Origin of the sequence: Neorhizobium huautlense (assembly GCF_030811685.1) — a bacterium.
Classification (GTDB): Bacteria; Pseudomonadota; Alphaproteobacteria; order Rhizobiales; family Rhizobiaceae; genus Neorhizobium; species Neorhizobium huautlense_A.
This window is the reverse complement of the sequence record NZ_JAUSRF010000001.1, coordinates 1-461,373: the sequence shown is the minus strand read 5'-3', so window position 1 is coordinate 461,373 and position 461,373 is coordinate 1. Positions and strand designations below refer to the sequence as shown.

The window sequence follows — 461,373 nt, the reverse complement described above, 5'->3', positions numbered from 1 at the left end:
CGGCTGCGGCCAGGGTTCTGCCGATCGGATCCCGCCCGCTTGCCTGGTTGGCTCAGCCACTTGTCATGGGCCAATGGGCATCCAGACGATTTACCGAGAAGTTCGGGGCCGTGATCAAACAGGTTCCGGCCGCCACGATTGCCGGACGCCTGCGCGAAATTCTGAAAGTCGATGTCAGAGAGAAGCTGAGCCATCTGGCAGTACCGATCATGTATCTGTGCGCATCCCATGATCGACTGGTACCGTCGAGGATGTCGCTGGATTTCATGATTGCACCGGATGTGGTGCAGACGATTGAAGGGCCGCATTTTCTATTGCAGGCAAATGCCCCGGAAGCGGCAAGGCGCATTTCCGAGTTTGCCGGCCATTGTTCCGCGCGCCACTTCAGTCAGCCGGACATCACCGACAGATAGGCGAAGGCGAAGCTCCATTGCGCGCCCTTGACTTGGGGCCCGACAAGACACTCGTTCTCGATCAGGCAAACAACGCGTCCGTCACCCTGATATCGCCGACATGGATGCCGTTCCAGTTTTTCATCGGCCGGTTGGCCATGCCGAGAAGCTGCTCGCGCAACGCATCGCCCTTGTCGAGGCAACGGGCGATCAGCGCAAACACCATGGCTTCGGCGGCACGCGTCGTGCCGTCCTCACATTTTGTGGCAATCGCCACGCCCTTCTCCGGCAGGGCGGCGACGAATACGCCCTCGGCACCGGTCTTGGCAAAGATACGGCCGGGGGCAAGCTCCATCAGTTTCGTGCAGGCGCGGTTGGTGCCGGCCACATAAAAGGGCTCGGCCATGCAGGCATCGAACAGCCGCTTGGAGGCTTTCGCACGCTCCGCACCGAGACCGTTGCCGGTCAGCATTTTTGCAAACCCGTGGGCAAGGCCCTTGAGCGGCGCGGCGTAGGTGGGGATAGAGCAGCCATCGGTGCCGCAGCTTTCGTGACCGAGCGCCGCACCTGTCAGGTTTTCCATGACGCCGCGAATTTCCGCCTGCAGCGGGTGATCGTAACCAACGTAGCCTTTTGGATCGATGCCCATCTGAACACAGGTGCAGATGAAACCGGAATGTTTGCCGGAGCAATTGTTATGCAGGGCCGTCGGCGCCTTCAGCGTGCGGGCCTGATGGATCAGCGTCTGCTGGTCGCTCGACCAGTGCGCGCCGCATTCCAGAACGGACAGATCATGGCCGGCCTTGGCGAGCATGCCGGCGGCGGTTTCCACATGGCCATCCTCGCCGGAATGCGAAGAGCAGGCGAGCGCCAGTTCGCGGTTCGTCAGGCCAAAGGCATCGGCAGCGCCACTTTCGATCAGCGGCAGCGCCTGCATGGCCTTGCAGGCCGAACGCGGAAATACCTCTGCCTCAATATTGCCAAGTGAAAAAACCACCTTGCCATCACCGTCGACGATGGCGGCGAGACCCCGGTGAACGCTTTCAACACGATTGCCGCGGGTGACTTCAACGGTAACGGGGTTTTGCATGGCTCTCTCGCTCATTTGCTGCTGTCATCCTCCCGGAGCGGGCGAACAGTTCCCATCCGCATACTCCCATTCATGACGAGGACACTAGGTGAAATATCTGAAGCGATTGTTGCTTTTGATTTTTGTCGTTTATCTGCTGCCGACCTTTGCTGCGGCAGGTCTGTGGGCCATGAAGGACCGGCCGGGTCGCTGGAGCGAGGCCAATTGGGGATCTGCCCATATCCTGCCGGAGCCGCAAAGCAGCGATGAGGCGGCCGTCTATATCTTTTCGGCCGCCACCGGCGGGCTGAAAGGGGCCGTGGCCAGCCACGCCTGGATCGTGACCAAGGAAAAGGGCGCTAGCAGTTACGTGCGTTACGACAAGGTCGGCTGGGGTAGCCCGATCCGCCGCAATCACCGGCCGCCGGACGCCTACTGGTATTCCAATCCGCCGCAACTGGTGGCACAGGCGAAGGGTGCGGAAGCCGAGTTGCTGATCCCGAAAATCGAGGGCGCCATCGCCGCCTACCCTTATTCCGAACCGGGCGGCTATACGATCTGGCCGGGGCCGAATTCCAATACGTTCGTGGCTTATGTCTTGCGAAACGTGCCGGAACTGGGTGCGGTACTGCCGCCGCACGCGGTGGGGCGTGATTACCTGCCGGATGGTGATTTCTGGCATGTCGATGCCGATGGCCGCGACCTGCATGTCACGCTGCGGGGTATTCTCGGTTTTTCGGCGGGCATGCGCAGCGGTTTGGAGTTGCATTTCTTAGGCCTTGTGGCCGGGCTCGATTTTGCCAACCCGGGCATCAAGGTGCCGGCGATCGGAAGAATCGGCATTTAGGCCCATAAGCCATGCACAAAACGCAAAACGCCCGCGGTGGAGCGGGCGTTGAACGATCTTGGGAGTATTTCGGCTCAGAGGCCGTTTGCCGTGCGCGCGAAGCGACGGATATTGTGACGCTCGATGCCGAGGTCTTCCAGCTCGCGCGGGGACATACGGTCGAGTTCCGTGACGGTCTGACGGAATTTGCGCCAGTTGTTGAGTGTGCGTACGACGTTCATGATGATCCCCTTTCCTTGGGTTTTCGAAGCCTAGCTGCCGGTCATTGGCGCTCTCTTGTCTTCGATGACCCTTATATACGCCTCAAAAGGATGCACCAAAAGCGCGCAATCGGCACTCCAGCCATGCATATTTGCATCGATTGAATTGCGAAGGATCAATGAGAGGGCAAAAATGCAAAAAGGGCCGCTTTCGCGACCCTCCATGAGCTTTGGTCCTGTAACGAACCCGGAGCGCATCACTGCGGTCCGATAGGAAGATGTGGTTCAGGCCGAGGGCTGCCCCGTCGAGACCGCCACCTTTCCATTGCCCGTAACACAGACCGAAATCTCATTAGACATTGGATCACCTTCCTTTCATTACGTTGACGATGATTAAAAGGTAGGTGGCCCGGTCTGCCGTTGCAAGGCAAGTTATGTAACGAAGTGCGAATATATGTGCATTGCAAAATGAGCCGGCTCAACTTAGCATGCGCAAGCCTGAGCAGATTGCTCGTTTTCCTTTCAAAGCTTCAGCACGATCTTGCCGATATGGCTGCTGGTTTCCATCAGCCTATGCGCTTCGCTCACTTGTTCGAATGGCAGGACGGAATGGATGACCGGGGCAACCGTACCGGCCTCCAGCAGCGGCCAGACCTGGCTTTTGAGATCATCACGAATGGCGCGTTTTTCCTCGGCCGTGCGCGGGCGCATGGTCGAGCCGGTGACCGTCAGGCGCTTGACCATGATCGGGGTGAGATTGACCTTTTCCGCAACATTGCCGCCGAGGAAGGCGATGATCGACAGGCAGCCGTCCTTGGCCAGCACCGAGAGGTTCTTTTCCAGATAATCGGCACCGATCATGTCGAGCACGGCATCGACGCCGGCACTACCGGTCTCTGCCTTGACGACTTCGGCAAAGTCCTCGGTCTTGTAATTGATCGCCCGTTTTGCACCGAGCTTTTCGCAGGCTGCGCGTTTTTCCTCCGAACCGACCGTGGTGTAAACGGTTGCGCCAAAAGCTTTGGCAAGCTGGATGGCGGTGGTGCCGATACCACTGGAGCCGCCATGGATCAGCACGCTTTCGCCTTCGGTAAGCCCTGCCATCTGGAAAAGATTGGCCCAGACGGTGAAGAAGGTTTCGCAAAGCGCCGCGGCCTTCACCGCATCATACCCCTTGGGCCACGGCAGGGCCTGACCGGCGGGGACTGCGCAATATTGCGCATAAGCGCCGCCGTTTGCCAGCGCACAAACCTTGTCGCCAACCTTGAATTCGGCAACGCCCTCACCGACGGCGACAACTTCGCCTGCAATTTCCAGACCGAGGATCGGGCTGGCATCCTTCGGCGGTGGATAGGCGCCCTTGCGCTGCTGCACATCGGGTCGATTGATACCAGCCGCCTCGACTTTCACGAGGATTTCTCCGGCGCGGGCGACCGGCAACGGACCGGTCGCAAAGCTCATGACCTCAGGCCCGCCAAAGGAAGGCAGGTCGATATAGCGCATCTGGTTCGGCAGCATCGTCAAAACTCTCTCCCATCGAATTCGTGGCTGTCGTCATCGAATTAGAGCAGCTGCTGAAATATGGGAAGGCGGCGTTACGTCGCTCCCCCGCGCAGGTTGGACAGCAGATCGGGCTCGCCGCCGCCGAACATGCGAAACACCAGCCCGCTCTCGCTTTCCTTGGACGATGCCTTGATGGCGGCGATCTCGGCACTGACGCGGCCGACATCATCGAGAAGAAGGCCTTCCGGCAGCTCGATGACACCGATGGAGCAGCGCAGCAGAGGAAAATAGCGCTCCACGCCGGAGCGGTCATGCCCCTTGATACGGCCTTCGGCGCGTTCCTGCGGCGAATAGAACTGCACGACATCATCATGGAAATCGCTGAGCAGTCGGCCGAGAATTTCGCTGATTTCTTCCAGCGACCAGCCGCTGACGCCAATGAAAAAGTCATCGCCGCCGACATGGCCGAGGAAATCGCCCTCGGAGAAGAAGTAGCGCTTCATCAGCGCCGCAAACAGCGAGATAGCGTGGTCACCGATCTGGAAACCGTAATGGTCGTTGAACGGCTTGAAATTGTCGAAGTCGCAATAACAGAAAAAGCGGGTCTGCTCGTCATCGCGACCCGCCCCTTGCATGAAATCGCGGATGGCGAGATTGCCCGGCAGGCCGGTGAGTGGGTTCTGGTCCTGCGCGCTCTTCAGGCGTTTTTCATTGATGATCTTGATCAGCGAGGCCGCCGAAACGACACCGGCATAACGCATGTTTTCGGTGAGGATGACGCAATCGCTGCCATCCATATTGGCAAAGATCGACATCAGCCGCTCGGCATTGGCATCGAGGCCGACGGTCGGCGCATGATCGACGAAATGCGAGATCGTGCGCTCATAGACCTTGTTTTTCAGAAGGTCGCGCCCGAACGGCTGATAGATGAATTCCTTCAGATGGTATTCGTGGATGATGCCGCGCGGTTCGCCATTGGCGTTCAGGACCGGGAAAAACGGCTGGCGCGGATTGCGACGAAACAGTTCGAACACGCTGTCGATCGACTCGTGTTCGTAAACGGTCGGCAGACGCTCGATCTGCTTGCGGATCAGGATTTCGTCGAGTGACTGATTGGCGCGGCGGGTGCGGCCGAGTTCCGCCAGATGCGCGAAGGACGGCTGCAGCTCGTTGATGAAAGTGGTGGGCTTGGCAACGAACCAGCCCTGGATGAGATCGACGCCGAGTTCGCGGCAGGCCAGGAATTCCGCTTCCGTCTCCACACCTTCGGCGATGACCCGCACGCCGAGCACATGGGCGATGTTGACGATGTTCTTGACCAGATGGCGCTTGCGCGAGCTCTTGTCGAAACCGGCGATGAAATGGCGGTCTATCTTCAGGTAATCGACCTGATAATCGCTCAGGAGCTTCATTTCGCTGTGGCCGACACCGAAATCGTCGATGGCGATCTTGAAGCCGACCTTGCGCATGGTGGTCATCAGCGCTGCAAATTCCGGCACGCTGGTATTGTCGAAACGTTCGGACAATTCGAAGCAGACGGAGGACGGCGGCACATGCGCATTGCGCAGATGCTGGATCAGCCTTTCGACAAATTCCTCGCCTTGGCAGATCAGGCGGACATCGAGATTGAGGAACAGCGTGGCATCGGAAAAATCCGGTAGCGTGGCGAATTTGGCAAGCGCGCGGCTGGCCATCATTTGTTCGAGCGGCAGAAGCTGGCCGGTTTCGGCGGCCTGATCGAGCAATTGCAGCGGCGTTTCGAAACCGAGACGGTCGCAGCCGCGCATCAGGGATTCGTAACCGAAAACCGTGCCGGTACCGACTTCGACAATGGGCTGGAAGGCGTTTTCAAGAACGAGTTTGCCCAGCGTGACCAGTTGGTCATTGGCATAACGTCGGAACATGTCCGGCTCGAGTGACGGCGCTGCCGACATCGGCAATCTCCACTGCAGTATCACAAAAATTCTGGCCGGACGCTCGCAGCAAATGGTCAAAAATGACTTAGCCTTACATGAAGGTTTGATGAAGCTTTTATGACGGAAAAGGTCCTTTTTAATCAAAGGGTAGCTGGCATTTTTCTAAACAAGCATTTTGGAGATACGGATTGGCGTCCACGCGCGACACCCCGCCTGAGCGCGAACGTCTCGCGTATCACCCCGGTAGCGGAAGCAGGTGAAGTATCGTGTGGGCTGGAAATGCATAGATGGATGGTGGCGATGCGATCTCTTGTCTGCGTCATCCCGGCCTTGAGCCGGGATCCAGCCACCGCGCGTCCGCGCGGTGAGAGAACTCTTCCTTCGGCTGTGACCGTCAGCGAGTCTTGCGCGCCGCAGACGCGGCGGTGCTGGATTCCTGTGACAAGCACAGGAATGACGGAAGAAAGGAAACACCAAGACGTGAAATAGGCGCTGCGATCTGATCATAGGCCATGCAGATAATGCGCAATATCCTGCCAATCCGGGTTCATTTCCTCGATCAGATTGAGCTTCCACGCTCGCGGCCATTTCTTGATGGTCTTTTCCCGACGAATGGCATCAACGATCAGGTCATGTTCTTCGAACCACACAAGTGTCTTTACACCATACCGGCTGGTGAAACCCGGCGTCAGTTCGTTCTGATGATCATATAGGCGCCCCGAAAGGTCGCTGGTCATGCCAGTATACAGCGTGCCGTTACGCTTCGATGCCAGAATGTAGACATAGCCTTTGCGCATGCGGTCATAATGACATAGGCGTCAATACACGCAAAGACTGTTTTGGAGTGAATTACCCGTTCCTCCACCCCACACCAAACACAACAAAAAATGTCGCCGCTGGATATTGATTGATCACTCAATCAAAAATAAGCTCTCCGCAAAACAGGGGAGCCATATGCCACGCATCGGGATGGAACCGTTACGCCGAAAGGCGCTGGTGGATGCCGCGTTGCGCACGATCGGCAGCCATGGTTCACTGGATGTGACCATGTCCGAAATCGCCCGCGAGGCCGGCGTTTCGGCGGCTCTCGCCCATCATTATTTCGGCAGCAAACAGCAGCTGGTGATCGCCACCATCCAGAGCCTGCTGGCGCGGCTGCGCGCCAATCTGGTGACAGCACTTCAGGGCGCGAACAGTGCGCGAAAAAGATTGTCGGCGGTGATCCGCGTGTCGTTTCATGCCGATCAGTTCGATACCGAGACGGTGGCGGCATGGCTGGCCTTTTATGTGGAGGCGCAACGCTCCGAGGAGGTGCGGCGCCTGTTGATCATCTATACGCGGCGGCTGCGCTCCAACCTGATACATGCGCTGACACAGCTGTGCCCACCCGATGATGCGGCCAGAATTGCCGAAGGCGTGGCGGCGATGATCGATGGCCTGTATATCCGCCAGAGCCTGAACGCCTCGCCGCTTGGCGCAGAAGCACCGATCCGGCTGACCGAAGATTATCTCGACATGCAGCTCAAGCCCTTTCTGAAGGACACCGAAACGCCGTGAGCCAGACCCGCCCGAACATTCTCATCATCATGGTCGACCAGCTGAACGGGACGTTTTTCCCGGATGGCCCGGCGGATTTTCTGCATGCACCGCACATGAAGGCGCTGGCCGCCCGTTCGGCACGGTTCAAGAACAACTATACGTCCTCGCCGCTCTGCGCGCCGGCCCGCGCCTCGTTCATGGCCGGACAGCTGCCGAGCCGCACGCGGGTTTACGACAACGCCGCCGAATATGTCTCGTCCATCCCGACCTATGCGCACCATCTGCGGCGCGCCGGCTATTACACGGCACTTTCCGGAAAAATGCATTTCGTCGGGCCGGACCAGATGCACGGGTTCGAGGAACGTCTGACCACCGACATCTACCCCGCCGATTTCGGCTGGACGCCGGACTACCGCAAGCCGGGCGAGCGCATCGACTGGTGGTATCACAATATGGGTTCGGTGACCGGCGCGGGCGTGGCCGAGATCACCAATCAGATGGAATATGATGACGAGGTCGCCTTTCTCGCCAACCAGAAGATCTACCACCTTTCCCGCGAACGCGACGATGCCGACCGTCGCCCCTGGGCGCTTACGGTTTCGTTCACCCATCCGCACGACCCCTATGTGGCGCGCAAAAAATTCTGGGATCTGTATGAGGACTGCCCGCACCTGATGCCGGAGGTCGGCATGCTCCCGGAACACGACCCGCATTCTGCGCGCATCCTCAAATCCTGCGACTATGCGAGCTTCGATATCACCGAGGAAAACATCCGTCGCTCGCGTCAAAGCTATTTCGCCAATATTTCCTATCTCGACGAGAAGGTGGGGGAGCTGATCGACACGCTGACGCGCACCCGCCAGCTGGACGATACGCTGATCCTGTTCTGCTCCGACCACGGCGACATGCTGGGCGAGCGCGGCCTGTGGTTCAAGATGAACTTCTTTGAAGGGTCTGCCCGCGTGCCGCTGATGATTGCCGGGCCCGGCGTAACGCCCGGCCTCCATACCGTGCCGGTCTCCAACCTCGACGTGACGCCGACGTTGTGCGACCTTGCCGGCATTTCCATGGACGAGATCGAGCCGTGGACGGATGGCGAAAGCCTGAAACCGGTGATCGATGGTGGTGTTCGTACAACGCCAGTGTTGATGGAATATGCCGCCGAAGCCTCCTATGCGCCGCTCGTGGCCATTCGCGAAGGCCAGTGGAAATACATTCACTGCACGCTCGACCCGGACCAGCTTTTCGATCTCGACAGTGACCCGCAGGAACTCAATAACCTCGCGGGAAACCCGGATTTTGCGGAGGTGGTGGTGAAATTCCGCAAAAAGCGCGAGGCGCGCTGGGACATGGGCGCCTTCGACGCCGCCGTGCGCGAAAGCCAGGCGCGTCGCTGGGTGGTTTACGAGGCGCTGCGCAACGGTGCCTATTATCCCTGGGATCACCAGCCGCTGCAAAAGGCATCCGAGCGCTATATGCGCAACCACATGAACCTCGACAATCTCGAAGAATCCAAGCGTTACCCGCGGGGAGAATGATATGCGCGCACAACCGACAGCAAGCCACTTTATCGATGGCGAATACGTGGAAGACACCGAAGGCACCGCCTTCGACAGCCTTTACCCGGCAACCGGCGAGGTGATTGCCCGCCTGCATGCCGCAACACCTGCCATCGTGGAAAAGGCGATTGCCGCCGCCAAACGTGCCCAGCCGGAATGGGCAGCAATGAGCCCGACCGCACGTGGCCGCATCCTGCGCCGCGCAGCCGACATTATGCGCGAGCGCAACCGCGCGCTTTCGGAACTCGAGACGCTGGATACCGGCAAGCCGATTCAGGAAACCATCGTCGCCGACCCGACCTCGGGTGCCGACAGTTTTGAATTTTTCGGCGGCGTGATCCCAGCCGGGCTGAATGGCGACTATATCCCGCTGGGTGGCGATTTTGCCTATACCAAACGCGTGCCGCTCGGCGTCTGCGTCGGTATCGGCGCCTGGAACTATCCGCAACAGATCGCCTGCTGGAAGGCGGCCCCGGCACTGGCCGCCGGCAATGCCATGGTGTTCAAGCCTTCGGAAAATACCCCGTTGGGCGCCTTGAAGATTGCCGAGATCCTGATCGAGGCCGGCCTTCCCAAAGGCCTGTTCAACGTCATTCAGGGCGACCGTTCGACCGGCCCTCTGCTGGTCAATCATCCCGACGTCGCAAAGGTTTCGCTGACCGGATCGGTGCCGACAGGCCGCAAGGTGGCGGCAGCGGCGGCCGGCAACCTCAAACATGTGACAATGGAGCTTGGCGGGAAATCGCCACTGATCGTGTTCGACGATGCCGATCTCGACAGCGCCGTTGGCGGCGCCATGCTCGGCAATTTCTATTCGACGGGACAGGTGTGCTCCAACGGTACGCGCGTGTTCGTTCAGAAGGCGATCAAGCAGGAATTTCTGAGCAAACTGAAGGCACGCACGGAAAACATCGTCATCGGCGAACCGCTGGATGAGGCCACCCAGATGGGCCCGATGGTCTCCTTCGAGCAGCGCCAAAAGGTGCTGTCCTATATCGACAAGGGCAAGGCGGAGGGCGCGACGCTCATCACCGGCGGCGGCTTGCCGAACCATGTCACCGGCGAGGGCTATTACATCCAGCCGACCGTGTTTGCCGATGTGACAGACGACATGACGATTGCCCGCGAGGAAATTTTTGGGCCGGTCATGTGCGTGCTCGATTTCGACGACGAGGCCGAGGTGATTGCCCGCGCCAACACGACGGAATTCGGTCTGGCGGCCGGTGTGTTCACCGCCGACCTGACGCGTGGCCACCGGGTGGTGGATCAACTGGATGCCGGGACCTTGTGGATCAACACCTACAATCTCTGCCCGGTGGAAATTCCCTTTGGTGGATCAAAGCAGTCCGGTTTTGGACGCGAAAACTCGCTTGCCGCGCTGGAGCATTATTCCGAGTTGAAGACGGTTTATGTTGGCATGGGCAAGGTCGAGGCGCCGTATTGAGGATGGAGTCAGTCCACCATGTCCACGACAAGATCGTCGAGATCGACCTTGAGGGCGACCGCGATGCGTTTCAGCTCATCGACGGAACCGGTTGTCTTGCCGGTCTCGATCTCGGACAGGGTGGGTTCCGTGATGTTGGCAGCTTCGGCGAGTTCGGCGATGCTCAGCTTGCGATAATTACGATAGGTGCGGATGCGGCTGTCGGTGTCGAACAGTTCATAGACAAGTTCGGCCGGCCAGGTTTCTTCCCCTGCCTCGATGCGGGCCATGATTTCCTTGGCCATGATCACGTCCATCATGTCCTCGAATTCTTCTTCGGGGACAAGAACGAACGGCTTTCCGTCGATGACGGTTCGGTTGAAGGCACCCATCATTCACTCCTTGTAGACACCGCCTCTGGGCCCGACATCTACCACAACGACAAGGTTGGTTTTCTCATCGATGATGACCCTGTCAGTGCCGACCCGGATGCGAACAAGCAGACTGCCTGTCAGCCTTTTGAGATCGACCCTTTCGCCGCGTGCGAACGCATCCACCTTCGCCCTGATGGCAGCTCGTCGTTTCGGCTGCATCCGGTTCAGGCTCTTTTGCGCGACGTGAGAATACTGAACCGGCTTCATCCCATCAATATAGCCAGCCGCTATAATTGACTCAACCATGGATTGAACAAATGCAGGCAGACTTCGTCATCATCGGTTCCGGCTCGGCGGGTTCCGCCATGGCTTATCGCCTTTCGGAAGACGGCAAACATTCGGTAATCGTCATCGAAGCCGGCGGATCGGATATCGGGCCGTTCATCCAGATGCCGGGCGCACTGGCCTGGCCGATGAGCATGAAGCGTTATAACTGGGGTTATCTGTCCGAACCCGAGCCGAATCTCGACAACCGCCGCATCACCGCGCCGCGTGGAAAGGTGCTGGGCGGTTCGTCCTCCATCAACGGCCTTGTCTACGTACGCGGCCACGCCGAGGATTACAATCGTTGGGAGGAACTGGGCGCTTCCGGCTGGGCCTATGCGGACGTGCTGCCCTATTTCAAGCGCATGGAAACCTCACAAGGCGGCGAGGTCGGATGGCGCGGCACTGATGGCCCCTTGCATGTGCGGCGCGGGCCGGTAACCAATCCGCTGTTCCATGCCTTCATCAAGGCGGGCAACCAGGCCGGTTTTGAAACCACGGATGATTATAACGGCTCGAAGCAGGAAGGTTTTGGGCTGATGGAGCAGACCATTCACAATGGTCGTCGCTGGTCTGCCGCCAATGCCTATCTGCGGCCGGCGATGAAGCGGAAAAATGTCGAGGTGGTTTACGGTTTCGCCAACAGGGTGGTGATCGAGAACGGCCGTGCCGTCGGCGTCGAAATTTCCCGCCGTGGCAAGACGGAGGTGATCAGGGCCAACCGCGAGGTGATCGTTGCCGCCTCCTCGTTCAACTCGCCAAAGCTGCTGATGCTGTCGGGCATCGGTCCGGCCGAACATCTGAAAGAGATGGGCATCGAGGTGAAGGTGGACCGGCCGGGGGTGGGCGCCAACCTGCAGGACCATATGGAATTTTATTTCCAGCAGGTCTCGACCAAGCCGGTCTCGCTGTATTCCTGGCTGCCATGGTTCTGGCAGGGTGTGGCGGGTGCGCAATGGTTGATGACCAAGGGCGGCCTTGGCGCCTCCAACCAGTTCGAGGCCTGCGCCTTCCTGCGCTCCGCACCGGGAGTAAAACAGCCGGATATCCAGTTCCATTTCCTGCCGGTGGCGATTTCCTATGACGGGAAGGCGGCAGCGAAAAGCCACGGTTTTCAGGTCCATGTCGGTTACAACCTGTCGAAATCGCGCGGCAACGTCACCCTGCGCTCTTCCGATCCGAAGGACGATCCGGTCATCCGCTTCAACTATATGAGCCACCCGGAGGACTGGGAAAAGTTCCGCCACTGCGTGCGCCTCACCCGCGAGATTTTTGCGCAAAAAGCATTCGACGATTATCGCGGCCCGGAAATCCAGCCGGGCGAGGCCGTACAGTCGGACGCAGAGATCGATGCCTTCCTGCGGCAACATCTGGAAAGCGCCTACCACCCCTGCGGCACCTGCCGGATGGGGCGCGCGGATGACCCCATGACCGTGGTCGATCCGGAATGCCGGGTGATCGGTGTCGAGGGGCTGCGGGTGGCGGATTCATCGATTTTTCCGCACGTGACCTATGGCAATCTCAACGGCCCGTCGATCATGACGGGAGAGAAGGCCGCGGATCATATTCTCGGGAAAACGCCGCTGCCGCGTTCCAATCAGGAGCCCTGGATCAATCCTCGGGCGGAAATCAGCGACCGGTAGTCAAATCATATAGGGTATGCGAATGCCGGGTGCGTCTGCCGGAAAATCCTTCGTATTGCGCGTGACAAGCAATTTGCCCTCGGTTTCAGCACTTGCCCAGATGATCGCGTCGGGCAAGCGCATCCTGTATTTCTGCCGCAAGATCACCGCTCGCTCCGCGACCACCTGATCGATCGGAACAACCTCAAAGCTCTGAAGGAATTCGCGTGTCGCCGCAGCCACTTGCGGCCTGGCTCCTACCAACACCTCCATCCAGGTGATTATGCTGATGCTGGTATCGACATATCGGTCCAATTCGTCACGTGCTTTACCAACACCATTGAGATAATCGATCAAGATATTCGTATCGAATAGCGCTTTCACCATTCGCTTCGAATCTTCTGCTGAAATTCCAGACCATCGACAGCACCCTCAGCCCACAGGCCAAAGGCTACGATTTGTTTTTGTTTTGCATTTTTACCGAGGTAATCCCGCACGGCATTACGGATCAGTGAAGCGCGGGAAACATTTTCGGTTTGGGCGATACGATCGAGTTCCTCGATATCCGCGTCCCCAATATCAACCAATGTGCGCATGATCGCCTCCGATAGATGATATCGGCGCTATATATCATTTTTGAGTTCGGATGAAGATGCTTTAATTTTTTCGGCTGCGTTGCGGCATAGGCACCGTCAGTGGCATTGTAAGGGCCTTCAAATTAAGCTGCGATTTTTGATGCGATACTTTAGGTTCTTAAACATACTCTCACGAATCTTTTGACCCATACGGACAATTTCAACATGCTTCTGAGCTGGCAATTCTGGGCCGTGATGTCCGCCATCTTCGCCGCCCTGACCGCCGTTTTCGCCAAGATCGGTATCGAAAATATCAATTCCGATTTCGCCACCTTTATCCGCACCATCGTCATTCTCGTCGTGCTGGCGGCAATCCTGTCGATCATCGGCGGGTGGCAGCCGGTCAATACGATATCCACCAGAACATGGGTGTTTCTCGTGCTTTCCGGCCTTGCCACCGGCGCTTCATGGCTCTGCTATTTTCGCGCGCTGAAGCTGGGCGATGCGGCTCGCGTCGCGCCGATCGACAAGATGAGCGTGGTTCTGGTCGCCATATTCGGCGTCACATTTCTCGGTGAAAAACTGTCGCTGCCCAACTGGCTTGGTGTTTGCTTCATTGCTGTCGGCGCGGTTCTGGTCGCCTATCGCGGCTGAATTGCTTTCGCAAGACAGACAAATGCACCGCACGATTAAACTTCTTGCGCAAAGCGCAACCCCACAGGTGCGCCCACATGGATAGACTTGCATCGACAATATTTAGCGACAAGATATCGCATTAAGACTCTAAACTATATTTTTTACATGTAAATTTACGTAAAATTTTAACCGTCTGCATACCATCTGTGATCGGTTCGATTTGCCAAAACGGGGCGTCGAATTGTTATTCTCGGTGGATTTCTGATGACGAGTATCGTGACGAACACGGCCGCTATTGCAGCTCTCCAGACCTTGCGGTCTGTCGGTGGCGAGCTCGATCAGACACAGAACCATGTTTCCAGCGGGCTGCGTATAACGCAGGCATCCGACAATGCCGCCTACTGGTCGATCTCCACCACCATGCGTTCCGACAGCAAGACCATATCTGCCGTTTCGGATGCCCTTGGCCTCAGTGCAGCCATGGCCGATACCGCCTATACGGCAACGAGTGCTATCGTCGATATAATATCCGACGTGAAGGCCAAGCTTGTGGCCGCTTCAGAGCCGGGCGTCGACAAGGCCAAGGTACAGAAGGAGATCACCCAGCTTGCCGGACAGGCCAGAAGCATTGCCGATGCAGCAAGCTTCAACGGGCAGAACTGGCTTGTGAGCGGCGTACCGATGCACCTGGCTGAGGCACCTGCCTTGACGGATAACCTGATCTCTTCCTTCAGTCGTTCACGCACCGGTTCGGTATCGCTGGATACGATCGAACTGGATCTGAAGGCATCCAGCATGTTCAACAGCGATGGCGGCGGCCTTTTGCAGAAAGACCCGCCACCGGTGTTCAACGAACTGCCGCCGACAGTGCACGACAATTTTCGTCCGCGCGGCAGCCAGACCCATACGCTGGCGGGGCCGGCAACATTTGGTGCGGGCAGCAACATCTCGTTCAGGCTGGTTGTCGATCGCAGCCCGGAGGAAGCAACCGGACAGGTTCACGATATCGCCATCGACCAGGCGGCCGTAAATGCTGCGATCGGCAGCAACACCATTTCCACGCCGGACCAATGGGAGCGGGTTCTCGAACACGTATTTGCCAATGCCGGCGCGCCGGTGGACGTTTATTCAACCGATCCCTACAATCCGTCGCTACCCTATCTCTCGCATTTTCCCGGATCGTTTACGATCGCGACGCGCGAGACCTCGGGTCTTGTCGGCTCCAGCATCTACCTGGAAAACGTGACCACCAATCTGGCGGGCACCAACACGATGGGCCTCGCCGATACCCCTTACAGCAATTACGACAATCTCTATGAGAGCGCGACGACGTCGTTTAATGGCCCTTTCACACTGGCGGGCGGCATCGATCTTTCCTTCACGTTTCGTATGAATGCCGATGATCCCGTTTCAGTGACGGTGACTGAAGCGAGGGTCAATTCCACGCTTGGCATCACCACCGGGCAGGTCAACAGCGCGGACGAACTGGCTGAGGTCATTCGTGCGGCCATCGATGATACCGGCATGACCGATCAAGGCCTGGAAATCCGCGTTTCGGGCTCGGAGTTGACCTTTACCCCCAATCAGGATTTTTATCCCGGTTACGGTGGCAAGGCCGCCGTGTTCGAGATGACCGATATCGTTTCCAGCGAAGGATGGTCGCTGCGCTACGACCTCGACGAGATCGACCTCACCACGAATACCTACAGCACCGACGAATACATCAGGGGCGTAGAGCACATGCTGACGCTTGCGATCGAATCCGCGGCCGACCTCGGTTCGCTCAAATCGCGCATCGACATGCAGAACGATTTCGCCATGGAACTGATGGACACGTTCGATGCCGGTATCGGCAAGCTGGTGGATGCCGACATGGACTGGGAATCGACCCGGCTGAAGGCATTGCAGACACAACAGCAACTGGCCGTGCAATCGCTTTCCATCGCCAACTCGAACAGCCAGGGCCTGCTGCAGTTGTTCAACTGACGCCGCTGATAGCGCGTTTCAGGCCACGGAGTTTCAGACGGCGACAAAAACAGGCGTTGCGAAATGCACATCGGTGTTGCCGTTGGGCAGCAGGGACAACAGGCTTTTCCAGCCAAGCACGAACAGGTTGTCCTCCACCAGCAGCATGGTGGCCAGAAAGGTCGTCACCGTTACCAGCGCGAAGAAAAACATCAGGCTGCGATCCTGTCGGCCCCTTGGCCGTTCTACGGATTGTGTGGCATGCGTGTCGCGCAGCGCGGAGGCAGCGGCGGGTGTGTGGGCACTTTGAGCCATGAGAGACCTGCCAGAACGATGAACAGGCCTTATTTAGCAAATGATCATTTAGCGAAACTTACGCGTTCGGCGGGAAGCGCTGAAAAGGGCAGAATTTTCACCTGCCCTCCAAGCCATGTCTATTTTGAAAAGATTTTCCAGCGGGTGGGCCGAAAGCGCGTTTCGGCCCCCAGTTCAATGGGCGCATGCAGTGGCACTTCGACCTCCACGTGGAAGGGCGCGTGGCCGTTATTCGCGATATCGATCTCGGCAATGCGCGTGCCGGCGAGACGGCGACAGGCGGTTACCTTGCCCGATAGCGCATGTTGCTCGTCGGTCAACACCACGTCTTCCGGGCGGAAGAACAGGTCGCCGGTGGTATTTTCACCTTCAGAAAGGCCGATCGGTTCGCCCTGGAACAACACAGCGCCATCCTTCACCTCGACCGGCAGATGCGAGGATTCACCGATGAAGGAAAACACGAAGGGCGATTGCGGGCGGTCATAGACATCATCGGCGGAACCGACCTGTTCGATCTTTCCCTGGCTCATGACGACGACACGGTCTGCCAGTTCCAGCGCCTCTTCCTGATCGTGGGTAACGAAAACCGTGGTATGGCCGGTGCGATCATGAAACTCGCGCAGCCAGCGACGCAGTTCTTTCCTCACCTTGGCATCGAGTGCGCCAAAAGGTTCGTCGAGCAGCAGGATGCGCGGTTCGATGGCCATGGCGCGGGCAAGCGCCACGCGCTGGCGCTGACCGCCGGAAAGCTGGTTCGGATAGCGGTTTTCGAGCCCTGACAGTTGCACCATGTCGAGCAGATCGGAAACACGCTTCTTGATCTCGGCCTTGGGTGGACGGGTGGCGGATGGGCGCACCTTCAAGCCAAACCCGATATTCTGCGCCACCGTCATGTGGCGGAACAGAGCATAATGCTGGAACACGAAACCGACGTGACGCTCCTGCACGGAATGGTGCGAAGCGTCTTCCTCTCCGAAGAAGATTTTGCCATCGGTCGGGAAATCCAACCCGGCGATCAGGCGCAGAAGCGTGGTCTTGCCTGAACCGGAGGGACCAAGCAGGGCGATCAGTTCACCCGACGCGATGTCCAGCGAAACATCGTGAAGGGCTGCGAAACGGTCGAATTCCTTGCGGATATTGTTGATGCGAACTTCCATGCGAACGGCCTTTTAGTGTCTGCCGCCGGCGGCGCCGGCACCGAACCGAAGTTCGAGAAGGGTTTTGAGAGCAAGCGTGACGAGCGCCAGAAGGGCGAGCAGCGAGGCCACCGCGAAGGCCGCGACCATGTTGTACTCGTTATAAAGGATCTCGACATGCAGCGGCATGGTGTTGGTGAGGCCGCGAATACGGCCGGAGACGACCGAGACGGCGCCGAACTCGCCCATGGCGCGGGCGTTACAGAGCAGCACGCCGTAAAGCAGGCCCCATTTCACGTTCGGCAGCGTCACGTACCAGAAAGTCTGCCAGCCGGAGGCGCCCAAAGAGAGAGCCGCTTCCTCATCCCCCGTGCCCTGATCCTGCATGAGCGGAATGAGTTCGCGGGCGACAAAGGGGAAGGTGACGAAGACTGTGGCAAGCACGATGCCGGGCACAGCGAACAGGATCTCGATGCCGTAACTTTTGAGGAATGGGCCGAGCAGGCTGCCCGAACCGAACAGAAGCACATAGACCAGACCCGAAATGACCGGCGAGATGGAAAACGGCAGATCGATCAGGGTGATGAGAAACGCCTTGCCCTTGAACTCGAACTTGGCGATGGCCCATGCAGCGGCAAGGCCGAAAACGAGATTGAGCGGCACGGCGATGGCGGCGACCGTGAGCGTCAGCTGGATGGCGGCCCAGGCATCGGGTTCGGTCAGCGCTTCCTCATAGGTGACCCAACCTTCGCGAAAGGCTTCGACGAAGACGGACACGAGTGGCAGGAAAAGGAAGAAGGCGAGGAAAACGAGCGACAGGCCTACGAGCACGAGCTTGGTGGCAAAACCTTCGTCGGCAGGGTTGCGGAAGGTGCGGCGGTTATCAGACATTGCCATACCTCCTGCGGCTCCAGGCCTGGATGAGATTGATCACCAGCAGCATGGCGAACGAGATCAATAGCATGATCGTGGCGATCGCGGTGGCGCCGGCATAGTTGAATTCTTCCAGCCGGATGACGATCAGCAGCGGCGCGATTTCCGAGACATAGGGGATATTGCCGGCGATGAAGATGACCGAGCCATATTCCCCGACGCCACGCGCGAAAGCGAGCGCAAAACCGGTGAGGACGGCGGGCGTGAGGCTCGGCAGCAGCACCTGGAAGATGGTCTGGAAACGGTTGGCGCCAAGTGTGGCGGCGGCTTCCTCCACCTCACCGTCGATTTCCTCCATGATCGGTTGCACCGTGCGCACCACGAAGGGCAGGCCGATGAAGATCAGGGCAATGACGATGCCGTAAGGTGTGAACGCGATGCGGAAGGGCATGAACAGCGAACCGATCCAGCCATTCGGCGCATAAAGCGAAGCAAAGGCGATGCCGGCAACGGCCGTGGGCAGCGCAAATGGCAGGTCCACCATGGCATCGATCAGCCGGCGGCCGGGAAACCGGTAACGGGTCAGCACCCAGGCGAGAATGGTACCGAAGATGACGTTGATGAGGGCTGCGGCAAAGGCCGTGCCGAAGGAAACGGTTAGCGCCCGGATGGTGCGTTCATCGGTTAGGATGGCGAAAAAGCCGGACCAGCCGAGTTCGGCCGTGCGCCAGAGCAGGCCGGTTATGGGAATGAGAATGATCAGCGACAGGTAGGTGAGCGAAAAGCCGAGTGTCAGCCCGAAACCCGGGATGATGCTCGGCTGCTTTACTCTCCAGCCCGCCTTTGAGGCGGTGGCGGATGCGGTCATGCTTGGTTCCGAGTTCGAGATACAGGCCCAACATGGCAACGGTGCAGGTCAAAACTACCGCACCGTGCCGTCAGTGTCACTTGGTGGCGCAACCGATCATCAACGGGCGCCGGGCTTGTAGATCTGGTCGAAGATGCCGCCATCGCCAAAATGCTCGGGCTGCGCCTTTTTCCAGCCGCCGAACAGCGGGTCATCAATGGTGACAAGCTTGATATCCGGAAGCTGCTTCAGAAGTTCCGGCTTCACCACATCGCGCTTGGACGGGCGATAGAAATGCTTGGCCGCGATGTTCTGGCCTTCATCCGAATAGAGATAGTTCAGATAGGCTTCCGCCACCTTGCGGGTGCCCTTGGCATCGACAACGCTGTCGACGACGGACACCGGCGGTTCGGCCAGAATGGAAATCGGCGGCACGACGATGTCGAACGCATCCTTGCCGAATTCCTCACCGGCGAGATAGGCCTCGTTTTCCCAGGCGAGAAGAACGTCGCCGATCTGGCGCTGTGCGAAGGTCACGGTCGAGCCGCGGGCGCCGGTATCGAGAACGGGAGCGCGCTTGTAGAGATCGGAGATATAGGCCTTGATCTTGTCCTGATCGCCCTTGAATTCCTCATTGGCCCATGCCCAGGCAGCGAGATAGTTCCAGCGGGCGCCGCCCGATGTTTTCGGGTTCGGGGTGACGATCTGCACGTCGCCCTTCACGAGGTCGCCCCAGTTCTTGATGCCTTTCGGATTGCCCTTGCGAACAAGGAAAACGATCGTGGAGGTATAGGGTGAAGCGTTGTTGGGCAGGCGAGTGCGCCAGTCTTCCTTGATCTTGCCGGTCTTCTGGATGGCGTTGATATCGCTTTCCAATGCGAGCGTCACGACATCGGCATCGAGACCATCGATGACGGAGCGCGCCTGCGCGCCGGAGCCGCCATGCGACTGCCGGATGGTGACATCGTCACCGCCCTCGGCTTTCCAGTGTTTCAGGAAGGCGGCATTGAAATCCTTGTAGAGCTCGCGCGTCGGATCGTAGGACACGTTGAGGAGCTGCGTCTGTGCGAAAGCGGGTGCCACGCTGCCAGCGGCAAGCGCTGCACCGAGTGCCAGCATCATCAGCCGCTTCGAAATTCCGTCGGTAAAGTTCAGCATGAGGTCCCTCCTGTGGTCTCGTGCCTAAACTCTATCGGGCAGGTCGTGTTAGTCAATTGACGGCGAAAAGAAGGCAAAACTGTTTCCCTTGAGCGGGGCGGAACGGCAAAGAATGGGCCTTGCCGATGCTGATAGACAGAATGACCATGTTGGGAAAATGCTTCGAGGCGGAATGGGAGTTCGGCGAAAAACACCTTTTCCCGTCGAATTTCGTGATTGTTTCGCGCAAATCTTCGCCTTACGCAATCAGGTGTGAAGCACAATAACCACAACCAAAAAGACATCAAAAGCCATTGATTTAATATCTTTAAAGATATACAAGGAGGTGACGTGTCTTATCGGGTTATCTTCCATGATGAATTTGTTCCTGAGTGGAAATCTCTACCCAAGGAATTGAAAGGGATTACCGGCGCGGTTCTCGATCATCTCCAAGAGGCCGGACCTTTCCTCGGTCGGCCGGAGGTGGACACGCTCAATGGGTCCAGGCATGCGAACATGAAGGAGATCCGCATTCGTTTTGGCCGGCAGATTTGGCGTTTCGCCTTTGCCTTCGATCCCGATCAATCCGCGATCATTTTATGTGGCGGCGACAAGCAGGGCATGAATGAGATGTTCTTTTACAAAAAGCTGATCACCAAAGCCGATGCGAGGTTTGATTCATGGCTAGGAATAGGATGACCGGTACGGATTGGAATGACCTGCGCGCAGAACTGCCGGACGATGTAAGGGCGGAACTCGATGCTAAACGCGAAGCGCGCCGCATGGGAAATGCACTTGCGGAACTGCGAAAAGCGACAGGTTTAACGCAACAGGATGTGGCCAGAAGGGCCGCGATGACCCAAAATACCGTTTCGAAAATCGAACACGCAGACGATGTGCTGGTATCATCGATCGTACGCTACATGCACTCGATGGGCGGAAGTGTGGAACTCGTTCTCAAAACCCCCGACGGAAATATGCAAAGGGTCGATTTCGATCCGAAAGTTTATGCCAGGCACTCGAACAAGCCATGACGCGACGCAAGTTCACGCCGTCAGCAATTCCCGAACCGGTGCCTTGGTCGATCCGGCCCCTTCGACCGCATCGGCAATCGTCGTATTGAACAACACATCGCGCGTTGCATCCGCCACGCGCGCAAAGACATGGCGGATTTCGCACAGATGTTCGCCGTCGCAATCCTCGCATTTGCGGTAGGCTGTCTGCGACAGGCAGGGAAGCGGCGCGATCGGCCCGTCGACAAGGCGCAGGACCTCGCCAAAACTGATCTCGTCGGCGGATTTCAGGAGAAGATATCCCCCCTGTTTGCCGCGCCGGCTTTCGACAATGCCCGAGCGTTTGAGGTCGAGCAGAATCTGCTCGAGAAACTTCTTCGGGATGCTCTGCTGCTGGGCAATCTCCGAGATCATCATCGGCTCTTCAGGATGAGCCTGCGCGAGTGCGGCCAGTGCCCTCAGCGCATATTTCGCTTTCTGCGATATCATAACGCGACCATCATATCCGCACGCTCGAGCCAGGTATGACTGAACGCGGAAGATCTCAGTTTCGAGAATTCGCGGAGGGGATCTCAAAAACTCCGGCGCGACGCAAACACGTTTGACGTGCGACACCTTCTGCCTAACCCAAATGATAAATGATTACAAACGAATGCCGCATCGCAGCGGGTAAATATTGTTGTCGTTGATTAACGTGGAGATGTGTTTCGTGAAGACGCTTGTTGATTGATCCCTATCCAAGCCGCTCAACGTCGCACCGAAGATACATTTCAGGCCTACATGCGACACGCCTGCCACTGGGCCGATAGAACGGCAATATTCCCGAAAATGCGGCTCTCAGCGGCGGTTTTCTCCGTGTTTATGCGTTTGGAGTGATATTTGCTCCCCGTAGGGCTGCGTTGAAACCCGTTTTTCTGGCTTTACCCCGTGGTCACGGGGATAATTACCCTACAGAAAACGGAATGAAGTTATGACAGTTCATGCCGCCTCCGCGGAGATTGCCTCTCTCGATACCCAATTCGCACAGCTTGATCTTGCCGGCCGCCTGTCGCTTGCGGCGACGTTGGGTCATGCCGTGCTCACCACCTCTCTCGGCATCGAGGATCAGGTGATCACCGCAGCAATCGGTACGCATCGCCTGCCGATCGAGGTATCGACGCTGCAAACCGGGCGCCTGTTCAAGGAAACGGTGGACCTGATCGCCGAGACGGAAGAGCGGTATCAACTCTCCATTCGCCGGTTTCACCCCGAACAGGACGATATCGATGCCTATGCGGCCAAGCATGGCCTCAACGGCTTTTACGAAAGCATCGAAGCCCGCCATGCCTGCTGTCATGTGCGCAAGCTGATCCCGCTGGCAAAGGCGCTTGGCGGTGCCGAAGTGTGGATCACTGGGCTTCGCCGCGGCCAGTCCGGCAACCGGGCAACGACGCCTTTTGTCGAGTTCGATGCCGAGCGCAGCATGCTCAAGGTCAATCCTTTGGCTGACTGGGATATCGACACCATAAAATTGCATGTTGCCAGAAACGCAATTCCGGTCAATCCTCTCCACGCGCGCGGATATCCGTCCATCGGCTGCGAGCCCTGTACCCGCGCCATCAAACCCGGCGAGAGCGAACGTGCCGGGCGCTGGTGGTGGGAGAATGATGAAAAGCGCGAATGCGGTTTGCATGTTGCCGAACAACCGGCGTCGGAAAACGCCCAGAACGCAACGGCAATAGTCAACCATCGAGCGTGATGTCACTATCCGACAGGCTCTTGTGTTTTGTAACAGACTGATTATCCGGAGATCGAAATGCCTCTTTCCGTCCAGGAAACGGAAATCAAGAATCCACCCGTTTCCAGACCACCGCTCGACCCGCATCTGAAAGCGCTCGAAAACGAAGCGATCCATATCTTCCGGGAGGTGGCTGCCGAGTTCGACAATCCGGTGATGCTCTATTCCATCGGCAAGGATTCCTCTGTGCTGCTGCATCTGGCGCGCAAGGCCTTTTTCCCCGGCCGGGTGCCCTTCCCGCTTCTCCATGTCGACACGACCTGGAAATTCAGGGAGATGATCGAGTTCCGCAACCGTGTGGCCGAGGAATACGATCTCGACCTGGTTGTGCACACCAACAAGCGCGGCGCTGCCGAAAACATCACGCCTTTTACACACGGCTCGGCCTTTTATACCGACGTGATGAAGACGGAAGCGCTGAAACAGGCGCTGGATGCCGGCGGTTATGACGCCGCCTTTGGCGGTGCACGGCGTGACGAGGAAGCGAGCCGCGCCAAGGAACGTATTTATTCCTTCCGCTCGCCCGACCACAAATGGGATCCGCGCAACCAGCGCCCGGAATTGTGGAACGTCTATAACGGCATGATCCGCAAGGGTGAAAGCGTGCGCGCTTTCCCGCTGTCCAACTGGACCGAGGTGGATATCTGGCGCTACATCCAGGCGGAGGATATTCCGCTGGTACCGCTCTATTACGCCGCCGAGCGCCCTTATGTGGAGCGCGACGGGATGATGGTTCTGGCCGAAGATCCGCGGCTGGAACTTAAAGACGGCGAAGAAGTGAAGCGCGGCATGATCCGCTTTCGCACGCTCGGCTGCTTTCCGCTGACCGGCGCCATCCGCTCGACCGCCTCCAATCTCGAGGAAATCATCGCCGAGCTGGAAATCGCCACCGTCTCCGAACGGCAGGGCCGCGCCATCGACCGCGACCAGTCCGGCTCCATGGAAAAGAAGAAACGGGAAGGATATTTCTGAGATGAGCGCATCGGCCATATCCTCACACCATTCCTCTTCCGCCACCATTCTGCCCTTTGCGGAATCGGCTGCGCGCGTCACCCGTGACGCGCGGCCGTTGCGGCTGATCACCTGTGGTTCCGTAGACGATGGCAAATCGACACTGATCGGCCGTCTTCTGTGGGACACCAAGGCCGTCAAGGAAGACCATGCCGCAACGCTTGCCCGCGACAGCGGCCAGCAGAACGACCTTGGCCTGCCGGATTTTGCGCTGCTGCTCGACGGATTGCAGGCGGAACGCGAACAGGGCATTACCATCGATGTCGCCTATCGCTATTTTTCCACCGACAAGCGCTCCTTCATCGTTGCCGATACGCCCGGCCACGAACAATATACACGCAACATGGCAACCGGCGCTTCGACGGCTGACCTTGCCGTGCTTCTGGCCGATGCGCGCGCTGGGCTTCTGGAACAGACGCGCCGCCATGCCACGATCGCCTCTCTGATGGGCATTCGCCAGTTCGTTCTGGCCGTCAACAAGTTCGATCTCGTCAATTACGACAGGGACGTGTTCGAGCGCATCAGTGCCGAATTCCAGGAATTCGCCCTGTCTCTCGGCGTGCGACAGATCACCGCCATTCCGATGTCGGCGCTGAAGGGCGAAAACGTTGTTCTTCCGGCATCCGATGCCATGCCCTGGTATGAAGGCCCGACACTGATCGAGGCGCTTGAGCTTGCCATCGTGCGGATCACACAGGCCGGCGGTTTTCGCCTGCCGGTGCAGCGTGTGGTGCGCCCGGGCGAAAGTTTTCGCGGTTATCAGGGCACGGTTTCCGGCGGCGCCATCAAGCCCGGCGATAGCGTTGCCATCCTGCCGTCCGGCACGGTCGCCAATGTCAGCCAGATCGTGACCTTCGATCTGGTGCGTAACGCGGCGGTTGCCGGCGACGCGGTGACGCTGGTTCTGGACCGGCAGGTTGACGTGGCGCGTGGCGACATGATCGTCTCGATCGACGCCCAGCCGCTGACCGGCAAGGCTTTTGACGCGCAGCTTGTATCGTTGCAGCAGAGCGGCATCGAACCCGGCAAACGCTACTGGCTGAAGAGCGGCTCGCGCCGCCAGCGCGTGTCAGTCGAGCCGCTGACCCAGCTCGACCTTTCATCCGGGCAATGGCGAGCGCATGCCTCGACCCTTGCCATGAACGCGATCGGCAAGGTGCATCTGGCCTTCGAGGAAACCGCCATCTTCGATGCCTATGAGCAGAACCGCGCGACGGGCGCCTTCATCCTGATCGATCCGGATACGCTCAACACCGTGGCCGGCGGCATGATCACCGGCAAACGCGCCAATCTTGCGGGCTTGAAGCGGGAAGGCGATCGCGTGCTGCTTTCTCTGCCTGCCGACCTTGCCGAACAGTTGATGGCAAGCGAGCTTCTCGCCGGTCGCCGGGACGAGGTGGAGGTCAAAAGGCTGACACCCGCCGATGCCGCTGCGGTGTGGAAAAATGCGGGCAGTGATATTTGAAGGCTGAAAAGAGTTCGAAATGCAAAGGGCCGCGTAAGCGGCCCTTTGCATTGATGAGATGGACGGGATCACTCGGCCGGTGCAGCAGTCTTGTCCGTGGCATCAACGCGGTCGGCAAAAAAATTGGCCAGCAGCGCACCGGAAATATTGTGCCAGACGCTGAAGATGGCGCTCGGCACCGCCGCCAGCGGCGAGAAATAGGCGGTCGCGAGGGCAGCACCAAGGCCGCTGTTCTGCATGCCGACTTCGATGGCGATGGCCTTGCGTTTGGCAAGCGACAGGCCAAACGCCTTGGCTGCGAAGAAACCGAGCAGATAACCAAGGCCGTTGTGCAGAACGACGACGGCAAAGATCATCAGGCCGGACTGGACGATTGCGCCCTTGCTGGCACCCACGACGGCCGAGACGATCAGGACGATACCGATGACGCTGACCAGCGGCAGGACCGGGATGGCCGCCTTGACGACGGTGGGGATGAGCTTCTGGACGGCAAAACCAAGCGCCAGCGGCACCAGCACGACCTTGACGATGCTGATGAACATGGCCCAGCCATCCACCGGCAGATACTGGCTGGCAAACATCCAGACCAGGAAAGGCGTGACGATCGGTGCGGCGAGCGTAGTGACGCTGGTGCAGGCGACGGACAGGGCGACATTACCCTTGCTCAGATAGGTCATGACATTGCTGGACGTGCCGCCCGGGCAGCAGCCGACGAGAATGACACCGGCAGCCACTTCCGGCGACATCGGAATGATACGCGTCAGCAGGACAGCAAGCGCCGGCATGATGAGGAATTGCGCGACAACGCCGATGCTGACCTCGACAGGCCGTTTCACCACTTCGCGAAAATCGTCGAGCGACAGGGTCAGACCCATGCCGAACATGATGATGCCGAGCAGGGTCACGATATAGGGACCGATCTGCTTGAACAGATCAGGGAATACGAAGCCCAGGACGGCAAAGACGATGACCCACAGGGCAAAGGTCTTGCCGACAAAGGCGGAAAAGGATGCAAGCGCTTTCAAGAGGACCTCCCTCAATTCCAAAGCCTGCCGATGCAGGTGGAGTTGACAGAGGTCAAGGTCGGTTTCGGGCCAAATCGTCCAGTTACGACATTGCGGGCATTGTTTTGCGCATGTCGCCGAGAAAATCGGGAAAATGCGGCCCCTGTTGATCAGGTCGGAGGCCTTGTCGTGCCGCGCACTTTCAACTCGAAACCGAGATCGACGGATTGCGTCGCATTCTTCTCGCCATTGATCTGACGGATGAGCAGATCGGCGGCGCGATATCCCATGTCGTAGCGCGGAATGCGCACCGTCGTCAGCGGTGGCTCGGCAACGGCGGCAAAATTGACGTCGTTGTAACCGCAGATGCCAAAATCCTCCGGCACACGAATGCCGCGACGCCTGCATTCGAAATAGGCGCCGAGCGCCAGATCGTCGTTGAGACAGAACACGGCATCGACAGCGGGATGACGTTCCACGGTTTCGCGCAGCATGCGGCATCCAAGGGGTACCGATGTCGATTCCGGCAACATCATCACCAGTTGCGGATCATACAGCCCTTCTTCCTCCAGGGTGACGCGATACCCTTCCAGACGCCGCTGTACACGCAGGTCGACGCCCGCACCGAGAATGGCGATACGGCGATAACCGCAATCCAGCAGATGGCGGACGGCAACTTTCGCAGCGGTGCAGTGGTCGGAGCCGACCACGGTGCCGAGCGCCGTCAGGTTGATGTCGATCATATGCACGACGGGACATCTGGCGCCGAGAATGAGATCGACGATGACCTGCTGGTTCTGGCCGCCGGCCATGAGAATGCCGGCCGGATGCTGCGACAGAAACAGTTCCAGCTGGCGTTTTTCCTTTTCCGGATCACGCCAGGCATTGGCATATTGGATGCGCAGGTCAGTATCCTGCAGGCGCGCCTCGATGCCGTGGATGATGTTCATGACGGCGAGGCTGCTGACTTCCGGGATGAGCGCGCAGACGATGCCATTATGGCGACTGGCCAATGCGCGCGCGGCAAAATCCGGCACATAGCCGGTTTCGGCAACGACCTTGAGAATACGTTCCCGCAATTCCTCGGAGACACGATCCGGCTCCCGCAATGCCCGTGACACGGTAATCGCGCTGACGCCCGCCTTGTTTGCGACATCGAGCAGAGTCGTTCGCTCGCCCCTGATCCGCTTCTGGCGCATGTTTGCCCCCTATTCCTCACGCCACAGACGGCACCCCGAAGGAACTGTCCGAAACGCGATGTGCCGAAGGTACCCCTGATCTTTCAGCAACCACGCTTGCTCCGAACCGGAGACTGGCTTCATTTTTCGGTCATGCAGGTGGCTTTATGCAATTCGTTGGGCGAGAGTGTAATCCATGATCCGAACAAGTGACAGATTTTTTGTCATTTGACGCATTTCGATCACAATGGACAAGCAGGATCATAAACTGCGGCGGCCCCCTGTTTACGAAGCTGAGTGCCCTATATGGCGCAACAGGACGCTGCAGGATTTCACAGTGGCGCATTGCCCCGAAAAATGAGGTGAGCCATGGCGATTATCAGCATTCAATCCAAGCTGATTGAAGCGATCGACTACGATGAGGACGAAAAGAACCTCACCATATTCCTCTATAACGGCGAGCGAAGAGCCTATTCGGGCGTATCGAAGGGTCAGGTCGTCGGGCTGACCGTCGCAGCCTCTCCCGGCAATTATTACATGACCGAAATTCGCGGAAAATATCCGTCGCTTTAGGCGCTGTGCTTCAGTCGTCAGGACAGAAGCGAATATCCGCCGACGATGATGACGGCCCACAGATAAAGGGAGATTTGCAGCGACAGAAGATAACCTGATACGTGTCCTTGCATGGTGATTTCCTCCCTGTTTTTTAACGCCGGCTCCCGACCGGCCTATTTCCTTAACGATTTCATTGCCTGAAAGTTGCCTTTCAAATGCCGCAAATGCGGTTCCTCCAGAAAAACGCCTCGTTTCGAGACGCATTCATCCGCACAGCAGACACATATTTAACATAATTCTAATCTCCCGGCTGGCGTTTTTGACATCGTCCGTTCAAAATTGTTTCATTGGCATGCGGCGGTGCAGCAACCGAAGACCTCTTAAAAACGCCGGCATATTCCCGTTTTCCGTGGCAATGATGCTGCGGGCATTGCAAATATTCCGCGGATGCGAACATGCTTTGGCCGAATTCACATTCATTAGATGCATCTCATTTAATATGAGCGGCCGGCAAGCATGAGGCCGGTGTTGCAGGCGTGTATCGATCCCGGACATTGATAGTGAGGTGAGTGAGATGGCTTCATCGGCAAGTCGGAGCACACGCGTGGCGTCCGCGCTTGCGCAGACCCGAAAGGCTTTCTACGGGATCGCGGCCCTGAGCGCCGTAACCAATATCCTGATGCTGACCGGGCCGCTGTTCATGATGCAGGTCTATGACCGGGTGCTGACCAGCCGCAGCGTGCCGACGCTTGTCGCCCTGACGCTGCTGGCGCTCGGCATTTATGCCTTTCTCGCCGTGCTGGAGATGATGCGCTCGAAAATCCTCTTGCAGATCGGCAGGCGGATCGACGAGGAACTGAGCGATCCGACGTTCAACAGCGTGCTGACGCTGCCGCTCAACATGGCCAAGGGCGACGCCGTTTCGCAGCCGTTGCGCGACCTCGACCAGATCCGCACCTTCATGAGCGGTTCCGGCCCAATTGCCATTTGCGACCTGCCTTGGATGCCGCTCTACATCCTCATTCTTTATATCTTCCACCCGTATTTCGGTTACGCCGCCATTGCCGGTGCTGCCTTCCTGATGGCGCTGACCTTTTGCAGCGAATTCCTGCTGCGCGACCCGACGCGCAAACTGTCGCAACTGGTTTCGGCCCGCTGGGAACTGGTGGAAGCTGGCAAACGCAATGCCGAACCGTTGCATGCGATGGGCATGCGCACCGCCTATGCCAACCGCTTCGACGAGGTGAACCGCCGATATGTGGAAGGTCAAACGACGACCAGCGACCTGACCGCAAGCTTTTCCGCCGTTTCGAAAATCTTTCGCATGGCGCTGCAATCGGCGATCCTCGCGCTGGGCGCCTGGCTGGTGATCCAGCAGCTTGCCTCCCCCGGCGCCATCATCGCCTCGTCCATTCTCACGTCCAAGGCGCTGTCGCCGATCGAGATGGTGATCGGCCAGTGGCGCAGTTTCATCAATGCCCGCCAGTCGCGCCGCCGACTGGAAGACGTGCTGGAGCGTTTTGGCGAGGCACGCAGCCCGATGCCGCTGCCGGCACCGAAACGTTCGCTTTCGGTGGCCGGCCTTGCCGTCATGCCGCCGGGCAGCAACAAGCCGATCATCCACGACGTCTCGCTCAGCCTGTTTGCCGGACAGGGTCTTGGCATTATCGGCCCCAGCGGATCGGGAAAATCGACGCTTTCTCGCGCGCTGGTCGGCATATGGCCGGCGGCGCGCGGCAGCATTCGCCTCGATGGCGCGGCACTGAACCAGTGGGACCCGGAAGCCCTCGGCCCCTCCATCGGTTACCTGCCGCAGGGCGTCGACCTGTTCGACGGCAGTATCGCCGAAAACATCAGCCGTTTTTCGCCCGATGCCAATCCAGGCATGATCATCGAAGCGGCAAAACTGGCCGGCGTGCATGACCTGATCCTCTCCATGCCGAACGGTTACGACACCGCGATCGGCAATCACGGCGCCATTCTTTCCAGCGGCCAGCGCCAGCGCATCGGCCTTGCTCGCGCGCTCTACGGCAAACCCTTTCTGGTCGTGCTGGACGAGCCCAATGCCAATCTCGATTCCGAGGGCGAAGTGGCGCTGACAAGGGCGATCACCGCCATCCGCGCTGCCGGTTCGATCATCATCGTGGTGGCGCACCGCCCGAACGCCCTGCAGGCACTGGACCATGTCCTGGTGATGAACGGCGGGGCGATGGTGGCTTTTGGCCCGCGCGACGAGGTGCTGCGCAAGACGACGCGCCCGACATCTACACCCGCATCGGCACCGACAGAAGCACCGGCCTTGCCCGATGCGGAAACGACCGGAGAACCGGAAGCGCCAAAATCCGGCAAGAGGATCGCGATATGAAACTCGATCTCAAATCCATCGATTTCAAGCAACTCAGTGCCAAATTCCGTGAGCGGCTGCAGGTCCTAGAACGCTTCAAGCTGGAGGAAGGCCCCAAAACGCCGGCGGCACAGGCCATTCGAAAATATCTTCTTGCCTCCGCCGTGACCACCGGTGCGTTGGTGGTCGGCGCCGGCGGCTGGGCGGCGACGGCCAGTCTTTCGAGCGCCGTCATCGGTTCGGGCACGATCGTGGTGGAAGGATCGGCCAAACGCATCCAGCATCGCGAAGGCGGCATTATCGGCCAGATTCGCGTGACCGACGGCAGCCGTGTCAAAGCCGGCGAGTTGCTGATCCGGCTGGACGACACGATTACCCGCGCCAATCTTTCGGTGGTGACCAAGCAGATGGACCAGTTCGCGGCACGCCGCATGCGGCTGATTGCCGAGCGAGACGAGCAGACGCAGCTGAAGGTACCGGAGGAACTCAGCGATCGCCAATCCGATCCGGCGGTTGCCGAATATATTTCCGCCGAAACCGCATTGTACAAGGCGCGACGGGAAACCATGGAAGGCCAGAAGGGACGGCTTCGCCAGCAGATCGGCCAGATCGAGCAGGAACGCACCGGGCTGGAAGTGCGGCGTGACGCCAAGAACGAAGAACTTTCCTGGGTTGCCGAGGAACTACGGCGTATTTCCAACCTCAGCGAACAGGGGCTGGTGCAATTTACCCGGCTTTCCGAACTGCAGCGCACCAAGGCGCAGCTGGATGGCGAGCGCGGGCAGCTGATTGCCGAGATCGCCCGTGCGGCAACCCGTATTTCAGAGACCGAATTGCAGATCCTGCAGCTGGACCAGGACCGCCGCGCCGAAGTGCTGACCGAAATGCGCGACATGGACAACAAGCTGGCGGAGCTTGCCGAACAGCGCATTGCCGCGGAAGACCAGCTGCGGCGCATCGACATCACTGCACCGCAGGCCGGCATCGTGCATGAACTGGCGGTACACACGATCGGCGGCGTGATTTCACCGGGCGAAACGGTGATGCAGATCGTACCGACCGACGACAAGCTGGTGATCGACACAAAGATCCGGCCGGCCGATATCGATCAGGTGCGCAGCGGCCAGACGGCGGGCCTGCGCTTTTCCGCCTTCAACCAGCGTACCACGCCGGAGATCGACGGCATCGTCGAGACGGTCTCGGCGGACCTCAACCATAACCAGCAGACCGGCGAAAGCTGGTATTCGGCACGCATCACCATTCCACCGGAAGAGCGCGTCAAGCTGGGCGACCTGACACTGGTGGCCGGCATGCCGGTGGAAACCTTTGTGCAATCCGGCGAGCGTTCGGCGCTTTCCTATCTGGTAAAACCGCTGACCGACCAGGTGGCGCGAGCGATGCGGGAGAACTGACAAGACTTTCCGCAACAAAAGCGTGACAAAAAAGTGCGATTGCTAAAGTTTTTTCGCATATGCCGGAAAGCCTCTCGCGAAACATCACGAAAATCTGCTAGGCCGCTTGCGAAATATAGCATTGCAGGGCGGCGGGACGGCTGCCCTATGTCAAACAAGGGCCACCAGAACCATGAACACCCGTCTTGCCGCGCTGGCTGCCGTCGCAGTCGCGCTTTCCGCTTGCACCACCGCTTCTCCGCTTCAGTTGGATCCGATTTCGGCACGCTGGGTCGGCCAGTCGGCCGGCAAGTTTTTCGCCGCCTACGGTCCGCAATATAGCGACGTGGCAAGCGGTTCCTCGACCGTCTACAACTGGCGTGGCGGCTACAAGCGCATCAAGATGGAAAACGGCAAGAGCGCCAGCGTGAGCTGCGCCGCAACGCTGACGGTTTCGTCGGATTACAACATCCGCTCCATCCGCATCGTGGCCGACCGCCCCGGCTCCAAGGGCCCGAGCTATTGCCAGGAACTACTGGCGCCCGCACAGGGCTGATTTGGCTTCGACCTGAGATGACGACAGGCGGCTTCGGCCGCCTGTTTTCGTTTTTGGGGTTGGTTTTGCGGGGACGTAAGAAGACGCGAGCATGCCAGGGCGGCGGATCGACCCGAAGCGGTCATCGGCAGTTCATTGCTCTAACTGCGTCACGAATAAACGATCAAGATTTCATTCGGTTCGGATGGATCATTGGAAAACACCTCAATAGTCACGATCGCGGAAGCCGCGTCACCCGACAGCAGGACGTCTCCTTCACAAGTCCCCACAACAAGCCTCCCATTTAATCCTTGAAGACTTCCTGAAAACGACTTGCTCAATCCCCCGGCATCTACGTGGCCTTTTGCAAGCGTGATACGGGTAGGGCCGTCAATCTCACAGAGAGTGCCGAGGCCAATTACCGTTGGGGTGGCGAAGACAACTTCGCCTTTATATTGATCAATGAAACTATTGAAATCACCAGCTCCGCCAGAGACAAAAACTAATGAATTTGGCGGAGAAATAGAAATTGACGAAACCAACTTGCGCCCCCTGAACAGACAATAGAGTAAACTAACGCCAATGGCACATTCCTGCCAATGACGTGTTGTCCCGGAAGCTTGCAGCCTGCTCGAGCAGCGATCAATCCATGCACATCGTGGCTCAATCGCACCATGTCCGGTTCGCGCACGGCGCCATTGCCCTTTGAGACACACCTACCGACCTATCAAAGCCCCATCGCCACCGCACGCGTGCGATGCACGCCCTTTGGAGTGAAGGCAAACCTTTCCGCAAGCCCGAGAAGATCGGCAGCCAAATGCAGGGTCGACAGCCACATTTCCGTGCCCTGAAGCCCGGGTTGCTGGCCATCGGCAAACGCAAATCCCTTGCCCGCCTGCCATCGATCGGCCGCGCGCAGAATGACGGTCTCGGCGATCGCCTCCGCCTGCCCGCGTGAAAAATCGGTCTGTTTCAGGCACAGCCAGAGTGGATGGATGGTGTCGAGCAGATTGCAGGCATTGTAGGTTTCACCGGCAAAACCACCGTGATTGCGGTAATTGGTGAGGACGGAATTGATGGCCGCTTCCGGCAGCGGCACCGGCACGCCGAATTGCGCGTAAGCACCGCGGGTGAGGCGGTAAAAGCCGTTGACCGGCTGCAACAGGCCTTGCGTTGCCGTAGGCTTGCCCCACAGACCAGTGGCACGATCCACATGGGTGGCGAGCCAGCCGAACAGGACTTCCTTGGCCCTCCCCGTCTCAAAATACCGAGCATTGAAATAAAGTGCCGTGGCAATGGCATCGACGCGGTCGCCGCTCCACCATGCGCGTGTCGACCACGGCAGGCTTTCCAGCCAGTCGCAGAGAGCGGCCGGTTCCAGCTCGACGCCGGCGATCGGCCGAAGCGGGCGGGATCCCAGAATTTCCAGCGCATAACCGACCGCAAGCACGTGATAGAGAGACGCGGAATCCTCGCGGATATTTTTGGTTTGATCCGGCATGGCATGCGGATCGGGGAAAAAGCCGGTTTCCGGATCCTGCAGCGCCTGCAGCGTATTAATGAGATCCTGCGCCTCTTCGCCTTCCGGGGAATGGCCGAAACCGGCGGCGATTTCTATCGCATCACATTGGTGACGGATGGCGGCACGGGGCACACCATCGGCACCGGCAGATAGAAATCCGTCTGGCGTACGATAATGCGCGAGCACATCTCGCCATTCGGCACTGGCCGTATCGCCGATCTGCTTCAGGGCTGCCTCGACCTGCGCCCGCCGGGATTTGGTGGATGAGGCGCTTTCACCACGCCGGCGAACGACCTTGGCCGGTACGCCGGCGGCAATGCCGAGTTCGGGAATATCTTTGGTGACGACGGCACCGGCCGCGATCACCGCCCCTCGCCCGATCGTCACGCCATCGAGGATGACGGCATTGGCGCCGATCCAGACATCGTCGCCGATGGTGATGCCGAGCGTGATATGCGGCTGGTCGTTGATCGGCGTATCCGGGTCTTCAAAACCGTGATTGAAACCGACAATGGAGACCAGAGAGGCGATGCGCACGCCATCACCGCAGCGGATTTTTCCAGACAGGCAGGCATAGGCATTGACCGAGCAGTTTATGCCAAGCTCGACATCACCGCGCACCAGAGCATGGCCGGCAATCCAGGAACGTTCGCCGACGACAAGCCGGGTCGTAAAAACGCGCGCATCGCCGGCGATATAGGCGGTGTCGGCAATCTCCGCCCCTGCACTTGCCGCAAGGCCCGCTTTCAGTGCCTGTTGCACTTCGCTGCCTGTATCATCGGGTTTGCGCTCCCAGGTCATGAATTGCAGCCGGTCCCGCCTTGCCGCCTCGGCATCCGTCATCATCTCTTCCTCCACTCCCATGTCGTCATATGAATTCGGGGGACGGCCTATCGCCAACGCCGAAATCAGAGGGCGAAACAACGTTTCCAAAGCTTATCCGCCGAAATTGGCAAACATCAATCTATGCGAATATTGAAGTCGATGCCAAGTTATCATACAAGTGAAGATATGAAACGGATCGATGCGGAAATTTCTGACGCGCCGATCCTCGACGAGGAATGTGGTGTGGCCGTTCAAACCAAGAATCCCAGCAAAAATTCCGGGTCTCTGGTGTTTCAGGTGGGTGAAAGCCTGCGACAGGCGATTTCCAGCGGCCAATATGCGCCCGGCGACAAGCTGCCAAGCGAAGCGGAGCTGACGGAAGCCCACAAGGTGAGCCGCACGGTGATCCGTGAGGCGGTGGCGGCGATGAAATCCGATGGACTGGTGGAAGTGCGCCAGGGTGCCGGCATTTTTGTGCTTGCCCCCGCATCCCTGCTGGCCAGCAGCCGCCGGATCGACAAGGCGCGGGTGTCTTCCGATCTGGAAGTGCTGGAAGTGCGCGCACCTCTGGAAATCGAGGCGGCTGGCCTTGCCGCGGCACGTCGTTCGCCGGCACAGGAAGAGGCGATCTTCGAATGCCACCGGCAGGTTTTACGCTGTATCGAAAACAATCTGTCGATCCGCGAGGCCGATCTCGCCCTTCATTTTGCCATTGCCGACGCCACCAACAATCCGCTGTTCCGCCAGCATCTCGAATTTCACGGCGGTGCCGTCATTCCGCAATCGCGTCCGGTGCCCGACCCGGAACCGGCTGAACAGACCGCCTACCGCCGGCTGATCCACCAAGAACATGAGGCGATCGTGATGGCGGTTTCCGACCGCGACGAGGAAGCCGCCCGCAACGCCATGCGCGACCACCTGCGCGGCAGCCAGATCCGTTATCGGGATCTGTTGCGGAATTCGCGCACCGGTTCGAACTGATTTCGGCAGCGGGCTATTGCCGCTGCCGCCGGCTCAATTCAATCGCGGCCAAAAACCTCGATCTGCGTCAATGCCGGATAGGGTGACGGATCCTCCGCCTTGATGAGGCTGTGCAGCCGCACCCATTCCACCGTCTGTTCCGGGATAGCAAAAGCCTGCGCCGTGCCGGTTTTGGTAAGCGCAAATGTGTGCGTCTCGCCGGAGGACAGCGTGACGCTCGCCTTTTCCCACCAGGCATCATGTGGGAAATCGGCGCGCAGATAGAGCACGATTTCGTCGATCCGGACCGGGCGGCCGAACTCGATCGTCAGCGCCGCTTGCGGGTCCTTGTTGATACCCCAGCTGGTGTAAGGCCAGTGGCCGTGATCGTCATTGGCCTTTTCGCCATCGATGGCGTTGCGGGCGAAAAACTGCGATTCACCGCGGGTTTCGACATTGGCATGCGCATGCGGATAAAGCGTCTTGTTGGCGTGATCATCCCATGGGTTGAGCGCGAGATTGCGGCGCTGGGAGACCTCTTCCGGGCGGGCCTTTCGCACATGCAGGCGATGGCGCTCACCGGTGAAAGAGCGCGGCGAATAGGGCGCGCGCTTGATGTCGAAGGGAACGGCCAGCGCATAGGCCGCACCGCCCAGATAGACCAGTGTCGGCGCCATGGCGTCATCGAGCGACAACACGACATGGCAGGGCTCGGAGGCCTCAACGACCGCCTCGTCACCGGGTTTGTAGATATCGGAAAAAATCAGAAACGTCTCATCTGTGCCGGTCGTCTCCGCACGCACGAAACCGGTCTCGTCAATCACTTTCAGTGTCAGATCCATTTCGTCCTCCTCAGACGATCCGCAATGTCAGTAGCTGCGCCGCGAACGAAATCCGCAGGCGGTAAAGTGTTGAAGGCCATGAGATATTCAGCCTCGGGTCGTTGATCTCGATCGTTTCCACCTGAATGTCGCGACCGCCTTCGACCTCGATGACGGCAAGATCGCCGACATGGACGGTGCCACCTTCCACCACCGGCTTTTCCTGCAGCATCAGTGACAGGGTGGCCGGCAGATCGCCGTCATGGATGTCGGTGATCTCCACACTGTGGCCGCGGTTGAGCGTGGCGGTGCGGCGATAGCTGCGCAGCCCTGCCTCAGACGGATAGGCCGGCGCGAGATCGAGCGAAATATCCGCCCATTCCAGCAAAAATTTCGCCTGCACATTTCGCGCGGCGAAATCGGCTCCGTCGCGCTGCATCACACCGCCAAAAGTCGGCAGGTTGTGAAAACCCGATTGCATGGTCCAGATCTGGTAACGATCCTTCGAAAACGTCTTGGCCGTATAGGTCTCGACGCCGACATCGATCAGCAGCGGCTGGCCGTTTTTATAGAGCGTGATACTGCCGACATCGTTGTGATTGTGGCTTTCGCCATTGTTGCCGCCCTTCACGGCCAGCGCGAAATCCTCGTCGCGCGCGATGAACAGGCCGATGCCGGGATAGGAGGCGTCTGCCGGCAGCAAGTCGCGTTCCGCCGGGGCGACGGGTGTCAAACATTCCAGCACGCGGTACCAGAGGTTCCATTCCTCCGGCAGGTGCGGCTTGTCCGCCGTGGCGCGATCGCGGGCGGCAAAATCGCTGAGTTTCTGCGAACCGACCGCCTTGCCGAACAGGTATTCGCGGGCGCTGCAGTGATCGATAACGGCAGCGGAATCGGCGAAATTGAAATAGAAATGCCCGTCCACATGCATGTTGACGATATATTCCGCCATGTTGCGGATTTTTGGTGCCGACCAGAGCGGGGTCATCACGCCGGGCGCCACCGTATCGAAGATGCGCATCGCCCCGAACATACACAGCGCCGCATGGCGGTAATACACAACACCTTCCTCGCAGGCGCCGTCCTCGGCATAATCCTTGATGAAGGCATCGAGGCTGCCGAGCGCCTTTTCGGCCACATGGGCGCGCAAGCCCTGATCGGTCTTGAGGCTGAAAGTCGAGAGCAGGACATTCTGGGTGATCCAGGCCGTCCAGTTGTTCATGCGCTCTTGGCCATTGCCCATCCACCAGAAATGGGTGGTGAGATAGGGTTCGAGAATTCTCCTGCGCACTTCGCGATGGATACGGCCGACGATAACCGGACTGATCACATTCAACCGATCACCCATCAGCGCGACGATGGTGGAGAGAAGTGCTGCGGTTTCGGCGGCAAACAGGTCGATGACCGGGCGATCGACATCCGGCAACGGATGACGGATGCCGCCACGCTCATAGGAATTGTGGGCCGGAAGCTGCCAGCCGCTTTCCTCGCAGATCAGCCAGAGACCATCGACGATCGCGGGCAGAAATCGGCCCTCATCCTGCAGCAATTCGCCCAACACCAGATCATTCAGCATGCGGCGACGGGAAAAATACAGCGTTTCGAACTCGGCGCGATTGCCGTTTTCTGAAAACTGGCGGTAATCGCCGGCCGTGATCACCGACCAGTTGCGACATAGCGCCGCTTCAGCATCAGCCAGAACCAGCGCCCTGAGGTTTTCAGGCACGCTGTTCCAGGCCTCGCGATCATCAATGACGGCACCGGGAAGAAAGTCCGCCAAACCCGCCGGCAGCCGCGCTGCGACCTCGCCAAACATGTTTTCCTCCCGTTCAAAATGCATCGCGATCACCGCGATTTGATCCGCCCTATCATATGTATTTTTGCAGTTCCAGCTAATTCATATGACAAGATGATAAGTTGTTTGACCAATGTCGTGGATATGCTATGTCGAATGTGGGAGGAGGCATGGAAGACAGATCAAACTGGCTGCCATGCATCGGCGGATACGTGTTTTAGCGCACCTGTCCGTGGCGATTTCTTCGGAGGAGTTTTATGGCCAATTCCATTACTGCCGCGGGCGATACGCCGGTTCCGGCGAAGCGCCGCAAGGTCGTGTCCAGACGTCGCCGCAAGGTGCAGGATGCGCTCATCGCCTATTCCTTCATTGCTCCCAATTTTTTAGGTTTTGCGGTTTTCACGCTGGGGCCGATCCTGTTCGCTTTCGTGCTGGCTTTCATGCACTGGGACGGCAGCAATGCGATGACCTTTGCCGGTCTCGACAATTTCTGGCGCCTGTTCGAGGACAAGGCGTTCAAGGATGCGTTCTGGAACACCATCATCTATACGGTGGTCTCTGTGCCGGCGACGCTTGCCTGCGCGCTCGGCCTTGCCATTCTGCTCAACCAGAAAATTCTCGGTCGCGATTTTTTCCGCACCGCGATGTTTTTTCCGTATGTCGCCTCGCTGGTGGCTGTCGCCGTCGTCTGGAACATGATCTTCAACCCGGAAATGGGTCCGGTGAACATGATCCTCTACACGCTCGGCCTCGACCCGAAAAACATGCCGGGCTGGGCCGCCGATCGTCATTGGGCGATGGTTACCGTCATCCTGTTCGGTGTGTGGAAGAGCATGGGTTATTTCATGGTCATCTATCTGGCCGGCCTGCAGGGCATCAATTCCGAGCTCTATGAGGCCGCCGATCTGGATGGCGCCAATGCCTGGCAGAAATTTCTTTATGTCACCGTGCCGCAGCTTGGACCGACGACGTTTTTCGTCACCGTGATGCTGACCATCCAGTCCTTCAAGGTATTCGACCAGATCTACATGATTACGCAGGGTGGTCCCGGCACCTCGACCCTCGTGCTCGTTTATCACATCTATAACGAGGCCTTCATTTCCTGGGATCTCGGTTATTCCAGCATGATCGCGCTCGTCCTGTTCTTCCTCGTGCTGGCCGTCACCGTCGTCCAGTTCCGCCGCCAGAAGGAGGACTGAGCCATGCGCATTGCCGGCCAGAAACTCACCGGAAAGCTCGCCGCCATCTATGCGACGGTCATCCTCATCACCATCGTGATGCTGCTGCCCTTCGCCTGGATGCTGTCGGCTTCGCTGAAACTCAGCAGCGAAGTTTTCGTTTTCCCGATCGAATGGATCCCTTCCAACCCGCAGTGGCAGAACTACGTCGATATCTGGACAAAGATCCCGCTGGCGCTGTTCATCTACAACACATCCAAGCTGACGATCATCGTCACGCTGTTGCAGCTGTTCACTTCCAGCTTTGCGGCCTATGCGTTTGCGAAACTGCATTTCCCTTACAAGAACGCGCTTTTTCTCGGTTACATCGCCACCATCGCCATGCCCTGGCAGGTTTATATGGTGCCGCAGTTCCTGCTGATGCGCGAATTCGGCCTCAACAACACGCACTTAGCGCTGATCTGCCTTCAGGCCTTCACCGCTTTCGGCGTCTTCCTGATGCGGCAGTTCTACATGTCCATCCCGACCGAGCTGTGCGAAGCGGCCCGCATCGACGGCATGAACGAATACCAGATCTGGGCCAAGATCATGCTGCCGCTGTCGAAGCCGGCACTGTCGACGCTGACGATCTTCACCTTCGTGACCACCTGGAACGATTTTCTCGGGCCGATGATCTACCTGACCAAGACCGAGTTGAAGACGATCCAGATCGGCCTGCGCATGTTCATTAGCCAGTACTCGGCCGAATACGGGCTGATCATGGCGGCCTCCGTGGTGGCGCTGATCCCGGTGCTGATCGTTTTCCTGTCGCTGCAACGCTTCTTCGTCGAAGGCGTCGCGTCCTCCGGCATCAAGGGTTAAGTTCATGAACGCCATTTCCCCCATCGCTCCGCAGCCGATCGCCGATGAAGAGGTGAAAGCCGCACTCGATCTCGCCGTGGCGCAGATCCGTCGCAATCTTCCGGAATTCACCTACAGCGCCCAGAACCATTCGAGCGTGAATAATTTCTACCCCGCTGTTGCCAACGACCAGTGGACCGCCGGTTTCTGGCCGGGCGAAATCTGGCTGGCTTACGAGCATAGCGGCGACAAGGTCTTTCAATATGCGGCGCAGATACAGGTGCAGAGTTTTTTGCACCGGATCGAAAACCGCATCGAAACCGACCATCACGACATGGGTTTCCTCTATTCGCCCTCCTGCATCGCAGCCTGGAAACTGGTGGGCGACGAGAATGGTCGCCGGGCAGCGCTTCTCGCCGCCGATCAGCTGCTGGAACGCTTTCAGCCGATCGGCCAGTTCATTCAGGCCTGGGGCCGCAAGGGAAACCCGGATGAATATCGCTACATCATCGACTGCCTGCTGAACCTGCCGCTGCTCTATTGGGCAACGGAACAGACGGGCGACCAGAAATACCGCGATATCGCGCTGATCCATGCCCGCACGACGCTTGCCAATTCGGTGCGGCCGGACGATTCCACCTATCACACCTTCTATATGGACCCGGTGACCGGTGCGCCGGTGCGTGGCGTGACCAAGCAGGGATACGCCGACGACAGCTTTTGGGCGCGCGGTCAGGCCTGGGGCGTGGCCGGCATGGCATTTTCCTATCGGTACGAACGGATCGACGAATACCGCGACACCTTTGACCGGCTGCTCGCTTTCTATCTCGAAAAACTGCCGGCCGACATGGTGCCCTATTGGGACATGGTGTTTACCGATGGCGATGCCGAACCGCGCGATACGTCGGCGGCCTCGATAGTTGCCTGCGGGCTGTTGGAAATGGCCGATCTCGTTGGCGGAGAGGCAGCTGATCTTTACCGCGATCTTGCCCGCCGGATGATGAAAAGCCTTGCCGATCATTATGCCGTCAAAGATCCAGCCATCTCGAACGGGCTCGTGCTGCACGGCACCTATTCCAAAAAATCCCCCTACAACACCTGCCGCGGCGAAGGCGTCGATGAGTGCGTGTCCTGGGGTGACTATTATTACATGGAAGCCCTGACGCGCCTTTCGCGCGCATGGTCTTCCTACTGGTGAGAGATTGAACCGATGGCCAGCATTTCACTGAAAAAACTGAACAAGACCTATGGTGCACTCACTGTTGTGCATGACATCGATCTGGAGATCGCCGACAAGGAATTCATCATTCTGGTCGGCCCGTCCGGCTGCGGAAAATCGACGACCCTGCGCATGATTGCCGGTCTCGAGGAAATTTCGGGAGGCGAGTTGATCATCGGTGGCGATATCGTCAACGACGTGCCGTCGAAAGACCGCGACATCGCCATGGTGTTCCAGAACTATGCGCTTTACCCGCATATGACCGTCTACAAGAACATGGCTTTTGGCCTGCAGCTGCGAAAGGCTTCGCGCGAGGTCATCGATCAGAAGGTGCAGGAAGCGGCAAAGATCCTCGACATCACGCATCTTTTGAACCGCAAGCCCAAGGCGCTTTCCGGCGGTCAGCGGCAGCGCGTGGCCTTGGGTCGCGCCATGGTGCGTAATCCGGAAGTGTTTCTGCTCGACGAGCCGCTCTCCAACCTCGATGCCAAACTGCGCGGCACGATGCGCGCCGAAATCACCAAGCTGCACAAGCGGCTGAACTCGACCTTCATCTACGTGACGCACGACCAGATCGAGGCCATGACCATGGCCGACCGCATCGTGGTGATGGCCGATGGTCATATCCAGCAGGTCGACACGCCGCAAAATCTCTATGACCGCCCGATCAACATGTTCGTGGCCGGTTTTATAGGCGCGCCGCAGATGAACATGCTGCCTTCGAAGATCGAAAAGCGTGGCGAAGGGTATGTGGCGATTTTCGACGGTCGCGTGCTGCCGATCCCGGCCAATTTCGACAAGGCGCGGATCGCACCTTACGAGGGCCGCGAAGTCGTCATCGGCCTGCGCCCGGAAAACTTTCATGAACTCGCGCCGGGCGATATCAACCCAGACAACCTTGCCCCCTTCGAGGCGATCGTCGATCTGGCCGAACCGATGGGGTCCGAGATCCATCTCAATATCACCGCCGGGGAAAAGGCTATGACTGTTCGTGTCTCGCCACGTTTCAAGGCGGGCATTGGAGAGGTGGCAAAACTGGTCGTCGATACGACCAACATGCAGCTGTTCGACAAGGAAACGGAACGGTCGATCCTGTATTGAGATCGTCACAAGGGGTAGGCCATGCAGTGGCTGCGTGATTTTTGGACGAAGGAAGGGCCGGGCATTCCCAAGAATGCGCCGAAAAAGACAGGCCTTGCCCTTTTCGGCCAGATCTTTGCGCGTGAATGGTGGGAGATGGTCAAACTGAACATATTGTTCATTCTGGCCGCCCTGCTCATCATCCCCCTGCCCGCAGCCCTTGCAGCCATGGCCTTCGTCTGCGTTGCCTTTGTCGAGGATCGCAACACCTATCTGCTGCGCGATTTCCTCGAGGCGCTGCGTCGTTATTTCTGGCGCGCGACGGGGTGGGGCCTGCTGTTTGCCGCCGCCATCGGTCTCGGCGGTTATGCCGTTGCCACCTACGCATCGACAGCGCGCGAAAATCTGCTGATGGCGGCACCGCTGGCGATTGCGCTTGTTGTCACGGTCTTTCTCACCGTCATGGCCTGCCATCTTCTGGTGCTGATGGTGATGCGCGACATACCGGGCAAAGTGCTGATCAAGCTTGCAGCAATCGCCTCGATCATCCGGCCATTGCCGCTGCTGGCCGCACTTCTGTTCAATGCGGCGCTGTGGGTGGCCCATGTCGCCTTTTACCCGGTGTCGGTGTTCATGCCGGCCACGCTCAATTTTTCTCTCGGGCTTTTCGCCATTGCCTTTGCCGCTCATCGTGCGGCCGGGATGGTGCTTGCCCTGCCATCGGCCTCTCAAACGGAGGCGGCCGACACCTAGCATTTCTGACGCAGAAACACTGAGACCAGAGACAATCCAGGGAAGGAGAAACAGGATGTATTTGGAAACTTTTGGGAGAGGTTTGAAACTGACTTTGGCGGGCCTTGCCCTTGCGGCATCCACCGCAGGTTCGGCGCTGGCACAATCCGGCGACGCGGTCACGCTGCGCTGGGCGCTGTGGGATTGGGACAAGGTGGCCTATTACAAGCCGCTGATCGAGGCCTATCAGGCCAAGAACCCCAACGTAAAATTCGAGCATATCGACCTCGGCTCGCAGGATTATCAGCAGATGATCGCCACGCAGCTCGCGGGCGGCTCAAAGGATATCGACATCGTCACCGTCAAGGACGTGCCGAACTATACGAACCTCATCCGCGCTGGTTCGATCATGGATCTGTCCAGCTATATGAAGGAGCAGAATATCGACCCGGCCTCCTTCGGCGGTCTGGCCGAGGAAATGACGGTTGACGGCAAGATCTATTCGCTGCCGTTCCGCTCGGATTTCTGGGTCGTTTATTACAACAAGGACATTTTTGACAAAGCCGGCGTGCCCTACCCGACCAATGACATGACCTGGGCACAGTTCGACGAAACTGCCACCAAGCTTGCCGGCGGCATGGGCGCAAACAGAACCTATGGCGCGCTTCTGCACACCTGGCGCTCCACCGTTCAGCTGGCCGGTATTCAGGACGGCAAGAACACGCTGGCGGGACCGGATTACGCCTTCCTGAAGCCGTGGTACGAACGTGCCCTGAAACTGCAGGAGGATGGCGTCATCCCATCCTATGCAACGCTAAAAACCTCCAACACCCACTATTCCGGTCCGTTCTTCAACGGCACGGTCGGCATGTTGCCGATGGGCACATGGTTCGTCGGCACGCAGATCGCCAAGGTGAAATCCGGTGAATCGAAGAGCAAGAACTGGGGCATCGTGAAATTCCCGCATCCGGATGGTGTCGTTGCCGGCACAACGGCGGCGCAGATTTCCGGCCTGTCGGTGAACAGCAATTCCAATCACAAGGAAGCGGTGCTCGATTTCATCAAGTTCGTGACCGGTTCGGAAGGCGCTTCGATCATCGCCTCCACCGGCACGATCCCGACCGTACGTACGCCGGAAGTGACGGCCAAGATCGCCTCGCTCGAGGGCTTCCCGCAGGACGAGGCCAGCAAGGCAGCGCTGGAACCCGGCAAGTCCTATCTGGAAATGGCGGTTACGCCGAATGCCGCGCGCATCGAGGTCATCCTCAACCGGGCGCATGACTCTCTCATGACCGACAATATCTCGATCGATGACGGGTTGAAGGAAATGACCGATGGCGTGAAGGCCATCAAGTAAGATTTCTCAGCCCCGCGGACCTGAAAAAGTTCGCGGGGTTTTCTTTTGTCCGCATATACCGATGACTGGAAGCCCGATGATCTACGATCCCGCCCGCGCCAATCCCCTCCACGGCAATCCTCTCCTAAGCCGCGATGATCTCGCCAAGGCGGTGATGGATCTCTTCAATCCGCTGCTTCCATACTTTTCTGAAGGCGGTGCGCGGGTGCGGCTGAGCGCCACCGGTGCGCATTTCGATCGCGCGGCGGCCGATCTCGAAGGTTTTGCCCGACCGCTCTGGGGCATCGTGCCCATGGCTGCCGGCGGTTATGATTTTCCACATTGGGAGCTTTATCGCCGTGGCCTTGCCAACGGCACCGATCCGAACCACCCGGAATATTGGGGTGATGTTTCCCGCACCGACCAGCGACAGGTGGAGCTTGCGGCCATCGGTTTTGCCATCGCCATGGTGCCGCAGTTCATCTGGGAGCCGCTGAGCGAAGCCCAGAAAAAGACGATTGCCGCCTATCTGATCTCGGCGCGGACCAAGGAATTCGTCGATAACAACTGGAAATTTTTTCGCGTCCTGATCGATCTCGGGCTGACGCAGGCCGGTATCGAATTCGACCGGTCGCTGACGGAACAATATCTCGATGAAGTGGAGGCATTTCGGCTTGGTGAAGGCTGGTATCGCGACGGGCCGGTCAAGCGGGTCGACCATTATGTGCCCTTTGCCCTGCATTTTTACGCGCTGATCTATTCCGTCATCGCCAAACACGACACCAGGCGCGCTGACGCCTATCGCGCGCGGGCCCATGTGTTCGCCAAGGATATCCGCCACTGGTTCGGGTCGGATGGCGCAAGCCTCGCTTTCGGTCGTAGCCAGACCTATCGGTTTGCCTGCGGCGGTATTTGGGGCGCGCTGGCCTTTGCCGGTGTCGAGGCCCTGCCCTGGAGCGAGATCAAGGGATATTACATGCGCCATATCCGCTGGTGGTCGGACCTGCCGATCGCCGAGCGTGATGGTGTTCTGTCCATCGGTTACGGTTATCCCAACCTGATGATGAGCGAGAGCTATAATTCCGCCGGTTCGCCTTACTGGGCACTGAAATTTTTCCTGCCGCTGGCCCTGCCCGCCGAACATCCCTTCTGGGCAGCCGATGAGACCCCTGCGCCGGCCTTCACCGATCCGGTTCCACTGAAGGAAGCCGGCATGGTGGCGATGCATACGCTGGGCAATACGGTCGTGCTTTCCTCCGGCCAGCAACATGACAAGATGCTCGGCGCCAACGAGAAATATTCGAAGTTTGTCTATTCGACGCGTTACGGGTTCAACATCGAGGTCAACGACCGGCATTTCCTCGCCGCCAGCTTTGACGGCATGCTCGGCCTTTCCGACGACGGCGTGCATTTTCGCATGCGCGAGGTGCTGGAAGAGGCCATGATTGCCGGCGACAAACTCTATTCGCACTGGAAGCCGTGGGACGATGTGGCCGTCGAAACCTGGCTTCTCCCGGCTGCTCACTGGCATATCCGCATCCACCGCATACGGACCCCTCGTAGCCTGCAGACCAGCGAGGGCGGGTTTGCCATTCCGCGCGCCGATTTCAATGCCGACACCAGCATTCAGGAGCCGGGTAAAGCCATCTGGAACGGGCAGACGGATATCAGCGCCGCCATCGACCTGGCGCCCGATCTTCAGCGCAACGGCCATGCCATCAGCGCCATTGCCAACAGCAACCTCATTCATGCCAAGACGCTGGTTCCGCAGCTTCGCGGCGGGATCGCTGCCGGCACCACGGTTCTGGCTGCAGCCTTCATGGCCCTGCCGAACACTGAGGCGCAACCGGACTTTTCCGAGACGGCGCCTGTCTGCCCTGACCTTGCCGAACTGGAAGCTATTTTCCGAGACAGCGGGCAACGTGTCCCGGCCTTTGACCTCTGAAGAATTTTCAGGCTCCTGAAGCGATCCTGAGCGCAAAAACGATGGTCCACCAGTTTCCCACGCATCGCGGTTTCTGCGGCAGCTGTGGGGCGGCTGGCGGGCCATTTGTTTTGCTGTCTCGTCACGGATCGCTCGCGCATGGTGATTACGCCATCCCTCTCGTCGTCATGCGGTGCATGGAAGAGGACTCCGGGTTTCCATAAAACCTTTTCGCGGCGGACAAGACAGGCGAGGACGATTTTTTCGACAGAAGATAGGCTTGCTTGGCTTCATCAGCCGTGAGGAAAGCCGAGGTCTCCTTCAGATCGCCAACACCAGTGTTTTCGTTGACGGTGTCCGTGTGCTGAAGAGTTGCCAGCTGCGTCATCACCAGCCTCTCCACCATTGGTCTCACATCGAACTTTCCTGACTTTGCCGAGGATGCGAGATTGCGAAGATATCCGCTGGCACAAGCGATCGCCTCACCCTTCTCATAGAGGCAGGCAAGGGTAACGGCAGTCTCGACGGTACCGATCGTGTTGTTGGCGAAATCCAGAAGCTGACGATTGATGGAAAGCATGGAGCACAGAACAGGTTGAACCGACATCAGGTCCTGTGTGTTTCGGATGCTGCCGTTTGCCGTGAGGATCGCCACATTGGGGCAAGCTCGGTTGACCAGATCCAGTGACAGCGGTTTTTGTAGCTGCTTCTCGCTCGAAGGTGCTTTTATCGCGCGCGGTTCAACAACAGCGATGTTTGAATCGAATCTGGATTCTGGTTTGGATTCTATGTGCCGCTCATTCTGAGAGGTGTTGCCGCTCGTATTTTGAGAATTTGCGAATTTTTTCAATGAATTGACGATTTCCGCATGAACGCGCGACAGAATCGAGAGATGCGCCTCGAGCTGATTGAGTTCAGCCTTGCGTGGAAGGGTCGAAACAAGCTCTGCCAGACGGATTTTCAGCGCAGCCCAATCACCCGGAACGTCTTCCACTTCGACCACGATCAGCAGCTTGCCGATATCGCGACGATGAAGAGAGATTTCTTCACGCAGAAGATGGATCTGGAGACGCTCACGCTCGACCTTTTCGGCCAGCGCAAAGATTTCTTCCGAACGCGAGAGAAGCGGCTGGAGAGAGAAACCGAAAGCCTGGGTGATATCCCCTGCCCTGCCACGACGCGCATAACGTTTGCCGTTCGGGCTGTCCTTGCGCGTGAGAAGACCTGCTTCCACCAGTGACGCCATGTGACGGCGAATGGTCTGTTCGGCCATGCCGTGGCTTCTGAGGGACAAAGCCTGATTGGACGGGAAGACAACGAGACCGTTTGCCACGGAAATCTCGGCCTTGGGATAGAAGCTCAGGAGAGCATTGAGAAGCGCAAGCGCACGGTCAGACAGGCCGAGAAGCGGCTTTGCCTGGCAGAGTGCGCGATAGAGTTCCCATTTGTCGATGGACTTGTTGTTTACCTTCTCCGTGTCGACGATCTGATCCGTCAACATGGCAAGCGTCATCGACCGCCGCCCAAAGGGCGTCGTCAAATAACCACTGTTCATGACTTTCACCTTGTGACAGGCAAAAGAAATTCGCTCGCCGAAACGACGCTATGCTTGACACCGATTCTGGGAAATGCGATTCTCGAGTTGCTCAGACTACGAGGAAAGCTTCCGTAACGGTGACGTTCGGGGGCTTTTCTTTTGCGCTCTTGTCCCTCTCCTATTTGGTTAGAATTGATCGATCGTCTCAGTCGTGACGCAGTGCGGACGACTTGAGATATTCCTGGTGCAGATCCTGCAGACGGGCTGCAACGAAATCTGCGAATTCGGGTGCGACCTTCTCATCGAAGAGAAGATTCGTGCGGCTGCCGGATTTCTCCATCACCGCCAGCTTGACACCGCTTGCTGCCTTGATCGGCTCCGGCTTATCCTTCTCGACCTTGACCGACAGAGCGGTCATGACCTTCACGAAACGGCTGTCGGAATCTGATGCAAGGAATTGCGGGTTCTGCAGAAGGGCTGACAGTGCCGGCGATTCCGGCATGGCGGTCAGACGTTCCGTCAGGGCGACCCAGCGCGGGCGACCAGTCTTGGGTGCTGGGCCAATCGCTTCGATCAGTGAACGCGGCAGACCATGGGCAACCGACATCAGGCGTGACAGCTGGGTCTTTTCCATACCGAGCGCCGACATGATGATGCGACGATCAAAGCCCTTCTCTTCCAGAGCGAGCGCAAACAGACCGCGCTCGATATAGCTGAGATCGGAACGGGCAGAGTTTTCCTGACCTTGGATGACGACCAGTTCTTCATCCGACAGGTTCTGGACGACAGCCTTGACCGGACGATCAAGGCTACGCAGAACACGAACACGACGATGGCCGAAAGCGATTTGATAATGATCAGCCTTTGTCGGATGCGGACGAACCAGAATGGGGCTCTTCTGTCCGGATTCCCGAATAGCATCGGTCAGCCGCTGAAAGTCCTCACCATCATCGGGAAGACGGTCATTGACGAAAGATCCTTCGATCTTTTCCGCCGGAATTTCGATAACAGCCGAACCGGCAGCAATCAGTGCACGAGCCTGATCGGCGGCATTGGCGATCTGACCGAGCGTGCGTCCCATGGCGCCGACTGCACCGGAACGGATGTGTTGCAGCTTGGCGTCCTGTGTCGCATCCGGCTGTGCCGCATGATCGGGCGCAGAGTTGCCAGCTGGCAACTCATGATCCCGACGCGACAACATGGCTTTTAGTGTATCCTTGCGGCTCATACTGCCCTACCCCAGGCCTGACGGATCAGACCTTCAATCTCGCTGTTCACGCCATCCAGCGATTCCATGGCGCGGTCATAGGTGTTTTTCGAGAAGTTCTCGCGACCGACTTCGTAAAGCGTCTGCTTGGAAAGTCCGGCATCGGAGATCGCTGTCGATTTCAATGCAGTGTTGGTAAGAACGCGCTCGCGAAAAAGCGAACGCATGAAACCCACCATCTGGGTCTGCGGTCCATCCGATGGCTCGTAACGGGTCACGACATAACGGATGAAATCGTAATCAAGGTCACCACCGGATTCCTGCACGACGCCGAGAAGATCGGAGGTCATCAGCAGGAACTGGCACATGGACATGACATCGAGCATCTGCGGATGCGCGGTGATGATCAGGCCGGTGGAGGCGCACAAAGCACCGAGCGTGAGGAAGCCGAGCTGCGGCGGGCAGTCCAGCACCATCACGTCGTAATCGTCGGCAACGGTTCCGAGTGAGGAAGCGACACGACCGAAGAAAGGTTCGGCACCACGCTCCGCAAGCGCGCGCGGCGTATCGTGTTCGTATTCCATCAGCTCGAGATTGCCAGGCACGATATCGAGACCGGGGATGTAGCTTCTGCGGATGATATCCTTCATCGGACGACGCTGGTCGTCATAGCGGATCGCCGCATACATGGTCTCGTTGCTGGCGATATCATATTCCGGCTGATAGCCGTGCAAGGCCGTCAGCGAGGCCTGTGGATCGAGATCGACCGCCAGCACGCGATAACCCTGAAACGCCATGTACTGCGCAAGGTGAGCGGCCGTCGTCGTCTTGCCACTGCCGCCTTTAAAATTGACGACGGCCATGACCTGGCAATGTTCGCCATCACGACGGCGCGGCACATAGCGCTTGTTGCCCTTGGCGTTCTCATCGAGAACGGCACGGATCTCGTTGATCTGGTCGAGGGTGTAATAACGCCGGCCGCCATTGTTGATGGTCGGCTGTGGTCCCTTGCCGTTCAGCGACAATTGGCGAAGATAGGCATCCGCGATGCCGATCAGCTTGGCAGACTCCACCGATGAAAATGAGCGGAGCATCTTCTGCGCGACCGGGGGAAAGAGCGCAGCACGCATTGCCTGCAGCTCTTCGGAAAGTGCTGCACCATCGCCCGCGATGACTTCCGTCATCGGTCGCTTGGTTTCTTGCGCTTCCGCAGGCTGACTACGTGTCTTGGCCATAACTACGATAAATCTCCAGAGTGTCGGAATATTCCGTAGCGAACCATGGCCTGAGTCGCTCTGAGTCGCAAGGCCTTTAAGGTTAACGCGGGGTTAACGCCATTTGCTCCACGATTCGTTCAACGGAACACGATACGAGTGTTTGCGAGTTGCCATATGGCAACCGGCGCGCCGTTGATGGCACTCCGACACGATCGAAGCCGTTCCGGGAATTGCGGGTGACCCGTAATGAGACTAGTGTCTTTATCGTCAGCCTCAAGCCCGAGCAGATTTAATGGCGATCTCAGCCGATTCTCAAGTGGACAATTACCGCGACTTCGTCGACTTAGCTTCTGTGCCGAGTACGCGTTTTTTTCACTACCACCCTTTTATAGAGCGACTGCGACGTGCAGTGCATTTCGATTACATTGCGGTCAGCGGGCTCGATATCGATCGCTTTCGTTTTGGTCGCGGTCAGTCGATCGATACAAATCTGCCGCCCGGTTATATCGAGACCTATGCGGCGGAAAAACTCTATCTCAGTGATCCGCTGGTGGCGGCCTCTCTCGTTGCCAGGGATGTTGTCTGTGATGCCGAGGTGTTCATGTCGGCACCGCCGACCGCGCGCCTTCAGCAGTTGATGACCAGTTTTGGTGTACTGAACCGCACGCTGTTTCCGCTCAGTCGCGGCGATCATGTTTATGGCGGCATCACCTTCATGCGGACGGTTCGCTTCGATGCCGATGAAATCGATTTCCTGAAACGCATCTGTGAGGCGACCCATGTCGCCATCACCAAGCCATTGATGGACCGGTTTGCCGCCGACACGATGCGGCTGTCATCCGGCGAATTGATCTGCCTGCGACTGGCAAGCCATGGCCTGACCAGCGAACGGATCGCGGCGGAGAGCGGGTATCAGGTCGACACCGTGAACACCTATATAAAGAGTGCGGTCAAAAAGGTGGGGGCATCCAATCGCACCGAAGCGATTGCCGAAGCCATTCGGCGCCGACTAATAGAGTAGCTTTCAAGCAAGATGATGTTGGGGCCGTAGGAGAGGGGGCGTCAACTTCAAGCGGGATGAGTTGTAAGCCACGACCTCGTTGCCATATGGCAACCGCTTGTCGGTCCGTCGAAAGGGGGGAGCCATGAAACTGGTGGCAAAACACTGTGCCATCTGGTGCTATCTACCCGACTCTGCTATGAGATTCTCAGTTGATAGAGCCGTGGCTTCGAACGCATTCTCCCTTTGCGAAAGGGTAGAAGAGCTTGAGTCTGAGTGCTGAAACTTAGATGCCATTTAAGTTTCATTTTAGATAAATCCTCTTTCAAATCAATGGATTATGATCCGGTCGATATGGACAATCCATTGGATTGCCAGAACCCGTTCTCCTGCTTCCTTCGAGCCGGATCGGTCTCATGAACGGCCATTGCTGCTCGAGGCTGCAGGTACATTCCATACCCTTCCTATCGCATCCGTCGGCAGAATCGACTAGCCATAGGTAATGCGGTTCGAGCTCGGAAAACTTCCTTTTCAGGATCTGATGGCGCCGGTGGCGGAAGCAACGGCGGCGGTCACCCGTCTCGACGAACGGGTGTTGCGCAGCCGGGAAGGGCAGGGCTGGCTTTCCCGTTCGCATTTTTCGGATGCCTGCGCATCGCTTTGGGTCGATGGCGAGCTCGTGCATCTGGAAGATCTGGTGCTGCATGATGCCGATATGGGGGCGCGCAGACCGACCCATGAGCTGACCATCGCCCGCGATATCCTGCGCACGCGCCGCCGCATTCTGTCTCATCCGGCCGATTGGGCGCTCTCCAACGACGGGCTGAAGAGGTTGCGAAGAGGTGGCGACGAGCCGGATGGATCGCTCGAAATCAAGTCCGCCTTGCCGCGCCCATCGGTCGATCTCTCCGATGATGAGGAGAACGAGGACGCCTTTTCGGCTGAGCTCGCGGCGATCGATACGGTCTTGGCCCGCAGCGAGGCGCTGTTGTCCGAGGCGAGACATGTCGTGTCCGGCACCCCTGAGGGGGAGCGCGATGCCCTCATTTATGAGCCGGACTGGGATGAGGATGAGCGGCTTGGCGAGTGGCGGCAGGTGCTGAGGCAGAGTGAAACACTGCCACCGGTCCTGCGTGCCGCGATCCTGCTCGATGCGTGGAACCTGTTGCAGGTGCTCCAGCATGCACCCTGGCTGGGACGATTGCTGGCGGCAGCGGTGTTGCGCGAAAGCGGTTTGACGAGCGCCTTTCTGCTGCCGTTGAGCACCGGCCTGAAACAGGTGCCACGGCAGGAGCGGTCGCATCGTGACGGCAATGTCCGGCTTGTCGCCCTGCTGAATGCCATGCGACAGGCGGTGGAATTGGGCCTGAAGGAACATGACCGGCTTCTGCTCGCACGTCGACAGATGGAGCATCGGCTGATCGGGCGGCGCAGTTCATCGAAGCTGCCGCAACTGATCGAGCTTGTTCTCGAAAAGCCGTTCGTCTCGATGGCGATGATTGTCGAAACCCTGTCGGTGACGCCGCAAGGAGCACTCAAGATCGTCGGCGAATTGAACCTTCGGGAGCTGACGGGCAGGGGGCGTTTTCGCGCCTGGGGTATTCTTTGAGCGTCTGACATTCTCGACCGGCGGGCTTGCGTATGGCACGGGTCGGTCTCTGCTCCAATCGCAAACGGACGTCATGACCGCCTGCCATCCGAAAGTTGCCAGCTGGCAACTCCGCGTAAATTGCCGATGCTGGGCATGGCGTGTCGGGCGCAAACGCGACAGGTCGGCAAATGTACTGCCTTTTGCCGGTCAGGGATGGCATCGAATTCGACCGGGAGATGATCGAGATTGCGGACGGTGAGGGGCCAGATTTGATCGCACGGACTGGGTGCGAGAAGCTGATCTCGGTGCCTGCTTCTCGAAACGGGGCGTGGTCTTTCAGACCAGGCATGGTCCATATTTTCGCAGGACACTGGTTTTCTCGGCTGTAGCAAGGTGACACGAATGCACTTTGGGAAACTGCGCGGAGACAGGGTATGAACGTCCAGCGCGATATAGCGGTCCTGCGCTCGGTATTTCGGTTCCACTGCCTTCCGGCCTTGATGGGAAAATTGGCACACAGCGCTTGTAGCACCTGCGGTCTTTCATGGAGCATCGGATGCATCGAGCGCGATCCGGTCGGAACCTTGGTCAATGCTTTTCGTTGCGGTGAGGTGTTGCATCGCAGCGAAAGGATATTCGATGGAGCTGACATCACAGGTGGCACTGGTAACGGGTGCCGGTTCCGGCATCGGCAAGGCGGCGGCAATCATGCTGGCGGGGCAGGGCGCAAAGGTCGGCGTGCTTGGTCGCACCCGGTCCGAGATCGAAAAGACGGCAACAGAAATTGTAGATGCCGGAGGAGAGGCGCTGGTGCTCGAGGCCGATGTCGCGGTGGAAGAGGACATGCGCCGCGCGGTGGATGAACTCGTGTCAGGTTTCGGGCGGCTGGATATCGTTGTCGCCAATGCGGGGATCAACGGTGTGTGGGCGCCGATCGATGACCTTAAGCCTGAGGAATGGGACAAGACGATTTCTGTCAATCTGCGCGGCACCTATCTGACGCTGCACATGGCGGTGCCGCATCTGAAGGCGCAGGACGGCGGTTCGATCATCGTCATCTCGTCGATCAACGGCAACCGCACATTCACGACATCCGGCGCCACCGCCTATTCCGCCACCAAGGCCGGGCAGGTGGCAATGGTGCAGCAGCTGGCGCTGGAACTCGGCAAACATCATATCCGGGTCAATGCGGTCTGCCCGGGCGAGATCGAAACCAGCATCGAGGATAATACAAGGCAGCGGCATTCGGATGAGACGGCCATACCGGTGGAGTGGCCGCAGGGACAGGTGCCGATCAGTGACGGCAGGCCGGGCAAGAGCGAGGACGTCGCCGAAGTCGTGCTGTTCCTGGCGTCGTCGCGATCACAACATGTAACCGGCGTGCCGATCTATGTGGATGGCGGGCAGGGTCTGTTGCGATGACGGGCGAAGATGCCGGCAGGTCATCATTGTCAGCGATCGAGAAAATCCTGCCACTGCCGTTCTCCCGACATGCAATCGACCTTGGCCTCCGTGGCGATCCGGTGGACTTTTGGTGAAGGGGCGATGTTGCTGACCTCCATCACCATCTTGCGGCGGATGGCCGTGGCAAAGTCCTCTATCCTGTGCACCGGCAGCACGAAGGAGCCCGGGCCGCCGGCAACGCAGTCGGAATAATATTTGTCGAGACCGGTCACCGTGCCGGAGGGCCTGAGCATGATCGCCAGCCCATTGATGACGATGCCCGCCTCGATGGCCTTGTCGCGCACGGGCTGCACCGGCACGCCGATATTGTTCGGGCCGTCACCCGAAACATCGATGACCTGGCGCATGCCGCGATAATTGTTGGAAACGATCGATGTCGCGCCGTAGCTGATGGCAGCCGAGATGGAGGTGCGTCTTTGCGTGGCAACCGGCCGGGCGGCGACCTTGTCGGCAAAAGCCTTGGCGTCCTCGGCGGTCTCGATGATCTGCCAGTCTATGACCGAGGCCTGATCGACATCTCCGGCCCATTCGTAATAACTGATGGCGATGCGCCCGATCATGCCGCCCCTGACCGCATTGATGAAGTCGGGATGGGAGAGTGCCTCGACATAACCCTGGCGCTGTATCTGGACTTCTTCGTAATCCATCGAACGGGAAACATCGACGGCAAGCGCCAGTTCCACATCCACCTCGCCGCCTGTCGCGGCCATGACTGTGGGTGAGGCAGAAAGCCCCATGAACATCGCAACTGTGACCAGCATTTTTACCCCGTCACTGCGTTAATCTATTAGGAGAGTAACACAGAAGACAGGCGGCGCTAATCCTCGCTGTCATCGCCGTTTCACAAAACAGTGATTTTCAAAAAGGACTTGCGCCGCTGGTTTGTCGTCGGGATCTTATTGCCGGACTTCTTCGAGACCCTGGGGACGGCCGAGGCCGTGTTTCAGGGCTTCCAGCAGGCAATCGGAAATGGCCTGCCGCAATGCATAGGTATGGTTGCTGGTACGTTTGTGGTCGAGCGACTGGGCCGCATCGACAAGGCTCAGACCCTGGTGAACCACGATCTGATGTGCTCTCTGGAAAGCCCAGGACTCAATTGTACTACTTTGCTCGTTCAAAGCAGCCTCGCTAAATCATCTAGCCAATATTCATGCGAATCATTTCGCATCTGGAAAATAACGCAGCTGTACTCCGTGCGATACGCAGGTATTAAACATTACCAAAAATGGCGATTGTATTTTCTCAGCAAAAACAATGTCGTACAATTTATAACAGGCAATAATTGTGACACTTTTGGCGCGCCTCAAAGATGACATCTGATCTGTATTTTGTATAATTACGGATTTTTCAAATATAGATCAGAGAATTCCGGTCTCAATCGGTCATCTGCTTGCGGGAAGATGGGCTCGCCGGTGCAGCCACGACCGCACCGGCTGCGGTTCACTTCTTCACGATGACCCAGACGGCATGGATGATGCCGGGAATATAACCGCACAAGGTCAGCAGAATGTTGAGCCAGAAATGCAATCCGAGGCCAACCTGAAGGAAAACACCGACCGGCGGCAGAACGATTGCGATAAGAATGCGGATGACGTCCACTTCAAGGTCCTTTGCTGAAACAATTTCAGACCTTTAACGCACAAAGCGGCGTTTGGTTCATCTACGGAAAAAGCAAGTTTCGCTTTATTACTTCAGAGCGTCATCCGGATCGCGACCCGGGCGCGGCCGATAGCGCGGGATTGTCCAGCTGTAATAGAGCGCACCACCGCGCAGCGCAAAGGCGACGGCAAAGCCGGCTGCTGCGCTGAGATAAAGCGGGACACCCTGCGCGTGGCACAGCACAAAGGCGCCGGCGCCGGCGAGCGCCGCCGTAATATAGATTTCCGGACGCAGCAGCACGGAAGGTTCATCGGCGAGAATATCGCGCAACACGCCGCCGCAGGTGGCGGTCAGCATGCCGGTGACGATGGCGATGATGGGGGAGCCGGTGGTTTCAAGACCGATCAGCGCGCCCATGACACTATAGGCGGCAAGGCCGATGGCATCCAGCCAGAGCAGAAGCTTGTAACGCCATTCGACAAATTGGGCCGTGAAGAACACCAGAATGCCCGTGGCGACGCAGACGAGAATATAGATCGGTTCCTTCACCCAGAAGACCGGCAGCCGGCCGAGGATGAGATCGCGCAGGGTTCCGCCGCCAACGCCGGTGACCGCCGCGAAAAACAGGAAGCCGATGATATCAAGCTGCTTGCGCGATGCGGCAAGCGCGCCCGCGGCGGCGAAAACGACGACACCCGCATAGTCCAGAAGGGTCAGCACGCCGCTCTCCTTGTTGGCCGGATATCCGGCATTCATTTGATCGCCTGCTTTATGCGTCAGTTGGGAGATAGACAACCGGCATGCATGCCGCATGGGCTTTTTGCCCAATGAAAAGGCATTTCGGTTGACGCAGCCCACAACGACAAACGACCGGCGGCGTGTGCCGACCGGTCGTCTGATCATCTCATTCCCGCCATCGCAATCAAGCGGGCGGGATGAATATTACTTCGGCAGCTGGCCGGCGACCTGCTTGATCGCATTGGCGACGGTTTCGCAAAACTGCTTTTCGGTAATGTTCTGTGCCTTGGCGGTGGCGGCAATTTCCTGGTTCACGCCCATGGCGGCAACGGTGCCTGCCTCGCCGGTCTTTTCTGCCTCGTCACCCTTGGCGGTGTCGGAAGGAGCCGGGATGAGCGCGATCAGCTTCGTCTGAACGGTGGCGGCCTCGCCGTCGATATGGCCTTCGTTCTGGCAATATTTCAGAACGCCGAGCTGATTGCGGGCCGAAGTATAGGCCATTTCGATCTGCTCGTTGGTTGCCTGAGCGAAAGCCGGTGCGGCCAGTCCGATTGCAACGAGACCGGTCAAAACAATTTTCTTCATCTTTGTTTCCTTCAAAACCCCTAGGCCGACATTTACGAGTATATGTCAGCGGGCCGTTAATTAGGGGAGTGATCGGCTTCGGGAAGGTTTTGAGCCGGCTTTTCCGGCGAATGTGCAAACCAGCGGCTGACGCGCCGTCCCATGCCATCGAGATAGGTCAGCACTACGGGCACGAAAACCAGCGTCAGCAGGGTGGAAGAAATCAGCCCGCCGATCACCGCATGCGCCATCGGTGCACGCTGTTCGCCACCTTCGCCAAGCCCCAGCGCCATCGGCAACATGCCAAAAATCATGGCGAGCGTGGTCATGATGATCGGCCGAAGGCGCACCGCACCGGCATCGGCAAGGCTTTGGCGCAGTGTCTTTCCTTCCCGAACACCGAGATTGGAATAATCGACCAGCAGGATGGCATTCTTGGTGACGAGGCCCATCAGCATGATGAAGCCGATCATGGAAAACATGTTGAGCGTCGAGCCAGTGAACAAAAGCCCGAGCAGAACGCCGATCAGGGAGAGCGGCAATGTCATCATGATGGCGATCGGCTGGATGAAGGAGCCGAACTGCGAAGCGAGGATGATGTAGATGAAGATGATGGCGAGCACGAGCGACTGCACGGCATAGCCCATGCTTTCCGTGAGGTTTTCCGCGTCGCCGCCGAAGGAGATGCGATACCCGACCGGGATATCCATTTTTGCGATGGCGGCGTTGAGGTCCGTGGTGATGTCGCCCAGCGCCCGGCCTTCGACATTGCTGGAAATCCGCACTTCGCGCGACAGGTCCTTGCGGGTGATTGCGTCGGGCGCCGTGCTTTCCACCACGTCGGCGACCTGATCAAGCAACACGGTGATCGGCTTGCCGTCATCATCCGTGCGACCGGTGGAGATGGTGAGATTGCGCAGCTGGGCGGCATCGCGACGGCCTGTTGCGGGAAGGCGCAAGGTCACGTCGTAGGATTCGCCGTCCGGTGCGTTCCAGACGGAAATGGCATCGCCCGCCACCAGCGGCCGCAGCGTATCGCCGATCGTCGAGATGGAGACGCCAAGATCGCTGGCCGCTTCGCGACGCACGCGCACGGCCAGTGTCGGCCGCACGTTTTCGATTGAGGATTCCACTTCCGTAGCACCCGGAATGGCGGCGAGCGCCGTGGTGATCTGGTCGGAGATCCGGCGCAGTTCCTGATCGCCATCGCCGAGGATGGAAAGCTGCAGCGGCTTCGACGCTCCGCCCATGCCGGAAGACTGGCCGACCGAGATTTCAAGACCGGCCACGCGGGCAAGCCGCTGGCGGATCGGATCTATGCTTTGCGCCGTCGTGACCGACCGGTCGGCGCTGGGCACGAGCTGCACGGCAACGCTTGCCTGGTTGAAACCGCGCGCGCCGCCGGAATTGATGGTGGAATAGGTAGCGGAAACGTAAGGGAATTCGCGCAGTGCCTTTTCGACCTGGCTGACCTTTGCGGCCATGTAATCGAGCGAGGAGCCTTGAGCCGCTTCCAGCGACACGCTGACTTCGCCCTGATCGGCCGGCGGCAGGAATTCGGCGCCGATACGCGGCACGAGAGCCAAGCTGCCGACGAACATGGCGACGACGATGGCAATCGTCGTCTTGCGATGGTCAAAGGTCCAGTGGATCAGCGAGCGATAACGTCCAGCCAGTCCTTCGAACCAGTGGTCGAAACGTTCGACGGCGCGGCCAAGCAAACCGCGCTTGGCGCCCTTCTGGCTCTGTGGGTCGTACCAGACACTCGACAACATCGGATCGAGCGTGAAGGACACGAACAGCGAGATCATCACGGCAGCGGCAACGGTGACGCCGAACTGCAGGAAAAAACGACCGATCAGGCCGCCCATGAAGGCAACGGGCAGGAAGACCGCGACGATGCAGAGCGTGGTGGCGAGCACGGCAAGGCCGATCTCGTTGGTGCCGTCGAGCGCCGCCTTGATATGGTCCTTGCCCATCTGCAGGTGGCGGGTGATGTTTTCACGCACAACGATCGCGTCATCGATGAGAATGCCGATCGACAGCGACAAGGCCATCAGCGTCATCGTGTTGAGCGTGAAACCGAGCGCATAGATGACCGCGAACGTGCCGATGACCGAAATCGGCAGTGTCAGGCCGGTAATCACCGTGGACCGCCAGGAATTGAGGAACACGAAAACGATCAGAACGGTCAGCACGCCGCCTTCGATGAGCGTGCGCTGTACTTCGGAAACCTGCGCGGCAATGGCGCGCGAGTTGTCGCGGGTGATGGTGAGCTCGACATTTTCCTTGGCAAGCTCTGTATTGAGCGTGGCGATCTCTTTTCTCAGAGCTGCAGCCACTTCGACGGTATTGGCGCCCTGCACCTTGACGATATCGAGCCCGAGCGACGGAACGCCCTGATAGGTGGCGCGGCTCGTCACCTCGGCACCGGTATCGAGAATGGATGCGACATCGGAGAGATAGACGGGGTAACCGCCGCTCTGCGCCACTATGATGCTATTGAAGCCAGCCGCGTCGGGAATGCGGCCTTCCACGGTAACGATACGCTGGTTGATGCCGGAAATCAGCGTGCCGGCGGCGCGGTCCTGGTTTTCACGGCGAATGGCATCCATGATCGTGGAAACGCCGACGCCATAAGCCTCCAGCCGGTCCGGATCGACGACGACGAGAACCTGCCGCTCACTGCCGCCGACCAGCGAAATCTGGCCGACACCACCGATGACATTCAGGCGATTGGTGATGACGCGGTCGGCAAGCGTGGTGATTTCCGACAGCGTGCGGGTGGGGGAGGAGGCCGCGATCGACAAGATCGGCTGGTCATCCGGGTTGAAGCGGGTCACCTGTGGCGTATCCACCTCATCCGGGAAGGAGGCTTCGAGACGCGCCACACGGTCGCGCACTTCCTGTGCCGCCACCTGGCTATCGACATCAAGTTCGAACTGCACGACGACGATCGAGCGTCCCTCGTAGGATTCCGAGGTGATCGTATCGATGCCGCCGATCGTGTTGAGCGAGGATTCGATCGGTCGCGACACTTCGCTTTCCACCGATGCCGGAGAGGCGCCGGTATAGGTGGTGGCGACCACGACGATCGGCAGATCGGTTTCCGGGAACTGGTCGACGCCGAGGCGCGAATAGGAAAAGAGGCCGACGACGAGGATCGTCACCATCATCATGGTGGCGAAAACGGGATGGCCGACGCTGATACGGGTGAGAAACATGTCAGAGACCCTCGACGCTGACAGTGGTGCCGGCGACCAGATCCGGCAGCGGTGCCGTCACGATCGTTTCGCCCTCTTCGACGCCTGAGACCTGAACGAGGTTGCGATCCGTCCAGCTCGTCCCGAGATTGACTGCTTGGCGACGCAGCGCATTGCCCTCGACCTTGAGGACATAAGTGCCCTCGCTGTCGTGGCGGATTGCAGCAGCGGGCAGGGCGATCACGTTCTTCTGGTCATCGACCTTGAGAATGCCGGTGGTGAACATGCCGCCACGCAGCAGGCCTTCGTTATTGTCGATGGCGATGAAGACGCGAACGGCCCGCGAGCCGGCAACGGCGGTCGGCGAGATGCGCATGACCTTGCCGGCAAAGGTGCGGCCGGCAAATCCTTCCACGGAAAGCTCCACCGGCTGATCGAGGCGCACCAGCGGGATACGGCTGGTCGGTACGCCGGCATCGACTTCCATGCGGCTGAGATCGACGATCGTCATAAGCTCTGCGTTGAGCGCAACGGTCTGCCCCTGTTCCACCGGGCGGGCGGAAACGACACCGTCGAATTCGGCGCGCAGTTCCCCATAGGCCAGCGAACGTTCGGAATCCGCCACTTCGGCCTGTTTCGAGCGCAGCTGTGCGCGCAGGTTCAACAGGTTGGCGCGTGCTTCAAGCCGTGTCGCATCCGATGCCGCGCCCCGTTCGCCGAGCGCCGTGTTGCGTTCGAGCACGGATTCGGCCAGCTCGACCTGGGCATCGAGTGCATCGATTTCCGCCTTGCGAGCGGTGACGGCGGAGGCGAGTGCCTCGGTATCGAACCGCACCAGGAGGTCGCCTTTCTTGACGACATCGCCGATCTGCACCGGCAGTTCGACAATGGTCGAGGACACCCGCGATGTCAGGTTCGAGCGGCGGATCGGCGTCAGCGAACCGGCAATGCGCACCTCGGTGGCGATATCCTGCCGCACGGTCTTGCTGACATCGACCGGGGCCAGTTCCAACGGTCCATCCGGCTTGGGCTGCTGGGCGCCGAGTGGGCCGGCGGTCAGGAGGACGAGGCCGAAAACGCTCGCAAATTTGATGGCTTTGGTCGTCATGGTCTGTCCTTCAGGGCGATGAATGGCTGGATACGCCAAAAACATTGGGGGCAATCGGGTCGCAGATCGGCAGGGTGCTGGCCTTGCGAATGGCCTGCGCCATCTCCTGCGCGATCTGCTCGGTGGTGAATTGCTGGCCGTGTTCGATTGCAGCGATGCTGATCGTCTCGTCGATCAACCGCATGGCGGCGGCAACGGTTGCGGCGCAAAGGCGGACATCAAAATCCTTTTTCGATCGGTCGAGGCGATCGGCGATGATGTCGATCATGTCCTGCTCCACCTGATGCGAGGCAGACAGCCAGACGGCGCGCAGTGCCGGTTCCGCCTCCATCCTGGTCAGCAGTCGCACCACCAGAAGTCCATCGATCATGTCCTGCGGCGTCGCATCATCCAGCCGGCAGCATTCGTGCAGATGCGTGTCGATCGAAACATTGCGGGGCCACTGCCGCAGTTTGGTGTGAAAGCGCAGGGCGGTGGACAGGAACAATGGCTCGACGCAGCTTTCCTTGCTGGCGAAATAACGCCAGATCGTGCGCTCGGACAAGCCCGAGGCGGCAGCGATCTCAGCGCCGCTGGTTTCCGCCAGACCATTCTCCAGAAAAAGCGTTGCGGCATGGCGCGACACGGTCAGGCGGGCATCATCTCGACGGTTGCTCATGGGGTTTGCATTCAAGTCGGCGATTGACGTTAAGAGACAATAATTATGTCAGTTAATGACATTTTTGAGGCGTGGTTTATCGCCGTGAGCATTTTGGTGGGGTGCGACCCGCCAATATAAAGCCATGCCCGGAGTGCGGGCATGGCTCTTCTGCCCATGGAAGCATGCAGGGAGCCCTGTGTTATTTCCCTGCCCTGATGGTCTGGGCTATGGCATCGACTGCGCAATAGGCGGATGCGACAGAACCTTCCTGCCATCCGGGCCAGTAACTCCATGTGTCACCGGCGCAATAGAAATAGCCATTTTCCTTGAATGTCGTGATCTGTTGGTAGACTGCCTGATTTGTCGTGGCGGTATCGGATGCCCATCCGCCAACCTGATGAGGCATGTATTGCCAGGCAATGGACATGCCATGCGTAACATTGTCCTCTTCACCCTTGTGGAGTTTTCCAAGCCCGACCCTGGCAGTGGCGAGGCGTTGTTCCTGATTCTGTCGTGCGTATACCGTCGCCAGTTGTCCACGGTTATAGGCGCCTGTCAGAATGCCCGTATGCGCCGTAAAATCCTCTGATGGATACCAGATCTGGCCGATGATATCGGTGGTCCAGGAAATGCCGCCATAGATTTCGTTCTTGGTTTCCCAGAAACGATCCTTGCCTTGCCACCCCACCTTGATTGCCGGTGTCCAGAGATCGGGGGTTGGATCGCTGCCCCAGTCTCCTCCTGTTTTGGAGAATTCCGCCAGACCGGCCAGAAAATCCGGTGGAATGTTATCGGGTTCCAGAACCGCCTTGAGCAGCGAAGGGGCCATGGTGGATACGCAGAAATCGAACGTGACCTTCGATGGTGCATTCCGGCCCGGTTGTTGAAACGTCAGGCTGGCCCCCTTGTCGAGGACGGTGACATTGGAAACACCTGTTTCGAGCAGAACGAGATCGCCAACCTTGGGGTTCTCACCCGATTTTTTCTGAATGTCCGTGTCCCAGAATGCCGTCGAGGGAACATCTTGCAACAGCAATTGCTGCCAGATCCGATCCATGCCACCAACGGGCTGCATCAGGGTCGGTTGCCAATCGATGTTGTAGGAATTGAAGAGGAACGAGCCGGGTGAGAGTTCCGGATTTTCATCCGCCTTGCCGATGAAGTCGGATGCGAGGATTTGATCCACTGGCATCGGTTCGCGCTCGATACCGGCGTCTCTCCAGCCGCCCGGCAGTTTGATGTAACCAAGCCGTGATGTTTTTTGCGTCTGACCGTCTTTGGTAAGATCGCCGAATAGTCGATAGAGGTCGTCGAGAGTAGAGGCTTCTTCGCTGCCGATGCCACCTTGCAGCTTCACAACTTCCTGCGTCACCTTGTACATCATCGCAGCCATTTGGTTGAAAAGGCTGTAATTGACCTGCCCGAACGGGATAGGCTCACCACCCCGGAATGTGTCGTTTTGCAGCAGGTTTGATGTGGACAGGAAGAAATAGGGTTCCAGAGCCACGCCGATTTCCTGGCAAAGGGCAATCAGATCGACATGGATGGATGGAATGCGCCCCGGCCCTGCATTGAGGAAAAGTTCCACGGGATTGCCGCGATAGTCATTCGCGGCCCATTTGTCATCCATGAATGTGCAGATCTGTTCACCAGCCGCAGGACTTTCCGGGCGCTCCTGATATCGATCGACATACATGGCCGGGAAACGTTTTTCGGGGTTGTATTTCTCGAACCACCAATCCCTGTATCTCGCATCCGACGGACGGGCTGTGAGGCTGCGGCCACCGTAACGCGTGTCTGCCTCAAACACGGCGACTTTGAAACCCGCATTGGCCAGCGTATATGCCGCCGTCAATCCAGCCACACCGCCGCCGATGATAGCGACACTGCGACCGGCGCCGAAGTCCTTGTCGAGTTTTGGCTTTGTTGTTTCATAGGCTGCATGGGCCTGACGCAACCCCCAGATCAGCGGTGAGGCGAAATAGGCACCTGCCAACGCTGTCATGCCACGCAGCAACGAGCGACGCGACGGTGAGTATTTGATCTCTGACATGAACGTCCCTCTCCATTGGATCGTCACGACGGGAACCGACCGCACGGGTTGTGTTCCCGGGTGCGAATATTGATTTGATCTGATGATTTGGAATGCGATGACTGCTACTTATGGTGCTAAAATAATAAAAATGCTACCGTTGATTTAATGTGGGTGGCCGATATTTTATCGGCCTGTTGATCGCTTGGCATGGAGCATACGGAACGTCGGATGCGACTTGCGCATTCTCATGCCGGGGTTTTGACGTGTGTTTGATCGCGATCCCGGTATAAGCCGAGGACATGACCGCTTATCTCACGCTTTTCATGGCGGCCCTCGTCGCCGCGACAATCCTGCCGGCGCAGTCCGAGGCGGTGCTTGTCGGGCTGATCCTGAAAGGCGGGCACCCGGTCTGGCTGCTGGTCTCGGTCGCCTCCGTGGGCAACATTCTCGGTTCCATCCTCAACTGGGTTCTGGGACGCGGCATAGAACGGTTCCGCAATCGGCGCTGGTTTCCGATCAGGCAGCAGGCGCTTGAGCGGGCGCAGGGCTGGTACCGGCGTTATGGAAAATGGTCGCTTTTGGGCAGCTGGCTGCCGATCATCGGCGATCCGTTGACGGTTGTCGCCGGTGTGATGCGAGAACCGCTGCCGGTCTTCATTCTTCTGGTCGCCATCGCAAAAACAGTGCGTTACGCCGTGCTGGCGGCCATCACTGTCGGGCTGATCTGACCGGACGGGTTTTGCCTCAAACGTCCAACGCATGCTCGCGCCTTGTTTTCCGTTTGGCATTCATCAGTTATGACTTCCGGGAAGTGCATATCGGGAGGCATCATGCAGACTGTGCTGGACGAGTTGGAACGCCGCCGTGCCGAGGCGCGGCTGGGCGGTGGGCAGAAGCGCATCGATGCGCAGCATGCCAAGGGCAAGCTGACGGCGCGCGAACGCATCGAGGTTCTGCTGGACGAGGGCTCGTTCGAAGAATTCGACATGTATGTCACCCATCGCTGCACCGATTTCGGCATGGAGAACCAGAAGATCGCAGGCGACGGCGTCGTGACCGGCTGGGGCACGATCAACGGCCGGCAGGTCTATGTGTTTTCCCAGGATTTCACCGTGCTCGGCGGTTCCCTTTCGGAAACCCATGCGCAAAAGATCTGCAAGGTCATGGATATGGCCGTGAAGGTCGGCGCTCCGATCATCGGCCTCAATGACAGTGGTGGCGCCCGTATTCAGGAAGGTGTCGCCTCGCTTGGTGGTTATGCGGAAGTCTTTCGCCGCAATGCCGAGGCCTCGGGCGTCATCCCGCAGATCTCTGTCATCATGGGCCCCTGCGCCGGTGGTGCCGTCTATTCGCCGGCCATGACCGATTTCATCTTCATGGTGCGTGATACGTCCTACATGTTCGTCACCGGGCCGGATGTGGTGAAAACCGTCACCAACGAGATCGTTTCGGCGGAGGATCTGGGCGGTGCCCGCACCCACACGCAAAAATCCTCCGTGGCCGATGCGGCGTTTGAAAACGATATCGAGGCGCTGGAAGCGGTGCGCCAGCTGTTCGATTTTTTGCCGGCCAACAATCGCAGCGGTGTGCCCTCGCGTCCCTTTCACGACGATCCGAACCGCGTGGAAAATCGGCTCGACACGCTGATCCCCGACAGCGCGGCCAAACCCTATGACATGAAGGAACTGATCCTCGCGCTGGCCGATGAAGGCGACTTTTTCGAAATTCAGGAAGCGTTTGCCAAAAACATCATCACCGGCTTTATCCGGCTGGAAGGGCAGACGGTGGGCGTTGTCGCCAACCAGCCGATGGTGCTGGCCGGTTGCCTCGATATCGATTCATCACGCAAGGCCGCGCGGTTCGTGCGGTTCTGCGATGCCTTCTCCATTCCGCTGCTGACGCTGGTGGATGTGCCCGGTTTCCTGCCCGGCACCGCGCAGGAATATGGCGGTGTCATCAAGCATGGCGCAAAACTGCTGTTCGCCTATTCGGAAGCAACCGTACCGATGGTGACGCTGATCACGCGCAAGGCTTACGGTGGTGCCTATGACGTGATGGCGTCAAAACATATCGGCGCCGACATCAACTACGCCTGGCCGACGGCCGAGATTGCCGTGATGGGCGCCAAAGGTGCGACCGAAATTCTCTACCGCTCCGAACTCGGTGATCCTGAAAAAATCGCGGCGCGGACAAAGGAATATGAGGAGCGTTTCGCCAATCCGTTCGTGGCCGCCGAACGCGGGTTTATCGATGAGGTGATCATGCCGCATTCCTCGCGTCGGCGCATTGCCCGTGCATTCGCTTCCCTGCGGGGCAAGCAGGTGCAGACGCATTGGAAAAAACACGACACGATCCCGCTTTGAGGAGGCCCGCCATGTTCAAGAAAATCCTCATTGCCAATCGTGGTGAAATCGCCTGCAGGGTCATCCGGACGGCAAAAAAGATGGGCATTGCCACCGTCGCCGTCTATTCGGATGCCGACGCCAATGCGCTGCATGTCTCGATGGCCGACGAGGCGGTGCATATCGGTGCCGCCCCCTCCGCCCAGTCCTATCTCGTCATCGAGCGGATCATCGACGCCATCCGGCAGACCGGGGCGGACGCCGTGCATCCCGGCTACGGGTTTCTGTCGGAAAATGCGGCTTTCGCGGCAGCGCTCGCAAAGGAAGGCGTGGCTTTTATCGGCCCGCCGGTGGGCGCGATCGAGGCGATGGGTGACAAGATCACCTCGAAAAAGATCGCTGCCGATGCCGGTGTTTCCACCGTGCCCGGTCATATGGGCGTGATCGAAGATGCCGAGGAAGCGGTGAGGATCGCGGCATCGATCGGTTACCCAGTGATGATCAAGGCATCCGCCGGCGGTGGCGGCAAGGGCATGCGCATTGCCTGGAATGAGGCCGAAGCACGCGAGGGATTTCAGTCTTCGAAGAACGAGGCGAAAAATGCCTTTGGCGATGATCGCATCTTCATCGAAAAATTCGTCACCCAGCCGCGCCATATCGAAATCCAGGTTCTGGGCGACCAGCACGGAACAACGCTTTATCTCGGCGAGCGCGAATGCTCGATCCAGCGGCGAAACCAGAAGGTCATCGAGGAAGCGCCTTCGCCGTTTCTCGATGCCGCCACGCGAAAGGCCATGGGCGAACAGGCCGTCGCACTGGCAAAGGCCGTCGGTTATCATTCTGCCGGTACGGTGGAATTTATCGTCGATGGCGCGCGAAAATTCTATTTTCTGGAAATGAACACCCGCCTGCAGGTGGAACATCCGGTGACGGAGCTTGTGACCGGTATCGATCTCGTCGAACAGATGATCCGCATCGCCGCCGGTGAAAGATTGTCCTTTGGTCAGGCTGATGTGAAGCTGGATGGCTGGGCGATCGAAAGCCGGCTTTATGCCGAGGATCCCTATCGCAACTTTTTGCCGTCGATCGGTCGGCTGACACGGTATCGGCCGCCGGTTGAGGGAGAACAGCCGGATGGCACGCTGCTGCGCAACGATACCGGCGTCTTCGAGGGCGGCGAGATCTCGATGTTTTACGATCCGATGATCGCAAAGCTCTGCACCTGGACACCGGGTGAGGGAGATGGGGCTCGCATCGCGGCCATAGACGCGATGGCGCAGGCGCTGGACCGTTTCGAGCTTGAAGGCATCGGCCATAACCTGCCCTTTCTGTCGGCGGTCATGGGCCAGGAGCGCTTTCGGTCCGGCAAGCTGACGACGGCCTACATCGCCGAGGAGTTTCCAGACGGATTTGATGGCGTCACGCCGGATGATCCGTTGTCGAGGACGCTGGCAGCCATTGCAGCTTTCGTCCATCGAACTGTTCGCGCGCGGGCTACGGACATTTCCGGCACCCTGCCCCATCGCCATCCCGTGGTCGGGCCTGATTGGGTCGTGGCCCTGCCTCAAACTGAGATCGCACTTTCCATCCAAGGCGAAGAGGTGGTTTTTGGTGACGGCTCTGCCTTGACGGTTTCTTCCTCTTGGAAGCCGGGACAGACATTGGCCGATTTTGCCGTCGGTGACGCGGTTTTGCGGATCAAGGTGAACCTCGTCGGGTCCGCCATCCGGCTTCGTTGCCGCGGTGTCGATCTCGTTGCCCGCGTACGCTCGCCGCACATTGCGACACTTGCACGGCTGATGCCGATCAAGCAGCCGCCGGACACGTCGAAATTGCTGTTATGCCCGATGCCGGGTGTCGTGACATCGATTGCGGTTCAGGCCGGCGATGTCGTCGAGGCCGGCCAGCCGCTCGCCGCCGTCGAGGCCATGAAGATGGAAAACGTGCTGAAGGCGGAACGTGGCGGCGTCATCAAACATGTCGCTGCCGATCTCGGCCAGAGCCTTGCGGCGGACGATCTGATTCTGGAGTTCGAATGACGGGTGCCAATGCAGCGGCACGGCTTGAATTGGCCGCGCATTGTTCCAACTCATGATGATCATCATGCTGCGCAAGTCGTGGGGGGACAGGATGACGGCATCCGCATGGATATTCAAAGGGCTGCTTGCCCTGATCGGTTCGGTTGCTGCCGCCTATGTCTTCGAGGAGGTCATTGGCGGTGGCGCTCTGGGATGGACCGTATGCGGCGCCATTCTTGGCGTCACGGTCGGCCCGTTTCTCCTGTCGCTGCTGGAGTGGCGCAAACAGCGTGATGCCGCGCGGGCTGCAGCAAAGCAAAAAGGCAGGAACGCCTGAGCTTTCCCGCCTCCCGATCCTTTCAGTGCTAATCCAGGAACGGCTCAGAATTCCTCCCAGCTGTCGGTGGCGACTGCGGTTGCCGTATTGCCGCGACCACCAAAAGCCTGGGCGATCTTGCCGACCATGCTGCGGGCGGGTGAGGCTGCCGGTGTCGAGCGCGGCGAGGCGGCCATGACAGCCGCCGTCTGGCGTAGGACCGATGCCGGAGTTGAACCGGCGGTATTCTGACCGAGCTGGAACTGGCTGATCAGTTCACGCAGGCGGCCGGCTTCGGTGGCAAGTGTTGCGCCTGCGGCATTGGCTTCTTCCACCATGGCGGCATTCTGCTGGGTCACCTGGTCCATCTGGTTGACGGCGGTGTTGACCTCGGAAAGGCCGACCGACTGTTCGCGCGAGGAGGTGGCGATCGAATCCATATGCTGGTTGATGGTGACGATATGGGATTCGATGGCACGCAGAGCCTCGCCCGTTTCCCGCACCAGCCGGACGCCGGTGCCGACTTCGATCGAGGATTTGCCGATCAGGTCCTTGATCTCTTTTGCCGCATTGGCGGAACGCTGGGCGAGTTCACGCACTTCCTGCGCGACGACGGCAAACCCCTTGCCGGCTTCTCCGGCACGCGCCGCTTCCACACCGGCGTTGAGCGCCAGAAGATTGGTCTGGAAGGCGATGTCATCGATCACGCCGATAATGTTGGAGATCTGGCCTGACGATTCCTCGATACGACCCATTGCCTGCACGGCATCGGCCACGACGGCCCCGGACTGGCGGGCGCTTTCATTGGCCTGGATCGCCACCGTGCGGGCCTCTTCGGCGCGCTTGGAGGAATTGCTCACATTGACGGTGATCTGGTCGAGGGCGGCTGCCGTCTCTTCCAGCGAAGCGGCCTGCTGTTCGGTCCGCTTGGAAAGATCGTCGGCGCTCTGGCTGACCTCGCGCGAGCCGCTGTCGATCGAGCTTGTCGCCTGCGCGACCGAGCCGAGCGTGCCGCGCAACTGGCTGACCGTTGCGTTGAAATCGGCGCGCAGGCTTTCGAAGTCCGGTGCGAACGGACGGCCGAGCTGAAAGGTCAGGTCGCCGGAAGACAGGTGTTTCAGGCCGGTCGCGAGCCCGTTGGTGGCTTCCGCCATCTGTTCTGCACGGATACGCGCTTCCTCGGCGTTCTGTCGGCGCTGTTCTTCGGTCATGTTGCGCTGTTCGTCGGCCTGGCGTTCCAGTTCCTTCGTCTTCAGCGCATTGTCCTTGAATACCTGCACCGCACGCGCCATCGCGCCGGTCTCGTCCGGGCGGTTTTCACCCTCGACGGTGGCATTCAGGTCGCCGGCGGCAAGGCGCCCCATGGTCGAGGTCAGGCGACCGATGGCGTTGCCGAGCGATTTGGCGAACAGGAAGAACGCCGTCAGCGCAATGATCGATGTGGCAAGCGTGACGCCGAGCATGGTCCAAAGCGCCGTGCGAGCGGCAGCGGCAATCTCCGTCGTGTCGGTGCCGATTTCGAAAACGCCGATCTTTTCGCCGGAGAAGGATGTGAACGGCACGGCCTTGACCAGCATGTTTCGCCCGCCCAGCACGGCCGGCTCGAACACCTCGGCGCCATTGAAGGCGGCCTGAATGGTTTCCGCCGGCAGGAACGGGTTTCCGCCTTCGGTGGAGGACTGGTTGGTCAGCTTGCCGTCCTGCGTGACATTGACCGAGATTTCGGCGCCGAGCCGTTCGGCAAGCGGCGTGAAATAGGCATTCGAGAGTTCCGTTCCGACATCGACGACGCCGACGACCGTGCCATCAACAACGACAGGCGCAACGGCATAGATGCCGATACCGGCGCGGCCGGGTTCGATGCCGGCGGCAAGCTTGCCGGTCGAAACGGCGGCCTGCATCGTCTTGCGGCGACCGATGACATTGTCGCCGAACTTGTCCGGTGAATGCATGCGGGCGACGATGTCACCCTTGGCATTGCCGAAGGTGATGATCTGCAGGCCACCGGCTTCCTTCATCGCGGCAATGTTTTTGGAGAACTTGTTCAGCAGCGCCTGCCGGTCGTTGGCGGCGATATAGGCAGGAAGATCGGGATCGCCGGACAAGGTCAACGCCAGCGCGGAAGCCGAACGCTGGATTGCCGCCATGTCTGTCTGGATGACCTCGAGATCACTCGCCGCCTTGCTGTAGAGCGCCTTGTCACTCATGTCGGCCTGGCGATACCAGGCAAGTCCGCCAATGGCGGCGCTGGCGAACAGAACGGCAGCAAAACCGTAGCCGGTTATCTTGATCCACAGCGGGCTTTTTATATTCGTATCGGTCATTACACTGGTCATCCTAGTACAGTGATGCGAAAGACATCGTTCGCCGGGGACCATTTGCTGAAATATTCAATTTTAGATAAATTTTATTTTCCATGAAGTATAAATTAAAATTTATACTCGTCCGTTGATTGAGGTGGCGCCGGGCTTGCAAACGCCGCAATTTGAGCAATTACTGGATTACCGCAGGGTTTGCGTCGGCAAGGTATATCCCATGGTTGCAGTGCAGTTGACACGGCGTTTTCTGATTTCCGGTCTCGCGACTGTCGCCATATTGCCCAGTCCCGCATCTGCCCTCGATGTTTTCCTTCCGACAAACCTGCCGCTGGAACGGCGCGACTATGCGCTGGCCAGAAAGAGCTTTCACACCCACCTCCTGCGCAAGGGGCCGTCGCCGGAAAAATCGACGCCTCTTGGCACGCCACCCGGTGCCCGGCGCGTGACCTATGCCGGCGGTCCCGATGGTTCCATAGAACTGATCGCCTGGTTGTCCGACTACCAGCCGTCATCGCTGCCGAAGCCGGGCGTGTTGTTTCTCCACGGCGGCAATGCCACCGGTGACGGCCATTGGGCGCTGATGAAAACCTATTGGGACGCCGGCTTTGTCGTGCTGCATCCGTCTTTCCGGGGAGAAAACGGGCAGGCGGGCAATTATTCCGGTTTTTACGATGAAACGGCGGATGCTCTGGCGGCGGCGCTTTATCTGGCAGACCTGCCGGGCATCGACCGCAATCGCCTTTTCATCGCAGGCCATTCCAACGGCGGAACGCTGGCGCTTCTGGCCGTGATGACGCAAAAATTCCGCGCTGCCGCACCGATTTCCGCAGGCGTCAATTCCTGGCGGTATTTTCACCGTTATTCGGACGAGATGCCGTTCGACGCTTCCGATCCGAAAGAGTTCATCATGCGCTCATCCGTCTGTTTCGGGCCGAGCCTGAAATGCCCCACCCTGCTGTTGCGCGGCAGCGAGGAACGCCCCTTCGATGCCGATCATGAATTGCTGATGGAACGCGTTCGCGCTGCAAAAATGCCGATCGACAAGATGGTGCTGCCCGGCACTCACACCGGTGTCGTGCCGGGGGCGATCACCGAGAGTATTCGCTTCTTCAACCAGTTTTCCTGACGGGCTGTGCGGTCAGATAGTCCCGAACATCAGCGAGCGATGCAGGCCGGTACCGGCGAGATTGCCATCTCCAACGGCCAGCGCCACCGATGCCATCGGCCGCGCCGCATCACCGCAGGCAAACACGCCGGGCATGCTGGTTTCCTTCATCGCATCGGTCTTGATCACCGCCCCCACCGGGTTCTCTTCAAATTGCAGGCCAAGTTGCGCCGCCAAAGGGTTTGTCATCTCGTAACGGGCCAGCGCGAACAGGCCGGCGAAGGGAAGCGTGCGGCCACCGCCAAGACGGATATCGGCATGGCCGGTAATTGCCGCGATCGGGCTGCGCTCCAGTGTCACGCCGCGTGCATCGAGGTTTTTCAACTGCTCGGCATCCGGTTCGAAGGCGTCATTGAGAAGAAGCGTCGTCGGTCCCCAGTCCGGCAACATCAATGCGTGATGCATGGAAAGCTCCGATGCCGCGATCACGCCGATCCGGCCCTGATCGAGTTCATAACCATGGCAATAGGGGCAGTGGAACACCGCCTTGCCCCAGCGTTCCTCCAATCCGGTTATCTCCGGCAGAATGTCGCGTACGCCGGTGGCGAGCAGCAATCGTCGCGACAGATGGCGTTTCCCGGCAACGGTTACGGCAAAACCGTCCTCCGTGCGCTCGGCCGTTTCGGCACGACCGGCAAGCCAGTTGATCGTCTTGTATTCCATCACCTGCGCGCGGGCTTCAGCAGCGATGATAGCCGGATCGACGCCATCCTGTGTCAGAAACCCGTGCGAATGGGCGGCGAAACGGTTGCGGCGTTTGCCTTCGTCAATGATCAGCACATCCCGGCGGGCGCGACCAAGCTGCAAGGCGGCGGAAAGGCCGGCGTAGCTGCCGCCGATGATGATGACGTCATGGATGGGATCGGTCATGGCTTTCTCCTTTCAAGATTCGTCACAACATAAGTTACATGATTTTGGTCGGTCAATAGTCACGCAACTTTTGTTGTGACGAATAGCGGCGGTGTGGTATGAAGGCGGAGAAGCATGACGGCCGCCGGCCGCTGGATTGGTAGGGAAAAATGCGACAGGACAGTCGGCTTTCGCGCATGCTGCATGTGCTTATTCACATGGGCCATCACGATGGTGCGATGACATCCGAGATGATCGCAAAAATGCTGGACACCAATCCGGTGGTGATCCGCCGCACCATGGCCGGTCTGCGCGAAAAGGGTTATGTGACCTCCGAAAAAGGCCATGGCGGCGGCTGGACGCTCGCGCGGCCTCTTGACGAGTTGACGCTGCTCGATATCTATCGCGCCGTTGGCGAACCCTCGGTTTTTGCGGTCGGTCCGGCCTATGACATGCCGGGCTGCGTGATCGAGCAGGCGGTCAACGCGACGCTGAAGGACGTGTTTGCCGAGGCCGAGCAATTGCTGCTGCAACGTTTTGCGGGTGTGACGCTGGCCGAGATCGCCCGTGATTTTTCGCGGCCAACGCGTCCCGACAATGCCGGCGAGAGCGAATGCCAAGACGGCAACCCGGATGATCTCCTGGCATAAGAATCCGAAAAATCACCAGCTTCGCGCCAGTTGCGGTCTCTAGTTTGACCGTGACGTCATCTGCCGGAAGCGGTTTTGCCCATGTCCCTGTCTCATCTGCCTCTTCGCCGCGTGTTCGTGCTCGCCACGACGCTGTTCGCGACCACCAGCCTTTCCGGCTGCCTGTTCGTGACTGATACGACGCTGATGGACCCGGCCGTGTTCGTGCAGCAGACCGCGCCGGTCTTTGCCGTTCCCGAATATGCGGACCCGCCGAGCAACAATCCACCGCCGATGCCAGGTGCCATTCCGCATAAACGCCAGCTCTACCCGACCGATTTCCACCAGACCTATGGCCTGCCCGTTACCAATCCCGTGCATCGCACGATGTATGAGGTCATGCGCGACGAGGGCCATACGCTGCCCGCCATCCCCACGTCGCGTGTCAATCAGCGTTTCCTGCGTCAGGAAGTTTCCTACCAGACCAACGAGGCGCCCGGCACGATAGTCGTCGATACCAGGGCGCATTTCCTCTATCTGGTGCAGGAAAACGGCAAGGCGATGCGTTACGGCGTCGGCCTCGGCAAGGCCGGTTACGGCTGGACAGGCCGTGGTGTCGTGCAGTGGAAGGCCAAATGGCCACGCTGGACACCGCCGGAAGACATGGTTGCCCGCCAGCCGGATCTGCGCCAGTTCGCAGCCTCAGAAGGCGGCGCAACACCGGGCCTCAACAATCCGCTGGGTGCCCGCGCGATGTATATCTACAAGGATGGCAAGGACACGCTCTACCGTGTCCACGGCACGCCCGACTGGCAATCGGTCGGCAAGGCAACCTCTTCCGGTTGCGTGCGCATGTTCAACCAGGACGTCATCGACCTCTATAACCGCATCCCCGCCAAAACGACGATCGTGGTGATCTGATCACGGTCGGAGAAATTGTCGTCACGATTCCGTCAGGTCCTTAAGCCTTTTCGTGGCCGGGTGGTTCCGACAGGCTTATGTTTCTGACAGACGACAGGCGGCTTGACCGGTCGAAAACGATGACATGGAACAAATCTTCATGATCCCCGTTTAAGACGGTCCCGCCTGCTGCCAAAGGCCGCAACTGCGGCTGATGTCCCGTAACGAAGTCGAAACGGCCCCCATGACAGACACGATGATTTCCCGCCGCAACCTGCTCAGCCTGATGGCTGTGGGGACGGCCTCAACATTGGCCGGCTGCGCCTCCTCCGGCCCGGTCACCCGTGGTTACACCATCACCTATCGCGACAACGCCACGCAGGTGGTCGATCCGTCGATGGGCGGCGGCAATAGCGAACTCGACGTCATGTATGGCCAGATCGCCGATGGCGGTTTCGTCATTCCGGCCGTTCCCTACCAGCAGATTCCGTCGCGTTTCTATCGCCAGCGCGTATCGAACTCGACCGGTCAGCCGGCCGGCACCGTCGTCGTCGATACGAAGTCGCGCTTTCTTTACCTGACAGAACCGGGCGGCACCGCCATGCGTTATGGCGTCGGCATCGGCCGCGAAGGGTTTGCATGGCAGGGCGAAGGCGTCATCCAGTGGCGTCAGCGCTGGCCGAAATGGACCCCGCCGGATGAGATGATCGCCCGCCAGCCGGAACTGATCTCCTATTCCGCCAAGAATGGCGGCATGTCGCCGGGCCTTCGCAACCCGCTCGGTGCCCGCGCGCTCTATATCTTCCAGAACGGTCAGGATACGCTCTATCGCCTGCACGGATCGCCGGAATGGAATTCCATCGGCAAGGCCGTCTCCTCCGGCTGCGTGCGCCTGATGAACCAGGATATTATCGACCTCTACGACCGCGTGCCGGAAAAGGCCCGCGTGGTGGTCTGGCAGTAAGAGTTTGCTGGTCGGGAAAGGCCAGCTTTCCCGACTGACCTCACGCCTTCAGCGCCGCAATCAGCGCTCTCAGTGCCGGCGGCGATTGTCTCCGGCTTGGATGATAGAGGTGGAAACCCGGAAATGCCGGGCACCAGTCCGCCAGTACCTGTACCAATGTGCCTGATGCGATTTCCTCGGCAACGTCATGTTCCATGACATAACCGAGACCTGCGCCGGCGCGTACAGCCGCTGCGGGCAGGTCGCTGTCATTGGCGACCAGCGGGCCATTGGTATGGATCCTGATCCCCTTGCCGTCCTTTTCGAATTCCCATGGCAGAAGCCCGCCCGATGTCGTCAGTCGGTAGCCGATGCAGGCATGACGATCGAGATCGTAAGGGGTTTCCGGTGGCGGAAAACGCCTGAAATAATCCGGCGTACCGACGACCACTGTCCGCAAATCCGGGCCGAGCTTGACCGCGATCATGTCCTTGGCGACGGATTCGCCGAGGCGGATACCCGCATCGAAACCGGAAGCGACGATGTCAGTGAGGCCGTCATCGATATTGACTTCCACGCGCACATCGGGATGCGCCTGCAGAAAGGCCGGCAGTTTGGGCAAAAGCACCATGCGTGCGGCATAGGCAAAGGTGGTGATGCGCACCGTGCCGGACGGGTTGTCGCGCCATTCGGCCATTGCCTCCAGCCCGCCCTCGATCTCCGACAGTGCCGGATTGAGAGACTGCAACAGCCGTTCACCCGCCTCGGTGGGTGCCACGCTGCGGGTCGTGCGGGCCAGCAGCCGCACGCCGAGCCGTTCCTCCAGCCCGCGCATCGCATGGCTGAGCGCCGAGGGCGACATGCCGAGAATGGCGGCGGCACGGGTAAAGCTGCGTTCGCGCGCCACCGTCGCGAATGCCATGAGATCATTGAGCTGACTGCGTTCCATTGCTGCATTCTGCTCACAAGTGCATGCGGGCGGCAATGGCTAATCCTGGCTGGGGCGGAGCGCTAAATGCCTCCCATCACCACGAAGGAGATTTATGATGGACCTCACCAGCTATCGCACACTTGGAAAATCCGGCCTGATCGTCAGCCCGCTGGCGCTCGGCACCATGACCTTTGGCGCCGGTCGCTGGGGAGCGGGCGAAAAGACGTCGCAGGCTCTGTTCGACGCCTATGTCGATCTCGGCGGTAATTTTCTCGATACGGCCGACATCTATTCCGGTGGCGAAAGCGAAAATATGCTGGGCCGTTTTCTTGCCGATAGCGGGTTGCGCGATCGGCTGGTGGTCACCACCAAATCCGGGTTTCCGCGCGGGCAGGGCACGCCGCTCTGGGGCGGCAATGGCGCCAAGAATATTCGGCTCGGTATCGAGGGTTCGCTGAAGCGGCTGCAGACCGATTATATCGACATGTACTGGGTGCATGTCTGGGACCGCACGACGCCGGCCGAAGAAGTCTTGCAGACGCTTGCCGATGCCGTGCGCGCCGGAAAGATCCTGCATTACGGTTTTTCCAATACGCCCGCCTGGTATCTCGCCAAGGTGGCGACGCTGGCCGAAGTGCATGGCTTGCCGAAACCGATCGGTCTGCAATATGCCTATTCGCTGATCGATCGTGGCGTGGAGCTTGACCTTCTGCCTGCTGGCCAGGAATTCGGTCTCGGCCTTGTGCCGTGGAGCCCGCTTGCCGCCGGCCTGCTGACCGGCAAATACGGTCGTGACAAGATTGCCGATGCCGGGCGGGCCACTGCCTTGCCGGATAGTGGTTCTGAAGTCGGCGAGAGCGGCAGCGATGGCCGGCTGAATGGCGACAATCCGTTTGGCGGCATGCTGTTTACGGAGCGCAATTTTGACGTGGTCGATGTGTTGAAGGCGGTGGCATCGGAAATCGGCCGTTCGCCGGCAGAAGTGGCGCTGAAATGGGTTTCGGCCCGTCTCGGCGTGTCATCGGTGTTGATCGGCGCCAGCCGGGTGGAACAGTTGACGCAGAATGTCTCGTCGCTCGACGTGGTTTTGAGTGACGACCAACTGGCGCGGCTGGAAGAAGCAACGGCGCTGCCGCTGCTCAATCCCTATTTCATCTTCCGGATGCCGACCGAGCGTCTGTTCGGCGGTCAGACGGTGGAAGCCTGGCCGCAACGCTGATCTTGAATTTGTCACCGCCTACCGGGCAAACCGGCGGGCGGCGGCAACACAGCCGATGACACCGACCGTGGCAACCAGCATCAGCGGCGTCACCGTTTCGCCCAGTAGCGTGGCGGCCAGCGCCAGCCCGAAGAAGGGCTGCAGCAGCTGTAACTGGCCGACCGACGCGGTGCCGCCCTGAGCCAGTCCGCGATACCAGAAGATGAAGCCGATCAGCATGCTGAACAGCGAGACATAGATGAGGCCGCCCCATGCTGGAGCCGCGACCTCGGCAAGGTTTTGCGGCCAGGCGAAAACCATGCCCACGGCCATGACCGGCAACGAAATGGTCAAAGCCCAGCAGATCACCTGCCAGCCGCCCAGCCGTTTCGAGAGGCGAGCGCCTTCGGCATAACCCAGTCCGCAGGCAATCACGGCCGCCAGCATCAGGCTGTCGCCGAGGGGCGAGGCGGTGAGCCCCTGCGATACCGCAAAACCCGCGACCAACACGCTGCCGAGTGCCGAAAACACCCAAAACACCGGTTTCGGCCGCTCGCCGCCGCGCATGACGCCAAAAATTGCGGTCGCCAATGGCAGAAGGCCGATAAAGACGATGGAATGCGCCGAAGTGACATGCTGGAGCGCAATGGCCGTGAGTAGCGGAAACCCGACCACGACGCCGAGCGCGATGACGGCAAGCGACACGAGGTCCGCGGCCGAGGGGCGTTTTTCCCTGAAGGCGAGCAGCAGTGCGAGGCTCAGGATGCCGGCAATGGTGCCGCGTGCGAATGTCAGGAAAAACGGATCGAACCCGGTAACCGCCAGCCGTGTCGCCGGCAGCGAGCCGCTGAAGATGATCACGCCGATCATGCCGTTCACGAGCCCGGCGACGCGGCTGTCGAACGGTCGGTCGAGGGCGGGGCTGACTTGCTGGGTCATGATCTTGTCCTGCTATGTCTGTCTGTTCGTCGGCGCAAGTATTTTGCTTTCGCCAAGCGGAGGCGGGCCGGCAGGCTGACCTATCGCTCAAATCGGCTGGTGCCACCATCGACAGTCTGATACGGTTTGATCGAACTGTTATGGTGTATTGGGCAATACAGATGGATGTGAGCAGCAAGACGCAACGCATAAGTAGCGCGTCCGATGATGCCGGTTTATCCGGCGAGGGCACGACCCGTGTCGGCATGGTGATGGCGACGATCCGCAGCCGTATTGCCGCCCGCAGCCTGACGCCCGGCGCGAAACTTCCCTCGGTGCGCGGGCTTGCCGCCAGCCTGAAGGTCTCGACCTCCACGGTGGTCGATGCCTATGAACGATTGGTGGCGGAAGGGGCGATCCTGTCGCGGCCCGGTTCGGGTTTTTATGTCGCCAGTCAGGCGGCACCGTTTTCACCGGCCGATGTCGGGCCAAAACTCGATCGTGCCGTCGATCCGTTCTGGGTGTCGCGGCAATCGCTGGAAGCGGGTGATGAAACGCTGAAACCCGGCTGCGGCTGGCTGCCGCCTTCTTGGTTGCCGGAGGAAAGCATCCGCAAGGCTCTGCGTGGCCTGTCGCGTTCCAACGGATCCGTGTTGACGGATTATGGCTCACCGCTCCGGCTTGCCGGCCTGCGACAACTGATCGCCCGGCGGCTTTCAGAACACGCGGTTGAAGTGTCGCCGGACCAGATCATGCTGACGGATTCCGGCACGCAGGCGATCGATCTCATTTGCCGACTGCTGCTGGAGCCCGGCGATACGGTTCTGGTCGACGATCCCTGTTATTTCAATTTCCATGCGCTTTTGCGTGCCCACCGTGTAAAAATCGTTGGCGTGCCTTACGGCCCGGCCGGACCCGATGTCGAAGCGTTTGCCAGCGTTCTCGGCGAGCATCGGCCAAAACTCTACATCACCAATTCCGGCATCCATAATCCGACCGGTGCCGTCCTGTCGCCGGTCGTGGCGCACCGCGTGCTGAAACTGGCTGAGCAGTTCGATCTGACGATCGTGGAGGATGATATCTTTGCCGATTTCGAACTCGTCGCGGCACCACGTCTTGCCGCCTTCGACGGGCTGGACCGGGTCATCCAGATCGGCAGTTTTTCCAAAACCCTGTCGGCATCGATGCGCTGCGGTTTCATCGCCACCCGCCGCGAATGGCTGGATGGGCTGACCGACCTGAAGATCGCCACCAGCTTTGCAGGGGCCGCCATGAATGCCGAACTGGTGCGCACGGTTTTGAGCGATGGCGGTTATCGCAAACATATCGAAGCCCTGCGCGGGCGGTTGGCACGGGCGATGGCGGATGTGACGGCAGGATTGAAGGCGATCGGCATTGAGCCGCTGCTTCAGCCGCAGGCTGGCATGTTCTTGTGGTGCCGGCTTCCCGGCAATGCGGATGCCGCCGAGATCGCCCGCTTCGCGCTGGAAAAGGGCGTGGTTCTGGCGCCGGGAAATGTCTTCAGCCTGTCGCAGACGGCCGGCAGCGCCATGCGCTTCAATATTTCGCAGATGAGCGACCACCGCATTTTCGATGTGCTGGCTGATGCACTGAAAACCTGAAACGCAAAAGGCGCGGACATGCCGCGCCTTTCCAGAATTCGGTTGATTGAGGCTTTGATCAGACGAACTGGCTGAGGCCGGGAACGGAAGCAATCACCTGATCGACCACTTCGTCGCCGGCATGTTCGCGGGCAACGGCCATGGTTTCACGGGCAAGTGCTGTAATCTCGCCCATGCCGAGACCCTGCGCCATCAACTGCTGGCCAAGCGCCATCACGCCACCACCGAAACTCGCCATCAGGCCACCGAGCAGACCGCCGCCACCGGCACCCTCGCCATTGAACTGGGCGACCAGTTCCGGTGCGCCGGGAATGGCTTCGATCATCTTGGCAACCGCGCCGTCATCGGCTTCGCGCTGCAGGAAGCCGAGCATCATGCCGATTGCCTTTTCGGCAACATCGGGAGCCAGACCGACATTGTCGGCGATGCGGGATACCAGTTCGTTCATAAGCGTCTCCTCGGAATGTAATTGACGTTTACGTTAAAGTCATTCGCACTGGCGGGCAACGGGGGCGCAGGTCGAAAACGAAAGAATTTTCTTCGTTATGCCGCGTGTGTTTGCCCATTGCGCACCGCGCCCGAATGACAATTATCAGGTCATGAAGAGGCTTAGCATGTGGATGCTGTGAGTGAAGCATGTGTTTGGGCAATCAACCGTTTCGTGAAGGGATGAATTGCCGCAGTGTCTGGGCTGGTCGTTGATATCAAGCCGTTGAAAGATGCGTGTGCAAATGTCCGTCACATCGATATCGAAAAGAAAACAGTTTCCAGATGATCAAGATCGAGATCCTGCATGACGGTGTCGTCATTGGTACAAGCGACATCGAGGCTTCGGACCCGCCCATGGGGGTGGCGTCAGGAGCGTTTACGCCGACCGAGGCCTATAAGCCTGTTGATCATGCATTCTGGATCGATCTGGATTGCAGAGAGCCGGGTGACGAAATCGACCTTGCGGCGCGATGTGCCGAATTCGGCATCATCCGGTGCGCCGGTGTGGTGATTGAGGATGCCAGCGATTTGGGCGAGGGACGACAGGTGACTGTCCTTGGCATGTATCATGACGATTATGAGGTGGCTTTTGCCAACGATGTCGCCTTCCGCGAATATTACCAGGCATAAACGTTTACGACGTCTCCCCGATCGTATCCGCCATATAAGCCCCCCGCTCACCCATCGGCTGTTCCGGGCCGGTGGTCGAATCCCGTGCCGTCTGGTGTTCCAGTTCCGCATTGATCTCGGCGCCGATGACGATGATGATCGTCGAAATCCAGGTCCAGACCATGAAGCCGATGAGCGCGCCGAGTGCGCCATAGGTGGCGTTGTAGTTGGCGATATGGGAGAGATAGAAGGAGACGCCGATCGAGGCCGCCAGCCAGGCGAGGCTGGAAAAGACCGCGCCCCATGTCAGCCACTGGATACGCGCCGGCTCGCGGCTCGGGCCATAACGGTAAAGCACGGCAATGCCGGTCGTCACGAACAAGAGCATGATCGGCCAGCGCGAAAAGCGGATGATCATTTCCGCCCATTGCTCCAGCCACAGGAAGGACAGGACTGCCGGTACAAGGCCCAGGCCTGTCAGTACAACGATGGCGACGAGGATTGCCCCCAGTGTGAACAGGAGCGAGATCATGTTGAGTTTGAAGATATTGCGCTTTTCCTTTTCACCATAGGCGACGTTCATCGCCTCGAACATCGCCTTCATGCCGGCATTGGCACTCCACAGCGCCAGCGCGAGACCGCCGAACAGACCGATGTTAAGGGTGGTTCGACCCTGCTGGGTCAGGCTGCGCAACTGGTCGAGAAACAGATCGAGCGCATTGGGTGGCATGATCATGCTTAAAAAGGTGATGCGGTCGGCAAGTTTGGTGGGGTCTGCGACAAAACCGTAAAGCGACACCATCGCCGTCATGGCCGGGAAAAGCGCGAGCAGCAGATAATAGGTGACACCGGCGGCGACCAGCAGAACGCGGTCGCTCTCGATCGAATAGAACACGCGCCAGAAAACATCCTTGAGACCACGGGCTGGAATATCGGCCGGCGTTTCCGCCTCGCGGCCTCGCGCCTTGTCGATCGGGGACGTGTTCAATGGGGCAGTGTCGGTGGCCGGTGGCTTGATCTGCGAAAACGTCTCTGCCGTATCGGCTGCCATGATTTGCTCTCCCCGCCCAGATATGCCGACGCTTGACCAAGCGGCTTCTCGTTGCCGAGACGGCAGTCTCGTCCTATACAGGACATTCTAAATTGGCATTTCATCGATAACGCGAAGAGCGGGAAGCGGTTGCATGGTTGATGCGGGAAAACTCTTGATCGGCGGCAGCCGAAAGCCGGACGACAGTTTCAAGGAAGCCGAATATCTCGAACTGAAATTCGGCAATCGCCATGGCCTCATCACCGGCGCCACCGGCACCGGCAAGACGGTGACGCTTCAGGTTCTGGCGGAAGAGTTTTCGGCCGCCGGCGTGCCGGTCTTCTGCTCCGATATCAAGGGTGACCTCTCCGGCATCGCCGCCATGGGCGAGCCCAAGGATTTTCTGCTCAAGCGCGCCGAGCAGATCCAGTATGCCGATTACGATTTCACGAAATTCCCGGTGATGTTCTGGGATCTCTACGGTGAAAAGGGCCACCGTGTCCGCGCCACCATCGCGGAGATGGGCCCGCTTCTGCTTGCACGGCTGATGGATGCGTCGGATGCGCAGGAAGGCGTCTTGAACATCGCCTTCAAGATTGCCGATCAGGGCGGACTGCCGCTTTTGGACCTGAAAGACCTGCAGGCGCTGCTCAATTACATGGGTGAACATGCCGGTGAAATTTCAACGCAGTTCGGTTTCGTCTCGAAAGCGTCGGTCGGTTCGCTGCAGCGTGGCCTGCTGACGCTCGAGCAGCAGGGCGCCATTCATTTCTTCGGTGAACCGGCCTTGCAGATCAGCGATATCATGCGGGTTGCGCCGGATGGTCGCGGCATGATCTCGGTTCTCGCCGCCGACAAGCTGATGATGAACCCGCGGCTTTACGCGACCTTCCTGCTCTGGATGCTGTCGGAGCTCTTTGAAGAACTGCCGGAAGTCGGTGATCCGGAAAAGCCGAAACTGGTGTTCTTTTTCGATGAGGCGCATCTGCTGTTTTCCGAGGCGCCAAAAGTACTGCTGGAACGTGTCGAACAGGTCGTGCGCCTGATCCGCTCCAAGGGTGTCGGCGTCTATTTCGTTACCCAGAACCCGCTCGACGTGCCGGAAACCGTGCTTGCCCAGCTCGGCAACCGCGTGCAGCATGCGCTGCGCGCCTATACGCCGCGCGAACAGAAAGCGGTCAAAACCGCTGCCGATACCTTTCGCGCCAACCCGGAATTCAATACCGACGAGGCGATCACCCAGCTTGGTACCGGCGAGGCACTCGTCTCGACGCTGGAAGGCAAGGGTGCGCCTTCGATGGTGGAGCGCACGCTCATTCGCCCGCCATCGGCGCGGATCGGGCCGATCAGCGAGCCGGAGCGCAGCCAGATCATGAACATGAGCCCGGTTGCAGGTGTCTACGATCGTGATATCGACCGTGAATCCGCTTTCGAAATCCTTGCTGCCCGCGCCAAGAAGGTGGCGGATGCGGAGGCCGCCAAACGGCAGGCTGAAGAGGCGCCGACTGAGAACAACAGCGCTGCCGGTCGCTGGAGTCTGCCGGGTTTTGGCGATGCGCAGGAGGACGAAGCGGCTGCAAAACCCGCCGCCAAGGGGCGTTCCGGTTATCAGCGCGAAACGGTGATCGAAGCGGCGATGAAAAGTGCCGCGCGTTCGGTGGCCTCAAGCGTTGCCAACCAGATCGGCCGGGCATTGGTGCGCGGTATTCTGGGCAGCCTGAAACGGTAGGCAGGTTTCGGTATCGCGGCTGGTGGAAGGATATGCATCGGCCGCGGTGCTTTCGGCTTCAAAATGCGCCGGGTTCGATACTCTGCGCGGATGTGCAAAGCACACGAAACCCCATATCACGAAAGGCTTATAAGTATTGGAGCCGTCGATTTTTCCTATTCTGGAGACGTTGTTTTAATATCTTCCCTCTAGCGATTGTCGCATAACCGCATGGGGGCTGAGCGGCGTTGAAACGATCGCGTGTTATTCTGGAAGCCACGATCCTGGCCTTTCTCGGCGCGCTGCTCCCGTTGTGCCTGACCATCTATGCCGCCTGGTCCTTTTCGCTGCGTGTGGAAGAGGATCGGTTGATGAGTATCGCCGCTCAGGCAGCGACACGGGCCGAGCGATCCTTCACCGATGCTGCCACGACCCTCAGAACACTGGGCGGGCGCCGGTTCATATCCTGCACGGATGCGCATATCGGCGAGATGCGCCGTCTTGTGATCAACGCCCGTACGGTTGAGGAAATCGGTTATATCGAGGACGGCATCCTCAAATGCACGTCATGGGGCGCCGAAAGCCGGTCGGTGAAAGAGCTGACGCCGGATTTCACCATCGGGCCGGATATCAAGGCCTGGGTCGATGTGGTGCCTCTGGTCACCGGCGCCAATCCGATGAGCGTCGTTCAGGTCGGCCCCTACAATGCCCTTGTCGATCCCGGCCGTCTGGTCGAAGTGTTGGCCGATCAAAGCGCTGCGGTGGTGATTACCGCGCCGAATGGCGTGGTGACCGCGACGCTGAACGCACCGGATACGGATCTTACCGACAAGCTGGGCCGTGACACGGCAAAGGGCACTGTCGGCGACACTATCTATGCCGTTCACAGCAAGGGTGGCTGGACGGCTGCCGCCGTCAGCCCCACCAATGGCCTGTTTGGGTTGTTTACCCGCGAACACTGGCTTTTCCTGGTCTTCGGGTCATTCGCGACGCTCGTCATCATCGCTCTCGTCATCCGCATGTCGCGCAAGCGCCTGTCGCCGCTGGGCGAATTGGCCATCGCCGTGCGCAAGCGCGAATTCGTCGTCCATTACCAGCCTATCATCGAGCTTTCATCCGGCCTTTGCGTCGGTGCCGAGGCGCTGGTGCGCTGGCAGCGACCAGATGGCTCGGTTGTTCGCCCGGACCTGTTCATTCCGCTGGCCGAACAGAGCGGGCTCATTCAACCGATCACCGATCAGGTCATCGATGCGATCGGCCGGGATCTCGGGCAGCTGTTCAGGCAGCACCGCTCGCTACATGTCGCCATCAATTTCGCCGCTGACGATTTCAAGACCGGTCGTGTGCTGGAAACGGTCGGGCAGAGGCTCGGAAGCCGCGGTTTCGCCAACGACCAGATCTGGCTGGAAGCGACCGAACGCGGGCTGATGGATATCGATGAAGCCCGCAAGACGATCGCGGAAGCGCGCACACGCGGGTATGCGGTGGCAATCGATGATTTCGGCACGGGTTATTCCAGCCTGCAATATCTGCAGAGCCTGCCGCTCGATGCGCTGAAGATCGACAAATCCTTCGTCGATGCCATCAACCGCCAGACGGCCACCAGTGCCGTCATTGCCCATATCATCGATATGGCGAAATCGCTCAATCTGTCGATCATCGCCGAAGGCGTCGAAACGCGCGAACAGGCGGAATATCTGCTCGATCACGGCGTGGAATTCTGTCAGGGCTGGTTTTATGCCAAGGCGATGCCGGCGGCCGATTTTATCGCCTATGTCGAGACCAGCCTGCAGAGGCATGACAGCGGCGTCGTCATGCTGAGCCGCGCCAAGGCCTGAGGTTCTGCGCCACCTATTGCCACAGGGGACGTAGCGCCAGTTCCGTTCCAAGCAGGCCGATGCAGATCAGAAAACCACGCCGGAAGGCGGTGGGGCTGATGCGATGGCGCAGGACCTGCCCGGTCCACATGCCGGCAAGTGCCGGCGCGATCGCCGCTGCCGATAAAGCCAGATTGCCAAAGCCGATACTGCCATGCGCGGCAAGTCCGAGCGAAAGCGCAATGGTCGAGACGGTGAAGGACAGGCCAAGCGCCTGGACGAGATCGTCGCGGGAAAAGCCGAGTGCCTGCAGATAAGGCACGGCGGGTACAACAAAAACGCCGGTGGCACCGGTGACGAGACCGGTCAGCATCCCGACAAGCGGTGATGCCCAGCGTTCGGTTGAGGCCGGGACGGAAAGCTGCCGGCCGGACAAGGTATAGAGCGCATAGGCGATCAGCACGCAGCCGAGGGCACTGCCCGTCCAGGCGGTGTCGGCGCTCAGCAGGGCGCTGCTTGCAATGGTGCCGACGAGGATGGTGACCATCATCGGCCAGAGGCGGCGCGCGATTATGCCAAGGCTCGGACCGGAAAACAGTTGCCAGACATTGGTGACGAAAGAGGGGATGAGCAGCAGCCCCGCTGCCGCCACCGGCGAGATCAGGGCACCCAGCAGCCCCATGGCGACGGTCGGCAGGCCCATGCCGGTGACGCCCTTGACCAGGCCGGCGATGAGAAATGTGCCGATGAAGGCGGCGAGAAAGGGAAGGGTCAGGTCACTCATGTGCAGTTTATGTCATGATGGCGGATCGATGCTCAAGTCTCAGGTTCGCTCAACGCTTTGAGCTCGCTCGAAGGATGTCTGCGGGGCCGTTTGTTTTGGTCGCAATCATCTCACACGGCGCTAGCATCTTTGTGATCCGGTGTTGACGTGATGTGTGGGGTGAAACCTTATTCCCGTCCGTTTCGTCTCTCAAATATGGCGCATCGATATTCATAGCGCGCCCCATGGAGAGGCACATGCTCGTATTACGTCGAGTGCTCGATCAATTCTGCGAAACGAACCAGGTACCGCTGGATGACCCGCTGGCTATTGCTGCTGCGCAGGAACTGGTGCGTCTGTGGCAGAGCGGCGATCCGACCGAGGCGGAACTTGCGTCCGATCTCGCACATCTAACGGCCGCGCGCCATGGTGCAGCGGTCCCCGCCGGAATGGAATTACAGTTCTGAAACAGGCCAATGGAACCGATATCCTTCAGAGCCGTTGTCTTCTTAAGCACTTCGGTCGGCAAGCAATATCAGTCAACGAAGGCTCCGGCACCCTGACCGAATTTCACGGGGTTTTCACTTCAGCACAATTCTCTCGGCCCGCTTCAGGCGGGCCATTTCTTTTTGCACGTGACTTTGAGGTCCGGCTGGCGGGCCTCTTGCTGGCAGTCGCATCACTTGCTAGTTTGCGAAAAGATACCTCGTGTTTCGCGGAGGAGGACCCGATGCACGGATTTGATCTGGGCGAGGTGTGCCCATGACGCTACAGCCGATGGCGCATGCCGATCATGTCTATTCGAGTGCCACCGGAAATGCAGCGGCGGCGAGTTCGCCCGTTGTCGCGTCCTGGCGGCGCTGCATGGTCATGCATCATCTGGCACCGGAAGATGACCGCCGGCCGGTGCGGCTGACAGAGGCACAATTCCTGCAGGCGCGACAGGCATCGGAGCGGCTGATTGCCGAGGCCGCCGATGAACTTGACCGCCTGTTTTCCACCGTCGGGCGATCCGGCTGCTGCCTGCTTCTGACCGACAGGAACGGCGTCGCTCTGGAACGGCGCGGTGCTGCCGGTGACGACAAGGCTTTTCACGATCTCGGGCTCTGGACCTCGTCGGTCTGGACGGAAGCCAGTATCGGAACCAATGGCATCGGCACGGCGCTTGCCGACGAACGCGCCGTATCGATTTTCCGCGACCAGCACTTCTTTTCGTCCAATATCCGGCTGAGCTGCACCACGGCGCCGATCCGTGATCATCGTGGCGAGCTGGCGGCGGCGCTCGACATTTCCACCTGCCGCGATGATGTCAGCGAAATGGTCTTGTCGATCATTTCCCAGACGGTGCGCGATGCGGCTTTGCGCATCGAGCTCAATCTCTTTCGTTCGGCCTTTCCCGGTGCGCGGTTCCTGATGGTGCCGCAGGCCGCCCATAATGCCGCGGCACTGATCGCGGTCGATCGCAACGACATGGTGATCGGCGCCACACGTGCCGCCCGTCTGGCGCGGAAACTCGACGATGTGAGGATCGCCGCCGGCATTCCGGCCGCCGATGCGCTGGATGAAAGTGCCGGTGACGGTGCAGGTGATCTGATGGAGGCGGAGCGTGCCGCCCTGACGCGCGCCCTGTCTCGCGCAAATGGCAATGTTTCGCAGGCGGCGATCGCGCTCGGCATGAGCCGCGCCACCCTTCACCGCAAGATGAAGCGTTTCGGCCTGCATTGATCCAGGGCAACATTGCCGCGCTGCGGCATGCTTTGTGTAGGGCGACTGTCGCAGGCTTGCGACAGTGTGCGCTGCCATATGGCCACAACATGCTTTTCGTCAGAGGCGTTCCGCCGCAGGTTTTCTCCCAGACCGGACAATGAGCCGGGAAGCTGGATATCAGGGAGGATAATTCCATGCTGCATCAGAAAATCGTCGAATCGCCGTTCAAGCTGAAATACGGCAACTATATCGGTGGCGAGTGGAGGGAGCCGATCGGCGGCAAATATTTCGACAACATCACCCCGGTTACCGGTGCAAAAATCTGCGAAATCCCGCGCTCCGATGAAAAGGATATCAACGCCGCGCTCGATTCGGCCCATGCGGCGAAAGACAAATGGGGCCGCACCGCGCCGGCCGAACGCTCCAATATCCTGATGAAAATCGCGAGCCGCATGGAGGACAAGCTCGAAGTGCTTGCGCAGGCGGAAACCTGGGACAATGGCAAGCCGATCCGCGAAACCATGGCGGCCGACATTCCTCTGGCGATCGACCATTTCCGCTATTTCGCCTCCTGCATTCGCGCGCAGGAGGGCTCGATCGGCGAAATCGACAACGACACCGTCGCCTATCATTTCCATGAGCCACTGGGCGTGGTCGGCCAGATCATCCCGTGGAACTTTCCGATCCTGATGGCCGCCTGGAAACTGGCGCCTGCCCTTGCCGCCGGCAATTGCGTTGTCATCAAGCCGGCCGAACAGACACCGGCCTCGCTGCTGGTCTGGGCCGAAATCATCGGTGATCTCCTGCCCCCGGGCGTCTTGAACATCGTCAACGGTTTTGGCCTCGAAGCCGGCAAGCCGTTGGCGTCCAGCCCGCGTATCGCAAAAATCGCCTTCACCGGCGAAACCACGACTGGTCGGCTGATCATGCAATATGCCAGCCAGAACCTCATTCCGGTCACGCTTGAACTCGGCGGCAAATCACCGAACATCTTCTTTGCCGACGTGGCCAACGAGGACGACGACTTCTTTGACAAGGCGCTAGAAGGGTTTGCGATGTTCGCCCTCAACCAGGGCGAGGTCTGCACATGCCCCAGCCGCGCGCTGGTGCATGAAAGCATTTACGACCGCTTCATGGAGCGCGCCGTGAAACGTGTCGAAGCCATCGTGCAGGGCAATCCGCTCGACAGTGCCACGATGATCGGCGCGCAGGCTTCCACCGAGCAGATGGAAAAGATCCTCGCCTATCTCGACATCGGCAAACAGGAAGGTGCCGAGGTGCTGACCGGCGGTTCGCGCAACGATCTCGGCGGCGATCTGGCCAACGGTTATTACATCAAGCCGACGGTGTTTGCCGGTCACAACAAGATGCGCGTCTTCCAGGAGGAAATTTTTGGACCGGTGGTTTCGGTCGCCAAGTTCAAGGATGAGGACGAGGCGCTCTCTATCGCCAACGACACGCTTTACGGACTCGGCGCCGGTGTGTGGACGCGTGATGGCAACCGCGCCTATCGTTTCGGCCGCGAGATTCAGGCGGGCCGTGTCTGGACCAATTGTTACCATGCCTATCCGGCGCATGCGGCTTTTGGCGGCTACAAGCAGTCCGGCATCGGTCGCGAGACCCACAAGATGATGCTCGATCATTACCAGCAGACCAAGAACATGCTGGTGAGCTATAGCCCGAAAAAGCTCGGCTTCTTCTGACGATCGGCCTGAATTCGCCTCGCCGGGCTGCAAATGGCGTCTTCTACGCTTGCCGAGTGCTCATGGACTTTAAGTCCACTCCGCTCCGGTTCTCGAAGCCACCATTTTCGCCACGGCGGGGCAAATTCCGGGCTCGATCGTCAGCGTCGGCGCTCTTCCCTTGTCGAACGCACCTTCGGGAGGAACCGAGACGGCGTGGCATATCCCTTCTCCTCGCTGGCGGGGAGAAGGTGGCGGAGCGAAGTGAGCCGGATGAGGGGCAGCAGCACCGCAACGGCCCCATCCCCCAGAAAGGATTTTCATGGAAACCACCATCAACGGTGAACCACGCGTGATCGCCACCGACGCGGCGCTTGCTCTCATCACCGAAATACAGGCGGATTACCCAAAAATCCTGTTTCACCAGTCGGGCGGTTGTTGCGACGGGTCGTCACCGATGTGTTATCCGGCGGATGATTTTATCGTCGGCGATCATGATGTGAAGCTGGGCGAGATCGGCGGCGTGCCGGTGTTCATCAGCGCCAGCCAGTTCGAGGCGTGGAAACATACACAACTGATCATAGACGTGGTGCCGGGCCGAGGCGGCATGTTCTCGCTCGACAATGGCCGCGAAAAACGCTTCCTCACCCGCTCGCGCATGTTCGGCGGGGGAGAGGCTTGCGCCGTGCCGGCTGCCAATGCCTGACCAATATGAGTATCCGGGGCGCCTCCCGGCCCCGGCGTGGGACGACCGTAACGGAAAAGACGGCGGTTGACCGGCATGCGGCTTCAGCGGGGTCGTGTGGATGGCCCCGCTCGTACCCGTTGTCGGTCGTCCCACGGCGTTCTGATGCCGTGGATTGGGTCTTGGGGTCAGCGCTTGCCGGCGGTCAGGCAGAAAAATGCGCCCTGCGGATCAAGGGCCTGCACGATCCAGCTGCCGCCGGGCACTTCCACCGGTCCGTTGATGATCTGGCCACCAGCGGCCGTCACGCGCTCGATCGCGGCATCGATGGCATCAACGATGAAATAATAACACCAGCAGGACATCGGCACGCCTTCCGGCTTCGTCATCATGCCGCCGGTCATCTCGCCGCCATGGGCGAAAACGCGATAAGTGCCAATCGGGCCCATGTCGTAGTCATTATCCTTCGTCCAGCCGAAGATTTTCGAATAAAACTCGAAAGCTTCCTCGCCATCGCCGGCATAAAGTTCGCGCCAGCCGACATTGCCGGGATCGTAAGGACCGAGTTCGCGCGGCGGGTTTTCTGGCGGGATCGGTTTCATGATACACAGAACCGCGCAGGACGGATCCGCCACCACGGCAAAACGGCCGATGCCGGGAATGTCCTCCGGTTCGCGCTGTACGCGGCCACCATTTGCAAGATAATCACGGCAGGTCTCGTCGACATCATCGACGGCGACGTAACCCGTCCAGTTCGCAGGGATTTTACCCTCCAGTTCCGGCGGAAAATGCATCATGCCGCCGATGCCCGGGCAATTGTCGCCTTCACCCATTTCGAACAGGAAATAGGCAGGCAGGTCCGGCATGGGAACCTCCTTCACCTTCCAGCCGATGACGGCGGAATAAAAATCACCGGCAGCCTTGGTGTCCGATGTCATCAGTTCGGTCCAGATGAACTTGCCGTGTGTTTCCGATCTTGTTTTCGTCGCGGTCTGCAGCATAGGTTTCTCCTCCCGTCTGTCTGCGGATCATCCCTTGATCAGGGTCAGCGAATGCGCGTGTAGTTCAGGTCCTGAAAAGTCTGCCAACTGCCATCCGGCTGTTTTGTCGCGGAGGTGAAAAGCCGGTGGTTTTCATCTTCGAAAACGATCTGCTCGCGGTAGTCGGCGATCTTGCCTTCGATCTCGCAATCCGGACCGGTCGTGTAGAGGCTGAGCGTATTGCCGTCTGCGGAAAACTCGCCCTCATAGACCCACAACATGCCCATCATCGAACCCAGCCAGGTGCCGACATATTTGCGTTTGTCGGGGTCGTAGCCGACGGTCAGAATGGTCTTGGCGGTGCCGCCGGGCACATCGCCTTCACCCTCAGCGATATACCACATGCCGTCCAGCGACCGGCATGTCTCGGTCCAGTGTGCATCCGGTCCGGTGATCGAGGATTTGGCATCCCAGGTTCCGACCATGCGCTCCAGTGCACGATGCTCGGCCTGTGGTTTAAACATGTCGACTGCGCTCATCGTTCTCTCCTTTTGGGGTTCGAGCAGGTGGGCGGCGTGGCGGAAGGGTTTCGGGCCCGGCGCCGGTAATGGGCTTCCATGAACTGTTTCCAGCTACCATCCGGTTGTTTGGCGCTGGAATTGAAGGTGCGGTGATCGTCGCTCAGAAAGGTGATCTGTTCGCGGTAATCGGCAAGGCCTTCGCCGCTCATCGAAGGACCGGTCGTATAAAGGCTGAGCGTCTTGCCGTCGGCTTCGACCTCGCCTTCATAAACCCAGAGATTGTCCATCATCGAACCGAGCCAGGTGCCGACATATTTGCCCTTGGCTGCATCATAACCAAGGGTGAGCATGGTGGTGGCCGGGCCTTCGCCGCCCGGCATGTCGCCCTTGCCCTCGGCAATCACCCAGATGCGGGAGAGGGATCGGACGGTTTCCACCCAAGGCGTTTCGCCGCTCATTTCGGACGTGACGTCCCATATGCCGACCAGCCTTTCGAGAAACGCGTGTTCACTACGCGGTTTTGCCATGACCATGGTCATGTTTCTTCTCCCTTGTGTCTTGGCCTTAAGTCATCTCAATGGCAGCAGGATGAAGCCGCCGCCGCTCCGGGTTTCTGGTCATATTCGTCGTGACGCTTGAGAAAACTCATCGTCGAGGTTTCGTTGCGTCCCAAAGGCGCGCGGTCGAGCAGCATCAGCGTGCCGCAGACTTCCTCTCCACCACGGGCATAGGTCGAATAGGTGTGGAAGATTTCGCCCTCGGCATTGCGATAGAAAGAAGACATGCCGTGTTCCTCATCGGCGATCTGATCGGCAGGAACCTTGCGGTAGTTGTATTCGACGCTGCCGGATGCCTGATCTTCAGCCGAAAACGACACGTCGTAATCGTAATTGAAGTCGCTGCCGAACGAGGACACCCAGGGAAAATTCCAGTCCATGCGATGGCGATAGGCCTCGATTTTCGAGAGAGGCGCGCGCGACACGGCGACCCAGGTGACATCGTGATTGTTCAAGTGCGGCAGCGCGCCTTCGATATGGTCGCAGAAAAAGGAGCAGCCGATACAGCCCTCGTCCCAATCGGGGCCGAGCATGAAATGGTAGACCAGAAGCTGGCTGCGGCCTTCGAAAAGATCATGCAGGCTCTTGGCGCCGGTCTGCGTGTCGAAAGTGTAATCCTTGTCCACCTTCACCCAGGGCAGGGCCTGTCGCGCCGCGCGCACCTTGTCGCGAAGGCGGGTTTCTTCCTTTTCCAGTTCCAGCAGTTTGAGGCGCGCATCGCGCCATGCCTCGCGGCTCACCACGCTGTTTTCGGGTTCGGTCTTTGCGGAAACGGTCGCATCCATCATCAGGTCTCCTCTTCCTTGACAGATTACGTTGATATCAACATGATTATGACATGCTGTCAAATGTCGATTCGATCCCGTTCTCCACCACGCTGCATGTGCGCGATACCTGCCTGTGTCTGCACGTGCAAAGAGCGGCGCGTGCGCTTGCCCGCCGTTTCGATGTGGCGATGAAGCCGATCGGCCTGAACAATGGCCAGTTTTCCCTGATGATGTCGCTCAATCGCCCGGTGCCGGCAACCATGAAGTCCGTCTGCGACCTGTTGGCTATGGACCGCACCACGCTGACGGCGGCGCTGAAAATTCTCGAACGGCGCGGACTGGTGAAAAGCGCGGTCGATCCCAAGGACAGACGCGGAAAGCTGCTGACATTGACCGATGCCGGCATGGCGATGCTGATGGCAGCCCTGCCGATATGGACCAGGGTTCACGGTGAAATCGATGTGGAACTGGGGGATGGCGGCGCAGATGCGGTCCGCCAGACACTTGCGCCAATTCGCTGACGATTGATTGATCATCGTCAGGGGGATGCTCCTCGGCTCGTCGGGTCCTCGGCGATGCTGAAACCAGGCAGACGTGCCATGTCGGCGCTGTCTGCCGCCATGTCTCGCGTCGATGCCCTGTTCCTGTGCGAGCACGTGCGGGATCGGCTTTTCCGTCAATTCGGCCGTCAGCAAGGGCATGAGCAGGTTTTCAGAATCCCTTTCCTGCGCATGCGCGTACCAGAAGGCCGGGTAGAAGCTCAGATTGGATCGCTTGCTCAGCAGGATGCGCATGGCATCGCGCCAGGCGCCGGTCTCGAAATGGCGTCGATAAAGGTTGTGCTGCATCTCGATATCGTGACAGGACAGCAGGTCTTCGATCACGTCCTCCGCGATCACCGAGGCGCGGATATTGCGGCCGACGAAGTCGTAATACCGTTCGGTCACACCGGATTTGTTGATGTCGGCAAGGATACGGTCGCCGTGGCTATCCCAATAACGCCTTGCCGGCCCCGACAGCGCGCGGCGTATATCGGCATAGATGGAACTGCGGCAAGTGGTCGGCTTTTCGCCGATGAAGGCAAGAAAATCGTCCCGTTGCAACTCAAGGATTGCCGCAGCCTTCAGCTCGATCAGGGCACATTGCGCCGGGTTGGCATCAACGACAATGACCTGCGAGACGGCGTCATCCAGAAGCGAAAACGCCGTGCAGCCTCCTGAACCGATACAGACGATGCGCTCGGCGCCGGTTTGCCTGACGAGCCGGCGTTCGACACGGCTGTCCTCGCGGATCTGCGCGAAATAGATATCCACCATTACGCTCAGGCCGCTTCTTCATCGTGGTCGGGCATCTGCGCGATCTGCGCAATTGCGAGTGCTGCATGCAAAAGCACATCGGCGCCCGCTGCCGCCCATTCCGGAGAAATCTCTTCCGCTTCGTTGTGTGAAAGGCCACCGACACAGGGGCACATGATCATCGTGGTCGGGACGACTTTGGCCAGCCAGCAGGCATCGTGGCCGGCACCGGAAATGATGTCCATGTGGCTGAGCCCAAGCGCCTGCGCGGATTGCCGGCAGGCGGATGCCAGTTCTGTATCAAAGGCGACCGGGTTGACCCGTCCCACCGGCGCGATCGAAATGCCGACACCGAGTTCGGCGGCGATCTGGTGCGCGGCGCGGTCGACCTCGTCATGCAGCATGTCCAGCTTGGCAAGATAAGGCGAGCGTACATCGACGGTGAAAATCACCCTGCCCGGCAGGACGTTACGGGAATTCGGCGTGAAGAAGACCTGGCCGACGCTGCCGACCGCATCCGGCTGGTGGTCCATTGCCAGTTGCTGCACCATTTCCATGATCCGCGCCATGGCGAGGCCGGCATTGGCCCGCATCGACATCGGCGTCGAGCCGGTATGGGCCTCGCGCCCCGTTAGCGTGATTTCGAGCCACGAAAAACCCTGGCAACCGGTAACGATGCCGACGGACCTGTTCTCGGCTTCAAGGATCGGGCCCTGCTCGATATGATATTCCAGATAGGCCCGCATGGGGCGACTGCCGACGGGTTCGTCGCCCATCCAGCCGATCCTGCGCAGTTCATCGCCGAAGATCTTGCCATCCTTGTCGGTTCGGCTCAGCGCGAAATCCGGTGAATATGCTCCGGCAAAAACACCCGAGCCGATCATGGAGGGCACAAAACGCGCACCTTCCTCATTGCTCCAGTTGACAATGCCGATGGGATGGCGGGTCCGGATGCCGCGCTCGTTCAACGTGCGCACAACCTCAAGTGACGACAAAACCCCGAGCACACCGTCATAACGGCCACCGGTGGGCTGGGTGTCGAGATGAGAGCCGAGATAGACCGGGAGAGCATCGGCATCGGTGCCGGGTAGCACGGCAAACATGTTGCCCATTTGGTCCACGCCGACATCCATGCCTTCGTTTTCGCACCAGCGCTTCAGCAGGGCGCGGCCTTGCGCATCCGCATCCGTCAGGGTCTGCCGGTTGGATCCCCCGCTGATGCCGGGGCCGATCATTGCCATCTCGGCAATCGAACCCCAGAGGCGTTCGATGTTGATGCGTGTATTGTAGATGTCCGGACCTGCCATCTTGGCTTCCCTCTCATGTCGTTGAAAAATGTGCCGGCAAATGCCGGGTGTCGGCAGTTCAGGCATTTGCGCAGTCGGGCTGCCTGCACGCAATGGATGTCAGGAAACGGCCGATCGGTGGGCCGAACTGTTCGAAATCGGCCAGAAAGGCATCGTGACCGCGCAGGGACGTAATGCGTAAAGTCTCTGTCGCGACATCGCCCCGGCGCAGACCTTCGGCGATCATCTCCTGCTGGCACAGGGGGAAAAGCAGATCGGACGTGACGCCGATCACCAGTGCCTGGTCGATTGCCGCGCGTGACAGCGCAGCCATGATGTCGCCGCCTGTCTGGTCGCCGAGATCGAAACGGTCGATGGCGCGACTGAGATAGAGGTAACAGTTCGGATCGTAGCGCCCGATGAACCGGTCCGCCTGCTGGTGCAGATAGGTCTCGATCATGAACTCCGGGGCGAAGGATGCTTTTGGGTTCGGAACTGCCCGTTCCCTGCCGATCGGCGTCCGGCCGAAGCGAATGTCCCATTCCTCGATTGACCGGTAGGAGAGTGTGCCCAGCATGCGCGCAAGGCGCATGCCGGCGCTTGGTGCTGTAGCGCGGCTGTAATACCCTTCGCGCCATTCGGGATCGCTCGTGATGGCCTGGCGCTGTAGCGAGCGGATGGCGATCGCGAATGCCGTGGCCTGGCAGGCGCCCGAAATGTTGATGTGACTGCGGGCCAGTCCCGGATGGCGGCAGAGCAGTGACAGCGCCGTCATGCCTCCCATCGAGGTGCCGATCACACAGGCCAGTTGCGCAATGCCGAGCCTGCGGACGGCCTGCACTGCGGCCTCCGCCGTATCCTCGATGCTGACCTCCGGAAAACCCAGCCGGTAACGCTGGCCGGTTGCGGGGTTGATTGACGCGGGGCCGGTCGAGCCGAAACAGCCGCCAAGGCTCGCGATGCAGATGACGAACCAACGGTCGGTATCGATCGGCTTGCCGGGGCCGATCATCCTTTCCCACCAGCCGGCACTCGGGTCGTCGGCATTGGAGGCGGCGTGCGCGCTGGCGGAGAAGCCGCCGAGCAGCAGGATAGCATTGTCCCGCGCCGGCGAAAGGCGGCCCCAGGTTTCATAGCCCAGCCGTGCCCGGTGCAGTTCGCCGCCCGCCTTCAGCTGAAAACGGTCTGCAAGGGCCATGAGCCGGGTGGCCGGCGGGATGATCTCCGCCGGCATGTCGGGAACGCTCTGATGGTCCATCGGAGCCACTCAGGCGTATTCAAGTGCGGGCTCGAGCGCGGCCAGCCATTTGTCGTCGGAACCTTCGTTCACCCCTTCGAAGAGGAAGGTGGAGAGGTAACGTTCACCGGTATCCGGCATCATGGCCAGAATGACGGAGCCTTCCGGTGCCGATGCGGCAATGTTGAGAGCGGTGGCAACCGATGCGCCGGCGGATATGCCGACGAAAATGCCTTCCTCGCTCGACAGGCGGCGTGCGGTATCGCGTGCCGCGACCTGATCGATCTTCTGAAAGATATCGATCACGCTTCTGTCGAGAACGCTCGGCACGAAATTCGGCGCCAGTCCCTGGATTTCGTGAATATTCCAGGTTCCATCCTGAAGGATGGCCGCATTCGCCGGTTCGGTGGCAACGATCTTCACTTCGGGACGGGCGAGTTTCAGCATCTGTCCGACACCGGTCAGGGTGCCGCTGGTGCCGAAACCGGTAACGAAATAATCCAGCCGTTTGCCGGCAAAATCGCCGAGAATTTCCGCAGCTGTCGTCACCCGGTGGTAATGCGGGTTTGCCGGGTTGTCGAACTGGCGGACGTGGAACCAGCCATGACGTTCGGCGAGATCTGCGGCGAGCTTGTTGCCGCCGCTGCTACCCATTTCGCTCGGGAACAGGATGACCTTGCCGCCATAGGCGCGGATCAGCTTGCGCCGCTCGATCGAATATTTGTCGCCCATGATCGCCACGAAATGGTAGCCGCGCGCGGCGGCCACCATGGCAAGCGCAATGCCGACATTGCCGGACGTGCATTCGACGATCGTGTCGCCCGGCTTCAGCAGCCCGCGGCGCTCGGCGTCCAGCACGACGGACAGCGCCAGCCTGTCCTTGACGGAGCCTCCGGGATTGAAGGATTCCACCTTGGCGTAAAGCGTCACATGTTTCGGGCCGATGTGGTTGAGGCGGACGATCGGGGTGCGGCCGATCGTGTCGAGGATGGAGTTGTAGAGAGCCATGGTAAGCATCCTGTCTGGCTGTGCGCTCCAAGGGCCGGCGGTCATGCGCCGGCCGGTGATCGCGCGTGAAGGTTTCGAGCAAGCTGGAATGCGGCGGTCCGTGTCAGTCGCGGCCTTGCGAGGTTCCGGTCACGGCACGTCTGCTGCGCAGGAAGATCGGATAATTCTGGTTCACGGCGTAACCGGCGAACAGGATCATCAGGCCGCCTGCGATCTGCACGCTGTGCATCGCCTTGCCGTATGCGAAATAGTCCACCAGGATGGCGACGACCGGATAGATGTACGACAAGACGGCGATCTGGGCGGTCGGCAGTTTCTGGAAGGCCGAGTACATCAGGATGTAGGTGAGGCAGGTGTGGAAGGCGCCCAGGATCAGCAGGTCGGTCCATTGCGCGCCGGAAAAGCCCGATGCCGTCTCGAAATTGGCGAAAGGCACCAGGATCACCGCACCGACCGCAACCTGGATGAGCGCGATCAGATGGGGCTTGATGCCCTTGAGCTGTTTCACGATGGTCGAAACGATCGCATAGAAGATCGCGGCGCCGATCGCCAGAGCCACACCCAGCAGGTGGCTGGATGACATGCTGAACCCCTCGAAATCCGGTGCCACGATCAGCACGACGCCGAGGAAGGCGATGATCACCCAGCCGAGCTTGTCGCGGGTGATGCTGTCGCCGAGGAAAAGCGCGCCCAGGAGCACGAAGAACAGCGGCTGGGTATGATAGATCACGGTCGAGGTGGAGATCGACGCCACATCAAAGGATGCAAACAGCATCACCCAGTTGGTGACGAGAAAGACACCGCTGAGGCCCGCAAGAAATAGGGTTTTGCGGGTGAGGCCCGTATTGCGGAAAAAACCGCGTGCCAGGCAGTAGAGGGCGAGGAACATCGCCCCGAAGACACATCGGTAAAAAACGACCGTATGTGATGCCAGACCGGACTCCAGGACGAAGTATCCGACTGTACCCATGACGATCATGGCTGCAATCATTTCGAGGAGGCCGCGGCTTCTCTCACTTGGGCTGGTCATTGTCGTTCTCCGCAGAGTGGGGCAAAGGATGATCTCCCGACGGTTTGACGGGGGCATGGATGGAAGGCGAAGGCGCCGCTGAGCGGTCACCGCCCGGTTTGAACGGGCATTCGGCCGGGCGCTCGAGGCCCGGTTCTTCGAGCTGATATTGCAGCCATTCGCGATTGTCGGGGTCTCCGTAAAAACCCAGCTCATGCGGGACAGCTCCACCGTTATAGGCGGCGACACGGCGGCGAATATTGTCTCGAACGAGACGGCCGCTGCGGCTGTCGGCGCAGGCGACGACATCGAAATTTTCCCGCGGATTGATGATCAGCGTCAGGAATTGTCCGAGGTTGCGGCTGCGCAGCGCCACATGGTCCGGCGTGCTCATGTTCACGAACAGCTGCACGCCATTAAAGCAGAAGCACCAGTCCGGATCGTCGGGTGCCGTTGCCACGCCATCGGGCCAGGGCGCGGGGTCTCTGGCGTGCAGCCAGTTCAAAAGGTCCCAAGCCAACCGGTGATGCGGCACATCCGCCAGCTGCGAGCTTTCGACAAACACGACAAGCGGTACGAGCAGCCGCTCGCTGACATCGACCTCCCGAATGAAATCGGTATATTCGAGAAGCCCGGCCAGAGCCTGGCTGCAGTCGCGGCCCGGACCGCATTCGGCAAACACGAAACGGATCGTACCGGCCTTCCATGCCTTGCGTCCGAACAGGCACGGAAAGCTCTCGTCGGAGATCCGGTCGGCAAAATCGTTGAAGGCGTGGCTCTGCCATGGGGAAAAGACTGCATCGCCGTCTTCGAGTGCGCGTCTGGCGAACATCTTTCCGGGTGTGATCAGGCGTCGTTCATGAGCAATATCGGCGAACATGTTCCCCCCTCTACGTTCCGCCGGACTCTTCCGTTCCGACACGGTTCCTGGCTGCAGGCACAGCTGTGCCTGGCGATGCGATGCGCAATCGGTGAATGTCGTGTTTTCGTCGGCTGCCCGATGCCGGGTCTACAGGCTGTCCACGGTGACCCGTCCCAACAGGGGGCTGACCGTTTTTATGATCGTGGCGAGTGCCATTTTCGATAGCTGCGGGTCGTCCGGCGCCTGATATTCCGCCAGTTCCAGGCCGAGTACGCGGTCCGGACCCAGAGCCTGCAGAATGACGCCGATCTGTTCCGGCAACAGCCCGCCGGGGACATCATAGTCCGCAGGAACGTAACCCGGCTCCAGAACATCCCAGTCGATATGGACCCATACCTTGCGCTCGCCAACGGCCTCGAGAATGGCGGCAGGGGTCACCGCTGCCGGCGCAATGACCTGAACGCCGAACCGATCGATCAGCGTCTGTTCCGCGGGGTCGATATCACGCGCGCCGACGAAAATGACATTGCTGGGATCGAGCCCTGAGCCATGGCCGCTGTTCCACAGGCCGCATGCGGCAGCCACAACCATGCCGCCAAGATAACCGGAGGCACTTGTGTGCGGCGTGTTGAAATCACCATGCGCGTCGATCCAGAGCAGCGCAGCGTCAGGGAATTCCCGCGCCACGATCGGAAGTGACGCCAGGCTGATCGAGCAGGTATTGGCAACAAGAACGGTCAGTTCGCCGTTCAGAATGCTTTTCGCGACTGCATTCCTGATGGAGAGCAGTGTCGGCCTGGCCTGCGCCAGACTATCGGTCCAGTCATCGACCGCAGGTGGGGCGGGGGTTCCGACCGTCGTTGGATAGGCGCCGAACTCGTCTGCCAGCGCCTGCGCGGTCAGCGCGGCTCCCTTGAGGGTCATGGCCGATCTGTCGGCGGCTCTGCCCTGCGAGAGGATCACCTTGATGGACATAGTCACGCTCCCATTTCCCGCCACGTATCGTGGCCGAACTCACCCTGCCGGATGGTGTCTGCTGATTGTTGGATCTGATTGATCAAGAAGGCGCGTTCCGTCCGCGCCGGTTCGAGCAGCGCCCTCCTCATGTCGCCGAGGATTTTTCGGCTGATCAGGATGGGCGCAATGTCGTCAACTGCACGTCCGTCCACCTGATGCGGGTTTTGCCCGGCGCAGGTTCCATGTGAACGGTTCTTCGTGTTAAAGTTGCTCTTTGACTCGGAGTCCCCGGATGTCGACCAAATTCACCGCCATGTATCCCCCATGCGGACATGAACTCTGAAAATTAGTGTCGCCGGTTGATTTTCGGCGTCGGTAAATACCTAGACGCGAACAAGTCCGATAAGAACGTCCAGTTTTGAAGAAAAATAGTGGTCCAGTTTAAAAAACATGATGCTAAATTATATCGGCTGGGTGCTCATGCGATTTACGAACGCCTGCGTGATCAGGTTGTATCCGGGGTCTATGCCGTCGGCGAAAAGATACCGTCGACCCGGTCGCTCGCCAAAGAGCTCGGTGTGTCGCGAACGACCGTCTGCGTGGCATATGATCAACTGGCGGCCGAGGGTTTCATTTCCGTAAGCCAGGGTGCGCAGCCGCGGGTCGCGGTGACGTTTCCGACCGCGGAAGAGCCGAGGACCGATCAGGCCGATGGCATGGCAATCGAGGCGCCGTTGTCCCGTTATGGCAGGCATCTCGTCACGATCGGCTCTTTGCCCCAGCCTTCCTCGAAAAACGTGGTGGTCAATTTCCGTTACGGAGAGGTTGCATCCGCAGATTTTCCGTCAGTCCTTTGGCGTCAGGCGATGATGCGGGCACTCTCGCGCAAATCGAAGGTGCTCGCCTATGGAGAGCCGGAAGGCACCAGCGCCCTGCGCCGCGCCTTGCAGGGCTATCTCTGGCGTGCCCGCTCGATCAGTTGCCGCACCGACCAGATCATCATTGTCAGCGGCTCCCAGCAGGCACTCGATCTGTTGGGAAGGCTTCTTCTCAACGAAGACGATTCCTTCGTGATTGAAAATCCGTCCTATGCCATGGCGCGGCTGGCGTTCGAAACAACGGGAGCGGCAGCCATTCCGATCGAAGTCGACAGTGCCGGCCTCGACACGTCGCGCCTTGGCGATATCAGCGCGCAGCTCGCCTATGTGACGCCCTCCCATCAATATCCGCTTGGAGGCATCCTGCCGATCGAGCGGCGCCTCAGCCTCATCGCTTGGGCAAAACGGACGAACGCCTGGATCATCGAGGACGATTACGACAGCGAATATCGCTACGACATGAAGCCTTTGCCTCCGCTTTGGTCCGTCGACGACAGCGGCAGGGTCATCTATATCGGCACGGTCTCCAAGATACTCTCGCCGACGTTGCGGATAGGGTATGTGGTCGTGCCGGAGCCCTTGATCGCAATTTTCAAGGCCGCCAAGCAACTGGCGGATCGCCATACGCCGCTACTCGATCAGGATGCGCTCGCGGGCCTCATTCAAAGTGGCGCCTATGAGCGGCATGTCCGGCGGCAGCGACGTCTGAACCAGAAACGACGGCAGACCCTCATTGCGGCTTTGCGCACCAATTTCGGAACGGATGTCGATATCGAAGGGACATCGGCCGGATTACATCTCGTCGTCTGGTTCCGTCTTCTGCCGGCCGCCTCTGAGGACGAACTGGTTGAGCGGGCGCGATCCCTTGGTGTCGGCGTATATTCGGTGCGCCCGCTCTGCGATCCGCCCCTTTCCTCAGGCCGCAACGAACAGATCGGGCTGGTGCTGGGCTATGCGTCGCTTGATCCGGAATGGATAACCTATGGCATTACCCTGCTGCGAAAGGCGATCGCCGAAATGGAGTTTTCCGCCTGACGGGCCGGAAGTTTCGTCCGGCCCGAGGATGCTAGCCATCTTGCCCTCACCATCTGACCTCTATAACAGACCTGTGGCATTTTAGGGGTTGGAAACGAAGCGAGGCGTTTGGGTCGGAGGGGCGTTATCGGTTGCGGCGGATATCCTCGAACTTCAGTTCAAATCGCGCCAGATATTTGCTCAGGCGATCGGCATCGTTGGAGCTTTTTTTCTCCAGCCTCGAATGCGCAAACAATGCGCGACCGGCGGCACTTGCAGTGGCATGATCCCGGCAGGTTTTCAGCACTGTTGCCAGCTGCGCCACCTCGAAAAGGTCGAGTGCAGCCGCGCGCTCCGCGCCGAGCATGTTGATCAGCAATTCATCGTCGGCATGTTTTTGCGTGTCGAGCCCCCAGGCGGTTTTCAGCCGTAGCACTTCGTCACTCACCACATCGATGGTGATGCGGCCTTGTGGGGCCAGCGTTCCCATGCGGGTGATCGAGGCGGACAGGTCTCGGAAATTGGCGCTCCATGCCGCTTCCGGCCCGGTCGCGAAGGCGAGATAACGGTCGCGCGCCTCCTTATTGAAGGTGACGTTCTGGCCCTCGCGCTCCAGAAAACGCTTCAGTTCGAAGTCTAGATTGGGCTCGATATCCTCGCGACGTTCACGAAGAGCCGGAAGCTGAAAGGTCCAGAGGTTGAGGCGGGCGAACAGATCTTCGCGAAAGCGGCCCTTTTGCACTTCTATACGCAAATCGCGGTTGGTGCCTGCGATCAGCTGGAAATCGGCAGAAGCCTCCTTGTCGGCACCGACAGGCAGAAACCGTTTTTCCTCGATGGCGCGCAGGCACATGGCCTGCTCGTCAAGGCCGAGTTCGCCGATCTCGTCAAGAAACAGCACGCCCTTGTCGGCGGATTTCAGAAGGCCGGCGCGTTCGCCGGAGGCGCCGGTAAAGGCGCCCTTCACGTGGCCGAACAGGGCGGACATCGCCTGATCGCCGCGCAGGGTGGCGCAGTTCACCTCCACGAAGGGGCCGGTGACTTTTCGTTGTGCCTTTTTCAGCTCAAAAATCCGTTTTGCCAACTGCGATTTTCCCGCACCCGTCGGACCGGTCAGGAAAACGGGGGCGGTGGAGCGCATCGCCACGCGCTCGATCTCGTCGATCATGCGGTTGAAGGCGGCGTTGCGGGTGGAGATGCCGGATTTGAGGAAGGATGTCGCCTCATCACGTTCCGAGGCAAAACGCGTAGCGATCTCGTCGTAACGGGAGAGGTCGAGATCGATAACCGCATGCGTGCCGGCATAATCCTGACCCGGCTCACGATCGCGCGGCGGCGAGAGCTGCAGCAATCTGCCGGGGATGATGCGGGCCTCGGTCAGCAAGAACCAGCAGATCTGCGCCACATGCGTGCCGGTGGTGATGTTGACGAGATAATCTTCCGCATCGGGATCGAAATCATAGGCGCGGGCGAAATCGCGCAGTTTTGTATAGACCTCGGAAAAATCCCAGGGGTCGGTGAGGTTGATGATGTTCTGGCGAACCTCGGTGGCGGGCGACACGGTTTCGATGTCGCTGACGACAGTTTTTGCCAGCCGGTCGAAAGTCGCATCATGGATCAGTTCGACGCGATCGAAGAACAGGCCGGGCTGCTGGGTAAGGCCGACATTCGGCCGCCAGCGGTTCCAGCGATCCTCGCGTTTGCCGATATCGAGCGTGGTTCCGAGAATGCTGATGGCGACACGGCGTTTCATGATTTATCCAAATTTATAAAAGGTATATTTGAAGATAATATATGCTGCATGGTGGAATTGGGCAATTTCTGTGCGTGCCAATGACGGTGATTTTTTATTTTATTTAAAATCAACAGGATAATAAGAAATTTCAGCGTGTTTTGCTGCTCTGGCATCAAACTGGCACGCGTCTTGAAATGTATCTGGCAGAACCGAAACAAAGAGGTGATGCCATGGTGAACAAGGCAATCTTCAAATCCTATCTCGGCAAGCTTTTGCCCCGCACGGACACAGTCAACCACGAAGCGGCACCGGCCTATAAGCTGAGCGCTCGTGAGGCGCTGGCGCAGTATGCCGTCACCGGCACGTTCAACGACACCTTTTATGCCGGTGCCGGCGAGCAGCTGGAGGGCGTGGTGAAGCTGGCAGCCGAAGTCGAGCCGCAGTTCCTGGCAAAGCTTGCGGTCTATGCCGCCGAAAAGGGCCATATGAAGGACATGCCGGTCATGCTGTTGGCCATGCTTTCCGGCCTTGAAAGCGATGCCTTTGCCCGCGCTTTCCCGCGCGTGGTGAAAAGCGGCAAGATGCTGCGCGGTTTCGTGCAGGTCATGCGGTCGGGCACGACCGGGCGTAAATCGCTCGGAACGCGTCCGAAAAAGATGGTGCAGGCATGGCTGGAGAGCCGCACGGTGGAACAGCTTTTGCAGGCCATGGTCGGTAACGACCCGTCTTTGCCGGATGTGATCCGTATGGTGCACCCGAAGCCGAAGGATGCAGGGCGCGCGGCGCTTTACGCCTGGGCGATCGGCAAGCCGTATGACGTGGCAGCCTTGCCTGTCGAGGTGAAGGCGTTCGAAGCGTTCAAGCGGGATACGACATTGGCCTTGCCGCCGGTGCCGTTCCAGATGCTGACCTCGCTCGACCTGACAAAGGAACAGTGGGCCGAGGTTGCGCTGAAGGGCTCGTGGCAGATGGTGCGCCAGAACCTCAACACATTTGCCCGGAAGGGCGTGTTCGAGGTGCCGGGTGTGGCTGAAAAGCTGGCGGCAAAGCTTTCCGACCCGGAAACGGTGCGCAAAGCCCGCGTGTTTCCCTATCAGCTGCTGGTCGCCTGGCAGATGACGGGTCACACGATCCCGACGGTCGTGGCCGATGCGCTGCAGGATGCGATGGAGGCTGCAATCTCCACCGTGCCGAGCGTTAGTGGCAATGTCGTGGTCTGCCCGGACGTTTCCGGCTCCATGGGTTCGCCCGTGACCGGTTATCGTCCAGGCGCGACTTCGACGGTGCGATGCATCGATGTCGCGGCACTCGTGGCTGCGTCTTTCCTGCGGCGGAACCGTTTTACACGGGTCCTGCCGTTCGAAAACCACGTGGTGCGCGTGCAGCTCAACGGTCGCGACAGCGTCATGACCAATGCCGCAAAGCTGGCAGCGGTCGGGGGTGGTGGAACCAATTGTTCCGCTCCGCTGAAGCTGCTGGCCGATGAAAAGGCCAAGGTCGACCTCGTCGTCTTCGTCTCGGACAACCAGTCCTGGATGGATGCGCGAGGTGGTGGCCAGGCAACCGGCATGATGAGCGAATGGGCGCGGATCAAGAGGCTGAACCCGGCTGCAAAGCTGGTCTGCCTCGATATCCAGCCCTATGTCCAGACCCCTGCAAAGGGTGCGGATGTGCTCAACATCGGCGGCTTCTCCGATGCCGTTTATGGTGCGATCACCAGCTTCGCGGCCGGAAAATCCGGCCCGGACGAGTGGCTGCGCCGGATCGAGGCGATCGATCTTTGAAAAACGTCCTGCGCCTGAAGTGAAAGGCGCAGGGCACCGTGACGAATGCCGGATGGAACTACAGACTCCTAATCTCCAGGTCGCGGGTTCGAATCCCGCCGAGGTCTCCAAACCATGACCTCGTAGCTCAGCGGTCAGAGCAGGCGTTCCACCACCTTTCGTCGTCACGGACGAATTTGAAATGACTTGAATGACATGGCGAATGCCGGAAGAAACTACACTCGCTTTATCCGAAAATGTTTCTTCTGATTTTTTAGTCGCCATGACCGGAATGAAGGAAAGACGCGGCGAATGCCTGCGAAACTACAGCCTCTTACGCTGGGGCGGAGACATCTGCCTCATGTTTCGCAAACCCTTGTCGCCGCACTGATAAGGACAGAGATGAAAATGCATGGCGAATGCCTTGGGAACTACAGTCAATCCATAGGTCGCGGGTTCAAATCCCGCCCGGTTCGACACGATCGGCCGGTAGCTCAGCGGATAGAGCGATGGGAATGTTTCCAAAACACCTTGTCGCCATGATCTGAAATACCGTGGCGAATGCCGGGGAAACTACAGTGGTAACCCTAAAAGGGTCGCGGGTTCGAGGCCCGCACCGCAGAGATGCCGCAAGGCGTGGACGCGGAAGTTTCCTCAACACTGGTCGCCACGACCGAAATGCAGCGGCGAATGCCGGACGAAATTACAGTCGCCACCATAGGGTGGTCTGATGGGTTCGACTCCCATCTCGGGCAGCGCTCTCTGGCACGGGCGGGGCCACCCGCTTTCGTCCAACCTCGTCGCCGCTGCTGGTTTTTTGAAGAAAAATGTCGGGCGGAATATGCCGCCCGGCAGTCGTACACCGAATGGAACAGAAGGACTGCAAACGCAGATAGACAAATGATTGAGATCGTAAGCGGACAGGATTTGATCGATGCAGGCATGCCGCAGGGCAAGTGGTTTCGCCCCGCGCTCGATGCTGCCAACAAGGTGCTGAGCGAAGGTGGCTCGATGGATGTGGCGCTCGCCGCAGCCCGCGTTTTCCAGCCGGCGCCAACTGTGCCGCTGCGACTGGAAGGGGATATCGAGATCTATTCGAACATCCGTGCCGAAAACGCCTTCGAGCAGGACAATGTCGAGAAGGTGAACGCAACGATGCGCGCGCTTGCCCGTACCCCGGTTGTTCGTGCTGCAGCCATCATGCCTGATGCCTGCCCGGCCGGTCCGGTCGGGACCATTCCGGTCGGCGGTGTGGTTGCCTCGGAAGCCATTCATCCGGGCATGCATTCGGCCGATATCTGCTGCTCGATGGCAATTTCCGTGTTTCCGGGTGTGGACCCGAAGGCGCTGCTGGATGCCATCCATTCCGTGACCCACTTTGGTCCGGGTGGACGTGCCGCCGATCAGCGGATCAAGCCCTCTGAAGCGACGCTCGCCGCCTTCCATCAGAACCCGTATCTTACCGGTGCGGCGCTGAATGTCGGCATCGAGCATTTTGGAACGCAGGGTGATGGCAACCATTTTGCCTATGTCGGCACGATGAAATCGACCGGCGAAACGGTGCTTGTTACCCATCACGGTTCGCGTGCGCCGGGTGCGCGGCTCTACGAGCGTGGCATGAAGGTTGCGAACAAGTTTCGCGAGCTGATCTCGCCCGAAACGCACCGTGACAATGCCTGGATCCCGGCGGATACCGAGGAAGGCGACCAGTATTGGTCCGCTCTGCAGATCATCCGCCAGTGGACGAAGGAGAACCATTATATCCTGCACGACATGGCGGCGGAAAAGCTTGCGGCAAAAGTGTCGGACCGCTTCTGGAACGAACATAATTTCGTGTTCCGGAAGTCGGATGGTCTCTTCTATCACGGCAAGGGTGCGACGCCGGCCTTCGATGGCTGGGCCGACGATGCGACCGATCTGACGATCATTCCGCTCAACATGGCGGAACCGATCCTGATCGTACGCGGATCGAACGCCGCAAACGGCCTTGGTTTCTCGCCACATGGGGCCGGCCGTAATTTTTCGCGCAGCGCCCATATTCGTCGCCTTGGCGAGGAATATGGTGCGGATCAGCGTGGATTGAGCCCGAACAACATCGCCGAGATCATGGCGAAGGAAACGGTGGGTCTCGATGCGCGTTTCTTCTCCGGCAATGCGGATATTTCCGAACTGCCGAGCGCCTACAAATCGGCCGCAAACGTGCGGGCCCAGATCGAACATTACGGCCTTGCCGAAGTGGTCGATGAGGTGATCCCGTTCGGCAGCATCATGGCCGGTGACTGGCAGCGCGATGCGCCGTGGCGCAAGAAGAAACGTCGTTAAATGATGGGGCAGGGGGCGATCGCTCCCTGCCTTCCATTTTGCGTATTTTAGAACTTGGAATGTCTCTAAAACATCCGCGTTGACCCCTTAAAGCCCCATTCATTAAGTGGACTTGTTTTGTCATATTAATGTCGGGGGACATGATGCAGTATCTCGTTGAGCCGGAGCCCCAGCTCGATCGTCGCGCCGTCACACGCAGCGCAAACACAGGCATTTCTCGCCGTTATCTCGCCTTGGCACTGGCCGGCACGGCGCTTGGTTTTTCGCCTGCTGCGTATGCGCAACAGGAAGAGGAAACCACTCTTCTCCAACAGATCGTCGTCACGGCCTCCGGTTTTGCCCAGAACGTCAAGGAAGCGCCGGCGAGCATTACGGTTGTGTCCCGCGAGGATCTCGAAAAGGGCGCCTATCGCGACCTGACCGATGCGCTGCGCGAAGTGCAGGGTGTGGCCGTCACCGGCGTGGCCAATGAAAAGGACATCTTTATCCGTGGCCTGCCGGGTGCCTACACGCTGATCCTCGTCGATGGCAAACGGCAGAGCACGCGTGATGCGCGCACCAACGGCAATTCCGGTTACGAGCAGAATTTCATGCCGCCGGCTGCCGCCATCGAGCGAATAGAAGTCGTGCGCGGACCGATGTCGTCGCTTTACGGTTCGGACGCCATGGGCGGTGTCATCAACATCATCACCCGCAAAGTGTCCGATGTCTGGTCCGGCAGCGTTTCCACCGATGCGACGGTGCAGCAGCATTCGAAATTCGGCAATTCCGGCCAGGCATCGTTTTATGCCAATGGTCCGGTCATTCAGGATACGCTCGGCCTGCAGATCTGGGGACGCGGCCTGACCCGCTCCGAAGACCGGTTCCTGAGCGGCACGACATCGGCCAAGGAATTCGATCTCACCGGTCGCCTGTCGCTGACGCCGAACGAAGATCACGATATCATCCTCGAAGCCGGCCGCCAGAACGTGCGCCGCGTGGCCTCCGCCCCCAACACGCTGGCCGCCGGTGCCAACGGCACCTATAACCAGAACGGCCGCGATCACTGGTCGCTGTCGCATACCGGCCGCTGGGGACCGACGACTTCGGAATTTTCCATTCTGCAGGAATGGGCGCAGCGCGAGAACTACACGTTTAATGCCGCACGCGATGCCTTCGTTCGTAACGCGCGTGCGCCGGAAATTCGCAACACCGTCATCGATGGCAAGTTTACGACCCCGTTCGAATTGCTTGGCTCCCATACGCTGGTCACCGGCGGCCAGTATTTTGAAGCGCATCTGCGTGACCAGAATCCCGGCCGCCGGACGGGTGTGACAGAATCCTTTTCAGCGACGCAATGGGCGATCTTCGCCGAGGATGAATGGCGCATCTGGGATGACTTTGCGCTGACGGCCGGTCTTCGAAGCGACCATCACGAGGAATACGGTTATCACCTCAGCCCGCGTCTCTACGGTGTCTGGAATGCCACCAACGACCTGACCATCAAGGGCGGTATTTCCACCGGTTTCCGCGCGCCGGATATCCGCAGCATCGCGCCCGGTTACGCCTATACGACGGGTGGCGGCGGTTGCTCCTATGGTCCGACCGGCACCTGCGGCGTCATCATCGCCGATCCGAGCCTGAAGGCCGAGACCAGCACGAGTTATGAAATCGGCGCGCTGTGGGACAATGGCGATCTCAGCCTCGGTGCCACCTATTTCTACACCGACTTCAAGGACAAGATCGCCAATGCTCTCGTCACCGATGCGGCCGGCAATCCGGTGCGCTGGAGCGAGGATCCGAACTACCGCCTCTGGTATAACTACAATATCGACGACGCGATCATTCAGGGGCTGGAACTGACCGCCACCTGGCATGCGACAGCGGATCTCTCCTTCCGCGGCAGCTATACCTATACGCATTCGGAACAGCAGACCGGTGCCTATGCCGGCTTCCCGCTTGCCCGTACGCCGGAGCATATCGCCAATGTCCGCGCCGACTGGACCACCCCGGTCGAAGGCTTGGAGGCATGGGTTTCGGTCAACTATCACGGTGAGGAAATCGCGTCCGGCGCGCGTATCGGCTCCAACGGCACGCCGGTCACCATCAATGGCGCGACTGGGCGGAAATACGATCCTTACACGATGGTCGATTTCGGCGCGAAATATGCGGTCAACGACAGTGTCACTGTGAATGGCGCCATCTATAACGTCTTCGACAAGAAAGTGGAGCAGACCGACTTCAACACCACGATGGAAGGTCGCCGTTTCTGGCTGAGCGTCACCAAGACCTTCTGATTTTTTCGATGACGGCAAACGCGAAAAGCCTTCGCGTTTGCCTGCCCCATTCGGGCATGCAGCCTATCGCTTGCGCACGGCCCACAGTTCGCTCGCCCGTTTCAGGCAATCGTCGAAACCTGCTTGGGGATCACCCGTAAGCGCCAGAAACGCTACCGCTGCCGTTTTCACGATCACCGCCTCCGCCCAGTCGTCCCGCGCCGCGCCGGACCAGATCGCCTGCCAGTATTCGCGCTGGGTCAGCATGCCGCTGGTGCCGGGCTTGAGCTTCTTTCCAGCTGGGACAGTCAGATCGGCATCGATGCCGGACGTCATGCGAAAAATCTTGACCATGCGGCCGGGCGTAAATTCCGCCACGTCGCGTACCGAACCGATCAGCGCGATATTGGGCAGGTCGAGATGCCGGGCCACATCGCGGTAGAGATCGCGGCGGGATGATTGTGATGCGCCGAGGATCGAGGTTTTCGCGCCTATCGGATTGATCATGTGAATGGCGGAATGCAGCGGATTGCGCATTTCGAACATGGCATGCAGGCCAAGCAGGCTGCGCGTCTGCGGCGCCAGTGAACCGAGCGGCGTGAAGGCGATCCCGCCTGCGGCCAAAGCCATGCTGGCGTCTGCCAGCGTCAGGCAAACCGGAATGCCCGCATCCTCCGCCGCCGCTTCCAGTTTTCCGCTTTCCGGGCCGCTGCCGTAATGGCCATGCAGAAGCACCTTGTGACCCGCCATGGCCACCAGCCGCGCGGCGTGCAGAAACCATGGCGCGCTGCGCACCTTGGGAGACATATAGGCCGGCCAGTCGAGGTCAGGCCGCGTGAATTTTGCGGGAAGCGTGATCGTCGCGCGGATGGCCTCGGCAAAACCGGCCAGTTCGCCGGCGCTGGCGCCACGATAATGGATCGTCATCAGCAGCGCCCCGACCTGCAAGGGATCGGCCTGACCGTCGAGAATGAGGGCAAGCGCATCGCGCGCTTCCTCCTGCGTCAGCGGTCGGCTGCGGCCGGGGCCGGGTGCCGTCGTGGCAATGTAACGCGCCAGCCGCCGGTGTGGATCGGCATTGTCGCCGATCGCCGCGATACGGACGGCGAAATGGCGCGGGGTCGGCGCGGCTTCTAGCTGATCGGCGGGGGTCACGGAAAGCGGCACGATGTTTGTTCGGGTCTCGACTGCCCAGTCATCCGGGGAGGGTGAAGGTGCCGCTGCCGTTGGCTCGGGCGGGGACGCAGCAAGGTTCGGCGCCGGTGCCAATGGCGTGCTGCCGTTCACAGCCAGCAATAATTCTGTTTCGGATGCATGGCCTCTCACACGCAGACGCAGGGATTCGGCGAAAGGTGTCGGCCGCATGCCCTGTCCGGTGCGAATGAAGATCGGATCGTCATAAAGCTTGCGCAGCTCCGCAAGCATGCGGCTGACCGCCGAGACCTGCAGTTTCAGGCTTTCGGCGGCGCGGCTGACACTCCCTTCACGCAGCAAGGCATCGAAGGCGATGAGCAGTTTGACCTGATTGAACGCGCCCGCGCCGCTGTCATCCACTTTTCTGCCGAGGCTGCGCCTGTCGTCTGCCATGCCTTATCGCCTCGCCATGCCTGCCGTTTTGCAAGATGTGCAATTTAGATCGTCTCTAAATGACATCGATTGACCCATCAGCTCTCCCTACATAAGTGTACATAATTACTCAACTTAGATTTTGATCGATGACAGAGCCTTGATCCGCACTGGCATCGGCCACGACAGGGGAACCTTGATGACGACGATGAAGCGGCCTTTGCGGCTTGCCATGGCTCTGATGACCACGGCCATTTCCTTCGGATTTGCAGGCACCAGTGCCAGCGCCGCAGACGTCACCATCAAGCACGCCAAGGGCGAGGCGACATTTTCCGAAGTGCCCAAAAAGGTTCTGACCTTCGATCTGGCCGCACTCGACACCCTGACCGCTTTAGGCATCGAGGTGTCCGGCGTGCCGGCGGGCAACAAGCCGGCTTATCTTTCGAAATATGCAGGCGAGGACGTCGCGAAGATCGGCACGTTCTTCGAACCGGATTATGAGGCCGTCAACGCCGCCGAACCGGATCTGATCATCGTCGCCGGTCGCTCCAGCGCCAAGTTCGACGATCTCGCCAAGATCGCCCCGACCATCGACCTGACGGTCAAGGCCGAAAATTTCCTGTCGGAAGCGCAGGAAAACGTTCGCAGCCTCGGCAAGATTTTCGGCAAGGAAAAGGAAGCCGAAGCGCTTCTTGAAAAGCTGGCCTCTTCCACCGCCGATCTCAAGGCAAAGGCCGGCCAGCAGGGCAAGGCGCTGCTGGTGCTGACCACCGGCGGCAAGATGAGCAGTTATGGTCCGGGCTCGCGTTTCGGCATGCTGTTTTCCGACTACGGTTTTGTGCCTGCCGAGGAAACCGGCGCCAAGGGCACGCATGGCAATCCGAGCTCGTATGAATACATTCTCGAAAAGAACCCGGACTGGCTGTTCGTGATCGATCGCGATGCCGCCATCGGCCGTGACGGTGCCGCCAAGAAGATGCTCGACAACGAGGTGGTCGGCCAGACGACGGCATGGAAGAGCAATCACGTCGTGTATCTCGATCCGGTCGCCTGGTATCTGGTTGGCGGCGGCATCACCTCGATGCAGAACACCGTGGATGACCTTTCCAAGGCAATCAGCACGAACTGACGTATCATCCATAAACGCCAGTTGCTGAGTGAACCGCGCTCCCCCGCGCGGTTCATCCTTTTCCGGATTATCTGAATTTGCCGCTGAAATTCTTCCTGCCCGCCCTGCTGCTGACCGTCATTCTGGCCTTCGTGAGCCTGTTCGTCGGCGTGCGCGATGTTTCGCCACTCGACCTTTTTGCAGGTGCGGCCGATCAGCGGGACCTGATGGTGCTGGTGGCCAGCCGGGTGCCGCGCACCGTTGCGCTGGTGCTTGCCGGTTCCGGCATGGCCATTGCCGGCACGATCATGCAGATGCTGGCCCGCAACCGGTTTGTCGAACCGTCCACTGCCGGCACGGTGGAATCCGCAGGCCTCGGCATGCTCACGGTGCTGCTGATCGCACCGGATATGCCGGTGATCGCAAAAATGCTGGTGGCGGCGGCCTTTTCCATGGCCGGCACGGCACTGTTTCTCTCCATCCTGCGCGCCATTCCGCTGCGATCGATCCTGATGGTGCCGCTGGTCGGTATCATGCTGGGTGGCATGATCAGTGCTGTCACGACGTTTTTCGCCTACCGTTTCGATCTCCTGCAATCCATGGGCGCCTGGGCGAGCGGCGATTTTTCCGTCGTCCTGCGCGGGCGATATGAAATCCTCTGGGTCGCCTTTGCTTTGACGATCGCCGCCTATGTCGCGGCCGACCGTTTTACTGTCGCCGGCATGGGCGAGGATTTTTCCAGCAATCTCGGGCTCAACTATCGCAAGGTCATGGCATTGGGCCTGGTCATCGTCTCCATGGTGACGGCCTGTGTCGTCGTCACCGCCGGTGTGGTGCCGTTTCTCGGCCTGATCGTGCCCAATGTGGTCAGCATGATCATGGGAGACAATCTGCGCCGCAGCCTGCCGTGGATCGGCCTTTGTGGAGCAGCCCTGGTGCTGGTCTGCGATATCATCGGCCGGATCATAAACGCGCCTTTTGAAATCCCTGTCGGCGCAGTGCTCGGCATCGTCGGCAGCCTGTTTTTCCTTTACCTGCTGATCGGGAGGCGCAACCGTGTCGCCTGACGTTTTGCGCAAAACCTCTCTGGTCACGCTGTCCATTCTTGCAGTGCTTTCACTGGTCTCCGCCGTCGCCTTCATGACATGGGGTGCGCGCGGCAGTTGGTCCTTCGTGCTGAGTTTTCGCGGCACAAGGCTCGCTGCACTGATCATCGTCGCCTATGCGATCTCGGTCTCGACCGTGCTGTTCCAGACCATTACCGGCAACCGTATCCTCACGCCGTCGATCATGGGTTTTGATGCGCTTTACGTGCTGCTTCAGACCGTGCTCGTTTTCACGCTCGGTGCTGCGGCCACCTCCGCCATCGATCCGCGATTGATGTTCATCGTCGAGGTCGCGGCCATGGTCGGTTTTTCGCTGCTGCTGTTCCGCTTTCTTTTCTCCGGCCATGCGCAGAATATTCATTTGCTTGTTCTGGTCGGCATCGTGCTCGGTGTGCTGTTCCGCAGCCTGTCCGGTTTCCTGCAACGCATCATCAATCCGGATGATTTCGTCGTGCTGCAGGATCGCCTGTTTGCAAGTTTCAACATCACCGATGGTACGCTTGTCGGCGTTTCCGCCGTGCTGGTGGCCGGGGTGAGCGTTTTCATCTGGCGCATGCGCGATACGTTTGATGTGCTGGCGCTGGGGCGCGACATGGCGATCTCGCTGGGGCTCGATTATCAGGCAGCAACGACAAGAATTCTCATCCTCGTCGCCATCCTCATCTCCGTGTCGACCGCACTCGTTGGACCGGTCACGTTCTTCGGGCTTCTCGTCGCCAACCTCGCCTATCTGATCATTCCGGCCAGCCGGCACCGTTATACGCTGCCGGCGGCGGTGCTGATCTCGGTCCTCTGTCTGGTAGGCGGCCAGACAATATTGGAGCGCCTGTTTGCCTTCGATACGGCGCTGTCGATCATCATCGAATTTGCCGGTGGCCTGTTCTTCATCCTCTTCCTTTTGAAAGGGCGCAACCGATGATCGAGGTTTCCGGCGTCAGCAAATCCTATGGCAAAACGCTCGTTGTCGATGGCGTCACACTATCGTTGCCCAAGGGCGGACTGACCTCGATCATCGGCCCCAACGGCGCCGGCAAGTCGACGCTGATGTCGATGATTGCACGTCTGCTGCCGATGGATGCGGGCAGCGTCGTGGTGGATGGTCTGGACGTGACAAATGTATCGGGTGATGTGCTGGCCAGACGCTTGTCGATCCTGCGGCAGGACAATCATCTGACGGCCCGTTTGACGGTGACCGATCTCGTCACCTTCGGGCGTTACCCTTACAGTAAAGGCCGCCCAACGCTGGAGGATCGCGATCACGTCGAGCGCGCCATCGACTATCTGGGGCTTGCCGATCTGCGTCACCGGTTTCTCGATGAACTTTCCGGCGGCCAGCGCCAGCGCGCCTTCGTGGCGATGGTGCTGTGCCAGGATACGGATTACATGCTGTTCGACGAGCCGCTCAACAATCTCGATATCAGCCATTCGGTGTCGATGATGAAGCTGCTGCGCGACTCGGCGCGCGATCTCGGCAAGACGGTCGTCATGGTCCTGCACGATATCAATTTCGCGTCCTGTTATTCAGACCACATCGTCGTCATGCGCGATGGCAGGCTTTTCCTGCAGGGGACGCCGACGGATATCGTCCGACAGGAAATCCTGTCGGAGATATATGGCACCGAGTTTCGTGTGCACGAACTCGATGGCAATCGCATCGCAACGTTCTATTGAGGTTGCTCAGTCTTCCTCTTCGGCCTTGCGGGCCTGCATCAGCCGGGCCTGCCGCAGGCGTTCGGTCTTCTGCTCGCGCGCGGCTGCTTCGGCCTCGATGATGCCGAATGCGACCTGATTGGTCTGTTCGAACTTCGCGAGTCTGTCAGCCAGTGCCATTTTCATACCTCATTTTTGCCGCCCCTTAATTAACTAGGGCGGATATGAGGCAATCCAACCCGTTGCTACCTTTTTGTACGGTGATGTACGCAAATAGGGCAGGTCGGGTTATTCAGCTGCGATCGCCGAGACGGCGGCGCGTGCTCTCACCAGAAGCGAAGCCTCGGCCAGTGCCTGACCCACGCGGTTGGTGATGACGGGTGACGGCACGCCATCGGTAAAATCACGGCCCGAGGCATAGATCGCCGTCGGCAGGACAAAGGCTTCGAAAAAGGCGAAAAGCGGCCGAAGTTGGTGCTCGACCACCAGCGAATGCCGTTCGCCGCCGCCGGTTGCCGTCAGGATGATCGGCTTGCCGCGCAGATCGGCCGGATCGAGCAGGTCGAACACATGCTTGAACAGGCCGGTATAGCTGCCCTTGTAGGTGGGTGAACCGATCACCAGCGCTTCCGCCTCGATGATCGTGCGGATGATTTTTCGTGCCGAGGGATTGAGGTCGGAGACAGAGCGGGCAGCAGCAAGCGAGGTGCCGAGATCCTCGATGTCGAACACGACATGGTCGAGACCGGTCTGGTTTCCAAGCTGTTCGGTCACGCTCTCCACGAAACGCCGTGTGCTCGACGGGCGGGAGAGATTGCCCGAAAAACCGACGATCAGGTCATTGCTCATGGAAAATCCTTTCAGGAATTTTTCGCTGTCATGCGGTTTTGAGGATTGGCAGTGCGGTCGAAAAGATCTCCTGTTCCGCCTGTGCCCGGTTCCACCGGTCGAACGCCGCACGACCGAGGATCGAAATCGACGTGTCCTCCTGCGGGGCATGGACCAGCACCGACTGGACATCGCGAAAATGCCGTTCCAGCCCAAGGTCGGCGCTGAGACCGGGATTGCCGAGGCCGCGAACGGCAATCTGCACCGCCTCGCGGATCTGTCGTCCGGCGAGAATTCTCGCCCTGATCAGGCTTTCGGCTTCCACCTGTTTCGCATCCAGCGTGCCGAAGATGAGCTGTCTTGCGCCGGATACGAGAAGGTCGATTTCGCCCGACAGCGTGACGAAACGCTCCGTCTTGGCAACGGCATGGCCGAGATTAGTCGGCACGCGTTCGTGTGCAAACCGGCTGAATGCCGCCTGTGCCGCTTCCGCTGCACCCAGATAGATCGCCGTCAGTGCCAGATTGATGGCGGCATGGGCGCGGTTGTCCTGTTCGGCAACCGAGGGATCGACCAGATCGATGGCGTTTTCGAGAGGAATTTCGACCTCGACATATTCGACATCGTGTGAACCGGTGGCGCGCATACCAAGGCTGGTCCAGTTCTCGATCACGTTGATGCCCGGCAACCCGTTCGGCACGACGAATGTGCCGACCCGCGCAGGCGTCGCGTCGGTATGTGCCCAGACGAGAAAATGCGTGAGGCCATGGGCACCCGTCACGAAACGTTTGTGGCCGGAAATCGACCAGCCGTTTGCCGTGCGCCGGGCCTTGGTAGCGGGCAGGCCGCCGCGCGCCGGCGATCCGAGTTCAGGCTCCACGCGGGCGGCATTGATGAGAAGCGGCCGCTGTTTCGCCTCCGCCAGCAGGCTTTTGTAGAGATCTTCCGGCCAGTGATTTTTCGTCGCCTGGCCGAGATGGTTGAAGATCGTCATGGCGCTGATCAGCGCCACCGACGGGTCTCCGCGCCCGAGGCCTGCGAGAATGCGGGCGGCATCACCGAGCGTGCCGCCCTTGCCGCCATAACGGGTGGCGACGGTCGCTTCGAGAAGGCCGGCTTCATGGACGGCGCGAATGCCCGCCCATGGAAACTGGCCGGTGCGATCCGCTTCCGGCGCCGCAGCCGAAATCGTATCTATGGTGTGCTGGGAAACGATCCGGTCGAGGCTCATGCGGCGGCCTTCTTTCTGGCTTCCTCACGCTCGCGAATGCCCTCGCGCACCAGAGGCAGGATGTAGCGACCGTAATCGACGGCATCGTTGTAATTGTCGTAACCGCGGATCGAGATCAGGTCGCAGCCGAGATCGATATAATCGAGGATGCTGTCGGCGATGGTGCGCGGTGAGCCGACAAGCGCCGTGGTGGCGCCGCTGGCATTGGTGGCGGTCACGGTCGGGTACCAGAGTGCCCGGTCATGCACATCGCCGCGCTTGGCAATATCGAGCAGGCGCTGGGAACCGACATTGGCCGGTGCGGGCGCGTTGACCGGTGCGCGATGGAGCCCCTTTTCACGGTTGGCGGTCAGCTGATCGAGCACCTTGTGGGCCTTTTCCCAGGCCAGTTCGTCGGTTTCGGCAACGATCGGCCGGAAGGTGACCCAGATGCGTGGGCGATCGGTGCGGCCGGCCTTTGCGGCTTCGGCATAGATGCGTTCGATCTGCTGTTTGGTTTCCGCCAGCGGCTCACCCCAGAGGCCAAAGATGTCGCAGAGCGAACCGCCGATACGATAGGCCGCGTCCGACGAACCGCCGAGCGAAATCGGGATCGTGCCATTGGTCGGGCGCACGGCGCTGCGGAACTGCTTGAACTGGTAATATTTGCCGTCGAAATCGAATGGCTCCTTCGAGGACCATGCCAGCCGCAGGATGCGGATATATTCCTCCTGCCGCTCGTAACGTTCCTCCTTGTTGAGGAAGTCGCCTTCGCGAGCCTGTTCCTCATCGCTGCCGCCGGCAATGAAGTGGACGACGACACGGCCGCCGCTCAGCTGGTCAAGCGTGGCGAGCGATTTGGCCGCGACCGTCGGATAGACCGTGTTGGGGCGCAGCGCGACGATGATCTTGATGTTCTTCGTATGCGCCAGAACCGTGGCGCCGAGCGTGAACGGATCGAAGGACGACGAGGAATAGGGGATCAGCGTGTAGTTGAAACCATAATCGTCGAGTGCACGGGCATATCGCTCGAGAAAGCGCGGATCGACGGGTGCGTCCGGAATGGGGTTGAGGTCGTTCGATTCATTGGGAAAGCTGACGCTGATGAATTCCGCAGTCATTTTGAACTCCTTGAGTTTGCCGACCGTTCGAATGAGGTTAGGCCGGCCGATGAAAGGTGAAAAACACGGGTCTTTCGTTTTCTGTCAGGTTCTTGAAAAATATTGCCGCCGGTGATCGCAGCAGTCCGGCTTGCAAGGAAGGAAGGCCGTCATGCGATCCTCTCCCGTCTTTCCGTGCGGATGACCGGCTCGGCCTGGGGTTGGGCCTTGGGCGGAGTTTGGGAGATGGTGGAAATGCCGGATGGGATCGAGTCCAGCAGTGCCGCCGTGTATCCGTGCTGCGGATTGTCGAAAATGTCGCTCACCCTGCCGTGCTCGACGATGCGGCCGCGCTGCATGACCGAGACGGTGTGTGCCAGCTGGCGAACCAGCGCCAGATCATGCGAGACGAACACATAGGTGAGGCCGAGCCTCGCCTGCAGCGACAGAAGCACCTCGACGATATCGGCCTGCACGCTGACATCGAGCGCCGAGGTTGGCTCGTCGAGCACGATGACATCGGGTTTCAGCACCAGCGCGCGGGCAATCGCCACACGCTGACGCTGGCCGCCGGAAAGAGCGCCCGGCTTGCGGGATAAAAGATGTTCGCCAAGCCCGACATTGGACAGCGCCTCGCGCACCTGTTCGCTCCGTTCGGCCGCGGTGCCCACCTTGAAGCGATCGAGCGGTTCGCGAACCAGTTTTTCCACCGTCCATGTCGGGTCAAGCGAGGTGAAGGGGTTCTGGTAGACGAGTTGCAGCTGGCGCCAGACCGAGCGCAATTGCTGCTGGGATCGACCGGCGAGGTTTTCGCCGGCAATGGCAATCTCGCCAGTATCCGGTTCGTCCAGCCCCAGCAGAAGCCGGATGGTCGTCGTTTTGCCGGAACCGGATTCGCCCACCAGCGCATGGGTGGTGCCGGCTGGAACGGAAAAGGAGACGTCATCGACGGCCGTCAGAACCTTGCCATCGACGGCAAAGGTTTTGGTGACGGCACTGACCTCGATTTTCGACGCCGTGCCGGATGTCCGGTCGAGCAGACGAAATCCCGGATCGCGCAGTTTTGCGTAGCGGTCCGGATTGAGGGCCGGAACATCGGCGTGCAGCTTGCGGGCATAGGCCGAGTTGGGGGAGGAGAATACGGTTCTGGTCTTGCCCGCTTCCTGCACGGCGCCGTCCTTCAGCACCACCAGCTGATCCGCACGTTCGGCGGCAATCGCCAGATCGTGGGTGATCAGCAGAAGGCTGATATCGAGATCGTGCTGCAGGCGGGTGAGGAGATCGAGAATGCGTTTCTGGATCGTCACGTCGAGCGCCGAGGTCGGTTCGTCCGCCACTAGAAGCGCCGGGCGCGGCAGCACGGCGAGGCCGATCAGCACGCGTTGCAGCATGCCGCCGGAAAGCTGGTGCGGATAGGAATCGTAGACGCGCTGCGGATTGTCGAGACCGACCTGCGCAAAGGTTTCGAGGATGAGTACCTTGCGCAGCGCCGCATTGGTCTCGTCGGTCAGGCTTGCTGCTTCCATTGCCTGTACGCCGATCGTGCGCACCGGATTGAGCGAATTGCCCGGATCCTGAGGCACGAAACCGATGGCGCGTCCGCGCAAGGGCCGGAACTGCCGCTCGGGCAGGCCCAAGATTTCACGTCCGTCGAATTCCACCTCGCCGGTGGCGTGGCCGGCGCCGGGAAGCAGCCGCAACACGGCGCGGGCAATGGTCGATTTGCCGGAACCGGATTCGCCGATCAGCGCGAGGCTTTTGCCACGGCCAAGCTCGAAACCGACATCATGCACGACGCGGTTTGCGCCATAGGCCACCGACAGGTTCTTGACGCTCAGCAGCGGTGCCGGTTGCGCTGCGCTGGCGGCGGCGTTCTTGATGCTGACGAGGCGGGTGTTCAGTCTGTCTTGCGAAGCCATCTGCTGATCCTGTTCACGGAGAGGACGGTCACGATCGTTACGAAAGCGGGGGCGTAAACGAGCCAGGGCCATTTGAGGTAATCCTTGCCGATCGAGATCAGCAGACCCCAGTCGGAGGCGGGCGGCGGGTCGCCGTAGCCAAGGAAGGCAAGGCTGGCGATGATGAGAATGGATTCGCCGAATTGCAGCACGGCGAGCGGCAGCACCGAGCGCGAGGCATTGGGCAGCACGTGGCGTGTCAGAATGTACCAGCGCGAGCCGCCTGACAGGAACGAAGCTTCTACGAAGGTCGCCTGCCGGGTCTTGATCACTTCGGAGCGGGTAACGCGGGCGAAAAAGGCGATGGCCGAGACACCAGTGGCAATCGCGGCGTTGATGGTCTCGAAGCCGATGGCAGTGACGACTATCACCGCCAGCAGAAACTTTGGGATCGACAGAAGTACATCGACCAGACGGGCGAAGACCACATCAACCCAGCCGCCGAGGAAGCCGGCGAGAAGGCCGATCAACCCGCCGAACAGAACACCGATGACGACGGCCACCAGCGCGCTCGAAACCGACGAGGCGGTGCCATAGACGACGCGTGTGTAAAGGTCGCGGCCGAGATGATCGGTGCCGAACCAGTGCGACAGACTGGGGCCGAGTAGCTTATCGGCCGGCACGCCGACGACGGGGCTGTGGGTGGTGAAGAATTGCGGCGCCAGAGACCATGCGATGACGATGGCGATGACGGCGAAGGACAAGGCGACGGTGACGGGCACGCGGAAGGCGGCAAGCCGGTCGCGGCGCTGGCCGGATGTCAGGGAGGTGTTGGACACGAGGCTCATGGGTTCACCGCCTTTGCCGAGCCGATCGATGGTTCGTCCGATGTCGTTGGGCGTCGTTTGCTTCCCCCAAGAATTTTCACGCGCGGATCGAGCAGCGGATAAAGAAGATCGGCGATCAGGTTGACGAGCACGAAGACCACGGCACCGAGCGAAACGATGGCCTGCAGCACGGGAAGGTCCTGCGTGCTCACCGAGCGCTGAACGAGACTGCCGACACCGGTGCGGCCAAAAACGGTTTCGGTGATCAGCGAGCCGCCCAAAAGCTCACCGATCGTGAGTGCGATGACCGTGACGACGGGCAGCGAGGCGGGTTTCAGCAGGTGGCTCACAAACAGTTTTAGCTGACCGATGCCACGGCTGCGGGCAACGGCTGCGTATTCCTGCTCCGCTTCTTTGTCGAGATTGGCGATCAGCACTTCGGCGATCTGCGACGAGACTGGAATACCGAGCGCGACGGCCGCAAACAGGGTGGCCCAAAAACTGTCGGGATTGATGACGCGGAAGAGACCGAGTTGAAAGCCGAACAGGTGGATCAGCACGAGGCCGATGACGAAATTCGGCACCGACAGAAACAGCGACGGAAAACCGCGCAAAAGTCCCTGTCCGTATTTTTTCGGCACGAAACGCGTGCCGTAGGCGACCAGCATGGCCAGCAGCAGTGCGACGGCGAGACCTGCTCCGGCAAGGATCAATGTCGAGGGCAGAACCTCGGCGATCAGCGTCGATACGGGCCGGTTGGAGCGCATCGACATGCCGAGATCGCCGGTGACGAAACCGGAAAGCGCGTGCCAGAGCTGCACCAGAACCGGCTTGTCCAACCCTTGCGCGGCGATGATCTCGGCGATTTCCTCTTCGGAAAAGCCGTTCTGCGGGTTGCGCAAAACGCTGGTGATCGGGTCGCCAGGCAGGATGCTGACGACCACGAAGGTGAAGACATAAGCCAGCAGGATGACGACGACCGCTTGGCCGAGCCGTTTTGCGGCATAGGTTAGGTAGGCATTGCTCATACCGGTACCTCGCATTGTTCGGTTGCGTCAGTCGGCGATGAAGGCGGTGTAGTAGCTGGCATAAGCAACGCCGTTATAGACCTCGCCCTTCAGCGTCGGGGACTGCACGTAGATGCGCTGGACGATCTGTGTGCGAGGAATGAAATAGCCCTGGTCGAGAACGTATTTCTGCAGGTCATCGAGCAACGGGCTGCGCTCGTCGAAGGAGCCGGCGCCTGAAATCTTGTCGCGCAGGTCGTTGATCTTCGTGTCGCGGTCGTCGAGTGCGAACCAGTTTTCGCCGTTATTGGCGTTGGTGAGAATGCCGGCAACCGTTCCGGCGTCGATGAAGCTGCGGGTGACTTCGTAGGTCGGCACAGCGGCGCCGCCGAACCTTATTTTTTCGCCGTAGGTCACGACGTCATAGGCGCGGATGACGACCTTCCAGCCGAGCTTGCCGAGCTGCTGCGCGATCAGTTCGTCGACGGATTTCGAGGTGGCGAGATAGGGGTTGGAATGGATGGTGAGGACCAGTTCCTTGCCGTCCCTGGCGCGGATGCCATTGGCGCCCTTCACCCAGCCGGCTTCGTCCAGCAGTTTTTGGGCCTTTGCCGGGTCATAGGCCAGAAGCGCGCTCTGGTCGGTGGCGCCGGGCACATTGCTCTGGATGAAGGAAGTGGCGAGATGCCAGTCCGGCGTATAGACGGTGTCGATGATTTCCTGACGGTTGATGCCGGCCTGCAGGGCCTGGCGCACCTTCACGTCGTCATAGGGCGCATGTTTGGTGTTGACCGCCCAGCCGTTGACGAAACCGAGATAACGCGGCGTGGCGACGGTAAATCTCTCGTCCTTCAGCGACTTCAGTTCCTGCGGTGAAGCGTTGTAAGCGACATCCGCCTGGCCGGACTGAACCGAGGCGACACGGAGCGACGGTTCCGACACCAGCTTGTAGGTGATCGTATCGAGGAAGGCCGGGCCGGTATGGCCAACGGCGGCCGGTCCCCAGTTGTAATCCTTACGCTTGGTGAGCGTGACGTGATCGCCTTCCTTCCAGCTTTCCACCACATAAGGGCCACTGCCGGCGGTCTTGTAGAGGTCCGCCTGTGCCGATGCCGGCTGGGCGATGCTTTTCGGCGAGATCAGGATCGAACCGTGATAACCGAGCGTCGGAATGAAGCCGAGCGTCGGTTTCTGGAAGAAGACTTTTACGGTCGAGGCATCGATGGCTTCGGCGCGGTCATAGGTTTTCGGGAAGAGGCCGATCGGGTTGATACCCTCGTTCTTGCGGCCGGCATACCAGATGTCGAGATTGGCAACGACGGCCTTGGCGTCGAGCGGCTCGCCATCGGAGAAGGTCACGCCGCTCTTCAGGTGTAGCGTAAATTCGGTGGCGTTGTCATTCTGCTCCCATTTTTCGACCAGCCAGGGGCTGACCTTGCCCTCGGCATCGACGTAGAGAAGCTTGTCGGTGACATGGCCCCAGACATGGCCCTGAAAGCTGGAGATCGCACTGTTGTTGGGGATCCACGTATCCCCCAGCGAGTCGATCAGAAACGTGATATCGCCACCATCCTTGGGGCTGTCGGCGGCCAGAGCCGGAGACAATCCGGCTGTCGCGACAAGGGCGGTAGCGGTTACGGCGGCTGCGCTCAAAAGCAGGCGCCGCCGGGAAAGAGAAAGCAGTGTTGTTCGGTCGGTCATGGCAAAATCCTGATGGCTTGTCGTTGTGGCCGGTATGTTCGCGGCTGCCCGGGAGCGGCGTTCCGCATATGCTTTCTGATCCTGACGTCGCTGTTTTTAGCGCGCAGAAAACCGTCCGCCGCTGGCAGAGCCAATCGACGAGGGCGCCCGCTCAGATGGCAGGTAATGGCAGTTCAAGAGGGAGGCTTTTGCCTATCCGCTACAGATGCGTGTTCGGGTTGCTTTGACAAAAATCATGACAGCAAGCCTAGGCAACACGTCGCAATCGAGGAAGACCGATCATTCTCTTTCGGGGGAGATGGTAGATTATTTTCTTCTGTTTTGTTGCCGATGCGGGTCAGCTTTTGCGGAGAGGTTGCCGGCCGGGGGCCGGCTGGTAGATCAGCGACTTTTTTTCGAAAAGGTCATTGCTTCGAAAATCCGCACTGGCGGCAGCGTCTCGGAAAACCGTTCCACCTCGACACGGGTCAATTGGCCGGTGCAACCCTGTGCCAGTTTCGACGTGCCGATGTCATGGGTCAGAATATTCGGGTTGCCGTGAATGCACATGGCCGTTTCCGCGTTTGTATCATCGGCCTCGAACCACGCGCCTGTCGCCAATTGCATTACGCCCGGCCGCACATCGCTGCTGATCACCGCTGCGGCAAGGCAGCTGCCGCGCGTGTTGAAAAGCCTGACGATATCGCCATCGGAAATGCCGCGCGATGCCGCGTCGGTCGGGTTGATGCGCACCGGCTCGCGATTTTTGATCTTGGTCGAGCGGCTGAAATCACCGTAATCGAGCTGGCTGTGCAGGCGCTGATGCGGCTGGTTGCAGACCAGATGCAGCGGATAACGCGCATCCTCCGTCTCCGGCCGGGGCGGATAGAACTGCGGATGGCCGCCGCAGTCGTCGTAACCGAAACTGTCGATGGTTTGCGAAAAGATCTCGATCTTGCCGGAAGGGGTCGGCAGGGGAGATGTCTCCGGGGCCTGCCGGAAGGCATTGGCCGGACCGCCATCATCCGGCTTGACGGGTAAGCGCAATTCGCCGCTTTGCCAGAAGGTTTCGAAATCCGGCGCATCATGTCCGCCGGCGGCAAGGGCAGACCGTGTCGTTTCGAACAGGAATGTCAGCCATTCTTTCGAGGTCCGGTTTTCCGAAAACGTTTCATATGTGCCGAGCCGGCGCGACAGTTCGGCAAAGATGTCGTAATCGTCACGTGCTTCGCCCACCGGCTCGATCACTCTTTTCATGGCAATGATCAGCGGGTCGCGGTCGGCGGCGCCAATATCGTCGCGCTCGATCGTGGTGGTGGCCGGCAGCACGATATCGGCAAAACGCGCGGTCGCGGTCCAGGCGGATTCGTGCACGATCAGCGTGTCGGGCTTGCGGAAGGCACGGCGCAGCCGGTTGATATCCTGATGATGATGGAATGGGTTGCCGCCCGCCCAGTAGACTAGCCGGATATCGGGATAATGCAGTTCCTTGCCATTGTAATGAAACGCCTCGCCGGGATGCAGCAACATGTCGGATATGCGCGCGACGGGAATGAAATCACCCAGCGGGTTTTTGAACTGGTTGAGGGTCGGCAACGGTGCGGCGAGCAGGCTTTTGCCGATATTGCCGAGCGCGCCCAGTGAATAGGAATAACCGCCACCATCCAGCCCGATTTGCCCCAGCATGGCGGCCAGCACGATGCCCATCCATACCGGCTGTTCGCCGTAATCGGCGCGCTGAAGTGAATGGCTAACGGTAATCAGCGTTCTGGACCGCGCCATCTGACGCGCCAGATCTGTAATCGCCTCGGCGCCGATGCCGCAGATTTCTGCTGCCCATTGCGGCGTTTTCGGCACGCCATCGCTGCGTCCCAGCAGGTAGTTTTCGAAGCGGTCGTAACCGGTCGTATAATGCTCGAGAAAATCTCGGTCGTGCAGACCTTCCACGACAAGCACATGCGCAATGCCCAGCAGCAGGGCCACGTCTGTGCCCGGAATGATCGGCAGCCATTCGGCATTCACGTCAGCCGGAAAATCGTCGCGCAACGGGCTGACGAGCTTGAAGCGCGCACCGCGGGCGCTGGCACCCTTCAGCTTCGGCAGAACCACATGCTGGCTGATACCGCCGCCATGCACATCGGCATTCTTGATGGCCATGCCGCCGAAGGCGACGACGAGTTCGGTCGAGCGCTCGATCGCATCCCAGGTCACGCTCTTGCGGTCGAATGTATCGTATGGGCCGAGAACATGCGGAATGATGACCGAGGCGGCACCGGAACTGTAGGTGTTGACGGATCGCACATAACCGCCAAGCACGTTCAGGAAACGGTGGATCTGGCTCTGTGCATGATGAAAACGTCCGGCACTCGACCAGCCGTAGGAACCGCCGAACACAGCGGCCGGGCCAAACTCGCCGTAGATGCGTCGAACTTCCGTTGCTGCAAGATCCAGCGCCTCCTGCCAGTTCACCTCGACAAATTCATCGGCGCCGCGTTTCTGCTGATGCCCCGGCTTGCCTTCCAGCCAACCACGCCGGATCGCTGGGCGGCGAACGCGAACCGGGCTGTCGGCAATCGCCGGAATGTTGCCGAGAATGGGAGATGGGTGCGGATCGCCGGGATGTGCGCGGATTTCAAGCTTGCCATCTTCCATGCGGCCGGAAAAGGCGCCCCAATGGGAGCTGTGTGGCTGAAAGGCGTTCATCGCGGGAAATCCTGATCTGTTGCGCAATCGTTTCGCGCGTCCGTTTCCGAGCGCGCGAAACCTGGTTCATGTCGAAATCAGGCGACGAGCTTTTCGCCCTTCAGGTGTCGTTCCAGGAAAGGCAGGCTGTCCTGCCCCCAATAGAGTTCGTCTTCGTAACGATAGGTCGGAAATCCAAAAACGCCGTCCGCACGGGCGGTGTCCTGATTGGTCTTCCACACGGCCTGCACGGCGTCGCCTTGTCCCTGTTCGTCCAGGCTTGCGCCATCAAAACCCGCGGCATCGGCGATTGCACGGCGCACATCCGCCTTGCCGATGTCTTCGCCACGCGTCCAGAAGGCTTCCTGCAGGGCGCTCGCCAGTTTCAGCCAGTCCTGCCCGGCTTCGATTGCGGCAATGACCATGAAGCCGGCGGGCGTGGGGTCGGACAGGGCGGCGCGGTTTTCGAAATTCAGCACCTTGCCGCGAACGGCGGCCCAGCGCTTCAGGTCCTTTGTCCAATAGGCACGACGCGCTTCGGGGCGGTTGCGGGAATAGATCGCGCCATTATCCTCGATCAGCGGGATCACATAGGGGCGGATCGTGGCATTCTGTTCAGACGCGAGCGCAACGAAGGCATCCTGACCGATAAAGGCCCAGGGCGAGGCGATCCCGAAAAAGTAATCGATGGTCTTCGTCATGTCGTGTCCTCCGGTTTTGCCTGCATGAGAGCGGCAGATGTTTTTATCGTGGTTTGTAGAACGATCGTTCTCTGCGGCTCTTATGGCATAGTGCGACCTGATCCAAAAGAATCTAATTTCGCGTGATCTCTGAAAATGGGAGCAATGCCCGTCGACGGTACCGGCTCCCGTCATCCGCGCTCGATGAAGGTCAGGCCGCTTCCATCAATCGGGCAGCGATCGCCTTGGCTGCCGTCGCTGCGCCAGCTTCCCGGCGCAGGATCGAACCGGCCAAAGCGCCATCGTACAGGAGCAGCAGTTGCTCGGCGGTCGAGCCATCATGATCCTTGTGCAGAAGGCTCGAAAAGAAATTCTTCAGGAAAAGCTTGTGATTGCGCGCGGTGGCCTGGATGCGCGGGGATTGCGGGTTTTCGATCGCGGCGATCAGGAAGGCGCAGCCGCGAAAATTGTCGGCATTTGTCTTGCGTTCCAGATTGGAAAAGACGTCCAGGATGGCGTCCGCTCCTTTTCGGCCGCTGACAACGGTGGCTAGTTGTTCGCGTACCGCGATATCGCGCTTTTCCAGATAGGCGACGAGCAGGTCCTCCTTGCCTTCGAAATGGCGATAGAAGGTGGCTCTCGTGGTCTGCAGGTGCCGTATCAGCTCGGTCATGCCCACAAGATAGGTGCCGTTGGCATAAAAAATGTCACCAACGCGTGCCAGAAGTTCCTCGCGGGTGGAGTTGTCGTTCGATGTCATCTTGGCCTGCTGGAATTGCAAATTCTGTTGTGTCGGAATGATGGGGGCGTCGGGGCGACCGGTCAAGCCGGAGCAGCGGTCGGCCGCTTTTCCAGATGATCTTCTTTTTGACGAAGGTGGCATCCGCAAATTCTTAAGCTGCGGCCGTCATGATCGCGACAGGGTATCGTTTTCGTGCGGGCAGGGGATGGGCATGACGGAAAAATCGGGTTGGCTGGTGGAGATCAGCCACGCTGTCGAGCCTTTCGAGCAGGAATGGCGCCTGCTGCGCCAACCTGACAATTCCACGCCGTTTCAGGATTTCGACCTGATGCAGGTGTTTTATCGTCAACTGGCGGCAAATGGCCTGATGCAGCCGGTGATCGCGCTGGTGCGCTATCCTGACGGAACGGCCGCAGCCCTCTTTCCGATGATGAAAATGCGCCGTCATGGGCTGACATGGTTGCGCATGGACGCCAGTCCGCTCGATCATTGCGTTCCCCTCCTCGACACATCCCTGCAGCAACACGACATCAAGACCATCATCAGCGCGGTGATCGCGGCGGTGCCGGGCGTGGATCTTCTTTATTGCACCAAGATGCCGGAGCATTTCGAAGGCCGGGAAAACCCGCTGACAAAGTTCGAGAATGTCGCGCGGCTGCGGCTTTCGGCATGGCAACTGGAACTGGCGGGTGCATCTTGGAAGGAACTGGTCGCCAAACGCCAGAAGCGTTTCAAGTCGAAATTGTCATCGCGCACCAAACAGCTGTCGGCATCGCATGACCGCCAGTTTGCGATCCGCTTCGGTGCTGATGTTTCCGCCGCCGACCTTATGGAATTCAAGGCGTTGCGGGCGAGCGGCTTTTCGGAGAAGGATCGCACGGATATTCTCGGCGATGCCGATTGGGCCGGTTTTTATGATGGAATGCTCGAAAAGGCCGGCGGCACCTGCCAGGCATTTCTGGCCACCCTTAAGGCCGATGGCCTGATGATTGCGGGCCTTTATGGTTTTGCCAGTGATGGACGTGCGGAAATCGTTCTGCCGGCGTCGCTGATGGGGGAATGGAAGGATGTCCTTCCCGGCCTGCAACTGTTCGATGAAACGCTTGGCCATTTCTTCAACGAACAATACCGGCTGTATGACTTTTCGATCGGCGACATGGCCTACAAGCGCCGGTTCGGGGCCGAGCAGGTGAATATGTATGATGCGCTGTTTCCCGCCAGCCTTGCCGGGCGGCTCTACTTTCTTGCATGGCGCTTCAAAACTGCAATAAGGGCGCGTATGAAGCCGGTGGTGACGGAATAATCGGCCAGGCCATATGGTAGGAACCGGCTTTCCCGGCCGGATGACAGATACGCATGAAAATTCTGATCGTTGATGACGAAGCGCTGGCGCGCGATGAGTTGAAGGCCGTTCTGGCCGGTCAGGCCGATATCGAGATTGTCGGCGAATGTGCGAACGCCATCGAAGGCATCGCCGCCATCAACCGGCTTTCGCCCACCGTGATGTTCCTCGATATCCAGATGCCGCAGGTGAGCGGGCTGGAAATGGTCGGCATGATCGATCCGGAAAAGATGCCACAGATCGTTTTCCTGACGGCTTACGAGGAATATGCGGTTCGTGCATTCGAGGAAAACGCCTTCGATTACCTGCTGAAGCCCATTCAGGAAGAGCGGCTGCAAAAGACGCTCGACCGGTTGCGCAAGGTAAAGGCAGTCCATCAGGAGAGATTGCTCGAAATCGTCCCGCCGCTCCGGCACATTCCCTGCACCGGCCTCAACCGTATTCGCCTGATGAAGATCGAGGATGTCGAGGCGATCTTTTCGCGGCCGGGCGGCATCTATGTCATCGGCAATGACGGCGCCGAACATTTTACCGAACTGACCCTGCGGACGCTGGAAGAACGCACACGGCTGATCCGCTGCCACCGGCAATACATGATCAATCCCGAGCATATTCAGGATATCGCGCTCGCGGAAAACGGTGCCGCCAACATTCTGACATTGGGTGGCCGTTCGATCCCTGTCAGCCGCCGGTTCCTCGGGCCGCTCAAGGAACAGCTCGGCATTCTCTGAACCCAAAAAACGAAACCCGGCGCATGTGGGAAACATGCGCCGGGTCTTGAGGCTCCGGGAGGAGGAAAGCCTCAGGGAAGCTGGTTATTCGGCGGGTGCAAGTGCAAGCCTTTCAGCCTCGCCATTCTGGCCGCTGCGCAGCATGTCCTTCCACTTGAACAGTGCCGAGACCAGAACGATGACACCGAGAACCATCATGATGATCGACAGGATGGCATTGACCGGATTGTAGCCCTTGGCGGCTTCGTTCAGGTAGACGTTGGCGATCATCCAGTAGCCGGCATAGTTCACGGTGACGAACAGGTAGGCGAGTGGGATGAGGCAGGTCAGCATGTAGATGCGCTTGGCCGACATCCGCAGGATGATCGTGGCGCCGATGGTCAGCCCGAGCGAGGCCATCATCTGGTTCGAGACACCGAACAGGGCCCAGACCGAGTTGATATCGCCCGAGTTCAGGAGATAACCCCAGAGCAGGCAGGCAACGATGCTGGCGAAGATCGAGCCGGGAAGCCAGTTGATCTGTTTCATCGGTGCCCAGAGATCACCGAGAATGTCCTGGATCAGGTAACGGGCAACACGGGTTCCCGAGTCGATGGCGGTCAGGATGAAGACGGCCTCGAACATGATGACGAACTGGAAGAAGTAAGCGGCCAGCGTCTTGAACCACGGAATGCTGGTGAAGATTTCGGTCATGCCGACGGCAAGCGTGACGGCGCCACCGGTGCGGCCTGCGAGATCCATGCCGATGGCCTGTTCGAGACGGGGCAGATCCTGAACCGTCATGCCGAGCGTGGCAAACACTTCCGGCGATGCGTTGATGGCGAAATAGTCGGCCATCGGCAGCGCGGTTGCGGCGATTAGAGCGAGCACGGCGACAAGGCATTCGACCAGCATCATGCCGAAGGCGACGGGGCGGATATCGCTCCACTTGTCGACCAGCTTTGGCGTGGTGCCCGACCCGATGAAGGCGTGGAAACCTGAGATGGCGCCGCAGGCAATGGTGATCGAGATGAAGGGCCAGACCGGGCCGGCCAGAACCGGGCCACCGCCATGGATGAAGTCGGTCAGGGCCGGCATCTTGATTTCAGGGTTGATGATGACGACGCCGACGACGAGAGCAGCAAACACGCCGATCTTGAGGAAGCTCGACAGGTAACCGCGCGGGGTGAGCAGCAGCCAGACCGGCAGGGCGCTGGCGAGGAAAGCATAGATCGGCAGCATGATGCCGAGCGAACTGTACTGGAAGGTGAACCACTGGCCGAGCGCCGATTCCTGCACGTATGGGCCGGCAAAAACCGAAGCGAGGATGGCGAAGAGGCCGACATAGGTGGCGATCTTGCCGTTGCCGCCCAACTTTTCATAAAGGCCTACAGCCATGGCGATCGGGATCGTCATGAAGACGGCGAACGTGCCCCAGGGGTTGCGTTCCAGCGCATGCACCACGACCATCGACAGGCCGGCCATGGTGATGGTGATGATGAACAGCATGGCAAGACCGGTGCACCAGCCGGCAACCGGACCGAGTTCAACCTTCGCAACTTCCGACAGCGACGAACCCTTGTGTTTCATCGAGGCGAACAGCACGACCGTATCATGCACGGCACCACCGATGACGCAACCGACCAGCAGCCAGACGAGGCCGGGCAGGTAGCCGTATTGGGCGGCGAGAACCGGGCCGACCAGCGGGCCGGCGGCGGCGATGGCCGCAAAATGCTGGCCTGCATTCACCCACTTCTTGGTGGGAACGTAATTGCGTCCGTCGGCAAGTGTGTGCGACGGGGTGACTTCGCTGTCATCAACGCCGAGCACCTTGCGAACGAAGAAGATACCGTAGAAGCGGTAGCAGATCGCAAGAATGCAGGCGGTGCCGATGACCATTGTCAGGGCGTTTGCCATGTCTTGTCCCTCCTTAGGATGAGACAAGGCTACTCGCGGGGGCAAAAGGCGGGAGGGGGTGTTTGGCCGAGCGGTGTCATGGCGGCGTGAGCGGTCGGTAATCCGGGGTAAGCGGCGGGGCGTTTTTGCCGCCGGCCGGGCTATCCCCGGCCGGATGTGACATAGGTCAAATTTCGCCGGAAAAGCAGGATGTTAACCGATTAGATTTTTGTCAGTTCCGGTGCGGTTTCGTGGGGTGCGTGATGATGTGTATCGACCATCGGGACACGCAGGCTGATGCGGGTGAAGACGTCGCGTTCGACATCGACATGGATGCCGTAGTCATCGCCAAAATATCCCCTGGTGCGACGATCAACGATGTTCATGCCAAGCCCGCCGTCACTGCCGGTTTTGCGTTCGAACAGCCCGGCATTGTCGGTCACCGCCACCAGCAGATCGTCGCCCTCGCGCCGCGCCGCAATGGTGATCCGCCCTTCGCCGATCACCTGCGATGTGCCGTGCTTGATGGCGTTTTCGACAAGCGGCTGCAGCGAAAAGGCCTGCAGATGCACTTGGGAAAGGTCTTCCGGCACATCGATCTCGATCTGCAGGCGTTCCTGAAAACGTGCCTTTTCGATCTGCAGATAGGCATTCACATGTTCGATCTCGTCGGACAGCGGCACCACGTCGCTGGTGCGTTTCAGGTTCTTGCGGAAGAAGGTGGAAAGGTTCTGCACCAGCTTTCGCGCCTCGGCCGGATCGATGCGGATGATCGCCGACAGGGTGTTGAGCGTGTTGAACAGGAAATGCGGATTGACCTGCGCATGCAGGAGCTTGATTTCCGATTGCGACAGCATCTGCTTCTGGCGTTCGTAACGACCGGCAAGAATCTGCGCCGACAGCAGCCGTGCCACACCTTCACCCAGCGAGCGATTGAAGGTGGAAAACAGTTTTGTCTTCGGCTCGTAAAGCTTGATCGTGCCGATCACCGCGTCATCCTCACCCTTCAGCGGAATGACGAGAGAAGCGCCCAGCCGGCAATTCGGATCGATCGAGCATTGATAGCTGACCTCATTGCCATCGGCATACATGACCTTGTTCTCAGTGATCGCCTCCATGGTCTGTGCAGAGGTGATCTTGCGGCCCGGAAGGTGGTGATCGGCGCCGATGCCGATAAACGCGAGGATCTTTTCGCGGTCGGTGATGGCGACGGCGCCGACATTGGCTTCCTCGTAAAGAATGCGGGCCACCTTGGTGCTGTTTTCGGCGTTGAACCCGGTGCGCAGCACGCCTTCTGCGCGTTCGGCAATTTTCAGGGCCTTGCCGGAAAACACGGTGGAATGGGTTTCGAACAGTTTTCGCCGGTCGCTGAGGATGTTCATGAACATGGCCGCACCCACCGTGTTGGCGACGATCATCGGTAGCGCAATGGTTTCGACCAGATGCATGGAGTCCACAAAAGGCTGGGCGACCACGAGGATGATCGACATCTGCACGATTTCTGCAAACAAGGTCACGCCGGCAATCAGCAACGGCTTGAACAGCAGGTCCGTGCGGCGGTGCCGCAGCAGATAGCTGTGCACCAACCCACCGATCAAGCCTTCGGCGGTGGTGGAGATCGCGCAGGCAAGGGCGGTATAACCACCCAGCGAATACCGATGCATGCCGCCGGTAATACCCACCGCCAGCCCCACCAGCGGCCCGCCAAAGATGCCGCCGAGCACGGCGCCGATGGCGCGTGTATTGGCGATCGCCTCGTCGATATGCAGGCCGAAATAGGTGCCCATGATGCAGAACATCGAGAAGATGACGTAACAGGCCACCTTGCGCCACGGTCGCACCGTCACCTGCATCAGCGGCAGGAAAAGCGGCGTCTTGCTGAACAGATAGGCGATCACGAGATAGACGCACATCTGTTGCAGAAGGCCGATGACGAGGTTGGTCCAGCCGAAGCTCATGGTCTGCCTTTACGCGATAAAACTCAAGATGGCCAAACGGCCGTTCGGCTCAGGACATAACGCATATCCGCCCGATCCCGCATGTGGCAATCCGTCTGCCGTTCCATTGAGCGTGCGGAAGAGGCGCTTGACCGATCGATTTCGCTGCCATAGCCTTTGCGCATTCACCAGGGGTGTCCCGTCAAGGGGCTGAGATTCTGCTATCGCGCGCAGTGACCCGTTGAACCTGATCCAGTTCATACTGGCGTAGGGACGGTGCAAAACGCTGCGATGATTGCGAATCCATAACCCGGATTCCGTTGCGGACGTTCTTCCATCTTTCCGGCTCTAGGACTGGGTCTCCAACCTTAACACTTGGAGCCTCACGATGAATATTGCCGCCAAACCGCAAAGCCCGACCGTCACTTCGGGTCCCTTTCCGGCTTCCACCAAAATCCATGTCGCGGGACAAACATATCCGGATCTGCGCGTGCCGATGCGCGAGATTGCCCTGCACCCGACAGCGGGTGAACCGCCGGTCACTGTGTACGACAGTTCCGGCCCCTATACCGATCCGAACCACATCGTCGCCATCGACAGCGGCCTGCCGCGCCTGCGTGAACGCTGGATTTTGGGACGCGGTGACGTGACCCATTATGTAGGCCGGCATGTCAAACCGGAGGATAACGGTTTTGCCACGGGCGAGCGGCTGACGCCAGAATTTCCGCTGCGCAATGTACCGCTGAAGGCAATTGGGGGCCAAGCCGTCACGCAGCTCGCTTATGCCCGCGCCGGCATCATCACGCCGGAAATGGAATTTATCGCGATCCGCGAAAACATTGGCAGGCAGGCCGCCAAGGAAGCGCTGGTGCGCGACGGTGAAAGTTTTGGCGCGCATATCCCGGATCATATCACGCCCGAATTCGTGCGCCGCGAAGTGGCCGAAGGCCGTGCCGTCATTCCGGCCAATATCAACCACCCCGAAGCCGAGCCGATGATCATCGGCCGCAATTTTCTGGTCAAGATCAACGCCAATATCGGCAATTCCGCCGTCACCTCTTCCATGGCGGAGGAGGTTGAAAAGATGGTCTGGGCGATCCGCTGGGGCGCCGATACCGTCATGGACCTGTCGACCGGTCGCAACATTCACAACATCCGCGAATGGATCATCCGAAACTCTCCTGTGCCGATCGGCACGGTGCCGCTTTATCAGGCGCTGGAAAAGGTGGGCGGCATTGCCGAGGACCTGTCATGGGAGGTCTATCGCGATACGCTGATCGAGCAGGCCGAACAGGGTGTCGATTATTTCACCATCCATGCCGGCGTGCGGCTTTCCTATATCCACCTCACCGTCAATCGTGTCACCGGTATCGTGTCGCGCGGCGGCTCGATCATGGCCAAGTGGTGTCTGCATCATCACCGCGAGAGTTTTCTCTACGAGCACTTTGACGAGATCTGCGACATCGCCCGCGCCTATGACGTGACCTTTTCGCTGGGCGACGGCCTGCGTCCCGGCTCGATCGCCGATGCCAATGATGCCGCCCAGTTTGCGGAGCTGGAGACGCTGGGGGAACTCACGAAGATTGCCTGGGCAAAGGATTGCCAGGTGATGATCGAAGGACCGGGTCATGTGCCGATGCACAAGATCAAGGAAAACATGGACAAGCAGCTGAAAACCTGCGGCGAGGCGCCGTTCTATACGCTTGGGCCGCTTACCACCGATATCGCCCCCGGTTACGATCACATCACGTCCGCCATTGGTGCTGCGATGATCGGCTGGTTCGGCACGGCCATGCTTTGTTATGTCACGCCGAAGGAACATCTCGGCCTGCCCGACCGCGACGACGTGAAAACCGGCGTCATCACCTACAAGATCGCCGCCCATGCCGCCGATCTCGCCAAGGGTCATCCGGGGGCGCAGATGCGTGACGATGCCTTGTCTCGCGCACGCTTCGAATTCCGCTGGGAGGATCAGTTCAATCTCTCGCTCGATCCGGATACGGCGCGTGAGTTCCACGATGAAACCCTGCCCAAGGATGCGCACAAGGTGGCGCATTTCTGCTCCATGTGCGGCCCAAAGTTCTGCTCGATGCGGATCTCGCACGATATTCGCGCCGAGGCCCAGAAAGAGGGGCTGGAGGCGATGGCGGCGAAATATCGTGATGGGGGCGATCTCTACATGCCGGTGGAAAATCCACTGGCGAATGTTGCGGGAGAAAGCTGATGTCTCTCTTTCTCGTCAAAGGGGCCGGCGTCGCCGGCCTTGCCGTCGCTTATGAGCTGCTGAGGCGCGGTGAAGACGTCGATATCGTCGATTATCAGGACACGGTGGGGCATGGCGCCTCGTTTTTCGCCGGCGGCATGCTGGCGCCCTATTGCGAAAGGGAAGGGGCAGAAGAGGCCGTTCTGACACTCGGGCTCGAAGCCGCCGACTGGTGGGATGAGGCGGTGCCCGGTTCCGTCATCCGCAATGGCACGCTGGTGGTGGCGCAGCTGCGTGATCTGGCTGATCTCACCCGTTTCGCCTCTCGCACGACCGGACATGTCTGGCTTGGTCGACTGGAACTCGCCGAGCTGGAGCCGTCGCTTGCCGGCCGTTTCGACAAGGCGTTGTTTTTCGAAAATGAAGCGCATCTCGATCCGCGCCGCGCATTGACGGAGCTGGCCAAGGCGATCCGTAATCTTGGCGGGCGGTTTCATTTCGGTGCGGAGCCGCCGACACGGACAAAATATGCCGCCGTGCTGGATTGCACCGGTCCGGCGGCCATCCCGCATATTCCCGGCCTGCGCGGCGTGCGCGGCGAAATGCTCTATCTCGAAAGTTGCGAAGTGACGTTGAAGCGGCCGGTGCGCATGCTGCATCCGCGCCACCCGATCTATGTCGTTCCGCGTGACGATAACCGTTTCATGGTCGGCGCAACGATGATCGAAACGGATGACGACGGGCCGATTTCGGCGCGCTCGCTGATGGAACTCTTGAACGCTGCCTATGCGCTGCATCCGGCATTCGGCGAGGCGCGGGTGGTGGAAACCGGCGTAGGTATCCGCCCCGCCTTTGCCGACAATTTTCCGCGCATTGTGGAGACGAATGATGGGCTGGCGATCGCCGGCATGTATCGCCACGGTTTTCTACTGGCGCCGGCGATGGCGAAGAAGGCGGCCACCCGCCTCTCCAACGGTGCCGTCCTTCGCGAGGAGATGATCGCATGAATTTTATCGTCAACGGAGAAGCGCGGGTTTTGGACGCTGCCACGCTCGCGGACCTGCTGGAAACGCTGGAATACGAAGGCGAGTGGCTCGCCACCGCCGTCAATGGCGATCTCGTGCATCGCGAGGATCGCGCCGATACACGCCTCGCAGACGGCGACCGTATCGAAATTCTTTCCCCCATGCAGGGAGGCTGAACCATGCTGAAACTCTACGATACCGAATTGTCCTCGCGACTGCTGCTCGGCACGGCGCGTTATCCTTCTCCGGCAGTGCTGTCAGAAGCAGTCAAACGCTCCGGCACGGGCATCGTCACCGTCTCGCTTCGTCGCGAAACATCGGGTGGCAAAACCGGCGGCGCGTTTTTCGAACTGGTCCGCGAACTCGGCGTGCGCATCCTGCCCAACACGGCCGGATGCCATAGCGCTTCGGAAGCGGTGCTGACCGCAAAGATGGCCCGCGAAGTGTTTGGCACCAAGTGGATCAAGCTCGAAGTCATCGGTCACCACGACAGTCTCCAGCCGGATGTTTTCGAACTGGTGCAAGCCGCGCGTATTTTGACGGATGAGGGTTTTGAGGTGTTCCCCTACACGACGGATGACCTGATCGTCGGTGAAAAATTGCTGGCCGCCGGGTGCCGGGTGTTGATGCCCTGGTGCGCGCCGATCGGTTCTGCGGCGGGGCCGCGCAATCCGTCTGCGCTCACCGCCATGCGGGCGGCCTTTCCTGACGTTCCGCTGATCGTCGATGCCGGGCTTGGACGGCCGTCGCATGCCGCCACGGTCATGGAGCTGGGATATGACGCCGTACTGCTCAACACCGCCGTCGCCATGGCCGGTGATCCGCCGGCGATGGCCGAGGCTTTTGCCAAGGCGACGGACGCGGGCAGGCTGGCTTATCTCGCCGGCATGCTGGAGGCGCGCGACATGGCGGTGCCTTCGACGCCGGTGATCGGCAAGGCGGTGTTTTCATGAGGCTCGATCCCTTTTATCTCATCGTCGATAGCGCGGACTGGATCGAGCGGCTGGTGCCCCTGGGTGTCAAGCTGGTGCAACTGCGTGTGAAGGATAGGCCGGAAGCGGAACTCGGCCAGGAAATCCGCCGTTCGAAGGCGGTGTGCCTCGCTTATGGCTGCCAGCTGATCGTCAACGATTACTGGAAACTGGCGATCGACGAGGGATGCGACTTTATCCATCTCGGACAGGAGGATCTGGCCGAGGCTGATCTTGGTGCGATCCGGAAGGCGGAATTGAAGCTCGGCGTATCCACTCATGACGTCGCCGAACTCGATACGGCGCTTGCCGCGAAGCCGGATTACGTGGCGCTCGGTCCCGTCTGGCCGACGATCCTGAAAAAGATGAAATGGCAGCCGCAAGGTGTGGATCGTGTGGGCGACTGGAAACGCCGTATCGGCACGCTTCCTCTCGTCGCCATAGGTGGCATTACGGCTGAACGCGCGCCTTTGGTTCTGGACGAAGGGGCGGCGACTGCGGCTGTCGTCACCGATATCACGCTCAACGCCGACCCCGAAGCCCGCACCCGACAGTGGTTGTCGGCAACGGCACCATGGCGAAATCGGCAGGAGGTGTTGGCATGACGGCAATCGCAATTACCATTGCCGGTTCCGATAGCGGTGGCGGCGCCGGTATTCAGGCGGATTTGAAGACGTTTTCGGCGCTCGGTGTTTATGGCGCCAGCGTGCTGACTGCCATCACCGCGCAGAACACGCTGGGCGTCTCCGCTGTCGAGGATGTGTCCGTTTCGATGATCGAAGCGCAGATAGAGGCGGTGTTGAGCGATCTGTCCGTCAAGGCGATCAAGATCGGCATGTTGTCTCGGGAGGACACGATCAAAACTGTTGCCGATGGCTTGCAGGCCTATGCGGGACCGGTGGTGCTCGACCCGGTCATGGTGGCGACATCGGGCGATCGGCTGCTGCGCGACGATGCGGTGATGGCGCTGAAAGCGGTGCTGATGCCGAGGGTAGATTTGATTACGCCAAACCTGTTCGAAGCGGCGATCCTGACTGGTTTACCCGTGGCGCAAACGCATGAGAACGTTGTGCGGCAGGCGGAGCAGTTGCGGAGCGATGGCGCGCGTGCTGTGTTGATCAAGGGCGGTCATGGTGGCGGCAGCGAGTGTGTGGACGTGTTCCTGACGGATCGCGGAGAGTTCCAAGAGTTCCGTTATCCGCGACTTGAAACCACCAATGATCACGGCACCGGCTGCACGCTTTCCGCGGCCATTGCCGCGCGACTGGCCTTGGGGGAAAATCTGCTGGATGCGGTGACGGCCGCAAAACACTACCTGCATGCAGCGCTCTCGGCCGGGCGCAGTCTCGCCATCGGCAAGGGGCGTGGTCCGGTGCACCATTTCTTCGGGCAGTGGTAATCGCTTGTGGCGACGGATCCCCCCGTTGCCACAAGCAGTATCAAACTCTCGCCGCGTTAAAGCGCCGGGCGTGTCAGACCAAGATGATCGCGCAGGGTCGAGCCGGTATATTCGGTGCGGAACAGGCCGCGTTCCTGCAGGATCGGCACCACGAGCTGTGTAAAATCCTCCAGACCTTCCGGGAAGAAGGGCGGCATGACGTTAAAGCCGTCGGCGGCGCGGCCTTCGAACCATTCCTGCATACGGTCGGCGATTTCCACCGGCGTGCCGAGCACGATATGGTGGCCGCGACCGGCGGCGACACGCAGCGCCAGCTGGCGGATCGTCAGGTTTTCACGGCGGGCGGCGGCCGTCAGAAGCTCGGCGCGGCTGCGCAACTGGTCTGATATCGGCAGGTCCGGCAGCGGGCCATCCGGATCGTAATCGGCAAGGCTGTGGCCCATGCGCTCTTCCAGAAGCGGCATGGCGCTTTTCAGGTCGGTCCACTTGTCGAGTTCGGCCAGCTTTTCCGCGGCTTCCTTTTGCGTGCGGCCGATCACCGGCAGGAAGCCCGGCATGACGGCGACGCTATCGGCGTGACGTCCAAAATTTTCGACGCGCGCCTTCAGGCTCTTGTAGAAGGCCTGTGCCTCGGGAAGGCTCTGCTGGGCGGTGAAGACAACATCGGCCGTGCGGGCGGCAAGATCCTGGCCCGGGCCGGAAGAGCCTGCCTGAATGAGGATCGGATGGCCCTGCGGCGAACGCGGGATATTGAGCGGGCCTTTTACGGAGTAATATTTGCCGTTGTGGTCGAGCACATGAACTTTAGACGGATCGGCATAAACACCGGTGTCCTTGTTCTTGATGAAGGCGTCGTCGTCCCAGCTGTCCCAGAGGCCGCGCACCACATCGACGAATTCTTCGGCGACGGCATAACGCTCGTCATGCTCGGGATGCGATTTCGAAAAATTGTTGGCCGTGCGGGCATAGGATGTGGTGACGATGTTCCAGGCGGCGCGACCGTGGCTGAGATGGTCGATCGAGGAGAAGGCGCGCGCCGTGTGATAAGGCTCGCCATAGGTGGTTGAGGCGGTGGCGGCGAGACCGATCTTGTCCGTCACCATGGCCAGCGCCGACAGCAGCGTCAGCGGTTCGAAACGGGCGATCATCGATGGATGCGCATCGACCGCGCTGGTCAGGCCGTCGGCGAGGAAAACCATGTCGAATTTCGCCTGTTCGGCGATCTGTGAGACGCGGCGCAGAAGGTCGAAATTTTCGCTGCCGGCTTCGGCCTTGGCGTGACGCCAGCCGGACACATGGTGGCCGGCGCCTTGCAGGAACAGGCCGAGATGGATTTGTCTCTTGTCACTCATGGTAAAGTCTTTCGTCAAATCGGGTTCTGGTTGAGCAGGGAGAGAAGTCGTGAGAGGTCGGCCTCTGTCTTCATGCTGCGGACAAGCTTGGGAATCTCGGCGAAGGCCGCATTGGCAGCGGTCGCGTCACGGAATTTGTCGGTCGGATCGGTCACACCCGGCAGGCCGTCGAAACGGCGGTTGATGGCGTTGCCATCCTTGAGCGTGACGTCGAGCACGACAAAACGGGTGGTCGGATCGCTGGACATGCGCGGTGCCGTCTCGTCATGGCGGCGGCCGGCGCGGGCGGCGAGCGTCATGATCCGGTCTTCGACGGGACGTTCGTCAAAATGGTCGAGCCGCAGCGCGCCGTCGATCAGGGCGGCGGAAAACACGTATTCGGGGCTGAAACGGGCTTCGATACCGTTGGTCGGTTTCGTCACCACCAGCGCGGCATCGGCACCGGGCGGATAGGTGAAGGTGATTGTTTCGATCTGTTCGGCTTTCAAACCTTCTTTGTGAAGTTCGATACCGAGAGAGGCGACGGGGTGGCTGGCGGTGCAGCAGGGATAGGCTTTGAGGGTCAGGCCGGGCGATACGATCTGCCACGGCTCGCCCCAGTCTTTGCTCACCAGTTCCGGTTTGCCGGCGTCGAAAGCATAGGCCGAATGGAACCCGACCGGATTGTCGAGGAAGTCAGGCGCGCCGCCGAAACCTGCCGCTGCAAGCCGAGCGGCCAGAAGGCCGGAACGCGCGGCCATGCCAGCGTGATAGGGCTTTGTGTCGTAACCGAATTGCAGGCGAAGACCGGAGGCCTGTGTCGCGGCGATGCCGAGTGCGACCGCTGTTTCATCCACCGATGCGCCGGTCAGGTGGCAGATCGCGGCGGCGACACCAATCGGGCCGAGGGTGGCGGTGGCGTGAAAGCCGTTTTCGTAATGTTTGGTGCCGAGCGAAAGGCCGAGCCGCGCCATGGCCTCAAGGCCCACAACGTAGGAGGCGACAAAGGCTTCGGCAGAAAATTCGCACTCTGCGGCGAGAGCCAGCAAAGCGGGAATGATAACGGTGGTGGGATGGCCGCGCACGCTGGCATGCACATCGTCATAATCCAGCACATGGCCGGCATATCCGTTGACCACGGCTGCTACCAGCGCATCGGTCTTCCTGTCGCTGCCGACGAGAATGGCGCCGCCCGGCAGATCGCCGCCGACAGCCTTGGCCAAAACACCGGTCGTGCGGTCGCTCGCGCCGGCAATCGTGCAGGCCAGAAAATCGATGATCGCGGTGCGGGCCGCCGCCATGGCCGCGGCATCGGTGGTCGGATCGGAGTTGACGATCGCGTCGGCAAAGGCGGCGGTAAGCGGTGCGTTGGCCATGATCAGATACCTTCGCCGTCGCGCACCGCGCCGCGACCACCACCGGAAAGACCGCCGACGAACTGGCGGATGCGGGGATTGTCGGTCGTGTGAAAGATCTGCTGCGGTGAGCCGTGATCGACGATGCGGCCGTTTTCGGTGAACACGACCGTGTCGCTGATCTCTTCGGCAAAGCGCATTTCGTGGGTGACGAGAATGCTGGTCATGCCGTCGCGGATGAGGTCGCGGATCACCCACAGAACCTCGCCCACCGTTTCCGGATCGAGCGCGGAAGTGACCTCGTCGAACAGGACGAGTTCCGGCTTCATGGCGAGCGCACGGGCAATGGCCACACGCTGCTGCTGGCCGCCGGACAGCTGGCCGGGATAGGCATCTGCCTTTTCCGAAAGGCGGACCTTTTCCAGCAGTTCGCGGGCAAGCTTGACGGTGGCGGTCCTGTCGGCGCCGAGAATTTTGGTCGGGGCCAGTACGATATTGTCGAGAACCGTCAGGTGCGGAAACAGATTGTATTGCTGGAAGACGATGCCGACACGCTTGCGCAGCTGGATGCGTTCGCTTTCCTTGGTCAGCTGATCGACGCGGGTGCCGGCCACGGTGATCTTTCCGCTCTGCGGCGTCACCAGCGCGTTGATGCAGCGCAGGATGGTGGATTTTCCGGAGCCGGACGGGCCGATGATCGAAACGGCATCACCCTTGTTGATGGTGAGGTCGATGCCTTTGAGAACTTCGGTCTGGCCAAAAGACAGATGAACGTCTTCCAGTTTCACGATCGCGGCGCCAGTCTCGGTTGCGGTAGATGCAGTCATGATAAAAATCCTTCAGCCCGCGTTGAAGCGCTGTTCGAGGCGACGGGTCAGGCGGGCAATCGGGTAGCAGAGCGTGAAAAAGGCGGCCATCACCACGACATAGGCGATGATGGTGAAATCGAGCCGACGCACGGCGGTGCTGGCATCGGTTGCCGCATGCATGAGTTCATGCACGCCCACCAGCGAGGCAAGCGACGTGCCCATGGCCATCGACGATGCGACGTTCATCCATGGCGGCAGCGAGCGGCGCACGCATTGCGGCAGGATCACGTAACGCAGCGCCTGCAGGCGTGAAAAACCGAGGCCCTTGGTGGCTTCCCATTGTGTGGTCGGGATGGAGAGAACCGCGCCGCGGGTGATTTCGGCGATATAGGCGCTGGACAGGATGGCAAGGCCAATCACCGCCTTCACCCAGTCCGGGAAAGGCAGGTAGTTACCGAACAGCACGATCTCGAAGGGAAAGATGTAGGTCGTGGCAAAGATCAGCACCAGCGCCGGGGCATTGCGAAAAATCTGCACATAGATCTGCGCCGGCAGACGGACGAACCAGAAAGGCGCCAGCTGCATGAGGCCGAGAGTGACGCCGGCCGTGGTGCCGAGCGTGACAGCGCAAATGGTGATGAGGATATTCATCGAAAAGCCGGAGGCGAGGTAGGGGATCCATTCCACAAGCTCGCGGCCCAGCGACAGGTCGATCAGCGACCAGACGATGACGATCAGCGGCATGGCCACAAAGCCGATGTAACGCAGCACGCGGCTGCTGGTTGATGTGGTCTTGGGTGTCACTGCCATGCTCATAGCCCATATCCCGGAATGGCGAGCCTGCGCTCCACCCATGAGCCGACGCGGGCGACGACAAAATTGATCAGGCTGAAGAAGGCGAGAAGCACGATCATCAGTTCCACGACGTTGTCGCGCTGCGTCCACACCATGATCGAGGCATAGGTGATTTCGCTGACGGCAATCGCATTGCCGACCGTGGTGGATTTGACGAGGCTGATCAGACCGTTGACGATGGCCGGCAACGAGGCGCGGAAGGCGAGCGGGATCTGCACATAACGCAAAATCTCGAACTGGCTGAATCCCATGCCGCGCGCCGCCTCGATCATTGAGGAGGGAACGGCTTCGATGCCGCCGCGGATCGCTTCGGCATGCAGGGCGGCCACATGCAGGCCGACGACGGCGACGACCCAGAAGAACGGTGAGAGCGGATTGTTCTGCGCGCCGCCGAGCATGTTGGAAACGACGGTGTTCAGTACCAGAAAGCTGAACATCAGCTGCACGAGCGTCGGCGTATTGCGGGTGAGTTCGACAAAACCGCGCACCGGCGCGGAAAGCCAAAGCCTGCCCGAGGTCAGGCAGGCGGCAAAGATCAGGCCGACAATCAGGCTGACGGGAATGGTGACGGCGACCAGATAGAGCGTGGTGATAAAACCGTCACGCCAGATCTGTGCTTCGTAACCCGTGGCCAGAAATTCGTAATTGAGACCCAGCCTGCCCATCAGATCGATGAACAGGCCGGTCAGGTTCATGTCCTGCATATGGCTTTACCGCTGCCTTCCGCTTTACTTGGCAGAAAGCTTCTTGTTTTCTTCCTCGAGATACTTGGTGTTGAGCAGGCGGTTTTCCTTGGCCAGTTCAAGCATCTTGCCGGAAGCGTGCAGCTTCTTCACGGATTCGTCGAGCGCCTTCTGGGTGTCGGCTTCGCCCTTGCGCAGCCAGATCACGCTGTCCGAAGGGATCAGCTCGGTCGGGAAGGGAATGGCGTAATCCTTCCATTCGTCGGCGCGGTCGAGAAGCAGCAGGCCAACGGTTGCGCCGACGTGAACGGCCGCGACGCAATTGCCGCCCTGCAGGGCGAGCAGCGATTCCGGCTGGCTCGGCAGGCCCTTGACGATCGCGCCATATTCTTCGGCGAGCGGCTGCGCATAGTTGGAGCCCTGCGAGATGCAGACCGGCTTGCCCTTGAGGTCGGCCCAGTCCTTCAGGCCGCTATCCTTGCGCACCACGGCGGCACCGCCGGCACGGTCGTAAGGGGTCGGCACGTAGTCCAGAACCTTGGCGCGTTCCTCGGTGTACTGCATGTTGGCGATCAGGATATCGACCTTGCCCTGCTGCAGGAACTGCACGCGGTTCGGCGGGGTGACCGTAACGGTTTCCAATTCGACACCCAAATCGGCGGCCAGCGCCTTGGCGATGTCGATATTGTAACCCTTCTGTTCCTGGGTCTTGGGATCGATAGAGCCGAATGGTGCGCCCGACAGGATCACGCCGACAGTGAGTTTGCCGCGGCCCTTGATGCGGTCCAGCGTGGCATCGGCCGAAGCCTGTGTGGCGGCCAGCGTGGCGACCGAAAGGGCAAGTCCGAAAACGGTTTTGGTGATGGTCTTGGCAAACATCAAAAGGCTCCTTCTTGTGGCCGTGACACTAGGGGAGGGTTTTGGGACTCACGAGCAAAGCCATGCTTTCTTTCGGGTCTGTTTGAGACCAGTCTTTTGTCAGTTTGGGCGAAATTGGAAAAAATCAATTCCATGCCGATGTTTTGGTGTGATGGAGTGCTGCCTCTGCAACCGTTGATACTGCACGCGAAAACGCCCGGCTTTCGAGAGCCGGGCGCTGTCGTTTTCGGAGGGTGTTTGGCGTCAGTGCATCAGCAACCGTGGCAGCCACATGGAGAACATCGGCACATAGGTGACCAATGCCATGGCGAGGAACAGCGCGCTGTAGAAAGGCAGGATGGATTTTATCACCTCGCCCACCGAGATTTCGCCGATGGCGCAGCCGATGAACTGCGTGGTGCCGACCGGCGGTGTGTTGAGACCAAGCGCGCAATTCAAGAGCATGACAATGCCGAACTGAACCGGGTCCATACCGTATTGCATGGCGATCGGCAGAAAAATCGGCGTGCAGATCAGGATCGTGCTTGCCATGTCCATGAACGTGCCGAGCAGGAAGAGGATGATGTTGATCATCAAGAAGATGACGATCGGATTGGTGGAAATATGCGCCATCAACTCACCGGTCATGTCGGCGACGCCGTAGAGACCCATCAGGTACTGGAACATGGTCGAGACCCCGATCAGCAGAAGAACGATGCCGGTGGTCTTCACCGTCTTTGCGGCCGCTTCGAGGAACTTGTTCCAGGTCATGGTGCGATAGATGAAGAAGGTCAAAAGCAGCGTGTAGATCACCGCGATGGATGCCGATTCCGTTGCGGTGAAAATGCCCGAAATGATGCCCGCGAGGATGATCACCACGATCAGCATGCCGGGAGCGGCAGCCGCCAGCGAACGGGCCACGATATGCCAGCCCGGGAACGTGCCGGCCGGATACCCGCGCTTTCTCGCGACATAATAGGCAGCGCCGAGATTGCAGACCATCAGCAGAAGAGCAGGCATGATGCCGGCTGCGATCAATGCCCCGATCGAAGCCTTGCCGCTGGCGGCAAGCGCATAGATGATCATGTTATGGCTTGTCGGCATCAGCGCGCCGACAAGGGCTGCATGGGTGGTGACGTTGACCGCGTAGTCGGCGTCATACCCTTCCTTTTTCATCATCGGGATCATCACGGCGCCCATGGCCGAAACGTCGGCAACGGGAGAGCCGGCGACGCCGCCGAACAGGGTGCAGGCGACGACATTGGACATGCCGAGACCGCCGCGCACATGGCCGACCATGGCTTTCGCCGCATTGACGATCTTGTCGGCAACGCCGCCATGCAGCATCAACTCGCCGGAAAAGATGAAGAAGGGGATGGCGAGGAACGAAAACACGTTCATGCCCGCCATCATCTGCTGGAAGCCGACCGCGATCGGCAGCCCTTCGTAAAGAATGGTGCAGAGCGCCGACAGGCCGATCGCGAAGGCGACCGGGATGCCCATCACCAGAAAGGCGACAAAGGTAATGCAGAGAATGGTTAGTGCCATGACGGTACGACCTCCGCGCCACGGAAAATTGCAAGAATATGTTCGATGGAAAACATCACGATCAGCACGCCGGCAGCCGAGAGCGGGATGTAGCGCACGGCTTCGGTGACATGCAGATTGGGCATCAGGTAGGGAGCGACGGACCAGCCCAGCCGCCAGCCGTTATAGGCCATGGCGGCACCGAACACGCAGATGGTGCAGTAGATGATCAGTTCCATGAACCGCTGCCAGCGATAGGGCAGAAGCACGGTCAGGGAATCGAGGGCGATATGACCGGCGTCGCGCACGCCGACGGCCGCGCCGATCATGGTGACATAGAGAATGAGCACGATGGCCATATTCTCCGTCCAACTGGGACTGTCGTTCAGCACGTAACGGCCGAACACCTGGTAGAAAACGATGGCCACAAGGGCCAGAAGGCCTGAAATGGCGAGTATCATACCGGCTTTGGCAAGCGGCGCATTGACGCGCGTCAGCCATCCGGTCATGGGCGGCAGATGTGCCGCGCCCGGTTCGATGTGAGCGTTCATGACATTCCTCGGAAGAGGAAGCAGCGCCCGGCTTTGGCGGGGCTGCTTCCGGTATGAGCTACTTGGTTTCCTGGATCCGCTTGACGAGATCCTGCAACTCGGGCGTCTTGGCGAACTGTTCGTAGACAGGCTTCATCGCGTCGACGAATTCCTGCTTGTCGGCCACTTCGGCGATGACGCTGCCTGCCTTTTCGACGATCTCCTTCGACTTGGCCTCGCGCTCATCCCACAGGCGGCGCTGCTCGACGACCGAGTCCTTGGCGGCCTTGCGGATGATCGCCTGGTCTTCCGGTGTCAGCGTGTCCCAGATCGGCTTGGAGAAGAGCAGCAGTTCCGGCACCATGGCATGTTCGGTGCGGGTGAAATATTTGGCCGCCTCGAAATGATGCGAGGATTCGTAGGACGGATGATTGTTTTCCGCCGCATCGATAATGCCGGTCTTCAGGCCGGTATAAACTTCGCCCATCGGCATCGGTGTAGCATTGGCATCGAGCGCCTGCACCATGGCGACGAACATGTCGGACTGCTGCACACGGATCTTCATGTTCTTCAGATCGGCCAGGGTCCTGATCGGCTTCTTGGTGTACATCGAGCGCGAGCCGCTGTCGTAAAAGGCAAGGCCTACCATGCCCTGCTTTTCCAGTGCCTTCAGCACTTCGTCGCCAATCGGCCCGTCCAGCACGGCGCGTTCATGCTCCGTGGAGCGGAAAATGAAGGGCAGCGAAATGACGATGGTTTCCGGGACCATGTTGTTGACCACGGCGGCGCTGATGCGCAGCATGTCCAGCCCGCCGATGCGCAGCTGTTCGATCGTGCCGCGTTCGTCACCCAGCGCGCCGTTCGGGAACACTTTCACGCCCATCTTGCCGCCGGTGCGCTCCGACAGAAGCTTGCCCATATACATGGCGCCCTGCACGGTCGGATAGTCGTTGGGGTGGATGTCGGCGGAGCGGAAATCGCGCGCCATGGCTGTCGAGCTCATCAGAATGCCGGCGGCGCCGGCCACCAGAAACAGCGAGCGAACGGTCTTCAAACTTACTTTCATTGTATTTCCTCCATTACGATTTAAGTGCGACTTGAATTTTTTGGGCCGGGCTTCCCGATTTTCGGTCCTGCGTCCGGCCAGTGACCGGCCCCATGGCCGGATTGCGTTCTCCCTCCCATGCGAAGGCGGCGGCTCTCGCCGGCAAAACGACATCGGTTTTGAAAGAAAAACCCATGTGGATGTCGCTCCCCATTCGACTTCCACATGGCTAGGTCTGCGGTTTTTTATCGTCAATGTACAAGACGTCGCATCGGCCTTGTCTAATATTGGAAAATATTTCTGCTTATCGTTGTCGTATGATGCCGCCATCCAGATAAAACATCGGGATGATGCGGTGAGGTTGTTTTGGAATACGGATTGCATCCGTCGGTGATCTGATCACGAAAAATTTGATCAGGCGAAATTGTCGCATTTTCAAATGTCAAATTCGGTGTTTTGATCATGTCAAAACGCAATTATACTTATTTCTTTCTGTTTTTATATTTACGAGAGTTTTGCGTTTTTAATTCGGGCTGTGACTGGCTCATGGAGGAACGCCAGCCAATGTTTCCGTGTTTCAGAAATGCGGGTTCAACGGCTGTCATCGGTCGGGTTGCGCACTAGCTATAAAGGGTGCAGGCCAGCGCATGATCAAAGTCGCAAGAGCAGGAGGACATCGGTGTCGGATAAAAAGGTGAAGACGAATGCATCCGCTGACACATCGTTTACGGCGCCGCAGGACTGGCAGGTCCTTGCCGAAAAGGAATTGAAGGGGTCTGCGGAAAAGCTCGTCTGGCACACCGCCGAAGGCATCGATATCAAGCCGCTATATACCGCCGAAGATTTGGAAGGCGTGGACCATCTCGACACGCTGCCGGGCATAAAGCCATTTGTTCGCGGTCCGCGCGCAACCATGTATGCCGGCCGGCCTTGGACCATTCGCCAATATGCGGGGTTTTCCACTGCGCAGGAGAGCAACGCCTTTTATCGGCGAAACCTTGCGGCCGGTCAGAAAGGCCTGTCGGTCGCCTTCGATCTCGCCACCCATCGCGGTTATGACAGCGACCATCCGCGCGTCGAAGGCGATGTCGGCAAGGCCGGTGTAGCGATCGATAGCGTCGAGGACATGAAGATCCTGTTCGACGGTATTCCGTTGAAGGAGATGTCCGTCTCGATGACCATGAACGGCGCCGTCATCCCGATCCTCGCCTCCTTCATCGTCGCAGGCGAGGAGCAGGGCTGTTCGCGGGCGGAGCTTTCCGGCACCATCCAGAACGACATTTTGAAGGAGTTCATGGTCCGCAACACCTATATCTATCCGCCCGAACCGTCGATGCGGATCGTTGCCGACATCATCGAATACACTGCAAAGGAAATGCCGCGTTTCAACTCCATTTCGATCTCCGGCTATCACATGCAGGAGGCGGGCGCGACGCTGGTGCAGGAACTGGCCTTCACGCTGGCGGATGGGCGCGAATATGTGCGCGCGGCTCTCGCCAAGGGTCTCGATGTCGATGCCTTCGCCGGGCGTCTGTCGTTCTTCTTCGCCATCGGCATGAACTTTTTCATGGAAGCGGCAAAGCTGCGCGCCGCCCGCTTGTTGTGGTCGCGCATCATGGAAGAGTTCGAGCCGAAAAAGCCGGGCTCGCTGATGTTGCGCACCCATTGCCAAACATCGGGCGTCTCTTTGCAGGAACAGGACCCCTATAACAACGTCATCCGCACGGCTTACGAAGCGCTTTCGGCAGTGCTTGGCGGCACGCAGTCGCTGCACACCAATGCGCTGGATGAAGCGATGGCGCTGCCGACCGATTTTTCCGCGCGCATCGCCCGCAATACTCAGCTGATCCTTCAGCACGAAACCGGCGTCACCAAGGTCGTCGATCCGCTGGCCGGTTCCTATTATGTCGAGAGCCTGACCAGCGAACTGGCAGAAAAGGCCTGGGCGCTGATCGAAGAGGTCGAAAACCTCGGCGGCATGACCAAGGCTGTGGCCGATGGCCTGCCGAAACGGTTGATCGAAGAGGCCGCGACGCTGCGTCAGGCCAAGGTCGACCGGGCGGAGGAAATCATCGTCGGCGTCAACAAGTACCGGCTGGAGAACGAGGACGATATCGACATCCTCGCCATCGACAATACCAGCGTGCGCAATGCCCAGATCAAGCGTCTGGAAGAGGTGCGCCGCCAGCGTGACCCGAAAAAGGTCGAGCAGACGCTGGCAGCCCTTTCCGAGGTCGCAAATTCCGGCACGGGCAACCTGCTGGAAGCGGCGGTCGAGGCGGCCCGCGCCCGTGCCACGGTCGGTGAGATTTCTGATGCCATGCGCGCCTCCTTCGGCGATCATGCGGCCATGCCGGAAGTGGTCGGCGATATCTACGGCCCGGCCTATGCCGACGACCCGGAATACAGGACCATCGTTTCGCGCCTCGCCGATTATGGCAAAAGCGCCGGCAAGCCTAAAATCATGATCGCCAAGCTGGGGCAGGATGGACACGACCGCGGCGCCAAGGTGATCGCGTCGGCTTTCGGCGATATCGGTTTCGAGGTTCTGGCCGGCCCGCTGTTCCAGACGCCGGAAGAGGCGGCGGACATGGCCATTATCGAAAAGGTGCAGATCGTCGGCATGTCGTCGCTTGCCGCCGGTCACAAGACGCTGGCACCGCAACTGGTCGAGGCTCTGAAGGCGAAGGGTGCGGAAAACGTTATCGTCGTGGTCGGCGGCGTCATTCCGCGACAGGATTACGATTACCTGCTGGAGCATGGCGTTGCCGCCGTATTCGGGCCCGGCACCAATGTTCTCGATGCCGCGCGTGCGATCATCGACTTGATGGAAGGCCGTTTGCGCAATCAGTAAGCGTCTGCCGGGCAGGCGTTTTTCGCCCGCCCGGCCATTATTCCGTCAGGTCAGCGAGAAGCTGAAGGCCGGTGCGCCTGCCATGTCGATATCGAACATGCCGCCTTCGTTGAGCGGGATCGCGCCACACAGCGTGCCGGTGGTGATCAGCGCGCCGGCCTTGAGCACGGTTTCCGGTCGCTCAGCCAGATTGGCGTAATCCAGAAGCCAGGTCAGGACATCGCCGGTCGCGTGTCTGGCCGGTGCATCGAATATAGAGCTCGAACCCGTGCGGATCGAGAGGGCCGGCGTGCTGGAGGCATCGAGAAATTCGCGGCCGAGTTCCGGGCCGAGCACATAACCGTCATTGCCGAGACGATCGACCAGATAAAGCGGGAACGATACTTTTCCGGCTTCGAGAAGCACGGTCCAGACCATTTCGGCACCAAGGTGCACCGTGTCGATTGCTTCGAGAATGTCACTCCGCTGGTATGGCGCGGCTCCGACCGGCAGATCCTTGCCGAGCCTGACGGCGATCTCGATTTCCAGCAGCATGTCCTTGCGCCACGGCAGGGTCGCACCGGCGCTCTTTTCGATAAGCGGATGAAGCCGGGCCACGACCGGTACGCCGTCGGGTGAACGCGCCACCTTCCAGGCCTGCTCGATCGATCCTTCCAGATCGAGCCGCCCCTGCAAGTTCATCGACTGCGCCATGTCGGGCAAGTTTGCGAAATGGCTGGTGGAAACCCGGTCTCCGCCTTTGCGCAGCCGCTCCAGTTCGCGGACCACGGTATCGGCTTCGGTTTCGGTCAGTGCAGTCTTCGTCATTCAAAAAGCTCCCATTGCGTCCGGCATGATCGCGGAGCTTTGTCTCGGGGTAAAGGGCCAAGGCAGGCGTCCCGGTACTGTCGTTCGCGCGGTTGGCCTGTCTGCAGCTTGTGTTGGGCTTGTGTCGATATGCGGCTCTCTCCGCTTTTATCTGGCTTAACCCATGCAGGCCGTCTAATTTGCGCTCCGATTCGCTGCCAGAGACGGGCAGCACAACCATCTGCGCCGAAGGAGAATACGATGACGGACGCAAAGAGCGGCATTACGGGTCTGCGGCCGCATATCTCGGTCGTCGGTGTCGGCGGCGGCGGTGGCAATGCCATCAACAACATGATTTCGGAAAACCTGAACGGCGTCGAATTCATCGCCGCCAACACGGATGCGCAGGTGCTTGCCACCTCCAAGGCATCGCGCCGCATCCAGCTGGGCGCGCAGATCACCGAAGGCCTCGGCGCAGGTTCGCTGCCGGATGTCGGTCGGGCCGCTGCGGAAGAATCCATCGACGAGATCATGGATCATCTGGCCGGCTCGCATATGTGTTTCGTCACCGCCGGCATGGGCGGCGGCACCGGCACGGGTGCGGCACCGGTTATCGCCCATGCGGCCCGCTCCGCCGGCATTCTGACCGTCGGCGTGGTGACAAAGCCGTTCACTTTCGAAGGCAATCGCCGCATGAAGACGGCCGAGGCCGGCATCGAGGCGCTGCGCCAGGCGGCTGATACGGTCATCGTCATCCCGAACCAGAACCTGTTCCGCATCGCCAATGCCAATACCAGCTTTGCCGATGCCTTCATGACTGCCGACCGGGTTCTCTTCTCCGGCGTTGGCTGCATTACCGACCTGATCGTCAAGGAAGGCCTGATCAACCTCGATTTCGCCGACGTGAAATCGGTGATGAAGGGCATGGGCCGCGCCATGATGGGTACCGGCGAAGCCGCCGGCGAAGGTCGTGCGTTGGCCGCCGCCGAAGCGGCGATCGCCAACCCGTTGCTCGACGATATTTCCATGAAGGGCGCGCGCGGCGTGCTGATCTCGATTTCCGGCGGTTCGGACATGACGCTGTTCGAAGTGGACGAGGCGGCCAGCCGTATTCGTGACGAAGTGCAGGCGGAAGCCGATATCGTTGTCGGCGCGATCTTCGATCGCAATCTCGATGGTCGTTTCCGCGTGTCGGTCGTTGCGACCGGGCTGGAAGGCGGCGGTCTCCGCTAAGGGCATTTCCCATCGGAAAAACCGGACGGCGGCACGAAAAATCGTGTCGCCGTTTTTTTGTCACAGGCAACCCGCGCAATCGCCGTTTTCCCTGAATATTGAGGGGGGGGGGTGAATGGCGATGTTTACTGTGGAATAGGCATAAAATTCTCAAGCGTGACAAAAAATCATCAAATCGCTTGAGGTAAATTAAAATTGCAGGTATCCGTTTCCGTACAAATCGTTTTTCTGAAATTTTCGATGATGGCATGCCTATGAAAAATTTCCGCGGTTCTTTGTGGGCGCCAGCGTTGATCCTGTCTGCAGCATTGCTGTCCGGCTGCAACACGACCAAGGTCGAAGCCCCCGCTGTGGAGACCACGAAAGCGACGCCGACCCCGGCCAAGCAGGTTTATCACTATACTTCACAAGACCGCGAATGCCTCAAGCGCGCGATGTATTTCGAATCGAAACGCACCAGCCGCAGCGGTTTCATGGCGGTTGGCACGGTTGTCATGAACCGCCTGACATCGGGCGCCTATCCTGACACGATCTGCGGTGTCGTGGCCCAGAAAAACCAGTTCGCACCGGGTGTGATGACCCGCGCCATGGATGAGGCGACCGCACCGGATCTGGAAGGTGCAAGCGAGGCTATCCTCAAGGGCGAACGTCACGCGGCCGTCAAGGAAGCGATGTTCTTCCACACCGATGGTCTGCGTTTTCCCTACAAGAACATGAGCTATGTGACCGTTGCCGGCGGAAACAAGTTTTACGAAAAACGCGGTCGCGACGGCGAGTTGCAGACGCCAGAACCGTTGCCGACCAGTGAATATTTCCTGGCATTTGCCGATTCCGGCAGCCCGGCATCGGACATTCCGATGATCAGCGACGCGCCGATGCAGGTTGCGTCCGCCGAAGTGCCGGTTCCGGCCTCAGCGCCTGCTTCTTCTGAAGCGCCGGCCGTACGCAGCCCGGAATTGTTGCCGCAGCCGCAGTTGGTTGATTTCGAACCGCTGCCGATGGTCACGCCGCTTCCGACGCCGCGCCCCGGTTCTTCGGTTCAGCAGGCATCGTTGCGCTCGACGCTCGTCTATCGATAAGAAAATGCGGTGCGTGGCCCTCAGGGCCGAGTGCCGATCAGCCGCTCGTATTCCTTCTCGCATTCGCCATAAACGTCATGCGCGAAGGCTTCCAGGGCTGCGCGGTCACGCACGATGATGACGCCGCGTTCGGAATAGATCAGCTTCTTGCCTTCCAGCATGTGCAGCGCCGTGGTCACGCTCGGGCGGCGCACCGCCAGCATGATCGACAGGAATTCGTGGGTGAGGCTGATCTCGTTGCCATCGCTGCGGTCGTGGCACATCAGGATCCAACGGGCCAGACGCTCGTCGATATGATGCACGGCATTGGAGAGCGCGGTATAGGCGCTTTGTACTGCCAGCGCCTGCGCATACCGCGCCAGCAGGCCGTGCAGGTCGCGATCTTCGTGAATGAGCGCCTGCAGGCTCGCATAGGGAATGCGGTAGGCCTCACCCTGAACCTGCATGAAGATCGAATAGGGATCATGGCCGGCATCGAGCACCAGCGAAGCCGGTGTCATGCCGTCGCGGCCGATCACGCCGATTTCGGTCTGCTGACCTTCGGGGGATTTCGCCACGATCGAGGCGATGCCGGCTTCCGGAAAATAGGCGTAAGGGCAGGCTTCATTCGGGCGGGACAATTCGAAGGCGCGGGGCAGCTCAACCCATTCGAGGTCGCCGCGCAGCCGGCCAAAACTGTCGGCGGACATCAATCGGAGCAGATTGTTCCGAACCATGTCTTGCCGAATCTCGCCCATCAATCATTCCCGAATGCAGTGCTCTCCGAAACGGCGACTGCCCTTCGTTTGTTCCATCTATGGTCATAGATTCCGGCAGGCAACCCGGCAGAACAAGTCGGTACGGTATCAGACATAAACAGATTATCGGCTTTGAGAACGTTACATTACTTCTCAACCTCAAATCGGCCGAGCTCATGCATGTACCACTGAACCGACCCGTCCTGCTTCTCGAAGATCAGCCGCTGATCGCGCTGGATCTCGAGGATATGCTGCTGGGGGCCGGAATGCGTGAGGTGATCTGCCTGCGATCGGTGGAGGAGGGGCTGTCATGGCTTGAGAATGCATCGCCATCGGTGATCATCGTCGATTATCACTTGAGCGATGGCGCCAGTCTATCCATTCTGGAGCTCGCGAAAGAGCGGCGTATTCCCTGTGTCGTTCACTCCGCCGTGCCCATGCCGGACACTGTCGATCATGCCCTGATCGACGGCATGCCATGGCTCGACAAGCCGAGCGATCCTGATGTTTTCGTGGAAACGGTATTGGCCACCGCACAGCCGGCCGGCATCCGGACCTGAAGGCTGCTCAACGTTCGCGAAAATCGCCCAGCAGCCGTGCATATTCATGTTCGCTCACCCCGTAGGCATCGCTGGCAAAGGCCTCCAGCCCCTCCCGGTCCCGCACGATGATGTTGGCGCGGTGCGAATAGATCAGCTTGTTGCCCTCCAGCACATGCAGCGCAGTCGTCACGCTCGGGCGCCGCACGGCCAGCATGATCGACAGGAATTCGTGGGTCAGGGACATCTCGTCACCGCCCAGCCGGTCGTGGCACATCAGCACCCAGCGGGCCAGCCGTTCATCGACGGAATGCACGGCATTTGAAAGGGCTGTCGTTGCCGCCTGCGCGGTAAAGACCTGCGCCCAGCGCAACAGCAGCCGGTGCAGGGCAGGGCGTTCTTCCATCAGTTCGATCAGCTTGGTCCGCGCGATACGGTAACCACGGCCACCGACCTGCATGACGACGCGATAGGGATTGCTGGTGGCGCCCAGCACGGCGGAGGCCGGGCTCATGCCCTCGCGGCCAAAAACACCGATCTCGGTCTGGTTGCCTTCCGGTGACACGATGACGGTCGAGCCGATGCCATCTGTCGGAAAATAACAATAGACGGTTTCTTCGCCCGGCAGCGAAAGCTCCAGCTTCTGCGGCAGCGGCATGTCTTCCAGCCAAGGCCTGACGGCCTCAAGATCATCGGGGCTGAGAGACGCCAGCAGGCGATTGCGCATGGACATCGGGTCCGTCCTTGTTGCCGGCCGGAAGTGCCGACTTTGGTGTGTAGATCGGTTAACGCAGCAGGTCCAGATATGTGCCGCCTATCCGTTAGGCGCGGCTGAAAATCGACAAGTCTTTGCAAATGTTAATTTCTGTTTGGGCGGTGTCATTGTTGTGGCGTGAAAATTCTCATGCCCTGCCCAGCCAATGGGCAAAACTGCTTCAAAAATTTACCGAATGGTCAAAAATTTGAGAGGCGCTTCGACCCAAGATTTTGCTGGCAATCCAAGTCAATGACATTGCTGCACTATTTTGATCTGGCATGACGTTTGCAAATTCCTTCCCGACAGAACCTCAAGGTCAATTGGAAGGAGCATGAGATGGAAATCGGTGTTTTTATCCCCATCGGCAACAATGGCTGGCTGCTTTCGGAAAACGCGCCACAATACAAACCGTCCTTTGCGCTCAACAAGGACATCACGCTGACGGCTGAAAAATACGGTTTTGATTTCGCGCTTTCGATGATCAAGCTGCGCGGTTTCGGCGGCAAGACGGAGTTCTGGGACTACAATCTGGAATCTTTTACGCTGATGGCAGGCCTCGCCGCCGTCACCTCGAAGATCAAGCTCTTCGGCACTGCCGCAACGCTGGTCATGCCGCCGGCCATCGTCGCGCGCATGGCCACCACCATCGACAGTATTTCGGGCGGCCGTTTCGGCGTCAATCTCGTCACCGGCTGGCAGCGGCCGGAATACAGCCAGATGGGCCTGTGGCCGGGCGACGATTATTTTGGCGATCGCTACGCCTATCTTGCTGAATACACGACCGTGCTGAAGGAACTTCTCACGACCGGACAGTCTGACCTGAAGGGCAAATACTTTCAGATGGAAGATTGCCACATGAAGCCGGTGCCGGAAGGGGACGTCAAACTCATCTGCGCCGGTTCCTCCAATGCCGGCATGGCGTTTTCGGCTGAGTTTGCCGATTACAGTTTTTGTTTCGGCGTCGGCATCAACACGCCAAAGGCGTTCGCGCCGACCAATGAGCGCCTGCTGGCAGCAACCGAAAAGACCGGCCGCGATGTGCGCTCCTTCGTGCTGACAATGATCCTTGCGGAAGAGACGACGGAAGCCGCCCTCGCCAAGTGGGAGCATTACAAGGCGGGTGCCGATCAGGCAGCCATCCAGTGGCTCGGTCTGCAAAGTGCTGCCGATACCAAATCCGGCGCCGATACCAATGTGCGGCACATGTCCAATCCGGTGTCGGCGGTCAACATCAACATGGGCACGCTGATCGGCTCCTACGAGGAAGTGGCGGCCATGCTGGACGAGATGGCGGAAGTGCCCGGCACCGGCGGTGTCATGCTCACCTTCGATGATTTTGTCGAGGGCATCGAAAAGTTCGGCAGATATGTGCAGCCGCTGATGAAAAGCCGCCAGCATATCAAGCCGGCGCTGGAGGCGGCGGAATGAGCGTGGTGGCAGGATATCAGGCGCCGGCCAGCCGGTCGGAAAGTGTTACTCTGCCGGCGCGGCCGGAGCCGATCACGCTAAAACCGTCGGAAACGGCTGTCGTCGTGGTCGATATGCAGAATGCCTATTCGACAGAGGGCGGTTATGTCGATCTTGCCGGCTTCGACATTTCCGGCGCCAAGGGCACGATCGACAACATCAAGAAGACGCTGGATGCGGCGCGCGCCAATGGCGTGCAAGTGATCTATTTCCAGAACGGCTGGGACAAGGATTACGTCGAGGCCGGTGGCCCCGGTTCGCCCAACTGGCACAAGTCGAATGCGCTGAAACACATGCGCGCCAACCCGGATCTGCAGGGGCAGCTTCTCGCCAAAGGCACCTGGGACTATGCTATCGTCGACGAGCTGCAGCCGCAGCCGGGCGACATTCTGGTGCCGAAAACCCGTTACAGCGGCTTCTTCAATACCAATATGGACAGCGTCTTGCGCGCCCGCGGCATCCGCAATCTGGTCTTTGTCGGTATCGCCACCAATGTCTGCGTGGAAAGCTCGCTGCGCGATGCCTTTCACCTCGAATATTTCGGGGTGATGCTGGAAGACGCCACGCACCATCTGGGGCCGGACTTCATCCAGCAGGCCACCGTCTACAATGTCGAGAAATTTTTCGGCTGGGTCGCCACCGTCAACGATTTCTGCGCTGTCATTTCGCAAGCCGCCCCGGCGGATGCCTGATCAAAACCGATAAAAGAGGAGAGGAAAAATGCCGAAAACGATCATCGTGCCGGAAGGCACCCAAAAGCCGATTGCGCCCTATTCGCCCGGTACGCTTGCCGATGGCGTCGTGTATGTCTCGGGCACGCTGCCTTTCGACAAGAACAATGACGTCGTCCATATCGGTGATGCAGGTGCCCAGACCCGCCATGTGCTGGAGGTCATCAAGTCGGTGATCGAAACCGCCGGCGGCACGATGGAGGATGTCACCATGAACCACATTTTTATTACTGACTGGGCCAATTATCAGGCGGTGAATACCGTTTATGCCGAGTATTTTCCGGGCGACAAACCGGCGCGGTATTGCATCCAATGCGGGCTGGTAAAGCCGGATGCGCTGGTCGAAATCGCCACTGTGGCGCATATCGGGAAATAACGGCATGCTGCATTTCGATGTGCGTGGTTCCGATGCTGCCGATGCCTCGACGATCATTCTGTCGTCGGGCCTCGGCGGCAGTGCCGCCTATTGGGCGCCGCAGATGGAGGCGCTGAAGGCGCGGTTCCGCGTCGTCACCTATGATCATTTCGGCACCGGCCGTTCGCCGGGCGAGGTGCCGGAAGGTTATTCGATCAGCGACATGGCCGATGAGGTCATGGAGATCGCATCAGGGTTGGGGCTGACCTCATTCAGTTTCATGGGGCACGCGTTCGGTGGTCTGGTTGGCCTCGACCTTGCGTTGCGTTTTCCCGAGCGCATCGAAAAGATCGTCCTCATCAATGCCTGGGCCAAGGCCGATCCGCATTCCGGGCGTTGTTTCGACGTGCGTATCGCGCTTCTCGAAAACTCCGGCGTGCCGGCTTTCGTCAAGGCGCAGCCATTGTTTCTCTATCCGGCCATCTGGATGGCAGAAAATTCCGCGCGAATGGAAGAAGAAGAAAAACATGCGCTTTCGCATTTTCAGGGAAGGGAGAATATTCTACGCCGCATCGCAGCATTGAGGGCATTCGATATCGAGGACCGGCTTGGCGATGTGACGGCGCCCACGCTGGTGGTCGCCACGAAGGATGATATGCTGGTACCCTATAGCCGTTCGCTTCAACTTGGCCGTGCTCTGCCGGATGCCACGCTTGCCCTTTTCGAATTCGGTGCCCATGCCGTCAATGTCGTGGACCCGCAGGCTTTTAACGCCGCCATGCTTTCCTTCCTCAACGATCGATAGATTTCAGGATTTCCAATGACGAATAGTCTTGACCAGCAGGCACTCGATACGCTGTTTTTCTCAGCCCGTACCCAGAATGGCTGGTTGCCCGGCGATATGTCGGACGAGGTGCTGAAGAAGCTCTATGATCTCGCGAAGATGGGTCCGACATCTGCCAATTGCTCGCCGGCGCGTTTTGTCTTCGTAAAGGGCCCGGCTGCCAAGGAGCGGCTGAAGCCCGCCTTGTCCTCCGGCAATCTGGAAAAGACCATGGCTGCACCGGTAACGGTGATTGCCGCCTATGACGGCGAATTCTACGAAAAACTGCCAGAGCTTTTCCCGCATGCGGATGCTCGCAGCTGGTTCACGTCCAGCCCGGCGGCGGCAGAAGAAACTGCCTTTCGCAACGGCACGCTACAGGCCGCCTATCTCATCCTTGCCGCCCGTGCCCTCGGACTCGATACCGGTCCGATGTCCGGTTTCGACAAGGCCAAGGTCGATGCCGAGTTTTTTGCCGGCACGACGTGGAAGTCGAATTTTCTCATCAATCTCGGTCATGGCGATCCGTCAAAAGTGTTCGATCGCCTGCCGCGCCTCGATTTCGATGACGCCTGCCGGATCCTCGGAGAATGAGCATGCAGGGGCAGGCTTTATCGGACGTGCCGGAAGACATCGAAAATGTGCGGCGTGAAGAATACCGCAACGCCATGGCAAAGCTTGGTGCTGCCGTACACATCGTCACCACGTCGGGCGCTGCCGGTCGCGCCGGTTTTGCTGCCACCGCCGTCTGCAGCGTCTCCGACAATCCGCCGACCCTGCTTGTCTGCCTCAACAAGACGTCGAGTGCCTATTGGCCGGTCAAGGGCAATGGCACGCTTTGCGTCAACGTGCTTTCTGCCGACCATCAGGACCTCAGCCGGCTTTTTGGCGGCAAGACCCCGGTCGAGCAGCGGTTTGCCGGCGCGTCATGGACGGAATTGCCGAGCGGCAGTCTTGCACTGGATGGAGCCCTGGCCTCATTCGATTGCGAGATCACCTCGGTCGCCGACGGCCACAGCCACGATATCCTCATCTGCCGCGTGCTCGATAGTCAGGTGAGCGATGGCGGCAAATCACTGATCTACCTGAACCGCGCCTATCACACGGTCTGATCGTTCAGGTAACGCGTGCGCCGTTCCTGCAGGCGCTGGCGATAACGCTCCTGGCTGGCGGCCAGATGCGCGCGCATGGCATCGCGCGCCGCCGCCGCATCGCCGGCCGAAATCGCGTTCAGGATCGCCAGATGCTCGCGTTGCAGGCCGGCCTGATAGGTGAAGGACAGCACGTCCTCCGTGGCATAAGGCGAGGTCACGTCGCAGGGAATGGTGCGGCTGCCGAGCGAATCCAGCACTTCCACGTAAAAGGCATTGTTGGTCGCTTCGGCGATCGCCCGGTGAAAGGCGAAGTCGGCAGCGCCGGTTGGCTCTCCCTGTTTCAGCAGATGTTCGAATTCGAAAAACCGTTCCTGAATCTGTGCCTCTTGCGAGGCACTGCGGCGGGTGGCGGCAAGGGCAGCACTTTCCATTTCCAGCGCGATGCGCACTTCCAGCACGTTCAGTGCATGAGAGATGTTGCCGGACTGATCGACCGCCTTGGCTGTTGCGGTGACCTGTGTCGGGGCAGTCATCTGGTGTTTCAGAACGAACATGCCGGCACCCTGCCGGGTTTCCAGCAGCCCATCGGCCACCAGAGTGGCAATCGCTTCGCGCACGACAGTCCGGCTTACCTCGAAATCATCGGCAAGCTGGGTTTCCGTCGGCAGTTTCTGGCCGATGTCGACCTGGCCCGACAGAAAATCCCGTCGCAGCGCAACGACAATTCGATCCGACAGTTTCTGGCGTCGGGCATTGCCGGGTTCCTGAGAGCTGGATGCGATGTCGGGGTGCTTCATCTGGCCTGCTTCATATCAAAATAGACAAATTCATGACAGCAATAACACGATTTGTTTGCAAGCGCTCATAGCGTTTCGCATTTTTTATTTCATCGAAAAATGTTGAAATGTCTGGCTTTGGCAATGACATGCAGATGGTAGACAGCAAATTTTAGGAGCCGCATGTTGTATGCGTTTCGTCAATATGTATGATGACTTCAACTTGAGGAGTTTTGGGAGATAACATGAGTCACACCGATTATACCAATCGCTTCGCCATCGACCCGATGACGGCAGCCGGTTTCAACACGGCGCAACTGCGTGACCATTTCCTGCTGCCGCCGCTTTTCGTGGATGGCCGCATCCAGCTGCATTACACCAATTACGACCGCATGATCGTCGGTGGCGCGACGCCGACATCTTCGCCGCTCGAACTGGAAACCATCAAGCCGGCCGGCACCGACAAGCTGCTTGCCCGCCGCGAACTGATCGCCGTCAATATCGGCGGTGCGGGTTCTGTTACCGTCGATGGTGAAAAGTTTGCCGCCGGCACGCGTGACATGGTTTATGCCGGTCTCGGTTCCTCGGTCACTTTCGCCTCGGACGACGCCGCCAACCCGGCAAAGTTCTATCTGCTCAGCGCGCCTGCGCATTTCAAGCATCCGGCACAGCATATCGGCATTTCCGATGCCAAGCGTATCGATCTCGGATCGCAGGCCACCAGCAATGAACGTTCGATCTTCCAGTTCATCCACCCGGAAGGCGCAAAGACCTGCCAGCTCGTTGTCGGCATGACCACGCTTGCCGAAGGTTCGGTCTGGAACACCATGCCCTGCCATATCCATGACCGCCGCATGGAAGCCTATCTCTATTTCGACCTGCCGGAAAAGGCGCGCGTCATTCACCTGATGGGCGAGCCGGATGAAACCCGCCACCTGATCGTCAAGAACGAAGAGGCCATCCTGTCGCCGGGCTGGTCGATCCACTCGGGTGCCGGCACGTCCAGCTACACGTTCATCTGGGCCATGGCCGGTGACAATGTCGATTATACCGATGTCGATCCGGTCGCCATCGAAGACCTGAAGTGAGGCGCGATCATGTCATCGAGTGATCTGTTCGTCTCGGCCGAGGGCGCCGAATGGGTGAGCCCGGAGCCGGGCGTCACCCGCCGCATCATGACCTATCTGCCGGAAATGATGATGGTGGAAGTGGTGTTCGAGGCCGGTGCCATCGGTGCGAAACATAACCACCCGCACATCCAGGCAAGCTATGTCGCGGAAGGCGCGTTTGAAGTCACCATCGACGGGCGCACCGAAACGCTCGTCAAGGGTGGCAGCTTCATCGTGCCGCCGGATCTGGTTCATGGCGTGAAAGCGCTTGAAGCCGGACGGCTGATCGACGTCTTCACCCCGCATCGCGCCGAATTCCTGAAGTGAGATAATCGATGACCTTGTTCGATCTTTCCGGCCAGGTGGCCGTTGTTACCGGCGCAAACACCGGCATCGGCCAGGCGATCGCGATTGCGCTCGCCGAAGCCGGGGCCTCCATCGTGGCCGTCGGCCGCTCGTCAATGGATGAAACCGAGGCGGCGGTCAAAAAAGCCGGCACCGGTTTTCATGTCATCAAGGCGGATCTCGGTTCGATCGAACCCGTCAAGGGCATCGTGTCGGAGACGATCTCCACCTTCGGAAAGCTCGACATCCTGGTCAACAATGCCGGCATCATCCGCAGGGCCGATGCCGTTGATTTCACCGAGGAAGATTGGGACGCCGTCATCGACGTCAACCTGAAGACGGCGTTCTTCCTGTCACAGGCGGCCGGCCGCCACATGCTGGAACGCGGCAGCGGCAAGATCATCAACATCGCGTCGCTCCTGTCCTTCCAGGGCGGTATCCGAATCCCGTCCTATACCGCCTCCAAAAGCGGTCTGGCGGGGCTGACAAAACTGCTGGCCTGCGAATGGGCGGGCAAGGGCGTCAATGTCAACGCCATCGCGCCGGGCTATTTTTCGACCAACAACACGACAGCGCTACGGGAAGACCCGGATCGCAACGAGGCCATTCTGGCGCGTATCCCGGCCGGTCGCTGGGGCACGCCGTCAGAGCTTGGCGGTGCTGCGGTATTCCTGGCATCCAAGGCTTCGGATTACGTGCATGGCACGGTTCTGCCGGTCGATGGTGGCTGGCTGGCGCGCTGACTTTTCGGGCCTGGACCTTTTTGAAAGGGCCGGTCACCTAAGCGCTCAGGCGGTGGGTCAATGTCAGGCACTCACCGTCGTCATCCTTTTCCGTGCCTGCTGCTTTTCGCATGCCACCCGAACAGTTGGCCGGGAGGCCGAGGCGTGTCGATCGCGCAGGATAAGGACGGGCTCCATCACTATAGTATCTTGCACCGCTGCATGAATTGCAGCGACAGTAAGCCATTCTCGGCTCGGCGCCTGCTGTCTGTCCCGCTACCGTCGGAGTGCTGATCGCCTGTCTGCCCGAACTCGGTCAGCGTAATCGCCGGGCTATCAGCGCCTTGGCTGGCCTGACACCTCTCCCACGCGATAGCGGCAAAATTGCTGGTCAGGTGCGCTCCACAGTCAAAGCCAGCGAGCAGCGATCTGACGCAGCCACGCAAATCATGGGCGAGGCAGTGTCGTATATCGGGAACGGCATCACAGGCATATCGAAGGTTTTTATTTTGCGGTGCGGCCAACTCGCTCGGTTTCCCCGGGCGTTTGGTGATGCATGACGGAGAGGCCGTGCAGATTTCGATGCGCATCGCTCTGGCGATTGCGACGCAAGGGGGTGGCTTGCCTCCTTCTTGGAGCGCGCGAATGGTGTGGTAACCCCGCCTCCCCCTTATACTAAAAGAGTTTGAAGCCCGCGCCGCGAAGCGATCTGTCGAGCCGTCCATCTTTTCTGGTGCCGACGCGATATTTCGGGTTGCCTCCCCGAAATCTCCTCGATAGATGATATAACATTACATGAATGGGCGGATACGCCTGTTGCCCGATTTGACGAAAGATGTTTCTTCCGTGGTCCAAGCCTGCCTCAATTTCACCGACCTGACACTGGGATACGACCGGCATCCGGCCGTGCATCATCTCAATGGAAAGGTGGCGAAGGGTAGCCTCCTGGCTGTCGTCGGCGGCAATGGCTCGGGCAAATCTACGCTCATGAAAGGTATCGCAGGATTGCTGAAGCCCATGGGCGGCACCTGCTCCATCGCGGCCGGAACCCGTCTTGCCTACCTTCCCCAGCAGTCGGAACTGGATCGCACTTTTCCTGCCCGTGTCATCGATCTGGTGTCGCTGGGGCTGTGGCCGCGTCGCGGTCTGCTTGGACGGCATCGGGCAGAGGATCGCGAGGCGGTTTCACGGGCGCTCGTCGCCGTGGGGCTCGAGGGCTTCGAGAAGCGCGCGATCGATACGCTGTCGGGCGGTCAGATGCAGCGTGCCTTGTTTGCTCGGGTCCTGGTGCAGGATGCCGATCTGATCCTTCTCGACGAACCCTTCAACGCCGTTGACGAACAGACAATCCTGGACCTGATCGGGCTTGTCACGATCTGGCATGGTGAGGAGCGTACGGTCCTGGTCGTCGTCCACGATCTCGATTTGGTCCGGGCGTATTTTCCGGAAACGCTTCTCCTTGCACGCCACCCGGTTGCTTGGGGCCCGTCACGCCAGACGCTTTCACAGGAGAACCTGCTGGGTGCGCGGCACTACCGCGAGGCGTGGAATGAGAATGCGCCCTGGTGTGCGGCTGAGGCATCTGTCCACGGAAGCCACGGCCACTCACACCATCAAGACAGGGTGAAGGCAGGCGCGCGATGACGATGGTTTACGACGCACTCATCCTCCCATTCATCGAATTCGCATTCATGCAGCGAGCGCTTGCGGGCGCCATCATGCTGTCGCTCAGCGCGTGCCCTGTAGGTGTGTTCCTGACCCTTCGGCGCATGAGCCTGACCGGTGACGCGATGGCGCACGCGATTCTTCCGGGCGCTGCCGCAGGTTTTCTCTTCTACGGACTTGAGATCGTGCCGATGACGATAGGCGGCCTGATCGTCGGTATCCTCGTTGCGCTTGGAGCCGGCGCGGTGGCGCGATTGACCGTGCAGAAGGAAGACGCGTCCATGGCCGCCTTCTATCTCATATCACTTTCCCTGGGTGTGCTCATGGTTTCGCTGCGCGGATCAAGCGTCGATCTGATGCATGTCCTGTTCGGTACCGTCCTTGCCCTCAACAATGACGCATTGATCCTGATTGCCCTTGTCTCCTTGTTGACGCTCGGAATGCTCGGCATCTTCTGGCGCGCACTCGTCGCGGAATGCATGGATCCGCTGTTCCTGCGCTCGGTATCTCGGCTCGGCTCACCGGTTCACTTCATCTTCCTTGGCCTTGTCGTAACCAATCTTGTCGCAGGTTTTCAGGCGCTGGGTACGCTGCTTGCTGTCGGGCTGATGATCCTGCCGGCCGCCGCCGCGCGGTTCTGGACGCAGCAGGTGGCTGTGATGTGCTTCCTCGCCATTGCGATCGGGCTGGTGTCATCTGTCGGCGGCCTGCTGCTTTCATATCATGTCTCTCTGCCTTCAGGCCCATCCATCATGTTGTCTGCTGGTGTCTTCTATCTCGTCTCGGTCGTGGCAAGTCCTCGCGGACTGCTGCTGTCTCGACTGCCGCGGGCCGTCCACAGGGCGGCATGAAACTCAAACTGATCTTGGAACTGAAAATGAAGAAACTTTCGCGATTATTTGCCAGCCTGACGTTCATGGCTCTCGGATCGACGACATTGCCTGCCCATGCGCAGGACGGAAAGCTTTCGGTCGTCGCCAGCTTCTCGATCATCGGCGACTTCGCCAAGATTGTCGGTGGCGATCGTGTCGAGTTGAGGACGCTGGTCGGTCCCGATAGCGACGCCCACGTCTATGAGCCGCGTCCCGCCGACGCACTCGCGCTGGCCCGCGCCGACGTGATCCTCGTCAACGGGTTGATGTTCGAAGGGTTCATGGACCGCCTGATCCAGGCGAGCGAGGCCAAGGCTCCGGTGACCGTTTTAACGGACGGGGCCGAAGTGCTGAACGATCCCAAGGGCGGCCATTATCATTACGTGGACGGGAAGGCGATCTTCCACGCTACGCCGAATGATCCCCATGCCTGGCAATCGATCGGGAACGCAAAAATCTACGTGCAGAACGTAGCCAAGGCCTTCTGCGCGGCCGATGCGGACGGATGCTCTGCCTATGAGAAGAACGCCGCTTCCTACAATGAGAAGCTGACGGCGCTCCACAACGAGATCAAGACAGCGGTTGATGCCATTCCGCAGGATCGGCGCGTCGCGGTCGTCGCTCATAACGCCTACCGTTATTTCGAGAAGGATTACGGTGTCACCTTCCTTGCACCGCAGGGCGTCTCCACGGAATCGGAGGCCTCGGCAGCCGATGTTGCCTCGATCATTCGCGAAATCCGCGAGAAACGCGCTGCGGCAGTGTTTGCCGAGAATATTTCCGATGCGCGTCTTGTTGAACAGATTGCCTCCGAAGCCGGTCTCAAACTTGGCGGCAAGCTCTATTCGGACGCCCTGTCGCCTCCGGATGGCCCGGCGGCAAGTTACATCGAGATGATGGAATACAACGTCAAGACTATCGTCGCCGCGATCAGCGGGGCCTGAAACCGGCGGTGCCGATCACCGCTGCTGCATTAAAATGTTATGATATATCATTAATAGGAGAGAAACGTGGAAAACGTGAGAAACCTGATTCTGGGAGTGTCCGCCATCGCACTTTCGGTGGGAATTGTCGGTCATGAGGCTTTTGCACACGACGATGAGGAAGACGTTACGCTGTATCGCGTCTTCGTGGGCGACCATGATGCTGCAAAGATCACTGCGTTCGACCTCAGCAAGCCTGAGAACCGCTGGACCTTCGAGACCAAGGGTCAGAACAAGCTCTATAGCGTCAACGAAGGTGCTGCCATCGTGTCGGTCCAGTCCGACGACGATGCCGTCAACTTCATCAACAGCGGCATCTCGCTGCATGCCCATGGCGATCATGCCGATATCGAGATCTCCGATCCCAAGGCCGTGGAAAAGCAGCTGACCGGACCGCGCCCGTTCCATGTTATCGATCATGACGGCAAGATCGTCATCAACTTCGACAAGGGCGGATACAACGACATCGTCGATGCGCATGAGCTCTCGCATGGCGAGATCGAATCTACCCGCCTCAAGCAGGCTCGCGCCCACCACGGCTTTGCTGCTCCGGTCGGTAACGGCTGGGTGACGACCGTGGCATCGGATGCTCCGGTTGAGGGTGACGCTGCTCCGACACGCGTGGGTCTTCGTGCCGTCAAGGCAGACGGGACGCCGGCCGGCGATGTGGCGACGTGCACGGGAATCCATGGCGAAGCATTCTCCGGTGCTTATCTGGCAGCAGGCTGCAAGGAAGGCATTCTCACTGTGACCGCGAGCGCGGATGGTCCGGTCACCAAGCTGCTGCCTTACCCGGCGGAATTGCCAAGCGGGCAGACGACCGGCACCCTGCTTGGTGCAAAAAGCATGCAGGTCTTCATGGGCAACTACGGCGCAAAGGGTCTCGTGATCGTTGATCCCGTCGATGCGCCGAACTTCCAGTATATCGAACTGCCGTTCCGTCGTGTCGATTTCACGCTCGATCCAGCAAACGCGCGCTTCGGTTATGTTCTGACTGAAGACGGCTCGCTCAACCAGATCGATGTTCTCGACGGCAAAATCTCCAAAAGCGCGAAGGTCACCGAGCCCTATTCCATGGACGGCCACTGGAACGATCCGCGCCCGCGTATCGCGATGGCCGGAGACGAGATCGTCATGAGCGATCCGAATGCAGGTTTGGTTCGCCGCATCTCCAAGACGGACCTCAAGGAAGTCGGCACGATCAAGGTCGAGGGCAAGCCTTACAACATCGCTGTTGCCGGCGGCAGCGGCAAGGTCCACGAACATGGCGAAGGCCATGACCATGACCATGACGGCCACGATCACGCCCACAGCCACGGCGACCCCAAGATCTACGCAGGCTACTTCGAGGACGAGCAGGTGAAGGATCGCCCGTTGTCGGACTATGCCGGCGACTGGCAGTCCGTTTATCCTTTCCTGAAGGACGGCACTCTCGATCCGGTATGGAAGCACAAGGCTGAGAAGGGTACCGCGAGCGTCGAGGATATCCGCAAGGAATACGAGGTTGGCTACAAGACCGACGTCGATCGCATCACCATCGACGGTGATGTCGTGACCTTCTACAAGGATGGCAAGCCTTCCAAGGCAAGTTACGCCTATGACGGCAAGGAAATCCTGACCTACAAGAAGGGCAATCGCGGTGTGCGGTTCATCTTCAAGAAAGCCGAGGGTGATGCGTCGGCTCCGCAGTTCATCCAGTTCAGCGATCACGGTATCGCGCCGAACAAGGCCGATCATTATCACCTCTATTGGGGCAATGACCGTGCGGCACTCCTCAACGAAGTGACCAATTGGCCGACCTATTATCCGTCGTCGATGAATGCAAAGCAGATCGTCAGCGAGATGAAAGCGCACTAAAACTCGAATGCAGATGCGTCCGGCCCACGGGCCGGGCGCAATGCCGCGGATTTTCTACAATGTGACGCCACGGCCGACGTCGTCCAGTCCGGGAGGCTCCATCACTGGCTCGGTTCTGCGGAGAAACCGACGTGAAGCAGGCAGATGGACAGGCCCCGTCCCTTGAACCGGGGCCGGGGATAGGCCGGAGTTGCAGATCAGTGGAAAACCGACCTCAGAATTTGGCCGTCATGTTAAGGCGAAAAGTACGCCCGGGAGATGGCATGAGGCCGAGTGTCAGCGCATCCATGTAATAGACATCCGTAACGTTATCGACGGCAACGTCGATGTTCACACTGTCGTTCACCTTGTAGCTCGCGAACAGGTCGAGCAAGGTATACTTCTCCCAGTTGACGACGGTGGTGAAACCGCCGGTCTCAGCGGTCGTCATGCTTCCACGACTGCCGACATAGGTAACACGTCCACCGGCCTCCAGCGCATCGTCCAGCATGCGTACGCCGGCTGTCAGCGTTGCGCTCTTGCGCGGTGGCAGATGCATCTGGGCGTATCCGTTCGGGATGCCTGACGGAAGGCAGGTCAATCCCGCTCTCTGCTCCGTGCAGAATTCGGTTTTGTCGTAGATCGTCCCACCCAGATCGAAATAACCCCAGCCGACATCGTAGCCGACCGACGCCTCGAATCCGCGAAACAATGCCCGGTCGATATTGCGCACCGACACGTTGGGATAGTTCGTGCGCGACAGGTAATCCTTGACGTCATTGTTGAAATAGGACGCCTTGAACCGCAACTTGTCGCCGGGAAGCATCAGGTCTTCCTGAAGAAGATTGATCCCGATTTCCTTGTTGCGGGAGCGTTCCGGTCGCACGCCGACCAGCGGATTGGTGCCGAACGAAAAGCCGGTGGTTGATTCAAAAAGGCTGGGAGAGCGGATCGCCTCGGCATATCTCGTGTAAAACTGCACGCCATCCCATGGCTCGATCGTGGCGCTGATCATGGGCGCCCAGCCGTCGTTCATCTCCTCGTTGTGCAGGGTCGAACCGTAATTGGAGTTGTTGTCGTAGGACTGTGTCCATGTGTAACGCAGGGCGCCGTCGAACTTCAGCCAGTCGAACGGTTTCCATTCTGCCGCCGTGAATGCGCTGGCTTCCTTGCGCCAGCCATCGCGTGAAGCCAGAAGATCATTGGAATCGATGTTGACCCGGCCCGGTGGCGGCTCGATCGTCTCGTAGACGAAGGACCCGCCGACCGAGAAGCCGAAGTCTCCCCAGCCCGTGTACAATTCGGATGTGTTGACGATATCGGCGCCATACCGCTTGGCAATGTCCCAATAGGCCTGGGGTATGTCCATCGTCACACCATTGCCGAAGCTGAATGCGTAAGGCGTGAGGATGTGGGTGTCCGTATCCGTCATCCAGATATTGGCCTTGAGGTCTATCCAGTCATTCTCATCCGGATTCCACTTGTATCCGGCGCGGTACGTATCGACGGACACTTCGCTAAGCGGGGCCTGTGTCGCTCCATCGAAGCGCAGGATGACCGAGGGCATCATCTCGCCGAACATGCTTTGGTAACGCATGTAGCTGAGATCGAAAATGTGACCACCATCGAGTTCCAGCTTCGCCTTCAAAAGATATGAGGTATTGTCCTGCGAGGTATTCAGCACTTCTTCCCCAGCGCGATACCGATTGAGACCATTGAGAGAGAACACGGTGTAATCGGTGATCTGTTCGGGCCTGCCGGGTCGGCCAGGGCGAATAATCCTGTCGGATGTCTGCGTCAGCACCGGTGTGCGTCCGCGTGTACCGGCATAATAATTGCCGTTCTTGCGTTTTGCATAGGCTGCCACAACCTCGAGCATGTCGTTGCGGGCTGCAAACGCTACGCTGCCGGATCCGGACTTCGGTGCAAGAAAAGCAGGGCGATCCATACCCTTGGCACTGCCGGATAACAGGTTCTCGGGTATGGGCTCAATCGTGCAGGCCCAATTGCAGCCGCTTATGAAGCGCGATTTCGACATCGGCGCATAGCCGCCCGGAGTGCCGACCGCAGGCGGCGAGGACATATTGCCCATCATGCCGCCTCTCACCCGGATGCCCCAGTTCTTGTCGTCCGTGATGATGTCGCCGGCGTTGATCGTTTCCATGCGAACCAAGCCGCCGGTTGCTCCGACACCGTAAACGCTCGCGGATGGTCCCTTTTCGATGACCGCCCCGCCGATCATGTCCGGATCGACATAGTTGCGGGATGCAACGCCGGAATAACCACGGTAGACGGTGTTCTGCTGTACCGTGCCATCGATGACAACAGGCACACGACCAAAACCCTGCATGCCGCGGACGTTCACATCGACGGCGCCGCTATTGCGGTTGTCTCCCGTCAGAACGCCTGGCGTACCCTTGATGAAATCGCCGGCAGACGAACCGCGAAACCGCTGCACCTTCTGTTCATCCAGAAATGCACTGCTGCCGGGTGTCCGATAAGTTGCGTCCTCGTCCGCCAGGCCGCCGAGCGTGTCAGTTCTGCTTTTATGACGTCCGGTTGTGACCGTGATTGTGTCGAGCAAGGTCGAGCCGTCTGCAGCAACCCCATCATTGGGGGCTGCAGGCTTTGTAATGGTTACGGTATTGGAATCGGTAAACCGGTAGTCCAGCCCGGTTCCATCAAGCAGTCTTTCCAGAGCCTGGTGCGCCGTCAACTGTCCTGAAATACCATTCGTCTTTTTGTCGCGAACAAGATCTGCCGGATACAGGATCTGCAATCCTGCGCTATCACCAAATCTGGTTATTGCCGTGCCCAGAGCGCCGCCCGGGATTTTATGCACGATGGCGCGTTGTCCCATGTCTTGAGAATAAGCCGCGGGGATGGCAACGGTTGTCCAAAGTATCAGCCCGAGGCTACCCAGACCCGACTTGAACCGATTACGCTTTTGCGACCTGTTTTTCATTGCCCCGTCAAACTCCTGCTTGCCCATCGCGACCATGCTTTTCGGTCACTCCTGACAAAGACGGATTTCGATGAGGAACAACTCACCCATAAAGTTGAAAAAATTGATCATGATTTGTTTGCTGGATACCCGCCTTGATCGCGGGATCACGCGGGGTGTAGCAAAATCAGGTAGGGCGTCAGTGCCAATGCTTTCACCGGCAGGGTTTGTGTGATGGCTTCCAGCACGCGGTCTGGCCGGGTCACGTCGAATATGCCGCTGACACGAAGAGTTTGCAGGTCGCTATCCACCACTTTGATGATACCCCGGCGATAGCGGTTCAGGTCGCTGACCACCTGACCCAGAGGAACATCTTCGAAGATCAGCTTTCCGCGCTGCCATGCGATTTCCGTTTCGCTGTCGACAGTCGTCACGGCTCCCAGACCAGCGTGGTCGTAGCTGATTTTTTCTCCGGCATCGAGGATGGCTGAACTGGCGCCGGGATACGATACCGATACTCGGCTTTCCACAACGGCCACAGTGATCGTGTCGGCGCTGCTGTGAACCACGAACTCGGTACCGAGTGCGGTCGCCCGACCATTCCTCGCGATGACCGAAAACGGTCTGCCCGCGTCTTTGGCGACCTTGAAAAAGGCGCGCCCTTTCCGAAGGTGCAGATTGCGCGCCGTGCTGGAAAAATCCACGGCAATAGCGGTGTCGGCATCCATGTCGATGATGGAGCCATCGTCGAGTGTAATGCTCCTGCGTTCGGCAACCGATGTCGTGTAATCACTGGTGAGTACATCCGGCAATCCGTGAACGGCTACAAGACCTGCAGCGAGCGCAGCTGCGGCCCCGCCTGCCAGAAACGACCTGCGCCCAACGGCACCGGCGCGCCTCTGTTGCCGGACGACGGATAATCGCTTCCTCGGATCGGCAATGTCGTCCATCTCGGTCCACATCGCAGAAAGCTTCAGATATTGCCGTGCATTCTCGTGACAGGCCGACATCCAGGCCTCGTGAGCGCGATAATCTTCTGCGCTGACATCGTCCGATTGCAGCCGCGCAAACCATGCAGCCGCCTCTTCTCTTGACGCCCTGTGGCCGGTTTCGTTCGGTTGTGCCATGACGGTTACCATCTCTTGGGATGTTTCGGGCACGCAATTCTGCCGTCCGTTGAGAAAACGCTCTGTGTTAAGACGTTTCCGGGCGTCATCTGCCTCACCCTCATCGACGATTTTTTCATAGTGCTAATCCAGCAGCCCATCCAGGCGATCGCGGCAACGGACCAGGGCCTTCATCATCAGCTTCTCTACAGCACTTTTGCTAATTCCAAGCTGTATCGCGATATCGCCGTAACTCATCCCGTCGAACTTATGCATGAGAAATACCTGACGTTGCCGATCAGGCAGTTCGCGGACGGCTTTCTCCAGTATCAACATACGCTGACGATAGTCCGCTTCATGTTCCGGAGAAGGGCGATCTTCCGCCACATCGGGCATGACGTCGCCGGATATGTAACGTTCTCGTGCCGCGGCGCCCCGAACACGATCTTTCGCCAGATTATCCGCGAGGCGATAGAGATAGGACCGGGGATTGCCGATCACCGCATCAGCGGGAATTTTCTGGAGTTTCAGGTAGGTATCCTGAAGAATGTCATCGACATCGGAACCGCGTCCGAACCGGCGTGTCAGATGCCTGGCGAGATCACTGTAGCCGGTCAGAAGTATATGCAGGATAATTTTTCTGTTGCTGTCCGTCATGCCGGCTGCGTCATGTGTCCCGAAGCCTTCAACCTCAGATGGGATCGTCATTCTGGAGGCGGCAACAAAAGCCGGAATGACCACAAACACGATACCAATGCAATATATATGATTGCATTAGTCATGTTTTTTGACGCCGACGAACCGGCTGACCGAGCCATCGTCCGCTCGTGCAGGGCGCTCCTTCCTCGGTGAGCCGATCATGTTTCGGGTGACAGGCAAACACAGTCGCAAACGCACCGGGCCTGTCATGCAGGCGCCTTCTTGGGTCAGGACGCCTGCAAATTCCGCGCCCGCGCCACCCATGCCGCACCCTCACGGGCGTGGTGAAAGCCATTCGAGAGTGGCGCTGCCGGATAGATTTTTTGCAAATCCGCAATCGCCTCATCCGCGCCCATCTCTCCATCCAGCACGGCGCGATACAGTTTTGCCACTTCCACCATGTCGCAATCCTGTGGCGAAAGCCGGAAGGAGTGGATGCCGGCGGCAACCAGATCATCGAGTTCGCCGAGCAGAGATTGGCAGGCATGTGACACCGTCTGCACACCGTTCAGCGTCAGAAACGATTGGCGGTCCAGCGTCTTTACCGGTAGCCCGTCCGGCTCCTCGCCACAGACGAACTGGCAATTGTCCTTGATACGGCCCTTGGAGCGGGCATGCGCGCAGCGCGCCGAGATGGCCAGCGGCATACGGCCAAAGGCAAAAACCTCGAAATCGATCTCGGGACAGTGTGCGACAATCTCCTTCACTGACGAAAAGGGCAGTTCCGGCGGCAGGCAGATCGTCTTGGCACCACGGTTCGCCAGCAGCCGCGCGGTCGGCGCGTTATAGACGTTGATCAACGGGCTGATCGTATGCGGTTTGTGCTTCAGCACGGCCAGCGCCGAGAGGTCGTTGGCCTCAAGCATATGGTCGCTCGCCTCCGCCATCTCACGGACCTGCTTGCTTTCACGCGCCAAGGTCACCAACGAGAGGGTGGAAAACACCACTTCCTTGCCGGCCTCTTCCAGCCGTTCCACCACCTCGGCCAGATGCGGCTCGATGAAATGCTGGCGTTTGGAACAGACCGTCTCGCCGATCAGCACGCGGTCGACCGGAGCCTCATCGGCCATACGGAAATGGAAATCGCGCCATTTGGCGGCGTCCCACAGGTAATAGACCGGGCCAAGGGTCAGGCTCGGGCATTTCGTCTCCGTCATCGTTTTATCTCCAGCGTTTTTCGTAGGCGCCGGACGTGGTTTTTTGTCCCTCGCTCATACTGTGCAGCCGTGCAAGCAACGCACCGCGCCTTTCCGGCGGACTGTTCACCGCCGCCTTCATCACCTTCACCACTTCGGCGACATAGGCCTTGCCGCGCTGGCGTCCCTCGATCTTGAGTGCGCTGACACCGGCGGCTTTCAGCGCTTCCAATTCGCCCATCACATCCAGCGAAACCGGGTCCTCGAAGGCATAACCCTTGGCATCGGCGATATCGAACCGGCCTTTGCACAGCGTCGGGTAACCAGCTGCCTCGCCTTCGGGGAAACGGTTGATGGTGAATTCGCCGAGTTCCGACACCAGATCGCGGCCATGCTTGCGGTAGTGCACATGGCTTGCCGGCGAACAGACGCCGTTCATGTTGGGCGATTTGCCGGTGGCATAAGAGGAGAGCGAACAGCGCCCTTCCGCCATCACGCAGAGCCCGCCGAACACAAACACTTCCATCTCGCAGCGGATGGATTTGCCGATACGGGCAATGTCGGCAATCGTCAGCGTGCGCGGCAGAACCACGCGTTTCGCATTAAACGTGTCGACGAGAAAATTGATGGCATCCGGGTTGGAAGCCGACGCCTGTACCGAGACATGCAGCCGCTGGTCGGGATATTTTTCGGCCACATGTGCCATCAGGCCGAAATCGGCAAGGATCAGCGCATCCGCCCCGCAGGCAATGGCATCGGCCGCGCCCCGGTACCAGATTTCCTCTGCACCTGCGCGCATAAAGGTGTTGAGGGCGACGAAGGTCTCGCAACCCTTCGTTTTGGCGTAGGCAATGGCTTCCTTCAGTTCCTCACGGGAAAAATTGAGGCCGGGAAAATTGCGGGCATTGGTTTCGTCGCGAAAACCGCAATAAACGGCATCGGCGCCGGCATCCACGGCTTCGTGGAAGGCAGCCGGCGTGCCGGCGGGACAGATCAGTTCCATGATGCGGCTTCTCCCCGAAGAGCGCGGTTGCGGATTTCGCCGATCACCCGGCCAGCCATCGGAGCAAACGGGCCGGCAAGCCGGGCGAGATCTTTTGACAGGTCGATATTGCTGGCATCGAGCGCATTGCGCATTGCAAGCATCGCCTCCATGTCGCCGGTTACCGAAAGGTCACGCGAGAAGAACAGCGCATCGGCGTCGCAACGTCCCTCCATCAGCGCCAGCAACATGAACAGTGGCGCCTCGGTCACCGCATCGGCGGTGACATCGCTGGTCTTGCGCGAGACGGAAATGGTTTCGCTGGCGGGTTCCACGACGAAGGAAAGCGGCACATCGGTCGGCAGGAAGGCGAAACGTTTTGTCCTGTGTTCGCCCAGCCTCTCGAAAAGCCCGGGATGGGCGGTGCCGATGCGTCTGAACATCAAGCGGCAGATGCGCTCGATGACGACAAGCGGCACGGCGTTGAGAGGGCGGGTGAGAAGGGGAGGGATGAGTTGCATTTGCGTCGGACGTCTCCGGATCATTTCGCGCAAAAGCTAACGACCGCGGCGCAACATGGTTTTGAGCTAGAACAAAGACGGGGCCAAAATCCCCCGCCAAAGATAAGGGGATGTTTCAAAATCCCGCGCCACCCCGCTACCGCGACCTGCAACATTTCGCCTCGGAACTGGAACGTCGCGGTCTGTTGAAACGCATTTCCGCACCGGTCAGCCTTGTGCATGAGGTGACCGAAATTCACCGCCGCGTGCTGCATGCCGGCGGCCCGGCTCTGTGGTTTGAAAAGCCGGTGGATGCGGACGGAAACGTTGCTGCGATCCCGCTGCTTGCCAACCTCTTTGGCACACGCGAGAGGATCGAACTCGGTTTCGGGCTTGAACCGGGAAAGATCGGCGACCTTGCAAAACTGATGGGCGATCTGCGCGAACCGCGCCCGCCGACATCGCTGAAGGATGCATTGGGAAAACTGCCGCTTTTGCAATCGGCGCTGTCGCTTGGCGTGCGGCAGGTCGGTTCCGCGCCTTGTCAGGACGTGGTGCTGCGTGGTGACGATATCGATCTGGACAAGCTGCCGATCCAGTGGTGCTGGCCGGGCGAGCCGGCACCTCTCGTCACATGGCCGCTGATCGTCACGCGCAGTCATGATGATCCGTCGGACGTCAATCTCGGCGTTTATCGCATGCAGAAACTCGGGAAAAACCAGTTGATCATGCGCTGGCTGGCCCATCGCGGCGGAGCCAAACATCACCGCGAATGGCAGCGTCAGGGCAAGGATACGCCGGTTGCGGTTGTCATCGGCTCGGACCCACAAACCATTCTGTCCGCCGTCATGCCGTTGCCGGAAGGCATGAGCGAACTCGGTTTTGCCGGGGTGCTGCGCCGTCGCCGTTCGCGCGTGGTGAAAGCCGTCAGCCAGCCGCTTTTCATTCCCGCCAATGCGGAAATCGTCATTGAGGGTACGGTGTCGGCAACGGAAGTGGCGGATGAAGGGCCTTATGGCGATCACACCGGTTATTACAATTCCGTCGATCGTTTTCCGGTGATGACCGTCACCGCGATCACCATGCGGCAACAGCCGGTCTATCTGTCCACCTATACCGGCCGTCCGCCGGATGAACCTTCGGTGCTCGGCGAGGCGATGAACGAGCTGTTCGTGCCGCTGGTCAAAAAGCAGTTTCCCGAGATCGTTGACCTGTTCCTGCCGCCGGAGGCCTGTTCCTATCGTGCCATCGTGGTGTCGATCGACAAACGTTACGCCGGACAGGCGCGGCGTATCATGCTCGGCCTGTGGTCCATGCTGCCGCAGTTTTCCTATACCAAGCTCATCATCGCGGTTGATCCCGATATCAATGTCCGCAGCTGGCCGGATGTGATGTGGGCGCTTGCCACCCGTTTCGATGCCTCGCGCGATATGGTGGTCTTGGCCGACACGCCGATCGATTATCTCGATTTCGCCTCGCCGAAACCCGGTCTCGGCGGCAAGCTGGGACTGGATGCCACCAACAAGATCGGTCCTGAAACAGATCGTGAATGGGGCAAGGTGCTCGCCATGGCGCCGGAGGTCGAAGAGCGCGTCTCTGCCATGTGGAGCGAACTCGGGCTGGACATGTCATGATGAGTGACCCGAAAAAACGCGTGGTTCTTGGTGTTTCCGGCGCATCCGGTGCCGCGATCGCACTGAGGATCGGCAAACTTCTGACGGACGTGCCGGACGTTGAACTGCATCTCGTCGTCTCGCAAGCGGCAACCCGCACGCTCGAACATGAAGTGGGCCCGGATGCGCTGGTGCGTCTCATCGATCTCTGCCATCACCATCACGCAATCGAAGATATCGGCGCCTCCATCGCCAGTGGCTCGTTTCGCACCGTGGGGATGATCGTCGCGCCCTGCTCCATGCGTACGCTGGCCGGCATCGCTTCCGGTTTGGCGGACAATCTCCTCATCCGTGCCGCCGATGTGCAGCTGAAGGAGCGCCGTCCGCTCATTCTTCTGACCCGCGAAACGCCGCTGCATCTCGGTCATCTGCGCAACATGGTGTCGGTCACAGAAATGGGGGCGACCGTCATGCCGCCGGTGCCGGCCTTCTATCACCGGCCTGAAACTATTGCCGATATCATCGAGCACATTGCCCGGCGCGCCATCGATCTGCTGCGCCTCGAAGCATTGCCGCTGGCAAAGGAATGGCAGGGCTGAGCCTCACCCTTCAAGTGTTGCCTGTGCATATTTTGCCCGCTGGTGGGCAATGAAGGCGCGCACGGCGACCGAACCTTCCGTCTTGCGATAGGCGACCGCCAGATCCGAGGTAACACGGTTGTTCAAAAGCCGCAGATAACGAACACCCGGCAATCGCAGGCAGGAAAGCGATTGCGGCCCGACAGCGGCACCCAGACCCACCGCCACCATGCTGGCGATGGTGGTGAAGTCACGGCCGGTGGCGCTGATGGCAGGCTCGAAGCCGGCGGCACGGCAGGCTTCAAGCGTGTTGGAATGCCAGCCGACATCGGCCGGTTGCCTCGGTGTGATGAAGCTTTCGGCGGAAAGCGCGGCAAGATGGACCTCCTCGACCGAGGCGAGAGGATGGTTTGCCGGCAAGGCGACCACAAGCGGTTCACGCAGCACCGTCATCGTTGCCACGCCGGCAGGCACCGAAACGGGCGGGCGGATATAGCCGAAATCCAGCTCTCCTTCGGCAATCTTGTTCAATTGCATGCGCATTTCCATCTCGACCAGTTGCAGTTCGATATCCGGATAAGTCTGGCGGAAGGACGAAAGCGATTGCGTCAGTACGCCGGAATAGGCGACGGAGGCGACGTAACCGATGGAAATCTTGCCCGTCTGGCCACGACCGACGCGGCGTAGCTGTGAAAGCGCTGCATCGGTCTGCGCCACGATCTTGCGTGCCTCGTCGAACAGGATCTGGCCGGGCGGTGTCAGGTGTACAGAGCGTTTCGACCTGTCCAGCAGCGGCAGGCCCACCAGTGTTTCGAGATTGCGGATCTGCTGGCTCAACCCCGGCTGGGCAATGCCGAGCCTTGCCGCTGCCCGTTCGAAATTCCTCTCCTCCACCAGCGCTATGAAATAACGCAGATGCCGGAGTTCGAACTGGGTTGCGCGGGGCGTTTTTGGTGCTGCCATGGGCGAGGTCTCGAACGAATAAGCGTAACTTATATGACGAGAGAACTTCATAAGAGATAGTTCTGAAAAATACATCCTCCGATTATTGGATCGATGCGCGCCCGCGCTATAAAGATGACAAAATAAGTCCAGATTGATGGTTCGAGTCGCCCGAGGCGCATGCGGACAATGTTGCGGGGGCGCATAATGATTTTTTCGAAAACTCACACGATGCTTGCCGCATCCGTCGCTTTTGCCGGTTGCCTGAGCGCCGGTGCCGCATCTGCGCAGGATGCCACGAGCGCCACCACCCTGGCGCCCATCGTCGTGACGGGCAATGCCGATGAAAACCCGAAAGGCGCGGTCAAGGGTTATGTCGCCAAGACAAGTGCCTCCGCTTCCAAGACGGGCGCGTCTCTGATCGAAACCCAGCAGTCGGTTTCGGTAATCACACGCGATCAGATCGAGGCGCAGAATGCCCAGACCCTGGGTGAGGTGCTGGATTATTCGCCGGGTGTCGTCGGTCAGCCCTATGGTTCCGATCCCCGTTTCGATTCGCCGAGCATTCGCGGTTTCGATGGTCGCCAGTCGCAGTTCCTGAACGGCTTGCGGATGATGCGCACGTTCGGTGCCGCGTCCTACGAGATCTATGGTCTGGAGCGCGTCGAAGTGCTGCGCGGTCCGGCCTCGGTCATGTACGGGCAGGGCAATCCCGGAGGCCTGACCAACATGATCAGCAAACGCCCCACCTTCGAAAACTTTGGCGAAGTCGGTGTACAGGTCGGCAGCCATGAACATTACGGCACGTTCTTCGATGTCGGTGGCCCGGTCGCAGGTAGCGATACCTTCGCCTATCGCCTGACCGGCATGGGCCGCAAGGCCGGCGAGCAGACCGACTTCCTCGACAACGACCGCTATTTCATCGCGCCGGCGCTGACCTGGAAGCCGGATGAGGATACGTCGCTGACCATCCTCACCAGCCTGCAGCATGACAATCCGAGCACGCCTTCAGGCCTGCCGGCCGTGCTGACGATGAATGCGACAAGTTACAAGCTGCCGCGCGATTTTTATGTGGGCGACAAGGGTTTTGACCGCTCCAGCCGCACGCTTGCCAATATCGGCTACGAGTTCGAGCATCGCTTCGACGAGACCTGGACATTCCGCCAGAATTTCCGCTACTCGCATTTCGATTGGGAATATCAGGCCGTCAGTCAGGCCCGTATCGACCGCGCTGATGCAGGCATGATCGATCCCCGGACGCTGCGTCGTTCTGCGCTCGATCAGGACGAGATGCTGAATACCTACAATATGGATAATCAGCTTCAGGCGGAATTCGCCACGGGTGGATTGGAACACACCATGCTGTTCGGCCTCGATGCGCGTTATTTCGAGAACAATACCCGCTCCGTCTTTCTGCCCGCGCCGGGTCTGGACATCTTCGATCCCGATTATCACCAGGTGATCGGTGGCACGCCGACGTCGTCCAATCATGTCCTTTCCGATCTCACCCAGATCGGTCTCTACGTTCAGGATGAGATCGCCTATGAAAATTGGCACGCCACGCTTGGCCTGCGCCATGACTGGGCGCGCACGGACAGCCACGCGGTCAACAAGGATGGTGTCGTCACCGCTTATGACCAGCGCGACAGCAAGCTGACCGGTCGTGCGGGCCTGAGCTATCTCTTCGACAACGGCATCTCGCCCTATATCAGCTATGCCACGTCGTTCGAGCCGATCGGCCCTATCAACAGGGGCACCTCGGGTGGCGTGGTGGTGACCGCGCCGGGTGCACCGACCACGGGCGAACAGGTCGAACTCGGCGTCAAATATCAGCCGGAAGGATTTGACGGCTTCTTCAGCGCCGCCGTTTATGACCTCAAGCAGCAGAATATCGTCAGGACGGTATCTCCCGGCGTTCAGGAGCAGATCGGCGAAATCCGCGTCCGAGGTCTGGAGCTGGAAGGTGTCGCAAGCCTCACCGAGGGCCTCGATCTGCGCGCCGCCTATACCCACATGGATGCCGAGGTGACGGATACCGGCCTGCGCCCGGAAACCGTGCCGCAGAACACCGCCAGCCTGTGGCTCAAATATACGTTCCAGCCGGACACAGCGCTTGAAGGTCTCGGCATCGGCGGTGGCATGCGGTATGTCGGCAGCCGTTACGGCAATGCGGCCAACACGCTGAAGATGGATGCCAATATCCTGTTCGATGCGGCGCTGACCTATCAAAAGAACGGTTACAAGGCCTCGCTCAACATCCAGAACATTGCCGATGAGGAATACCTTTCCAATTGCGGCACCTTCGGTTGCTATTACGGCGAAGGCAGATCGGTTATGGGGAAGCTCAGCTTCACCTGGTAACGATTTGATGGCATGCCGATCTGATATGATGTCTTTCAGCCGCCGCGGTGTCCTTCTGGGCAGCGCGGCCTTGGCTCTTGCCGGACGCGCGAATGCGGCAGCCCCTCCGCAGCGCATCGCCGCCATCGATTGGGCCATGCTGGAAACCGCAGTGGCGCTTGGCGTGATGCCCGTGGCTGCCACCGAGCTGATCCAGTTCCACAAGGACGCGGTCGAACCGGCCATCCCTGACAACGTTATCGATCTGGGCTTGCGCGGCTCGGTCAATCTAGAGCTTCTCCATCTCGTCAAGCCGGACCTGATCCTCATCTCGCCCTTCTACACACGCCATGAGGCGACGCTGTCCGCCATCGCGCCGACCCTGTCGCTGCCTTTTTACGTCAAGGGTGAGCCGCCGTTCGAAAAGGCACTGGGCGCCGTGCGTGCGCTTGGCGAAAGACTGGGCCGCAGCCAGGAGGCGGCGCATGTCGAGACGGATATTCGCGCGGCCCTCGAAACCATGCGGCAGTCGCTGGCCCGTTTTACCGACCGCCCGACCTATCTCGTCAATATCGGCGACTCCCGGCATGTGCGTATTTTCGGCTCCGACAGCATGTTCGGTGATATCCTTGTCCGCCTTGGTTTCAGAAATGCGTGGCCGGATCGTTCGCGCTTCACCTTCGCAGCCCCGGTGCCGATCGAAAATCTCGCCGTGGAAAGGGATGCGCGGATCGTTATCGTCTCCGATATCCCGGTCGAAGCACGCAGTCGCCTGCGATCCAGCATGATCTGGAATGCACTGGAGCCCGTGAGCCAAGGGCGCGTGCTGCAACTACCCAATATCGCGCCTTATGGCGGCGTCACGGCCGGAATGCGGTTTGCGCGCCTTTTCGCTGAAGCGCTTCAGAGTGAAGGTGCCGGCCGATGAAACGTCTTGCGTGGATTTTTCCGGTCGTTGTGACCGTGGTCGCGGCCGCGCTTTTTCTGCATGAGGCATCCCTGCGGCTTCCGATCGGCATGTGGGGCAATGCGCTTGCGTCGCCGACATCGATGGATGAGCTCATCCTCGTTTACGGCACCTTTCCGCGCGCTGCCGTGGCATTGGTGGCCGGTGCCGCGCTCGGCCTCTCCGGTGCGCTTTTGCAGCAGCTGTTGCGCAACCCGATCGCCGATCCCTCCACGCTCGGCATTTCCGCCGGTGCGCAGCTGGCCATCGTTGTCGCCACGCTGTTCTTTCCGGAATTTCTGGATGGCAATCGCACCTTCGTGGCGCTGTTCGGCGCGGGTGCCGCTGCGGCGATCGTTTTCACACTTGCCGCCCGGCGCGCCTTCGAGCCTGTCACCATGGTCGTTTCCGGTCTTCTGGTGGGCGTCACCGCCGCGGCATTTTCCGCCGCGCTGACGCTGGCACAGGGCGAATACCTGATGTCGCTCGTCACCTGGAATGGCGGTTCGCTGAGCCAGCAAGACTGGTCGGTGTTTCAGTCACTCTCGGTCGAATTCGCCATTGCCGCCATCCTGTCCGCCCTGCTGCTGCGCCCGCTTCTGCTGCTGGGCCTCGGAGATGCCGGAGCGCGTGCACTCGGTGTCAATCTCGTCGGCATCCGCTTCGCCGTTGCCGCCGTCGCCACGGCGCTTGCCGGCTTTGTCGCGGCCGGTGTCGGCCTTGTCAGTTTTGTCGGTCTGGCCGCCCCGGCGCTGGTGCGCGGCATGGGTATCCGCCGACCGGCCATGGTCGTCGCCATGTCACCCGTTGCCGGCGCCTTGCTGTTGTTTCTGTGCGATGGCCTCGTGCAACTGATCGCCTCCAGTGCCGGCGAAACCTTTCCGACCGGCGCCGTCACGGCCCTGATCGGCGGGCCGTTGCTTTTGTGGCTGCTGCCGCGCGTGCGCACCACGGACCTGCACGAAAAGCCGGCGCTGATGGTGAGGCCGCTCCCGTTCAGACGCGGCCTGCCGTTGTTTCTGCTGGCCGGCATGGCCATCATCATTCTGGCACTTGCCGTTGCCCGCAATGGTGAGAACTGGATCATGCTGGACTTGAACCAGATTGCCGATCTTGCGCCGCTGCGCTGGCCGCGCCTGTTGGCGGCTTCGGCGGCAGGTGGCCTGCTGGCGCTCACCGGTGCCATCCTGCAGCGCATGACCGGCAATGCCATGGCGAGCCCCGAAGTGATCGGCGTCAGCGGTGGTGCGGGTCTCGGTTTTGCAGCCGCGCTTACCTTCTGGCCCTTGGGCGGAGCGCTCACGCAGCTTGCCGGTGCCGGCGCCGGTGCCCTCGTCGTCATGGCGCTGGTGCTCGCCTTTGCCAGCCGTCGCCACCTGCCGGCCGACAAATTGCTTCTCGCCGGTATCGCCATCGGTTCGCTCAGCTCTTCGGTTCTCGCCGCGCTGATGGCAATCGGCGATCAGCGTTCCTGGCAGATCCTCGCCTGGCTTGGTGGCTCCGCGTCCACGGCGACGGCGGGAACCGCCATGCTTCTGGCCGCCATCGCGGTGGTCGGTCTGATGGTTTCGCTCTTTTTCACCCGCTGGCTCGCGGTCCTGCCTCTGGGAGCGCCGGTTGCGCGTTCGCTTGGCGTGTCGGTGCCGGTCAGCCGCATCGTGCTCCTGCTGATCTGCGGCATCGCCACGGGTGCCGCCTCGCTTCTGGTCGGTCCCTTGAGCTTCGTCGGCCTGATCGCGCCGCATATCGCCTTGCGCGCCGGTTTCGTGCGATCAGGCGATCACATGACGGCATCCTTCCTGCTCGGTGCCGTCGTCATGGCCTTTGCCGATTTCGGCGCGCGCACGGCAACCTTCCCTTACGAGCTGCCGCTCGGCCTGTTTGCCGCGCTCGTTGGCGCGCCATACCTGATCTGGCTGGTGGCGCGCGGCGAGCGATAAAGAGCTCAGTCGATCAAGACTTCAAGCCTGTCGAGAAAGATATCGGCGCCGCGAAAGCTCGGCGGATAAATCTCATACCGCGAAAAGCTGAGAATGCGCTTTGCCTCATGGGCACGCAAAAAGGCCTCGTAACCGGGCGCGATACGCGTAAGGGCGGGAAAAATGCTCTCCGGGCTTTCGCCGCTTTCCGGCAGATAGGAGGTTACGATCAGGTCGGCATCGATCTCGCCGATCAGTTCCGCGCCGATCGTCATCCGGCTCTGGCCTTCCGGTACGCTTTGCGCAAGGGCGGTGCGGCTCATGCCCAGATCGTCGAGCACGGTTGTCTGCACGCCATATTCCTTCAGCATGGTCAGCGTGCCGTCGCGTTCATTGGCCAGAATGGCGGAATAACTGCCGTCGATCAGCGTCTTCGGCAGTTTTTGGCGCGCTTCGGTTATCCGTTTGTCATAAGCGGCCTTCAGCGCATCGAAACGCGCCTGCCTGCCGATCCAGCCCGCATATTGCCGATAGAGATCGAACGGTTTGTCACCGTTTTCGGCATCGAACATCAGCGTCGGGGCGATGGTGGAAAGCTGTTCGCGCAGGGCGCTGTAATCACCGATATTGGCGACGATGAGATCAGGCTTGAGGCTGCGGATACGCTCCAGATCCGGCTTGCCGTGAATGGCGGCAAGCGCAATCTGGTCGAAATTCAATCCGAACAGCTCGCGGCCACCGCGAATGAACGTGGTTCCATCCGGCGCCAGCCGGCCGGCGCTGGCAATCAGTGGCGCATCGAGTTCCCTTGTCATCACCGTCAGGGTCCAGTCATGCAGCGAGAGGATCCGTTGCGGCGCGTCCGGTACCTCGACCACGTTGCCGCCGTGATCGGTCACATTGCGGGCGGCCGCCGGTGATACGAAGGCGAGGGTTGCGGCAAGAACAAGTTGCGAGATCAGGCGCATTGCAAAAAAATCCTAACGGCTGGAGCGGGAGAGACGCGCGGCAATCAGAAAGGCGAGCACGCCGGCGATCGAAACGAGAATGCCGGCCGGTACGATGACAGGCAGAAACAGCGTGCGCCCGACCGTGTCGGCAATCTGCAGGATCAGTGCGCCGCAAAGCATGGCAACGGGCATGACCGCCACCGGTCGCTCGCCGACCAGAGCGCGGGCGATATGTCCGGCAATCAGGCCGAGAAAGGAGATCGGTCCGACGGCGGCGACGATCGGCGCCACGAGTGCTGCGGCCATCAGCGTCAGCAGCAGGGAAAGGCGACGCGGCGAAGCACCGATGCCGGCCGCCTGTTCGTGCCCCAGAAGCAGGGGCATCATCTGGCCGGAGGCAATCAGCGACAGCGGCAAAAGCACGGCAGCCCAGAGTGCCACCATGCCGGCATTGCCGGCCGAGACGGATGTCAGCGACCCGTGTGACCATGCCAGCCAGCGGGCAAATTGCAGAATGCCGCCGCGCACCATGATGATCTCGATCGCGGCACCGAGCACGATGCCGACCGCAAGCCCGACCAGAATGAGACCGGTGGAGGAGGAAAGCCGCCAGGCAAGCGTCATGACGATGAGGGCCGTGGCAAAACCACCGGCCAGGCTTGCCCAGGCAAGCCATGCCGGGGGAAGGCCGAACACCGCCGCACCGATCACCACCGCCGCCATGCCGCCCTGCGAAATTCCGAGCAGGCCGGGATCGGCCAGCCCGTTGCGCGACACGACCTGCAGAAGATAACCCGAGGTGGCGATCATCGCCCCTGCCAGAATGGCAACGGTGACACGTGGCCAGCGCAAAAGCATGATGGCGGATGTTTCCGCATCGGCATCCTGCCACGGCATCAGCCAGCGGATGACGTCATCCATCGAAAGGGCGGTGGAACCGAGTTGCAGGGCATGCAGCGTGCTGATGCACAGCAGTATCGACAAGGCCGCCAGCACCAAGGCCGGCCTGAGGTCGATCGGGAGATGGATGGCAGAGCCGAGCCGGAGCGTAAACTGCCGTCGCATCAGGCGGCCCTCCGTCGCAGTGTCGCAACGACGATCACGAGAAAGGCGATGCCGCCGCACAGCGCCATCACAGTGCCGACCTGGAGCAGTTGCGGTGCCAGCAATGTGCGTGCGGCAATATCTGCTGCGATCACGATCACCGCGCCGCAGAGCGTGCAGAACCCAAGCGCCGGGCGGCCGGTCTCGCCGATCAGCAGCCGGGTGATGTGCGGGGCCACAAGCCCGACGAAACCGATCGGCCCGACCACGCAGACGGCCGAAATCGCAAGCGGGATCGCCAGTGCCAGCGTACCCGCGCGCACCAACCGGGGATCGGCTCCCAGTGTTGCCGCCTGTTCGGTGCCCAGCGTCAGAAGATCGATCTGTCGGCAGAGCACAAGGGCAAACCCGATCCCGGTCACGCCAACCGGCCAGAGCCATGCCAGCGGCAGGTAATCGAAATTGCCGATATCGCCGACCAGCCAGCCCATCAGATTGCCGAAACGGTCCGGATCAAGCGAGATGACAAACGTCGTGGCGGAGGAAAACAGCGTTGCGGTCATCGCGCCGCCGAGGATGAGAGACAGCGGATCGCGCCTGCCCCGGCTGACGAGACCGGCCGCGAGAAAGGCGACGGCGACGGCCGCAAAGCCGCCGATGAGTGCCGGCCAGAACAGGGCGGCACCGTTCAGACCGAACAGATAGATGCCGAAAATCACGAAGGCGACGGCACCGCTATTGATGCCGAGTGTGGAGGGCGACACGAGGTCGTTGCGCAGGATTTTCTGCAGCAGGAGCCCGGAAACCGCCAGCACGGCCCCCACATATCCGGCAACCACAAGCCGCGTCAGCCGCTGTTTGATCACCACCACATGCTGGTAATTGCGCGGATCATGATCAAACAGCGCATCGAAAACCAGCGCGGGAGCGCTGAACCGCGCGCCGGCTGTCAGATGCAGGCCGCACAGCAGAAAAAATGCCATTGTCACCAGCACAAGGCCAGGCCCCGCCTTCATTCGACAGCGCTTTCCGGCAGGTGCACGATGGCGCGGCCAAAGGTTTTGGCGACCGTGACGATGCCATAAACAGCGGCGATGTTTTCCGGCGTCAGCACATCGGCGGGAGCGCCATCGGCCAAAACCTTGCCGCCATCCATCAGGATGATGCGGTCGGCAAAAAGGCTGGCATGGGTGAGATCGTGCAGGACGGCGATGACCGCCCGGCCCGTGGCCGCCTGCATGCGGGCGGTTTCCAGCAGCGCATATTGATGTTTCAGGTCGAGATGGTTGGTCGGCTCGTCCAGCAGCAGGATGTTTGCATCCTGCGCCAGCGCCATGGCCATGCGGCAGCGCTGCAACTGCCCGCCAGAAAGCTCGCCGACACGACGATCGGCAAGATCGGTCACCGCCATGGTCTGCATGGCGGCGTCGATATGGGCGATGTCGCGAGCCGTTCCACGGCTCAGCCAGCCCTCATGGGCAAACCGCCCCATGCCGACGAGATCGCAAACCACCATGCCGGCAGGCGCCTCGTTGGATTGCGCCAGCATCGCCATGTGCCGCGCCAGATTTTTGCGCGAAAAAGAGGAGACGGGGCGGTCGTCCAGCTTGATCGCGCCATGGCCGGGGGACAGGAGCCCGGCCATGATTTTCAGGAGAGTCGATTTTCCGCAGCCGTTCGGCCCGACAATGGCAACGAATTCACCGGACCTGAAGGCAAGCGAGATCGTATCCAGCACGGCGTTGCCGCCATAACCAAACGTCACGTCCTCAAGGGTGAGGACGGTCTGCGCATTCTCAACGCCTGCCTTCATTCACAGCCTCCGGATCATTCGATCAGAAGGACGCCTTGAGGGCGGCCATGAAGTTGATCGGTGCGCCGGGATGATTTTCCGTGCGGCTGGCGGTGCTTTCGATGTACTTTTCGTCCGTCAGGTTGCGGCCGACGAGCGAGAAGTTGAGATTGTCGTTGATCTTGTAGGAGACGGCGGCATCGACCCGGTAATAACCGTCGACATAAAACGGCTTTTCAAGATCGCCGGCGCGCTTGCCGACGGCGGTGATGCCGGCACCGAGTTTCAACCCTTCAAGCCTGCGGGTGTGGAACTCGTAGGTCGTCCACAGGCTGCCGCTCCAGTAGGGCGTACCGATCAGGCGATTGCCGACATAGGACGGCGTGTCGTCCTTGGTAACCTCGGCATCGACGTAACCGAGCGAGGCGATCACCTGCCAGCCATCCATGATCTCGCCGGTAATATCGATCTCCGCGCCGCGCGAACGCTGCTGGCCGCTAAGGCGGGAGTAGTCCTCTTCGTCGACCGCGACCGCAACATTGTTCTTGGTGATGTGAAACACCGAGAACGTTGCCGAAAGCCGATCGGTAAGTTCAGCCTTCACGCCCGCCTCGACCTGCCAGCCTTCTTCCGGATCCAGCACCTGTCCATCCTGGTTCAGCGCACTTTGCGGCATGAAGCTGGTGGCATAGCTGGTGTAGAAGGACAGACGATCGGTCGGCTGATAAACGAGACCGGCACGCCAGGTCAGCGCGCCGCCATCGAAAGGCGGCTCTTCGTCACCAACGCTGTGTTCGACGGTGTGATCGAAATGATCGTAGCGCAGGCCGACAAGAGCCTTCCACTGATCGGAGAATTCGATCTGGTCCTGCAGGTACACGGAGCTCGCAAGAATGTCCTGAACATAGACATTCTCAAGCGTCGTCGGCGTCATCGGAGCGCCGTAGACCGGGTTATAGATATCGATGGGCGCAATGTTCGCGCGGGCGGACCAGAAATCCATATGCGAGCGGGTATGCTGCACGCCGGCGAGAACGGTGTGTCCGATATCGCCGGTATCGAAGGTCATGACGCCTTCGAACTGAAGATCCAGATTGCGCATGTCTTCAACACGATCCGTATAGCGGCGGCGCAACATGGATCCGTCGGCATCCGTCAGTTCGCGAAAATCGATGCCGGTGTCCGTCGTGTAGGCATCGTCGTAACGAACCGTGCCGCGCAGTTTCAGCCAGTCGGTCGTCTGGTGCTCGGCCGAAAGCGAGACGCGGGTCTTGCGACTGTTCACCATGGACCACTCCTCGCCGAAGAAGCTGTCATAGGGTACGTCGATGATCTCGCCATTCGTGCCGACAACCAGTCCGCGGTCGTATGGCTGCTTCTGGCGGGTATGGTCGATGCTGAGCGAGACCCTGGTGTCCTCGTCCGGGTTCCATTCCAGAACGCCACCGATGTACTGGCGCTCGCTATCGGGCCGGTTTTCGACAAAACCTTCCTCGCGCTGGGCGGCGCCGGTGATACGGCCGGTCAGGCTCGCATCGTCGTTCAAGGGACCGCTGGCGGTGGCTTCCGCACGGCGGAAACCGAAACTGCCGAGCTGGGTGGTGGCTTCCGCCGTCGGCGTCGTGGTCGGGCGTCGGGTGACGATGTTGATCAGGCCACCCGGCTCACCACGACCGTAAAGCACGGAAGCCGGGCCTTTGAGCACTTCCACGCGCTCGACACCGGCCAGATCGGGGTTGACCTCCGGGCGGCTGCCGGTGGCGTTCAGTACGGAACCGTCGATGGCATAGGTGCCGGATGAAAAGCCACGGGTGATGAAGGTTTCGGCCCGGTTGGCGCCGGTATTGCTCTGCTGCACGTTGGAGACGTTCTGCAGCGCCTGTGTGAGGGTCGTTGCCTGCTGGTCGGTGATGACGCTGCGCTTGACCACCTGGATCGACTGCGGCACGTCGCGCAAAGGCGTGTCGGTCCTGGTGCCGACGCTGCTGTCCACAGCGCCGTAACTGCGACCGCTTTCGCCTTCCACGGTAATCGTGCCGAGCATGGTCGTACCGTCGGCCGCAACGCCGCCCGACGTCTTGCCCGGTGCGATGATGGTGACGGTGTCATTGGCGCCGAAACGATAGGTCAGGCCCGAGTCGACAAGCAACTGATCGAGTGCCTGTTGATCGGACAGGCGGCCGCTGACCGCGCTGCTGCGGGCGCCAGCCGGCAGGCTGCCGTCATAAACGACGTTGATGCCGGTGATCGAGGAGTAACGAACGAGGGCGGCGGCAATGTTTTGGGTGGGGATGCTGAAATTGCGGATCCGTGCCGTTTCCTGGGCCTGTGCGGCCATGGCGAATGCAACAAGGCTGGTGGTGGTCAACAAGGTCCAGCCAAGCCCGATGCCGACCATACGGGATCCGATTTTACGCAACATGCTCATGCCCCTTTAACACGCATTGGCGCGGCACCGCCCAGCGCCGCTCAAGCACCCATACGAATGAGCAGGGAAAAAACCTGAGTGCATCGGTAAATTATTTTCGAGAAATTAACGCCGGGCCGAAACGACAGTCAGCAACGGGGTATAGTGGGTGAGCGTGATCGGCAGTCCCTGTTCCAGCGTGCGGTCGATACGGGCAATGTCGTTGACGTCTATGATCGCCGTGACGCGGCGATCCGCCAGTGCCTGATCAAGCACGACGAGACGGCCGGCGCGCCAGCGGTTGAGCTCCGCCACCACCTCGCCAAGCGGCCGCGCCAGGAAAACGAGCTGGCGCTTGCGCCAGCCGAGGCGGCCTTCCGTTTCTTCCCGGATAACGGTCCCGAGCCTGCCTTTTTCGTAGTCCACCGCATCGCCTTCGCCGAGGTCCAGGCGTTGTGTATCGACCTCGACCCGAACGTCGTGTTCGGTCACGGCAACGCTCAATCGTTCGGGCGTGATGGCGACGGAATAGGCGGTACCCAGCGCTGTTGCCTTCAAAGGTCCGGCTTCCACGATAAAGGGCCGTCCGGCATTCGGCGCGACGGTAAAATAGGCCTCGCCGGCATGCAGGACCACGGAGCGTGTGGAGCCGTGGAAATCGATGGAGATGGCGCTGCCGGCGGAAAGCTGTGCGGTCGAGCCATCCGGCAGCGAAACGGTGCGGATTTCGCCCGTCCCCGTCGAAAAATCGGGCCGCCGCATGCCGGCTGTCCAGGCCGCGCCGATGCCCGCCAGCAAAACCACGCCGCCGGCCGTTTTCAGGAAGGTGCGACGTGTGCCGCCGGCCCTAAGCGGTTCCGCCGCCGCCTGTCCCCACAGGCGTTCGATGCGGGCATAGGCTTCGGCATGGCTCTCATCCGCCTCCAGCCAATCGCGAAAACGGGCATAGTCCGATTGCGGTGTCGCCGGATCAAGCAGATGTGCAAACCACGTCGCCGCCTTGTGGGCCGTGCCGTCGCCGGCATCGTCCGGCAGGTCTGTATGCGTGCTCTTGCCCATCGTTTTCCCGGGCTTCTGCGCCCAACATCCATTCGTCCCGATATTCACTTCTGTCTTTACGAGTGAGGCCGGCAAAAACCTCGGTCGCCGCGCAATTTAATTCTCAATCATCCGAATGGCATGATGAATCCAGCTTTTCGAGCGCCGCCACCATGTGGCTGAACACGGTTTTCGGGGAAATGCCCAGCTTTTCACCGATTTCGACATAGGTCAGGCCATCGATACGCGCCATCACGAAAACCTGACGCGCACGCGGCGGCAGGGCCTCTATGGCAGCCGAGAGTACCCTCAGTTTTTGCCTGGCGGCTGTGCTGTCTTCCGGTGTCGGGGCCTGATCTGCGATGAAATCCAGGTGTTCGATACCCTGCACGAACGGTGCTATACGCTCGCGCCGGCGGAAGTCGATGGCAAGGTTGCGGCCGGTGCGCAGGACGTAGTTCTGCAGATGCGCAGGATCGACCGGTGTATTGCGTCTCTCCCACAGGCGCAGAAACGTGTCCTGAGCCAGGTCTTCCGCGGTCGCGTGCGAGCGCACCAGTCGCGAGATGGTGGACAGCAGGCGCTTGCGCAGGCTCAAAAAAGTGCCAAGCAGATCCGGGGTGAAGGCCGAGTGCATGCGCGAGCGGTTAGCAGGGCCTGTTGGTCAGAGCAATCTTGTCAAAGAAAATATTACTGAATTAGTCATGTTTTCGAAGGCGGCGTTGCCATGCTGCACCGCACGCTCCGATAAGCAGGTTTGATGTCCTGTCAGCTGATGATGTTGCCGTCCTGCTGCGACAGCGGAAAACGGATGTCGCAGACCAGCCCGGTCACCGCGTAATCCAGCACCGTCTCGCCACGCAGTTCGTAGCGGATGCTGCGCTGGATCAGCGTCGTCCCAAAACCGTCCTCCTGCGGCGGCCTGACGGCGGGGCCGTCGATCTCGCGCCAGTGCAGCGAAAGCCAGGGCTCGCCATCGATCTCATCGCGCGTCCAGCCGATCGCCACGCGTCCGTCGGCATGCGACAGCGCGCCGTATTTGATGGCATTGGTCATCAGTTCGTTGAAGGCAAGGCTCAGCGCCAGCGCCGCCTTGGGGTCAAGATGGATCACCGGTCCGGCATCGATCTCGAAACGGTTGCCCTGTTCATGCGGGGCGATCGTTCGCTCCAGCACCTGCAGAAGTTCGGCGTCGGTCCAGTTGCTTTCAAACAGAAGCGCATGTGCGTCCGCCATGGCGCGCAGCCTGCCGCTCAGGTTCTCCACATAACTTTCCACCGTGCCGCTATTCTTCGCCGTGCGCCGCACGATCGACATCACCATCGCCATCGTGTTTTTCACGCGGTGGCTGAGTTCGCGCACCAACAGTTCCTTCTGGTGCTCGGCGCGGCGGCGTTCTGTGCGCTCGCGTGCTTCCGCCAGTGCCCGTTCCACGGCGGCGGGCAGGCGGATCAACCGCTGTTTCAAAACGTAGTCGGTCGCACCCCGCCTGAATGCATCAATCGCCATTTCTTCGCCCAGAACGCCGGACACAAAAATGAATGGCACGTCCGGCACCTGCGCAGCCGCCAGTTCCAATGCCGACATGCCGTCGAAATCCGGAAGCGAAAAATCCGACAGAATGACGTCGAAATCACGTTTCTCCAGCGCCTGCACATATGTCGGGCGCGACGAAACACGCAGTATTTCCGGAGCCGGGCTGATCTTTGCCAGGTGTTCGGAAATCAATTCAGCGTCAAGCAGGCTATCCTCGAGCAAAAGAATACGCGGGCGAGGAGGGGCATGTTCAAGAGGCATTCGGTCTGGATCCCGGAGGTGGTTCGTTGAGAATGGCCCAGAAGACGCCGAGGTCCTGAATGGCCTTGAAGAATTCGTTGAACTCGACGGGCTTGACCACGAAGGCGTTGACGCCGAGTTCATAGGAACGCACCAGGTCCTGCTCCTCACGGGAGGAGGTCAGCATGACCACCGGAATGTGGCGCAGGTTGGCGTCCTTCTTGATCTTTTCCAGCACTTCCAGCCCGTCGATCTTGGGCAGTTTCAGGTCCAGCAGCACCACGGTCGGATTGCCGCCGTCCTTGCCGGCATGGTTGCCCGCGCCCAGCAGATAATCCATCGCCTCGGCGCCATCGCGGGCAATGACGATCTCGTTGGCCAGCTGGCATTTTTCCAGCGCCGCCAGCGTCAGTTCAAGGTCGCGCGGGTTGTCTTCGACCAGCAATATCGGGCGCAGTTCAGGCAAGGATCTTTCCCTTTCCTTCTTTCGGCAGGGCAAAAACGAAGGTGGCGCCTTTATCGACTTCACCTTCGCCACGAATGATACCGGAGTGTCGTTCGATGATTCTTCGCACAAGGGCAAGGCCGATGCCCGTCCCTTCGAAATCCTCGACACGCTGAAGCCGCTGGAACACGCCAAACAGCTTGTCCACATAAGCCATGTCGAAACCGACCCCGTTATCACTGACGGTATAGGTCGTGCGGTCGTTTTCGGTCGTGCCGGTGACGGAAATCCGTGCGGGCGCGCGGGGGCGTGAATATTTCACGGCATTTTCGATGAGGTTGAACCATACCTGGCGCAGGAGCGTGGCATCGCCCCAGGCAGGCGGCAGCGTATCGATCGCCCATTCGATGGCGCGATCCTCGTTGTTGATCATCACGCTGCGAACGACTTCTGCCACCAGCTTGTTCATGTCCACCGTCTTGTGGGCGATGGAGGCACGGCCAAGCTGCGAAAAATTCAGAAGATCGTCGACCAGCCGTCCGGCCGAAAGCGCTGCTTCGGAAATCGTCTGCAGGTAATGTTTCGATTTTTCGTCCAGCACGTTTTCCCGCTCGCGCAGCAATTGCGCAAAGCCGACGATGTGGCGAAACGGCGCACGCAGATCGTGCGAAACGGAATAGGAAAACGCCTCCAGTTCCTTGTTGGAGCGCTGAAGTTCGCTGCTCAGCTGCGCCAGTTCCTCGGCCTTGCGCAAAACGATGCCGACAATTGCGGCGCGCAGGTCGCGGGCGGCGGTGATCTCGGCCTCCGCCCAGGGGGCTGCGTGCAGCCGCACCTGTTCGCTCCATCGCTCGAAGGAAACGCGCGGATGAATGCGCCCCTGTTCGCGCACCACCTTGTGCGGGTCTCCGCCCCATTCGACGGTGCGCAACACTTCCGGGCGGAACCAGATGAGCCAGCTTTCATGCAGTTCGGAAATGCGGATGGCGATGATGCCGCTGGCCGTGGCGGCGAAATCCTTCGCGGCCGGCATGTCCAGCGGCAAGGCATGGGTGGCGAAGACTTCGGTGTCGGGACGGTCCGCAAGCCAGCCGATTATCTGCGCAATCTCATCCTGCGTCGGCGTGGCGCCAACCGTGTGGCACTCGCCGCCGGCCACGATGGCGGCACCGGAGGCGGCCACCTGCGCCAGAAGATCCGCGACGTTGGAAACGAGGCCATCCAACCAGTATTGGCTGACGCTCATGGCTCCGAGCAAACGGCCCTGGATGCGTGCCAGCGCGACGCTGTGGGCGGCCTCGTCGGCATGTTCCTGCGCGGCAATGCGCATCGCAAGCGTCTGGACGATGAAGTCGCAGGCCTCGCGCGTCACGACGGGGACATTGTGCGGCTCATGGCTGTGGCAGGCGATCAGGCCCCACAGGCGCCCATCGACCATGATCGACACCGACATGGAGGCCGCCGTGCCCATGTTGCGCATATATTCGAGATGGATCGGCGAGACGCTGCGCAGCTGCGCCGAACTCATGTCCAGCGTATCGCCCGTCTGCGGATTGATCACCGGCTGCAGCGGCACCGGCTGATAGTTGACGTCGGGAATGAGGCGCACGTGGTTGAGCGCGTAAAGCGCACGCGCCTGGGGCGGGATGTCGCCCGCCGGAAAACGCAGGCCCATATAGGAAGGCAAGCGGCCATTGCCGGCTTCGGCAACCACATGGCCGTTCCACTCCCCGTCGAAACGATAGGCCAGCACCCGGTCGAAGCCGGTCAGCTTCTCCATCACCCGCACGGTGGTGGACAGCGCACCCGGCAAGTCCGGCTGGCCGGCCAGCTGCTGGGCAAAGCCGCGCAGGCGCAGGAATACATTGTCGGCAGCGTCGCTTGGTGATGTCTCCAATTCCGCAACAATCATGTCCCCGGCCCGATGGAAACCGAGGCTGAGATTGTCCGCCTGGATCTGCAGTTCCGGTTCTTCCGAACCATGCCATGTCAGAATCTCGTTGCGATGCGCATCGATCACTCCGTCCACGGTTTCGCCGATTGCAATCGGTCGCCCGAGAAACTCGGTGGCATTGGCGCTTGCCTGAAGGACCGTCATGTCCGACGGGCGGATCACCACCATTGCGCCATGCGGTTGGATGGCGCCGGGGACATGGATCGGTTCCTGCGCGCAACTATCGAGATCCGGCCGATTCACATGGACACTCCGGTACTGACTGGGTTCGGCTCTGATCGAGAATTTGGCAAATATCAAACTTTTCGATCCTGTCACGGCAACATAGGCATGGAGCCTACGATGTAAACGCCCGAGCGCGATTTCCGTTCATGTCCAGATTTCAAAACCGGATGCACACATGCGAAAGGGCGCAGGTTTACCCACGCCCGTCATTCACATTTGATAGTTTGCGATCAAAACTCTTCCCAATTGTCTTGAGCGAGGGCAGCATTGCCATGGAATGCCGGAGCGGGGGCACGTTTTGGTGCCAGCTGCGGGGCCGGCCGCGGAACCGGCTTTGTCGCAACCTTCAAGGCCGGCTGTGCCGGGCGGCTGAACGATGCTTCCAGAACCTGCTGCTGTGCATGCACGGCATGGCCGACATTGAACTGGGCAATCAGCTTGAACAGTTCTTCCGCCTCGCCTGCCAGCGCCTGTGCTGCTGCATTCGACTGTTCCACCATCGCAGCGTTCTGCTGGGTGCCCTGGTCGATCGTGTTGACCGCCTTGTTGATCTCGGCAAGTCCGTTCGACTGTTCGCGGGCGCTTTCGACGATTGCCGCGACATTGCCGCTGATCTGCTGGACCTGGGCGACGATCTGGTCGAGCGCCGCGCCGGTGCGGTCCACCAGCGTCACGCCTTCCTTCACCTGTGCGGCGGAGGCGGTGATCAGTGCCTTGATTTCCTTTGCGGCTTTGGCAGACCGCTGGGCAAGCTCGCGAACTTCCTGCGCCACGACAGCAAAGCCCTTGCCGGCCTCGCCTGCACGTGCCGCTTCCACGCCGGCATTGAGCGCCAGAAGATTTGTCTGGAAGGCAATCTCGTCGATCACGCTGATGATGTTGGAAATCTCGCGCGAAGAATTTTCGATCGCGCCCATGGCAGAGATCGCCTCGCGGACCACGATGCCGGATTGTTCGGCATGGCTGCGGGTGGTCTCGACAAGCTGCCCGGCTTCGTGAGCGCGGCGGCTGCTATCGGCCACGGTCGTGGTGATTTCCTCGAGCGCTGCGGCCGTTTCTTCGACGGAGGCGGCCTGCTCGTCGGTGCGCTTGGAAAGGTCGTTGGAGGCGCTGCGCACTTCCGAGGATGCGGCGGCAATGCCGCTGGCATTGCGGGCAACCGTCGTCATGGCGTCACGCAGACGTTCCACCGTGCGGTTGAAATCGACACGCAGGCGTTCCAGTGACGGAATGAAGGGCTTGTCGATGCTGCTGGTGAGGTCGCCGGCTGCCAGATGGTTCAGGCTGTCTGCCAGCACCTCGACATTGTCGACCCGGCCGGTAATGTCGGTCGCGAATTTCACGACCTTGAAAACCCTGCCGTTCATGTCGAAGATCGGATTGTAGGACGCCTGGATGTGAACGATACGGCCGCCCTTGCCGACGCGGGTAAATTCGGCTGCCGAAAACTCGCCGGCCTGCAGGCTGTTCCACAGGGTCCTGTAGTCCTCGGTCTGGGCATAGGCCTTGTCGCAGAACATCGAGTGGTGTTTTCCGATGATCTCGCTCAGGTCGTAACCGACGGTCTGTAGGAAATTTTCGTTGGCATTGAGGATGATGCCTTCCGGCGTGAACTCGATCATCGCCTGGGCGCGGGATACGGCGGCAATCTTGCCGGCATCGTCGGCTGCCTTCAGCTTCGCTTCGGTAATGTCGGTGGCGAATTTCACCACTTTGTAGACCTTGCCGCCACGAAAGACCGGATTGTAGGACGCTTCGATCCAGACTTCACGGCCACCCTTGCCGATGCGCTTGTACTGGCGGCGGTCGAACTCGCCACGGCCAAGTCTGGCCCAGAACTGCTTGTAGTCCTCGCTTGCGGCCTCTTCCGGCGGCACGAAGAGTTTGTGATGCTGGCCGATGATTTCTGCTGCGTCATAGCCCATGGCCGCGCAGAAATTGCCGTTTGCCGCCAGAACGCGTCCGCTGGGATCAAATTCGATGACGGCCTGCGACCGGTTCATGGCCTCAAGCACGCGCGCGGCATCGGACGAAAGAGAAAGAGGCATGTCTGATCTCCAGAATATTGATCCAGCGCAACCCACCTCCGTCCGGTATGGTACGAAAATAAATATTTTCGCAACCGGAAGATTAGTGTTTCGAACTGCGACCCCCTAAGTACAATCATGAATATTGTTTGTCGCAAATATAGACAAAACTAATTTCAAAGCTGTGAATCACGCGCCGCGATTCATGCTGTGGATTTTAAGAGGGCTTTATTATTTCAATTATGATTTGATGTCATTAATCATCTATGTTTCGGCTTGATGCGGTGTTGTTGCATTCAAAACTATATTCTGCACCCGGACACCGATCGCTGCGTCATGAACGGCTGAACGATCTAGCGTTCCGCAGCTTCGAAAACCTCGGACAGCAAACGGCCAAGCTTTTGCGGGCTCCACGGCTTGGGCATCAGCGGCAATCCCGCCAGTTTCTGTTTCAGTTCGGGAAGTTCGGCATAACCGCTGCAGACGATCATCGGGACATTGCGACAGCGCAGACGCTCGATGACCGGGAAGGACAATTCTCCGTGCAGATTGAGATCAAGGACGGCGCCATCGACCCTGGTTGTCTCCAGCGCGTCCAGTGCATCTTCCACCCGTCCGAAAGGGCCAACGACATCGTATCCGCGACTTGCCAGAAACTCTTCCATGTCCATCGCCAGAAGCAGATCGTCTTCCAGCAGGAGAATGGTGGGGTTTGCGGCGGTCTTTCGGGCTGTCTGCACTGCACGTTTCCTGCTTGCTACTCGATTTACGCACGCTCGATGGGGAGCGAACCTGTTTAGGTGAGGCAGCAAGCAGCGAATTCAAGTATTTTCTTTTGTTCTAAGCAAGTCGTTGTCAATCGGGCAGCGGCTTGAGGATGCGAACCCTGTCGCCCGGAGCGAAAACGAGGATGCCATCCTGCGCCAGTGCCGAAAGCACCTCCAGAATCTCGTCTTGCGCGTATCCAGAAACCTGCAAAGGGCCGGATATGTCGAGAAGATTGATCGTTTTTTCGGGAGCGGCCTTGAGGACGCGCAGCCGTTCGACCAGTGCGATCTCAATCTCGTTGAATCTGCTCATTCGACAATTCTATCCGGACTATGGTTGATGTTGCATCGTCTGTTTCCCGTTCCTTCACATTCCTTCGTCCGGAATGTTGAGAACATGTCCGCAGGCCTTGCAATGCACGGCATCGGCATCATGACGCTGCAGGCCGCATTGCGGGCAGGGGAAGCGCACCTTGTAGGGCCGCACGATTGCCTGCGCCAGACGCACGAACAGTGAAATGCCGATGATCATCGTCACGACCGAGGTCAACTTGCCCACCGTGCCGGGCAGGGTGATATCCCCGAAACCGGTCGTGGTAACCGTCGCCACGGTAAAATACAGCGCATCGACAAAACCTTCGCCGCCCGGCAGGTCGTAAAAGAAGCTGGTATAGACAAAGCCGGTGATGACGAAGAGAAACACCAGAAAATTGATCACCGCGCGGATGACATCCTGCATCTGGCCGCAGCCGGCGCGGATCAGGATAACCCGGAACAATGTGCTGTTGCTGATCGACCAAAGCCGCATGATCCGCAGGAAGGCGAAGTTGAACAGCGCCTCCGGAAACAGCAGCGTCGCCAGAATGAACAGGTCGATCCAGGTCATCGGCCGTTTGGCGAAGGTCAGGAGCGAAGGGGCTGCAATTGCCCGCGCCATTAGTTCGCCGGCAATCCAGACCGCGATCATGTAGTCGATGATCAGGTAGCTTGGGCCGGACCGCAGATAGGGACCGAGCAGGAAAAAAGCGAGGATGGCGAGATCGACGATCGCCAGCAATGCCTGCCAGCGCAATGCCCAGTCGTCCCTGCCGCTTTCTATACGCTGCAGTTTTTCCCGCAGATGGCGGGAACGGGTCGAGCTGTCCGGGCGGTTTGCTTCAGTGTTCATGCCGCCCAGATAGAGACTTCTCGTTGGCGGTCAAGCAGGGATGGCAAAGCCGTCAGGTTGCCACGTTTTCCAGGTCCGGCGTGCGCTCCATCGAACCGAGAATGCGGCTCTTGCCGACATCGATGACATGTTGCATGGCGGCGATCGCCTTGGCCGGATCGCGCGAGGCGATCGCATGCGCGATACGCAGGTGGTTGCTCGCCACCTCATCGATCTTTTCCGGCGATGCCGCCGGCGACGACAGCTGGAAGGAGATTGCCAGTGCCGCTTCGATCAGCGCACTGGCAGAGCGCATGAACGGGTTTCCGGACATGCGCGCGACCGCAAGATGAAAGTCGAGATCCACCTTGGCGATGGTTTCCGGCGTGTGCGACAGATCGTCGAAGCGGGCGGCAATGGCATAAAGTGCGACGATATCGTCGCTGGTCGCGCGCACGGCGGCAGCGGCCGCTGCTGCCGGCTCCAGCGCATTGCGCATTTCGGCGATGTAATCGATGAAGGCATGGTCGATGCCCGCTTCACAGCGCCAGCCCAGCACGTCTGGATCGAAGAAATTCCAGCTGTCGCGGGGCAAAACGCGGGTGCCGACACGCGCTTTCGGTTCAATCAGGCGTTTGGCCGTCAGCGTCTTCATCGCCTCGCGCAGCACGGTGCGCGATACGCCGAAGCGTGCTGAAAGCTCGTTGTCTCCGGGCAGGATCGAGCCTTCCGCAAGCTCGCCGGAAACGATGGCGCTGCCGAGTTCGGCAACCACATGCGCGTGGCTGCTTCGGCGTTTGCGTCCGCTGATCGTCGTTTCCAGCAATCCCAATTCAAGCCCCCTTCAGGCGCGCTATGTCGATGCGCCTGTTTGAATACCAGATGATGCCGCGCTGCAACACGATGAACACGAAGAGCAGTACGCCGATGACGATTTTCGTCCACCACGATGACAATGTGCCGTCGAAGACGATGTAGGTCTGGATCAGTCCCTGGATGAGAATGCCGACGAACGTGCCGGCAATCAGCCCTGTGCCGCCGGTAAGCAACGTGCCGCCGATCACGACAGCCGCAATTGCATCGAGTTCGACGCCGACAGTTGCCAGCGAATAACCGGAGGAGGTGTAGAGGGTATAGGCGATACCGGCGAGGCCGGAGAGAAAGCCGGAAGTCGCATAGATGCCGATCGTGGTGCGGCCCACCGGCACACCCATCAGTTCCGCCGATTGCGGATTGCCGCCGAGCGCATAGACATTGGCACCGAACTTCGTGCGTGACGCGATGATGCCGCCCACCACGAAGACTGCGATCATCAGCATCGACATGGCTGTCAGCCGGCCGCCGCCGGGGAAACGGAAATAGAACCCCTGGATAGTGTCGATGAAAGGATGCGAAATCGGCACCGATGCCGTCGAGATCAGATAGGCAGCACCGCGCGCCAGAAACATGCCGGCCAGCGTCACCACGAATGGCGGGATCTGCAGATAACGGATCATCGCGCCCATGGCGCTGCCGAATGCCGTTGAGATGACCAATACCACCGCAAAAGCCGTCAGAGGGTGCAGGCCGAAAGAGCCGACGGTGACAGCGACGAAGACGCTGGTAAAGGCGATCACCGAACCGATCGAAAGATCGATGCCGCCCGACAGGATGACGAATGTCATGCCGACCGCTGCGATGCCGAGAAAGGCGTTGTCGACCAGTAGGTTGCCGATCACCCGCGTCGACAGCATGGCCGGAAACTGCAGGGCGCAGAGCGCATAGGCGATAACGAAAATGGCAAGCGTGGTGACGAAGGGAAGGTTGCGGCTGTGGATCATCGGATGTTCCCCTTCACATTGGCATCATTGACTTCCGAGCGTTTGGTCGGCGCGACGAGCTCCGGCCGTTTGCGCCAGAATCGCAGGAAAGCCGTCAGCGTCAAAAGCGCCGGTGATTGCAGGGTCAATACGATGACGATGATCACCGCCTTGATGATCAGGTTGAATTCCGGCGGAAAGCCCGAAACCAGAATGCCAGTATTGATCGACTGGATGATCAGCGCGCCCAAGAGCGAGGCGGCGATGGAAAACCGTCCGCCATTGAGCGAAGTACCGCCGATCACGACCGCCAGGATGGCATCGAGTTCCAACCAGAGGCCGGCATTGTTGGCATCGGCGCCACGAATGTCGGCGGTGACGATCAGGCCGGCGACCGCTGCCATCATGCCGGAAATGGCATAGACGAAAAAGATCAGGAATTTTGCCCGCACGCCGGCAAGGGTTGCCGCGCGTCGGTTGATGCCGGTCGCCTCGATCAGAAAACCGAGCGCCGAGCGCCGCACCAGAAGGCCTACGATCAGCGCCATCGCCACCCAGATCAGGATCGGCAGCGGGACCCCGGCAAAGGAGCCGGAGCCGAGCGCCGCGAATGTATCGTTGTTGAAAGTGAGGATGGCGCCCTCGGTGATCAACTGGGCGATGCCGCGTCCCGCCACCATCAGGATCAGCGTGGCGATGATCGGCTGGATATCCAGCAGTGCCACCAGCATGCCATTCCACAACCCGCAGATCAGGCCGACACCAAGTGAGACGAGAATGACGACCGGCAGGCTGTAACCCTGCGTCACCAGACTGGCCGCCACCGCGCCGCAGATGGCGATGACGGCGCCGATCGACAGATCGATACCGCGCGTGGCGATGACCAGCGTCATGCCGATGGTGAGCAACGCCACGGGGGCTGCGCGGACTAAAACGTCGATCAGGCTGCCATAGATGCGGCCATTGGCGATGGAGAGGTTGAGGAAGCCCGGTGCAACGGCGGTGATCATCGCCAGAATGACGACGAGCGCAATCAGTTGCGGGGCAAGGCGGCGCAGGCGGCGGGTGATGGCGTTTTTCATGCGGCCTCCGTCCGGTTGGGGGCAGCAATGGCATGCATGATATTGTCGGCGGTGACGTCCGCGCCGGAAAGCTCGGCAATGTGCTTGCGATCGGACAAAACAATGACGCGATGGGCGATCGCCGTCAGTTCCTCGAGTTCCGAGGAGATGACGACAAGCGACATGCCGTCGCCGCAGAGCTTCTCGATCATTTTCAGAATTTCCGCATGCGCGCCGATATCGATGCCGCGCGTCGGTTCATCAAGGATCAGCAGGCGCGGATTGGTGGCGAGCCAGCGGGCCAGAATGGCCTTCTGCTGGTTGCCGCCGGACAGGAATTTGATCGGTCGGTCAGGGTCGGCGGGGCGGATGTCCAGCGAACGAATGAAATCCTCCGCCAGCGCCTGTTTTTGCCGCGAGGAAATCGGTTTCGCCCATCCCTGCCGCGCCTGAAGCGCCAGCGCGATGTTTTCGGCCACGGAAAAATCGCCGATAATGCCGTCGCTCTTGCGCTCCTCGGGACAGAAACCGAACCCTTGCGCAATCGCCGCTTCCGGCGAGGTCAGCGCGATCTCACTGCCATCCACCGTCGCCGTGCCGCTGTCGGCGCGGTCTATGCCGAACAGGAGGAAAGCCGTCTCGCTGCGGCCCGAACCGAGCAGGCCGGCAATGCCGACCACCTCGCCGGGGCGGATCGCGAGATCGAAGGGGGAAACACTGCCGCGCTTGCCGTAATCGTTGAAGCTGATCGCTGCATCACCCACCGGCACATCGCCTTCGGTGGCCTGATGGTCGCGCGTGACATGCTGCAACTCGCGGCCGAGCATCATCGAGATCAGGTCCATGCGCGGCAGACCGTCAAGGGCGCGGTTGCCGACCAGCTTGCCGTTGCGCAGCACGGTCACGCGGTCGCAGACGGCATAAACCTGATTGAGAAAATGGGTGATGAGAATGATGCCGAGCCCTTCTGCCTTCAGCTTGCGCAGCACGGAAAACAGCACTTCGACTTCCTGCGCATCGAGGCTCGCGGTTGGTTCGTCCAGCACCAGAACCTTGCCGGACAGATCGACGGCGCGGGCAATGGCGATGATCTGGCGAATGGCGACGGAATAGGTGGAGAGCAGCGCATCGACATCGATATCCAGCCCGTACCGAGCGAGAAGTTCGCGTGAGCGCCGGCGCATTTCGCGACGGTCGGTGAGACCGAAACGGCGCGGCTGGCGGCCCAGAAACAGGTTTTCCGCCACCGTCAGGTTTTCCAGAAGATTGACCTCCTGATAGACGGTGCCGATGCCGAGCGCCTGCGCCTCGCCGACATTGGCAGGCGAGACCTCTTCGCCATCCAGCCGGATCGTGCCGCTGTCACGGCTGTAGACGCCGGTCAGGATCTTGATCAGCGTCGATTTGCCGGCGCCGTTTTCGCCCAAAAGCGCATGGATCTCTCCGCGCTGCAGCGAAAAATCGACAGTGTCGAGTGCGATATTGCCGAGAAAGCTCTTGGTGATCGAGCGGGCTTCCAGCACGCAATCGGCCTCCAGAATGTTTTGGGAATCTGACATGCTCACCTGTCCGCATGGTTTTTGGGCGAGCGGCACGTGTTCAACGCGCCGCTCGTTCTGCGTCAGTGATGCGGGCATCGGTCAGGATGCCTGCTCATCAAGCCTTGAGGGTAGGGATCAGTAGCCGAGACCCTTCTTGGACTCGTACACCTTCATCGGGTCGTCGTTCGCAGTGAAGAGCTTGGACTCGGTCTGGATCCACTTCGGCGGCTCCTTTTTGTCCTTCAGATACGCTTCCAGCGCATCGAAGGCCGGGCCGGCCATGTTCGGGGTCAGTTCCACGGTGGCGTTGGCCTCACCCTTCGCCATGGCCTGGAAAATGTCCGGCACGGCGTCGATCGAGACGATCTTGATGTCGGTACCGGGCTTCAGGCCCGCTTCCTTGATCGCCTGGATGGCGCCAACGGCCATGTCGTCATTGTGGGCGTAAACGGCACAGATATCCTTGCCGCCGCCTTCCGCCTTGATGAAGCTTTCCATGACTTCCTTGCCCTTTGTGCGGGTGAAGTCACCGGTCTGCGAACGCACGATCTTGATGTTGGAAGCAGCCTTGATCGCTTCCTCAAAGCCCTTCTTGCGGTTGATGGCCGGAGAAGAACCGGTCGTGCCCTGCAGTTCCACGACCTTGCAGTCCTTGGAGCCGATATCCTTTACCAGCCAGTCGCCGGCAACCTTGCCTTCGTGGACCTGATCGGAGGTCACGGCGGTGAGGTAGAGATCCTTCGGCGACTCGATCTCGCGGTCGAGCAGGATCACAGGGATATTTTCTTCCTTGGCTTCCTTCAGCACGGCATCCCAGCCGGTGGCGACTACCGGTGCGATCAGGATCGCATCGACGCCCTGCGCGATGAAGCCGCGGATCGCCTTGATCTGGTTTTCCTGCTTCTGCTGCGCATCGGCGAATTTCAGGTCGATGCCGCGTTTTTCCGCCTCCTGTTTGGTGACGGTGGTTTCGGCCGCACGCCAGCCCGATTCGGAGCCGATCTGCGAGAAACCGACCGTCAGCGAGGCTGCGGAAACGCTGGTTGCCAAACCGGTCATAGCGGAAAGTGTGAATGCGACGCCAAGCGCCGCGAATGCTGTTCTCATCTTAAATCCTCCCAGAGATGAAAGTAGCAAGTGCATCGCTAACTGATCATATAGTCATACTTTTGCAAGCGGAAACTTTGTCGTATTTTGATGTTTTTCAGGTCTCGACAGCAATTCTCAAGATACAAACGGTTTAAATCGCTTAAAATTTAGGCAATGCCTTGGTGTTGATGGATTTCGCTTGGCGGTTCTGGCTTCTTGACAATGCGCTCCCTCATCCAATAGTCATATTTATCGACGGAGCGTCACTTTGGCGCAGGCGTCGAAAAATGTCCGGCCCTGAGGAGGCGTCGGGTGGGAGAGAAACATTCAGGATGATGGGTTGATGCTGCGAATTCTTCAGGTTGCGGATGCGGCCGGCGCCGTGCGCGTCGTTGCATGGGATGGTGAAGGCGATGCCCGTGTCGTCAATGGCGTACATGCCACATACGAACTGGCAAAGCAGGCCATCGCGGCCGGCAGGTCGCTTGCCGAACAGATCAGCGAAGCCGGTCTCGGTGATGTTGTCGATCTTGAAAAAGCGGCTGCGGAAAAGCGTATCCTTCTTCCTATAACTCACCCGGATCCGGCGCATTTCATCGTTGCCGGCACCGGCCTCACCCATCTCGGTTCGGCAGACGGTCGCGACAAGATGCACAAGGCGGCGCAATCGGCGGAAAAGCCGACCGATTCCATGCGCATGTTCCTGATGGGCGTCGAAGGCGGCAAACCGAAGCCGGGCCAGGAAGGCGTTCAGCCGGAATGGTTCTACAAGGGTGATGGTTCGCAGCTGCGCGCCACCGGGGAGGACCTGCAGTCTCCCGCCTTCGCGCTTGATGGCGGCGAAGAACCGGAACTGGCCGGCGTCTATCTGATCGGCGATGACGGCATCACCTATCGCGTCGGTTTCTGCCTCGCCAACGAGTTTTCAGACCATGTCACCGAAAAGGGCAATTACCTCTGGCTCGCGCATTCAAAACTGCGCCAGGCCGGTCTCGGCCCCGAGCTGATTGTCGGCGATCTGCCGGACCACGTTGAAGGCACCTCGCGTATCGTGCGTGATGGCAAGACCGTGTTCGAAAAGCCCTTCCTGTCGGGAGAGGCGAACATGTCGCACACGATCGCCAATCTCGAACACCACAATTTCAAGTACGATATCTTCCGTCGGCCGGGCGATCTGCATGTGCATTTCTTCGGAACTGCAACGCTGTCCTTTTCCGAAGGTATCAAGACCGAACCGGGCGACGTTTTCGAAATCTCGGCGGCGCCGTTCAAGCTTCCTCTCGTCAACCGCTTGGCCGTCGCTGAAGCGACGTCGGTCGACGTCCGCAAGCTTTAAGGAAGACTGCAATGAGCAATATTCGCCTCGGCATCGTCGGGCTCGGCAAGATCGCAAGAGATCAGCATCTCGGTGCGATCGCGGCCACCGATGGTATCGAACTGACGGCGGTGGCCAGCCGCAATGCGCAGCTCGACGGTGTCCACTGTTTCCGCGACATCGCAGACATGCTGGCATCGGGTGTCGAACTCGATGCGGTCTCGCTGTGCACGCCGCCGCAGGGCCGGTTCGCGCAGGCCAGGGCCGCCATCGAAGCGGGCAAGCACCTGATGCTGGAAAAACCGCCGGGCGCGACGCTCTCGGAAGTTTTCGCGCTGGAACGGTTGGCGCGAGAGAAGGGCGTCAGTCTCTATGCGACATGGCATTCCCGTGCGGCCGCGGCGGTCGAGCCGGTGCGCGACATGCTGGCGAAACGCACCATTCGCTCGGTTGCCGTATCGTGGAAGGAAGACGTGCGTCACTGGCATCCGGGCCAGGCGTGGATCTGGGAGCCGGGTGGCCTCGGCGTGTTCGATCCCGGCATCAACGCGTTGTCCATCGTCACCCGCATCATGCCTGACAGTTTTCATCTGACGGCTGCCGATCTGTCCTTCCCGGCCAACCGGGCAGCGCCGATCGCCGCCAACCTGGCCTTCGAAACGGCAGGCGGAGTTCCCGTCACCGCCGAGTTCGACTGGCGTCAAACCGGTCCGCAGACTTGGGACATTCGCATCGAGACGGACGAAGGTTTGATCGTCATGACTCATGGCGGCAGCCGCCTGATCGTCGATGGCACCGCGCAGATCGTCGAGGAAGATCACGAATATCGCCGCTTGTACGAGCGTTTCGTCGAGATCGTCCCGGCATCCGCCATCGATGCCGATCTGTCGCCGCTCGTGCATGTGGCCGATGCCTTCATGCTCGGCCGTCGCCTCACCGTCGAAGCGTTCGAGGATTGAGCAAGAACACTCGATCCGCACCATCTTCCAATTCGAGAACAGCATCATGAGCCATTCCGACAATCACGACCCGAAAGCCATCGTCGAAGCTGCAAAGGGCCGCAAGCTGCGCTCGCGCGCCTGGTTCGACAATCCCGACAATGTCGACATGACGGCGCTTTATCTCGAGCGTTACATGAACTTTGGCCTCAGCCAGGCCGAACTGCAGTCGGATCGCCCGATCATCGGCATCGCCCAGACCGGCTCCGATCTGTCGCCGTGCAACCGTCACCATCTGGAACTGGCGCATCGCCTGCGTGAAGGCATTCGCGAAGCCGGCGGCATCGCCATCGAATTTCCGGTTCATCCGATCCAGGAAACGGGAAAACGTCCGACTGCCGGACTCGACCGTAACCTTGCCTATCTCGGCCTCGTCGAAGTGCTCTACGGTTATCCGCTCGATGGTGTCGTTTTGACCATCGGTTGCGACAAGACCACGCCGGCCTGTCTGATGGCGGCGGCCACCGTCAACATCCCGGCCATTGCTTTGTCCGTCGGCCCGATGCTGAACGGCTGGTTCCGTGGCGAGCGTACCGGTTCGGGCACCATCGTCTGGAAGGCGCGCGAACTGCTCGCCAAGGGCGAGATCGATTATGCCGGTTTCGTCAAGCTGGTCGCCTCGTCGGCGCCCTCCACCGGTTATTGCAACACGATGGGCACGGCAACGACGATGAACTCGCTGGCCGAAGCGCTCGGCATGCAGCTTCCGGGTTCGGCCGCCATTCCGGCGCCGTATCGCGACCGTCAGGAAGTGTCCTACCTGTCCGGCCTGCGCATCGTCGACATGGTCCGTGAAGATCTGAAGCCTTCCGATATCATGACCAGGGAAGCCTTTATCAACGCCATCCGCGTCAATTCGGCGATCGGCGGTTCCACCAATGCGCCGATCCATCTGAACGGTCTTGCCCGCCACATGGGCGTGGAACTCACGGTGGACGACTGGCAGAAATACGGCGAGGAAGTGCCGCTTCTGGTCAACCTGCAGCCAGCCGGCGAATATCTCGGCGAAGACTATTACCATGCCGGTGGCGTTCCGGCCGTCGTCAACCAGCTGATGACGAAAGGGCTCATCCATGAGGATGCGATGACGGTCAACGGCAAGACGATCGGCGAAAACTGTCGCGGTGCCGTCATCGAAGATGACAAGGTCATCCGCACCTATGACAATCCGCTGAAGGCCCATGCCGGTTTCCGCGTGTTGCGCGGCAACCTGTTCAATTCGGCGATCATGAAGAAGAGCGTGATTTCGGAAGAGTTCCGCAATCGCTACCTCTCCAATCCGCAGGACCCGGAAGCTTTCGAAGGCCGTGCGGTCGTGTTCGATGGGCCGGAAGATTACCACCACCGAATCGACGATCCGTCGCTCGAAATCGATGCGCATACCGTGCTGTTCATGCGCGGCGCCGGTCCGATCGGTTATCCGGGCGCTGCCGAAGTCGTCAACATGCGCGCCCCGGATTACCTTCTGAAGCAGGGCGTTTCATCGCTCCCCTGCATCGGTGACGGACGCCAGTCCGGCACGTCGGGCAGCCCGTCCATTCTCAACGCCTCGCCGGAAGCGGCGGCAGGTGGTGGTCTCGCGATCCTGCGTACCGGTGACAGGGTTCGCATCGATGTCGGTCGCGGCACCGCCGATATCCTGATCTCGGCGGAAGAGCTGGAAGCCCGCCACAAGGCGCTCGCGGCCGATGGCGGTTACCAGTATCCGAAACATCAGACGCCCTGGCAGGAAATCCAGCGCGGCATTGTCGGCCAGATGGAATCCGGCGCCGTGCTCGAGCCGGCGGTCAAATATCAGCGTATCGCGCAGACTGCCGGTCTGCCGCGAGATAACCATTGATAAATCCCCCCGAAATTCAAGGATGGTTTCGGGGGCTTTCAATGGGCAAGCTTAGAAGACTTGCGGTGCAATAACGCCGCAGGGTTGCAATCGGTGGCGGTTGAATAAAACTGCCAGCCAGAGGATTGAGCGGCTCGTTGGGAGCACGCTTTTTTGGGAGAGTAGTCATGAACGTATTCAAATATCTGTCGACGGTGGCTATCGCTGCTGCCGTCGCCTTTGCGGCACCGGCATTTGCCGCCGACAAGGGCCTCGTCGGCGTCGCCATGCCGACCAAGTCGTCCGCACGCTGGATCGCCGACGGCGACAACATGATCAAGGTTCTGCAGGAACGCGGCTACACGACCGACCTGCAGTATGCCGAGGACGATATTCCGAACCAGCTGTCGCAGATCGAAAACATGATCACCAAGGGCGCCAAGGTTCTGGTCGTCGCTTCGATCGACGGCACCACGCTTTCGGACGTTCTGGCACAGGCCCACACGGCCGGCATCAAGGTCATCGCGTATGACCGCCTGATCCGCGACACGCCGAATGTCGATTATTACGCGACCTTTGACAACTTCCAGGTCGGCGTTCTGCAGGCGACCACGCTGGTAAAGGCACTGAAGGCCGATACCGAAGCCGGTCCGTTCAACATCGAACTGTTTGGCGGTTCGCCGGACGATAACAACGCCTACTTCTTCTATGACGGCGCCATGAGCGTTCTGCAGCCGCTGATCGACAAGGGCACGCTCGTTGTCGGTTCCGGCCAGACCGGCATGGACAAGGTCGCCACCCTGCGCTGGGATCCTGCAACCGCCCAGGCCCGCATGGACGCCATCCTGTCCTCGACCTATTCCGACAAGAAGCTGAACGCTGTTCTGTCGCCCTATGACGGCATCTCGATCGGCATCCTGTCGTCGCTGAAGGGCGTCGGCTACGGTTCGGGTGACATGCCGATGCCGTTCGTTTCCGGCCAGGACGCCGAAGTTCCTTCGGTCAAGTCGATCATCGCCGGCGAACAGTACTCGACCATCTTCAAGGACACCCGTGACCTCGCAAAGGTCACCGTCGACATGGTCGATGCCGTCATGAGCGGCAAGGAGCCCGAGGTCAACGACACCAAGACCTACAACAACGGCAACAAGGTTGTTCCGTCCTACCTCCTGAAGCCTGTCGCCATCGACAAGACCAATGTCGATGTCCTGGTCAAGAGCGGTTATTACACCGAAGCACAGATCAAGTAATTCGCGAATGCCGCGCGGCGTTATTCGCCGCGCGGTTCCTTTATATTGGGAGTTCTCATGCTTGATCCCGTTCAGTCCGTGGCGGAAAAATCGCCTATCCTCGAAATGCGGGGAATTTCAAAAAGCTTCGGCGCCGTCAAGGCGCTTTCGGACGTCAGCTTTACCGTCAACGAAGGCGAAATTCACGCGCTGGTCGGCGAAAACGGCGCCGGTAAATCCACTCTGATGAAGGTTCTGTCGGGTGTTTATCCGGCCGGTTCCTATGAAGGGTCGATCCTCTTCGGCGGCGAGGAACGCCATTTTCGCGATATCAACGATTCTGAAAAGCTCGGCATCATCATCATCCATCAGGAGCTTGCGCTCATTCCGCTGATGTCGATCGCGGAAAACATCTTTCTGGCCAGTGCACCATCGAAATTCGGCGTCATCGATCAGGACGAGCGTTATCGCCGCACGAAAGCGCTGCTCGCCAAGGTGGGTCTCCACAGTGAAGTGCCGGAAACGCTGATCACCAATCTCGGCGTCGGCAAGCAGCAGCTTGTGGAAATCGCCAAGGCGCTGTCGAAAGACGTGCGCCTGCTGATCCTCGACGAACCGACCGCGTCGCTCAACGAGACGGACAGCGCCGCACTTCTGGAACTGCTCAAGGAGTTCCGTCGCAACGGCATTACCTCGATCATGATCAGCCACAAGCTGAACGAGATCACCGAAGTGGCAGACCGCATCACGGTTCTGCGCGATGGCCGTACTGTCGGCACGCTCGATTGTCATGAAGGTGCCGTCGATGAGGACGAGATCGTGCGGCGCATGGTCGACCGCGATCTCGAAAGCCGTTATCCATCGCGCACGCCAAAAATCGGCGACGTCATTTTCGAAGTTGAAAACTGGTCCGTCTATCATCCGCAGCATTCCAGCCGGCAGATGGTCAAGAACGTGTCCATGAAGGCGCGCGCCGGCGAAGTGGTCGGCATTTCCGGCCTCATGGGCGCAGGCCGCACCGAATTCGCCATGAGCGTGTTCGGCCGTGCCTATGGCCGCGATATCACCGGCACGGTGAAGGTGCATGGCAAGGCGGTCGATACATCCGACGTGCACAAGGCCATCAAGGCGGGGCTTGCCTACGTCACCGAAGACCGCAAGCAGCTCGGCCTCATCCTGGCGGAAGACATCCGCAAGAATGTCTCGCTCGCGCATCTGGGCGGCGTTTCCACACGCGGCGTCATCGATGATATTTCGGAAATGAAGGTGGCGCAGGAGTTCCGTGCGCGCATGCGCATCCGCAGCCACAATGTCTATCAGGAAACCGGAAAGCTTTCCGGCGGCAACCAGCAGAAGGTGGTGCTGTCGAAATGGCTGTTCACCGGCCCGGATATCCTGATCCTGGATGAGCCGACGCGCGGCATTGATGTCGGCGCGAAATACGAAATCTATTCCATCATCAACGAACTTGCGGATGCCGGGAAGGCCGTCATCGTGATCTCGTCGGAAATGCCCGAGCTTATCGGCACATGCGACCGGATCATGGTGATGCACGAGGGCGAATTCGTCGGCGAAGTGGCCGGCGAAGAGGCAACGCAGGAAAATATCATGCGCGCCATCATGCGCCGCAGGGAGAAGTAAACCATGAGCACTCCACAGGAAGCAGCGGTCGCCCCGAAGGCGGGCACCGGGTTCTGGAAGGAAAACCTTCGCGATTACGGCATGCTGATTTCGCTTGTCGTCATCGTCATCTTCTTCCAGATCGCCACCGACGGCATTCTCTTGAGGCCGCTCAACGTCACCAATATCGTCCTGCAGAACTCGTATATCGTCATCATGGCGCTCGGCATGCTGATGGTCATCGTCACCGGCCATATCGACCTGTCGGTCGGTTCGGTGGCGGGCTTTATCGGCGGTCTCGCTGGCCTGTTGATGGTGCGCTGGGGTGTTGATATCTGGCTTGCCATCATCGCCTGCCTTGTGGTCGGCGGCATGATCGGTGGTGTCCAGGGCTATTTCGTCGCCTATTTCAAGATACCGTCCTTCATCGTCACGCTGGCCGGCATGCTGGTCTTCCGTGGCTTCATGATCGCCATTCTCGGCAGCCAGGCCATCGGCCCGTTTCCGCCGATCTTCCAGAAACTGTCCTCGGGTTACGTCGCTGAACTGATCTCCTCGGATGGCGGCATCTACATCACCTCCTTCCTGATCGGCATCGTGCTGGCCTGCCTGCTCGTCTGGCAGAATTTCCGCAGCCGTTCGCGTCGTCTCATGCACCAGGTGGAAAGCGAACCCTTCGGTTTCTTCGTGGCCAAGAACATTCTGGTCTTCGCAGCCGTCGGTTATGTCGCCTACCTGATCTCTTCGCATCGCGGCCTGCCCAACGTGCTGATCATCATGGCGGTGCTGATCGTCGCCTATGGTTTCTTCACCAACCGCACCATCCTCGGCCGGCAGATCTATGCCGTCGGCGGCAATGCGCGTGCAGCGGAACTGTCGGGCATCAAGACCACGCGTCTGGTGTTCTGGACCTTCGTCAATATGGGCGTTCTGGCAGCCCTTGCCGGCCTCGTCGTTGCAGCCCGCCTCAACAGCGCCACGCCGAAAGCCGGTACCGGCTTCGAGCTTGACGTCATCGCGGCCTGCTTCATCGGCGGTGCCTCGGCTTATGGCGGTGTCGGCAAGGTCACGGGCGCGGTCATCGGCGCGTTCCTGATGGGTGTGATGAACAACGGCATGTCCATCCTCGGTATCGGTATCGATTACCAGCAAGTCATCAAGGGGCTGGTGCTTCTCGGCGCCGTTTGCGTGGACGTTTATAACCAGCGCCGTTGATCTTTTCCGGCAAGGGGCTTCCCTTGCCGTGATTTTGGAGCCGGCCCTGCCACCTGTTTTATCCAGGTGGCAGGGCCGGCTTTTTTTGTCATTGCCGTCAGCCGACAACCCATCTCGGCCATGGCATTGCGCATCGGCAGTACCATTGAAACCAACCAATGCGGAACAATTGATTTTTGTTGCCTTCGGCAAATGTCATGATAAGGTGAAATTCAATCATAGATTGCGAATGCCGTTGGTGCTTATAGCCACCACGGTACCGTTGCGCGCAGGCGAAAACGGCGAGTGCAGACATCTGGCATATATGGGAATAGATGGGTAAGGGCTTTCGGGGGATGGTCTTATGTCCGCAGCATTCGTGTCTTTTTGCCGCTATTGGTGTGTCTGGCGTCGTTGGCTGCTGATGCCGCTCATGGTTGTGTCCACTGTTCTGGCGCCGTCCCTTGTGGCGGCGTCCGACCATGCCGATCCGCTCAACCTGACCGATCCCGAAGCGAACATCACCGATCTGTTCTTTTACCCGGATGGCGAGGACATGATCCTGACCTTCGATGTCCGTCGGTCGCTGCGCAAACCAAAACCCTACAATCTCAGCGAATATCTCTATCAGATACACATGGATTTCACGACGCCGGTCACCTTTGGAAAGCCGGATGATCTGGCGCGGTACGGCGGCACGATCGAGACACCGCGCCTCATCCATCCCGATGTGACGATTTCGATCCGGCTGAATGACGACACCAGCGTGAAAGAACTCAGCTCGAAGGAAATCGATACGAGCAAGTTCGTTCGTTATACCGGCGTTCGTGACGATCCCTTCGTGTTTCCGCGCTTCTTCAAGCAGAACGCGATTGCCATGGTCATTCGCGTGCCGAAAACCGCGTTTCCGCCGGGCCAGCGCGATTTCATCCTCTGGGCCACCACATCCAAGAACGGCAAGCGGATTGATCATGTCGGGCGCTCGCTTCGCAGCCAGTTGCCGCGTTTCGGCTTCCTCAACGATCTGGATCCCAAGGATCAGGTGGCGGCGCTGCTCAAGCGCAAGGCGTTTCTGGATGATACCTACACGTTCTTTCGCCAGAAACGTGAAAGCTGGTCCAAGGGGATCGCCGATCTGCTGCAGTTCACTTTCCAGCTTCGAAAATACGACGCGCAGCCCGATGTGATGATCTACAGCACGCAATTCCCGCCGGGTTTTCCGAACGGGCGCAAGCTGGAGGATGATGTCGTCGCGCAAGCCTGCGCGACCGGTGATTGCCTGTTGCAGGAAATCTCGTTCATCGAGGGGGATTGGCCACGGGCTGACGTTAACGACAAGCCATTCCTGAAAACCTTTCCTTATCTCGCCGAACAATGGCCCGATCAGGCCGAACCACCGGCACCGACGGCCAGCATTTGGCCCTATGTCATCCTGCTTGTCGTTGTCCTTGCCGTCGTCTTCTGGGCTTTGGTCGAGCTCATCCGCAGGCTGGCGATCTGGCTTTGGCGCTGGTTGCGCGAGCGGTTCGCGTCCAAAACCATTGCCTCTCCGGTCCGGTAAGGCAGATGGCGACAGGTCATTGCCGAACCGGCGCGTCAGGGCAATGGACGCGAGTGTATCCGGTCTGCGCTTTTCTGTTGCTGGTCGCCGGGCGGGCCGATGCTCATGACTTCTGGATCGAGCCGTCCTCGTTTCGACCGAAGCCCGGATCTGTCGTTTCCGTGGGGCTGCGGGTCGGCGAGAATTTTATCGGCGACCCGGTACGGCGACACTCCAGCCTCATCAAGCGTTTTACGGTTCTCCAGGGCGAAGAAGAGCAGCCCATCTCCGGCTCCGACAATATCGATCCGGCCGGCCTGTTCGAGGCTGAGGGGCAAGAGACCGCACTGATCGTTTATGAAGGCGGTGGTTCGCAGGTCGATCTCCCGGCAAAACGCTTCGATGACTATCTGATCCAGAACGGATTGAGCGAGATTGTCGCCGAGCGTGCCAGACGCGGCGAACAGGACCGCGCCGGTCGCGAGCGGTTTTATCGCAATGCCAAGGCTGTCCTTGCCGGCAGATATCGAAATGACCGTGTCACAATACCGATCGGGCTGCGGTACGAAATCGTTCCGCTGGAGGACCCGACCGGCGAAACGGCGACACTCGACATGCAGTTGCTGTTTAACGGCGAACCGCTTTCCGGGGCGCAGGTAGAGGCAATCTCCAGGGACTGGCCGAAGGCCGGAATCGTCATGCAATCGGATGCCGAAGGCAAGGTGCGCATGCACCTGCCGCAGGCGGGCGTCTGGATGATCCGCTCCGTGCATATGCGGCGTGCCGGATGGTTCTCAGATGTGGATTGGGAAAGCGACTGGGCTTCACTGACATTCGAGAGATTGGGGGATTGAAGGCAATGGCGAAACGTAACTGGTGTATCTGTTTTTTTATCGCGTTGTTGGGGCTGTTGCCGTCTCTTCCTGCCTTGGCGCACGAGATCGGTACGACCAGCGTTCGCCTGACGCTCGGCGTCGATAAACGCTGGTCCGTGGAGGTTACCACGGCGCCGACAATTCTGATCAACCGGCTGGAGGGGGAACGGAACCTGCCGCTCAGTCGCGACCTGACCGAGGCACAGGCGCGCGCACGGCTGCAAATGCTGCTGCCCGTTCTGGCGCCGCATATGCAATTGCGTTTCGGCCCGCAGGCGGTCGAGGTCGAACCCGCCATCGCAGAGATGGTCATCCCCGATGACATCACCCTTCCGGCCTTTGTGACTTTGCGCGCGAACGGCCCCGTTCCTGCTCAGGCCGAGACGTTATCCTGGCGTTATGAGCTGGTTTTCAGCACCTATGGGTTTGTGGTGGTGGACGAACTGCGCGGCATATCCGAGACGCAATGGCTGGAGGGCAATCAGGAGAGCAAGCCTTTCGCCATGACCGGCAATGTTGAAAAACAGCCGCTTTCCGGCCTGATGTTGCAATATCTAGAGCTTGGTTTCCTGCATATCCTGCCGGAAGGGCTGGATCACATCCTCTTCGTGCTCGGCATCTTTCTTCTGTCGCCGCATTGGCGTCCGATTCTCGTTCAGGTCACGGCATTCACGCTGGCACATTCGGTGACTTTGGGTTTGAGCATGTATGGCATCGTCAGCCTGCCCTCCCACATCGTCGAACCGCTGATCGCGCTTTCCGTTGCCTATGTGGCAATCGAAAATATCGCCACACGAAACCTGTCGCCGTGGCGGCCGGTCGTCGTGTTCTGTTTCGGGCTGCTGCACGGTCTGAGGTTCGCCGGTGCGCTGCAGGAGCTGCAGCTTCCCCGCGCCGATATCATTCCGGCGCTGATCAGCTTCAACATCGGCATCGAACTGGCGCAACTCGCCATTATCGCAATTGCCTATTTCGGCTTTGCCGTCTGGTTTCAGCGCCGCAACCTGTACCGACCCTATATGGTCATCCCCGCTTCCGTGATCATCGCGGCAATTGGCCTGTTCTGGACGGCGGAGCGGGTGCTGGAATTGTGAACTGGCAGCGTTGCGACGTGCAAAAGACAATCGGTCGCTTCCGTTGCCGAGCCGCCGACGCCCCTCCAGATGTCAAGTTTTTGAACCTGTCGTTCACCTCGTCGCACGATGGTGCGCGCCAATCGGTATGGAGCTGAGAGGTGCCGGCAGACGAATGCGGGCGCAAGCTTCAAACTCAGCATCTATGCCGATCTTCATTACCGCACTTCCGATCCGGGCCTCCTCATGGTGCGTGTCAGGGCTGTCGCATATGGTCCCCCTCTGGCCTGCCGCCTCCATAGGGGGAGAAGATCAGTGGCAAGCGCTTGCCTCAACTGAGCTTTGGCGGATCAGCCGCATTAAGTGGCACCACCTTTTTGTGCGCGCAAGGATGGGCAGAAACAGGAGGGGCTCTGCGAGGGTTGGGTTTGGGCGGGTCTTTTGCATATGCGATAGGTCTGCGGTTGCCGGAGTAACGTCAGGCGCATGCCTGCGGGAAAGCGACATCGACGGACACTTGATCAAGTTTAGGCTTGCAACAGCGGACAAAAACATGCCGGCTCCCGGCTCCCGGCTCCCGGCTCCCGGCTCCCGGCTCCCGGCTCCCGGCTCCCGGCTCCTGGCTGCGCGAAGGTTTGGCTGACGCGAAATCCGCGCCGGGGCGTCTGGTGCCGCCCCGTGTCCAAGGTCCGTCGCCGTGCCTCGATTGCACCAGCAAATACGCTATCCAAAAACGCTGTTGCCGGCACATTCACCCAGAGAACGGTAGCTTTCCCACTGATCGTCCTGGAAGAACTGGTCCAGCGTCGATTGGTTGGGAAAGGCCTCGTTGACCACGGCATAGTTGGTGACATCGGCCGGGACCTTGGGGGCCAGGTTCGCCTTGATGAACAGAAGCCAGCAATCCTGTTTCTGCGCATCCCTGAAGCAGACGCGAGCGAAAGCCGCGGTTACAGGTCCGTTGCGTTTTATGCTGTCGAGACTGCCGATGGCCAAAGGCTGCTTGATCACCTCTTGAATAAAATCCGGGATCTTGATGGCGTTTGGTAAAGCCTGCGCGGCATTCTGCAGGCCGGCCCATGGTGACGCGCCGGGGATGGCAATGCCGGGATCAAGCCAGGTGATCTCGGCGCCGAAGTCGAGCCGCACTTGCCGCATCAGGATGGCCACATCCTCCATCTGGTATTTTGGGTCGGCGCCGGCGTCTATCGCGATGATCAGCGGCAGACGCCGGCGGATCAGTTCGTAGACGCCGGTATTTTCGAAATGTCCGTCATCGCTGAGATACCAGCGTTCTGCATTCGGACCCTCGAACCGCGCGCGCCATTCGTTCAGGATGATGGCCTGAACCGCGAAGAGCCATGCGGGCCAGCTTTTTATCTTTCGCCAGATACCCGGTGGATAGCGGCCGGGCCGGTCACCGGCACTGAGACCACTGTTCCACCAATAACCGAGACGGATGTTCAAAAGACCGAGGAGCAGTGCCATCGGCAAGCTGGTATAACGGCCGGCACCGGTCGATTTTGCCGCAGCCGAGATCGCCATCCAGCGACCCACCGTCAACTGCTCCACCTCGACCTTGTGACCTTTGCGACTTTCAAACGGGTGGAAGGCATTCGGGTCGGGGAATACCGGTATGGCTTCCACCGCCCGGTGGTCTCGCCGGACCCATTTTTTCGTCGTCGATGTGGCGGCGTCGGCCTGTTTTTCAGGCTCGGGTTTCCACAGGGCGTGATATCGCGTGCCGACACTGATGCCGCAGGGGCCGAGTGCCATGGCCAGCCCCTTGTTGCCACGCAACTGGCGGCCGGATTGATAGTCCACCGTTTCATTGAGGCAGACATTGATGAGGTGAAGCGGCCCACCGTGACGTTCGGGATGGTAGTCGGTCAAGAAAATATCGTCGCCGCTGTCGGAAACCTGCACGGGCACGGCCACATCGGGGCCGAGCGGGTGCACGCGATTGTTGTTGGACGCGCCGAGGAAGGTCCGCGTCAGCTTCTGAGTGAAAGACTGCTGCAGCGAGGAAAGGTTGGCGAACTTGTAGGCGTGGCCCATCGCCAGCGATACGAAGAACGCCGCGCCGAAAAGCCATGCCCCGATCGTTCCATCCCGGTTGAATGCGTGATGGACCAGGGCATCGACGGCAATGAAGAAAATGGCGGCGAGACCAAAACTTAAGGCGTTGACGGTGATGCGCTGCCGCAATGTCGGTGGCAGGCTGCTGGCAATCTCGGTTGTGCTGCGCGGCAGCAGCCTTGTCACGATGCTGCGCAGCAGCAGCAGAAATGGCGGCGCGGCAATAACCGTTGCAGCCATGAAAGGCATGCTGGTGTCGTCGGAGAAATACCGCGCAAAACTGTCGAGCAGAACGAATACGACGGAAACGCCCAGCAGGAAAAGCGAGGATCCGAGCGCCCGCGACAGACGGTTGCGGTAAAGCGCGACATAATCCGTTCCCGCCGGTGCCGGCGGTTTGCGCCACCGCAGGACTTCCTGCAGGACCCATGCCAGCAGCAGCACGACGATGGCGACCGCCGCAGGCAGAAGCAGGGAGGGGAGGGTGAGCGCGAAGATGGCAGCGCCCAGCAGGGCCGTCCAGGAGAGCGTGCCTGTAAGGGAATAACGCCAGCGCGAACCCGGATTGGCGAGCAGCCAGTAACCGACCGCCAGCGGAATGACCGAGGCAAGCGCAATGACGACGGACGCGATCCACCATGGAGAAACCTCAATGCCGCCAAGGCCCCAGTTCGGTATCTCGACGGGAATCCACTGGCCGAGCCAGTTCGGCATCCATGACGGCACATCGACGGACGTGATATTGCAGGCGGTGCATTCGTCGACCGCCATGGCCGCCGCTGCTTGGTCCGCCATCGGCTCGCCGGCTTTGCCCGGCGCACTCGCAATCGCCTGGACGGTGAACAGGGTATCGGCGAGCCAGCGCAGGGCACTCAAGGCCGTCACGGCCAAAGCCGCAATGCAGAACAGCATGGTCGTCAGGTTTCGGGAAATGATGGCGATGTCGGTTTCGAAATCCGACCGCCCACCGCCGATGAGGTAATCGGCATTGCGACGTAACCACCAGACTTCAGAGGATGTCTGATTGGTCAGGGTCTCTGCGACGTCGTCTTGTGGATTGCGTTCGCCCAATTTCAGTCGTGTAAACAACCGGCCGAGAAAACCACCGATAAACCCGCCGCCCGAAACGGTGGACAGAAAATCGATCCTTTTAAGCACACCATTCCTGGCAAGCGCCTGAAGAACGCCGAGACTATAGGTGGCGCTGCGAATGCCGCCGCCTGAAAGCGCCAGACCAATGCAGTCTTGTGGCAGAGCCGGTTCTGGTGTGCCCGCGGTTGCGGCAGGTTCATTCAGGGGCACCTCGGCGATAATGCGCCGTTCCTTTACAGCGGCAGCTTCACGCGCCACAAGGCTTTCCGGGTAGGTGGGATGGTCTGCAAGGATGGTATCGGCGGCTTTTTCGCCGATCATGAAAACCGGTGTGACGATGAAATAACCGGGAATGCGCGGAAAGACCGAAGCATCGACCACACGCAGGCGCTCGACGCCATGAACGCGGAACTTGCTGTCCAGCACGGCCCCTTCGTCCTTCAAATTCTTCACATTCGCCCGCCATGGATCGCGGCCCATGCGACATGTGCCGCAGGCATGATGTCCCCAGGCCTGCTGCCGCACCCAGTCGTTCAGAGCTTCTGCGGTGGTCAAATCCTTGCCCGGTTGAATCTCTTTCCTGAGACCCTTGATCTTCAGGTTGGTGTCGCGAATATGACCGACCGTTTCGACCAGCGCATAGGCATCCTTGTCGTCTGCGCCGCGCGGAAAGGAGTTGAAATCGATATCAGGCACATCGAACGGATCCGCCGTGCGCAGCCGCACAAGGCCCTGATTGTTGTCGGTATAGGCCTTCAGGATGACCCAGCTCCACAGGTCGCGCTGATCCCGGCCGGCCCCCTTGGTGGGCCATAACAATTCCTTCGACCAGCCCCAGTAATACCCACGGAAAGCCGCCGGAATACCGAATACGAAGAGATCGGGATCATGCTTGCGGGTGTTGACGTTGGAGGACATCATGAAGGCAAGCGCGCCGCCATTGGTGGCGTAAAGCCCGCCGTGATCCGTGCGCCATTTTTTCAGAAGCGGATCGCTGGTCTTGTCGGGATCGCCCGGCGGAATGGATGGATCGGGCTGGAATGTCGCATCCTTCAGCGTCGAAAAATCCTGCTTCAGTTCGGACACGACGCTGACTTCGTAACGATCCTGCAGATTGCGCCCGACGCCCGGCAGGTTGATGACCGGCGAGACGAGATCGCCCGCCGCATCGCGTGGGCCGTCGATACCCATCTTCTTGAGGTGGGTGGCATCGCCTATGCCGCTCAGCATCAGCAATTGCGGCGTATTGAACGAGCCGCCGGAAACGATGACTTCCTTGTTCGCGAAATATTGCCGCCTCTCGCCCGTTGGGGCCCGTTGCCCCCGGCTGGCCTTGTAGAGGTTCGCCCCCAGTTCGACCTCTACACCGACGGCGCGCGGCGGATCCGAACGGCCCTGTTTCTCGAAAATCAGCCGAGTGGCATGGGTGTCCGTCTTCAGCGTCAAGGCGTTTTTCGGATCGTTCGCCACCTTCAGAAGCCATTCCCGCAGGCCGATGCGGCGGCTGCCATCCGTTCCGATCGAGATCAGGGAAAGGTGGGCGCGGTTGGGCACATATTTGGCGCGGGCATTGGGATCGAGAAACTGCAGGATCTGCAGATGCGTTGCCGCCTCCTTGAAGGCGCGGGAGGCGCTTCTGCCCGAAAGTGCCGACCAGACCACGTCGAACAGCAGTTTCAGGAAAACCCGGTCGCCACGCACGATGGCGGCGATCACCAGAGGATCGATGAAGCTGGTCGGCTGCCAGCCCTTGTGGCCATGGCCGTTCGGGTCAAGGTGAACGGCCGGGTTGATCTTGGCGGCCACCCATTGAACCAGCCGCAGAAACTTGCCGAAATACCCCCGATAGACAGCGTAATAGAGACAATTCTCGATCTTCGGAAAATAGCCCTGCATATGTTCCGAACGCCAGGTCTGGTCGCCGGTTCGATCGGCGATGTCCTCCCAGTCGGAGTCATTCGGTCGGATGATGATCATTGCATGGTGAGAGGTGCAGCCACCCAGCGCTGCGGCGCGCGGGTAAAATATGCCGCCCTTGCCGATGCCGCCGTTGCGGGACGGGTCCATGGCCGGATCGTATTTGTTATCCTCCGCCTGCTTGCTGTCATTGCCGTAATGGCGAACGGAAAAGTCCCAGCTCGTTACCTTGTCTTCCGTGGCCGCTGCGTGAAAGGCGGGGATCGTATAGGTTTCCTCCGGGTATTCCTGACCGGCTGTGGCGGTATCCGATCCCGCCTCGATGACCAAAACCTTCTGGCCGGCCAGCGCCAGCCGGGCAGCCAGAGGTCCACCACCGGCACCGGAACCGATTACGATATAATCGTAATGCGTCTCCTCCGCGCCGACGGGCGAGGGCAGTTCCGCGACAGTGGCGGGCGATGATTGCTCGTTCATGGCAGTGCAACCTTCGAATTGGCGTGATCAGAGGGTTTTGAGGAATGCCTTCAACTGCGTTTTTTCGTCGTCGCCCAGTGTTTCCGCGAACCAGTGACCGCGATCGAGCACGAAGTCCGGTGATTTGCTTGCGCGCATCAAGGGTTCTGCTGCCTCGTCGCGGAACGCGTTCCAGGCGGCGTCTCCGGTCAGGTTGTCCCTTTGAACCAGCAGGATACCCCGCACCAGCCCGAACACGGCACCCGACATGACCGGCAGAGAAGCCTGCGGGTTCATGTTCATCAACAGGTTGACCGGGGTGCCCTGCGGCACCGGGCCGACCCGCAGATTGCCGGATTTGCCATCAACGAAATTGCTGGCGAGATGCGCGGTATAAAGGCTGCCGATGGCCAGCAGGGCGAAAACGATGCGTCCGACCAGCCGCCAGGGCAGGGCGAACCACAGGAGAAGCGCAATCACCGTCGCGCCGATGGGCAGAAGCCACAGAGCCGGATAGATGGTATCCACGCCACTCACGCGCAAGAGAGCTGCGGTGATCACCGCCACCAGTGCGAAAACGAAACCCGCATGCCGGGTCTGTCCGACCAGGGCGAAGGCGACAAAGATGACGGCCAGCGCCACCCACAGTCCACATGTCAGGAACGATACCCATGTCGGCCCAACCACGCCGGTCAGCAGCGGTTTGATGAAGCCCGGCGCAAAATCGATATAGCTGGCCTGCGTGGTGCGGTAGATGAAACCGGCATCGCCGCTGGCAACCGTGATCGCCTTGTCGCCACGCAGGTCGCCCGGCAGGCGAAATGTGCTCGACTTGCGTTTCTCCGGCCAGAGGATCTTGTCGATCCCGTCATCGAAGGCTTCGAGGCGGCCCTTGATGGAGGGGTTGTGCGTATATTTGCCCAGCGCATTGTTGTGCAGATAGGGTGCCGTCGCCCACAGGCTGATCAGCGACGCCGGGCGATAATAACCGGGTCCGTTGGCCGGGGCGGTAAAGCTGTCATTATTGCCCCATTGGTCGGTCGGCTTGCCGGAAAACGGGTTGAAGAAATGGATGTCGCCGACCGAGGGCAGGGCCTTATAGGTTTCCGAGGAGAAATTGTCCCACATCTGCCCGCGCATGGCATTGGTGCCCAGGGCGCGACCGGAATTGGTGCCGACAAGGGTGATCGGAATGCGGATTTCATTGGCAAGGAAATTGCCCTTGATAAAGGCATCGCCGTCCGCCGCTGGCTGGCCGGCCAGAGCGGAAATCTGGCGGACATATTCGCCATAGGCCTGCGTCTTGAGGAATGCCGGCCAGGCGGCAAAATCCATCGGCAGGGTGAGGGCAGGCGGTGAGCCCTGCTTGAGCCAACGCGAGACTTGGTCGCCGCGCCCGAATTTCAGGTCAAAACCCACTGGCTGCTTGCTGGAGTGGCAGATAGCGCATTTTTCCACGAAGACACCACGGCCTTTCAGCGCTTCCGCCTTCTCCATCTCGATGATCGATTTGCCTTCGGCCGTGTCGCCGAGCAGCATCGGCCGCGTCACGCTTTCACCACGGCTCGGGCTCGGATAGGTGAAGAACGCCGCGAGATAAGGAATGCGGTATTTGTCGGTGGCGCGCCAGTAGACCGAGTTTTTCAGATTGGTCGCCACCGCGAAAGGCTTTTGCGGGCGAAAACCGATAACGGTGTTGTGCAGGCGTTTCCACTCTTCCGAATAGGCCCCGATATTGAGATAGACGCGTGACAGCGCCCCGAAGACACCGACGCTGTCGGCTCCATCCAGCAACACGCGTGGCGTGTGGCGCGGATTGGTGCCCTGTGTCGGGTCCTCGATCTGCGGGATCAGCAGATTGGATGAGCTCTGGTCTTCCGGCAGGTTGGTCGCGGCGCGTGCGAGGCGTGCCGGCAGGTCGAAAATCGCGGTGATCGTGTTGGCATTGTTGATCTGGTCGGTGCTGACCAGCGACGTGTCGATGGTGCCGGGCTGCTGGCTGGCGAGGAACTGGTAGATGAAACTGTCCTCACGCTGCAGGTTGGTGAAGGTGGTCTCGGGTTTCCAATACTGGCCGCCGATCGTGCTCGAGAGGTTTTTCCATTCCGGATGCTCTACATCGGTCGGCGGAAACAGCGGATGCGGGGCAATATGGCAAAAGCCACAGGACATGCTGACGCGGAAGGGGCGCACCAGCTTCGGGTCCTTGCTCACCCATTTCTTGGGGTCGTAGTAAGCGTTGTCACCGGGAACGATCACCTTGTCGTTCCAGTATTTGCGGGCATCGCCGGCCGCTTTAGTGTCGCCAAAAAAATCCGGGTTGAGAAACAGACGCAGCCCCAGAATGCCGCTGGGATAACCGTAGATCGCCGGATCAAGCCCGTCATCGGCCAGTTTTGAGAGGGTGTCCTTGTAAAGCGGGTAATCACCGACCGGAAAAAGCTGCTGTACCGGTTTGGAAGGATCGGCAGAACCGGTTCCCGGCAGGCGCACATTCGGTCCAGCCTGATCAATGAAGAGGCCCAGGATCCGTTGGTCTTCGGCCGTGCGAGGCACCATTCCCGGTTGGTTGGTGAGGCCACTTCGCTTGAAGCGCGTGCCTGATTTTTCGATCTCTTCTTTAGTGGGAGTGCGATCCTTGGGCAAGGGTATGCCACGGTCGCGGGAATCCAGCAGAACGAGAAAATCCGTCAGACCATAACCATGCTTGCTGTACCCAGTTCCAGAAGATCTCGTTGCCTTCGCCCCAGAACATCCATGTGTTCTTGCCGCGAATGGCGTCATGAGCAGTCGCGCTATTATCGTAATCGAACGGTTGCGGTTCGCCGTTCGGACCGGGAAGGCTGTCGAGATCGGGCAGGACATTGCGCCCCTCCGCCGGAAATTCGTCCTCGTTGCGTTTGATAACGGGCGTGCCCGCCTCGGTTATACCGCTTTGCGCCTCGTCTTCCGGTGCATCGATATCGAGCTGGTTCGGATAGGCATTCCAGCCGGGCGTCAGGCCGGGTTGCAGTGATGCCGAAGGATAATCCGCCGGCCCGCCAAATGCTGTCGCCGCCGGCAGCAAGAACAGGCCGGCAAGCATAAGACAGTGCCACCGGCGCGCCTTCTTATGGCGCAGCTGTTCGGACGGCATGATGGTTTCAGGCAGGCCAGCCATGATCGTACCCCCTCTTGTTGAAATGCCCAGACGCAGCCGCTCTCCCCACATGCGAGCGGACGCCATGCAATGCGATGCGATGCGATTAAAGGCTTGAAACGTCGAGAGGCCCTGTCGGCAGGTTCAGGGCTGAATGTCTATGGATGCAACCATAAGTGACAATGTATCTTAAATTGATTTTGGTTTGGCAAGTGCCAAAATTCAACTTATGAGCGATTTGTTAAATTGGATGCACCGATGTTTCGGAGCGACGCATCTGGCCGTGAGATGAAGCCGGTGGGTGGGTTTCAGATCGACAGCGCCGCGATCAGTTCCGCCTTTCGAACCTGCGGTGCGGGATAGGCGTGGCGGCTATGTGTGAGGCCAAGCCCAATCAGGCTTTCAGCGATCTTCAACGAGACGGCGACCGGATCGATCAGCGTCGCCGATCCCGCCGGTTGCATCCGCTGCCGAGCCTCGCCCGCTAGGATGATTATCTCCGGCCCATCCTTACGAGCCATGTCCGTTTCGGCTGGCTCGATGCCTGCGCAGCGGGTATCGAGCCCGTAATCGTGGACGAGTTTTTTCGCGCGCACGCGGTCGCGATCTGTTGAGACAACCGAAAAGCGCTCGCCCAGCGTCAATGCGTATAACATCGAGGATCGGCCTGCCGTCACGACCGGGATATCCAGCACGGAGCGCAGCGCGTTTGCGCCATAATCACCGAAATCGGCAAGGCAGACGGCCTGAAAACCTTCCGACTGCGCATCCTGCCCGGCTGTCAGAATAGCGAGGTCGGCCAGCGCCCAGTCATGCGCACCGATCGGCGGGCAGGATGGATAGGCCACGCGGCGGTGTTCGATCTTCGTGTCAGCATCCAGCACGCCGGAGACCACAACATCATCCGGCAGATCGAGATCGGTGGGCGAGAGAAGCAGGATACGGGTCATTTCGAACCTCCGGCAAGGCGCGCAGCGATGTCGCCCATGGCGGCCAGTTTTTCCGCCGCGATATGCGAGGGAGCGGGATAGGAACTGCGCGCATGGCTGAGCTTCAGCTTGATGGCAGCATCGGCCAGCCGGTAGGTGAGCGGGCCGGGATTGATGATCGGCACCGGTAGTCGTTCGGCCAGATAGGCATGCGCCTCATGCATCGTGGTCGAACCGAGGATGATCACATCGGCACCGTCCACTTCCACACATTTCATCGCCGCCTCGTAGAGCGCTGGAAAAAACTCCTCCTCCTTGCCGGCCAGCAGGCTCTGGTTGTTTGGCTGCAGCCCGGCGGATCTGAGTGAGGCGCATTTGTGGCTCAGGCCAAGCTCCGCCAGTGTTTTTGTGTAGAGATGCCGCCAGCGGTCCCACATGGCGAGGATGGAAAACTTTTCGCCCAGCATCAGCGCCGCCAGCATGGCGTGGCGGCCGGGACCGATGACCGGGATATCGAGCACGGAGCGCAGGGCCGACATGCCGCTATCGCTCATCGTATCGATGCAGACGGCATCATAACCATCCTTCTCAGCCTGCAGCCCCGCCTCCAGAATGCCGATGTCGGCGAGAACGGAATCCTGCTGGCTGACATAATTGGCGGGCGCGATGCGCACCGGCTTGAAGTCGAAATCGATACCGTCGCCGAGACGCACCGCATTCAGCTGCGCCCGGCGTTTGGAAAGATTGTCGTCATCCATCGGAAAGGGGACGATCACCAGAACCTTGGCCACACTCTTCTCCTTCCTTTGTCTTTTCGTTATTGCGCGGAAAGTTCCGCGCAGATGGTTTCGATGGTCGCGATACGGGCGACCGGTTTCAGCGCTTCAATCGCGGTGTCATGCACGGAAGGAGAAAAGGCCGCACAGCCGTCCGACAGCACGGTTGTATCGAAATCGCGCACATGCGCATCCCGCACGGTGGAGGCAACGCCGCCATTGGTGACGATGCCGCCGACGATCAGGCGCTCGATGCCGCATTTCCTCAAAACCCATTCCAGCCGGGTCATGTAGAAGGAGGAATAGGCGACCTTTTCCACCACCAGATCGGCGGGGCCGAGGCTGTCGACCAGCGCATTGCCCCAGCTGCCCGGCGCAAAATCGCCCTTGCCGAGAAAGGGGCGTAATTCCTTCAGGTGCGGCGAAATAATCGGTTCCCCGCCCTTGGCCGGCACCAAAGTGAACTGCGCCGAGATGATATAGCCACCCTTCTGCCGAAGGACGTCCACCAGTGGCTTGATCCGCTCCGGCAGGGCGGCAATTTCCGCAGCACCCTGACCGGCGCGGCCATAGGCACCGTTCGGGGCCAGGAAATCATTGGTGAGATCGACCATGATCAGGCCGGTCTTTTCAATGGGGATCGAATGGCCGCTCATGGCTTGCGCTCCATGATGACATTGCCGAATTCATCGACACGGGCGCTCAGGTCCGGATCGACCAGCACGGTCGCATCCGGCTGTTCGAGAATGGCCGGGCCATCGATGACAGCACCCACCGGCAGGTCCAGACGGGCATAGATGGCCGTATCGTGCCAGCCGCCGTCGAACCACACTTGTCTATTGCCGAGTTTGGCCTGATCCACGGTCGTGCCCGGTTCGGGTGCCAGTGCGGCGAGGCTGAAATGCGGGCGTCGACCGATGGCGGAGGTGCGCAGGTTGACGATCTTTGCCTGCAATCCCGGCAGGAGACGGCTGAACGAAGCCTGATAGGCGGCATCGAACGCTGCCTGTACTATGGCTCGGGTCACACCGGTCGAGCCGTTTTCGATCGTCACCGGCAAAGGCACGGCGACGGTATGCGTCTGGCCGAGATAATGCATGTCGAGTTCGAACACGAGATCGATGCCATCGATCGGCAGACCAGCTTCCTCGACGATTTTTCGAGCCGCTTCCGCTTCCTCGACCATGCGGCGATCCAGCATGTTGGTATCAAGTGCCTCGACCGTGAGGTTGACGGTCTGCACCTGATCGTGGCGGATATCGGCGATGACGCAGCCGAGCGCCGAGGTGACGCCGGGATAACGCGGCACAAGTGCGGCCTGCAGGCCGACATCCTTGATCAGAGCGCCGGCATGCAACGCGCCGCCGCCGCCGAAGGGAACGGCGACGAATTTCGCCGGGTCATGCCCGCGTTCGATGGAGACGAGACGAATGGCGCCGGCCATGCGTCCGTCGGCGATTTTCACGATGGCTTCCGCCGCTTCCATGACGCTAAGGCCGCAGGGTTTTGCCACATGCTCCTCGATCGCTTTTCTCGCGGCCTCGACATCCAGCCGTGCCAGCTTGCCGCCGATCGGGCGTTCGGCATTGATGCGACCGAGAACGATATTGGCGTCGGTCAAAGTCGGGCGGGTGTTGCCCTGACCGTAGGCGACCGGGCCGGGACGCGAGCCGGCGCTTTCCGGGCCGACCTGCAACAGACCGCCGGCATCGACATGGGCGATCGAACCGCCACCGGCGCCGATCGTGGTGATCTCGATCATCGGTGTGCGGATGACGAGGCCGAAATCGATCGTCGTCTGTGCGGCAAGCGCGGTTTCGCCTTCCACCACCAGCGAAACGTCGAAGGACGTGCCGCCGAGATCGCCGGTGATGATGTTGGGGAAACCGGCCGCCTTGGAAATCGCGGCTGCGGCAATGACACCCGCCGCCGGTCCGGAAAGCGCGGTGCGCACCGGCAGGCGGCGGGCCGTTTCGGTCGACATCACGCCGCCGTTCGACTGCACGATGTGAAAGCGGCCCCCAAAAGCTTCGCTCTTCAGGGCATCGCTCAGCTTGCGCAGATAACCGCCGACAACCGGCTGCAGATAGGCATTGAGCGCGGTGGTGGAGGTGCGCTCGAATTCGCGGATTTCCGGCAGAATTTGCGAGGAGCAGGCGACATTGTCGTTCGGCCAGACGGATTGTGCGGCTTCAAGCGCCAGCATCTCGTTTTCGGAATTGGCATAGGCATTGATGAACACGATGGCGAGCGCTTCCGCGCCTAATGCCAGCGCGCGGCGGGCAGCGGCGCGCACCTCTTCCACATCCAGCGTCTGTCGCACGGTGCCATCGGCCAGCACGCGTTCATTCACCTCGAAACGCAGGTCGCGTTCGATCACCGGCACAAAGTCGCCCCACAGGCCCCAGGTGTTGAGGCGGTCGCGGCGCCGCATTTCCAGAACATCGCGGAAACCGGCCGTGGTGATCAGCGCCGTGCGGGCGCCCTTGCGCTCCAGCAGCGCATTGGTGCCGACGGTGGTGCCGTGCACGATGGAGCCGAGATCGGCAACCGGGCCGAAGGTTTTCAGGCCTTCGAGAAAACCGGTTGCCTCGTCACCACGGTTGGATGAAACCTTTGCGGTGCGGAAACGTCCTGCCGCCGCGTCATAATAGAAAAGATCGGTAAACGTGCCGCCGACATCGACACCGACGACTGAGGTTCCGACAGGTGAGTTGCCCTCTGGTTTGACATGGGTGTTCATGCGGCAACTCCTTCACGCAACTGGCTGGTCATCTCGAAATCGATATTGCCGTCGGTATCGGTCGCAACGCCGTAGACGTCTCGCGCGGCTTCTCGGCTGACGAAACCGAGGCGCACGTCGCGCGCCACCTTTTCCGCAGGCCGTGTCATCGGATTGCCAAAACCGCCGCCGCCGGGCGCTTCGATGCGAACACGCTGGCCGGGTTTTACGCGCACATCGGCAACCTTGGAGGCGAGCGGCGGCGAGTGCTCGCCGTCATCCGCCTGCCAGACAAAGCGGTTGAGCGCCGCCTCGGTGCCGCCGGCGACACCGAAGGGAGCATAGACGCCACGTTCGCCGAGCAGAAAAACGTCGGCATCGGTCATCGGCTCGACTTCGTAGATCGCGCCGACACCGCCGCGATGATAACCGGCACCGGCGGAATCCGGCCGCAGCGCCCATTGGGTGAAGAGAACCGGATAGGATGCTTCCATGATTTCCGCCGGCGGAATGGTCGCCATGGAGATGGGGTTATTGGCGTGGTTGAGGCCATCGCTTTCCGGGTTGCCGCCAAGGCCACCGCCAAAGAAGGAGAACATCACGTAACGCGAACCGTCATCGCGATAACCGGCAATGGAGAGTGCATTGATCGTGCCGAACGGGCCGGCGGTGGCACGGGCCGGATCGGCCTTGGCCAGTGCGCCGAACACCGTGCCGATGACGCGCAGAATGGTTTCGGTATAACCGCCGACCGGTTTCGGCGGTTTTACGCCCAGAAGCGTGGTTTCGGGAATGATGAACTCGATCGGCCGCAGGCAGCCGGCATTGGCCGGAACGCTGGTGAAAACGTGTTTCAGCGCCACGTAACAGCATGCCGCCGCGGTCGAATAGGCGATGTTGAGCGGCCCGGCGCAAGGGCCGGAGGAGCGGGAAAAATCCAGCACCATCTCGTCGCCCTTGATGGTCAGGTCGAGCGCGATCGTCAGTCGGTCGGGCGTTATGCCGTCATTGTCGAGATAATCCTCGAATGTATAGGTGCCGTCCGGTAACGCCCGGATGGCCTCGCGCATCATCGCCTCGGCGCGGTCGGAAAAGGCCTCGAAAGCTGCTTCCACCGTGTCGTCGCCATAACTGTCCAGCAGTTCCGAAAGCCGGCGTTCACCCAGATCCAGCGCATTCAACTGGCCGTTCAGGTCACCGTAATTGGACATCGGTACGCGCGAATTGGCGGAAAGAATTTCGACGATATCGTTGTTGATGACACCCCTGGAAAACAGCTTTACGGGCGGAATGCGTACGCCTTCCTGAAAACTCTCGGTCGCCTTGGCGTTGAAACCGCCCGGCACGTTGCCGCCGATATCCAGCCAGTGGCCGACGGAGGCGATCCAGCAATAGAGTTTTCCGCCGCGAAACACCGGGCGAACGAGACGAAAATCGTTGAGATGTGTGCCGCCGGCATAAGGATCGTTGAAGAGATAGGTGTCGCCGGGATTGAGGTCGCCGTCCTTCGCCACCTTGTCGATCACGGCCTTCACCGCAAAAGCCATGGCACCGACAAAGATCGGCAGGCCGCGTGTGCCCTGCACCAGCGTTGCGCCGGTTTCCGCGTGGTAAAGGCCGTGGCAGGCGTCGCGGGCCTCGGCAATGATCGGGTTGAAGGCGGAACGGTAAAGGGTGGCATCCATCTCGTCGGCGATCTGTTCGAGACGGCCGTTGAGGATGGCCAGTGTTACCGGATCGAGTGTCTTGGTCATGCTGCGCCGTCCTTGTTCGAAGCGCCTGTCGAAGGGGCAAAGTTTTCGTAATTGCGGCCGGCCGCCAGCATGGCCGGGGTGCCGATCAACTCGTTAAGTTCGTTGAACTGGAACATGCGGTCACGGAACGGCTCGTTGGTGCCGTTGGCACGCAGCGAGCGGTAATAATCCTGCGCCGTGCGGGCCATGGCGCGCACGATGCCGCCTGGGAAGATGACGATCTTGAAACCGAGCGTGCCCAGTTCTTCCGCCGTCATCAGCGGCGTGTCGCCGCCTTCGACCATGTTGGCGAGCAGCGGCAAGCGAGGGGAAAGCGCCTTGCAGACGGCCTCCAGCTGATCCCTTGAGCGCGGCGCCTCGACAAAAAGAATATCGGCGCCGGCATCGGCATAAAGCGAGGCGCGTTCGATCGCCTTTTCAAACCCTTCGACGGCGACGGCATCGGTGCGCGCGATGATCAGCGTTTCGTCACTCAGGCGGGCATCGACGGCGGCCTTGATCTTGCCGGCCATTTCCTCGGCCGAAATCAGTGACTTGTCCTGCAGGTGGCCGCAACGTTTCGGCATGGTCTGGTCTTCGAGCTGGATGGCGCTGGCGCCGGCACGCTCGAATGTCCTGACGGTTCGAAGCACATTCAGTGCGTTGCCGTAACCATTGTCCGCATCGACGATCAAAGGCGTGTCGATCCGCTGGCGCACCAGTTCGATCACATCGGCCACTTCCGACATCGACACGAGGCCGATATCGGGACGGCCAAGCCTCGTATAGGCGATTGCCGCACCCGACAGATAAAGCGCGTCGAAACCGGCATCGGTGGCGATGGACCCCGTCAGGGCGTCGAAAATGCCGGGGGCAACGATCGGGCCCGGACGGGAAAGCAGGGATTTCAATGTCATGTTCAGGCTTCCTTGATCGCGGGCTGGGCCAGAAGGGCGTTGAGGCCCGACAGGTTTTCAGCCGTGTCGATCGTTTCGATGGCATCGAGAATGCGGGCGGCATGGGATCTGCCCCAGACCGGCTCGACCAGCTCGAAATATTTGTCGCGGACTTCTTGCGGTGAATAGGGATCGACGGCGTCGCCACGGTTGGTCATGGTTTCGGCGGTGAGTGTCTGGCCGTCGGCAAGGCGGATGGTGACATGGGCCGGTCGTTTGTCGGGCAGAAGCGCCGTATATTCCGGCTTTTCCGCCACGGAAATTTTTGCCGCGAGGGCGCGAACGGTTTCGTTCTCGACCGCCGCCTGCCGGAAGGCCGGAACCGAGGCCTCGCCGTTGACGATGGTGGTGGCAATCGCAAAGGGCAGCGAAAACTTTGCCGCCAGCATGTTGGCAGGCTCGGTGATATCCAGCTGTGCCGCCGAGGCATAGGACACCACCTCGATGGCGCTGATGGCTTCCGGCGCGATCCGGCCGTGCTGCGCCATTAGCGAACACACGACGTCGAGCGTGGCATGCGTGTAGCGGCAGGCGGCGTGGCGTTTGAAGTAGTTGCGCTGGATCTCGAAGCGCGTGCCGAGTTGTTCCGTCATCACGTCCGGGCGAAAACCCTCGGCGAGAATGCCGCCATACACCGTGCCGACGGAGTTGATCTCGCCGGTAAAACCGCTGGCGACAAGATCCCAGGCGGCCATGCCGTTGCGGTTGGAAAAACCGCAAAAACTGTTGCGCACGGTGGCACCTTCCAGCATGGCGCGCAGGCTGGCCCCGACGCTCAAGGTCGCCGAAACATTGATCGTTTCGATCAGCTCGGCCTCATCGGCGCCATCGAGAAGGGCTGTGGCAAAAGCGGCGCCGATCGTGCCCCATGTACCATGAGGGTGCACCGTCGGTCGCAGGCGGCAGGCGGCTCCAGTTCGTGCCGCCACTTCGTAACCAAGAATGAAGGCCTGCAGCAGTTCCCAGCCGCTCTTGCCCCCGGCGGTCGCCATGGAGAGCGCCGCCGGCAGGACATGCATGCCGGGATGGCCACGCGCAAACTGGTTGCCTTCGTCCAGTTCCAGCACCGTGCCGGCGGTGCCGTTGAGGAAGGCGGCATCGTCGTAACAAAGGCCGATACCTGCACCGATCGCGGCAATCTCGCCGCCGCCGCGTCTCGACAGACGTGCGGCGAGCGCCAGCATTTCCGGTTCGCGCATGCCGCAGGCAATCGCGCCGATACAATCCAGCATCACCAGTTTTGCCTGGGCGATGAGATCAGGGGAAAGCTCGTCGAAAGCGAGATCCGTTGCGAAACGGGCCCAGTCGATCAGCCATTGCGGTCGCGGTTCGGCCAGAAGCACGGAAGCGGGGATGATGCCTCCGCTGACAACTGACGCACGAGGAATTGCGGGCGTAACCATGGTCATGAAACCCTCCTAGAGGCCGAGATAGGCCCGTTTCAGTTCCGGATTGGCTGAGATTTCCACTGAGGTTCCCGACATCGTGACGGTACCGTTTTCGATGATGTAGGCGCGCGCCGCGATCTCCAGCGACTGCACGACATTCTGCTCCACCAGCATGATCGGCAGGCCATCGGCATTCAGTCGGCGCACCAGCGAAAACATTTCCTCGACCAGCAGCGGCGACAGGCCGAGCGACGGTTCATCGAGGATGAGCAGTTTCGGTTCGGCCATCATGCCGCGACCGATGGCCAGCATCTGCTGCTCGCCGCCCGAAAGCGTGCCGGCGGCCTGCACGGCACGCTCACGCAGGCGCGGAAAGGTATCGAAGACGTTTTCGAGATTACGCGCCCGATTTTTGGCGCCACGACGATAGCTGCCCAGTTCGAGGTTTTCGCGCACGCTCATGTTCGGAAAAATCTTGCGGCCTTCCGGCACGTGCACCAGACCGGCATCGACCGCCATGGAGGCGGAAGCGCCAAGTGCCACGCCATCGAAGGTGATCGTGCCCGAAGTGGCCGGCAAAACGCCCGACAGCGCCATGTTCAGCGTCGTCTTGCCGACGCCGTTGGCGCCGAGCACGGCGACGATTTCGCCCCTGCCCACCGAAAGGTCGATGCCGCGCAACACTTCGACCGCACCATAACCGGCGCGCAGTCCCCTGACTTCAAGCATGGTTTTCTCCCTGGCTTTGGCGAGCCAGGCGTTCCGCCGAACCCTTGCCGAGATAGGCCTCGATCACCGCCTGATCGTTGCAGACGGCGGCCGGTGTTCCTTCGGCGATCATCTTGCCCTGCGCCAGCACATAGACATGCTCGCAAAGGTTCATCACCGCCTGCATCACATGCTCGATCATCAGGATCGTCACGCCGCTGTCACGGATGGACCGGATCACCGGAATGATGTCGCGGATTTCCGAGGGGTTGAGACCGGCCAGAACCTCGTCCAGCAGCAGGATCTTTGGCTCGGTGGCAAGCGCGCGGGCCAGTTCCAGCCGCTTGCGGCCGGCGACCGTCAGGCTCGATGCGGATTTGTCGAGATCCTTTTCCAGCCCCACCTGCCGGGCGACCTCACGTGCCTTTTCGACCGCATCCGCCGGTTTCGTGTGGCGCAGATAGGCGCCGACAGTGATGTTTTCCTGCACGTTCAGGCCAGCAAACGGCTGGACGATCTGAAACGTGCGGGCAATGCCGGAGGCGGCGCGCCTGTGTGGTTCCTCGCCGGTAATGTCCTTGTCGAACAGGGCGATCTGTCCCTGTGTCGGCCTGAGAAAACCGGCGATGACGGCAAACAGCGTTGTCTTGCCGGCGCCGTTCGGGCCGATCAGCCCGGTGATCGAGCCTTGCCGCACATCGAGCGACGCGTCGCTGATGGCGAGAAGGCCGCCGAAACGCATGGTGACGTTTTTCACCTGTAACATCACGCACCTCCCTTCGCGGCAAAACGATCGGACAGTTTTTTGAGGAGACCGAGAATGCCGGCCGAGGCGAAGGCGATGACGATGATCAGCACGACGGCGAAAACCATCAGATCGATGCCGGGAACACGGCCTGCAAAGCTCTTGGTGATTTCACCGAGACCATGCAGGGTGAAGGCGCCGATGAGGGGACCAAGAACCCGGCCACGTCCGCCGACCATCGGGGCCAGCAGCGCTTCGATGGAGATCCAGATGCCGAAGGCGATCGCCGCATCGATATAGAGGAAATACTGGACATAGAGCACGCCGGCGGCGGCCGTCATGGCACCGGAAAGGCTGATAGCCTTGAGTTTGACAGTCAGAACATCGACACCGAGCGCCTTGGCCGCATCCTCGTTTTCCCGCACCGCCACCAGATGCGCTCCGAAGCGCGAGTTGACGATATGCTGGGTGATGACGAGGCTGATGAACACGAAGGCCAGCGCCAAGAGCATGAAGGTCGGGCGGCTGGAAAACTGCATGTTGGCAAGGCTCGGCTCCAGCTTCAGGAGCAGGCCGGAGGCGCCACCGGTCCATTCAGACGCATTGGCCAGCACGCGCAGCAGTTCGGCAAAGGCAAGCGTCACCAGCGCGAAATAGGACCCCCGCAAGCCGGCGCGGAAACTGAGGAAACCGACGATGAGGCCGGCGAGCGACCCGGCCGCGATGGCCGCGATGAGGGCGATCCATGCATTCACGCCGAGATGTGTCTGCAGCATCGAGGCCGTATAGGCGCCAATGCCGAAAAACATCGCGTGACCGAAGGAAGTCTGGCCGCCGATGCCGCCGAGCAGGTTCCAGCCCTGCGCAGCAAGCGCGATGATCAACACGACGACGGTGAAGTTGAAAAAGGTGTTGGAACTGGTCAGCAGCGGCGTCGCGGCGATCAGCAGTGTAATAACGATGATCCAGAAATATCCGCGCATCATACCCTCGCTCCGAACAGGCCGGTCGGACGCAGAAGCAGGACCAGGATGAAGATGATGAAGATGCCGATCTGGCCGAGGCTTTCACCGAGAAGCAGGCCGCTGACGCTTTCCACGACACCGATGATCAGGCCGCCGGCGACGGCACCCGGCACGGAGCCCATGCCGCCGAGAACGACGACCGTAAACGCGATGTTGACGAAGGCGCCGCCGATGCGTGGGTTGACGTAGAAGGTCGGCATCAGCAGACAGGCGGCAACGCCAAGGGCCGCACAGCCGAGGCCAAAAGTGACGGCATAGACATGGCCGACATTGATGCCGACAAGCCGCGCGCCGAGCTTTTCACGGGCAACTGCGCGGATGGCCTTGCCGGTATCGGTGCGCGTCATCAGCAGCCAGAACAGGATGGCGACGACAAGCGAACCGACTGCTCCGACAAGTTTTGCGCTCGACAGCAGGAACGGACCGGCCTCGACGACGGAAAAGGCGAAGTCGGACGGGATGGAACGGGTGTCGGAACCGAAGGAAGCCAGAAGCGCATTTTCGATCAGGATGGAAAGGCCAAGCGTGATCAGCAGGATGTTGCCGTCATCGCCATGGGCGGCCGGGCCGATGACGAAACGCTGCAAACCGTAACCGAGGGCGAAAAACACCGGCGTGACGATCACGATTGCCACGTAAGGATCAATGCCGAAACCGGCATTGAGGCCCCAGACGGCAAACATGGCAGCCGCAAGCGTTGCCCCATGGGCAAAGTTAATGATGTGCAGCACACCGTAGACCAGTGTCAGACCAAGGGCGACAAGCGCGTAGATCGCACCGGTCAGCAAGCCGTTGATCATCGCTTCGATGATGATGATGGGGGAAAACATGGCCTCTTCCGCTTCACGGAGTTCGCATTGGTCCGGACCCGCTCATTGCGGGCCCGGGGCACATGTCGAACGGCGTCAGCCGTTGGCCGGGAACTTTGGCTTGGCGTTGGCAAAGTCTTCCGGGAAGACGACCTTGATCGCGCCGTCCTGAACCTGCGTCGAAACGGGAGCCGCACCCATGTTCTGGCCGTTTTCGAATTTCGTCGGGCCGTAGGGCATCAGGTGGTCGGAGAAGGTCGAGGTGCCGAGCGCCTCGATGATCTTCACCCGGTCGGCCGCGCCGGCACGCTCGATCGCATCCGCCAGCAGGCCGATGCAGGAATAGTTGAGCGGTGTGTTGTAATTGAACGGCTTGCCGGTCGCCTCGACGCGCTTCTGGACGGCCAGGGCTTTTTCATTGCGCGGGTCGAACCAGTGATTGCAGTCCATGATGTTTCCGGCGGCTTCCGGAAATTCCTTGACGAAGCGATGGTTGGAGGCAGCGCCGTTGAGAACGGAATAGACACCCTTCGGGCGCACGCGCTGCTGCTGCATGGTGCGGGCCAGAAGAACGGTTTCGCCGTAATAGGTGCTCGGGATGATCAGGTCCGGGCGCAAGGATCGCAGTTTCAGCACGACGTTGGAGAGATCGCGTGAAGGCGTCGGCACGGCGATCAGTTCGAGGATTTCGAAACCGTGCTTGGGCAGTTCCGTTGCCATCAGCTTGGCGAGACCGGAGCCGAACAGGCCGTCCTCATGCACCAGCGCCACCGTTTTGGCGGCCTTGCCGGCAGACTCGTTAATTTTGACGAGGTTCTGGATCGCCGCACCGGTGCAGAGCGAAAAGCCCGGCGCGAAACGAAATGTGTTTTTCAGGCCACGGGTAATGATCTGGTCGGTCACGCCGACATCGACGATATAAGGGAGGTCGTAACGCGCTGCTGCCTGCGAACCGGCAAGGCAGATCGGCGAGGCAAAGCCGCCGACGATGGCGACCACGCCCTCTTCCTGCATGCGCTCGACTTCCTGCGTGCCGGCTTCCGGTGTCGAGCGGGCATCGCCGAACACCATTTCCAGCTTGGCGCCGCCGAGCGATTTTATGCCGCCGGCTGCGTTGATATCGGCGATTGCCATCTCGGCACCGAGACGGCCATATTCGCCGTCTTGTGCAAGCGCGCCCGTCACCGGTTGCAGAATGCCGACCTTGATGGGGGCAGGTTCGGCACCGCGAACCACGGCGGGGGCCGCAATGGTCGCAAGGGCAGCAGCAGCGCCACCCTTCAGGATCGTTCTGCGATGAAATGCTGTTTCATAGACCTTCATTGCCTCTGTTCTCCTCTTGAGGGGGGCGCCGCTTTTGCGGTCGTTCTTGTTTTTGTAAGTCGTTATTTGTCGTTGCCGGCCGTGCGCACGGCATCGGCCGGCGTCCAGCGGCGGGCGCCATCATCGCCGGTGCGCGCCAGATCCATGTGGAAGGAATAACGATCCGGCCGGTAGAGCGCCTGCAGATGCTCGATACCGCGACCGGAGGGTTCGAAAACGACGCGGGTCATGGACAGAAGGGCTGCGCCGATATCGAGATCGAGCGCTGCCGCGACCTCGGGGCCGGCAAGCGTTGCGCCGATCACCTGATTGGCGCGTTCGGCGACGAGGCCTGAACGCTCCAGCAGTTCCAGAAGCGGCGTGGAGGCGAGATCGGCCTCCGAATAGGACATGCCGATGCGCTCCGGCACATGGGTGACGAGGTAGGAAAACGGCTGGCCGTCGATCAGACGCACACGCACGGAGCGCTGCAGCTTTTCGCCGGGATCGAGACCCAGTTCCTCGGCCATCTGCGGCGTGGCGGCCACGTAACCAAAGGAGATCAGCTTGACGCCGGTCTTGCGGCCCATTTCCACCAGATGTGTCAGGACATTGGCAAAATCGGCAACCACCGGCATGCTGGCCTTGCCGCCGGCATTGACGAATGTGCCGGCACCCGGACGGCGCAGGATCATGCCGTCACTGGCCAGCTTGTCGAGCGCGCGCCGCACGGTGACGCGCGAAACACCATGGTCCTGCGCCAGCGTTGGTTCGCTGGGCAGTTTCGTTTCGGCAGCAATCTCGCCGCTGAGGATCTGTTCCCGCAGCAGCAGATAGAGACGGCGCGCCTTCAATGGTTCCATGGTGGAGGACAAGTGAACATTCCCATTTTGTATTTTCTATGAGACGTCTTGTTGTCTTATTGAGAATACAGATTTTGTATTGTGTCAACCGCAATCCGCAGATTTCGGTCGACGGTTTTATCGTTCAGCCTGTTTTCCGCGGCTGCATCCAGGGGCGCCGGGTGCGGTCAGCCTCGGCGAAGGCGGAGATTGCCGCGGCGTGGCTGCGGGTGAGGTCGATATCGTCCCAGCCGTTCAACAGTTTCGTGCGCCAGACCGGATCGACCGTGAACGGCAAAACCAGATTGGCCGCGCGGATTGTTTGCGCCTCGAGATCGACCGTTGCCGTCTGAGCGCCATCGGCAAGGCCAGCCAGCAGGGCCTCGCAATCGTCCTCGCTGACGGTTGCCGGAAGAAGCCCGTTATTGACCGCGTTCGACGCAAAAATATCGCCGAAGGAGGGCGCGACGACGCAGTTGATTCCGTAATCAACCAGCGCATAAACAGCCGCCTCGCGCGAAGAACCGCTGCCGAAATTGCGCCGGCTGACAAGAATTTGCGCGCCCTGACGCTCCGGATCATTCAGCGGGCAATCCGGTTTTTGCGCGCCGGTTTCATCGAAGCGCAGGTCATGCAAAAGGAAACCGCCATAACCGTCCGCCCGCGAGCGTTTCATGAACCGGGCCGGGATCAGCTGGTCGGTATCGACATTCGATTGCGGCAGCGGACAGGTGATGGCGTCGAGCGTCTTGAACGGTTTCATCCGATGTTTCCTCCCGCCACCGGTGCCTGCATCAACTCGCGCATGTCCGTCAGGTGGCCGGTGACGGCCGCCGCCGCGACCATGGCCGGCGACATCAGATGTGTGCGCGATCCCGGCCCCTGCCGGCCGCGAAAATTGCGGTTGGTGGTGGAGGCACAACGTTCGCCCGGCGGCACCAGATCACCGTTCATGCCGACGCACATCGAACAGCCGGCATCCACCCATTCAAGGCCCGCGTCGAGAAAGATGCGGTCCAGACCCTCGGCTTCAGCCTGCCGTTTCACCTGCATCGATCCGGGGGAAACGAGACCGGGCACCGATGCCTTGCGGCCCTTCAGGATAGAGGCGGCAGCCCGCAGATCCTCGATGCGGCTGTTCGTGCACGACCCGATGAAAACCCGGTCGATGCGGATGTCGGAAAGACACTGGCCGGGCCGGATATCCATGTATTCCAGTGCATCCCGCACCTGCTGGGCGCGGGCCGGGTCCTCGAAATTTTCCGGGTCCGGCACTTTTGCGGTGATCGGAGATGCGTCCTCAGGGGTGATGCCCCAGGTGACGGAGGGAGCGATATCTGCGGCATCGAGATGCATTTCGCGGTCGAACACCGCATCGGCATCGCTTTGCAAGGCCAGCCAATCGGCAGCGCCCTTATCGAAAAGTGTGCCTTCCGGCGCAAATGGCCTGCCGCGCAGATAATCCACCGTGGTCTGGTCCGGCGCCACCATGCCGCAACGGCCACCGGCCTCGATGGAGAGATTGCAGAGTGTCAGCCGGCCTTCCATGGATAGCGAGCGGATCGCCGATCCGGCATATTCGATCGCATGACCCGCCGCGCCATCGGCGCCGATGCGGGCGATGATCGACAGCGCGATATCCTTGGCCGAAACACCCGGCGCCAGCGCGCCCTCCACCGTGATGCGCATCCGCTTGGGTTTCTTCTGCCACAGCGTCTGCGTCATCAGCACATGTGCCACTTCCGAGGCGCCGATGCCGAAGGCGATTGCCCCGAAGGCGCCGTGGGTGGCCGTATGGCTGTCACCGCAAACCATGGTCAGGCCCGGCAAGGTCAGCCCCTGTTCCGGGCCGACCACATGCACGATGCCCTGGCCGGGATCATCGAGGTCGAAGAGCCTTAAGCCGTGGCGCTGGCTGTTGCCGCGCAACTGCTCGATCATGCCGCGAATGGCCGGATCGATTACGGAAAGGTCGCGGGTGCGGGTCGGCACGTAATGGTCTTCGATGCCGAAGGTGAGGTCGGGGCGGGCAACCTCCGCGTCGCGCTCCTTCAGCTTGTTGAAAGCATGGAAGGACCCTTCGTGCAGAAAGTGCCGATCGATCCACAGAAGACATTGCCCGTCTTCGCGCTTCACGATCACATGCGCATCGAACACCTTGTCGAACAGTGTTCTGCCGCTCTCTGTCCCGGCAACCGTCACGAACTCCTCCTTCGCTCCCGTTTTGTGAAATCTAGCCACGACATCCGCAAAAAATCAAATGTTGTTTTAAAAATAATACAGCTTATTGTCCCTCTCAACCGACAGATATCTGTCATTCGGCGAGGGAGGCGCAGGCATGGCTTTGGTAACGCGGGATAAAAACCGGCAATTCGATTATTCCGTGCCGGTCGTCATCATCGGTGCCGGTGCCGCCGGCATGGTCGCCGCACTGTCCGCCCATGAGGCCGGTGCGGAAGTCCTGCTGCTGGAGCGCGATGCGCTGCCGCAGGGTTCCACCGCCTTGTCCGCCGGCCTTGTGCCCGCCGCCTCCACCCGCTGGCAGAAAGAGGCCGGCATCGAGGACAGTCCGGAAAATTTTGCCGGTGACATCATGAAAAAGGCGCATGGCGAGCCGGACGCAGGCATCGTTGAACTGATGGCAAAAACCACCGGTCCGGTGCTGGAATGGCTGGCCGACACATATGGTCTACAGTTTTCCGTCGTCAGCGATTTTTCCTATCCGGGCCATTCCGCCCGCCGCATGCATGGCCTTCCGACTCGCTCCGGAGAGGAACTGATCGATGCGCTGCGTGAAGCGGTCGAGAATGCCGAGATCGCGCTTGTCTGCCATGCTCATGTGGTCGAACTTTTCGCCGATGACGAGGGGCGGGTGCGCGGCCTGCGTTTCGAGCGACCGGACGGCACGTCGGAGGAGCTCTCCTGCGATAATCTCATCCTCGCCTGCAATGGTTATGGCGGCAACAAGGAGCTTGTTCGCCAGCATATTTCCTCACTTTCGGACGCGCTCTATTTCGGCCATACCGGCAATCAGGGCGATGCGCTGCTGTGGGGTGAAGCGCTCGGTGCAGCCAGCCGTCATCTCAATGGCCATCAGGGCCATGGCTCGGTTGCGCATCCGGCCGGTATCCTGATCTCCTGGGCCACGGTCACCGAAGGCGGTTTTCAGGTGAATGCCGAGGGCAGGCGTTTCAGCAACGAAGCGCGCGGTTATTCGGAACAGGCCGCCGAAGTGCTGCGCCAGCCAGATGCGATCGCCTGGACGATATTCGATGAACGCATCGCCGGCATCGTCCGCCAGTTCGAGGATTTTCGCCGCGCCGAGGCGATGGGCGTGGTGTTGGCTGCCGATAGTATCGCTGAACTCGCCGGCCTGATGTCGGTGCCGGCGGACGCGCTGGCCGAAACTTTTGCGGAGATCGAAACGACCGCAGAGGCAGCAGGCACAGACGCCTTTGGTCGTGCGTTTTCACCAGCGCAAAAACTCCAGCCGCCGTATCGGGCCGTGAAAGTCACCGGTGCGCTGTTTCACACGCAGGGCGGGCTTGATGTGGATCGAACGGCCGCCGTGCTCGACGGCACGGGCAAACCTCTGCCCAATCTTTTCGCCGCCGGCGGTGCGGCCTGCGGCGTGTCGGGAAACGAGGCCTCGGGTTATCTCTCCGGCAATGGACTGCTGACCGCCGTCGGCCTCGGTTACATCGCCGGAAAAAGTGCTGCCGGGAGGGCAGGCCAATAACGGCCGAGAGATCGCGTCACACCGATTGCGGCGCCGTCATTTCGAAAACCGCGCCGTTATCGTTGCGAAGCGTATGGCGTCCATGCAGCTGTTTCACAAAACTGCCGATCAGCTTGCTACCCATGCCGACGCGTCTTTCCGCCTCGTTGACCAAACCGGGGCCGTCATCGCGGATGCTCAGACTGAATTCCTCGCCCTGTTGCTTCAGTGAGACGGTCAATCGGCCCGACGGTCGGCCGGCAAAGGCATATTTGAATGCGTTCGACACCACTTCGTTGACGATCATGCCGATCGGCAGCGCCTGTTCGCGATCGACGGTCACCGCCTGCAGGTCGAGATCCAGCGTCACCGGCGTATCATAGGCCGAGGCCACGTCCCGGATCAGCTTTTCGGCGTAAGCCGCCACGTCCACGCGCTCATACTGGTCGCGCTGATAAATCTGTTCATGCACGGCAATCATCGCGCCGACGCGGCGGGTCATGTCGTTGCGGGCTTCCTGCGGCAAGGGCTGCAGCCGCACCAGCGCCAGCACGGCCTGAAGATTGTTTTTCACACGGTGGTGGATTTCGCGCAGCAGAAAGCGGTTGCGCTCCAGCGCCTGCTCAAGCTCTTCGTTGCGGGCGGCATAACGATAGAGTAGCCGGGTGATCCACAGTGATGCCAGAACCAGCACCACCATCAGCGGTATGGCAAACAGCGCATCGGACCAGACATTGCTCCAGAACTGGTCGAGCACTTCCTGCCGGTCGATGGCGGCCAGCGAAATCAGCGGCCAGCCGGTCACCTTCCAGAAGCCGACGATGCGCGAGCGGCCGTCGATCGGTGAGATCGGACTGTGGTAGACGCCGGAATCCGCCGTACGCGTCATCGGATACCATTCGGTCGTGCTCAGATCGACCGCCTTGTCGGACACCGGGCGGCGCGCCACCAGCCAGCCGTCGTCGCGTACGGCGGAGACCGTGGAATGCGGACCCAGCCCCATGGATGCCCAGAAGCGGTCCATGGTCTCGTTCGGAATGGCGATCGTCGCAACGCCGCGGAATTCCGCATTGCGGGTAATGCGGCGGGCGATCATGAAGGCCGGTTTTGAGGTGCGCTCGTCTTCGAACAGGCGCGAGATCGCGATCGGTTCGCCGCTGCGCAAACGCTCGAAATAACCACGCCCGCCGTGATTGAGCGGTGCCGCATTCGGAATGCTGGAAAAACGCTGCAGGCCATTGGCATCGAAAACGGAATATTCGAATCCAGCCGGTAGGTCGCCCACCGCCTCGGCGATATTGGCCAGCGTGTTTTCCGGGCTGTCGATGGGTTTGTCGCCAAGCGCGGAATCGACGCGACGCAGCGCCTGGTTGCTCGCCTCCATCATCCATTCCACATGGGCTGCCACCACATGGGCGGAGGATCTGGCACGGGCCTCGCCGGCGGCGAGCGAACTCTTGTAGTTTTCGAGAAGAATGAGGCCGGTGACCGTGATGATGGCCACCAGAAAAATGCCCGTCAGCCACAGGGGCAACGTCGGCATGGCGCGTAAAAAACGCGGCGATGCGGGCATTGATTCGTCAGACACGACCGGTTTTCCCTCTCTGGTCACGCAGTGGTATCACGTTGGTGCGCAGGACAAAACGCCATTCCATTCAATGCTTAACCAAATTTTAACCGCCGGAATCAAAAGGCCATGCAATCTATAATTGCATGGCCTCAAGATGTCATCCATAGCGAATTTGAAGGGGAAATACGAGCATTTTCCAATGAGTGCTCATATTCTCAAGTGATTTGTTTCAGCCCATGCGCTCGGAAGCGTAGCTGCCCGGGCTCGGCGGGAAGACAATCGTGCGGTTGCCGTTGATGAATACCCGGTGATGGATATGTGCATGGATGGCACGCGCCAGAACCTGCGCCTCCACGTCGCGGCCGAGTGACACGTAATCTTCCGGGCTCTGCGCATGCGTGACGCGAACCGTGTCCTGTTCGATGATCGGGCCTTCGTCGAGATCCGCCGTCACGTAATGCGCCGTCGCGCCGATCAGTTTCACGCCGCGCTGGTAGGCCTGCTTGTAAGGGTTGGCACCCTTGAAGCTCGGCAGGAAGGAGTGGTGGATATTGATGATCCGCCCCGACATCTTCTTGCAGAGCGCGTCGGACAGAACCTGCATGTAGCGGGCGAGAACCACCAGCTCGGTGCCGGAATTTTCGACGATCTCCATCAGCTGTGCTTCGGCCTGCGGCTTGTTTTCCTTCGTCACCTTGATGTGGTGGAAGGGAATGTCGTGGTTCACGACCAGCTTCTGGTAGTCGAAATGGTTGGAGACCACGCCGACGATATCGATCGGGAGTGCACCGATCTTGGAGCGGTAGAGAAGATCGTTCAGGCAATGGCCGAAACGCGACACCATCAGCAGCACTTTCATGCGCTCGGCGGCGTCGAAAATCTCCGCTTCCATCTCGAATTTTTCAGCAACCGGCGCAAAACCCGCCAGCAACCCGTCGCGATCGATGCCTTCTTCCGAAATGAAGCTGACACGCATGAAAAAGCGTTTCGCATCCAGATCGTCGAACTGGGATGAATCGACAATGTTGCAGCCCTTGTCCGCCAGATAGCCGGAAATCGCCGCAACAATGCCGCGGCTGGTGGGGCAGGACACGGTCAGGACGTAGCTGCTCATGGATCAATTCCTCGTTCGCTGGATGCGCGCTTTGCTGCAACGCACCCGGTCTGTGTTGGCGGCGGACCATATCGATGGCTTTGCCGGAATGGAAACAGGTTTTTGAACCCTGCAGCGAATTTTGTCGTCGGCACATTGGCTTGGCGATGGTGACACTTGCAGAATGTAAGGCGGCGGCGCGGCAACACCGTTCTCAAAACGTCCTGCAAATGCGCAAACCCGGCAGATCGGATGCGCCGATCGTGCTGGAGCGGTTGCGCAACGAACGGCATTCGGACAATAACGGCTTCATAAGACCCGGCTGATATCAGCGGCACGGGTTAAGAAAACGGGGAAGCGTTTCATGGCAGATCTGCAGGCGATCCTGGATGATATCCACGCGGAGCTGGCCCCGCGTCTGGGCGAAGGCAAGGTTGCCGATTACATCCCTCAGCTTGCCCATATCGATCCGAAAAAATTCGGCATGTCGCTGATCACGGTGGATGGCGCAGTCCACAAGGTCGGCGATTGCGACGAGCCGTTTTCCATCCAGAGTATTTCAAAGGTTTTCACGCTCACCATGGCGCTCGGCAAACATGGCGAGACGACCTGGAACCGCGTCGGCCGCGAACCTTCCGGCTCGGCCTTCAACTCCATCGTCCAGCTGGAAAACGAAGGCGGTAAACCGCGCAATCCCTTCATCAATGCCGGTGCGATCGCCGTCAGCGATCTGGTTCTGGCCGGCCACACGCCACGCGAGGCGATCGGCGAAATCGTCCGTTTCGTGCGCTATCTGGCCGATGACGAAACCATCGTCATCGATCCGGCCGTGGCGAAATCGGAAGAGGCGACCGGGTTCCGCAATGCCGCCCTTGCCAATTTCATGCGCGCCTTCGGAAAACTCACGCATCCGGTCGAACATGTGCTCGGCGTTTATTTCCACCACTGCGCGCTCGCCATGACCTGCACGCAGCTCGCCCATGCCGGCCTGTTTCTGGCGGCCGGCGGCAGCAATCCGCTCACCGGCCATTCCGTCGTCTCCAGCCAGCGCGCCCGCCGCATCAATGCGCTGATGCTGACCTGCGGCCATTATGACGGCTCCGGCGAATTCGCCTATCGTGTGGGCTTACCCGGCAAGAGCGGTGTCGGCGGCGGCATCTTGGCCGTCGCCCCCGGCAAGGCGGCGGTCACCGTCTGGTCGCCGGGCCTCAATCACAACGGCAATTCGCTGCTCGGATCGCTGGCGCTGGAAATGTTCGCTGCCCGCACCGGCTGGTCCGTGTTCGGTTCCGCTTAAGCCTTTCGACCAGCTTCCATGCCTGCCGCAATGCCGGCGCCAAGATAACGCGTATCGCTGCCCAGAATGAAGAAGCTCATGCCCGCATCGGCCCATTTGCCGACATCCGCCGTGTTCGGGCGAAAGATGCCTGCCACTTTGCCGGCGTTTCGCGTCGCCTTGGCAATGGTCACGATCGCCGCATCCAGTCGATCGGCATCGGCGGGTTTGGTGGCGCCAAGCGATGCTGCGAGATCGGACGGGCCGACAAAGATGACATCTATCCCGTCGACGGCGACGATCTCGTCGATGTTTTCAAGCCCCTCCGCCGTTTCCACCTGAATGGCCAGCACCAGCCGCTCATTGGCAGCGGCCAGATAATCGGGAATGTGATAACCGTAGGAGGTGGCGCGACCCGGACCGAGTCCGCGCTCGCCGATCGGCGGAAAACGCGTTGCCTTCACCGCCGCACGCGCCTGTTCGGCATTGGAAATGCGCGGCACCAGAACGCCGGCCGCTCCCGCATCCAGCACGGCCGCCGTCCATTCCGAGGCGTGTCCCGGCACCCGCACCATGGCCGGCACCTGCCGAACATCGGCGGCGCGGATCAGATCCTCGATGCGCTCGCGGCTGATCTGCGCATGTTCCCAGTCGATGCAGAGGAAGTCGGGTCCGGCTGCCGCCGAAACCTCGATCGCGACCGGATGTGGAATGGCGCAGAAAATGCCGACCAGACGATCATGTGCAACGCAACGCTTACGAAAATCAGTCATGTTGTCCCTCATGCGGTGCCGGTATCGGCGGCGTCGGCCATGCCGACGCAGTTCCGTGAATGGCGAGTATGCGCAGAACCGAACGGACGGCAAGTCATCCGCAGAGACTGTCCGGGCGCTATTGCGATTTCCGCCACGGACGGTAGGTATGAGCATCGCGCCGTGGCCACGGATGGCTGGCCGGGCGCGGGCATTGGAATGGGATTTGGAGTGGCAATGACACCGCAAGAGGATGCCGAAACCGCAAGACTGGCCTTTCGCGATGCCATGTCGCGTCTCGCAGCTGCCGTGCATGTGGTCACCACCGATGGTCCCGCCGGCCGTGCCGGTTTCACCGCCTCCGCCGTCACCAGCGTCACCGATACGCCGCCGACCCTGCTCGTCTGTCTCAACCGGGCAAGTTCGGTTGCCGGCCTGTTCGAGAAAAACGACGTGCTCTGCGTCAATACACTGACATCGGCGCAGGAAAACATCTCACGTGCTTTTGGCGGCTCCACGCCGCAGGCGGAACGTTTTGCCGCCGGCGAATGGGAAACGGGAGATACCGGCGCACCGGTTCTGAAAGATGCGCTCGTCTCCTTCGATTGCCGTATCGAAAGCGCTGTCGCCAGCGGCACGCATCATGTGCTGTTCTGCCAGGTGCTCGGCATGCAGACCGGCGCGGACGACGATGAGGCGCTCGTCTATTTCCGCCGGCGTTACCACAGCCTCGACTGATTTTTTCCGCGTGATCGCGCTTGCGGGCTTGCCAGTCGTGGCGCAAGCCGCAAGATTGCAGGAACGGTGCGTCCGCACCGGTTCTTGAGCCATAAAACGCGCCGGGGAATTTCATGTCCGATATCGCAATGATCAGAGCCGCCCGTGACCGGATCGGCAACCATGCCCGTCGCACGCCCTTGCTGTCCTCGCCGTTTCTGGATGAGATCGCCGGCCGTCGCCTGTTCGTGAAGCCGGAATGCCTGCAGCTCACCGGTTCCTTCAAGTTTCGCGGCGCATGGTCGGCCATTTCGGTTCTGGACGAGGCGACGCGGGCAAGGGGCATCCTCGCCTTTTCCTCCGGCAACCACGCGCAGGGCGTGGCGCTGGCGGCGCGCATGCACGGCGTGCCGGCCGTGATCATCATGCCGGCGGATGCGCCAAGGCTGAAGATTGAAAATACCCGCGCCTACGGCGCCGAAGTCGTGCTTTACGACCGGCAGAAGGAAGATCGTGACGCCATCGGCGAGCGTCTTTCCACCGAGCGCAATCTCACCCTTGTCCGCCCCTTCGATGACATTCACGTGGTGGCCGGTCAGGGCACGGTCGGGCTGGAAATCGCCGAACAGGCAAAGGAGGAGGGCATCGCCCGCGCCGAGGTTCTGGTGCCCTGCGGCGGTGGCGGCCTCACCTCCGGTATCGCGCTGGCGCTGGAGGCCGATGCGCCCGGTTTTCGGGTGCGCCCCTGCGAGCCGCAGGGGTTCGACGATACCACCCGCTCGCTTGTCTCCGGCCGGATAGAACGCAATCCCGCCCTGGGCGGCTCCATCTGCGATGCCATCCTCACGCCGGCGCCGGGCAACGTCACCTTTCCGATCACGTCCCGCCTGTGCGGCCCCGGCCTTGTGGTCAGCGATGATGAAGCGCTGAAGGCAATGGTGCTGGCTTTCACGCGTCTGAAGATCGTTGTCGAACCCGGTGCGGCCGTGGCACTGGCCGCTGCCCTGTTCCGCAAGGATGAGGTGAAGGGTGACACAGTGATCGCCGTCACATCCGGCGGCAATGTCGATGCCGACCTGTTCGCCGAGGCGCTTCGCCGGTTCGGCTGAGCGTTTCCGTGGATCGTCAGTATTTCAACTATCGATGTTTTGCTCGATGCGAAGGCGTTTGCTCGTGTATTGCCGCGTCTCAAGTAAAAATGCTGCGACGCACAATATAATTTGCCCAAAAATGCGATTTCAGCCATAAAATCATTAGGGGAAATTTAGTCAATATTGAACATTCATTTTGCAATGCGAGATCGGCACGGTCGCGCGGAGGATATCGGATCGGCGTGCGCAACGGGAATTGCAATGCACACCGGTCCCTATGGGGGCATTGCAATGAAACTTTCGGTTCGCAACATTCTGGTTGCCGTCTTCGCGGTTCTCAGTCTCACGGTCATGGGCCTGATGGGGCAGCAGTTGCTGCGCCAGGTCGAGGCGCAGCGCACGTCAAGCCAGCTGGCTGGGCTCGCCTCGCTGGACAAGGCGCTGTTCGATGCGCTGCTCGGCATGCGCGGCGAGCGCGGCGCCATCAATTCTGCGGTCAAGCTGGAGCCGGCCGACATGGCCTCCACCCGAAAGAACATAGAGGACGGACGCCGCGATCTCGATGCAGCTTTCAAGGATGCCAAGTCGGTGATCGACACGGTCGAACCGGCAAGCCTGAAAACCAGCCTGGGCCCCGTTCTCGAAAACTATGCCAAATGGCTGGACCTGCGGCCGAAAATGGATGCCGCACTCGCCCTGCCGGTCAAGGATCGTGACGCCGGCATCGGCAAGAGCGCGCTGACCCTTGCCGACCAGATGCTGGTCGATCTCGAAAAGGCCTCCTATCAGGTCGAAGCGGTCATCAATGCCCGCGGCCCGGCCATGATCATGTTCACGCAGTTGCGCTCGCTGGCCTGGACCTCGCGCACGCAGCTCGGCACCGCCAATTCCTCAATCGTCGGCGCCATCATTTCCAAGCAGCCGCTTTCGGCTGAAAAGCTTGCCGAAGTCGCCGTGCAGGATGCCCGCGTCTTCCTCGCCTGGGACGTGATCTCGCAGATCGTTGCCAGCGACACCACGCCGGTCGCCATTCGCGACCTGCACAAGGTTGCCCAGAACAGCTATTTCTCCGGCGCCTATGCCGAACAGAAGGCCGCTGCCCTGAAACAGTTCCAGGCCGGCCAGCCGTTTGCCATGAATGTCGATGACTGGCGCAAGCCCGCCGGCCCGGCCCAGGCTTCGCTTGCCGATATCGCGTCGGCGTCGCTCAAGGAAATGACGGCGATTACCGCCGCCAACAATGCAGCATCGCTTCGGTCTATCCTCGTTTACGGTATCGCCACGTTGCTGGCACTGGCGCTTTCGATCGTCGGTTTTTCCACCATCATCTTCCGTATCGCCAACCCGATCACGGCGCTGACCGGTGCGATGCGCAAACTCGCGGCCGGTGATCTGTCGGTCACGATCGCCGGCGCCGCCCGCAAGGACGAAATCGGCGACATGGCCCGCGCCGTCGAGGTTTTCCGCGAGGCATCCGTGCACAATCGCGAACTGGAAGCCGAGGCCGTGCGTTCGCGCGAAGCGGCGGAAGCAGACCGCATCGCCTTCCAGAAGCGCGCCGAAAGCGAAGCCGAAGAGCGCCTCACACAGGCAACCTCGGGTCTCGCCACCGGCCTTCGCCGTCTGGCCGCCGGGGACTTGCAATGCGAAATCAATGAGGTCTTCTCCGAACAGTTTGAAGCCCTTCGCCACGATTTCAACAGTTCCGTCCATCACCTGCGCGAGGCACTGGAAGGTGTTGCCAAGTCGGCATTGACGGTCCGTAGCGGCAGCGGCGAAATTTCGTCTGCCTCCGACCAGCTGGCCAAGCGCACCGAACAGCAGGCGGCTTCGCTGGAAGAAACAGCGGCCGCACTCGAAGAGGTCACCACCAACGTCAAGCAGACGTCCGAGCGTGCTGCCGAAGCCCGCGAAATGGTCCGCCATGCCAGCACCCGCGCCGGCACGTCCAGTGCGGTCGTCGCCAATGCCATCGATGCCATGGGCAAGATCGAGACGGCATCGTCCCAGATCGGCCAGATCATCGGTGTCATCAACGATATCGCCTTCCAGACCAATCTTCTGGCCCTCAACGCTGGTGTCGAAGCCGCCCGTGCGGGCGAGGCCGGCAAGGGATTTGCTGTCGTGGCGCAGGAAGTGCGTGAACTTGCTCAACGCTCCGCCAACGCTGCCAAGGAAATCAGGACGCTGATCGGCAATTCGGAAGCGGCCGTCACGCAAGGCGTCACTTTGGTCAACGACACAGGCAACGGCCTGAAGGAAATCGCCGATCTGGTTTCGGCCATCAACCAGCATATGGATGCGATCGCCGTCGGCGCCCGCGAACAGGCATCGGGCCTCACCGAGATCAACACCTCGGTCAACCACATGGATCAGGTCACTCAGCAGAATGCCGCCATGGTCGAGGAAATGAATGCGGCGGGTGCCGGTCTGGCCGATGAAAGCGCCCGCCTGTCGTCGCTTCTGTCACGCTTCGAAATGCAGCAGGCAGCTCCTGCCGGGCAATATGGAAGGCGCGCGGCCTGATCGGCCAAATGCTACCGTGAAACATGGGAAGGGCCGGGCAGCAATGTCCGGCCCTTCTGCTTTTGGTCGAGAAAAACCGGAACATTGGTCCGCCTTGCCGATTAGACCCATGTAAACCTGAAGAAGAAGGAGGCCCCTCATGGGTAGCAGACTTCCCCCGACACCCGACGAAAACCTCAGCCACAAGGGAGCGGGCGAACAGACCCATTCCGATCTGCGGCATGTGGAAGCAAAGTCCGTCGGTGATCCGGCCAAACAGGGCCAGCAGGGCAATACCAAGGTGAACACCACCCACCAGGGTTACCAGCAGGACCGGTAAAACCATTTCGAGAGGAGGTTACGATGAGCACATCGACCAAAACTCCCGCCAGTATTCGACAGGGCGGCCCGGGTTCTTCGAAACAGAACGCCAAGGCGCCGCTCGAGATCAACAAACCGCCGGCCGATGGCGAGGTCCGCACCAAGAGCAGGGTCTCCGGTGGCGGTGGTGAGCGAGACAGCCACCATACCCGCGATCCCGCCCGCAAGGGCGGTTCCGCCCACGCCTCACACTGATGGCTGACCTATAAAAAGCCCCGCATCGGCAAACCGGTGCGGGGCTTCTTCATGCGCTGCGGTGGATCAGTTTGCGGCGCTCGCCACGTCCGTGCCAGTCTGGGCAACGTCCACGCTGGCGATCACAGACATGCCGGGAACAAGCTTTTCGGTGAGTGACTGCTGGCCATCGATTGCCACCCGCACCGGCACGCGCTGCGCCACCTTGGTAAAGTTGCCGGTGGCATTGTCGGCCTTGATGATGGTGAATTCGGAACCGGTCGCCGGCGCAAAACGCTCGATACGGCCGGTAAAGCTGCGATGGCCCAATGCATCGACGGTAAATGTCACCTTCTGGCCGACAACCATGCCGGCAAGCTGGGTTTCCTTGAAATTGGCAACCACCCATGTGTGGTCGGGCACGACGGATGTCAGCTGCGTGCCGGCCGAAACATACTGGCCGAGACGACCGGAAACCTCACCCAGCGTGCCGTCCTGCGGCGCGGTGATGCGGGTGTTCTGCAGGTCGATGTCCGCCAGTTCCACGGCGGCCTTGGCGCCTTCGACGGTCGCTTCCAGCGAGCGGCGGCTGACGATCACGGTATTGAGATCCTGTTCTGCCACCTGTTCGGCAGCCTGTGCCTGATGCAGGGCGGCGACGGCCTGATTATAGGTGGCGCGGTTCTTTTCCGCCTCGCTCTGACTGGCAATGTTCTTTTCCAGAAGCGCCTCGGTGCGGTCGTTTGCCATGCGGGCGGCATCCAGCACGGCCTGCGCGCTTTCGACGGCTGCCTTGGCGGAAACGATCTTGGCTTCGGCCGTCTTCTGGCTCTGCTGCGAATTGTCCAGCGCTGCTTCCGCCTGCGCTTCTGTTGCCTTCGCCTGTTCCAGCTTCTGGGTGAAGATGCGGTCGTCGATGCGGGCGATCAGGTCGCCGGCCTTGACCTTCTGGTAATCCTGCACCGGCACTTCCACGAGATAACCGGCCAGCTGCGGGCTGAGCAGCGTCACCTGACCGCGCACATAGGCGTCATTGGTGGTTTCCACCGAATTGTGGAAGGGTGGCAGCTGCCAGGTATAGAGGATCACCAGAATACCGGCTGCACCGATGAGAAGGGCCACGTATGTGGCAAGCGAGCGGAGGGCGTTCATTGTCTTGTTCTTCTTGGGTGTGTTGTCTTTGAAATCAGGAATTCACGGCGACGGGCGTTTTCGCCTCGCGCGGCTTGAAAAGCGCGTGTCGGTGTCGCCACGCCATGTGCAGGCAAAGGCATCCGAGGGCGGCGAGCGACATCAGCGAGGTCAGCAGGAAGGCATCGTTGTAAGCCAGCACATAGGCCTGTTGCTGGATCAGTTTCGACAGTTGGCTGGCGCCCTGTATGCTGCGCAGATTGCCGTCCTGCGTCACCCTGGCGAAGGCGGCGCCATATTGCTGCAGTCGCGCCGTCAGCATCGGGTCGGTCGGGTTCAGTCGCGAGATGATGCGGAAGGAGTGGAACTGTTCGCGCCATGTCACGAAGGAGCCGAACAGTGCGCTGCCGAGATAACCGCCGACCTTCTGGGTGGCGAGAAACACCGCCAGAAAGCTGAGGATATAAACGAGACCGCGTTGCAGCGCCGCCGCAAAACCGACAGCCATGGCGGGCGGCAGGAACAGGCCCATGGCAAAACTCACCAGAAACTGACTGAAATACATCTGTTCGGGCCGGGTCAGCACGGTCGACTGGCTGTCCATGTAACTGCCGATGGCGAGCAGCAGCAGCGAGATCGCATGGATGATCTCTGCGCGTCCCGGTCGTGACAGCCATGCGCAGAAGGCGCCGGCACCGAGCGAGCCGACAAGGATCACCCAGTAGAGGCCTTGCAGCTGGTCGTTCAGAAGGCCCAGCTGTCGGAACATGTTGATGGCGCCGCTCGATTGTTCCGACAGGAGAATGCGGAACAGAAGCAGGATGCCGGCAAAATGGATGATCTCCTTCGATGTGATCCAGCGGATGTCGATCAGGTGGTTGCGGCGGTTGAGTTCGATGATCGCGCAGATCATGCCCGATGCAACGCCCACGGCCATCATCCAGCCCAGCCAGGGCGCTTCCGTCCACCAGTAGAGCCGGCCGAGTGTCAGCGCGGCGGCAAAACAGCCCATGCAGATGGCGAGGAAGGTGAACGAGACATAATCCATCCACTGCATCACCTTCATGCGCGGGGGCGAGGTGAGCGGCAGGAGATAGATGAAGGCGAGCGAGATCAGCGACAGGCCGAGTTCCAGCATGTTGAGGGTCGACCAGTCGCCGAGGTCGAACAGGCCGGGCGAGAGCAGGCCGGCCACCGGCGTCGGCAGTGCGATCGCCGTCAGCGCCAGCGCCTGGCCGATGCTGAGCTTCTGCTGCGGCGGAAACACCTCGATCATGTAGAGAAAGGCAAGCGACGACAGCGGTGCGGCGGCGGCACCGGCAAAGAAGCGCAAGATCATCGCCGAGCTGAAATCATTCGCCCACAGATGCGCGATCGACACCAGAACGTAGATGACGATGGCGATCTCCGCGAAATTGCGGATGCCATATTGCATGCGGATCTTGAACAGGAACAGGCCGAGGCTGGCATTGGGAAACACATAGGCCGCCATCAGCCATGCGGCTTCGTTGGTGGTCACGCCTAGCGGCCCTGCCACCTGCTGCAGGTTGACCGTCAGGAAGGAAAGGCCAAGCCCCTGCGTCAGGGCAACTATGGTGGAGGCCAGCATGTAGCCAAGCGCGATCAGCGGCGGTTTGGGGATGAATGGGGGCGGCGCGGCCGGAGACGGTGCGGCTGATGAAGCGGGCCCGGACACTGAGAGGGCGGCAGGCTTTTCTGCCTGCGAGGCTAGCTCGGTCTCTTCCTTCGCCTCGCCGGCTTCCATCCTGGCGGGCACGTCGTTTGTTGTTGCCTCCGCGCTCAGACGGGCAGCTGTTTCACGCGGGGACATGGAGGCTCTCCAGATCGGCAACGCGACCGCTTACGGCGTGCAAAAGCTGCGTCAGCCCGCGCAGGTCGTCCATGTCGATATCGGCAAACACTTCCTGCCGCATCTGGTTGGCGATCGAGCGCACCATGGTGGCCTGTTCCTCGCCATGCGGGGTCAGCGCGATCAGCTTGACACGCCTGTCATTGGGAGAGGGGCGACGTTCGATCAGGCCATGTTCCTCCATCCGGTCTAGAAGGCGCACCATGGTGGCCTGTTCCAGCTCCAGCTCGAAGGCAAGCTCTGCCTGCGCCATGTCCGGCTTTTCCGCCAGCCGCCACAAGGCGCGGGCGCGCGGATACGTCAGGCCATGCGCCGTCACGCGCTGGTTGAAGGCAGTGCGGATCTTGCGGCTGGCCTTGGTCAGGGCTTCCAGAAATTCGGATTGGGCTTCGGAACGTTTCATCTGACGGACTGATAATTAGTGTGCTAATGATGTATAGGCATTAGTTAGCATGCCAATCATTGTATTTCAAGCGGATTGACGGCTGTCATTGCGTATTGCCTGATATGCAAAATCGACGGCGCTTGCGGGCGCCCGGTGCGCTCAGCGGGCGCTTCCGGACATGGATGCGCGATGTGGCCTTCACGCTGCAGTTTTCGCAGGCCGGTTGATACAGCCGTTCGCGCCGAGGATTCCCCCAAGCTCTTTTGTTCACGCACGGCTGTGAATGCTTTCGAACATTCTACGATTAGTCACTTGCCTAAATATCTAAGTCTATGCAATAAACATTTAGCTTATTGATTAAATGTTTCCCGGGACGCGGATTGGCGAGCCAGGGCGGCGCGAAACCCGGAGGCGACAATGGCAAGCATGGCGAACCAGACCCTATCCACCGAACGCATGATTTCCGGCCCGCGCAGCAGCGCCGTCGATGGCAAGGTGATCTGGGTGCCTTCGAAATCGATCTGGACCGGCCTGATGACGCTGGCCGCATTGGTGCTTGGCCCTTTGACCTTCAGTTGGGATGCCTTTGCGCTGTTCGTCGTCACCACGGCGATCACCATCTGCGCCGGTCATTCGGTCGGCATGCATCGTCTGCTTATTCACCGCTCGTTCCAGACCAGCCGAACGGTCGAATACATTCTCGTCTATCTCGGCACGCTTGTGGGCATGGCCGGGCCGTTCGGCATGATCCATGCGCATGATATTCGCGATTGGGCACAGCGCCAGAGCGATTGTCACCCCCTGCATGCGCATCGCCGTTCGTTTTTCGTCGATGCCTGGTGGCAGATGCATTGCGCCGTGAAACTGCGTCACCCGCCTGCTTTCGTCATCGAGAAGAGCGTGCGCGATGATCGTTTCTATCAGTTTCTGGAACGGACATGGATGGCCCAGCAACTGCCATGGGCGGTGCTTTTCTTTGCCATCGGCGGCTGGAGCTGGCTGGTCTGGGGGATCGCGGTGCGCGTCTCGGTTTCGCTCACCGGCCATTGGTTGATCGGTCATTTTGCGCATCGTCGCGGCCATCAGGGTTGGAGCGTCGATGGCGTTGCGGTGCAGGGCTACAATCTGCCCGCCTTCGGGCTGGTCACTTTTGGTGAAGCCTTTCACAGCAACCACCACGCCTTTCCGCAATCGGCACGCCTCGGTCTGGAACGCGGCCAGATCGATCTCGGCTGGACCTTCATCCAGGCTCTCATGGCCCTGGGTCTCGCCGACGAGGTCAAGCTTCCCGAAAACACGAAGGAGCGCGACGGGCTTCAGCGCGTTCCCGGTGCGGGAGCCTATGTGCCGCGCACATGTGCCAGAACCTGCAAGGGTTGCCCGATGTCGGCAAGGCGCACCGGTGCCCTCCAGTAGCCGCCCGTCAACGGGAGAAGACGCGCCGGGCCCTTGAATTCGCTCAGGTGTTACTCCCGCAGCGTGTCGGCAACCAGCGCGTTGGCATGGCCGTGTCCCATGCCATGCTCCTGCTTCAGCCAGGCCACAAGCTCCATGTGTTTCTTTCCGCCCTGGCCGCGAATAAGCTCTTTCCACTCGGCAATCGGGCGTCCGTATTTCGCTTCGATCGACGGGAAATACGACGCTGGTCCCTTAACAACATCCTTTGCCATCATGTCCCCTCGATCCGTTGCTGTTTCATGCCATCGATGGTGGCATGAAACACATCCACAGTCACGTCACCTGCTGCCTTCATTCGGCCAAACCGTTTCCCCTATAAGCGTGGCATGGAATCATTCGACGCTTATATCCCTGAAGATATCTATTCCCTGCTGGTCATGGTGGTGATCGCGCTCGTCGCGATCTGGCTGGTGATGTTCGTCGTTCGCAAGCTGATCGGCATAGCCATCATAGCGGGGCTTGTCATCGGCGGTTTCATGATCTGGCAGGACCCGAGCCTTTTGCGCACGGCGCAGGACACCGCACTGGATTATTATGACCAGTGGCAAAATGGCCCACCTGCCAACGAGCAGCCCCGCTGGTAACGTCTTCCGGTGATGGGCCAGCGTCGCCGCAGGATTTCAAACCACCGTCAAACCCCTTTCCGCAAAGATCGCCCGCGCCTGCGCCACGGACTCGGGCGTCGGTGTCGGGCAATCCTTCAGCGTATATTCGATGCCCAGTTGCTCCCATTTCTGGATGCCCATCTGGTGGAAAGGCAACACTTCCACGCGTTCGACGATATCGCCGAGATCCGCCACGAAATCGGCAAGACGGGCAATGTCGTCCGCGCCATCCGTCCAGCCGGGCACCAGTACGTAACGCAGCCACATCGGCTTGTTGAGGCGTTTCAGGCGGAGGGCAAAGTCCAGCGTCGGCTGCAGCGGCTGCGCCGTCAGGCGTTTGTAGGTGTCGGGGTCGGAATGTTTGATGTCGAGCATCACCAAGTCGACATTGTCGAAAAACGTATCCTCGACATTGCCGTGCAGAAACCCCTGCGTGTCCAGCGCAGTGTGCAGGCCGAATTCCTGCTTGATGCGACGAAACATCTCGCCGACGAAACCCGCCTGCATCAGCGGCTCGCCGCCGGAAATGGTCACGCCGCCTGCAAATTTTAGGAAACCGGCATAGGGTTTGATCTCGGCGATCACATCATCGAGCGTGATGCGGCGGCCATTGTGCAGTTTCCAGGTGTCCGGGTTGTGGCAATAAAGACAGCGGAACTGGCAACCCGCCATGAAGAACACGAAGCGCATGCCCGGTCCATCGACGGCGGCGCCGCTTTCGACGGAGTGCAGGAAGCCGTGGTCGAGCGGCGTGTGGTGGCTGGCGGCCGCCTTGGGCGAACCGGTGGAGGTGTGATGGATGTCCATGGTGAGGCTCATGGTTTTATAGCGAATACATTGTCTGGAAGGACCGGGCGCAGAATGAAACTGCGCCCGGTTCGATCTCCAGATCCGGCTTACATTCTGGCGTGGAACGTACGCGAGATGACGTCGAGCTGCTGTTCGCGGGTCAGCTTGACGAAGTTGACGGCGTAGCCCGATACGCGGACCGTCAGCTGTGGGTAGAGTTCCGGGTGATCCATGGCGTCAACCAGCGTGTCGCGATTGAACACGTTGACGTTGACATGGAAACCACCGGCCGCCGCATAACCGTCCAGGCAATTGGCAAGGTTCTGGGCGCGTTCCTCATCGGTCTTGCCAAGCGAATCCGGGGTGGCCGAGGCCGTCCAGGAAATGCCGTCGAGAGCCGAATCGTACGGGATTTTTGCAACCGATGCACCGGCTGCGACAAAACCCTTGATGTCGCGGCCGTTCATCGGGTTTGCACCCGGCGCAAAGGGCTCGCCGGCGCGGCGTCCGTCCGGCGTGTTGCCGGTCTTCTTGCCGTAGACCACGTTGGAGGTGATCGTCAGAACCGACTGCGTCGGCATTGAGTCGCGATAGAAGTAGGGCTGGGCGGCGATCTTCTTCATGAAGGTCTCGGTCAGCCATACCGCGATGTCGTCGGCACGGTTGTCATTATTGCCATAGGCCGGGTATTCGCCTTCGATCCTGTAATCGACGGCAAGGCCCGCCTCGTTGCGGATCACATGCACCTTGGCGTGCTTGATGGCCGACAACGAATCCGCTGCCACCGACAGGCCGGCAATGCCGCAGGCCATGGTGCGCAAAATGTCGCGGTCGTGCAGCGCCATCTCTATACGCTCGTAAGCGTATTTGTCGTGCATGTAATGGACGGTGTTGAGCGCCTTGACGTAAGTCGCGGCCAGCCAGTCCATCATCTTGTCGAATTTTTGCATGACTTCGTCATAGACCAGCACGTCGCCCTTGATCGGCTCAAAGCCCTTGGCAACCGCGACACCGCTCTTTTCATCGACACCGCCGTTGATCGCATACAGCAGAGCCTTTGCGAGGTTCGAGCGTGCACCGAAAAACTGCATCTGCTTGCCGATGCGCATGGCCGAGACGCAGCATGCAATGCCGTAGTCGTCGCCCCATTTGGGCCGCATCAGGTCATCGTTTTCGTACTGGATGGCGCTGGTATCGGCAGAGACCTTTGCGCAGAAGTTCTTGAAGCCGGTGGGCAGCTGCGTGCTCCACAGCACGGTCAGGTTCGGTTCCGGAGCCGGGCCGAGATTGTAGAGCGTATGCAGGAAGCGGAAGCTCGACTTGGTGACGAGCGGACGGCCATCTTCGCCAACACCACCGATCGATTCCGTGACCCAGGTCGGATCGCCGGAAAACAGCTGGTCATATTCTGGTGTGCGCAGGAAGCGAACGATGCGCAGCTTGATGATCATGTCATCGATCAGTTCCTGCGCCTGTTCTTCGCTCAGAAGACCGGCATCGATATCGCGCTGGATATAGATGTCGAGGAAGGTCGAGACGCGGCCGAGCGACATGGCCGCACCGTTCTGTTCCTTCACCGCTGCCAGATAGGCGAAATAGGTCCACTGGATGGCTTCGCGCGCATTGGTCGCAGGCTTGGAAATGTCATAGCCGTATTTCGCGGCCATTTCCCGCAGCTCGTCGAGCGCGCGGAACTGTTCCGACAGTTCTTCACGCAGGCGCATCACGCTTTCGGTGAAAACCTCGTTGTCGAGTGCGTGAAAATCCTTCTGGCGGAAGGCGCGCAATGCGTCGGTGCCATAAAGGGCAACACGGCGATAATCTCCGATGATACGGCCGCGACCATAGGCATCCGGCAGGCCGGTGATGACGCCGGACTTGCGGGCGGCAAGGATTTCCGGGCTGTAGACGTCGAAAATGCCCTGGTTGTGGCTCTTGCGATATTTGGTCCAGACCTCCTTCACCGAAGGATCAAGCTCGAAACCGAAAGCTTCCAAGCCGTTTTCGACCATGCGCAAACCGCCGTTCGGCATGATGGCGCGCTTCAGCGGCGCATCGGTCTGCAGGCCGACGATCAGCTCGGCGCTCTGGTCGATGTAACCGGCGTCATGGGCGGTGATGGTCGAGGCGCGGTCGGCGGAAACGTCGAGAACGCCCTTTTCGCGCTCGGCCTTGAGAAGGACGCTCAGGTCTTCCCAGAGTTTCAGCGTGCGTTTTGTCGCACCGGCCAGAAATGTGCTGTCGGCGGTATAGGGGGTGTAGTTCGCCTGGATGAAGTCGCGAACATCGACGTTTTCGCGCCATGCCTCGCCCTTGAAACCCGACCATGCATCGGCCGGAGTGATCTTTTCGGAAAGGATGCCCATGAGTGTCTTCCTTCTGCTTTGCCTTGCGGCATTTGATTTAGGATCCTCCCAAATCACGACACATGCTCATCGAATGGCCGGCGTCCTGACTTCCATCTGCAGGCTATCAACACGCGGCGAGAAACCATTGATCCCGATCAACGCCGAGGGTGCGGCAGCCCGATAGGTTCATCTCGAAAGCACAGGACGGGGGTCAGAGACGCCTTGTGCTTCAAGCCGCAGACGCGGCCTGGAAGGGATGCACAATGTCACAACAACAAATTCGCGTCGCATCGATCGGTGAATGCATGATCGAGATGCAATGCAAGCCTGACGGGTCGATCACCCAGGCTTTCGGCGGCGACACCTTTAATACGGCAGCCTACATGGCGCGCCTCGGCGCCGGACTGGGTAGCTTTGTTTCCTACGTAACCGCCATCGGCGACGATCCGTTCAGCGACCAGATGGCCGCTTTCTGGAAAGAGCAGGGGGTCGACGACCATCTTGTCCTGCGTCTGAAAGGACGTCGTGCGGGCCTTTATTTCATCCGCACGGATGCTAGCGGCGAACGTCGCTTCTTTTACTGGCGCGGCGAGGCAGCCGCCCGGGAAACCTTTGAATCGGAAGGTTCGAAGGATCTGCTGGAAGCCCTTGGTGGTTACACCAGCATCTACCTGTCGGGTATCAGCCTGGCGGTTCTGAAACCCGAAAGCCGCGAGCGCCTGCTCGAAAGGCTGGAGGAACTGGCCCGTGCCGGTGTCGCCGTCGATTTCGACGGAAACTACCGCCCGCTTCTCTGGGGCGGTATCGAAAATGCACGGGCCGTTTATGAACGCGTCATCGGTTTTTCCACCCGCGTTCTCGTCACCATCGAAGAGCTTGAAGTTCTGGGTCTCCCCCAGACCGTCGATGCCGGCATCGCGTATTTTGCGAAAATGCCGCAGCTCGAAGTGGTGATCAAGGACGGGCCGGGCGATGCCACGCTCATCCATGGCGGCAAGGTCGAGACCGTGCCCGCCACCAAGGTCGAAAAAGTCGTCGATACCACCGCGGCCGGCGACAGTTTTTCCGCCACCTACATCCTCGGGCGCCTTCTCGGTCTTCTTCCCGTCGAAGCCGCTGCCCGAGCCCACGTCGTCGCCGGTGCTGTCGTCCAGCACCACGGCGCCATCATCCCGGAAGGAGCAACGCCGGACGTTTTTTCAAAGGAGATCGCTCAGCGCGGCCAACAGAGTGCCACCGAGTAGCGAAGATGATATTTTAGGAGGAATGCAAAAATGAATATCAAGAAAGCAATCGACAAGGTCCCCGGCGGCCTGATGCTGGTGCCGCTCATTCTCGGCGCACTGTGCAAGACGTTTTTCCCCTGGGCGGGCAGCTATTTCGGCTCGTTCACCAACGGCCTGATCTCGGGCACGGTGCCGATCCTTGCCGTCTGGTTCTTCTGCATGGGCACGTCGATCGACCTGCGCGCAACCGGCACGGTGCTGCGCAAGTCGGGTAACCTCGTCGTCGTCAAGACGCTGGTTGCCTGGGGCGCGACCTATATCGCCGCCCAGTTCCTGCCGCTTGAAGGCGTGCAGTCGGGCCTGTTCATGGGCTTTTCGGCACTCGCCATCTGCGCCGCGATGGACATGACCAATGGCGGTCTCTACGCCGCGATCATGCAGCAATACGGCACCAAGGAAGAATCGGGCGCCTTCGTGCTGATGTCGATCGAATCGGGCCCGTTGGTCTCGATGCTGATCCTTGGCGCCGCCGGTGTCGCCACGTTCGAACCGCACCTGTTCATCGGCGCCGTCCTGCCCTTCCTGATCGGCTTCATCCTGGGCAACCTCGACAAGGACCTGCGCGCCTTCTTCAAGGGTGGCGTACAGACCCTCATCCCGTTCTTCGGCTTTGCGCTGGGTAACGGCATCGACCTCAACGTCATCCTCACCACGGGTCTGGGCGGTATCCTGCTCGGCGTCCTCGTCATCGTCGTCACCGGCATCCCGCTGATGATCGCCGACAAGGTCATCGGTGGCGGTAACGGTACTGCCGGTCTCGCCGCCTCGTCGGCTGCCGGTGCTGCCGTCGCCAACCCGATGATCATCGCCGAAATGGCACCGCAGTTCAAACCCGCTGCCGCTGCCGCAACCTCGCTGGTCGCCGCCGCGTGCCTCACCACCGCCATTCTGGTTCCGATCCTCACCGGCATGTACGCCAAGCACATGAAAAAGCGTGCAGGCGTAACCGAAGCCGCTCCGGCCGATGCGCCGCAGGCGGCTGACGCCCTGCGCCCTGCCGAGTAAGCTTCGTCGGGGCCGGCCCTCAATGGCCGGCCCCGACCCAAGGGAAATCAAGGAATAATGTCATGTATCTTAGCCATCTCGCCACGCTCGACCGCGACGCCGCAATCCTGCCTGAGAACGTCCGTAAAGGTCTCGACTTTCTTGCCAAGACCGACATCGCCTCGCTTCCCGCCGGCCGCGTCGATATCGAAGGCGACAGCATTTTCGCGCTGATCCAGGATTACGACACCGCGCCGAAGGCCGAAAAGCGCCCGGAATCGCATGCCCGTTACATGGACATCCAGTATGTCTTTGCCGGCCGCGAAGTCATCGGTTACGCGCCTCTTGCCAGCGCCCACACGGTCGAGGAAGACCTGTTTGAAGGCCGCGACGTCCGCTTCTATTCTGATGTCACCGACGAAACCGATCTCCTCATGGGCCCGGGCGCCTACGCGCTGTTTTACCCGACCGACATCCACCGTCCGGGTTGCGCCGCCGAGACTGCCGGCAAGGTCCGCAAGGTCGTCGTCAAGGTCCTTCTCTGAGCGCCGCACCGGCCTCTTTCATCACGATACAGATTTCTACAGGAGTTACAGTCATGGACATCCGCTATTCGGCCAGCCAGAAGGATTTCAAGCGTTACACGACCGAAGAAACGCGCGCCGAATTCCTCATCGAAAAGCTCTTCGTCGCTGACGAGATTCTCGCCACCTATAGCCATGTCGACCGCATGGTCGTGTTCGGCTGCATGCCGGTCAACGAAGATGTGCCGCTCGACAAGGGCATCGACTGCATGAAGAATTTCGGCACGAATTACGTGCTGGAACGCCGCGAACTCGGCATCTTCAACCTTGGCGGCGAAGGCTCGATCGAAGTCGACGGCGAAGTTTTTGAGACCGGCTTCAAGGATTGCCTCTACGTTGCCAAGGGCACCAAACAGATCATTTTCCGCAGCAAGGACAAGGCAACACCTGCCAAGTTCTACATGATCTCGGCACCGGCCCACAAAGTCTGCAAGACCACCTTCCTGTCGATCGCAGACGCCAAGAAAAAGCCGGTCGGTGACAATGCCACCGCCAACAAGCGCGTCATCAACCAGTTCATCCACCCGGACGTTCTGGAAACCTGCCAGCTGTCGATGGGCCTGACCGAACTCGATCCGGGCAATGTCTGGAACACCATGCCGGCTCACACGCATGAGCGCCGTTCGGAAATCTACTATTACTTCAACATCGCCGAAGACCAGGCCGTCTTCCACATGATGGGTGAGGGCCAGCAGACCCGCCACATCCTCGTCGGCAACGAACAGGCGGTCATCTCGCCGTCGTGGTCGATCCATGCTGGTTGCGGCACCGCCAACTACACGTTCATCTGGGCAATGTGCGGCGAAAACCTCACCTTCGACGACATGGACCACATCCCGATCAACGAACTGCGTTGATCGCCCGGCCATGATGCCACGACCTGACCCCGCCAACGGCATCGATCGACAGGATCGACGGCCTGCGGGGTCCGGCGGCAGCAGGTTTGCGCTGCCGCCTTATCCTCCTCCGTATTCAAGGATTTTTTGATTATGAGCTATCCTGACGCATTCTCGCTCAAGGGCAAGGTCGCCCTCGTCACCGGCGCTTCCTATGGTATCGGCTTTGCGCTGGCGAGCGCATTGGCCGAAGCCGGCGCCACCATCGCCTTCAACGATGTCAACGAGGAGTTCCTCGCCAAGGGTATCGAAGCCTACAAGGCTGCCGGCATCGACGCCAAGGGTTACATCTGCGACGTTACCGATGAACCGGGCGTGCAGAAACTGGTTGCCGATATCGAAAAGGATCTCGGCCCGGTCGATATCCTCATCAACAATGCCGGCATCATCCGCCGCACGCCGATGCATGAAATGGACGTCAAGGATTTCCGCCAGGTCATCGATATCGACCTGACCGCGCCCTTCATCGTCGCCAAGGCCGTCATTCCCGGCATGATCAAAAAGGGTGGCGGCAAGATCATCAACATCTGCTCGATGATGAGCGAACTCGGTCGCGAAACGGTTTCGGCCTATGCTGCCGCCAAGGGCGGCCTGAAGATGCTGACCCGCAACATTGCGTCGGAATACGGTTCGCTGAACATCCAGTGCAACGGCCTTGGCCCGGGTTATATCGAAACCCCGCAGACCGCACCGCTGCGCGAGCCGGGCCATCCGTTCAACGCCTTCATCCTGGCGAAAACCCCGGCCAATCGCTGGGGCACCACGCAGGACCTGAAGGGCCCCGCCGTCTTCCTTGCCTCGCCGGCATCGGATTTCGTCAACGGCCACGTGCTTTACGTCGACGGCGGCATCCTGGCCTATATCGGCAAGCAGCCCTGATTTTAGTCAGGCATGAAATGAACGAAGCCGGGGTTCGCGCCCCGGCTTTTCATATGGTTGTTTTTGACGCGCGAGAGTTTACAATCGGTACAGACGATGGAGATCGCAATGTCTTCCGAGGCCCGAAAGCAAGCCAGTGTTTCAGTCGATGCCACGCTTCTGTCGGATGCGCGTGATCTCGATATCGATGTTTCGCGTGTTGCGGAAACGGGTCTTGCGGCGGCAGTGAAGGCCGAGCGCGAGCGGCGCTGGCGGCTGGAAAATGCCGAGGCGATAAAAGCGTATAACGACGACGTCGAAAAGAATGGTTTGCCGTTGGCAAAGTACCGGCAGTTCTGATGGCCCGTTTTCATGTCCATCGCTTGAAAAGTGGCGATGGTCTGGTGATGGACCTGCAGGCGGATTTTCTGGATAGCCTTGAAACCCGTGTTGTCGCGCCAGTTCTGCCTCTCGAGCGGATTGGTCGCCCCTTCGTTCGGTTAAGCCCGGTTCTTGACATTGACGGGCGCGCTTATGTCGTTGTCATCCCGTCCCTGTCATCTGTCCCACGGCAGCTGATTGGTGATCCGGTCGCAGATTTTTCGGTTCTGCGGGACGAATTGATCGCCGCTACCGATTTCCTCTTCCAAGGCTTCTGATTTTTTCAAACGCTACCAGAAAAAGTTGCGCCAAAAAATATTTCACGCAATTTCGTCCACCCTCTCAAAACCGCGCGCATAATGGTTGCGTTCCATCGTGGATACACCGGGAGGCGTCCTGGCGAGTTGGAGCCGGCGCTGGTGTTGGAGAAACGACGTAAGTCTCCAGCAACAGGGTTCGCGGAAACTGGTTCTCCTCCGGCGACACGGGGGAGGTGTTGGGAGCGTTAAAACCTCGCAATGCCTCTGAGGCCCGAAAGAAGCGCGCCGGGCGTGCCTGTGCGGCACACATGATCGCCAGTCGGTTGGCAACAACCGGGATGGCTTTCGCAGAGGAACCGAAGTCGCGGGCAAAAACCGTCGAACGGGGCACTGAGAGGTGTCAATTATAAACTAAATTACGAGGCAGCTTTCAGTGCCCCGACCGCATAACCCGCAAAAAAAAGCGGGCGTTTTTTGAAAATCAAGGATCGCCAAGGGATGACTATGCCTATCCCTCAACGCATGTCACGCCCAGCGCGGCCCGTCACCCCGTCCGGTCAGAAGCCATGAAAGGCTGACCTCCAGCAGGCGCGCGATCAGCGGCAGGCGATTGGCCAGCGGTTCGGCGCGGTCGTTTTCCCAAGACGTCCATGTATCGGAAGACACGGTGATGAAGTCTGCGGCTTCATCCACGGTGAGGTCGATGGCGTCGCGGGCAAGCGAAATGCGGCCGCCAATCGTGTCGTCGGCGGAAAAATCCGGTTCTATCTGGTCTCGGTGCATCAGGCACTCCCGTCGGCAGCCCAACGCCGCCAAGGATTGTCAGATAGGCTTTGCCGGAAATCCGGCAAAGCCCTTGTTGAGAAAATTATCGAATGCGAATTTAGCCTTCTTCGCCGACCCAGTTTTTGATCTGGTCCGGGTGGCTTTCGATATATTTCGTCACTGCCGCGTCGTAGGAGGTTTCCTGCGCATCGGACATGCCGGCCTCGAGGTCAGCGATCGGCAGTTTCATGCGTGACAGGAAATCCGCGACCCTGGGGTTGTCGGTCTTGAAATCCTTGCGCGAGAGAATGTCCACGTGTTCGGACCCGCCGATCGCCTTTTTGGGGTCGTCGATGTAACGCATCTTGTATTTGCCGAACATCCAGTGCGGGCTCCAGGCCGTCGCCACGAACCATTTTTCGTTGCGATAGGCGCGATCGATCGCCGACAGCATGCCGGCCTCGCTGGAAATCTGCAGCGTGTAATCGTCGAGCCCGTAATCCTTCAGCGCCTGCTGCGACATGCGGGTCAGGCCCGCACCGGGTTCGGTGCCCTGCACCTTGCCGGCCAGCTTTTCCTGCACTTCGGGCTTCTTCAGATCCTCGAACGAGGCGATCGCGCTTTCGGGAACATAGGCCGGAACGACCCAGCCCTGTCTTGCGCCTTCATAGATGGTGCCGAGCGTCTCGACCCGGTCCTTGACCTTGCCGTAATAGTCGGCATGCGTCACCGGCAGCCATGCCATCAGGATGGCATCGAGATCGCCGCGGCTGACGCCCTGGAAGAGCGGTGCGACGTCGGTCTGCATCAGTTCGACCTTCTGGCCGAGCTTGTCGGTGATCACCTTGGCGGCAAGCTTGGTCACGAATTCGGCGTCGGACCACGGTGCGTAGCCAAGTTTCACGGTCTGCGCATCTTGCGCCATGGTCGGCAGGGCGGATGTGGTCAGAAGTGCTGCGGCGAGGCCAAGAGTGGCGCCGAGCGTCGTGCGGCGGGTAAAGGTCTTCAGCAATATGGTCTCCTTGGGGGAGGTCAGTCGTCGCCCACCTCGCCTCTGACAATCCGTGGAGTGTGCGGAGGCGAGGTGACGGTCGTCATCTGAGCTTCACGACCGCACCGCTGCGGCACGGTCGTGAAAGGGGCTGTCAGGCTTATTCGCCGACCCAGGTTTTGATCTGGTCCGGGTGATCGGCGATGTACTTGGTCACGGCCTCGTCGTAGGAGGTTTCCTGGGCGTTGAACATCGCAGCCTCGAGATCGGCCAGCGGCAGCTTCATGCGCGACAGGAAGCCGGCAACCTTCGGGTTTTCGTCCTTGAAACCCTTGGTGGCGATGATGTTGACGACTTCGGCATCACCGAGAGACTTCTTGGGGTCTTCGAGGTAACGCAGCTTGTGCTTGCCGAACATCCAGTGGGGGCTCCACGAGGTGGCGACGAACCACTTTTCGCCGCGATAGGCGCGATCGACCGTGGTCAGCATGCCGGCCTCACTGGAAATCTGCAGCTTGTAGTCGTCGAGCCCGTAATCCTTCACCGCCTGCTGCGAAAGACGCGTCAGGCCGGCACCCGGATCGATGCCCTGAATGGTCTTGGCAAGCTTTTCCTGAACCTCTGGCTTCTTGAGGTCCTCGATCGAAGCGATCTCGCTTTCCGGGATATAGGTCGGAACCACCCAGCCGAGCTTGGCGCCATCGTAAACCGTGCCGAGCGTCTCGACGCGGTCCTTCACCTTGTCGAAATAGTCGGCATGGGTTGCCGGCATCCAGTTCATCATCATGAAATCGACATCGCCACGGCTAACGCCCTGATAGAGCGGCGCCACGTCGGTCTGAACCAGATCCACCTTGCCACCGAGTTCATCCGTGATCACCTTGGCCGCAAGCTTGGTGACGAATTCGGCGTCGGACCAGGCGGACCAGCCGATCTTCACCGGCTTGACGTCCTGCGCCATGGTCGGAAAAGCGGAGCCGGCAACGAGTGCGGCTGCAAGGCCGAGCGTTGCACCAAGTGTGGCACGGCGGGTGGTGCCGGTCGTGAAAATGTTCTTCAACATGTGGTCTCCTTGATGGGAGTTTCAGTGATCGCGGGTTCAGCACCCGCATGGGTGGCGCGTGGCTGGCTCAGGCGTTTGCCGTCGCCAGTTTCTCGCGCTCGGTCTTCTTGAAAAGCACGGACCAGAAGGCGGCGCGCGGCTTTCCGAGGCTCTGGGTGATACGGTCGAGGATGACCGCCAGAATGACGACGGCGAGGCCGCCTTCGAAACCGGTGCCGACGTCGAGACGCTGGATACCGGTCAGAACCGTATTGCCGATGCCGCCGGCACCGATCATCGAGGCAATCACCACCATCGACAGCGACAGCATGATCGTCTGGTTGATGCCGGCCATGATCGAAGGCATGGCGTTGGGCAGCTGCACCTTGAACAGCAGCTGCGTCGAGGTGCAGCCGAATGCGTTGCCGGCCTCGATGAATTCCTCATGCACCTGCCGGATGCCGAGATTGGTGAGGCGCACGACCGGCGGCATGGCGAAGATGACGGTTGCGATCGCACCCGGCACGGCACCGAGACCGAAGAACATGGCGGCCGGGATGAGGTAGACGAAGGCCGGCATGGTCTGCATGAGGTCGAGGATCGGGCGCACGATCGCCGCAACGCTGTCCTTGCGTGCCATGGCAATGCCGAGCGGCAGGCCGATGATGATTGCCATCAGTGTCGAGGCAATCACCAGCGCCAGCGTTTCCATCATGGCGCCCCACAGGCCCATATGGCTGACCAGCCAAAGGGCAACACCGGTGAGTATGCCGAAGCCGAAGCTGACACGCCACAGCGACAGCGCCACGAAGATGGCGATACCGACCGGCATGGGGATCGCGAGGAGGATGTTCTGGATGCCGCCCGTCACGAAGCCGATCATGGCTGCGATGAAATCCAGAGCGGGCGAAAAGTTGTCGAGGACGTAATTGACGGCTGTATCGACGCCGTCACCAATATCGAAATTCATGTCTGTCTCCGGTTATGGGCCGGTTAAAGGAAAAGGCGACGTTGCGGCGTGATCAGGATGCGCGATCGAGTGTTTCGAGCAGCATCGATTTGCTGATGGAGCCGACATACCGCTTGTTCTCGTCGATGACAGGCACGGGCCAGGGGCTGGCCGCCACCTTTCCAAGCACGTTCGACAGCGACTCGTCGGCTGCGATCGGCTCGATCTCGGAGAGGAAGGCGCCACGGTAAGGATCCGCCACCTTTTCGCGCATCTTTTCGACCAGCGACGTCTGGCTGACGACGCCGTGATAGGTCTTGTCGCGGCCCAGAATGATCGCGTATTCGCGGTCGAAATTCTTCATCCGCTCAAGAGCGGCAGCAGCCGTCGTGCCCTGACGCTCGATGATGGTGATCTGCGTCTTGCGGGCCACATCGCCGGCCTTGAAGACCTGAGACACATCGACATTGCGGAAGAACGAGCGGACGTAGTCATTGGCCGGGCTCATGACGATTTCGTCCGGGGTGCCCACCTGCACGACATTGCCGTTCTGCATGATGCAGATGCGGTCGCCGATACGCATGGCCTCGTCGAGGTCGTGGCTGACGAAGACGATCGTGCGGCTTTGTTCGGATTGCAGGCGCACCAGTTCGTCCTGCATTTCCGTGCGGATCAGCGGGTCGAGCGCGGAAAACGCTTCGTCCATCAGCAGAACGGTCGGTTCGCTGGCCAGCGCTCTGGCAAGGCCGACACGCTGCTTCATGCCGCCGGACAGCTGATCCGGCTTGCTGTCGGCATAACCGTCGAGGCCCACGGCCTTCAGCGCTGCCATCGCCTTTTCCTTGCGCTCGGTTTCGCTCATTCCGGCAACTTCAAGGCCGAAAGCAGCGTTGTTGAGAACGCTTCGGTTTGGCAGAAGCGCAAAGGACTGGAACACCATGCTGATCTCGCGGCGGCGCACGTCGATCAGTTCCTTGCGCGACATCTTGGTGATGTCCTTGCCATCGATTTCGATGGAGCCCGAGGTCGGTTCGATCAGGCGGTTCAAGAGGCGAAGAAGGGTGGATTTGCCGGATCCCGACAGGCCCATGATGACGAAGATTTCGCCGGCCTTGATGTCGAATGTGGCATTGTTGACGCCCACCGAACAGCCGGTCTGGGCGTGAATTTCGGATTTCGTCTTGCCGGCGCGGACCATGTCCAGCGCCTTGTCGGGGCGCTCGCCGAATATCTTGAAGACATTGTTGATACTGATCTTGGTCGAAGCCGGCTCAGCCGACGCGTCATTTTCAGTTGTAAAAGCCATACAATCTTGGGCCCGGGCTCGATAGCGCGGACATACTCCTTGCTGATAAATCCTCCGGAAAGGACAGCTGCGCTAGCCTTTCCGGAAGTTTTATGTGTTTCTTTATCGCATCCGCGTGTGAATTTCCCAGCAGAAATTCTGACCGTTCGAATATACGTCATGTACATCCGCAAGGGCCCGGAAAGTAATTCCGCGCATGCCGTGGGATTTTCCGATCCGTCGATCAGGAAATATGTCGAAGACGAGATCTATGTAGGGCGCTATAAGAAATGTGTCCATAAAAAAATCCCATTTGACGTAATCACGGATGGGTTATGGATGCGGTCTTACTTGCTGGTGATTGGCCGTAAGTCACTGCCCCATAGGGGTTTTCGATGGTTGTGATACTTGCGCGAAGCAGGGCATTCGGCGTGCGGTTTTGACGCGCCGAAACCGATCGATGAGGCCACCTCATGCCGTTTGGAAGCACGCGACGGCATCTTTCAGGTCACGCAGACTCCATCACGGCAGTTGGTGGATCTTTACTTGCGGCACAACAGTTTTTGCAATGTCGCATAGGTGCCTGTGGTGGGTGAGGTAGATCACCTGACCGACCTTCGACATCTCGCCCAACAGGCGAAAAACCTCTTCCGAGCGCTGGTCGTCAAAACTTTCCATGATGTCGTCAGCGATGAACGGAACGGAAGGGCGCACCGCCGCGAATTCCTCATAACCCGCCAGCCGCAGCGCCAGATAAAGCTGGAATTGCGTGCCGGTGGACATCTCCTTGGCCAGTTTCGATCCGCCGTCGCGCCCCACGCCGATCAGGATTTCGCTGCTGCCGTCGATCTGTGTCGTCAGCCCGGAATAATTGCCGCCGGTGATCAGGCTGAAGGCTTCCGAGGCGCGGTTCATCATCGAGCTGCGATGTTTTTCCCGGTAGATATGCAGTGCCTGTTCGGCAGCGAGAATGCCGGTCCTGAGCGTCAGGTAACGTGTCGCCGCATCCTCGATTTCGAGAAGGACCGTGCGCCGCCTGGCTTCGATCTGCGCCACGGCATCGTCACCGCCGACGGCATCGAGTTTGTCCCTGGCGCGGGTCATTTCCGCGTAAAGTTCACGGGTGCGATCGGTGAGATCGTTGATGCGGGTGGAAAGCTCTTCCGCTTCACGCTCGATGCCGACAGCATCGATGTCGGCCAGTTGTCGCGCCGCATCTTCGAAATGTGCCATTTGCAGGCTCTGGGCAATCTGCGCTTTCAATTCGGCAATGCGGGTTTCGGTTCTGTCGCGTTCCCGCGCCTGTTCCAGAAACGTTTCGACGGCCGCCAGCGTGTCGGTGCCGAAATAGGCGGTGACCTTGGCCTTCTGCGCCTCATGCACGGCCAGTTCCCCGGCCAGTTCCGCTCGCTCGGTTTTCAGTTTTTCGAGGTTTTCGTGTCGCGTCGCGCGTGCCTGTTCTTCGCGTGTGGCGGTCTTCAGCCGGTCGAGAAGCTGGCCTGCAATCACTAGGGGATCATCCATGCTGCCGTCATCATCCAGCTTGCGCAGCAGCGTGGAAACCTCATCGCGGAACTGCGTCTGGTCGCGCTCCATGGCGTTGACGCGCTGCGCCAGATCCTGCCGATCCTTCAGGATGACCGGCAGTTTCGACAGTTCCGATAGCATCTTTCCGATGGCGGCAACGGAATCCGCGTGGTCGGCCAGCCAGGTTTTCGACAGTGTCTGCCGCCAGGTTTCCTGCCAGCCATCCGCGCTCAGCTGCGCGTCTTCCCGGTCGCGTTGGCGTTCGGTTATGTCACGCGAAAGGTCGGCTGCGGATTTTTCATGCGCCGCCCGTTCATGCGCGCCTGCCTTGATACGAGAGATAAAATCGGTGGCGCCACGCGCCAGTTCTACCGGGGTGATCTGGTGAAGCCCGCGCGCACCGGCTTCCAAAAGGGCGGCCTGCAACGCGCCGCAAAGGCCGTCGAGTTCCTCGCGAATATCGATGATATCCGTCTGTGACTGCTGCAACTGCGCCCCGGCGGACAGGGCTTCCGCCCGGCGTGTTGTCCAGCTTTCAACAGCTGCGATGCGCTCCAGCGCATTCATCTCGATCCCGGACGTGTCGGGCAGAATCGCACCGATTTTTTCGGCAAGCGCCACATGTTCCGCTTCCGCCTCGGCAAGTAGATCATGCTGGTGTTCGACCGCGGCATTGTTTTCGGCCGTCTTACGCGTCAGCTGCCGCAGTTCCGCCAGTTCGTGGGCGCGCGAAAGCCGCCCTGCCGAAACGCCATCGTCCCGGCGCATGGCCTCCTCGAAACTCCGTGCCGTCTGCGCGTCGAGTTTTGCCAGATGTGCCAGCCATGCGGCATCGCGCTCGTCGCGTGCGGCCCGTGCTTCGGTGTCGTCGATCGCGCCTCCGGCGTTGAAGGCGGCAAGGCGCGCCTGCATCGTCACCTGTTCCGTCTCCATCTCGCGGAGGCGGGCACGGTGCTCGTTCAAACGGCGGTCGATCGCCACCGCGTGGCTGCGCCATGTCTCGATCTGTCGGGCATCGGCATTGGGTGTCGCCGCCAGCGCATTCATGTCGCCGGTCCAAGGCGACAGCATGCCCATGCGGTTTTCGAGATTGCGCTGCAATTGGGTGCGGCCGCGCTCCTCCAAGGCAAGCCGAGACGGCAGGTCGGATGAGGTCAGGCGCGAAAGCGTCGCTTCAAGCCGCTCCAGCGTGATATCGTCAGGGACTTCGCCGGACGTTTGTCCGGCCGGTTCCTTTTCCCGCAACCGCTCCAGCGCATCCCGGCTGCGCTTGAGTTCGCGTTCCGCCGTCGAAAGCTGCACATCGATGCCCGAGCGCTTTTCGATCAGGTCGCGGATGATCGCGGTGGTTGAGGCCGGCAGCAACAGTGCCTCGGCATCGTCATGGGGCGGACGTTCGAGATCCGCCAGCAGGCGGGCCAATGCGCCCTCCTGTTCCGCCAGAGATTGCCGCCGTCGCGGCAAGTCGTTTTCCGCGGACCGGAAACGGGCGACGCCATCCGCCAGCATCTCTGCATGGACGGCGATCAGCCGCGCTTCTTCATCGACGGCAATATCATCGATCTCGCGTTGGACCTGTTCGATGACGCGATCTTTTTCCTGCAGCAGCGCCTGCAGCCGTGTTTCGTCACGCACGAGTTGCGGCAGAAGCGCAAACCATTCTGCCGGCGGGCGTGGCAGCGGGGTCTGTTGCTCACGGCCGGTTTCAAGTCCCGTAAGTTGCAGGGAGAGGGGCAGGGCGGTCAGGATACGGGTGAGGCCGGCATGGCGGGTGCGCGCCTCGGCCAGCTCGGCGGCAGCGCCGTCATAGGCGGTTTTTGCCGTCTCATGCGCGGTGTTGAGGCTGCTATAGGTGGTCGCGAACGTATCGATCGCGTTCCGCTCGGTTTTCAACGTTTCCAGGGCGCGTTTCAGCTCGGCAAGCTTTGTAGAGGACGAGCGCTTCTTGTGAAAACCCGCTGCCTCTTCGCTCGCTGCCGCCAGCGTCTTGCTGAGACCTGCAAGGCCGGAGCTTGCAGAAAACAGCAATTCGCCCAGTTCCCCCTTGCTCTGGATGATGGCATTGCCGCCTTCCTCCAGCGATTTGTCGTCGAGAGAAAACATCGTGCGATAAGCGTCACGCGTTACGCCGCTAAGCGCACCCACCAGCAGCGCATCGTTGACCGGCGAACCGCGCCCATCGATCAGGCTGCCGCTGCGCTGCTTCAGCCGTGCCAGTTCATGCGTCGCGCCATCGATGTCCAGCTCAGCGCCTATCCGCATCGAGCTGTAGGGATGCAGGAAATTGAAAGGCGTCTGCGTGTGCATGCCGAACAGGAGGTCGAGATAGGCGGCTAATGTCGTGGACTTGCCGGCCTCGTTCAGGCCGTAGATGATATGCAAGTCCGGTTGCCCGGCGGGGACCTTGCCGAAATCGATCACATGGTCGGTGAACTTGCCGTAGCGTGTCAGGTCCAGTCGGTTGAGGCGCATCAGTTTTCATCCCGCTCGGCGCCGCTCAGGCGCGCGGTGATATCGTCGGTTCCCCGGGCGAGAAGATCATCGACGAAGCGATTGAAGGCGGCCTCGTCATCGCCGGCAAAATGGCGGCTTTCGGCCGGCAGGTCGGCCAGCATCTCGCGCACCATGTCGCTGATGTCATCGCGAAAACCGGGGCGGGCAATCACGTCGGATCGCATCAGCTGGCCAAGCTCGATCACCGGGTCGGCATTTGCCTGCTCCGCCTCGCCGGGCGGGCGCACATCCAGTTCCAGTTTCTCGATCCAGGTGTCGCCCAGCCGCTGGCCGCGTTGCTCGGCCTCTGCCAGCATCAGGTCGATATCGCGCCGCAGGCGGAAGGAGAGGGGCGTCTCGCCTAGCAAACGAAGACGCGCGACAAGATGTTGCGAGGCCGTCTTGCCGCGCTGGCCGGAAAGGGCGGTCTCTATCGCCGCGGCAGCATCCCGCCACTCGGTCAGGCCGGTCAGATCGATGGAAATCCGTTCGAATTGCGCAATGCTCGTCAGCCGTTCTTCGACGCTCACCGTGCGGTCATCGGCGATCGTCACCAGCGAGACGGTCTTTTCGCCCGCCTCGTTGATATCGCGCCCCTGCGGCATGCCGGGCATGATCACCGTGCGGGTGCCTGTATGGTGAGCGCGCTGGTGGATATGGCCAAGCGCCCAGTAGTCGAAACCGGACGCATGCAGGTCTGCCGCACTGCAGGGGGCGTAGACGTCATGGCCGGGTGCACCGGCGAGACTGGTATGCATGATGCCGATATTGATCGCACCCGCGACCGGCGGCCTGTATTTGGGCAGAAGCGGGTCCGGTGCCTGCGGTTTGGCAAAACTCAGGCCATGAATGGCGACGGCAAGCCCGCTCGCCTCCATCTCGATTGCCTCAGCCCGCCCGCCAAAAATCTTCACGCTTGGGGGCAGAACCAGTTCCTGGGTAATGCGCGACAAAGCGTCGTGATTGCCGCGAATGGTGTAGACCGCAATGCCGGCCTGGTGCAGCCGCTCCATTTGCCCGGCCAGAAAACGGGCCGTTTTCATCGAGGTCTGGTCGCCATCGTAAAGATCGCCGGCAATCACCAGCGCATCGACCTTCTCCTCGAGGCAGAGATCGACGATCGACACCAGTGCCTGGCGTGTCGCGCCTCCGACCAGTTCCGCCAGCTCTGCATTGCGCAGGGCCAGCGAACGAAGTGGAGAATCGAGGTGGATATCGGCGGTGTGGACGAAGCGGAACGGCATCAAGTGACTCGCAAAATCTGCTTAACTATAGGCCGGAACCGATCCGTCATGCCAGCTTTACGACCACGTCAGTTTCGACAGGCCCTCAATGGCCGTATCGGTAATGGCTTCCGGCGTGGCATCGATATCGACCGTCACGACGCCATCTTCTTTGTCGGGACGTTCGAGCGTCGCCAGCTGCGTTTCGAGCAGGCTCAGTGGCATGAAATGGCCGGTGCGATGACCCATGCGATCGGTCAGCAGTTCCTTGGAACCATCAAGGAAAACGAAGGCCAGCTTGCCGCCGGCGGCCTTGCGCAGACGGTCGCGGTAGATAACTTTGAGTGCCGAGCAGGTGATGACGATGCCGCTTGTCGCACCTTCGGCCAGACGCTCGCCGATGATGTCCAGCCACGGCCAGCGGTCTTCGTCGGTCAGCGGCGTGCCTTTTGACATTTTTTCGACATTCGATTTCGGGTGCAGTTCGTCACCCTCGACATAAGGCAGGCCCAGCTTCTCGGCCAGCAGGATGCCGACGGAGCTTTTGCCGCTGCCCGACACGCCCATCACGATCACCGGTCCCTGAAACATTGTGTTGCCCTGCTCTGTCGACATGTGTCTTTGTTCCATTCATCGAATCTGTCTGCGCGGGGGTGGATGCAAAAGCCGATCCTCCCACCTTCGGCGGCAAAGAACCGGTGTTTGCCCGCAAGGTCAAGAGCGCGGCAAGGTTCTGCTTACCATTTTTGCGAGTGCAGCTTGCCGATCACGCAATGTTTTGTCTTGCTAATGAACGTAACTATGCGATTCTGCGATATGTGCTTTGAACCTTGTGCGGGCAAGGGATTGACGTGATGATGGAAGGGCAAAATCGAGACCGGCGACGAACACCTCTTGGGCAGTTGACCCAGGCGGTTGCGCGTCTGGCCGGTGCCAAGACTTCCGAGGAGGTGGTGGATATCGTGCGGGTGACAGCGCGCGTACTGGTCGGCTGCGAAGGTATCGCCATCATTCGCCGCGACGGCGATCTCTGCCACTATATCGAGGAGGATGCGATCGGCCCGCTCTGGAAGGGGCAGAAATTTCCGATGACGGCCTGCATCAGCGGCTGGGCGATGCTCAACAGACAGACAGTCGTCGTGCCCGATATCGCGCTCGATCCCCGCATCCCGTACGAACTTTACGAAGAAACCTTTGTCCGTGCGGTGCTGATGACGCCGGTGCGACGCGATGACCCGATTGCCGCCATCGGCGCCTATTGGGCCGCGACCTATGAGCCAAGCGATGAAGAGATCGAGGTTCTGGAGGCGCTGGCGAGCGCCACGGCAACAGCGCTCGAAAACGTGCGGCTGATCTCGGCCCTGAAGGATGCTGTTCTGGAAGCAGAACTGGTGCGTGATGAGCTGCGCCACCGGGTCAAGAACGCCTATATGGGCGCGCAGAGCCTTGCCCGGCTGACCCTTCCCAGCGAACTCGGCGTCGAGTTGAACGGGCGTATCTCCGCCCTGGCGCGGGTTCATGAACTGTTGGATGAAAAGACCGAGGATAATGCTCGCATCGATCTGCGCAGCCTGATCGAAATCGAAATCGAACCATATATGACGCCGGATCGGCAGACGTTTTCGCTGACTGGTCCATCCGTGCCATTGCCGCCCATGCGCGCCACCGCTCTTGGTCTTGTGATCAACGAGCTCGCCACCAATGCGCTCAAGCACGGTGCGCTGTCGGTGCCGAGCGGCCGCGTGGAAGTCGCGTGGCTCGTGGCGGGGTCCGAACTCACCCTGCTCTGGGCGGAAATGAATGGCCCGCCGGTCGTCGAAAGTGCCTTGCCAAACCAGGGCTCGGGCCTGATCAAACGGCTGGTGGAGCGGCAGCTGAATGGCCGGATCGATCACGTTCTTGCCCGTTCAGGGGCCCGCTGCCAAGTGACATTTGCCATAGAGGCCGGCGGCATACGAGAAAGCGCAACGCAGCGCGATGATCGGTCGTAACGGACCTATCGCGGACGTTGGCCCTATAGGGAAAGCAGCGCCTCGTAGCGATCACCGATAACCTCTTCGCTGAAATCTCCGGCACGTTTGCGCAGAAGCGAAGGTTCCGGCGGGTGATCCAGCGTTGCCGTTATCGCTGCCGCCAGTGCGTCTGCATCGCCGACGGGCACAAGCGCTCCATAACGGCCATCGGCCAGAATTTCGCGTGGTCCATGCGGCGCGTCGGTCGAAACGACCGGCACGCCAGTCCCCATCGCCTCTACCAGAACATTGCCGAAGCCTTCGCTGCGTGAGGACAGGACGAAGAGATCGGCGATCGCGTAGCAGGCTGCGGGATCGTTGACATAACCGGCAAACAGGATTTTGTCGCCGACACCAAGCGTTGTTGCCTGATGTTCCAGATCAGCTCTCAGCGGGCCATCGCCGAAGATCACGAGGCGACAATTTCTTGTTCGGTCGAGTTTCGCAAATGCGGCGATCAGCGTGTGATGATCCTTGACCTCGACAAGACGGCCGAGCGTGATGATGACGGGGCCGTCACCCATTCGGGACAGACGATCCTGCCAATCAGTCTTGTCTGCTTCCCGCACTTCGAGTGCCGGAATGGGGTTGCCGATCACGGTGATCTTGTCGGGCCGGAAACCACGGGCTTCAAGGTCGGCCGCAATGCCGCCGGATACCGCGATTGATGTTGTCGAACGTCGCGCGACGATGCGCGAAAGCAGCGGTGCGATCCGACTGCCGAGGCTATCGGCCTTCAGCGAAGCGGCGGCATGAAAGCTTGGAAAGAAGGCGGTCCGGCTGCCGCCAAACGTCAAGGCCAGCGCCGTCAGGACATTTGCGAATTCGAGGGCGGAAAACACTGCATCCGGCTTCAATTGCCGATAGACCGCGATCGAACGGAAGAAGGCTTTCAGCGTCGAAAACTTGCCGAAATTTTCGCCGTGGGCACGAAAACCGAGATCGAGTATTTTGACCTGCGGCGAAACCAGTTGGGCATTGGGGCCGGTTGCATCCCAGACGAAAAGGGTGACATCGTGGCCACGTCGCGCAAACGCATTGGCAACCAGAACGCAGACCCGTTCCGCGCCACCGCCGCGCAATGTCGGAACATGGATGGTGATGCGTTTTGGCGAAAATGCCGTCATCAGTAGGCGAGGAGGCTACGCGGCGGCTGGCGCATGTCGATGATGATGCCGCGGATGACGGCAAGGCCGGTGCCGACGATCAGCCCGCCGATCAGGCCAAGCACGAACAGGACGGTGGTGCTCGGCGGCCAGGATCGGCCGGATGGTGGAAGTGCCTCGGAGATCACACGCACATTCGTCGTGTTGATCTGCTCCCGCTCGGTGATCTGTCGGGCACGCGACAGAAAGCTTTCGTAGATGGCGGCTTTCGAGGTGGCATCACGCTGCAATTCGCGCAGTTCCACCTGCGAGTGGTTGTCGTTGAAGGCCGAACCTTCCAGTTCCGTCATCTGGCCGCGCAGCGTGTTGAGCGCCGAATTGGCCTTGTCCAGTTCGGACTTGGCGGCATTGGTGGCGCGGGTCAGTTCGTTACGGACCTGATCGCCCATGGCCGTCAATTCGGCCTGCATGCGCACGATCGAAGGGTGCCGGTCGCCATAGACCATTCTCAGCGCCTCCACCTGCTGGCGCAGCGCGCTTGCCCGGTCGAGCAGCAAAGCAAGGCCGCTCGGCACCGCCAGCTGGTTGCCGACGGCATCGGTGCCGACCTTCATCAGCGCATTGTAGCTGACCTGCGCATCGATGACGCGTGTGCGGGCCGCCGCAAGCTGGGTGTTGAGTTGTGTGAGCGACAGGGAGCTGACCAGCTGGCCATCCTCGCCGGTCGTCAGGTTGTTGGCGCGGCGATAGGCTTCCACCTTTTCGTCGGCTGCCAGAACATCGCGTTTCAACTGGTCCAGCCGCTCATCGAGGGCGGAAGCGGCGCGGCGGGCGCCATCGGCATCGGCCCTGGCGAGCTCTTCCTGAAACGCCTCGACAATGGCGCGTGAAATTGCAATCGCCTTGTCGGATGATACCGAGGAGACCGAAAGGGCAGCGATAAACGACCGGTCGTCCGCCGAGACGGACACCTTTTTCTGCAGGGCTTTCACGGCCGCCAGCTGCGGATTGGGCTCAGTGGTTGGCGCGCCGCCGGTCAGGCCGGACAACAGGCCGGGTTTGGGCGGTTCGTAAAATTCGGGATCATCGGCAAGTTTCATCGTCTCGACGACACGCGAAAGCACGTTGCCGGAGGTCATGATGCGCATGCGGTTGACCACGGTCAGCAACTGACCGTCGATCTGACCGGGTTGGGAATAGAGGTCGTTGTTGACCACCTGCAAATTGGCCGGATCTATCAACACCTCTACTGTAACCGTGTAGCGCCGCGTGGCGAGCATGCCATATGCGGCGGCGAGAATGCCGCCCAGCACCATGGCGATGATGATCAGCACAAGGCCGGATTTCAGCCAGACGAACAGTCGGCGCAAATCGAGCTCGAGGAAATCGGCAACCTTGCCAATGGTCACGACCTGGCTTGGATGCGGCTGTTCTTCGGGCGCGACTTCGCGCGGCCAGGATCGACCGGCATGCGGTGCGTCGATCCCGTGATGTCGGGTCTCGTGCAGTTGTGAGCGGTCGATGTTGGCGGACATCCGTTAACGCCTTGTTCCCCAGTTCCGCGTATTTCTAGGCTTCGGCAGGTTAAGGTTTCATTCCGATTGAAACGAAATATTGGCATGTCCCTGCAATTTTATGAGAATGCGTCAGTATAGGCGCTGGCAGCGAGCAATTTGTGCAGGATCGGATGAAGCAAACAGCCGGCCAGATCAACGATCCCCATCACGCGGTGATTGACCTTCGTGCCAACGCTATCGTCATGCTGCTTTTCCTGAGCGTCGCTGGCGTCCTTTTACTGCGTCTGCTGCTGACATCACAATTGATGAACCTGATCCTGCCCTATACGAGCGAAGGCGGGCCGTTTTATGCAAAATTCCATCTGGGAACCTATCTGATCGGCGGCCTGCTGATCCTGTCCCTGTTTGCACGGCGCATTCCGCTGCGCGGCGATGATATTCCGCTCTTCCGGTTTCTGCTCTTTCAGGTCGGCATTCTCGGTGGGTTGGTCGTCTACGTGATTGCGATTTCACGTATCGGCGCCACAGGTGTGATCGTCGATACCTATCTGACGGCCTGCCTTGCCGCGATGTTGATGCTGACCCTGCCGCCGCATGCGCGCCGGATGATCGGCACTTGTGTCGTCGTGGTGTTGATGCTCAGCGCGACAATTGCGCTCGGCGAGGCCGTTATCCAGCGACGTGTCATGCCGTTCACCGAAAGCGAGCCGTATTTTCGCGCCACCGGCCTGACTGGTCACCCGCTGTCGCTTGGCGGCTATTGTGTCCTGGCCGTCGGTTTTGCCACGCTGACCGGCTGGCCGGTCTGGCTGCGGCTATCGGCCGTGGCGCTGGTGTTTTTCGGCTGCATCGCGTCCGGCGCCCGAACCGCGCTTGTGCTGGCTGCAATCGAAGTGGTCCTGTTGTTGCTGCTGGTGCGTTGGCCACAGCTTTCCCGGACGGATGAGCGAAAGGCCAAGCGTATCGTGCTGCTCATGGCAGGCGCTCTCGGTCTGGTGTTTTTTGCGGGCTTGCTTGCCGGTGGTTTTCTGGCCCGTTTTCAGGGTGCTGCCAGCGACGGCAATTTCATGGCGCGTATTGATGTCTACCAGATTTTTGGTTTCGTCAGCTGGAAGGACATCATGCTGGGCATGAGCCCGCAATTGCTGCTTGAAACCGTGCGTGAAAAACTGCGCCTGCCCTATATCGAAAGCGCGCCCGTGCTTCTGGTGCTTCAGGCCGGGTTGCCGGCGGCGATGGTGCTAACGGTTGTTGTCGTGCGCCTGTTCTTGCGGCTGTTGCGCGGTGCGGCCATGCAGGCGCGCATCGCGACCGCCATCTTTCTGATCGCGGAACTCTCCAACAATGCGCTGGCCACCAAGAACGGCGACATCATCCTGCTGGTGGTGCTGATCATGGCCTTCCGTTCTCGGCCGGAAGAAATCCCGCCGCCGCGTCAGGGTGCGCTGTCGATCATTTCCAGCCGGCCGCTGCGGGTAAGGGTGTGAATACCCGTGCCATGCCAGGCCGGGCCTGATGTGACCGGCTGGATCGGTCCCAGAACCACGTCCTCGTCATCCAGCCTGATGATTTCGCGAAGGCAGAGCCCACCGCCATATTTGAGCGTGCCATCCTGCATCGGCAGAAACACCTTGCCCTCCCCGTGAATGACATGCCCGCCCGGGCGTGCGCCGGCGCGGTCGATCAGGATCGGGTTGAGCCCGTGCGGTTGCCATGGTCCGCGCAGATCGGAAGCGCTGTAAACTATGAGCGTATCGGAGGCGCTGCCCCGGCCGATGCGCTCGGTCCCGAACATCCACAAGCGCCCGTCACGTTCCACAAGGGTGGCGTCGTTAAAACAGTGTCCGGCGAGCAAAACCGTGTCGCGCACCCAGCGGTTCGGGAATTGTTCGGCGCGATAGAGAACGACCTCGTTTGCCGCCCCGCTTTCTGGGATCATGAAGATCGAACCGTCCCGCTCAAAGACGTTCGGATAGGAAAGATGGTGCGGCTCTTCCAGAACAGCGCGTGGCGTCGTGCAGGTGCTATCCGGCCCAATTTCCGCGACGGAAATGATGCCGCGCCCGAGGGCGTACGGGAATTCCTCGACGAACAGATAGGACCGGCCCTGATGCTCGAATGCAAACGGGTCGGCGTAAAAGCACTGCCCGTCGTCGTGCAAAAGCGTGAAGGAGGCGCCATCCAGACGTCGGGTTCCGGCGACACCGGCGCCGGAATGCAGACGATAGCCGACCTGCCAATAAAAAGGCCGGGAACCGGGTTTCAGCCTGTGCAGCAGGCGCGCCGCAAGACCTTTGCCCAACCGTAAGCCGTAGCCGAGCAAAAATGGCCTTGAGGGCGTTTGGGCCACTGGCTCGTCGATGGCGGTGAGACGGCCCGCAGCAAACCGCCTGATGCACATCACGATCAGGTTCTGCGCGGCGGCCAGCACATCGGTGCAATCGCGCGAAAACCACACGCGATCGCCAAGCATGGGGCTGGCAATCGCGACGGCCTTGCCGTTCAGCCAGGCGACGATGTCGGGCGCGGCACCGGTCGTGCTACGAAGCCGGGCAAGACCTTCATCGATGGTTTTTGCACCCGCGATCGAGAGGGACAGGACTTTTTGCGCATCCGCAGGAGGGGCTTTGCCGGTTAGGTCTATAACCAGTTCGGCCATGCCGCTGGTTTCTACGGGAAAAGGTGCGGCCAGACTGGCGGAAGAGGCGCCCAGCTTTTTTGCCTCCAGCCGGAGGATACCATTCAGGCCGCGCGGTGCCGGGCTGGTGGTTGGCGACACCGCGGTCAGGATATGGAAACCCTCATTATGAAGCCGCTCAAGCAACTCATGTTCCCAGCGGCGGGCTTGTCCTGCGTGACCAATCAAAAGCAAAGTCTTCACTGCGTCTGCTCGCCTCCCGACGTCGAATAAATTGGTTTTATTCGCACAGAACAGGTCTGTCTTGGTTAATTGTCAGTTAAAATGTGTCACCGCGTCATATTTTCTGCGACATCATTAAAATGCCGGCAATAAAAGCAATCGCCCGTCAATCTATTCGGCCCAACTTTCCGCACATCAACTTGATGGGGTGGGTTGGCTATGCAGACATTTGCACGTGGGGAGCGGCTGGCGAAGCGTCGCCTTCTGATCGTTTTCGGTACACGGCCCGAGGGCCTGAAATGTTTTCCGGTGGCCCGCGCAGCCCTTGCGCATGAGGCTTTTGACACGGAAATCTGCGTGACGGCCCAGCACCGTGACATGCTGGATCAGATCATTTCGCTGACCGGGCTTCCTGTCCATTACGACCTGAACATCATGCGTCCCGGCCAGACGCTTTTCGACGTCACCGAGCGTGTCCTCAAGGGCATGAATGATGTGCTGGAAAGCGCCAGGCCTGATATCGTCATGGTTCAAGGTGATACAACAACAGCGATGGCGGCAGCACTTGCGGCCTTTTACAAGCGCATACCGGTGGCTCATATCGAGGCAGGTCTTCGAAGCCACAATATCGACAGTCCGTTTCCCGAAGAGCTGAACCGCAAGATCATCGGCGATATCGCCAGGTGGCATTTCGCACCGACGGCGGAAGCACGCGACAATCTGCTGGCCGAAGGAAAATCCTCCGCCAACATTCTCGTCACCGGCAATACGGTCATCGACACCCTGCTGCATTTCTCCGGCATGTTGGATGATGACGACCTGATGAGCGCGGAAATGGCGGCTCGTTTCGGTTTCATCGACCAGTCGAAAAAGCTGGTTCTGGTCACCGGCCATCGCCGCGAAAATTTCGATGGCGGTATCGAACGCATCTGCAAGGCGCTGAAAGTGCTGGCGGCACGCGGTGACGTTTCGATCGTCTTTCCCGTCCACCCCAATCCGAATGTTCGTGATGTGGTGAGGATGGAACTTGCCGATATCCCGAATGTCCATCTGATCGACCCGCAGGAATACCTGCCTTTCCTCTATCTGCAGAAGAAGAGCTATCTGGTTCTGACCGATAGCGGCGGTGTGCAGGAAGAGGCGCCGTCTCTCGGCAAGCCGGTTCTGGTGATGCGTGAAAATACGGAGCGGCCGGAAGGTGTGGCGGCCGGGACCGCGCGCCTGGTCGGCACCGATGTCGATGCCATCCTGCGCACCGCAACAACCCTTCTGGACGATGAAAACGCCTACCGAAACATGGCCGAACGCCACAATCCCTATGGCGACGGCAAGGCAAGCCAACGAATTCTCGAGGAGCTTTCCCATGCGTGAAATCAAGACCGTATCCGTTATCGGCATGGGCTATATCGGCCTGCCGACCTGCGCCATTTTTGCCAGCCGCGGCTTCAAGGTCGTCGGCGTCGATGTCAACGAAGCCGTCGTTGAAAAGGTCAATCGCGGCGAGATCCATATCGTTGAGCCCGATCTCGATGGCCTGATCCAGAAGGTTGTCGCGCAGGGCGCCCTGCAGGCGTTCTCGACGCCGCAGCCGGCCGATGCCTATGTCATCGCTGTGCCAACGCCGATCACCAATGATCTGAAGCCGGATGTGTCCTACGTGCTGGCCGCAGCCCGCAGCATCGCTCCGATCCTCAAGAAGGGCGATCTCGTGGTGCTGGAATCGACCTCGCCGGTCGGGACCACCCGCACCATGTCGTCGCTTCTGGCAGAGCTGCGGCCGGACCTTTCATTCCCGTCCGACATCAACGACGACAGCGATATCTACGTCGCCTATTCGCCGGAGCGAGTGCTGCCGGGCAAGGTTCTGACGGAACTCATCAACAATGACCGTTCGATCGGTGGCCTGTCGCGACGCTCGTCGGAGCGCACGGCAGCGCTTTATGCCAGCTTCGTTGCCGGCGACCTGTTCGTCACGGTGGCGGAAGCGGCTGAACTGGTGAAGCTGACGGAAAACGCTTTCCGCGACGTCAATATCGCCTTCGCCAACGAGCTTGCCGCCGTCTGCCAGGATCTGTCGCTGAATGTCTGGGAGGTCATCGATCTCGCCAACCGCCATCCGCGCGTCAACATCCTGCAGCCGGGCCCGGGTGTCGGTGGCCATTGCATCGCCGTCGATCCGTATTTCATCATCGACGCCGCGCCTGAAAGCACGCCGCTGATGCGCTCCGCTCGCCAGATCAATTCGCACCGTCCCCACACTGTGGTGAAGGATATCGAGGCGCTGCTGGAACCGGGCCGCAAGCAGACGGTTGCCTGCCTCGGCCTGAGCTTCAAGCCTAACATCGACGACATGCGCGAAAGCCCGGCCGTCGAGGTTGTCGAGCTTCTGTCCGCCAATCCGGATATTCGCCTCGTGGCCGCCGAGCCGCATACACGCTCGCTGCCGCCTGCGCTGCAGGACAAGGGAATTGTCTTTACCGATGCGCTGACGGCAATCGATGAAGCCGATATCGTCGTGCTTCTGGTCGATCATCGCCAGTTCAACTTCATCGACTCTGAATCGCTGAAGGACAAGAAGCTGGTCGATACGCGTGGCCTCTGGACATGGCGCAAGGCGCGCCGTCCGGATGCGCGCATCGAAGGCAAGAAGAGCAATCTGGCCGACATGCCGGCCGTCGAGATCGGGAGAGCGGCATGAGCAATCTTGCTTTCAAACAGCCCGAATGGGTGGATCACCCGCTGCTCGCCACGCGCAGCATGACCTTTCTCGGCTGCCCGCTGCACGGGCTGACGATGGAGGAAACGCTGGACCTCGCCGAACAGGCGATGCGCGAACATCGGCCTCTACATCATGTCGTGGTCAATGTCGCCAAGCTCGTGACCATGCGCAAGAATTCCGAGCTGCGCGAGGATGTGACCAGCGCCGATATCATCAATATCGACGGCGCCGGCGTGTTGTGGGGCGCGCGCCTATGCGGCCTGCATGCACCGGAACGGGTGGCGGGCGTGGATATCATGCTGAACCTGTTCGAGCGCTGCGCAAAGGGCGGTTACCGTCCCTTCCTTCTGGGGGCTGAACAGAACGTGCTGGATGCCGTTGCCGCGCGTCTCGGCAAGGACCATCCGGGCTTGAAAATCGCCGGCATGCGCAATGGTTATTTCAGAGAAGAAGACGAGGACGCCATTGTCCGGCAGATCAACGAAAGCGGCGCCGATTGCCTTTTCGTGGCCATGCCGACGCCGCGAAAGGAGCGGTTCTTGAAGAAATACCGCACGCGGCTGACGACGAGTTTCGTCATGGGCGTCGGCGGCAGTTTCGATGTCTATGGCGGTAAGGTGAACCGCGCGCCGCATATGGTGCAGGCGCTGGGTCTGGAATGGCTGTTCCGCATCGCGCAGGAGCCGAAACGTCTGTGGCGGCGTTATTACGAAACCAACACGGCCTATGCGTCGCTGCTCGGCCAGGAGATATGGCGTCGCCGGTTGCATCGATAGGCTGGTCTTGGCGGCGCGTCAGTTGTCTGAGCTGCGCCGCAGCACAAAACCTCTGGTCTTGCCGATCACCTGTCGTGCGGCCTGAGGATTGAAGGCGGCGTTGAGCAGGAGAAACACGATGCCGCCCGCCATGCCCGCCACTGCGAGACGCAACAGCAGGAACGTATCGGCCAGAAGCGTTTTGGCGCCATAAGCGGCGCCCCAGACGCAGGCCGAAACGAACATTGCAGTGATGATGGCGCGCCAGGGCAGGGCGATCGGCGTCAGGCGTTCGCTGATGATGGCGGTGACGATGAGATTGACGACGGCCGCCCCCATCAGGCACAGGGCGGCGCCGGCTTCCGCCATCGAAGGGATGAGCAGGATTGCGAGGCCGATATTCGTCGCCGTGCCGAACAGTTTGCTGACGATGAACAGGAGAGGGCGTTTATGGGCATGCACCATCGTACCGTAAACGAAGTCGGCAAGATTGGTCAGAAAAGCCCCGATGGCGATCGTCGTGAACAGCAGCGTATAGGGTCCGACATAGGCAGCCGGCAGAACAAGAGCAGCCAGATCGGAACCGAGTGCCGACAATATCGCAACGACAGGCAAGGCAAGCGCGAAGGTCAGCGCCATGAACTGCGACAGGAAAGCCCCGGCGGCCCCTTGCCCGTGGTCATCGAAGCGGCTGACCGCTTCCGGGAACGCGCCCATGTTGATCGCATTGGCGATCATGTCGACCGGCTGGCGCGCCAGCGCGTAGGCCGAGGCGAAGATCGCGACGGCGGCGGCATCCTGATACAGCTTGAGCATCACCCGCTCGGCATTGGTGAGGCCGAACCCCACCAGCGCAATGGCGATGATCGGCAGGCCGAGCGCCAGAAATTCGCGCTGCGTGAAACGCGGCGGGCCGTGCACCACCTGCCGCCACGCGATGATGTTGGCGGCAAGCCCGGTGATCAGCATGCCGAGGCTGGACGCAATGGAAATGGCGAGAAAGGAATTATGCTCGACCAGCATGGTCGCGGCGGGAAGCGCCAGCTGCAGCACCGCGCGCAAAAATTCCAGCATGGAATAGGCGCTGTGGCGCTGCTGCATCTGCAGGACTGTCAGCGCATAACGGGCGATCGCACCGGCGATCAGATAGGTGCAGACCGCAGCGGAAAACTCGCCCCAACGCTCGGGCACGATGAGGGCGCTGGCGCCGACCGAAACAACGAGGCCGATGACTGTGGTGGCCAGAACCATCCGTCCGGCGCGCAGCAGGCTGCCGCTACTGACTTCGCCCTTGCCGCCGAGCCTGAGAAGAGACACCCGCAGCCAGTTGGCAAATGCGGTATCGGCCATTTCCCCGACGGTCACCACAAGCGTCAGCAATCCGTATTCGACGGGGTCGACGATGCGCGTGGCAATGATCAGAAACAGAAGAGCCGAGAGCCGCGTCAGCAGGATCGCCGGACCATAGATGAGGGTGGACCTGAGCAGCAAGGGTTCGTTCCTGGAAGCGTTTCCCGACCGAATGTCAGGGCGATATGTCACCGGTCGGCTTAACGGAAACCTAGCTTCTATTTCTTAACAGTCTATCTGCCTGAACCAACGCCTGATTGTGGGCCTGATCGTGGAAAAGCATGCCGGAAAAACCCGTTGCCGACCGACCGCTGAACATACTGGTTGCCACGCCCGCCGGCGGTTTGGGGCAGGGCGGCATCGACCGTATCATGGCCGCGCTGAAGGGCGTGCTTGAGCGGCAGGGGGGCCAGGATATGCGTGTTCGTTTTCTGGCGACGCGCGGGCGTGGATCGATCGTTTTTGCCTGGATGCATCTCTTGCGTTTCTGCCTTGCGATTTTTTTCGGACGAATGCGCGGCGAACTGGATCTGGTGCATGTCAACCTTGCTAGCCGTGGCAGCACCTATCGCAAGCTGGTCATCGCTGCTTGCGCGCGTCTGGTCGGCGTACCCTATCTTCTTCATCTGCACGGCGCCGAATACCGATCCTTCTGGTCGACGCGCGACAGCATTCTGAACCGCGCTATCCGAAACATGTTCAGCAAGGCGGCCGGCATCATCGTGCTCGGCAGTCCGTGGAAGGCCTTTGTCGCCGAACGGGTGCCGGAGGCGGCGTCGCGGGTCGTGATCGTTGCCAATGCCGTCGAACCTCCCCGCCTGCCGCATGTCGGCGGAGGCGAAAAGGTTCATATCCTTTTTCTCGGACGGATCGAGGATCGCAAGGGCGTTCCGCAACTCGTCAAGGCGCTCACTGCAATGAGGGGAAAAGACGGCTGGCGCGCCACGATAGCCGGTGACGGCGCGGTGACGGAGCTTCGCCGGGAAATAGACGATCTGGGACTCGCCGACAGGGTCGATGTGCCGGGATGGCTTGGTCCGGACGATGTCGCGCGGTTGCTGTCCATCTCCGACATTCTGACGCTCCCGTCGTTCGCGGAAAATCTGCCGATGTCGGTGATCGAAGCCATGGCTTACGGCCTCGCGGTGGTTGTGACCCCGGTCGGTGCGGTCGAGGACATTATTCGGCATGAAGAGACGGGCCTGCTTGTGCCTCCGGGCGATGACAGAGCGCTTTCGGCTGCATTGCTGCGCATGGTCGAGGATGCGGACCTGCGCCAAAGGCTGGGGGTGGCCGGTCGGGTTTTCCAGCAGAAACATCTGACGATCGAGCCTTATGCGGAGCAGATCCGTTTGGTCTGGAAAGAGGCGGCACATCGGGGCGGGGAGACGGGCTGATGGGAATAACGTCACATCTGAAGAACTCGCTGGCCGAAAATTTCGTTCGTCGCGCGCCCGGTCTCTACTCTCATTTCATGGACCTTCTGCGCCGCTCTGAAGACATGTCGTTCGAACAGCGGCAAGCGCTGCGAGACCGGCTGACGGCACGGACGTTGAAGCAGGCGCAAGGTACGCGATACGGTCGCTCGATTGGTGGCTCGGCGACGTATGATGATTGGCCGATCCTCGAAAAAGACGTCTTGCGACAGGATGAGGCCCTCTGCTCAGCCAGAACACTTCTCCCGGCCCGTGCCGCCGCCACGGGCGGCACGACTGGCGTGCCGATTGTCCTCCGCCGCTCCCTGCAGTCGGTGGTTTTCGAACAGGCGGTCATCGATCATCTTGTGAAACGTCATGCGGGTGTGGACTGGAAGACAGCGCGCATTGCCGTTCTGCGGGGCGATACGTTCAAGGACCCCGCCGACATGCGGCCACCCCATTGGCAGTTGCGCCATGGCGGCCTGCATCTCGCCTGCTCCAGCATCCATCTGAATGCCGCCACGGTCAGTGATTTCGTTGCGGCCATCCGCGATTTTCGCCCGGATATTCTCTGGGTCTATCCGTCGGCGCTGGAAGCTTTTGTCAGGCTCGGCGCGAAATTCTTGGGCGATGGGGGGCTTGCCGGTCTCAAGCTCGTCGTTTCCTCTTCGGAAGTCCTCGACGCTGCCATGCAACAGGAGGCTTCGGTGATCCTGAAGGCGCCGGTTCTGGATTTTTATGGACAGTCCGAACGGGTCTGCGCCTCATGGCATGTCAAAGACAGTGCGCACTACTTCATGCCGGCTTATGGGCGTGTCGAGCTGCTGCCCGCCCATGAGGACGACACCCACAGCTATTACGAGATCATCGGCACATCCTACTGCAACCCCGCCCAGCCACTCGTCCGGTTTCGCACCGGCGACCTCGCAAAGGTCCGCAAGGGTATGGGAGTTGCTGATCTGGAAGCCGTCACGCTCGGGATTCTGCCCTTCGAAGGCATTGAGGGCAGACGTTCGGAATATGTGCTTTCGCCGGAAGGATCACGCATCATCGGCATCAATCATATTCCACGCAATGTGCCGGATATCGCCCAGATGCAGATCGTGCAGACCAGCAAGGCGAAGGTGGAAATCCACGTCGTGCCGCTTCAAAATTTTGGCGAGCATGCGGCCGGCATCATTCTCGCCAATGCGCGTCAAAAAATTCCGGCGAATATGGAGGTCCAGATCAAGACCATCGACCGGCTGACGCGCACGGCAAGCGGCAAGGCGCCGCTGGTGCTGCGGCAGATCGACTGACCTTAACGCATCGACTATTGCCCGGCTGACGGTTTCAGGCCGATCGCCTGCAAAAGATCGTCATCCGGAACCGCCTTGCCCTTGGGCTGAATGACGGTCATGCCATGCGGATTGGAATATTCCCAGATCGACCATGCGATGCCATGTCTCTCCGCCGTTTCCCGCACGGTTTTGAGGTAATACAGCCGGTCGGCATCATAGGATCCCATGCGACCGTCGTCGGTGATGCGGATCGCGCCGAACTCTCCCATGAACAGACGGTCTGGTGCGATGCCGTGTTTCTGCCCCCAGGCCACCACCTCATCGAGACGGGCCTTGAGAATGGCTTCGTTCCAGCCCTTCTTGAAATAGTCCGCAATCGGTTTCCTGATTTCGCCGATGGCCTCGTCCTGCTGATCCATAGACAAGCCGGCGCTTGTCATATGCGCCCGCAGACCCTCGATCACCGTCTGCGGTGAACCACTTCTGGCCGGCCACGGCAGGCCGGACAAAAAACCTTCCTTTTCCTCCGGCTGCTGGTGGGTGAAACTCAGCGGCTCGTACATGTGAAAACTGTAGAGAATATTCCTGTCGTCGAATGTCGGATCGATGTGGACAAGACCGGTAATGCCGCCACCGCAGGCGCCGGTGGCGACGATCGTCAGTTCGGTGCTGACCGAGCGGATGTCCTCGACCGTTCCGGTCATGATACGCTGCCAGTCGTCGGTGCCGCTGGCATCGCAGGGGTAATAGGCGGGTTCGTTATAGGGTTCGAGCGCCACCTTGTCGGTGCCGATCTCGACCAGCATGGCGGCGACCGATTTGACCATATCGCGATAACGCGCCACGCCATCGCTATCGGCGCCGTCATAGATCATCTTCATGCTATAGGCAGGCACCTGGCTGACGCCGTGCAGGTCGAACACCACTTTGAGGCCGGCATCCGTCAGTCTCCGGACATTTTTGGAAAGCAGCGCAAGGGTTTGCTTGCGCTGGGCGGGATCGGCAACCAGCGGGCCCGGATCGACGCTCAGCCGTACGAAATCGAAACCCAGTGCGCGAATGGCCTCGAAAGGATCGCCCTTCGGCCAGTCGGTGATTTTTCGATCGCCGGACAGCCATTGCTCTACGCTTCGGTAGGGCGGAAACCGGTAGCTGCCATCGTCCGTCACCGGCGACCAGTTCAACCATTGGTGCAAGCCGACGCCGCGTTTCAGTTCGATCGGGTCGGCGCTCGCTGTCGAAAGGGACAGCATGAAAAATGCACAGGCAGAAACCAATCTTTTCACGGTTTTCCCCCATCGTGACCTTTGGCTCAGGGGATTTTAACGAAGCCTCGGCAAAAGAGAATGATTGCTCACCATGAGTTGCAGATATGGTGAATGCCGTGGGGCGGGTCATAGTGTGGTGGCGGGGCAGATGACTTTTGCATGGTATGTGAACCGGCTGCGCAATATGGGCGCTGCCGAAATCCTCCATCGCGTCGTTGAAAAGGCGCGCAGGATAAGCTCGCGCCATCGTCACGGTGGCTGGGAAAGATATGCGCCGGTGCCGCTGACCTCTGTGTTCCCCGGCCTGCGCCAGCGCGTGGTCCATGCAACGGCTGCCGAACGCGAAGTGATCGCCTCTGCCGCCGAAAATGTTCTGGCCGGAAAGTTTTCGGCGCTAGGCCAAACATGGCCGCAGCGGGCGCCCGACAATCTGTTTCCCGAAAATCTGTGGTCACTCGATCCCGTAACCGGCCGGCATTGGCCGGGCGCGGGCACTTACACATTCGATATCAGCTATCGTCACGATGGGTCTCGCGGCGATATCAAATATGCCTGGGAAATCGGGCGGCTGCAGGTCCTGCCGGCTCTGGCCATGCATCATGTGCTCGCCGGTGATGGCAAGGCGCTGGCTGCGATCGAAGAGGCGATTGAAAGCTGGCATCGCGCCAATCCGCCATTCACCGGCATCGGCTGGGCCTCGGGCATCGAAGTGGCGCTGCGATGCATAAGCCTGATCGTGGTGCGTGATCTCCTCGTGGATGAATTGAACGCCGCAACGGTGGCGCGTATCAGCCGGATCCTCTCGGCCAGCCTTTTCTGGCTGAAACGGTTCCCCTCGCTTCATTCCTCGGCCAACAACCATCTCGTGGCGGAACTGGCCGGCGAATATCTCATCGGTCTGGCGCTCGGCCAAAATGTCGAGCAAGCGGAAAGGCATCTTTCCGAAGAACTGCTGAAACAGATTTTTGGCGATGGCGGTGGTGCCGAACAGAGCCCGACCTATGCAGCCTTCACCGTGGAACTTGTTCTTTTCTGTCTTGTTGCTGCCCGCAAAAAGGGACGGGATTTCGGAACGCTCGTGAACGAGCGTCTGCAGGCCTTTGCGTCTTTTGTCGCATGGTTGCCATCGACAGCGAAATTCGGAGATGATGACGAGGGCCGAGTGCTGACGCTGGGGGCGGAAAGCGATTATGTCGGCTCCGTCGCAGCAGCGATTGCCGGCTTGTTCGACACAACAGGGATTGCCTCTCCGCAAGGGGATATGCGCGGTCTGTTTTTCGGTCACCCGAAAACCTTTGCCCAAAAACCGTCCGGCCTGCGCGTGTTCGAAGACAGCGGGTTGTCCATCTGGCGGGCGCGCTCTGGCGAAGGCGATGTCGAGCTTGTGTTCGATCACGGCCCGCTGGGTTATCTGTCCATCGCCGCCCATGGGCATGCCGATGCCTTGTCGCTCACACTGGCGATCGACGGAAAGCCGGTTCTGGTCGATCCCGGCACCTGGGCTTACGGTTCCGGCGGCATTTGGCGCAACTGGTTCCGCTCGACCATGGCGCATAATACGCTCAATATTGCCGGCGAAAGCCAGAGCATCATGTCGGGCGCCTTCAACTGGTCGCACAAGGCGGATGCGACGCTGGTCGAATATGTGTCCGGTGAGAACTGGTCGCTGACGGCAGAACACGGAGGTTACGAACAGCGGTTCGGCGCACGCCATCAGCGAAAGATTCGCCTTGAACAGGGCAATATCATCATCACCGATCTGCTGCTCGGAACGGCGCGCCCGGCTGAAATCGTGTTCCAGCTGGCACCGCATCTGGAAGCGCATATCGATGGCACACTCGTGCGGGTGATGGATGGAGAGGGACCGGTGCTGCATCTGCAATTTCCGGAGGGGGACATTTCAGTGTCGAGCGGTGGCGAAAAGCCCGGTGATGGCGGCTGGGTTTCCCCATGTTTCGGCGTCAAAATGCCGGCGCCACGTCTCTGCTGGAACGGTTCGGTCGGTGGCAGCGGTGTCAATATCGTGCTGTCTCCGGTCATGCCATTGTCACCATCTCAGCGCTGATCGGCGAGGGCGGAAACATGGACGGGTCAGGTCAGGGGCAATCGGCGTCAGGCGGAGGAAGGTCGGCTTCCGTGCCGGTCACGTTCGATGGCACGGTCGGGCTGTTTTCTCCGGCTTCCGGCGCGCGCAGGCCCGTCGCCATCCTGCTGGCCAGCCCGTGGGGGCTGGAGGAAATGTGCGGCCGGAAGTTTTTCCGCATCATGGCCGAAGAACTCGCTGACAATGGGTTTGCCAGCCTGCGTTTTGATTATGCCGGTACGGGCGATTCCTTTGCCGACGATAGCGAAGTGTCCGGGTTCGATGTCTGGACAGACAATCTTGTCGCGGCAGTCGGACAGCTCAGGCAATTGTCCGGCTGCGAGCGGATCGTCATCGTGGCGCAGGGCATCGGAGCAGCCGTCGCGATGCAGGCGAATAAGCGGATCGACATGTGTGAAACGGTCGCCTTTCTGGCTCCGGTCGTGTCGGGGCGTGCCTATCTGCGGGAAATGCAGGCCATGGCGCGGATGACCGACGACAAGCTCGGCATCGCGGCTCAGGAGGTCGAAGGGGCTGCGATCACGCTGGCGGGGCTTTCCCTGTCCGGGCCGCTGGCTGCCGATCTCAAGCTGATCGACCTCATGAAGGTGGAGAAGCTCTCGTTCAGGCAGGCGCTGGTGCTGACGCGTGACGAGCGTCCGTCCGATGTCGCCTTTGCGACCCATCTTCACGATATAGGGCTTGATGTGGAACGGGCGCCCTTCGACGGTTATCACAGCCTCACCACCAACCCCACCATGGCGGAAGTGCCCCATACGGTCATTGCGAAACTTCTCGATTGGCTCGAAAACCTGTCTCCGACGCCTTTGACGATCGCCGATGCCCAGCCATCACATGCTGTTGCGCATGGTCTTTCCGGCTTTGTCGAACAGCCGTTGCGTTTCGGCGAGGACAACCGGCTTTACGGCATTTTATGCAGGCCAACATCGCATGTGCCGCTGCGCTCCGTGGCGGTTGTGTTTCTGTCCGCTGGTTATGACCGCATGGCCGGCTGGGGGCGATGCACCGCGAGGCTGGCGCGGGTTCTGGCCCAAGAGGGGATTGCGTCGCTCCGCTTCGATTGCGCCAATGTTGCCGACAGCCCGCCCCGGCATGGCCGGGATGGCCAGGTTCTCTACGATCCGGCTCAATTGGATGATGTGCATGCCGCGATCGACTTTCTGGAAAAACACCTGCCGGGCTGCGCATTCCTGATCACGGGCCGTTGCAGCGGCGCCTATCTCGCACTCCAGTCGGCCTGGCGGCACGAGCGTGTCGCCGGCGTGGTTGCCGTCAATCCAGTTGTCTACGAATGGCCCGCGGGCCGCTCCGTGGCGGAAGCGCTCGCAAACCCGGTGCAATCGATGGATCATTATGTCGAAAATGTCTGGCGTGTCGCCACGTTCAGAAAATTGCTGCGTGGCGAGATAAAAATCGCTGACAAACTTCGACAGATGTCGGTGGCGCTGGGCAGACGCATGCTGCGGCCTTTCGTCTGGCTGGCCGGCGGCATCACGGCGCGCGAGCGGGCCGTCTCAACCGGTTTCCGTCAGTTGGCACGACGCAAGGTGCCCGTTCGTCTGCTTTACAGCGCCGGCGATGTCGGTCTGGAGGAGTTCGGGCACTTTTTCGGCGCTGAGGGACAGAGGCTCAGATCTTTTCAAGGGATGGCCCATGCGGTGATCGCCGGTGCCGACCATAATTTTACCCCGGCTCATGCCCGTCAAGCCTATCTGACGGCATTGACCGATGCCGCCGCGCTGCTGGAACCGCGCGACGGCGATATGTCACGATAATCGATCCCTCACGTCAGGCGGCGTTTCGCTCCCATCGCGCAAACGGATCGGCAAGATCACGCCAGCGTTCGGGCTGAAAACTCGGGCTGTCGATCAGGCATGCATCCAGTTCGGCCCGAATGACCGCTTCATTCATCGGGTCGGCTCCGATGAAAACGATCTCCTGCCGACGGTCACCCCAGATCGGATCGAGATAGGGTTTCATCATCGCCAGAAAGCCAGGATCCTGCGGCCATTGCTGTTTCGGCACCGATGACCACCACATTCCCATCTTCTGCGTCCGCACCAAAGCGCCGGCCTGGCTCATTTCACCGACGTGATGCGGGCGCGTTGCCAGCCAGAAAAAACCTTTTGCCCGCACCACGCCCGGCCAGGAGCGATCGATGAAAGCCTTGAAACGCGTGGGGTCGAACGGTTTTTTCGCACGGTAGACGAAGCTGCGAATGCCGTATTCCTCGGTTTCGGGTATGTGGTCGGCAAAACCGTGCAGTTCCTTGAACCACAGCGGATGGGTTTCCGCCTTGGCGAAATCGAAACGGCCGGTGCCGAGGATCTGCTTGAGATCCACCTCGCCGAAATCGGTCTCGATCAGCTGCGCATCGGGGTTAAGCGCCACGATGATCTTTCGTGCCGCATCGCGTTCTGACGGCGAGGCCATGCCGACCTTGTTGAGCACGATGACATCGGCAAATTCGATCTGTTCGACGAGCAGATCGACAAGTGTCCTGTCATCGCCTTCACCGGCCGTTTCGCCCCGGTCCGACAGGAAATCGGCGGAGCCGTAGTCCTTCAGCAGGTTGGCAGCGTCGACCACCGTCACCATCGTATCGAGACGAGCGACATCGGACAGACTTTGACCATTTTCGTCCCTGAAGTCGAAGGTCGCGGCCACCGGCAAGGGTTCGGCGATGCCGGTGGATTCGATCAGCAGATAATCGAAACGCCCCTGTTCGGCGAGAGCCCGCACCTCTTTCAGGAGGTCGTCTCGCAACGTGCAACAGATGCAGCCATTGGTCATCTCGACCAGCTGTTCCTGCGTTCGGGACAGGTTCGCGCCACCATCACGCACCAGCGCGGCATCGATGTTCACCTCGCTCATGTCGTTGACGATAAGCGCAACCCGCAGGCCGTCGCGGTTGGTGAGGATGTGGTTGAGTAATGTGGTCTTGCCGGCGCCGAGAAAGCCGGACAACACGGTAACGGGCAGCTTTGTAGTCATGGAATGCACCAGAGGTCGATAATGATAAAATGTTATAACATTACATTTCCGGTGTGTGTCAAGCCATTCCCGGCAAGCAGCAGATTGGTCTGCCTGCCGATTGCAATCGCGGAGGCGGGAAAAATCAGTTCAGCTGGGTGGCGCCGGGCATGATGCTGGTATGGTCGCCGGTGAGATAGAAATAGCCGAAAGCGGCGAGGAAGGCTGCAACGGCACCGGCGATGATCAGCACCTTTCTCATCCATGGCGGCGTCTGGCGCGGCGGTTTCGGCGTTTCTTTTTTGCGGAACTTGATGACGTTATCGTTCATGGTTTTGCGCTGCTTGGGTGCCCGGTTTGATCAATCATCTCTTTAAACCAGCGGAGGCGGTGATGCCATCGGGATCGCACTGATTCGACATGGAAATGATATGAGGCAATGCAGCCTGCGAGCTTTGCCTGCAGTAGAAGCTTTTTGAGGAAGGGGAGCCTCTTGCGGTACCGGCGACCTGCGTTTTTTTGAGTTGCCATCTGGCAATTCAGGTCTTGTTAGCGCGCCTTGCTCCTGTTGTGATCCTTATCAAGCCATTGATAGTAATCGATTTTTCAGAATGCCTGTGCTCCGTAGAGGCATTCGATGATTCGGAGCTGACGAAAACTTCCAGCCTTTTTGGAGGAGCGGATATGGCTCGCCAAATGATCCCGTGTCTAAGCGTGGGATTGGTCACCTGCGGCAATATGGCCTGGAATTATTCGACCGAAAAAGAGAGATTGGCTGGGGAACCTGGATTCGAACCAAGATTAACGGAGTCAGAGTCCGTCGTTCTACCGTTGAACTATTCCCCAGCAGGGAAGCCAGCGTGTCGCCGGTTCGTCGGTGTGCGGCGCTTATAACCAAAGTTTTTCAGATTGCAAATAGCCTTTTCAAAAAACTTTCATCTGATTTTTCATCTCTGTGGATGATTGCGGCGTGCCTTGCTTCGGCCATCACCATGTGTCGCCAAAAAGGCGTTGGCGAATGGGCGCGTCGCTGTTATCCTTAGGTCAACGAAACACCAGATGCCTGCGGCAGTCCCATTTCACGGGGTTCTTGCGCGGCGAGACGGAAAAGATCAGTGATGGACCCCGACAGCGGCAACCAGCCGCCAGATGGCGGGGCGTCGACGGCAGGGCGCAGCGGCAAGAACCGCAGGCGCCGCAAGGCAAAGCAGAACGGCAAGCCCCGTTCCGCGGCCCTACCTGCGCGTGGTGGCGAAGCCGGCATGACCGGCGAAGCCAGACGCCCTGAAACGAATGATGACGGCATGCCTGTGCGCAAGCGCAAGCGGCGTCGTTCGCGTGGCGGTGCGGCCTCTCAAGCGGCGCATGGCAACCATTCCCCGAAAAACGAACAGGGGGACGTGTCTTCCCGCAGCCCGAATCATGGTGGCGATCACGCTGCCCATGGTGTCGGGCATGCTCCGGCAGGGCAGGCGGGTGAAGGCCGTGGTTCGGGTTCCGGCCAGAATCAGGCCCAGAATCCATCACAGAAGCAGGGACAAGGTGCGGCCAAGGGCCGCAATCGCCGCCGCAGCAAGAATCGCAGTGCCCGCAATCCGCAGGTGCGCCCGTTGGCGCCTGCCGGCAAGCAGGCCGACAAGTCGGCAGACAGGCAGCCGCAGCGCAAGGGGGATGCCCGCGAAACAGTGGCCGCAATGCCAGACATGGCGCGCGAGGCAAAGTTGCGCCATGGCCAGCATCCGGCTTTCGAGCCACGTTCGCCCAGACATGACAGGGGGCACGATAAAGGCGGTGCGGATCGTGCACGTGAAAATCACGGCCAGCATGAGGATCTTTATGCGGCACTCGATCTCGGCACCAACAATTGCCGCCTGCTGATCGCCCAGCCGACCCGTCCCGGTCATTTTCGCGTGGTCGATGCGTTTTCGCGCATCGTGCGTCTGGGCGAGGGGCTTGGTGCCACCGGCCGCTTGTCGGATGATGCGATGGACCGCGCCGTCGATGCCTTGCGTGTCTGCGCCTCCAAACTCGCCAACCGGCCGATCAAGCGCATGCGGCTGATTGCGACGGAAGCCTGCCGCGCCGCCGAAAACGGCGAGCTGTTTTTGTCCCGCGTGACGGCAGAGACGGGCCTGGAGCTGGAAATCATCGATCGCGAAACCGAAGCACGGCTGGCCGTCTCCGGCTGCTCGTCTTTGGTCGGGCGTGAGGCGCGTTCCGTCGTGCTGTTCGATATCGGCGGTGGTTCGTCGGAAATTGCCGTCATCCGCATCGGCGATCAGCGCTCCTCGCGCCTTGCCAGCCATATTACCGACTGGACCTCGTTGCCGGTCGGTGTCGTCACGCTTTCGGAGCGTCATGGCGGCCGCGATGTCACGCCCGACGTGTTTTCGGCGATGGTCACCGAAGTCGAGGGAATGCTGCAAAAATTCCAGTGCCCGCCGATCGACATGAACTATGTCGGTGCGGGTCCGGAGGATTTTTACCTGATCGGCACGTCCGGCACCGTTACCACGCTTGCTGGCGTGCATCTCGATCTGCCGCGTTATGATCGCCGCCGGGTTGATGGCGTGTGGTTGTCGAACAGCGAAGTCGATGCCATGCAGCACAAGCTTTTGTCCTGGGATTTTGCCGGCCGTGCCGCAAACCCCTGCATCGGGCCGGACCGCGCCGATCTGGTTCTGGCCGGCTGCGCCATTCTCGAAGCCATCCGCCGCCGCTGGCCGAGCACCCGTATGCGGGTTGCCGATCGCGGCCTGCGCGAGGGCATTCTGACCGAAATGATGGCCGATGACGGGGTCTGGCGCAGGCACCGCGTTCGCAAGGACGGGGGCCGGGATGGCGACACCGGCACAAAGCCCGCCCGTCACGGACAGCAGGCACCGCAATCTTCAGGAGCAAGGCGATGACGAAACCGCCCATCGGCCGCAAGCTCGGTCAAAAGGTCAAGAGCGGCAAGCTGAAGGCGTCGTCGCGCCGCTGGCTTGAGCGCCATATCAACGATCCTTACGTGCAGCGTGCAAAGCTGGAAGGGTATCGCGCCCGCGCGGCTTTCAAGCTGCTCGAGATCGATGAGAAACACCAGATCCTGAAGGGCGCGCGCCGTATCATCGATCTGGGCGCCGCACCGGGCAGCTGGTCGCAGATCGCCGCCAAGGTGACGAACTCGACCGATGAGGATGTCCGCGTTGCCGCCATCGATTTTCTCGAAATGGCACCGCTGCCGGGTGTCAAAATCCTGCAGCTGGACTTTCTCGATGACGATGCACCGCGCCAGCTGATCGAGGCGATCGGCGGCACGCCGGATCTCGTCGTTTCCGACATGGCGGCGCCGACCACCGGTCACCACCGCACCGACCATCTACGCACCATGCATCTATGCGAGGTCGCGGCCTATTTTGCCATTGAGGTGCTCGGGCCGGGCGGTCATTTTCTGGCCAAGACGTTTCAGGGCGGGACCGAAAAAGAACTGCTGGATATGCTGAAAAGGCATTTCAAACAGGTCATCCACGTAAAACCCGGAGCGTCGCGTCAGGAGTCGGTGGAAATGTTCCTTCTCGCCAAGGGGTTCAAGGGCCGCCAGGCCGATGTTTCCGATCCGCGTGATGAGTCCGCCGAATACGTGGACGAGCGGGAAGGCTGGAGCGAAGACCACGGCCGGTGATCGTTTTTCCGTGAGGTTGCCGGAGCGAAAAGCTATTCGCCCGGCGCCGGTTTTGCCCGCAATTCCGCACCATGCCCCGACGCGACCGCACCGGCATATTTGTCGAGCGGCAGAAGCGGGATGATCGCCAGCAGCGACATGATGGACACTGCGTAGAAGGCGAGATGAAAGTCCGCCAGTTGCAGATGCGTGCCTGATATCGCCGATGCTGCTTCCAGAATGGATGCGGCAAAGGCCACGCCGAGCGCCAAACTCACCTGTTGCAGAACGGAGGACATCGAGGTTGCCTGGCTTGCCTGCGAATCCTCGATTTCGGAATAGCTCAGCGCATTGGCGCCGGTGAAGAAGAACGAACGCGCCAGCCCTGAGATGAACAGGAAAAGGATGATCGCCATATGCGGCGTCTGTGGCGTGAAAAATCCGTTGACGACAGTGGTACACGCGCCCACCACGCCGGCGCAGATCAGCGTCGTCTTGAAGCCGATCGCGCGATAAACCCGCTTGGCGATAAATTTAACCGTCAGCGCGCCGCCCGCACCGGCAAAGGTGATCAGGCCTGACTGAAACGGGTTCAGCCCGAAGGCGAGCTGCAGCATCAGCGGCATCAGGAACGGGATGGCGCCGGTCGAGATGCGAAAGATCGTGCCGCCGGTTGTTGCTGCCCGGAAGGCGGAATTTTCGAAAATTCGCAGGTTGAGGATCGGGAATGGATGCCGGCGGGCGTGGAAGACATATGCGATTGCGCAGGCAATGCCGATCAGCGTGGCGCTGATGCCTACGGCCGGTGGCAGCGCCGGCAGGCCGATGACGGACAGGCCGAATACCACGCCGGCGGCCGCAAAGGCGGTGAGCAGAAAACCGAGAAAATCGATGCGCGGTGATTCGCGTTTTTCGATCTCGGGCAGGTAGATGCCGGTCATGATCAGCCCCAGAATGCCGACCGGGATGTTGATGATGAAGATCCAGTGCCAGGAAAAATAGGTGGTGATAAAGCCGCCGATTGGTGGGCCGGTAAGCGGGCCGACAAGGGCAGGAATGGTCAACAGCGCCATGGCGGAGACGAGATCGCTGCGTTTGGTGGTTCGAAGCAGAACCAGACGCCCGACTGGCGTCATCATCGCGCCGCCCATGCCCTGCAGAAAACGCGCCATTACGAATTCGATCAGGTTGGAAGAGATGGCACAGAAGATCGAGCCGATCATGAAAACGAAGATGGCAGAGCGAAACACCTTTTTCGCCCCGAACTTATCGGCCATCCAGCCGCTGATCGGAATGAACACCGCAAGTGCCACCATGTAGGAGGTCAGGGCCAGTTTCAGCGTGATCGGCCCGACACCGAGATCCGCTGCGATCGTCGGCAAAGCGGTGGCGATGACGGTGGAATCCATCTGCTCCATGAAAAGAGCGACGGCAAGAATGAGGGGCACTGCGCGGTTCATCGGGGACGCTTCACGACTGGATGCTGCATGCGGGTGCATCGACCCGAATGCCGGATCCGGTTTTCGGAAAGTACGATGCGTAACTTCAAGAGTAAGGCCGGAAAAGTCTGTAGTCCTGAATTGATGACATGCCAATCATGTTCGGCTAACTTTTGTCATTTCGCATCACGTCTGCGTGACGCCCGCTTGCTCGTCACATCGTGCTTCTATCTTTTACTGCGGGACGGTCCTGCCTTCGCTTGGCCGGTGGAAAAACGATGGAGATCATCATGACGCGCTTTACGATCGATCGCAGGACGATGCTGGGAACAGCCGGTCTCGGTGTGCTTGCCGCGCCGGCCATTCTGTCGGGTCAGGCTTTCGCGCAGACCGCGCAAGCCGGCGCCGAAGCCAACAAGGGATTACCCATGGATCATGCCATGCCGCCGGAAGTGAACCGCTTCAAACTGGGCGATTTCGAAGTTCTCGCCATCCGCGACGGTTTTGGTGCCGTGCCGAAGCCGAACGAAACCTTCGGCACCGACCAGGCGCCGGATGCGGTCGCGGCGCTGCTGGAAAAGAACTTTCTGCCCGCCGACCAGTTTGTCAACAGCTATGCGCCTGTCGCCATCAACACCGGCAGCGACCTTGTGTTGTTCGATACCGGTTTCGGTGAGGGCGGTCGCGCCAAGGGCAATGGTCGTCTGATCGAAGGCCTTGCCGCTGCCGGTTACAAGCGTGAGGATGTCACCATCGTCGTGCTGACGCACATGCATGGCGACCATATCGGTGGCCTGATGGAAAAGGGCGCGCCGGCCTTCCCGAATGCCCGTTATGTCGCCGGTCAGGTCGAATATGATTTCTGGACCGATACCGCCCGCGTCGGCACGCCGGCGGAAAATGGCCACAAGGGCGTGCTCGCCAATGTCAAACCGCTTGCCGAAAAGATGACCTTCATCGGCGATGGCGCCGATGTCGCTTCCGGCATCACCAGCATGGCCGCTTTCGGCCACTCGCCGGGCCATATGGTGTTTAACGTCGAATCCGCCGGCAAACGTCTGGTGCTGACCGCCGATACCGCCAACCATTATGTGCTGTCGCTGCAAAAGCCCGACTGGCAGGTTCGTTTCGACATGGACAAGGCCAAGGCCGCGGAAAGCCGCCGAAAGGTTTTCGACATGATCGCCGCCGATAAGGTGGCCTTCCTCGGTTATCACATGCCGTTCCCGGCCGTGGGTTATGCCGAAAAATTCGAGGACGGTTATCGCTTCGTGCCGAAGAGCTATCAGTTCGAGATCTAGTAGCGTAATTTCGCTCAGGCACGAGCTATGCAATCCCGGTGGGTCTACCCTCCGGGATTTTTCTGTTTCCATCCTGTCATGAACGTGTTACCAGCCCTCGCCAACTTCCATGTATTTCATGCAGAAGAAGCCGGACAGGGATTTTCCCTTTTTCGGAGGATTCTGCCTATCCAACTGAAGGAATTGGCAATGGCACGCATCGTAATCTCGGCAACCGGAGCGGAAGCGCTTACCTTCGACGACGTGCTGCTGCAGCCGGGGCACTCGGAGGTCATGCCGGGCCAGACCAACATCGCCACCCGCATCGCCAGGGATATCGATCTGTCGCTGCCGATCCTGTCGTCGGCCATGGACACGGTCACCGAAAGCCGTCTGGCCATTGCCATGGCGCAGTCGGGCGGCATGGGCGTCATCCACCGCAACCTCACCCCGATCGAACAGGCCGAAGAGGTCCGTCAGGTCAAGAAATTCGAAAGCGGCATGGTCGTCAATCCGGTCACGATCGGCCCCGACGCCACGCTGGCCGATGCCCACGCGCTGATGAAGGCACACGGCATTTCCGGCATTCCGGTCGTTGAAAACGGCGGCCGTCCGGGCCGTCTGGTCGGTATCCTCACCAACCGTGATGTCCGTTTCGCCTCCGACCCGACCCAGAAAATCTTCGAACTGATGACGCGCGATAACCTGATCACCGTCAAGGACGGCGTCGATCAGGCCGAAGCCAAGCGCCTGCTGCACACCAACCGCATCGAAAAGCTGCTGGTTGTCGACAATGAAGGTCGCTGCGTTGGTCTCATCACCGTCAAGGACATCGAAAAGTCGCAGCTCAACCCGAACGCCGCCAAGGATGCGCAGGGCCGTCTCCGCGTTGCCGCTGCCATCTCCACCGGTGATGATGGTGTCGAGCGCGCCGAGCGCCTGATCGATGCCGGCGTCGATGTCATCGTCGTTGATACCGCACACGGTCACAGCCAGAAGGTTCTGGATGCCGTTGCCCACGTCAAGAAGATGTCGAACGCCATTCGCATCATCGCCGGTAACGTCGCCACATCGGAAGGCACCAAGGCGCTGATCGATGCCGGCGCGGATTGCATCAAGGTCGGTATCGGTCCGGGTTCGATCTGCACCACCCGTATTGTCGCCGGCGTCGGCGTGCCGCAGCTTGCAGCCGTCATGGCGGCCGTCGAGGAAGGCAACAAGCACGGCATTCCGGTCATCGCCGATGGCGGCCTGAAGTTTTCGGGTGATGTCGCCAAGGCCATCGCTGCCGGCGCATCCGCCGTCATGATCGGTTCGCTGCTGGCCGGCACCGATGAAAGCCCGGGCGAGGTCTATCTCTATCAGGGCCGTTCGTTCAAAGCCTATCGCGGCATGGGTTCCGTCGGCGCCATGGCGCGCGGCTCGGCAGACCGTTATTTCCAGGCGGAAGTGCGCGACACGCTGAAGCTGGTTCCGGAAGGCATCGAAGGCCAGGTTCCCTACAAGGGCCCGGTTTCGGCCGTACTGCATCAGCTCGCCGGTGGCCTGAAGGCTGCCATGGGTTATGTCGGCGGCAAGGACATCAAGGACTTTCAGGAAAAGGCGACGTTTGTGCGCATTTCCGGCGCCGGTCTTCGCGAAAGCCATCCGCATGGCGTGACGATCACCCGCGAAAGCCCGAACTATCCGGGCGTCAGCTCGTAATTCGACACGGAACTCTCCACCGATTTCGGGCGGGCCGGGCATTTTGCCCGGCCCGTTTTCGTGTCAGAAGGTTGGCCAAAAGCTGGAGGCCCAAGCCGATGACATCAGACCTGTTGCTGACCGACACCACCGCCATGTTCTGGCCGATGATCGCGCATGCGTTCCTCGTGTTCATTCTCTATTACATGCTGTCCAAGCGCCGCGGGGCCGCTATCCGCGATGGCGGATACGATGCGCGAAAATTCAAGGAAAACCTGTCCGAGCCGGCAGAAAGCCTGCTGGTGCACAACAACTTGAAGAACCAGTTCGAATTGCCGATGCTGTTTCACGCTGGCGTGCTGGCGATCTTCATCTCCAATGCCGATAACATCATCACGATAGCGCTCGCCTGGATTTTCGTGTTGTCGCGTTACGCGCATTCCTATGTTCACATCACCAGCAATCGCCTGCTTTTGCGCCGTCCGCTGTTCATGGTCGGTTTTCTCGCGACCGTGCTGATGTGGGGCTGGCTGGCCATCTGGCTAGCAACGTCCTGAACGAACACGAGGATCAGGCCGCTCGAGTGTCGTGGGTCTCCTGCGGCCGGGCCAGATGGCAAAACAGCGCGCCTGCCCCGAGAAGGACGGCGGTGCCGATGAAGACGGCCGGCATGCCGATATGCCCGCCGACAAAACCGCCCGAAACCGGGCCTGCGACCTGACCCACATATTGCGACGAGATGGACAGGCCGAGAATGGCGCCGGTGCTGCTGTCGGGCACGTTGTGGCGGATGACGGCGGTGATGCAGGGAAGAAGCCCGCCCAGAGCCAGCCCCATCAGGAACCGCAGGGCAATCAGCTGCCAGCTTTCGGTGACAAAGGCCTGCGGGATCAAGAGCACGGCGGCGACCGCCAGCGTACCGGTGATGACCTGCCAGTAACCGATCCTGTCCGCCAGCTTTCCCAATCTTGAAGCGGAGAGCACGCTGCCGAGTGCTGCCGCCGACATGACGAAACCGGCGGTGATCGTCACATGCGCCTGATCGGCCACCAGCTGCGCCACATAAACGGTGATGATCGGTTCGATCGACATGTTGGCGAACATCAGAAGCATGCCGGTAAACAGCATGGCGACAACTGGCCCCTTGTGCGGCAGCGAACGCAATCCGCCACCGCTTTTGGCCGCCTGTTTGCGCGCCGGTGATTTTTCCTCGCGGATCAGGAAGAGCGTTGCGAGGAAGGCAAAAAAGATGGCGCCACCGGCACACAAAAACGTGGCGCGGATACCGATCAGCTGCGGCAAAACTCCGCCGATCAGCGGACCGACCAGATTGCCGGCCATGATGCCTGCCGACAGTGTGCCAAGCGCCCATGCGGATCGATCTTTTGGGGTCTGCGCCGCCACCAGCACCATCGAGCCGGAAGCATAACCACCGGCCAGCCCGACAACGAGCCTCAGTGCCACCAACTGCCACACCGTCGTCGCCATGCCCATCAGCGAAATGGCTATGGTCATGCCGATGGCGGCGCGCACCAGCATCAGCTTGCGCCCATAAAGATCGCCGAGCCGGCCCCAGAGCGGCGCGACGATCGCTGCGGCAAAAAAGGTGGCGCCATAGGCAATGCCGGACCACTGCACGATGGCCGCATGATCGGTGAGCCCCAGTTCCTCGACATAAAGCGGCAGGAAGGGAAGCAGCAGCGTCATCGCCACGATGGTGGTGAACGAGCCGACGAGGCAGACGAACAGGTTGCGTTTCCAGTGGATGGAACCGGGGGAGGCGTCTGTCATGGGAGGCTCGTTAGATGTGGCATGGGCTTTGATTTTAGGGATGAGGCAACAGCACGCCAAGCCGGAATGGGGCGAGGCGGTACGGCTTGCTTCTTCTCCCCGCATGCGGGGAGAAGGTCCGGAGCGATAGCGAGGGGATGAGGGGCAGCCACAGACACCGAGTTGGAAATTTGTCCCTCATCCGCCTGCCGGCACCTTCTCCCCGTAAAAACGGGGAGAAGGGAGCAGGCCTCACCCTCTCAGCCCGCAAGCCACGATCGCCGTCGCCAGTGCCTCCATATCCTTCGTCCGTCCACTCGATCGTCGCCAGATCAACCCGATCTGCCGCGATGGCGCCGGTTCGGCAAAGGGCACGATGCGCAAGTCGTTGCGCGCCGCCTCGGTGGCGATCGCCATTTCCGGGATCAGCGTCATGCCCATGTCATGCGACACCATCTGCAACAATGTGGTCATCGAGGTGGCGCCGAAATTCACGAGGCTGCGTTTTCCGGCCGTGCCGCACACGGCAAGCGCCTGATCGCGCAGGCAGTGGCCTTCCTCCAGCAAAAGCAGCCGTTCGGCATCGACCTGCGTCTCCGTCAGGGGAGAGGTCAGCACATCGCTGTCGTTATTTGCCATGGCCATGAAAAAACGGTCGGCAAACAGCGGTTGGCTTTCCAGCCCGTCTCCATCGATCGGCAGTGCCGCTATCACCGCGTCGATGCGCCCTTCGGTGAGATCGGCAATCAGCCGGTCGGTCACCGCTTCGCGCAATTCGATCTCGACCTCAGGATAGGTTTTGCGCAGATGCGGCACCAGCGCCGGCACCAGATAGGGCGCGACGGTCGGGATGATGCCGATCCGGGTCAGCCCCTGCAACACGCCGCCGCCATCGCGTGAAAATTCTTCCAGCCCTGCTACATCCTCGAGAATACGGCGCACCCGCTGCAGCACAGCCTCACCCTTGGGCGTTAGCAACACGCCGGAGCGATGACGCTCCACGAGAAGCACACCGAGATGATCCTCCATCTCCATGATCTGGGCAGATAGCGCCGGCTGGCTGACATTCACCATCGCCGCCGCCTTGCCGAAATGGCGCGCCGCCGCCAGCGCTTCAAAGTAGCGCATCTGGCGCAATGTCAGCATGATAGACTTTTCCGATTGCCGTGTGTTGTGGGGTGTAGCGAAAGCTATCGGATGTCGGTGTGGGCGGCAATTGCAGATTTGAGCGAATGTAAGTCCTATAAACGATCTGTCTCGGCCTGCCGCTCATGTCGAATGAGCATTACCTCTACCAGATTGCCACTGGCCCGAATGGTCAGGATAAGTGGACGCATGACAACGCGGCGGGTGTCCGGGATCGATCCGCGCTGCGCTATATTCGGGAAATCGGTAAGTTTCTCGCGAAGGCTTTCGAAGCGCAAAGCAAGCTTCTCCGCTGCTGCCGGGTTCTGCTCTATGAGTTCGGAAATATAGCGAAGCCAATAGCTTCGAGCACGCCGCGACAGTTTGACGTGCCGCTTTGCCATGGATCAACCCGCTCGCTTTGCACGCTGCGCTGCAGCCGCTTCGATGACGGCGCGAGTCTCGGCCAGAACGTCATCAAGATCGAAGGAAGCGCCTGCATCCAGCTCGGCCATTCCCGCCGCTTCATCGAGAATGACCGCACCTTCTTGCTCGGCATAATATTCAAGCGCCCGGCGCATCACCGTTGCGCGATCCTCCTGCAGAGCTATGGCCACCTGATCGAAAACCTCGATCAGCTCTTCCGGCAAGTCCAGTTCTATCTGCAGTTTTTTGGTCGCCACGGGAACGTTCCTTTGCCGTTACACGGTCACGGTGCGCCTGTGGCCGCGGCAAGTCAATCGGTGCCTCACCAGCCCGGCATCACCTGCGCCATTCGTGGCCGCACCAGCCGTGTCACCGTCTTCATGTCGCCGTCGACATCGTCGGAAACAGGCGCGGGCGAAATGTTGTCGAGGCAGGCGGTGATATGGTCGGTGATCGCGTGGAGCAGCGAAGGCGACAGGCCGGGGCGTTTCATAAGGCCGATCTGCACCGGCGGCAGCGGTGGAAAACCGTCGGCTGCCGTCAGCACTTTCATGCCGGTGCGCAGTGCCGATTCCGGCAGAACGGAGACGGCAAGGCCGGTCAGCACGGCGGCGGCAACGACGGTCGCCGACCAGCTGGTGAACAGGACCTGATAATCGCGGCCATCGGCATCGAGCGCCGAACAGGCCAGCTGCCGCCACAGGCAATCCCGCCGGCCGACGGCGAGCGGCACCGGCGCATCGTCCTTCAGCGGATGATTGGCGGAACCGACCCAGCAGAGCGGTTCGGTGCGCACCACGTCGGAGACCCGCAGGCGCGGATTGTGGGTGACGAGCGCGATATCCAGCTCTCCGCGCGCCATCTTTTCGGCAAGGCTCGGCGACGGTTCGCAGACGATATAAAGCTCGACATTCGGATGTGTTTTGGCAAAACGACCGATGATTTCCGGCATGTAACGGTCGGCATAATCGTCCGGTGTGCCGATGCGCAGCGTGCCTTCCAGCCGGTTGTCGTCGAAGGCGGCCATGGCTTCGTTGCTGAGGCGGATGATGCGGCGGGCATAATTCAGCAGCTTGTCGCCCTCTGCGGTCAGCTTGTTGCCGCGCCCGTCCTTCATGAACAGCTGCTTGCCGACCCGTTCCTCCAGCCGGCGCATCTGCATGGAAACAGCCGATTGCGTCTTGAATACCCGGTCGGCCGCCTTGGTAAAGCTGCCGGTGTCGACGATGGCGACAAAGGTATGCAGCTGATCGATATCGAGAGGAGCGGACATGGGGCATGATCCATCAGGTTGACTGATGGTAACCATTAGAAACATTCGTTGGACTGATCAATAGCGATCTCGCATAACGAAACTCAATTCCAGAGCAACAACGCTTCGAAAAAGCGAAGTTCCCCTGACCGCTGGCTGATCGTTTTCAAGGTCGGAGCGGTCTTTCCCGTGCCTGAAGAGAGGACAAGGCCATGAGCACGCATGAACGGATGACAGAACTCGGACTGGTCAGCGCAAGCAGCAACACCACGTTTTTTGCCCGTCTCAATGCACGATTTGCCGGCCTGTGGCGTGCCCTGAAAAATCGCGTGGCGCTCAATCCGCTGCTCGATCTCGATGAGCAGCAGTTGGGCGATCTCGGCCTGACACGTTCGGATGTCGAGCGGGCGCTCACTCATTCCGGCATGCTGGACGATCCCTATCGCCTGCTTTCGGCGGCAAGGCAGCGTGGTCGCCGCGCCTATATGCTCTCGCTGGAGAGATAACCGGTTTTTCCCCGCAGGGTCATGCCAATAGCCCTGCCTCTTGCCCGGCCCGGTCCGCCCGCGCCGGGCTTTTTCTTGGCTCAGCGTTTCCCGGCAGGGCCGAGATAGCGGTCAAAAATCGCTTCCATGCCCTTCTGGTAGCTCTTGTGTGCTTCCAGCCCGCTGTCGAACATGCTGTTGAGCGCATCCACCAGCGGGTTTGCCGGCGCAGCGGAGGGCTCGCTGGTTTTGCCGAAACCGCCGCTCATCATCTCCTGAAAGCTTTTGGCAAACAGATTGTCGGCGAAGGGGTCAAAGGCGGATGGCTGCGGCTTTTCGGGTTTTTCCAGCCCCCACATGGCGCGCATCGCCCTGGCATAGGGGTTGTCGAAAGGGGATGGGATGGCGTCATTGGCGGTTTTCGATGCCGCCGTGCCAAACCCCATCAGCTTCATCCAGTGCTGGCTGATCGCCGCCATCGGGTAGATTTCGGTATCGCCCAATTGCCCGGTCGCCTGCTTGAACAGGCCGCCCATCATCGTTCCGGCCATGGCCGGCATCATCCGCTTGAATATGTCCTGGCCTATGCCGGTCAACTGCTCGGCCTGTGCGGCAATGGCGCGGGAAACCTCCTTTGAGCCAAACAGGCGTTCCAGCACGATCGTGCCGTCCGTCTTGCCCTGATCGGTAAAGGCCTTTCCGACATTGTCGAAATATTTTCCGTAAGCGCCGGAAAACATCGCCGCCATTAACGGACCAAGGTCGTAAGGATTGGCGGTCGTGCGTTTGAGGCCGGAGGAGAAGGCGGGCATCAAGGCCTCGATTGCCTGTTCCGCCTGATCTTGCGCCAGCCCGAACTGTTTGGCCAGCGCCTCGGTGACTGTGCCGCCATGGGCTTTCAGCATCATCTCGAACAACGGCAGCATTTTTTAGCCTTCCCGAAACAAAACACCCGCAGCTTCGCGATCATTTCACGGCAGGCTGGGGAGTTTCCAAAGATTACATCGGGAAAGACTTTGCGCGAAACTTGGTTCCTGAATCGCGCAAAAGCTGTTGCAAGATTTAGTACTGATACTGTTCGAAAACAGGGTCGATGCTGTTCAGCCAGCTGCCGTTGTAAAGCGTCAGCAGTTCCTGCGCCAATGTCGACTTGTTCTTGAGGATGCTGTCCAGCGGCGCCAGATAGATGCTTTCATCGGCGCCCTCGGCATTCCTGTAATCGCGGGCTTTCAGGCCAGCTGAAGAAATGTCGAGAATATCGCGGGCGACATCGAACAGCGGCATGCCACGCAGTTCGGCCGAAAGACCGACCGTTGGCACGGCGTCACGCATCGACTGTACCTCTTCAAAGGTCCAGTTGGCGGTCATCGCCTCGGCAGCGTCAAAGGCGACATCGTCATAAAGCAGGCCGACCCAGAAAGCCGGCAGTGCAGAGATATGCGACAGCGGACCACCATCGGCACCGCGCATTTCGAGGTAACGCTTCAGGCGCACGTCGGGAAAAAGCGTGGAGAGGTGGTTGGTCCAGTCGCCGAGCGTCGGTTCCCACTCTTCGATCTTGCCCTTCAGCGCGCCGTCCATGAACTGGCGGAAGGTAATCTCGGTACAGTCGCGGTACCGACCGTCGCGAACGATGAAATACATCGGCACGTCGAGCGCCCATTCAACATATTGGTCGAAACCGAAACCCGGCTCGAAGGCGGCGCGCAGCAGGCCGGCGCGCGCATTGTCGGTATCGCCCCAGATATTGCCGCGCCAGGAGAGAAAGCCGTTGGGCCGGTTTTCGGTAAACGGCGAGGCGGCAAACAATGCGGTTGCCAGCGGCTGCAGCTTCATCGACAGCGACATTTTTCGCGCCATGTCGAGCTCGGAAGAAAAGTCGAGGTTAACCTGGATCGTGCAGGTGCGGTACATCATGTCGAGACCGCGCGTGCCAACCTTCGGCATGTAGCGGGTCATGATGTCGTAACGCGATTTTGGCATGCGCGGTGTTTCGGCAAGAGACCACTTTGGGCTGCCGCCGATGCCAAGGAAGCGGATGCCCATCGGATCCGCCACTCCCTTCAGCATCGCCAGATGGTGTTCGGTCTCGGCCTGCGTTTCATGCAGCGTTTTCAACGGTGCGCCGGAAAGCTCGAACTGGCCGCCGGGCTCGATCGAGATCGCGCCCATGCCGTCCTTTTCGCCAAGGCCGATAATGTTGCCGGCATCGATGATCGGTTCCCAGCCGAGCTTTTCCTGCATGCCCTTCAAAAGCGCGGAAATGCTGGCCTCGCCCTCGTAGGGAACGGGCTCAAGATTGGCGGTGAAAAAGCCGAATTTTTCATGTTCCGTGCCAAGGCGGAATTTATCCTTGGGCTTGGCACCGCCAGCCAGATAGGCCGACAGTTCGGACACCGAAGTGAGGGGCGTATGATCGGTGGTGTCACGTGCCATTTAAAGTACCTTTTGGAGTGCCGTTTTGTCTGACGAACGTCCGGCTGCTTGAACCGCTTTCATGTGCGGTGCAAGTGAATTTGTTTCAACAAGCCTTCAGAAAATCAGGCAGTTGTGTGTCAAATCTGCCGCTGTGGCTTTACTGCCAATCGCCGATGGCCGCCTGAATGACGGTGAGAGCCGCCACTGCCGCCGTATCCGCCCTCAATATCCGGGGGCCGAGCGGGATGGCGGTGACGAACGGAAGACCTCGTAAACGCTGCCTTTCCTCCTCGGAAAACCCGCCTTCCGGGCCAACCAGCAGCGCCAGTTTCTTTTCCGTGATGGCGGAAAGGATCGGTAGCGGGTTCTGCCCCTCGTCGCCTTCGTCGCAAAAAATGATGCGACGATCCGCAGGCCATGTTTCGAGAAGATCGCCGAGTTTTTTAGGCGGCATTACTTCAGGGATCGACAATATGCCGCACTGCTCCGCCGCCTCGATGACATTGGCTGACAAGCGATCCATGCTGTTGATCTTGCCCTGCACATGCTGGGTCATCACCGGCTGCAGCAGGCCGGCGCCCATTTCCACCGCTTTCTGCACCAGATAATCCAGTCGCCCGGTTTTGAGCGGCGCAAACAGATAGTGCAGGTCGGAGGCTTGCGGTTGCGGCCGCGTCTGCTCCACAGGTTCCAGCAGCAGCTTCTTGCGGCTGGGGAAGGTGAGGCGGGCGCGCCATTCGCCGTCGCGGCCGTTGAAGATCAGCACTTCCGCATCGGCGGTCATGCGCAGCACATTGACGAGATAGTTGAACTGTTCCGAGCCCGCTTCGATCGGGGTGTCGAGGGCAATATCGGCGTCAACAAAAAGCCGCTGCATCCGGAAATTGGCGCGCATGATCTACAAATCCCGTTTTGGCGATCACAAAAAGATCGCGAACATGATCAGGCTCATAACGACCGAAAGGGCGGCAGCGCAAGGAAGAGTGATCATCCAGGCGGCAATGATACTGAGAAAATGCGAGCGACGCACCAGATAGCGGTGGCGGAATTCGTAATCGTTGCGCTCGAACGGCTCCACCGTATCGAGTTCCTCACCTGCACGCACCCGAACATATTCGAAACGGCGGCGGGAGTGGCGGGTGTACCATTCGCGGAAGAAGCCGACGCCGAAAACGGCGCCCACGGCAATATGGGTGGACGATACAGGCAGGCCCACCCATGAAGCGGTGATCACCGTCATCGCAGTCGACAGCGATACACAATAGGCACGCATCGGGTTGAGCTTGGTGATCTCGGAACCGACGAGTTTGACCAGTTTCGGGCCGTAAAGAAGCAGGCCGAGCGAAATGCCGAGGCCGCCGATGACAAGCGCCCATGTCGGCACCTGCACATGGCCGATGGCTCCATGCTGCGAGGCCGATACGATCGCTGCCAGCGGTCCGATGGCGTTCGACACGTCATTGGCGCCGTGTGCGAAGGACATCAGCGCGGCGGCAAAGACCAGCGGGATGCGGAAAAGCTTGCGAAGCGACTGGTTGCGGTTTTCCAGCCCTTCCGCCTGTCTGGCAATGATCGGCACCAGCAGCCGCCAGGAGATGACGCCGGTGACGCCGGCGATGATCGTTGCCGTCAGCGTCGAAACCTCGATCAACTGTCCCAGCCCGACCAGTGAAAGATAACCGGAAAAGGCCCCGGTCATGATGCCGATCAGCACCGGCACCCAGCGTTTCGCCCCGGCGATCTTGTCGGTGCGATAGATGATGGTTTCCTTGATGAAATACAGGAAACCGGCCGCAAACACCGCGCCCAGGAGCGGCGAAACCATCCAGCTGGCGGTAATGCGGCCGACAGTGCCCCAATCCACGGCGGAAAGTCCTGCGGCGGCTATGCCCGAACCCATGACGCTGCCGACGATGGAATGGGTCGTGGAAATCGGCCAGCCAAGCCATGTGGCGAGGTTGATGAAGATCGCGGCCGAAAGCAGCGCCGCCATCATCGCCCAGATCATCACGTCCGGCCCGGTGATCACGCCCTCGCGCATGATGCCGTTGGCGATCGTATCGGCCACATGGCCACCGCCGATGACCGCGCCGGCGATCTCGAACACGGCGGCCAGCGCAAGACCGAAGGCCATGGTCATGGCACGCGCGCCGACCGCTGCGCCGATGTTGTTGGTCACGTCATTGGCGCCGATATTCATCGCCATATAGGCGGCGATCGCGGCGGCGCAGACCACCAGCACGACATCGGCCCGTCCGGTGGCGACACTGCCGACAAAAACGGCGATCAGGATCAGAAAGAGCAGTGCCGCCCCATGGATCGCGACACCGCGTCCGAGATAGCGGGAGGCTTCCTCGATATGCGATATCTTTTCGAGATCCTTGTCCAGCGTCGGCTTGGCCAGACGCGGTCTGTTGGCGGGCATTCCGGTCTATCCTGATGGTGGCGCAAAGCTGCAGGCCTTTCGGCGGATCAATGCCGAACGCGTGCGATGCCGGCAACGTTCCATGCTTGCCTTGTGCGGGGAATGTGACGGAAGAAGAAAGGGCTCAGACACTGGCGGTCTTGGTGGAAATCCGCGCCGAACCGTGTTCGGTCACGGGCGAGGCAAAGGTCCCTCCCGCGCTGGAATACATCCGTCCGCCGAATTGCATGAACAGGATCTTCAGTTCCGGTTCGTTGACGCGCGTTGCGGCTTCCTCGCAACTGACCCATTCGTAACGCCGGCTACCCTTTTCAGGAAAGCTCTTCAGCATGTCCTCGACCTCGAGTGCATGCACCTGCACCAGCACCGGCACTTTCACGCCGTTGGACAGTGTCTTGCGATAATGGAAGTGGCCAAGAGGCTCCTTGAAAACTTTGCCTTTGACGCCGGCCTCTTCATAGGCCTCACGTTCGGCAACAGCGTGCGCCTTCTTGCCTTCCATCGGCCAGCCCTTGGGGATAACCCAGCGGCCGGTATCACGGCTGGTCATCACCAGCACTTCCAGTTGACCCGCCTGCTTTTTACGAACGCGATAGCACAATGCGCCGTATTGCTGCCGCGGTGGTCGCTGCAGCATCAGACGAACATTGGTGGTGACACGATCGATAAAGCCCAATTTCTGCGAATCTCCTAGATTATCTGATTCTAATATATGTTTCTGCTGTCACAATCGAGAGTATATCTCCTTCAGGTAAAGGAGAATCACCCTCGGTCGCGTACATCCGATCAGATTGCGATTGCGGATAATAATACGTCAAGCGCTGCTTTGCACAGCTGTTCATTTATCCAATCATTCCATCGGAATCTGTTCTTAATACGACGGAAATGTCGGAATTTAGCGGTCTCATGACCGGTGTGCGGCTTTCCAGCGGTTTCACCGCCTGCCCGCAGGGGCCGGCAGCGCAGTCACGCTGCCGGAAAGTGGCATTAACCACCAAAAATGGTTCGGAAAATATCGACGCCGCGATCCTTGAAGGCGACGTCGCCCGGCTTCGAGCCCGGGCCGATGACAACCACCTTGGCGCCGACGGCGGCGCGGGCATAAAGATGCTCGACATCCTTGTTCATTAGGCGAATGCAGCCCGACGACAGATTGAGGCCGATCGACCACGGCTGGTTGGTGCCGTGAATGCGGAAGATCGTGTCGCGGCCACCCTTGTAGAGATACATGGCGCGTGCGCCGAGCGGGTTGTCCGGGCCACCCTTCATGGTGACCGGCAGCTTGATGCCACGGCGGGCTTCGCGGGCGCGCATTTCGGCCGGCGGCGTCCATGTTGGCCACTCGGCCTTGCGGCCGATCTTCACTTCGCCCGACCAGCCAAAACCTTCGCGGCCGACACCGATACCGTAACGGGTGGCGCGATTGTTGCCCTCGACGAGGTAGAGGAACTTGTTGTTGGTATCGACGATGATGGTGCCCGGCGCTTCATTGGTGGCGAAACGCACCATGCGGCGCTTGAACTTTTCCGGCACCGGCTTGTTGCGCACCGAAGGCGCAACGTCACTTGCCGTCGTCTGCGGCTGACGCGATTGCGCGCTAACCTGCGTGGCCGGCAGCGCCAGCGACATGCTCAAACCCATCGCCGCGATGGCGAACAACATTTTACCCGACTTCATCGAGGCCCCCTTCACAAATAAAAAAGCCGGGACAAAATGTCCCGGCATACTGGCTTCGGCAAGATCAGGCATGACGAATGTGAGCAACCGGACAGCATTATACGCATGCCATCGTGTCTATCTTGTCACATTCTTCCGGGCAAAATACCGGTTTACATACCGTCAATCAGATGATCGCGATCAGATCACGATGACGCGGGTGCCGACCTTCACGCGCTCATAAAGATCGGTGACGTCCTCGTTGCGCATGCGGATGCAGCCGGACGAGACGGCGCTGCCGATCGTCCAGGGCGCATTGGTGCCGTGGATGCGGTAAAGCGTCGAGCCGAGATACATGGCGCGGGCACCCATCGGATTTTCCGGACCGCCTTCCATGCGCGCCGGCAGGTAATGGCCCTTGGCGGCTTCACGGCTGATCATTTCCTGCGGCGGGGTCCATGTCGGCCATTCGGCCTTGCGGGTCACCTTGTGCTCGCCGGCCCATTCAAAACCCGGCTTGCCGACACCGACGCCGTATCGCATCGCCTGGCCGTTGCCCTCGACGAGGTAGAGGAAGCGGTTATTGGTGTCGATGACGATGGTGCCAGCCGGATATTGGGTTTCGTAGGATACGCTCTGCGGCAGGAATTGCGGCTCGATCCTGCCCTGGATCACCGGCGCATTGGGGCGGCGCATGGCCACCTGTTGTGCACCCTGCGGCGGCCGGGCCGGACGCGCGGCACGCGAAGGCGCCGGCGGGAACAGATATTGGCGGGTCTGCTGGCTGCGGCGCTGTTGTGCCTGCGGCTGGTAATATTGCGGCCGTGGTGCGGCCTGGCGTGGACCGGCATTCCGGGGGGCTTCACCCAGCTGCATCAGCCACGGCGCCGTCAGGTCCGGACTGACCACGACCGGCGGGCGCTGGCGGTAACGGTCCTGCGCGCTTGCCGGTGTCATGGAGAGTGTCGTGGCAAGGCCGAGGGCGACAAGCCCGAAGATTTTTGCGGAATGCAGGCTGTTTTTCATCGTCATCGGCTCCAACGCTCTTACTTGTCCGATTGCGGGAATTTTCATCCGCGGCCGGCTTTGAACTCGTGGAAACCTTGGGTCCAATTCACAAGCGAATGGTAAATGTGGTGTCGGTGGAATGCCGTGCTTTGCATAAACCTTTCGGCAGGGTTACCGGGTGGTTGGAAGACGTGGTTGACGTGTTATGAATGCCGCGGCCATGGCGTTAACGGGCAGGAAAATCAGGCATGACGGGTATTATCGAAGGCGAAGACGGCAAATTCCGCTGCGCATGGCATGGCGGTCTGGAAGATTACCGCCGTTACCACGATGAGGAATGGGGACACCCGGTCACCGACGATTTTCGCCTGTTTGAAAAAATCTGCCTGGAAGGATTTCAGTCGGGCCTGTCCTGGCTGACCATCCTGCGCAAGCGCGAGAATTTTCGCGCAGCCTTTGCCGGTTTCGATTTCGAGAAGGTGGCCGTTTTCGGCGAGGATGATATCGCCCGCTGCGTGGCCGACGCCGGTATCATCCGCCACCGTGGAAAGATCGTGTCGACCATCAACAATGCCCGTCGTGCGATCGTGCTTCGCGATGAATTCGGTTCGCTTGCCAGGTTTTTCTGGTCTTACGAACCGCAGGCCCACGAGCGTCCGCTGGTGATGGATCACGAAACCCTGCGCGCAAATCCGACCACCCCTGTTTCCACACGCCTGTCAAAAGACCTGAAAAAGCGCGGCTGGACCTTTGTCGGTCCAACGACGGTCTATGCCTTCATGCAGGCGATGGGCATGGTCAACGATCATCTCGACGGCTGTTTCTGCCAGCCGGAAATCGATCGTCTGCGAAAAGATTTCAGGCGCCCGTGATCTCTTCGAGAATCTTGGGCAGTTCACCGAGATGGGTGATCTGGCGGAAACGCGGCGCATCCGTTGGTGGCTCCACCTGCTCCAGAACCCATGTCAGTTCGTGCGGCACGAACACGCCGTAAGCACCGGCGGCAATGGCCGGCACGATATCCGATTTCAGCGAATTGCCGATCATCATCGCCCGTTCCGGCCCGTCCGCCAAGCGTGAAAACACCCGGCGATAGGTGGTGGCGGTCTTTTCCGAAACGATCTCCACCGCATCGAAAAAATCGCCAAGGCCGGATTGCGCCAGTTTCCGTTCCTGATCAAAGAGGTCACCTTTGGTGATCAGCACCAGCATGTAATGACCCGACAGCGCCTCCAGCACCTCGCGCACATGCGGCAGGGTTTCCACCGGGTGTCGCAGCATCTCGCGGCCGACATCGAGGATCTCGCCGATCACGCGTGCCTCGACCTTGCCGTCGGTCACCTCGATTGCCGTCTCGATCATCGACAGCATGAAACCTTTTATGCCATAGCCGTAAAAATCGAGATTGCGCTTTTCCGCCGCAAGCAGCTTGTCCGAAACGACATCGTGCTCGGCAAATTCTTTCAGCAGGCCGGTAAAATGGCTTTCGGTGGTACGAAAGAACTGTTCGTTCTGCCACAGCGTATCATCGGCATCGAAGCCGATGGCCGTGATGGGGCGCATCGTCATGACAAAAATCCTCCAGCCGGAATATGGACAGAGGTTTGTTCTCCGGCAAGACGGAAAGATCTTGCGATAAAGGGGCGGAGTTTCGATGCTCCGCCCCGACTGTGCTGCTGTTACTTGGCGTGCGCCTTCAGCCATGCCCTCATGTCGGCGATTTCGGCCGTCTGCGCCGCGATCACCGCTTCCGCCAGTTTGCGGATTTCCGGGTCCTTGCCGTATTCGAGCTGAACCTTGGCCATGGCGATCGCGCCCTCATGATGCGGGATCATGCCCGCCACGAAATCCACATCGGCATCACCGGTGAACTCGATCGCCATGTCCTTGTGCATGGTGTCGTTGGCCTGCGTGAACGCGAGCGAAGAGGGGGCTTTCGCCGCTTCGCCCTGCGGCACCATCGTTGCGTGATGGGCGCTGTGATCCGTCTTGTGATCCTGTGCGGCAAGCGGCGTGGCGGTGATGAGTGCGACAGCCATGCAGGCGCCAAGAAGTTTCGGAGACATGGTCTTTCCTTCCGTGTCCAAGAATAGGTTTTGAATTCGAATGGAATGTCGAAATCAGGCTCGGGGAGGAGGATCGTTCAGATCAGGCCCATGCGACACCATTGCCGGTGCAGGTTCGGGCGCCGGGTAGGAAAAAGCGAGACGGCTCAGGGGCTGGAAGATGATTTCGGGCACGATGACCAGACACGCTGCGCAAAACGGCGTGACGCAACCTTCGCCGCCATGCGGGCAGGGTTTCGAGGTGTGGCCGGAATGGTCCGAATGATCCATCGCCATCGCCGGCATGTCATGATTGCCATGGTCATGCGCCATGGCCGCCATCTCCATCGACGGCACGGCACCCGTCGGTGCGGCCCATGCGGGCATGGCCGCGTAAAGCAGGCAGGCAATGGTCATCAATGTCGCGGCGAAGCGGTTCATGACCGTCAACCTATCCACGGATTGTGGCGAGGCAATCCACGTTATTGCGATCAGACGGAAAATCGCGACAAGGCGGATGCGGCAATCACATCATGCACGACCTGATAGTCCCGGCTTTCTTCGCCAAACGGCGCGACGGGCCACGACCAGGATTGCGCGGCAGGCGGCGGCGTGATGCCATGCAGAAGGTCGGTGTCTTCCAGCACGGCGCCGCTACGATCGCTGACGCGGTAGCGGGTATCCGTCAGCAATGCCACCGTGCAGGGCAGGGCGGCAAGACCGTTGAGATGTGCCGCAATCAGTTTTGGCACAACCTCGGCCGCATCCCCGCTCTCTTCCGCCTCCAGCCTGCGCGTCGCGCCGACGCCGATCTGCGACAGGATGTTGGCGGAGACGACGAGATCGAGATACGGCACCTGCCGCAGAAAACCGAGCGGTTCCGGCTTCCGCCCAGCCAGCACATCATCGAAACCGGACAGATCGCGCGAAATCAGCCGCACATTGCGCAGCCTCCTAGCCCGCAGCCGAACGCTGGCCAGATGCACGAGATCGACCAGTACAACGGTATCGAACGCTTTAGACAGAAACTCTACCGGCACATCACGCAACAGGCCGGAGCCAAGCACCACGGCGGTGCGCCTCTCTCTCATGCCGGAGACGGTTTTCCGTACAAAATTCTGGCACTGCGCTTCATGCGCCGCCCAATCCTTCGCGCAACGCCCCGCGCGCGCCCACAGGTTGACGGAGGAGCGGATATACGGGCGGAATGGCGCGGGCGTGACGGGGAGGGTGGCGATGTATTGCAGGGCTTCTAGGATCATGGATTAGCGGTAGGCCTGTTTACGGTGATCGATCTCGACAACGAGAACGACAAACCGCCTATCCTGTATGTCGCAGATGATGCGGTAAGCACCGACCTTGTAGCGCCAGTAACCGCCCAGCACATGTCCCTTGAGTGCTTGGCCGAGTTCGCGGGGATTTGCGTGTGTCGCAAGCCGTTCATCCAAAAACTGTCTGATGCGCTTGCGAATGACGGGATCGAGGTGTTTCGCCTGTTTTTGTGCGTGTGTGGAGTATTCAATCGTCCATGCCACGCCAGAACTCCTCGGAGCTGATGATCTGATCTTCTCCCGTGCGAATCCGCTCCATCGCCGCTTCCGCCAGCGCGATGTCGTGCAGATCCTCCAGATGCTGCTCGATGACTTCGAGCATATAGGCATCCGGTGCCGCGCCCTTTTCGGCCGCGTAACCTTCCACGAGCTTCAGCATCTCATCCGGCATTTCGATCGTGACACGCTTGTTCATGGCAATGATCCCTTCAAGGTCGTCATTCTATACCATCGCGCGACACTCTTCGCCAGCGCTCGCCCTTGCCGCCCAAGGCTTCATCCTCTAAGAAACCGCACAATAATCCGGCCTTTCACCGAGGCCCGCAGGCAATGGATATGCGATCATGAGCGACAAGCAAAAAAAGCCCCAGAAACTCAAAGCCCGCCTGCCGCGCGGTTTTGTCGATCGCTCGGCTGCCGATATCCATGCCACCAACGAGATGACGGCAAAGATCCGTGAAGTTTACGAGCGTTACGGTTTCGATCCGGTGGAAACACCGCTGTTCGAATATACCGATGCGCTCGGCAAATTCCTGCCCGACAGCGACCGCCCCAACGAAGGCGTGTTTTCGCTGCAGGACGATGACGACCAGTGGATGTCGCTGCGTTACGATCTGACCGCGCCGCTTGCCCGCCACGTGGCTGAAAATTTCAACGAGATCCAGCTGCCGTTCCGCACCTATCGCGCCGGTTATGTTTTCCGTAACGAAAAGCCGGGTCCGGGCCGTTTCCGCCAGTTCATGCAGTTCGATGCCGATACCGTTGGTGCACCGGGCGTGCAGGCCGATGCCGAAATGTGCATGATGATGGCCGACACGATGGAAGCGCTCGGCATCAAGCGCGGTGACTATGTGATCCGGGTGAACAACCGCAAGGTTCTCGATGGGGTTCTCGAGGCGATAGGTCTTGGCGGCGATGAAAAAGTCGGTCAACGGCTCACGGTGCTGCGGGCAATTGATAAGCTCGATAAGTTCGGCATTGAGGGTGTAAAGCTCCTGCTCGGCGAAGGCCGTAAGGATGAGTCCGGCGACTTCACCAAGGGGGCGGGGCTTGAACAAAAGCAAATTGATTTGGTTGCAGGCTTGTTCCTGAAGGCGAACGATAGCGTATCGACTACTCAGGTCCAAGCGTCAGAAATGGTCCGACAGTCGATGAACTTGCCAATGCAAGGCGTCCTCGGAGGAAGCATGCAAAATGAGACATACCTGAACGGTATGGATGACCTGCTTACTCTAGAGAAATTGGTCAAAGCTGCTGGTTATGGGCCGGAGCGCATATTCATCGACAGATCTGTTGTCCGCGGCCTCGAATATTACACTGGAATGGTCTACGAAGCCGAACTCACTTTCGACGTCACCAATGAAAAGGGCGAAAAAGTCGTCTTCGGCTCGGTCGGAGGTGGTGGCCGTTATGATGGTCTGGTGTCGCGTTTCATGGGCCAGCCGGTTCCGGCCACGGGCTTTTCCATCGGCGTCTCGCGCCTGATGACGGCGCTCAAGAATCTCGGCAAATTGGGGCAGGATGACGTTGTCGCTCCGGTTCTCGTCACCGTCATGGATGGCGATGTCGAGAGCATGGGCCGTTACCAGCGGTTCACGCAGGCACTGCGTGCCGAGGGCATCCGCGCCGAAATGTACCAGGGCAACTGGAAGAAATTCGGCAACCAGCTGAAATATGCCGATCGTCGCGGCTGCCCGATCGCCATCATTCAGGGTGGTGACGAGCGCGAAACCGGCGTCGTGCAGATCAAGGACCTGATTGAGGGCAAGCGCCTGTCGGGCGAAATCGAGGACAACGCCTCCTGGCGCGAAGCCCGTGTGGCGCAGGAAACTGTTGCCGAGGCCGAACTGGTCGCCAAGGTGAAGGAAATCCTGGCCGCGCAGGCGGAAGATCGCAGGCGGGGCAAGGATGGTTGATTTGGCTGTCTCGGCCGACAATTACCCCCCTCTGCCCTGCCGGGCATCTCCCCCTCAAGGGGGGAGATCGGCTGGGCGCACCCGTCGCTTTCCATATGCTGTCGTCCTGCCTCTCGGCGCGAGATCGGCAAGTGGCCGGCGCGGCATTCTCCCTTCAATCTCCCCCCTTGAGGGGGAGATGTCACGAAGTGACAGAGGGGGGTATTCTCCGGAGACCTATACGATATGCCTCTGATCAACATGCCCGAATTTTCAGGCACCCTGCTCGATGAATTTGCCGCCCGTGGCACGGCGCGCATCGATACGCCCGTCATCCAGCCGGCAGCCCCGTTTCTCGACATGGCGGGCGAAGACCTGCGTCGCCGCATCTTTCTCACCGAAAGTGAAACCGGCGAGAGCCTGTGCTTGCGCCCGGAATTCACCATTCCCGTCTGCCTGCGCCATATCGAAAACGCTACCGGCACGCCGCGCCGTTACGGTTATCTCGGCGAAGTGTTCCGCCAGCGCCGCGAGGGTGACAACGAGTTTTATCAGGCCGGTATCGAGGATCTCGGTGAAACCGCCGTCGCGACCGCCGATGCGCGTGCCGTCAACGATGCCGCGCAGATCCTTGCCAACCTCATTCCCGGCCGCAAGCTGGATGTGACGCTGGGTGATCAGGCGGTGTTTGAGGCGGTGGTGAAGGCGCTGGGGCTTCCCGGCGGCTGGCAGAAGCGGCTGATCCAGTCCTTTGGCAACAACGCGCATCTGCGGCAATTGCTGATGACGCTGGCAAGCCCACAAGCCCCCTCCGGCCTGTCGCCTGAGCTTTCCGCCTTGTTGGCCAAGGATGATGCGGCTCTGATTGCCCATATCGACCAGACCATGCAGGACACCGGCTATTCCACCAATGCCAGCCGCTCGCCGCGAGAAATCGCAGCAAGGCTGAAGGAAAAGCAGTCGCTGACGCAAACCCGGCTGGATGGCTCGGCGCTGGCGCTGCTCACCGAATTCCTGTCCTTGGAAATGCCGCTGTCGCAGGCACCCGTAGCCCTTGCCGGTTTTGCCGATGCGGCGGGGCTGGCACTGGGTAGCGCCATCGTTACCTTCGAGGCACGGGCTAGCGCGATGGAAGAGCTCGGGATGGATCTCGACAAGGTCACCTACCGCGCAGCCTTCGGGCGCCCGCTCGATTATTACACCGGCCTCGTGTTCGAGGTCAGCCGCGACAATGCCGTGCTTGCCGGTGGAGGCCGTTTCGACCGGCTGATGACACTGCTCGGAGCGAACGAGGATATTCCGGCCGTGGGCTTTTCGCTCTGGCTCGACCGGATCGAACAGGCGAGGGCGCGCTGATGTCCATCATAACAATCGCACTGCCTTCCAAGGGCCGCATGAAGGAAGATGCGTCGGCGATCTTCGAGCGCGCCGGCCTGCCCATTGTTGCCGTCGGCAATGAACGGTCCTATCGTGGCAAGGTCGAAGGTCACGATGATATCGAGATCGCCTTTCTGTCTGCTTCGGAGATTGCCCGCGAGATCGGTGCCGGTACGGTCGATTTCGGCGTCACCGGTGAGGATCTCATCCGCGAAGGCCTGATCGATGCCGACGCCAAGATGGAGATCGCCGCCCGCCTCGGTTTCGGCCATGCGGATGTGGTTGTCGCCGTGCCGGAAATCTGGCTCGATGTCGATACGATGGCCGATCTGGGCGATGTCGCTGCCGATTTCCGTGCCCGCCATGGGCGCCGGTTGCAGATCGCCACAAAATACTGGCGGCTGACGCAGCAGCATTTTTCCTCGCAACACGGCATCCAGCTTTATCGCATCGTCGAAAGCCTCGGCGCTACCGAAGGCGCACCGGCCGCGGGGCAGGCGGATATCATCGTCGATATCACCTCCACCGGTTCGACGCTGAAGGCCAACCACCTGAAGATCCTGTCGGACGGCGTGATCCTGAAGTCGGAAGCATGCCTCGTTCGCGCCCGCAAGAGCGAGCACGAGACGGATGCGCGGGTGAAAAAGATCGTGGAAGCGGTTCGCTCTGCGCTTTGATGGTGTCTCTGTAATGGCTGGCGAAGACGCCAATATCATCGATCTTTACGAGCGGCACGCGCTGGGTTTCGATAAACTGCGCGGCCGCACGCTGTTCGAAAAACCGTGGCTGGATCGTTTTCGCGCGCTGGTGCCGCCACGTGGCCATGTGCTCGATCTCGGCTGCGGCAGTGCCGAGCCGATCGCCTCCACCCTGATCCGGGATGGTTTTCGCCTGACAGGCGTCGATTCCTCGCAAACGCTGATCGGCCTCGCCCGCGAGCGTTTTCCGGGCGTCGCCTGGTATGTCGAAGACATGCGGAAGTTTTACATTCCAACCAAGTTCGACGGCATCGTCGCCTGGCACAGCTTTTTCCATCTCAACCCGGACGACCAGCGGGAAATGTTTCGCCGGTTTGCGGTGATGACGGCGCCGGGCGCGGCGCTGATGTTCACGACCGGCCATTTTGAAGGCGTGGCGATGGGCGAATTCGGCGGCGAACCGCTCTATCATGCCTCGCTCTCGGCGCGGGAATATGCGGAACTCCTGGGCAAGAACCGGTTCGAACTGGTAGGCCACACCGCGCAGGACCCGCAATGTGGTGGCGCGACAGTCTGGCTGGCGCGCCGGCGAAGCAACTGAAACAACAAATTTCAAAACAAATGCCCGCCGGATGACGATCCGGCGGGCTTATCTGTTCGGGCAGGGAATAGGGGAATATTACCCGGCGATTGCGACAGAACGACGGCGGGCATCGATCGAATAGAGGCCTGGGCCGAATGTGGCGAGCAGGATATAGGCGCCGGCCAGCGTAAAGTTCTTCTGCAGCATGATGCCGTTGAGCGCATTGATCCAGCCAAGTGCTGCATCCGGCCAGCCGGGAACGGCAACCGTGCCCGAGTGGAAGACGGCACCGGTGAAGACGCAGAACAGCGCAAGCGCCCAGCCGACGATACGGATCTGGAAACCAACGAGAACGGCGAGGCCGGTCACGAATTCGAACAGGCCGGCGAGATAGGCAAGTGCTGTCGCAGCCGGAAGGCCGGCACCCGAAATCATACCGGCAGTGCCGGACGGATCGGTCAGCTTGCCGAAGCCGGCGGTGATGAAGATGTAGGACAGAAGAATACGGGCAACCAGAATGATGATGTTGCCGGTCTGGGTATTGGCGGACATTTTTAGGCTCTCCGGATTGCGGCCATTGCGGCGGCGTTTGTTTGTCTGGAGCCATATGTGCGCCATCTTAGCCGTCTCCGATAGATGAACGAATGTTGACGGATTGTCGTCTATTAATGAACGCTACATCGCGAGCAGATGTTTCCTGAATGGAACCTTCATCCGCGGTTCAGAGTTCAAGCCCCACTTTGGTCTCATCGAAACACCCAAAGCGAAGAAACTGCGCCGGGAAGGAGAATATCCATGAAAAAGATCATCATCAGCGCTCTCGCCCTTTTGACCGTCACCTTTGCCGCCGTGCCGATGGCGCAGGCCCAGAGCTATCGCAGCGAGGCGCGTGAATCGCGTCAGGAATATCGCATTCACCGCAGCGCCCGCCGTGGCGATCTTACGCCGCGCGAATATCGCCAGCTGCAGCGCCAACAGCATCGTATCGATCGTGCCAAGCGCGCTGCTGCCCGCGACGGCCACATTTCGCGCGCGGAGCGCCGCAAGATCGAACGCATGCAGGACCGCGCCAGCCGCAATATCTACCGCAAGAGCAATAATGGCCGCGGTTATTATTAAGCCGAGCTATGATGCATGACATGCCGCCCGGTTCGCAAAAGGACCGGGCGGTTTTTTGTTGGGTGGAGCGCCGGGATCAGTCGTTGAAGAGTTTGCGCCCGCTCCAGCCCACCGCATCCTCCAGCCTGTTGGCATCGATGTGTTCCAGCGGTACGAAACGCGATTTGCCATCCTGCATCACCAGTACGCCCTTGTAGTTGCGCAGGCCGGTGACTGTTTCGCAGGGCAATGCCTCGCCGGTTTTCAGCGCCAGTGCCTCGCGGCACTGCATATCCTCGTCCGTCATCGCCCGGCCAAACAGGTTAGCGCCCGTCCAGCCGATGGCAAACCACAGGGCGACGAGAGCAATTCGACCCAAAACCCCGAGCGGCAGAAACAGCGGCCCGCAATACAGCACGATTGCCGCCATCAGTACCGCGGCAAAGCCATGGCCACCAAAGGCGAGCCAAGCGGGCAGGGTGAACAGGGCAGGGGCGACGAATAGCGTGATCAGCATTTTGTCGAGGTCACGCAGCCCATGGAACACGTGACCCGGTGCCTGCCGCCCGCTATCCGCTTCCGGCACCACAGTTTTCACGGAAAGCTGGTCCCAAAGCAGCAGGAAAAACAGGGCGAGCCCGAGCCGCTTCAACGACAGCCAGCTGACCACCGCGCTTTCAACAAGCGTGTCCCGGTTCTCCGGGAGGGGACGCAGAGACCCGATAATGCCGACATGCATGCCGGCCACGAAAGCGAGCGCGCACAAAAATACCAGCCATAGGGCAAACCGCGAGGGTATTGTCCGCTTCACAGTCTGTTCTGCCGCTGTCATGTTGTTCTTGCCCCGGAGATGATGGCGCTTGCCGGCATGGTCAAAACATAATCCTGCCGATTTGCCCGACCGCTTTGATCACCGATTGCGGTTCGAGTTCTTCTGTCGGTACGAAGGTCGAGCCCGTTTCACTGCGGATCAGCAGACCGTCATAAAGCCCGAGTTTCTGAACGGATGTGCAGGCAAGGTTTTCGCCGTTTTGCAGCACGATCCGTGCGCCGGGGCGACAGGTTTCATCGATGTCGCGAAAACGGCGGGCCACATCGTCGGAAACCAGTGTGCCGGCCATTACCCAGGCAACGCCTAGAACCGCGCAGCCGGCGATCCCCCTGTTGATGAGAAGCGCACCGCCAAACATCAGCAGGCCGACGCCGGAGAAAAATTTGGGAAGCAGCATCTCGGCGCCAAGCAGCAGCGGCAGCCCGAAGATGCAAACGCCGATGATGATGGCGGCGTGTCGCCTGTCCAGGCGCGAAAACCGTTTTCGCGTTGCATCCATCAGGCTCGCCAACGATCGAAAGGCGGGAGAACCGGCAAGGGTCAAGGTCGTGAACAAGATGAAAATGACAAAACCGGCGCCGCGAAAGACGCGCGTGCTGAACGGTGCATTGGAAAGCATCGCGGCCATGTTGTCCGGCCACGGATCGGCGATTGCGGCGATCTGACCGAGGTGGATGCCACAGAGATAGAGGAAAAAACATCCGACGATGAACAGCAGCGACGGCCATCCGCCTTGCGCGATTTTCGCCTGATCGGCATTTTCCATGAGGTTTCTGTCCCGTTCTCGCCCGACGCGAATTTAGGGCATGAACCGGCAGGCACAACCGTGCAGCCAATGAAAACCTGCTGGTATTATTACCCTTTTTCCAGATGAAACATCCTGTCGGGAATGGACTTGCCTCCTGTCGCCGGTTTCCACGCAAGGGCGTGACATTGCGCCCCGGTTGAAACCGGCTACCATCCGGCTCGAACGATCACGGGAGCGTTTTGTCCGCATGGGTGTCATGAGCGTCATGAGCAGATCCCTGTTTCTGGCCGGCAGTGCGTTGCTGATCCTCGCAGGCTCCTGCCGTCTGGCCGCGGCAGCGGAAGCGGATGCACTGCCCGAGAAGACGGAATGCCTTTACGAACGTTCCGGCGGCCCCACGCCGCTCTGCATAGGCCGAACAACCTTCAATGCCGATCTCTGCCGCGCAATCGAGCATTTTGCTCTCACTCATGATGTGCCCCCCGCTTTTTTTGCCCGCCTGATCTGGCGCGAAAGCCTGTTCAGGCCGGAAGCCGTCAGTCCGAAAGGGGCGGAAGGCATCGCCCAGTTCATGCCCGGCACGGCGCGCATGCGCGGCCTTTCCAACAGTTTTGACGTGATCGAGGCGCTGGATGCATCGGCAAAATATCTTGGCGAGATGAAAACCCGTTTCGGCAATTTCGGTTATGCAGCCGCCGCCTATAATGCCGGTGAAACCGGCCTTGCGCGGTTTCTTTCCAACAAGCGCCTGCCCATCGAAACCCGTGATTACGTTTTTGCCATCACCGGCGCCACAATCGAGATGTGGCGGGACAAGCCGCCTGAAACGGCCGCGCCGGCACTGGATGAAAAACGCCCCTTCCTCGAGGCCTGCACGGTGCTGGCGGATACACGGCGGATGAACGAACCGGTGTTTGCCGGCTCCGCCGACTGGGCGCCATGGGGCGTTCAGCTCGCCGCCCATTACCGCCCGGCCGTGGTCGACCGCCTGTTCACCCGCGCCATCCTGCAACTGCCGGCGCCGCTCAATGCCGAGCGGGCGCTTATCGTACGCCAGCGCGGCGGCAATTTTGGTTATCGCCCGCGTTACGCCGCAAGGATCGGTCGCGAGACCCGCGAGGAGGCGAACAGGCTGTGTGCGGCGATCAGGGCGGCGGCGGTGCCATGCACGGTGTTCAGGAACCGGTAGTCACTCCCGGTCGGGCCTAGCGAAGAGGAAACAGGAGAATGGCCCGCTCCTGCGTGGCCGCGACAAACGAGGTTTCATCAATGCTCGTGACGGGCAGGTAGATGGATTCGTTCGGGGTATGGAACAGCAGGATTTTGTAGTGCTGGAAGGCGTCAACCGTTTCGCAGGTTAACATCTCTCCCGATGTCAGCTTGATCTGCGCATCCGGCTTGCAGGGCAGTGAGACATCTTTGGCTTCACTGAAATAGTCGGAGCCGATCCAGCCTGTGGCGAACCACAGCACGACAAGGCTGATACGCCCGGCAATGCCGATATTCAGCAGCAGCGGCTTGGTGAAAATCAGCAGGAAACCGAGGAAAAGCGCGCCCGTCGCGGCCAGACCCAATATCGCCCAGATCGGAAAGGTCAGGGCGGCAACGATGATGATGGCACCGGCCGGAATTCGGTCACCGGCGCGAAGCCGCGCAAAATGCCAGCGAAAATACTGGGCCGGCGTTTCATGTGTCGGCCCCGCTGCCAGCCACTGAAAACCGACGATAAACACCGATGCGGACAGAAACCAGAAAAAACTCTGCCAGTTGAAGACGACCTGACCAAACGTTTCCCATGTGTTTTCCGGCAGGGGCGGGGAGGGCGGGATGATCTGTCCGGCATGCACGCCAAGCACGGCTGCCGCCACCGACGCAATCGAAACCCAAATTGGCCCGCGCGCCGTGTCTTCCGATGGATCCGCAGTCGCGGTGCTGGCCATGAACAAGTCCCGTCATCTTTTGCCCGCTGTATAAACTAATGCATTGTTTTGGCGGGACAATGTTCATAACCGGGAATGGCGGTTTTTACCGTCGGCACACCACGAAAAAGGGCGGCCTTGCGACCGCCCTTTCCGTAACCTGACCCGGTTGGCTCAGATGTGCAGGCTTTCGCCTATCACATCATGTCCATACCGCCCATGCCGCCCATGCCGCCAGGCATGCCGGCCGGAGCGTCCTTCTTCGGCAGCTCGGCGATCATGGCTTCGGTGGTGATCAGCAGCGAAGCAACCGAAGCTGCGTTCTGCAGAGCCGTGCGAACAACCTTGACCGGGTCGACGATGCCCATGGCGATCATGTCGCCATATTCAGACGTCTGGGCGTTGTAGCCGTAGTTGTCTTCGTTCTTCTCGAGGATCTTGCCGACCACGATCGAAGCTTCGTCACCAGCGTTTTCAGAGATCTGGCGAACCAGAGCCTGCAGAGCGCGGCGAACGATGTTCACACCAGCTTCCTGGTCGTCGTTCGCACCCTTGACGGTGATCTTGGAAGCAGAACGGAGCAGGGCAACGCCGCCGCCCGGTACGATGCCTTCCTGAACAGCAGCGCGCGTTGCGTTCAGAGCGTCGTCGATGCGGTCCTTGCGTTCCTTGACTTCGATTTCGGTCGAGCCGCCAACGCGGATGACGGCAACGCCACCAGCCAGCTTTGCCAGACGTTCCTGCAGCTTTTCGCGGTCGTAGTCCGAAGTGGTTTCTTCGATCTGCGCCTTGATCTGGGCTACGCGGCCTTCGATGTCAGCCTTCTGGCCGGCGCCGTCGACGATCGTCGTGTTTTCCTTGGAGATCGAAACCTTCTTGGAACGGCCGAGCATGTCGAGGGTGACGTTTTCGAGCTTGATGCCGAGGTCTTCGGAAATGACGGTGCCGCCCGTGAGGATGGCGATGTCTTCCAGCATGGCCTTGCGGCGATCGCCGAAGCCCGGAGCCTTGACGGCAGCGATCTTCAGGCCGCCACGCAGCTTGTTGACGACGAGCGTTGCAAGAGCTTCGCCTTCGACGTCTTCAGCGATGATGACGAGCGGCTTGCCGGTCTGCACGACGGCTTCGAGAACCGGCAGCATGGCCTGGAGGTTCGAGAGCTTCTTTTCGTGCAGGAGGATGAATGCGTCTTCGAGGTCCGCGATCATCTTTTCCGGGTTGGTCACGAAGTAGGGCGACAGGTAGCCGCGGTCGAACTGCATGCCTTCGACGACTTCGAGTTCGGTTTCAGCGGTCTTGGCTTCTTCGACGGTGATAACGCCTTCGTTGCCAACCTTCTGCATGGCTTCAGCAATGTCGTTACCGACCTGCGTGTCGCCGTTTGCGGAGATCGTGCCGACCTGGGCAACTTCAGCCGAGGTGGAGATCTTCTTTGCCTTGGCCTGCAGGTCCTTGACGACTTCTGCAACAGCGAGGTCGATACCGCGCTTCAGGTCCATCGGGTTCATGCCGGCAGCAACAGCCTTTGCACCTTCGCGAACGATCGCGCGGGCCAGAACGGTTGCCGTCGTGGTGCCGTCACCGGCAATGTCGTTGGTCTTCGAAGCAACTTCGCGGACCATCTGGGCGCCCATGTTTTCGAACTTGTCTTCCAGTTCGATTTCCTTGGCGACCGATACACCGTCCTTGGTGATGCGCGGAGCGCCGAAGGACTTGTCGATAACGACGTTACGACCCTTCGGGCCAAGCGTTACCTGCACTGCGTCAGCGAGGATGTCGACGCCGCGCAGCATCTTTTCGCGCGCAGAGCGGCCGAATTTTACTTCTTTAGCTGCCATTTTGAGAACTCCCGGAGCTTTAGCTCAATGGTGATTTCTGATTATCGGATGGAAAAGATCGGCTAAAATCAGCCGATGATGCCCATGATGTCGGATTCCTTCATGATCAGAAGGTCGACGCCATCGAGCTTGACTTCGGTGCCCGACCACTTGCCGAACAGAACGCGGTCGCCAACCTTGACGTCGAGAGCAACGAGCGTGCCCTTGTCGTCGCGTGCGCCCGGACCAACAGCGATGATTTCGCCTTCAGCCGGCTTTTCCTTGGCGGTGTCAGGGATGATGATGCCACCCTTGGTCTTTTCTTCAGACTCGACGCGCTTGACGACAACGCGATCGTGCAGGGGGCGGAAAGTTGTGCTTGCCATTGTCTAATCCCTCGATCAAATGACATGGACGGGCCGTTAAGGCCCGCGTGATGGGTGTTAGCACTCTCCTAATGTGAGTGCCAGCGCAACCGAGATAAGACCGGGTCTACCTCGAGTCAAGGAAGACCCGTAAAATTTCGCCACATGGCTTCAGGGCATGCCAAACAGCGTTAACGGCGCAGGTCTAACGCCGCTTTGCGTTTGTCAGGCGCCGCAATGCAGCTTTGGCAGGAGCGATTGGAAAACAGCGTCGGCATTTGCCGAAACCTTTGCCCGGTCGGCCTCGGTCGCCGTTGCCCTCAAGGTCAACACTTTGCCACCGTTATACAAAACGTACTTGCGCTGGGCCTTGGCAAGAACCTTGTTGTCGAGCACGTAACCGATGGAAGGTCCCTCGACAAATGTCTTTGCGGTGCAGTCCGGTCCATTTTTCTGGCAGTTCTTGGTCAGGCTTTCAGATGTCAGTGTGCCGTCTCTCAAGCCTTGTTCCCTGTCATCGCCCGCGCCAATGAAAATGGAAATGGTGCGAATGTCCTGGCAGTCGACACATGAAATCTGGGCGGCGCCATCGTCCATGTAGTCGACGGTAAATCCTTCACCCATGATGGCCGGATCAAGCTGAAAATCACGAAGACTGGTTGAGCAGAAGCCGGAATTGGCCTCTGCCTGCGCGGCTCCGAGCGCCAGAAAAAGAGAGAAACTCAAGGCTGCTTTTGTAGATCTGCGCATATTTGTTCTTATCCGAATGTGTTTTGAAGCCACCAATACTGGCTCTATGACAGTAACTGCCGTGCCTGAACAGCGGCTATGGGATGTGCCCAGAACAGGTCACAACCAACAAACTCCGTCATATGGTCTTAACATGACGTTTTTAGGAGCATGCTATCCGGCCATAGTGTCGCAGGGTGAGGAGACGACATGACGGTTATCGATGGCGCCGACAGGCAGGATGGCGCCCAGCCCACGCTTTCCGAACTGACCGCTGTGTTTGCGCGCATCGGATGCTTGAGTTTTGGTGGTCCGGCCGGGCAGATCGGCATGATGCATCGCAGCCTTGTCGAGGAAAAACGCTGGATCTCGGAAGAGCGTTTTCTGCATGCGCTGAATTACTGCATGCTTCTGCCGGGGCCGGAAGCGCAGCAGCTCGCCACCTATATCGGCTGGCTGGTCGGCGGCATAAGAGGCGGTATCATTGCCGGTATGCTGTTCATCCTGCCGGGCCTGTTCGTCATGATCGGCCTGTCGGCGGCATATGCGGTCTTTGAGGATACGGCTTGGCTGGACGGCCTGTTTTTTGGTCTCAAGGCGGCGGTGCTGGTGATTGTCGTCGAAGCGGTGATCCGGCTCGGGCGCAAGACGCTGCAAACCGGTTTTCTGCGCGTCATTGCGGCCCTGGCCTTTTTCGCCCTGTTCTTTTTCGGTCTGCCGTTTCCGCTGGTCGTGCTCGGCGCCGGCCTTGCCGGTCTCGCGGCGGCAAAAATGGGCGATACGCCGGATCTGCCACTCGCCCGAACCGCTGACCTGCCAAAGAAGCGCACGCCTTTGCGGGCGATAGGCTCGCTGCTCCTCTGGATCGCCATCTGGCAGGCGCCGCTGTTTCTGCTCTGGGCGCTTTCCGCGCCCGAAAGTCTTGCCGCGATGTTTTCGTTCTTCTCGCGCATGGCGCTGGTCACCTTTGGCGGGGCCTATGCGGTGCTGGCCTATGTGGCACAGGTGGCGGTGGAGGACTACGCTTGGCTGCACCCCGGTGAGATGGTGGATGGGCTGGCGCTTGCCGAATCCACGCCTGGCCCACTCGTTCTCGTCCTTTCTTTTGTCGGGTTTCTGGTCGGTTTTCGTGAAGCGTCGGGCTTGGGCGTCATTGCCGGAGGTGCGCTGGGGGCAGTGCTGGTGGCATGGGCCACTTTCGTGCCCAGCTTCATTTTTATCTTCGCCGGTGCACCTTTCATCGAACGGCTGCGCGGCAATGCCGTCATGTCAGCGGCACTGTCGGCCATCACGGCGGCGGTGGTTGGCGTCATCCTCAATCTGGCGCTTTGGTTCGGTCTGCACGTTCTTTTCACCGAGGTCGCAAAATTTTCGGTCGTGCCGTCGCTTGGCCTCATCGTGTCCGTACCGGTTTTTTCCAGCATCGACCCCGCTGCCGTTGCGCTCTTCATCGTGTCTGCCGTGTTGTTGTTCCGCTTCCGGCTGGGATTGGTGCCGGTGCTCTGTTTCTGCGCGATCGCTGGTCTCGCGCTGCGGCTGTCGGGCTTGGTCTGATACGCAACCCTGCATGTGACGCCGAAGTGAAATATCGGACGCAAACCGCAAATGCCCTTGCCATCGTCATTGTGCTTTGCGACATGAACGCCTGATTTTTCCAAAAAAGAACGGACAGACAGGCATGACACAGCGTATCCAGAGCTTAAGCGAAGTGACCGGCGCTTATGACGTCGTTCTCTCCGATGTCTGGGGTGTCGTGCATAACGGCGTCGAAGCCTTTCCGCAGTCCTGCGAGGCGCTTGCCAGAGCCAGCAAAGCCGGCGCAACCGTCGTCCTCATCACCAATTCGCCACGCCGTTCGGCCGACGTCATCATCCAGATGCGCGCCCTGAATGTTGCCGACGAAACCTATGACCGCATCGTCACGTCAGGCGATGTCACGCGAAAACTGATCGCTGAAGGCCCGAAAAAGGTTTTTCTGCTCGGACCCGAGCGCGACATGAACCTGCTTGATGATCTCGGCGTCACCGTCACCTCTGCGGAAGAGGCGGAAAGCATCGTCTGCACCGGCTTTTTCGATGACGAAAAGGAAGTGCCGGAAGATTATACCGACATGCTGAAGGCATGGGTGGCGCGCGATCTGCCGTTCATCTGCGCCAATCCGGACCTGATCGTCGAGCGCGGCCACAAGATGATCCCCTGCGCCGGTGCCGTTGCCGCCTATTACGAACAGCTCGGCGGCAAGAGCCGGATTGCCGGCAAGCCGCACCACCCGATCTACGAAGCGGCAATCGCCGAGGCGCAAGCGGTGCGCGGCCCTGTCGAGCGTTCGAAAATCCTCGCGATCGGCGACGGCATGCCGACGGATGTGCGCGGTGCGCTTTCACAAGAACTCGACCTGCTCTATATCAGCGGCGGTATCCATGCTGCCGAATACACGGTGGGCGGCCAGACGGACGAAGCGATCCTGAAGGCCTGGCTCACCGCTCAAAATGCCACGCCAAAATTCTGGATGCCACGGCTGGCCTGAACGGAATGTTTGCGCAATGACCGTCTTCCATCGCAATGAGAAAAAAGACCCGCTGCCCGAAAACCTGAAGGGCGGCGTGATTGCCATCGGCAATTTCGATGGTGTGCATCGCGGCCATCGCAGCGTGCTGGAACGGGCGCTGGAACTTGCGAAAAAGCGCGGCGTGCCGGCGCTGGTGCTGACCTTCGAGCCGCATCCCCGCACGGTCTTCAATCCCGGCGCACCTGTCTGCCGCCTGACGGCCGCACCCTTGAAGGCGCGCATTCTGGAAGCCATGGGGTTTTCCGCCGTGATCGAATATCCGTTCGACAAGGAATTTGCCGGCCGGTCGGCGGAAGAATTTATTCAGACCATCCTGATCGACTGGCTGGGGGCGAGAGCCGTCGTGACCGGTTTCGACTTTCATTTCGGCAAGGGCCGCGAGGGTGGTCCGGCCTTCCTGATGGCGTCTGGCGAACGTCACGGTTTTTCCGTTTCGCTGGTCGATGCGTTTCGGGATGAAAATGCCGAGGTGGTTTCCTCCAGCCGCATCCGCGAACTGATTGCTGAAGGCGATATGGTCGGCGCCGCCGGTCTGCTCGGTTATCGGTATACGGTGGAAGCCGAAGTGATCGACGGCCAGAAACTCGGCCGTCAGATCGGTTTCCCGACCGCCAACATGTCTCTGCCGGGCGAGGCGGAACTGCGCAACGGGATTTATGCCGTGCGTTTCCGCCGCCCCAATGGCGAACTCTATGATGGTGTCGCCAGCTATGGTCGCCGCCCGACCGTCACCGACAATGGTGTTGCCCTTCTAGAAACCTATCTCTTCGATTTTTCCGGCGATCTTTATGGCGAAGTCTGCGCCGTTTCCTTTTTCGGTTTCCTGCGTGATGAGGCGAAATTCGACGGACTGGAACCGCTAATCGCCCAGATCAAGCGAGACGAGGAAGAGGCGAGGGCGCTATTGTCCGGTGTCCAGCCGCTCGGTCCGGTGGATATGGACATCGCTTTCGCGCAGACTGCGACAAACGGAGAATAACCATGGCCACAACCCCACGTCGCCCGGCAAACCCGAAGGATGCCGCTGAAGCCCTGTTTGCGCCGGTGAAGAAAGTGGCGGCTCCTGCCGTGGAAAAACGTGCTCCTCCGGCGGTGAAGGAACAGATTACGATCAAGCTCGACAGCGCCGTGATCGAATATTTTCAGGAAGATGGCCCCGGCTGGCAGGATCGCATCAACGATGCGCTGCGCGCGGTGATGGTGGAAAACCCGAAGGATTAAGCTTTTACAACGGCCTTAGTGGAAAGAGAGCCGGATCGTCTGTCCACGGATCGAATACAGCTGCACCGGAATTCAGGACATCTTTCGTATTTCGCGTGACGAGATAAAGCTCATGTTCAATCGCGGTCGCGGCGAGAAGCGTATCGATAACCGCCGGCGCATTGCGCGTCGCCAGTTTGACCCGCCCGGTGATCTTTCCCCAGCGTCGAACGATCCTATCCGAAACCGATAGCGTGCGTCCGGCAAAACGGGCCTCAAGGCCATCGCGCGCAACGGTGTAGCGATAACGGTTCGCATCGTCTGGCGGCAGGTTTTCGATACCCTTGTCATACTCAGCCAAGGCCAGGACGCTGATGAACAGGCGCGCCTCCGACTGTTCTGCGGCCCAATTCTTCGCCGAGGGCGCACCATTCGGATTCATCAGCGCGGAAAGGACATTGGTATCGAGAAGCCAACCGTTCACAATTCTATATCCCGCCCACGGTCGTCATCGCGTGAGATATCCAACGCATGGAGGCCGAGGCTTTCCATGAATTCGACAAAAGGTTTTTCAGGCGCAGGCCGGGTCAGTTTGGCCAGTTCTTCCGTGCTGATCACCACGACACTGTCTTGTCCGCGCACCGTCACATGCTGCGGACCCTCGTTGCGGGCCCGTCTTACGACTTCGCTAAAGCGTGCTTTGGCGTCTTCAAGCTTCCAGATGTTATCCTGAGCACCGGATTTTGCATGCATTGGAACCTCCAACTGGTCAGATAGTCAGAATTATTCGCCAGAGAATAAAAAAAGTCGAGAAGGAATATTGCTTTCTTCCTTTCCGCCATAAAACCCCGTAATACCGCCGTCATGACATATTTTCGGTCGGCCCAGATCAGGATGATCATACGAATTATCGGCCCGGCTTTCCGCGCGCTGTAAGAGCGGCCGGAAGGTCCGGGATTTTGGCGTTTCCAACGCGCCGCCGCCACCGACATTTTCCCGCACGCGCCCCTCTGCCGGCGCCAAGAGACGATTGCCCAAAATGACCGATAACACCGAAAAGCTCGACTATTCGAAAACCCTCTATCTGCCCGAAACCGAATTCCCGATGCGCGCAGGCCTGCCGCAGAAGGAGCCGGAAACCGTTGCCCGCTGGCGCGAGATGGACCTTTACAAGAAGCTGCGCGCCTCGGCCGCCGGCCGCGAAAAGTTCGTGCTGCACGATGGCCCGCCCTATGCCAACGGCAACATCCATATCGGCCACGCGCTCAACAAGATCCTGAAGGACGTCATCACCCGCTCGTTCCAGATGCGCGGTTATGACTCGAACTACGTTCCGGGCTGGGATTGCCACGGCCTGCCGATCGAGTGGAAGATCGAGGAAGAAAATTATCGCGCCAAGGGCAAGGCCAAGCCGGACCTGAAGCAGCCGGACGCGATGATCGAATTCCGCAAAGAATGCCGTGCCTATGCTGAAAAGTGGATCAAGGTCCAGGCGGAAGAATTCAAGCGCCTCGGTATCGTCGGCGATTTCGACAATCCGTATCTGACGATGAATTTTCACGCGGAAAGCCGCATCGCCGGCGAACTGCTGAAGATCGCCATGAGCGGCCAGCTCTATCGCGGTTCGAAGCCGATCATGTGGTCGGTTGTCGAGCGCACGGCACTGGCCGAGGCCGAGGTTGAGTACCACGATTACGAGAGCGACACGATCTGGGTGAAGTTCCCGGTGGCTAGAACGGGATGGGAAGAGGTCGTCAAAGTCGATTCAGAAGGTCGGCAGTTCGCGGTTGATGCTTCAGGGGATCGGATAAGTACCGAAGTTTCCCATAATGCTACGGCGGATAAAATAGCTGAAGAGATCATTGAGTGGCACAATGATCTAAAATCCGCATCCATTGTCATTTGGACAACTACTCCGTGGACGATCCCAGGTAATAGAGCTATTGCTTACTCCCATAGGCTTTCCTATGGTTTGTACAAAGTCATTCATGCGGAAAACCCATACGGCCCGCAATCTGGTGAAAAGCTTATCGTTGCTAAAAACACGGTAGGCGAGTGTGAAAGCAAGGCTAAAGTCAAACTTGAGTTGCTCCGACCGCTAGAGGTAGGAGACCTGCAAGCCATCATCTGCGAGCATCCACTAAAAGGATTGGGTGATGGCTATCTGTTTCCCGTTCATCTAATCGATGGTGATCACGTTACGGATGATACGGGTACTGGGTTTGTTCACACTGCACCAAGTCATGGACGAGAAGACTACGATGCATGGATCCGTGCACATTTTTCGATAGCAACCCACATTCTTGGAACTGCCGATCGCAATTTTGACCGTGCAAGCCATCACGCTGAAATCCAAGACATTGAGAAAAGAATCCCGTTCCCGGTCGATGATAGCGGCACCTACACCGCCGATGCCCCCGGTTTCGAGGGCGGCCGCGTTATGGATGACAACGGCAAGAAGGGCGATGCCAATGATCGCGTCATCAAGGCGCTGATCGAGCGCAACGCGCTATTTGCCCGTGGTCGCCTGAAACACCAGTATCCGCATTCCTGGCGCTCCAAGAAGCCGATCATCTTCCGCAACACGCCGCAGTGGTTCGTCTATATGGACAAGGACCTCAAGGATGGCACGACGCTGCGCACCCGTGCGCTGAAGGCGATCGACGATACCCGCTTTGTGCCAGCCAGCGGCCAGAACCGCCTGCGCGCCATGATCGAGCAGCGCCCGGACTGGGTGCTTTCGCGCCAGCGCGCCTGGGGCGTTCCGATCTGCGTGTTTGCCGATGAAGACGGCAATGTCCTGCAGGATGAAGCTGTCAACAAGCGCATCCTCGAAGCCTTCGATGCCGAAGGTGCGGACGCATGGTTTGCTGCCGACGCCAAGGACCGTTTCCTCGGCTCGGACCACGACCACACCAAGTGGACCCAGGTCATGGACATCCTCGATGTCTGGTTCGACAGTGGTTCCACCCACACGTTTACGCTGGAAGACCGCCCGGACCTGAAATGGCCGGCCGACGTTTATCTCGAAGGCTCCGACCAGCATCGCGGCTGGTTCCATTCCTCGCTGCTGGAATCGGCAGCCACCCGCGGCCGCGCACCTTACGACACGGTCGTCACCCATGGTTTCACCATGGATGAAAAGGGCCAGAAGATGTCGAAGTCGCTCGGCAACGTCGTGTCTCCGCAGGACGTGATGAAGGATTCGGGCGCCGATATCCTGCGCCTGTGGGTCATGACGACGGATTACTGGGACGACCAGCGCCTCGGCAAGACGATCATCCAGACGAACGTCGATGCCTATCGCAAGCTGCGCAACACCATCCGCTGGATGCTCGGCACGCTGGCGCATGACGAAGGCGAAGAGATCGCCTACTCCGAACTGCCGGAACTAGAAAAGCTGATGCTGCATCGCCTGTCCGAACTGGATAAGCTGGTGCGCGAAGGTTATGACGCATTCGAATTCAAGAAGATCGCTCGCGCGCTGATCGATTTCTCCAATATCGAACTGTCGGCCTTCTATTTCGATATCCGCAAGGACGCGCTGTATTGCGACGCTCCGTCGTCGCTGCGCCGCCGCGCGGCGCTTGCCGTCATCCGCAAGATCTTCGAATGCACGGTGACGTGGCTCGCTCCGATGCTGCCCTTCACCACCGAAGAGGCATGGCTCTCCCTTAAAGCTGATGCGGTGTCTGTTCACCTCGAACAGTTCCCCGATGTTCCGGCCGAGTGGAAAAACGACGCCGTTGCCGAAAAGTGGGCAAAGATCCGCAAGGTCCGTTCGGTTGTCACCGGCGCGCTCGAAATCGAGCGCAAGGACAAGCGTATCGGTTCGTCGCTGGAGGCGGCTCCGGTGGTATACGTTGCCGATGCCGAATTGTTGAAGGCGCTGGAAGGTCTCGAATTCGAGGAAACCTGCATCACCTCGGCCATCACGATCACGTCAGGCGAAGGCCCGGAAGCGGCCTTCCGCCTACCGGAAGTGACGGGCGTATCGGTTGAACCGGAGCTTGCGGAAGGCACCAAATGCGCCCGCTCGTGGCGGGTGACGACGGATGTCGGCTCGGATGCGACTTATCCGGACGTTTCGGCACGCGATGCCGAGGCGCTGCATGAACTGGCCAAGCTCGGGCGGCTTGGTTGATGGTTAAAGATAACGGATGATTGCGCTTGGCGCAGTCATCCGTTAATCCTGCCTGAAATTGGCCGGATTTTTCCGTCAGGCCGAGAACGATAGAGTTTTGCGTCGAGGACGGGCGCGGCTGGAAGGGTTTTGATGAAGACGTCACAGGTGTTTCGTTCCGGCCTTGGTGTAACGGCCATCGTTGCGGTGCTTGCCGGTCTCTCTGGCTGCCAGAGCCCGACCTACGGAACCAGCAAGAGTGCTGCCGAACAATTGGCCGACGACCTTGGAAGCGCGGTTTCCATCGGTGGCGGCGACAAGAAGAATGACGTTCGCTACAATCCGCGTCCGGGCCTCGTTGTCGCTGGGCGGGGCGGTGATCTGCCGGCCCCACAGCAGACCATGGCTGGCCGCGACAATAATCCGAACTGGATCGAAGCGCCGGAAGAAACACGCCAGCGCCTGCGCGAAGAGGCGGATGCGAACCGCGATAACCCCCGTTATGTTTCGCCGCTTGCCGTGGGCAAGGGGCAGGGCGGGCAGTTGACCGAAAGCCAGAAATGGGAGGCCTTCCGCAAGGCCAAGGAAGAAGCGAAGTCCGGCAGCACGCTCGGTTCCGGCCAGCGCCGTTTCCTCACCGACCCACCGGCCGAATACCGTCAGGTGCAGAACGCCGAGGATCTAGGCGAACCTGAGCGCGTCAAGGAGCGCCGCCGCAAGAAGGAAGCGCAGGCCAACGGCAAGCAGAATTCCGCATGGTGGAAACCCTTCCAGTAAGAGCTTGATGGCCGGGTTTTTCCGGCCATTTTCTTTTGCGGGAGAATGCGGAGACATCCTCGGGGCAAGCCCGAAGGATGACGGGAAGAAAGGTTTTCAGTCCCGCCGCGCCTTGAAGAAATCCGTTAAAATCTCCGCCGAAGCCCTCTCGCTCATCCCCGCATAGACGTCCGGCACATGGTGGCAGGTCGGAGCGCCGTAAAACTGCACGCCGCTCTCCACCGCGCCGCCCTTGGGGTCATGTGCGCCGTAATAAAGCCTGCGGATGCGCGCGAACGAAATCGCGGCCGCACACATGGTGCAGGGCTCCAGCGTCACGTAGAGATCGGCGCCGTTCAACCGTTCCTGTCCGAGTTCCTCGCAAGCCATGCGGATGGCGACGATTTCGGCATGCGCGGTGATATCGTGCAGTTCGCGTGTGCGGTTTCCGCCGCGCGAGACGATTCGCCCATCAAGCACAATAACGGCGCCGATCGGCACCTCGCCGCGCTCTCCGGCGGCTTTTGCTTCGGCCAATGCCTCGTCCATGAAACGATTTGTCCCGCTCATTGCGCGATTTCCTCTTAACCCCATCCGCACGAACTGGTAGGACGGGTTCAACCTGCGTCGCCCGAAGCAGAAGGCAACGGGCAGGATGCGACCTAAACTCAACATGATATGTCCGGCATTTCGTCGGAGACACATCACGCTTCAGGCAAACAACAAATGAGCTTTAAAGACAAGCCGAAGCGCGGCGGGCAAAAACCCTTCGAGCGCGAAATCAAACCCCGGTCCAACCCGAAGCCGAAAGCGGCAGAGGCAGCACCGGTGAAAAAAGCCCCCCGCAAACTGCCGGCGGCACCTGCCACGGTGGAAGCTGAAGGCAAGCCCGAGCGTATTTCCAAGATCCTCGCGCGCGTCGGCGTGGCATCGCGTCGCGATATCGAGCGGATGATTATGGAAGGGCGCGTCACCCTCAACGGCAAGCTTCTGGAAACCCCGGTCGTCAATGTCACCTTCGAAGACAAGATCGAGGTCGATGGCGTGCCGATCCGTGGCGTCGAGCGCACCCGCCTGTGGCTGTATCACAAGCCCGGCGGTCTGGTGACCACCAATTCCGACCCGGAAGGCCGCCCGACGGTTTTCGAAAACCTGCCGGATGATCTTCCGCGCGTGCTGTCCATCGGCCGTCTCGACATCAATACCGAAGGCCTGCTGCTGCTCACCAATGACGGTGGTCTGTCGCGTGTTCTGGAACTGCCGACCACAGGCTGGCTGCGCCGTTACCGCGTGCGCGCCCATGGCGAGATCGATCAGGCCAAGCTCGATACGCTGAAGGATGGCATTGCCGTCGATGGCGTGCTCTATGGCTCGATCGATGCGACGCTCGACCGCACACAGGGTCGCAACGTGTGGATCACCATGGGTCTGCGCGAAGGAAAGAACCGCGAAATCAAGAACGTGCTCGGCGCTCTGGGTCTCGACGTTAACCGACTGATCCGCATTTCCTACGGCCCGTTCCAGCTCGGAGATCTGGAAGAAGGCCGCGTCATCGAGGTCAAGGGGCGCATGCTGCGCGACCAGCTCGGTCCGCGCCTGATTGCCGATTCCAAGGCCAATTTTGACGCACCGATCTATGGCAACGCTGTTGATGCCGAAGAGACACCGGCCCCGGCCCGTGGCGCACGTCCCGAACGTTCGGAGCGCCCAGAGCGCAATGAACGCCCGGAACGTGCCGAACGCGCAGAGCGTGGCGACTGGTCTCGCGAAAAGCCGGCAGAACGCCGTGATGAGCGTCGCTCCGACGACCGTTTTGGCGACAAGCCGCGTGGCCCCAAGGCTGGCGGCGACCGTGGCCCGAAAAGCTTTGGCAACAAGGGTCCCGCCCGTGGCGGTTTTGCCGGTCGTGATGGCGAGGGCGAAGAACGCCCCAAGAAGCGCCCCGCACTGGGCACCAGCCGCACCGCCAATGTCTGGATGGCGCCTGGCGCCCGCCCGACCACGGATGACAGGGGCCGCAAGACCTCGGCCCGCGCCGAGGCCGAACAGCTGTTCAAGAAGCCGGGACCGGAGAACGACCGTCGCGTTGTGGTGAACCGCGTCGAAGGTGACAGCGACTGGATCCGCGCCGACAGCCCGCCGGAACCGGAACGCGGCGATCGCCGTGGCGGTTTCGGTGATCGCGGCGACCGTGGTTTTGGTGACAAATCACGCGGGGAACGCTCGTTTGGCGATAAACCTCGCGGTGAACGTTCGTTTGGTGACAAGCCGCGTGGTGACCGTCCGTTCAGCGATCGCCCGCGCGGCGACCGTCCGGCTCGCGACGGCGAGCGCTCGTTCGACAAACCCCGTGGCGAACGTTCCTTTGGCGACAAGCCCCGCGGCGAACGTTCCTTCGGTGACAAACCCCGTTTCGATCGCAAGCCCCGCGAAGAGGGTGACCGCCCCCGCGGCGAGCGCTCCTTTGGTGACAGGCCGCGTGGTGATCGCCCGGCGCGTTCGTTTGGCGGCGAGGGTCGTTCGGAACGTCCGGCCGGTGAACGCTCTTATGGGGATCGCCCGCAGGGTGATCGTCCCCGTGGTGGTAAGCCCGGTGGTTTTGGTGGCGGCAAGCCCGGTTTCGGCGGCAAGCCGTCCGGTGGTCGCGGCAAACCCGGTGGTGGTAAACCCAGCGGCGGAAAATCCTTCGGTGGCAAGCCCAGTGGCGGAAAACCCGGTGCTCCGCGTTCCGGCGGCCGCCCGGCTGGCGGCAAGCCGCGCACGCCGAGAGGATAAGGCCACGTGCGGATCGTAGGTGGTGAATTCCGTGGCCGCGCATTGGCCACTCCGAAAACGAACGATATCCGGCCGACCATCGACCGGACGCGCGAAAGCCTGTTCAACATCATCGGCCACGTTTATCCCGAGGCCATCGATCAGTGCCGCGTGCTCGATCTGTTCGCCGGCACCGGTGCGGTAGGGCTTGAAGCCCTGTCGCGCGGCTGCCGTTCGGCGCTGTTTGTCGAAAACGGCGTCGAAGGCCGTGGCCTTCTTTGGGAGAACATCGAAAGCCTCGGCCTGCATGGCCGCGCTCGCATCCTGCGGCGCGATGCCACGAAGCTTGGCACGGCGAACAATATCGAGCCGTTCCAGTTCGTCTTCGCCGACCCGCCCTATGCCAAGGGACTGGGCGAAGCGGCACTTTTCTCCGCCCATGAAGGCGGCTGGATCGCACCCGGCGCGCTTGCAATCCTGGAAGAGCGTGCCGATGTAACGGTCACGATCGATCCATGTTTCAAGCCGCTCGAAAGCCGTTCGTTCGGCGATACGCGGATAGACTTTTTCCGTTACCAGTCGGCCTGAGGATTATTCTTCGATGAACACGCGCCTCTCCATCCCGCATGCTCCGGCAGTTCAACGGGGTGGAGAGCCGAGGGTGGCCATCGCGTTCGGTGGCGGCGGTGCGCGCGGCATCTCGCATATCCAGATCATCGAAGCACTCGATGAACTCGGCATCCGCCCGGTGGCGATTGCCGGTTCCTCGATCGGCGCCATCATGGGCGCCGCTATGGCCGCCGGCATGCGCGGCCGCGAAATCCGCGATTATACGCGGGCAACAGTCGGTAACCGTCGCCTTATCGCCAATCGGCTCTGGAGCCTAGGTCCCGCCAGCATGCGTGACCGCATCGGCGGTTTTCGGCTGGGCCATTTCAATCTCGAACCGATCCTCGGCGCTTTTCTGCCCGCCGCCGTGCCGGAAAATTTCGATGCGCTGCGGATCCCGCTGAAGGTGACGGCGACGGACTATTACGGCCAGAAGGAGGTCATTCTCGAAGAGGGTGAACTGCTGCCGGCAATCGCCGCCTCCGCTGCCATTCCCGCCCTGTTCATGCCGGTGCGCGTCAACGGCCGCATCATGGTCGATGGCGGCATATTGAACCCGATCCCTTACGACCATCTCCTTGACCTTGCCGATATCGTCATCGGCGTCGATGTCGTCGGTGGCCCGGAAGGCGACGGCACGCATATGCCCAACCGCATAGACAGCCTTTTCGGCTCCAGCCAGTTGATGATGCAGGGCTGTATCGCGCTGAAACTGAAGCTGCACCCGCCGCACATTTTCCTGCGTCCCCGCGTCCATCGTTTCGGCATTCTGGATTTCCACAAGGTGGACGAGATTCTGGATGAGTCGGTCGAGATCAAGGACGAGCTGAAGCGTTCCGTGGATGCCTTATGGAAGGTGGCGGCGAGCGGGTAGGGGGTGATCTTGCAAACGTTCTGGAATGCATGCCTTGGAAAGGCTATATTCGCGGTGAACGCGTATGATCTGGAGCGGCGATGAGTATCGTTGCAGACATTTTGAAAAGGCCTGTTGCAGCACCGGGGAGTTTTCCGGAGTTGACGATATTGCTCGCGCGGATTCGGCAGGAATACGATCCGGTCGATGTTATCCTTTACGGCAGCCAAGCTCGCGGGGAGGCTACGGCCCAAAGCGACTGGGACCTGAAAGTCATAGTATCCGACGATGCCCCGGAGAGCTTGTTCGCGCCTATGCTGGGCTGGCATGTTCAGGAAGGTTCAGGTGTCTATGCCGATGTGTCCTGCGCGCGATTGTCCGATTTCCGTGCGGACCTAAGCGTTGCAAACTCGGCTGCGAGTCATATCGTTGATGACGGTATTGTTTTGAATGTCCGCTGATCTTCACATCGCAAATGCGTTGAGATTGGCCCATGAGGATATCGAGGCCGCCCGCGCGCTTTCTGCAATCGGAAACCGCAATGATGCCTATCATGCCCAACAGGCGGCAGAGAAAATCCTCATCGCCCTCCTGACTTCCGAAGGTATTCGAGCTGACCGGAAAGACGCGCATCGGCTCGATGTGCTGCAAGGGCTTCTGCCTGATGCCAATCCGTTCAAGCAGCGTTTTTCAAGTGTGCTTTTCCTGACGATCTACGCCACGACGTATCGCTACCCGAAGGATGCCGGTCGCCTTCCGGCAAAAGCGGATCAGGCTGAACTCGGTGCGGCAATGGAAACCGTAGCACAGATGCTCCATGAGGTTGCTGCTCAATTCGGTGTTGGTCTCACGGATAGCGACAAAATTCCGGTGGTATCCTCCGCACCACCGCGTCGCTGATCACCACTTCCCGATCGCCACTTTTTTCGCCTCGTCCTCCGAAATTTCCTCCCCCACGCTGCCGCGTTTCGGTTTCATCAGCGGTTCGGGCCTGACCGGCTGATTGTGCAGCATGTCGCGGCCAGCCGCGATGCCTTCGACCGCCTGCAATTGCAGCCGTTGTTCATCGCGTTTGCGTATATCGTCGCCGATCGCCTCGGCATCCGCCTCCGGCATGCCCAGCGCCTCCAGCGTTCGGCGGCCAAATAGCAGGCCAGATTCCAGCGTTTCGCGCAGTTCGTATTCGACGCCCTTGCCGCGCAGTTCGATCGTGTGGATGCGGTCATAGGAGCGCACGAAAAGGCGGGTATTGGGAAATTCCTTGGCGATCAGGTCGACGATGCGGTCGGTCGTTTCGCGTTTCTGGGTCAGCACCGCGACGATCTTCGCCTTCTCGATCCCGGCCGATTGCAGCACGTCGCGGCGTGTGCCGTCGCCGAAATAGATGCGGAAACCGAACAGCGCCGCCTGACGGATACGGTCGGGGCTGTCGTCGATCACGGTGACTGAGCGGCCGCCGGCCAGAAGAATCTGCGCCGAGATCTGGCCAAAGCGCGAAAAGCCTATGATCAGCACATCGGCCCCGGCGCCCTCGAAATCCTCTTTCAGTTCCTCGCGTTGTAACTCCTCGTCACCGATCAACCTTTTTGCCAGAAGCGAGCCGAGCGGCGTCAGCGCCATGGAAATCGTCACGCTGGCGATCAGCAGCGATGTCGCGCTCTGCGACAACAGGCCTGCGGCGGTGGCGGTGGTGAACAGCACGAAGCCGAATTCGCCCCCCTGCGGCAGCAGAAAGGCGATGCGCACCGCATCGGCATGCGAGGAGCCTCCAAGCCGCGAAATGCCATAGAGGACCGCTGCCTTCACCAGCATGAACAGCGGCACGGCGGTGAGGATGATCATCAGGTTATCGGCAATGGCCGACAGATCCAGCGACAGGCCGACGGCCATGAAGAACAGCGCCAGAAGCAGGCCGCGAAACGGCTCGACATCCGCTTCCAGTTCATGCCGGTAGGAGGATTCCGACAGCATCACGCCGGCCAGAAACGCGCCCATTGCCATCGACAAGCCCACCGCCTGCATGGCGGCCGCCGATCCGAGCACGACGAGAAGGGCAGCGGCGATCATCACCTCGCGGGCGCCGGTGCGGGCAATGATCTGGAACATCGGCGTCAAAAGGTAACGCCCAGCCAGAATGACCGCACCGATCGCGCCGATCGCCACGGCGAAATCCTGAGCAAGCGGTGTCGTGTCCTCGCCCGGCCCGGAGCCTAAAATGGTCACCAGCGCCAGTAGTGGCACGATGGCCAGATCCTGAAACAGCAGGATGGAAAAGGCGCGCTGGCCATAACGTGTATTGGTATCGCTGTTGTCCTGAAGGATCTGCAGCGCGAAGGCGGTAGAGGACAAGGCCAGGCCAAACCCGGCGATCAGCCCGCCGCGCCAGCCGGCCATGCCGGTGAGATAGGCAAGGGCGGAAAGGACCAGACCGGTGATCACAACCTGCGCCGTGCCGAGCACAAAAACGTCGCCACGCATCTGCCAAAGGCGCGAGGGTTTCAGTTCGAGCCCGATGATGAACAGCAGGAACACCACACCGAGTTCCGACACATGCAGAACCTCGCCGGCATCACTGATCGTGTGCAGGATCGGTCCGATGACGACACCGGCGGCGAGATACCCGAGCACGGTGCCGAGACCCAGCTTGCGGAACAGCGGCGCCGCCAGCACGGCGCCGCCGAGCAGAAGCAGTGTTTCGGTGAACAGGGTTTCGGGCGCGGCCATTCCGGTCTCATCATGCAGGAGTGAAGCAGGCGCATCCCAAGAAAAGCTGGTACGCCCTTGATGCGTCATGTAGTGCACAATAAATGGATTCGGAACGAAAGGCCTGCACATGTCCGCTGAAATCGATTCCGAAAATCTTCTCTCTCGCGCTTCGCAACTGATAGACCTCGCCATCAAGGCGGGTGCGGACAAGGCCGATGCCGTTGTCATCCGCTCCAGTTCCCGCTCCGTCAGTGTTCGCCTGGGCAAGGTGGAAGGCACGGAAGCATCCGAGAGCGATGATTTTGCCCTTCGGGTTTTCGTCGGCAACCGGGTCGCCAGCGTGTCGGCCAATCCCGGTTTCGATATCAAGGTTCTTGCAGATCGCGCCGTGTCCATGGCGAAAGTCTCGCCGGAAGACCCCTATGCCTGCCTCGCGGACGAGGCCAATCTGGCGCATTCCTACCCGGATCTCGAACTTTACGATCCGACCGAGGTTTCGACCGATCAGTTGCGTGATGCGGCGCTTGCTGCCGAGCAGGCAGCGCTGGATGTTTCGGGCGTCACCAATTCGTCCGGCGCCGGTGCCTCGGCAGGCGCAGGCGGTCTCGTTCTCGTCACCTCACACGGTTTTTCCGGCTCCTACATGGGCAGCCGTTTCGGCCATTCCGTCAGCGTCATCGCCGGCGAAGGCACGAAGATGGAGCGCGATTACGATTTCGACAGCCGCCTCTATTACGCCGATCTCGACGACCCGGCTCTGATCGGCCGCCGTGCCGGCGAGCGAACCGTCAAGCGCGTCAATCCGCGTCAGGTCGATACCGGCAGCAATGTCACCGTCGTCTTCGATCCGCGCATCGCGCGCGGTTTTGTCGGTCATATTGCTGGCGCCATCAACGGTGCCTCCGTCGCCCGCAAGACCAGCTTTCTGCGCGACAAGATGGGACAACAGGTTCTGAAATCCGGCCTCAACATCACCGATGATCCGCTGGTCGTGCGCGGCGGTTCCTCGCGCCCCTTCGATGGCGAAGGGGTAAAGGGCGAGCGCATGGTGATGATCGAGGACGGTGTGTTGAAACACTGGTTCCTCTCCACCTCCATCGGCCGCGAACTCGGTCTGCCCACCAATGGCCGTGGCGTGCGCGGCGGCACCTCGGTCACGCCGGCCTCCACCAATCTGGCGCTGGAACCGGGCGATATCCTGCCGGAAGACCTGATCCGCCAGATCGGCAACGGTTTTTACGTGACCGAGCTGATCGGCCAGGGTGTCAACATGATCACCGGCGAATATTCGCGCGGCGCCACCGGTTTCTGGATCGAGAATGGCGAACTGACCTTCGCCGTCTCGGAAGTCACCATCGCCTCCAATCTGAAAGACATGTTCATGCGGCTGACGCCGGCCAGCGATATCGACCGCAAGTTCGGTGTCGCCTCGCCGACGATTGCCATCGAGGGCATGACGCTGGCCGGACGCTAAAGATGATGGAAGACCGGCGCTGGCAAAAAGACCTCGACCTTATCCGCGATGCCGCAAGGCAGGCGGGGGAGGTCGCGCTCGGCTTTTTCGGTCAGTCGCCGGAGGTCTGGTGGAAGAACGAGGGCCAGTCTCCCGTCAGCGCCGCCGATTTCGCCGCCAATGATCGCCTGTTGAGCGTGCTGAGGGCGGCCCGGCCCGATTACGGCTGGCTGTCGGAGGAAAACGACGACGACCACGCCCGATTGTCGGCCGACACCGTGTTCGTGGTCGATCCGATCGATGGCACGCGCGGCTTTATCCAGGGCGCCACCAACTGGTGCGTCAGCGTCGCCGTCGTGCACAAGGGAGCGCCGGTAGCGGGTGTGCTTTTCGCCCCGGCTCTGGGGGAAGAGTTTTACGCCGCCATCGATGGTCCGGCGCTGAAAAACGGCAAAACCATCTCTGTTGCCGAACACCGCCCGGACGATGTGCTGAACATTGCCGCCTCGGCGGAAATGGTCAACAAGTTCGAGCCGGAATACCGCAAGCTGCTCAGCCGCGTAAAACACGTGCCGTCACTGGCTTATCGGCTGGCCATGGTGGCGGATGGTCGAATCGATGGCACGCTGGTGGCGCGTAACTCGCATGACTGGGATCTGGCCGCGGCCGACCTGATCCTTTTCCGGGCAGGTGGCAGCCTCGTTGAGACGGATGGCAGCCGCCTCGTTTACAATCGCGAAACCGTGAAGCACGCCACTCTCTTTGCCGGTGGCGAATCGGTTATCAAAAGCCTGCTGCGTCAAGCCCATTCGGGTTGACCTTTGGGGTGAAATCCCTCAATGACAGCCAAATAAGGCAGGCCATCCGGCCGACACATATTGAGAGATCGACATGACTGAAACAACCGACAAGAAACAGCTTCTGCATCTCGTTTTCGGGGGCGAACTGTCCGACCTCACCGATGTGCAGTTCCGCGATCTGTCGGCACTCGATATCGTCGGCATCTTCCCGGATTACGCCTCGGCGCTGACGGCCTGGAAGGCGAAGGCACAGCAGACCGTCGACAACGCCCATATGCGCTATTTCATCGTGCATATGCATCGTCTTCTCGACCCCAAGGCGACCGGCCTCTGATACTGTTGTTGCAGTCGGAACCGATAGCTGTGACTATCGGTTCTTGTACTGCAGCCCCCCTTTTTTTGACGTATTTGTAAAGCAGAACGCGGGCGTTATAAGCAGTATATGCTAGGGGTCGGGCAATTGTCATTGAAAGCAACGGATCAGGGGATGATGCGATGAGCAAAGGCTTGGCGCGCATCGCTTTGACGGGATACCGCGTTGCCGGTGTCCTCGCCTATCCGTTGACGGGCAGTTATCTCACCTGGCGCGCCTTCAAGGGCAAGGAAGACCGCCAGCGCCGGCTGGAACGTTTCGGTTATGCCAGCCAGCCGCGCCCGTTCGGGCCGCTTGTCTGGATGCATGCCGCAAGTGTGGGCGAAACGCTCGCCGTCATTCCGCTGATCCGCGAATTCGGCCGCCGCGGCATCCATATCCTGCTGACGACCGGCACGGTCACCTCTGCAGCGCTGGTGGAAAACCGCCTCGGCAACGAGGTCATCCATCAATATGTGCCGCTCGACGTCAAATTTTCCATCAAGCGTTTCATCCGTTATTGGCGTCCCGATGTGGCGATCACGGCAGAGTCGGAAATCTGGCCGACCACGATCGCCGAACTCAATCGCCGCCACATTCCGCAGATCCGCGTCAATGCCCGCATTTCTGATCGCTCCTTCGATCGCTGGAAGGGGTTTGGCGGTATTGCCGAACAGCTTTTCGGCAAGATGGCGCTGGTCGTTGCCCGTTCCGATGTCGATGCCGAACGGTTCCGCGATCTCGGCGCATGGCCGGTCACGGTCTCGGGCAATCTGAAGGGCGACACGGATCCGCCGCCGGCCGATCCGGCTGTGGTCGACAGCTATCTGGCACAGATCGGCAACCGCAAGACATGGGCCGCCATCTGCACGTTCGACGGTGAGGAAACCGCCGCAGCCACCGTTCACCGTGCGCTGAAACCCCGCAATGACCAGCTCACCATCATCGTGCCGCGCCATCCCGAACGTGGCGATGTTATCGAGGCCATGCTTGTCGAGCAGGGGCTGAAGGTTGTCCGCCGTTCGCGGGGTGATGCCATCACGCCGGATACGGATATCTTCCTCGGTGACAGCATCGGTGAAATGGGCATGTATCTGCGCCTTACCGAAGTCTCCTTCGTCGGCCGCTCGCTGACGGCCGAAGGTGGCCAGAACCCGATCGAGTCAGCCATGCTCGGCTGCGCGGTTCTCTCCGGTAGCAATGTCCAGAATTTCCGGGAAACCTATCAGCAGCTCATCCGCAAGGGTGGCGCGCGCATGATCCGCGATACCGAAATGCTGGCCAAGGCCGTGCATTATCTGCTGACCAACGATATCGCCCGCCGCAACATGATCGATGCCGGTCAGGAAGCCATTCAGGACATGCGTGGCGCGCTGTCGGCCACCGTAAAGGCACTGGAACCCTATATCAATCCGCTCGCCGTTTCAGCCGCCCTGCAACCGAAGACCGCAGCGCAATAATGACCAATCCCGATTTTTCCGTCATCAAGGCCATCCTGTTCGACAAGGACGGCACGCTTTTGCGTTATGACGAAAGCTGGGGCCCGGTAAACCGCGAGGCCGCCCGTATCGCCGCCGCCGGTGATGCGGTTCTGGAAGCAAAACTTCTCGATGTCGGCGGCATGGATGATGTGTCCGGCCACACCCGCGCCGACAGTCTGTTTGCGGCCGGAAGTGCCGCAGATATCGCCCGTGGCCTTGTTGCCGCCGGCTCAAAGCTGGATACGGACGATCTGACACTAAAGCTGGATGCGCTGTTTTTGCGCGCCGCCGACTATTCTGTGCCGGCCGCCGAGCTCGCCGGCTTTTTCGGTCGTCTGAAGGCACGTGGTTTCAAGCTCGGCGTGGCTTCAAGCGATAACGAAGCCGCCATCCGTGCAACGGCGGATCGGTTCGACTTTGCGCAATATCTCGATTTCGTCGCAGGTTATGACAGCGGCCATGGTGTGAAACCGGAGCCGGGCATGCTCTTGGCCTTCGCTCGCGCTGTTGGCTTTGAGCCACGACAAGTTGCCATGGTGGGTGACAACAAACACGACATGCATGTCGGCCTGTCTGCGGGGGCGGGTTTGAAGATCGCGGTTCTCACCGGCACCGGCACGACCGAAACCTTGTCGCCACTCGCCGATCTTGTGCTTGCGGATATTACCCTGATTGAAGATCTTTTGCCGTGAAACCTTGCCTTTTCGACGGTTCTGCCGTTTCTAGCCGCAAGTAGACAAGAACAGAGACTTCAAAAATGGTTTCCGAAGCGCCGCCCTTCTGGTGGACAAAGGCCGATTGGCGCGCCTGGGGTCTCTCCCCGATTTCCTATCTCTATGGCCGTATCGCCGGCAGCCGCATGCGCAAGGCAAAACGCGGCAGCGTTCCCATTCCGGTCATCTGCATCGGCAATTTCACCGTCGGCGGTGCCGGCAAGACGCCGACCGCCATTGCCATTGCCCGTGCCGTGACTGCCCGTGGCCTCAAACCCGGTTTCCTCAGCCGTGGTTACGGCGGCTCGCTCGATGTCGTCACGGTGGTCGACCCTCATCACCACCGTGCCGATGCGGTGGGGGATGAGGCGCTGCTTCTGGCGCGCGAAGCGATGACGGTGATTTCCCGTCGCCGTGTCGATGGCGCGAAAAGGCTGGTCTCGGAAGGGGCCGATATCATCATCATGGATGACGGTTTCCAGAGCGCCAGGCTGGAGCTGGATTTCGCGCTTGTGGTGATCGACAGCAATCGCGGCATCGGCAACGGCCATCTCGTGCCCGGCGGCCCGGTGCGTGCGCCGATACCCGAACAGATGCATCAGCTTTCGGCCATATTGAAAGTCGGCAACGGCCCGGCGGCGGATGCGCTGGTCCGGCAGGCGGCACGCGCCGGCAAGCAGATCCATGTGGCATCGGTCGTGCCAAGGCCGGACCCGTCACTGGTCAACCGGCATGTATTCGCTTATGTCGGCATTGCCGATCCGGAAAAATTCTATCGCACGCTGACAACCCTCGGCGCTGCCATCGTCGAGCGCCGCGCCTTCCCGGATCATCATTATTTCACGCAGGACGAGATCGACGACCTTCTGAAGGACGCCGCGAAACAGGATCTGCTGCCGGTGACGACATCCAAGGACGCCGTGCGGCTCGCCGGTCATGCCGGCAAGGCGCAGGAACTGGCACAAAAAACCACCGTGGTGGAAATCGACATGGTGTTCGACGACCCGCATGGGCCGGATCACATTATCGACGCCGCGATCGCCCATTGCCGCCAGCGGTTGCTGAAGTCGAAATAATCAGGCGCGTTTCTGGTTGGGCAGGATGCCGGCGCGTTTGTCGGCTTCCAGCGAGGCGGCGCAATCGGCATAGGGTTCCTGCCGGGCAACGCTCCAGTAGCGCAGCTCGTCGAGCGGAATATTGGCGCCGGTCATGGCGCAGACGACGAAGGAACCGGATGTGATGATCTGGTAATCGCCGTCAAGATAACGAAGCTTTGCCTCACGGAAGCTGGCGCCTTCAAAACGGTTCATCCTGCGTCTCCTGCCAAAAATTCTCGATCCGAAAATCATGGGTTTGTGATTACCGCGAAGGTGGGGGGATGGGAAGAGGGAAGGCAAGTGTTCGTTCATGGTGTCGAGGCCGAGATGCTCGCTCTTTTATCTTCTCCCCAGCGGGGAGAAGGTGGCCCGAAGGGCCGGATGAGGGGGGCAAAGCCACATAAACAGGGTGCCGTGTCGCCCCCTCATCGCCTTGCTGACGCTCCGGCACTTCTCCCCGACGGGAAGAAGATATTTGTGGCACTGTTGTGCCCTCAACTGCGCCCGAACAACCTTTCGATATCCGTCAGCTTCAATTCGATATAGGTCGGCCGTCCATGGTTGCACTGGCCCGATCCCGGTGTGGCTTCCATCTCCCGCAACAGCGCATTCATCTCTTCCGGTTTCAGGCGGCGGCCGGAGCGCACCGAGCCATGGCAGGCCATGGTGGCCGCCACATGTTCCAGCCGGCCCTTCAGCCCGCCCGCCGTATTCCATTCCGCCACTTCGTCGGCCAGATCGCGGATCAGGTCGGAGGCGTCGACTTCGCCCAGCATGGCCGGCGTTTCGCGCACGGCAATCGCACCGGGGCCAAACCGTTCGATCGCCAGGCCCAGTCGGTCCAGCGCGTCGGCATGCACCATCAGCCGGTCGCAATCCTCTTCGGCCAAATCGATGATTTCGGGGATCAACAGAACCTGCGAAGGCAACCGGTCGGCATCCAGCGCCTTGCGCATCGCCTCGAAGACAAGCCGTTCATGTGCGGCGTGCTGGTCGACGATGACGAGCCCGTTCTCCGTCTGCGCGACGATATAGTTTTCATGCAGCTGCGCCCGCGCAGCGCCCAGACGATGACGGATCGGTTCATCCGCCACTGCCGGCGCGTCGAAGCGTTCGGCCCGCGCGCTCGGCGTGGTCATGGTATCGAAACCGGTCTGGCGTTCGGCAAAACCCTGCTGGAACGGTCGCGACGGCGAAGTTGCGGCACTCCACGGCTGGCTCGGCGCGGAGGCATAACGCGAGGCCGACCAGCCGCCGCCGAAACCGCTGCTCGGCGATGGCGACGCGCCTTCCAGCTGGCCCGGCTGCGGATAGGACGGTTGATAACCGCCCGGTGCTTCCGGCCGGAAGGCGCGCAGTAACCCGCTTGCCCCGGTCGTCGCCGCCCGGTCGCCCTCGCGCGCCAGTGCCTGCCGGATCGCGCCGACGATCAGCCCGCGCACAAGGCCGGGATCGCGGAAACGCACGTCGGACTTGGCCGGATGCACGTTGACATCCACCAGCGCCGGATCGAGCCCGATGGACAGTACCGCAATCGGATAACGCCCGGACGGAATGGTTTCGGCATAGGCGCCACGGATGGCCGAGAGGAGCAGCTTGTCCTGCACCGGACGGCCGTTGACGAACATGTACTGATGGCCGGAATTGCCGCGGTTGAAGGTCGGCACGCCGGCAAAACCGGTGAGAGTCACGTCCTCGCGTGCCGCATCGATCTCGATGGCGTTGTCCTTGAACTCGGCGCCCAATATCTGCGCCATGCGGGCAAGGTGGTCGTCGCCGGTGGCCGGCAGTTCCAGCGTCGAACGGTCTGGACCAGACAGCACGAAGCGCACCTTTGGAAAGGCGATGGCCATACGTTTGACCACTTCGGTGATCGCGCCGGCTTCGGCCTTTTCGGTTTTTAGAAATTTCAGGCGGGCGGGGGTGGCGAAAAAGATGTCGCGCACCTCGACCACCGTGCCGGGATTGGCGGCGGCCGGTTTGACCGGCGATGTCTTGCCGCCGACAACGCTCACCTCATAACCTTCCGACGCGCCCTGCTGGCGGCTGGTAATTGTCAGCCGTGCCACGGACCCGATCGATGGCAGCGCCTCGCCGCGAAAACCGAGCGTGCGGATATCGTCGAGATGGACGTCGATCTTGGAAGTGCAATGGCGGCGCACGGCAAGCTCCAGATCGGCCGCATTCATGCCCGATCCGTTGTCGGTGATGCGCATCAGGCTTTTGCCGCCACCGGCGGTGGCGATCTCGATACGGGTGGCGCCGGCATCGATGGCGTTTTCGATCAGTTCCTTGGCGGCACTGGCCGGGCGTTCGATGACCTCGCCGGCGGCGATCTGGTTGATCAGCGTTTCTGAAAGAAGTTTGACTGGCATGGTGCCATTTTCCCGGATTCGAGCCGCGCTGCATAGGGGCAAGCCTTAACGGAGGGTAGAAATCCGACGATTAATTCGACTTTAAGACAAAAGCGCTAGGTCTGGGCCGGGTGTAATGCCTGCCGTTCTCTTTCCCGAGGCCTTCGACCGAAGGGGAAGCCCGAACCTGAACCGCCGATACACGATCCATCAGGATCGTCATGATCGCGCAGAGAGGCAAGGGCGCAGATGATCGACAGGTTCTGCGTTCCGGCCTTTGCCGGAGCGTGTATGGGGTGCAGGAGTCGTTTTGATGAATGATTTGACGTCCAAGGACGCAAACATTCAATTCGCCATGATGGACGTCGTTTCCGATGCAATTTCGGGCGCGTTTATTCTCTATGACCGCAACGACCTCATTCTGTTTGTCAGCCCGCAATTGCGCAATTTTTTCCCGAACAACATGCCCGTCGCCGGCGGTCGCATGCGGGATTTCTTCGGCTCCATCTACGATGCCGGCAGGCTTGCCGGGCGCGATGCCTTGTCACGGCCGCACCGCTCGCATCTGCCGCGCGAGGATTGGGTGGCCGAGCAGATCGCAACATTGTGGAAGGAACGCTCGGAAACGCTGGACCGCTGCGGGCCGGAGCGCTGGATCTCCTACAACAAGCGCCGCCTGTCGTCGGGTTATGGCATCTGTATCGTCCGCGACGTGTCGGAAACCAAGAAGCGCGAGGACCAGTGGCGTGCCGATCTGGAGCGCGTGCAGGTCACCGAGGATATCCTCGACAATCTGCCGGTGCCGATCCTCGTCAAGGACCGCAATTTCCAGTTCGTCGCCGTCAACAAGGCCGCCTGCGATCTCTATGGTCTGCCGGCCACCGCCATTCTCGGTCGCCGCCTGTCCGACCTGCACAAGAACGATTTCGTCGAGCGGCTGGATGATCCCGCCCGTCAGGTCATGGAAACCGGTGCGGCACTGGTTACGCCGGAACAGATGATCCGCGCCGACGGTCGCGAAGCTTCGATCGTCACAAGCCGTTACCGCATCGGAAAACCGGGCCGGTATTTCGTCGTGTCGGTCATCAACGATATTTCCGCCCTTGCCGAGGCCGAGTTTGCAGCGCCGGAAGGCGAACCGGTGCCAAGCCTGGATTTCTCCGTTTCCGGCATCAGTGACGAAGCTGCTGCAGCTGCCCTGCCGCCAGTCCCTGCCGCAAGCCGTATTCTGCTGGTAACGGCCAATGACGCGCTGGCATCGGATACGCTTGATACCCTGCGGGCCTCCGGCCTCGATTGTTCGCGTGTGGTCGATGTCGCGGAGCTGGAAATCTTTCTCGACATCGCAGCCGAAGCAAATGTTGGTGTCGATCTGGTTTTGTGCGAACCAGCCATTCGGGCAGATGCCGCCAGGGTGACGAAGGCATACGGCATCGCCGTTCTGGCGCTTGGACCTGCAATTTTGCTCGGTGACCTGATGCCGGCGCTCAGCCGTCATTTCGCCGAGCGCCCGCAGGGGCTGGACGAACTGGCTGATGATGGTGATGCCGGCGACGACTGGCAGATCGAAGGCCAGTCCTTGATCGACGTGCTCGTCGCCGAAGACAACGCCGTCAACCAGATCGTCTTTTCACAAATCCTCGAAGGCCTGGGTTATCGGTACGTCATCGCCACCGATGGCGAGGAAGCGGTGCGGATCTGGCAGGAGCAGCGGCCACGCGCCGTGCTGATGGATATCACGCTGCCGACGCTGAACGGTTTCGAGGCGACACGTCGCATCCGCGAGCTGGAGGGCAGTGCCAATGCCACGGTTGTCATCGGCGTGTTGCAACCAGCCTTCGAAAACGACCGCGAACAATGCCAGCAGGCCGGCATGGATGCGGTCATCATCAAGCCGGTCAGCAGCGATGCTGTCGAAGCCGTGTTCAATGCTCTCGGTCTGGGGCAACGAGCCGATGACGAAAACCCGGATATTCTCGCTGTTTGATCAGCCGTGCATGCGCACGCTACGGTTTTCTTAATCTTTTCGTCTCATCCTCCTTTCTGCCTAAAGGTGATACGGGATCATGAAATGAAATTGGCAGGCGCCCAGTTGCCTCAGGTCAGCCAGAACGAGTTGCAGGCCATGGCCTATAGCGATCCGTTGACGGGCCTCGGCAATCGTTACCGGATGCGCGACAAGGTGCGCATGCTGGCGGCTGAGCGCGCCGATGATCCTGCCCCTTTTGCCATCTGCATCGCCAATCTCGACGGTTTCAAACCGATCAACGACCTTTTTGGTGCCGAAGCGGGCGACGAAATCCTCTGTCAGGTAGGGCATCGCCTCAAGGCCTGCATTCCGGATGGCGCCACTGTCACCCGTCATGACGGCGACGAATTCGCCTTCGTGTTTCCGCTGGTCTTCGAAAAGAACGGTGCCGAGCGCATCGGCCAGATGATCAAGGACGTGCTTTCGGCCCCTTACGATCTCGGCGACCGCAATGTGCGCCTATCCTCCTCCTTCGGTTTTGCCATCTATCCCTTTGCCGGCGAGGAGTTCGAGGACCTCCTGAAAAGCGCCGAGACCGCGCTTTATCGCTCCAAACGTCGCGGCCGCGGCCAGATTACCGTCTATTCCCAGGAAATCGCGCAGGAGATGAAACGCGCCACGCAGCTGGAGCAGGCGCTGCGCAATGCCATCATCGCCGATGCGGTAGACGTGCATTTTCAGCCGATCGTGCGCCTGCGCGATGGCGCCGTCCTCGGTTTCGAGGCCTTGGCCCGCTGGATCGATCCCGATCTCGGTTTTGTGTCTCCCGCCGCTTTCGTGCCTTTGGCCGAAGAGCGCGGCTTTATCGATGCGCTGTCGGAAACGCTGCTGCGCAAGGCGGCGGAAGCGGCGCTATCATGGCCGCGCGAACTGTTTCTGTCCTTCAATCTGTCCTCGGCACAGCTGATGGACCCGAGCACGGCACAAAACATGCTGGCGACACTCGCCCGCGTCGGTCTCGATCCCAACCGCGTCGAACTGGAAATCACCGAAACCGCGGTGATGACATCGGCCGATACGGCCCATCGCATCATCACCGAGCTTAGACAGGCCGGCGTACGCATCTCGCTCGACGATTTTGGCACCGGCCAGTCCAGTCTCGGACGGCTTCGCGATTTCACCTTCGACAAGGTCAAGATCGATCGCGCCTTCGTCTCGCGCATTACCACCGACCGCGCCTCCGAACACATCATCAAGGCCATCGTCGCCATGTGTGATGGCCTCGACCTGCAGGTTGTAGCAGAAGGCATCGAGGAATTGTCGGAGGCTGAGAAGCTGAAGGCGCTGGGTTGCGGCATGGGCCAGGGCTATTATTACGGCAGACCGGCGGACAGCATGGCAACGCTCAGATATCTCGAAGCACATTATCGCGAATTCGCACGTATCGAACGCGTCACCGCCTGACACGGTTTCTCCTCCCCATCACAATCTGACGCTGTGAGGATAGTTTGCGCCGCGCGCAGCACTCGCCATCATGCGCCATGTCCGTGATTATCTCTTCATCCGTGACGGTGAGGGGAGAATGGCATGCCCGTGTCCAACGATCCGCTGCTTCAGCCTTTTCAGTTGAAACATCTGACCCTCAAGAACCGGGTGATGTCCACCGCGCATGAACCGGCCTATTCCGAAGGCGGCATGCCGACCGACCGCTATCGGCTTTATCATCGCGAAAAGGCAAAGGGCGGCATAGCGCTCACCATGACGGCCGGTTCCGCCATCGTCTCGCGCGACAGCCCGCCCGCCTTCGGCAACCTGCATGCCTATCGCGACGAGATCGTGCCGTGGATGAAAAAGCTGGCCGACGACTGTCATGAGTACGGCACGGCCGTCATGATCCAGCTCACCCATCTCGGTCGCCGCACCAACTGGAACAAGGGCGACTGGCTGCCGGTTCTGGCTCCTTCGCCGATCCGCGAACCGGCCCATCGCTCCTTTCCGAAGGAGATCGAGGACTGGGATATCGCCCGCATCGTGTCCGATTATGCCGATGCGGCGCAGCGCATGCAGGCGGCAGGGCTGGATGGCATCGAACTGGAAGCCTATGGCCATCTCACCGATCATTTCTGGTCGCCGGCCACCAACCGGCGGCAGGATGAATATGGCGGATCGCTGGAAAACCGGCTGCGTTTCACCCACCTGATCATCGATGCCGTGCGCAAGGTCGTCGGCCCCGATTTCATCGTCGGCATCCGCATGGTGGCCGATGAGGATTGGGACAAAGGGCTGTCGAAGGAGGACGGCCTGGCGATTGCCCGATGTCTTGTCGATACGGGAAAGATCGATTTCCTAAATCTCATCCGTGGCCATCTGGAGCATGATGCGGCGTTGAATGAGGTCATCCCCATTCAGGGCATGCCGGCCTCGCCACATCTGGATTTTGCCGGAGAGGTGCGTGCGGCCACGAAATTCCCGGTCTTCCACGCCGCCCGCATCGCCGATGTCGCCACCGCCCGCCATGCCATTGCCGAGGGAAAACTCGACATGGTCGGCATGACACGCGCCCATATCGCCGATCCGCATATCGTCGCCAAGGTGATGGCGGGGGAAGAGGCGCGCATCCGCCCCTGTGTCGGCGCCACCTACTGTCTCGACCGCATCTATGAAGGCGGCGAGGCTCTCTGCATCCACAATGCCGCGACGGGCCGCGAGGCGATCATGCCGCACCGGATCGACACGGCGCAGAAGTCCCGCAATGTCGTGGTCATCGGTGCCGGTCCGGCAGGGCTGGAGGCGGCACGCGTTCTCGCCGAACGCGGCCATGCCGTCACCGTGCTGGAGGCGACGGGGGAGGCGGGCGGTCAGGTCAATCTTTTGACCCGCAATCCGCGCCGCCGCGAAATGGTCGGCATCATCGACTGGCGTTTGGCCGAACTCGACCGGCTGGGCGTGACGATTGCCTACGATACCTATGCCGAGGCGGAGGATGTTCTGGCGCTTGAGCCGGATCTGGTGATCGTCGCGACCGGCGGTCTGGCGCAGTTTCCGGAGGTCGAGGCGGGCGAGGAGCTTTTGACCTCCAGTTGGGACATTCTGGCGGGTGCGGTGAAGCCGGCCGAAACAGTGCTTTTGTTCGATGACAATGGCGGCCATCAGGGCATGAGCGCAGCCGAAGTGATTGCCCGCGCCGGTTCGGAACTGGAGGTCGTTTCGCCAGAGCGGTTCTTTGCGCCGGAAATGGGCGGCATGAACCATGTGCCCTATGCCCGCATTTTTGCCGAAAGGAACGTGCGGGTAACGATCAACACCCGTCTTTATGCGGTGCGGCGTGATGGCAATGTTCTGGTGGCGGTGCTGTCATCGGAATTTGCGCCGGATGTGCGGGTGGAACGGCGGGTGGCGCAGGTGGTGGCCGAACATGGCACCACGGCCAATGACGAGCTCTACCGGGCGCTGAAACCATTGTCGCGCAATCTGGGGGCGGTGGATTATCCGGCTTTGATCGAGCGGCGCGCGCCCCTGCCGCAGACGGTGCCGAATGCGGCATTCGATCTGATCCGCATCGGTGACGCGGTGTCGAGCCGCAACATTCATGCGTCGATCTATGATGCGTTGCGGATGTGTTCGTTGTTGTGAAGTAGGCGCGAAAAAGGGCGATGCGCAAGGCATCGCCCTTCAGATGGAACCGATAACGGGTCCCCCGGTCCAGCCTCAAGCCGTTATGGCTTGGCAGGCGTTGCCGGAGTAGTGGCGTCATCGGCCGGAGCCGCACCCGGCGCTGCGGGTGTCATGGGGGCCGGTGCGGTCGACGACGTGGTCGTTGCATCCGTGCCCGAGGTGGCGGCAGTCTGCTGTTCGGCCAGCGTCATGAATTTCGGTGCCGACTGCAGCGATTCCGCTGTCTCGGTGGTGGTCAGGCGCACGCTGTTGTCTTCACGTGTCACCGTCAGCTTGTCCATCGGAATGGCGACGTTCTTTTCACCGATACCGAGAAAACCACCGACACCGACCACGGCTGCGACAACGCCGCCGTTTTCTTCGAGGATCAGGTCGTTCACATCACCGATGCTCTTGTCTTCGGCATTGTAGATCGACTTACCCATATAATCGCTGGCGGCAACCTGGGTGGCAGCCTGTTCGGTCAGATAGGTACCGGAAGCGGCGCCGGCATCAGCAGACGTTGCAGCAGGCGCTGCCGGCTTTGCCATCGGATCGGCCGGGGTCGCCGGGGCCGACTGTTCAGCGGGAGCCGCAGGGGCCGGCGCGGTTGTCTGGGCGAATGCCGGAGCAATCGCGGTGGATGCCATCAGGGCGGCGGCTGCCATCGTGGTAAAGATCTTGCTCATATCAAACCTGCCTTTCTCTCGTTGAAGACACAGCGTTTTTTCATCTTTTCGCTGCGCCGGATCGACAGGAGAATGGCTAGAGCCGGTAATTGGTTCCGATTTTAATGACTAAAAAATAGGCGAAAACATGCGGAACAATTGCTTGCCCCGCATGTTATGCTTCTCAAGTGAAATCTACCTTTGGTAGAAAGTTCAGAGAATGTAATCCGGCTCGAAACGGCCTTTGACGGTGATGCCGAGATCGATCAGGTTGCCGGCCTTCGGGTCTGCCTTGCGGGCCTCATCGTCCATGCCCTGCCATGCCGATGTCGTCAGCAACCGGTCTGCGTCTTTGCCGAAAAAGGCCGGGCAGCTCGGCTGTTTCACCGGCACTGCATAACGCGCCAACAATGTTCCATCTGGCGCATAGCTGTCCACCACACCGGCGCCCCATCGGGCGTTCCAGATTTTTCCTTCGGCATCGCAGACGGCGCCGTCCATGCCGCCGGGCTTGCCATGGTTGTCGATCAGCACCGATGGCTCGCCGGTCGGTAGGCCTGTGGCGGCATCGAGATCTACCCGCATCAGCCTGTTGATCTTCGTGTCGACGAAATAACCGATCGTGCCATCCGGCGAAAAGCAGATAGCATTGGTGATGCTGATATTGCCGTAAAGTTTTGTCACCTTGCCCCTGGCGACATGGTAGATGGCGCCCGAACCCTCTTCGGCCTTTCGCCCCATGGTGCCGATCCAGAGCGCGCCGGACTGGTGTACGCGGCCATCATTGGAACGGTTGCCGGGTTTGTCGGCTTCCAGTTCGAGATAGGGCGAAAATTCGCCGCTCACCGTATCGCGAATGACCAGCCCCCGATCGGTCGCGATCAGCTGCCGGCCGGCATCGATGCGGGCAAGCACGCTGCCCATGAAGGGCAGTGGGTGAACGCGGGTTTCGCCCGTTTCCGTATCGAGTTCATGCAGTTCCTTGCCGACGATGTTGAACCACCAGGCCTTGCCGGTATGCGGATCGAAGGTCGGGCCTTCGCCGAGTTCACTGCCGGCGGATGAAAGCACCGAGCCCTTGAACGGGATGTTTTGCGCCGTCATGCCTCAGCCTCCCTTTTTCGCCGCGATGGCCGCATCGTAGGCGTTAATGGTCAGGCGGGCGCGTTCGCCCACGTCTTCCGCCGTCATGCCCGGTTTGTAGAGGCTGGAGCCGAGGCCGAAGGCCAGAATGTTGGCATCGACATATTCGCCGAAATTGGCATCCGACACGCCGCCGACAGCCGCGATCACCAGTTCCGGCGGCAATACGGCACGCATGGCATTGATGCCCGATGGTCCGAGCACGCTCGCCGGGAAAAATTTCAGACCCGTCGCACCGGCGCGGGCGGCGGCCAGCGCTTCCGTTGCGGTGAAGACGCCGGGAAGGGTCACCATGCCCTTGGCGCTTGCGGTTTCGATCACCGCCGGCTCGACATTCGGGCTGACCATCAGCCTGCCGCCGGCGTCATCCAGCGAATGGACCTGCTCGATGGTCAGAACGGTTCCGGCACCGATCAGCACATCGGCCGGCGCGATTTTTGCGGCCATCTCGATGGAGCGGAACGGTTCGGGCGAATTGAGCGGGATTTCGATGGCGGTAAAACCGGCCTCGATCAGCGTGCCGACCACGGCGACGGCTTCGGTGGGTTTAAGGCCGCGCAAAATGGCCACCAGCGGCCGCTGCATTTTTGGGAAGGGAACTCGGGTCATGGTCATGTCCTTAAGTGTTGCCGCCGAAAACGGTTTTTGCCGCCTGCGAAAGGCCGCGGCGTACCGCTTCATCGGCGTCGATCGTGTTGTATGGTAGGTTCAGCGCATCGAAGGCGGCTTCGTACAGGCCCTGAAGGCGGCCGGAGGCGATCAGCCGGATCGGCGCATCGAGTTTCTTGCGCTGCCAGCCATCCGCCATGCCGCCTGCGATTTCCGCGCCGATCAGTGTCCCGGACAGACGCGCGGCCGCACCGGTCGCATCCAGCCCGTCGAGCAACTGGCCGGAACGCACGGTGAAGACCAGGTTGGTGGCGCGGGCCGGCTGTGCGAAGACGGCCTTGATCGCCGCCAGAAACACCGGGTGACTGCCGTCAAAGCTGCCGGCATCGGTCAGGGCATGTTGCAGGATCGAGTTTTTCGAAATGACGTCGAACAGTTCGCCGGTCATGAAGCTGGCAAAACCCGTCACCGTCTCGCCGGTCAGCCGCACCCATTTCGAATGTGTGCCGGGCATGCAGAACAGCTGTTCACCGGAAACCGACGGATCGCGCGCGCCAAGCAGCTGGGTTTCTTCGCCACGCATCACATCCGGGCTCGCGCCGCGCTGGGCAATGCCGGGCAGGATGCGAATATCGCGCTTCTGATTGGGCACGATGGCGGCGGCCGTCAGCACTTTTGGCAGGGCGGCGGGCACATCCACATAACCGGCTTCCACCCAGCCCTGCCGCGCACCGGCCATGCCGCAGATGATCACCGGCAGGTTTTTCGGCGCTGCAAGTGCATCGAGATGCCCTTCGAGAATTTCGGAAAAACCGGCTTTTGCAGCCGTAGTCATGCCTTCGCCGCTGCGGCGCTCGCCAAGTACCTGGCCTCCAGCATCGATCAGCCACAGACGAAAACTGCTGGTGCCCCAGTCAACGGCGGCATAGGCGGGAGATGTGGTCACAAAATTCCTCCATCGACGATAATCCATTGGGCGGTCATGGCAGCGGATGCCGATGACGCCAGAAACAGGGTCGGACCGACAAGATCCTCGGCCACCAGCATGCGCTTCAAACACTGGCGCTCGATCATCGCGGCAATCGACGCATCCGTCAGCCATAAGCGCTTCTGTCGTTCGGTGACGATCATGCCCGGCAATATGGCGTTGACGCGGATATTGTCAGGCCCCAGCCGGCCGGCAAGGCTTTTGGTGAGGCCTAAAATTCCGGCCTTGGCGGTGGCATAGGCAGGCAGTTCGCCCATGTTCAGCATGAAGGCGATCGACGAAAAGTTGACGATCGCGCCACCGCCCTGTTCGCGCATGAACGGTACCGCTGCCTGCGATGTGAAAAACACCGGCTTCAGGTTCACCGCCAGGCTGCCGTCCCAGTCCGCCTCGCTGACTGTTTCCAAATCTTGTCGATCGTCGCGCGCGGCATTGTTGATCAGCACGTCCAGCCGGCCGAGCAGGGCTGCAGCCTCCTTCACCGCGGCCTGCGCAGCAAAAACGTCGGAAAGATCGGCCTCGATAAAATGCACCGGATGCTCTGACGTTGCCGACAATTCTTTCGCCAGCGCCCGGCTTTCCTCCACGGCGATATCGATAAAGGCTATGCGCGCGCCTTGCGCGGCAAAGGCAGATGTCAGTGCTGCGCCAATGCCGGTGCCGCCGCCGGTGATCAGCACACCGCGTCCGGCGAGATCGTGAAAATGCAAAAGCACTGCCGACACTGTCTCCTCCACAGAGCCAATTTAAACAACTGGTTCCATTAGATGGAACATGGTTTGATTATTTGGAATAAGTCCGCTATGGAGAAAAAATTGTCAAGGCGGCAAGGGCCACACAGCAGGACATGACGGGGAACCTCAAAGAGAAATCGGTTTCGGCAGCCGATACCGGCACGCTCGGCAAGGCGATGGCGCTTGTCGCGCTGGTTGCCGATGCTGCCGAACCGCTGCGCTTTACCGATATTCTCAATGCGTCGGACCACCCGCGCGGCACGCTTCACCGGCAGTTGAAACATCTGGTGGAGGAGGGGCTGCTCGAGACGAATGGTGACGGCGCTTACGTGCCGGGCCTGCGCCTGCTGCGGTTTGCGGCGCGCGCCTGGTCCCGCAACGAGTTCCGGCAACTGGCGGCTCCGCATCTGCAGGTGCTGCACGATGCGACGGGCGAAACCGTGCATCTGGCACTGTTGCGCGGGGCGGAGGTGATCTATCTCGACAAGGTGGAGGCGCGCCAGGCGGTGCGCATGCATTCGCTGATCGGCAATGCCTCACCGGCTTATTGCACCGGCGTCGGCAAGGCGGCGCTGGCGATGCTGGCGGATGAGGACGTCCGGGCGCGTCTCGAAGCCGTGCAGTTCGAACGGTTTACCGAAACCACGCATGCCGATCTTTCGTCGCTCGTTGCCGATCTCGGCAAAATCCGGCAACGCGGTTTTGCCTATGATCTGGAAGAACATCAACCGGGCATTCGTTGCGTGGCTGCCTCCATTCACGTGCCCGAGCAGAATATTCTTGCCGGTGTGTCCGTCACCGCCCCGGCCTATCGTATCGGTGATGGCATGCTGGATCTCTGGTCGGGTCCGCTTCTTGTCGCCGCAGAAGCGATCATGCGGGATGTCCAGGCCGGGTTGGCGCCGCGACGATAACCCTATCCAATCAATTCCCCGTAATGTTAACGGAAAGATTGCAACAAATGTTTGCAAATCTAATCATGTGTCATCATTGTCGATTGTATTGCGAAGAGAGTGATTAATCGTTTCGTGACGAGCTGACCGGAAGTCGAATGGGGGCGCTTAGGGTCTGGCCACAGGTTTTGCGTGGCCATGCGACAGCGAAAAGACAAGAAATGAGACAAGTCGAAATGGAAAATCTGGGCGCATCTGCCGCCGAGGGCGTCGATATTACCGAAATTCCTGCACTGAAAACACAGTTTGACGTCTTCCGTTTCATGAAGCGGCTGACGGAAACCTATCGGCAGCGTGCCTTCATGGTGATGAACCTGCCGGCCGCGACGGCCACGGAGCTTGCGGGCAACACCATCATCACCAATTGGCCGGCCGAGTTGCTGGCCGCCTTCGATCAGGCAAAGATGCTGCCCACCAGCACGCTGGTGCGCAAGCTGCGCCGCACGTCCGTCCCTTTTGCCTATGATCTCGATCAGGTCACCAAGGCCAGCGGCAATGCCGTCGCCAAGGCCATGTTCGAGCGGTTCAATCTGGTCCGGGGTGCCTATTTCCCGGTCAGCGATATTGCCGGTCATCGCGGCGTCGTCTCGATCATCGGCGATGGCCCGGCCTTTTCGAAACAGCAGATGATGGAGCTGACCTATGTCTCCGTCCACGTGTTCGAGCGCCTGTCCGATATCCGCAGTCTCGATGTCCGCGTCACCGAACAACTGAGCGATCGCGAGCTCGATTGTCTCAACTGGACCGCCGCCGGCAAGACCAGCAGTGAGATCGCCGGCATTCTGGGCCTGTCCGAGCATACCGTGAACCACTATCTCAACCGAGCGACCAAGAAGCTCGATACAGTCAATCGTACACAGGCAGTCGCAAAAGCGCTTCGGGTAGGATTGATCAAATAGAGTTCGTGTGCGCCGCAGCATAAAGCAGCATTCTGCTTAAAAAACAGACGCATCCCGCAGTGCATCATCGCCGACAAATGAAAGGCGACAGTCCGTCGGAATTAACTTTCTGAATTCAAAGGCAATTTTTGCTATTGAACAAACTGGCATGATCCCTGCATTATTCCTTGCAGGTCCAGAGGGGACTGGAAGCGCACCAAGAGGCGCGACAAGAGAGAAGAGCCGCCGTCGGTTTCCAGCGCGCCTGAAATGGCATTGCGCGGCAACCGGCGGCGGTTCTTTTTTGTCGGTCTGTTTATTTGGCCGATCTCCTTTATTTGCTTCCGGACAATCACGACCTATAAGCCGGTCTGTATAGCGACGGGGCCTAACCCGGCATGTGGAATGAGGAAGAGGTCGACCATGGCAGAAGTCACCAAGGAACAGGTTCTGGAGACGCTCTCAAAAGTGCGCGGGCCGGATCTGGAAGGCGATATCGTCTCGCTCGGCATCGTCTCGGATGTCTTCATCTCCGATGCAAAAGTGTATTTCTCCGTCAGCGTGCCGGCCGAGCGTGCCAAGGAGCTTGAGCCATTGCGCGCTGCCGCCGAAAAGATCGTCAAGACGATCCCGGGCGTGAAAGGCGTGCTGGCCACGTTGACAGCCGATCGCAAGGCCGGGTCCGCTCCGTCGCCGCGCCCGGCTCCTTCCGCTCCGGCAGGTGGCCACGCACACCCGCCCGCCGGTGGTGCGCCCAGGTCTGCCAAATCCGGTGTGCCCGGCGTCGGCGCCATCATTGCGGTGGCTTCCGGCAAGGGTGGCGTCGGCAAGTCCACCACCGCCGTCAACCTGGCGCTGGGCCTGCAGGCCAACGGTCTGCGCGTCGGCCTTCTCGATGCCGATATCTATGGCCCCTCGGTGCCGCGCCTCCTGAAGATCTCCGGCCGTCCCGAGCAGATCGATGGCAAATACATCAAGCCGATGGAAAACTATGGCCTGAAAGCCATGTCCATGGGTTTCCTCGTGGATGAGGAAACCGCGATGATCTGGCGTGGCCCGATGGTGCAGTCGGCGCTTCTGCAGATGCTGCGTGAAGTCGCCTGGGGCGATCTCGATGTGCTCGTCGTCGACATGCCGCCCGGCACCGGCGATGTGCAGCTCACCATGGCGCAGCAGGTGCCGCTGGCCGGCGCCGTCATCGTCTCCACGCCGCAGGATCTGGCGCTGATCGATGCCCGCAAGGCCGTCAACATGTTCCGCAAGGTGGAAATCCCGCTTCTCGGCATTGTCGAGAACATGAGCTATTTCCTCGCCCCCGATACCGGCAACCGCTATGACATCTTTGGCCATGGTGGCGCGAAAGCCGAAGCGGACCGTATCGGCGTGCCCTTCCTTGGCGAAGTGCCGCTGACCATGGAAATCCGCGAACGCTCCGATGCCGGTACGCCGGTCGTCGTCGCCGTGCCGGATGGCCCGTCCGCTGCGATCTACCGCGATATTGCCGCCGCCGTCTGGGCGCAGGTTTCCGGCCGCCCGCAGCGCAAGGCTCCGTCCATCGTGTTTGAATAGGATGGGAGATGGGGTGGGAACAGTCTCCTTTCTTGGTCGTTCATGGCCAATCTGTTGCCGGTAATGCCGTGGAGAAACTGCCTTGATCAATGCATATCATGCCCACGGCGCGGTAACGCCTTTCGCCGTCAGTGAAAAACCGGCGGCACTTGGTGAAGACATCGTCTGGCTGGACCTTCTCGATCCGACGACCGAAGAGGATCGTTATGTCGAACAACTCCTCGGTATCGAGATCCCGACCCGCGCCGAACTGAAGGATTTCGAGCCTTCCAGCCGTCTCTATATTGAAAAGAACGCCGTCTACATGACCGCTTCGCTGGTCTGGAAGGCGGATAGCGAAGCGCCAGAGATCACCGATATCGCCTTCATCCTCACCGGCGGAAAGCTGGTGACGGTACGGTATGCCGATCCAAAGTCGTTCAAGCTCTTTACCGCCGCCCTCTGCCGCCAGCCTGCCGAGGCGCCCTGGGTGGGCAAGATGCTGCTTGCCCGCCTGCTGGAAACCATTGCCGACCGCACGGCGGAAATCCTCGAAACCGCCGTTGTGCATATCGATGAGTTGTCCAAGGAGATCTTTCGCCCGCGCGCCACGCGCCGTCCGCCGCAATTTCTGGAAGACAAGCTTGCCGATATCGCCGCCCATCACCGGCTGATCAGCAAGGTGCGCGACAGTCTCGGTTCGCTGTCGCGCATGCTGACCTTTCTCCTGAACGTGCCGCAGATCCACCACCACCCGGAAATCGAGGATCTGTGCAAGACGGTGGCCCATGACATCGCCACGCTGTCGGAACATGCCGGCTTCGTTTCCAGCAATATCGGCTTTCTGCTCGATGCATCGCTTGGCCTGATCAGCGTCGAACAGAATGCCATCATCAAGATATTCTCGATTGCTTCCGTGGTGTTTCTGCCGCCAACGCTGGTCGCTTCCATCTATGGCATGAATTTCGAACATATGCCGGAACTCAGCTGGACCATCGGTTACCCTCTGGCTTTGCTTGGCATGGTGCTTTCGGCCGTCATCCCGTTCTTCTTCTTTCGCTGGAAAGGCTGGCTATGATCGCTCGGGCGAGCGGATGAGAATCAGTTTGCCAAAGTGTCGCCGAATAGGCCGTGCCGCAGAACGGGAGCGTGGTGATTTTCCGGCATTGGGCGCCCATCCGACGCATGCGGGCTACCGTTACCATGGGAAAAGCGATCCAATATCACGTTATCGTGTTTTCCGTTCCGGTCTTTTCCGGTAGTCAGATGCTTTCTGGTGGGTAGAAGGAACTATGAGCACTGATTGGCTTGTTCCTCCCGCGCGGAGCGTTAAAATGTTAACGCTGCCATCTTCTGAGGACCGAACTTGAATAACGCACGGCCAGCGCTCCTTCTCCTGAGCGCCTCTCTTTTGCCGGCCCTTGTTCTGGCCAGCGTGATCGGGTGGTTCTTCATCAACGAACAGCAGCGTCGTCTGGATGGTGCGCTGGAAGAACGTGCGGCTATCCTGGCCGGTGCTCTCCAGCGTGAACTCGATACGCAGGTGCAGTTGCTGTCGGTCGTTGCCGATTCGCCGCGCCTCGATCTTCCGGTTTCCCGAAGCAGCTTTGCCGAGACGGCGCGACGACTGAACGACCAGATTGCGGAATGGCAGCAGATCCGTGTCTCGAACGAGCAGGGCGAGGTGGTTCTGGCCTATCCGCCGCTTGCCGTCTCTTCCCGGAAGGAAATCGTCGATCTCGAAAGTCACAAACGGCTTCTGGAGACGGGCAAGCCGGTGATCGGCAATATTGCGATCGGCAAGGGCGGAAAGGCCGCGTTTGCGATCAGGGTGCCGATCACGCGCAAGGATCGTTTGCGCGCCGTTCTGTCGGCAGTCATTCGCCCCGAAATGGTGACGCAGATGCTGTATGCCGGCGGCTTGCCGAAAGACTGGTCGGCCTGGGTGGTGGATCGTCAGGATCGGCTGGTGACGACGACCGGCGCTCCGGAATTTGCGGGCAAGGGCGCTGCGGAATTCGCCAGCGTGCAGGATGACGCGGTCCTGTTGGCAGATGGCACTACGCTGCGCACGGCCGAGGCGCAGATCGGCGAGACCGCCTGGCGCGTGAAGATCGGGCTTCCATCGTCGCAATATGATCAGCCTGCCATGCATGCCGCCATGTTTGTGATCGGTGCCGGGGCCGTGACGATCGTTCTTTCCGGCCTTGTTGCCGTGCTGCTCTACCGGGAACTGCGCTCCCGAAACACGGAGCGGGAGAGCCTCGCCAACTGGCAGCGCATGGATGCGCTGGGCAAGCTGACAGGTCAGGCAGCCCATGATTTCAACAATCTTCTGATGGTTTTTCAATCCGGCGTCGATGGCATCGAGCGCCGCCGGGGCGATGAAGAAAGAATAACCCGCCTTTTGGGCAATATGCGGCAAGGTGTGATCCGCGGCAAAACGATCACCCGGCGTCTTTTGTCCTTTGCCCGCCGTTCGAACCAGGGCGCGGAGCATATGGAACTGGATGCCAAGCTCGCCGATATGACGCCGCTCCTGAAGCAGGCGCTGAACGACAGCATCGTCATGGATGTCCGCATTCCGGACGATCTCTGGGGCATCCATGCCGATCCGATCGGGCTTGAAATTGCCCTGATCAATCTGCTGACGAATGCGCGTGAAGCGATGATCGATGGCGGACAGGTGACGATCAGCGCCCGTAATGTCGTTGATGGCGCAGCAGAAGATAAACGGATCAAGGGACCGATGGTGGCCTTGAGCGTCACCGATACCGGTAAGGGCGTTGCGTCGGCAGACCTGAAGCGTATTTTCGAGCCGTTTTTTTCCACCAAAGCCAATGGCGCACCCGGTCTTGGCCTCACGCAGGTCATCGGCTTTGCGGAGGGGAATGGGGGCACGGCGACCGTGGCCAGCTTGAGCGGGCATGGCAGCGCGATGACGATCTACCTGCCGAAGTCGGCGCAGGAAATCGTCGCCAAGCCTGATGATGCCGTTGTCCCCGGCATGCCGTCGCATGTCCTGATCGTGGACGATACTCCGGCGTCCCTGGAGGCGGCCCGCGTCGCACTGGAGGATAGCGTCACATCGATCTACACCGCGCAGGACGGAGCCGAAGCACTCAGGTTGATCGAGAAACATCCGCGCATCGATGCCGTTCTCAGCGACATCATGATGCCGGTCATGTCGGGCATGGAACTTGCGGAACGCGTGGCGAAAGTGCGTCCCGATCTGCCGATCGTGTTGATGACCGGTTACAGCGACAAGTTGGAAGCCGGCGTGAAGGTCATCTGGCCCATCGTCATGAAGCCGTTCGAGCGATCCGAACTCCTGAAGGCCTTGACCTCGGCGCGGTCATCGTCCCCCAAGCTCACAAACGTCATCAAGCTGGACGCGCATTCCAAAAGCTGAGTGCCGTGATCGAGCGCGATAAGTTCAAATCTCGTGCGGCATGTTTTTCAGGAAAAATCGCCGCTTCGGCTGTGCGAAAGAAGCGAAGGGACAACTTCCTTTTCAAGGCGATCGATCGTCCATGTTCGGGCGGGTGCTGAAACCACGATGGCGCCGATGGGGCGACCATCGGGACCGCGCACGGCTGCGGCAACATTCACCTCGTCGCGAACCGACTGCCGGTCGGTGAATGCCACGCCGCGGGCGCTTGCGCATTTGATATCCGCAAAAATCGCATCCCTGTCGGTCACCGTATGGGCGGTGAAGGGATCGATCATGCTGTCATCCAGGATTTTCCGGATCTCTTCGTCCGGCAGCCAGGACAGCATGGCCCGTCCGCCCGAAGAGGAGGCTGCGAGGAAACGCCGGCCGGGATGGGCGGTGCGGTAGTCCGGGTGGGGCCTGCTCTGCACGTGAAGAAGGTGCACGATCTCCGTGCCGTCCAGAATGCAGAACGAACAGCGCAGCCCGCATTCCTCGCGAAAACGGATGAGACGCGGCCAGACCGAACGAACCAGATTGCTGCTCATCTGAAAACGGTAGAGAAGATCCAGTGAGCGGATGGAGATGTGATAGGCGCGGTTTTTGTCCTGCCGCACCAGATAGCCCAGGTCGATGAAGGTATCGACGATCCGCTGTACGGTGGGGATGGGGAAACCGGTTTTTTTCGAAAGCTCCGTCAGGGTCAGCAGAGGTGCGCCGGGGTGGAAAAACTGCAAAAGATGCAGTGCCTTGGTGACGGACGCAATTTCCAGCGGGTCGTCCTCGGTTTGCGAGACTGCCCATGTGACATGCGATCCGGGGTAAAATGTCGCGACGGTGGGCGTTGCGGAAATACGCAGGCCGTTGATCGTGTTTGCCGTCTGACGCAGCAGGCCAGCGGCCTCATGGCTGATTGCGGCATCCAGAACGCCGGACAGGCTCAAGACACCGAGAGGTTCTCCATCCGCGCCGAGAAATGCCGCGGCGATGACCTTTCCCGAGCCTGAGCCCGTTTCGTCGCCGATCGCGTAACCGGCCTCGTGCTCACTGGCGATGTCTTTCAGCAATCTTTCGCGTTCGTCGCCCGGATTGAGCGCAAGCTCGGGCAGGATTTCGTTCAGGCGTTGCCGCGACAGGCAGGAAAGCAATGCCCGGCCGCGCGTGGAACTCGTCAGGCTGGTGCGGCTGCCGACGGGCGCAAGCGCCAGCGACGACGCCGGGGAAGGAATGCGGGCAAGCGTGACGAGATCGAGGCCGTCCCTCAGCCAGAGATCACAGTTCAAGGCCGTTCGGGCATTCAGCTCCACCACGAAAGGCATGACCAGATCCATGATCGGATTGCACGAGAGATAGACGAAAGCCGGGTCGACTGCTCGGTGGCTGAGGGAAAGCAACGTGCCTGAAGCGTCGCGATGCAGCCATCCGCATTTCAAAAGCGTGTGAACGAGACGCTGGGCACTGGACCGGCTCATGTCCGCACGCGAAGCTATGTCGGTGATCCGAAGGTCCGGGCTTTCCGGCCCAAACAGTTCGAGAACGCTGAATGCCTTGCCTATCGCGGCAATCCGCGCCCGACGATCAATCGTTTCCGGCATTCAGTCCTCGAAATTCTTGCTGCACTGCGACAGAAAGTTGACAACCTTTTCCCGGTCTTTATAATCGAAATGCAGTAATATCAATCGCATTGCGGTAAAAACATAAGGGGACGCCGTGAAGCATATTTTTGAGATTACCCGTCACGACTGACGGCAGGGAGACGGTGTCAAAGGCATCGTCCCGTTGATGTCTTGAAGCATCCAGTCAATCACGAATCATAGTCTTTCCGGTCGAGGCCACATCGCTTTCGTCGATGTTTCCTGTTGCCTGCCTGTCGGCGGGTAGCCCGGTCATTTGTGAGGATTTTCAGTCCGGCGACCTCAGTGCGGGCAGCGATGTTGCGCGCGCATTTCATCTCCAATCATAAAAAGGGAACAGCTGAAATGCAGATCACCAACAATTCGAAATCAGGATCGTTCAGGGGCATGCTGGCGGCGGCCTGCATTGCGCTTTCCGCCAGTGTCACAGGCTTTGCTGCCGATGCGTCCGCCAACACGCTGGTCGCCGTGCCGCATTCGGGCCTGCGCATCCTCGATCCGATCATCACCACCGCGCATATCGTGCGCAACCATGGTTACATGATCTATGACACGCTCTTGGCGCTGGATGCCGATTTCAAGGTGCAGCCGCAGATGGCGAGCTACACCGTTTCCGATGATGGTCTGACCTATACGTTTATCCTGCGCGACGGCCTGAAATGGCATGACGGCGCGCCGGTCACGGCGGAGGATTGTATTGCCTCGATCGAACGCTGGGGCAAGCGCGACACGTCGGGGCAGGTGCTCTTCGACAAGCTCGAAAGCCTGACCGCCAACGGCGAGAAGGAATTCGTCTTCAAGCTCAAGGAGCCTTTCTCCTATCTTCCCGAGACGCTGGCAAAGCCCTCTTCGGTCGTGCCGTTCATGATGCCGAAGCGGATTGCCGCAACCCCGGCGGACACCGCGATCACCGAATTCATTGGCTCCGGCCCGTTCAGGTTCGTCACGGAGGAATATCAGCCGGGCGTGAAGTCGGTGTATGAAAAATTCGCCGATTATGTGCCGCGTTCGGAAGCGCCGAGCTGGCTGGCCGGCGGCAAGGTCGTCAAGGTCGACCGTGTCGAATGGACAGCCATGCCGGATGCCCAGACGGCGATGAATGCGATCCAGTCAGGAGAAATCGACTATCTGGAAGCGCCGCCGATCGACCTTCTGCCGTTGGTCGAGGGCAATGACGAACTGACGGTAAAGCGCCTCAGCCCGCTCGGCTCGCAGACCATGGGGCGCATGAACTTTCTCTACCCTCCCTTCGACAACAAGAAGATCCGCCAGGCGGCCCTGAAGGCGATGAACCAGAAGGACGTGCTCGACGCATTTATCGGCAATCCGGAATATTACACGATTTGCGGCGCGTTTTTTGGCTGCGGCACGCCGTTCGAATCCAGCGCGGGTTCGGAATCCCTGACCGGATCGGGTGATGTCGAAGGTGCAAAAGCGCTGCTGAAGGAAGCCGGTTATGACGGAACGCCCGTCGTCATCCTGCAGCCGACCGATGTGACGACCACGAAGGCGCAGCCGGTCGTCGCCGCAAACGCCCTGCGCGCGGCAGGTTTTACCGTCGAGCTTCAGCCGATGGACTGGCAGACAGTGGTCACCCGCCGCGCCTCCCAGAAGCCGATTGCCGAAGGTGGCTGGAACATGTTCTTCACCAACTGGATCGTTCCCGAAATCATGACGCCGCTCAACAACCCGATGCTCAACGGTCGCGGCAAGAACGGCTTCTTCGGCTGGGCAACCGACGAGAAGATGGAAGCGCTGCGCGCCAAATATATCGCGGCCAAGACGGCGCAGGAGCAGAAGGCCGCGGCGGACGAACTGCAGGCGCATGCCATGGATGAAGTCAGCTACGTGCCGCTCGGGCAGTACAACGTGCCCTCCGTCTGGCGCAATGTCCTCACCGGCCCGCTGGAATCGCCTGTGCCGGTCTTCTGGAACATCGAGAAGACCGAGGACTAATTTTCGCGATCCTCACGGCGGCATCGAGCCCATGATGCCGCCTTCGCCTTCCCGATGTAAACCGACGTGAGGATGCTCATGCTCGTCTATACTTTTCGACGCATACTGGCGGCTGTCCCGGTGCTCTTGACCGTTGCCGTTTTCGTTTTCCTTCTGCTGCGCCTGACGCCCGGTGATCCCGCCGCCATCATCGCCGGCGACATGGCAACGCCGGAACAGCTTGAGCGCATCCGCACCTCGCTGGGGCTGGACAAGCCGATCGTCGTGCAGTTCTTCTCGTGGTTCTGGCTGCTCATGCAGGGTGATCTCGGCACCTCGCTGATCTCGAACACGCCGGTCTCCGGCATGATCGCAAAGCACATAGAGCCGACCATCAGCCTCGCGCTGCTGACCATTGTCCTTTCGGTAGCGATTGCCGTTCCGCTCGGTGTTCTGGCTGCATGGCGACACGGAACATGGATCGACTATACGGTGATGACGATCTCGGTCGTCGGGTTTTCGGTCCCGGTTTTTGTCATCGGCTACATCCTCATCCAGTTTTTCGCCATCGACCTGAAATGGTTCCCGGTTCAGGGCTTTCGCAGTATCACACGCGGCATCGGGCCGTTTCTCGAGCGTGCGGTGCTTCCTTCACTGACGCTCGCCTCCATCTACGTGGCGCTGATCGCCCGCATGACCCGTGCTTCCGTGCTCGAGGTTCTGGGCGAGGATTATGTGCGTACCGCCCGTGCCAAGGGCCTGAAGGAAAAGACGGTTCTTTTCCGTCATGCGCTGCGCAATGCCGCCGTTCCGGTCCTTACCATCATCGGCACCGGTTTTGCGCTTCTCATCACCGGCGTCGTGGTGACCGAGAGCATCTTCAACATTCCCGGCATCGGCAGGCTCACCGTCGATGCCATTCTGGCGCGCGATTATCCGGTCATCCAGGGCATGATCCTTCTCACGAGCGGCATCTATGTCCTCGTCAACCTGATCATCGATCTGTCCTATTCCTTCTTCGACCCGAGGATCCGTTACTGATGGCCCAGTCTTCACTGCTCGGCGCCGCCATGCGCCTTCCCATGTTCCGGTCGAAGGGTCGGCATAAAAAGTCCCTTTTCATTCCGGGCCTCGCCTTGCTCGTTCTCGCCCTGACGGTGATCTTCGCGATCGCCGCCCCATGGCTTGCCACCCATGATCCGATGGCGATGACGCCTTCGGCGCGCCTGAAGCCCGCCAACGACGCCTATCTTCTCGGCTCGGATGCCTATGGCCGCGACCTCTACTCGCGTGTTCTTTACGGTGCGCGTATCTCGCTGTTCATCGGGCTGGGCGCGACGGTGATTTCCGTCGGCATCGGCCTTGCCATCGGTCTGGTCTCAGGCTTTTTCCGCGTTCTCGATGCCATCGTCATGCGCATCATGGATGCATTGATGGCCATTCCGAGCCTGCTGCTCGCCATCGCCGTCGTCTCGCTGACGGGCGCCAGCGTCTGGACCGTAATGTTCGCCATCACCGTTCCGGAAATCCCGCGCGTGGTCCGTCTCGTCCGCTCGGTCGTGCTGACGGCGCGCGAAGAGCCTTATGTGGAGGCGGCCATCGCGGCCGGTTCCAGCCTGCCAAAGATCCTGTGGCGGCATCTCATGCCCAATACGCTTGCACCGCTGATCGTGCAGGGCACCTATGTCTGCGCCTCGGCGATCCTGACCGAGGCCATCCTCTCCTTCCTCGGCGCCGGTGTGTCCACCGAAACACCGACCTGGGGGAATATCATGGCCGAGGGGCGGGCCTATTTCCAGATCGCGCCGCAGCTGATCTTCTGGCCGGGTCTGGCGCTGTCGCTCTGCATCCTGTCGATCAATTTGCTGGGCGATACGGCGCGTGATCTGCTCGACCCGCGCATGAAGAAAAGAGAGGCCGCGAAATGACCAAGCCTTCCTTCGATCCCACATCTGCGCCGGTTCTTGAGGTCAAGGACCTCGTCATCGGCCTGACCGGCGATGACAAGAGTTCGCCGGTCCTGAACGGCATCTCGATCAGCATCCGGGCCGGCGAAACCGTATGCCTCGTCGGCGAATCCGGTTCAGGCAAATCCGTCACCTCGCTGGCCGCGATGGGGCTTTTGCCACGCCAGGCGCTCGAGCCGCGCAGTGGCGAAATCCTGTTTGAGGGCGAGGATTTGCTGAAAGCGGATGCCGGGCGCATGCGGGCGTTGCGCACGAAAAGCATGGCGATGATTTTTCAGGAGCCGATGACCGCCCTCAACCCGGTGCTGACCGTCGGCCAGCAGATCTGCGAGGTCCTGCAGGAGCATACGAAGCTTGCGGCATCGGATCAGAAGAAGACGGTGCTGGAGATGATGCGTGAGGTGCATCTGCCGGATGTCGAGCGCATTTTCGGCTCCTATCCGCATCAGCTTTCCGGCGGCCAGCGGCAGCGTATCATGATCGCCATGGCGCTGATCCTCAAACCAAAGCTGCTGATCGCCGACGAACCGACCACCGCGCTCGACGTGACCACCCAGAAGCAGATCCTGAAACTCATCGACGAGATGCAGGAAAAGCAGGGCACGGCCGTGCTCTTCATCACCCATGACATGGGCGTCGTGGCCGAGATCGCCGACACGGTTTATGTCATGAATCGCGGCAATGTCGTGGAAAACGGCCCAATCGACGCAATCCTGACGGAGCCCCTGAGGGATTACACGCGAAAACTTCTCTCATCGGTGCCGAGCCTCGTTCCGCGGGCGCCGCGACCGCACGGTTCGAGCGAGGTCGTGCTGTCCATCACCGAACTCGAAAAGGTCTATGGAAAGAAGGGCTGGTTCGGCAAATTCGAGGCCGGCACCAAGGCCGCGACGGATGTCTCCTTCACGCTTAAGAAGGGACGCACGCTCGGTATCGTTGGCGAGTCCGGATCCGGCAAATCGACGGTGGCGCGCTGCGTCATGCGACTGATCGATCCGACATCCGGGTCGATCCGTATCGGCGGCCAGGAAATCGCCGACTTTTCCCGGCGCGCGATCCAGCCGCATCGCCAGCATATCCAGATGGTGTTTCAGGACCCGTACCGGTCGCTCAATCCCCGCATCACCGTGGGCGACAGCATTATCGAGGGACCGATGAATTACGGGGTCCCGAAAGCGGAAGCGATGAAACGCGCCCGCGAACTGCTCTCCATCGTCGGGCTGCCGGATGATGCGATCAAACGTTATCCGCACCAGTTTTCCGGCGGCCAGCGCCAGCGTATCGCCATTGCCCGCGCCGTCGCCATGAACCCGAAAGTGCTGGTGGCTGATGAGGCAGTGTCGGCGCTCGATGTGTCCGTGCAGGCGCAGGTTCTTGATCTTCTGGCCGACATGCAGGAGAAATTCGGCATCGCCATCCTGTTCATCACCCATGACCTGCGGGTGGCGGCACAGATTTGCGACGATGTCATCGTCATGCAGAAGGGGCGGGTGGTCGAATATGCCACCGGTCACGCGGTGCTGACGAACCCGACGCACACCTATACGCGCCAGTTGATCGATGCCGCTCCGGGGCGGCATTGGGATTTTGCCAATTTCCGGCCGCTCGAAACGAACGCAGCCTGATCCTTCCGCTTTCAATGTCATACAAGGAATACACAATGCCCGTTCTGGACAAAATCGCCGCCTTTAAAGACGAACTGACCGCGACCCGGCGCGATATCCATCAATTTCCCGAGATCGGTTTCGAAGAGGTGCGCACTTCCGGCATCGTCGCTGAGCAACTCCAAAGCTGGGGCATCGAAGTGCATCGCGGCATCGGCAAGACGGGCGTCGTCGGCGTGCTGAAGGGTGCAAAGGGTGCCGGCCGCACCATCGGTCTTCGGGCGGATATGGACGCGTTGCCGATGGAGGAGCGCACCAATCTCGGTTACGCCTCGAAAACGCCGAACCGTTTTCACGGCTGCGGCCATGACGGGCATACGACCATGCTGCTCGGCGCCGCCCGTTATCTCGCCGAAACCCGCGATTTTGCCGGCACCGCCGTATTCATCTTCCAGCCGGGCGAGGAGGGCTGCGGCGGTGCGCGCGCGATGATCGCCGATGGCCTGTTTGAGCGTTTTCCCTGCGACGAGATTTACGGCCTGCACAATGCGCCGGATGACGAGCCCTACCGTATCGGCATCAAGCCCGGCCCGGCGATGGCGGGGGCCGATTTCTTTGATATCCGCATCCGTGGTGTCGGCAGCCACGGCGCGCGGCCTGAGCTTGCCAAGGATCCGATCGTGGTGGCGACACATCTCGTATCGGCCCTGCAATCGGTCGTCTCCCGCAATGTCGCGCCGATCAAGTCGGCCGTCCTTTCGGTGACACAGATTCATTCGGGCACAGCCTATAATGTCATCCCGGAGGAGGCGACGATCTCGGGCACCGTCCGTTATCTCGATCGCGAGGTCAACGAGCTGATCCGCGAGCGCATGCGGTCAATCGCGGCCGGTGTCGCGGCCACATTCGGCGTCGAGATCGAAACCGATATCCGCAACGTCTTCGATGTCCTCGTCAACACCGAGGAACTGGTGGACGGTTTTGCCGATGCGGCGCGTGATATCGTCGGCAATGACAATGTCTACATCAAGACCGATCCGATCATGGGAAGCGAGGATTTTGCCGACATGCTCTACAAGGTGCCGGGTGTCTATTGCACGGTCGGCCATGCGGGCAATGTGCCGGTCCATAATCCCGGCTTCGTTCTGGACGACGGCATCCTGCCGGTGGGTGCCAGCCTGCTTGCCCGCATCGTCGAGCGCCGGCTTGCTGTCTGACACGGCAAGTTTCCGCCTGTTTCCTTTCATCTCGGACAAGGGCGACGCAGGTTTTTGCGTCGGCCCATTGGCCGACCTTTCGCGAGCGTGGTCTGCCCCGCTCGGCATCCAACAGGAGTGCCGTCCTTGACTGGCGAAATCACAGACCTCTCCGCTGCCGATCTTTCCGCTGCCATTCACGCGCGAAAAATCTCCTGTGTCGCGGTGATGGAAGCCTATCTCGACCGGATCGAGAGGTTCAATCCGGACATCAACGCCATCATCTATCTGCGTCCGCGCTCGGAGCTGATTGCGCAGGCGCGGTTGGCCGATACCGAGCTGACCGACGGGCACTCCCGAGGCTGGATGCACGGTTTCCCGCAGGCCATCAAGGATCTCTCGGAGGTGAAGGGCATGCCCTGTTCCTTCGGCTCTCCCCTGTTTGCCAACTATGTCTCGGCAGCAGACACCATCCATGTGGAGCGGGTGCGCGGTGCGGGGGCAATCTTCATCGGCAAGACCAATACACCGGAATTCGGCCTCGGCTCCCATACGACCAATCCCGTTCACGGTCCGACGCGCAATCCGCATGACCTCGGCAAATCGGCGGGTGGTTCTTCCGGCGGGGCGGCGGCCGCATTGGCCGCCCGGCTCCTGCCTGTTGCCGATGGTTCCGACATGATGGGTTCGCTGCGCAATCCCGCAGCCTTCAACAATGTCGTCGGGTTTCGCCCCAGCTTCGGGCGTGTGCCGAGCGACAAGGCGGCCGATCTTTTTCTCGGGCAACTGGGTATCGCCGGGCCGATGGGCAAGACGGTGCAGGATACGGCGCTGTTGCTCGCCACCCAATCCGGGTTCGATCCGCGCGATCCGCTCAGCCTCGGACCCGAAGATCTCGAACTGCGTGGTCCGGCGCAAACCAGGGGCATGAAAATCGGCTGGTTCGGGGATTTCGGTGGTTATCTTCCTTTCGAAGACGGTGTTCTGGATCTGGGGCGCAAGGCGATCTCGGTGCTCGCCGATATCGGCTGCGAGGTCGAGGACATCACCCCGGATTTCGACCTTGCCGAACTGTGGCAGGCCTGGCTGACATTGCGCAGTTTCAACGTCGCCCACGGCATGCGCGCGCTTTACGATCAGCCGGAAAAGCGGGCGCTGTTCAATGCGCAATATATGTTCGAATTCGATCTGGCGCTGGGCAAATCGGCGGCGGATATTCATGCGGCATCGACCGTACGCAGTCGCTGGTACAAATACATGCTCGCGCTTTTCAAACGCTACGATTTTCTCGTCATGCCGTCGGCACAGGTTTTCCCCTTCGATGTCAACCTGAAATGGCCGGAGGAGATCGCCGGCAGACGGATGGATACCTATCATCGCTGGATGGAGGTGGTGATCGGCCCGACGCTGGCCGGTCTGCCGGTTGTTGCCATGCCGGCCGGTTTCGGCAGCAATGGCCTGCCGAACGGTGTGCAATTTGTCGGGCCTCCACGCGGGGACCGGGCCGTTCTTGAGTTTGCGCAGGCATATGAACAGGCTGCGGGTATCGTGACCGGAGTGTGAGGCTGTTTTTTCGGCAGTGCCAATCCCTGCTATGCGTTATGCGCATATCTGGGCTGCGGCGGGCCATCTAACGGGTTGCGAAAAATCCTGTATAAACGATCTCAACGAAGCGATGCACCTCCTCCCGCAGAGCTTCGGGTTTCAGGCGACCTACTCCTCCTCCCAAGGACGCCTGAGTGAACAGCGACACTCCTCCTCCCAGTCGCTGTTCGGTTCTTTTCGAAAAGCCTGCCGCACCTCCTCCCGCGGCAGGCTTTTTCGTTTTGGTCGCCCCAATATTCAGCCGTCTCTTAAAGTTCGTTCGACCAGCCCGTTGCGTTTTACGGGCCAGCCTTTGGCCGACCTTCGAGCGGGTGTCCCGGAAGAACGTCTTGCGGCGTGCCCGGCCATTTGCGGTAGATGTCGATCACATGCGTGCTGGCATCACGGAGATGTTCGCGCAGTTCCTCGCGAAGGCGTTCCGTGTCCCGTTGACGCAAGGCATCGATGATCGGGTCGTGCGAGCGCGCGAGCTCGACAGGATCGTCGTAAATGCGCCCGACCAGCGCTATGCCGGATCGCAATTCGGTGGCGATCTGATCGAATAGCCGCAAAATGCGTGAGTTGCCGCCGATTTCACATAGCATTCGGTGAAACGCGTAGTCTTCCACGACCTGTTCCTGCGATCGGCCTTCCGTCCCCAGCGTCTTCAGCAGTTCGACTTGCGCTTCCAGTCGCTGCAGGTCGGCATCCGACATGCGGGCGACCAGCGCCTCGGCATTGTGCAGTTCAAGGCACTGGCGCAGATCATAGGTCTCGGCCAGTTCATCGGCATTATAACTCTTCACGAAAAACCCGCGGCGCGGATGAGAGACGATGAGGCCCTGGCTTTCCAGCAGGCGCAAGGCTTCCCGCACCGGGGCGCGTGATGTTCCCATCTGCGTTGCGAGACGCGCCTCGGTCACGCGCTCACCCGGCCGCAACAGGCCATCTCCAATCGCCTGAAGCACCTGATCGGCGATGCGGCTTGGCAAATCCGCCTGCTCCAGCACTCGAAACATCGTTCTAAAATCCTTTCTGAGAGGCGCGCAGTCTTAGCTCATCGGCGGGCGGATATTCGTGTGCGAGCGCCTCGGCCCGAATGTGTTCGTATGTAGAATAGATTGTCATTTGTCGATTGTCGACGATTGACAGTGAGGTTGATGCCGGTATCATGCCTGCAAATTGATCGCTGTTCAGACACTGTGCAGCGCAAAACAATACGGGGAACAGACGTGACGAAACCGAACGGGGCGGCCGACAGGGCCGGACTGGGATTGGCTTGTTGCCTTTTTGCCGGCACCGAGAAGGCCGCTAGCGCCCATGCGAAATTCGGATTTTTATCTCGCGAATGGAGTGGGCGGGTGCCGTGCGTGTGACGTCTTCAGATCAACCCATCCAGATTGTCGCGCTGTCGAAGACATTCGATCTGGCGCAGGTGTTCGCGCCGGGCGACGATCAGGCGGTTCGTGTTCTTCGCCCGCATGAGGTCAGTGATCCCCGAAAGATAGAAGTCGCTCTGGCATGGCGGCCGGAGGATGTGGCTTTCGATGCCTATCCGAATCTGAAAATGGTGTCGTCCATTGCGGCCGGTGTCGACAGCATTCTGGCCTGCCCGTCATTGCGGCAGGATACGGTCGTCACCCGCGTGCGCGATCATTCCCAGGCCGATCTGATGGCCGGTTTTGCCGCGTTTCAGGTCATCTGGCACCACCGGCGCATGGGCGATTATATCGCCAATCAGGCCCGCCATGTCTGGGACCGCAGTTTTCGCCCGCAGGCGCCGGGCTCGGTCACGGTCGGTGTTCTCGGTTATGGGCTGATGGGTAAAAAATGCGCGATGGCCATCGCCGCCATGGGTTTTCGCGTTGTCGTGGCGCGCAATTCCGCTCCGGCAGCTTCCGAAATCGTGCCGGATGGAATTGAAATCGTGGCCGGTCCGGGCGCCATTCAGGCGGTTGCCGCGCAGGCGGATATTCTCGTCAATATCCTGCCGCTGACCGACACGACGCGCGATATTCTCGACCGCGATTTTTTCGCGCAGATGCGCAAAGGGGCGGCGCTCGTGCAGATGGCGCGCGGCGAGCACATGATCGAGGACGATCTTCTGTCTGCCCTCGACAGTGGACGCTTGAGCGGCGCGAGTGTCGACGTTTTCCGTCAGGAGCCGCCCGCCGAAGATCATCCGTTCTGGTCTCATCCCAACATCATGGTGACGCCGCACAAGGCGTCGGACACATCACCGGCCGAAGTGCTTCGGCAGGTTCTGGAGAATTTTTCGGCGCTCCGCGAAGGGCGCATTCCGCCGGGTCTCGTCAACAGGGAAGCCGGATACTGACGTTGTAAACATTCCAATCTCGATTTCATGAAGGACTGAAAGCATGACAATGCCTACTCGCCTGCTGATGAACGGAAAGATCTGGTGTGGACTCAAGGAAGGATTTGCTGAGGCAATCGCCATAGACGGCGACAAGGTCCTCGCTACCGGCACAACGGCAGAGATGATGGCACTGGCAGGGCCTGAAACCGAGATCATCGATCTCGAAGGCAAATTGGCGACGCCGGGACTCAACGATGCCCACATGCATCTTCATCACTACGGCATCAGCCTTGTCGAACTGGATCTGAGACCGGCTGCGGGCGTCACCAGCGTGCAGGCGATCGTCGATCTTGTGAAGGATGCGGTCGCCAGAGCAAAACCCGGCGAATGGATTCTCGGGCGCGGTTATGACCACGACAAGCTGTCCGATCTGCGCCATCCGACCAAATACGATCTCGATGCCGTTTCTCCCGATAACCCGGTTTTCCTCACCCGCACCTGCGGCCATACGACGGTTGCCAATTCGGTGGCGCTCAAGGCGGGCGGCATCGATCGGGATACGCCGGAACCGTTCGGCGGCAAGATCCGCCGGGAAAACGGCGAACCGGATGGCATCCTGTTTGAAAACGCCCGCGATGCGGTGCGCGCCGTCATGCCGCCAGCGTCAGAAAGTTACATTGTCGATGCGATCGAGCGCGGCGGCAAGAAGCTGCTGAGCCTTGGCGTCACCTCCGTCATGGAAGCCGCCATCGGCCTGACGGTCGGCAAGGTCGAGCTCGATGCCTATCTGACCGCCCGCAAGGAAAACCGTATTCCGATCCGGGTCGCCGGCACGCTGATGGGCGATCTCGAGCGCAACATTCTCGACTATGCCTATTCCAAGGGGCTGGTAACGGGCGCCGGCGACGACATGTTTCGCATCGGCCCGGTGAAATTTTTCACCGATGGCTCTGCCGGTGCCGGCACGGCGTGGTTCTCCATCCCTTATGAAAACGACGCCACCAATTACGGTGTTCGCTGCCTCACGCAGGAACAGACGGACGAGTTGACGCTCAAGGCCCACCGCATGGGCTACCAGATCGCACCGCACGCGATCGGAGACGCCGCCATTTCGATGGTGCTCAATGCCTATGAGAAGGCCTATGCGGAAATGCCGGATCCGAACCGCCGTCACCGTATCGAACATTGCGGCTGGCATGTGCCGGAAGACCTGCCGCGCCTGAAGGCGATGAACGTCATTCCGGCAGGCCAACCATCCTTCCTCTATTTCTTCGGCGAAGGGTATCACACCGTGCTCGGTTCGGAACGGCCGCAACATTGCTACCCGTTCAAGACCTGGCTGGACGAGGGCCTGCATCCTTCCGCCTCGACCGATTGCCCGGTCACGGCTCCCGATCCGATGCCCTGCCTCTACGCCATGGTCACCCGCAAGTCCGATACCGGCAAGACGCTTGGCCCGCACCAGGTGCTTTCCGTCGCCGAGGCGCTGCATCTCTACACCTACGAGGCGGCTTACGGCGTCCATGACGAGGAGCGCAAGGGACGGCTGATCCCCGGTCAACTGGCCGATATCGCCGTGTTTGACACGGACTTTTTCAGTGTCGAACCGGAAGCGTTTCTTTCGGCGAAATGCCTGATGACCCTGCTCGGCGGAGAGGTGGTCTACCGCGCCTGAGGCGTCCTCAACCTTGCCATGAAAGGACCCGCTCCGGCGGGTCCGGAAATCTGCATCGATCCCGCGATACAAGAGAATGGAAGGCCCGATGATGACAGTTGCAGACATGATCCTGACCGGCGGCGAGGTCGTTTATGTCAAAGGGGAGGTGGCATCATGATTTCACTGATCCTGCGTCGCCTTGGCCTCTCCATTCCGGTTCTGCTGGGCGTGCTTGCCTTCGGGTTCCTGCTGTTGCAGATGGTGCCGGGTGATCCGGCCGTGGTTTTGGCTGGCCCGACGGCTCCTCCCGACGTCGTTGCCGAAATCCGGAAATCCATGGGGCTCGATCAGCCCATGCTCGTGCAGTTCTGGATGTATCTGGAACGCGTGCTGGTCGGCGATCTCGGCCGTTCGATGATTTCCAACAAACCGGTGATCGAGGAGTTGGCGACTGCCATCGTGCCCACCATCGAGCTGATGTTCGCCTGCCTCATCTGGTCGATCCCGCTCGGCATCGCCATGGGCACGGTTGCCGCCATGCGTCGCGGTTCGCTGATTGATCGCGCCGTCATGGCCCTGTCGGTGGCCGGCATCTCGCTGCCGGTGTTTTTCATCAGCCTCATCCTCATCCAGATTTTCGGTATCTCGCTCAGGCTCTTCCCCTTTGTCGGACGCGGCGGCCCTCTGTGGACGCTCGACGGTCTCAGCCACATCTTTCTGCCGGCGCTGTCGCTGGGCATGGTGTTTATCGGCCCCGTCGCCCGTATGACCCGGTCTTCGGTGCTGGAAGTGCTGGAACTCGACCACGTGCGCACCGCTCGCGCCAAAGGCCTGCCGGAACGAACCGTCGTATTCCGCCACGGGTTACGCAATGCGCTGATCCCGGTCGTCACGCTGGTCGGCCTGCAGACGGGTTACCTGCTCGGCGGCGCTGTGGTGACGGAGACGATCTATTCCTGGCCGGGCATAGGAAGGCTTGCCGTCGGCGGCATCCTGTCGAGTGATTTCACCATCGCGCAAGGCTGCATCCTCGCTATGGCCGTCACCTTCATTGCGATCAACCTGATCGTCGATCTCCTCTATTCGGTCCTCGACCCAAGGGTGAGCAGATGAGCGCTGTCGTATCGAACGAGAAAGCGGCAACAGTCGCGACATCAGAGGCGCCGGCCAATCAGGCATGGTGGAGACGGTTTTTGCGCGATCCGGCGGCGCTCATCGCCATCACCATATTTTCGCTGATCTGCCTTGCTGCCATTTTTGCACCGCTGCTGGCACCCCATGATCCCTATGCCAGTTCGCGACGCACCATGTTGCCACCCTTCTGGGCGGCGCGCGGCAGTGTCGAATATCTCCTCGGCACCGATCCGCAGGGCCGCGATATCCTGAGCCGGTTGCTCTACGGCACGCGCCTGACACTGCTGATCGGGCTTGCTTCGGTTGCTATCGGCGGCGTTCTCGGCTCTTTCCTTGGCCTGCTTGCCGCCTTCTATCGGTCGCTTGATCCGTGGATCATGCGCCTGTCGGATATTCTCCTGTCGCTGCCGGCCATCCTTCTCGGTCTGGCATTGGTCGCGGCCATGGGGCAGGGCGCAACACCCATCATGCTGGCCCTGATCATCTCGACCATTCCCGATTGCGCCCGCGTGGCGCGCGGCATCGGTCTCGGCATCATGGGGCAGGAGTTCATCACCGCCGGCCGTTCGCTCGGCATCCGCGATCCGCAGCTCTTTTCGCGTTATCTCGTGCTCAACTGCATTTCTTCGGTGCTGATCTTTCTCAGCCTGCGGTTCGGGCAGCTGATCCTGATCGCCGCGTCGCTGTCCTTCCTCGGTCTCGGAGCCCGCCCACCCGTGGCGGAGCTTGGCATGATGGCGGCGCAGGGACGCGACTTCTTCCTGTTCGCGCCGCATATCGCGGTCATCCCCTCCGTCCTCATCCTCGTCATCGTCATGGCCGCCAATGTGATCGGCGACACGCTGCGGGATGTGCTCGATCCACGCCTGAAAACTTAAAAAACGACCGCCTGCTTTTCGACCGCCTGACATGTCCCCTATCCCAGCAAGGAGCCATTGCCATGATTATGAAACGCCACCGACGCCTGATGACCGCGGCTCTCGCCTCCGCCGTCACCCTGACTTTCGGCACGCTTGCGCTCGCGCAGGAGGTCAATATTTCACGCCGCATCGACAGCAACAATTACGACCCGCACAAGACGACGGCGACTGCCGCCGCCGAAGTGCTGTTCATGCTGGCCGATACGCTGGTCACGATCGATTATGACATGCAGACGCTGCATCCGGGCCTCGCCAAAAGCTGGAATGTTTCGGAGGATGGCCTGACCTATACGTTTCACCTGCGCGATGACGTGAAATTCTGCGATGGCAGGGCGATGACGGCGGATGATGTTGTCTACAGTTTCAAACGCTGGATCGATCCCGCCACCAAATCGCCGGTCGGCTGGCGTGCAGGCGAGGTGGAAAGCATCACCGCGACTGACCCGGTGACGGTCGAATACAAGCTAAAAAAGCCCTATTCCGAACTTCTCTACCAGCTGACACAGAGCTTTTCCGTGATCGTCGACAAGGCATCCGTCGAAACGCTCGGCCCCGATTTCGGCGTCAAGGGCATAAACGCCACCGGTCCCTATTGCTGGGGTGAATGGGCGCCGCGCGACAAGATGGTCCTGACCCGCAATGACGCCTATACGTGGGGGCCGGAAATCTACGAAAACAAGGGGCCGGCCAAGGTCGAACGTGTCACATGGTCGATCATCGGTGAGGAAAACACGCTGACGGCAGCGCTGATGACCGGCCAGACGGATGTCTCCAACTATGTGCCGCCGATCGCGATGCAGCAGTTCGAAACCATGCCGGGCTTCGTTTCCAGCAAGTCGCAATCGACCCGTTATACCTATTTCCTCGGCTTCAAGCTCGACAAGCCGACCGTCAAGGATCTCGCTGTCCGTCAGGCGATCAACTATGCGGTCAACCGCGTGGCGATCGTCGAGGATCAGCTTTATGGCACTGTGGAGCCGGCCTATACCTACATTACCGAGGATACGCTGGACTGGAGCAAGGATGTCGACAAGGTCCTGATCAAGGATTTCGATCCCGAAAAGGCCAAGAGCCTTCTCGATGAAGCGGGCTGGAAGGTCGGCTCTGACGGCATCCGTGAAAAGGATGGTGTCAAGCTTGCGCCGGTTCTTTACGGCTTCAATGGCCCATGGGTGAACATCGTCCAGCAGGTGCAGGCCGAGCTCTTGAAGGTCGGCATCAACCTGCAGATCCAGAATTTCGACGCCACCGTCGTCTGGGGCAAGCTTGCCACCCAGGAATTCGACATGTTCACCATGAGCTACCCGTATTTCTCCGCGGGTGACGCGATGAACCTCTATTTCCGCTCGGCAAACACGCCGGCCCCGAACCGCACCAACTGGAAGGATGCGGAAACGGACGCGCTTCTGGTGGCAGGTTCCGCCGCAACATCCGATGCCGAGCGCGCCAAGGACTTTGGTCAGGTGCTTTACAAGGTGCATGAAGCGGTCAACTGGCTGCCGATGTACCACGCGCCTATCGTCATCGTGCAGACCGACAAGCTGAAGCCGATGAAGGCGCATCCGATCTATGGCGCGGCCTATTACAAGGGCCTCGATATCGAATTTACCGAATAATCCGCAAATCGCCCCGGCTGCGCGATGCCGCGGCCGGGTGCTGTCACTTCCGCAAAATCCCTGCGACGGCAAAGGGCCGTGCAGACAGAAAGGTCAAGACAATGAACATGCTCCCGAATTCGATCGAGGCGCGCGATATCCGCTCACAGATGCCGGCCGTTGCCGACATGCGCAAGCACGAGGAAACCGGTTCGCTGGTGATCGAGCGCGGCGAGGGCATCTATGTCTTCGACAATAACGGCAAGCGTTATATCGAGGGTCTTGCCGGCCTCTGGTCCGTCGCTGTCGGTTTCGGCGAGGAGCGTCTTGCCAAGGCCGCCTACGAGCAGATGGCCAAGCTGCCCTATTACCATATCTTCAACTACAAGACGCACAGCCCTTCGGTGGATCTTGCCGAAAAGATCCTGTCCATGCTGCCTTTCGAAATGTCGAAAGTGCATTTTGCCTCGTCCGGTTCGGAGGCCAACGACCTCTCCGTCAAGCTGGTCTGGTATTTCAACAATGCGCTTGGCCGCAAGGACAAGAAGAAGATCATCGGCCGCATCAAGGGCTATCACGGCGTCACCATCGCTGCTGCCTCCATCAACGGTCTGCCGCGTAACCACGAAAGTTTTGATCTGCCGCTGGACCGGATGATCCACACATCCTGCCCGTCCTATCCGCATTTCGGCAAGGATGGCGAGACGGAAGCCGAATTCACCGCCCGCACGCTGCAGGAACTGGAAGATCTGATCCTCAAGGAAGGCCCGGAAACCATTGCCGCCTTCTGGGGCGAACCGGTCATGGGCGCCGGCGGCGTTCTCATCCCGGCTGCAGGCTATTGGGAGGGAGTGCAGAAGATCCTCAAAAAATACGACATCCTTCTGGTCGCCGACGAGGTGATCTGCGGTTTTGGCCGTACCGGCAAGATGTTCGCCTGCGAGACTTACGACATCGTGCCGGATATCCTCGTCCTGTCGAAACAGCTGTCGTCGTCCTACCTGCCGCTGTCGGCCATCGTCATCAACGACAAACTCTATCAGGTCGTGGCCGATGAATCGCACCGTATCGGTTCCTTCGGCCATGGTTTCACCGCTTCCGGCCACCCGGTAGTCACGGCGGTGGCACTTGAAAACCTCAAGATCATCGAGGAACGCGATCTGCTGGGCAATGTCCAGCATCTCTCCCCGATGTTCCTCAAGGGGCTGGAAGAGCTTGCCACCCACCCGCTCGCCTCTTCCTGGCGTGGCATCGGCCTGCTCGGCGCCGTCGAGTTGAAGCCGGGCGAAAAGGTTGGCGTCATGGGCACGAAGGTTGCCGATCGCATGCAGGAGGAAGGCCTGATCATTCGTGGCATCGGCGATGCCATCTGCTTCTGCCCGCCGATGATCATTTCCGAAGAACAGATCAGGGACATGTTCGCCGTCGCCCGCAAGGCGCTCGATCTGGTCGCCGCCGAGCAGGCCTGATCCCCCGACCTATACAAACCCCGCGCCCCACCGGCGCGGGGTTTCTCCACCATCACATCTGTCGCAGGGAGTGTACCACATGAGGAAAGTCATTCGTGCAGGCCATGTCATCGCCTTTCAGGATGGTGGGCATCGCAATCTCCGCAACGGCACTATCGTCATCGAGGACGATCGCATCGTGCATGTCGGCGGTGGTGATTTCGAAGGCGATGCGGACGAGTTCATCGATGCGTCCGACAAGATCGTCACGCCGGGTTTCATCAATACCCACACCCATATCAGCGAAGGCTTTTTCGACCGCTCCTTCGTCGAGGATCGCGGCCCGCGCAATTTCTATCTCTCCGGTCTCTTCGAGTTCCTGACCGCCCGCAACGGCGCGATCACCGAGGAGGCGCGGCAGGCCTCGATCCGCGCTTCCATGCCTGAACTGATTCGCACCGGCACCACCACCGTGGTGGAGATGGGGTTGAGCGGTCGCTATGTCGCCGAACAGGCTGAGAAGGCTGGCCTGCGCGCCTATATCGGCGAGTTCTACCGCTCCGGTCGCTGGTACACGGACGATGGCCGAAGCGTGAAATACGAATGGCTGGAGGATGATGGCGCGGCTGCAATGAAAAAGGCAGTCGATTTCATCCACGAGATCGAAGGCCGGGCCGATGGCCGGATCAGGGGCTTTCTTACCCCGGCGCAGGTCGATACCTGCTCGGAAACTCTGCTGCGACGGACGCGCGACATCGCCAATGAACTGAAAGTGCCGGTGGCGCTGCATGTCTCGCAATCGGTGCCGGAATTTCAGGAAATGGTGCGCCGAAACGGCTGCTCGCCGATCGAATGGCTGGAGAAGGTCGGCTTCCTCGGCAATGACGTCATTCTCGGCCATGCGATCATGCCGGGCGGTTCCAGCTGGGTGAATTATTATGCCGATGATCTGAGCATTCTCGCCGATACCGGCACCAATGTCGCCCATGCGGTTTGGGTTTTTGCCCGTCGTGGCATCGCCATGGAAAGTTATTCAAAATATCTCGCACGCGGCATCAACATGACGCTTGCGACAGACACATCGCCGCAAAGCATGATCGAGGCCCTGCGCTGGACGGCGGTCATCTCGAAAATCATGGACCGGCGCACGGAAGTGGCAACGGCCGCCGATGTCTTCAATTCGGCAACGCTGGCTGGTGCCAAATCTTTGGGGCGCGACGATCTCGGTCGGATTTCTCCGGGCGCCAAAGCCGATCTGCTTTTCTGGGAAGGCGCCAGCCTGTTCATGACGCCAATGCGTGATCCCGTTCGCAACATCGTCTATTCGGCGCAGCCGGAAGATCTCAACGCCACGATGGTGGATGGGCGCTTCATCATGAAGGACCGCATCGTGCCGGGTTTTGATCCGAAGGATCTGCTCGCCGACCTTCAGAAGGGGGCCGAGCACATGTGGGCCAACATGCATCATCAGGATTGGGCACATCGCGATATCGATGCCCTGTCTCCGGACAGCTATCAGCCGTTCAGGGTCTAATCGGCGACGAACGAGCGGCACTGGGCGATTATGCCAGTGCCGTTCGTCGCGGATCATTCACATCCCCAGCGCCATGCCGTCCTTGCGGCTGTCGGACCCACCTTCGAGAATGCCGTTGCCGATGCGGATCGCCTGGCTGCCGCCGATCGGGCTGCTGACGACCTTCAGCACATGGCCGCGCGCCTCAAGTTCGGCCCGCACATCAGGCGCGATTGTCGGCTCGACTTCCAGAACGCCGCCAAAACCGAAACTGCGCGGTACATCCATCGCCGCTTGCAGGCCGAGACCGTGGTCGATGACGCCGGAGAGAAAGGCAGCGTGGCCGGCCGCCTGATAATGCCCGCCCATCACGCCAAAAGGCATCAGCGTCTTGCCGTTCTTCGTCACCATGCCCGGAATGATCGTGTGCATCGGGCGCTTTTTCGGGCCGATGGCGTTCGGATGCCCCTCGATCAGGCGGAAGGACGCGCCACGGCTGTGAAAAAGCACGCCGGTTGAGGGATCGAGCCGCGTGGACCCGAAGGGGTGAAAGATCGAGTTGATGAAGGAGATCGCATTGCCTTGCGCGTCAACGACGCAGAGATAGATCGTGTCCTTGTGTTCCGGCTCATCCCAGAGAACCGGCGGCAGGGCGCGTTTCATGTCGATACGCGCGCGAAGCGTGGTGACCACCTCGTCGGAAAGCAGCTTTTCCGCCACGTTCGGGCAATGGTCGGGATCGGCGATCAGCGCATCACGGTGGTGATAAGCGATCTTGGTCGCTTCCGCATGCAGGTGGATGCGGTCGGCATCGTCCATCGAGGCGATGTCGAAACCCTCGATGATCTTCAGGATCAGTAGCGCCGCAAGCCCTTGTCCGTTCGGCGGGCATTCGTGCACATCATAGCCGCGATAATTCGCGCTGACCGGCTCGACCCAGTTCGCACCATCCTTGCCGGCTGCAAAGTCTTCCAGCGTGTGCAGCCCGCCCAGCGAATTGAGATGGGCGACCATCTTTGCCGCGCTCTCTCCTTCGTAAAAAGCGGCGGCTCCCTTGGCAGCAATCTCTTCCAGTCGATCGGCGAGCAGCGGCTGGCTGATGATCTCGCCAGCGACTGGTGCCCCGCCGCTCGGCAGGAAGACGGCTGCGGCATGGGCATCACCCGCAATGCTTTGCTCGTGGTTGGCCCAGTCCATGGCCACACGCGGGGTGACGACAAAGCCGTTGCGGGCGTAACCGATGGCGCGCATGAACAGGCGCTCCAGAGGCAGCGTGCCGTGATCGGCGTGCAGGCGGCACCAGGCGGAAATCGCGCCGGGCACGGTGATCGCATGCGGGCTGGCCTGCGGAATTTCACCGGAAAGACCGAGTTCCGTGAGCTTGGCCACCGTTGCTGCTGCCGGCGCGCGGCCGGAGCCGTTCAGCGCCTTCACCTTGTCGCCATAGGGCGCGTAAAGCGCAAAACAGTCACCGCCGATCCCCGTCATCAATGGATCGACAACGGATTGGACCGAGACGGCCGCGATCGCCGCATCCACGGCATTGCCGCCATCCTGCAGGATTTCCAGCCCGGCTGCCGTCGACAGCGGATGGGAGGTGGCGATCATGGCTTCGGTTGCAAGCGTCGACGGGCGTCGCGCCGAAAAGAAATCAAAATGTGACATGCCGTTCCTTGGTATCTTCACGCGATATGTTGGACATTGCGAATGGATGGTAACAGGCGACGGCCCGGCCTTGTGCCAGCCGGGTCAGAACCGGATCATTGGCCAGACGGCCTGATTGTGCAACCACACGGTGACCGGAAAAAACGGCAATCGGGCGTAAGATCGAGTGAGCTCGGAATTTCGCCGGATTGTTCAGCGCCGTCTGTCTCGCTGCTACCGAGACCCTGCGATGAAACCCACTCGCATCCCGCATCAAGGCATGATGCCTTAGAAGCGGTTTTTATCGTTGGCGACAGGCGGCCCACCTCGGGGGGGAGGTCAAAGAGGCAGCACTGCCAGCGTGCCGTGGGTCACGTGCCGTTCCGCTCTCACGTGGTCGGCAAAATGCCGGATTTCCTCAGTCCTGCCCTTCAGGATGCTGACTTCCAGACACCGATCATGGTCCAGATGCACATGCATGCTGGCCACCGAAATGTCGTGATGGTCATGATGCGTATTGGTCAGTTTCCGGGGCAGATCGCGGGCGCCATGATCATAGGTATAGCTCAGCACGCCGACGCATGTCTCAAGCTCTCCCTGTTCCAGCGATGCCTGCTGAAGGCCCGAGCGCGCAAGGTCCCTCAATGCCTCGGAACGGTTCTGATACCCCTTGCTCTCGATCATCCGGTCCAGCTCCGCCATGAGCTCGTCGTCGATTGTAATGGTGATCCGCTGCATCGGCCTGCCTCCGGGCGTCAAATGTCCAAGGGCCCCTGTTCTCGCCTTCGAACACCGCTTTGTCCAGCGACACTACGGCAAATGGCGTATGGTCCCGTTGACGACCCGCAAAGTATGCAGTTCTCTGTAAAAAATCATACTGGCCATTCTTTCGTCGAAAGCGATCTGATGTCGAAAAACGGTTTCTTTGGCTTGGCGCTCGCTGTCACGCTGGCTTTTGCATCCGGCGCGCAGGCCGATCCGAAACTGAATTTTTCATGGCCGGTGAATGTCGGCCCGCTCAATCCGCATCTCTATGCCCCGAACCAGATGTTCGCGCAGAACATGGTCTATGAGCCGCTGGTCCGCTATTCGGCCGACGGCACGGTCGGGCCATGGCTGGCGCAATCCTGGGAAGCGTCTGCCGACGGCAAGGCATATACATTCAAGCTGCGCGAAGACGTGAAATTTTCGAATGGCGAGGTTTTTGATGCCGCAGCGGTCAAGGCGAATATCGACGCCGTGCTGCAGAACCGCGCCCGCCACGGCTGGCTGGAACTTGCCAATCAGATCGTTTCCGCCGAGGCGGTCGATGCGTTGACGGTGCGGATCGCCCTGAAGGATGCCTATTATCCGCTGCTGCAGGAGCTTGCCCTGCCGCGTCCTTTCCGTTTCGTCGCACCGTCGCAATTCAGGAATGGCGGCACGGTCGATGGTATTGTCGCGCCGATCGGCACGGGGCCGTGGAAGCTGACCGAAACGAAACTCGGTGAAGCCGATGTCTTTAGCCGCAATGACGGTTATTGGGGCCAAAAACCCGCCTATGAGCAGGTCACCGTCAAGGTGATCCCGGACCCGAACACGCGTGCTGTCGCATTCGAGACCGGCGAGATCGACCTGATCTACGGAAGCGACGGTCCGGTCTCGCCGGATACGTATGAACGTTTCAGGCAGATGGGCATCTATACGACCGAATTGTCCGCCCCGATCGAGACGCGCATGCTGGCCCTCAATACGAAACTCGGCGCGACCCGGGATCTGGCCGTGCGCAAGGCGATCAACCACGCGGTCGACAAGGATACGATGATCGCCACCGTCCTCCACGGCACCCAGAAGCGTGCCGACACCCTGTTCGCCGACAACGTTCCTTATGCCGATATCGGCCTGAAACCCTATATGTTCGATCGGGTACGCGCTGCACAAATCCTCGATGAGGCCGGATGGACGACGAGGGCAGAAGGCGGCATCCGGGAGAAAAACGGAGAGCCTCTGGCAATCGAGCTCTGCTTCGTCGGCACGGATGCGGTAGCCAAATCCATGGCCGAAATCGTGCAGGCGGATCTGCGCAAGGTCGGCATCGAGGTGACGCTCATCGGTGAGGAGGAAAGCAGCGTGTTCGCCCGCCAGCATGATGGCCGGTTCGGCATGATCTTCAACCGCAGCTGGGGCGCACCCTATGATCCGCATGCGTTCGTCAGCTCCATGCGCGTTCCCTCTCATGCCGATTATCAGGCACAGTTCGGTCTGCCGGACAAGACCGAGATCGATGCCAAGATCGGGCAGGTTCTGGTGTCCACGGAGGAGACTGCCCGGCAAACACTCTACCGGGATATCCTGACCCGCCTTCACGAAGAGGCTGTCTACCTGCCGCTCACCTATGTGACGTCGATTGCCGTCGCAAGGCCCGAGGTCGGCAGGATGACCTTTGGCGCGATGTCGAGCGAGATACCCTTCGAAAAACTGGTGCCGAAGGTGAACTGACATGCTTGCCTTCATTTTCCGCCGGCTGGTCTTGCTGGTTCCGATGCTGTTCGGGGCATCCGTGGTAATCTTCCTGATGCTGCGTCTCGGTCCCAGCGATCCGGCCATGGATTACCTGCGCCTGTCAAAAGTGCCGCCGACGCCGCAGGCGCTTGAAAACGCACGTCAGATGCTGGGTTTGGACAAGCCGATCATCGCGCAATATGCCGACTGGCTCGGCAAGGCGCTGAGCGGTGATTTCGGCATATCCTACGCAACGCAGCGTCCCATCCTGCCGGATTTTCTGCATTTCCTGCCTGCGACGCTGCAACTGGCCGGTATTGCCCTGGTCCTGACGCTTGGCCTGTCCATTCCGCTCGGCATGTGGGCCGCCCGCCACCGGGAAGGCTGGCAGGATCAGATCGTCCGGCTTGTGGCTTTCCTCGGCGTGTCGATGCCGAATTTCTGGCTCGGTTTTCTGCTGGTTCTGGTGTTTTCGATCAAGCTCGGCTGGCTGCCGCCGATGGGGCGGGGCAGTGTGGCGCATCTGGTCATGCCCGCCATCGCCATCGCCTTCATGTCGCTTTCCATCAATGCACGCCTTCTTCGGGCCAGCATGCTGGAAGTGTCAGGCCAACGTCATGTGCGCTACGCCCGCCTGCGCGGGCTTTCCGAGCGCACCGTCGAGCGCTCCCATGTGCTGCGAAACGCATGGTTGCCGATCATCACGGCAACCGGCATGCATATCGGCGAACTGATCGGCGGCACGCTCATCATCGAAAGCATTTTTGGATGGCCCGGTGTCGGCCGTTACGCCGTGTCGGCGATCATGAACCGCGATTATCCGGTCATCCAGTGTTTTACGCTGGTGATGGTGACCATTTTCGTCCTCTGCAACCTGATCGTCGATATTGTCTATGCATGGGCCGATCCGCGTATCCGGCTGTCGGCGGAGGGGGCGGAATGACGGATATGGTCTCTCCGAAAGCCGTGTCGAAACCGGGCATCTTGCGCCTTCCGCAACGCTGGTCGGTGCGCCTCTCCGGCGCAGTCGTTCTGCTTCTCCTCATCGCAGCTGTCGCCGGCCCGTGGATCACTCCCTATCATCCCGACGAGGTCGATCTGGTCCGGCGGTTGCAGCCTCCGGGGCTTGCGCATTGGCTGGGCACCGATCATCTCGGGCGCGATATTTTTTCGCGGTTGATTGTCGGCGTGCAGGTCTCGCTCGGTTCCGTCGCCATGACGCTTGCGCTCATCCTTGCCCTGGGCATTGTCATCGGCGGCACGGCGGGTTTCCTCGGCGGGCGCGCGGACCAGTTGATCATGCGCGTCACCGATGTCTTCCTGACCTTCCCGACGCTGGTGCTTGCCCTGTTCATGGTCGGTGTGCTCGGCACCGGGCTGGTGAATGTCATCCTCGCGATCGCGCTTTCGCATTGGGCGTGGTACGCGCGCATCGTGCGTGGCATCGTCATGTCGCTGCGGCACAGGGAGTTTCTGCTTGCCGCGCGCATGAGCGGTGCGGGACCGATCCGGACCTTTGTCGAGCATCTCCTTCCCGCGACCTTCTCGCAGCTTGTGGTTCTGGCGACGCTCGATGTCGGCCACATCATGCTGCATGTGTCCGGCCTTTCCTTCCTCGGACTGGGCGTCACGCCGCCGACGGCTGAATGGGGCGTGATGATCAGCGATGCACGCCAGTTCGTCTGGACGGCGCCGATGTTGATCCTGTGGCCGGGACTGGCGCTGTTCCTGAGCGTCATGGCCTTCAACATTCTGGGAGATTTTCTGCGCGATCGTCTCGATCCGCATCTCAAGGCGGAGCACAGTCATTGACCGGCCAGACACTCGCCATCGAAGGCCTGACCGCGACCGCCGTGATCGACGGACAGCGCCACATTCTCGTCGATGACCTTTCTCTCGCCGTTCAGCAAGGTCGCATCCTTGCGCTTGTCGGCGCAAGCGGTTCCGGCAAGTCGATGACCTGTTCGGCGGCACTCGGTGTCCTGCCGCCCGGCGTGACAATGGCCGCCGGGCGCGTGACGATAGATGATGTTCCATACGGTGCGACGGCGCTACGCGGACGTCACGTCGCGTCCATCATGCAGAACCCGCGAAGCGCCTTCAATCCCGTGCGGACCATGCGCGATCACGCAGCCGAGACCTTGCGCGCTCTCGGCACAATGGGTGCTGACGCCGAGGACCGTATTGCCCATTGCATGCAGGCAGCCGGACTGGAGGAGGTGAAAGCCGTCCTGAGCTTGCACCCGTTCGAGATGAGCGGCGGCATGTTGCAGAGGATGATGATCGCGCTCGCGCTTCTGGGCGATGCACCGTTTCTTTTTGCCGACGAACCGACGACGGATCTCGATCTCGTCGTACAGATGCGTATCCTCGAACTTCTCGAAAAACTGGTAGAGGAACGCCGCCTCGGCGTTCTTCTTGTCACCCACGACATGGGCGTGGTGGCGAGACTTGCCGATGATGTCGCCGTGCTCGATCACGGACGTCTGGTCGAACAGGCGCCGGTGATGACCATCTTTCATCAGCCCGGACATCCGGTCACGCGAATGCTGGTCAACGCGCATCTGTCGCTTTACGGCATGGAGGCAATTGCATGAGCCTGATCAGTGCCAGCAATCTCGGAAAAATCTACCGAACCCATTCGCTGGTCGGTGCAAGTGCCGGAAAGACGGTGTTGCAGGATATCTCCCTGTCTGTTCGGGAGGGCGAAACGGTGGCGCTGCTTGGGCGCAGCGGATGCGGCAAGAGCACGCTGGCGCGGCTGCTGGCCGGTCTCGAACAACCGACGACGGGCGAGGTGCTGTTTCGCGACAAGCCGGTCTCAGGTCTCGATCGTTCGGACATCAAGGCGTTTCGCCGGGATGTCCAGCTCGTTTTTCAGGACAGTCCGAGCGCGGTGAATGCCCGTTTCACCATTCGGGATATCATCGCAGAACCGTTGCGGCACCTGACGTCACTTGATCAGGGTCAGAGGCAGGACCGTATCCGGACACTGCTGAACATGGTGGAATTGCCGCCGGACATTGCCGACCGCCTGCCGGGGCAGGTGAGCGGCGGGCAGTTGCAGCGTGTCTGCATCGCCCGCGCGCTGGCGGTCAATCCCAGGCTGATCATCCTCGATGAGGCCGTCTCCAACCTCGATATCCATCTGCAGGCTTCCGCGCTTACGCTTCTTGCCCGCCTGCAGCGCGAAAATGGCATCGCCTATCTGTTCGTCACGCATGACCTGAGATTGGTCAGGGGTTTTGCATCCCGCTGCCTCGTCATGGACGAGGGGCGCATCGTCGAGGAAAGCATGGTGGCGGATTGCGCCGGGATGACGCATCCGGCCTCGCGGCTTCTGCATGCGGCCGTGCTGCCGCCATTGCCGGAGCGAACCGGCAAAAGGCTCATTCTCTCGGGGCAAGCTTTGTAGAAAACATCACGCGGATTCGCGCAGCATGATTTCCGCGTTAAGAAGAATACGCTCGCTTTCGGCCGTCGCTTCCGCGCCCTCTAGCTCATCAAGCTTGCGGAACAGCAGATCCATCGCCAGACGGCCGATCTCGTTATAATTCTGCGCAACCGTGGTGATCGGCGGGCAGGCGTAACGCGACAGCGGATGATCGTCATGGCCGGCGATGCGGATATCGCTGCCGGCAGACTGGCCGATCTTCAACCCATGCTGATAGGCCGCCGAAATGGCGCCGAATGCGACGCGGTCGTTGGCGCAGAGAATGGTTTTCGTCGGGAAACCGCCAGCGTTCAGAAACCTTGTGGTTTCCTCGTAACCAAAACGTTCGAAATCCCAGTTGCCGTCATGCGTTGTTTCCAACAAGACCGGCTCCATCTTCAACTGCCGCATCGCCTCGACATAGGCGGTCTCGCGCGTCGCGGCATTGGTGTTGACCGGCGGCATGCCGAGGTAGCAGGGCGGCTCGCCCGAGCGGACCAGATAATCGACGATCAACTGAAAGCTCTGGCGGTTATTGGTGCCGACGAAGGGGGAGGTCTCGTCCAGCGGCGAGTCCACGTAAACCAGCGCGATGGATTCGCCGAGCGCCTTCAGCGTTTCATGCTGCGACTGAACGCCGAGCGGGGCGATGATGGCACCGGCGACGTTCATCGATTTCAGCGTTTCGATGGCCCGTGCCTCGATTTCCGCATTGCCGTCCGACGACAGCACGAAGGCGAGAAATCCGGCGGCATTGGCGATCAGTTCGACGCGGCGGGTCAGCGCCATGTAGAACGGATCGGTCGAATTCGGGATGATGATGCCGATGATGTTGCTGCGCCGGCGGTTGAGATTGACGGCGAACATGTTCGGTCGAAAACCGCTTTCCTTCAGCGCCGCCTCGATCAGGCCGCGCGTCTTGGCACGCACCGAATTCGGGTCGTTGAAAAATTTGGACACGGTCGGGCGGGACAGTCCGACAAACTCGGAAAAGTCCTCCATCGTTTTGATGGGCGTCTTGATGGGTTTATCTGACATTGGCGTCCCACCCGGTTTGCTAATCGATTTAAATTATGGACGCAGTTCAATCAAAACTTCCGAGTCCATGCAAGCCGCGTGTTTCAGGCGCGGCAGGCTTCGAAATAATCTTCCAGCACGCGATCGACTGCGGCAAGAGCGAGGTCACGAGCCTTCGGCTGAACCTTGCCGTCACGCACCGATACATAAGCGCCGGTGAGATACTGGCTGATCAGCGTTTCGGGGATTTCGACACCGTCCAGAAGCGCAAAAAGCTCCTTCACGGCAGCATCGATTTCCGGCTGCGGCCAGTAGTAGCGGATGCGGTCGCTGTAGCTGAAATGGCGCTGGATGTGCTTGTCAGATTCCGAACCGTGGTAGTATTTGTCCCAGTTTTTCGGGTCCGCCGTCAGCACGCGTTCGACGGTGGCGATCAGCGTTTCCGAACGTTTGCCGGCAAAAAGGAATTCGGCGATCTGATCCAGACCATAAAACGCTTCGCGCAGCGCAAACGTCAGGCCGGGACCGACTTTCAGGATGGCAAAACCGTCCAGCACCAGCTGGCGCAGCATTTCGCGGGTCTGGTAATCGGTGGAATGGGCTTCGAACACCATGCCTGGCATGTCGGACAGCGTGGCGCTCAGCGCCTTGGCCTTTTCCGGTGCGTAGGGAATGACATTCTCGTTGCCATATTCAACGCCCGGCTGAACGACGGCACCGACAACGCGCGAAAATGCGTCCGTTACGCCGGCGGCTTCAAACGCCTTGGCATGCACGGCGATGGTTTCGCGGGCAGCGCCCGGCTTGGTCACTTCGAGCTCGTCGAGTTCCTCCATCGCACCGCCGGGGATCGGCACTTCGGTGCCGACGATATAGACGGGCTTGACGCCATCCGAACCCTTTAAGGCCGCCTCGGCAACGGCGGCAAGACGCGCGGCGCGTTCAGCCGTCAGCGTATCCGGTAGGGCCACCGGTTCACCGGCGCAGCCCATGCTGGTATCGAGATGCAGCTTGGTGAAACCGGCCAGTGCAAAGGCCTCGATCATCACGCAGGCTTTTGCCATCGCCTCTTCGGCGGGAAGGTTTTTCCACGGGTTTGGGCCAAGATGGTCGCCACCAAGGATGAGCTTTTCGATCGGGAAACCGGCCTTCTTGGCAATGCCTTCCGCAAAGGCGCGGAAATTCGCCGGCGTCATGCCGGTGTATCCGCCATCCTGATTGACCTGATTGCAGGTGGCTTCGACCAGCAGATGCGCATCCTGCTTCATGGCATGCAGCATGGAGGCTTCGATGACCAGCGGATGCGCTGAGCAGATCGACGGAATGCCCTTGACGCCGGAACCGTCCTGCCAGTTGGCGATGTCGGTGAGATAGCTCTTTTGCATGTCAGGCATTTCCTTGCGCTTGAATGAGTGCGTCGAGTTCGGCGCGGGTGGAGGCACCTTCCATCGGACCGGCTTTGGTGACGGCGCGGGCACCCGAGGCATTGGCATATCGCAGCACTTCGGCCGGGTGCATGCCCTTCAGCCAGAAGGTGACGAAGGTTGCGCCAAAACAGTCGCCCGCACCGGTCGGGTCGATTTCCTCGACCTTGTAACTGTCGAGATCGACCTGAGTGTCCCTGTCGAAATAGCTGGCGCCCTTGTCGCCGCGCTTGACGACGATGGCCTTGATGCCTTTGGCCAAGAGTTCGGCGACGGCTTCCTTTTCCGTCTTCGCCTCGGCGAACAGGAACAGTTCCTCGCCGCTCGGCATGAACAGGTCGGTCTTGGACAGAACCGTCTGCAGCGCTTCGCGCATGCCGGGGCTGTCGAGAATTTCGGGGCGCAGGTTCGGATCGAAGGAAACGGTGCCACCGGCCGCCTTGATGCGTTCGACGGCAGTCAAAATGCTGGTGACGACGCTTGGCGCGTAGAGCGCTGTGCCCATGACATGCATATGCGTGCAGGTGTCGATGAGTGCGAGCGTCTTGTCCGACAGTGCAATCTCGCCGCAGGCGCTGTTGCGGATGTTGAAAACGAAGTTGCGGCCGCCATCCTCCCGGTAACGCACGAAGGCGCTGCCGGTTGTGCCCATGGGCAGCACTTCGATGCCGGAGACATCGACGCCATCTTCGGTGAGGCGGTTGATATTGACCCAGCCGAAATCGTCATCGCCGACGCGCGAGATGATGGCGCATTCCTGACCGAGCTTGCCGACCTGATCGATGAAAATGGCCGGTGCGCCCGAAGGAAACGGGCCGATCAACGGCACGGCTTCACGAAAGCCGTTGCCGCGATTGGTGGCGACGATTTCGACCAGGATTTCGCCGATGGTGAGAATTTTCGACATGGGCTTCTTGCTCTACTGATTACTGCTTGGCTCGTTTCGAGCGCACATCGAGATAGACGGCGACCAGAATGACGAGGCCCTTGACGATGAGCTGGTAGAAATAAGGCACCGACAGCATGTTCATGCCGTTGTTGAGAACGCCGATGATCAAAGCGCCGATCAGCGTGCCGATCATGGTGCCGACGCCGCCGGCCAAACTGGTGCCGCCGAGAACGGCTGCGGCAATCGCATCCAGTTCATAGCTCATGCCGGCATTGGTCTGGGCGGAAAACAGGCGCGAGGAGAGGAGCACGCCGCTGATCGCCGCCATCACGCCGGAGATCATGAAGATGATGATCTTCAGGCGATCGACCTTGATGCCGGAATAAAGTGCTGCCTCGCGGTTGCCGCCGGTCAGGTAAGCGCGGCGGCCGAATTTGGTCTTGCTCAAGAGGATATGGTTGAACAGGAAGAGCACTGCCACGACCCAGATGACGATCGGGATGCCGATAAAGCTCTGGGTGCCGATGGCGGTCCAGCTCGGTTCCATGATCATCGCCGGCGCACCGTTTGTCGGCAGGCTGACCATGCCGCGATAGATGCCCATGGTCGCGACCGTGACGATAAAGGACGGCAACAGGAATTTCGCCGTCAGCACGCCGTTGGCGAGGCCGAGCAGGGCACCTGCCGCAATCGTCAGGATCAGCGCCGGCACGAAACTCATGCCGAAGGCAAAACACTGCGCGCCGACCATGCCGGCAACCGCAATGATCGAGCCGATCGAAAGGTCGATTTCACCGAGCAGAATGACCCAGGTCATGCCGAAGGCGGCAATGGCGATGACCGACACCTGCTGCAGGATGTTCAGAAAGTTGGCCACCGACATGAAGCGGCCGTTGGTGACGGAAAAAATCACGCACAGAACGATGAGCGATAAAAAGATACCGCCATACTGTTTCATGACCTGTTTGAAGGCGGCGCTGGCTGCGCTCTTGTCACTCATGATGCAAATCCCGTGGCAAAGTGCATGATCTTCTCCGGTGTCATCTGGTCAGGGTCGGCAATCGCCGTGACCTTGCCCTCGCTCATGACGACGACGCGGTCGCTCATGCCGATGACTTCCGGAAGTTCGGAGGACACGAGCAGGATTGCCGTGCCTTCCGCCGCCAGCTGGCGGATGATCTTGTAGATTTCGAATTTGGCGCCGACATCGACGCCACGTGTGGGCTCATCGAGGATGAGGATCTTTGGCTTTGTGAGCAGCCATTTGGCCAGCACGATTTTTTGCTGGTTACCGCCCGACAGCGAGCCGGCAATGGTGTCGAGCGAAGCGGTCTTGATGGAAAGGCGCGCGACTTCAGCCTTGGCGGCATCGCGTTCGCGCTTGCGCTTGAGGAAACCGAACAGGCTCGAAAACCCGTCCAGCGCCACCATGGAAATATTGCTCTCGACGCTGTGGCTGAGAACGAGGCCCTCTTCCTTGCGGTTCTCCGTGACGAAGCCGATGCGGCGCTCGATGGCCTCGACGGGCGAGGTGATTTTGACTTGTGCGCCGTCGATGGCAACCGTGCCGGCGGAAGCGTGGGCCATGCCGAACAGCGTGTTCATCACCTCCGAACGGCCGGAGCCGATCAGGCCGAAAAAGCCCAGAATTTCACCGGGGCGGATATCGAAGGAGACGTTTTCGAACTCTTCGCTGCGCGACAAACCGTTGACGGCGAGAACCGGCTTTTCCGTGCTGGCCGGGGCAGCCACGTCACGTGGCGGATAGATCTCGTTCATGTCGCGGCCGACCATCAGCGCGATCAGTTCGGCGATGGTCACCTCGGTCTTGTCGCGCGTGGTGATATAGCTGCCGTCACGCACGACGGTAATGTCGTCGCTCAACCGCATGATCTCTTCCATGCGGTGAGAAATGTAGATGATGGCGACGCCCTTTTCTTTCAGGCGGCCGATGATCTCAAACAGGATTTCGGCTTCGCTGTCGCTGAGCGACGAAGTCGGCTCATCGAGAATGACGACCTTGGCGTCGATGCTCAGCCCCTTGGCGATCTCGACCAGCTGGCGCTGCGCAATCGACAAATCACCGACCTGATCGGTGACGGAAACCGGAAGGCCGAGTTCCTTCACCAGTTCGGCGGCTTTACGAACAAGAGCTTTGTCATTGATGAAACCGCCGCGCGACGGTTCGCGGGTCGCCAGAATGTTTTCCGCAACGGTCATGTTGTTGCAGAGGCTGAGTTCCTGAAACACGATGGTGAGGCCGGCCCTAGCGGCATCCTGCGGGTTGCTGGGCGCATAAGGCTGGCCATCAAGCACGATCGATCCCGTCGTCGGCTGATAAACGCCGGCGAGAATCTTCATCAGCGTCGATTTGCCTGCGCCGTTTTCGCCGAGGATCGTGTGAACACGTCCCGGCCTAACCGAAAGCTGCATGGTCTTCAGCGCTTTGACCGCGCCGAATTCCTTCGACATGTCCCTGATTTCGAGGATCACCTTGTCGCCTGAAATTGCCATGGCGTCACCTTATCTACGAGCGCCTCGCGCGATCATCGCGCCGGAAGCGGCTCCCTATTCCTGATCATGCAGAGCTTCGAAAGACCTGCAGATTTCCGGTGGTCCGCGCTGGGGTAAGCGGACCACCGGAGGGAGGCAGTCTCCACGCGGAGACTGCCTCATGCGCAGAGCGTCCTGGGAGGGCTTACTGCTTCTTGGTGTAAACGCCGGGCACGATCGGCTGTTCAGCCGGAACTTCCTCGCCCGCCTTCAGCTTGATCGCGGTTTCGACGGCGAGCTTGCCCATCTGGTCCGGGAACTGCTGGATGACGCCGACGAAATCCGGATCGGCATCAACTGCCTTGATGGCTTCCGGCATGCCGTCGAAGCCGATGACCTTGACCTTGCCGGTCAGGCCGGAAGACTTGACGGCAACGGCGGCAGCGAGAGCCGCATCGTCACCGAAACCGAAGATGCCGGTGATTTCCGGGTTGGCCTGCAGCATGTTCTGGGCAACGGCCAGCGCTTCGGCGCGGGTAATACCGGTCTGGATCGACACGATCTTGATGTCCGGGTGCTTGGCAATGGCTTCCTTGAAGCCGTTGACGCGGTTCACCACCGACTGCACCAGCGGGTAGTCGATGATCGCGACTTCGCCCTTGCCGCCCAACTGTTCGGCCATCAGTTCCCCAGCCTTCACACCACCGGCATAGTTGTCGGTGCCGATATAGGAGGCGACCTTGGCGCCTTCGACCGGGACGTCTACCGTAATGACCTTGATGCCTGCGGCTTCCGCGCGGGCAACGGCTGCGAGTGCGCCCTTGCTGTCGACCGGCGACATGATGATGACGTCGACGCCCTTGACGATGAAGTCTTCGATATCGGCGAGCTGCTTGTTGAGGTCCTGGTTGGCGATCGAGATTTCGACCGACACGTTCTTGGCCTTGGCTTCAGCGGTGATCGCCTTGGCAAGCTCGTTATAGAAAGGATGCTGCTGGGTGAGCAGCGAAGCGCCGATGCCTTCGGCATGAGCCGCAACGGCGGCAAGCGAAAGGCTGGCGGAAACCAGCAGCGTCTTTGCGAAATTCTTGAGGGTCATTTTATTCCTCCCCGTCGATCAAGGCCTTATGAGCACACATCCGGCCGGCGGGCCTCCTCTGACCGGCGGATATGCATACATATGTCCTAAAATTTACGCGCGTCAATATTTTTGAAGTCGCGCGTAAATAAAATAACGGAAAACCGCAGGATGCCTGCAAAGAAACCGGCCGCGATCGGCGCCATGCACCTGACGTGTCATGCGGGGCGGACCCGGCGCTGAAGACGGTTGATTTTCTGGGGAGGGCTTTTGCGGGCCGCACCGTCGTTGCGCAAAGTGAGAGAGTCGAAGGTCCGGTTGCGGCGCAGGTTACGCTATTTCGCGATCAGCAGTTCGATGCCGCGTTTTTCGAACTCTTTGGCATCGCGGTCGGAAATCCCGTCATCGGTGATGAAGGAATGGATCACGTCCAGCGAGCCGAGGCGAGTGAAGGACGAGCGGTTGATCTTGGTGCTGTCGGCGACGAGATAGACATGCGCCGCCGCCTTGATCATCGCTTCCTTCAGTTGCAGGTCGGCGAAGCTCGGATAGGTCAGGCCGGCATCGAGCGCCACGCCGGCGGTGGCGAGGAACAGTTTCCCGGCAAAGATGTTGCGAAAATATTCGACCGACTTGTCACCGGAAAGCGACAGCGTCGGTGACTTGAACTGGCCGCCCGGCATATGAACGGCAAAGCTCGGCACCGATCCGAGAATGATCGCGATATTGAGCGCATTGGTGATCAGCGTCAGGTCACGACGGCTGGTCAGCCTTGTGGCGATTTCGGTCGTCGTCGTGCCGGCGTCGAGGATCAGCGTTTCTCCATCCTTGACGAGGCTTGCCGCCAGCGCGCCGATCCGACGCTTTTTGTCCATGTTCTCCTGATGGTGGAGTGTCATGGTTCCGGTCTGGGGGGCAATGCTGTTCAGATAGGCGCCGCCATGCTCGCGGGTGATGAAGCCGTCGTTTTCCAGTCTTTCGAGATCCTGGCGGATGGTGGCTTCCGATACCCGGAAGGCACCGGCCAGTTCCCTGACGCGCGCCGACCCTTCTTCCTGAAGCCATTCGAGAATGCGGCGGCGTCTCGGTTCGGACAGAAGTCCGACCATCGATTCCGACGCATCTTGCTCGTCTTTTGCTTCCATCTGGTCCTGCCTGAACTCGGAATTCGCAATCAATCGAAAGTGATCGACTCTGCTTCACGTCTTACAAGCATCGGTTCGTGTCATCAAATGCTCAGTTGGCGTTCTGCTGCAGCACGACGCGGGCCTGCAGTTTCTGCTGAACCTGATCGACCACGACGGCGGCGATGATGACGAGGCCCTTGATCACGGTCTGCCAGAAGGACGAGACGCCCATCATGATCAGGCCGTCGGCCAGGATGCCGATGACGAAGGCACCGACGATCGTGCCGGCTATGCGGCCTCGACCGCCCGACATCGACGTGCCGCCGAGAACGGCCGCAGCGATGGCGTTGAGCTCGAATGTTTCACCCGTCGCCGGGTGGCTTGCCTGCAGCTGCGACGAGATGATCAGACCGACGAACGCGGCGCAAAGACCGGAAAACATGTAGACAAACAGTTTGATGCGATCGACACGCACGCCGGAAAGGGCGGCCCCCCGCTCATTGCCGCCAACGGCGTAGATGTGCCGGCCAAGCGGTGTCCGTGTGGCGAGATAGGCCGCAATCAATGCCACCGCGACCATGATCCACACCGATACCGGCAGGCCGAGAAGCGTGCCGGAGCCGATGATGCGAAACGTGTCCGAGCCGTATTCCGGGTTGCCGGCAAGATTGGGAAAGGTTCGCCCCTCGGAAAACAGAAGGGCTGCACCGCGCGCGACATAAAGCGTGCCGAGCGTCGCGATGAAGGGCGCGACATTCAGCTTGGTAATCAGCAGCCCGTTTATCCAGCCTATGAAGATACCCACCACCAGCACGATCATGCAGATCTCGATCGTGTTGAACTGGATGCTGTAGGCGAGGCCGAGAAAACCGAGATCGATGCCGTAAAGCACCAGATAACCCGCTACCATGGCGCACAGCCCGACGATCGAGCCGACCGACAGATCGATGCCGCCGGCGATGATGACAAAGGTCATGCCGATCGCAAGCAGCGCGTTCAGCGCCACATGCTTGGAAATGATCAGCATATTGCCCATCGTCAGAAAATTCGGGGCGGCGATGGCGAAAAAGGTGAAAACGAGGATCAGCGCCACGAAAGTGCGCATATGCAAAAGCAGCAACAGCGCCGATGTGCGGGAGCGATGTCCTCCGATGACGGTCTTGACGTTGCCTGCGGCGTCGGTGCTGCTCATGAAAGTTCAACCTTGTTGAGATTGGGTGTTGCCGCAGAAACGACGTCCGCCGCACTTGCGCCGGCCGGAAACTGTCCGGTCAGCCGGCCATTCGCCATGACGAGAATGCGATCGGAAAGGGCCAGAACCTCTTCCAGATCGGAGGTGACAAACAGAATGCCGAGCCCGTCTGCGGCGAGCTTGCGCATGGTACGAAAGATTTCCGCCTTGGCGCCGATATCGATGCCACGCGACGGTTCGTCCATCAGAAGGATCTTTGGCCTTGTCATCAGCGCCTTGCCGATCACCACCTTCTGCTGGTTGCCGCCGGAAAGACTGGACACGGGATGTTCGAGGCTGGCGATCTTGATCGCCATGCGCTTGACGAATTCCGCTGCCTTTGTCGCCTCCGCCTTTAGACTGAGGTGAAAACCGCGGGTAAAATCGGCAAGCGACGACAAGGTCAGGTTCTCGCGGATGGTCATGATCTGCACGAGGCCATCGCGCTTGCGATCCTCGGGGATCAGCGCCAGCCCGCGCCGGATGCGTCCCGCCACACTTCTTTCCTTCAGCGGTTTACCACTTATAAAAAGCTGGCCGGAGGAATTGGGATGCTGGGCCATGATGCATTCCAGCAGTTCGGAACGGCCGGCACCCATCAGCCCGTAAAGGCCGACGATTTCGCCTTCGCGCACGGAAAGCGACATGTGATCGACGGCATAACCGCCGGCAGGGCTCGGCAGGCAGATGTTTTCCACCCGGAACACTTCACCACCCATGTCGTGGCCCACGGTTTTCGGAAAATCCTTGGACGCGCTGCCGATCATGTTGGCGACGATCCACGGGATATCGACGCCCTGCATCGAGCGCGAACCGGTAATGGCGCCATCGCGCAGAACGGTGATGTAGTCACCGATGCGGATCAGTTCTTCCAGCCGGTGCGAGATATAGACAATGCCGACACCCTGTTTCTTGAGGTCGTTGATGACCCTGAAAAGAACCTCGACTTCAGTCGCGGAAAGCGCCGAGGTCGGCTCATCAAGGATCAGGATGCGGGCGTTTTCCGCCAGCGCCTTGGCGATCTCGACGATCTGCTGCTGGCCGATCCGCAGGTTTCCGAGCGGTGCGTTCGGATCGATATCCTGTTCCAGTCGCTTCATCAGCGCCGCCGCCGCCGCCCGTTGCGCCCGCCGGTCGATATGAATGCCGCCGCGTGTCTTTTCGTGGCCGACAAAGATGTTCTCCGCCACCGTCAGGTTGGGAAACAGGTTGAGTTCCTGGAATACGATGCCGACGCCGTGTTTTGCAGCATCGGATTTGTCGGCAAACGTCACCTCGACACCATCGAGTTCGATCGTGCCGCCGTTCAATTGTTCGACGCCGGCAATCACCTTCATCAGCGTCGATTTGCCGGCGCCGTTTTCGCCAACAAGCACATTGACGGCGCCCATTCGAAGGTCGAAATCGACGTCTTTCAGTGCCTGCGTGCCGGGATAGATTTTGGATCCGTTGCGGATTTTCAGGCCGATCGGATGCGCTTCGTCGGATGCATCGCTCATGGCGCCACCTCGATCGACACCGGCATGACAAGCGGCTTTTCGCTGGCGGAGCGGATCACCACCGCGCCGAGGAAATCGATGCGTTTGCCTTTCAGTGCAGTATCGGCGCCCGGAAGCTTCGATACGGCCTTGTCGTTCAGCGCGCGACCGAGTTTTGCGTATTCGATCTGGTCGCGAAACGTCGAGAAATCGTAGAGCGCTGTCGTGTCGCGAAGAGCCGTGCCCTTGATGACCGGGCCAAGCTGCAATGTCGCATCCGCCTTTCCGTCGCCATCGAGATCGATATCGGCCGTTGCCGCTTTCGATTGCCGGTTCTCCTCGACAACAGCTGCGCTTCCCTTCACTGCAAAATTCCAGCCGCCACCGGCGCCGCCGACACGCGTGCCATGGCTCTCGCCGGCCTTGTCCAGTCCGCCCTTGATGGCGTCCTGCAGGGCAGCAAGGTCAACCGCTTTCTCGCTTAAGGCGGGAACGAGTTTGGCGTCGAACGTCGTCTCGACGGTTTCGGCAATCGGATCGACAGCGGTGCCGCCGGCCTCGTCCGTATCGGTTTTGACCAGTTTGCAGCCGGAAAGGGACGCGACAAGCAGACTTGCCGCAAGCAGGCTCATGATTTTCATGGGTTTCCGCACTTTCTTGTAAAGCAAGAGCCACCCGGAGCGTTGGCTCCGGGTGGGAAAATGGCGGTACGTTACGGCTTGAGCGCGAATGTCTCGAGCTTGTCGGCATTGTCGGCGTTGATGAGAATGCAATCCATCAACTGCTTCTCTTCAAGCCCGGTAGAGCCGGTCTTGATATATTTGTCAGCCTGCTCGACGGCGTTCTGGGCCTGCTGGTAGGCAGGCTGCAGCACGGTCGCCTTGATGCCGCCCTTCTTGATCGAATCGCGCACGTCGTTCGATCCGTCGAAGCCGACGACGATGACATCCTTGCGGCCGGCAGCTTCCAGTGCCGCATAGGCACCCATCGCCATCGTGTCATTGCCGGAGATCACGCCCTTGATGTCGGGATGTGCCTGCAGCATGGATTCCATCACCGTATAGGCTTCGGTCTGCGACCAGTTCGCCGTCTGCTTGGCCACCAGTTTCATGTCGGAATACTGGTCGATGACATCGTGATAACCCTGCGAGCGGATGCCGGCATTGGTGTCGGATTCCTTGCCGAGAAGTTCGGCATAATTGCCCTTCTCGCCCATCAGCTTGACGAACTCTTCAGCGCCCAGCTGCGCGCCCTGATAGTTGTTCGAAACGATCTGCGAGACCGCGACGCCCGTAGTGGTGATTTCTCGGTCGATCAGGAAGGACGGAATGCCCTTGTCCTTGGCCTTCTGCACGGCGGCGACGGATGCGTCCGCACCGGCATTGTCGAGGATGATCGCCTTCACGCCAGCGGCAATGGCGCTGTCGAACAGCTCGCTCTGCTTGTTGGCGTCATCATCATGGACGAGCACCATGGTCGCGTAACCCAGTTCCTTCGCCTTCGCCACTGCGCCGTCGGCTTCCGCCTTGAAGAACGGATTGTCATGGCTGGGTGTAATGATTGCAATCGTATCTGCGGCATAGGCCGCACCGGACATCACGCCGGCAATGCCAAGCGCAACGACGGACATCAAAAGACGCTTCGTCAGTTTCATCAGGACCTCCCATTGTCCGGGCCACCCTCCAGTAGCCCATGCGGAAACTATCGATCACTTTCGATTATTGTCAATATGGTTTTGAAACCTGCGGTTTCATGAAGTCGTGAACGCTAAATTCGGGAGAAATGCTGCGCTGCCGCATGATTTTGCGGGTGCGTTGTGTCCTGCGTCGTGAAAAAAATGTTGAGAGCCAGTTCGACTTGTGCAAGTTTGGCGATAATCGAAAGAGATCGAAAGCAAACAAAAATGCTGTCGTGATCTTTGCCGCGCCTGGGAGGGGTTAGGTGGCAGGTTCGTTTCGAAGCGATTTCATAAAGCACGTGTAACGGCACCGCGACTGCGGGTGCGAAAGCCCGCGCGTGCGCTGTCCAATGACTGGGAGGAGACCTATGACGACACAACGTTTTGGCGCCGGTATCTGGCATTTCGCGACCTATCTCGATCGTTACGCCACGGATGGCTACGGCACGCCGCGCAGCGTTATCGAGGCGATCGATCTGGCCGGTCAGGTCAGGGATCTGTCGGTGGTGGATATCAACTATCCCTTTTTCGGCGGCGATTTTTCCAATGCCCAGGTGAAAGAGGCGCTGGATCGTAACAAGCTCGGCGTCATCGGCATCACGCCGGAAATCTACACCCGCGAATTCGTAAAGGGCTCCTTCACCAACCCGGATGCCGGTGTGCGCCGCCGCACGCATGAACTGGTCACGGAAGCCTGCGATCAGGTCCGTTATTTCGGCGCCGATTACGTCAAACTTTGGCCGGGGCAGGATGGCTGGGACTATCCGTTCCAGGTTGATTACGGCACGCTCTGGAAACATTCTCTGGATGGCGTCGGACAGCTTGCCAGCGAAAACCCGGATCTGAAATTCGTCATCGAATACAAGCCGCGCGAACCGCGTGTGCGCATGAGTTTCGGGTCGGTCGCCCGCACCCTTCTCGGCATCGAAAAGATCGGCCTGCCGAATGTCGGTATCCTGCTCGATTTCGGGCACGCGATCATGGGCGGGGAATCGGCCGCCGACAGCGCCCAGCTTGCCATCGATTACGGTCGCCTGTTCGGCATGGACGTGAACGACAACTATCGTTCATGGGACGACGATCTCGTCGCCGGCAGCCTGCACCCGATCGAGCTGTTCGAGTTCTTCTATGTGCTGCGCAAGAACAAGTGGGAAGGCGTGTGGCAACTCGACCAGTTTCCGTTCCGCGAAGACAGCGTCGAAACCGCCAATCACGCCATCGATTTCCTCAAGGCTGCCGACAAGGGGCTCGATGCGCTGGATATCGATGCACTGAAGGAGGCGCAGAGCCGTCACGATGCGATCGGCGCGTTGAAGATTGCCCAGAAGGCCCTGTTCGGCGCCATGTAGGTGCAGGGCATGGCTCCGCTGAAGGCAAGCTGAGCCGCCCTAATAAAACATTCGGCGGAACGGCATGATGGCCGCTCCCATGGCGGCGGCGTCGCTGACGATCTCCGACACGATCAGTTTTGGGCCGCCCCGGTGCACGCCATAACGGGGGCGGTCGAAAATCTTTGTCCGCTCGATCAACATTGTCGCCAGTGCAGGCGGAATCTGGCCGCCGAACACGATCGCCTGCGGATCGAGCGTGGCGCGAATGGCGTTGACGAGGCGGATATAGGCCGGCGTCACGTCGTCAACCCAGTCCGAAACGCCCGGCCAGTTGCGATCGAAGTGGCGGCGCATGTAGTGGATGGAAGGAACGTTGATGCCGTTCCTGTTCACGCCATCGATCAGATGTTGCAGCGCGGGCCGCCGCTCCGTTTCGATTTCATCGTAAAGTCCGGAAAACTCGCCGGCATTGCCATTGCCGCCCTGCAGCAGTTCGCCATCGATGATCACGCCGCCGCCAAAGCCGTAGTTGAAGCTGAGATAGGCGAAATGTCGGATATAACGGCCGATCCCGAACATCGATTCGGCTATGGCACCGGATTTTCCGCCGTTGATGACCCATGCCGGCCGGTCAAACAGGTCGGTGATAATAGGGCCAAGTTCGATCATCGACCATTCGTGAAGCGGCAGCGGCGCATTGTGGCGCGTGCCATCGACGTGATAGCCGGCAATTGCAAAGCCGATTCCGAAAAGGTCCTCTTCGGCCAGATTGTTTTGCCGTTGCAGTTCGACGACCTGCCGCTTCACCAGTTGCAGCGCCTGATGCATCGTCGTTTCGCGTAGCGGCACTTCCCGTTCACCGAGAATTTTGCCGGCCAGATTTGTCAGGCATATGCCGATGATATCGGTATTGACCGAGATGCCGCAGGAATAGGCATGATCGCCATTCAGGTGCAGCATGGGGCTGGGCTGGCCACGCCCCAGGCCCGGTTTGGCCGTGCCCAGCCGAATGATGTTGCGTTCCGCAAGGTGGTCGAGAATGCGGTGAACCGATTGCTGGGTCAGATCGGTATGTCCGGTGATCTCGGAGCGCGAAATGCCGGGATTGCGCCAGATCAGTTGCAGCAACTTTCGCTCGTTGGAGGAGACGACGGTCTTCTCGTTCACGCGCAAAAAGCGCTGGGCAATCAAAGATTCCGGGACATAGCCACCTGACACGCCGCAAGACCTTACTGAAAAAGTGTAATAAGCGAACCGATATCGCTGCAACCTATGCCTGCTTACCGGCGAATATGGATCGTTTCAAGCCATTTTAGCCGTCATGGAAGTGTTACACACAAAGTGTAATAACCCGCCGTCAGAGATCGGGCGAGGCCTGGTCCACCCGAAAAGGCAAGGGCGATGATGAACAGGTTTACTTTGGCGGCCGTAGCCGCCGTGATGGCAGGCGCGGGTTCCGCACAGGCCGCCAATATCGAATTCTGGTATGGCAATACCGGCAATGTTGAAGTGGCCATCAAGGCGCAATGCGATGCCTTCAACGCCTCCCAGAGCGAACACAAGGTCAATTGCGTCGGCCAGGGTTCTTACGAAGTCTCCATGCAGAAGGCGATTGCCGCCTACCGCGCCAAGAACCATCCGATTCTCATCCAGTTCTTCGATGCCGGCACGCTCGACCTGATGCTGTCCGGTGCCGTCGAGCCGGTTCAGGATTTGATGCCCGAGGTGAAGTGGGACAGCTATATCGCCGGTGCCCGCGCCTATTACGAAACCTCGAAGGGCAAGCTGTTCGCCCAGCCCTACAATTCCTCGACGCTTTTGTTCTACACGAACAAGACCGAGCTTGAAAAAGCCGGCATCTCTGAGACGCCGACGGACTGGGAAGGCATTATCGAGGCCGCCCGCAAGCTGAAGGCTGCCGGTCATGCCTGCCCGTTCGTCACCGATGGCGATACCTGGCGTATCCTCGAGCAGTTCTCTGCCCGCCACGGTCTGCCGATCGCCACCAAGCACAATGGTTATGACGGTCTCGACGCGGAATACGTCATCAACTCCACCTTTGCCGCAAAACACCTCGCCAACCTCGTCGAATGGCGCAAGGAAGGCCTCGTCCGTCTCGCCGCCGACACCAAGGCCGGCAATTACACCGCCGCCTTCAATGCCGGTGAATGCGCGATGATGGAACAGTCTTCGGGTTCCTACGCCGCCGCTTCCAAGGCTTTCGACGGCAAGTACGAGCTGACCGTGTCCATGGCACCGATGTACAAGGGTTATGAACGCCACAACACCTTTGTCGGCGGTGCGTCCATCTACATCATGAAGGGTCACAAGCAGCCTGAGATCGAGGCTGCCAAGGCGTTCCTCGATTTCCTGCGCAAGCCGGAACAGCAGATGTCGTTCACGGCGGCGACGGGTTACGTACCGGTCACGACCGACGTTCTCGATGTGATCGCCAAGAGCGACGAGGCGAACTCGCCAAAATATGCCACGGCCAAGGTTGGTGTCGAATCCATGAACCAGCCGGCCACCGCCGATACGCGCGGCATCCGCCTCGGTTTCTACGTGCAGTTCCGCGAAGTCTTCATGGAAGAAACCCAGAAAGCCTTTGCCGGCCAGCAGACCATGCAGGCGGCGCTCGACAACACCAAGAAGCGCGGCGACCAGCTGCTGCGCCGTTTCGAGCAGACCTACAAGGGCAAGCAGCTTCCCTGATCCGCGCCTCCTGACTTCTCAAGCATGGGGCGGTTATTCGCCCCATGCCTTCTCCTTTTTCTGGAAGTGATCCATGTCGTCGGAATCCTCCATGTTCAGCCATCGCTGGCTGCCGGTCCTGTTGCTGGCCCCCCTGATGCTGCTGATCGTGCTGTTCTTTTATGTGCCGGTCTTTCAGGCCTTTTACTGGTCGTTTTTCCTTGAACAGCCTTTTGGCGGCGGTTCGGAATTCGTCGGTCTGCAGAATTTTCAGCGCGTGCTTTCCGATCCGGAATTCTGGGGCGCCACCGGCCGCACCGTCATCTTCATGCTGACGGCATCGTCGCTCGCCGTCGTCGTGCCGCTGATGCTGGCGATTGCCGCCGATCGCAAGATCGGCATGTCCTATCCCGCCCGCAACATTCTCGTCTGGCCGAAAGGTATTGCCGGTGCCTCGATCGGTGTCGTCTTCGCTTTCATCTTCAATCCGTTCGTGGGATTGATGGCGCCGCTCAATTCGCTGTTTCCCGGCCTGTGGAACCCCGGCATCGATGGCACGGACGCATTCATCACGCTGGTGGCGGCGCATGTCTGGAGCGGCATCCCGTTCAATTTCGTCATCCTGCTGGCGGGCCTGCGCTCGATCCCGCCGACCATGTATCAGGCCGCCGCCATGGATGGCGCCGGCCCCTGGCGCCGCATCTTCGATGTGCAGCTGCCGCTGATCATGCCGCAGCTGTTCCTGACTTTCGTTCTGGAATTCACCGAAAGCATCACCTCGGTCTTCGCGCTGATCGACACCATTACCGGCGGCGGTCCGGGCGGTTCGACCACGCTGCTGGTCTACAAGATCTATGTTGACGGCTTCCGCGGTTTCGATCTTTCCGGCGCCTCCACCCAGACGGCCATCCTGATGGTCTTCGTCCTCATTCTCGCAGCCTGCCAGTTCTTTTTCCTCGGCCGGCGCATCAATTACGAGCGCTGAACCATGGTCGAAAACGCACGTTCCATCAACATCGCCGCCAGCATTCTACTTGCCATCGGCATCCTCTATATCGTCGGGCCCTTGTATCTGACGCTGTCCACCGCCTCGCAGTCCTATGAATATATGCTGCGCAACGGTTTGGCCTGGGTGCCGGGCACCGAACTCTTCGCCAATATGGGCAAGGTCATCCACGATACGCGCATCCCGGTGCAGATGCTCAACAGCATGATCGTGGCCTTCTCCAATGCGCTTGCCACTTGCGCGCTGTCTTTCCTGTCTGCCTATGCGATCGTCTATTTCCGCATTCGCTGGGCGGGTGTGGCCTTTGCACTGATCCTCGCCACCATCATGCTGCCGCTCGATATCCGCGTCATCACCACCTATCAGGTGGCGTCCAACATCTTTTCGCCGTTGAATGCCGTGCTCGATTTTACAGACCTCAACAGCCTGATTGAGATGGTTTTTGGGTCCACGGTTCATCTCGAACTCAGTGTGCTCGATACCCGTTTCGGCCTCGTAGCGCCGCTTGTGGCGCATGGCACCGGCACGTTCCTGTTCCGCCAGTTTTTCCTGACCCTGCCAAAGGATTTGTTCAAGGCGGCGCGCATGGATGGGGCAGGGCCGATCCGTTTCCTCATCGATATCCTTCTGCCGCTCGCCCGCACCAGTTTCGCCTCGCTGTTCGTGCTCACCTTCCTCAGCGGCTGGACGCAATATCTGTGGCCGCTGGTCGGTGCCTCGACGCCCGACATGCAGACCGCCGTTGTCGGCCTTGCCCGTCTCGTGCCGGATGCCGACGGCCAGGTGCCTGACTTTCCGATGATCATGGCCGGTGCCGTGCTCGTCTCCCTTGTTCCGCTCACGATGATCGCTCTTTTGCAGCGCTTTCTCGTCCAGGGCCTCGTTCTTTCGGAGAAATGATCCCATGACCGCCATCGATACAGCCATTCGCGCCGCCGCGGCCGAGATCGCGCTTATCGGCGTCACGAAATCCTATGACGCCAAAAACACCATCATCCCGCCGATCGACGTGACCTTGCGTCCCGGTGAATTCACCGTCGTGCTCGGCCCATCGGGCTGCGGAAAATCCACGCTTCTGCAGATGATCGCCGGTCTGGAGCGCGTCTCCGCTGGCCGAATCGTCATCGGCGGTCGTGAAGTGCAGGATCTGGAGCCAAAGCATCGCGGCTGCGCCATGGTGTTTCAGAACTATGCGCTTTATCCGCATATGACGGTCGCCGAAAACATGGCCTACAGTCTCAAAGTCTCTGGTGTTTCCAAGGCCGAACGGGCAGAGCGGGTCGGAACCGTCGCCAAAATGCTCGGTCTCGCCGATTACCTCACCCGCAAGCCGAGCCAGCTTTCCGGCGGTCAGCGCCAGCGTGTCGCCATCGGCCGCGCCATCATTCGCGAGCCCGGCGTGCTGCTGTTCGACGAACCTCTTTCCAACCTCGATGCGCAGCTGCGTCATGACATGCGTGTCGAACTCGCCGAACTGCATCGCCGCATTGGCGCGACCAGCGTGTTCGTGACACACGATCAGGTCGAGGCGATGACGTTGGCCGACCGTATCCTCATTCTCAATAAGGGTCATATCGAGCAGTTCGATACGCCGAAGGCGATCTATCACAATCCGGCGTCCGTCTTCGTCGCCAAATTCATCGGCTCGCCGCCCATGAACATCCTGCAGGTCGAAGGCGATGGTTCCGTGCTGCGGCTGGCCGATGGTCAGGTCGTGGCGAACTATTCCGGCATAGGAAAATTCCAGCTCGGCATCCGCCCGGAAGATATCGCCGTCAACGAGGGCGGTTCGATCAAGACGGAAATCCGGTATCGCGAAGACCTCGGTTCGCACGAAATTCTGGAAACGAAAATCGCCGAGCAGAATCTTCGCATCGCCATGCCCTTCGGTGTCGAGATCGATACGACGCAGACTTTGTCGCTCTCCTTCCCGCAGGCGCGCCTGCATCTCTTCGACGGTGAGACCGGCCGCGCCATTGCCAACGCTTTCGGTGATGCGCATTCGGCTTCGGTGAAGGAATACCAGTGAATTACCGGGAGTTTATTGCCGACAAGACCCGCGATTGCGCCGTGGTGGCGCATCGCGGCATCTGGCGCCATGCGCCGGAAAACAGTTTGTCCGCCATCGAACGGGCCATCGACGCTGATTACGATGTCGTTGAGATCGACATTCGCCGCAGCGCGGATGGTGGCCTTTTCCTGCTGCATGACGACACGCTGGAACGCATGGCGGGTCTCGATCAGAGACCGGAAGTCCTCACTTCAGCCGACCTCTCGGTTATCCGCCTGCGCGACCGTGATGGCGGCAAAGACAATGCCTTCACGCTGGAAAAACTGCCGAACCTCGCCGAAGTGTTCGAACTGACGCGCGGCCGCATCTTCATTCATCTCGACGTCAAGGAACGTGAGGTGATCCCGGATGTGATCGCTCTCGCCAAGGCCATGGGGGTCGAGCATCAGGTCGATTGCTGGGCCGCGCTGAAAACCGAAAAAGATTTGAATTGGATCCGCAAAACGATCTTGCCGCACGAGGTTCTGTTTCTGGCCAAAACCCGGCTGAACGTGCCCGGCGCCGCAACCCAGCGGGCGCTGTTGCATGACCTCTCGCCCTCCGTCTGCGAAATCTATTTCGATAGGCTGGATGAACTCTCGGCCCTGAAAGACCTCACCCGCAACACCGGCATGGCGCTCTGGGTAAACACGCTCGACAGCGTCGCCTGTGCCGATTTCACCGATACCGCGGCCCTTGTCGACCCCGATGCCGTCTGGGGACGGCTAATCGATTCCGGCATTTCGGTCATCCAGACCGATGAGGCGGCTGCCCTCAAATCCTATCTCGCGGCCCGCCGCGCCTGACTGACCAAGGAAAATGAAATGACGCATTACGTAGATTATATCGCCGACCAGAAACGCGATCCCGCCATCGTTGCCCACCGTGGCGCATGGCATGGTGCCCCGGAAAACAGCCTCGCCGCCATCGAGCGCGCCATCGCCGTCGGCGCTGATGTTGTCGAACTCGATATCCGCAAGAGCGCCGATGGCGAACTGTTCATCATGCACGACGACACGCTGTTGCGGATGGCCGGTATCGATCGTGATGCCGAAACCTTCACCATCGCCGAGCTGCAGGCCATTGCCCTGCGCGAAGACGATGGTGGCGAGCACCGCGCCACGACCGATCAGCGCATCCCGACCCTGAAGCAGGTGCTGGAAATCACCCGTGGCCGCATCTTTGCCGATCTCGATCTGAAAGATCGCGGCCTGTTTTGCGAGGTTGCCGCCTGCGCCCGCGAGATGAACGCGGCATCCTATGTCGACCTGAAGACCCGCGTCATGACCCGCGAGGAGCTGGACTGGGTACGCGCTCAGAATATCGATGGCGTTGCCTTCATGGCGATGTCGAAATTCACGGCCGAAGACATTCATGAGACGATGGCGCTGCTGTCGGAAATCAAGCCTTTCATGTGCGAAATGCGCTTCGACAGCATCGAAACCATCAAGGCCAACCGCCAGCTGTTCCGCGATGCGAACATGGCGCTGTGGACCAACACGCTCAACATGGAAGCCAGCGGCGAATGGGTGGACAAGACGGCGCTTGTCGATCCCGACAGCATCTGGGGCACGTTGATGGATGCCGGTGTCAGCGTTTTCCAGACGGACGAGCCGGAAGCGTTAAAGGCCTATCTGCAGGGCCGTCGCGGATGAAAACCGTTTCGGACGAACTGCTTGATGAGCTGATGGGGATCATGCGCGAAGCGTCGGCGGGAGAAATCCTGCCGCGCTTCCGCTCGGTCACCTCGGATAGTATCCGTGCCAAAACCGCAGCCGACGATATCGTCACGGATGCTGATATCGCTTCCGAGCGGCTGATCAGCGAGAGGCTGAAAGCGCGTCTGCCGGGCATCACCATCATCGGCGAAGAGGCGGTCTCCGAAGACGCTTCCATCCTCGCAAAACTTGCCGATGCGGATCTGGCGGCCGTCATCGATCCGGTCGATGGCACCTGGCATTTTGCCCATGGCACGCCGATGTTCGGCAGCATTCTCGCCATTGTTTCGGGCGGGAAAACCATTGCCGGCATCATCCATTACCCGGTTCTGGGTGATTTTCTGGTGGCAAGGCCGGGGCTGGGGGCGTGGCATGTGGCGACTGATGGTGCGCGCACCCGTCTCTCCGTTGCAGCGCCAGGTCCAGTCAATGAAATGCACGGCTTCATTCCGCTACATATGTTCGAGCCGGGCAGGCGTGCCGAACTGGCGCCCCGCGTGCTGAAATTCCTGCGTGTCACAACATGGCGCTGCTCCGCCTGGGAATACAGAATGCTGGCAACCGGCGCGATGAGTTTTTGCCTCAACGACAGCCTGAAACCCTGGGACCATGCCGCCGGTGTGTTGATCCATGCCGAAGCCGGCGGATATGCTGCGACCATGGCGGGAGAGGTCTATCGGCCGACGATGACGCAAGGGCATCTTCTGACGGCGCCCGACAAGCTGTCATGGCAGGCCATCGTCGAGGCCTTGACCGAGGATTGATACTGAAAATGGCCGGGTGGGATCGTCCGGTCTTCGGGCCGCTGAGAAGGGTCGAGAACCTCACCGTCGTCATCCTCGGGCTTGTCCCGAGGATCTGCAACTGTCGGATATCATCGGCGGGGTTAGATCCTAGGGACAAGCCCTAGGATGACGAAGGCGGCGGCTGAAAGATTTGTCGGCAAGCTGAAGCCCGAGTGGAAACGTCCGGCTTTTTGTGCCGGCTCTCATACCCCTTATTTCTCCCTGCGCGACGCTGCGCCATCGGCAATCATCACGATGATTTCGTCCAGCTCGCGCTCCAGCCTCTCCGGCGGCAGGCCGACAAAACGGGCTTCGAGCGTGATGCTGATAATGCCGTGAACCGCGCCGAACAGGGTGCGCGCCCGCACCGCGCGGTCCTCGTCGCTCATGTCCGGCTGTAGCTCCTTCAGCGGTTCGGCAATGATGCTGAGCAGGAACAGATGTTCATTGAGATGCCATTGCGGGGAGGGCGTCTCTTCCGGCAGGGAATGCTCAAACAGGGCCTTCCAGAGGTTTCTGTTGGCCTTGGCGAACTTCAGATAGCCCTGTGCGAGATTTCGCAGCCGGTCCGTCGGCGATTTATCCTTCACCTCGGCAACTGCCAGCGATTGCTCGAGCGCCTTCAGTGTTGTCGAGTTCACATGAATGATCAGGTCGTTCAGATCGGTATAGGCGCTGTAAAGACCTCCAAGCGCGCAGCCGGCATCCTGCGTCACGTCGCGGGCGCGTAGATTGGACACGCCATCGCGGGCAATACGGTCTCGTGCCGCCTCCAGCAGTCTCGCCTTCAGGTCTTCCCGCTTCTCTTCCCGTCGGCCCATTTTAGCTACCTCGATAAAAATATTGAACACCGTTCAAAATAATTGTTGAACGTCGTTCAAGTTTGTGCGACACATTCATTCGTGAACAACGTTCATAAACGGGAGACGTCAAATGTTCAACCTGATTGCAACACTTCTGCGCGGAAAGGCTCATGATGCTGAGCAGGCCGTCGCGGATCGTCATGCCATGCCGCTGCTCGCCCAGCAGATCCGCGATGCGGCACAGTCCATCCAGTCGGCGCAGCATGCGCTGGCTGTCGCCATTGCCCAGAATGAAAAGGAGCGCGGCCAGCACGCAGCAGTCCTGTCGCGCATTGCCGATCTCGAGAAACGCACGCTGTTAGCACTTTCCAAGGGGAATGATGTTCTGGCCCGCGAAGCCGCCGATGCCATCGCCTTTCTCGAAGCTGAGAAAACGGCATCCGAACAGGCGCAGGCACAGTTCTCCACCGCCATCACCAACCTCAAGGCAACAGTCCGCTCGGCCGAAGGACGCCTTAAGGAATTGCAGCGCGGCGAACGGCTGGCTCGTGCCACCGACGCCGCCCAAAAGATTGATCACGCGGCCACCAGCGCCAATCTCGCCACGCTGGATGATGCCGAGCGTACGCTGGAGCGTCTGCGCGACCGCCAGAAACAGACCGATACGGTCTCCGCCGTTCTCAAGCAGATGGACGGCCCGACGCGCACGGCCGGTCTGATGGACCGCCTGGCCGAAGCCGGCTGCGGCGCGCCCTTGCGCTCTTCCGCCGAAGACGTGCTGGCGCGTCTCCGCACCCGCCTCGATGCCGCCATTGCCTGAAATTGAACCCCACTCTTCAACTCTCGATAAGGAACCAAGATCATGAACGACAGCTTTCAGAAACACTCCTCCAGCTGGGTCAGCTTCTCCTACATCTCTTTCGGTGCCGCCGCCTTCATGCTGGCGCTCGGCCTGTGGATGATGCCGCTCGATCTGTGGGGCAAGGGTTATCTCGCCATGGGCATCCTCATGCTGGTGCAGACCACGGTGAACATGACCAAGACTTTGCGCGACAATTCGGAATCGGAAAAGCTGATCCGCAGAATAGAAGACGCCAAGACCGAAAAGCTGCTCGTTAAATTCAACCGTGACAGCGACGATTAAGTCTCGTTAACGATGCCACGGAGTTATTCGGGCTTTCAATCATTGCCTAATGATTCCGTGGTCTTCCTGCCGCGATCGAAAAGGAAAGCGCCATGCACGATAGTCTGATGAAAACGAGGAAGTTTGCGCCGCTGTTCTGGACGCAGTTCCTCTCCGCCTTCAACGACAATTTTCTGAAACAGACGCTGATCTTCCTGATCCTGGCAACGATGGCCAGTGAGGGCGCTGCACTCGTCACGCTGGCTGGCGGCATTTTCATCGTTCCCTTCCTTCTTCTGTCGGCGCTGGGCGGCGAACTCGCCGACAAGCACGACAAGGCAAAAATGGCCGAGCGGCTGAAATTCGCCGAGATCGGCATCGCCGCCATCTCGGTCATCGGCATCGCCTTTTCCTCGATCTTCGTGCTGATGGTCGCCCTGTTCGGTTTCGGCGTCATCTCCGCCCTTTTCGGGCCGATCAAATACGGCATCCTGCCGGACCTTCTGGAAACCAAAGAGCTTCCCAAGGCCAATGCCTGGATCGAGGGCGGCACGTTTATCGCCATCCTGACCGGCACGATCGTCGCCGCACTCGCATTTGCCGAGGGTGACAGCGTCTGGATTTTTGGCCCGATGATGATGGTTCTGTCGGTCCTGTGCTGGCTGTCCGCCCGCATGATCCCGCGCACCGGTGCACAGGCGCCGTCTCTCGTCATCGACAGGAACGTGCTGCGCTCCAGCCTGACGCTGGTCAAGGAACTGCGCGAAGACACGCGCGTCTGGCGCTCGGCGCTTATGAATTGCTGGTTCTGGTTCGTCGGCGCTTTCGTCATGTCGATGCTGCCGATCATGGTCAGCGAAATTCTCGGCGGCTCGGAATTGGTCGTCCCCGCCTATCTCGCCATCTTCGCGATCTCGATTGCCGTCGGTTCGGCCATTGCCGGCTGGATGTCGGCGGGTCGTGTCGTGCTTTTGCCGGCTCCTGTCGGCACCGCCATCATTGCCCTTTTTGGCATCGATCTCGCCTGGAACCTCTGGGGCCTTCACTCGACATCGCATGCCCAAACCATTTCCGAATTTTTCGCCGGCCAGAACACCATCCGCGTGGCGATCGATCTTGCTGGCATGGCCATCGGCGGTGCCTTCCTCGCAGTCCCCACCTTTGCCGCCATGCAGACCTGGGCCGATGAAAAACGCCGCGCCCGCGTCATCGGTGGTGCAAACGTCCTGTCGGCCCTGTTCATCACCATCGGCCTGGCGCTGGTCGCCGGTCTGCAGGCGGTCGGCGTCTCCGTGCCGATGATCATTCTCGGCCTCTCCATCCTCAACATCGCCATAGCCTGGCTGATGCTGAAGACGCTGCCGACAAACCCTTTCCGCGATTTTATCTCTATCCTGTTCCGCGCCTTCATGCGTCTGGAAGTCGAGGGGCTGGAAAATATCCGAAAGGCCGGCCGCGCGCCGATCATCGCGCTCAACCACGTCAGCTTCCTCGACGGTGCCTTGGCGCTCGCCATCACCGAGGAAGAGCCGGTCTTCGCCGTCGATTACAAGATCGCCCAGGCCTGGTGGGTACGTCCCTTCCTGAAAATGGCAAAATTCCTGCCGCTCGATCCGACCAAGCCGATGGCGACCCGTTCGCTGATCAAGGTGGCGCAGGACGGCAATGCCATCGGCATCTTCCCGGAAGGTCGCCTGACCGTCACCGGCACGCTGATGAAGGTTTATGACGGTGCCGCAATGGTGGCCGACAAGACCGGCTCGATGATCGTGCCCGTGCGTATCGATGGTCTGGAAAAGAGCTATTTTTCACGCCTTTCCGGCGGTCAGGTGCGTCGCCGCCTGTTCCCAAAGGTCAAGGTGACCATTCTTGAACCGGTGCGCCTCGAAGTTCCGGAAGATCTTAAAGGTCGCAAGCGCCGTATCGCTGCCGGTGCCGCGCTCTACAAGATCATGTCGATGCTCCTGTTCAAGACCACGAACACAAACCTGACCGTGCTGGAACGCATCATCGAAACGGCGCAGGAAAAGGGTGGCAACAAGCTTGCCGTCGAAGATCCGATCAGTGGCCCGCTTTCCTACGGCAAGCTGCTTACCGGCGCCGCCGTTCTGGGTGCAAAATTCAAGGCGATGTTCCCGAATGAGAAGACGCTGGGCGTGATGCTGCCGAATGCCAATGGCACCGCCGCCACCGTGCTCGGCGTCATGTCGGCGGGCAAGGTGCCTGCCATGCTCAACTTCACCGCTGGTGCCGCCAACATCCTGTCGGCCTGCAAGGCGGCTGAAGTGAAGCATGTGCTCTGCTCACACGCCTTCGTCACCCAGGGCAAGCTTGGCCCGATCATCGCGGAGCTCGAAAAGGAAGTGACGATTGTCTGGCTAGACGATCTGCGCCAGACGATCACCGCCTTCGACAAGGTTCTGGGCCTCTTCCGCCGCTACAAGCCGCTGGTGAAACAGACGGCGGAAGATACCGCCGTCGTCCTCTTCACCTCCGGCTCGGAAGGTGCGCCGAAGGGCGTGGTACTGACGCATCGCAACATCCTGTCGAATGCGGCGCAGGCCGCCTCGCGCATCGATTTCCATTCGGGCGACAAGGTGTTCAACATCCTGCCGGTCTTCCACTCCTTCGGCCTGACGGCGGGCACGGTGCTGCCGCTGGTGGCCGGCGTGCCGGTCTATTTCTACCCGTCGCCGCTGCATTACCGCATCGTGCCGGAACTGATCTACACGTCGAACGCCACCATCATCTTCGGCACAGATACGTTCCTCAACGGCTACGCTCGCACGGCGCATCCGTATGATTTCCGCTCGATCCGCTACATCTTTTCCGGTGCCGAACCGGTCAAGTCATCGACGCGCGAGACCTATATGGAAAAATTCGGCCTGCGCATTCTCGAAGGTTACGGCGTCACCGAAACCGCGCCGGTCATCTCGCTCAACACGCCGATGTTCAATCGTTCGGGCACGGTCGGCAAGATCATGCCGGGCATGGAATGGAAGCTCGAGCCGGTGCCGGGCATCGATGAAGGCGGCCGCCTGTTCATCAAGGGCGCCAATGTCATGGCCGGTTATCTGAGGGCCGAAAACCCCGGCGTCATCGAACCGCTGGAAGGCGGCTGGCACGATACCGGCGATATCGTCACCATCGACGAGGACGGTTTTGTCACCATCCGCGGCCGCGCCAAGCGCTTTGCCAAGATCGGCGGCGAAATGGTGTCGCTGGCGGCGGTGGAAGCGCTGGCCGGACAGTTGTGGCCCGGCAGCCTCTCGGTCGTGTCGTCCGTGCCGGATGCCAAGAAGGGCGAACGCCTGATCCTGCTGACCGACGCCCCCAGTGCCACGCGTGGCGATTTCGCAAGTTTTGCAAAGTCGAAAGGCGCGATGGACATGATGGTTCCGGCCGAAGTCGATGTCGGCGTGGTACCCGTTCTGGGGTCGGGCAAGGTGGATTTCGTGGCCGCGAGAAAGATCGCCCTGGCATCGGCTGCTGCCGCATAAACGGTTTCCCGTAGCGATCAGAAAACGCACCGCCTGCAATGACGATGCAGGCGGTGCGTCCGATCCTCTCAAGCAGAAAGGTCTGCCGTTACGCAGATGAGTGTCGGAGCTCACCAAACGGAACGCCGATCTTGCCCCCGCCATGTCGCAAATAGACCACGTGGCCCCAATTGCCTTATTTTCAGAAAATAGTTTCAAGCGAAATCAATGGCTTGTAAAAAAGTTGAACCCTACTTCGTCCACGCCCTGAAAACCTGATCCTAAACTCAACTCGTTCCATCGCGGATACACCGGGAGGCGTCCCGGCGAGTTGGAGCCGGCGCAGTGTAGGAGGGTGAGACGCAAAACCTCATGCACTGGGTTCGCGGAAACTGGTTCTCCTCCGGCGACACGGGGGAGGTGTTGCGGGTGTTAAAACCTCACAATGCCTCTGAGGCCCGAAAGAAGCGCGCCGGGCGTGCCTGTGCGGCACACATGATCGCCGGTTCGTGAGCAATCACGGGCACGGCTTTCGCAGAGGAACCGAAGTCGCGGGCAAAAACCGTCGAACGGGGCACTGAGAGGTGTCAATTACTAACTCAATTACGAGGCAGCTTTCAGTGCCCCGACCGCATGACCCGCAAAAGGCGGGTGTTTTTTGAAAATCTCAAGATCACCAAGGGTGGACTCGGTCCTGTTCCCGGAGCGGTTCGATAAAACGACGAACCGCGCCATCTGGGTCAACAGATGGCGCGGCGGGTTTCAAGGCATCAGTTTCGCCTGATGGCAATCAGATCACCGACACATGGTGCAACTGATCCTCCGGCAAGACGCTCGCCGGGAAAGGATCGATCGTGACATGTTCGGTGGTTTCGGCCGGTGCGACTGTCGAGGGAAGGTCAGCCGAAACCGCATCATGTGTCGTGGAAACGTCCGGTTCCGGCGTGTCGGCCAGCCCCGTCAGGTCGATTTCCTGTCCCCCCTGATCCATCAGCAGGTCTTCGAAGTTGGGCTGATCGGAACCGAGGTCGTTGCCGTCGACGCCCGAAGGATCGGCGGTGTCCGTGCCCTCACGCATGCTGGCATGCATGAAGGTCGGATCCAGCGTGTCGTCGTCGAAGCTCATGGCCATCGTCATCAGGTCGTCGTTGCCCACGTCTTCGATGGAGGCGGTCATCATCATCGCCTGCGGACCATGCGGATAATCGATCGTGATCGTCAGAACGGCCGTGGACGTCGATCCGTCCGGAGACGTGATCGTGTAGGTGAACGTGTCCGTGTCCCCATCCATGCCGGTATAGAGCGGATCTGGCTGGTAGGAATAGGCACCATTGCGACCGATCGTCAGCGTACCGTGATCGCCATGGATCACCAGACCCGTGGGGCTGACGGCAGTCTGATCGACACTGCTGACGATCGTTCCTGCCACGGTGATGTCGCCCGTCAGCACATTGCCGGCAACCGATCCACTGACGGGACGATAATCCGTCACGACATTGGACGTGGTTTCCACCGTCATGTTGGCAAGCGCCGACAGATTGAGCAGTCCGCCCGGATTGGCCAGAACCACGTAATAGGTGCCGCCGCCTTCAAATTGCGGCAGCGCGATCGTCGATCCCGTCCAGCTCGGCAGCAGCAAGCCCAGAACGCCGGGGTTGAAGACCAGCCAATCCGTCTGGGTGTGAACCAGTTGCGCCTGCGTCTGGCCGTCCTCGACACGATAGACGAGCAGATCGTAATTCTGCTCGCCAAGCAGGTTGAGTGCGGCAAGGGCCGCGCCGGCACCTTTCACGCTGACCTGCTGCGTCGTGTTGTCGGCAACCGTAAATCTCAACGGGCTCTGGCCGGAAAGCACCGAAACATCGACGGCATTGCCCAGCAGTCCGAGATTGAGGATGCCGCCGACCGCACCTGTCTGTTTCGGCTGGTTGACGATCTGCTGGTTGATTGTGAGCGGGATCGTCGTGGCATCGTCATTGGCGACGAGGTTGATGATCGAGACCGGACCCACTGTGCGTGTGGATGTGTTGCCGGCAAGATCGGTCTGGCGCACGAGCACGTTGCCGTAGGATCCGGTGCTGAGCGTAAAGCCCGGGCCGGAACCAAGCGTCCAGCTCGTGCCTCCATTGGTGCTGTATTCCCACCGTGCGCCCGGTTCGATGCCGGTGACGCGGATCGTTCCGTCGGTCGAAATCCCGTCGCCGATCGTGCCGGTGTCGTTGAGGAACGAAACGGTCGGTGCGGCCGGCGGGGTCGTATCGACTGCGGCCGAGGCCGTGGCGAGCGGCGAGGTGTTGCCTGCCGCGTCCGTCAGCAATGCATTGACCGTCAGGGTCGCGCCGGTCGCCGGCGCCGTGATGCTCGTCGCATAAACGCCGGCGGCCACCTGTGCTGCCGTCAGCACCACCGTCGTGCCATTGATCGTCAGGCGATCGCCTGCCACTGCACCGGTGCCCGCAAGGCTGACCGACACGGCGACAGATCCGCCGATCACTTCGCTGGCGTTGATATAGGCATCGCCATTGGCGCCAAGGCTGATGCCGGGAATGGTCGGCGCTACGGTGTCGACGACCGCGCTTGCGTTTGCGATCGTCGATGTATTGCCGGCCACGTCGGTGATGGAGGCACTGACATTCAGCGTCCCGCCATTGGCCGGAGCCGCCAGGCTGGTGGCAACCGTTCCCGCCAATACCTGTGCGGCCGACAGCACGATCGACGTGCCGTTCACCGTCAGCGTGTCTCCGGCAACCGCGCCTGTACCGGCGAGGCTGACGGAAATGGCAACCGAACCACCGCTGATCTCGCCAATGCCGATAAAGGCATCGCCATTGCCGATACTGAGCGTCGGCGGCGTCGGTATGGTCGTATCAACCAGCGCGACCGCCGTTCCAGGCAGGGATATGTTTCCGGATGCGTCGGTGATCGTCGCATTGACGGTCAGCGTCTGCCCGCTGGTCGGGGCCGCAACCGTGGTTGTAACCGTGCCGGCGGAGATTTGCGCACCCGTCAGCACGATGGTCGTGCCGTTGACGATCAGCCTGTCACCGGCGGCAGCACCGCTGCCACTGATGTTGACCGACACGTTCACGCGCCCGCCGATCACCTCGGCGGCGTTGATATAGGCGTCGCCATTGCCGAGCGTGACGGCCGGTGCGGTCGGCACGGTCGTATCGACAACCGCACTGACGGAGGCGATCGGCGAACTGTTACCTGCGGCATCGGTCAGCGAGGCACTGACATTGAGCGTTCCGCCATCGGCGGGTGCGAGGATGCTGGCGGTGACGCTGCCCGTCGTGATGTCCTGGGCCGTCAGCGTCGTGGGGGTGCCGTTGATGGTCAGTATATCGCCGGCGACGGCGCCCGTTCCCGCCAGGCTGACGGATACGGAAACATTGCCGCCGGTGATTTCACCCGGAAGGATAAAGCCGTCTCCATTGCCGATGCTGATGACCGGAAGGCCGGGTGCGGTGGTATCGACGACGGCGATAACCGTTGTGATATCCGACGTGTTGCCCGCCGGATCGGCAAGCGTGGCGTTGATCGTCAGGGTCTGACCGTTTGCAGGGACCGTCACGCTGGTCACGACGCTGCCGGCGGCGATCTGCGCAGCCGTCAGCACGATCGTGGTTCCATTGACGGTCAGCGTATCGCCGGGCGCTGCATCCGCGCCGGCCAAATCGATCGTGACAGCAACCGAGCCGTTGGAGATTTCGCCCGCAACGATAAAGCCGTTACCGTCGCCGATCGAAACGCCGACCTCGCCGGGCGCAATCGTATCGACCACGGCTGTCGCGGTCACGGTTGCGGAAATATTGCCGCCGCTGTTGATCGACGCCGACACGTTCAATGGTTGGCCTTCCAGCGGTGCAAGCACCGTGGTCGTCAGGAACCCGGCGGTGATCTGCGCTGGAGTGAGGGGGGTCGGCACTCCGTTCACCGTCAGGATATCGCCGGGACTGGCGCCCGTTCCGGCAAGGTCAATTCTGACCGTTACCAGACCGCCGACGATTTCGTCGGCCGTGATGAAGTCGTCTCCGTCGCCGAGTGTCAGCGTCGGCGCTCCGGGAATGCCGGTGTTGATCGTGGCTGCCGCCGAACCGGCGAGGGATACGTTGCCGGCGGCATCGGTGATCGTTGCACTGACGTTAAACGTTTGCCCGTTGCCCGGTGCCGGCAGGGTGAGGTTGACCTCGCTGTTGGCGATATGCGTCGCATCCAGAATGATCGTCGTGCCGTTGACGGTCAGCGTATCGCCGATGGCGGCATCGGCGCCGAGGCTGATGGTCACGGGGACTTCACCGTTTTCCAGCTCGGTGAAGATGATGGTCGCGTCACCGTTGCCAAGCGTCACGCCCGGTTGGTCGGGCGCTTCGGTATCCACGGTGGTCGTGATCGTGATCGGTGGCGAAGTGTTGCCGGCCTGATCCCTGATCGTCACGTCGAAGACAAGCGGTCCTTGACCCAGGACAGGAACGGTTGTCGGAACGACACCGTCGATGATCATCTGGGCGGTCAACGGTATCGGCACGCCCCCAACGATCAGCGTATCGCCTTCATCAGCGCCGGTCCCGGCAAGCGAGACCTCGACGGCAACCACGCCGCCGGTAGCTTCGACGGCATTGATGAACCCGTCGCCGTTACCGACCGTGACCAGAGGCTGGCCCGGTGCGGTCAGGTCGATTTCCGCCGTGTCGGAACCGATGTCGGACGTGTTTCCGGCGGGGTCCGTCAGGAACGCTTCCACAGTCAGCGTTTGCCCGTCCGCGAGTGCGGGGACGCTCGTGGTGACAAGATCGTCGTCGATCATCTGGGCGGTCAGGACGATGGTCTGGCCGTTGACGGTCAGGATGTCGCCTTCTTGCGCCCCGGTGTTGGTGAGGCTGACCAAGACTGTCGCCCGGCCGCCCACTATATCGGCAATGCCGAGCCAGCCATCAACGCTGCCCAGCGTTACGGTTGGGACGGTGGGCGCAATCGTGTCGACGGTCGCGCTCACCTCTGCAATGGGCGAGGTATTCCCTGCTGCGTCGGTCAGCGATACCTCCACGTCCAGATCCTCACCGCTTGGCGGAACCTGGATGCCGATATTGATAAAGCCGGCGAGAATGTCCGATGCCTGCAGCTCGGTGGGGATGCCATTGACCGTGACTATGTCGCCTTCTTCGGCACCGGTGCCTGCGATGTTGACCCGCAGCGTCACTTCGCCATTGACGACATCGCCCACGGTGATGAACTCGCCGCCGCTGCCCAGTATCAGGCCGGGAAGCGTCGGTGCGACAGTGTCGGTCAGCTCGCTGACCGTGTCGACAGGTGACAGGTTGCCGGCGGCATCGCTCAACTGTGCCGTCACGGTCAGCGTCTGGCCATTGGCTGCGGCCGGCACTGTCGTCACGACCTCACCGGCCGTAATCATTGGCTGCGTCAGCACGGTTGTCGTGCCGTTGACGATCAGTCGGTCGCCTGCGACGGCACCGGTGCCGAAAATGCTGACGGTGACGGTGACCACTCCGCCTGCGGCTTCGGCCGCGTTGATAAGGCCGTCGCCATTGCCAAGCACCACGGTGGGTGCAGTCGGAACATCAAGGTCAACGGTGGCAGAGGCAGTCGCTATGGGGGATACATTGCCTGCGGTATCGTTCAGCGTTGCAGTCACCGTCAACGGCGAGCCATCCGTCGGGACAAGGATATCCCTCTGTACCAGATTGGCGTCGATATCCGCCTGCGTGAGCGGGACGATCTGGCCATTGACGACCAGCCAATCGCCCGCGACCGCGCCGGTTCCTGTAATGTCGATCGTCACGCTGACATTGCCGCCGACCACTTCGTCGTCGATGACGAAGGCATCACCATTGCCGATGGTGATGGATGGCATGCCGAACAGGTCCGTATCGACCTCCACCGTCACGGTTTCCGTCGGCGAGCTGTTGCCTGCCGGATCGGTAATCGACACGTTGACGGTCAGCGTTTCCCCCGACGGCGGTACGGCAATGCTCGTGACCAAAGCCTGGGCAGCAATATCCGCGGCAGTGAGGATGATGGCTGTGCCATTGATGGTGACGGTATCGCCCACATCGGCTCCGGTGCCGGTCAGGTCGATATTGACCGACACCGCGCCATTGACGATTTCCGATGCATTGATGAAGAGATCGCCATCTCCCAGCGTGACGATCGGGCTATCCGGGGGCGTCAGATCAACTTCAGCCGTCACGGTCGATACCGTTGAGCTATTGCCGGCCGGATCGGTGAGCGATGCCTCGACGGTCAGTGTCTGGCCGTCGCCAACGGCGGCGACGCTGGTCGTCACAACGCCTGCCGTGATCATTGCCTGGGTCAACACGGTTTGCACGCCGTTGACGGTCAGCGTGTCACCCACCGCTGCTCCGGTATTGTTGAGGCTGACGGAAACCGCCACCTGGCCGTTCGTGATTTCACCACTGTTGATGAAGCCGTCGCCATTGCCGACTGTCAGGACAGGCTGTCCCGGAGGTGTCGTGTCGATCACGACGGAGACCGTCGTGATCGGTGAACTGTTGCCGGCGATGTCGGTGAGTGATGCATTGACCGAAAGCGTCTGGCCGTTTGCCGGCGCCGGTACGGTCGTATCAACCGCGCCTGCCGCAATCTGCGCAGCGGTCAGGACGATTGCCGTACCGTTGATCGTCAGCGTGTCGCCTTCATCGGCGTCGGTGCCGGTCAGGCTGACACGAACGGCCACGGCTCCGTTGCTGATCTCACCCGCATTGATGAAGCCGTCGCCATCGCCGACCGTCAGGGTCGGGATCGAGGGCGCGCTGGTATCCACCGGCGCCGATACCGTGATCGCCGGCGATGTCAGGCCGCTGCCGTCGGTGATCGTTGCCGTGACGGTCAATGTGCCGCCATCCGGAGGCGCCGTAACCGGTCTCGTGGCAACGCCGTTGGCGATTTCCGTCGCGGTAAGCGTGGTCTGGATGCCGTTGATGGTCAGCGTGTCACCGGCAACTGCGCCCGTGCCGGCAAGGTTGAAGGTGACCGTGACCTGGCCGCCGATGACTTCGGAAGCGTTGATATAGGGATCGCCGTCACCTAGCGTGATGCCGGGCACACCCGGCAGTTCGGTGTTCATGACGGCGGATGCACTGGCGGCCTGTGAGGCATTGCCGGCCGCGTCGGTCAGGGATGCCGTGACCGTCAGCTGAGCGCCGTCGTTCAAGGCCGGGACGCTGGTATTCACCACGCCGGCGGAAACCTGGGCGGCCGTGAGTGTGACGGATACGCCATTGACGGTGAGCGTATCGCCCGCGACGGCATTCGTGCCGGTCAGATCGATCCGCACCGGCACTGAACCATTGACCAGTTCGCCGGCCAGAATGACATTGTCGCCATTGCCGAGCGTGATGGCCGGAACACCCGGCGGGGTCGTGTCGACAACGGCCGTCACCGTCGAGGGTGGTGACGCATTGCCCGCCGCGTCGGTCAGGGTGGTGGTCACCGTCAGGGGCTGACCTTCCGCAGGCGCGGTCACGGTGGTGGTCACGACGCCGGCGCTGATATCGTTCGCGGTGAGCACGATCGTGGTGCCATTGACCGTCAACGTGTCACCGGCAGCCGCTCCCGTGCCCACAAGGTTGACCGAAACTTCCACCACGCCACCGGCGATTTCATCCGTGCCCAGGAAGGCGTCGCCATCGCCGAGCGTAACCGTCGGCAGGCTTGGCGGTGTCGTATCGACAAGCGCGGATGCCGTCGCGATCGGCGACACGTCTCCTGCGCTGTCGGTCACTGTCGCCGAAACGAAGAGCGACTGGCCATCGGCGGGCGCGGTCAGCGTCGTCTCCACGACACCGGCGGCGATCTGGGCAGCCGTCAGGACAATTGCGGTCCCGTTGACGGTGAGCGTATTGCCCGCAACCGCTCCGGTATTGGCGATGTTCACAGAGATGGAGACGCTGCCGCCGGTGATTTCCGACGCGTTGATAAAGGCGTCGCCATCCCCGATCGTGATCACGGGAGAGCCGGGAAGATCGGTATCGACCAGTGCCGATACGGATGTCGGCGTGGAATCGTTACCGGCCGCGTCCGTGAGCGTGACAGAAACGTTGAGCGTCTGGCCATTGGCCGGTGCCGTGACGTTGGTGGTCACCACGCCGGCTGCGATCTGCGCAGCCGTCAGCACGATTGCCGTGCCATTGACGGTCAGCGTATCGCCGGCAACGGCGCCTGTACCTGCAAGATCGATCCTGACACCAACCTGGCCGTTGGATATTTCCGGGCCGGTGATGACATTGTCGCCGTCACCCAGCGATACGGCAGGGGCGGTCGGCGGCGTCGTGTCCACAACGGCCGAAACCGTGGTCGGCGGCGAGCTATTGCCATCGCCATCCGTCACTGAAGCCGTGACGGTGAGCGTCTGGCCATCAGCGGGGGCGGGGAGGGTGGTTTCGACTTCACCAGCTGCGATCTGAGCGGCCGTCAGCGTGATCGTCGTGCCGTTGACGGTCAGGGTGTCGCCGGCGACAGCACCTGTGCCGCCGAGGCTGATCGTGACGACAACATTGCCGCCGGCGGTTTCTTCCGCATTGAGATATTCGTCGCCATCACCAAGGGTGACGCCGGGAGAGCCCGGAAGTTCGCTGTTGACCACGGCGGATACGGCTACCGGAACCGAGCTGTTGCCGGCCGCATCGGTGAGGGTCACCGAAACGTTGAGCGTCTGGCCATTGGCCGGTGCCGTGACATTGGTGGTCACCACGCCGGCTGTTATCTGTGCCGCAGTCAAGACGATGGCGGTGCCATTGACGGTCAGCGTATCGCCTGCAACGGCACCTGTTCCGGCAAGGTCGACCCTGACGGCAACCTGGCCATTGGAGATTTCCGGGCCGGTGATGACATTGTCGCCGTCGCCCAGGGACACGTCGGGGGCGGTCGGCGCGGTCGTATCCACGACGGCCGAAACGGTCGTCACGGGAGAAGTATTGCCATCGGCATCGGTAATGGATGCGGTCACCGTCAGTGTCTGGCCATCGGCGGGCGCGGGCAGGGTGATTTCAACTTCGCCGGCCGCGATCTGGGCTGCCGTGAGGGTGATCGTCGTGCCGTTGACGGTCAGTTTGTCACCGGCGACGGCGCCCGTATTGTTGAGGCTGATCGTGACGACAACATTGCCGCCGGCGGTTTCCTCCGCATTGAGGAATGCATCGCCATCGCCGAGGATAACGCCGGGAGCTTTTGGGCCGGGGCCAGGCTCTTCGCCGCCGCCATTGTCACCTCCACCGCCGCCTCCGCCTGCAGCGGCTGCCACTGCACCGAGCAGGCCCAGAGGCCCGAGGATCCCCAGAACCGAGCCGCCGCCGCCCGCAGCGCCACCGACCAACTGGTCAACGGCGCCGGCCGGTTCGAACTGAAAATCGGCAAGGGCATCGGTGTAATCGCCATTCCAGACATTGCCGGACTCGTCCTCCAGAACGAGTTCGCTGCGCTTTTCGCCTTCGCCCGTGAAAAAGCCGTCGATGCGGATCTGTTCGCCGTTCTTCAGGTCTATGACGAGGTCGTTGCCGGCTCGAACCGTTCTGGAAATATCCGTGGGCGAGAGTTCAAGCTTGATGATGCTCGGGCGGGAAATGGAAATGTCGCTCGTTGCGACGGTTGACGTCCGACCACTGGCCTTGTCCGAAATTACTGCAACCATGTTCTGCCACTCCTCAACTGTTCTCATATGTTGCGAAAGAGCGATGCCCTCCGCTCACGCCATCTGCGGGCGCGTTCCTCCTGTTGTCCCCCGAAGGGAGTGAACACCTTGCCGGGCGAGCCGGGGCGGGTGTGGTATCCTCCGCTTGGAGAAGACGAGACATAGAATAAGAAAGTACTAAAATAACCAGATGCTAAAATAAAAAATGCGAGAGTGGGTCGTTTATCCCAAATTTGGATGATTGGACTGCGGTCGCGGGCTCGAAACCGGCCGTCGCTTGTGCTGCCCGGCGCAGGCCGGAGGGGCGGATTTTGGCCGGGGTGACCTGCCACCGGTGTTCGGCTCTCGCTTGCCGGCTTATTTACAAAAGCAATCCTGGCGGGCTTCGATATGTTGTTGCCTTTTCAGGTTGCATTTGATTTGTTGCATTCATCTTAACGCTGGAGGGGCGGCATGATTGCAAGCGTTCTAAGTCAAGCCTCAACGCCGCACATGCGGCTTGATCCCTTCCCGCATCTGGTCATCGAGAATGCCTTGCCCGCCGAAGATTACCGACGTCTTCAGGCATCGTTTCCGCCGATGGAGGCGATCGTCGGGTCATCGCCGGCGCACGGGCTCGCCAGCAATCGCCGCTACTCGATGTCGAGCTGGCCGCTTCTGCTGCGCGATGACGTTGCGGCGTGCTGGAAAACCTTCCTGCAACATCATACCAGTCCGCAATTTCTGGAAGAGGTTTTTGCCCGCTTTTCCGGGCATTGGGACATAGATCTGGTGCCGGTGCTGAAGCACGCGGTGTCCGATGGCGATGCCGGGCTTCTTCACCGCGACGCTCACCGCACCGGCCGTGTTCTTCTCGACGCGCGGGTGGAAATCAACAGCCCCGTTTCGAAGGCGGCCTCTTCCGCGAGAGGTGCTCATCTCGATACGCCCAACAGGCTTTATAGCGGTCTCTTCTATCTGCGTTCGGAAGAGGACGATTCCACCGGCGGCGAGCTTGATCTCTATACCTGGAAGGAGCAGCCGGCATCGAATATCGACGTCTTCGAACTGCCGGCAGACATGGTGCAAAAGGTGGGCTCCATCCCCTATCGCGCCAATCAGCTCGTAATGTTTCCGCAAAGCATGCTTGCCCTTCATGGTGTCGGCATCCGTTATCCGACCCCGCATATTCGCCGGTACGTCTTTATCACGGCAGAGATCGGTTATGATTGGCTGAGCGGTGAGCAGGCGTCGCCGAAACTTGCGGAAAGCGTGGCATGAGGTTGCTCGTTTATGGAATGCAGTCGAGTGGAGCCACCGCTTTCACCCTCTTTCTCGCGCAACAATCGGGGTGTCTCGGCCTCGTCGATATCCTCAACAATTATGCAGCGCCTCGCTTGGATTATGGCGGAGATGTCGTGGCCAAGGTCGTGGTCACCACGGCCTATCCGCTGCCGGTTCATCAGGAGCGGTTTCGCCCGGACCGGACAATTCTTTTCCTGCGTGATCCGCGCAGCAATTTCGAAAGCCTCAAGCGGAAACATTACCGAAACCATTCCGGCTTGATCGAAGAAAAATTTGCACTGATCGACCGCATTTTTGCGGAGCGGGACCAATTCGATGCCGTGATCCATTATGAGGATTTCATCGCACGAAAGCCGCAGATCCTCGAGACGGTAAATGCTCTTGGTTGGGCAATCGACGAAAGCTGTTACGCCTTCAGGCGCAACCACGACGATCTGGCAGCAGCCTTGTGGAATGCTGTGCCCGATCTTTTTGAAAGGTTCGAGTTTTCCTACGGCAATGTACAGTTGGCCGAGGTCACGTCGAATATCCGTGTCAGGAATTTTTCAGCCGAGGTTGAAGAGAGTGTGTCGAGCTTAAGTCCGCGTCTTCTCCGGCATTACCAACAGAGGGACCGAGATTCGCTTCCGGGATCGAACGCTCAGGACGCCACTCCAGCTGGATATGGCCATGAACAACATCCAGCTCTCTGAGGCCGAGCCGCGCATAGAGACGTCGCGCTGGGTTATAGGGCGTTACCGACCCACGTATGGCCTGACCGGTAACGCGGCAGCGCTCCATCACGGCCTCCAGCGCCAGGCGGCCTGTGCCCGCGTTGCGAAACGCCGGCTGCACCGCCAGATCGATGACCTGCAGGCAGTCGCCGAGATCTGCGATCGACACGATTCCCACCGCCCGGTTCGGCTCTGCACTATCCGCGCGCGAAAAGGCAAGATGATGCGCATCGGGATAGGCGGAGTCCAACCCGCTCAGGTAGCCGGCATATTGCTGCATTGCCAGCGTGTTTCGGATCTCGTCCGGCAGGGCGGAAAACTCCCTTTCCCGGGAAGTCAGAAACAGTTCGAGGCGAAACGGCTCGTCGCCGGGGCTGAGGCTGCGGAACAGCAGGCGGGACGTGGATGTCAGCATAATAACCTTTAATTGAGTGACGGGAGGTTTCCTGTCGGTAGAAAGGCACGAGAATGACTGATCAGCAGATGATCCCGATAACCCAGGAAGCTTTCAATCCCTATCTCGGGAGCGTTTTTAGCGTACGGAATATCGATGTTCCGTTTGAGCTGAAGCTTGTCGAGATTGAGGACACGGCAAAAGGCCGCCCATGGCCGACAAGCCTTCGCAGGCCCTTCACCATGATTTTCGCGGGTCCGCCCGAGGCCATTCTGATCGAAGGGCTGCGTGTCATTGCCGCTCCCGATGGCGCCTTTTGCGAACTCTACCTCATTCCCATCATGACGCATGATGCGGCGACGGTCGGTCAGCAGTACCAGGCTACCGTCAACTGATCGGTCGCATGCCGTACACGGCGGGCGATTTCCGCCCGTCGCGACACGGATAGGGAACTCAGTTTCTGGAGGGAAAAAACCCATCGATTGCTATGATGTAGTTCAGCGCCAGATACGGCTGCATGATGGAGAAAGGCTGTGAGTTGCCGGTAAAGCCGACCTGGACGGGTCCGGTTACGTTTCCGCTGATGGCGGCGGATGTTCCACCCAGCTTGACCTGGGTCATACCACCGGATGCCGCATAGATTTTTGTGAGGTTCGGTTCGACATCGGCGAGTTGATCCCCGGCTGCGGGAAGATCTTTCGTGGCCTTGTCCGCTGTGACATTGACGGTCACATCCGCATGGAGGGACGAACCGTTGCCCGTAAATGTCGCGGCATGGTTGTGTGAGGGCATTTCGGGTATGGTCATCGTGTGCGTCGGTGTGCCAGACTGTTCGCCCAGTGCGTATGGCGGCAGGCCTAGCCCTTGGCCGGGCGCGATGGGGACGCGCCCGCGCAAATCCGGCAGCGCAAATGTGGTTTGCCCATTGCCCCCGTAAGTGGTTCCCAACAGTGAAAAAAGCGCGGTATTCTGTTGGATGGGGAGTATCTGGCCGGCACAAAAGGCCCATCCGCGTGGCGCGAAATTTCCGGCGAAGAGAATTACTGATGCGATGAAAGGCTCACTCATTCACGTCCTCCTTTGTTTATCTGGAAAACATCCTCCGGGCGCCTGAAGCAGGCGGGAAAAACATATAATTACTTTGATTTCACAGACGAAACACAGGAAGTACATGATGTCCTGAGCGCCGTTTCGTATTCCCCCGCGCCATGTTCGGCATGTCTGACATGACATGTTTGACAGATCAAAACAAGCAATGGTCGTAAAAATATACGACACACCAAATATATAGAATCTATTGCTAAAAAATCACACTGCGATTCAAAGCAACTCAGGCGAGCATTTTCTGGCGGACAATCATTTCGAGCTTTGATATTCGGTTGCGTGGGACGGGTGTCGCTACCTGTGGCTGACTGATCAGGGTCTGAGGGGAACTGCTCGATGCGCTTGAAACCAATTCGTAATTTGAAATTGGCCACATCATATTCCAGTGAATTTTCAGAGAGAATCATCACAGCCGCGTTTTCGGCCTGCGTCGCGATCCTTCTCACGATGTTCCTTGCATTGCTCACGCCACAGCAGGCACGCGCGCAATCGGTTGGATGCAACGCCCTGAACGCCAGTCCTTACGTGGGCGGGAGCACTTCGTCCGTCAATGATTTCGACACGTTTGACGGGTTCGCATTGGGAGAGAAAATCAACTGGCGGGCGGCTTCGAGCGGCAATGGGGTTGTCCAGTTCCTCATTGGCACCGATAACGGTCCGATTGATTTGCTTGATAGTTCAGGTGGAAACTTCGACAAGCCAGACGTTTACGATATCGTCGGGGACCGGACGAACGGCGATCGCGACATATCGTTTGCGTGGTTCATAAACAACAGTTCGGCGACTGTTCCCTCATCGATCCTTGTTGTGGCTTCCTGCACCGCAGCTCCGCCTTCCATCACGTCGTTCTCTCCCGACATGGCGTCGACGCTCGGCACGACCAATATCGCCATCACTGGTACCAATTTCCTGGATGTTGACGAGGTGAAGATCGGTGGCGTCTCAGCGCTCTTCACGGTGAACAGCACCACGCAGATCACGGCAACCGCACCCGTAAACCCTGTCGGCCCTGCGACTGTGGAGGTCATAACGCCTGGGGGCGCGGCAACCGCTGCGGCGACCCTTACCTACGTGCCGCCGCCGACCATTGCCTCAAACACCCCAGTCTTTGGTCCGACCACCGGTGGCACGCAGGTGCAGATCACGGGTGCAAACTTCACGAATGCGTATTTCGTTTCCATCGCGGGTGTAACTGTCACCAGCTTTACGATCGACAGCCCAACGCAGATCACGGCGACGACTGCGGCCGGCAGTGCAGGCATAGGTGATATCATCGTTATCACGCCCGGCGGCACGGTAAGCCGTCCGAACAGCTTTACCTACTTTACGCCGCCCACTCTTACCTCCAGTTCTCCGCCCAACGGCCCGACCACCGGCGGCACACCGGTGGTGATCACGGGTGCAAATCTTTTGAGTACCTCTTCGGTCTTGATAGCGGGCACGCCGGCTACGGGCTTCACGATCAATGGCCCGACACAAATCACGGCGACCACTGGGGCCGGCAGCGCCGGCACGGGCGATATCATCGTCACCACGCCTGGTGGCACGGTAAGCCTTCCGAACAGTTTTACCTATGTGACGCCGCCAACGATTGCCTCCAGTAGTCCGAGCGCTGGCCCGACTTCCGGCGGTACGCCGGTTGTGATCATCGGCACGAACCTTTTGAATGCCTCTTCCGTTTCCATCGCAGGCACGCCCGCCTCCAGCTTTACCATCAACAGCGCGAACCAGATCACCGCGACCACGGCGGCCGGCAGTGCCGGCCTGGGCGATATCATCATCACCACGCCTGGCGGCACGGTCAGCCTTCCGAACAGCTTTACCTATGTTGCGCCGCCGACGCTGACTTCCGTCTCTCCGCCGAATGGTCCGCTCGGCGGCGGTACGTCGGTGGTGATCGCCGGCACGAACCTTTCGACTGCGACTTCGGTCTCTATAGGAGGTACGGTCGCGGCGTTCACGGTCAATGGTCCGACACAGATCACGGCAACGACACCGGCCGGCAATGCGGGGCCTGCCGATATCCTGGTGACGACGGCGGGCGGCAGCGAGGTGCTGGCGGGCGGCTTTACCTATGTGCCTGCTCCGACACTGACGTCGATCTCACCGCAGGATGGCCCGACGGGAGGTGGCACGTCGGTTGTCATCATTGGAACGGACCTTTCGACTACGACTTCGGTCTCGATCGGGGGGGCGGTCGCGGCGTTCACGGTCAATGGTCCGACACAGATCACGGCAACGACACCGGCCGGTAGTGCCGGTCCCGCTGATGTCGTTGTGACGACGGCAGGTGGCAATGACACACTGTCGGGTGCATTCACCTATGTGCCTGCGCCGACGCTGACCTCCGTTTCGCCGGCGAATGGCCCGCTCGGCGGTGGTACGGTGGTCGTTATCTCCGGCACAAATCTTTCGAATGCGACGTCCGTCTTGTTCGGCGGCACGGCCGCGACGGGTTTCACGGTTATTAGCCCGACACAGATCACGGCAACGGCGCCAGCCAGCAGCGCCGGTGCTGCCGATATCATTGTGACGACGGCGGGTGGCAGTGTGACACTGCCGGGTGCTTATACCTATGTGCCTGCGCCGACGCTGACATCCGTTTCGCCACCGGATGGTCCGCTTGGCGGCGGTACCTCGGTTGTGATCATCGGCACGAACCTTTCGACGACGACTTCCGTCTCTATCGGAGGTACGGGCGCCACGTTCACGGTCAATGGTCCGACACAGATTACGGCAACGACGCCGGCCGGCAGTGCCGGTGCAGCCGACGTCGTTGTGACGACGGCGGGCGGCAGTGTGACGCTTGCGGGCAGTTTCACCTATGTGCCTGCGCCGACGCTGACTTCCGTATCTCCGCCGAATGGTCCCCTCGGCGGCGGTACCTCGGTTGTGATCATCGGCACGAACCTTTCGAATGCGACCTCCGTCTCGTTCGGAGGTACGGCCGCCACGTTCACGGTCAATGGACCGACACAGATCACGGCAACGACACCGGCCGGCAGCGCCGGTCCTGCCGATATCGTTGTGACGACGGCGGGCGGCAGTGAAACACTTGCGGGCGGTTTCACCTATGTTCCGGTGCCGACGCTGACCTCCGTCTCTCCGCCGAATGGTCCGCTCGGCGGTGGTACGTCGGTGGTGATCACCGGCACGAACCTTTCGACTGCGACTTCGGTCTCGATCGGAGGTACGGTCGCCGCGTTCACGGTCACTGGTCCGACACAGATCACGGCGACGACACCGGCCGGTAGTGCGGGGCCTGCCGATATCGTTGTGATGACGGCGGGCGGCAGCGAGACGTTGGCGGGCGCCTTTACCTATGTGCCTGCTCCGACACTGACGTCGGTCTCACCGCAGGATGGCCCGGCTTCAGGTGGCACATCGGTTGTCATTATTGGAACGGACCTTTTGAATGCCACTTCGGTCTCGTTCGGTGGCACAGCCGCGACGGGCTTCACGGTCAACTCCTCGACACAGATCACGGCGACGACGCCTGCCGGTGGTGCCGGTCCCGCTGATGTCGTTGTGACGACGGCGGGTGGCAGTGTGACGCTAGCGGGTGCATTCACCTATGTACCTGCGCCGACGCTGACGTCTGTTTCTCCACCGGATGGTCCGCTCGGTGGTGGTACGACGGTGGTGATTACGGGTGCGGACTTTTCGAACGCGACCTCTGTTTCGTTCGGGGCCTCGGCAGCAACGGCGTTCACCATCAACAGTGCGACACAAATTACCGCGACGACACCGGCTGGCAGTGCCGGTGCGGTTGATGTCGTTGTGGTGACGGTAGGTGGCAGTACGACACTGCCAGGTGGCTTCACCTATGTTGCTCCTCCGACTCTGACATCCGCATTGCCGGCGGATGGTCCCACCTCCGGCGGCACGTCGGTGGTCATCACCGGTACGAACCTCTCGAATGCGACCGCCGTTTCGTTTGGAGGCACGGCAGCAACGGCGTTTACAGCCAGCGCGACGCAGATTACCGCGACGACACCGGCTGGCGGTGCCGGCCCGGTGGATATCGTCGTGACGACGGCGGGTGGCAGTGTGACGCTGGCTGGGGGCTTTACCTATGTGCCTGCGCCGACGCTGACCTCCGTTTCTCCACCGGATGGACCGACCTCCGGCGGTACCTCGGTGGTCATTACGGGTACCAATCTTTCGAATGTATCCGCGGTTTCGTTCGGGGCCACGGCGGCAGCAAGCTTCACGCTCGACAGTGCGACGCAGATCACGGCGACGACGCCGGCCGGTAGTGCCGGCGCAGTCGATGTCGTTGTGACGTCGGTGGGTGGCAGTGTAGCGCTGACGGGCGGGTTCACCTATGTCGCGGCGCCGGCATTAACGTCCGTTTCGCCGACCGCCGGCCCGACGGGCGGTGGCACGGTGGTTGTGATCACCGGTACAAGCCTGTCGAACGTGTCGACGGTTTCCTTCGGGGCGACCGCCGCGACAAGCTTCACGCTCGACAGCGCGACCCAGATCACGGCGACGGCACCGGCTGGCAGTGTCGGCCCGGTTGATATCGTTGTGGCGAGTGCAGGAGGGGTTGCGACGCTGCCAGGTGGCTTCGCCTATGTCGGGGCACCGACGGTAACCTCGATCACGCCGACCAATGGTCCGACATCCGGCGGCACGGCCGTGGTGATCACCGGCACGGATCTCTCCACGGTCTCTGCGGTTTCGTTCGGTTCCATACCCGCGACCAGCTTCACGGTGAACAGTGCGACACAGGTTACGGCGACGACACCTGCCGGCAGCGCCGGGGCGGTGGATGTCGTGGTAACAGCAGTGGGCGGTACGGATACGTTGCCTGGTGGCTTTACCTATGTGGTGCCGCTTCCGGCAATCACCTCGGTTTCCCCCAATACGGGTTCTACTCTGGGTGGCACAGCGGTCACTGTCAGCGGGACAGGGCTGACCGGGGCGAGTGCGCTTGCTTTTGGCGGCGTAGCGGCGACAAGTTTCACCGTTGTCAGCGATATCCAGATTACCGCCGTCACACCGGCGGGTGCGAGCGGGCCTGTCGACGTTTCGGTGACGACACCAGGCGGCTCCAACAGCCTTCCCGCAGGCTTTACCTATACGGCCGCGCCGCCGACCCTTTCATCGGCGTCGCCCAATGACGGCTCCACGACGGGCGGCACGACGGTCACCATCGTCGGCACAAACCTCACCGGTGCCAATGCTGTTGCATTCGGGGTGACGCCAGCCGCAAGCTATACGGTTGTCAGCGATACCCAGATCACGGCGGTCTCACCGGCACATGCTGCCGGTACGGTCGATATCGTGGTCACGACACCACTCGGCAGTGCAGACCTTCCCGGGGCGTTCACGTTCACGTCGCCATTGCCAACGGTGGCCGGCATATCGCCGAATACGGGCGATACTCTGGGTGGGACGTCCGTGGTGATTACCGGCAGCAACTTTGCCGGTGCCTCCGCCGTCAGCTTTGGTGGCACTGCTGCGGGCAGTTTCGTCATCGATAGTGCAAGCCAGATAACGGCGGTGACCCCCGCACATCCGGCTGGAGCCGTCAATGTCGTCGTCACCACGCCAGCCGGCAGCAGTGCGGCCGGGGCGGTCTTCACCTATATCCTGCCGGTGCGTCCGGACCCGTCTCTCGATCCGGAGGTGGTTGGGCTCATCAATGCGCAGGCCAGTACGGCAACACGCTTCGCGCGAACCCAGATGCGCAACTTTCACGGACGCCTGGAGCGGTTGCACAACGAGAGGGAGCGGCGGGCAGCCAGCATGGACGTTCGTTTTGGCTTCCCAACCGAAAAACGCAAGGAAAATGCCGTTGAACGGTTGCTTGATCAGCAGACCTCCAATGCCCAACGTTTGTCAAAGGGCGAAAAATCGTCTGCCGCGTCGAGTTATGGTTATGGCACGGATGGGGTCGGGCCGATTTCGGGCGCGGTCAGTCAGGGGCAGTCCTCGGGAGGTGGCGAGGCGCAACCGGAAAACAGCAGGCTCGCTTTCTGGTCCGGCGGTTTCGTGAATTTTGGCGACCGCGAGAATAGCGGTGTCGATATCGACCATACGAATATCGGCGTCAGTGGTGGTTTCGACTATCGCTTTTCCGACAGGTTCGTCGCCGGTCTCGGCATCGGTTTCAGCCGTGATCGTACGGATGTTGGCAATAACGGCACGGAAAGTGAGGCCCATGCCTTCAGCGCCGCAGTGTACGGCAGTTTCGAACCCGTCGACAATTTCTTCATCGACGGACTTTTCGGTGGCGGCACGCTGAATTTCGACTCCCGCAGATTTGTGACCTCGACGGGAGATTTTGCGATCGGTGAGCGAGACGGGTCCCAGGTATTCGGCTCTCTCACCGCCGCATACGAACTGCGTGAGGAAAGCTGGCTTGTCTCGCCTTATGCCAGGGTCGAGTTTTCGCGCTCATGGCTGGACGAGTTCACGGAAACCGGTGGCGGTATCTACAACCTGACCTATGGAAAACAGACGGTCGATTCGTTCTCCGGTATTCTCGGTGTCCGCGCCAACAAGGCCTTCGAGATGGATTGGGGTATTCTCAGACCGGGCATTCGGGCCGAATATGTTCACGACTTCGATGGTTCGTCGCGTGCGCGGCTTGGTTACGCGGATCTTGGTGGACTGCCCTACGAGGTCGAATTGCAGGACAAGGAGCGCGACTACTTGACGCTGGGACTGTCGATGGAGCTGCAGTTCGAGAACAACTGGGACCTGATATTCGATTATCGCGCGATGCTGGATGGCGAGGGCGATGCCGAACAGACGGTCGGCGTCCAGTTGAACGTGCGGTTCTAGCCCCGCCAGTCGCTAGCTGAAGGCGGTTACGATAGTCGGCAAGAAGAAGTTTGAGATGGGGGCGGCTTGCAGCGCGGCCCTCATCTCAAGGCATTTGGCTTGATTTCCTGGGACCGTCCGCGATCTCGGGAGGCTGGCTGTGGAGCCTCAGCCGGCTTTTTCGGCAAAGGCCGGGTAGATCGTGATGGGTGTTTTTAATGTGAAGCTGCCGCGAGGGGGATGCCAATTGCCCATGTGTGTCCGGTTCGGCAGATGTGTTTTGCGTCTCTCTGACGATGGATATACGCGTGCATATTATCGATCTGGCATGATCTGTCCGATGTGAAACTTGCTGAAGCGCTGGATGACCGTGCCTCCTTTCGGCGCCTCTGTGGCTTTTCCATCAGAGCCGACGCCGGAACGGACGACGTTCGTGCGCTTCCGAGATGCCCTGATCACCCATCGTCTGGCCGGGCTGTTTTTTGATTCAGTCACCCGCCAGCGCAAGGGTAACGTGGTTCGGGTGAAGACAGGGGGGCACCTGCCGATGCGGCGATCATCGCCTCTGCCCGAGCCTTTTCCTGTTGAATTGAAACGCTGGTTTCCTTGGCTGGGAAAGGTGTGGAACAATGAAAGCGTCGCAGTTTTCGGACGCCCAGAAGACGTTCATCGTAACTATCTGCGATTTTGGTAGACACCCTCTGGTTGGATTTTCTGCTGCTTCTCGAACTCGAAGGGCGACAGCATTCCGTCTCTGACGTGCGTGCGTTTCGAGTTGTAAAACATCTCGATGTTGTCGAACACATGCTGGCGCGTTTCGTCGCGTGAACGGTAGGCCTGTGACCTATCCTCTCTCGCTTCAGAAGATTGAAGAAGCTCTCGGCCACTGTATTGTCACGGCTGTTGCACGTCGCCTCATCGAGTGAACAAGATCGTGGTGCTGATAAACGAGACCCGGTCTGTCCGTCAGCACGGAACAGTCCCCCCTTTTTCGCATGGGATAACCCAACCCAAGGCGTCTTGGCCGGCTTGAAGGGCAGGAGCACGCCTTGCAGGTCTGCCACGATTTGAATTGCGTCGCGCATCCTCTCTTCGCCACCCCGACTGCTTTTGTCTTTCATGCCGGCGATTTTTAAGACCAGCTTGCGCGGGTGGCCGGGCACAGTCATTCCTCAGCTCTGTCGTTGCGGCCTGTGCCCAACAGCCAGCTGACGCAGCCCTAACAATCAGACGAACGGCACTCTTCCGAAACGACACGATATTCTATATATAAATCAAAAAAAACGATATAAACGGCTGATTTCCTATCATTCAGGTCGCGCCCATGAACCGAAATTTTCTCGTTATCGATCCGGAAAAGGATCTGGCCGCGATCAAGGGCGTCTCTTCGCTTGCGCGTATCAAGCTATTGAAAGAACTGGCGAAAAAACCCGGTATCAACATTAATGATCTGGCCCAGGTGTCCGGTTTTCCGCAATCCTCGGTGTCTACCCATCTTCAGGTTCTGGAAAAAGCCGGGTTGGTGCGCACTGAATTGCAGAAGGCGCGCAAGGGCAATCAAAAGATCTGTTTCGCCATTTACGATGAACTCATCGTCAGTTTTCATTCCAATGAGAGAACACTGTCGGCCAACGTCATCGAGGTCTCGATGCCGCTGGGACTCTACACCAACAATGCGGTGACAGGCCCCTGCGGTATCTGCTCGAACGAGGGAATTATCGGTCTTCTCGACGTGCCGGAGACATTCATGGATCCGGAGCGGATGAAGACCAGCCTCCTGTGGTTCACCAGTGGTTTCGTCGAATACCAGTTTCCCAACAATGCCAAGCTTCGTGGCGATAGTATTGAAACCATTGAAGTTTCCATGGAAGTTAGTTCCGAAGTGCCGGGCACGCTGGCCAACTGGCCGTCGGATATCGTGGTCTCCATCAATGGCACTGAACTCGGCATATGGACCTCGCCGGGGGATTTCGGTGATCGCCGCGGCGCCTATACACCGGCGTGGTGGAAGCTCAAGGGTTCGCAATACGGGCCACTGAAAACATGGTCGGTCGGTCCCGGCGGCACCTTCGTGGACGGCCACCGCATATCGGATGTGACAGCCGTCGATCTCGATCTCGACGGCCACCGATCCGTCCGCCTGCGCGTTGAAGTCAAGGCGGATGGCAAGCATCCGGGCGGCATCAACATTTTTGGACGCGGTTTCGGCAACTATGATCAGGACATAATTCTTCGTTTGATGACAAAGAGTTAGGTTGTCCAAAGCAGGCTTCTGCGCCCTATGTTTGTGCGGTGCAGCGCATTCTCCCCATTGACGCTCGCTCCTGATTGAGAAAGTCTATCAAAAAATACGATGTATATCGATTTTTCGATGGACTTTTGGAGGAGAGCTCAATGAAGGCACGTGTCGCCGTTCACCGCGATTTCAAGATCAGCGATATTGATCAACGGCTGTATTCGGCCTTCATCGAGCATATGGGGCGCGCCATTTATGGCGGCATTTATGAGCCCGGTCACCCCAATGCCGATGCCAATGGTTTCCGTACCGACGTCCTGAAATTCGTGCAGGATCTGAAGATCCCGGCGATCCGTTATCCGGGCGGCAATTTCGTTTCCGCCTATCGCTGGGAAGACGGGATCGGCCCACGCGATCAGCGGCCTGTTCGCCTCGATCTCGCGTGGCGCTCCAAGGAGACCAACCAGATCGGCATCAACGAATTTGCCGATTGGGCCGATATGGCCGGCATCGAGATGATGCTGGCGGTCAATCTCGGTTCGCGCGGACTGGAAGATGCCCGCAATTTCCTCGAATACGTGAATTTCCCCTCCGATACGACATGGAGCGACCTGCGCCGCTCGCATGGCCGCAAGGACGGTTACGACGTGAAAATGTGGTGCCTTGGCAATGAAATGGACGGGCCCTGGCAGATCGGCCACAAGGTGGCGACCGAATATGGCCGCCTCGCCAACGAGACGGCAAAAGCCTTCAAGGGCTTTGACAGCACGATCGAGGCGATCGTTTGCGGCAGTTCCAATGATGGCATGGCCACCTACCCGGAATGGGAACGTGAAGTTCTCGAAGAATGCTACGAAAATGTCGATTACATCTCGCTGCACAAATATTTTGGCAATTCCAGCAAGGACACGCTGAATTACTTTGGCAAGATCGAGGAAACCGGCCGTTACATCCAGACCATTGCCGGCACGATCGATTACGTGAAATCGAAGAAACGCGCCAAGAACGACGTGCATATCTGCTTCGACGAATGGAATGTCTGGTACCATATCCGCGAGGAAGATAGCCACCGCTGGCGCACATGGGACTGGCCTGAAGCGCCCGCTCTTCTGGAAGAAACCTACAATTTCGAAGACGCGCTTTTTGTCGCCGGCTTGCTCAACGAGTTCATCCGCCGCTCCGACCGTGTTCGCATTGCCTGCATCGCGCAGCTGGTCAACGTGATTGCGCCGATCCGCGCCGAAAAGAACGGCCCGGCATGGCGCCAGACCATCTACCATCCCTATCGTTTTGCCTCGATTTTTGGTCGTGGCGAAGCGCTGCGTGTGGCCGTCGATGCACCGACCTATGATTGCCAGGTGGCCGACGATGTTTCCTATCTCGATGTCGCGGCGGTGCGGAACCGTGATGAAGGCCTGCTGACCCTGTTCGTGGTCAACCGTCACCTGACGGAAAAGGCCGAGCTTGATGTCAGCCTTACCGGTTTTGCCGATGTCTCGCTCTATGAACATCATGCCATGGAGGGATACCAGCTGACTGACACCAACGGTCCGGACAAGCCGGATCATGTCGTGCCGAAGGCGGGCAGCGGTGTCGGCGTGGAGGATGGCAATCTCAAGGGCACGATCGCTCCGCTTTCCTATCATGTCTTCCGGCTGAAGGTTTCGTGAGGCCTGGCATGGGGATCACGCTTCGCAATGTCAGCAAGAGTTTTGGTGCACTCGGTGTCGTGCATGATGTCAGCCTGGATATTCCGACAGGGGATTTCGCCGTCTTCGTCGGGCCTTCGGGCTGCGGAAAGTCGACGCTCCTGCGCATGATCGCGGGGCTGGAGGAAACGACGTCGGGCTCGATTTCGATCGAGGGTCGCGATGTCACCGATGTCGAGCCGGCAAAGCGCGAGGTGGCGATGGTGTTCCAGTCCTACGCGCTTTATCCGCATCTCACCGTGTTCGAGAACATGGCCTTCTCTTTGCGCCTGAAAAAGACGCCGAAGCCAAAAGTCAACGACATGGTGCAGGAAGCGGCGCGCATCCTGCATCTTGAGGAACAACTCCAGAAACGGCCATCCGAACTCTCGGGCGGTCAACGCCAACGCGTCGCCATCGGCCGCGCGATCGTGCGCAAGCCAAAAGTGTTCCTGTTCGATGAACCGCTCTCCAATCTCGACGCCGAGTTGCGGGTGCAGATGCGGCTGGAACTCGCCAAGCTGCATAAACAGATTGGCGCCACGATGATCTATGTCACCCATGATCAGGTGGAGGCGATGACGCTGGCCGACCGCATCTTCGTTCTGAAGAAGGGCGTGTTGCAGCAGGCGGGAAAACCGCTCGATCTTTATGACGATCCGCACAACCAGTTTGTCGGTGGTTTTATCGGCTCGCCGGCCATGAACTTTTTGCCCGCCCGCGTGGTCGCCCGGCAGGGCGGTCTGATCCGGGTTGCGCTGGATGGGCTCGGCACGGAACTGTCGGCAAAATCGGATGCGAGCGTTGCCGAGGGAATGGCGATCAAGGTCGGCATCCGGCCCGAACATCTGGCCCCGACGGAAGGTGGTTTCGAAGCGGTGGTGGACATGGCCGAGGATCTCGGTGGCGTTTCCTACCTGCATGCGCGACTGGCAACGGGCAAGGACATCGTGGTGGAGCTGCGTGGCCGCCGCGAAAATTTCGATGGCAGAAAGATATCGCTTTCGGCGGATGCAGGGGAGGTTCTGCTCTTCGCCGAAGACGGCAGCAGGCTGCGATAGGAAATCGCACCGGCACTCAAGGAAATGGCAGACATTTCAACCCGCCACCTTCGGGAGAGGTGGCTTCGTGATGGAGGACACTTGAATGTTGTGCAGAAAACTTCTCGCGGCAACCGCGATCGCCCTTATGTCCGTGCCGGCTTTTGCTGCGGAAAATATCACCTGGTGGGATTTCTTTTCCGGCGGTGATGGCGTGCGCATGAAAGCGCTGATCACCCGCTTCAACGCGGAACACCCGGATATCAAGATCACCGGCACGACGCTGGAATGGGGTGTTCCATTCTACACCAAGGTGCGCACGGCTGTCGCGGTGGGGCAGGGGCCTGACATGATGACCTACCATCTGTCGCGCATGCCGCTGGGATTGAAGGAAGGCGTGCTCGACGAGATCACCGACAAGGACCTGGCCGATGCCGGCCTGACCAAGGACAGCTTTTTCCCCGCAGCCGTAGAAGCCGCCAGCGGTGATGACGGCAAGCTGCAGGCGGTGCCGTTCGATATCCATTCGATCGTGCTCTATTATAATACCAAGTTCCTTGAGGGGTCGAAATTCCTCGATGCCAATGGCAAGCTGACCGGCATCAACAATCTCAAGGATTTCGAGGAAGCGCTCGCCTATGCCAAGGAAAAGGGCGCCGAAGCGCCGGTTTCTTATGCCACCGGCGATGATGGTGCCACCTACCGCGTGTTCTACACCCTGTTCCGTCAGTTGGGTGGCGAGTTGATCACCGGCAACGAGGTTCTGGCCGGCGACAATCTCCAGAAAGCCGCCAAGGCAATCGAGGTGATGACCAACTGGCAGACCAATGAATGGCAGCCGGAACAGGCGGAATATGAAGCGTCCGTGGCGTTGTTCACCTCCGGCAAATCTGCCTTTTCGCTGAATGGCGTCTGGGAAGTGCCGACCATGGTCGATCTCGAAAAGAAGGGCTCGCTCGGCTACAAATGGGGTGCGGTGCAGGTGCCGAACCTGATGGGCACGCAGACCACATGGGCGGATTCGCATGCCTTCGCCATTCCCGCCAACAACAAGCTGACACCGGAAAAGCGCAGGGCCGTGATGACGGTGATCGGCTGGATGGAAAAGAACGCCATCGCCTGGGCGGATGCTGGCCATATCCCGGCCTTCAAGCCGGTGGCAGAAAGCGCCGAGTTCAAGAAGATGGAGCCGAACGCCACCTATGCGGCGCTGGCGGAGACCGCGTCCTTTGATCCGCGCTCATCCATCGCCGGTGTTGGTTCGCCAATCTATGATGCCGCCATCAACATCATCTCGCCCGCCATCCACGGTTATGCGGAGCCGCTGGCCGCCGCCGAGCAGATGAAATCCGACCTTCAGAACGTGTTGAAGTGACACCGTCAGCCGTGGCCGCCAATGTCTGGCGGCCACGTTACCGGGCATGGAGGGTAAAGACGTGGCAATGCTGACAAATCGGCGCAGGGAAATGGCGGTGGCCGCTTCACTTGTGGCCCCCTTCGTGCTGACTTTTGCGCTGGTCTTTTTGTATCCGGCCATCCGGCTGGTTGAACTGAGCTTTACCGACAGCCCGCTGATCGGCGAGGGTGAGTGGGTCGGTTTCGACAATTTCACACGTCTCCTGTCGGACAAGCTGTTTCTGACGTCGCTGAAGAACAACGGCTATTTCGTGCTGTTGACGGTCATCCCGACGACGGCAATCGCGCTCTGCGTCGCGTTGATGATCAACCGGCTGCGAGGCTCCCTGCAGGCGCTGGCGCTCGCCATCTTTTTCCTGCCTTACATCCTGCCGGTATCGGTCGTCACACAGATCTGGACCTGGATGCTGGATTTCCAGTTCGGCGTGCTTCAGCCGGTCATCGCATTCTTTTTCGGCAAATCCGTCGCGGTGTTCAAGAACCCCTATTGGGTCATGCCGACGGTGGCGCTTGTCACCATCTGGTGGACCAACGGTTTTAACGTCCTGCTGTTCATTGCGGGCCTGCGCAATATTCCAAAGGATTATTACGAGGCAGCGCAGCTCGATGGCGCCACGCGCACGCAACTGTTCCGCCGGGTCACATGGCCGCTTCTGTGGCCGGTCACGGCGCTGGTGCTGACATTGCAGATGATCCTGCAACTGAAGATTTTCGACCAGATCTATCTGCTCACCAAGGGCGGGCCGTTCAATTCGTCCTATGTCATGCTGCTGATGGTCTATCGCGAGGCCTTTCAGCTCAATCACGGCGGTTATGCCTCGGCCATCGCGCTGGTGCTGTTCATCGTCATCGCGGTCTTCTCCGTGCTGCAATATCAACTTCTTCGCGCCGGAGGCCGTCGATGACATCGCTGCGCAAATTCGAAAACGGCGTGCTGACGGTCGGCACCTTCGCTGCTGCCGCCTTGTGGATCTTTCCGCTCTACTGGGCTTTCATTACCTCGATGCGCTCGGAAGACCGTGTCGTCTCCAACGAGGCCGGGGTCATTCCCGACGAGTTCAATCCGGCCGCCTATATCGACATTCTCTGGAACACCAATCTCGTCAGCTGGTACATCAATTCCATCGGCACGGCCGTCATCATCACCTTCACGGTCATCGTCTCGGGCATGATGTGTGCCTATGCGATCTCGCAGATGCGCTTTCCGGGCCGGCGCATTCTTTATGGCGTCGTGCTCGCCAGTTTCATGGTGCCGTCGCAGGCGCTTGTCGTCACGCAGTTCATCCTGATGAACGATATGGGGCTGATCAACACATGGGCGGGCATCATCCTGCCGCAGTTGATCGTGCCGGTCGTCATCATCGTCTACAAGCAGTTCTTCGATGCCGTGCCGAAGGAAATGCGGGAAGCCGTCGTGCTCGATGGTGGCGGCGATTATACGCTTCTGTTCAAGGTCTACCTGCCGCTCAACTGGGGCATCACGACTGCGCTTGCGATCATCACCTTCATCATGGCCTGGAACCAGTTCCTCTGGCCCTTCCTCGCCGTGACCACGGAAAACAAGATGACCATTCCGGTGGGCATCACCCAGGTCAATGATGCGTTCGGGGTGTTTTATGCACGGCTGATGTCGGTCGCGCTTCTTGGCGCCATGCCGGTCGCCATCGCCTATCTCATTTTCCAGAAGAAGGTGACCGAGGCCGTGATGATCTCGTCCGGCGTCAAAGGTTAGCCATCACAACAGGTGGCGTCGGAGGCCAATGATATCGTTATCCGGCCATCTCTGCTGCCGGGGCGTGCGTTTGCGCCCCGGTTTCGCGTTAAGTGACATGTTGTTTTGTCTGGCAAATGGCTTCTTTCGCAAAAGTTCTGGGCGAAAACCCTTGGTGGACAAGGGGGGCCGGGTTTTCCCTTGAGAAAAGTGACAGATTTGCGAAATTGGCCGTTGACTTGGAGAAGTGGCTCGGCCTATAACCCGGTCACTGACGAGGGCGGCGGCGCTGCTGGCGACGAAGTTCTTGTCTCAAAAATCTTTAGAGAATTGGCGGAATGCTGATAGGGCC

General features: G+C 60.0%; 400 protein-coding genes, 1 tRNA gene, 3 pseudogenes and 1 riboswitch (1 of these 405 only partly in view). Of the genes and pseudogenes, 198 read left to right on the top strand and 206 right to left on the bottom strand.

Annotation, left to right across the window (positions count from 1 at the left end; all coding sequences use genetic code 11):
- Positions 1-413, top strand: partial view of an alpha/beta fold hydrolase gene (locus tag J2T09_RS02020; RefSeq protein WP_306830504.1) — the 3' portion only. It extends 301 nt beyond the left edge of the window; only the last 413 of its 714 coding nucleotides appear in the window; its start codon lies off the left edge, out of view; the stop codon is at positions 411-413.
- Between the two features lie 61 nt (positions 414-474).
- Here J2T09_RS02020 and J2T09_RS02015 read toward each other — a convergent pair whose 3' ends face one another.
- Complete coding sequence (locus J2T09_RS02015; protein ID WP_306830502.1) at positions 475-1,482, bottom strand: asparaginase; 1,008 nt, start codon at positions 1,480-1,482, stop codon at positions 475-477.
- Between the two features lie 88 nt (positions 1,483-1,570).
- Here J2T09_RS02015 and J2T09_RS02010 point away from each other — a divergent pair, with 88 nt between their 5' ends.
- On the top strand, positions 1,571-2,308 hold the full coding sequence (locus tag J2T09_RS02010; protein ID WP_306830500.1) for a DUF3750 domain-containing protein: 738 nt from the start codon (positions 1,571-1,573) through the stop codon (positions 2,306-2,308).
- 74 nt (positions 2,309-2,382) lie between these two features.
- Here J2T09_RS02010 and J2T09_RS02005 read toward each other — a convergent pair whose 3' ends face one another.
- The 4 genes from J2T09_RS02005 to J2T09_RS01990 all read right to left on the bottom strand — a co-directional run bounded on the left by J2T09_RS02005 (position 2,383) and on the right by J2T09_RS01990 (position 6,724).
- The gene (locus J2T09_RS02005) at positions 2,383-2,529 is read right to left on the bottom strand and encodes a DUF1127 domain-containing protein (RefSeq protein ID WP_153354377.1); all 147 of its coding nucleotides are present in this window, start codon (positions 2,527-2,529) and stop codon (positions 2,383-2,385) included.
- Positions 2,530-3,030: 501 nt separating this feature from the next.
- Positions 3,031-4,026 carry an NAD(P)H-quinone oxidoreductase gene (locus tag J2T09_RS02000; protein ID WP_306830795.1) on the bottom strand — a complete coding sequence of 332 codons (996 nt, stop codon included), beginning with the start codon at positions 4,024-4,026 and terminating at the stop codon, positions 3,031-3,033.
- Positions 4,027-4,103: 77 nt separating this feature from the next.
- Positions 4,104-5,945 carry a bifunctional diguanylate cyclase/phosphodiesterase gene (locus J2T09_RS01995; RefSeq protein ID WP_306830497.1) on the bottom strand — a complete coding sequence of 614 codons (1,842 nt, stop codon included), beginning with the start codon at positions 5,943-5,945 and terminating at the stop codon, positions 4,104-4,106.
- A gap of 485 nt (positions 5,946-6,430) precedes the next feature.
- A complete protein-coding gene (locus J2T09_RS01990; RefSeq protein WP_306830494.1) occupies positions 6,431-6,724 on the bottom strand; it encodes a GIY-YIG nuclease family protein in 294 nt (97 codons plus the stop codon).
- A gap of 157 nt (positions 6,725-6,881) precedes the next feature.
- On the opposite strand from J2T09_RS01990, the gene betI reads away from it, so the two are divergent.
- From betI to betB, 3 genes are read left to right on the top strand one after another with little or no spacing between them, the layout of a single operon-like run.
- Positions 6,882-7,484, top strand: a complete 603-nt coding sequence (gene betI, locus J2T09_RS01985) for a transcriptional regulator BetI (protein WP_306830492.1) — start codon at positions 6,882-6,884, stop codon at positions 7,482-7,484.
- The gene (gene betC / locus J2T09_RS01980) at positions 7,481-9,004 is read left to right on the top strand and encodes a choline-sulfatase (protein WP_306830491.1); all 1,524 of its coding nucleotides are present in this window, start codon (positions 7,481-7,483) and stop codon (positions 9,002-9,004) included. The genes betI and betC overlap by 4 nt, the downstream gene beginning before the upstream one ends.
- Before the next feature lies 1 nt (position 9,005).
- On the top strand, positions 9,006-10,469 hold the full coding sequence (betB, locus tag J2T09_RS01975) for a betaine-aldehyde dehydrogenase (RefSeq protein ID WP_306830489.1): 1,464 nt from the start codon (positions 9,006-9,008) through the stop codon (positions 10,467-10,469).
- Positions 10,470-10,477: 8 nt separating this feature from the next.
- Here the strand turns inward: betB and J2T09_RS01970 are convergent, their stop codons facing one another.
- Together J2T09_RS01970 and J2T09_RS01965 are read right to left on the bottom strand one after the other, a co-directional pair.
- Complete coding sequence (locus J2T09_RS01970; protein ID WP_306830487.1) at positions 10,478-10,840, bottom strand: helix-turn-helix domain-containing protein; 363 nt, start codon at positions 10,838-10,840, stop codon at positions 10,478-10,480.
- Between the two features lie 3 nt (positions 10,841-10,843).
- On the bottom strand, positions 10,844-11,128 hold the full coding sequence (locus J2T09_RS01965) for a type II toxin-antitoxin system RelE family toxin (protein WP_306830485.1): 285 nt from the start codon (positions 11,126-11,128) through the stop codon (positions 10,844-10,846).
- A gap of 11 nt (positions 11,129-11,139) precedes the next feature.
- Here J2T09_RS01965 and betA point away from each other — a divergent pair, with 11 nt between their 5' ends.
- On the top strand, positions 11,140-12,789 hold the full coding sequence (betA, locus tag J2T09_RS01960; protein ID WP_306830483.1) for a choline dehydrogenase: 1,650 nt from the start codon (positions 11,140-11,142) through the stop codon (positions 12,787-12,789).
- Here betA and J2T09_RS01955 read toward each other — a convergent pair whose 3' ends face one another.
- Together J2T09_RS01955 and J2T09_RS01950 are read right to left on the bottom strand one after the other, a co-directional pair.
- Positions 12,790-13,155, bottom strand: coding sequence for a type II toxin-antitoxin system VapC family toxin (locus J2T09_RS01955; protein ID WP_306830482.1), 366 nt, complete (start codon positions 13,153-13,155; stop codon positions 12,790-12,792).
- Entirely contained in the window at positions 13,149-13,364 is a 216-nt protein-coding gene (locus J2T09_RS01950; protein ID WP_306830479.1) for a ribbon-helix-helix domain-containing protein, read from the bottom strand. Before J2T09_RS01950 ends, J2T09_RS01955 begins: the two co-directional genes overlap by 7 nt.
- 204 nt (positions 13,365-13,568) lie before the next feature.
- On the opposite strand from J2T09_RS01950, the gene J2T09_RS01945 reads away from it, so the two are divergent.
- Positions 13,569-13,997, top strand: coding sequence for an EamA family transporter (locus J2T09_RS01945; protein WP_306830478.1), 429 nt, complete (start codon positions 13,569-13,571; stop codon positions 13,995-13,997).
- A gap of 246 nt (positions 13,998-14,243) precedes the next feature.
- Positions 14,244-15,965 carry a flagellin N-terminal helical domain-containing protein gene (locus tag J2T09_RS01940; RefSeq protein WP_306830476.1) on the top strand — a complete coding sequence of 574 codons (1,722 nt, stop codon included), beginning with the start codon at positions 14,244-14,246 and terminating at the stop codon, positions 15,963-15,965.
- A 33-nt stretch (positions 15,966-15,998) separates the two neighbouring features.
- Here the strand turns inward: J2T09_RS01940 and J2T09_RS01935 are convergent, their stop codons facing one another.
- The 5 genes from J2T09_RS01935 to J2T09_RS01915 form a co-directional block, all read right to left on the bottom strand.
- On the bottom strand, positions 15,999-16,259 hold the full coding sequence (locus J2T09_RS01935) for a hypothetical protein (RefSeq protein ID WP_306830474.1): 261 nt from the start codon (positions 16,257-16,259) through the stop codon (positions 15,999-16,001).
- A gap of 119 nt (positions 16,260-16,378) precedes the next feature.
- The gene (locus tag J2T09_RS01930) at positions 16,379-17,416 is read right to left on the bottom strand and encodes a sulfate/molybdate ABC transporter ATP-binding protein (RefSeq protein WP_306830472.1); all 1,038 of its coding nucleotides are present in this window, start codon (positions 17,414-17,416) and stop codon (positions 16,379-16,381) included.
- Between the two features lie 12 nt (positions 17,417-17,428).
- A complete protein-coding gene (gene cysW / locus J2T09_RS01925; RefSeq protein WP_306830470.1) occupies positions 17,429-18,286 on the bottom strand; it encodes a sulfate ABC transporter permease subunit CysW in 858 nt (285 codons plus the stop codon).
- Entirely contained in the window at positions 18,279-19,136 is an 858-nt protein-coding gene (gene cysT, locus J2T09_RS01920) for a sulfate ABC transporter permease subunit CysT (RefSeq protein WP_306830469.1), read from the bottom strand. Before cysT ends, cysW begins: the two co-directional genes overlap by 8 nt.
- Before the next feature lie 99 nt (positions 19,137-19,235).
- Positions 19,236-20,273: a sulfate ABC transporter substrate-binding protein gene (locus J2T09_RS01915; protein ID WP_373458348.1), complete on the bottom strand. Its 1,038-nt coding sequence runs from the start codon at positions 20,271-20,273 to the stop codon at positions 19,236-19,238.
- Between the two features lie 330 nt (positions 20,274-20,603).
- Here J2T09_RS01915 and J2T09_RS01910 point away from each other — a divergent pair, with 330 nt between their 5' ends.
- Positions 20,604-20,951 carry a type II toxin-antitoxin system RelE/ParE family toxin gene (locus J2T09_RS01910; protein WP_306830467.1) on the top strand — a complete coding sequence of 116 codons (348 nt, stop codon included), beginning with the start codon at positions 20,604-20,606 and terminating at the stop codon, positions 20,949-20,951.
- Positions 20,948-21,286 (top strand): helix-turn-helix domain-containing protein, encoded by a 339-nt coding sequence (locus tag J2T09_RS01905; protein ID WP_306830465.1) that lies wholly within the window; start codon positions 20,948-20,950, stop codon positions 21,284-21,286. The genes J2T09_RS01910 and J2T09_RS01905 overlap by 4 nt, the downstream gene beginning before the upstream one ends.
- Positions 21,287-21,298: 12 nt before the next feature.
- On the opposite strand, the gene J2T09_RS01900 is transcribed toward J2T09_RS01905, so the two are convergent.
- Complete coding sequence (locus J2T09_RS01900) at positions 21,299-21,754, bottom strand: RrF2 family transcriptional regulator (protein WP_306830463.1); 456 nt, start codon at positions 21,752-21,754, stop codon at positions 21,299-21,301.
- A 481-nt stretch (positions 21,755-22,235) separates the two neighbouring features.
- Here J2T09_RS01900 and J2T09_RS01895 point away from each other — a divergent pair, with 481 nt between their 5' ends.
- From J2T09_RS01895 to cysN, 3 genes are read left to right on the top strand one after another with little or no spacing between them, the layout of a single operon-like run.
- The gene (locus J2T09_RS01895) at positions 22,236-23,003 is read left to right on the top strand and encodes a phosphoadenylyl-sulfate reductase (RefSeq protein WP_306830462.1); all 768 of its coding nucleotides are present in this window, start codon (positions 22,236-22,238) and stop codon (positions 23,001-23,003) included.
- Between the two features lie 57 nt (positions 23,004-23,060).
- Entirely contained in the window at positions 23,061-24,014 is a 954-nt protein-coding gene (gene cysD, locus J2T09_RS01890; protein ID WP_306830460.1) for a sulfate adenylyltransferase subunit CysD, read from the top strand.
- Position 24,015: 1 nt separating this feature from the next.
- Entirely contained in the window at positions 24,016-25,518 is a 1,503-nt protein-coding gene (cysN, locus tag J2T09_RS01885; RefSeq protein WP_306830458.1) for a sulfate adenylyltransferase subunit CysN, read from the top strand.
- Positions 25,519-25,586: 68 nt separating this feature from the next.
- Here cysN and J2T09_RS01880 read toward each other — a convergent pair whose 3' ends face one another.
- Positions 25,587-26,543 (bottom strand): bile acid:sodium symporter family protein, encoded by a 957-nt coding sequence (locus J2T09_RS01880; RefSeq protein ID WP_306830455.1) that lies wholly within the window; start codon positions 26,541-26,543, stop codon positions 25,587-25,589.
- A 149-nt stretch (positions 26,544-26,692) separates the two neighbouring features.
- A complete protein-coding gene (locus tag J2T09_RS01875; RefSeq protein ID WP_306830453.1) occupies positions 26,693-27,721 on the bottom strand; it encodes a LacI family DNA-binding transcriptional regulator in 1,029 nt (342 codons plus the stop codon).
- Between the two features lie 348 nt (positions 27,722-28,069).
- On the opposite strand from J2T09_RS01875, the gene J2T09_RS01870 reads away from it, so the two are divergent.
- From J2T09_RS01870 to J2T09_RS01855, 4 genes are all read left to right on the top strand, one after another.
- Positions 28,070-28,273 (top strand): KTSC domain-containing protein, encoded by a 204-nt coding sequence (locus J2T09_RS01870; RefSeq protein ID WP_306830451.1) that lies wholly within the window; start codon positions 28,070-28,072, stop codon positions 28,271-28,273.
- A 556-nt stretch (positions 28,274-28,829) separates the two neighbouring features.
- On the top strand, positions 28,830-30,620 hold the full coding sequence (locus tag J2T09_RS01865) for a type I secretion system permease/ATPase (RefSeq protein ID WP_373458344.1): 1,791 nt from the start codon (positions 28,830-28,832) through the stop codon (positions 30,618-30,620).
- Positions 30,617-32,011, top strand: a complete 1,395-nt coding sequence (locus tag J2T09_RS01860; RefSeq protein ID WP_306830447.1) for an HlyD family type I secretion periplasmic adaptor subunit — start codon at positions 30,617-30,619, stop codon at positions 32,009-32,011. Before J2T09_RS01865 ends, J2T09_RS01860 begins: the two co-directional genes overlap by 4 nt.
- A gap of 172 nt (positions 32,012-32,183) precedes the next feature.
- Entirely contained in the window at positions 32,184-32,546 is a 363-nt protein-coding gene (locus J2T09_RS01855; RefSeq protein ID WP_306830442.1) for a hypothetical protein, read from the top strand.
- Between the two features lie 149 nt (positions 32,547-32,695).
- Here J2T09_RS01855 and J2T09_RS01850 read toward each other — a convergent pair whose 3' ends face one another.
- Both J2T09_RS01850 and J2T09_RS01845 read right to left on the bottom strand, forming a co-directional pair.
- Complete coding sequence (locus J2T09_RS01850) at positions 32,696-33,067, bottom strand: hypothetical protein (protein WP_306830440.1); 372 nt, start codon at positions 33,065-33,067, stop codon at positions 32,696-32,698.
- A gap of 185 nt (positions 33,068-33,252) precedes the next feature.
- A complete protein-coding gene (locus J2T09_RS01845) occupies positions 33,253-34,893 on the bottom strand; it encodes an acyltransferase (RefSeq protein WP_306830439.1) in 1,641 nt (546 codons plus the stop codon).
- Between the two features lie 165 nt (positions 34,894-35,058).
- Between J2T09_RS01845 and J2T09_RS01840 the strand changes: the two genes are divergently transcribed.
- The gene (locus tag J2T09_RS01840; RefSeq protein ID WP_306830435.1) at positions 35,059-35,853 is read left to right on the top strand and encodes a FadR/GntR family transcriptional regulator; all 795 of its coding nucleotides are present in this window, start codon (positions 35,059-35,061) and stop codon (positions 35,851-35,853) included.
- A 38-nt stretch (positions 35,854-35,891) separates the two neighbouring features.
- Here the strand turns inward: J2T09_RS01840 and J2T09_RS01835 are convergent, their stop codons facing one another.
- Together J2T09_RS01835 and J2T09_RS01830 are read right to left on the bottom strand one after the other, a co-directional pair.
- Positions 35,892-36,674: a carbohydrate-binding protein gene (locus J2T09_RS01835; RefSeq protein WP_306830433.1), complete on the bottom strand. Its 783-nt coding sequence runs from the start codon at positions 36,672-36,674 to the stop codon at positions 35,892-35,894.
- Positions 36,675-36,684: 10 nt separating this feature from the next.
- On the bottom strand, positions 36,685-38,469 hold the full coding sequence (locus tag J2T09_RS01830; RefSeq protein ID WP_306830431.1) for a heparinase II/III domain-containing protein: 1,785 nt from the start codon (positions 38,467-38,469) through the stop codon (positions 36,685-36,687).
- A gap of 236 nt (positions 38,470-38,705) precedes the next feature.
- Here J2T09_RS01830 and J2T09_RS01825 point away from each other — a divergent pair, with 236 nt between their 5' ends.
- The 7 genes from J2T09_RS01825 (at position 38,706) to J2T09_RS01795 (ending at position 46,778) form a co-directional block, all read left to right on the top strand.
- Complete coding sequence (locus J2T09_RS01825) at positions 38,706-39,647, top strand: carbohydrate ABC transporter permease (RefSeq protein ID WP_306830429.1); 942 nt, start codon at positions 38,706-38,708, stop codon at positions 39,645-39,647.
- 3 nt (positions 39,648-39,650) lie between these two features.
- A complete protein-coding gene (locus J2T09_RS01820; RefSeq protein ID WP_306830427.1) occupies positions 39,651-40,487 on the top strand; it encodes a carbohydrate ABC transporter permease in 837 nt (278 codons plus the stop codon).
- Between the two features lie 4 nt (positions 40,488-40,491).
- Positions 40,492-41,664: a glycoside hydrolase family 88 protein gene (locus tag J2T09_RS01815; protein ID WP_306830425.1), complete on the top strand. Its 1,173-nt coding sequence runs from the start codon at positions 40,492-40,494 to the stop codon at positions 41,662-41,664.
- A gap of 12 nt (positions 41,665-41,676) precedes the next feature.
- Positions 41,677-42,786, top strand: coding sequence for an ABC transporter ATP-binding protein (locus J2T09_RS01810; RefSeq protein WP_306830423.1), 1,110 nt, complete (start codon positions 41,677-41,679; stop codon positions 42,784-42,786).
- A gap of 21 nt (positions 42,787-42,807) precedes the next feature.
- On the top strand, positions 42,808-43,518 hold the full coding sequence (locus J2T09_RS01805) for a DUF624 domain-containing protein (protein ID WP_306830420.1): 711 nt from the start codon (positions 42,808-42,810) through the stop codon (positions 43,516-43,518).
- Between the two features lie 55 nt (positions 43,519-43,573).
- Positions 43,574-44,854 (top strand): ABC transporter substrate-binding protein, encoded by a 1,281-nt coding sequence (locus tag J2T09_RS01800; protein WP_306830418.1) that lies wholly within the window; start codon positions 43,574-43,576, stop codon positions 44,852-44,854.
- Positions 44,855-44,930: 76 nt separating this feature from the next.
- Positions 44,931-46,778 (top strand): DUF2264 domain-containing protein, encoded by a 1,848-nt coding sequence (locus J2T09_RS01795; protein ID WP_306830416.1) that lies wholly within the window; start codon positions 44,931-44,933, stop codon positions 46,776-46,778.
- 145 nt (positions 46,779-46,923) lie between these two features.
- On the opposite strand, the gene repC is transcribed toward J2T09_RS01795, so the two are convergent.
- The 3 genes from repC to repA form a co-directional block, all read right to left on the bottom strand.
- On the bottom strand, positions 46,924-48,312 hold the full coding sequence (gene repC / locus J2T09_RS01790; protein ID WP_306830414.1) for a plasmid replication protein RepC: 1,389 nt from the start codon (positions 48,310-48,312) through the stop codon (positions 46,924-46,926).
- Positions 48,313-48,499: 187 nt separating this feature from the next.
- On the bottom strand, positions 48,500-49,522 hold the full coding sequence (repB, locus tag J2T09_RS01785) for a plasmid partitioning protein RepB (protein WP_306830412.1): 1,023 nt from the start codon (positions 49,520-49,522) through the stop codon (positions 48,500-48,502).
- On the bottom strand, positions 49,519-50,736 hold the full coding sequence (gene repA / locus J2T09_RS01780; RefSeq protein WP_306830409.1) for a plasmid partitioning protein RepA: 1,218 nt from the start codon (positions 50,734-50,736) through the stop codon (positions 49,519-49,521). Before repA ends, repB begins: the two co-directional genes overlap by 4 nt.
- A gap of 274 nt (positions 50,737-51,010) precedes the next feature.
- Here repA and J2T09_RS01775 point away from each other — a divergent pair, with 274 nt between their 5' ends.
- From J2T09_RS01775 to J2T09_RS01765, 3 genes are all read left to right on the top strand, one after another.
- Positions 51,011-51,739, top strand: coding sequence for a helix-turn-helix transcriptional regulator (locus J2T09_RS01775; RefSeq protein ID WP_306830407.1), 729 nt, complete (start codon positions 51,011-51,013; stop codon positions 51,737-51,739).
- A gap of 481 nt (positions 51,740-52,220) precedes the next feature.
- Positions 52,221-53,327, top strand: coding sequence for an RHE_PE00001 family protein (locus J2T09_RS01770; RefSeq protein ID WP_306830405.1), 1,107 nt, complete (start codon positions 52,221-52,223; stop codon positions 53,325-53,327).
- A 621-nt stretch (positions 53,328-53,948) separates the two neighbouring features.
- On the top strand, positions 53,949-54,731 hold the full coding sequence (locus tag J2T09_RS01765; protein WP_306830403.1) for an SDR family oxidoreductase: 783 nt from the start codon (positions 53,949-53,951) through the stop codon (positions 54,729-54,731).
- Positions 54,732-54,760: 29 nt separating this feature from the next.
- Here the strand turns inward: J2T09_RS01765 and J2T09_RS01760 are convergent, their stop codons facing one another.
- The 9 genes from J2T09_RS01760 to J2T09_RS01720 all read right to left on the bottom strand — a co-directional run bounded on the left by J2T09_RS01760 (position 54,761) and on the right by J2T09_RS01720 (position 64,678).
- Positions 54,761-55,534 carry a DUF1194 domain-containing protein gene (locus tag J2T09_RS01760; protein WP_306830401.1) on the bottom strand — a complete coding sequence of 258 codons (774 nt, stop codon included), beginning with the start codon at positions 55,532-55,534 and terminating at the stop codon, positions 54,761-54,763.
- 135 nt (positions 55,535-55,669) lie between these two features.
- A complete protein-coding gene (locus J2T09_RS01755) occupies positions 55,670-55,834 on the bottom strand; it encodes a hypothetical protein (protein ID WP_306830399.1) in 165 nt (54 codons plus the stop codon).
- A gap of 379 nt (positions 55,835-56,213) precedes the next feature.
- Positions 56,214-56,372, bottom strand: a complete 159-nt coding sequence (locus J2T09_RS01750) for a YqaE/Pmp3 family membrane protein (protein WP_306830397.1) — start codon at positions 56,370-56,372, stop codon at positions 56,214-56,216.
- A gap of 87 nt (positions 56,373-56,459) precedes the next feature.
- Positions 56,460-57,128: a trimeric intracellular cation channel family protein gene (locus tag J2T09_RS01745; protein WP_306830395.1), complete on the bottom strand. Its 669-nt coding sequence runs from the start codon at positions 57,126-57,128 to the stop codon at positions 56,460-56,462.
- Between the two features lie 186 nt (positions 57,129-57,314).
- The gene (locus J2T09_RS01740) at positions 57,315-57,695 is read right to left on the bottom strand and encodes a pore-forming ESAT-6 family protein (RefSeq protein WP_306830394.1); all 381 of its coding nucleotides are present in this window, start codon (positions 57,693-57,695) and stop codon (positions 57,315-57,317) included.
- Positions 57,696-57,751: 56 nt separating this feature from the next.
- Positions 57,752-60,898 (bottom strand): efflux RND transporter permease subunit, encoded by a 3,147-nt coding sequence (locus J2T09_RS01735; protein ID WP_306830392.1) that lies wholly within the window; start codon positions 60,896-60,898, stop codon positions 57,752-57,754.
- Position 60,899: 1 nt separating this feature from the next.
- A complete protein-coding gene (locus J2T09_RS01730; RefSeq protein ID WP_306830389.1) occupies positions 60,900-61,985 on the bottom strand; it encodes an efflux RND transporter periplasmic adaptor subunit in 1,086 nt (361 codons plus the stop codon).
- A 10-nt stretch (positions 61,986-61,995) separates the two neighbouring features.
- Positions 61,996-62,643: a TetR/AcrR family transcriptional regulator gene (locus J2T09_RS01725; protein ID WP_306830387.1), complete on the bottom strand. Its 648-nt coding sequence runs from the start codon at positions 62,641-62,643 to the stop codon at positions 61,996-61,998.
- 181 nt (positions 62,644-62,824) lie between these two features.
- Entirely contained in the window at positions 62,825-64,678 is a 1,854-nt protein-coding gene (locus tag J2T09_RS01720; RefSeq protein ID WP_306830385.1) for a flavin monoamine oxidase family protein, read from the bottom strand.
- A 281-nt stretch (positions 64,679-64,959) separates the two neighbouring features.
- Between J2T09_RS01720 and J2T09_RS01715 the strand changes: the two genes are divergently transcribed.
- The 4 genes from J2T09_RS01715 (at position 64,960) to J2T09_RS01700 (ending at position 69,357) form a co-directional block, all read left to right on the top strand.
- Positions 64,960-65,388 (top strand): YqaA family protein, encoded by a 429-nt coding sequence (locus J2T09_RS01715; protein ID WP_306830383.1) that lies wholly within the window; start codon positions 64,960-64,962, stop codon positions 65,386-65,388.
- A gap of 102 nt (positions 65,389-65,490) precedes the next feature.
- The gene (locus J2T09_RS01710; RefSeq protein ID WP_306830381.1) at positions 65,491-67,023 is read left to right on the top strand and encodes an acyl-CoA carboxylase subunit beta; all 1,533 of its coding nucleotides are present in this window, start codon (positions 65,491-65,493) and stop codon (positions 67,021-67,023) included.
- Between the two features lie 11 nt (positions 67,024-67,034).
- The gene (locus J2T09_RS01705) at positions 67,035-69,041 is read left to right on the top strand and encodes an acetyl-CoA carboxylase biotin carboxylase subunit (RefSeq protein WP_306830379.1); all 2,007 of its coding nucleotides are present in this window, start codon (positions 67,035-67,037) and stop codon (positions 69,039-69,041) included.
- Between the two features lie 64 nt (positions 69,042-69,105).
- The gene (locus J2T09_RS01700; RefSeq protein WP_306830377.1) at positions 69,106-69,357 is read left to right on the top strand and encodes a hypothetical protein; all 252 of its coding nucleotides are present in this window, start codon (positions 69,106-69,108) and stop codon (positions 69,355-69,357) included.
- Positions 69,358-69,401: 44 nt separating this feature from the next.
- Here J2T09_RS01700 and J2T09_RS01695 read toward each other — a convergent pair whose 3' ends face one another.
- Positions 69,402-71,660, bottom strand: coding sequence for a methyl-accepting chemotaxis protein (locus tag J2T09_RS01695; RefSeq protein ID WP_306830375.1), 2,259 nt, complete (start codon positions 71,658-71,660; stop codon positions 69,402-69,404).
- Between the two features lie 211 nt (positions 71,661-71,871).
- On the opposite strand from J2T09_RS01695, the gene J2T09_RS01690 reads away from it, so the two are divergent.
- Complete coding sequence (locus J2T09_RS01690) at positions 71,872-72,780, top strand: alpha/beta hydrolase family protein (protein ID WP_306830372.1); 909 nt, start codon at positions 71,872-71,874, stop codon at positions 72,778-72,780.
- Positions 72,781-72,792: 12 nt separating this feature from the next.
- On the opposite strand, the gene J2T09_RS01685 is transcribed toward J2T09_RS01690, so the two are convergent.
- The gene (locus J2T09_RS01685; protein ID WP_306830370.1) at positions 72,793-73,689 is read right to left on the bottom strand and encodes an NAD(P)/FAD-dependent oxidoreductase; all 897 of its coding nucleotides are present in this window, start codon (positions 73,687-73,689) and stop codon (positions 72,793-72,795) included.
- 149 nt (positions 73,690-73,838) lie between these two features.
- Here J2T09_RS01685 and J2T09_RS01680 point away from each other — a divergent pair, with 149 nt between their 5' ends.
- From J2T09_RS01680 to J2T09_RS01670, 3 genes are all read left to right on the top strand, one after another.
- Positions 73,839-74,318, top strand: coding sequence for an Rrf2 family transcriptional regulator (locus J2T09_RS01680; protein ID WP_306830368.1), 480 nt, complete (start codon positions 73,839-73,841; stop codon positions 74,316-74,318).
- Positions 74,319-74,399: 81 nt separating this feature from the next.
- Entirely contained in the window at positions 74,400-75,218 is an 819-nt protein-coding gene (locus tag J2T09_RS01675; RefSeq protein WP_306830367.1) for a L,D-transpeptidase, read from the top strand.
- Between the two features lie 223 nt (positions 75,219-75,441).
- Positions 75,442-76,161: a L,D-transpeptidase gene (locus J2T09_RS01670; RefSeq protein WP_306830365.1), complete on the top strand. Its 720-nt coding sequence runs from the start codon at positions 75,442-75,444 to the stop codon at positions 76,159-76,161.
- Positions 76,162-76,201: 40 nt separating this feature from the next.
- Here the strand turns inward: J2T09_RS01670 and J2T09_RS01665 are convergent, their stop codons facing one another.
- Entirely contained in the window at positions 76,202-77,089 is an 888-nt protein-coding gene (locus tag J2T09_RS01665) for a LysR family transcriptional regulator (protein WP_306830363.1), read from the bottom strand.
- Positions 77,090-77,186: 97 nt separating this feature from the next.
- Here J2T09_RS01665 and J2T09_RS01660 point away from each other — a divergent pair, with 97 nt between their 5' ends.
- Positions 77,187-78,290 carry an aldo/keto reductase gene (locus J2T09_RS01660; RefSeq protein ID WP_306830361.1) on the top strand — a complete coding sequence of 368 codons (1,104 nt, stop codon included), beginning with the start codon at positions 77,187-77,189 and terminating at the stop codon, positions 78,288-78,290.
- 18 nt (positions 78,291-78,308) lie between these two features.
- On the opposite strand, the gene J2T09_RS01655 is transcribed toward J2T09_RS01660, so the two are convergent.
- Positions 78,309-79,208, bottom strand: coding sequence for a DMT family transporter (locus J2T09_RS01655; RefSeq protein WP_306830358.1), 900 nt, complete (start codon positions 79,206-79,208; stop codon positions 78,309-78,311).
- Between the two features lie 245 nt (positions 79,209-79,453).
- Between J2T09_RS01655 and J2T09_RS01650 the strand changes: the two genes are divergently transcribed.
- Positions 79,454-80,809, top strand: coding sequence for an aminotransferase-like domain-containing protein (locus tag J2T09_RS01650; RefSeq protein WP_306830791.1), 1,356 nt, complete (start codon positions 79,454-79,456; stop codon positions 80,807-80,809).
- Positions 80,810-80,867: 58 nt separating this feature from the next.
- On the opposite strand, the gene J2T09_RS01645 is transcribed toward J2T09_RS01650, so the two are convergent.
- Complete coding sequence (locus J2T09_RS01645; RefSeq protein WP_306830356.1) at positions 80,868-81,257, bottom strand: hypothetical protein; 390 nt, start codon at positions 81,255-81,257, stop codon at positions 80,868-80,870.
- A gap of 323 nt (positions 81,258-81,580) precedes the next feature.
- Between J2T09_RS01645 and J2T09_RS01640 the strand changes: the two genes are divergently transcribed.
- Positions 81,581-81,928 (top strand): hypothetical protein, encoded by a 348-nt coding sequence (locus J2T09_RS01640; protein ID WP_306830354.1) that lies wholly within the window; start codon positions 81,581-81,583, stop codon positions 81,926-81,928.
- A 4-nt stretch (positions 81,929-81,932) separates the two neighbouring features.
- On the opposite strand, the gene J2T09_RS01635 is transcribed toward J2T09_RS01640, so the two are convergent.
- Positions 81,933-82,958, bottom strand: a complete 1,026-nt coding sequence (locus J2T09_RS01635; protein ID WP_306830352.1) for a YihY/virulence factor BrkB family protein — start codon at positions 82,956-82,958, stop codon at positions 81,933-81,935.
- A 133-nt stretch (positions 82,959-83,091) separates the two neighbouring features.
- Between J2T09_RS01635 and J2T09_RS01630 the strand changes: the two genes are divergently transcribed.
- Both J2T09_RS01630 and J2T09_RS01625 read left to right on the top strand, forming a co-directional pair.
- Complete coding sequence (locus tag J2T09_RS01630) at positions 83,092-84,666, top strand: helicase HerA-like C-terminal domain-containing protein (RefSeq protein WP_306830350.1); 1,575 nt, start codon at positions 83,092-83,094, stop codon at positions 84,664-84,666.
- Between the two features lie 227 nt (positions 84,667-84,893).
- Positions 84,894-86,483, top strand: a complete 1,590-nt coding sequence (locus tag J2T09_RS01625) for an EAL domain-containing protein (protein WP_306830347.1) — start codon at positions 84,894-84,896, stop codon at positions 86,481-86,483.
- A gap of 13 nt (positions 86,484-86,496) precedes the next feature.
- Here J2T09_RS01625 and J2T09_RS01620 read toward each other — a convergent pair whose 3' ends face one another.
- Positions 86,497-87,246 carry a sulfite exporter TauE/SafE family protein gene (locus tag J2T09_RS01620; protein ID WP_306830345.1) on the bottom strand — a complete coding sequence of 250 codons (750 nt, stop codon included), beginning with the start codon at positions 87,244-87,246 and terminating at the stop codon, positions 86,497-86,499.
- Between the two features lie 236 nt (positions 87,247-87,482).
- Between J2T09_RS01620 and J2T09_RS01615 the strand changes: the two genes are divergently transcribed.
- The 4 genes from J2T09_RS01615 to J2T09_RS01600 all read left to right on the top strand — a co-directional run bounded on the left by J2T09_RS01615 (position 87,483) and on the right by J2T09_RS01600 (position 91,320).
- Positions 87,483-87,692 carry a hypothetical protein gene (locus J2T09_RS01615; RefSeq protein ID WP_306830343.1) on the top strand — a complete coding sequence of 70 codons (210 nt, stop codon included), beginning with the start codon at positions 87,483-87,485 and terminating at the stop codon, positions 87,690-87,692.
- 295 nt (positions 87,693-87,987) lie between these two features.
- Positions 87,988-88,950 carry a helix-turn-helix domain-containing protein gene (locus J2T09_RS01610; RefSeq protein WP_306830341.1) on the top strand — a complete coding sequence of 321 codons (963 nt, stop codon included), beginning with the start codon at positions 87,988-87,990 and terminating at the stop codon, positions 88,948-88,950.
- Positions 88,951-89,126: 176 nt separating this feature from the next.
- On the top strand, positions 89,127-90,635 hold the full coding sequence (adh, locus tag J2T09_RS01605; protein WP_306830339.1) for an aldehyde dehydrogenase: 1,509 nt from the start codon (positions 89,127-89,129) through the stop codon (positions 90,633-90,635).
- A gap of 301 nt (positions 90,636-90,936) precedes the next feature.
- On the top strand, positions 90,937-91,320 hold the full coding sequence (locus tag J2T09_RS01600; RefSeq protein ID WP_306830336.1) for a DUF779 domain-containing protein: 384 nt from the start codon (positions 90,937-90,939) through the stop codon (positions 91,318-91,320).
- A gap of 167 nt (positions 91,321-91,487) precedes the next feature.
- Here J2T09_RS01600 and J2T09_RS01595 read toward each other — a convergent pair whose 3' ends face one another.
- From J2T09_RS01595 to J2T09_RS01580, 4 genes are read right to left on the bottom strand one after another with little or no spacing between them, the layout of a single operon-like run.
- Positions 91,488-92,300: a VOC family protein gene (locus tag J2T09_RS01595; protein WP_306830334.1), complete on the bottom strand. Its 813-nt coding sequence runs from the start codon at positions 92,298-92,300 to the stop codon at positions 91,488-91,490.
- A gap of 44 nt (positions 92,301-92,344) precedes the next feature.
- Positions 92,345-92,818, bottom strand: coding sequence for a DUF1579 domain-containing protein (locus tag J2T09_RS01590; protein ID WP_306830332.1), 474 nt, complete (start codon positions 92,816-92,818; stop codon positions 92,345-92,347).
- Complete coding sequence (locus J2T09_RS01585; RefSeq protein WP_306830789.1) at positions 92,815-93,333, bottom strand: DUF1579 domain-containing protein; 519 nt, start codon at positions 93,331-93,333, stop codon at positions 92,815-92,817. The genes J2T09_RS01590 and J2T09_RS01585 overlap by 4 nt, the downstream gene beginning before the upstream one ends.
- 41 nt (positions 93,334-93,374) lie before the next feature.
- Complete coding sequence (locus J2T09_RS01580; protein ID WP_306830787.1) at positions 93,375-94,142, bottom strand: DUF899 domain-containing protein; 768 nt, start codon at positions 94,140-94,142, stop codon at positions 93,375-93,377.
- Between the two features lie 56 nt (positions 94,143-94,198).
- On the opposite strand from J2T09_RS01580, the gene J2T09_RS01575 reads away from it, so the two are divergent.
- Complete coding sequence (locus J2T09_RS01575) at positions 94,199-94,645, top strand: MarR family winged helix-turn-helix transcriptional regulator (RefSeq protein ID WP_306830785.1); 447 nt, start codon at positions 94,199-94,201, stop codon at positions 94,643-94,645.
- A gap of 312 nt (positions 94,646-94,957) precedes the next feature.
- Here J2T09_RS01575 and J2T09_RS27555 read toward each other — a convergent pair.
- From J2T09_RS27555 to J2T09_RS01540, 7 genes and pseudogenes are all read right to left on the bottom strand, one after another.
- Positions 94,958-95,440: pseudogene (locus tag J2T09_RS27555) on the bottom strand (DUF3419 family protein); the annotation flags it as partial.
- Positions 95,441-95,445: 5 nt separating this feature from the next.
- Positions 95,446-96,726, bottom strand: a complete 1,281-nt coding sequence (locus J2T09_RS01565; RefSeq protein ID WP_306830327.1) for a Zn-dependent hydrolase — start codon at positions 96,724-96,726, stop codon at positions 95,446-95,448.
- A gap of 58 nt (positions 96,727-96,784) precedes the next feature.
- Positions 96,785-97,963, bottom strand: coding sequence for a homoserine O-acetyltransferase MetX (gene metX / locus J2T09_RS01560; protein ID WP_306830326.1), 1,179 nt, complete (start codon positions 97,961-97,963; stop codon positions 96,785-96,787).
- A gap of 9 nt (positions 97,964-97,972) precedes the next feature.
- A complete protein-coding gene (gene cysK / locus J2T09_RS01555) occupies positions 97,973-98,950 on the bottom strand; it encodes a cysteine synthase A (RefSeq protein ID WP_306830324.1) in 978 nt (325 codons plus the stop codon).
- Between the two features lie 103 nt (positions 98,951-99,053).
- A complete protein-coding gene (locus tag J2T09_RS01550) occupies positions 99,054-99,980 on the bottom strand; it encodes a DMT family transporter (RefSeq protein WP_306830322.1) in 927 nt (308 codons plus the stop codon).
- Positions 99,964-100,839 (bottom strand): YqcI/YcgG family protein, encoded by an 876-nt coding sequence (locus tag J2T09_RS01545; RefSeq protein WP_306830320.1) that lies wholly within the window; start codon positions 100,837-100,839, stop codon positions 99,964-99,966. Before J2T09_RS01545 ends, J2T09_RS01550 begins: the two co-directional genes overlap by 17 nt.
- A gap of 129 nt (positions 100,840-100,968) precedes the next feature.
- The gene (locus tag J2T09_RS01540) at positions 100,969-101,796 is read right to left on the bottom strand and encodes an arginase family protein (RefSeq protein ID WP_306830783.1); all 828 of its coding nucleotides are present in this window, start codon (positions 101,794-101,796) and stop codon (positions 100,969-100,971) included.
- A 413-nt stretch (positions 101,797-102,209) separates the two neighbouring features.
- On the opposite strand from J2T09_RS01540, the gene pdxR reads away from it, so the two are divergent.
- Positions 102,210-103,691, top strand: coding sequence for a MocR-like pyridoxine biosynthesis transcription factor PdxR (gene pdxR / locus J2T09_RS01535; RefSeq protein ID WP_306830318.1), 1,482 nt, complete (start codon positions 102,210-102,212; stop codon positions 103,689-103,691).
- Between the two features lie 124 nt (positions 103,692-103,815).
- Here the strand turns inward: pdxR and rtcR are convergent, their stop codons facing one another.
- Positions 103,816-105,423 carry an RNA repair transcriptional activator RtcR gene (rtcR, locus tag J2T09_RS01530; protein ID WP_306830316.1) on the bottom strand — a complete coding sequence of 536 codons (1,608 nt, stop codon included), beginning with the start codon at positions 105,421-105,423 and terminating at the stop codon, positions 103,816-103,818.
- A 212-nt stretch (positions 105,424-105,635) separates the two neighbouring features.
- On the opposite strand from rtcR, the gene J2T09_RS01525 reads away from it, so the two are divergent.
- The 3 genes from J2T09_RS01525 to J2T09_RS01515 all read left to right on the top strand — a co-directional run bounded on the left by J2T09_RS01525 (position 105,636) and on the right by J2T09_RS01515 (position 111,766).
- On the top strand, positions 105,636-107,189 hold the full coding sequence (locus J2T09_RS01525) for an RNA-binding protein (RefSeq protein WP_306830314.1): 1,554 nt from the start codon (positions 105,636-105,638) through the stop codon (positions 107,187-107,189).
- An 879-nt stretch (positions 107,190-108,068) separates the two neighbouring features.
- Positions 108,069-109,490 carry an RtcB family protein gene (locus J2T09_RS01520; protein ID WP_306830312.1) on the top strand — a complete coding sequence of 474 codons (1,422 nt, stop codon included), beginning with the start codon at positions 108,069-108,071 and terminating at the stop codon, positions 109,488-109,490.
- Positions 109,491-109,633: 143 nt separating this feature from the next.
- Positions 109,634-111,766, top strand: a complete 2,133-nt coding sequence (locus J2T09_RS01515; RefSeq protein ID WP_373458325.1) for a TonB-dependent receptor domain-containing protein — start codon at positions 109,634-109,636, stop codon at positions 111,764-111,766.
- A gap of 63 nt (positions 111,767-111,829) precedes the next feature.
- Here the strand turns inward: J2T09_RS01515 and J2T09_RS01510 are convergent, their stop codons facing one another.
- Complete coding sequence (locus J2T09_RS01510; RefSeq protein ID WP_306830310.1) at positions 111,830-113,332, bottom strand: glycosyl transferase family protein; 1,503 nt, start codon at positions 113,330-113,332, stop codon at positions 111,830-111,832.
- 175 nt (positions 113,333-113,507) lie between these two features.
- Between J2T09_RS01510 and J2T09_RS01505 the strand changes: the two genes are divergently transcribed.
- The 4 genes from J2T09_RS01505 (at position 113,508) to J2T09_RS01490 (ending at position 117,196) form a co-directional block, all read left to right on the top strand.
- Positions 113,508-114,440 (top strand): siderophore ABC transporter substrate-binding protein, encoded by a 933-nt coding sequence (locus J2T09_RS01505; protein WP_306830780.1) that lies wholly within the window; start codon positions 113,508-113,510, stop codon positions 114,438-114,440.
- 83 nt (positions 114,441-114,523) lie between these two features.
- Entirely contained in the window at positions 114,524-115,486 is a 963-nt protein-coding gene (locus tag J2T09_RS01500; RefSeq protein WP_306830778.1) for an ABC transporter permease, read from the top strand.
- Positions 115,487-115,490: 4 nt separating this feature from the next.
- The gene (locus tag J2T09_RS01495; protein WP_373458359.1) at positions 115,491-116,444 is read left to right on the top strand and encodes an iron chelate uptake ABC transporter family permease subunit; all 954 of its coding nucleotides are present in this window, start codon (positions 115,491-115,493) and stop codon (positions 116,442-116,444) included.
- The gene (locus J2T09_RS01490) at positions 116,441-117,196 is read left to right on the top strand and encodes an iron ABC transporter ATP-binding protein (RefSeq protein ID WP_306830306.1); all 756 of its coding nucleotides are present in this window, start codon (positions 116,441-116,443) and stop codon (positions 117,194-117,196) included. The genes J2T09_RS01495 and J2T09_RS01490 overlap by 4 nt, the downstream gene beginning before the upstream one ends.
- 6 nt (positions 117,197-117,202) lie before the next feature.
- On the opposite strand, the gene J2T09_RS01485 is transcribed toward J2T09_RS01490, so the two are convergent.
- The 11 genes from J2T09_RS01485 to J2T09_RS01435 form a co-directional block, all read right to left on the bottom strand.
- Positions 117,203-117,355 carry a hypothetical protein gene (locus tag J2T09_RS01485; RefSeq protein WP_306830304.1) on the bottom strand — a complete coding sequence of 51 codons (153 nt, stop codon included), beginning with the start codon at positions 117,353-117,355 and terminating at the stop codon, positions 117,203-117,205.
- A gap of 108 nt (positions 117,356-117,463) precedes the next feature.
- Positions 117,464-118,024 carry an FMN reductase gene (gene msuE, locus J2T09_RS01480; protein WP_306830303.1) on the bottom strand — a complete coding sequence of 187 codons (561 nt, stop codon included), beginning with the start codon at positions 118,022-118,024 and terminating at the stop codon, positions 117,464-117,466.
- A 28-nt stretch (positions 118,025-118,052) separates the two neighbouring features.
- Positions 118,053-119,234, bottom strand: a complete 1,182-nt coding sequence (locus J2T09_RS01475; protein ID WP_306830299.1) for an acyl-CoA dehydrogenase family protein — start codon at positions 119,232-119,234, stop codon at positions 118,053-118,055.
- Positions 119,231-120,334, bottom strand: a complete 1,104-nt coding sequence (locus J2T09_RS01470; protein ID WP_306830297.1) for an LLM class flavin-dependent oxidoreductase — start codon at positions 120,332-120,334, stop codon at positions 119,231-119,233. Before J2T09_RS01470 ends, J2T09_RS01475 begins: the two co-directional genes overlap by 4 nt.
- Before the next feature lie 149 nt (positions 120,335-120,483).
- Positions 120,484-122,232: a dipeptide ABC transporter ATP-binding protein gene (locus J2T09_RS01465; protein WP_306830295.1), complete on the bottom strand. Its 1,749-nt coding sequence runs from the start codon at positions 122,230-122,232 to the stop codon at positions 120,484-120,486.
- Positions 122,211-123,059: an ABC transporter permease gene (locus tag J2T09_RS01460; protein WP_306830292.1), complete on the bottom strand. Its 849-nt coding sequence runs from the start codon at positions 123,057-123,059 to the stop codon at positions 122,211-122,213. The genes J2T09_RS01465 and J2T09_RS01460 overlap by 22 nt, the downstream gene beginning before the upstream one ends.
- Positions 123,056-124,066, bottom strand: coding sequence for an ABC transporter permease (locus tag J2T09_RS01455; protein WP_306830290.1), 1,011 nt, complete (start codon positions 124,064-124,066; stop codon positions 123,056-123,058). Before J2T09_RS01455 ends, J2T09_RS01460 begins: the two co-directional genes overlap by 4 nt.
- Positions 124,067-124,093: 27 nt before the next feature.
- The gene (locus J2T09_RS01450) at positions 124,094-125,746 is read right to left on the bottom strand and encodes an ABC transporter substrate-binding protein (RefSeq protein WP_306830287.1); all 1,653 of its coding nucleotides are present in this window, start codon (positions 125,744-125,746) and stop codon (positions 124,094-124,096) included.
- A gap of 381 nt (positions 125,747-126,127) precedes the next feature.
- On the bottom strand, positions 126,128-128,428 hold the full coding sequence (locus J2T09_RS01445; protein WP_306830285.1) for a molybdopterin guanine dinucleotide-containing S/N-oxide reductase: 2,301 nt from the start codon (positions 128,426-128,428) through the stop codon (positions 126,128-126,130).
- 77 nt (positions 128,429-128,505) lie between these two features.
- On the bottom strand, positions 128,506-129,108 hold the full coding sequence (locus tag J2T09_RS01440) for a 2-hydroxychromene-2-carboxylate isomerase (RefSeq protein WP_306830283.1): 603 nt from the start codon (positions 129,106-129,108) through the stop codon (positions 128,506-128,508).
- 190 nt (positions 129,109-129,298) lie between these two features.
- Positions 129,299-129,847 carry a TetR/AcrR family transcriptional regulator gene (locus J2T09_RS01435; RefSeq protein WP_306830281.1) on the bottom strand — a complete coding sequence of 183 codons (549 nt, stop codon included), beginning with the start codon at positions 129,845-129,847 and terminating at the stop codon, positions 129,299-129,301.
- Positions 129,848-130,040: 193 nt separating this feature from the next.
- Between J2T09_RS01435 and J2T09_RS01430 the strand changes: the two genes are divergently transcribed.
- Together J2T09_RS01430 and btsR are read left to right on the top strand one after the other, a co-directional pair.
- Positions 130,041-131,132 carry a GNAT family N-acetyltransferase gene (locus tag J2T09_RS01430; protein WP_306830278.1) on the top strand — a complete coding sequence of 364 codons (1,092 nt, stop codon included), beginning with the start codon at positions 130,041-130,043 and terminating at the stop codon, positions 131,130-131,132.
- A 53-nt stretch (positions 131,133-131,185) separates the two neighbouring features.
- The gene (gene btsR / locus J2T09_RS01425; protein ID WP_306830276.1) at positions 131,186-131,902 is read left to right on the top strand and encodes a two-component system response regulator BtsR; all 717 of its coding nucleotides are present in this window, start codon (positions 131,186-131,188) and stop codon (positions 131,900-131,902) included.
- 84 nt (positions 131,903-131,986) lie between these two features.
- On the opposite strand, the gene J2T09_RS01420 is transcribed toward btsR, so the two are convergent.
- Positions 131,987-133,798 (bottom strand): carbon starvation CstA family protein, encoded by a 1,812-nt coding sequence (locus tag J2T09_RS01420; RefSeq protein WP_306830274.1) that lies wholly within the window; start codon positions 133,796-133,798, stop codon positions 131,987-131,989.
- A 200-nt stretch (positions 133,799-133,998) separates the two neighbouring features.
- Entirely contained in the window at positions 133,999-135,735 is a 1,737-nt protein-coding gene (locus tag J2T09_RS01415) for a sensor histidine kinase (protein WP_306830273.1), read from the bottom strand.
- Positions 135,736-135,894: 159 nt separating this feature from the next.
- A riboswitch (TPP riboswitch) is annotated at positions 135,895-136,006 on the top strand.
- A gap of 96 nt (positions 136,007-136,102) precedes the next feature.
- Here J2T09_RS01415 and thiC point away from each other — a divergent pair.
- Genes thiC through thiD form a run of 6 tightly spaced genes read left to right on the top strand, consistent with a single transcriptional unit; the run spans position 136,103 to position 141,312 of the window.
- Positions 136,103-137,938, top strand: a complete 1,836-nt coding sequence (gene thiC, locus J2T09_RS01410; RefSeq protein WP_306830271.1) for a phosphomethylpyrimidine synthase ThiC — start codon at positions 136,103-136,105, stop codon at positions 137,936-137,938.
- Positions 137,938-138,924 carry a glycine oxidase ThiO gene (gene thiO, locus J2T09_RS01405; RefSeq protein ID WP_306830269.1) on the top strand — a complete coding sequence of 329 codons (987 nt, stop codon included), beginning with the start codon at positions 137,938-137,940 and terminating at the stop codon, positions 138,922-138,924. Before thiC ends, thiO begins: the two co-directional genes overlap by 1 nt.
- A complete protein-coding gene (gene thiS, locus J2T09_RS01400) occupies positions 138,921-139,118 on the top strand; it encodes a sulfur carrier protein ThiS (protein ID WP_306830267.1) in 198 nt (65 codons plus the stop codon). The genes thiO and thiS overlap by 4 nt, the downstream gene beginning before the upstream one ends.
- Before the next feature lie 3 nt (positions 139,119-139,121).
- Complete coding sequence (locus J2T09_RS01395) at positions 139,122-139,895, top strand: thiazole synthase (RefSeq protein WP_306830265.1); 774 nt, start codon at positions 139,122-139,124, stop codon at positions 139,893-139,895.
- Positions 139,892-140,518 (top strand): thiamine phosphate synthase, encoded by a 627-nt coding sequence (locus J2T09_RS01390; RefSeq protein WP_306830263.1) that lies wholly within the window; start codon positions 139,892-139,894, stop codon positions 140,516-140,518. Before J2T09_RS01395 ends, J2T09_RS01390 begins: the two co-directional genes overlap by 4 nt.
- Positions 140,515-141,312 carry a bifunctional hydroxymethylpyrimidine kinase/phosphomethylpyrimidine kinase gene (gene thiD / locus J2T09_RS01385; protein WP_306830261.1) on the top strand — a complete coding sequence of 266 codons (798 nt, stop codon included), beginning with the start codon at positions 140,515-140,517 and terminating at the stop codon, positions 141,310-141,312. Before J2T09_RS01390 ends, thiD begins: the two co-directional genes overlap by 4 nt.
- 56 nt (positions 141,313-141,368) lie before the next feature.
- Here thiD and J2T09_RS01380 read toward each other — a convergent pair whose 3' ends face one another.
- The 9 genes from J2T09_RS01380 to J2T09_RS01340 all read right to left on the bottom strand — a co-directional run bounded on the left by J2T09_RS01380 (position 141,369) and on the right by J2T09_RS01340 (position 150,314).
- Entirely contained in the window at positions 141,369-142,664 is a 1,296-nt protein-coding gene (locus J2T09_RS01380) for an LLM class flavin-dependent oxidoreductase (protein WP_306830259.1), read from the bottom strand.
- Positions 142,665-142,678: 14 nt separating this feature from the next.
- Entirely contained in the window at positions 142,679-144,019 is a 1,341-nt protein-coding gene (locus J2T09_RS01375; protein ID WP_306830257.1) for an MmgE/PrpD family protein, read from the bottom strand.
- Between the two features lie 2 nt (positions 144,020-144,021).
- On the bottom strand, positions 144,022-144,825 hold the full coding sequence (locus J2T09_RS01370) for an amino acid ABC transporter ATP-binding protein (protein ID WP_306830255.1): 804 nt from the start codon (positions 144,823-144,825) through the stop codon (positions 144,022-144,024).
- A 12-nt stretch (positions 144,826-144,837) separates the two neighbouring features.
- Positions 144,838-145,551 carry an amino acid ABC transporter permease gene (locus J2T09_RS01365; RefSeq protein ID WP_373458358.1) on the bottom strand — a complete coding sequence of 238 codons (714 nt, stop codon included), beginning with the start codon at positions 145,549-145,551 and terminating at the stop codon, positions 144,838-144,840.
- 68 nt (positions 145,552-145,619) lie between these two features.
- Positions 145,620-146,366 carry an amino acid ABC transporter permease gene (locus tag J2T09_RS01360; RefSeq protein WP_306830252.1) on the bottom strand — a complete coding sequence of 249 codons (747 nt, stop codon included), beginning with the start codon at positions 146,364-146,366 and terminating at the stop codon, positions 145,620-145,622.
- A 24-nt stretch (positions 146,367-146,390) separates the two neighbouring features.
- A complete protein-coding gene (locus tag J2T09_RS01355) occupies positions 146,391-147,224 on the bottom strand; it encodes a transporter substrate-binding domain-containing protein (protein WP_306830250.1) in 834 nt (277 codons plus the stop codon).
- Positions 147,225-147,467: 243 nt separating this feature from the next.
- The gene (locus J2T09_RS01350; RefSeq protein ID WP_306830249.1) at positions 147,468-148,751 is read right to left on the bottom strand and encodes a TRAP transporter large permease; all 1,284 of its coding nucleotides are present in this window, start codon (positions 148,749-148,751) and stop codon (positions 147,468-147,470) included.
- Positions 148,742-149,281, bottom strand: a complete 540-nt coding sequence (locus J2T09_RS01345) for a TRAP transporter small permease (protein ID WP_306830247.1) — start codon at positions 149,279-149,281, stop codon at positions 148,742-148,744. The genes J2T09_RS01350 and J2T09_RS01345 overlap by 10 nt, the downstream gene beginning before the upstream one ends.
- Before the next feature lie 58 nt (positions 149,282-149,339).
- Complete coding sequence (locus J2T09_RS01340; RefSeq protein ID WP_373458357.1) at positions 149,340-150,314, bottom strand: TRAP transporter substrate-binding protein; 975 nt, start codon at positions 150,312-150,314, stop codon at positions 149,340-149,342.
- 670 nt (positions 150,315-150,984) lie between these two features.
- Here J2T09_RS01340 and scpA point away from each other — a divergent pair.
- Positions 150,985-153,159 carry a methylmalonyl-CoA mutase gene (gene scpA / locus J2T09_RS01335; protein WP_373458316.1) on the top strand — a complete coding sequence of 725 codons (2,175 nt, stop codon included), beginning with the start codon at positions 150,985-150,987 and terminating at the stop codon, positions 153,157-153,159.
- A gap of 45 nt (positions 153,160-153,204) precedes the next feature.
- On the opposite strand, the gene J2T09_RS01330 is transcribed toward scpA, so the two are convergent.
- Positions 153,205-153,966 (bottom strand): 2-keto-4-pentenoate hydratase, encoded by a 762-nt coding sequence (locus J2T09_RS01330; RefSeq protein ID WP_306830245.1) that lies wholly within the window; start codon positions 153,964-153,966, stop codon positions 153,205-153,207.
- Positions 153,967-154,206: 240 nt separating this feature from the next.
- Here J2T09_RS01330 and ftsZ point away from each other — a divergent pair, with 240 nt between their 5' ends.
- Positions 154,207-155,178, top strand: a complete 972-nt coding sequence (gene ftsZ, locus J2T09_RS01325) for a cell division protein FtsZ (protein ID WP_306830243.1) — start codon at positions 154,207-154,209, stop codon at positions 155,176-155,178.
- 254 nt (positions 155,179-155,432) lie between these two features.
- Entirely contained in the window at positions 155,433-156,257 is an 825-nt protein-coding gene (locus J2T09_RS01320) for a cell wall hydrolase (RefSeq protein WP_306830241.1), read from the top strand.
- 20 nt (positions 156,258-156,277) lie between these two features.
- Here the strand turns inward: J2T09_RS01320 and J2T09_RS01315 are convergent, their stop codons facing one another.
- Positions 156,278-156,994 carry a Crp/Fnr family transcriptional regulator gene (locus tag J2T09_RS01315; protein ID WP_306830239.1) on the bottom strand — a complete coding sequence of 239 codons (717 nt, stop codon included), beginning with the start codon at positions 156,992-156,994 and terminating at the stop codon, positions 156,278-156,280.
- A 176-nt stretch (positions 156,995-157,170) separates the two neighbouring features.
- Here J2T09_RS01315 and J2T09_RS01310 point away from each other — a divergent pair, with 176 nt between their 5' ends.
- Positions 157,171-157,554 carry a response regulator gene (locus tag J2T09_RS01310; RefSeq protein ID WP_306830237.1) on the top strand — a complete coding sequence of 128 codons (384 nt, stop codon included), beginning with the start codon at positions 157,171-157,173 and terminating at the stop codon, positions 157,552-157,554.
- A gap of 7 nt (positions 157,555-157,561) precedes the next feature.
- Here the strand turns inward: J2T09_RS01310 and J2T09_RS01305 are convergent, their stop codons facing one another.
- Positions 157,562-158,266: a Crp/Fnr family transcriptional regulator gene (locus J2T09_RS01305; RefSeq protein ID WP_306830235.1), complete on the bottom strand. Its 705-nt coding sequence runs from the start codon at positions 158,264-158,266 to the stop codon at positions 157,562-157,564.
- A gap of 360 nt (positions 158,267-158,626) precedes the next feature.
- Between J2T09_RS01305 and rutA the strand changes: the two genes are divergently transcribed.
- From rutA to J2T09_RS01275, 6 genes are read left to right on the top strand one after another with little or no spacing between them, the layout of a single operon-like run.
- Complete coding sequence (rutA, locus tag J2T09_RS01300) at positions 158,627-159,718, top strand: pyrimidine utilization protein A (RefSeq protein WP_306830232.1); 1,092 nt, start codon at positions 158,627-158,629, stop codon at positions 159,716-159,718.
- Positions 159,715-160,449: a pyrimidine utilization protein B gene (rutB, locus tag J2T09_RS01295; RefSeq protein WP_306830230.1), complete on the top strand. Its 735-nt coding sequence runs from the start codon at positions 159,715-159,717 to the stop codon at positions 160,447-160,449. Before rutA ends, rutB begins: the two co-directional genes overlap by 4 nt.
- Before the next feature lie 28 nt (positions 160,450-160,477).
- Positions 160,478-160,864, top strand: coding sequence for a pyrimidine utilization protein C (gene rutC / locus J2T09_RS01290; protein ID WP_306830228.1), 387 nt, complete (start codon positions 160,478-160,480; stop codon positions 160,862-160,864).
- A 4-nt stretch (positions 160,865-160,868) separates the two neighbouring features.
- Positions 160,869-161,648 (top strand): pyrimidine utilization protein D, encoded by a 780-nt coding sequence (gene rutD, locus J2T09_RS01285; RefSeq protein ID WP_306830226.1) that lies wholly within the window; start codon positions 160,869-160,871, stop codon positions 161,646-161,648.
- A 15-nt stretch (positions 161,649-161,663) separates the two neighbouring features.
- Positions 161,664-162,260: a malonic semialdehyde reductase gene (locus J2T09_RS01280; RefSeq protein WP_306830224.1), complete on the top strand. Its 597-nt coding sequence runs from the start codon at positions 161,664-161,666 to the stop codon at positions 162,258-162,260.
- Positions 162,261-162,262: 2 nt separating this feature from the next.
- Positions 162,263-162,778, top strand: a complete 516-nt coding sequence (locus J2T09_RS01275; RefSeq protein WP_306830222.1) for a flavin reductase — start codon at positions 162,263-162,265, stop codon at positions 162,776-162,778.
- Here the strand turns inward: J2T09_RS01275 and J2T09_RS01270 are convergent.
- Positions 162,766-163,557 (bottom strand): FadR/GntR family transcriptional regulator, encoded by a 792-nt coding sequence (locus J2T09_RS01270; protein ID WP_306830220.1) that lies wholly within the window; start codon positions 163,555-163,557, stop codon positions 162,766-162,768. The genes J2T09_RS01275 and J2T09_RS01270 overlap by 13 nt on opposite strands.
- 224 nt (positions 163,558-163,781) lie before the next feature.
- On the opposite strand from J2T09_RS01270, the gene kduI (J2T09_RS01265) reads away from it, so the two are divergent.
- From kduI (J2T09_RS01265) to J2T09_RS01230, 8 genes are all read left to right on the top strand, one after another.
- Positions 163,782-164,624, top strand: coding sequence for a 5-dehydro-4-deoxy-D-glucuronate isomerase (gene kduI / locus J2T09_RS01265; RefSeq protein WP_306830218.1), 843 nt, complete (start codon positions 163,782-163,784; stop codon positions 164,622-164,624).
- Between the two features lie 9 nt (positions 164,625-164,633).
- A complete protein-coding gene (locus J2T09_RS01260; RefSeq protein WP_306830215.1) occupies positions 164,634-164,972 on the top strand; it encodes a cupin domain-containing protein in 339 nt (112 codons plus the stop codon).
- Positions 164,973-164,980: 8 nt separating this feature from the next.
- On the top strand, positions 164,981-165,733 hold the full coding sequence (gene kduD / locus J2T09_RS01255; protein WP_306830213.1) for a 2-dehydro-3-deoxy-D-gluconate 5-dehydrogenase KduD: 753 nt from the start codon (positions 164,981-164,983) through the stop codon (positions 165,731-165,733).
- 224 nt (positions 165,734-165,957) lie between these two features.
- Positions 165,958-166,272 (top strand): transposase, encoded by a 315-nt coding sequence (locus J2T09_RS27550; RefSeq protein WP_373458356.1) that lies wholly within the window; start codon positions 165,958-165,960, stop codon positions 166,270-166,272.
- Between the two features lie 286 nt (positions 166,273-166,558).
- Positions 166,559-167,356: a zinc ABC transporter ATP-binding protein AztA gene (gene aztA, locus J2T09_RS01245; RefSeq protein ID WP_306830772.1), complete on the top strand. Its 798-nt coding sequence runs from the start codon at positions 166,559-166,561 to the stop codon at positions 167,354-167,356.
- On the top strand, positions 167,353-168,228 hold the full coding sequence (gene aztB / locus J2T09_RS01240) for a zinc ABC transporter permease AztB (RefSeq protein ID WP_306830211.1): 876 nt from the start codon (positions 167,353-167,355) through the stop codon (positions 168,226-168,228). The genes aztA and aztB overlap by 4 nt, the downstream gene beginning before the upstream one ends.
- 26 nt (positions 168,229-168,254) lie before the next feature.
- Positions 168,255-169,193, top strand: a complete 939-nt coding sequence (aztC, locus tag J2T09_RS01235) for a zinc ABC transporter substrate-binding protein AztC (protein ID WP_306830209.1) — start codon at positions 168,255-168,257, stop codon at positions 169,191-169,193.
- A 1,206-nt stretch (positions 169,194-170,399) separates the two neighbouring features.
- Positions 170,400-171,089 (top strand): ZinT family metal-binding protein, encoded by a 690-nt coding sequence (locus tag J2T09_RS01230; protein ID WP_373458355.1) that lies wholly within the window; start codon positions 170,400-170,402, stop codon positions 171,087-171,089.
- A gap of 214 nt (positions 171,090-171,303) precedes the next feature.
- On the opposite strand, the gene J2T09_RS01225 is transcribed toward J2T09_RS01230, so the two are convergent.
- The 6 genes from J2T09_RS01225 to ubiT form a co-directional block, all read right to left on the bottom strand.
- Entirely contained in the window at positions 171,304-173,928 is a 2,625-nt protein-coding gene (locus J2T09_RS01225; RefSeq protein WP_306830207.1) for a TonB-dependent receptor, read from the bottom strand.
- Between the two features lie 251 nt (positions 173,929-174,179).
- A complete protein-coding gene (locus J2T09_RS01220; protein WP_306830205.1) occupies positions 174,180-175,139 on the bottom strand; it encodes a FecR family protein in 960 nt (319 codons plus the stop codon).
- A 123-nt stretch (positions 175,140-175,262) separates the two neighbouring features.
- Complete coding sequence (locus tag J2T09_RS01215) at positions 175,263-175,865, bottom strand: RNA polymerase sigma factor (protein WP_306830203.1); 603 nt, start codon at positions 175,863-175,865, stop codon at positions 175,263-175,265.
- A 179-nt stretch (positions 175,866-176,044) separates the two neighbouring features.
- Positions 176,045-176,974, bottom strand: coding sequence for a ubiquinone anaerobic biosynthesis protein UbiV (gene ubiV / locus J2T09_RS01210; RefSeq protein WP_306830201.1), 930 nt, complete (start codon positions 176,972-176,974; stop codon positions 176,045-176,047).
- A 4-nt stretch (positions 176,975-176,978) separates the two neighbouring features.
- A complete protein-coding gene (gene ubiU / locus J2T09_RS01205) occupies positions 176,979-177,956 on the bottom strand; it encodes a ubiquinone anaerobic biosynthesis protein UbiU (protein ID WP_306830198.1) in 978 nt (325 codons plus the stop codon).
- Positions 177,947-178,456, bottom strand: a complete 510-nt coding sequence (gene ubiT / locus J2T09_RS01200; protein WP_306830196.1) for a ubiquinone anaerobic biosynthesis accessory factor UbiT — start codon at positions 178,454-178,456, stop codon at positions 177,947-177,949. Before ubiT ends, ubiU begins: the two co-directional genes overlap by 10 nt.
- A gap of 110 nt (positions 178,457-178,566) precedes the next feature.
- Here ubiT and J2T09_RS01195 point away from each other — a divergent pair, with 110 nt between their 5' ends.
- Together J2T09_RS01195 and J2T09_RS01190 are read left to right on the top strand one after the other, a co-directional pair.
- The gene (locus J2T09_RS01195) at positions 178,567-180,069 is read left to right on the top strand and encodes a UbiD family decarboxylase (RefSeq protein ID WP_306830194.1); all 1,503 of its coding nucleotides are present in this window, start codon (positions 178,567-178,569) and stop codon (positions 180,067-180,069) included.
- The gene (locus tag J2T09_RS01190) at positions 180,069-180,647 is read left to right on the top strand and encodes a UbiX family flavin prenyltransferase (RefSeq protein WP_306830192.1); all 579 of its coding nucleotides are present in this window, start codon (positions 180,069-180,071) and stop codon (positions 180,645-180,647) included. The genes J2T09_RS01195 and J2T09_RS01190 overlap by 1 nt, the downstream gene beginning before the upstream one ends.
- 3 nt (positions 180,648-180,650) lie before the next feature.
- Here the strand turns inward: J2T09_RS01190 and J2T09_RS01185 are convergent, their stop codons facing one another.
- The gene (locus J2T09_RS01185; RefSeq protein ID WP_306830190.1) at positions 180,651-181,589 is read right to left on the bottom strand and encodes a LysR substrate-binding domain-containing protein; all 939 of its coding nucleotides are present in this window, start codon (positions 181,587-181,589) and stop codon (positions 180,651-180,653) included.
- A 186-nt stretch (positions 181,590-181,775) separates the two neighbouring features.
- On the opposite strand from J2T09_RS01185, the gene J2T09_RS01180 reads away from it, so the two are divergent.
- From J2T09_RS01180 to fhuB, 3 genes are read left to right on the top strand one after another with little or no spacing between them, the layout of a single operon-like run.
- Positions 181,776-183,929 (top strand): TonB-dependent siderophore receptor, encoded by a 2,154-nt coding sequence (locus J2T09_RS01180; protein ID WP_306830188.1) that lies wholly within the window; start codon positions 181,776-181,778, stop codon positions 183,927-183,929.
- A 28-nt stretch (positions 183,930-183,957) separates the two neighbouring features.
- Positions 183,958-184,836, top strand: coding sequence for an iron-siderophore ABC transporter substrate-binding protein (locus J2T09_RS01175; protein WP_306830187.1), 879 nt, complete (start codon positions 183,958-183,960; stop codon positions 184,834-184,836).
- A complete protein-coding gene (fhuB, locus tag J2T09_RS01170) occupies positions 184,833-186,794 on the top strand; it encodes a Fe(3+)-hydroxamate ABC transporter permease FhuB (protein WP_306830185.1) in 1,962 nt (653 codons plus the stop codon). Before J2T09_RS01175 ends, fhuB begins: the two co-directional genes overlap by 4 nt.
- 5 nt (positions 186,795-186,799) lie before the next feature.
- Here fhuB and J2T09_RS01165 read toward each other — a convergent pair whose 3' ends face one another.
- The 19 genes from J2T09_RS01165 to ytfQ all read right to left on the bottom strand — a co-directional run bounded on the left by J2T09_RS01165 (position 186,800) and on the right by ytfQ (position 207,805).
- Complete coding sequence (locus J2T09_RS01165; RefSeq protein ID WP_306830183.1) at positions 186,800-187,741, bottom strand: ABC transporter substrate-binding protein; 942 nt, start codon at positions 187,739-187,741, stop codon at positions 186,800-186,802.
- Between the two features lie 12 nt (positions 187,742-187,753).
- Positions 187,754-188,788: a FecCD family ABC transporter permease gene (locus J2T09_RS01160; RefSeq protein ID WP_306830181.1), complete on the bottom strand. Its 1,035-nt coding sequence runs from the start codon at positions 188,786-188,788 to the stop codon at positions 187,754-187,756.
- Positions 188,788-189,750 carry a FecCD family ABC transporter permease gene (locus J2T09_RS01155; RefSeq protein ID WP_306830179.1) on the bottom strand — a complete coding sequence of 321 codons (963 nt, stop codon included), beginning with the start codon at positions 189,748-189,750 and terminating at the stop codon, positions 188,788-188,790. Before J2T09_RS01155 ends, J2T09_RS01160 begins: the two co-directional genes overlap by 1 nt.
- 29 nt (positions 189,751-189,779) lie before the next feature.
- Positions 189,780-190,580 carry an ABC transporter ATP-binding protein gene (locus tag J2T09_RS01150; RefSeq protein WP_306830176.1) on the bottom strand — a complete coding sequence of 267 codons (801 nt, stop codon included), beginning with the start codon at positions 190,578-190,580 and terminating at the stop codon, positions 189,780-189,782.
- A gap of 22 nt (positions 190,581-190,602) precedes the next feature.
- Positions 190,603-192,981 carry a TonB-dependent siderophore receptor gene (locus J2T09_RS01145; RefSeq protein ID WP_306830174.1) on the bottom strand — a complete coding sequence of 793 codons (2,379 nt, stop codon included), beginning with the start codon at positions 192,979-192,981 and terminating at the stop codon, positions 190,603-190,605.
- A gap of 111 nt (positions 192,982-193,092) precedes the next feature.
- On the bottom strand, positions 193,093-194,025 hold the full coding sequence (locus tag J2T09_RS01140) for a FecR family protein (protein WP_306830172.1): 933 nt from the start codon (positions 194,023-194,025) through the stop codon (positions 193,093-193,095).
- Between the two features lie 103 nt (positions 194,026-194,128).
- Positions 194,129-194,602, bottom strand: coding sequence for an RNA polymerase sigma factor (locus tag J2T09_RS01135; RefSeq protein ID WP_306830170.1), 474 nt, complete (start codon positions 194,600-194,602; stop codon positions 194,129-194,131).
- Between the two features lie 170 nt (positions 194,603-194,772).
- Positions 194,773-195,801: a sensor histidine kinase gene (locus J2T09_RS01130; RefSeq protein ID WP_306830168.1), complete on the bottom strand. Its 1,029-nt coding sequence runs from the start codon at positions 195,799-195,801 to the stop codon at positions 194,773-194,775.
- Positions 195,791-196,246 carry a response regulator gene (locus J2T09_RS01125; protein ID WP_306830165.1) on the bottom strand — a complete coding sequence of 152 codons (456 nt, stop codon included), beginning with the start codon at positions 196,244-196,246 and terminating at the stop codon, positions 195,791-195,793. The genes J2T09_RS01130 and J2T09_RS01125 overlap by 11 nt, the downstream gene beginning before the upstream one ends.
- Entirely contained in the window at positions 196,239-198,422 is a 2,184-nt protein-coding gene (locus J2T09_RS01120) for an ATP-binding protein (protein WP_306830163.1), read from the bottom strand. Before J2T09_RS01120 ends, J2T09_RS01125 begins: the two co-directional genes overlap by 8 nt.
- 212 nt (positions 198,423-198,634) lie before the next feature.
- Positions 198,635-200,452: a methyl-accepting chemotaxis protein gene (locus J2T09_RS01115; protein ID WP_306830160.1), complete on the bottom strand. Its 1,818-nt coding sequence runs from the start codon at positions 200,450-200,452 to the stop codon at positions 198,635-198,637.
- Positions 200,453-200,784: 332 nt separating this feature from the next.
- Complete coding sequence (locus J2T09_RS01110; protein ID WP_306830158.1) at positions 200,785-201,171, bottom strand: response regulator; 387 nt, start codon at positions 201,169-201,171, stop codon at positions 200,785-200,787.
- Positions 201,172-201,286: 115 nt separating this feature from the next.
- Positions 201,287-201,511, bottom strand: a complete 225-nt coding sequence (locus J2T09_RS01105; RefSeq protein ID WP_306830156.1) for a hypothetical protein — start codon at positions 201,509-201,511, stop codon at positions 201,287-201,289.
- Between the two features lie 54 nt (positions 201,512-201,565).
- On the bottom strand, positions 201,566-202,366 hold the full coding sequence (locus tag J2T09_RS01100; RefSeq protein WP_306830154.1) for an ion channel: 801 nt from the start codon (positions 202,364-202,366) through the stop codon (positions 201,566-201,568).
- Between the two features lie 52 nt (positions 202,367-202,418).
- Positions 202,419-203,177 (bottom strand): FadR/GntR family transcriptional regulator, encoded by a 759-nt coding sequence (locus tag J2T09_RS01095; protein WP_306830152.1) that lies wholly within the window; start codon positions 203,175-203,177, stop codon positions 202,419-202,421.
- A gap of 1 nt (position 203,178) precedes the next feature.
- Positions 203,179-204,165: a galactofuranose ABC transporter, permease protein YjfF gene (gene yjfF, locus J2T09_RS01090; RefSeq protein WP_306830151.1), complete on the bottom strand. Its 987-nt coding sequence runs from the start codon at positions 204,163-204,165 to the stop codon at positions 203,179-203,181.
- Positions 204,162-205,226, bottom strand: a complete 1,065-nt coding sequence (locus J2T09_RS01085; protein WP_306830148.1) for an ABC transporter permease — start codon at positions 205,224-205,226, stop codon at positions 204,162-204,164. Before J2T09_RS01085 ends, yjfF begins: the two co-directional genes overlap by 4 nt.
- The gene (locus J2T09_RS01080) at positions 205,223-206,764 is read right to left on the bottom strand and encodes a sugar ABC transporter ATP-binding protein (RefSeq protein WP_306830146.1); all 1,542 of its coding nucleotides are present in this window, start codon (positions 206,762-206,764) and stop codon (positions 205,223-205,225) included. The genes J2T09_RS01085 and J2T09_RS01080 overlap by 4 nt, the downstream gene beginning before the upstream one ends.
- A 117-nt stretch (positions 206,765-206,881) precedes the next feature.
- Positions 206,882-207,805 carry a galactofuranose ABC transporter, galactofuranose-binding protein YtfQ gene (gene ytfQ, locus J2T09_RS01075; RefSeq protein ID WP_306830767.1) on the bottom strand — a complete coding sequence of 308 codons (924 nt, stop codon included), beginning with the start codon at positions 207,803-207,805 and terminating at the stop codon, positions 206,882-206,884.
- 373 nt (positions 207,806-208,178) lie between these two features.
- On the opposite strand from ytfQ, the gene araD1 reads away from it, so the two are divergent.
- The 9 genes from araD1 to J2T09_RS01030 all read left to right on the top strand — a co-directional run bounded on the left by araD1 (position 208,179) and on the right by J2T09_RS01030 (position 219,519).
- Entirely contained in the window at positions 208,179-209,171 is a 993-nt protein-coding gene (gene araD1, locus J2T09_RS01070) for an AraD1 family protein (protein WP_306830144.1), read from the top strand.
- 11 nt (positions 209,172-209,182) lie between these two features.
- Positions 209,183-210,109, top strand: a complete 927-nt coding sequence (locus J2T09_RS01065) for a Gfo/Idh/MocA family protein (protein WP_306830142.1) — start codon at positions 209,183-209,185, stop codon at positions 210,107-210,109.
- Between the two features lie 46 nt (positions 210,110-210,155).
- Positions 210,156-211,988 (top strand): IlvD/Edd family dehydratase, encoded by a 1,833-nt coding sequence (locus tag J2T09_RS01060; RefSeq protein ID WP_306830140.1) that lies wholly within the window; start codon positions 210,156-210,158, stop codon positions 211,986-211,988.
- Positions 211,989-212,155: 167 nt separating this feature from the next.
- Positions 212,156-213,217 (top strand): multiple monosaccharide ABC transporter substrate-binding protein, encoded by a 1,062-nt coding sequence (chvE, locus tag J2T09_RS01055; protein WP_306830138.1) that lies wholly within the window; start codon positions 212,156-212,158, stop codon positions 213,215-213,217.
- 57 nt (positions 213,218-213,274) lie between these two features.
- On the top strand, positions 213,275-214,837 hold the full coding sequence (gene mmsA, locus J2T09_RS01050) for a multiple monosaccharide ABC transporter ATP-binding protein (protein ID WP_306830136.1): 1,563 nt from the start codon (positions 213,275-213,277) through the stop codon (positions 214,835-214,837).
- A gap of 3 nt (positions 214,838-214,840) precedes the next feature.
- Positions 214,841-216,031 (top strand): multiple monosaccharide ABC transporter permease, encoded by a 1,191-nt coding sequence (mmsB, locus tag J2T09_RS01045; RefSeq protein WP_306830134.1) that lies wholly within the window; start codon positions 214,841-214,843, stop codon positions 216,029-216,031.
- Between the two features lie 412 nt (positions 216,032-216,443).
- Positions 216,444-217,571 carry a hypothetical protein gene (locus J2T09_RS01040; protein WP_306830133.1) on the top strand — a complete coding sequence of 376 codons (1,128 nt, stop codon included), beginning with the start codon at positions 216,444-216,446 and terminating at the stop codon, positions 217,569-217,571.
- A 5-nt stretch (positions 217,572-217,576) separates the two neighbouring features.
- Entirely contained in the window at positions 217,577-218,404 is an 828-nt protein-coding gene (locus tag J2T09_RS01035; protein ID WP_306830131.1) for a DUF4198 domain-containing protein, read from the top strand.
- Positions 218,405-218,409: 5 nt separating this feature from the next.
- A complete protein-coding gene (locus tag J2T09_RS01030) occupies positions 218,410-219,519 on the top strand; it encodes a HupE/UreJ family protein (protein WP_306830129.1) in 1,110 nt (369 codons plus the stop codon).
- Positions 219,520-220,221: 702 nt separating this feature from the next.
- Here J2T09_RS01030 and J2T09_RS01025 read toward each other — a convergent pair.
- From J2T09_RS01025 to leuC, 18 genes are all read right to left on the bottom strand, one after another.
- The gene (locus J2T09_RS01025; RefSeq protein ID WP_306830127.1) at positions 220,222-225,063 is read right to left on the bottom strand and encodes a GMC oxidoreductase; all 4,842 of its coding nucleotides are present in this window, start codon (positions 225,061-225,063) and stop codon (positions 220,222-220,224) included.
- Positions 225,064-225,090: 27 nt separating this feature from the next.
- On the bottom strand, positions 225,091-227,601 hold the full coding sequence (locus J2T09_RS01020) for a hypothetical protein (RefSeq protein ID WP_306830125.1): 2,511 nt from the start codon (positions 227,599-227,601) through the stop codon (positions 225,091-225,093).
- Positions 227,602-227,662: 61 nt separating this feature from the next.
- Positions 227,663-228,202: a hypothetical protein gene (locus J2T09_RS01015; RefSeq protein WP_306830123.1), complete on the bottom strand. Its 540-nt coding sequence runs from the start codon at positions 228,200-228,202 to the stop codon at positions 227,663-227,665.
- A 287-nt stretch (positions 228,203-228,489) separates the two neighbouring features.
- On the bottom strand, positions 228,490-229,131 hold the full coding sequence (locus tag J2T09_RS01010; RefSeq protein ID WP_306830120.1) for an aspartate/glutamate racemase family protein: 642 nt from the start codon (positions 229,129-229,131) through the stop codon (positions 228,490-228,492).
- Positions 229,128-229,901 (bottom strand): aspartate/glutamate racemase family protein, encoded by a 774-nt coding sequence (locus J2T09_RS01005; protein ID WP_306830119.1) that lies wholly within the window; start codon positions 229,899-229,901, stop codon positions 229,128-229,130. Before J2T09_RS01005 ends, J2T09_RS01010 begins: the two co-directional genes overlap by 4 nt.
- 26 nt (positions 229,902-229,927) lie before the next feature.
- Positions 229,928-230,542 (bottom strand): cysteine hydrolase family protein, encoded by a 615-nt coding sequence (locus tag J2T09_RS01000; RefSeq protein WP_306830117.1) that lies wholly within the window; start codon positions 230,540-230,542, stop codon positions 229,928-229,930.
- A complete protein-coding gene (locus J2T09_RS00995; protein ID WP_306830114.1) occupies positions 230,539-232,629 on the bottom strand; it encodes a hydantoinase/oxoprolinase family protein in 2,091 nt (696 codons plus the stop codon). Before J2T09_RS00995 ends, J2T09_RS01000 begins: the two co-directional genes overlap by 4 nt.
- The gene (locus tag J2T09_RS00990; RefSeq protein WP_306830112.1) at positions 232,626-234,362 is read right to left on the bottom strand and encodes a hydantoinase B/oxoprolinase family protein; all 1,737 of its coding nucleotides are present in this window, start codon (positions 234,360-234,362) and stop codon (positions 232,626-232,628) included. The genes J2T09_RS00995 and J2T09_RS00990 overlap by 4 nt, the downstream gene beginning before the upstream one ends.
- A complete protein-coding gene (locus tag J2T09_RS00985; RefSeq protein ID WP_306830110.1) occupies positions 234,359-235,258 on the bottom strand; it encodes an isocitrate lyase/PEP mutase family protein in 900 nt (299 codons plus the stop codon). The genes J2T09_RS00990 and J2T09_RS00985 overlap by 4 nt, the downstream gene beginning before the upstream one ends.
- 2 nt (positions 235,259-235,260) lie before the next feature.
- A complete protein-coding gene (locus tag J2T09_RS00980) occupies positions 235,261-236,706 on the bottom strand; it encodes an MmgE/PrpD family protein (RefSeq protein WP_306830108.1) in 1,446 nt (481 codons plus the stop codon).
- A 9-nt stretch (positions 236,707-236,715) separates the two neighbouring features.
- On the bottom strand, positions 236,716-237,414 hold the full coding sequence (locus tag J2T09_RS00975) for an ABC transporter ATP-binding protein (RefSeq protein ID WP_306830106.1): 699 nt from the start codon (positions 237,412-237,414) through the stop codon (positions 236,716-236,718).
- Positions 237,407-238,159, bottom strand: coding sequence for an ABC transporter ATP-binding protein (locus J2T09_RS00970; protein WP_306830104.1), 753 nt, complete (start codon positions 238,157-238,159; stop codon positions 237,407-237,409). Before J2T09_RS00970 ends, J2T09_RS00975 begins: the two co-directional genes overlap by 8 nt.
- Positions 238,159-239,124 carry a branched-chain amino acid ABC transporter permease gene (locus tag J2T09_RS00965; RefSeq protein WP_306830102.1) on the bottom strand — a complete coding sequence of 322 codons (966 nt, stop codon included), beginning with the start codon at positions 239,122-239,124 and terminating at the stop codon, positions 238,159-238,161. Before J2T09_RS00965 ends, J2T09_RS00970 begins: the two co-directional genes overlap by 1 nt.
- Positions 239,121-239,993, bottom strand: coding sequence for a branched-chain amino acid ABC transporter permease (locus tag J2T09_RS00960; protein WP_306830100.1), 873 nt, complete (start codon positions 239,991-239,993; stop codon positions 239,121-239,123). The genes J2T09_RS00965 and J2T09_RS00960 overlap by 4 nt, the downstream gene beginning before the upstream one ends.
- 75 nt (positions 239,994-240,068) lie before the next feature.
- The gene (locus tag J2T09_RS00955; protein ID WP_306830098.1) at positions 240,069-241,295 is read right to left on the bottom strand and encodes an ABC transporter substrate-binding protein; all 1,227 of its coding nucleotides are present in this window, start codon (positions 241,293-241,295) and stop codon (positions 240,069-240,071) included.
- Positions 241,296-241,357: 62 nt separating this feature from the next.
- Complete coding sequence (locus J2T09_RS00950) at positions 241,358-242,149, bottom strand: GntR family transcriptional regulator (RefSeq protein ID WP_306830097.1); 792 nt, start codon at positions 242,147-242,149, stop codon at positions 241,358-241,360.
- Between the two features lie 112 nt (positions 242,150-242,261).
- Positions 242,262-242,879: a 3-isopropylmalate dehydratase small subunit gene (gene leuD, locus J2T09_RS00945; protein ID WP_306830095.1), complete on the bottom strand. Its 618-nt coding sequence runs from the start codon at positions 242,877-242,879 to the stop codon at positions 242,262-242,264.
- Complete coding sequence (gene leuC, locus J2T09_RS00940; RefSeq protein WP_306830093.1) at positions 242,876-244,318, bottom strand: 3-isopropylmalate dehydratase large subunit; 1,443 nt, start codon at positions 244,316-244,318, stop codon at positions 242,876-242,878. Before leuC ends, leuD begins: the two co-directional genes overlap by 4 nt.
- 136 nt (positions 244,319-244,454) lie before the next feature.
- Here leuC and J2T09_RS00935 point away from each other — a divergent pair, with 136 nt between their 5' ends.
- Positions 244,455-245,855 (top strand): FAD-dependent oxidoreductase, encoded by a 1,401-nt coding sequence (locus tag J2T09_RS00935; RefSeq protein ID WP_306830091.1) that lies wholly within the window; start codon positions 244,455-244,457, stop codon positions 245,853-245,855.
- Positions 245,856-245,871: 16 nt separating this feature from the next.
- On the opposite strand, the gene J2T09_RS00930 is transcribed toward J2T09_RS00935, so the two are convergent.
- Together J2T09_RS00930 and purU are read right to left on the bottom strand one after the other, a co-directional pair.
- On the bottom strand, positions 245,872-247,422 hold the full coding sequence (locus tag J2T09_RS00930; RefSeq protein WP_306830089.1) for a sensor histidine kinase: 1,551 nt from the start codon (positions 247,420-247,422) through the stop codon (positions 245,872-245,874).
- Between the two features lie 211 nt (positions 247,423-247,633).
- Entirely contained in the window at positions 247,634-248,518 is an 885-nt protein-coding gene (purU, locus tag J2T09_RS00925; RefSeq protein WP_306830087.1) for a formyltetrahydrofolate deformylase, read from the bottom strand.
- Positions 248,519-248,592: 74 nt separating this feature from the next.
- On the opposite strand from purU, the gene J2T09_RS00920 reads away from it, so the two are divergent.
- Positions 248,593-248,823, top strand: coding sequence for a hypothetical protein (locus J2T09_RS00920; protein WP_306830083.1), 231 nt, complete (start codon positions 248,593-248,595; stop codon positions 248,821-248,823).
- A gap of 38 nt (positions 248,824-248,861) precedes the next feature.
- Positions 248,862-249,794 carry a glutaminase gene (locus J2T09_RS00915; RefSeq protein WP_306830082.1) on the top strand — a complete coding sequence of 311 codons (933 nt, stop codon included), beginning with the start codon at positions 248,862-248,864 and terminating at the stop codon, positions 249,792-249,794.
- On the opposite strand, the gene J2T09_RS00910 is transcribed toward J2T09_RS00915, so the two are convergent.
- Positions 249,791-250,546, bottom strand: a complete 756-nt coding sequence (locus tag J2T09_RS00910) for an HpcH/HpaI aldolase family protein (RefSeq protein ID WP_306830080.1) — start codon at positions 250,544-250,546, stop codon at positions 249,791-249,793. The two genes, J2T09_RS00915 and J2T09_RS00910, sit on opposite strands and share 4 nt — an antisense overlap.
- Positions 250,547-250,762: 216 nt before the next feature.
- Between J2T09_RS00910 and J2T09_RS00905 the strand changes: the two genes are divergently transcribed.
- The 5 genes from J2T09_RS00905 (at position 250,763) to J2T09_RS00885 (ending at position 255,414) form a co-directional block, all read left to right on the top strand.
- The gene (locus J2T09_RS00905) at positions 250,763-251,263 is read left to right on the top strand and encodes a flavin reductase (RefSeq protein ID WP_306830078.1); all 501 of its coding nucleotides are present in this window, start codon (positions 250,763-250,765) and stop codon (positions 251,261-251,263) included.
- Positions 251,264-251,376: 113 nt separating this feature from the next.
- Positions 251,377-252,351 (top strand): threonine ammonia-lyase, encoded by a 975-nt coding sequence (locus J2T09_RS00900; protein ID WP_306830076.1) that lies wholly within the window; start codon positions 251,377-251,379, stop codon positions 252,349-252,351.
- A gap of 273 nt (positions 252,352-252,624) precedes the next feature.
- Positions 252,625-254,859, top strand: a complete 2,235-nt coding sequence (locus J2T09_RS00895) for a methyl-accepting chemotaxis protein (protein ID WP_306830073.1) — start codon at positions 252,625-252,627, stop codon at positions 254,857-254,859.
- 139 nt (positions 254,860-254,998) lie between these two features.
- Positions 254,999-255,178, top strand: coding sequence for a hypothetical protein (locus J2T09_RS00890; protein WP_153352605.1), 180 nt, complete (start codon positions 254,999-255,001; stop codon positions 255,176-255,178).
- A gap of 23 nt (positions 255,179-255,201) precedes the next feature.
- A complete protein-coding gene (locus tag J2T09_RS00885) occupies positions 255,202-255,414 on the top strand; it encodes a hypothetical protein (protein WP_306830066.1) in 213 nt (70 codons plus the stop codon).
- A gap of 66 nt (positions 255,415-255,480) precedes the next feature.
- Here the strand turns inward: J2T09_RS00885 and J2T09_RS00880 are convergent, their stop codons facing one another.
- From J2T09_RS00880 to J2T09_RS00870, 3 genes are read right to left on the bottom strand one after another with little or no spacing between them, the layout of a single operon-like run.
- A complete protein-coding gene (locus tag J2T09_RS00880) occupies positions 255,481-256,545 on the bottom strand; it encodes an HlyD family secretion protein (RefSeq protein WP_306830063.1) in 1,065 nt (354 codons plus the stop codon).
- Between the two features lie 34 nt (positions 256,546-256,579).
- Complete coding sequence (locus tag J2T09_RS00875) at positions 256,580-258,355, bottom strand: MFS transporter (RefSeq protein ID WP_306830061.1); 1,776 nt, start codon at positions 258,353-258,355, stop codon at positions 256,580-256,582.
- Positions 258,342-258,797 carry a MarR family winged helix-turn-helix transcriptional regulator gene (locus tag J2T09_RS00870; protein WP_306830059.1) on the bottom strand — a complete coding sequence of 152 codons (456 nt, stop codon included), beginning with the start codon at positions 258,795-258,797 and terminating at the stop codon, positions 258,342-258,344. Before J2T09_RS00870 ends, J2T09_RS00875 begins: the two co-directional genes overlap by 14 nt.
- 399 nt (positions 258,798-259,196) lie before the next feature.
- On the opposite strand from J2T09_RS00870, the gene J2T09_RS00865 reads away from it, so the two are divergent.
- Positions 259,197-260,195, top strand: coding sequence for an acyl-CoA desaturase (locus J2T09_RS00865; protein WP_306830057.1), 999 nt, complete (start codon positions 259,197-259,199; stop codon positions 260,193-260,195).
- Between the two features lie 50 nt (positions 260,196-260,245).
- Here the strand turns inward: J2T09_RS00865 and J2T09_RS00860 are convergent, their stop codons facing one another.
- The gene (locus J2T09_RS00860) at positions 260,246-260,449 is read right to left on the bottom strand and encodes a DUF4287 domain-containing protein (protein ID WP_306830765.1); all 204 of its coding nucleotides are present in this window, start codon (positions 260,447-260,449) and stop codon (positions 260,246-260,248) included.
- 114 nt (positions 260,450-260,563) lie between these two features.
- On the opposite strand from J2T09_RS00860, the gene J2T09_RS00855 reads away from it, so the two are divergent.
- On the top strand, positions 260,564-260,821 hold the full coding sequence (locus J2T09_RS00855; protein WP_306830055.1) for a hypothetical protein: 258 nt from the start codon (positions 260,564-260,566) through the stop codon (positions 260,819-260,821).
- Positions 260,822-260,857: 36 nt separating this feature from the next.
- Here J2T09_RS00855 and pflA read toward each other — a convergent pair whose 3' ends face one another.
- Positions 260,858-261,649 carry a pyruvate formate-lyase-activating protein gene (pflA, locus tag J2T09_RS00850; RefSeq protein ID WP_306830053.1) on the bottom strand — a complete coding sequence of 264 codons (792 nt, stop codon included), beginning with the start codon at positions 261,647-261,649 and terminating at the stop codon, positions 260,858-260,860.
- Between the two features lie 89 nt (positions 261,650-261,738).
- Entirely contained in the window at positions 261,739-263,997 is a 2,259-nt protein-coding gene (gene pflB / locus J2T09_RS00845) for a formate C-acetyltransferase (RefSeq protein ID WP_306830051.1), read from the bottom strand.
- 245 nt (positions 263,998-264,242) lie between these two features.
- Here pflB and J2T09_RS00840 point away from each other — a divergent pair, with 245 nt between their 5' ends.
- From J2T09_RS00840 to J2T09_RS00810, 7 genes are all read left to right on the top strand, one after another.
- Positions 264,243-265,223, top strand: coding sequence for a sugar kinase (locus J2T09_RS00840; protein ID WP_306830049.1), 981 nt, complete (start codon positions 264,243-264,245; stop codon positions 265,221-265,223).
- 30 nt (positions 265,224-265,253) lie between these two features.
- The gene (gene kdgT, locus J2T09_RS00835) at positions 265,254-266,270 is read left to right on the top strand and encodes a 2-keto-3-deoxygluconate transporter (RefSeq protein WP_306830047.1); all 1,017 of its coding nucleotides are present in this window, start codon (positions 265,254-265,256) and stop codon (positions 266,268-266,270) included.
- A 62-nt stretch (positions 266,271-266,332) separates the two neighbouring features.
- The gene (locus tag J2T09_RS00830; RefSeq protein ID WP_306830045.1) at positions 266,333-266,794 is read left to right on the top strand and encodes a YhcH/YjgK/YiaL family protein; all 462 of its coding nucleotides are present in this window, start codon (positions 266,333-266,335) and stop codon (positions 266,792-266,794) included.
- A gap of 53 nt (positions 266,795-266,847) precedes the next feature.
- The gene (gene kduI, locus J2T09_RS00825; RefSeq protein WP_306830043.1) at positions 266,848-267,690 is read left to right on the top strand and encodes a 5-dehydro-4-deoxy-D-glucuronate isomerase; all 843 of its coding nucleotides are present in this window, start codon (positions 266,848-266,850) and stop codon (positions 267,688-267,690) included.
- A gap of 132 nt (positions 267,691-267,822) precedes the next feature.
- A complete protein-coding gene (locus tag J2T09_RS00820; RefSeq protein ID WP_306830041.1) occupies positions 267,823-268,608 on the top strand; it encodes a gluconate 5-dehydrogenase in 786 nt (261 codons plus the stop codon).
- A gap of 108 nt (positions 268,609-268,716) precedes the next feature.
- On the top strand, positions 268,717-268,947 hold the full coding sequence (locus J2T09_RS00815; RefSeq protein ID WP_306830039.1) for a type II toxin-antitoxin system CcdA family antitoxin: 231 nt from the start codon (positions 268,717-268,719) through the stop codon (positions 268,945-268,947).
- Positions 268,947-269,246 (top strand): CcdB family protein, encoded by a 300-nt coding sequence (locus tag J2T09_RS00810; RefSeq protein ID WP_306830036.1) that lies wholly within the window; start codon positions 268,947-268,949, stop codon positions 269,244-269,246. The genes J2T09_RS00815 and J2T09_RS00810 overlap by 1 nt, the downstream gene beginning before the upstream one ends.
- Positions 269,247-269,753: 507 nt before the next feature.
- Here the strand turns inward: J2T09_RS00810 and J2T09_RS00805 are convergent.
- The 8 genes from J2T09_RS00805 to J2T09_RS00770 all read right to left on the bottom strand — a co-directional run bounded on the left by J2T09_RS00805 (position 269,754) and on the right by J2T09_RS00770 (position 280,118).
- Positions 269,754-270,011, bottom strand: a complete 258-nt coding sequence (locus J2T09_RS00805) for a helix-turn-helix domain-containing protein (protein WP_306830034.1) — start codon at positions 270,009-270,011, stop codon at positions 269,754-269,756.
- A 100-nt stretch (positions 270,012-270,111) separates the two neighbouring features.
- Positions 270,112-271,005: a glycine betaine ABC transporter substrate-binding protein gene (locus J2T09_RS00800; RefSeq protein ID WP_373458294.1), complete on the bottom strand. Its 894-nt coding sequence runs from the start codon at positions 271,003-271,005 to the stop codon at positions 270,112-270,114.
- A 139-nt stretch (positions 271,006-271,144) separates the two neighbouring features.
- The gene (locus J2T09_RS00795) at positions 271,145-272,047 is read right to left on the bottom strand and encodes a glycine betaine ABC transporter substrate-binding protein (RefSeq protein WP_306830031.1); all 903 of its coding nucleotides are present in this window, start codon (positions 272,045-272,047) and stop codon (positions 271,145-271,147) included.
- 67 nt (positions 272,048-272,114) lie between these two features.
- Positions 272,115-272,996, bottom strand: coding sequence for an ABC transporter permease (locus tag J2T09_RS00790; protein ID WP_306830029.1), 882 nt, complete (start codon positions 272,994-272,996; stop codon positions 272,115-272,117).
- A gap of 52 nt (positions 272,997-273,048) precedes the next feature.
- Positions 273,049-274,281, bottom strand: a complete 1,233-nt coding sequence (proV, locus tag J2T09_RS00785; RefSeq protein ID WP_306830027.1) for a glycine betaine/L-proline ABC transporter ATP-binding protein ProV — start codon at positions 274,279-274,281, stop codon at positions 273,049-273,051.
- A gap of 501 nt (positions 274,282-274,782) precedes the next feature.
- Positions 274,783-278,259, bottom strand: a complete 3,477-nt coding sequence (locus tag J2T09_RS00780; RefSeq protein ID WP_306830025.1) for an ATP-binding protein — start codon at positions 278,257-278,259, stop codon at positions 274,783-274,785.
- On the bottom strand, positions 278,259-279,524 hold the full coding sequence (locus tag J2T09_RS00775) for a metallophosphoesterase family protein (RefSeq protein WP_306830023.1): 1,266 nt from the start codon (positions 279,522-279,524) through the stop codon (positions 278,259-278,261). Before J2T09_RS00775 ends, J2T09_RS00780 begins: the two co-directional genes overlap by 1 nt.
- 57 nt (positions 279,525-279,581) lie before the next feature.
- Positions 279,582-280,118 carry a gluconokinase gene (locus J2T09_RS00770; protein WP_373458292.1) on the bottom strand — a complete coding sequence of 179 codons (537 nt, stop codon included), beginning with the start codon at positions 280,116-280,118 and terminating at the stop codon, positions 279,582-279,584.
- 239 nt (positions 280,119-280,357) lie between these two features.
- Here J2T09_RS00770 and J2T09_RS00765 point away from each other — a divergent pair, with 239 nt between their 5' ends.
- Complete coding sequence (locus J2T09_RS00765) at positions 280,358-281,494, top strand: sensor histidine kinase (RefSeq protein WP_306830021.1); 1,137 nt, start codon at positions 280,358-280,360, stop codon at positions 281,492-281,494.
- A gap of 23 nt (positions 281,495-281,517) precedes the next feature.
- On the opposite strand, the gene J2T09_RS00760 is transcribed toward J2T09_RS00765, so the two are convergent.
- Positions 281,518-282,642, bottom strand: coding sequence for a glycosyltransferase (locus J2T09_RS00760; RefSeq protein ID WP_306830019.1), 1,125 nt, complete (start codon positions 282,640-282,642; stop codon positions 281,518-281,520).
- Positions 282,642-284,156 carry a GumC family protein gene (locus J2T09_RS00755; RefSeq protein ID WP_306830017.1) on the bottom strand — a complete coding sequence of 505 codons (1,515 nt, stop codon included), beginning with the start codon at positions 284,154-284,156 and terminating at the stop codon, positions 282,642-282,644. Before J2T09_RS00755 ends, J2T09_RS00760 begins: the two co-directional genes overlap by 1 nt.
- A 152-nt stretch (positions 284,157-284,308) precedes the next feature.
- Here J2T09_RS00755 and J2T09_RS00750 point away from each other — a divergent pair, with 152 nt between their 5' ends.
- Positions 284,309-285,625 carry a VpsF family polysaccharide biosynthesis protein gene (locus J2T09_RS00750; RefSeq protein ID WP_306830015.1) on the top strand — a complete coding sequence of 439 codons (1,317 nt, stop codon included), beginning with the start codon at positions 284,309-284,311 and terminating at the stop codon, positions 285,623-285,625.
- On the opposite strand, the gene J2T09_RS00745 is transcribed toward J2T09_RS00750, so the two are convergent.
- Positions 285,574-286,962 carry a glucosamine inositolphosphorylceramide transferase family protein gene (locus J2T09_RS00745; protein WP_306830013.1) on the bottom strand — a complete coding sequence of 463 codons (1,389 nt, stop codon included), beginning with the start codon at positions 286,960-286,962 and terminating at the stop codon, positions 285,574-285,576. The genes J2T09_RS00750 and J2T09_RS00745 overlap by 52 nt on opposite strands.
- A 255-nt stretch (positions 286,963-287,217) precedes the next feature.
- On the opposite strand from J2T09_RS00745, the gene wecB reads away from it, so the two are divergent.
- From wecB to J2T09_RS00730, 3 genes are read left to right on the top strand one after another with little or no spacing between them, the layout of a single operon-like run.
- Entirely contained in the window at positions 287,218-288,369 is a 1,152-nt protein-coding gene (gene wecB / locus J2T09_RS00740; RefSeq protein ID WP_306830012.1) for a non-hydrolyzing UDP-N-acetylglucosamine 2-epimerase, read from the top strand.
- Positions 288,362-289,696: a UDP-N-acetyl-D-mannosamine dehydrogenase gene (gene wecC, locus J2T09_RS00735; protein ID WP_306830010.1), complete on the top strand. Its 1,335-nt coding sequence runs from the start codon at positions 288,362-288,364 to the stop codon at positions 289,694-289,696. Before wecB ends, wecC begins: the two co-directional genes overlap by 8 nt.
- Positions 289,693-290,493: a WecB/TagA/CpsF family glycosyltransferase gene (locus J2T09_RS00730; protein ID WP_306830008.1), complete on the top strand. Its 801-nt coding sequence runs from the start codon at positions 289,693-289,695 to the stop codon at positions 290,491-290,493. Before wecC ends, J2T09_RS00730 begins: the two co-directional genes overlap by 4 nt.
- 18 nt (positions 290,494-290,511) lie before the next feature.
- Here J2T09_RS00730 and J2T09_RS00725 read toward each other — a convergent pair whose 3' ends face one another.
- Positions 290,512-291,963, bottom strand: a complete 1,452-nt coding sequence (locus J2T09_RS00725) for an oligosaccharide flippase family protein (protein WP_306830006.1) — start codon at positions 291,961-291,963, stop codon at positions 290,512-290,514.
- 140 nt (positions 291,964-292,103) lie between these two features.
- Between J2T09_RS00725 and J2T09_RS00720 the strand changes: the two genes are divergently transcribed.
- Complete coding sequence (locus J2T09_RS00720; RefSeq protein ID WP_306830004.1) at positions 292,104-293,219, top strand: glycosyltransferase family 4 protein; 1,116 nt, start codon at positions 292,104-292,106, stop codon at positions 293,217-293,219.
- The gene (locus J2T09_RS00715; protein WP_306830002.1) at positions 293,219-294,538 is read left to right on the top strand and encodes a hypothetical protein; all 1,320 of its coding nucleotides are present in this window, start codon (positions 293,219-293,221) and stop codon (positions 294,536-294,538) included. Before J2T09_RS00720 ends, J2T09_RS00715 begins: the two co-directional genes overlap by 1 nt.
- 14 nt (positions 294,539-294,552) lie before the next feature.
- On the opposite strand, the gene J2T09_RS00710 is transcribed toward J2T09_RS00715, so the two are convergent.
- Positions 294,553-295,806 carry a glycoside hydrolase family 5 protein gene (locus J2T09_RS00710; RefSeq protein WP_306830000.1) on the bottom strand — a complete coding sequence of 418 codons (1,254 nt, stop codon included), beginning with the start codon at positions 295,804-295,806 and terminating at the stop codon, positions 294,553-294,555.
- Positions 295,807-295,936: 130 nt separating this feature from the next.
- Here J2T09_RS00710 and J2T09_RS00705 point away from each other — a divergent pair, with 130 nt between their 5' ends.
- Both J2T09_RS00705 and J2T09_RS00700 read left to right on the top strand, forming a co-directional pair.
- Positions 295,937-297,853: a heparinase II/III family protein gene (locus tag J2T09_RS00705; protein WP_306829998.1), complete on the top strand. Its 1,917-nt coding sequence runs from the start codon at positions 295,937-295,939 to the stop codon at positions 297,851-297,853.
- Between the two features lie 17 nt (positions 297,854-297,870).
- Positions 297,871-299,667, top strand: coding sequence for a serine aminopeptidase domain-containing protein (locus J2T09_RS00700; protein ID WP_306829996.1), 1,797 nt, complete (start codon positions 297,871-297,873; stop codon positions 299,665-299,667).
- Between the two features lie 13 nt (positions 299,668-299,680).
- On the opposite strand, the gene zigA is transcribed toward J2T09_RS00700, so the two are convergent.
- The 3 genes from zigA to J2T09_RS00685 all read right to left on the bottom strand — a co-directional run bounded on the left by zigA (position 299,681) and on the right by J2T09_RS00685 (position 301,711).
- A complete protein-coding gene (gene zigA, locus J2T09_RS00695; RefSeq protein ID WP_306829994.1) occupies positions 299,681-300,886 on the bottom strand; it encodes a zinc metallochaperone GTPase ZigA in 1,206 nt (401 codons plus the stop codon).
- Positions 300,887-301,010: 124 nt separating this feature from the next.
- Positions 301,011-301,196, bottom strand: a complete 186-nt coding sequence (locus J2T09_RS00690) for a hypothetical protein (protein WP_306829992.1) — start codon at positions 301,194-301,196, stop codon at positions 301,011-301,013.
- A gap of 441 nt (positions 301,197-301,637) precedes the next feature.
- A tRNA-Gln gene (locus J2T09_RS00685) sits at positions 301,638-301,711 on the bottom strand.
- Between the two features lie 458 nt (positions 301,712-302,169).
- On the opposite strand from J2T09_RS00685, the gene J2T09_RS00680 reads away from it, so the two are divergent.
- A complete protein-coding gene (locus tag J2T09_RS00680) occupies positions 302,170-303,774 on the top strand; it encodes a Ppx/GppA phosphatase family protein (protein WP_373458354.1) in 1,605 nt (534 codons plus the stop codon).
- Positions 303,771-304,529: an RlmE family RNA methyltransferase gene (locus J2T09_RS00675; protein ID WP_306829987.1), complete on the top strand. Its 759-nt coding sequence runs from the start codon at positions 303,771-303,773 to the stop codon at positions 304,527-304,529. The genes J2T09_RS00680 and J2T09_RS00675 overlap by 4 nt, the downstream gene beginning before the upstream one ends.
- 32 nt (positions 304,530-304,561) lie before the next feature.
- Here J2T09_RS00675 and J2T09_RS00670 read toward each other — a convergent pair whose 3' ends face one another.
- Positions 304,562-305,968 (bottom strand): DHA2 family efflux MFS transporter permease subunit, encoded by a 1,407-nt coding sequence (locus J2T09_RS00670; protein ID WP_306829985.1) that lies wholly within the window; start codon positions 305,966-305,968, stop codon positions 304,562-304,564.
- A 269-nt stretch (positions 305,969-306,237) separates the two neighbouring features.
- Here J2T09_RS00670 and J2T09_RS00665 point away from each other — a divergent pair, with 269 nt between their 5' ends.
- The 3 genes from J2T09_RS00665 to J2T09_RS00655 all read left to right on the top strand — a co-directional run bounded on the left by J2T09_RS00665 (position 306,238) and on the right by J2T09_RS00655 (position 309,467).
- Positions 306,238-307,248 (top strand): MBL fold metallo-hydrolase, encoded by a 1,011-nt coding sequence (locus tag J2T09_RS00665; RefSeq protein ID WP_306829983.1) that lies wholly within the window; start codon positions 306,238-306,240, stop codon positions 307,246-307,248.
- 189 nt (positions 307,249-307,437) lie between these two features.
- Entirely contained in the window at positions 307,438-308,931 is a 1,494-nt protein-coding gene (gene guaB, locus J2T09_RS00660) for an IMP dehydrogenase (RefSeq protein WP_306829981.1), read from the top strand.
- A gap of 98 nt (positions 308,932-309,029) precedes the next feature.
- A complete protein-coding gene (locus J2T09_RS00655) occupies positions 309,030-309,467 on the top strand; it encodes an MAPEG family protein (protein ID WP_306829979.1) in 438 nt (145 codons plus the stop codon).
- Between the two features lie 13 nt (positions 309,468-309,480).
- Here J2T09_RS00655 and J2T09_RS00650 read toward each other — a convergent pair whose 3' ends face one another.
- The 5 genes from J2T09_RS00650 to J2T09_RS00630 form a co-directional block, all read right to left on the bottom strand.
- A complete protein-coding gene (locus tag J2T09_RS00650) occupies positions 309,481-310,701 on the bottom strand; it encodes an MFS transporter (RefSeq protein ID WP_306829977.1) in 1,221 nt (406 codons plus the stop codon).
- Positions 310,702-310,932: 231 nt separating this feature from the next.
- A complete protein-coding gene (locus J2T09_RS00645; RefSeq protein WP_306829975.1) occupies positions 310,933-311,826 on the bottom strand; it encodes a hydrogen peroxide-inducible genes activator in 894 nt (297 codons plus the stop codon).
- 95 nt (positions 311,827-311,921) lie between these two features.
- On the bottom strand, positions 311,922-312,209 hold the full coding sequence (locus J2T09_RS00640; RefSeq protein WP_306829972.1) for a type II toxin-antitoxin system RelE/ParE family toxin: 288 nt from the start codon (positions 312,207-312,209) through the stop codon (positions 311,922-311,924).
- Positions 312,210-312,212: 3 nt separating this feature from the next.
- A complete protein-coding gene (locus J2T09_RS00635) occupies positions 312,213-312,488 on the bottom strand; it encodes a ribbon-helix-helix protein, CopG family (protein WP_306829970.1) in 276 nt (91 codons plus the stop codon).
- 65 nt (positions 312,489-312,553) lie between these two features.
- Positions 312,554-313,504 (bottom strand): LysR substrate-binding domain-containing protein, encoded by a 951-nt coding sequence (locus J2T09_RS00630; protein WP_306829968.1) that lies wholly within the window; start codon positions 313,502-313,504, stop codon positions 312,554-312,556.
- 191 nt (positions 313,505-313,695) lie between these two features.
- Between J2T09_RS00630 and J2T09_RS00625 the strand changes: the two genes are divergently transcribed.
- Positions 313,696-313,989 (top strand): DUF1127 domain-containing protein, encoded by a 294-nt coding sequence (locus J2T09_RS00625; protein WP_306829966.1) that lies wholly within the window; start codon positions 313,696-313,698, stop codon positions 313,987-313,989.
- Between the two features lie 80 nt (positions 313,990-314,069).
- Here J2T09_RS00625 and J2T09_RS00620 read toward each other — a convergent pair whose 3' ends face one another.
- The 7 genes from J2T09_RS00620 to J2T09_RS00590 all read right to left on the bottom strand — a co-directional run bounded on the left by J2T09_RS00620 (position 314,070) and on the right by J2T09_RS00590 (position 321,493).
- Positions 314,070-314,894: a DUF937 domain-containing protein gene (locus tag J2T09_RS00620; protein WP_306829964.1), complete on the bottom strand. Its 825-nt coding sequence runs from the start codon at positions 314,892-314,894 to the stop codon at positions 314,070-314,072.
- A gap of 136 nt (positions 314,895-315,030) precedes the next feature.
- Entirely contained in the window at positions 315,031-316,404 is a 1,374-nt protein-coding gene (locus tag J2T09_RS00615) for a glutamate--cysteine ligase (protein ID WP_306829962.1), read from the bottom strand.
- Positions 316,405-316,543: 139 nt separating this feature from the next.
- Positions 316,544-317,281: a 16S rRNA (uracil(1498)-N(3))-methyltransferase gene (locus J2T09_RS00610; RefSeq protein WP_306829960.1), complete on the bottom strand. Its 738-nt coding sequence runs from the start codon at positions 317,279-317,281 to the stop codon at positions 316,544-316,546.
- A gap of 24 nt (positions 317,282-317,305) precedes the next feature.
- Complete coding sequence (locus J2T09_RS00605; RefSeq protein WP_306829957.1) at positions 317,306-318,811, bottom strand: inorganic phosphate transporter; 1,506 nt, start codon at positions 318,809-318,811, stop codon at positions 317,306-317,308.
- Positions 318,812-318,935: 124 nt separating this feature from the next.
- The gene (locus tag J2T09_RS00600; protein ID WP_306829955.1) at positions 318,936-319,487 is read right to left on the bottom strand and encodes an NUDIX hydrolase; all 552 of its coding nucleotides are present in this window, start codon (positions 319,485-319,487) and stop codon (positions 318,936-318,938) included.
- Positions 319,488-319,798: 311 nt separating this feature from the next.
- Entirely contained in the window at positions 319,799-320,488 is a 690-nt protein-coding gene (locus tag J2T09_RS00595; RefSeq protein WP_306829953.1) for a L,D-transpeptidase, read from the bottom strand.
- A 180-nt stretch (positions 320,489-320,668) separates the two neighbouring features.
- The gene (locus J2T09_RS00590) at positions 320,669-321,493 is read right to left on the bottom strand and encodes a L,D-transpeptidase (protein ID WP_306829950.1); all 825 of its coding nucleotides are present in this window, start codon (positions 321,491-321,493) and stop codon (positions 320,669-320,671) included.
- 230 nt (positions 321,494-321,723) lie between these two features.
- On the opposite strand from J2T09_RS00590, the gene J2T09_RS00585 reads away from it, so the two are divergent.
- Positions 321,724-322,347, top strand: a complete 624-nt coding sequence (locus J2T09_RS00585; RefSeq protein WP_306829947.1) for a DNA-3-methyladenine glycosylase I — start codon at positions 321,724-321,726, stop codon at positions 322,345-322,347.
- On the opposite strand, the gene J2T09_RS00580 is transcribed toward J2T09_RS00585, so the two are convergent.
- From J2T09_RS00580 to relB, 6 genes are all read right to left on the bottom strand, one after another.
- Positions 322,334-323,044 carry an HAD family hydrolase gene (locus tag J2T09_RS00580; RefSeq protein ID WP_306829945.1) on the bottom strand — a complete coding sequence of 237 codons (711 nt, stop codon included), beginning with the start codon at positions 323,042-323,044 and terminating at the stop codon, positions 322,334-322,336. The two genes, J2T09_RS00585 and J2T09_RS00580, sit on opposite strands and share 14 nt — an antisense overlap.
- A 110-nt stretch (positions 323,045-323,154) precedes the next feature.
- Positions 323,155-323,541, bottom strand: a complete 387-nt coding sequence (copM, locus tag J2T09_RS00575; protein WP_306829942.1) for a CopM family metallochaperone — start codon at positions 323,539-323,541, stop codon at positions 323,155-323,157.
- Positions 323,542-323,595: 54 nt separating this feature from the next.
- Entirely contained in the window at positions 323,596-323,961 is a 366-nt protein-coding gene (locus J2T09_RS00570) for a hypothetical protein (protein ID WP_306829940.1), read from the bottom strand.
- 50 nt (positions 323,962-324,011) lie between these two features.
- The gene (locus J2T09_RS00565) at positions 324,012-324,782 is read right to left on the bottom strand and encodes a hypothetical protein (RefSeq protein WP_306829938.1); all 771 of its coding nucleotides are present in this window, start codon (positions 324,780-324,782) and stop codon (positions 324,012-324,014) included.
- A gap of 3 nt (positions 324,783-324,785) precedes the next feature.
- Positions 324,786-325,055, bottom strand: a complete 270-nt coding sequence (locus tag J2T09_RS00560; protein WP_306829936.1) for a type II toxin-antitoxin system RelE family toxin — start codon at positions 325,053-325,055, stop codon at positions 324,786-324,788.
- Positions 325,039-325,266: a type II toxin-antitoxin system RelB family antitoxin gene (gene relB / locus J2T09_RS00555; RefSeq protein WP_306829933.1), complete on the bottom strand. Its 228-nt coding sequence runs from the start codon at positions 325,264-325,266 to the stop codon at positions 325,039-325,041. The genes J2T09_RS00560 and relB overlap by 17 nt, the downstream gene beginning before the upstream one ends.
- A 148-nt stretch (positions 325,267-325,414) precedes the next feature.
- On the opposite strand from relB, the gene hisS reads away from it, so the two are divergent.
- The 4 genes from hisS (at position 325,415) to J2T09_RS00535 (ending at position 329,641) form a co-directional block, all read left to right on the top strand.
- Entirely contained in the window at positions 325,415-326,986 is a 1,572-nt protein-coding gene (gene hisS, locus J2T09_RS00550; protein WP_306829931.1) for a histidine--tRNA ligase, read from the top strand.
- Between the two features lie 225 nt (positions 326,987-327,211).
- Positions 327,212-328,321, top strand: a complete 1,110-nt coding sequence (locus J2T09_RS00545; protein WP_306829929.1) for an ATP phosphoribosyltransferase regulatory subunit — start codon at positions 327,212-327,214, stop codon at positions 328,319-328,321.
- Positions 328,322-328,326: 5 nt separating this feature from the next.
- Positions 328,327-329,019 (top strand): ATP phosphoribosyltransferase, encoded by a 693-nt coding sequence (hisG, locus tag J2T09_RS00540; protein WP_306830759.1) that lies wholly within the window; start codon positions 328,327-328,329, stop codon positions 329,017-329,019.
- Positions 329,020-329,032: 13 nt separating this feature from the next.
- Positions 329,033-329,641 carry a class I SAM-dependent methyltransferase gene (locus J2T09_RS00535; protein ID WP_306829927.1) on the top strand — a complete coding sequence of 203 codons (609 nt, stop codon included), beginning with the start codon at positions 329,033-329,035 and terminating at the stop codon, positions 329,639-329,641.
- A gap of 78 nt (positions 329,642-329,719) precedes the next feature.
- Here the strand turns inward: J2T09_RS00535 and J2T09_RS00530 are convergent, their stop codons facing one another.
- Complete coding sequence (locus J2T09_RS00530; RefSeq protein ID WP_306829923.1) at positions 329,720-330,175, bottom strand: DoxX family protein; 456 nt, start codon at positions 330,173-330,175, stop codon at positions 329,720-329,722.
- Positions 330,176-330,418: 243 nt separating this feature from the next.
- On the opposite strand from J2T09_RS00530, the gene J2T09_RS00525 reads away from it, so the two are divergent.
- Positions 330,419-330,742 carry a hypothetical protein gene (locus tag J2T09_RS00525; RefSeq protein ID WP_306829921.1) on the top strand — a complete coding sequence of 108 codons (324 nt, stop codon included), beginning with the start codon at positions 330,419-330,421 and terminating at the stop codon, positions 330,740-330,742.
- Positions 330,743-330,818: 76 nt separating this feature from the next.
- Here J2T09_RS00525 and J2T09_RS00520 read toward each other — a convergent pair whose 3' ends face one another.
- Positions 330,819-331,553 carry a hypothetical protein gene (locus J2T09_RS00520; RefSeq protein WP_306829919.1) on the bottom strand — a complete coding sequence of 245 codons (735 nt, stop codon included), beginning with the start codon at positions 331,551-331,553 and terminating at the stop codon, positions 330,819-330,821.
- 40 nt (positions 331,554-331,593) lie between these two features.
- Entirely contained in the window at positions 331,594-332,319 is a 726-nt protein-coding gene (locus J2T09_RS00515; RefSeq protein ID WP_306829917.1) for a hypothetical protein, read from the bottom strand.
- A gap of 238 nt (positions 332,320-332,557) precedes the next feature.
- Here J2T09_RS00515 and J2T09_RS00510 point away from each other — a divergent pair, with 238 nt between their 5' ends.
- Entirely contained in the window at positions 332,558-333,490 is a 933-nt protein-coding gene (locus J2T09_RS00510; protein WP_306830757.1) for a lytic transglycosylase domain-containing protein, read from the top strand.
- Between the two features lie 16 nt (positions 333,491-333,506).
- Here J2T09_RS00510 and J2T09_RS00505 read toward each other — a convergent pair whose 3' ends face one another.
- From J2T09_RS00505 to J2T09_RS00490, 4 genes are all read right to left on the bottom strand, one after another.
- Positions 333,507-334,241, bottom strand: a complete 735-nt coding sequence (locus J2T09_RS00505; RefSeq protein WP_306829915.1) for a hypothetical protein — start codon at positions 334,239-334,241, stop codon at positions 333,507-333,509.
- Positions 334,242-334,417: 176 nt separating this feature from the next.
- The gene (gene groL / locus J2T09_RS00500; RefSeq protein ID WP_306829913.1) at positions 334,418-336,058 is read right to left on the bottom strand and encodes a chaperonin GroEL; all 1,641 of its coding nucleotides are present in this window, start codon (positions 336,056-336,058) and stop codon (positions 334,418-334,420) included.
- Between the two features lie 68 nt (positions 336,059-336,126).
- Positions 336,127-336,423, bottom strand: a complete 297-nt coding sequence (groES, locus tag J2T09_RS00495; RefSeq protein ID WP_306829911.1) for a co-chaperone GroES — start codon at positions 336,421-336,423, stop codon at positions 336,127-336,129.
- A gap of 204 nt (positions 336,424-336,627) precedes the next feature.
- Complete coding sequence (locus J2T09_RS00490) at positions 336,628-337,128, bottom strand: hypothetical protein (RefSeq protein ID WP_306829909.1); 501 nt, start codon at positions 337,126-337,128, stop codon at positions 336,628-336,630.
- Between the two features lie 213 nt (positions 337,129-337,341).
- Between J2T09_RS00490 and chrA the strand changes: the two genes are divergently transcribed.
- The 4 genes from chrA to J2T09_RS00470 all read left to right on the top strand — a co-directional run bounded on the left by chrA (position 337,342) and on the right by J2T09_RS00470 (position 340,921).
- Positions 337,342-338,685: a chromate efflux transporter gene (gene chrA, locus J2T09_RS00485; RefSeq protein WP_306829907.1), complete on the top strand. Its 1,344-nt coding sequence runs from the start codon at positions 337,342-337,344 to the stop codon at positions 338,683-338,685.
- Positions 338,686-338,809: 124 nt separating this feature from the next.
- Positions 338,810-339,658, top strand: coding sequence for a TIGR01459 family HAD-type hydrolase (locus tag J2T09_RS00480; RefSeq protein WP_306829904.1), 849 nt, complete (start codon positions 338,810-338,812; stop codon positions 339,656-339,658).
- A 16-nt stretch (positions 339,659-339,674) separates the two neighbouring features.
- Entirely contained in the window at positions 339,675-340,679 is a 1,005-nt protein-coding gene (locus tag J2T09_RS00475; RefSeq protein WP_306829902.1) for a bifunctional riboflavin kinase/FAD synthetase, read from the top strand.
- Between the two features lie 2 nt (positions 340,680-340,681).
- On the top strand, positions 340,682-340,921 hold the full coding sequence (locus tag J2T09_RS00470; protein WP_306829900.1) for a BrnA antitoxin family protein: 240 nt from the start codon (positions 340,682-340,684) through the stop codon (positions 340,919-340,921).
- A 4-nt stretch (positions 340,922-340,925) separates the two neighbouring features.
- On the opposite strand, the gene J2T09_RS00465 is transcribed toward J2T09_RS00470, so the two are convergent.
- Entirely contained in the window at positions 340,926-341,384 is a 459-nt protein-coding gene (locus J2T09_RS00465) for a type II toxin-antitoxin system VapC family toxin (RefSeq protein WP_306829898.1), read from the bottom strand.
- On the bottom strand, positions 341,381-341,653 hold the full coding sequence (locus tag J2T09_RS00460) for a type II toxin-antitoxin system prevent-host-death family antitoxin (protein ID WP_306829896.1): 273 nt from the start codon (positions 341,651-341,653) through the stop codon (positions 341,381-341,383). Before J2T09_RS00460 ends, J2T09_RS00465 begins: the two co-directional genes overlap by 4 nt.
- Positions 341,654-341,939: 286 nt before the next feature.
- Between J2T09_RS00460 and ileS the strand changes: the two genes are divergently transcribed.
- Both ileS and J2T09_RS00450 read left to right on the top strand, forming a co-directional pair.
- Positions 341,940-345,044 carry an isoleucine--tRNA ligase gene (gene ileS, locus J2T09_RS00455; protein WP_306829894.1) on the top strand — a complete coding sequence of 1,035 codons (3,105 nt, stop codon included), beginning with the start codon at positions 341,940-341,942 and terminating at the stop codon, positions 345,042-345,044.
- Between the two features lie 132 nt (positions 345,045-345,176).
- Complete coding sequence (locus J2T09_RS00450; protein WP_306829892.1) at positions 345,177-345,800, top strand: hypothetical protein; 624 nt, start codon at positions 345,177-345,179, stop codon at positions 345,798-345,800.
- A 96-nt stretch (positions 345,801-345,896) separates the two neighbouring features.
- Here the strand turns inward: J2T09_RS00450 and J2T09_RS00445 are convergent, their stop codons facing one another.
- Entirely contained in the window at positions 345,897-346,349 is a 453-nt protein-coding gene (locus tag J2T09_RS00445) for a nucleoside deaminase (protein WP_306829890.1), read from the bottom strand.
- Between the two features lie 156 nt (positions 346,350-346,505).
- Here J2T09_RS00445 and J2T09_RS00440 point away from each other — a divergent pair, with 156 nt between their 5' ends.
- The 5 genes from J2T09_RS00440 (at position 346,506) to J2T09_RS00420 (ending at position 350,895) form a co-directional block, all read left to right on the top strand.
- Positions 346,506-348,554: a pseudouridine synthase gene (locus J2T09_RS00440; protein ID WP_306829889.1), complete on the top strand. Its 2,049-nt coding sequence runs from the start codon at positions 346,506-346,508 to the stop codon at positions 348,552-348,554.
- 6 nt (positions 348,555-348,560) lie between these two features.
- On the top strand, positions 348,561-349,121 hold the full coding sequence (gene rsmD / locus J2T09_RS00435) for a 16S rRNA (guanine(966)-N(2))-methyltransferase RsmD (RefSeq protein ID WP_306829887.1): 561 nt from the start codon (positions 348,561-348,563) through the stop codon (positions 349,119-349,121).
- A 13-nt stretch (positions 349,122-349,134) separates the two neighbouring features.
- Entirely contained in the window at positions 349,135-350,016 is an 882-nt protein-coding gene (locus J2T09_RS00430; protein ID WP_306829884.1) for a patatin-like phospholipase family protein, read from the top strand.
- Between the two features lie 80 nt (positions 350,017-350,096).
- Positions 350,097-350,456 (top strand): nucleotidyltransferase domain-containing protein, encoded by a 360-nt coding sequence (locus J2T09_RS00425; RefSeq protein WP_306829882.1) that lies wholly within the window; start codon positions 350,097-350,099, stop codon positions 350,454-350,456.
- Positions 350,446-350,895, top strand: a complete 450-nt coding sequence (locus J2T09_RS00420) for a HEPN domain-containing protein (protein ID WP_306829880.1) — start codon at positions 350,446-350,448, stop codon at positions 350,893-350,895. The genes J2T09_RS00425 and J2T09_RS00420 overlap by 11 nt, the downstream gene beginning before the upstream one ends.
- Here J2T09_RS00420 and J2T09_RS00415 read toward each other — a convergent pair whose 3' ends face one another.
- The gene (locus J2T09_RS00415) at positions 350,896-352,719 is read right to left on the bottom strand and encodes a monovalent cation:proton antiporter-2 (CPA2) family protein (protein ID WP_306829878.1); all 1,824 of its coding nucleotides are present in this window, start codon (positions 352,717-352,719) and stop codon (positions 350,896-350,898) included. It lies immediately after the preceding gene.
- 109 nt (positions 352,720-352,828) lie between these two features.
- Between J2T09_RS00415 and J2T09_RS00410 the strand changes: the two genes are divergently transcribed.
- The 6 genes from J2T09_RS00410 (at position 352,829) to lpxK (ending at position 358,576) form a co-directional block, all read left to right on the top strand.
- A complete protein-coding gene (locus J2T09_RS00410) occupies positions 352,829-354,175 on the top strand; it encodes a TldD/PmbA family protein (protein WP_306829876.1) in 1,347 nt (448 codons plus the stop codon).
- Between the two features lie 5 nt (positions 354,176-354,180).
- The gene (locus J2T09_RS00405) at positions 354,181-354,972 is read left to right on the top strand and encodes a 3'(2'),5'-bisphosphate nucleotidase CysQ (protein WP_373458353.1); all 792 of its coding nucleotides are present in this window, start codon (positions 354,181-354,183) and stop codon (positions 354,970-354,972) included.
- Between the two features lie 73 nt (positions 354,973-355,045).
- Positions 355,046-355,288: a DUF4170 domain-containing protein gene (locus J2T09_RS00400; protein ID WP_306829872.1), complete on the top strand. Its 243-nt coding sequence runs from the start codon at positions 355,046-355,048 to the stop codon at positions 355,286-355,288.
- Positions 355,289-355,449: 161 nt separating this feature from the next.
- Positions 355,450-356,766 (top strand): lipid IV(A) 3-deoxy-D-manno-octulosonic acid transferase, encoded by a 1,317-nt coding sequence (waaA, locus tag J2T09_RS00395; RefSeq protein ID WP_306829869.1) that lies wholly within the window; start codon positions 355,450-355,452, stop codon positions 356,764-356,766.
- Positions 356,766-357,479 (top strand): HAD family hydrolase, encoded by a 714-nt coding sequence (locus tag J2T09_RS00390; RefSeq protein WP_306829866.1) that lies wholly within the window; start codon positions 356,766-356,768, stop codon positions 357,477-357,479. The genes waaA and J2T09_RS00390 overlap by 1 nt, the downstream gene beginning before the upstream one ends.
- A 65-nt stretch (positions 357,480-357,544) precedes the next feature.
- The gene (gene lpxK / locus J2T09_RS00385; protein WP_306829864.1) at positions 357,545-358,576 is read left to right on the top strand and encodes a tetraacyldisaccharide 4'-kinase; all 1,032 of its coding nucleotides are present in this window, start codon (positions 357,545-357,547) and stop codon (positions 358,574-358,576) included.
- Here lpxK and J2T09_RS00380 read toward each other — a convergent pair whose 3' ends face one another.
- The gene (locus tag J2T09_RS00380; RefSeq protein WP_306829863.1) at positions 358,577-358,810 is read right to left on the bottom strand and encodes a DUF2093 domain-containing protein; all 234 of its coding nucleotides are present in this window, start codon (positions 358,808-358,810) and stop codon (positions 358,577-358,579) included.
- Positions 358,811-359,091: 281 nt separating this feature from the next.
- The gene (gene mutL, locus J2T09_RS00375) at positions 359,092-360,972 is read right to left on the bottom strand and encodes a DNA mismatch repair endonuclease MutL (RefSeq protein WP_306829861.1); all 1,881 of its coding nucleotides are present in this window, start codon (positions 360,970-360,972) and stop codon (positions 359,092-359,094) included.
- Between the two features lie 292 nt (positions 360,973-361,264).
- On the opposite strand from mutL, the gene J2T09_RS00370 reads away from it, so the two are divergent.
- The 3 genes from J2T09_RS00370 to J2T09_RS00360 all read left to right on the top strand — a co-directional run bounded on the left by J2T09_RS00370 (position 361,265) and on the right by J2T09_RS00360 (position 366,553).
- Positions 361,265-362,938 carry a response regulator gene (locus J2T09_RS00370; protein ID WP_306829858.1) on the top strand — a complete coding sequence of 558 codons (1,674 nt, stop codon included), beginning with the start codon at positions 361,265-361,267 and terminating at the stop codon, positions 362,936-362,938.
- An 84-nt stretch (positions 362,939-363,022) separates the two neighbouring features.
- The gene (locus tag J2T09_RS00365) at positions 363,023-364,384 is read left to right on the top strand and encodes a putative bifunctional diguanylate cyclase/phosphodiesterase (protein WP_306829857.1); all 1,362 of its coding nucleotides are present in this window, start codon (positions 363,023-363,025) and stop codon (positions 364,382-364,384) included.
- 123 nt (positions 364,385-364,507) lie between these two features.
- A complete protein-coding gene (locus J2T09_RS00360; RefSeq protein ID WP_306829855.1) occupies positions 364,508-366,553 on the top strand; it encodes an NADH:flavin oxidoreductase in 2,046 nt (681 codons plus the stop codon).
- Positions 366,554-366,636: 83 nt separating this feature from the next.
- Here the strand turns inward: J2T09_RS00360 and J2T09_RS00355 are convergent, their stop codons facing one another.
- From J2T09_RS00355 to J2T09_RS00335, 5 genes are all read right to left on the bottom strand, one after another.
- Positions 366,637-367,263: a PRC-barrel domain-containing protein gene (locus J2T09_RS00355; RefSeq protein WP_306829853.1), complete on the bottom strand. Its 627-nt coding sequence runs from the start codon at positions 367,261-367,263 to the stop codon at positions 366,637-366,639.
- Between the two features lie 192 nt (positions 367,264-367,455).
- Entirely contained in the window at positions 367,456-368,346 is an 891-nt protein-coding gene (locus J2T09_RS00350) for an SMP-30/gluconolactonase/LRE family protein (RefSeq protein WP_306829851.1), read from the bottom strand.
- Between the two features lie 3 nt (positions 368,347-368,349).
- The gene (locus tag J2T09_RS00345) at positions 368,350-368,994 is read right to left on the bottom strand and encodes a 2-dehydro-3-deoxy-6-phosphogalactonate aldolase (protein ID WP_306829849.1); all 645 of its coding nucleotides are present in this window, start codon (positions 368,992-368,994) and stop codon (positions 368,350-368,352) included.
- Positions 368,995-369,004: 10 nt separating this feature from the next.
- Entirely contained in the window at positions 369,005-369,940 is a 936-nt protein-coding gene (locus J2T09_RS00340) for a 2-dehydro-3-deoxygalactonokinase (protein WP_306829847.1), read from the bottom strand.
- On the bottom strand, positions 369,937-370,707 hold the full coding sequence (locus J2T09_RS00335) for an SDR family NAD(P)-dependent oxidoreductase (RefSeq protein WP_306829844.1): 771 nt from the start codon (positions 370,705-370,707) through the stop codon (positions 369,937-369,939). The genes J2T09_RS00340 and J2T09_RS00335 overlap by 4 nt, the downstream gene beginning before the upstream one ends.
- 122 nt (positions 370,708-370,829) lie before the next feature.
- Here J2T09_RS00335 and J2T09_RS00330 point away from each other — a divergent pair, with 122 nt between their 5' ends.
- The 5 genes from J2T09_RS00330 (at position 370,830) to J2T09_RS00310 (ending at position 377,507) form a co-directional block, all read left to right on the top strand.
- On the top strand, positions 370,830-371,630 hold the full coding sequence (locus J2T09_RS00330; RefSeq protein ID WP_306829842.1) for an IclR family transcriptional regulator: 801 nt from the start codon (positions 370,830-370,832) through the stop codon (positions 371,628-371,630).
- Between the two features lie 200 nt (positions 371,631-371,830).
- Positions 371,831-372,568, top strand: a complete 738-nt coding sequence (locus J2T09_RS00325; RefSeq protein ID WP_306829840.1) for a helix-turn-helix transcriptional regulator — start codon at positions 371,831-371,833, stop codon at positions 372,566-372,568.
- A gap of 402 nt (positions 372,569-372,970) precedes the next feature.
- Positions 372,971-374,116 (top strand): Mrp/NBP35 family ATP-binding protein, encoded by a 1,146-nt coding sequence (locus J2T09_RS00320; protein ID WP_306829838.1) that lies wholly within the window; start codon positions 372,971-372,973, stop codon positions 374,114-374,116.
- Between the two features lie 82 nt (positions 374,117-374,198).
- Positions 374,199-375,173 carry a magnesium transporter CorA family protein gene (locus tag J2T09_RS00315; RefSeq protein ID WP_373458278.1) on the top strand — a complete coding sequence of 325 codons (975 nt, stop codon included), beginning with the start codon at positions 374,199-374,201 and terminating at the stop codon, positions 375,171-375,173.
- Between the two features lie 288 nt (positions 375,174-375,461).
- Positions 375,462-377,507, top strand: a complete 2,046-nt coding sequence (locus J2T09_RS00310) for a response regulator (protein ID WP_306829836.1) — start codon at positions 375,462-375,464, stop codon at positions 377,505-377,507.
- Positions 377,508-377,554: 47 nt separating this feature from the next.
- On the opposite strand, the gene J2T09_RS00305 is transcribed toward J2T09_RS00310, so the two are convergent.
- The gene (locus J2T09_RS00305; RefSeq protein WP_306829833.1) at positions 377,555-379,123 is read right to left on the bottom strand and encodes an IclR family transcriptional regulator; all 1,569 of its coding nucleotides are present in this window, start codon (positions 379,121-379,123) and stop codon (positions 377,555-377,557) included.
- A gap of 384 nt (positions 379,124-379,507) precedes the next feature.
- Here J2T09_RS00305 and J2T09_RS00300 point away from each other — a divergent pair, with 384 nt between their 5' ends.
- The 6 genes from J2T09_RS00300 to J2T09_RS00275 all read left to right on the top strand — a co-directional run bounded on the left by J2T09_RS00300 (position 379,508) and on the right by J2T09_RS00275 (position 387,427).
- Positions 379,508-381,118, top strand: a complete 1,611-nt coding sequence (locus J2T09_RS00300; protein ID WP_306829831.1) for an ABC transporter substrate-binding protein — start codon at positions 379,508-379,510, stop codon at positions 381,116-381,118.
- Positions 381,119-381,196: 78 nt separating this feature from the next.
- Positions 381,197-382,138 (top strand): ABC transporter permease, encoded by a 942-nt coding sequence (locus J2T09_RS00295; protein WP_306829830.1) that lies wholly within the window; start codon positions 381,197-381,199, stop codon positions 382,136-382,138.
- A gap of 41 nt (positions 382,139-382,179) precedes the next feature.
- A complete protein-coding gene (locus tag J2T09_RS00290) occupies positions 382,180-383,025 on the top strand; it encodes an ABC transporter permease (protein WP_306830754.1) in 846 nt (281 codons plus the stop codon).
- The gene (locus J2T09_RS00285) at positions 383,022-384,689 is read left to right on the top strand and encodes an ABC transporter ATP-binding protein (RefSeq protein ID WP_306829828.1); all 1,668 of its coding nucleotides are present in this window, start codon (positions 383,022-383,024) and stop codon (positions 384,687-384,689) included. The genes J2T09_RS00290 and J2T09_RS00285 overlap by 4 nt, the downstream gene beginning before the upstream one ends.
- A 35-nt stretch (positions 384,690-384,724) precedes the next feature.
- Positions 384,725-385,885, top strand: a complete 1,161-nt coding sequence (locus J2T09_RS00280; protein ID WP_306829826.1) for a M20 aminoacylase family protein — start codon at positions 384,725-384,727, stop codon at positions 385,883-385,885.
- Between the two features lie 117 nt (positions 385,886-386,002).
- On the top strand, positions 386,003-387,427 hold the full coding sequence (locus tag J2T09_RS00275) for an amidase (protein WP_373458277.1): 1,425 nt from the start codon (positions 386,003-386,005) through the stop codon (positions 387,425-387,427).
- A gap of 320 nt (positions 387,428-387,747) precedes the next feature.
- Here J2T09_RS00275 and J2T09_RS00270 read toward each other — a convergent pair whose 3' ends face one another.
- Positions 387,748-388,467, bottom strand: a complete 720-nt coding sequence (locus J2T09_RS00270) for a GntR family transcriptional regulator (RefSeq protein WP_306829822.1) — start codon at positions 388,465-388,467, stop codon at positions 387,748-387,750.
- A gap of 347 nt (positions 388,468-388,814) precedes the next feature.
- On the opposite strand from J2T09_RS00270, the gene J2T09_RS00265 reads away from it, so the two are divergent.
- From J2T09_RS00265 to J2T09_RS00235, 7 genes are all read left to right on the top strand, one after another.
- The gene (locus tag J2T09_RS00265; protein ID WP_306829820.1) at positions 388,815-389,783 is read left to right on the top strand and encodes a 2-hydroxyacid dehydrogenase; all 969 of its coding nucleotides are present in this window, start codon (positions 388,815-388,817) and stop codon (positions 389,781-389,783) included.
- A gap of 43 nt (positions 389,784-389,826) precedes the next feature.
- Complete coding sequence (locus J2T09_RS00260; protein WP_306829818.1) at positions 389,827-391,440, top strand: amidohydrolase; 1,614 nt, start codon at positions 389,827-389,829, stop codon at positions 391,438-391,440.
- 156 nt (positions 391,441-391,596) lie between these two features.
- Complete coding sequence (locus tag J2T09_RS00255; protein WP_306829816.1) at positions 391,597-392,535, top strand: ABC transporter permease; 939 nt, start codon at positions 391,597-391,599, stop codon at positions 392,533-392,535.
- Positions 392,532-393,434: an ABC transporter permease gene (locus J2T09_RS00250; protein WP_306829814.1), complete on the top strand. Its 903-nt coding sequence runs from the start codon at positions 392,532-392,534 to the stop codon at positions 393,432-393,434. The genes J2T09_RS00255 and J2T09_RS00250 overlap by 4 nt, the downstream gene beginning before the upstream one ends.
- A 62-nt stretch (positions 393,435-393,496) precedes the next feature.
- Positions 393,497-395,092 (top strand): ABC transporter substrate-binding protein, encoded by a 1,596-nt coding sequence (locus J2T09_RS00245; protein ID WP_306829811.1) that lies wholly within the window; start codon positions 393,497-393,499, stop codon positions 395,090-395,092.
- A gap of 101 nt (positions 395,093-395,193) precedes the next feature.
- Positions 395,194-396,540 (top strand): aspartate aminotransferase family protein, encoded by a 1,347-nt coding sequence (locus tag J2T09_RS00240; protein WP_306829809.1) that lies wholly within the window; start codon positions 395,194-395,196, stop codon positions 396,538-396,540.
- A 79-nt stretch (positions 396,541-396,619) separates the two neighbouring features.
- Positions 396,620-398,053 (top strand): amidohydrolase family protein, encoded by a 1,434-nt coding sequence (locus J2T09_RS00235; RefSeq protein WP_306829806.1) that lies wholly within the window; start codon positions 396,620-396,622, stop codon positions 398,051-398,053.
- Positions 398,054-398,110: 57 nt separating this feature from the next.
- Here J2T09_RS00235 and J2T09_RS00230 read toward each other — a convergent pair whose 3' ends face one another.
- Positions 398,111-399,697 carry a gamma-glutamyltransferase family protein gene (locus J2T09_RS00230; RefSeq protein ID WP_306829805.1) on the bottom strand — a complete coding sequence of 529 codons (1,587 nt, stop codon included), beginning with the start codon at positions 399,695-399,697 and terminating at the stop codon, positions 398,111-398,113.
- A 318-nt stretch (positions 399,698-400,015) separates the two neighbouring features.
- On the bottom strand, positions 400,016-400,414 hold the full coding sequence (gene nikR / locus J2T09_RS00225; RefSeq protein WP_306829803.1) for a nickel-responsive transcriptional regulator NikR: 399 nt from the start codon (positions 400,412-400,414) through the stop codon (positions 400,016-400,018).
- Positions 400,415-400,582: 168 nt separating this feature from the next.
- Here nikR and nikA point away from each other — a divergent pair, with 168 nt between their 5' ends.
- Genes nikA through nikE form a run of 5 tightly spaced genes read left to right on the top strand, consistent with a single transcriptional unit; the run spans position 400,583 to position 405,572 of the window.
- On the top strand, positions 400,583-402,154 hold the full coding sequence (nikA, locus tag J2T09_RS00220) for a nickel ABC transporter substrate-binding protein (RefSeq protein WP_306829801.1): 1,572 nt from the start codon (positions 400,583-400,585) through the stop codon (positions 402,152-402,154).
- Between the two features lies 1 nt (position 402,155).
- Positions 402,156-403,100, top strand: coding sequence for a nickel ABC transporter permease subunit NikB (gene nikB / locus J2T09_RS00215; RefSeq protein WP_306829799.1), 945 nt, complete (start codon positions 402,156-402,158; stop codon positions 403,098-403,100).
- Positions 403,097-403,969: a nickel ABC transporter permease subunit NikC gene (gene nikC, locus J2T09_RS00210; protein ID WP_306829797.1), complete on the top strand. Its 873-nt coding sequence runs from the start codon at positions 403,097-403,099 to the stop codon at positions 403,967-403,969. The genes nikB and nikC overlap by 4 nt, the downstream gene beginning before the upstream one ends.
- A complete protein-coding gene (gene nikD / locus J2T09_RS00205; RefSeq protein WP_306829794.1) occupies positions 403,966-404,754 on the top strand; it encodes a nickel import ATP-binding protein NikD in 789 nt (262 codons plus the stop codon). The genes nikC and nikD overlap by 4 nt, the downstream gene beginning before the upstream one ends.
- Entirely contained in the window at positions 404,751-405,572 is an 822-nt protein-coding gene (nikE, locus tag J2T09_RS00200; protein ID WP_306829792.1) for a nickel import ATP-binding protein NikE, read from the top strand. The genes nikD and nikE overlap by 4 nt, the downstream gene beginning before the upstream one ends.
- Positions 405,573-405,578: 6 nt before the next feature.
- Here the strand turns inward: nikE and J2T09_RS00195 are convergent, their stop codons facing one another.
- The 11 genes from J2T09_RS00195 to J2T09_RS00145 form a co-directional block, all read right to left on the bottom strand.
- A complete protein-coding gene (locus tag J2T09_RS00195; protein ID WP_306830751.1) occupies positions 405,579-406,592 on the bottom strand; it encodes a LacI family DNA-binding transcriptional regulator in 1,014 nt (337 codons plus the stop codon).
- Between the two features lie 119 nt (positions 406,593-406,711).
- Positions 406,712-407,992 carry a D-tagatose-bisphosphate aldolase, class II, non-catalytic subunit gene (locus tag J2T09_RS00190; protein ID WP_306829789.1) on the bottom strand — a complete coding sequence of 427 codons (1,281 nt, stop codon included), beginning with the start codon at positions 407,990-407,992 and terminating at the stop codon, positions 406,712-406,714.
- A 1-nt stretch (position 407,993) separates the two neighbouring features.
- Complete coding sequence (locus J2T09_RS00185) at positions 407,994-408,938, bottom strand: tagatose kinase (RefSeq protein WP_306829787.1); 945 nt, start codon at positions 408,936-408,938, stop codon at positions 407,994-407,996.
- 19 nt (positions 408,939-408,957) lie between these two features.
- Positions 408,958-409,920, bottom strand: coding sequence for an ABC transporter permease (locus J2T09_RS00180; RefSeq protein WP_306829785.1), 963 nt, complete (start codon positions 409,918-409,920; stop codon positions 408,958-408,960).
- A complete protein-coding gene (locus J2T09_RS00175) occupies positions 409,917-411,434 on the bottom strand; it encodes a sugar ABC transporter ATP-binding protein (RefSeq protein ID WP_306829783.1) in 1,518 nt (505 codons plus the stop codon). The genes J2T09_RS00180 and J2T09_RS00175 overlap by 4 nt, the downstream gene beginning before the upstream one ends.
- A 184-nt stretch (positions 411,435-411,618) precedes the next feature.
- Positions 411,619-412,512 carry a substrate-binding domain-containing protein gene (locus J2T09_RS00170; protein ID WP_306829781.1) on the bottom strand — a complete coding sequence of 298 codons (894 nt, stop codon included), beginning with the start codon at positions 412,510-412,512 and terminating at the stop codon, positions 411,619-411,621.
- A 314-nt stretch (positions 412,513-412,826) separates the two neighbouring features.
- On the bottom strand, positions 412,827-413,636 hold the full coding sequence (locus J2T09_RS00165; RefSeq protein WP_306829778.1) for a DeoR/GlpR family DNA-binding transcription regulator: 810 nt from the start codon (positions 413,634-413,636) through the stop codon (positions 412,827-412,829).
- Between the two features lie 91 nt (positions 413,637-413,727).
- Positions 413,728-414,723: an ABC transporter permease gene (locus J2T09_RS00160; RefSeq protein ID WP_306830749.1), complete on the bottom strand. Its 996-nt coding sequence runs from the start codon at positions 414,721-414,723 to the stop codon at positions 413,728-413,730.
- Positions 414,724-414,806: 83 nt separating this feature from the next.
- The gene (locus tag J2T09_RS00155; protein WP_306829776.1) at positions 414,807-416,348 is read right to left on the bottom strand and encodes a sugar ABC transporter ATP-binding protein; all 1,542 of its coding nucleotides are present in this window, start codon (positions 416,346-416,348) and stop codon (positions 414,807-414,809) included.
- Positions 416,345-416,968, bottom strand: coding sequence for a DUF2291 family protein (locus J2T09_RS00150; protein WP_306829774.1), 624 nt, complete (start codon positions 416,966-416,968; stop codon positions 416,345-416,347). The genes J2T09_RS00155 and J2T09_RS00150 overlap by 4 nt, the downstream gene beginning before the upstream one ends.
- 71 nt (positions 416,969-417,039) lie before the next feature.
- The gene (locus J2T09_RS00145; protein ID WP_306829772.1) at positions 417,040-417,981 is read right to left on the bottom strand and encodes a D-ribose ABC transporter substrate-binding protein; all 942 of its coding nucleotides are present in this window, start codon (positions 417,979-417,981) and stop codon (positions 417,040-417,042) included.
- Between the two features lie 392 nt (positions 417,982-418,373).
- Here J2T09_RS00145 and J2T09_RS00140 point away from each other — a divergent pair, with 392 nt between their 5' ends.
- Positions 418,374-419,354: a sugar phosphate isomerase/epimerase family protein gene (locus J2T09_RS00140; protein WP_306829770.1), complete on the top strand. Its 981-nt coding sequence runs from the start codon at positions 418,374-418,376 to the stop codon at positions 419,352-419,354.
- A gap of 39 nt (positions 419,355-419,393) precedes the next feature.
- Here J2T09_RS00140 and J2T09_RS00135 read toward each other — a convergent pair whose 3' ends face one another.
- Complete coding sequence (locus J2T09_RS00135; protein ID WP_306829768.1) at positions 419,394-420,503, bottom strand: ROK family transcriptional regulator; 1,110 nt, start codon at positions 420,501-420,503, stop codon at positions 419,394-419,396.
- Between the two features lie 234 nt (positions 420,504-420,737).
- Here J2T09_RS00135 and J2T09_RS00130 point away from each other — a divergent pair, with 234 nt between their 5' ends.
- The 7 genes from J2T09_RS00130 (at position 420,738) to J2T09_RS00100 (ending at position 427,565) form a co-directional block, all read left to right on the top strand.
- On the top strand, positions 420,738-422,048 hold the full coding sequence (locus J2T09_RS00130) for an extracellular solute-binding protein (protein WP_373458276.1): 1,311 nt from the start codon (positions 420,738-420,740) through the stop codon (positions 422,046-422,048).
- 73 nt (positions 422,049-422,121) lie between these two features.
- Positions 422,122-423,012 (top strand): carbohydrate ABC transporter permease, encoded by an 891-nt coding sequence (locus J2T09_RS00125; RefSeq protein WP_306829766.1) that lies wholly within the window; start codon positions 422,122-422,124, stop codon positions 423,010-423,012.
- Positions 423,013-423,015: 3 nt separating this feature from the next.
- Positions 423,016-423,933 (top strand): ABC transporter permease subunit, encoded by a 918-nt coding sequence (locus tag J2T09_RS00120; RefSeq protein WP_306829763.1) that lies wholly within the window; start codon positions 423,016-423,018, stop codon positions 423,931-423,933.
- A 4-nt stretch (positions 423,934-423,937) separates the two neighbouring features.
- Positions 423,938-425,062: an ABC transporter ATP-binding protein gene (locus tag J2T09_RS00115; protein ID WP_306829761.1), complete on the top strand. Its 1,125-nt coding sequence runs from the start codon at positions 423,938-423,940 to the stop codon at positions 425,060-425,062.
- On the top strand, positions 425,059-425,889 hold the full coding sequence (locus J2T09_RS00110) for a glycerophosphodiester phosphodiesterase family protein (RefSeq protein WP_306829759.1): 831 nt from the start codon (positions 425,059-425,061) through the stop codon (positions 425,887-425,889). The genes J2T09_RS00115 and J2T09_RS00110 overlap by 4 nt, the downstream gene beginning before the upstream one ends.
- 18 nt (positions 425,890-425,907) lie before the next feature.
- Positions 425,908-426,738, top strand: a complete 831-nt coding sequence (locus J2T09_RS00105; RefSeq protein ID WP_306829757.1) for a glycerophosphodiester phosphodiesterase family protein — start codon at positions 425,908-425,910, stop codon at positions 426,736-426,738.
- Entirely contained in the window at positions 426,735-427,565 is an 831-nt protein-coding gene (locus J2T09_RS00100) for an inositol monophosphatase family protein (RefSeq protein ID WP_306829755.1), read from the top strand. Before J2T09_RS00105 ends, J2T09_RS00100 begins: the two co-directional genes overlap by 4 nt.
- 233 nt (positions 427,566-427,798) lie before the next feature.
- Here the strand turns inward: J2T09_RS00100 and J2T09_RS00095 are convergent, their stop codons facing one another.
- Positions 427,799-428,407, bottom strand: coding sequence for a TetR/AcrR family transcriptional regulator (locus J2T09_RS00095; protein ID WP_306829753.1), 609 nt, complete (start codon positions 428,405-428,407; stop codon positions 427,799-427,801).
- 112 nt (positions 428,408-428,519) lie between these two features.
- On the opposite strand from J2T09_RS00095, the gene J2T09_RS00090 reads away from it, so the two are divergent.
- From J2T09_RS00090 to J2T09_RS00080, 3 genes are all read left to right on the top strand, one after another.
- Positions 428,520-429,209 (top strand): PspA/IM30 family protein, encoded by a 690-nt coding sequence (locus J2T09_RS00090; RefSeq protein ID WP_306829751.1) that lies wholly within the window; start codon positions 428,520-428,522, stop codon positions 429,207-429,209.
- Positions 429,210-429,251: 42 nt separating this feature from the next.
- Positions 429,252-429,533: a YiaA/YiaB family inner membrane protein gene (locus tag J2T09_RS00085; protein ID WP_306829748.1), complete on the top strand. Its 282-nt coding sequence runs from the start codon at positions 429,252-429,254 to the stop codon at positions 429,531-429,533.
- Positions 429,534-429,625: 92 nt separating this feature from the next.
- Positions 429,626-433,012, top strand: a complete 3,387-nt coding sequence (locus J2T09_RS00080; protein ID WP_306829746.1) for an acyl-[ACP]--phospholipid O-acyltransferase — start codon at positions 429,626-429,628, stop codon at positions 433,010-433,012.
- Positions 433,013-433,781: 769 nt separating this feature from the next.
- Here J2T09_RS00080 and J2T09_RS00075 read toward each other — a convergent pair.
- Positions 433,782-442,658, bottom strand: coding sequence for a beta strand repeat-containing protein (locus J2T09_RS00075; RefSeq protein WP_306829745.1), 8,877 nt, complete (start codon positions 442,656-442,658; stop codon positions 433,782-433,784).
- A 453-nt stretch (positions 442,659-443,111) separates the two neighbouring features.
- Between J2T09_RS00075 and J2T09_RS00070 the strand changes: the two genes are divergently transcribed.
- The gene (locus J2T09_RS00070; RefSeq protein ID WP_306829744.1) at positions 443,112-443,918 is read left to right on the top strand and encodes a 2OG-Fe(II) oxygenase; all 807 of its coding nucleotides are present in this window, start codon (positions 443,112-443,114) and stop codon (positions 443,916-443,918) included.
- Positions 443,915-444,634 (top strand): hypothetical protein, encoded by a 720-nt coding sequence (locus tag J2T09_RS00065; RefSeq protein WP_306829742.1) that lies wholly within the window; start codon positions 443,915-443,917, stop codon positions 444,632-444,634. Before J2T09_RS00070 ends, J2T09_RS00065 begins: the two co-directional genes overlap by 4 nt.
- A 61-nt stretch (positions 444,635-444,695) precedes the next feature.
- On the opposite strand, the pseudogene J2T09_RS27545 reads toward J2T09_RS00065, so the two are convergent.
- Positions 444,696-444,935: pseudogene (locus J2T09_RS27545) on the bottom strand (GNAT family N-acetyltransferase); the annotation flags it as partial.
- A 188-nt stretch (positions 444,936-445,123) separates the two neighbouring features.
- On the opposite strand from J2T09_RS27545, the gene J2T09_RS00055 reads away from it, so the two are divergent.
- Entirely contained in the window at positions 445,124-445,444 is a 321-nt protein-coding gene (locus J2T09_RS00055) for a DUF6916 family protein (RefSeq protein ID WP_306829738.1), read from the top strand.
- 58 nt (positions 445,445-445,502) lie between these two features.
- Here J2T09_RS00055 and J2T09_RS00050 read toward each other — a convergent pair whose 3' ends face one another.
- A complete protein-coding gene (locus J2T09_RS00050; RefSeq protein WP_306829735.1) occupies positions 445,503-446,117 on the bottom strand; it encodes a phage tail protein in 615 nt (204 codons plus the stop codon).
- Positions 446,118-446,960: 843 nt separating this feature from the next.
- Here J2T09_RS00050 and J2T09_RS00045 point away from each other — a divergent pair.
- Both J2T09_RS00045 and J2T09_RS27540 read left to right on the top strand, forming a co-directional pair.
- Positions 446,961-452,951 carry an IPT/TIG domain-containing protein gene (locus J2T09_RS00045; protein WP_306829733.1) on the top strand — a complete coding sequence of 1,997 codons (5,991 nt, stop codon included), beginning with the start codon at positions 446,961-446,963 and terminating at the stop codon, positions 452,949-452,951.
- Positions 452,952-453,272: 321 nt separating this feature from the next.
- Positions 453,273-453,416, top strand: a complete 144-nt coding sequence (locus J2T09_RS27540) for a hypothetical protein (protein WP_373458275.1) — start codon at positions 453,273-453,275, stop codon at positions 453,414-453,416.
- A 189-nt stretch (positions 453,417-453,605) separates the two neighbouring features.
- On the opposite strand, the pseudogene J2T09_RS00035 reads toward J2T09_RS27540, so the two are convergent.
- Positions 453,606-453,867 (bottom strand): annotated as a pseudogene (locus tag J2T09_RS00035) (IS3 family transposase); the annotation flags it as partial.
- A gap of 387 nt (positions 453,868-454,254) precedes the next feature.
- Here J2T09_RS00035 and J2T09_RS00030 point away from each other — a divergent pair.
- The 6 genes from J2T09_RS00030 to J2T09_RS00005 all read left to right on the top strand — a co-directional run bounded on the left by J2T09_RS00030 (position 454,255) and on the right by J2T09_RS00005 (position 461,042).
- A complete protein-coding gene (locus J2T09_RS00030) occupies positions 454,255-455,184 on the top strand; it encodes an ArsR/SmtB family transcription factor (RefSeq protein WP_306829729.1) in 930 nt (309 codons plus the stop codon).
- Between the two features lie 140 nt (positions 455,185-455,324).
- Complete coding sequence (gene arfA, locus J2T09_RS00025; RefSeq protein WP_306829727.1) at positions 455,325-456,836, top strand: arabinosylfuranosidase ArfA; 1,512 nt, start codon at positions 455,325-455,327, stop codon at positions 456,834-456,836.
- Between the two features lie 8 nt (positions 456,837-456,844).
- Positions 456,845-457,915 carry an ABC transporter ATP-binding protein gene (locus J2T09_RS00020; protein ID WP_306829725.1) on the top strand — a complete coding sequence of 357 codons (1,071 nt, stop codon included), beginning with the start codon at positions 456,845-456,847 and terminating at the stop codon, positions 457,913-457,915.
- Positions 457,916-458,000: 85 nt separating this feature from the next.
- Complete coding sequence (locus J2T09_RS00015) at positions 458,001-459,269, top strand: extracellular solute-binding protein (RefSeq protein ID WP_306829723.1); 1,269 nt, start codon at positions 458,001-458,003, stop codon at positions 459,267-459,269.
- A 67-nt stretch (positions 459,270-459,336) separates the two neighbouring features.
- The gene (locus tag J2T09_RS00010; RefSeq protein ID WP_306830745.1) at positions 459,337-460,215 is read left to right on the top strand and encodes a carbohydrate ABC transporter permease; all 879 of its coding nucleotides are present in this window, start codon (positions 459,337-459,339) and stop codon (positions 460,213-460,215) included.
- Positions 460,212-461,042 (top strand): carbohydrate ABC transporter permease, encoded by an 831-nt coding sequence (locus J2T09_RS00005; protein ID WP_306829721.1) that lies wholly within the window; start codon positions 460,212-460,214, stop codon positions 461,040-461,042. Before J2T09_RS00010 ends, J2T09_RS00005 begins: the two co-directional genes overlap by 4 nt.
- The last annotated feature ends 331 nt before the right edge of the window (positions 461,043-461,373 follow it).

Coding starts and splice junctions, on each gene's coding strand:
- J2T09_RS01760 (WP_306830401.1), bottom strand. CDS start 55,534: ATGCTGGTCACAGTTGCGATGTTCATGGGGCTTTCTGCCTCACCCACA.
- J2T09_RS01430 (WP_306830278.1), top strand. CDS start 130,041: ATGACGGAAAAATCGGGTTGGCTGGTGGAGATCAGCCACGCTGTCGAG.
- chrA (WP_306829907.1), top strand. CDS start 337,342: ATGACGGTTATCGATGGCGCCGACAGGCAGGATGGCGCCCAGCCCACG.
- J2T09_RS00380 (WP_306829863.1), bottom strand. CDS start 358,810: ATGAACCGTTTTGAAGGCGCCAGCTTCCGTGAGGCAAAGCTTCGTTAT.
- J2T09_RS00510 (WP_306830757.1), top strand. CDS start 332,558: ATGAGCGTCATGAGCAGATCCCTGTTTCTGGCCGGCAGTGCGTTGCTG.
- groES (WP_306829911.1), bottom strand. CDS start 336,423: ATGGCAAGCACAACTTTCCGCCCCCTGCACGATCGCGTTGTCGTCAAG.
- J2T09_RS01165 (WP_306830183.1), bottom strand. CDS start 187,741: ATGCGCCTGATCTCGCAACTTGTTCTTGCCGCAACCCTCGCCTTCGTA.
- J2T09_RS01305 (WP_306830235.1), bottom strand. CDS start 158,266: ATGTCCATGCGCAATCGCCTGCTGGCGTCTCTCAGCCCCGATGATCTT.
- nikR (WP_306829803.1), bottom strand. CDS start 400,414: ATGCAGCGGATCACCATTACAATCGACGACGAGCTCATGGCGGAGCTG.
- J2T09_RS01800 (WP_306830418.1), top strand. CDS start 43,574: ATGTATTTGGAAACTTTTGGGAGAGGTTTGAAACTGACTTTGGCGGGC.
- rutB (WP_306830230.1), top strand. CDS start 159,715: ATGAGCGTGGTGGCAGGATATCAGGCGCCGGCCAGCCGGTCGGAAAGT.
- J2T09_RS01705 (WP_306830379.1), top strand. CDS start 67,035: ATGTTCAAGAAAATCCTCATTGCCAATCGTGGTGAAATCGCCTGCAGG.
- J2T09_RS00610 (WP_306829960.1), bottom strand. CDS start 317,281: ATGCGCGCCAATTTCCGGATGCAGCGGCTTTTTGTTGACGCCGATATT.
- J2T09_RS01915 (WP_373458348.1), bottom strand. CDS start 20,273: ATGCTGAACTTTACCGACGGAATTTCGAAGCGGCTGATGATGCTGGCA.
- cysN (WP_306830458.1), top strand. CDS start 24,016: ATGAGCGCATCGGCCATATCCTCACACCATTCCTCTTCCGCCACCATT.
- J2T09_RS00885 (WP_306830066.1), top strand. CDS start 255,202: ATGAGCACATCGACCAAAACTCCCGCCAGTATTCGACAGGGCGGCCCG.
- J2T09_RS01040 (WP_306830133.1), top strand. CDS start 216,444: ATGGTTGTGTCCACTGTTCTGGCGCCGTCCCTTGTGGCGGCGTCCGAC.
- J2T09_RS00530 (WP_306829923.1), bottom strand. CDS start 330,175: ATGTCCGCCAATACCCAGACCGGCAACATCATCATTCTGGTTGCCCGT.
- mmsA (WP_306830136.1), top strand. CDS start 213,275: ATGCTTGATCCCGTTCAGTCCGTGGCGGAAAAATCGCCTATCCTCGAA.
- betB (WP_306830489.1), top strand. CDS start 9,006: ATGCGCGCACAACCGACAGCAAGCCACTTTATCGATGGCGAATACGTG.
- J2T09_RS00095 (WP_306829753.1), bottom strand. CDS start 428,407: ATGGGCCGACGGGAAGAGAAGCGGGAAGACCTGAAGGCGAGACTGCTG.
- J2T09_RS01345 (WP_306830247.1), bottom strand. CDS start 149,281: ATGAACGCTCACATCGAACCGGGCGCGGCACATCTGCCGCCCATGACC.
- J2T09_RS01390 (WP_306830263.1), top strand. CDS start 139,892: ATGAGGCTCGATCCCTTTTATCTCATCGTCGATAGCGCGGACTGGATC.
- J2T09_RS01865 (WP_373458344.1), top strand. CDS start 28,830: ATGGCTTCATCGGCAAGTCGGAGCACACGCGTGGCGTCCGCGCTTGCG.
- aztB (WP_306830211.1), top strand. CDS start 167,353: ATGACGATGGTTTACGACGCACTCATCCTCCCATTCATCGAATTCGCA.
- J2T09_RS00180 (WP_306829785.1), bottom strand. CDS start 409,920: ATGAGTGACAAGAGCGCAGCCAGCGCCGCCTTCAAACAGGTCATGAAA.
- J2T09_RS00780 (WP_306830025.1), bottom strand. CDS start 278,259: ATGCGCCTCAACCGACTGGACCTGACACGCTACGGCAAGTTCACCGAC.
- J2T09_RS00670 (WP_306829985.1), bottom strand. CDS start 305,968: ATGAACCGCGCAGTGCCCCTCATTCTTGCCGTCGCTCTTTTCATGGAG.
- J2T09_RS00655 (WP_306829979.1), top strand. CDS start 309,030: ATGACATCAGACCTGTTGCTGACCGACACCACCGCCATGTTCTGGCCG.
- lpxK (WP_306829864.1), top strand. CDS start 357,545: ATGGTTTCCGAAGCGCCGCCCTTCTGGTGGACAAAGGCCGATTGGCGC.
- guaB (WP_306829981.1), top strand. CDS start 307,438: ATGGCACGCATCGTAATCTCGGCAACCGGAGCGGAAGCGCTTACCTTC.
- J2T09_RS01660 (WP_306830361.1), top strand. CDS start 77,187: ATGGACCTCACCAGCTATCGCACACTTGGAAAATCCGGCCTGATCGTC.
- J2T09_RS01450 (WP_306830287.1), bottom strand. CDS start 125,746: ATGACCGACCGAACAACACTGCTTTCTCTTTCCCGGCGGCGCCTGCTT.
- pflA (WP_306830053.1), bottom strand. CDS start 261,649: ATGGACATCCATCACACCTCCACCGGTTCGCCCAAGGCGGCCGCCAGC.
- kduI (WP_306830218.1), top strand. CDS start 163,782: ATGAGTCACACCGATTATACCAATCGCTTCGCCATCGACCCGATGACG.
- J2T09_RS01485 (WP_306830304.1), bottom strand. CDS start 117,355: ATGGCACTGGCTGACAGACTCGCGAAGTTCGAACAGACCAATCAGGTC.
- J2T09_RS01440 (WP_306830283.1), bottom strand. CDS start 129,108: ATGACGAAGACCATCGATTACTTTTTCGGGATCGCCTCGCCCTGGGCC.
- J2T09_RS00100 (WP_306829755.1), top strand. CDS start 426,735: ATGAAAACCGTTTCGGACGAACTGCTTGATGAGCTGATGGGGATCATG.
- arfA (WP_306829727.1), top strand. CDS start 455,325: ATGAAGGCACGTGTCGCCGTTCACCGCGATTTCAAGATCAGCGATATT.
- J2T09_RS00630 (WP_306829968.1), bottom strand. CDS start 313,504: ATGTCCGCTCCTCTCGATATCGATCAGCTGCATACCTTTGTCGCCATC.
- ubiU (WP_306830198.1), bottom strand. CDS start 177,956: ATGGAACTGATCTGTCCCGCCGGCACGCCGGCTGCCTTCCACGAAGCC.
- J2T09_RS00645 (WP_306829975.1), bottom strand. CDS start 311,826: ATGCTGACATTGCGCCAGATGCGCTACTTTGAAGCGCTGGCGGCGGCG.
- betA (WP_306830483.1), top strand. CDS start 11,140: ATGCAGGCAGACTTCGTCATCATCGGTTCCGGCTCGGCGGGTTCCGCC.
- J2T09_RS01195 (WP_306830194.1), top strand. CDS start 178,567: ATGTTTCAAAATCCCGCGCCACCCCGCTACCGCGACCTGCAACATTTC.
- J2T09_RS00865 (WP_306830057.1), top strand. CDS start 259,197: ATGGCAAGCATGGCGAACCAGACCCTATCCACCGAACGCATGATTTCC.
- J2T09_RS01640 (WP_306830354.1), top strand. CDS start 81,581: ATGATCAAGATCGAGATCCTGCATGACGGTGTCGTCATTGGTACAAGC.
- J2T09_RS01315 (WP_306830239.1), bottom strand. CDS start 156,994: ATGGGCGAGATTCGGCAAGACATGGTTCGGAACAATCTGCTCCGATTG.
- thiC (WP_306830271.1), top strand. CDS start 136,103: ATGAATATTGCCGCCAAACCGCAAAGCCCGACCGTCACTTCGGGTCCC.
- J2T09_RS00070 (WP_306829744.1), top strand. CDS start 443,112: ATGATTGCAAGCGTTCTAAGTCAAGCCTCAACGCCGCACATGCGGCTT.
- J2T09_RS00730 (WP_306830008.1), top strand. CDS start 289,693: ATGAGCAATCTTGCTTTCAAACAGCCCGAATGGGTGGATCACCCGCTG.
- J2T09_RS00650 (WP_306829977.1), bottom strand. CDS start 310,701: ATGACAGACGCCTCCCCCGGTTCCATCCACTGGAAACGCAACCTGTTC.
- J2T09_RS01825 (WP_306830429.1), top strand. CDS start 38,706: ATGGCCAATTCCATTACTGCCGCGGGCGATACGCCGGTTCCGGCGAAG.
- J2T09_RS00970 (WP_306830104.1), bottom strand. CDS start 238,159: ATGTTACAGGTGAAAAACGTCACCATGCGTTTCGGCGGCCTTCTCGCC.
- J2T09_RS00765 (WP_306830021.1), top strand. CDS start 280,358: ATGATGGAAGGGCAAAATCGAGACCGGCGACGAACACCTCTTGGGCAG.
- rutA (WP_306830232.1), top strand. CDS start 158,627: ATGGAAATCGGTGTTTTTATCCCCATCGGCAACAATGGCTGGCTGCTT.
- J2T09_RS01445 (WP_306830285.1), bottom strand. CDS start 128,428: ATGAACGCCTTTCAGCCACACAGCTCCCATTGGGGCGCCTTTTCCGGC.
- J2T09_RS00590 (WP_306829950.1), bottom strand. CDS start 321,493: ATGAAAAACAGCCTGCATTCCGCAAAAATCTTCGGGCTTGTCGCCCTC.
- J2T09_RS01130 (WP_306830168.1), bottom strand. CDS start 195,801: ATGCCTCTTGAACATGCCCCTCCTCGCCCGCGTATTCTTTTGCTCGAG.
- J2T09_RS00985 (WP_306830110.1), bottom strand. CDS start 235,258: ATGACATTGAAATCCCTGCTTTCCCGTCCGGGCCCGATCGTTGCCCCC.
- J2T09_RS01630 (WP_306830350.1), top strand. CDS start 83,092: ATGGTTGATGCGGGAAAACTCTTGATCGGCGGCAGCCGAAAGCCGGAC.
- J2T09_RS00255 (WP_306829816.1), top strand. CDS start 391,597: ATGATTTCACTGATCCTGCGTCGCCTTGGCCTCTCCATTCCGGTTCTG.
- J2T09_RS00915 (WP_306830082.1), top strand. CDS start 248,862: ATGGCAGATCTGCAGGCGATCCTGGATGATATCCACGCGGAGCTGGCC.
- J2T09_RS00195 (WP_306830751.1), bottom strand. CDS start 406,592: ATGGAGGACTTTTCCGAGTTTGTCGGACTGTCCCGCCCGACCGTGTCC.
- J2T09_RS00270 (WP_306829822.1), bottom strand. CDS start 388,467: ATGTTTCGAGTGCTGGAGCAGGCGGATTTGCCAAGCCGCATCGCCGAT.
- J2T09_RS00900 (WP_306830076.1), top strand. CDS start 251,377: ATGTCCGATATCGCAATGATCAGAGCCGCCCGTGACCGGATCGGCAAC.
- J2T09_RS00125 (WP_306829766.1), top strand. CDS start 422,122: ATGTCGTCGGAATCCTCCATGTTCAGCCATCGCTGGCTGCCGGTCCTG.
- wecC (WP_306830010.1), top strand. CDS start 288,362: ATGCGTGAAATCAAGACCGTATCCGTTATCGGCATGGGCTATATCGGC.
- J2T09_RS01875 (WP_306830453.1), bottom strand. CDS start 27,721: ATGCGCCAGAAGCGGATCAGGGGCGAGCGAACGACTCTGCTCGATGTC.
- J2T09_RS00370 (WP_306829858.1), top strand. CDS start 361,265: ATGAATGATTTGACGTCCAAGGACGCAAACATTCAATTCGCCATGATG.
- J2T09_RS00570 (WP_306829940.1), bottom strand. CDS start 323,961: ATGAACCGCTTCGCCGCGACATTGATGACCATTGCCTGCCTGCTTTAC.
- J2T09_RS00030 (WP_306829729.1), top strand. CDS start 454,255: ATGAACCGAAATTTTCTCGTTATCGATCCGGAAAAGGATCTGGCCGCG.
- J2T09_RS01805 (WP_306830420.1), top strand. CDS start 42,808: ATGCAGTGGCTGCGTGATTTTTGGACGAAGGAAGGGCCGGGCATTCCC.
- J2T09_RS01735 (WP_306830392.1), bottom strand. CDS start 60,898: ATGTTTCTCACCCGTATCAGCGTCGGCCATCCCGTTTTCGCCACCATG.
- groL (WP_306829913.1), bottom strand. CDS start 336,058: ATGGCAGCTAAAGAAGTAAAATTCGGCCGCTCTGCGCGCGAAAAGATG.
- J2T09_RS00640 (WP_306829972.1), bottom strand. CDS start 312,209: ATGGCAAAGCGGCACGTCAAACTGTCGCGGCGTGCTCGAAGCTATTGG.
- J2T09_RS00860 (WP_306830765.1), bottom strand. CDS start 260,449: ATGGCAAAGGATGTTGTTAAGGGACCAGCGTCGTATTTCCCGTCGATC.
- J2T09_RS00240 (WP_306829809.1), top strand. CDS start 395,194: ATGAACATGCTCCCGAATTCGATCGAGGCGCGCGATATCCGCTCACAG.
- J2T09_RS01155 (WP_306830179.1), bottom strand. CDS start 189,750: ATGGCATTTTTTCTGCTGTGCGGCCTGCATCTGACAGCCGGCGCGCGG.
- J2T09_RS00350 (WP_306829851.1), bottom strand. CDS start 368,346: ATGACGGCGCAAAACATCCCGTTCAAGGGCTCGGTGCTTTCATCCGCC.
- J2T09_RS00770 (WP_373458292.1), bottom strand. CDS start 280,118: ATGTCGACAGAGCAGGGCAACACAATGTTTCAGGGACCGGTGATCGTG.
- J2T09_RS01620 (WP_306830345.1), bottom strand. CDS start 87,246: ATGAGTGACCTGACCCTTCCCTTTCTCGCCGCCTTCATCGGCACATTT.
- J2T09_RS01835 (WP_306830433.1), bottom strand. CDS start 36,674: ATGGATCTGACACTGAAAGTGATTGACGAGACCGGTTTCGTGCGTGCG.
- J2T09_RS01000 (WP_306830117.1), bottom strand. CDS start 230,542: ATGAGCGGCCATTCGATCCCCATTGAAAAGACCGGCCTGATCATGGTC.
- J2T09_RS01615 (WP_306830343.1), top strand. CDS start 87,483: ATGCTCGTATTACGTCGAGTGCTCGATCAATTCTGCGAAACGAACCAG.
- J2T09_RS01990 (WP_306830494.1), bottom strand. CDS start 6,724: ATGCGCAAAGGCTATGTCTACATTCTGGCATCGAAGCGTAACGGCACG.
- J2T09_RS00755 (WP_306830017.1), bottom strand. CDS start 284,156: ATGTCCGCCAACATCGACCGCTCACAACTGCACGAGACCCGACATCAC.
- J2T09_RS00140 (WP_306829770.1), top strand. CDS start 418,374: ATGACGACACAACGTTTTGGCGCCGGTATCTGGCATTTCGCGACCTAT.
- J2T09_RS00305 (WP_306829833.1), bottom strand. CDS start 379,123: ATGCCGGAAACGATTGATCGTCGGGCGCGGATTGCCGCGATAGGCAAG.
- J2T09_RS00400 (WP_306829872.1), top strand. CDS start 355,046: ATGACTGAAACAACCGACAAGAAACAGCTTCTGCATCTCGTTTTCGGG.
- J2T09_RS01190 (WP_306830192.1), top strand. CDS start 180,069: ATGAGTGACCCGAAAAAACGCGTGGTTCTTGGTGTTTCCGGCGCATCC.
- J2T09_RS01010 (WP_306830120.1), bottom strand. CDS start 229,131: ATGACCCGTATCCTGCTTCTCTCGCCCACCGATCTCGATCTGCCGGAT.
- J2T09_RS00185 (WP_306829787.1), bottom strand. CDS start 408,938: ATGTCGAAAATTCTCACCATCGGCGAAATCCTGGTCGAAATCGTCGCC.
- J2T09_RS00280 (WP_306829826.1), top strand. CDS start 384,725: ATGCCCGTTCTGGACAAAATCGCCGCCTTTAAAGACGAACTGACCGCG.
- J2T09_RS00120 (WP_306829763.1), top strand. CDS start 423,016: ATGGTCGAAAACGCACGTTCCATCAACATCGCCGCCAGCATTCTACTT.
- J2T09_RS00580 (WP_306829945.1), bottom strand. CDS start 323,044: ATGACGATGCGCCCCATCACGGCCATCGGCTTCGATGCCGATGATACG.
- J2T09_RS01470 (WP_306830297.1), bottom strand. CDS start 120,334: ATGACTGCGGAATTCATCAGCGTCAGCTTTCCCAATGAATCGAACGAC.
- J2T09_RS01320 (WP_306830241.1), top strand. CDS start 155,433: ATGAAAAATTTCCGCGGTTCTTTGTGGGCGCCAGCGTTGATCCTGTCT.
- J2T09_RS00880 (WP_306830063.1), bottom strand. CDS start 256,545: ATGAACGCCCTCCGCTCGCTTGCCACATACGTGGCCCTTCTCATCGGT.
- J2T09_RS00235 (WP_306829806.1), top strand. CDS start 396,620: ATGAGGAAAGTCATTCGTGCAGGCCATGTCATCGCCTTTCAGGATGGT.
- J2T09_RS01395 (WP_306830265.1), top strand. CDS start 139,122: ATGCTGAAACTCTACGATACCGAATTGTCCTCGCGACTGCTGCTCGGC.
- kdgT (WP_306830047.1), top strand. CDS start 265,254: ATGAATATCAAGAAAGCAATCGACAAGGTCCCCGGCGGCCTGATGCTG.
- J2T09_RS01715 (WP_306830383.1), top strand. CDS start 64,960: ATGACCGCTTATCTCACGCTTTTCATGGCGGCCCTCGTCGCCGCGACA.
- J2T09_RS01580 (WP_306830787.1), bottom strand. CDS start 94,142: ATGGATGCGACCGTTTCCGCAAAGACCGAACCCGAAAACAGCGTGGTG.
- thiD (WP_306830261.1), top strand. CDS start 140,515: ATGACGGCAATCGCAATTACCATTGCCGGTTCCGATAGCGGTGGCGGC.
- repB (WP_306830412.1), bottom strand. CDS start 49,522: ATGAGCCGCAAGGATACACTAAAAGCCATGTTGTCGCGTCGGGATCAT.
- betI (WP_306830492.1), top strand. CDS start 6,882: ATGCCACGCATCGGGATGGAACCGTTACGCCGAAAGGCGCTGGTGGAT.
- purU (WP_306830087.1), bottom strand. CDS start 248,518: ATGAGCAGCTACGTCCTGACCGTGTCCTGCCCCACCAGCCGCGGCATT.
- J2T09_RS02000 (WP_306830795.1), bottom strand. CDS start 4,026: ATGCTGCCGAACCAGATGCGCTATATCGACCTGCCTTCCTTTGGCGGG.
- thiS (WP_306830267.1), top strand. CDS start 138,921: ATGAATTTTATCGTCAACGGAGAAGCGCGGGTTTTGGACGCTGCCACG.
- J2T09_RS02015 (WP_306830502.1), bottom strand. CDS start 1,482: ATGCAAAACCCCGTTACCGTTGAAGTCACCCGCGGCAATCGTGTTGAA.
- J2T09_RS00595 (WP_306829953.1), bottom strand. CDS start 320,488: ATGAAGTCGGGTAAAATGTTGTTCGCCATCGCGGCGATGGGTTTGAGC.
- J2T09_RS00300 (WP_306829831.1), top strand. CDS start 379,508: ATGCAGATCACCAACAATTCGAAATCAGGATCGTTCAGGGGCATGCTG.
- J2T09_RS00150 (WP_306829774.1), bottom strand. CDS start 416,968: ATGAAAATCATGAGCCTGCTTGCGGCAAGTCTGCTTGTCGCGTCCCTT.
- J2T09_RS02005 (WP_153354377.1), bottom strand. CDS start 2,529: ATGAACGTCGTACGCACACTCAACAACTGGCGCAAATTCCGTCAGACC.
- J2T09_RS00170 (WP_306829781.1), bottom strand. CDS start 412,512: ATGACCCTCAAGAATTTCGCAAAGACGCTGCTGGTTTCCGCCAGCCTT.
- J2T09_RS00760 (WP_306830019.1), bottom strand. CDS start 282,642: ATGACGGCATTTTCGCCAAAACGCATCACCATCCATGTTCCGACATTG.
- J2T09_RS01220 (WP_306830205.1), bottom strand. CDS start 175,139: ATGGCACAACCGAACGAAACCGGCCACAGGGCGTCAAGAGAAGAGGCG.
- J2T09_RS00420 (WP_306829880.1), top strand. CDS start 350,446: ATGTCCGCTGATCTTCACATCGCAAATGCGTTGAGATTGGCCCATGAG.
- J2T09_RS01435 (WP_306830281.1), bottom strand. CDS start 129,847: ATGACATCGAACGACAACTCCACCCGCGAGGAACTTCTGGCACGCGTT.
- J2T09_RS00775 (WP_306830023.1), bottom strand. CDS start 279,524: ATGCCGTTCCGCTTCGTCCACACCGCCGATATCCACCTCGATTCTCCA.
- J2T09_RS01955 (WP_306830482.1), bottom strand. CDS start 13,155: ATGGTGAAAGCGCTATTCGATACGAATATCTTGATCGATTATCTCAAT.
- J2T09_RS00130 (WP_373458276.1), top strand. CDS start 420,738: ATGATGAACAGGTTTACTTTGGCGGCCGTAGCCGCCGTGATGGCAGGC.
- J2T09_RS01965 (WP_306830485.1), bottom strand. CDS start 11,128: ATGGTTGAGTCAATTATAGCGGCTGGCTATATTGATGGGATGAAGCCG.
- J2T09_RS00470 (WP_306829900.1), top strand. CDS start 340,682: ATGGCCACAACCCCACGTCGCCCGGCAAACCCGAAGGATGCCGCTGAA.
- J2T09_RS01460 (WP_306830292.1), bottom strand. CDS start 123,059: ATGAGCCTCGTGTCCAACACCTCCCTGACATCCGGCCAGCGCCGCGAC.
- J2T09_RS01970 (WP_306830487.1), bottom strand. CDS start 10,840: ATGGGTGCCTTCAACCGAACCGTCATCGACGGAAAGCCGTTCGTTCTT.
- adh (WP_306830339.1), top strand. CDS start 89,127: ATGCTGCATCAGAAAATCGTCGAATCGCCGTTCAAGCTGAAATACGGC.
- araD1 (WP_306830144.1), top strand. CDS start 208,179: ATGCTGCGAATTCTTCAGGTTGCGGATGCGGCCGGCGCCGTGCGCGTC.
- J2T09_RS01020 (WP_306830125.1), bottom strand. CDS start 227,601: ATGGTGCCTCGCACGGCCGAAGACCAACGGATCCTGGGCCTCTTCATT.
- J2T09_RS01065 (WP_306830142.1), top strand. CDS start 209,183: ATGAGCAATATTCGCCTCGGCATCGTCGGGCTCGGCAAGATCGCAAGA.
- J2T09_RS01645 (WP_306830356.1), bottom strand. CDS start 81,257: ATGAACGAACTGGTATCCCGCATCGCCGACAATGTCGGTCTGGCTCCC.
- J2T09_RS01995 (WP_306830497.1), bottom strand. CDS start 5,945: ATGTCGGCAGCGCCGTCACTCGAGCCGGACATGTTCCGACGTTATGCC.
- metX (WP_306830326.1), bottom strand. CDS start 97,963: ATGGACCATCAGAGCGTTCCCGACATGCCGGCGGAGATCATCCCGCCG.
- cysT (WP_306830469.1), bottom strand. CDS start 19,136: ATGACCGCATCCGCCACCGCCTCAAAGGCGGGCTGGAGAGTAAAGCAG.
- J2T09_RS00440 (WP_306829889.1), top strand. CDS start 346,506: ATGAGCTTTAAAGACAAGCCGAAGCGCGGCGGGCAAAAACCCTTCGAG.
- J2T09_RS00795 (WP_306830031.1), bottom strand. CDS start 272,047: ATGTTGAAGAACATTTTCACGACCGGCACCACCCGCCGTGCCACACTT.
- J2T09_RS00285 (WP_306829828.1), top strand. CDS start 383,022: ATGACCAAGCCTTCCTTCGATCCCACATCTGCGCCGGTTCTTGAGGTC.
- J2T09_RS01830 (WP_306830431.1), bottom strand. CDS start 38,469: ATGTTTGGCGAGGTCGCAGCGCGGCTGCCGGCGGGTTTGGCGGACTTT.
- J2T09_RS01770 (WP_306830405.1), top strand. CDS start 52,221: ATGCGGTTCGAGCTCGGAAAACTTCCTTTTCAGGATCTGATGGCGCCG.
- kduI (WP_306830043.1), top strand. CDS start 266,848: ATGGACATCCGCTATTCGGCCAGCCAGAAGGATTTCAAGCGTTACACG.
- J2T09_RS00410 (WP_306829876.1), top strand. CDS start 352,829: ATGTCCGCTGAAATCGATTCCGAAAATCTTCTCTCTCGCGCTTCGCAA.
- J2T09_RS01710 (WP_306830381.1), top strand. CDS start 65,491: ATGCAGACTGTGCTGGACGAGTTGGAACGCCGCCGTGCCGAGGCGCGG.
- J2T09_RS01650 (WP_306830791.1), top strand. CDS start 79,454: ATGGTGATGGCGACGATCCGCAGCCGTATTGCCGCCCGCAGCCTGACG.
- J2T09_RS01355 (WP_306830250.1), bottom strand. CDS start 147,224: ATGTTTGCCAAGACCATCACCAAAACCGTTTTCGGACTTGCCCTTTCG.
- J2T09_RS01025 (WP_306830127.1), bottom strand. CDS start 225,063: ATGAACGAGCAATCATCGCCCGCCACTGTCGCGGAACTGCCCTCGCCC.
- J2T09_RS01655 (WP_306830358.1), bottom strand. CDS start 79,208: ATGACCCAGCAAGTCAGCCCCGCCCTCGACCGACCGTTCGACAGCCGC.
- J2T09_RS00480 (WP_306829904.1), top strand. CDS start 338,810: ATGACACAGCGTATCCAGAGCTTAAGCGAAGTGACCGGCGCTTATGAC.
- J2T09_RS00390 (WP_306829866.1), top strand. CDS start 356,766: ATGACCAATCCCGATTTTTCCGTCATCAAGGCCATCCTGTTCGACAAG.
- fhuB (WP_306830185.1), top strand. CDS start 184,833: ATGAAACGTCTTGCGTGGATTTTTCCGGTCGTTGTGACCGTGGTCGCG.
- J2T09_RS00230 (WP_306829805.1), bottom strand. CDS start 399,697: ATGTCACATTTTGATTTCTTTTCGGCGCGACGCCCGTCGACGCTTGCA.
- J2T09_RS00535 (WP_306829927.1), top strand. CDS start 329,033: ATGGCTGGCGAAGACGCCAATATCATCGATCTTTACGAGCGGCACGCG.
- J2T09_RS01935 (WP_306830474.1), bottom strand. CDS start 16,259: ATGGCTCAAAGTGCCCACACACCCGCCGCTGCCTCCGCGCTGCGCGAC.
- J2T09_RS00475 (WP_306829902.1), top strand. CDS start 339,675: ATGACCGTCTTCCATCGCAATGAGAAAAAAGACCCGCTGCCCGAAAAC.
- J2T09_RS01695 (WP_306830375.1), bottom strand. CDS start 71,660: ATGACCGATACGAATATAAAAAGCCCGCTGTGGATCAAGATAACCGGC.
- J2T09_RS00830 (WP_306830045.1), top strand. CDS start 266,333: ATGTATCTTAGCCATCTCGCCACGCTCGACCGCGACGCCGCAATCCTG.
- relB (WP_306829933.1), bottom strand. CDS start 325,266: ATGAACAAGCGTGTCACGATCGAAATGCCGGATGAGATGCTGAAGCTC.
- J2T09_RS01860 (WP_306830447.1), top strand. CDS start 30,617: ATGAAACTCGATCTCAAATCCATCGATTTCAAGCAACTCAGTGCCAAA.
- J2T09_RS00905 (WP_306830078.1), top strand. CDS start 250,763: ATGACACCGCAAGAGGATGCCGAAACCGCAAGACTGGCCTTTCGCGAT.
- J2T09_RS00960 (WP_306830100.1), bottom strand. CDS start 239,993: ATGTTTTCCCCCATCATCATCATCGAAGCGATGATCAACGGCTTGCTG.
- J2T09_RS00515 (WP_306829917.1), bottom strand. CDS start 332,319: ATGGAAAATGCCGATCAGGCGAAAATCGCGCAAGGCGGATGGCCGTCG.
- J2T09_RS01270 (WP_306830220.1), bottom strand. CDS start 163,557: ATGAAGCACCCCGACATCGCATCCAGCTCTCAGGAACCCGGCAATGCC.
- J2T09_RS00720 (WP_306830004.1), top strand. CDS start 292,104: ATGCCGGAAAAACCCGTTGCCGACCGACCGCTGAACATACTGGTTGCC.
- J2T09_RS00895 (WP_306830073.1), top strand. CDS start 252,625: ATGAAACTTTCGGTTCGCAACATTCTGGTTGCCGTCTTCGCGGTTCTC.
- J2T09_RS01565 (WP_306830327.1), bottom strand. CDS start 96,726: ATGGCAGGTCCGGACATCTACAATACACGCATCAACATCGAACGCCTC.
- J2T09_RS01795 (WP_306830416.1), top strand. CDS start 44,931: ATGATCTACGATCCCGCCCGCGCCAATCCCCTCCACGGCAATCCTCTC.
- J2T09_RS00425 (WP_306829882.1), top strand. CDS start 350,097: ATGAGTATCGTTGCAGACATTTTGAAAAGGCCTGTTGCAGCACCGGGG.
- rutD (WP_306830226.1), top strand. CDS start 160,869: ATGCTGCATTTCGATGTGCGTGGTTCCGATGCTGCCGATGCCTCGACG.
- J2T09_RS01510 (WP_306830310.1), bottom strand. CDS start 113,332: ATGGCAGACGACAGGCGCAGCCTCGGCAGAAAAGTGGATGACAGCGGC.
- J2T09_RS01365 (WP_373458358.1), bottom strand. CDS start 145,551: ATGCCGCTGATCGTCATCGTCTGGTCGCTGATCGACCTGTCGCTGGGC.
- ftsZ (WP_306830243.1), top strand. CDS start 154,207: ATGACGGACGCAAAGAGCGGCATTACGGGTCTGCGGCCGCATATCTCG.
- J2T09_RS00015 (WP_306829723.1), top strand. CDS start 458,001: ATGTTGTGCAGAAAACTTCTCGCGGCAACCGCGATCGCCCTTATGTCC.
- J2T09_RS00790 (WP_306830029.1), bottom strand. CDS start 272,996: ATGAATTTCGATATTGGTGACGGCGTCGATACAGCCGTCAATTACGTC.
- J2T09_RS00145 (WP_306829772.1), bottom strand. CDS start 417,981: ATGAAACTGACGAAGCGTCTTTTGATGTCCGTCGTTGCGCTTGGCATT.
- J2T09_RS00050 (WP_306829735.1), bottom strand. CDS start 446,117: ATGAGTGAGCCTTTCATCGCATCAGTAATTCTCTTCGCCGGAAATTTC.
- J2T09_RS00815 (WP_306830039.1), top strand. CDS start 268,717: ATGTCTTCCGAGGCCCGAAAGCAAGCCAGTGTTTCAGTCGATGCCACG.
- J2T09_RS01380 (WP_306830259.1), bottom strand. CDS start 142,664: ATGAGTGACAAGAGACAAATCCATCTCGGCCTGTTCCTGCAAGGCGCC.
- J2T09_RS00810 (WP_306830036.1), top strand. CDS start 268,947: ATGGCCCGTTTTCATGTCCATCGCTTGAAAAGTGGCGATGGTCTGGTG.
- J2T09_RS00990 (WP_306830112.1), bottom strand. CDS start 234,362: ATGACCAAGACACTCGATCCGGTAACACTGGCCATCCTCAACGGCCGT.
- J2T09_RS01720 (WP_306830385.1), bottom strand. CDS start 64,678: ATGTCAGAGATCAAATACTCACCGTCGCGTCGCTCGTTGCTGCGTGGC.
- J2T09_RS00165 (WP_306829778.1), bottom strand. CDS start 413,636: ATGGAAGCAAAAGACGAGCAAGATGCGTCGGAATCGATGGTCGGACTT.
- J2T09_RS01310 (WP_306830237.1), top strand. CDS start 157,171: ATGCATGTACCACTGAACCGACCCGTCCTGCTTCTCGAAGATCAGCCG.
- J2T09_RS00260 (WP_306829818.1), top strand. CDS start 389,827: ATGACAATGCCTACTCGCCTGCTGATGAACGGAAAGATCTGGTGTGGA.
- J2T09_RS00430 (WP_306829884.1), top strand. CDS start 349,135: ATGAACACGCGCCTCTCCATCCCGCATGCTCCGGCAGTTCAACGGGGT.
- J2T09_RS01185 (WP_306830190.1), bottom strand. CDS start 181,589: ATGGCAGCACCAAAAACGCCCCGCGCAACCCAGTTCGAACTCCGGCAT.
- J2T09_RS01140 (WP_306830172.1), bottom strand. CDS start 194,025: ATGGGCAAGAGCACGCATACAGACCTGCCGGACGATGCCGGCGACGGC.
- J2T09_RS00805 (WP_306830034.1), bottom strand. CDS start 270,011: ATGCACCGAGACCAGATAGAACCGGATTTTTCCGCCGACGACACGATT.
- J2T09_RS01225 (WP_306830207.1), bottom strand. CDS start 173,928: ATGGGACAACGCGCCATCGTGCATAAAATCCCGGGCGGCGCTCTGGGC.
- J2T09_RS00020 (WP_306829725.1), top strand. CDS start 456,845: ATGGGGATCACGCTTCGCAATGTCAGCAAGAGTTTTGGTGCACTCGGT.
- J2T09_RS01775 (WP_306830407.1), top strand. CDS start 51,011: ATGGCGATCTCAGCCGATTCTCAAGTGGACAATTACCGCGACTTCGTC.
- J2T09_RS01475 (WP_306830299.1), bottom strand. CDS start 119,234: ATGAGCCTCGACCGGATCGTTTCCCAGCACACCATAGATACGATTTCG.
- J2T09_RS01675 (WP_306830367.1), top strand. CDS start 74,400: ATGTCCCTGTCTCATCTGCCTCTTCGCCGCGTGTTCGTGCTCGCCACG.
- J2T09_RS00360 (WP_306829855.1), top strand. CDS start 364,508: ATGCCCGTGTCCAACGATCCGCTGCTTCAGCCTTTTCAGTTGAAACAT.
- J2T09_RS00975 (WP_306830106.1), bottom strand. CDS start 237,414: ATGCTTGAAGTCAGGGGACTGCGCGCCGGTTATGGTGCGGTCGAAGTG.
- J2T09_RS01540 (WP_306830783.1), bottom strand. CDS start 101,796: ATGTCCATCAAGGTGATCCTCTCGCAGGGCAGAGCCGCCGACAGATCG.
- J2T09_RS00365 (WP_306829857.1), top strand. CDS start 363,023: ATGAAATTGGCAGGCGCCCAGTTGCCTCAGGTCAGCCAGAACGAGTTG.
- J2T09_RS01945 (WP_306830478.1), top strand. CDS start 13,569: ATGCTTCTGAGCTGGCAATTCTGGGCCGTGATGTCCGCCATCTTCGCC.
- J2T09_RS01900 (WP_306830463.1), bottom strand. CDS start 21,754: ATGATATCGCAGAAAGCGAAATATGCGCTGAGGGCACTGGCCGCACTC.
- nikB (WP_306829799.1), top strand. CDS start 402,156: ATGCTTGCCTTCATTTTCCGCCGGCTGGTCTTGCTGGTTCCGATGCTG.
- J2T09_RS00190 (WP_306829789.1), bottom strand. CDS start 407,992: ATGCAAAAGAGCTATCTCACCGACATCGCCAACTGGCAGGACGGTTCC.
- J2T09_RS00565 (WP_306829938.1), bottom strand. CDS start 324,782: ATGATCCTAGAAGCCCTGCAATACATCGCCACCCTCCCCGTCACGCCC.
- J2T09_RS01105 (WP_306830156.1), bottom strand. CDS start 201,511: ATGAGCAGATTCAACGAGATTGAGATCGCACTGGTCGAACGGCTGCGC.
- J2T09_RS01035 (WP_306830131.1), top strand. CDS start 217,577: ATGGCGACAGGTCATTGCCGAACCGGCGCGTCAGGGCAATGGACGCGA.
- J2T09_RS01685 (WP_306830370.1), bottom strand. CDS start 73,689: ATGACCGATCCCATCCATGACGTCATCATCATCGGCGGCAGCTACGCC.
- J2T09_RS01845 (WP_306830439.1), bottom strand. CDS start 34,893: ATGATGACGGATGCCGAGGCGGCAAGGCGGGACCGGCTGCAATTCATG.
- leuD (WP_306830095.1), bottom strand. CDS start 242,879: ATGAAACCGTTCAAGACGCTCGACGCCATCACCTGTCCGCTGCCGCAA.
- J2T09_RS01690 (WP_306830372.1), top strand. CDS start 71,872: ATGGTTGCAGTGCAGTTGACACGGCGTTTTCTGATTTCCGGTCTCGCG.
- J2T09_RS00325 (WP_306829840.1), top strand. CDS start 371,831: ATGAGACAAGTCGAAATGGAAAATCTGGGCGCATCTGCCGCCGAGGGC.
- waaA (WP_306829869.1), top strand. CDS start 355,450: ATGAGCAAAGGCTTGGCGCGCATCGCTTTGACGGGATACCGCGTTGCC.
- J2T09_RS00520 (WP_306829919.1), bottom strand. CDS start 331,553: ATGACAGCGGCAGAACAGACTGTGAAGCGGACAATACCCTCGCGGTTT.
- J2T09_RS00505 (WP_306829915.1), bottom strand. CDS start 334,241: ATGGCCAGCACCGCGACTGCGGATCCATCGGAAGACACGGCGCGCGGG.
- nikA (WP_306829801.1), top strand. CDS start 400,583: ATGTCGAAAAACGGTTTCTTTGGCTTGGCGCTCGCTGTCACGCTGGCT.
- J2T09_RS01725 (WP_306830387.1), bottom strand. CDS start 62,643: ATGAGCAACCGTCGAGATGATGCCCGCCTGACCGTGTCGCGCCATGCC.
- rtcR (WP_306830316.1), bottom strand. CDS start 105,423: ATGAAACGCCGTGTCGCCATCAGCATTCTCGGAACCACGCTCGATATC.
- J2T09_RS01810 (WP_306830423.1), top strand. CDS start 41,677: ATGGCCAGCATTTCACTGAAAAAACTGAACAAGACCTATGGTGCACTC.
- J2T09_RS01150 (WP_306830176.1), bottom strand. CDS start 190,580: ATGAAGGCAGGCGTTGAGAATGCGCAGACCGTCCTCACCCTTGAGGAC.
- cysD (WP_306830460.1), top strand. CDS start 23,061: ATGCCTCTTTCCGTCCAGGAAACGGAAATCAAGAATCCACCCGTTTCC.
- J2T09_RS01015 (WP_306830123.1), bottom strand. CDS start 228,202: ATGGCTGGCCTGCCTGAAACCATCATGCCGTCCGAACAGCTGCGCCAT.
- J2T09_RS00085 (WP_306829748.1), top strand. CDS start 429,252: ATGAACGACAGCTTTCAGAAACACTCCTCCAGCTGGGTCAGCTTCTCC.
- J2T09_RS00090 (WP_306829751.1), top strand. CDS start 428,520: ATGTTCAACCTGATTGCAACACTTCTGCGCGGAAAGGCTCATGATGCT.
- J2T09_RS01600 (WP_306830336.1), top strand. CDS start 90,937: ATGGAAACCACCATCAACGGTGAACCACGCGTGATCGCCACCGACGCG.
- J2T09_RS00245 (WP_306829811.1), top strand. CDS start 393,497: ATGATTATGAAACGCCACCGACGCCTGATGACCGCGGCTCTCGCCTCC.
- J2T09_RS01080 (WP_306830146.1), bottom strand. CDS start 206,764: ATGTCAGATTCCCAAAACATTCTGGAGGCCGATTGCGTGCTGGAAGCC.
- mutL (WP_306829861.1), bottom strand. CDS start 360,972: ATGCCAGTCAAACTTCTTTCAGAAACGCTGATCAACCAGATCGCCGCC.
- J2T09_RS00690 (WP_306829992.1), bottom strand. CDS start 301,196: ATGAACGATAACGTCATCAAGTTCCGCAAAAAAGAAACGCCGAAACCG.
- J2T09_RS01595 (WP_306830334.1), bottom strand. CDS start 92,300: ATGCTGCAGACCGCGACGAAAACAAGATCGGAAACACACGGCAAGTTC.
- J2T09_RS00910 (WP_306830080.1), bottom strand. CDS start 250,546: ATGACTGATTTTCGTAAGCGTTGCGTTGCACATGATCGTCTGGTCGGC.
- J2T09_RS01745 (WP_306830395.1), bottom strand. CDS start 57,128: ATGAATGCCGGATATCCGGCCAACAAGGAGAGCGGCGTGCTGACCCTT.
- J2T09_RS01700 (WP_306830377.1), top strand. CDS start 69,106: ATGCTGCGCAAGTCGTGGGGGGACAGGATGACGGCATCCGCATGGATA.
- J2T09_RS01680 (WP_306830368.1), top strand. CDS start 73,839: ATGCGACAGGACAGTCGGCTTTCGCGCATGCTGCATGTGCTTATTCAC.
- J2T09_RS01670 (WP_306830365.1), top strand. CDS start 75,442: ATGACAGACACGATGATTTCCCGCCGCAACCTGCTCAGCCTGATGGCT.
- J2T09_RS01415 (WP_306830273.1), bottom strand. CDS start 135,735: ATGAGCTTCGGCTGGACCAACCTCGTCATCGGCCTTCTGCAACAGATG.
- J2T09_RS01375 (WP_306830257.1), bottom strand. CDS start 144,019: ATGGCCAACGCACCGCTTACCGCCGCCTTTGCCGACGCGATCGTCAAC.
- J2T09_RS01360 (WP_306830252.1), bottom strand. CDS start 146,366: ATGCAGGACATGAACCTGACCGGCCTGTTCATCGATCTGATGGGCAGG.
- pflB (WP_306830051.1), bottom strand. CDS start 263,997: ATGGGCATCCTTTCCGAAAAGATCACTCCGGCCGATGCATGGTCGGGT.
- J2T09_RS01330 (WP_306830245.1), bottom strand. CDS start 153,966: ATGACGAAGACTGCACTGACCGAAACCGAAGCCGATACCGTGGTCCGC.
- J2T09_RS01145 (WP_306830174.1), bottom strand. CDS start 192,981: ATGTTGCGTAAAATCGGATCCCGTATGGTCGGCATCGGGCTTGGCTGG.
- J2T09_RS00005 (WP_306829721.1), top strand. CDS start 460,212: ATGACATCGCTGCGCAAATTCGAAAACGGCGTGCTGACGGTCGGCACC.
- J2T09_RS01465 (WP_306830295.1), bottom strand. CDS start 122,232: ATGGCTTCGCAAGACAGACTGAACACCCGCCTCGTCAGCATCAAGAAC.
- J2T09_RS00705 (WP_306829998.1), top strand. CDS start 295,937: ATGACTTTTGCATGGTATGTGAACCGGCTGCGCAATATGGGCGCTGCC.
- J2T09_RS00075 (WP_306829745.1), bottom strand. CDS start 442,658: ATGGTTGCAGTAATTTCGGACAAGGCCAGTGGTCGGACGTCAACCGTC.
- J2T09_RS01520 (WP_306830312.1), top strand. CDS start 108,069: ATGATTGAGATCGTAAGCGGACAGGATTTGATCGATGCAGGCATGCCG.
- ubiT (WP_306830196.1), bottom strand. CDS start 178,456: ATGCAACTCATCCCTCCCCTTCTCACCCGCCCTCTCAACGCCGTGCCG.
- J2T09_RS00445 (WP_306829890.1), bottom strand. CDS start 346,349: ATGAGCGGGACAAATCGTTTCATGGACGAGGCATTGGCCGAAGCAAAA.
- J2T09_RS01905 (WP_306830465.1), top strand. CDS start 20,948: ATGACCGGTACGGATTGGAATGACCTGCGCGCAGAACTGCCGGACGAT.
- J2T09_RS01160 (WP_306830181.1), bottom strand. CDS start 188,788: ATGCGACGGCAGTTTACGCTCCGGCTCGGCTCTGCCATCCATCTCCCG.
- J2T09_RS00585 (WP_306829947.1), top strand. CDS start 321,724: ATGACGGGTATTATCGAAGGCGAAGACGGCAAATTCCGCTGCGCATGG.
- ytfQ (WP_306830767.1), bottom strand. CDS start 207,805: ATGACCGGTTTGGCAACCAGCGTTTCCGCAGCCTCGCTGACGGTCGGT.
- J2T09_RS01930 (WP_306830472.1), bottom strand. CDS start 17,416: ATGGAAGTTCGCATCAACAATATCCGCAAGGAATTCGACCGTTTCGCA.
- J2T09_RS01350 (WP_306830249.1), bottom strand. CDS start 148,751: ATGGCACTAACCATTCTCTGCATTACCTTTGTCGCCTTTCTGGTGATG.
- J2T09_RS00665 (WP_306829983.1), top strand. CDS start 306,238: ATGACGCGCTTTACGATCGATCGCAGGACGATGCTGGGAACAGCCGGT.
- J2T09_RS00980 (WP_306830108.1), bottom strand. CDS start 236,706: ATGACCATGGTTACGCCCGCAATTCCTCGTGCGTCAGTTGTCAGCGGA.
- repA (WP_306830409.1), bottom strand. CDS start 50,736: ATGGCCAAGACACGTAGTCAGCCTGCGGAAGCGCAAGAAACCAAGCGA.
- J2T09_RS00525 (WP_306829921.1), top strand. CDS start 330,419: ATGAAAAAGATCATCATCAGCGCTCTCGCCCTTTTGACCGTCACCTTT.
- repC (WP_306830414.1), bottom strand. CDS start 48,312: ATGAACAGTGGTTATTTGACGACGCCCTTTGGGCGGCGGTCGATGACG.
- J2T09_RS00320 (WP_306829838.1), top strand. CDS start 372,971: ATGGCAGAAGTCACCAAGGAACAGGTTCTGGAGACGCTCTCAAAAGTG.
- J2T09_RS01740 (WP_306830394.1), bottom strand. CDS start 57,695: ATGAAGAAAATTGTTTTGACCGGTCTCGTTGCAATCGGACTGGCCGCA.
- J2T09_RS00010 (WP_306830745.1), top strand. CDS start 459,337: ATGCTGACAAATCGGCGCAGGGAAATGGCGGTGGCCGCTTCACTTGTG.
- J2T09_RS00820 (WP_306830041.1), top strand. CDS start 267,823: ATGAGCTATCCTGACGCATTCTCGCTCAAGGGCAAGGTCGCCCTCGTC.
- J2T09_RS01515 (WP_373458325.1), top strand. CDS start 109,634: ATGCAGTATCTCGTTGAGCCGGAGCCCCAGCTCGATCGTCGCGCCGTC.
- zigA (WP_306829994.1), bottom strand. CDS start 300,886: ATGACTACAAAGCTGCCCGTTACCGTGTTGTCCGGCTTTCTCGGCGCC.
- J2T09_RS00935 (WP_306830091.1), top strand. CDS start 244,455: ATGGCTTTGGTAACGCGGGATAAAAACCGGCAATTCGATTATTCCGTG.
- J2T09_RS00680 (WP_373458354.1), top strand. CDS start 302,170: ATGCCTGTGCGCAAGCGCAAGCGGCGTCGTTCGCGTGGCGGTGCGGCC.
- J2T09_RS01180 (WP_306830188.1), top strand. CDS start 181,776: ATGATTTTTTCGAAAACTCACACGATGCTTGCCGCATCCGTCGCTTTT.
- J2T09_RS01585 (WP_306830789.1), bottom strand. CDS start 93,333: ATGGTCATGGCAAAACCGCGTAGTGAACACGCGTTTCTCGAAAGGCTG.
- nikC (WP_306829797.1), top strand. CDS start 403,097: ATGACGGATATGGTCTCTCCGAAAGCCGTGTCGAAACCGGGCATCTTG.
- ubiV (WP_306830201.1), bottom strand. CDS start 176,974: ATGACGGAGACGAAATGCCCGAGCCTGACCCTTGGCCCGGTCTATTAC.
- J2T09_RS00160 (WP_306830749.1), bottom strand. CDS start 414,723: ATGCGCACTTTCGTGGCGCTGATCCTCGTTTTCACCTTTTTCGCCATC.
- btsR (WP_306830276.1), top strand. CDS start 131,186: ATGAAAATTCTGATCGTTGATGACGAAGCGCTGGCGCGCGATGAGTTG.
- J2T09_RS01635 (WP_306830352.1), bottom strand. CDS start 82,958: ATGGCAGCCGATACGGCAGAGACGTTTTCGCAGATCAAGCCACCGGCC.
- J2T09_RS01940 (WP_306830476.1), top strand. CDS start 14,244: ATGACGAGTATCGTGACGAACACGGCCGCTATTGCAGCTCTCCAGACC.
- J2T09_RS00115 (WP_306829761.1), top strand. CDS start 423,938: ATGACCGCCATCGATACAGCCATTCGCGCCGCCGCGGCCGAGATCGCG.
- wecB (WP_306830012.1), top strand. CDS start 287,218: ATGCAGACATTTGCACGTGGGGAGCGGCTGGCGAAGCGTCGCCTTCTG.
- J2T09_RS01060 (WP_306830140.1), top strand. CDS start 210,156: ATGAGCCATTCCGACAATCACGACCCGAAAGCCATCGTCGAAGCTGCA.
- J2T09_RS01175 (WP_306830187.1), top strand. CDS start 183,958: ATGTCTTTCAGCCGCCGCGGTGTCCTTCTGGGCAGCGCGGCCTTGGCT.
- kduD (WP_306830213.1), top strand. CDS start 164,981: ATGACCTTGTTCGATCTTTCCGGCCAGGTGGCCGTTGTTACCGGCGCA.
- cysK (WP_306830324.1), bottom strand. CDS start 98,950: ATGGCTCTCTACAACTCCATCCTCGACACGATCGGCCGCACCCCGATC.
- J2T09_RS00080 (WP_306829746.1), top strand. CDS start 429,626: ATGCACGATAGTCTGATGAAAACGAGGAAGTTTGCGCCGCTGTTCTGG.
- nikE (WP_306829792.1), top strand. CDS start 404,751: ATGAGCCTGATCAGTGCCAGCAATCTCGGAAAAATCTACCGAACCCAT.
- yjfF (WP_306830151.1), bottom strand. CDS start 204,165: ATGATCCACAGCCGCAACCTTCCCTTCGTCACCACGCTTGCCATTTTC.
- chvE (WP_306830138.1), top strand. CDS start 212,156: ATGAACGTATTCAAATATCTGTCGACGGTGGCTATCGCTGCTGCCGTC.
- thiO (WP_306830269.1), top strand. CDS start 137,938: ATGTCTCTCTTTCTCGTCAAAGGGGCCGGCGTCGCCGGCCTTGCCGTC.
- J2T09_RS01765 (WP_306830403.1), top strand. CDS start 53,949: ATGGAGCTGACATCACAGGTGGCACTGGTAACGGGTGCCGGTTCCGGC.
- J2T09_RS00355 (WP_306829853.1), bottom strand. CDS start 367,263: ATGAGCAAGATCTTTACCACGATGGCAGCCGCCGCCCTGATGGCATCC.
- J2T09_RS00875 (WP_306830061.1), bottom strand. CDS start 258,355: ATGTCCCCGCGTGAAACAGCTGCCCGTCTGAGCGCGGAGGCAACAACA.
- J2T09_RS01545 (WP_306830320.1), bottom strand. CDS start 100,839: ATGTTCGCCGATATTGCTCATGAACGACGCCTGATCACACCCGGAAAG.
- J2T09_RS01820 (WP_306830427.1), top strand. CDS start 39,651: ATGCGCATTGCCGGCCAGAAACTCACCGGAAAGCTCGCCGCCATCTAT.
- J2T09_RS00460 (WP_306829896.1), bottom strand. CDS start 341,653: ATGCATGCAAAATCCGGTGCTCAGGATAACATCTGGAAGCTTGAAGAC.
- ileS (WP_306829894.1), top strand. CDS start 341,940: ATGACCGATAACACCGAAAAGCTCGACTATTCGAAAACCCTCTATCTG.
- J2T09_RS00405 (WP_373458353.1), top strand. CDS start 354,181: ATGGAAGACCGGCGCTGGCAAAAAGACCTCGACCTTATCCGCGATGCC.
- J2T09_RS01870 (WP_306830451.1), top strand. CDS start 28,070: ATGGCGATTATCAGCATTCAATCCAAGCTGATTGAAGCGATCGACTAC.
- J2T09_RS00295 (WP_306829830.1), top strand. CDS start 381,197: ATGCTCGTCTATACTTTTCGACGCATACTGGCGGCTGTCCCGGTGCTC.
- J2T09_RS01550 (WP_306830322.1), bottom strand. CDS start 99,980: ATGACCAGCCCAAGTGAGAGAAGCCGCGGCCTCCTCGAAATGATTGCA.
- J2T09_RS00415 (WP_306829878.1), bottom strand. CDS start 352,719: ATGGCCGCGCCCGAAACCCTGTTCACCGAAACACTGCTTCTGCTCGGC.
- J2T09_RS01730 (WP_306830389.1), bottom strand. CDS start 61,985: ATGACGACCAAAGCCATCAAATTTGCGAGCGTTTTCGGCCTCGTCCTC.
- cysW (WP_306830470.1), bottom strand. CDS start 18,286: ATGTCTGATAACCGCCGCACCTTCCGCAACCCTGCCGACGAAGGTTTT.
- J2T09_RS01895 (WP_306830462.1), top strand. CDS start 22,236: ATGACAGTTCATGCCGCCTCCGCGGAGATTGCCTCTCTCGATACCCAA.
- J2T09_RS01855 (WP_306830442.1), top strand. CDS start 32,184: ATGAACACCCGTCTTGCCGCGCTGGCTGCCGTCGCAGTCGCGCTTTCC.
- J2T09_RS00155 (WP_306829776.1), bottom strand. CDS start 416,348: ATGAGCGATGCATCCGACGAAGCGCATCCGATCGGCCTGAAAATCCGC.
- copM (WP_306829942.1), bottom strand. CDS start 323,541: ATGTCTCCGAAACTTCTTGGCGCCTGCATGGCTGTCGCACTCATCACC.
- J2T09_RS01665 (WP_306830363.1), bottom strand. CDS start 77,089: ATGGAACGCAGTCAGCTCAATGATCTCATGGCATTCGCGACGGTGGCG.
- mmsB (WP_306830134.1), top strand. CDS start 214,841: ATGAGCACTCCACAGGAAGCAGCGGTCGCCCCGAAGGCGGGCACCGGG.
- J2T09_RS01455 (WP_306830290.1), bottom strand. CDS start 124,066: ATGAGCAATGCCTACCTAACCTATGCCGCAAAACGGCTCGGCCAAGCG.
- J2T09_RS01100 (WP_306830154.1), bottom strand. CDS start 202,366: ATGAACACTGAAGCAAACCGCCCGGACAGCTCGACCCGTTCCCGCCAT.
- J2T09_RS00995 (WP_306830114.1), bottom strand. CDS start 232,629: ATGAACACCCATGTCAAACCAGAGGGCAACTCACCTGTCGGAACCTCA.
- J2T09_RS00870 (WP_306830059.1), bottom strand. CDS start 258,797: ATGAAACGTTCCGAAGCCCAATCCGAATTTCTGGAAGCCCTGACCAAG.
- J2T09_RS01950 (WP_306830479.1), bottom strand. CDS start 13,364: ATGCGCACATTGGTTGATATTGGGGACGCGGATATCGAGGAACTCGAT.
- J2T09_RS00105 (WP_306829757.1), top strand. CDS start 425,908: ATGACGCATTACGTAGATTATATCGCCGACCAGAAACGCGATCCCGCC.
- J2T09_RS00345 (WP_306829849.1), bottom strand. CDS start 368,994: ATGACCCGAGTTCCCTTCCCAAAAATGCAGCGGCCGCTGGTGGCCATT.
- hisS (WP_306829931.1), top strand. CDS start 325,415: ATGAGCGACAAGCAAAAAAAGCCCCAGAAACTCAAAGCCCGCCTGCCG.
- J2T09_RS00615 (WP_306829962.1), bottom strand. CDS start 316,404: ATGGCACGTGACACCACCGATCATACGCCCCTCACTTCGGTGTCCGAA.
- J2T09_RS00450 (WP_306829892.1), top strand. CDS start 345,177: ATGAAGACGTCACAGGTGTTTCGTTCCGGCCTTGGTGTAACGGCCATC.
- J2T09_RS00715 (WP_306830002.1), top strand. CDS start 293,219: ATGGGAATAACGTCACATCTGAAGAACTCGCTGGCCGAAAATTTCGTT.
- J2T09_RS01115 (WP_306830160.1), bottom strand. CDS start 200,452: ATGCCTCTTTCTCTTTCGTCCGATGCCGCGCGCGTGCTTGAGGCCATG.
- J2T09_RS01370 (WP_306830255.1), bottom strand. CDS start 144,825: ATGACTGCATCTACCGCAACCGAGACTGGCGCCGCGATCGTGAAACTG.
- J2T09_RS00920 (WP_306830083.1), top strand. CDS start 248,593: ATGGCTTTGCCGGAATGGAAACAGGTTTTTGAACCCTGCAGCGAATTT.
- J2T09_RS00065 (WP_306829742.1), top strand. CDS start 443,915: ATGAGGTTGCTCGTTTATGGAATGCAGTCGAGTGGAGCCACCGCTTTC.
- J2T09_RS00965 (WP_306830102.1), bottom strand. CDS start 239,124: ATGATGCGCGGATATTTCTGGATCATCGTTATTACACTGCTGATCGCC.
- J2T09_RS00605 (WP_306829957.1), bottom strand. CDS start 318,811: ATGCCCGCCAACAGACCGCGTCTGGCCAAGCCGACGCTGGACAAGGAT.
- J2T09_RS00175 (WP_306829783.1), bottom strand. CDS start 411,434: ATGGCAATTTCAGGCGACAAGGTGATCCTCGAAATCAGGGACATGTCG.
- J2T09_RS00250 (WP_306829814.1), top strand. CDS start 392,532: ATGAGCGCTGTCGTATCGAACGAGAAAGCGGCAACAGTCGCGACATCA.
- J2T09_RS00545 (WP_306829929.1), top strand. CDS start 327,212: ATGCCTCTGATCAACATGCCCGAATTTTCAGGCACCCTGCTCGATGAA.
- J2T09_RS01525 (WP_306830314.1), top strand. CDS start 105,636: ATGGTGAACAAGGCAATCTTCAAATCCTATCTCGGCAAGCTTTTGCCC.
- J2T09_RS01280 (WP_306830224.1), top strand. CDS start 161,664: ATGACGAATAGTCTTGACCAGCAGGCACTCGATACGCTGTTTTTCTCA.
- J2T09_RS00330 (WP_306829842.1), top strand. CDS start 370,830: ATGACGGGGAACCTCAAAGAGAAATCGGTTTCGGCAGCCGATACCGGC.
- J2T09_RS01490 (WP_306830306.1), top strand. CDS start 116,441: ATGATCGAGGTTTCCGGCGTCAGCAAATCCTATGGCAAAACGCTCGTT.
- J2T09_RS00700 (WP_306829996.1), top strand. CDS start 297,871: ATGGACGGGTCAGGTCAGGGGCAATCGGCGTCAGGCGGAGGAAGGTCG.
- J2T09_RS01840 (WP_306830435.1), top strand. CDS start 35,059: ATGAAACGGATCGATGCGGAAATTTCTGACGCGCCGATCCTCGACGAG.
- J2T09_RS00955 (WP_306830098.1), bottom strand. CDS start 241,295: ATGAAGGTCTATGAAACAGCATTTCATCGCAGAACGATCCTGAAGGGT.
- J2T09_RS01085 (WP_306830148.1), bottom strand. CDS start 205,226: ATGAAAAACGCCATCACCCGCCGCCTGCGCCGCCTTGCCCCGCAACTG.
- J2T09_RS00620 (WP_306829964.1), bottom strand. CDS start 314,894: ATGCTGCCGTTGTTCGAGATGATGCTGAAAGCCCATGGCGGCACAGTC.
- J2T09_RS00290 (WP_306830754.1), top strand. CDS start 382,180: ATGTTCCGGTCGAAGGGTCGGCATAAAAAGTCCCTTTTCATTCCGGGC.
- J2T09_RS00055 (WP_306829738.1), top strand. CDS start 445,124: ATGACTGATCAGCAGATGATCCCGATAACCCAGGAAGCTTTCAATCCC.
- rutC (WP_306830228.1), top strand. CDS start 160,478: ATGCCGAAAACGATCATCGTGCCGGAAGGCACCCAAAAGCCGATTGCG.
- J2T09_RS00890 (WP_153352605.1), top strand. CDS start 254,999: ATGGGTAGCAGACTTCCCCCGACACCCGACGAAAACCTCAGCCACAAG.
- msuE (WP_306830303.1), bottom strand. CDS start 118,024: ATGAGCAATGACCTGATCGTCGGTTTTTCGGGCAATCTCTCCCGCCCG.
- J2T09_RS01260 (WP_306830215.1), top strand. CDS start 164,634: ATGTCATCGAGTGATCTGTTCGTCTCGGCCGAGGGCGCCGAATGGGTG.
- J2T09_RS01420 (WP_306830274.1), bottom strand. CDS start 133,798: ATGGCAAACGCCCTGACAATGGTCATCGGCACCGCCTGCATTCTTGCG.
- proV (WP_306830027.1), bottom strand. CDS start 274,281: ATGGCTTTTACAACTGAAAATGACGCGTCGGCTGAGCCGGCTTCGACC.
- J2T09_RS01275 (WP_306830222.1), top strand. CDS start 162,263: ATGCAGGGGCAGGCTTTATCGGACGTGCCGGAAGACATCGAAAATGTG.
- J2T09_RS00675 (WP_306829987.1), top strand. CDS start 303,771: ATGACGAAACCGCCCATCGGCCGCAAGCTCGGTCAAAAGGTCAAGAGC.
- aztC (WP_306830209.1), top strand. CDS start 168,255: ATGAAGAAACTTTCGCGATTATTTGCCAGCCTGACGTTCATGGCTCTC.
- J2T09_RS00750 (WP_306830015.1), top strand. CDS start 284,309: ATGAAGCAAACAGCCGGCCAGATCAACGATCCCCATCACGCGGTGATT.
- J2T09_RS01610 (WP_306830341.1), top strand. CDS start 87,988: ATGACGCTACAGCCGATGGCGCATGCCGATCATGTCTATTCGAGTGCC.
- J2T09_RS01030 (WP_306830129.1), top strand. CDS start 218,410: ATGGCGAAACGTAACTGGTGTATCTGTTTTTTTATCGCGTTGTTGGGG.
- J2T09_RS01590 (WP_306830332.1), bottom strand. CDS start 92,818: ATGAGCGCAGTCGACATGTTTAAACCACAGGCCGAGCATCGTGCACTG.
- J2T09_RS00855 (WP_306830055.1), top strand. CDS start 260,564: ATGGAATCATTCGACGCTTATATCCCTGAAGATATCTATTCCCTGCTG.
- J2T09_RS00840 (WP_306830049.1), top strand. CDS start 264,243: ATGTCACAACAACAAATTCGCGTCGCATCGATCGGTGAATGCATGATC.
- J2T09_RS01815 (WP_306830425.1), top strand. CDS start 40,492: ATGAACGCCATTTCCCCCATCGCTCCGCAGCCGATCGCCGATGAAGAG.
- J2T09_RS00625 (WP_306829966.1), top strand. CDS start 313,696: ATGAGCACGCATGAACGGATGACAGAACTCGGACTGGTCAGCGCAAGC.